The following is a 461373-nucleotide window of genomic DNA, read 5'->3' on the forward strand; positions in this document are numbered from 1 at the left end:
GATTTTCATAATCATTTTGAAGTGGCATTAAGGTTAATTCTACTGATATTTTCATCGAATAATTATTTATTCATTTCTGCTTTCACAGAAATCTTAATTTTTAATTTTTTATTTCATCAAAAAAGCTTTCATTATCTTCAAAAGCTGTTCCAATGACTACTAAATCTGCTCCTGATTTATATGCATTTTGTAATTGTGCTTTACTTTTTATACCACCTCCAACAATTAAAGGAATATTAAGTTCTTGTTTTACAAAATTAATGATTTCGCTTGTAATTGGAGAAGATGCTCCACTACCAGCTTCAAGGTATATAAGTTGCATTCCTAAAAGCTCTCCTGCTTTTACAGTATCAACAATGTTTTGAATATTAGTTCTCGATAAAGGCTTTGTTTTTGTAACACGCTCTACAGTGGTTTCTTTTCCATTTTCAATTAAAAGATAACCTGTTGGAATTATTTCTAAATTCGTTTTTCGTAATTTAGAAATAGAGTCAACATGTTTTCCTATTAAATAATCTGGATTTCTTCCTGAGATTAAAGATAAAAATAATAATGCATCTGCTTCATTTGTAATTTGAGTAACATCTCCTGGAAACAATACAATAGGAAGTGTTGTATGTTCTTTAATTTTTAAAACTAACTCTTCTGTTACATTATTATTTACTGTACTTCCTCCAACAAAAATATGAGTAGCCACAGATGTATTTACTTTTTTCAAAAAAGAAGCTACTCTTGATAACTCCATTTTATCTGGATCTATTAAAACAGCAAGTAATTTTACATTTTCAGAAATCGCATTTAATATGTTTTTATAAATCTGTGTCATTAAGATATTGCATAGGCGCAAGTAAAGCCTTCAAATTCAAAAAAGTAAATTTTATATCGATATTTCTTATTTTCATAATCTATCCAAGCAATAGTTTCTTCGTCATGAAGCATAAAAGGAATGACTAAAATATGATTTTTAAAACTTAGTCCTGGGGTAGCAAATAATTTATATAAAGCTTCTTTAGCTCCCCAAATTACAGTTAGTTTATTAATATACTCTTTCTCTTCAATTAAATAATTTGCTTCATAAGCAATAAATTTATGAGCAATTACTTTAATCTTTTCTCGTTGTTTTTCAATGTCAATCCCGATAGGCACATCACTAATAATAACTCCTGAAAATATAAATGAATGTGTTATAGAAATATACTTACCATCTCTTAAATGTGGTTTTCCATTTTCGTCGTAATATAAATCTGAATCACTATAACCAAAAGCTTTTAACAAATGTCGTATACTTAAAAACCCTCGTTGATGTAATTCACTCTTCATTTCTAAAACACGCTCTAAATGTTTAGGTTGTAATGTAACCCCTTGAAACAATTCGTTATATGATTCTGTAATCTTCCAGAGTTTAACAGTAGTTTGTGAATTAGGGTGTAAAGTTAAATGTAAGGGCATTTATATTTCTCGTACTTATTACGTAACTTTGCAGTCACAAATTTGACAAAAATACAGCCATAGGCTGCTTAACAATTTTGAGTAACGAAATTAAACTATTTTAAGGTGTAATCCCAAAGTTGTTAAGGTTTAAAAAACATTTAAAAATTAGTTATGAGTACAAAAACAGTTGACTATGTTCCTAATAAGGTAAAGGATATATCGCTAGCAGCTTGGGGAAGAAAAGAGATTGAACTAGCTGAAGCAGAAATGCCAGGATTAATGAGTTTACGTGAAGAATATAAAGATTCACAACCTCTTAAAGGTGCTCGTATTGCTGGGTGCTTACATATGACCATTCAAACCGCTGTATTAATTGAAACATTACAAGCTCTTGGTGCAGAAGTAACATGGAGTTCTTGTAATATATTTTCAACTCAAGATCAAGCTGCAGCAGCAATTGCTGAAGCTGGAACTGCTGTTTATGCATGGAAAGATATGACTGAAGAGGAATTTGATTGGTGTATTGAACAAACTTTATTTTTTGGAGAAGATCGCAAACCATTAAATATGATTTTGGATGACGGTGGTGATTTAACCAATATGGTGTTAGATAAATACCCTGAATTAACTGCTGGAATAAATGGTCTTTCTGAAGAAACTACAACAGGCGTTCATCGCTTGTACGAGCGTGTAAAAAACGGAACATTACCAATGCCAGCAATAAACGTAAACGATTCTGTTACTAAATCTAAATTTGATAACAAATACGGATGTAAAGAAAGTGCTGTAGATGCGATTCGTCGTGCTACAGATATTATGTTAGCTGGGAAACGTGTTACTGTTTGTGGTTATGGTGATGTAGGTAAAGGTACCGCAGCTTCTTTTAAAGGCGCTGGAAGTATAGTAACTGTGACTGAAATAGATCCTATTTGTGCATTACAAGCTGCAATGGATGGTTTTGAAGTTAAAAAACTAGAAACTGTTATTGGAAATACAGATATTGTAATAACTACTACAGGAAATAAAGATATCGTTCAAGGCAAGCACTTCGAAGCTTTAAAAGATAAAGCTATTGTATGTAACATTGGTCATTTTGATAATGAAATTGATATGGCTTGGTTAAATGATAATTACGGTCATACAAAAAACACTATCAAACCACAAGTAGATAAATATACTATTGATGGAAATGATATTATTATTCTTGCTGAAGGGCGTTTAGTAAATTTAGGTTGTGCAACTGGTCACCCAAGTTTTGTAATGAGTAATTCATTTACAAATCAAACGTTAGCGCAAATAGAGCTTTGGAACAACAAAGAAGCTTACGAAAATGAGGTATACATGTTACCTAAGCATCTTGATGAAAAAGTAGCAAAATTACATTTAGCTAAAATTGGTGTAGAGTTAACAGAATTACGTGAAGAACAAGCAAACTATATTGGTGTAACTGTTGATGGACCATATAAACCAGAACATTACAGATATTAATCTATTATTATTTTTAATATAAATAAATATTGAGATTAAATTATAAAAGAAAAACCCAAGCATAAATGCTTGGGTTTTTCTTTTTTTAAAGCTTTTAGGTGTTTACTTTAGAGTTTTATTTTTCAAAATAGCTAGTTAAATAATCGTCGATTACTTCTTTTAATACGTTAATATCTACATTCTCATTTCTAAATATTGTAATGTTTTCAGATACGCGATTACGCCCTACACTATCTCGAATTTCAATCATCCTTATATCATCAAAATCTTGTAAATAACTTTTAATTTCATTATCTAAAGTAATATCTGTAAGGTATATTTTAATGGTCTGCTCTCTTGGGGAATTTCTAATTTCTGTTCTAAAAGGAAGCATAAGTACAGTATTTTATATTAAACACTTCATGAGTGGAAATATAAAAATAACAAAAAAACCCTTTTAGTTTCCTAAAAGGGTTTCAATATTTTAAAGAAAGTTTAAGTTTCTAAGCTTCGAAAGGCTCTATAGAAACATAAGATTTATTATCCTTTTTCTTTGTAAATTTTACAAGTCCATCAACTTTAGCATGTAAAGTGTGATCTTTTCCTTGATATACATTCTCACCTGGGTGATGTGTATTACCACGTTGTCTTATAATAATGTTTCCAGCAATAGCAGCTTGACCACCAAAAATTTTAACGCCTAAACGTTTCGATTCTGACTCTCTACCATTTTTCGAACTTCCGACTCCTTTTTTATGTGCCATTTTATTTCGATTTTATGTGTTTATTATTAACTTAAAGCTACAATTAAATCGGCTTTCTTCATTGAAGAAATTCCTGTAATTCCTTTAGCTTTTGCTAAATCTTTCAATTCAGCAACAGTCATACTTTTTAAATCTTGAGTAGCTTCTGCTTTTTCTACAACTGGTTTTGCTTCAGTTTTAGGAGCAGTAACTTTTTTAGCTTTTGGTTCAGCTTTTGTTTTGGTAGCTTTTTTAGCTCCAGATGTTGTAATACTTTCTATTACAATTTCCGTTAAAGATTGACGGTGACCATTTTTCACTCTATAGCCTTTACGTCTTTTCTTTTTGAAAACAATAACTTTATCACCTTTAAGGTGCTTTAAGACTTTTGCTCCTACTTGAGCTCCGTCTATAGCTGGGGCGCCAACAGTTACTTTTCCACCATCTTCAAGAAGAAGTACATTATCGAAAGCTACTTTCTTTCCTTCTTCTGTTTGTAAACGATGAACAAATACTTTTTGATCTTTAACAACTTTAAATTGTTGCCCTGCTATCTCTACAATTGCGTACATAGCGTAACGTTTTTATTAATTAATTTTGTTCAAAAATGAGTGCAAATATACGGCTAATTAATTAATCCACAAATCTTTTTAAAACTATGCTTTAAAGTTTTTTCTTTTATTGGCTAGATAAATTCCTATTAAAATAACTATGGTCGCCAATCCTTGTAATACACTAAATGCTTCACCATCTATAACGCCCCACATTAGTGCTATAATAGGCATTAAATAAGTAACTGATGATGCAAAAACAGGAGTTTCTAATTGAACTAGTTTAGCAAATAACACTTTTGCTAACGCTGTTCCAAAAATAGAGAGAATAATTACATAACCTATAGAAGTCATAAATTCAGGATGTTCAAAAGTTACAAGTGAGAAAAACCCTGATACAAATAGCATAATTACTGCAGGAATAAATATAATCACATAATTTCCCATTGTTAAACTTATAGCATCTACATTTTGTAGATATCGTTTTATAATATTAACATTAGAAGCATACATTATTCCTGATAGCAAAACAAAACCTGCATAAAAATAATTTTGTTCTGGATTTAAATCTGCTCCTTTTAAAATTAATAAAGCAGTGCCAATAAACCCAATAATTACTCCTAAAACCTGACGCCTAGTAGAAGCAATTTTAAACACTGCTGCGCCTAACAAAACAGTATTTAAAGGAACTAATGAATTTAAAATAGAGGCTATAGCACTATCAATCTCAGTTTGAGCAATTGCAAATAAAAACACTGGGAAAAAAGAACCTAGCAATCCTGAAATAGCAATCCATTTCCATTCTGTTTTAGTAATCAATTTCATTCTCTTAAATCCAAATAAAAACAATACTAGACTTGTTATTATAATACGTATCGCGCCTAATTGAAGTGGTTTTAAGCCTATAAGTCCTTTTTTTATAAGTATAAACGAACTTCCCCAGATTAAGGCTAATAATATAAGGTAACCCCATTTTTTGTTAGTAGCATTCATTAAATCGTTTTAAGAATACAAAAATGAGGATTTTAAGGTTAAGAGTATATTAATCATTAAGTTTTTACAAATTATAATGATTTGTTATCTCACAATAATTTAGAGTAAATTATTCAATCTTCCTTCCATCGTATAGTTTCCATAATGTGTTTAATATCTTTTTTAAGATAATCTGCTGCTGGTAAAATAGAGTCGTAATTAGGCTTTGCATAAAAATACAACGAACCAGTAATGAAATGATTAAGGCTATCTGTCACATAAAACTGTGATTGTGATGCTGCATTACCTCCCACTTCATAAAACATACCATAAACCTTATGTTCATCACTTACAAAAGGCTGTTCAATAATTTCGTCTGCTTTAACCGTATGCGTTTGTGTAATATTTTGAGCATCTAATAAAAGGGAATTTAAATTAGAATTATAAATTTTTTTATAAGTCAGATAAATTGTTCCTTTTAAAGTAGGGTAAGTAACCTCTAAACCCAAAGAGTTTTGATTATTAGTAACTTTTATATTTTCTATATCTTTAGACAACTCATTTTTTTCAAAAGAAAAAGGGAGTTGAGTTTTAACTTTTAGATAGTTTGGGTTAGGATACTCTAACCTTAATAATGCTTTTGGTTTTGGTACAGGATCGTTCCCACAAGAAACGAATAGTATCACAGAAAGTAAAAACAACACGTTTCTCATTATTTTATATTTTGTTAATCGTAATTTTAATCTGTTTAATACGTTTTTTATCTAAAGCTTCTATAGTAAAAACGAAATTTTTAAAATTTATTTTACTATCTATTTTCGGGAAACTTTTTGAAATTTCCAAAACAAAACCTGCTATAGTTTCCGCTTCTCCTTTTTCAGATTCAAAAATAGTTTCATCTTCAAGTTTTATAATTCGATAAAAATCCTTTAATGTTGTTTTTCCTTCAAACACATAATTATTATTGTCTAATTTAGAATACATCAATCCATCATCATCAAACTCATCACTAATATCTCCTACTATTTCTTCAATTACATCTTCTAATGATACTAATCCTGAGGTTCCTCCATATTCATCAACTACAACAGCTAAATGAACTTTCTTTTCTTGAAATTCTACCATTAAATCGTCTAGCTTTTTATTCTCTGGAACAAAGATTGGAGTTCTTAATAAACTCACCCAATCAAATTGTTTTCTATCTAAATGCGGCAATAAATCTTTAACATATAAAATTCCAATAATAGTATCTATGCTATCTTTATATACTGGTATTCTTGAATATCCTTGTTTGGTAATTTCTGGAATAATCTCAGCATATTTTAAACTTTCGTCTAAAGCAAAAATATCTATACGAGGTCTCATCACTTGCTTAGTATCTGTATTCCCAAAAGATACAATCCCTTGTAAAATTTTATGCTCTTCTTTTGTTGTGTCTTCCTCACTAGTTAACTCTAAAGCTTGTGACAATTGATCAACACTCAAATTAGATTTTTGTTTCCCTAATTTATTCTGAATAGCAAGCGTAATGCTCTGCATCGGGACACTTATTGGCGAAAAGATAGTATCTAAGGCATTTAATGGATGTGCCATAAATTTTGAAAACTTTAAATTGTTTCTGCTGGCATAAATCTTTGGTAAAATTTCTCCAAAAAGTAATATCAAAAATGTGGCGACAATTACTTTTAAAAAAAACACCAGGTTAACTTCAATAATCCAAAATTTCACAACAGAATCTATATCTTTAAATAACACATCACTTATTCCAGCAAATAGAATAACAATAGCAATATTTATAAAATTGTTAGCTACTAAAATTGTAGCCAGTAATTTTTTAGGCTTTTTTAAAAGCTTTGTAATAATTTCGATAGGTTTCGATTTTTCTTGCGAAGTTTCATCAAGATCTATTTGGGTAAGAGAAAATAATGCAACTTCAGCTCCCGAAATTAGCGCAGAACAAATTAACAATACTACTAAAAGTACAAATCCAGATATAACAAAAGTATCCATTGCTAATGCTATTAGTAAACTTACGGGTTCAGGGTCCAAAGCATATGATATTAATTAAACAATTAAAATGGTAAATCATCATTATCATCTATCGGTGATGATTCGTTTATTGGGGTTTGATTTGCAATGGGTTGAGATGGCTGTGTTTGTGTTCCACTTGCAGCGCTTTCGTTTTTTGTAGTTAAGAATGTAAAATCTGAACATTGAATTTCTGTAGAATAGCGATCCATTCCTTTATCATCTTGCCACTTTCGTGTTTTTATACGCCCCTCAATGTACACACGATCTCCTTTACTTAAATATTTTTCACAAATTTCTGCAGCCTTATTTCTAACTACTATATTATGCCACTCAGTATTAGTAATACGCTCGTTAGATTGTTTATTTACATATGTTTCGTTTGTTGCTAACGGAAAACGCCCGATACATCCACCACCTTCAAAATGATGCATTTTCACTTCATCTCCTAAATGTCCAATAAGCATTACTTTATTTAATGTGCCAGCCATAATTATTTACATGTTTAAACCACAAAATTAGTGGTTTTTAATTCTCTTTAAAAATACTAAAAAATATAAAGCCTCCATAGACTTTAAAAATTAAATCCCTCTAAAAACTTACTTATTAATATAGGTACAGGAAATGTTTTAAGCTTTGAAATTTCAACTCCTCTTTCTGGAAGTTTTGATACTTTTATTATCCAAAATTTAGTGTATAAATGTTGATGTGACAGCTTATGAATAATAGTTTTTTTATTATATAAAGCAACTGTATATGATTTCTTATTTAAAAACTTAACAATAGTTTTATTTTTATTAAAATCTCTTTCTTTTAAATCTTCATTAGTTTCAACAAGTGGGAATTGATATAAATTTTGCCAAATACCTTTACCTATTCGCTGTTCTAAAATGGTTCGCTTATCTTCAGAAATGAAAACCAAAAAATTAAAATGCTTTTTTGTGACTTTCAGTTTTTTCAACTTTACAGGAAGTATCACTATTTTATTAAGTTCTCGAGCTGTGCATTTTTCGCATAAAGGGCAAACATTACAATTAGGGTTTTTAGGTTTGCATTGTCGCGAACCAAACTCCATTAAGCTTTGATTGTAATCTCCTATATTTTTTTTAGGTAAAAGCTTCTGTGCTAAATTTTTAAATTCTTTAACTCCTTCCGTTGAGTTAATAGGAGTTTCAATTCCAAAATAACGAGATAGTAAGCGATATACATTTCCATCTACCACAGCAGTAGATTCTTCAAAACAAATTGAAGCAATCGCACTTGCAGTATAATCACCTATTCCTTTTAGTTTTAAAAGCTCATTATAAGAAGTTGGAAAAACGCCATTAAACTCATTTGCAATGTGTTTTGCCGTATAATGTAAATTACGTGCTCTAGAATAATAGCCTAACCCTTGCCATAGTTTTAAAACTGTTTCTTCTTTAGCTTTAGCAAGGTCAAAAACACTTGGAAAATTTATAACAAAGCTATCATAATAAGGTAAACCTTGTTTAATTTGAGTTTGCTGTAAAATTATTTCGGACAGCCATATATGATATGGATTTTTAGTTTTCCTCCACGGAAGGTCTCTTTTATGTATTGAATACCAGTCTGTTAAAATTTTATGAAAGTTCATTTAAAGAAAATAGGAAGTAGCAAAAATAAACGTTTATTAGGTTAAATTTTAATGATTTAGGCTTGAAATATTGAATTTAAAATACATATATTTGCATCCCTAATAATTTTTAGTAATAATTAAAATAGCAAACAATGACAAAAGCTGATATAGTAGCGAAAATTTCAGATAAACTTGGAATTGAAAAAGGAGATGTTCAAGCAACTGTTGAAACATTTATGAATGAAGTAAAAACATCATTAGAAAGTGGTGATAATGTTTATCTAAGAGGTTTTGGTAGTTTTATCATTAAAACGAGAGCAGAAAAAACTGGTAGAAATATTTCAAAAAACACTACTATAAAAATTCCAGCTCACAATATTCCTGCATTTAAACCTGCAAAAGTTTTTGTAGAAAGTGTAAAAACTAACGTAGAAGTTAAATAAAAGCATTTAAACTAATATTAATTTAAAAAAGACAATTTTATGCCAAGTGGTAAAAAACGTAAAAGACACAAGGTAGCAACGCATAAGCGTAAAAAAAGAAGACGTGCTAATCGTCACAAAAAGAAATAGCATGAAAAAGTAGTTTTTAACTACTTTTTCAGTTTTTTAAAAGTTCTTTGATATCAAATTCATAATTAAATACACATCTACCTATGTGTAATTATGAATTTTACAGATTAAACCCTGTGAATCAAAATATGTATAATCCATCTGTACTTAATTGTATGGATAAAAATTAACTTTATGAATAAAGAATTGATTATTCGTTCTAGTTCTAATGACGTTGATTTTGCCTTATTAAAAGATGGAAAACTAATTGAATTACAAAAAGAAGGAGATGACAACAAATTTGCCGTTGGTGATGTGTTTTTAGCCAAAATACGGAAAGCTGTCCCTGGTCTTAATGCTGCATTTGTTAATGTAGGTTACGAGAAAGATGCATTTTTGCATTATCACGATTTAGGACCAAAACTTCCTACTCTTTTAAAATTCATTAAACGTGTAAGCACAGGTAAACTTAAAGATTATTCTTTAAAAGATTTCCCATTTGAAAAAGACATTGATAAGAATGGAAGCATCTCAGATGCTATAAAATCTAATCAATCGGTACTCGTACAAATTGTAAAAGAGCCAATATCTACCAAAGGACCCCGAATAAGCTCGGAATTATCCATTGCTGGTCGATATTTAGTTTTAGTTCCTTTTTCTGATCGTATTTCAATTTCTCAAAAAATTGAATCAAAAGAAGAAAAAGAGCGACTTAAAAGGCTTGTTAAGAGTATAACTCCAAAAGGTTTTGGAGTTATTGTACGTACTGTTGCCGAAGGCAAAAAAGTAGCTGAACTAGATAGAGATTTACAAAATCTCTATGATCGTTGGACAGTAATGTGCAAAAAGCTACAAAAAGCAAATCATCCCAGTAAAGTGTTAGGAGAAATGAATAAAGCCTCTTCTATTTTAAGAGACATTTTTAATGACACATTTACATCTATAATTGTAGATGATGAATCGCTTTACATTCAAATTAAAGATTACGTGCAAGAAATTGCACCAAAAAAAGAATCAATAGTTAAATTGTATCAGTCTAATGTTCCTGTTTTTGAAAAATTTGGAATAGAACGACAAATTAAAACATCCTTTGGACGTACTGTTTCTATGGCAAAAGGCGCTTATTTAGTAATTGAACATACTGAAGCCCTTCATGTTATAGATGTAAATAGTGGTAATCGCTCAAACAAAGCAAAAAGTCAAGAGGATACAGCTTTAGAAGTTAATATGATCGCTGCTTCAGAAATGGCTCGTCAATTACGTTTACGTGATATGGGTGGCATTATTGTAGTCGATTTTATCGATATGGGAAAAGCTGAAAATAGAAGAACGCTCTACAACCATCTTCGTGATGAAATGAAAGATGATCGAGCAAAACATAAAATATTACCCCCAAGTAAATTTGGGTTGATACAAATAACTAGACAACGAGTGAGACCAGAAATGAACATTAAAACCAGAGAGGAAAATCCTAATGGTGCAAATGGACAAGAAGTTGAAGCTCCTATTGGAATTGTGAGTAAAATTGCTCATGATTTAGAACAACTAGCAAAAAAAGACTATAAAAAGGTGACTTTAAACACACATCCTTTTATAGCAGCTTTTTTAACTAAAGGCTTTCCATCTATACGTTCAAAATGGTATTTTGAACATAAAAAATGGGTGAAAATATTACCAAGAGATGCTTACACATATCTAGAGTACAACTTTGTTGACAAAGATGGTACTGAAATTAAATTATAAAAAAAGCCTTATTCGTTATGAATAAGGCTTTTTTGTTGTCATTATAATTTTATTAAATTAAGGCGCTGGATTAGGAATTACAGCATGTACTTCATTAATTTTCTCTAAAATAGTATCACTAAGCGTCACATTAATACTATCAATATTCTCTTTAAGTTGCTCTAAATTTGTAGCTCCAATTATATTACTCGTCACAAAAGGTTGCTGGTTTACAAAGGCCAATGCCATTTGTGCTAAAGTCATTTCGTTACTTTCAGCAATTTCTAGATATAGTTTTGTAGCTTCTGTAGATTGCTCACTACTGTATCTCGCAAATCTTGGGAATAATTTTAAACGTGCATTATCTGCAGCCGTACCCTTCACGTATTTTCCAGACAGTACTCCAAATCCCATTGGAGAATAAGCTAACAACCCTATATTTTCACGTAAAGCAATTTCTGCCATATCACCTTCAAAAGGACGGTTTAATAATGAGTATGCATTTTGTATAGTGATTGGGCGTGGCAAATTATTGATTTTAGATTCTTCTAAATAACGCATAGTACCCCAAGCTTTTTCGTTAGATAATCCTATTTGCCTAACCTTTCCTTCCTTAATAACCTCACCTAAAGTATTAAGGATTTCATTAAAATTATCTTTCCATTGGTCGTCAGGATTATGCTTGTAATCTCTTACTCCAAAAGTGTTCGTCTGACGCTCTGGCCAGTGTAATTGATATAGATCTATATAATCTGTTTGTAATCGTTTTAATTCTTTATGTACAGCTTCTTTTATAGATTCTGGACTAAATCCAGTAGTACGAATATGTGCTGTATAATCTCCAGGTCCAGCAATTTTAGAGGCGATTATTACCTGATCTCTATTCGATCTCTTATGCAACCAACTACCAATAATCTCGCTCGTTCTTCCTTGTGATTCTGCATCTGCTGGTACAGGATATAATTCTGCGGTATCAATAAAATTAACACCTGCATCTAATGCGTAATCTAACTGTTGATGACCTTCGGCTTCTGTATTTTGATTTCCCCAAGTCATTGAACCTAAACATATTTTACTAACTTTTATATCAGTATTTGGCAGTATTGTATATTTCATGAAAAATTCGTTTTCATTCCTACTATAGCAGGAGTTTTTTAAATTGAAATTATTTTCTTTAATAAATTAATATAACTATTATATATCTCCTAATAGCTTAGAAATCTCATCCAATTTAGGCGTTAGGATCACTTCAATACGCCTGTTTTTGGCTTTCCCTTCTGCTGTATCATTGGTTGCAATTGGAGCAAATTCCCCTCGCCCCGCTGCTGTTAAATTTTCGGCATTAATATTACTGTTTTCTCTTAAAATATTTACTATTGCTGTTGCACGTTTTGTAGACAAATCCCAATTTCCTTTAATTTGCCCTGTCCCTCCATAAGGAACATTATCTGTATGCCCTTCAATTAAAACAGCAATTTCAGGATTATCTCCTAATACATTTCCTAATTGTTGTACTGCTTTTCTACCTTCTGTACCTACCGTCCAACTTCCAGAATTAAATAATAATTTGTTTTCTAGAGATACATATACTTTCCCATCACGTTGCTCTATTGTTAATCCCTTACCTTCAAAATCGGTTAATGCTCTTGAGATTGCATCTTTAAGGTTTGTTAACGCTGCATCTTTCGCTGCAATTACACTTTCTAATTCAGCAATACGTTGAGATCCATTTTCTAATTCTTTTTTTAATTTCTCTAACCGTCTATTTTCTGCTGCCAAAGCCTGTTCTTTAGCTTCTAATCGTGATAATAATTCTCTGTTCTTTTTAGAATTTTCAGCAATCGCAGAAGAACTATTTTCTTCTAAAGCTTTATAAGAAGCTTGTAAATTATCATAATTCGATTTGATCGCATTATAATCACTTTCTAATTTATTACGCTGTGCTAATGTTGTTTCGTAATCTTTTTTAAGTTGTTTTAATTCATTTTCAACAGCAGTTTTTGTGGTTAACAACGATTCGTTTTCGTCTGATAATTGTTTATTTTCTTTCTTTAAGTTTGAATATTTATTTTCTAAATCTTTATAAACTTTAGGAGAAACACAAGAAGTTACAACAATTAGTAACACAATTATAATTGAGGTTTTTTTTGTCATATTATTGATTTTGATGAATTTATTCTATTTCTATTAAAATTGGGCAATGGTCACTATGGACTGCATCAGAGAGTATAACGGCTCTTTTTAATTTTTCTTGTAACGGTTGTGATGCCATTGCATAATCTAACCTCCAACCTTTATTATTAGCTCTAGCATTAGCACGGTAACTCCACCAACTATATTGCTGTAAATCTTTATTTAAATATCTAAACGAATCTATAAATCCACTATTTATAAATTCTCCAAGCCATTTGCGTTCTTCAGGTAAAAACCCTGAGACACCTTTCATTTTAGGGTTGTGAATATCAATCTCTTCGTGGCAGATATTATAATCTCCACATACAATAAGATTTGGAATGCTATTTCTAAGTGATATTAAATATTTTAAGATCTCATCCATATAGTTAAACTTAAATTCAAGCCTCTCCATATTTGTTCCTGAAGGTAAATACATACTCATTACAGAAACATTATCAAAATCAGCACGAATATTACGTCCTTCAAAATCCATAGATTCTATCCCCGTACCATATTCGATATGGTTTGGCTCTGTTTTACTTAAAATCGCTACACCGCTATATCCTTTTTTTTGAGCACTAAACCAATAGTTATATTTATAACCTGCTTCGTTAAAAATATCAAGATCTAATTGTTCTTTTTGGGCTTTAATCTCCTGTAAGCAAATGACATCTGGATTTGCACTCTTAAGCCAATCTATAAATCTTTTATTAAGTGCTGCGCGAATTCCGTTTACATTATAAGAAATAATCTTCATTCGTTATTTATATGTATTTAATAAGATCTCCATCTTATTTGGGTTAACTTAGTTTTAGCTAAAATAAATAATACCCTACTTTTACGCCATTAATTTATATCAGATTTAACTAAAACTATTAACAAAATAATTTGCATTATTTTTAGTTAATCATACAGAATGAGATTAACCACCACTCTACTCTTTTTTTGCTTTAGTTTTTGTGCGTTTGCACAGAACAAATCTTCTAATTTTAAAACAAAAAAAGTAGCAGTTAGAGATTCTATTCGTATTGATAGTGTGAGTATTAATAGCACTTCATTTTCTATGAAAAATAAAAATGGGGTAATTATCGATTCTTCATTTTATAAAATTGACTTTTCTAAAGCTTTATTAACATTTAAAAAATCAATTCAGACAGATACAATTATTATAGAATATCTGCGTTTTCCAAATTTTTTAACTAAAACCTACAAGCAACTAGATAGTAATATTATTGTTAAAAATACAGGTAATCTAAATAAGCTTTATAAGTTATCACAATCTAATACAACACGAACATTCATTCCTTTTGATGGTTTAACTGCTTCTGGAAGCATTTCTCGTGGTGTTACTATAGGTTCCAATCAAAATTCAGTATTAAATAGTGAATTAGATCTTCAAATTACTGGAAAATTAAACGATAAAGTTTCTTTAAGAGCCTCTATACAAGATGCAAATATCCCTTTACAAGAAAGTGGGTTTTCACAACGATTGGATGAATTTGATCAAGTTTTTATCGAGTTGTTTAGTAAGAACTGGAACATTCGTGCTGGAGATATCGATCTTCAAAATACCAATTCTATTTTTGGGAATTTCTCTAAACGTGTACAAGGCCTAAATATTAATGCTAATATAAATCACGAAAATTCTAAAACTAATTTATTTGCTGCTGGAGCTTTAGTGAGGGGACAATTTAGCAGAAGTCAGTTTACCGCCCAAGAAGGCAATCAAGGGCCTTATAAATTACAAGGGCCTAATGGAGAATTGTTTGTACTTATTGTATCCGGTAGTGAAACCGTATATGTAAATGGAATTATTGTTGAACGTGGTGAAAACAAAGATTACATCATTAATTATAATGCCGGTGAAATTATTTTTAACTCTACATTTCCAATAACTTCTGAAATGAGAATCACTGTAGATTATCAATTTAGCGATCGTAATTTTTCTCGTTTTATAGCTTATGGTGGTGGTAATCACGAAAGTGAAAAAGTAAAAATTGGAGTTTCTGTATATAGTGAGAGTGATGCAAGAAATCAACCATTACAACAAAATCTATCTGAAGAACAAGTACAGATCTTATCAAATGCTGGTGATGACAGACGTCTTATGGTTGCACCTTCTGCAGCTCCTGAAGCTTTTAATGAAAATCGAATTTTATATCGAAAAGATATTATCGGTACTCAAGAAATATTTGTGTTTTCGAATAATCCTGATGATGAACTTTTTGATGTTCGATTTACACTTGTAGGGCCTAATCAAGGAGATTATATATTAATTAACAGCAATGCTATTTCTAATATTTTTGAATATGTCTCCCCTGTTAATGGTATTTCGCAAGGTAATTATGCTCCTATAATTCAACTTATCGCCCCTGTTAAATTACAAATTGCTATTGTAAACGGGAGTTATACTCCCACTGAAAAAACAAATATTAACTTTGAAGTAGCCGGAAGTATAAATGATCTAAATCTCTTTTCTGATTTAGATGATGAAAATAATAATGGGTTCGCAGGTAATTTTGAGGTTAATCAAGCGATTATCAAAAATGATAGTCTTTGGAATTTAAACACTTTTGTAACTGGTAATCTTATAGAGCAAAATTTTCAAACTATTGAACAGCTTTATAATGCTGAATTTAATCGTGATTGGAATATTGAAAATCCTTTAGGTGATCAACAATTACTAAATACAGGCTTCAATTTAAATCACTCCAAAAAAGGAAGTATTACTTATCAATTTCAACATTTAAATTATTCTCGAAATTTTAATGGTAACAGGCATTTGTTTAATGCTAATTTAGGTTTAAACAGGTTTCACATTATTTCTTACTCAAGCTTTTTAAATACTAGATCAGATAACAATACTTCAACCTTTTTAAGGTCGTATAATCGATTAGTTTATAATTTTAACAAAGCATGGGTAGGCGCTAAAGTTGCTTTAGAAGATAATGAACAACGAAATACGATTACCGATTCTTTAACACCCTTAAGTCAAAAATTTACTTCTTATGATGTTTTTGCTGGTATTGGAGATAGCACTAAAGTTTTCATGAAAATTGGTTATAAAAATAGAGTTAATGACAGTATTAGAGGTAATATACTTCAAAAAGTAAACACATCAAATACTTATTATTTAGGGGCTAAAATCTTTCAGAATAATTTAACCAATTTATCACTTTATATAAATTATCGATCATTAAAAAATGAAAACGATACTATTCCAAATGAACAATCTTTAAATTCAAGATTACAATACAGTCAAAAGCTATTTAAACGTTTAATACAGTGGAATACTGTTTTTGAAACTAACTCTGGAACTTTACCTCGTCAAGAATTCACTTTTGTGGAAGTAGAGCCTGGACAAGGTGTATATCAATTTATTGATTTTAATAATAATGGTATCAGGGAATTAGATGAATTTGAAATTGCACAATTTCAAGATCAAGCAAATTTTATCCGTGTATTTTTACCTAATCAAGTGTTTATACAAACACATCAAAACAGATTAAGTCAAACATTAACATTTAATCCTCAGGAATGGGTTACTTCAGAAAATAAAACAAAAAAATTCTGGTCTCATTTTTATAACCAAACATCCTATTTAATAGATCGAAGAATTGAACGAAATGGAAACAATTTTAACTTAAATCCTTTTGAAAATGATGCAGAAAACCAATTAGGCTTACAATTAAATATACGAAATGTATTGTTTTTTAATCGCGGTAAACAAAGTTATACAACATCTTATACATTTTTGTCCAATGAATCCCGTAATTCTTTATCTAATGGATTTATTGAAAATAGCTTAACGAGTCATCAACTTAATTTTACTCATAAGTTTGCAACAAGTTGGTTATTTAATTTATCATCTAGTTTTGAAGTAAATGAGAATAATACTGAAAATTTTACAAATAGAAATTACCGTTTAGATCAAACACGTATTAGTCCAAGGTTATCATATTTATTAAATGATAATACTCGATTTAACGTATTTTATCAAAATACAGTTAAAGATAATACTATTGGAGATTTTGAAAGTTTAAATCAGCAAAATTATGGCGTGTCATTTTCGTTTTCAAATGCTCAAAAAGCTGCTATAAGTGGTGAATTTAATTTTTTCTCTAATAATTTTTCTGGTAACGCAAATACACCCGTTGGGTTTCAATTATTAGAAGGATTACAGCCTGGCAAAAATTTTACATGGAGTTTGTTAGCACAAAAAAAGCTAACAAAATTTTTAGATCTCAATCTCAATTATTTAGGCCGAAAAACAGAAACCAGTAGAACTATACATACAGGGAGCATACAATTAAAAGCTTATTTTTAAGTCTTTCTTTCTTAAATTTTTGGTACGAATTTTGATACAAATAATCCAACAAACAAAAAACGAATAGATATTTAAAGATACGGAAATGTTAAGTCCTTTATTAAATGGTTTTTCATATACTCCGTATCTTTTTTATTCATCAATCAACAAATCAACACTTATGAAAAAACAAGTACTCACCTTGTCTTTAATTTTTATTACTTTTTCTATTAATGCTCAAGATGCTTCTGTAGAAGATTCTTTTTATGGTATCCAAACTGGATTTCTAGGTATTTGGGTTCATAATGAAACTAAATTATCCAACAAGATAGCTTTAAGAACAGAGTTAGGCTTGGATGCTGGTTTTTTTTACAGCAGTGCTTTTAGTGACAATTTAGGTTTTTTATTAGCCCCTGTTATTACATTAGAGCCTAGATGGTATTATAATTTAGATAAACGGCAAAATAAATCTAAAAATATCAAAAACAATAGTGGTAATTTTTTAAGTTTAGATGTTAGCTATCACCCCGATTTATTCGTCATATCAAACAATGATAATGTAGGCGTAATTGATCAAGTTAGTGTTATTCCTAAATGGGGTATTAGGAGAAGTATAGGTAATCATTTTAATTACGAAACTGGAATAGGCGTTGGTTATAATTATATTTTTGGTGGATTTAATGAAGGAGAGGTAGCTGTTGATTTACACTTAAGAATTGGTTACAAATTTTAAAAACAAAAAAAGCCTTAGTGAATTCACTAAGGCTTTTTTTGTTTTTAACTGATAATTTTTACATTTTCATTAACCAAGAACGTGTGTCTACTTCCTGGCCAATGATTAATTTTAATTCTTCAATCTTAACACGTTTTTGTTCCATAGTATCTCGATGACGTATAGTTACCGTATTATCATTTAAAGTATCGTGATCTACAGTAATACAAAACGGTGTACCATTCGCATCTTGTCTTCTGTAGCGCCTTCCTACTGCATCTTTTTCATCGTAAATAACATTAAAATCCCATTTTAAATCATCTATAATTTCACGAGCTATTTCAGGCAATCCATCTCTTTTAATTAATGGTAAAACAGCAGCTTTATTTGGCGATAATACAGCTGGTAATTTCAATACTGTACGTGTTGTTCCATTCTCTAATTCTTCTTCAACTAAAGCGTTAGAAAACACAGCTAAAAACATGCGATCTAATCCAATAGAAGTTTCAACAACATAAGGGACGTAGCTTTTGTTCTCTTCATGATCAAAATACTGAAGTTTTTTATTAGAATGTTTCTCGTGCTGACTTAAATCGAAATCTGTGCGAGAATGTATACCTTCCAATTCTTTAAACCCAAATGGAAATTTAAATTCTATATCGGAAGCAGCATCTGCATAGTGTGCTAGTTTTTCATGATCGTGAAAACGATAGTTATCTTCTCCCATTCCTAAAGACAAATGCCATTTTAGTCGTGTTTCTTTCCACTTTTCATACCATTCTTTTTGAGTTCCTGGTTTTACAAAAAATTGCATTTCCATCTGTTCAAACTCACGCATTCTAAAAATAAACTGCCTTGCAACAATTTCATTTCTAAAAGCTTTTCCAGTTTGAGCAATACCAAACGGAATTTTCATACGTCCAGTTTTCTGAACATTCAAAAAGTTTACGAAAATACCTTGTGCTGTTTCTGGTCGTAAGTACAAATCCATTGCTGTATCTGCTGAAGCTCCTAATTTTGTCCCAAACATTAAATTAAACTGTTTAACATCAGTCCAATTTTTACTACCTGTTAAAGGGTCTGCAATCTCTAGTTCTTCAATCAGTGCTTTTACATCTGCTAAATCTTCATTTTCTAAAGATTTCCCCATTCTATATAAAATAGAATTTATCTTTTCTTGATATCCTAAAACACGGGGATTGGTATTTACAAATTCTTCTTTATTAAAAGTATCTCCAAAACGCTTTTTAGCTTTCTTTACTTCCTTTTCTATTTTTGTTTCAATCTTAGCACAATAATCTTCAATTAAAACATCTGCCCTATAACGTTTTTTAGAATCTTTATTATCAATTAAAGGGTCGTTAAAGGCATCAACATGTCCTGAAGCTTTCCAAATAGATGGATGCATAAAAATTGCTGAGTCAAGGCCCACAATATTTTCATGCATTTGTACCATGGCTTTCCACCAATAATCTCTAATATTTTTCTTAAGCTCTACACCATTCTGCGCATAATCATATACAGCACTTAATCCGTCATATATTTCACTGCTTTGAAATATATATCCATACTCCTTTGCATGAGAGATTACTTTTTTAAATTGATCATCTTGATTTGCCATTCTGCAAAAATAAAAAACCGTTCCATACTTATGGAACGGTTTTTAAAAATTTATTTATTATTAATAGATTAATTTAATTCTATAGTAGTACTCCCTAAATAATTTGCATCTTCAAAAACATTTACATAATAAACCCCTTTAATTAATCGGTTTTCGTTAAAAACATCTTCGCAAATTTTTAATTTCTTATAATCTATAATAGCATTTGTTTTTAAACTATAAATTAAAGTTTGTTCTCCAAATCTTACTGCTCCTTTATCAGATACAATATTACTGTTAGGGTCTATAACTTGAATATATAATGATTTGTGTTCTTTATCTGTTATAGTATCATAGGGTAACGTAAAACAAACTTGAATTTTATTAACCCTAGAAGCTTTGGTCGTTCTAAATAATCTAGAATTTTTTGATTGATATGCCTTTGCTTTAAACGAATCTTCTATAATAGATAATTCGGGTGAAGCCGTATCAGTTTCTGTATTTTCTTCTTCTACTGCTAAGCTTAAATCTTCATCTTCGATTAAATCTTTCGCATTAGATAACGAATCATTTTCTATGATTATCGTTTCGTTATTTTCTACAGGGAGTTTCAATCTATTTCTTGAAACTAAATTTGAGGTCGTTTTTAATTTCTTTATAGAATCTGATGTAATTTCTATAACAGCTAAAGATTTATCTAATTTTAAATTAAGCGAATCATTATTAGTTTCTAGTTTATTATAACTAGTTATAATCTCAGAGATTTCGCCTTGTAAAAGTTTCTTTTCTTCATCTATAAAATCACGATCAGATTTTACAGATTTATAATTAACATAACTAAACGTCGCTAAAGCTGCAAATGCAATTACCAATACTCCTATAGTCAAACGGTAGCTAAAAAATTGAGGGTTAACTATCATTATGATCTATTGAAAAACAATTGATTAATTAATACTGCGAAAATATATATTAAGTTTGTACTATATAATTTTAATCGACTAAGTGATAAAAAATTTGTTGAATCTGTTTTTTCCTAATGCTTGTTATGCTTGTAGTAACTTACTAGTAGACAACGAAAAACATATTTGCACATCTTGCAGGCATAATTTACCCATAACAAATTTTCATTTTAACAATTCTAAAATTATTGAAAAAATATTTTATGGACGAGTAAAAATTGAAAATGCTACTGCGCTTTTTAGATTTCAAAAGAAAGGAATTGTACAACAATTACTTCATAATCTAAAATATAGAGGGCACGAAAAAATAAGCCTTATTTTAGGGGATTGGTTAGGCAATGAGTTAAAAACTATAAGTAATTATAATACTATTGACTTGGTAATTCCTGTACCGCTTCACAAAAAGAAATTAAAAAAGAGAGGTTATAATCAAACAGCTAAATTTGGAATACAAATAGCTAAAGCTTTAAATGCAAAATATCTAGATTCTGTTTTAATAAAAACAACAGCTACCAAAACACAAGTTTTTAAAAGTCGAATTTCCCGATGGAATGCATCCAAAGAAGTTTTTGCTATTGAGAACAAAAGCTTAATTGAAGGTAAGCATATTCTTTTAGTAGATGATATTATTACTACAGGTGCAACAATTGAAGCTTGTGTAGCGGTTTTAAATAAAGCTTCAAATATTAAAATAAGTATAGCTACTATGGCAATTGCGTAACAACTTTATACGTTATCTATATTTATAAAAAATATTTTAATAGTTATTTAAACTACAATAGTATCAATCCTAAATATGTTGTTTATTTGTGTAAAATTTAATTTTTGATGAGAAAAACACTCACGAGTTTTATTTTTAGTGTTATAATATTTACACTTTTATTTAATTGTGCCAATCGAGGTACTATTAGTGGTGGAGAAAAAGACACAACTCCTCCTGTTATTGTTAGATCTGTTCCTGAAAATTTTTCTACTAATTTTAACGAAAAAGAAATTCGCGTTTATTTTGATGAATATGTAAAAATTAAAGATCTCCAAAAACAATTAATCATTTCACCTCCAATGAACAACACTCCAGAAGTGACCCCTTTAGGAGGTGCTAGTAAATTTATTAAAATAAAAATTCTTGACACATTGCAACCCAATACAACATATGCGTTTAATTTTGGAGAAAGCATTGTAGATAATAATGAAGAAAACCCTTACCCTTATTACCGTTACGTATTTTCAACTGGTGATTATATAGATTCTTTAAATGTAAAAGGAATTATTACTGATGCCTTAAAAAAAGAAACAGATGAGTTTGTTTCGGTACTTTTATACGAAGTAGACTCAACGTATAATGATTCCATAATATATAAAGAAAAACCTAAATATGTATCTAATACTTTGGATAGCACTGCGTTTAGCATAGATAATTTAAAACCAGGTAAATATTTACTAACAGCTTTAAAAGAGAACAATAATAACTATACATTTCAACCAAAAACAGATAAAATAGGATTTATAAACGAATTTATTACTGTACCGAGTGATACTACTTATACTATTAAATTGTTTAATGAGATTTTAGATTTTAAAGCGACACGTCCATCTTATATTTCAGAAGGTAAAATTGCTTTTGGTTACGAAGGAAATCCTGATAATTTAGAACTAAATATAATATCCAGTACTCCTAACAACTTTAAAAATCGTATAGTTAAAGAAACAGATAAGGATACTTTAAATTATTGGTTCAGTCCAAAAATGGAAGTTGATTCTTTATTGTTTCAAGTTAAAAATAATACGTATACAGATACTTTAACTGTTAGAGTAATTGAAAGAGATAAAGATTCTTTAATATTTTCTACTGTTGGTCCTAGAGTTTTAAAAATCCCTGATGTTTTTAAAATAACTGCCAATATTCCTATCGAAAATACTATAGATATCAGTAAAGTAACTATAATAGATAGAGATTCTCTAGTAATTCCTCACACAGTATCTTTTGATGAGCTTAATAATGTTGCAAGTTTTAGTTTCGAAAAGAAAGAAGATAATGCCTATAGCATTCAAATGTTACCAGGTACATTTACTGACTTCTTCGGCACTAAAAATGACACTTTAAATTATCGTGCAAATACACGTCCTCTATTAGATTATGCAGATTTAAGAGTTAATTTAGTAAATGCTATTTATCCAGTTATTGTACAACTCACAGATAATAACGGAGAGGTGAAATTTGAAAAATATCTTACAGAAGCTGGCTCTGCAGATTTTAAATATGTAGATCCGGGAATTTATTATTTAAGAGTGGTTTTTGATACCAATAAAAATGGTGTTTACGATACAGGGAATTTCCTTTTAAAACAACAACCAGAACGTGTAAGTCATGCTGAAGGTGAAATAGAAGTAATAGCTTATGCAGATAAAATAATTACATTTCCTTTAAAAAAAGAGTAAAATTATCCATATCTCCTAAAAATCTCAGTTTTTCACGTATTACAGATAAATGCTTTTTTGATAAGGTTATAATTTCGGTGTTTTCTTTATCAGCTTCTAAATTAGAGAGCTTATTACCCAAACCATCATAAGCAGCTGTGTGCCCTGGATATTCATGGTTATTAGGATCTATCCCTACACGATTCACCCCTACACAATAACTCATATTTTCTATAGCTCTAGCTTTAAGTAAAGCATCCCAAGCCTCAATTCTAGGTTTTGGCCAACTTGCTACATATAATAAGAGGTCATAATTTTCAACATTACGTGCCAGAACTGGAAACCTCAAATCATAACAAATTAATGGACAAATTTTCCAATCTTTGTAATCAATAATTATTTTTTCAATCCCAGAATTATAAACTTCGTGCTCACCAGCCAATGTAAATGTATGGCATTTATCATAAGTTTTAAAAATACCATCAGGCATCATAAATATAAATCGGTTATAATAATTGCCATCTTCTTCAATAACCAAACTCCCGCCAATAGCTGCATTTTTTAATTTCGCTATATCTCGCATCCACGACACCGTTTCACTTTGCATCGTTTCTGCAACAGTTTTTGGGTTCATTGTAAATCCAGAAGTAAACATTTCTGGCAAAAAAATAACATCTACATCATTTGAAATCGATTTGATTTTTTGTGTGAAATTTAATCTGTTTTGATGTGGATTTTCCCAAACTAAATTCGCTTGTATAAGTCCTATATTTAATTTCTCTTGCATTGCATAAAAGTAATTATTTTTTAACTAATTTTAAATCTTTATATGGATTTAGATTTTAAAATAGTAACACCTAAAGAGGTCAATTTATTAATAGAAATTTCAAAAGAAACTTATATTTCTGCTTTTCAAAAATTGAATAATCCAGACGATTTTAAATCATATATTGACGTTGCTTTCAGCAAAAAAACATTACAAAAAGAGTTACTAGATCCTAATTCTGTATTCTATTTTGTGTATTTAGATAAAACGTTGGTAGGCTATTTTAAGTTAAATGAAAGAGGCTCTCAAAATGAACAATTTGAAACATCATCAATCGAGTTAGAGCGCATATATATTTATAAACAATTTCAGAACAAACATATAGGGCAGTATATTTTAAAAAAAGCGATCTCGATTTCTAAACAAAAAAAAGTAACCTTTTTATGGTTAGGTGTCTGGGATCAAAATATTAGAGCAATTAACTTTTATAAACGTTATGGGTTTAAAATTTTCAACTCGCATTCCTTTTTTGTAGGTAATGATGAACAAACCGATTTCCTTATGCAGTTAAGTTTAACTTAGAAGAGCTCTATTTAATTGATAAAATTCGTACTTTCAAACCTTCGATTTAAATTTACATACAAATGAGATTATTTACCGTTTTATCATTAATTTTTACATTAAGCTTTGCCACAATTAGCAATGCACAGGATTATTATTTTCCAGAGCGAAATGCTATTTGGGAAGAAAAAAATCCTTCAGATTATAAAATTTCATCTACAAAATTAGCAGAAGCTGTTTCTTATGCAGAAGCTAATGAATATAGTGGTTCTAAAGATTTAAGAATTGCTGCTTTAAATAGTTTTCGTAGAGAGCCATTTCATGATATTCTTGGCCCTACAAAAAAACGTGGTGGTCCAGCAGGAATGATATTAAAAAATGGTTATGTCCTTGCAAAATGGGGAAATACCAAACGTGTAGATATGACATTTAGTGTTACTAAAAGTTTTTTATCTACTATAGCTGGTTTAGCTTACGACAATAAACTAATTGCTAATATCACTGATAAAGTAGGAACTTATGTTTGGGATGGTACATTTGATGGTGCTCACAATAGTAAAATTAATTGGGAACATTTATTACAGCAAAATTCAGATTGGTCTGGAGAAATCTGGGGATTAAAAGATTGGGCAGACAGACCGCCTCGTGATGGTGGTTTAGATGACTGGAAAAATAGAAAACTTAGAGAACCTGGAACATTTATGGAGTATAATGATGTTCGTGTAAATGTATTGGCATATTCTCTGTTACAAGTTTGGCGCAAACCATTACCACAAGTTTTAAAAGAAGAATTAATGGATCCTATAGGTGCTACTACTACTTGGAGATGGCATGGGTATAAACATGCATGGACAGAAGTAGATGGTATTAATATGAAATCGGTTACTGGTGGTGGACATTCTGGTGCTGGATTATTTATTTCTGCAGAAGATATGGCTCGTTTTGGAATGTTGTTTTTAAATGATGGTAAATGGAAGAACAAACGTTTATTAAGTAGCGAATGGATTTCAAAAGCTATTGTACCATCTAAACCAAATGTAAATTATGGTTATATGTGGTGGTTAAATCAAAAAGGACCTCGTCACTGGCAAGGTGTATCCGAAGATATTTATTATGCTGCTGGCTTTGGCGGTAATTTTATTGTAATCGACAAAAAAAATGATCTCGTAGTTGTAACACGCTGGTTAGAGCCCAATAAAATTGGCGAATTCATGAAAAAAGTGAGTGAAGCAGTTAATTAAAGTTATTTTATACTTTCTTGGAAGATAGTAAGCTAAAGGTCGATTATATAAACAGGTTAAATAAGGTTTTTCACTTTATTGAACATAATCTTGATAGTAATTTGTCTTTAAATACTATTTCTCAATTTGCAGCATTCTCTCCATTTCATTTTCATAGATTATTTAAAATGATTTCAGGAGAGACTCTTAATGAATATATTACTAGACAAAGAATTGAAAAAGCAGCCTCTACTTTAATTCATAAAAGAGAGGTTACTATTACTGAGCTTTCACTTCAAAATGGATTTAATAATAACTCTTCCTTTACAAGAGCATTTAAAAAGTTCTATGGAGTGAGTCCTACTAATTTTAGAAAGCAAAATCCCAATAAATATAGCAAGATTTGCCAAATTGAAAGCAAGAATGGTCAAGCATATCCTGATCATGAAAAATATATTTGCATCATTAATAATCTTAAAACATGGATAAAAATGAATGCAAAAATTGAAATTAAAGACATGCCAAAATTACAATTGGCTTATATCTCTTCTGTTGGATGTCAAAACCTAGAAAGTGCTTATCAGAAACTAATACAATGGGCTACACCTAAAGAGTTATTAAGCGATAGTCAAACAAAAATGGTTACCATTTATTATGACAGTTTTAAAGTTACCCAAGAAGATAAGGTAAGAATGAGTGCTTGTATTACATTAAACAAACAAGTTGAATTTGATGGAGGGGTAGGGTTAACCTCCGTTGGTGGTGGGAAATATATTGTAGGTAGTTTTGAAATTGGATTTAATGAATTCGAAAAATCTTGGACTGGACTCTTTATTTGGATGAATGAAAATGGTTATAAAAAAGCTAATGAAAACCCTTTCGAAATTTATCATAATAACTTTAGAGAACATCCCCAAAATAAATGCATCGTTGATTTTTATATTCCAATTGAATAGAATACAATTTTAAATATTACAAATAACCTCAGCGGCACGTTTTAGCGTGTCGTCTGTTTTTGCAAAACAAAATCGTAGCACTTTATTATCAATATTTTTATCATTAAACACTGATAAGGGAATAGATGCAATTCTATTTTCAAAGATTAAGCGTTTAGCATAATCTACATCATATTCTGTAGTAATATCAGAATAATCCAACACTTGAAAATAAGTGCCTTGAGTTTTAGTATATTTAAAACGAGAACTTTTAATCAGCTCTAAAAACAAATCTCTTTTTTCTTGATAAAATCCTGATAGTTCTTGATAATGATCTGGTGTTTGTAAATACTCTGCTAGTGCAATCTGAGTTGGATGATGCACACTAAACACATTAAATTGGTGTACCTTTCTAAATTCTTCCATTAATTCTTTTGGTGCACAGCAATAGCCAGCTTTCCATCCAGTATTATGAAATGTTTTTCCAAAAGAAGCAACTATAAATGCGCGTGATTTTAAATCAGGAAATAAGCACGCACTTTGGTGCTGCTTATTATCAAATATAATATGTTCGTAAACTTCATCACTTAATAAAATAATATTGGTTCCTTTAAGTAAACGTTCTAATTGAAGCATATCATTTTTGGAGAATAAAGTGCCGCTTGGATTTTGAGGTGTATTAATAATCACCATTTTAGTGCGGTTATTAATTTTTTGTTTCACTTCATCCCAATTAACCTGGTATGCTGGTGTTTCTAATTGAATAGAAATTGTTTTTCCTCCATTAATCTCTATTGCAGGTTCGTAACAATCGTATGCAGGTTTAAAAATAATCACTTCATCATCTTGTCTGATAAATGTTGAAATTATAGTGTAAATAGCTTGAGTAGCTCCAGATACTACAGTAATTTCGGAGTCTGGATTATACGTTGAGTTATATAATACATCGAATTTACCTGCAATAGACTCACGTAATGCTATGCTCCCTGGCATTGGTGCATATTGATTATATCCTGAATGCATAGCCTTGGTGACCATATCAATCAATTTTTGATCACTCTTAAAATTAGGAAACCCTTGAGCTAAATTAATCGCTTGGTATTCGTTTGCCAAAGCGCCCATAGTTGAAAATATATTAGTACCTATATCAGGGAGTTTTGAAATATGATTCATAATTTTTTAATTAGCTTTAAACGATTTCCATCTTTTTTAATAAGAATGATGCATTCATATTCTGACAAATACCTTGTTTTAATTTATAATCAAAATGTAATTCATCATTTACAATTTCTGCATCAAAATAATAGTTCTTTACTTCTTCTAAAGTTTCGGTAATTTCACATAAACTCAAATCATGCGTCGCGATAATTCCTGTGGCATTAGATCTCACTAACTTTTCAACAAATTTGCGAGAACCTATAGCTTTATCGGTACTATTTGTTCCCTTTAAAATTTCATCTAAAATGATAAAATAAGATTCTTTTTGTATTGCATCAACAATAAATTTAAGGCGTGTTAGCTCTGAAAAGAAATATGAGCTATCATCTGTAAGCGAATCTGAAGTACGCATACTAGTAATCAATTTTACAGGCTTATATTCACTCTTGTCTGCACATACTGGCAATCCTGAGTTTGCCATTACAATATGTAACGATATCGTTCTCAAAAATGTACTTTTCCCAGCCATATTAGCTCCTGTAACAATAAAAAACTGTTCCTTATTAATAGTAACGTCACTATCGATACGCTTGGTTTTATCTAATAAAGGGTGGCCAAGATTTATAGCCGAAATAATAGCACCTTGATTTTGTATCTCTGGGAATACAAATTCAGAATGGTTGAATGTATAATTTCCTAAAGAATTATAAGCATCAAAAAAAGAGATCGCTTCAAACCAATCTGCAATTTTGTGTTTATATTGTTCTATCCAACGCTCAATACGATAACTATTTTTAATATCTGTGAGTAAAAATCCATTTCCAAAAAAGATTACAAACAAATTATTACGATTATCAAGTGCATCTAACCCTCTAGAAAGTTCTTTAAATATTATAGATGCTTTCTTAGTTTCTGATTGAATTTGGTGTTGCTTTTTTAATAATATTTCAGAAGTAAACGTTTCGTTCTCAATTTGATCTAACAATAATGCGTATTGTTTAAATGTGTCTTTTAACTTACTTGTGTTATTAGCTAACATTCCAATTTTCTTAAGATATCTCCCTGTAATTCCTGCGCCTAAAACAAACCATAAGATCGCAAATATTGGTTTAATAATTTCAAAACTAATTAATAGAATAATAGCTGTAGATAACACACTAAATATTAGTGGAATCCATTTTATGCCTTTTGGTAAAAATATTTGATATTCTGACAACCAATTAATAATATGTTTTGTAGGAGTTTCAACATTTATTAAACTTGCAGTAGCTGAAAAGTATTGGCGCCATTTTGCTTTTGCTGATAATTCTTTTATAGCATTTTGTCTCTTTTCAATATCTAAAATGTTATTCGATGTTAGTATGTTAACCAGTTGCTGAGTGCCTTCGTTTACATTTGTTCTGTTTATAAATTGAAAAAAAGAACCTTTTCCAAATAGATCAATATCTAAACTATAAAAATGATTTGGATCTTGAAATTCTAATCCTTGATCTCTATGATGAAAATTGCCAGAAGCTATTTTAATTTCTTCTTCGTTTAAAGCTACCAATGCTTTATTTAAATCTCTGCTTGCTTTTATATTGGTGTATTTTAAGAGTAAAAACAAAAAATAAGAAATCCCAATTACACCAATACAAATCGCAACTTGCCATTGGCTAAAGAAAAAATAAATACCAAAGCATGTTAGAAGAAAAACAACAAGCCGATATGTACTTAATAATATGAGTTTTTTATTAAGGTTTTTAACTTCTGAGGTATAATGTTTTACTTGCTTTTTATAAAATATAGTTGGGTTCTCCATTAACAATTAAATAAGGTATAAAGAAACAAAAAATCTCAAGGAGAGTCCTTGAGATTTTTATTTTATTAACTATTGAGATTACTATAATCCTTTCTGGTCAATTTCAGAAAATATAGAAATAATAATACTTACCGTGTTTTTATAAAATTTTGGTGTGATATTTTCGAATTCATCAGATGGGTTATGGTACCCTGGGTGATCTTCATCTCCAAAATATAAAAATGGAATATTAGCATTATGGAAAGGTCCATGATCTGAAGCTTGCGTCCAATCTTGTTTGCCATCGGTTCCATCATGCCCTTGTAACAGTTTTGTAGTAGTCGGATTTTTAAAGTTCTCTAAAATCTTTTTCAAACTTTCATTATATATTGCGCCAACTGCATAGATTTCGTTTTTCTTACTACGGCTAATCATATCCATATTAACATTGGCAACTATATTACTATTCTTCATTTTATCTACAAAATAGCGAGCACCTTGCAAGCCCAATTCTTCAGCGTCAAATGCGGCCAATACTATCGAGTGTTTTGGTGGGTTTTTAGTTAAATATTCTGCAAAGCTAAATAACGCTGCTACTCCTGAAGCATCATCGTCAGCGCCATTATATATTTCTCCATTATTGCCAAGTCCTAAATGGTCGTAATGAGCACTTACTACAATATATTCGTCAGGGTTTTCAGTTCCTTTAAAACTAGCTAATACATTAACCGCATCATAAGTTTTTCCTCTTGCTTCAAAATTAAATTTATGTTCGTATTTTCCACCAAAAGCTTGAACATTGAGTTTTTTAAATTCTTCAATAATGTAAGCTCTTGCCATTGCATTTCCTTTCTCTCCAGTTCGGCGTCCTTCAAATTTATCTGATGATATTATTTTTAAGCGTTCAAGAAGTTGCTCATCATCAAAAAGATATGTTATTTCTTCACTAGTTTGACTTGAAATCTTTTCTTCTGTTTCATTTTTAGAAGATTGTTGTCCACAACTATAGAAGGACAAGAATAAGATTAAGGATAAAATTGAAATGTGTTTATTCATTAATGTTGGTTTTTAAAGCGCCTAATATATAAAAACAAAGCCCTCAAAAATTATTTTGAAGGCTTTGTTCGATGAAATGTTTTAATTATACGCTTATAAAATAATTTTCTATTTAAAAGTAGCTTTCATCAATTCTCTATTCATTCGAGCAATGTTTTCTAATGAAATTCCTTTAGGACACTCAATCTCACAAGCCCCTGTATTTGTACAATTTCCAAAACCTTCTAAATCCATTTGAGCTACCATATTTTTAACACGGTCTGCTGCTTCTACCTGACCTTGAGGCAATAATGCATATTGTGATACTTTGGCACCTACAAAAAGCATTGCTGATGAGTTTTTACATGTAGCTACACATGCACCACAACCAATACAGGTTGCTGCATCCATAGCTTCGTCTGCAGCGTGTTTTGAAATAGGAATTGCATTTGCATCTTGTGTATTACCAGAAGTATTAACAGAAATATATCCTCCAGCTTGTTGGATACGTTCAAAAGATGATCGATCTACTACTAAATCTTTTATTACTGGAAATGCTGCTGCTCTAAATGGTTCAATAGTAATTGTATCTCCATCTTTAAACATACGCATATGCAACTGGCAAGTGGTAACACCTCTATCTGGACCATGTGCTTCTCCGTTAATATACATAGAGCACATTCCGCAAATTCCTTCACGACAGTCATGATCAAATGCTACAGGTTCTTCACCTGTATTAATAAGTTGTTCATTTAAAACATCCATCATTTCTAAAAAAGACATATGTTCTGAAATATCTGTCACCTTATAATCAACCATTCGGCCTTTTGAACTCTCGTCTTTTTGTCTCCAAACTTTTAATGTAAGATTCATAATGTCTTTATTATTTGTATGAACGTTGTTTTAGTTCGATATCATTAAATTCTAATTCTTCTTTATGTAAAACGGCATCGGCAGGTTCTCCTTTATATTCCCAAGCCGATACAAAAGCAAAGTCTTTATCATTACGTTTTGCTTCACCTTTTTGTTCTCCATCTAACTCTACAGATTCTTCTCTAAAGTGTCCTCCACAAGATTCGTTACGTTCTAGTGCATCTTTAGCAAATAACTCACCTAACTCTAAGAAATCTGCAACACGTCCTGCTTTTTCTAATTCAGGATTCATTTCATCTGCATTTCCAGGAACTGTTACATTTTTCCAAAAATCTTCACGCAATTCTTTAATTTCAGACATTGCTTCTTTTAATCCTTTCTCATTACGAGACATTCCACATTTCTCCCACATAATTTTTCCTAATTTCTTGTGGTAATAATCTACTGAATGCTCTCCTTTATTATTTATAAAGAAATCAATTCGACTTTTAACTTCATTTTCAGCTTCATCAAATTCTTTTGTATCTGTTGGTATTTTACCTGTACGAATATCCCCTGATAAATAATCTCCAATTGTATAAGGTAATACAAAATAACCATCGGCTAAACCTTGCATTAATGCAGAAGCACCTAAACGATTTGCACCATGATCAGAGAAATTAGCTTCTCCAATACAGTATAAACCATCTACTGTTGTCATTAAATTATAATCAACCCAAACACCTCCCATTGTATAGTGTGTTGCAGGGTAGATCATCATTGGTGTCTTATAAGGGTTTTGATCTACAATTTTTTCGTACATCTGAAACAAGTTACCATACTTTTCTTCTACGATAGCTTGACCTAATTCGTATATTTTTGCTTCAGAAGGGTTATCAATTCCATGAATTTTTGCCTGTTCTCTACCATAACGTTCTATTGCAGATTTAAAATCTAAATATACCGCTTCTCCAGTAGCATTCACACCGTAACCTGCGTCACAACGCTCTTTCGCTGCTCTTGATGCTACATCTCGAGGCACTAAATTACCAAATGCAGGATAACGACGCTCTAAGTAATAATCTCTTTCATCTTCAGATAAATCGGTTGGTTTCTTACGTCCTTCTCTAATCGCCTTCACATCATCCATATTTTTAGGCACCCAAATACGACCATCATTACGCAATGATTCAGACATTAGCGTTAATTTAGATTGATAATCTCCCGAACGTGGAATACATGTCGGATGAATTTGAGTATAACATGGGTTTGCAAAATATGCTCCTTTTTTATGAATTTTCCATGCTGCTGTCGCATTAGATCCCATTGCGTTAGTTGACAAGAAATATACATTCCCATAACCTCCAGATGCAATCACTACTGCATGAGCAGAATGACGTTCAATTTCTCCTGTAATTAAATTACGAGCAATAATACCACGTGCTTTTCCATCTACTTTTACAACATCTAGCATTTCGTGACGGTTAAACATTTCAATTTTACCACGTGCTATCTGACGATTCATTGCTGAGTATGCGCCAAGTAATAATTGCTGTCCTGTTTGTCCTTTAGCATAAAATGTACGCGATACCAGTACACCACCAAACGAACGGTTATCTAACAACCCTCCATAATCACGTGCAAAAGGAACTCCTTGAGCTACACATTGATCAATAATATTTGCAGATACTTCAGCTAAACGATATACGTTTGCTTCACGAGAACGATAGTCTCCTCCTTTTACAGTATCGTAAAATAAACGATATGTTGAATCGCCATCACCCTGGTAGTTTTTTGCTGCATTAATTCCTCCTTGTGCAGCAATAGAGTGTGCTCGCCTTGGAGAATCTTGATAAGCAAATGCTTTTACATTATATCCTAATTCTGCTAAAGTTGCACAGGCAGAACCTCCTGCCAACCCAGTACCTACAACAATAATATCTATATTACGCTTGTTTGCTGGGTTTACTAAATCTATATGATTTTTATAATCTGTCCATTTATCTTTAATTGGACCTTTTGGTACTTTTGAATTTAAAGCCATACTTATAGTAAGATTAATGGTTAAGGTGATGATATAATGCAATAAAAATAAATCCTAAAGGAATAATTATAGAATATGCCCTACCTATTTGTTGCATTCTTTTTTTACGTCCTGCTGTAGCCCCCATAGATTGGAATGCAGAAGTAAATCCGTGTAATAAATGTAGCATTAATAAGATAAAAGCAACTACATAAGCTCCTACCCTAAGCGGGCTTTCAAATTTATGATGTAATTCCTCATAATATCTAAATTCTCCATTATGTAATCCAGATAAATCACCTAGTATATATTTTGTATTAATTTCTGGGATCCAGAAATCGATAAAGTGCAGTATTAAAAATGCCAAAATCATTAATCCGCTCCAGATCATATTTCTAGACATCCAACTTGAGTTTGCAGCGCCATTATTTTTTACATAACTAACACCTAATGCTTTTCTGTTTTTAAGCTCTAAAATGGTGCCCATTACAAAATGGAATACAATTGCAAAAATTAATACAGGTTGTAAGGCAAATTGTACTACAGGATTAGTGCCCATAAAATGTGATATTTCGTTAAAAACATCCGGGCTAAAAACTGATAAAATATTAATTGCAAAGTGTTGAAGTAAGAAAAACATCAGGAAAAAAGCAGAAAGCGCCATTGCTATCTTTCTTCCTATCGAAGATTTAAAAAATCCGCTCATTTATTTTGAAGTTAGTTAAAAGAATGAATTAAACAAAAGTACTCTACTTTATTATTTTAAGCAACTGTAAAGCTTAAAATGTAATTATTTAGAATGCTCCTGAATAAGAAGTCGTTTTTAAACTTTAAATCTTTCAGATACTCTCCTCAATTTAAACTATGCTTTGTATTTTTAAAATCCAAACCTCGGATTAACTATAGTATTGTATATGGATCCAAATGTATAACTAAACCCAACACTTACAAAGTAATCAAATCCTGACTGTAATTGCTGTTGCTGTAGTAAAAGTTCTTCTAAAGTTACATCTCCAGCAGCTAAGTTTATTAAATTACGCGTAATACTATAACTCCCACCAACATTAAAATTAAATCCTTTAAAAAGACGCACACTTGCATTTAATCTAAAAGATAATTCGTTTAAAGTAAGGTCCTGTAAAAATTGTTCGAAAGAAGCTTCTCCTGAAATATTTCCCCATTTCTGATTTACACTTGCTCCAAGGGAAATTTCATGTTCCCATAAATATTCGGATGTTTCTCCAAAAACAGTCAATTCTTCATAATCATTAAATCTAATTCCATTTCTATACGATAAGGTTAACTGTTTTTTGGCTGATTCTGAGTACTTAAAGAAATTATATTCTATAGCAGGTCTAAAATTCCATGATAAATCAATATTAGAAAATGTAGAGGCTCTTACATTTGCAAATGCACCTATAGACCAATGTTGACTTATGCTTATAGCATCATTAATTCCAAAAAACTTAGAGTTGTTTGTATTTATAATATCTTCTCCATCAAAAGTAAAAACAGATCTGTTTTCATTAAAGCTTGCTCGAATAAATAACTTATTTTTTTCGGTCACTCGTCTTGCTGAGACATTTAAATTTACATTACTTGATCTGTTGGTTTCTTGCCCATTAAAAAATCCATTAGCACCAAGTCTAAACACCCAATAGTTCCATGGATCATCAACTTCTTCTTTCTCTTCTTCGGTGTTAACTTCATTCTTAACATTAATAGTAACATCTTCAATTTTTCCAGCTTTAACCCAGTATCGTACAAGTCCTAATTTTATATACCTTAGCGTTAAATTTCTAATCTCATCATTGGTCATTGTAGCATCGGTATTAAAGCTCAATTGATCTTTAAGGTCCGTAAAAGTTTCTTTACCTATAAAATCAATAACAAATTCAGTACCACCGCTACCATTACGTTGTGTAGTAAAAAATAAATGAACTTGAGCTAAATTTTGATCTCTAACAAACTGAACGTTACCTAGGTTTTGCCTCAAGTATTCGTTGTCGCATCGATCGCAATCTATAAATATTCGTAAATCTCCTGTATTCTCTTGTGAAAATGCATTAAACGAAATACATAGTATAAAAAAAGCAAAGACATACTTTGTCATAATTAAGTCGTTTTTTGATATGATAAGATGAAGCTAATCTAGCCTATAGGCAAACGACTTATTTACAGATTTAGTTTAATTTAACAGAAAGCACTTCTATTTATATTAATTCTAAAGAATGTAATCTTAGGCTTACTTAAGTTCAAATGTTTTTTTCTCATCTCCAATCTGAATTTGATATTCTCCCTTAGGTAAATAAATCTTTCCATTTTGAGATTTGTTTATTTTTAATGATGCTTTTTCTTTTTGAAGGGATTTTTTTCTTGATTCAGTAATGGTAAGATTAAAATCAAAATAATTAAACCCTCTATCTGAAGTAGTTTCAAATGTATTTAATATGATTCCCTTTTCAGATAGAATCTTTATTTTTTGCTTTCCTGATGCGCTTGCATAATAACTAAAAGTCATCGATGGCTCAAAGGCATTAGAGTATTGGTTTCTTGATACTCCCCATCTTGGTGATACTCTTAATGAAGGTGTTTCAAATATTGTAATAGATTTGTCACTTACAGCATTATATTGCTGTAATTCTGAGATATTCGCTTTATAAATTGAGCGCCCGTGTGTTCCTACTAAAAGATCTTTGGCTTCTTCTTGAACGACTAAATCGTGTACAGCTACATTAGTTAATCCTTTAGAGAATGCTTCCCAGCGATTTCCTTTATCAAAAGTCACATAAACTCCATTATCTGTTCCTAGGTATAAAATATTCTCATCTTCAGGATCTTCTTTTATTACGTTTACAGGAGAGTTTGGAATATTGTTAGCAATAGGAGTCCAAGTAGTTCCATTATTTTCACTTACATATACATATGTTTTAAAATCATCATTTCTATACCCATTAAGTGTTGTATACACTCTATTCTTATTATGTTGAGATGCTATCACACGAGATACCCATAACCCTTGAGGTAAGCCATTAGAAATTTTAGACCAATTTCCTCCTCCATTTTCTGTTAAATGGATATACCCGTCATCACTACCAACATAAATTTTTCCAAATTTAAAAGGACTCTCAGAAATTGTAGTTAAGGTTCCGTAAGGCACATTCCCTTTTTTGCCGCCTGTTGTTAAGTCTCCAGAAATTGCTGTAAAGGTTTCTCCCTGGTCTAAAGAGCGTAATAATTTATTTGCTCCCATGTATAAAATATCTTGATTATGTGGCGATAACAAAATTGGTGTTAACCAATTATAACGATAAGGCGAATCTCCTAACTCGTGACGTGGGTTAATAAATATACGCTCTCCGGTTTCTAAATTAACCCGGTAGTAAAATCCAAATTGTGAGCCTCCATAAACAATGTTATTATCACGATTATCGATCTGTACTTGCATACCATCTCCTCCTCCAATACTTTTGTACGGGTAGTTCCCAGAGCTATTCCAACGTTTTGAAGCCACATAATTACTTGGGCCATACCATACACCATTATCTTGTAATCCACCAAAAACATTATACGGTTTTTGATTATCTACATTAATATAATAAAATTGCCCTACCGCAGGTTGGTTGCTTTTTAACCAATTTTTTCCATCATCGTAAGTAATATTTATCCCTCCGTCGTTTCCATTAATAACATGACCTTCTAAATTAGGGTTCACCCAGATAGATTGATGATCTGAATGTACATTTTCTTTACTTATAGATGTAAAAGTTTTACCTCCATTATCAGATTTTAATAATGGTACGCCTCCTATATAAATTTTCTTCTCATTAGCTGTATTTACAGCTATAATTCCAAAATAATAGCCATAAGAACTATATACACCATCCAAATAACCTTTATGTGTTTTCTTCCATGTTTTTCCTCCATTTACAGATTTGTATACTTCGGCTCCAATAACAGGAGAATCAAATACAACTGCATTGGGGTTTTCTAAATAAGTTGCCAAATCTTTAGGTTGGGCTTCTCCTTTTCTAATCAATCTCTTCACATTTTTAGCAGAATATTTTCGGGGAAAGCGATTAGATCTTAAATATGTGTTTAATGCTTTATCATCTAGTTCTAACAACTCAGCCTTAGACATCGTTTTAAAAGCATCTTTCTTTAATCCATCAGGAGTATTAGAAGGCTCAACTGGACGTCTAAACTGATTATCTAAAAACGCGTAGATTACATTATCATTGTATGTCGCCAAGCCTATACGCCCTACATCACTTCCTGTTGGGAAGCCATTATTTTTTTCTGTGAGTTTTACCCAATTAGAACCTCCATCAGTAGTTTTATAAATTGCAGAATTTGCACCATCACCATTAAAATTCCAAGCTTTTCTGTCACGTTCCCAGCTTGCTGCGTAAATTATATTTGGGTTATTTGGTGATACACTCATATCTATCACCCCTGTATTTTCATCTATAAAAAGTGTGTTCTTCCAGGTTTTACCCCCATCGGTTGTTTTAAAAACACCTCGTTCTTTGTTTGATGAATACAAATGTCCGATCACACCAACAACCACTTCATTAGGATTATTTTTATTAATAATAATTCGTCCTATATGTTGTGAATCTGTTAAACCAACATTATTCCACGTTTTTCCTTTATCTGTACTTTTTAAAACTCCAATACCAGAATATGATGATCGTGATGAGTTACTTTCTCCTGTACCGATCCAAATCGTCCCACTTGTCCAGTCTATAGCAATATCACCCATGTTTTGAGTTGGTGCATTATCTGTAACTGGTATATAGGTTGTTCCATTATTATTGGTATACCATAAGCCTCCAGAAGCATAGGCCACATAAAACTCAGTAGTATTATCAGGGTTTACATCTACATCAACAACACGACCACTCATTACACTTGGACCTATATTTGTAAACGGTACATTTTTAACAATAGACTCTTTAAGTAATGCTTCTTTTTGTTGTAAAGCATTTTGAACGCTCTCAGCAGACGATTGTGCATAATTGTTAAAACTAAAAAGAAGGGTAAAGAATAGGAGTAATTTAATACGTTGCATAAAATAGATTTTTAAAAAGATTCGAAAATTACTTAAACTTCGCAAGGCCACAAAATTATGATTAAAAAATGTGCTGTTTTATAAAAACTTATTATTTGAGTAATATAGTAAACTGGTGCTTTTAGAAATTAATTACACATCATTATCAAAACAATCAAGCAGTCTATAATGGTTGCTTTTTAGTTTGGTTCTTTCTTTTTAAAAAGAAAGAACCTTCATTTTTTTTGCAAACCTTAAGTTTTGAGATAAGTTGAATTAGACTTTTTTAATTTCATTATTGTTATCTTTCAATAAAAATCATAAAATGAGGAAATTCTTTATTGTTTTTTTAATTCTTTTTCAGCAATCTGGTTTTTCTCAAAAACACACTATTCCTTTTGAAAAAAATGATTGGATCTATGTAGAAGCAAGTATTAATGATAGTTCAGAAAAATTCAAGTTTGTCTTTGATACTGGTGCAGGTATTTCTGTTATTGATAAATCTGTTGCTAAAAAACTTAATATTCAATCTAAGGGTTCTAATAAGATTAATAATGTGAGTTACAGCATCGCTAATAATCAAAATTTGAATTTTAATGGCTTATCTTTGGATGCGTTACTCATTATTTTAGATTTAGATCATCTTAAAGAGCGATCAGGAAGAATAATTGATGGAATAATTGGTAATGATATTATATCTAAGTTCATTACTCATATAGATTTTGAAACTAAGAACTTAAAGCTTTATGAGAAAATTAAAAATATTCCCGAGCTAAGTACTTATTCCAAAAATCGTATTAGATTTTACACATCTAAACCAGTAATTCCTGTAGAATTTACTTTAAAAAATGGAGACAATATTGAAGGCAATTTTCTTTTTGACACTGGTGCTTCAGCTTCTACATTAGTTATAGCAAGTCCATTTGCAAAAAAGCATAAATTAGTTAAAAATATAGGTAAAACTTATGCTGTAATATCATCAGGCTTAGCTGAAAGAACATCTAAAAACTTTATTGGTTACACGAGAAATATTAAATTTAATGGCAATACATTTAGTGATATTCCTATCAGGTTATCTCAATCTAAATATGGTACTTTATCTAGTAAAAGTCTAGCTGGTATTTTAGGTATGGAGGTTATCGATCGTTTTCAGATCATTCTAGATTATAACAACAATGCTATTTACTTAAAACCTAACTCTTCCATCAATCGAGATTTTAAACATAACTATATTGGTATCTCTATGAGAAAAAAAGGGGAGCAAATTTTTGTTGAAGATGTTATAAAAAAATCTCCTGCATTTATAGCGGGCATTTTAAAAGGGGATGAAATATTAAGTATTGATGAGTATGATAAAAAATACTTGCCTGAAATTAAAAGCATCTTCCAACAAGAAGGAAAGCCAATAACACTCAAAGTAAAAAGAGAAGATGGTAGTATCAAAACTTTTGAAATATTATTGGAAAGGTTTATTAATTAATCCCAATCACAGCAATCTTTTGCTGTTTGTTTTTTATGTATCCACAAACGCACTGACGTGCTTTTTTGATTATAGTTTCATAAAAAATTATAAAAAATAGTCAAGCAAATTATAGCTTAGTTTACTGTTGTGATATAATTAAGTTTTATGTTAATAATAGTTGTTCAAAAAACTGCTTTACAGGGCTAGGTTTTCCTAAATACAAAAAAGTTAACCCCCAAGTATCATGTAGCCCATGCATTAAAATAAGAACACATAAGTTATTTCTATTCTTATAGAAAACAAAGCTTGTAAACATAGTAATGATTGAAATGGTAATCATTCCAGAAATTCCCTGATAATAATGAGATGCTCCAAAATATATGGAAGAGATTATACCAGCTAATAACCATGCTTTTTTTGTGTTCCCTAAAAAATTAGCTAGCCATTTAAAATAGTACCCTTTAAATAGAAATTCTTCCCCAAATGCAACAAGTGTCCATACAACTATAAGGATAATTATATAATTCAGTGTATCGCCTTTAACATCTATAGAAGATAGATTGGGGTCTCCTAAATAGTTTTGAACTATAGTTCCAACAGTATTATCAAACAATATAAGGAATACTGTTAACAACACACTTTTTAGAATTGTTTTTTTAGTTAGCTTTTTTGTGAATCCGAATAAAGACCAATTGTAATTGCTTGACCAAAGAATCAGTGCTACAAAACCCAATCCGAAAAAGAAACTGTAGTTTCTATCAAAATAACCTAATAATGGTGCAAAAAGCATAACTAGTATAACAATATATGGCTTTGTTAAAGCATTGTATAGTTTTAATTTCATGTAACTTTCTTGTATAAAATTTACAATAAGACAGCTTGTTTTAAAAACAGGTTACAGTCAATTTTAATATTTTTTTATATGGTTGCTATTTTGTTTTTTATGTAGTTACTAACACACTAACATTCTTACTTTTACTTAAATTAGTGATATGAAAGGTTTGATTGGAATATTTTTTGATGGTGTGTTATTTCAATTACTCGTTAACAAAAAGCTTAATTACCATGAAATCAACAATTTTATTTTTACTTGGATTTTTAATTTTTACAGGCTGTAGTAATGATGATGATAATTCACTAGAAAGCATCCCCAATGGAGATTTTGCAGGGACGTTTACAGTTGAATATTCAAACGGTGATGTTTTTTCAAACCCAGTCACTGTGAGTTTTAATAGTAACAATAGTTATAGTAGCTCTAATAGTATGGATTATTTCCCAGCAGGAGGAAGTGGAACTTATGAGATGACAAATTCTACAATTGAATTTAGTGATATCAATTTTTGGACTGCAAATTTTGATTGGAATTTAATTTTAAATGAAGAGTATAGTTTTACACTAAACGATAATGAATTAATAATGTCAAAAATTAGAAATAATGTAGGTATTTATAGATACGTGTTAATTAAACAGTAATTCCTCAACCAATCACACTCATAGCAATCTTTCTCACAAAAGTTTACTGTTTGTTTTTTATGTAATTAAGAACGCTCTAATGAGCTTAAGTTCTTTTTAAGATTTTATCTTTTTATCTAACACAATTTTTAGTCTACTCTTTTTTAACTGTTTGTTAAGTTTTTCAACCTCATCATCTATAAAAATTTCAAAACGCTGACTTGCATTTTTTAAGCGTTTATCAAAAATAGTGTATACTTCTCGTTGTTGCTCTGTAGGTTTAAAGTCTATACCATGGCCAGTAATATCACTTGCCAAAGCACTTAAACGACCATAAAGTTTCATAGGGGATCTAAACGCATCTTCTCGAGCTCCCGTTAAATGAATATCGTATAATGCACTGGCAATAGATTCTGCCTGTGATAAGAGTTGTTTTGCTTTTGCAATATCTTGTGTTTTCTTTAATTTAGGTAATGTTTCTGTGAGCTCACTACGAATCACTTCAATAGTGTTGATCATATTTACGGCTAAATTCATTGCGTCACGTAATTCTAAAGAAAAATCAACCTGAGTTTTAATATCTTCAAGGGTTCCTGTAGAATTCGGATCTTTTAAAACCGTTACTTCTTGTATGTATTCTTTATTATTGATTATCAATTTCACTTTATAATTATCTGGAATTGCTTTTGGCCCTAACTGCCCTCTAAACAGATCTAAATCCCAAGTGACTAATGGTCTCCAACCTTCACCATTTAATTGTACCCAAGGGCGCCCTGGTGGTGTGCTTCGTAATCGTGGTTTATAGGTAGGTTCATATCGTAAATCCCACATGACACGGTTAATACCTTGTTTTCCTGAACCTTTTAGAGTACGAATTACCTCATCATTACCAGATAATATTTGGATCTCTACCTTAGCATCAGTAGAGTCTTTTAAAAAATAATTAATATCCGCTCCATAAGCAGGATTAGTTCCTGAACTTAAACTTGGTCCATCTGTTTTTATCGCTTGCTTATCATGAAAACGATAGGCTGGGCGTAATCCGAATAAATGTACTTTCTTGTTTTTTGCTTCGGCCACATAATCTCTAATTGGAGCAATATTGTCTAGAATATAGTAGCCACGTCCATAGGTACCTATTACCAAATCATCAAACTGCTCTTGAACATCTAACCAATATACTGGTGATGGTGGCAAATTATTTCTTAATCGCATCCAGTTACTACCATCGTCATGACTTATATACAAGCCATTATCTACTCCTAAATATAAAAGCCCTTCTTTTTTAGGGTCTTCTTTAATGACATGTGCATAGCTATGTACAGATTTAGGAACCGTATGACTGATCATTTTCCATGTTTGCCCATAATCACTTGTTTTATAAGCATAAGGGTTAAAATCTCCCATCTGGTTTAAATCTACCGTAATGTAAGCTGTTCCTTTTTTATACCGTGAAATTTCTATATTGGAGATCTTTCCAAATTCTGGAAGGTTCTTGATATTTTTAGTAACATTCTCCCAGTTTTCACCATAATCTCTTGTTATGTGTACTTGACCATCGTTACTTCCTGTCCAGATTAATCCTGCTTCTAACTTAGATTCTTGAATAGAAATAAGAACTGAAGCATCAAAAGTCATTAAATTATCTGTTGCAATCCCTCCAGAGCTTTGTTGGTGTGCTTTATTATTAAGTGTCAGGTCTGGGCTAATCGCTTGCCAGCTCTTACCATCATCGTCAGTTTTATGTACATATTGGCTTCCCACATACACACGATGTTTTACATGTGGTGAAAATGCTAACGGAAAACTCCAATACCATCGGTATTTTAAATCTTCCGGCGCCCACCCATAGCCTGCCTCTGGCCATACACGAATGTCTTGTGCATGACCTGTTCGTGCATCATAACGCTCTAAACCGCCATCGTAACAGCCTGACCAAACAATATTATTATCAAACGGATCTGGTTGTGCAAAGCCGCTTTCGCAACCTCCAACTCCTTCCCATAATCCCAACGGAATATAGCCCTGTAAACTATTGCTTGGACCTCTATATGAGTAACCATCTTGTCGATTACCATATACATTATAAGGGATTTGAGTATCTGTAGCTACGTGATACATTTGTGCAATGGGCAATACGACACGTTGGTAGGTTTTTCCGTGATTTAAACTAATACTAGCACAGCCATCGTGAGCAACCATCATACGATCTGGGTTGGTTGGATCTATCCACATATCGTGATTATCACCTCCTGCGCTATAATTCCCTTTAATTGTTTTCCCACCATCTTTGGACACGATAAACTTTACATTTAAAAAGTAAATTTCGTCAGGATTATTTGGTGATACTGCCATACGTGTGTAATAGGGTGCACGCTCATTAATATCGTGATTACGGGTCATTAAGGTCCACGTTTCTCCAAAATCTTCTGAACGATATAACGCTGGGCTATCAATTTCAAAAAGCGCATAAATAATATTTGGGCTTGATGCTGCTATCGCTACTGCTGTTTTTCCAACTGGATGGTCTTCCCCTCCAGGGAGTCCTTTTGTAGACATATTATCCCATGTTTCTCCACCATCTCGAGATCGGTAAATACCACCTCCAGAGCCACCACTATTAAGTCCCCAAGTATTAATATGTAAAGACCACATGCCTACTAAAAGACGATCAGGGTTTTTAGGATCTATTGCAATATCTGATGCGCCTGTATTTTCGTCTATAAACAAAATGCGTTTCCAGTTTTTCCCAGCATCTGTAGTTTTATATATACCTCTATCTTGTTGTGGACCATGCCCATGCCCTAAAGCAGCAGCATAAACAATTTTAGGATTTGTTGGATGTACTATAACACGGCCAATACGACCTGTTTTTTCCAGTCCCATTCGTGCCCAGGTCTTTCCTGCATCTTCAGATTTGTAAATTCCATCTCCCATAGCATGTGCCGGGCGAATTAAAAATGTTTCGCCAGTACCTACCCAAACAATATCTGGGTTACTAGGTGCGATAGCTATAGATCCTATGGAAGAGACGTCTTGATCGTCAAAAATAGAACTCCACGATACGCCTCCATCTGTTGTTTTCCATAATCCACCTGAAGCTGCGCCAATATAATTTATCATTGGATCTCCCGGAACACCAGCAATAGCAATAGCACGATTGCCTTCAGGCCCAATAAATCTGAAGTTTAGGTTTTTAAAAATGTTACTATCAACTTGTGAAAAAAGGGTTTCAGAAAAAAGTAACCCTATGCATAAGAATAGAAAAAATAGTTTGTGTTTCATTATATAATCATTTGATAAACGAGTGGATTATGACAATCAAGAATCTCAAATATAACTATTAATAATGATTTCATTTTAAGAATGATTTCTACATTCTTCTTATCAGATTTCTTAGATTTGTTTCCGTATTTAAAATTAAAACTCATGAAATATCATCCTATCGATAATGCATTATTTATTAAAAATCGCAAAAAGTTTACAGCTCAAATGCAACCTAATTCCATCGCGATATTTAACTCCAATGATATTTACCCTATAAGTGCAGATAGTACCATGCCTTTTGAGCAGCATCGTGATATATTTTATTTAAGTGGTGTTGATCAAGAGGAAAGTGTTTTAGTACTTTTTCCTGACGCACCTCAAGAAAAACATCGTGAGATTTTATTTTTAAAAGAAACCAATGATCTCATTGCAGTTTGGGAAGGTGAAAAACTTACTAAAGAAACTGCTTTAAAAACTGCTGGTATTAAAACGGTATATTGGTTACAGGATTTAGAAAAAGTATTATTTGAAATTATGTCGCAATGCGAAACGGTTTATATTAATACTAATGAACATTACAGAGCATCTGTAGAAACTGAAACTCGAGAAGATCGTTTTACAAAATGGTTAAAAGATAAATACCCCGCACATCGTGTTGCAAAAAGCAATCCTATTTTACAGCGTTTGCGCTCTGTAAAAGAGCCATCGGAATTAGAATTAATTCAAAAAGCTTGTGATATTACTGAAAAAGGGTTTCGTCGTATTTTAAATTTTGTAAAACCTGATGTTTGGGAATACGAAATTGAAGCCGAGTTTATGCATGAGTTTTTACGAAATCGCTCTAAAAAATTCGCTTATACTCCAATTATCGCTTCTGGCAATAATGCCAATGTATTACATTATATTGAAAATAACGGACAATGTAAAACTGGGGATTTAATACTACTAGATGTTGGTGCTGAGTATGCAAATTATTCGTCAGATATGTCTCGTACAATTCCTGTTTCAGGACGTTTTTCTAAAAGACAAAAAGAAGTTTATAACGCTGTGAATCGTGTAAAAAATGCAGCAACCAAATTATTAGTTCCAGGAACAATTTGGGCCGATTACCATATTGAAGTAGGTAAATTAATGACTTCAGAATTGTTAGGATTAGGCCTATTAGATAAAGTAGATGTACAAAATGAGAACCCAGATTGGCCAGCATACAAAAAATATTTTATGCACGGAACTTCTCACCATATGGGATTAGACACTCATGATTATGGTATTTTAACTGAGCCCATGCAAGATAATATGGTGTTTACTGTAGAGCCTGGAATTTATATTCCTGAGGAAGGTTTTGGTATTCGTTTAGAAGATGATGTCGTTATTCAAAAACAAGGAGAGCCTTTTAATTTAATGCGAAATATTCCTATTGAAGCAGAAGAGATAGAAGATTTAATGAATTCTTAAAAACCTTCTACCTCTTTAACTCTGCAATTTATCTCATTATTTAATTACAATCTAAATCGATTTGTGATTGAGGGTCGTTATTAGGAAAACAATACCCTGAATTAACTGCATCTGGAACATACCGGATAAGATCTGGGTCTCTTAAACTGTTTTCTATAAAAGCAGTTAAATCATCTATCTCTTGTTCTGTTAAATTAAATCTTCCAAATTGGGATGCTAGGTTATTAGTAGGTACATCACTATTTTGAGGCACTCCGTTATTTTTATAGACTATAACATCTCTTATTGAAGTAAAAGTGCCTCCGTGTCCAAAAAAATTACCATCTACCAAATTATAGAGTGTAGGTGTTTTAAATTTATAATCGTCCTCTGACTTATTTGTAAAGGCTCCTCTTCCTTTTTTTACCTCATCAAAATTAATAGCATCAAGCACTACTGTTTCTCCTGAAACATCAAAATCTCCCATTCCAAATGCATAAAAACCTTTATCTTTTAAAGCAGGGCCTGTATGACATTCAAAACATCTACCATTACCAAAAAACACAAGAGCTCCTTTTTTCTCTGTATCACTAAGTGCATTAACATCTCCCTTAAGGTAATCTTGCCAAGGTGCTTTATTAGCTAATAGTGTTCTGTTAAAAGCTGCTATTGCCAAACCTCCTGTTTCTGCTGTATATCTTTCGTGCTCATCAACATCAGGAAAAGCAGCATCAAACATAGCTCTATATCCAAATGTGTCTACAAAATTCTCATCAATTACCAATCTGTGAGTCCCTTGACTTTCTATTGCCTGAACTTCGATCCCTTGAAATCCAAGGAAATTTATAGGTATTTCTCCCCAGCTAGCTTCAGTTCCGGCATTAGTACCAGTTCCACCAAATTGACCATTCCATAACATTACATCTTGATATGCCAGATTTAATAAAGCTGGAGGTCTAACTGCCTGGATATCGACAGAGTCTAATGGGACATTTGGATTAATGATTCTTCCTTCTCCACCATTTCCAAAGCCCATACCACCTTCTCCTATACCTTGTCTCCTACCTGGCTTAAATCCTCCCGCTACCGGGTGACAAGAAGCGCAAACATATTGGTATTCCATACCGCTAGTTTTAGGTTCACTTCCTAAAGCTGTTTCATGTAACAATAGTTTACCTAATGCAACCTTCTCTTCCGTAATTGGATTTAATGGGTCTTGCGGTATGCTCGAAAAATCATCACTATCAGGTAAAACAAAATAAGACAAGCCTTGCCCATTAGAAACAGTATTAAGTACTTCTGTTAGTTCCGCATCTAAACCTACCACTGGAGTATAATCATCATAAACACAAGATGTAAAGATTCCTAGGATCAGGAATCCTAATAAAAACTTTCTCATAAATCTTTAACTGTTGGTTAATAGCGTAATAAAGGTAAAGCTTTATGAATTTATTTTTCAATAAACAAGACATTTTACGATGTAATTAATAAAAAATAAGACCATTTACCATGAATAATTAAATTTTAGGCCCATATAATGTTAAATTAATAAAAAATATATTTTATTTTAACATTACTTAATTTACTAATTTAAAAATATAATCTTGCAACTTTTGTAGGGTAGATACTTTTTCTTCAGTAGGAATTAATAAGGAAATATTATTATTACTACCTCCATAAGAAATCATTCTTATCTTCACATCCTGTAATATTTGAAACAGTTTAAATGTATCTTGATGGTTTACCACAGAGTGTCCAACTAAACAGACAATACTTTGATTTTTATCGACCTCAATACTAGCAAATTTTTCTAATTCTGGTATAATTTTATCTAAATTGCTAGCGTCATCAATGGTTAGTGAAATAGCAATTTCTGAAGTGGTGATCATATCTATAGATGTCTCATAAGTTTCGAAAATTTCGAATACTTTTTTAAGAAATCCATGTGCTAAGAGCATACGTCCAGATTTAATTTTTATAGCAGTAATATTATCTTTAGCTGCTATGGCTTTAATTCCATTTTCTGAATACTCATTATTAATTAGTGTTCCGTAAGCATTAGGATTCATTGTGTTTTTTAATCGCACAGGAATATTGTCTGCTCTTACGGGAGTTACCGTTTGAGGGTGTAGTATTTTTGCTCCAAAATAAGCGAGTTCTGCTGCTTCGTCATAAGATAAATTAGAGATCGGGCTGGTATTACTAACATGCCTTGGATCATTATTATGCATCCCGTCTATATCTGTCCAAATTTGTACTTCTTCAGCTTTTATTACTGCGCCAATAATTGTTGCTGTATAATCACTCCCTCCACGCTGTAAATTAGAAGTTTCTCCATGTTCATCTAAACAGATAAAACCTTGAGTAATATAAATAGTAGCTTCCTCAGTTTTATTAAGTACTGAAGCAAAATTTTGCTTAATATAAAAGAAGTCTGGCTCTTTGGTTTTATCTATACGCATAAACTCTAAAGCAGGCAATAATGCCGAATTAATACCTTCTTGACGCAAATAACAATTAAAAATAAATGTTGATAGTAATTCTCCTTGAGCAACAATTATGTTTGCTAATAATTCTGAATACTCTTTATAAGTTGCTTGTGTTAAAAAATCGAATACTGTATTAATATAGGTTCTTGCTTCATCATTTAAAGCAGTATCTATTAAAAGCTCATTAATAGTAGAGTAATACGATTCGTGAAGTATCTTTATTCCATCTATAGCTTGATTAGGAGTATTGTTTTCTATATGATTTGCAATAGAGACCAGCGCATTAGTTGTACCAGACATTGCAGATAATACAATGATTTTTTTATCACCATCATTTATAATATTCTTTACATTTTGAATATTTTCAATCGATCCAACCGAAGTGCCTCCAAACTTTAGTACTTGCATTTTTTTAATTTTACTTTCTAATTTTATGCAAACTTAAGTCACTCAAGTATTTTAAAAGTATTTATTGAAATAAATGATTACTTTTGCACATATTGTTAAATAATTAACGTGAAAACAATTGCAAATTGTGTTGAGGATATTTTAATCACTCAGCCTTATCTAGAAGAAGCTTTAGCAAGGAACATTATTAATTTTAGTGCACTTGCCGAAGAGTTAAAAGATCCTGTAAGTGAAATGCTTAAAAAAGATGTAAAAGCTGGTGCTATTATGATGGCTTTACGACGCTATAAACCACCTGTAACTTTATCTAATACTATTAAAATTAATAAAGCTATAAAGGGCTTAGGGGATATTACCGTTAGATCTGGACTAGTAGATTTTACTGTAAGAAATTCTGAAACATTAATTCATAATCACGTAAAAATCTTAGAAAAAATTAAAGGACAGTCAAAATTATTTTACACTTTTACAAGAGGGATTCATGAAAGTAATATTATTATATCTGAGAGCTTAAAAACTTTTATAAAAGAACACTTAAAAGCGGAAGAATTTATAGCCATTCAAGAAGATCTAACAGCTATTAGTATTAATTTACCTGTAAATAACTCACGAATATCTGGGTTATATTATCATTTTTTTAAACGTTTGGCTTGGGAAGGTATCGCATTATATGAAGTGATATCTACAACTAATGAGTTTACAATTTTAGTTGAAGACTCTTATGTAGATACTGCATTTTCTGCTATAAAAAAGATGAAAAATTAAAAAAGCGAACACTTTATAAAAAAGTGCCCGCTTCTCAAAACAATTTAAACTAAACTTAAATTTACTTACTTTACTCTACTACTAAAGTGTATTGAGGTGTTGGATTTAACGGGCAGAAATACACGTATTTTCCTTTTTTCAATGCTACTTTATTAGTCGTTTGTTTTGAATCTGTAGCTACTGGTTTAGTAACATAAGCCGCTTTAATATGATTTTCTGGCTTAGATGCATCTTTACCTTCTGGTACTAATACAAACCCTACATTGTGACCTACACTATTATTAGCGATTTCAAAAACATAAGTTCCTTCAGAAACTGTAATTGATTTTTGAGTGAACTCACCTTTAGTCTGTTCTAAGCTAATTTTTTTTGCTTCTTGAGCGTTAGTTGTAAATGCAAATCCTATTACAAATGCGAATACTGCTATTAATTTTTTCATTTTTTCCGTTTTTAAATTTTAATTATTAAGTTGTTTATATTGTTTCTATTTATGCGTGATAGTAACGTTCTCTGTAAATTTTACCATCTTTCCATTCTGTAGCTACAGCTTGTTCTGAAAGCATTGTACTACCATCTTTTAATTTTAACTCCATCTCCGCAGTGTAAAAAGAATAGTTACCTTGAACTGCTATGTCTTTTACATCGTAACGTATAAACTCAGCTAATTGATTGTTTATAAAATCATTTTCAAAATCAAGATTAAACTGTTTTCCTTTTTTAGGCTCTCCATTTCCTTCTCTTAATTCAACATCATCATGAAGGTATGTATCCATAGCTTCAATAAATTTAGCTTCAGCTAATAATTCATGAATGTGCTTTAAATTTTTCTCTATTTGATTTTCCATAATACTTTGTCGTTAAAAAAATTATTAATTACTACTATTTTAGCTTAAAACTGTAAACTTTCCTGCTTCAACTGCTGGGAAATCTACTTCAGTTTCTGCGATATGATTTACATAATTTGTTAATGTGTTAGATACTACGTTTAATACTACTTCTAAAACATCACCATCATTATATCCAGCTGCTTTAAATTCCTGAATTGCTTCTGTAGATACGACACCTTTATTTTTAGTTACATTTTTAGCAAAAACTAATCCTGCTTGTGTTTTAGCATCTGTTGCAGTTCCTTGACGATTTTGTTCTATTTCTGTTTCTGTTAATCCGCTCATTTTTCCTATTGCAGTATGTGCAGATAAACAGTAATTACATTCATTCTCTTCAGCTATTGCCAAAGCCAATTGTTCTCTAAATTTAGCATTAAACGTTCCAGATCCTGTAATTTCCCCTAAGCTTAAATACGCTTGTAATGTTGCTGGAGAATTACCAAATACTTTAATTAAGTTTGGAATAAATCCTAATTTGTTTTGTACTGCATCAAATAATTCTTTTGATTTTCCTGTAGTCGTTTCTGGGTTTAATGTTTCTATTCTTGTACTCATAATTTCTATTTTTTATTATTATTAATTATTTATATTCTTGAAGAAGTGCATTCTCCATACTCTTGATATCCCCAACAATTAGGGCATTGATTATATGTTTGTTTATTCATTTTATTTTGTTTCTTTTTAATTACACTGCAAAGATGCAACAGAAGTAAGCTTTAAAAAATGGACAAAAGTTCCTAATGCTTGGACTACATGTTTTTTAAAATAAAAAGCATAAAAAAAGCCGATTTAGTTTAAAACTAAATCGGCTTTTAAATTGTCTTATTTTTAAAGATCTCTCCTTACTAAGCTTTCTTTTTGTTGTTTAGAGCTAAACCAGCTAAAGTAAATAGTAATCCTAAATGAACTATAAATCCAACCCAAGTTGTATTATTATTAGCAGTAAAATCTGCAAAAGCTCCTGGTGCCCATACTAGTAAAATAGCTACAAATATAACCAATGCAAGTACTGCATAAGCTTCAAATAATTTTTTACCAGCTAATATTAGAAGTCCACCTGCAAGTTCTGTAAGGGCTAAAATAATTGTTAAAACCATAGTAGCTCCTCCTAAGTCTAACCCAATACTTTTTAAAAACCCTGTTGCTCCATCAAGGCCTGGACCGCCTAAAAAACCTGCGATAAATTTTTCAAGGCCTCCCCAGATAAAAACAAGACCGATTCCTATTCTAATTAATAAATTTCCGTTCATGATAATAGTTAATTTTAGTTATTATATATTAGTAATTATTCTCAAAACTATTGATTTTAAATACTTTACTATAATACAATATACACAAAGATTATAAAATGGACAAAAGTTCCTAATGCTTGGACAATTTAGCTTTTGTATTCCTTTTTAAACTGAAGTGGTGATTTTTGTTCCGATTTTGTAAAAAATCGAGAAAAATATGCGGAGTCATTAAATCCAAGACCGTAAGCAATTTGTTTTACAGAATCATCTGTATAAATTAATTGTCGTTTTGCCTCAAGAATTAACCTATTTTTAATATAATCGCTTGGTGTCTGTATGCCTACTTTTTGAAAATTTTTTGTGAGTGATTTTGGAGATACTCCTAAGCGGTTAGCATAATCTGTTACCGAATGCATTTGCTTAAAATTTTGCTCTACCAGCAAGCTAAAATCTTTAAATAGTTTCGTTTCTACATCATCTTTTATAGGAAAATGTTCTTTTTTTATACGAACTGAATGGATAATAAATTGCTTTAAATATGTTTGTAGCATATCGTACTGCCCTGTTTCTTGAGTTTCAAATTCTTCGATCAAGTTTTCTAGGATAAAATCTAATTTCTTAATATCAGATTCGCAAGGTTTTAGAAATGGGGTTTCGTATACATTATTAAACAATACGCCATTACAAGAGACTTCTTTATCGTGAGTGGCAATACAATAAAAATCTCTAATAAATGATAGCTTATATGCTTCTTTAACACTTTCTGAGTCTACGGAAAACACTTGACCTGGTGATAAAAAGAACATGACATTATCATTAAAAGTATATCTTTTAAAATCTATATTATAAGTTCCTTTTCCTTCCTTAATCCAGTAAATACTGTACGCATCTATCTGTTCTGGATTATTAACCACACAAGCTTTTTCAAATTGCACAACACTTAACGAAAAAGTATCTTTATAGTTATAGGTAGAAATATCTTGAACAGCCATTAGTTTTTAGTCGTAAAAGTTTTAATATTTAACACTATAAATATAACAATCGTTGGTAAAACCCAACCTAAAGTATATTGCGATAAAGGAATAAAGTTTTGTATACTTTCCAAGCCTTCTGAAGGTATTATAAATTTTAAAACATCTGGAAGGCTAAATATAAATGTTGTTATTACTATACTTTTAAATACTAATTTAGACGCATAACGCTCTGGAAGTATGTTTAAAAAAATAAGCACAATCGTAATAGGATAAATAAACATTAGTATTGGAAGTCCAATAACTATAATCGAATGAAAATCTAACTGCCCTACCAGGATACCAAACACACAAGCAATAATTGCAGTAATACTATATGCGTTTTGTGAGTTCTTAAAAACTCCTTTAAAATAATCTGCCGTTCCGGTAACTATACCAACTGCAGTTGTAAAGCAGGCCAAAGCAATTAAAACACTTAATACGGTATTACCAAAAGTTCCCAAAGTTGATAAGCTAATTCCTCGTAATAAAGATGCACGTTGCATATCATTACTCAAAGCATTATCTACTATAATCTCAGAGCCATAAAATGCTCCTACCGAAATTAAACCAGCATATACTATAAACAACCCTATCCCAGCTATTAATCCAGCTTTTTTAATCAATTCGTTTTTAGCTTTAAAAGAAGTATGTCCTTTTAAATTTAATGAAATAATAATTACACCGCCTACAACTACCGCTCCTATAGCGTCAAATGTTTGGTAACCTTCTAATAATCCACTAATAATTGGAGTTTCAAATACCGAAGTGTTCATTCCAAAACTACTTGAAAATAGCCCTATAATGATCACTAAAAACAATGTGACTACAATTAAGGGAGTTAAAAATTTACCTATAAAATTTAAAATCTTACTTCTGTTTAATACAAATAATAGCACCAATGCAAAATATATAGTACTCGTTAATAAAGGGTCTGTACCAAAAAACGGATATATTGCTATTTCATGTGTTGCTGACGCTGTTCGTGGTGATGGTATTGCTATAGAGATAAGATAAATTAAAAAACAATAGATATAGCTAAAGGCTGGAGATACTTTTTTGCCAAAATCAAACATTGTGCCTTGTAATCTGGCATGTGCTAAAATTCCAAAAATAGGAATAACAACTGCTGCAATTATAAACCCAAAAGTAACCAAATACCATTTATCGCCTGCATTATACCCTAAGAGTGGCGGAAGCAATAAATTTCCTGCTCCAAAAAACATTGCAAATAATGCAAAACCCGTAATGAAAATTTCTTTTCTTTTATTCAAACTTCAATTTTTAATTATGAATCTAATTTCAAAACCACTCTAAAATTTAGAATGGTTTTATCTTTGTCCAATATAGCAATTTTGAATGACGTCAAACTTTATTTTATTTAAAAACACAAAAATTCACTTTACTGTTAATGGAGAAGGGCAAGCTATTGTTTTACTGCACGGATTTTTAGAAAATAGCACAATGTGGAATGCTTCCATACCTCAATTGTCTAAAAACCATAAGGTTATTTGTATCGATCTTTTAGGACACGGGAATACAGGTTGCATTGGCTATATACATACTATGGAGCTTATGGCTGAAGGAATTTCGCAAGTGCTAAATTTTTTAAAAATTTCTAACCTTATTTTTATAGGGCACTCTATGGGTGGCTATGTGGCCCTAGCTTATGCTGAAAAATATCCAAAAACTATTAAAGGTATATGCTTAGTTAATTCGACATCTAAATCAGATTCTGAAGAACGGAAACTAAATAGAGATCGTGCCATTAAAGCTGTAAAACACAATCACAAAGCATTTATTAATATGGCAATTTCTAATTTATTCATGCCAGAAAACAGGAATCGCTTCTCTTACGAAATTAATCAATTAAAAAATGAAGCTCTTAAAACACCTCTTCAAGGTATTATTGCTGCTTTAGAAGGAATGAAAATAAGAGGTAATAGAGAGTATGTTATAAAAACATCAAGCTTTAAGAAAATGATGATGATTAGTAAAAAGGATCCTGTTTTAGATTACAGCTCTTTATTAGACGAAGCACAAAAAAATGGAGTACAAACTGTAGAATTATCTGACGGACATATGAGTTATATTGAAAATAAGAAATCTTTTTCTTACTATTTAATGCATTTCATCGAAAATATATGACTTTTTGTCGTTATATTAAAGATTTTTATTTTATATTTAACCCATCATAACTTAACCTACTTAATTATGTACAAAACTACGTCTAACAGTTCTTCTGTTTCTAAAATGTATTGTTCAATATTTGGACACAAATACAATGTTACTAAAGAAGTAACAAAACACATTAAAGAATATACTTGTAAATGTTGTAAAAAGGAATTAACCACGAATGGTAATGGTAAACTTACAGAGCTTACTCCAAAGTTCAGAGAGATTAATTCTATTTTAGAAAGTGTTTATGCCAAGCGAATGTTACGAATTAAACAGCAATCAAAAATATCTTCTGTTAGATATGCCAGTTAATTATTAACTGCATTCCAACCTTGAGCTTTAATAGGAATTTTAGTGTCTGCTCGCGTTATTAAATGTGAGCCCTCTTTAGATTCTTTAATATAACCTATTACAGTAAAATTAGGATTCGCTTTAATTTTTGGATAATCTTCTTGAGAAACAGTCATTAATAATTCATAATCTTCCCCTCCATTTAAAGCTATTGTAGTACTGTCAATTTTAAATTCTTCACAAGTAGAAATTACTTGAGGATCTAATGGTATTTTATCTTCGTATAAATCACAACCCACATTACTTTGTTTACATAAATGTAAAATTTCTGAAGATAATCCGTCACTTATGTCAATCATCGCAGTTGGTTTAACATCTAAATCTTTTAATAATGTTACAATATCTTTTCTGGCTTCAGGTTTTAATTGTCGCTCAATAATGTAAGTATAAGCATCTAAATCTGGTTGATTGTTAGAATTTACTTTAAAAACTTGTTTTTCGCGTTCTAAAACCTGTAATCCCATATATGCACCTCCTAAATCTCCACTAACTACTAATAAATCGTTTGGTTTTGCTCCGCTTCTGTAAACAACATTATCAGTGTTAATTTCACCAATTGCAGTAACAGAAATTAAAAGTCCAGATGTTGATGATGTAGTATCTCCACCAATAACATCTATATTATAAATATTAGCAGCTGTTTCGATTCCTGCATATAATTCTTCTAATGCTTCTAAAGGAAAACGATTGGATACAGCAATAGAAACTGTTACCTGGGTAGCATTGGCATTCATAGCATACACATCAGATAGATTAACTATAATTGCTTTATATCCTAAATGTTTTAAAGGCATATAACTCAAATCAAAATGAACGCCCTCCACTAATAAATCTGTAGTTACCACAATTTGCTTAGATTCAAAATCTAAAACTGCTGCATCATCACCAATACTTTTTAGTGTAGACTTTTGTTTAATTTTAAAGTTTTTGGTGAGATGATCAATTAATCCAAACTCACCTAAATCACTTAACTGTGTGCGTTGTTCATTTTTATCTTCTATCATTTTGCAAAAATAACACCTTTTTTAATTAGATAATATTTAAAGCAACATATTCGTTTAATCTAGTTTTAACTTTAAAAAAGCATCAATTCTTAAAATAATATGCATTTCATCGAAAAAAATAAGCTTTTTGTCGTTATTTTAGTTAAAAGTACTAAGTTTATCTTCCCCAAATCTTTTAGTTATGAAAACATATTTAAGCAATGAAGTGCATTGCTTTGTTTTTGGCCATAATTTTTACGAGCCAAAAAACTTAAGTAATTCAAGAGAAGAGCTTACTTGTAAATGTTGTAACACAACAATTATAAGAGATATCGATATAGACGAAAACGAGTTGTCTCCCTCAAGTAACGAGATAAAAGCGTTACTTATTAGATTACATTCACTTAAAAAATCTAGATCTTCAAATCGCATTTCTTTTGAATCTTAGATCTTAAAATCTTATTGTTTTCAATACACTCCAGATACAATCTCTTTTAATATACCTCCACTTATAACAAAAACCTATTTCACTATATGCTAATATAATGTTAGGATTTGTTACAAAAACCTACATATATTGTATATTTGCACTCTATTTAGAAACCGTCTTAATAAAAGCTTGGTTTTATTAATGTAGAGTTATATTTGTTAGTTAAAATTAACGAATGCAATAATCTAATATAATTATGATTAAAGTTTCTGAAACAGCAAAAAACAAAGTCGTACAATTGATGACTGAAGAAGGCTATAACGCTCAATTAGACTACATTAGAGTAGGTGTAAAAAGCGGTGGTTGTTCTGGGTTATCTTACGATTTAAAATTTGATAAAGAACAACTAGAAGAAGATAAAGTTTTTGAAGACAATGGTGTAAAAATTATTGTAGACAAAAAAAGCTTTTTATATCTCATTGGCACCACCTTAGAATATTCTGGAGGTCTAAACGGAACAGGATTCGTATTTAATAATCCTAATGCTAACCGTACTTGCGGTTGCGGCGAAAGTTTTTCACTATAATCCAAAAAACATAATACTGTTAATAAGTGCAGTTATCTTAATAAGATGAGTAAATACACAGAAGACGATTTAAGAGAAGAATTAAAAACCAAAGAATACGAATATGGTTTTTATACAGATATAGAGTCTGAAACATTCCCTATTGGTTTAAACGAAGATATAGTTAGAGCGATTTCACAAAAAAAAGAAGAGCCAGAATGGATGACTGAGTGGCGTTTAGAAGCGTTTAAAGCTTGGAAAGAAATGGAAGAACCAGAGTGGGCAAATGTACATTACGAAAAACCTGATTTTCAATCAATTGCTTATTATTCAGCACCTGTGGCCGTAGACCCTAATAAAACATTAGACGATGTAGATCCAGATTTACTAGCAATGTATGAAAAATTAGGGATTTCTGTGGATGAGCAGAAAAAAATGAATAACATCGCAATGGATGTCGTTGTAGATTCTGTATCTGTAGCTACAACATTTAAGAAAACATTAGCCGAAAAAGGCATTTTATTTATGAGTATTTCTGAAGCTATAAAAGAGCATCCAGAACTCGTAAAAAAATATATTGGTACTGTTGTACCTCAAAAAGACAACTTTTATGCTGCTTTAAACAGTGCCGTATTTAGTGATGGTTCTTTTTGTTATATTCCAAAGGGCGTACGTTGCCCAATGGAATTATCAACATATTTTAGAATTAACCAAGCTGGTACTGGGCAATTTGAAAGAACACTTGTAATTGCCGATGAAGGGAGTTATGTATCTTACTTAGAAGGTTGTACAGCCCCAAGTCGTGATGAGAATCAATTACACGCTGCAGTAGTAGAGTTAATTGCTCTTGATGATGCTGAGATAAAATATAGTACTGTACAAAACTGGTATCCAGGAAATGCAGAAGGAAAAGGTGGGGTTTACAATTTTGTAACTAAAAGAGGTTTATGCGAGACTAATGCTAAAATCTCTTGGACTCAAGTAGAAACTGGTAGTGCCGTAACTTGGAAATACCCTTCTTGTATCTTAAAAGGGAATAACTCGGTTGGAGAATTTTATTCTATCGCTGTTACTAACAATTATCAGCAAGCAGATACAGGAACAAAAATGATTCATTTAGGAAAAAACACTAAATCGACCATTATATCTAAAGGTATTTCTGCTGGAAAATCACAAAACAGTTACCGTGGCTTAGTTCAAATAAATTCTAGAGCAGAGAATGCTCGTAACTTTTCACAATGTGATAGTTTACTAATGGGCAACGAATGTGGAGCACATACGTTCCCGTATATAGAAGCAAAAAACAAATCGGCACAAATAGAACACGAAGCAACAACTAGTAAGATTGGTGAAGATCAAATTTTTTATTGCAACCAACGCGGCATTGATACCGAAAAAGCTATTGCTTTAATCGTTAACGGTTTTAGTAAAGAGGTACTAAATAAGCTTCCTATGGAGTTTGCTGTTGAAGCTCAAAAACTATTAGAAATAAGTTTAGAAGGTTCTGTTGGATAATATTATTTGTATGAAAAAAATATTTGCTTTAATGTTATGTGTTTCTGTTTTTACAAGTTGTAAAAACGAAATTAGATCAGAGAGTGATCAAAATATCACTTCAGAAACAATAGATGATGGCTTGACTCTTATTAACGGCGATTTTATTTTTTATGCAGATGCAGCAGTATTACAAACCAATAAAGAAATTTATGGTGTTATCATCGATGATAAAATGCATGAATTGGATAGATTAGTTAATAAATATAAGAAAGAAACTACCGATATGGTTCCTGTTCAAATTAAAGGTAAAATAATTCCAAAAACCGAAAATGAAGAAGGTTGGGACTATAAAGTAGAAATAAAAGAAATTTTAAGTGTCTTCCCACCAAAGCCAGAAACTAACGATGTTATAAAAGTTGGAGAAGAATAACGAATAACTGTTAGAAATATGAAAAAAATAGTAATTGTATTATTAAGTTTAGGTCTTTTTATCGCTTGTAAAAACGAAAAGAAAACTGCTACAGAAGAAGTTGTTGAAGAAGCTCCAAAAGTAACGCTTCAAATGTTTAATGGAGGAGATGTTATTGTAAATAAATTAGAAGCATTTTCTGATAGCCTGCACCTTTACAAGGGAGAAACAAAAGTTTTTGTAGATCCAATTTACATTATCACACACGAAAGTGGTAAGCGTTTAATTTGGGATACAGGATTACCTGAAGCTATTGGTCCTGACCCTGTAACTCCTGGCGATGGTACATTTACAATTTCAAGAAAAGATTCTCTTGCAAACCAATTAAAAGCATTAAACTTAAGCTATGATGATTTTGATTATATAGGAATTTCTCATATTCATTTTGATCATACAGGGACAGCAAATTATTTTAAAAATGCAATATGGTTAGTTCAAGAAAATGAATACAATTTTATAACAAGTGAAGCACAAATTAATGGCTTAGGTGCTGCCATTTCACAATTAACCAAAGTGCAAAAATTAAATGGTGATCACGATGTCTTTGGAGATGGTACGGTTGTTATTAAATCTACTCCAGGACATACTATAGGGCACCAATCATTATATTTAGATTTAGGCCTAGAGCGCCCAATATTATTAACTGGAGATTTATATCATTTTCAAGAAAATCGTCAAAACAAAGTTTCACCAAGTTTTAATTACGATTTTCCTCAAACAAGAGTAAGTATGGATGCTTTTGAAGCATTTGCAAAAGAGAAAAATGCAGATGTAATCATTCAGCATAGTCCAATAGATTATAAAAGATTAGAAGCAATCTTAAACATTTAAAATAGTACATTAAGTATAAACAATTCTTATGTTAACAATTAAAGATTTACACGCAAGTGTTGAAGGAAAAGACATTCTAAGAGGTATCAATTTAGAAGTAAAAGCTGGAGAAGTACATGCTATTATGGGGCCTAACGGTTCTGGTAAAAGTACATTAGCTTCTGTAATTGCAGGAAAAGAAGAATATGAAGTAGAAAAAGGAGAGATTGTTCTTGAAGGTGAAAATCTTGACGAATTAGCTGCAGAAGAACGTGCTCATAAAGGTATCTTTTTATCGTTTCAGTATCCAGTAGAGATTCCTGGAGTATCAGTAACTAATTTTATTAAAACAGCAATTAACGAAACTCGTAAAGCTAGAGGATTAGAAGATATGCCTGCTAACGAAATGCTTAAAAAAATTCGTGAAAAAGCTGAGCTTTTAGAAATTGATCGTAAATTTTTATCACGTTCACTTAACGAAGGATTTTCTGGAGGAGAGAAAAAACGTAATGAGATTTTTCAAATGGCAATGTTAGAGCCTAAACTAGCTATTCTTGATGAAACAGATTCTGGATTAGATATTGATGCACTTCGTATTGTAGCAAATGGCGTTAATAAACTAAAAAGTAAGGATAATGCAGTTGTTGTAATTACACATTATCAACGCTTGTTAGATCATATTGTTCCCGATTTTGTACATGTTCTATACAATGGTAAAATTGTAAAATCTGGAGGTAAAGAACTAGCTCATGAGCTTGAAGAAAAAGGTTACGACTGGATTAAAGAAGAAATAAACGCATAAATTAAAAAAGATTCCCTTTTTTTTTAAGGGAATGCAAAGGCAAATGGATTTAAAAGAGAAATTAGTATCCTCGTTTTTAGCATTCGAAAACAAAGTCGATGTTAATGATTATGTACACGATATTAGAAGCGAAGCTATAAAAACATTTGAAGAAAAAGGATTTCCTTCTAAAAGAGAAGAAGCTTGGAAATACACCTCTTTAAATAGTGTATTAAAACACGATTATAGTGTGCTTTCTAATAAAGAAAATGCTATTGAATATAAAGAAGTAAAAAAGTATTTTCTTGACGATATCGATACTTATAAAGTCGTGTTTATAGATGGTGTATACTCTTCACATCTCTCGCAAACAACTCATGAGGGGATGGATATTTGCTTAATGTCTTCGGCATTAACAAAGCCTAAATACAAAGCTGTAATTGAAAATTATTTTAATAAAATAGCAACTCAAGATAGTTTAACATCATTAAATACTGCATTTACTAACGAAGGTGCTTACATTCATATCCCTAAAAATAAATTAGTAGAAAAACCTATCCAGATAGTCTACTTTTCTACAGGAAATGAAGTTGCAGCAATGACACAGCCAAGAAACTTGGTAGTAGTTGATGAGAACTCTCATGTTCAAATTATTGAGCGTCATCAGAGTTTAACAGATAACCCTGTATTAACAAACAGTGTTACAGAGATTTTTGCAGACAAACGTGCTATTGTAGATTATTATAAAGTACAAAACGATAATTTAAATGCATCGTTAATAGACAACACCTTTGTTAATCAACACAGTAACAGTATTTGCTCTGTACATACATTTTCATTTGGAGGGAAATTAACACGTAACAATCTTAATTTCTTTCAAAATGGCGAGCATATGGACTCCATCTTAAAAGGAATCACGATTATAGGTGGAAAACAACATGTTGACCACAATACTTTAGTACATCATATTGAACCAAATTGTGAGAGTCATCAAGATTACAAAGGCATATTCGCAGATAAATCTATAGGTGTTTTTAATGGTAAGGTTATTGTTGAAAAAGAAGCGCAAAAAACTAATGCATTTCAAGCCAATAACAACATATTAATAAGTGATAAAGCCACTATAAATACAAAACCTCAATTAGAAATTTTTGCAGACGATGTAAAATGTTCTCATGGCTGTACTATTGGTCAGTTAGACGAAAGCGCTATGTTTTATATGCGCTCACGTGGTATTGCAGAAAAAGAAGCCAAAGCTTTATTAATGTATGCTTTTAGTAATAACGTCCTGAGTTCTGTAAAAATTAACGAGCTAAAAAATCGAATCAATAAAATCATAGCAGGCAAGTTAGGTGTAAATATTGGATTTGACCTTTAGGAGCTATTTCTTGCTATCCGTTATATCTTTTTTTGTTTATAATAAAGCAAAAAAAGGAGGTTACTACAATCAGTAATAAAAATAAAACAATGCTGAACATTCAAAATATTCGAAACGATTTTCCCATCCTATCCAGAGAAGTTAATGGAAAACCCTTAGTATATTTTGATAATGCAGCGACTTCACAAACCCCTCAAATTGTTATTGATGCTATTGTAGATTATTATTCAAACTACAATGCTAATATACATCGTGGCGTACATACGTTAAGCCAAGAAGCAACAGATGCTTATGAGCAAGCGCGACAAAAAGTGCAAGCACATTTTAATGCAAAATATGCTCATGAGATTATCTTAACATCTGGTACAACACATAGCATTAATTTAATAGCTAACGGATTTTCAGCATTTATAAAAAAAGGAGATGAAATTATTGTATCTGCTTTAGAGCATCACAGTAATATTGTGCCTTGGCAGATGCTTTGCGAACGTACAGGAGGTATTTTAAAGGTTATTCCAATGAACCAAGAGGGTGAATTGGTAATGGATACTTTTGATACATTGCTTTCTAACAAAACAAAACTGGTATTTGTTAATCACGTTTCTAACGCATTAGGAACCGTAAATCCTATCGAAACCATTATTAAAAAAGCACACCAAGTAGGTGCAGCTGTATTAATAGATGGCGCACAAGCATGCCCACATATCAAACCAGATGTACAAGCTTTGGATGTCGATTTTTATGTAGCATCTGCACATAAATTGTGTGGCCCAACTGGAGTAGGAATGCTTTATGGTAAAGAAGAGTGGTTAAATAAATTACCTCCATATCAAGGCGGAGGTGAAATGATTGCCGAGGTATCTTTCGAAAAAACCACCTATGCTGGCTTGCCTCATAAATTTGAAGCAGGAACACCAAACATTTGTGGTGGTATTGCTTTTGGAGTAGCTTTAGATTATATGAATTCTATTGGTTTTGATAACATAGCTACCTATGAAAATGAATTACTAGAATACGGGACAGAAAAGCTTTTAGAAATTAAAGGTTTAAAGATTTATGGTGTTTCAGAACATAAAACAGCTGTTATCTCTTTTAATTTAGAAGGTATTCACCCTTACGATGTTGGAAGTATTGTAGATAAATTAGGGATTGCTGTTCGCACAGGGCATCATTGTGCTCAGCCAATTATGGATTTTTATTCTATCCCAGGTACAGTACGTGCTTCGTTTTCATTTTACAATACTAAAGCAGAAATAGATGCTTTAGTTGAAGCCGTTAAAAAGGCAAAAATGATGTTGTCTTAATTAAAGAAGTTCTATCAATTTCTAAAAACATTGAAAAGCAATAATTCTTATTGTATTTTTGCATAAAATTATATTCTAGTGACTATACAAGAGATACAAAATGATATTGTTGACGAGTTTTCTATGTTTGAAGATTGGATGCAACGGTACGAATATATGATCGAACTTGGTAAGACTTTACCTTTAATTGCAGATGAACATAAAATAGAAGAAAATATTATAAAAGGATGCCAGAGTAAAGTTTGGGTTTACGCTCAAATGGATGCTGGTAATGTTGCTTTTACAGCAGATAGCGATGCCATTATTACAAAAGGTATTATTGCTATTTTACTTCGTGTATTTTCAAATCAAAGTCCTCAGGATATTATTGATGCTAATACCGATTTTATTGATAAAATAGGATTAAAAGAACATTTATCTCCTACCCGAGCAAATGGTTTGGTAAGTATGATAAAACAAATAAAAATGTATGCCATTGCATATCAAACACAATTAAATTAATGAGCACAACAGAAATAGACACACAAGAGTTAGGCGAGAAGATAGTTCGTGTTTTAAAAACCATTTACGATCCAGAAATACCTGTAGACATTTACGAATTAGGGTTAATATACGATGTGTTTGTTAATGAAGATTATGATGTAAAAATCTTAATGACTTTAACAACACCTAATTGCCCAGTAGCAGAAACACTACCTCTTGAGGTAGAAGAAAAAGTTAAATCACTTAAAAACGTAAATTCATCTGAGGTAGAGATCACCTTCGATCCACCTTGGACTCAAGATCTAATGAGTGAAGAAGCCAAGTTAGAATTAGGAATGTTATAATTAACTTTTTATCATTATTGAAGAGCAAGAACTTCATTATTTTTAATTAAAAATGAAAGACGAAATCATAAATCGCGTAGCGAATAGTAAACTCATCACTTTAGATTTAGAAGATTATTATCCTGAAGGAAAACGCATCATTTTTGATATTAAAGATTGGTTGTACGAAGGTTTCGTGCTTCGTGAAAAAGAGTTCAGGCAAAAAGCTAAAGAATATGATTGGACCATACATCAAGATCAATACATCGCTCTAACTTGTAGTACCGATGCAATTATTCCTGCTTGGGCTTATATTTTATTAACAACCGCTCTACAACCTTATGTTAAGCAAATTATTGTTGGTAATTTAGAACAATTAGAATCTTCAATTTATCAAAATATCATTAATAATCTAGATGTTTCTGAGTATCAAGATAAACCTGTTATTATAAAAGGGTGTTCTAACAAACCAGTGCCTAACAATGCATACTTGCAATTAACAATAAAGTTAATGTCAGTTGCCAAATCAATTATGTATGGAGAAGCTTGTTCTTCTGTACCGCTTTATAAACGTAAATAATTATTTTTTACAGTATCTTTATTCTCTATAATAAAAGTGATTATAATCACAACAAAAAACAAATAAACCAACCTTAAATCCTTTTTAATGAAAAAAGTAATTCTACTACTTGTATTAGGTATGAGTATCGTTATTACAAACGCACAAACCAAAGAAGAATTAAAAGCTCAAAAAGCTGAAAAACAAAAAATTGCAGATGCAGCTCAAGCAGAAGCTAATGCGTTACAAGCCAAGATAGATGCTTTACCAGGATGGCGAACTGGTATTTTTGGAACTATAGGAGGAAGCATTTCAGAATTTAGAAACTCATTTGCTCAAGGAATTCCTAATAATTCTGCAGGAACCATTGGGTTTACGGTAAATGCTTATGCGAATTTAATTCAAGAAAAATATTTCTGGCGAAACGCCCTTAATTTAAATTTAGCTTGGGTAAAGATAGATGATAGGGATGATCCAACAGATGATGATGGGTTTAGAGAATCTACAGATGTTTTTAATATCTCATCGCTTTATGGAAGAAATATTAGTAAAACTTGGGCATTATCTGGTTTAGCAGAATACAGAACTACTTTGTTAAGTAATTTTAACGATCCTGGCTATTTAGATTTAGGAGTTGGATTTACATGGACTCCTGCAAAAAATTTAGTAGTTGTAATACATCCTGGAAATTACAATTTTGTATTTAGTAATGGTGATAATGTTTTTAATTCGTCTTTAGGGGCAAAAATTGTTGCAGATTACACTCGTAAAATAGGAGCTATAAATTTTAAAACAAACCTATCTACCTTTATTAGTTACGAAGATAGTGATTTGTCTAATTGGACATGGAATAACTCGTTTGCCTATACACTTTGGAAAAAAATAGGTGTTGGTTTTGATTTTGGATTGAGAAGCAATAAACAAGAAGCTTTAAATTTTGCCTTAAGTCAAATAGATCCGTTAAACCCTCCAGCTGTAATCCCAAATTTTGATAATGTAGATAACGATTTACAAACGTATTGGACCTTAGGTTTAAGTTATTCGTTTTAAAAGATTTTTACTCTTGTGAGGGAGAAACAGCTATAATTTAAGTTACAGAAAAGACCTGTATCGTTTAAAATAATACCATACTCATAATCTTATTACTTTAGCAATCATATTAAACCATTACATATATCATGAAACAGATAGTATCTTTTTTAATCGTTTTCTTTTTAATAAGCAATTATATAACTGCTCAAAACTTTGATAATGTTACTATGAAATCTACAAAGATTACCGATAACATTTATATGTTGCAAGGTGCAGGTGGCAACATTGGATTACTTATTGGTGAAGATGGTGTTTTTATGATTGACGATCAGTACAGGGAGTTAAGTGACAAAATAAAAAATGCAGTAACAGAAATTACTTCTCAACCTATAAAATATGTATTTAATACACATTGGCATTTTGATCATGCAGGAAGCAATGAAGCTTTTGGCGAAAAAGCTCAAATTATAGCTCACAAAAATGTTAGAAAACGGCTTAAAGAAGATCATGTTATTACTCCGTTTGGATGGGATGTAAAAGCGTTAACAAAATCAGGGTGGCCAGTTATCACTTTTGATGAAGGGTTTAAAATGTATTTAAATAATGAAGAAATTAATATGATCCATGGCCCTGCTGCACACACAGATGGAGATGCTTTTGTATTCTTTAAAGAAGCAAATGTTATTCATACAGGAGATATTTTTGTTCGTTATGGGTTTCCGTTTATCGATGCATATTCAGGAGGCTCTATTGATGGCATGATTGATATTCTTGAGAAAATTATTGAACTTTCTAATAACGAAACCGTAATTATTCCTGGTCATGGAGCATTATCAAAACAAGCAGATGTAAAAGAGGTTCGTAATATGCTTATTGAAACTAAAAAACTTATTTTAGATGCTAAAAATGAAGGACGTTCTAAAGAAGAGCTAATAGATTCCAATATTCTTTCTGCTTATTCTGAGCGTTGGAGTGGTAATTTTATTGACACTGGCCTTTTTATACAATTAGTATACGAAGGGTTTGAAAATAACAAATACTAAGTGCTTTTAATTAATAAAATTATTCTTCTGTATAATCTGGGTATAAAAAATGATTATAAGGAAAACGTGTAATGTGTATCTCGCGTACCTCATCATACACACGCTTCTTGAAATCTTCAAGGTTTTGCTTATTAAGCGCAGAGATAAACAATGCATTATTACCTATTTTAGACATCCAAGTATTTTTCCATTCTTGTAGAGTATAATTGGCTTTTGTACGTTCATTAATTAAATCTGTATCGTCAAAAGGTTCTGGTTTATAAGTATCAATCTTATTAAATACCATTATCGTAGGTTTGTCTGCACTTTTAATTTCGCCTAAAATTTTATTTACTGACTCAATATGCTCTTCAAAATTAGGGTGAGAGATATCTACCACATGCAATAATAAATCGGCTTCTCTAACCTCATCTAATGTACTTTTAAATGATTCTACTAACTGTGTTGGAAGTTTACGTATAAACCCAACTGTATCGCTCATTAAAAAAGGAAGGTTTTGAATTACCACTTTACGTACCGTAGTATCTAATGTTGCAAACAGTTTGTTTTCTGCAAAAACCTGAGATTTACTAATAACGTTCATTAAAGTAGATTTACCCACATTAGTGTATCCTACTAATGCTACGCGAACCATTTTGCCACGGTTACCACGCTGCACAGCCATCTGTTTGTCAATAGTTTTAATTTTATCTTTTAGCAATGATATTTTATCACGTACAATACGCCTATCCGTTTCAATCTCTGTTTCTCCAGGCCCACGCATTCCTATCCCCCCTTTTTGACGTTCAAGGTGTGTCCACATTCCTTTTAATCTTGGTAACAAATACTGACATTGTGCTAGTTCTACTTGGGTTCGTGCATAACTTGTTTGGGCACGTTGTGCAAAAATATCGAGAATAAGATTAGTACGATCAAGTACTTTACAATCTAATATTTTACTAATATTTCGTTCTTGCGCTGGTGATAATTCATCATCAAAAATAGCAGTTCCTACTTCATTATCTTTAATAAATTGCTCGACATCAGCCATTTTACCTGTTCCAATAAAGGTTTTAGGGTTAGGTATATCCATTTTTTGAGTAAAGCGTTTTATAACTTCGCCTCCTGCTGTATAAGTTAAAAACTCTAACTCATCTAAATACTCTTTAGATTTTATTTCGTCTTGGTCTCTCGTAATAACACCTATAAGTACTGTTTTCTCTAAAGTGATGTCTACCTTTTCTATCATAGAATAATATAAGTTGCAAATGTACAAATTGAATAGTTTTGTTTTTAGTATTTTAGGCACTTAAATCCTTTATATGGCATCTAATTATCATACAATTGCGTTTTACAATATTGAAAACCTGTTTGATACTTTTAATGATAAATACACTCATGATGAGGATTTTTTATCTCATTCTGAAAAGCAATGGACTTCCAAACGCTATAAAAAGAAGCTTCGTAAAATAGGCTATGCTATTTCTAAAATAGGTTCTAAAAATTCAAAAACTTTACCAGCTATGGTTGGTCTTGCCGAAGTAGAAAACGAAATGGTTGTTGAAGATCTTATTAACTCTAAGTTTTTAAAAGATAAAAACTACGATCTGGTACATTACGATTCATCTGATGAGCGTGGCATTGATGTGGCATTAATTTATGATACAACTCGATTTGAGGTCACATATTCCGAAGCTTTTCCAGTCGAACTATTTGACGAGGAAGGGCAGCCAGATTATACACGTGATATTTTACTAGTAGAAGGTATTTTAAATAATGAAAAAATAAATGTTATTGTTAACCACTGGTCTTCTCGACGTGAAGGTGTGGAGTTAAGTGAACCAAAGCGTTTAATAGCATCTGCTAAAGTAGGTGAAATTATCACGCAGCTAAGAGAAAAAGATATTAATACTTCAATAATTATTATGGGTGATTTTAATGATAACCCTACAGATAAAAGCATTAAACAATTAGTAAATGCTCACGACTTGTATAATCCTATGGAGGGTTTATTATCTTATAACAAAGGAAGTTTAAACCACGATTTTAAATGGTATTTATTCGATCAAATTCTATTTTCTACAAACTTTTTCGAACACCAGCCTGGCACCCATAGCTTTTCTAATGCCAATGTATTTGATGCAGATTTTTTAAAGCAATTTAAAGGTAAATATAAAGGCAATCCCTTTAGAACTTATGTTTGGAAATTCTATAAAGGAGGCTATAGTGACCACTTCCCTGTATATATTAGACTGAAGAAAAACTGATATACTAAAAGCATCTTTATAATATCAGTTCTGTTTTTGTTAATGAAAATATAATTTTTTAGTTGTAGTAAGTTATTTGCATAGTTTTATGTTATGAAAAAGCTTACTTATCTATTTATTGTTTTCTTATTTGTTCAAAATAAAATCATTGCTCAAAATGGAATTTCTAAGCCTCAAAAAGCAATTATTAATTATTTTGAATTACCTCGAGAGCAAATTTATTTACACTTAAATAAAAGCACCTATGTTACTGGTGAAGAGTTATGGTTTAAAGGGTATTTTTTCGATTTTCTAAATCAAGTTCCTTCAACTGCCACAACTAATTTACATATTGGCTTGTATGATACTAATGGGAAGCAAATTCAAAAAAAACTTTTTTTAGGGTTTAATGGTAATACTAATGGTAGTTTCTCTATAGATTCTTTACTTCAAACTGGGGAATATTATGTAAAAGCAAGTACAAATTGGGGGCGTAATTTTAAAGAAGATCATTCTTATACACAGAAAATAAAAGTTTTTAATCCAAAAAATGGAAGAACTAGTTCACCAACAAAAAGAGAAAATGTTTCTATATATGATTTTCAGTTTCTTCCCGAAGGTGGTCACTTAATTGAAGGTGTAGAAAATTATGTTGGAGTAAAGCTTATTAACTCAAAGGGTAAGGGTATTAGTTTTAATAAAGCAACAATCTATGATGAAAATAAGGATGAAATAACTTCTTTTAAAAGCAATTCTTTTGGGTTAGGTAAATTTTCGATTTTTTTAAAGCCCAACATGCAATATAATGCAAAAATTGAATTATATGATGGAACTATTTTAACAGAAAAACTCCCTCATCCAAAACAAAATGGATTGGCTATTATAGTCATTAACACGCATAAAGATAAAGTGTTTTTAAAACTTAATACAAATGAAAATACATTCTCTAATATTAAAGGAAAACCTTATAAATTAATGTTTCATCAAGGCGATAAGAGCATTATTAGTGAAGTAGTATTTAAACAAAATCTTAGTGTTGAAATAGCAATAGGAAAAAGTGAATTATTTAAAGGGGTAAATATTATTACTTTATTTAATGAGAAAGATCAACCACTTATTGAACGTGTTATTTTTAATGACTATAATCTAAAAACAGATAAGATAATTATTAGTGAAGCGCAAAAATTAGGGGATTCTATTGAGTTTAATTTAAAATTAAACAGCTCTAAAAATTCAATATATAACTTAAGTATTTCTACACTTCCTCAAGGCACTATTTCGTATGCCCATGATAAAAATATTCTGTCTACATTTTCATTAAATCCCTATCTAAAAGGATATGTTGAAAATGCGGCATATTATTTTCAAAATATAACTAAAAAAAAGAAATACGAACTAGACCTGCTACTATTAACCCAAGGGTGGAGCCAGTACAATTGGAATAATGTATTTAATTTTTCTCCTGTTAAAACATATGATTTTGAAACAGGGCTATCTATTAATAGTTTAATTAATAATAACGTAAAAGAAAAAAAGAAAGCGCTTCAGCTCTATATACATCTAACAGAAAGTCAAGGCGCTACTCTTATAGATGTTAATAAAGATAATACCATTTTAATTAAAAACTTATATTTCAAAAAAGGAGAAGTATTAAAAACGTCATTAATCCGAGCCGATAAAAAAGTTTTACCTACAAGTAGTGTTTTTGAAATAAAGCCTAGATTGATTATTGATAGTATTGTTTTTAGTTCTAAAAACCCTAAGATTAATTTAAACCATACTACTAATCTTTTACCTACCTCAATTAAGCCCTTTTTTAGTAAAAATATTACAGAACTAGATGAAGTTTTAATAAAAGGGAAAAAGAAAAAAGATGACAATGAATCATCTCCATTTATTAGTGGTTCTCCCGATCGCTTTACAAAAATCACACAACGCGAAGTTTCTATATTTCCTCGTATTACAGATTTAATACGCTATAAAGGATATGATGTTATCGATAATTTAGGAAGAGTTGAAATAGTACAACGGTTTGGCTCAACATTATCGGGTTCGGGAAGATTAAGTCCTCTTCTTTTTGTAAACGGTATCGCTACAAACAACTTAGGTATTTTAGCATCTTTACGAACCAGTGATATTGAAGATATATATGTTAATCCTAGAGATATCTCTCAAGGCCCCAGAGGAGCAGGAGGTGTGATTAGAATCAATCTTCGTAAAACATTTTTACCTACATCTAATACAGATAATACTTCACAAAAAAATTATGCTGAAACAATTATAAATAATGGCTTTGAAGTAACCAAAAGATTTTATACTCCTAAATACAATACTTATTTAAATAATGCTTTTGATAATTATGGTGTTATACATTGGACTCCTGAAATTAGTGTCAAAAATGATGAAACAATCACATTTAGAACAGTAGACATTCCTAATAAAACATATGTTTTTCATATTGAAGGAATGTCTAATAAGGGTGAGTTAATTTCTCAAAGCATTAAAATACAGAGATAATACAAAGAAATTTATAAGTTTTTATACAGTTATTCTTTTTTCTCAAGTTTCATAATCAAAGGGAATTCGTAACCACTCTGGTAAAAGGTTCCAGTAATTTTATCTTCTTTTAAGGTGGCTACATATTTTATACCTGCTTGTGCTAATGTTATGGTTAAAGCTCCATCTTGATAAGTTGTTTTATCCATCGGAATATCTGTTGCACCTTGCGATGGACTATCCATAGTTGTTGTATAAACACCTTCTTTTTCAGAGATATGAAATAAGATAGGCAGTTCTGTACCTTGTACATTTAAAGTTCCTTTCCAAGAGCCTTTAATATCTTGTGCATTAATCTGGTAACTACTAATGCTAAACATTAGTAGTGTTATAATTTTAAACATTGTAATTTTCATAATTGTTTAATTTATGTTTATTCACTGAATTAGTAGCACAATTTAAAAATTGTCACACTTTTTTTAAAGTATTGGGTTTAAAATTTCTATAAAGCTGATAATAATCAGTATAAAGATCATATTGATTATGAACAATGTTATAAATCTCTTTAAGGTTTTTACTAAAAGCTATAACTAAGCCTTCTGATACAACAGTATATGATGCTACTGTGTGTTTGTGCATAGATCTTTTATAATCTCCTTGAGTTCCCACATTATTTGATTTTAGATTAATTACTCAGACTAAATTAAAAATATACGTAGCCTTACGTATATAATTGAATTATGTACATTTGGGTTATCTCATCAAAAGAAGAAATAATAAAACCCACTAAATTATGAAGTGCATTTTTATATTAAAAAGAACATTTATATCTATAGTAGTATCATTATTAGTTTTGGGTTGTACTAAAGATGATTTTGAAGAACAAGAACAATCTATAGAAATAACTTCTGTTGTTGAAATACTTTTACAAAGAGGGTTTAATCTTAAAGATATTATAGAAACTAAGGAGCATTATATTGTTGAAGGTGATATTATATTTTCAAAGAAAATTGAAGATTATGGTAACTTAACCATAAGAACTGATATTAATCAAAACTTAAATATTACAGAAAATAATTTTACAACATCAGTATATTTTAGGGATAATGAATTAGTTGATGTAGGTGGTACAACAAGAACTATATCTGTTTATTTACCAGATGACCCTCTTTTTTTATTTTCTACTAGCGAGGACGGAGGTGGTGGAGGTCCTTCTGAGGAAATAAGTGGCGATGGTAATGGTAATTGTTTAGGGGAAGATTGTCCAGGAATTCAAATAAATATTTGGAGGGAACCACTACAAATGGCTATGAACGATTGGAATGTAGAAAATTCTTGTTTTACATTTGTATTAGCTTTAACTGAACAAGAATCAGATATTACTATTGTAGCAGTACCAGGATCAGGCACTAATTTTGGTCTTACAAGTTTTCCAATGAATGGTAATCCTTTTCCTCAAATAAATATTCTCGCGGGTAATCCAAGTTTAAATAACAGCTTCAATGCACGTCGTAATTTATTAGCACATGAATTAGGTCATACTATAGGTTTTCGACATACTGGTGGTGGTGATGGAGGCATTGAACTTGAAGGAGCTCCAACTAGCACTGATGGTGGTTCTGTTATGACTGTACAAGCTAATGTATTTGCTATTGCAAGTCAAGGAGTTTCAGCTAGCGATAGGGACGCAATAGTAGCACTTTGTGCTGTTAATAATAATGGGGCAGAAAATAGTATAAATGGTCCTTCAGAAATATGTCGTCAAATTGACAGGCCTTTATTAGAATTAACAACTTACAGTCTGACATATAACAGTTTAGATACAGAATGGATGGTTAGTTCACCAAATGATATTCTTGAAATTGTAAGTCAGAATGAAACTAGTGTTACCGTAAGACCTACGCCAACTGGACAACCATTTGGTAACCTTACGTCGTTATTTGGACCAACAGTTGAAGCTACTATTAAAGCTATTAATTCATCTGGAGGTGTTATTGCTGAAAAAACAATTACAATAGTAGGAGATCCTTTAAATAATTCAAACCAAACAATTAATGGTCCAATTTCATTAAATATAGGAGAAACGAGTACTTTTAATGTTATTCCTTTAGGTTTTGATCATTTCAATTTAACAAGTGTTAGTTGGTCTATTTTTCATGGATTTGATACGCTTTTTGCAATTCCATCAGACGATTTTCAAATACAATCAAATGGATTTACTGCACAAGTAACTCCACTTCCAACGGCAACAGGCGGTAATGGATTTGGTAATGATTATGTAATAGCCTTTAAACTTAGAAATGATTGTGGAGGCATAATAACTTTATTTAAATCTATTACAATAGCCCCCTAATAAATAATTGTTTCTAAATTTCTTATAAGAAAAATATTATTATAGTCAAAGCGTTAGTAATTAAATAAAAGCACCTGTTTATTCATTACCGAGTAGAACTTAGTAAAGCTAAAGAGCTAAAAAGAACATTATGTGGGTGGGAGGATTAATAGTTTATAAAGATAAATCCATACTATAAAAATTAAAGTTAATATTAGCTAATTGTATAATTCAATTAATATAACTTTAATTGCTTACATAATGCATGAATATTTTTTAATTTATTTCTATCCGCCGTTACATATTTTTGAAAAATTTCTTTCAATTTATTATACTCTACGTCTGTTTCTCTATTATAAAAATTAATTTTCACTAATGGAATTTTTGATTTTAAATCTGAAATTGCTGTCATATATGAGCTACTTCTCTTATTTTCAATCAAAGCGAAAACATGCCCTCCATTTATATCTTCAAGGTAATTATCTGATAAATAATAATAAAAAATATTATCTCCATTATGCAAAATATATTCTTCAGGGTCAACATAAGGCTGATAAACATGTGAATTTTTCATATCCAATTCCAAACGTTTCAAATGCTTCTTAACTTTATTTGAATAATCTCCTTCTGGATTATTAATTAATTCCTTATTATCAATAATAAAATATCTTTTGATCTTTACTCCTCTTTTAATTGCATCATGATTGGCATTTAAAAAACTCTTTCTTTCTTCTGGTTCAAGAAGTTCAAAATCTTCCATTAACTCTTCATCTTTTTGATCTTTTTCCCAGAAGTCTATTGAGGAAATCGAATAATAGCAGTCTCCCTTTTTTAAATTTGAAAGAATTTGTCTAAAAATATATACAAAAAAAGAATCTTGCTCTAATGCAAACTGAATCCATTCTCCTTTTTTTATATTTAAAAATTTATTTCTCTCAGTAACGAAACGCCCTTTAATCATCCTTATTTTTAATAATTCATCAGAATTTATCTTTCTAACTGTTTGAATTATACCATTTCCTAATGAATAAATAGAGTTTTTCTCATTATTAATAGATCTATTTAATCTAGCTTGTGAAGAATGGTATCTTGAAATAAAGATTGAAGCTAAAAAAGCTAAGGCAATAAAAATGAGTGCTATTATTAAAAAATGTTCTTCAAATACTTGAAGAGCTGCTAATACTATACCAGCTACAGCAACCATAAATAAAAATATTTCTATGGTCCTTTTCCAATTTGTATTTCCAAATAAGCCTTTCATTATAATGAATTAATTAGTTGATAATAAAAAATAACCGTTAAAAATAAACGGACACTAAACATATGAATTAAGCTATATTTTATGTAAGGGGATTATAAATGTATAAAAAAGATTAATAAGTTAATCAGATTCTTTAATTTTCAGCTTTGCATTATCATTACTAACTTGTTTCTGTACAATCTTTCTGTAATGATCTTGTATTGTTTGTAATTTACTATGTTTTAATAATTCACTTTATTACTCCATCGATACATTATTATATAATATAGTTAAACATCTTTTTTAAAAAAATACTTAACTCCATTAGCTTCAACTAAAAAGAAAGTGTTGAATTTAAAGTTTCTATAAAGCTGATAATAACCAGTGTAAAGACCATATTGATTATGAACAATATTATAAATCTCTTTAAGGTTTTTACTAAAAGCTATAACAAACCTTCAGATACAACAGTATATGATGCTACTGCGTGTTTGTGCATAAATCTTTTGCCTCCTTCATTAGATTTCTGTTTATGCCATTCCTCATCTCCTTGAGTTCCCACGTTATTTGATTTTAGATTATTATATAAAAAACAGCAACCTTATAAAAAGATTGCTGTTTTTTTAATATTAAACTAATCATTATTTTTTTGTAAACAATAATCTATTTCCTGAATCAGGATCACCAATAAAATCCCAAATAATTAACTCTCCTTCTTTTATGTACAAATAAAAAACACTCGTTAATCCATAATTCTTTTTAGAATTGATATATAGATTCCATTCTTTATTTTTATAGTTATTTAATTTCCATTTCCCCTCAACTTCAAATAATTTATTTTTATTTTCTTTGTTTAAATCATTGAAATCAGGTACATTCTTAACTATAAATGTTCCATTTTCATTTAGTGTAAGTTCAACTTTCTTATTACCTATATCATAGCTTTCTTTTATAAATTCATAACTAAAACTATCCACTTCCCAAGTTCCAGCCAAATCTTCAATTTTTGGTTTATCGTATATCTTTTTTAATTTAGATGATACAGAACCATTTGGGGATATAGGAAAATTACAAGATATTATAAATAGTAAAAGTGCAATAGTTAATAATATTAGTTTAATTTTTTTCATATTCTCATTTATTTAGTAATCTTCGGTCCAAGACCAATTTTGAATAAAATTGCCCCCTAAATGAATTCCTGTTCCCCTTAATTTATTATCAAATATACCATCATGTTGACCATTATTATCATTATCTATCCTAAATCTTGTAGCTGATTCCCATCCTGATGTATTTCTAACTGTAAAAGTTAATCTAACCCCAGTGCTAGTTTGAGCAACTGAAACATTAGTTAAATAAGAGCCAAGAAAAGATGTTTCAAGATTTGCTCCAGCAATTCCATCAAAAAATTGATCTACCCCATAAGCCCAAGGGTGATCATTAACTCCAGAAAAATCCCCGTTTTGAACTTGATCAAGTGCAATATCTCTTGCTTGACTAACCTCTTCTTGTATTTTAAGAGTAGTTGTGGTAACTGAAGAATCATAAATTGAATTGGATTAGGTCCTTTTTCGAAAAGCCACATATTAAATAAATCTATCCAAGTAGCAGTATTAGGATTTGTGTCAATTAAATCATCAATAATATCTCTGAGTTCATCTACAATAGTATTAATATAAATAATTGCTAGTGGATGCTCTGATGCTAAATCACTTAGTTTAGAGTAAATTAAATGAGCAATTTCTGCTGAAGTAGTAACACCATTTAATATAGCTTCTCTAAGTCTCTCTCTCCAATTTCTTTCTGACAAGAAATCTATAAGAGCTATTGCAGCGTCTGTCGCTTCTATAGTAAGAGGTACGAATCATTAGATAGTTTTTTGTTATTATTCAAATTTAGATTTGCATTTTCTTTTTTTATAAGTTAAATGAGTAAATTTAATATTTTGGTTAGTTAACTATAACGTTGAGTTAGTCTAAATTAATAAACTCATCAAAACGTTAGTAGTTACTCATCAAAAAAACAGTAATCAATTAAAGCTACTGTTTAATTTAGATTGTTAATCGTATACTTACCACAATTAATTGTTTAGTGCAACACAAAACCATAATAAGTTATAGCAATCGTGGTGTGAAATTTATTCTTCAGGAATATTTTTAAGGTATTCTCTTATATATTTTCGATACTCACCTTCAGTAGACATATTAAGTTTTAAGCCTTCTGTCATATTATTTCTATACTCATCGAAAATGACTTTCCTTTTTTCTAATAATCCCGTATGCTTTTTGGATTTTTTTTCGATATTTTCTAATGTGTCAACAGGCATTTTTTCATATAACTTAAATTCATTATTATTATGCTTTAGTTTTATTAAAAATTTGGGAGCATGACCAGCTAGATGCTTAAGTGTACTAATTTTTAAATCACTTATTATTTTGATTAAATCTTTATCCTTAACATATAATTCTAAAAGAGCTTCTCCAGAAAGTACTTCTTGATAAACTTGATTATATAAATGAATTTTCACTTTTATTTCGCTGTTATTGTAATCATCTATTAATAAAGGTGATGATTCAGTCAACATACCAATCCATTTTTTATTTTTTTTATGAAAATCAATTAGGGCCAATCTTTTATCATTCTTATGACTTATTTGTAAATTAGTTAGCAAATCAAGTTTAGCTTTTAGATTTGCATTTTTTTCTAAAAATTGTTGCTTAACAGATTCGACTTTAGATGTCAATCCTTCTATGTCTTCACTTGTTGCAATATTTTTCCCTTTTTCTGTTATATAAGATTTCAAAAAACGCTATATAAAACAATAATATTATCAGAACTACATCTATAATAACTTCCATTTTCATTTCTTTTCAAATTACATACAACAGAATACTCATTAACAGGTAACTACTGTTAAACCAACAATTAAAAATTATGTAAGGGATAAGAAGTCCCAGAGGCACAATTAGGACTATAAGTAAAAGTAAGGAAAATAATTGGAATGGAATTACTTAAGAAATAGTATTACATCACTTCAATAACCTTATCAGTTAATTTGTTAATTAAACCTTCATCTTCAACAGCTTTATTAATTAAATCATAATACTTTTCTTCAAGTTCTATAGTATCAAAATTTAACTCATCATCTTTATATGTCCATTGCCCATCATGTTTACTTAAGAATTCAAGAACTTCTACTAAGTTTTTACCATAAGATATATGAGAATTAATAAAAGGAATAACAACAGGTTTTTGTATTGAGTCTTGTTTGTTGATTCCTTTCATAACACCTATTAGGGTTTGATTGTTGGATGGTATATCTTTAAGAAGCTCTTTGACAATATCTACTCTATTTATAAAATGATCCTTATACGATTCAGAGTTTTTATGATAGTGTTTTAATACACTTATTTGATAATCAAATTCATTGGGAGAGTTTAATATAGAAAAGTCAAGAATTCTCGGACTTAATATGGAATCATAAGATTTTTGCCAATCAATCATTACTTTTTGATTTAATAGTGAGAATTCTTGAAGTTTTATATAAACTTCTTGCTCATTACCATTGGTATTTTTGATTACATTAGAAATATTTTCATTTACACTAGCAGAATGCTCTTCAAATGCTTCTACTGCATCTTCTTCATTCTTTATTTTTTCTCTATAATCAGACACAGAATTTGTTATTTCTGTAATACTATCACTTACTTCTTTATTGGCTTTTCCAGCTTCACTAATCATCCCAAAAACAGCGATAGTTAATACAATATTAAAAGTATAAGTGCCAGAATATTTTCTTTTGCCACGAATAAACCAAACTATTAATCCAAATATTAGTGGTATTAATAAAGTTCCTATAGCTGATCCCATAACATATCCTAAACTATATGCATTAAAACCATCTCCTCTTAAATAAAAAATAGAGAATAGCAACATTATTATAATTGAATAAATCCAATTTACTTTTGAAAGTTTAAAAGGGTGGCTTAGTTTTTCCATTTGTGTTGATTAGTTTACTAATTTAATTAAAAATAGATACGCTAGTGTTTTTGTAATTTATTTAGTTTATAGGATAAGTGTATATTTAACTAAATGAAGCCAACAAAAGCTGCTAAAGAAGAAGCATTAAAACATCCAAATGGATATGTTTATGCAATTGATGAATCTTTTAGAGGATTAGAAGAAGTGCCTCCTCAGGCTATACAAGGAGCTTGGAAAGTAAATGAAAAAGGTATTATTATTGGAGATTTTATTCCTAACCCAAATTATAAAGATTTAAAAAAATTATAAGCTTGTAAAAGTGTTTAAATTATTTATTGTTAGTAAAATCCTTTTTAAAAAAATACTTAACTCCATTAACTTCAACTAAAAAGAAAGTACTAGATTTAAAGTTTCTATAAAGCTGATAATAATCAGTGTAAAGACCATATTGATTATGAACAATATTATAAATCTCTTTGAGGTTTTTGCTAAAAGCTATAACTAAAACCTTCATATACAACAGTATATGATACTAATGTATGTTTGTGCATAGGTCTTTTATAACCTCCTTGAGCTCCCAAATTATTTGGTTTTAAATTAATAAAAAAAATTAAGGGATAGACAAAAACAACCGATGATATAATATCCATTCCCCATCTACTTTTCGAAAGATACTGAGTTCTTGTCCACTTGAAACTATTTTTGAATAACTTTCAGTTCTCAGTATTACCCAATCTTTTGAACAGTTAAAAAATGGTTTAGATATCTTTAAAATAGTATTAGCATTTAAATAATTCGACTTTTTTTCATTTAAAAAAGCAGTTTCATTTTCTATCTTTTTGAATCTATTGTCCAACTTTGAAAAATCAATTTGCTCTTGCTCTCCAGTTAATTCACCATCTGCAATAGCAAAAAGATGCTTAAAATTGATGTTTTTAAGAAAAATAGCTTTATTAGGAAAATCTTTATCTATTGATTTTATAGGATTCCACAAATCATCAAACACTTTTTCGTGTAATATATCTTCATAACCTTTGGGTAAAATAGGCATAAATTTATGATGTACCCCTAATTTTTCAATACTTCCACTTTTAAGTAGTACATCATTTATAAATTGATAAGTGTCTTGAGTATTTGATACATTACAACAAAAAATTAAAAATAAAGTGAGTATATTCTTCATGATTTAATACAATTAATTGTATAAGGAATAGTAATCTCATCAATTATTAGTTAGATTTAACAAAAGTATATTCTCTAAAATTATCATCAGGATACTTTTTTCTATATTTTTTTAAATATAATGGATAGTATTTAGTTAATATTTCTTTACAATTAATAACAGGATTATAATTCAAGTTAATATCTTCCGTAACATATAGCTCTAATAAATCATAAGGATTAGTTTCACTCTCTAAAATAACTTTAAAACAATTATAACCACTTATATTCTTTTTAATATTTCTAAATTCAGTAATAATATTATAATTACAAGCATCCATTTTATACAATTTACTCGTTCTAGTTGTAAACCACAATGGTATAAATTCAGATACAGATAAATCTTCTCTGTTAATCTTTTTTATTTCTGTTGTTGCTGGACCATAAAGAGTATCATTTTCAAAAACATTGTTAACAATATTATATTGAATATAGTGTTGTGGAGTTATTGTAAAATGTATAAATCTTTTAAAATCAAAAGAAACTTCATGAGGTAACGGTGGTGGTGCATCAATATTTAATTTCTCTCCTTCCCACTGACCTCTTGGAAGTTTACTATTTAAATTGTTAATCTCATCTGTATAATTTTTAGATACAAGTTGTCTTTCTTTAATAACAAAATTTATCATTGTATCAGTAAAGCTTTTTTCTTGACTAAAGCCTTTGATTATTATCAATAATGTAAAGATCAATATTATTTTCTTCATTTATTTTTTATTAAAATGAGCCAGTATTATAAAAAATACTGGCTCATTATTTTTTATAATTTTACAATCTCAGTTTTAAAATCTTCATAAATAGAAAATCCTATTGCTAATATTTCTTTTAGCTCCTTATAATTTTCAAATTGAGGTTTCAGAGCTTTACGATTATCTGGCAAGAACATTCTACGATAAGTAGAACTCCAAGGGCCTCCCAGTATCCATTTATCTTCACCCTTATTCAGTCCCCAAATAAACTCAACAAGCCCAAATTTTAAACTAATATTAAATGAAAATGAAAATGTATCAATTTGCTCTTTATAACCAAAGAAATTTTCTCGTTTATTATATTTAAAAGAATATCCAAAATCTTCTAATACTTTAAATACTTCATCATTAGAATATCTTTCAAAACTTTCTCCTTTACGATATTTCTCTGCAAATATTTCATATCTCGATGTAAAATCAATTTTTTCAAGAGCCTGTTTATTTTTAGGATGTAAATGCATATTTATTCTGGTCTAAATCGTATAATTATATCATAGTTATCTCTAGCAAAGTCGATATAGCGTTGTATATCAAAAAAGTTTTGATTTGATGCTGGGATTTCTAAAATTTGTTGTCCAATCAAAAATTGCCCTCTTAATTCGCTATATTTTAAAGATCGTATTTCTGTACCTGCAGGATATTTTTGGTGCATTTCTCTAAGATAATTCTCAAATGTTTCAAATCTTATATTTTCCAAATCTGTGGCTTTTCTAGAAATAATCTCCCCTGCTACATCATCATAACTATCCAATCGTTTACCATTAGCTAAATGAATTTCATGATAATCATACCATTCCAAGTTAACTGCTTTTTTATTGAAATCATTACCTCGTTTAAAAAAAGCTTTAACCTCTTCCCAGGTAAGTCGTCGACCCTTTTTAATGGAAAGATCTTCAACTTTCTCTGACACTTCTATAATATCAGTATCTATAAAATTCCCACTTCTTATTAAATCGTCAATTAATGCTCGATTAGCAGTGCCATTTACTACAAAATTATAAAACTTTTGATATACTTCTTCTGTAATAGCGCGAACAGTCCTAATAACTGTTCTTGTACCATCTCCAATCTTTACAAGCACTTTCCATACTTGAGTATTCTCTGCAATTCTACTTATTGGTCTTAATAACCCAGTTCCAGGTACAATTTCAAGAAGTAAAAATCCAGCTGATCTAACTCTACTCTGTTCTACGCCATCAAAATCTTTTCCGTCTATTAATATGACTATATCTTCAATAGGTGTAGCATATCGACCTGCTATTTTTACTCCTCTCCAAAAACCATTGAATAAAAACGATAAATCTGTATCAGCATATGTAGGTTCTGGCAATCTATATTCATACCATCTTTGTGTATTATAACTATATATATAATTAAACCCATCTGTTGATACTTCAGAAGAAGCTATGGTATTTAACTGTCTCTTATTCACTACTCTTTCAGTAGAAGATTGATAATATACCAGTCCATTTTCTAGAAGGTACATTCGTTCTCCTAACCTTGGAACGAATGAATGTGTATATGCTAATGATGGTCTGTTAGGAATTGCTCCAGGGTCTAGAATCCAGCCTCCATCTTGAGCTCTTTCTGCATCAATACGCATTCTAGCTTCGGTTTTAGCTTCTAGATTTGGAGTTGAAAGACCAGTCGCATCTTCACTTTCAAGAAACTGATAAATGCTAGATGCTTCTTGAGGATTTAATTCTAAATAATTTAATGCCTCTGAATCATCTGAATCATTTATATCTAAGCCTAAAATAAGAGCCACATTAATTGCATAATTTAAAGGAGTAAGCCTGGTAATTACTGGATCTCCATCTCCGCCGCCTGAAGGTCCTCCACCTCCAAAACCTACATCGCCATTATCATTATCGTATGGATCAGGATCACTACCTCCACTAATACCTCCACCTCCTGTGCTTCCATCTCCTCCTGATGGATCAGATCCATCATCCAAAACTGTAATTGCTTCTCCTTCTTCATTTGGACAAGGAACTTCTTCATCTCCTCTAGTTGTTATAACCCAACCTGTTAATGGACTTACTTCTGTAGTTACTTCATAGCAATAACCAGAGACAGGGTCTCTCTCTATAACTGATGATGCTAAAAGAGAATTTATATTAAAATCTTCAATTGATGTAAAACTTGGCTTTATATTTAAATCATTAAGTTCTTGATTTGATAGTGCTTCTTTTTGCTCTTCAGTTAAGTCATAACTTACAACATAAGCATCATATTCTCCTTCTTTATTTAAAGATAAAACTAGGTTCTCTATTAATGTTGTAGGTTCACTACTAAGTATCGAAAATGTATAAGAGTGATATTCTCCTTGAGTGATATATGATACTTCATTTTTAAAGATCGTATAACTCTTCTCATTAAAGTTAAAGCCTATGTTTGCTACACTAACAGTATTATTAGCTGATTGAGTTTGAGAAGTTCTATTGTTTGAAGTAATATATGGAATAACATTCTCTAGTTCTTCTAAAATTATAGAATTAGAGTTTATCTGATTTTCATTAAGTATCTCTACTTTAATATTACTAATTCCTGAGTTTTGCTCAGTTATAGATTCTTCTGGTATAAATAGTTCTGAGTCATCGTTTACACAACTCGTAAAAAAAGTTAATAGAACTAATAAATAGGTTAATGGTTTAAATACGTGTTTCATTTACATTTTTGTTTTTAAATTATGGATTAATATTAAATACTAAAAAATGCTATTAAAACAGCTAATTAGGGAACTGCTACTTTTAAATTAGGGAGTTGTATTTTTTAATGAGTAAACATTATTCTTGCTAAAGGAATAATCCTCATTATAAATACTGTATAAACTTATAGGATATATCTTAACTTTCAAACTCTAAAACCATAATATTATTTTATGAGAATTTTGCTTTTATTATAACTTGCTGAATATAAACATATTCATTTTTTATTCTTTTTAAACTTTAACATTTATATCAGTAAGGTTTTTATTTTTTATAATTCTCAAAGCTTAATTTTTAAATTATGCATCTCGTCACTAATTCTCTTCTGTACTATCTTTCCATAGCTTTCTTGTGTAACTTTCATACTTGAATGTCCTAACATCTCACTTACGATTTCCATAGGCACATCATTATATAATAATACTGTACTAGCAAATGTTTTTCTAGCTATATGTGTTGTTAAATTCTTTTCTATTCCAACAATAGCAGCTATCTCTTTTAAATATGAGTTATACTTCTGGTTACTTATTCTAGGAAATACTAACTCATCTTCATTATTGTAAGTATCTATTATGTTCAATGCTTTAGGAAGTAACGGTATAGATAACTCTTTAGATGTTTTCTCTCGTTTCATTTTAATCCATAAGTTGCCATCAAATCCTTTTATAATATTACTACGTTTTAAATCCATTAACTCTCTATAGGGAAGTCCTGTATAGCAACTAAACACAAATAAATCCTTTATAAATTGTAATCTTGATTGTTTAAACTCATAACCCTCTAGTGTTTCTAATTCTTCTGGAGTTAAAAACACAATTTCCTTATTAACTCGTTTAGCTTTATGAAGTATAAATGGATTCTTTTCTAAATAGTTTTCTGCTACTGCTACTTTAATTACTTTTTTAAAACGTTGTAGCTTTTTATTAATAGTAATCTGCTTTAGTTTCTGGTTTACTTTATAAAAGTATTCTAGTTCTGTTAAGAAGTTAGCTTCTAGATTTTTTAGAGCATAATCATTGGTTTTATATTTCCATTTAATAAATGATTTCACATCATTTTTTATATAGTAAAACTTATTCCAAGTGACTTGCTTTATATCAATACCTATAAGTGTTTTAAGCTTGTTTAAGTAGCGTTCGAAGAACTCAACAACATTGTATTGTTTTTGTGTTTTCTCTCCTTTATATAAGCTATAAACATCTTCTACATTAAAGCTCTCTTCTTTAATTTGGAGCATTAAAAAAGCCTTATTAATTTTAGTTTTAATAAGGCTTAGTTGTGTTTCTATAAGTTCTGCATCTGGTTCATCTGGTTTTATAGTTTGTTGTTTACTTAGCCAATTATTAGGGTTGATGAATAATCCTGTAGCAAAATGACGTCTTTCTTTATTATAAGTTAATCTACATCTTATAGGGCATTTCCCTTTTTTATTAAGCTTAGTCTTGCTTACAATAAATAGTATATTTAGTTTCATAATTTTTGATTTTTTAGATTTTGTTTTGAGGTACTTTTAATTTTCTGTAGGGTACTTATTAGGAACCTTTTCCATCAAAAAAAGTTGGCAAGTTGGCTTTTAATACAAAATGCAATTAGTGCATATAATGCAGGTATATATAGGAAAGTATATCACAACAAAAAAGTCTAACATTTCTGCTAGACTTTGTTTGCTCCTCCTCTTGGGCTCGAACCAAGGACCCTCTGATTAACAGTCAGATGCTCTAACCAACTGAGCTAAGGAGGACTGTTTTTTCGCGATTGCGAGCGCAAATATATATTATTTTATAGTTACTACAAACAAATAATTTAAAAATATTATTTAAATATTGCTTTAAATATATCATTGCCATTAGCAAGTAATACCAGTGCTATTAAGATAAAGAATCCTGCCATTTGTGCATACTCCATAAATTTATCTCCTGGTTTACGTCCAGATATCATTTCATATAGTAAAAACATAACATGTCCACCATCTAAAGCTGGAATTGGCAGTAAATTAAGAATCCCTAACATAATAGATAAAAAAGCTGTAAGGTTCCAAAAATCTGGCCAAGACCAACTATCTGGAAAAATATCAAAAATTGCTTTAAACCCACCAACACCTTTATAAGCACCAGTACTTGGTGTAAATATTTTTCCTAATTGAGAAAAATATGATGCTACTTGATTTTTAAATTTTGTAATCCCTACACCAAAACTTTCTATAAAACCATATTCTTTTCGAGTAATCTTATAATACCCTAATTCATCAAATCGAGATGGGCTAGACGCTGGAAATATTCCCATTTTACCATCTTGGTTTATTTTTAATTCGCGTGTTATTGTTTCTGATCCTCTTAAAAAATTTGCTGATACTGTTTGATTTTTATAGCCCTGTAGACGAGAACCAACTTGGTCAAAATATTTTAATTCTTGGTCATTTACAGATAATAAAATATCGCCTTGTTTTAAATCTACTCCTTTATTTAATGAAGAATCTGGTATGTTTGAAACCATAAAAGGGATTCTTAATTTAAACAAGCCTGTATCTCTATCTGAAGATGATAATTGACCCAGAAAATCTTCTGGAAGTTTAATTTCTTGTTGAGAACCGTTTCTTTCAATTGTATAAACCTCAGCTTCAATTAAATATTTTCTAACATCAGAATCATTGTTAATTGGCTGTCCGTTAATAGCTAATATTTTATCGCCTGTTTTGAATCCTAAATCTTTTAATAATTGATTTTCAACCCAATAACCATCTTTTAAACTATCACTCTTAATATCTGCATCTCCATAAGCAAACGATAAAAACACATAAATAAAATAGGCCAAAATAAAATTTACTGTAACTCCACCAAGCATTATAATTAAACGTTGCCATGCTGGCTTTGTACGAAATTCCCAGGGTTGTGGCGGCTGCGCCATTTGCTCTTTATCCATACTCTCATCTATCATTCCTGAAATCTTTACATAACCTCCCAAAGGTAACCACCCAATACCATAAACAGTATCTCCAATTTTCTTTTTAAATAATGAGTATTTTACATCAAAAAAAAGGTAAAACTTTTCTACTCTGGTTTTAAATAATTTTGCTGGAATAAAATGCCCTAATTCATGTAAGACAATTAACAATGAAAGGCTCAATAAAAATTGAGAAATCTTAATAACAAACTCCATATATCGTGGATCAAATTTTTATAATCGCACAAAAGTAAAACTTTAATGCTACATTAGAAAACTTAATAAATTCTCTTTCTGCTTTTAACAACGATTTATGAGCTTAAAAAATTTTACAACATTACATTTCGTTGTATTTTTGCAAAATAACATCACTTTAAATGCTATCGTTTTTTAAAAAATATCGATTTTTTGGTTTAGGTCTTCTTATATTTTCAGCAATTATAATTTCTATTTTTTATTCGCTTTTAAAACCTAAAAGCATACTTCCTATTTACCAGCCCAATGATGTAAATGTAAAGTTAGTAGACAGCAACATTCAGCATCAAAAAAAATATCATAAAATCGCCGATTTTAGCTTGATCAATCAAGATGGAAAAATCATTACACAAGACGATTATAAAGATAAAATATATATAGCAGATTTCTTTTTTACTACCTGCCCTTCTATATGTATTGCCATGACCGATCATATGTATCAGATTCAAGAAAAATTAAAAGAAGATGACGATATTAAATTATTGTCACATTCTGTGACTCCCGAAATTGATACTATAGCACAATTAAAACGTTATGCAGAAGAAAAAGGTGTAAATGCTTCTAAATGGAATTTAGTTACTGGAGATAAAAAACAAATTTATGAGCTCGCACGAAAATCGTATCTTGCCGTTGAAGATGATATTTATGGAGGTGAGTTTGACATGATTCATACCGAAAACTTTATGCTCATAGATAAAAAGCGTCAAATACGAGGATTTTATGACGGCACACAACAAAAAGAGATCGATCGTTTGCTAAACGATATAAAAGTGTTAAAAGCCTCTTATAAAAACTAATCTTTTCATTACTTTTGCTTCTTTAAAATTATTCTAAATAAGAATGGGGTTTACTATAGCCGATTTAAAAAAGGGAGAACGCGCAATAATTAAAGATATTTCTTCAGATCATATTCCTCTAAAACTTCTTGAGATGGGGTGTTTACCAGGTAATGAAGTAGAGCTTGTTCAGGTTGCTCCATTTTCAGATCCTATGTATCTTAACGTAAACGGAAGTCATTTAGCCATCCGAAAAGAAACAGCTGCATTAATACAAATAGAAGCAATACATGAGTAAACAAATTAATGTTGCTTTAATTGGAAATCCAAATACAGGTAAAACTTCTGTGTTTAATGCACTTACAGGTTTAAATCAAAAAGTTGGGAATTATCCAGGCATTACAGTCGAAAAAAAAGAAGGTGTTTGTAAATTGCCTAAGGGTGTTAAAGCTCATATTTTAGATTTACCAGGGACCTATAGTTTAAACGCTTCGTCTTTAGATGAGAATGTTGTTATTGAGCTTCTTTTAAACAAAAACGATAAAGATTTTCCTGAAGTTGCAGTAATCGTAAGTGATGTTGAAAATTTAAAACGAAACCTACTTCTTTTTACACAAATTAAAGATCTAGAAATTCCTACAATTCTGGCAATTAATATGTCGGATGTTATGAAACAAAAGGGAATTTCATTAAATATTCCGCTTTTAGAAGCAAAATTAAATACCAAAATTGCACTAATTAGTACGCGCAAAAATAATGGTATTCAAGATTTAAAAGATCTGATTTCTAATTATAGAGAACTTTCTACAGAACCGTGTTTAGACACTTCGATCATAGATACTAATTATTTTGATCGATTAAAAAAAGCCTTTCCTAATCAGCAGTTATATAAGCTTTGGTTGGTAATTACTCAAGATGTGAACTTTGGAAAAATGACACGTCAGGAATTGGATGTCTCTCAATTTAGAACAAAATCTGATACAGAACTCAAGCGTCTTCAACAAAAAGAAACCATAAAGCGTTATCAATTTATTAATAACGTTTTAAAAGATGGGCAAACTATTGACGCATCAAAAGCAACAGGGTTAAGAGCTAAGTTCGATCGTATTCTTACTCATAAAGTTTGGGGTTATCTTATCTTTTTTGTCATTTTATTGACCATTTTCCAAGCCATTTACGATTGGGCAAGTGTTCCTATGGATTTTATTGATGCTCAATTTGCAGTCTTATCAGATTGGGTTAAACACACCCTTCCAGAAGGTGTATTTACTAATCTTATTGCCGAAGGTATTATCGCTGGAATTGGTGGTGTTGTTATTTTTATACCTCAGATTGCATTTTTATTTCTCTTTATTGCTGTTTTAGAAGAGAGCGGTTATATGAGTCGTGTTGTATTTTTAATGGATCGCGTAATGCGTCGCTTTGGTCTTAGTGGAAAAAGTGTGGTTCCTCTTATTTCTGGTACTGCTTGTGCGATTCCTGCTGTTATGGCAACTCGTAATATTGAAAGCTGGAAAGAGCGTCTAATTACTATTTTAGTAACTCCATTTACCACATGCTCGGCAAGGTTACCTGTTTATTTAATTATTATTGCCCTTGTTATTCCAGAAGGTAGATTTTTAGGACTAAGCTATCAAGCATTAACTTTGATGCTCTTATATTTAATAGGATTTGGAATGGCTGTGTTTTCGGCTTATATTTTAAATAGAATTCTAAAAATAAAAAGTAGATCCTTTTTTGTGATCGAAATGCCAAGTTATAAATTACCGCTCTTAAAAAATGTAAGTTTAGCTGTGCTTGAAAAAACAAAAACCTTTGTTTTTGAAGCTGGACGTATTATTTTAACTATTTCTATTATTATATGGGGATTAGCGTCTTATGGTCCGACCGAATCATTTACTAATGCTGAAGCTATAGTTATTGCTGAACATCCTGAGTTAAATGGTATGGCTTTAGAAGATGAAATCGCATCGCATAAACTTGAGCACTCTTTTATAGGTATTATAGGGAAAACTATTGAGCCTGCTATAAGGCCATTAGGTTACGATTGGAAAATAGGAATAGGGATTGCCACTTCTTTTGCTGCTCGCGAGGTATTTGTAGGCACATTGGCAACCATTTATAGTGTGGGTAGTGCAGATGAAGATGAAGATACTATAAAAAACAGAATGGCTTCTGAAGTATATAGTGATGGTGCAAAGGTATTTACCTTTGCTTCAGGGATATCTCTCTTATTATTTTATGCCTTTGCAATGCAATGCATGAGTACATTGGCTATTGTAAAACGTGAAACTAATAGTTGGAAATGGCCGATAATACAGCTTGTAAGCATGACCACTATCGCTTATATTGCTGCATTAGTTGCATTTCAATTCTTAAAATAATATTGTAAATTTGTAGTTCAAGAAACGACCAAGATAGTATGAATGATCTTATACAAAACATCCTAGTCTTAATAACCATTGGTTATGCCACTTGGGTTTTGATTCGTAAATTTTTCTGGAAACCAAAACAAAAAACTACAAAAGCTTGTGGGGAAGATGGTTGTGGGTGTCATTAATGATATCGTCGTAGCCAAGCTAATGTGTGCACTACTTTACTAATTAAATTACTTGGTCTACTTGCAATTCCATGAGAAGCTTCAGGAATTTCAACTAAAACGGTTTCGATCTTTCTTAGTTTTAAAGCGTGATACAATTGTTTCGCCTCACTTGGCGGTGTACGCAAATCATTCATTCCTACCATAACCATTGTAGGGGTTTCGATATTACCAACTATAGATAAAGGTGAAAATTTCCAATAGTTCTCAAAATTTTCCCAAGGTTGCCCTGGGTAACGCGTATTTGCATATCCATAATAATTATCAGCTACCAGAGTTTTACTAATCCAATTCATTACTGGCTTAGCAACAACAGCTGCTCTAAAACGATTATTTTTCCCTATCATCCAAGCAGTCATTATACCACCAGCACTACCACCAGTAACATACAGTTTATCATTATCTACAATTCCTTTTTCAACAAGATAATCTACACCATCCATAACATCATTATAATCTTGACCCGGATAGTTATTTTTTAATAAATTACCAAACTCTTCGCCATAACTAGTACTTCCTCTAGGATTGGGGTAAAATACAACATAACCATCTGCAGCATATAATTGTATTTCCGCTGTAAATCGATCTCCATAATTTAAAATTGGTCCTCCATGATTTTCTACAAGTAATGGGTATTTTTTAGTAGCATCATAAAATGGTGGTTTTACGATCCACCCTTGAATATCACGTCCATCAAAAGATGATTTATACCAAACCTCTTCGGTAATACCTAACTGACGATTGCCTAATATGTCTCCATTTAAGTTTGTTAACAATCTTGGCTCTTTTTTATCTTTAACAATAGCCAATTCTGAAGGGTACTCTGGTCTTGATTGTGTGTATACCAAAATTCCATCAGTAGAAATAGAATATCCTCCTGAAGCATATGGTCTTCCTATTGTTGTACCTCCAACATTATCTGCAAGCCTAGTGATTTTTCCTGAAGTTGTAATATAACCTACTTTAGAATTCCCCTTATCGTCATACATAAAATAAAGTCCTTTACCCGAACTATCCCAAGAAATATTTGATACACTTTCATCTAAATTAGAAGATATGATCTTACGTTTACTCCCATCTGTATTCATTAAATGTAATACTGTATTTTGATGATCCTGAACACGATCTAAATAACCTAAAAATGCCACTTTCTCACCATCAGGAGATACTTTAGGGCTATGATCTGGTCCATCTTGACTTGTAAGTGTTGTAATTTTTTTTGAATCTAAATTTACTTTATACACTTCACTATTTCTAAATCTGTATTGCCAGTCATCAACTCGATTTCCTGAAAAATATAATTCTTTTCCATCGGGCGAAAATGATAAACTTCCGTTATGATTATAATTTCCATTTGTTAATTGTCTAGGGGAACCCCCTTCTGCTGGAATTGTAAAAACGTGCGTAAATCCAGGTTCTATATAACCAACACCATCAGCTTCATGTTTTAATCTATCTGTAATTCTAGGTGCTCCAGCCCATTTTGCTCCTTTAGGCTTTGATGGTAATTGAGCAATTATTGGTGCTTTTTCGGGAACAAACATCGTAAACGCCAATTGTTTTCCATCTCTAGACCAAGTTAAATTTCCTGGGGATTTCTCTAATTGTGAAAGCTTTGCAATTTGTTGTGAACTTACCCAATACATATATAATTCTGAACCTTCATCTGTTGAACTTACAAAAGCAATCCTATCTCCAGAAGGTGACCATTTTGCCTGTGATTCACTAATCTCTCTTGAAGTTAATTTTCTGTGAGAAGAGCCATCTGCATTAATAACCCAAAGATGGCCTTTAGAACGATCTTCCATAATATCGTATCCATTTCGTCTGTACACGACCTGATTACCGTTTGGAGAAATCTGGGGGTTAGATGCCCATTCTAATTCAAAAACATCTAAAGGTTGAAAAGGTATTTTATTATTCTGACTTTTTACATATTGTACACTTATTAATATAAAAAAGATAGTTACATAACGAGTCGCCAAGTTCATACAGCAAAATTTAAAATTAAGCTACTAATGTAATAATTCTAGTTGATTCTTGTATAGAATTAAATATTTTAGTTACATTTGAAAAAAATTTAAGTATACTTAAAAATTAATTAAAGCAATTAAAAATGTCTGTAGCAATTGAGAATTTTGTAAAAGCAATTTACAATAATGATGATAATGATAGCAATAACACTAAACCTGGTAGCATAGCTAAAAAACTAGGTATTTCTAATGCTGCAGCTACAGATATGGCTAAGAAATTAGCCCTTAAAGATTTATTACATTATCAAAAATATCAAAAACTAGAATTAACCGAAAAAGGTGAGAAAATGGCACTTAATGTCATTCGTAAACATCGTTTATGGGAAGCGCTTTTATTTAAAATGTTTGATATGTCCATGCATGAAATACATCGTGAAGCAGAATTACTAGAACATCAAACTTCTAATTTTTTAGCTGATAAAATTAGTGCGTATTTAGGTGATCCAAAATTTGATCCACATGGTGATCCCATTCCTAATGCTAATGGGGAAATCACAACTAAAGACACCTCTATAGCATTAACAAATACAAAAGAAGGGAGAACTTATATCATTTCAAGATTAGTAAGCGACGACAAAGAATTCTTTGATTTTTGTGGGCAAAACGGATTAAAATATGGAAATGTCATTAGTGTTTCTAAACAATTTAGCAATAATAAAATGACACAAATAATAATTAACAATAATACAATTTTACTTAATCAAGATTTTACAAAAATCATCTATGTCAATGAAATTAATTAATTACACAAAAACTACAGTAGTAATTATTGCACTATTAGCTTTTAAAACAATTATAGCCCAACAAACTGGTAGTATAAAGGGCACAGTAACCTTAGATAACAAACCTGTATTAGGTGCAAACATATATTTGAAATCTAACACAAGCATAGGTGTCACAACAAATTTTGATGGAACATATGCTTTAGAAACTTTACCAGTAGGAGAACAAACTATTGCATTTGCTTATATTGGAGCGGACGTTATCTATAAAAAAATAATTATAAAAACTGGTGAAATTATAGCTTTAGATACTAATTTAATTTCAAATATCTCATTACAAGAAGTAGTAGTTTCTGTACCTGGTTCTAAGCTCCAAAAAGATTTGGTAGTAAATGTTGAAAAACAACAACTTGCCGATATTAACTCTTCTACTTCAAATACTTTAGCAGAGAGTATTACCAATTTAAATGGTGTATCTCAAAATAGTACTGGTAATAGTATTGGAAAGCCTGTGATTAGAGGGCTTACAAGTAATCGTGTAGTTACCTACGCACAGGGTACCCGTATTGAAAATCAGCAATGGGGTGGTGAGCATGGTCTTGGAGTAAGCAGTACTGGTGTTAAAAGTGTTGAAGTTATTAAAGGTCCTGCTTCATTGCTATACGGTTCTGATGCTATTGGAGGCGTGCTCTATTTTGTAGAAGAAGATTTTACAGAAAAACCTGTAGAAGGTATTGTTGAGACGGGTTTCTTTTCAAATACCTCAACTTCACAAAACAGAGCAGGTGTTAAAACTAAGACTGGAGGTTTTAGGTTTAATTTTTATGGTGGATTTACCTCTGCTGGGGATTATACATTACCTGATGATGTTCAACTTGATGGAGATCGTGTATTTAATACTCGTTTTGACGAAAAAAGTATAAAAGCATCAATTGGTTTAAAAAAAGAAAAAATTACATCAAAGCTTACATACAGTTTTTTAAATAATTTCTTTGGAATTCCAGACAACCCAGAAAATACGCCATTTACTAATGACAATTCTAGAAGTTTTTTACTACCATTTCAAGATGTAACACAACATAATTTGGCTCTAGAAAACAGTTTTAAGTTAGGAAAAGCTAAAGTTAATGTTATTCTCGGTTATGCTGAAAATGACAGACAAGAGTTTAATGAAGTCGACACAGAACCAGATTTACACCTCAATTTGGATGTTTATAGCTATAACGTTAGAGTTTCAGATCTTTTAAAAACTTCTTCAAAATTCGATCTTACTTTTGGTGCACAGGGGCTTTTTCAAAATAACGAAAACAGAGGTACTGTATTTTTAATTCCTGATGGAACAAGTAACGAAAATGGGGTTTTTGGGCTATTCAACTTTAAAGCAACAGAGAATTTAAAATTCCAATCTGGATTGCGTTTTGATAGCAAAACAATAACCGCAGAAAGTGTTGAAATTGATGGCGTTACTAATTTTGCAGATTTTGATGAAACATACAATACATTAAATTATTCTTTAGGTGCAAAATATGATGTTAATGATTTTTCATTTCGTTTTAATATAGCTTCAGGATTTAGAGCACCTAATGTTTCTGAATTATTATCTAATGGCGAGCATGGTGGTATTGGTCGTATAGAGGTTGGAGATCAAAATTTAACCAGCGAATCTGCAACACAATTTGATTTTGCTATCAACTATCAAAATAATGGTTTAAAAATTATAGTCAATCCATTTTTAAATATTATTAACGACTACATTTTCATTACTCCAACTGGAGAACGTGGTGAACGTAATCTTCCTATTTTCGCTTATCTTCAAGATGATGCCACGCTCTATGGAGGAGAGTTTAATTTAAACTATCAACCTTATCAATTATCGAAACTAAGCTTTCAGACTGGTATTGCGTTGACCTTTGGAGAAGATAGCAATAATAATCCCTTACCTCTTATCCCCCCTGTAAATTTTAATAGTAGGTTATCGTACGATTTCAATATTGGAAAATCATTAAAGTTAAATAGTGGCTATATACAAGTACTCAATTCTTTAGAACAGAATAGAGTGACTCAAGAAGAATTACCCAACGATGCCTATACGCTGGTTAATCTAGGGTTTTCGGCAACTTATAATTCTTTTCAATTTAATTTTACTGTAAAAAACTTGTTCGATACGGTTTACACAGATCATTTATCTTTACTTAAAACTTTTATTGATGGGTTTGTTATTCCTAATCCAGGAAGAGATATCGTTATGAATTTAAAATATAATTTTTAAAATGAAAAAAGTATTAATTACACTCTCATTAATCACAATTTGTTTTAGTTGTAAAAATCAAAGTAAGGATGCTAACGGAAAATTAGAAGTGGTAACAACAACTTCTATGATTACTGATTTAGTAACTAATATTGGTGGTGAACATATTTCTATTCAAGGATTAATGGGGAGTGGCGTAGATCCACATTTATATAAAGCTAGTGAGGGTGATGTATCTAAACTAGCGAATGCAGATTTAATTTTTTATAACGGAATTCATCTAGAAGGGAAATTAGTTGAAGTTTTTGAAAAAATGCATAGTCAGAATATCAAAACGGAAGCTATTGCAGATGGTATTGATCATAATACATTAATTAGTTCTAGTTTATTTCAAGGAAATTTCGATCCACATATTTGGTTTGATATTCAATATTGGAAAGAAGCTACTCGATTTGTCGTTGCAAAACTATCTGAAGCAGTACCAGAACAAAAAGTAGTTTTTGAATCTAATGGTGAGTTATATATTAAAAAATTAGATGCTTTAGAAGTGAAAATAAAATCAATTATCGCAACACTTCCAGAAGATAAACGCATATTAGTAACAGCACATGATGCTTTTAGTTATTTTGGACGTGCTTACGGGTTTGAGGTAGTTGGCTTACAAGGTTTATCTACTGCAACTGAAGCTGGAGTACAAGATGTACAAAAATTAGCTGCTTTTATTATCGAAAAAAAGATTAAAGCTGTATTTATAGAGAGTTCTGTTCCTAAACGTACGATTGAAGCTTTACAAGCTGCTGTAAACTCTAAAAAAAATGATGTAGAAATTGGAGGCACTTTATATTCAGACGCTTTAGGGAATGCAGGCACAATAGAAGGAACTTATATTGGAATGTTTGAATATAATGTAAACACGATTGTAAACGCCTTGAAATAATGAATAAAATAGCTGTAAAAGTTGACGATTTAACCGTAGCATATAACTACAAGCCTGTACTTTGGGATATCGATTTAGAAATTCCTGAAGGTGTACTGATGGCAATTGTAGGCCCAAATGGTGCTGGAAAATCAACATTAATAAAGTCTATTTTAGGGATATTAAACCCTATAGCTGGTAGTGTAAGTATTTACGATAAGCCTTACGATAAACAACGGTCGCTAGTAGCTTATGTGCCTCAAAAAGGAAGTGTAGACTGGGATTTCCCGACAACAGCGTTAGATGTTGTTATGATGGGAACTTATGGCACATTAGGTTGGATAAAGCGTCCAAAACAAAAAGAGAAAAAAGCAGCACTTGAGGCTTTAGAAAAAGTTGGAATGTTATCTTTTAAAGGCCGTCAGATTAGTCAATTATCTGGAGGGCAACAACAGCGCATATTCTTAGCAAGAGCATTAGTACAAAATGCATCTATCTATTTTATGGATGAGCCTTTTCAAGGTGTAGATGCCACTACTGAAATTGCTATCATTAATATTTTAAAAGAATTACGAAAAGCAGGTAAAACAGTTATTGTAGTACATCACGATTTGCAAACAGTACCTGAATATTTTGACTGGGTGACTTTTTTAAATGTAAAAAAGATTGCCACAGGCCCTGTTAAAGATATCTTTAACGATGATAATTTAACGAAAACCTACGGTATTAATTATAAAGTAAGTGTACAAGAATAATGAACACCATTCAATCCATAGAACTGTTTGTTGCAATAAATTTATCTATAATAGGTTTATCTCATTTTTTACAACCTAAAATCTGGGTAGATTTTTTTACTTATTTGCACTCAAAACAAAATGTAGGGAATATCATTAATGCTCTAATTGCTTTAGGAATGGGATCTATTATTTTAGCGTTTCATTTTATCTGGTCATGGCCAAGGATACTCATTACGCTTTACGGATTATCACAAGTTGTAAAAGCATTACTTTATCTCACATTTCCTTCCGTTGGCATAAAAAGCATGTCGAGAGTTACAATGGAGAAAGCTCATAAATTTAAATGGGCTGGGCTTTTAATGTTTCTTTTATCATCTTCAATTTTTTATAATTTAATTCAAACGTCATCGATTTAAAAGAATATATACAACTCGTTTTTTCTGATTATACACTCAGGACCATTACACTTGGCACTGCCATTCTTGGTGCTGTTTGTGGTATGTTAGGTAGTTTTGCCGTCCTTCGAAAACAAAGCTTATTAGGTGATGCGATTTCTCATGCTGCACTACCTGGAATTGCTATTGCATTTTTAATTACTGGAACAAAAGATAGTAACGTATTATTATTAGGGGCATTGGTTAGCGGGTTAATAGGGACGTTTTGGATTCGAGGTATTATAACCAAAACACATTTAAAATCAGATACTGCTCTAGGGTTGATTTTATCTCTATTCTTTGGATTTGGAATGTTATTACTCACCTTTATTCAAAAACAACCCAATGCAAATCAAGCAGGGTTAGATAAATATTTATTTGGGCAAGCAGCAACTTTAATTGAAAGTGATGTTTGGCTAATGGCTATTGTCACAGGAATTTGTTTACTGATTCTTCTTGTATTTTGGAAAGAATTTAAAATATTGCTTTTTGATGCCGATTATACAAAAACACTTGGATTTAACACGAAGTTCATCGATATTTTAATTACCAGTTTCATTGTACTTGCTATTGTTTTAGGGTTACAAACTGTAGGTGTTGTATTAATGAGTGCTATGTTATTAGCTCCAGCCGCCGCTGCACGACAATGGACAAATAGCTTAGCAACAATGGTTTTTTTAGCAGCCCTTTTTGGAGCATTTTCAGGAGTTTTTGGAACAGCAATTAGTGCCAGTCAAAACAATTTATCTACAGGGCCAGTAATTGTAATTGTAGCTGGTGTATTTGTTTTATTTTCATTTATATTTTCTCCTAGTCGTGGATTACTATTTAAGCAAATTAGATTTATTAAAAACAGGCGTGACTTACAATTACATAAAACCCTAGCGTTTATGCACAATATAGCAGAAACACATGATGATATTTCACATCCACATACTATAAAAATTTTAAACAATTTTCAAGGTTATACTAAAGGGACACTCAAAAAGTTAGTAGATAAAAACTATGTAACGCTTCAAGGCAATATGTGGAGTTTAACAGAAGAAGGGTTTAAAATGGCTTCAAATTTATATAATCAATTAACTAAAAATAATGAGTAGCGCACAGATAGAAATACAAATTATTGCAAGTATTGTAGCCATTGCTTGTGCTATTCCAGGAACGTTTTTAGTACTTCGTAAAATGGCAATGATTAGTGATGCCATTAGTCATTCTATACTTCCTGGTATTGTTGTTGGTTTTTTTATTACACAAGATTTAAATTCACCAGTATTGATTTTATTAGCTGCAGTTACTGGAGTTATTACCGTTATTTTAGTAGAATACATTCAAAAAACAGGACTAGTAAAAGAAGACACAGCTATTGGTTTAGTTTTCCCGATACTTTTTAGCATAGGTGTGATTCTAATCGCTAAAAACGCTAATGATGTTCATTTAGATATTGATGCAGTGTTATTAGGGGAATTAGCTTTTGCACCTTTTGACAGATTAATTATTGCTAGTATTGATATAGGGCCGAAATCGTTATGGATTATTGGTTCTATTCTAATTATTTCCTTAGGACTATTAATTGCATTTTTTAAAGAACTAAAAGTAAGTACGTTTGATGCTGGCTTAGCAGCATCCTTAGGGTTTCCTCCAGTTATAATGCATTATGGTTTAATGACTGTTTCATCGGTTACTACTGTAGGTGCATTTGATGCCGTTGGTGCAATTTTAGTTGTCGCTTTAATGATTGCTCCAGCTGCCACTGCCTATTTGTTAACTACCGATTTAAAGAAAATGTTACTTTACTCTATCTGTTTTGGTGTTTTTAGTGCTATTTCAGGGTATTGGCTAGCACACTGGTTAGACGCATCTATTGCAGGTTCAATTACCACTATGTTAGGCTTGTTATTTTTAACTGTTTATTTATTTGCTCCAGGCAAAGGAATTATTGCAGTATTGTATAGAGAAAAACAGCAGCGTACAGAAGTCTCTTTACTCACATTTTTATTGCATTTACGAAATCATAGCGAGAAAAGTGAACGTCATGTAAATCATCTTAACGAACATATTAATTGGCAAAAAGTACGTTCAAAAACAGTGTTAGATCTAGCACTTAAGAATAATATGATTCTTATTAATGATGATATCGTTTCTTTAACTGAAAAAGGAACATTATTTACTTCTCAAGCTATAGATTATATCATCACTAATGAAGATTCTGAAATTGAACATATGAAAGATGATTTCTTTTTATTTAGAGGATAATCTAATTACTACTCTTAATTTAATGATTGTACTATTCAATAGCATCAGTATCATCGTCAATTTTTACTAACAACGAATCCATCTCTATCCTTTGAAGTTCCATTACTAATTCTGAGCGATCCCAATAACCATATTCTCGTACAATCTTACCATCTACAAACTGGGTTGTTGTGTGTACTGGAATAATAATTTCTTTATTGTTCGCTTTAAGATGTCCTGCCCATAGTCCCCAAAAGTTCACCCAAGTTTTTCCCTGATCATCAATAATCATTTCGTATTCTCGATTTTCATCTTCAAACGCTCTAGTCGAAAAATCAATATCGTTTTTTAAATAATACTCTTGTAAATCTTTTGGTGTAAGAATATCTACTCTAGAATTATGATAAATTTTAGCAGTATCAGCATATCGTAAAGTTAAACTATCCCATTTTTGATAATCATAATCGTTAAGTACTCCTTTAACAATATCAATTTCTGGTGAGTTTTGAGTATATCGTTTTGAATTATTTTGGCAAGAAACGAATACAAGTATTGCTAAACTTAATAACACTAATTTTTTCATGACATTACATTTTAAATTAAAACCTATAACAAAACAAATAGTGGTAGGAGTTCACTATATGTGATTCACATAAAGTTATGTGTTTCATAAAGATACAAAAAAATGTAATATTTATCTATAAATAGAAATTCGTGAAATTATAGTTATAAAAACCTATTTCATATAAAACTAAATCAGTAGTATTATTTTCCTTTGAAGTATTGAAAATTTTGACTATATCTTGTTTCTAATTTTAAAATTAAAACCCTCGTTCTTTTTGCAATCGTTCATAAGCTTCTTGTACTTGTCTGAATTTTTGCTCTGCTCCTTGTTGGTGTTCTTTTCCTAAATGAATCACTTTATCAGGATGATATTTTTTCGCCATTTTACGATATGCTTTTTTAACTTCATCATCAGTAGCAGATTTACTAATTTCTAGGATTTTATAAGCATTCTCACTACTGTTATAAAACATTGCTTTAATACTTTCGAAATCTCTAGAATTAATTCCTAAATAACCAGCTATCGTATAAATCTGACGAACTTCGTCTTCAGTTACCAGTTCATCTGCTTTAGCAATTCCGAATAAAAAATGCATCAATTGTAAACGTGATGGATGATCCATCATTTGTTTAATTTGTAAGCATACTTGTCGTGTAGATATATTTTGTTTCGAAATGTTTTTAAATAACTTAAAAGCATGATTTGCACGTTCGCTACCATACATACTATTAAATTGCTGGCGAACAAAATCTAATTCGCGTTGGTCTTGTTTACCATCGGCTTTAATAATTATAGAAGCTAGAATTAATAAACTTACTTCAAAATCACCAGATTGTGTTTTAGGTTGTTGTTGCGTTCTTGAGCCTCTTGTGTTATAAGCATTTTGTTGGCGCCTACGATATTCTTGGCGTTCTCCAATTAAACGATCTCTATTTCCGCTTGATGCTGAATCAAACATACTTCCTATAGCTAGCCCTATAATTGCACCTATTGGGCCTCCAAAAGACCAACCTAAAGCACCTCCTATCCACTTTGAAAAACTCACGTAAGTAATATATTTTAATTAAGATCAAACCTACACATTTTACTTTTAAAAAGAAAAAATGTATTTAGTAAGTTTTTTAACTCAACCTTTACTATATAGTTAGTAGATTACATAGTTCTTTTGTTACACAATTATGTATCTTTGTAGTCTAATTTTTTTTATAAAATATAAAATTTCAAAAATATGTATCCAGCAGATTTAGTAAAACCTATGCGAGAAGATTTAACCAATGTTGGTTTTGAAGAGTTACAAACTGTTGAAGCTGTAGATGCGGCTTTAACAAAAGAAGGAACAACTCTGGTTGTTGTAAATTCAGTTTGTGGTTGTGCAGCAGCTAATGCACGCCCTGGAGCGCGTTTATCATTGCAAAATGCAAAACGCCCAACTAATTTAGTAACCGTTTTCGCAGGGGTTGATGCAGATGCTACCAATGCAGCAAGAGGTTATATGATTCCGTTTCCACCAAGTTCACCAAGTATAGCTTTATTTAAAGATGGCGAATTGGTGCATATGTTAGAGCGACATCATATTGAAGGTCGTCCAGCTGATTTAATTGCTGAAAACCTTATGGACGCTTATAACGATCATTGCTAAAAATATCTATCTAATTTTTATCAAATAAAGAGTTATGCTTAAAAAGTATAGCTCTTTTTACTTGTTAAGGTTTTGTTAATTTTTTTGTATCTTAGTCAAAAGCGCAAAAAATGAAAACCTACTATAATTATCAGTTTCTTATTATTTTTAGCTTCTTACTTTTCATCAATTGTAATTCAAATGAGGCAGATATATTTGAATCTTCTTTTAATGAAGAACTAGGTATTTTAAATGAATTGCGTATTGATATTCAGACATTAGCACAAACTTCTACCTGCGATTCAAATACTGAATGCCGTTTTATAAATTTAGGTAATAAGCCATGCGGAGGACCTGAAACTTATATTATATACTCAACATCTATAGATACAGAAAAGTTAGAACAAATGGTAGTTTCATTTAACTTAAAACAAAGAATATTTAACGATCGTTGGCAACCGTTATCTTCAAATTGCACATCTCCTAAGCTTCCAATAGGGTTTAATTGTGAGAGGAATACTTGTACACCAATCTTTTAAATAGAAACCTTGTGTCTTTTTTTTACTTTTGTGCTATAAATTGCCAATTTAAAAAATGCAGAAGCTTTTATCTTATCCTCTAACACTTATTTATTTTGTATGCTTCGGATTAATATTACTCATTTTTCACCCTATACAATGGTTATGTTTTAATCTTTTTGGGTACACCCTCCATAAAAAGAGTGTAGATATACTTCAGTTCTTTTTAATGCGAAGTACAAATATTATCGGTACGCGATATAGTTTTAACAATCCTTATCAAATTCCGACAAACAAACCTTTAATTATTGTTGTCAATCATCAAAGTTTATATGATATCCCACCTATTATTTGGTATATGCGCAAACATCATGCTAAATTTATTAGTAAAAAAGAATTAGGAAAAGGCATTCCAAGTGTTTCATATAATTTACGCCATGGAGGATCGGTTTTAATTGACAGGAAAAATGCCAAAGAAGCTGTTAATGCTATACAGGATTTTGCAAAATATATTGAAACAAATAAGCGTGCTGCCGTTATTTTCCCTGAAGGTACTCGCAGCCGTGATGGGAAATCAAAAAAATTTCAATCTAAAGGATTAATAGCTCTTTTTGAAAATATTCCCTCTGCAATCGTAGTACCTATAACTATTAATAACTCATGGAAAATGATACGATATGGTAAGTTTCCTATGGGCTTAGGTACACATATAAAATATACGGTTCACCAACCCATTACTTTAGAAAACCAAGATCATCTTAAGCTTATTGAAACTATTGAACATCAAATTACTGAAGCCATTATAAATGACTAATTCACAACTTATAAATCGCACAAAAGATTTTGTAAAAACTATTTTAAAAGATGCAGAAGGAGGTCATGACTGGTTTCATGTTGAACGCGTATATAACAATACGATGCTTATTGCCAAAAATGAAAATATTAATTTTACTATAGTTACTCTTGCAGCCTTACTACATGATATTGCAGATAGTAAATTTCATAATGGAGATGAAACTATTGGTCCAGAACTAGCACGAGAATTTCTATTTCAACAAAATGTAGATTCAGTAATTATAGAACATGTGATAAAAATTATTGAAAACATATCTTTTAAATCGTCTTTAGAAGGTGAAGAAAAATTTAATTCGCCAGAATTAAGTGTTGTTCAAGACGCAGATCGTTTGGATGCTATTGGTGCTATTGGTATAGCAAGATGTTTTAATTATGGTGGATTTAAAAATAGAGTAATTTACAATCCAGAAGTCATTCCAAATCTTAATATGAGTAAAGTAGAATATAAAGCTTCGACAGCGCCTAGTATTAATCATTTTTATGAAAAACTACTCTTACTTAAAGATAAAATGAATACCAAAACTGGTAAACAAATAGCAATGGAACGTCACCAATTTATGGAATTGTATTTAAAACAGTTTTATGCAGAATGGGAAGGTGAAAAATAACTATTTTAAAGCTTTAATCTTTTTTTTAAGATGTTTTATTTCCATCTCATTTTCAGATAAATCTATTGCTTTCTCTAAAGCCATTTTAGAGAGTTTATTTTCTTCTAAATCTTTATAAAGTTCTCCTTTTATAGAATAAAAAAGTGTGTTCTTTAATGCATTTGCCTCTGCTTTGTATTTATTTAATGCAATCAATCCTTTTTGAGCGCCATAAAGTTTATAATAAGGTATAATTCTATTCAACCCTATAATTGGAGAGTATTGATGTTTTAATTGTAAATCATATAAATATAAAATGCTTTTCCAATCTGTTTTATTGAATGTTTTAGCAGTGCAATGATAATATGATATTGCTGCTTGTAAATAATAAGAAGATGGAAAAATATTTTTATTAGTAGCCAAATTTAAATGTTTAATTCCTAAAGCAATAAGCTCTTTATCATACTTTAATCTATCTTGGTGTTCTAAGTCTACTAACTCATTAAACGCATTTATTCTTGCTTCAAATCTTGAGGTGTGAAAGCACATTAATGCTATTAAAGCATAAGTTTCTTGAGATTGTTGAATCTTATTTTCTAAAAGAAGTAATCCCAGTCTTATAGCCTCAAAACAAATATCTTTCTTTATAATACTTTCTCCTGAACTTGCTTTATACCCTTCAGAGAACAATAAATAAATTACTTTTAAAACTATATGTATTCGTGAAGATAATCCTAATTCTATAGGGGTTTCTATGGTTTTAACATGTTTTTTAAATTGTTGTTTAGCTCTAGTAAACGATTTGGCAACAGTATCTTCTTTTTTTAATAGTGCTCTTGAAATTTCTTTATTACTAAAACCTCCTATTAGTTTTAAACTCAATATAATTTGATAGTTAATTGATAGTGAAGGGTTACAACATGCAAAAATCATTTTTAATTGATTATCATTAATTGTGTTATTTAAAAAAACATCTTCCTGTTCATCATTTACTTGATCAATCGTTTGATTTAAATTGTTTTGAAGATCACTTTTTTTATCTCTTCTCATCATATCGATGATGTTATTATTAGATACACGAAGCAGCCAAGCCGTGGGGTTATCTGGAATATTTTTATAAGCCCAAACTTGCATAGCTTTTAATAAAGCGTCTTGAACCGCATCTTCAACTTTTTCGATATTAGTAGTCCCAAATCTGTGTATTAAGATTGCTATAATCTTTCCATATTCGTGGCGAAATATATGATCAAGAGCATCATTATTTGTTTTTTGATGATTCATTCTATAAAAATAAAAAAGTCCGAAATAACAATATTCGGACTTTTGCTAAATACCATTGAAGGTTTATATATTCATCGACATTATTTCTCTCACTTCAACATTACCATGATGCTCAAAAATTGGACAGCCTTTTGAAATCTCTACTGCTCCATTTAAATTTTCGGCAGTAACAATCAGATAACCTCCAACAACTTCTGCTCCTTCAGCAAATGGTCCATCAGTAATAATTTCACCTGATTTCTCTACGACTTTACCTTCTTTAGCTAGTGGTAGTCCATCTACCAATTGCCCATTCTCTTTTAATCCTCCCATCCAAGCTCCCCATTTTTGCATATGATCCTGCATTTCCTCTGGTGATTGTTGAATTCTTGCTGCGTCTCCTCCTCTAAATAAAAATAAAAAATTGCTCATAATATTTAAGTTTTAATATATTATTTATAGTAAAGACGAACATTTCTTCTTTTTTTGGACAATTTTTTAAAATAATTTTAATTGTCTATTTTTATATTGCTCATGGAGAGCTAGGTTAAACTCAGGAATCTCTTTATTTTTAAAATATTTTCGCCTTGCCAATTGCATTAACAATGCAATTTGTTCTGCTATTTTACCTTCACCGCTCATTCGTTTTCCAAAACGACTATCATTAAGTTTACCATTATGACAACTTTCTATCTGATGTAACACTTTATCTGCACGATCTGGCATAGTTTTACGAATCCAATCTGTAAAAATTTCACCAATAACTCCATTTAATCTTACAATAGTATGACTAATAGATCTTGCTCCATAATCTGAAGCTGCTTTTGCTAAAGATAAAATTTCATGACTATTGATAGATGGAATTATAGGTGCTAACATTACATTTACTGGAATCCCATTATCACTCAATATCCTTACTGTTTCTAATCTCTTTTTAATAGTAGCTGTACGTGGTTCTAAAACACGTCTAGTATCTTCCAATAATGATGTTATAGATATATTCACTTTTATTAAATTATCTTTTGCAAGTGTTTTTAAAACTTCTAAATCGCGAAGGATTAAAGCATTTTTAGTAATAATACCTACAGGGTGCTTATATTTTAAAAATATTTCAAGACATTGTTTAGTAATCTTAAATCGTTTTTCTGCTGGTTGATAGCAATCTGTATTCCCAGACATTATAATAGGATGTGCCTTCCAAGAGTTTTTTTTTAATTTGTTTTCCAAAAGTTTTGGAGCATCTTTTTTTACCAAAATACGTCGCTCAAAATCCAATCCAGCACTATAGCCCCAAAATTCATGACTATTACGGGCATAGCAATAAATACATCCGTGTTCACAACCTTGATAAGGGTTCATAGAATACAATAGTTTCATATCTGGGCTATCAACCTTATTCACTATGGTTTTAGGAAATACTTCTAAATAACGTGTTGTATTTTTATCAAACACTTCCTGCTCTTTATGGCAAAATTCTAAGAAATCATTTCTAGTTTCGTGGCTGAGTTCAAAGAAACGATTATGCACATTACGTTGTGCTCCTCGTCCTTTAATAGTGGACTTGAAGGTCATAATAATAAAAATAAAGTGTGGAATTACTCTTTAAAATTACTTATTATTTAAATTGAAATCTAAATGTTAAAAATGGTTTATTAACAAAATGCCAAATACATGATTACTTACCAGGAAAATCTGCTTTACGCTTTTCTAAAAAAGCTGTAGTTCCTTCTTTAAAATCTTCTGTACCAAAACAGTTTCCAAATTCTTTAATTTCGGTATCAAAACCATTAATGCCATCTTTAAAGTTTGCGTTAACAGCTTTTATTGCCGCACCTATAGCTACTGACGAGTTGCGCATAATTTTATTAGCTAATTTTTTGCAAAATGTCAATAACTCATCTTGAGCTTGTATATAGTTTACCAAACCATAAGATAATGCTTGATTGGCATCTATCATTCCTGCTGTCATTATCAATTCCATAGCACGTCCTTTACCAACTAATTGTGGTAATCGTTGTGTCCCTCCATATCCAGGAATAACTCCTAAGGATACCTCTGGAAGCCCCATCTTGGCATTCTCACTCGCTACTCTAAAATGACATGCCATAGCTAACTCTAGTCCTCCTCCTAAAGCAAAACCATTAATTGCAGCTATTACTGGTGTCGATAAGTTATCTACTAAATTAAATAACAAGCTTTGTCCTTGAGCTGCTAACTGCTCTCCTTCATTTACATTAAAATCTGCAAATTCACTAATATCAGCACCTGCTACAAATGCTTTTTCTCCACTTCCGGTAATAATAATTACTTTTATGTTTGGATCTGCCTCAGCTGTGTTAAAAGCATCATTAAGTTCACTTATAGTTGCTTTATTAAGTGCATTAAGTTTTGTAGGTCTATTTATAGTAATCGTAGCAATTCCGTTTTCGGTTTGTGATAAAATATTTTCGTAATTCATAAAAGCCTTATTTTTTATTCTACAGGGAAGGTAACTTTAAACATAGTTCCTTTGGTTTCTTGAGATACAAAAGTAATACTTCCTCCATAGGTTTCCACAATATTTTTAATCATTGGTAAACCTAATCCCATTCCACTAGATTTTGTAGTAAATTTAGGTTCAAACACTTTTGGTTTATTCTCTTCGGTAATCCCATTTCCGTTATCCTCAACAGTAATAATAACATTTTCATTCTGAAGTGATACATCTACATTTATTTTAGGAGATCGTGTATCTGGAACGGATTGAATGGCGTTTTTCACCAAATTGGTAACTACACGTATTAATTGTGTCCTATCAAATTTTGCAATAATCTCTTTTTGAGAGGTGTTAAATGTAATGTCATTTTCTGGAAAAATATCTAATGCCAAAGTAATGACTTCAATCACATTAAACATTTCGTTTTGTTGCTCAGGCATTTTTGCGAAATTTGAAAATGCCGATGCTATCGAACTCATTGTATCGATTTGTTGGATTAAAGTTTTACTATATTCATCTACTTTTTGATGTACATTTTTATCTTCTGGATTAAATTTACGCTGAAAACTCTGTACACTTAATCGCATGGGTGTTAATGGGTTTTTAATTTCGTGAGCTACTTGTTTGGCCATCTCTCTCCATGCTTGTTCACGTTCACTTGTTGCTAATTGCACCGCACTTTCTTCTAGTTCATCAATCATACTATTATAAGCTTCAATTAAGTTACTCACTTCTTCACTAGCGCCTTTAAGGTTTATTTTTTCATTACGCTTTTCTAATCGCGTCACATTCATTTTTTCACTTATTGTTTTAAGTGATTTAGTGATATATTTAGATACAAAATAAGCAAACGATATTGCAACCAATAGCATTACAAAATAAGCGATGCTCAATCGTAATAAAAATGCTCTAAGTTCGGCATCATTAAATGAGTCGTCTTCAAAATAAGGAACATTTAAAATGCCTAAAGGTTTGGATTTAGAATCTGTAAATATGGTATATGATGATTGGATGTTACTCCCTAAAGTTTCACTTTCTTCCACATAACGTTTTTCCAAGCTTTGATTTAAATTGTTTAATGCATTTGTTGAAATACATTTAGTAAGCGAATCACTCTCAAATGAGGGTTTTGAACTTTTGATAAGTGTTCCTCCTAAATCGTATAAATTAAAAGGAACATTTTGAATATTAGCAATCTCATAAATTTTTTCTTTAAAAATTAACCCTAGCTGATCTGTTTCTATAGGATATGTTGTTTCTTCTAAAACATAATCTATACTAGATAGCAATTGTTTTTCCTTACGTTCTAAACGTTGCGCATGATAATCTTTAGATTGCTGATTATACTGATAAAGCGTTACTAATGCAATTAAAATAGATGCCACTACTACAAGTAGTATCATGTATATAAAAATACGAGATCGTAAAGAGAGTTTTTTTGACGCCATTAATGGGTTTTACTATAGCAATTTAAAGATTTTATTTCAACATTGCATGTAGCAACAATAATTAAGCCATTTTAAGCTTCTGGGTTCTTTTCTCGAATTCGTTTATAAAGTCTAATTCCTAACATTAAAAGAATCATTAAAACTAAAATCCCTAAGGTTCCGAAAATCCAATTAATACTGCTTTTTAAAATAACTAAAAACACTATTGAAAATAGAATAATAGTAGCACCTTCATTCCAAAAACGCATGAATTTAGAAGTATATCTTACATCATCAATTTGTAATTGCTTAAAAATTTGATGAGTTTTTAAATGATATATTATTAAAAGTAAAACAAACCCTAACTTAACTTGCATCCATCCTTGTTGCAAAAATGAAGGAATAGTAATAAGCAATAAAATCGCAAAAATAATTGCTAGTATTGCAGATGGCCAAGTAATAATAAACCATAAACGTTTTGCCATTATTTTTAACTGCTTCCCTAAAATTTCTTTCTCTGGAGGTGGTTTATGGAATGCCTCTATTTGATAAATAAAAAGTCTCGGAATATAAAACAATCCTGCAAACCAAGTAATTACAAAAATTAGATGCAAAGCTTTTATATAATTATAATAGGCTTCCATAATATTGCATTTTAAGTTTCATATACTTCACAGTTTTACTCAACAAAGTAATTATTTTAATTTACGAGTTACTGTTATTTATTACAAACAAAATTGATAAGTTTTTAATCTTCTAAAGACAAAAAGTTTAAGTTTTTAGTATTAAAACTTGCATTAAATGCTTTGATTTCATTATCTACTAGTTCATTAAATTTATCCAGCTCTTGCTTTATCTTTCCTGACAATTCATTTTTAACAGCAATATCTTGTGCTGTAGGTGCAAAATCACCACGGCTAACTAAAGCATTTAAATGCCCTAATTTATTGGTTAATCGAATTGGAAAGTTTAACGGATCTTGACCACTTCTGTTTTGTGTTTGATACAATGCTTTTTCAATGCTTGAAAACTTTTCTTTAAGTTCTTTTGCTTTTTCAACCAAACCTTTCACATTAACATCATCTTTATATTGTGTTTGAAAAGCACTTAATTTTTTATTGATACTTCTAATCTTTTTAATGGATTGATGCGCTTCATCCATAGTTACATTAACATCTTTAATAAATTGGAATTGTTGTTGCATATCTGATAGTGTGCTTTCTGCCCTAGGGTCTGCTAATATGGTAAATGGTTGCGACATCACTTCTCCATTAACATTCAAATTCACTTTGTACTTACCAGGGGTTGCACGAGGTCCTCGTAAGCTAGCAGACCACAAAATCATTCCTGGTAAAAGTTCTGCACCATCATATGTCATATTCCAAACAAATTGATTTCCTCCTTTTTCAACTTTTAAAACATTCTCTTTTTTGTTTTTTGTGCTAAACGTTTTAATTGTATCACCTTTTGTGTCAAAATAAGTTAACGACACCTCATCATCATCTTTATAATCTTTAAGATTAAAATAAGTCATTACACCATTAGGATGATTGGTTCCTGTTGTTCTGCTTCCAGCTCTACTTCTACCGCGCATTCTGTATGTGTCTTTTGGTTTGAATAATTTAGTGTCATTCTTTCCTTCATACAACTGGTGAAGCACAGTTAAATCATCAATAATCCATAAGCTTCTTCCTTGTGTTGCTACAATTAAATTATTCTCTTTAATTGTTAAATCTGTAATAGGTACAATTGGTAAATTTAACTGGAAAGGGTTCCAATTTTTACCATCATTAAACGAAATATACATCCCAGTTTCTGTTCCTGCATATAGTAATCCTTTACGTTTTGGATCTTCACGGACTACTCGTGTAAAATGTTCTGGATTAATACCATTTGTAATTTTTGTCCATGTTTTCCCATAGTTTGTTGTTTTATATAAGTATGGAGCAAAATCACCTGTTTTATATTTTGTTCCAGCTATATAACAAGTTCCTTCATCAAATGCTGAAGGCTCAATACTATTAATCATCATCCATTCTGGCATGCCTTTAGGTGTTACATTATCCCAGTTTTGGCCGCCGTCTTTAGACACATGAATTAACCCATCATCACTTCCTACCCAAAGTAACCCTTCTGTTATTGGTGATTCTTGAGCTGCAAAAATAGTACAGTAATATTCTACAGATGTATTATCTTGTGTAATTGGCCCTCCTGATGATTTTAATTTTTCAGGATCATTTCGTGTTAAATCAGGACTTATTACTTTCCAAGAAGCGCCTTCATTTTCTGAAACATGAACACTTTGAGAAAAAGTATACAATCGATTAGGGTTATGTCTGGAAAATATAATTGGAAAGTTCCATTGGAAACGGTATTTCATATCTTCGGCACCATGTCCCATTGGATTGTCAGGCCATACATTAATAGCTCTTGTAGTTCCTGTTTTATGATTTACACGTGTTAAAAACCCATCATAACTACCACCATAAACAATATCATTATCTTCTGGGTCTACTGCTATATGTGCTGATTCTCCACCAGCTGTACTTTCCCAATCATCTTCTGTAATTGCACCGCCATCTGTTCTATGCGGTATTCTTATAGTAGAATTATCTTGTTGTGCTACATAAATGCGATATGGAAAATGATTATCTGTTGTTACTCTATAAAACTGAGATGTCGGTTGGTTATAATACGTACTCCAAGTCTCGCCACCATCATAACTGATCTGAGCACCACCATCATCTCCAATAATCATACGCTTTGGATTCTCAGGTGCTATCCACAAATCATGATGATCGCCATGAGGAGCATTATAGGTATTGAATGTTCTTCCTCCATCTGTACTTTTATGATATTGTACATTTAAAACATATACTACATCTACATTTTTAGTGTCTGCATACAAACGCGTATAATACCAAGCACGTTGACGAAGTTTACGCTCACTATTAACTTGCGTCCATGTATCTCCGCCATCATCACTTCTATATAAACCTCCTTTATCTTTATTTTCAATAATTGCCCATACACGTTGGTTATTTACTGGGGATACTGTTACTCCAATAATTCCTAATGTTCCTTCAGGAAAACCTTCTTTTTTAGAAATTTCTGTCCATGTTTCTCCACTATCTGTACTTTTCCAAAGTGCAGAACCTTCTCCTCCAGAGCTTAAACTATAAGGGGTACGTTGTACACGCCATGTCGATGCGTATAATATTCTTGGATTTGTAGGATCCATAATCAAATCAACAACTCCAGCATGCTCATTAGAAAATAATGTTTTACGCCACGTTTTCCCTCCATCTATACTTTTATAAACCCCACGTTCTTGCGTTGGCTTGTATATATTTCCTAATACACCAGCATATACAATATCTGAATTTGTTGGGTGCACTGCAATACGTGGTACATGACGAGAATTCTTTAATCCTGCTGATTGCCATGTTTTACCAGCATCTACACTCTTCCAAATACCATATCCTGAAGACACATTTCCTCTTACTGTTTTTTCTCCACCTCCAACATAAATAACATTTGGGTCACTTTTTGAAACAGAAATAGCTCCTATACTTCCTCCAAAATAGCCGTCAGATATATTTTGCCATTCACGTCCTCCATTAGTTGTTTTCCATATACCGCCTCCAGTAGATCCAAAATAAAATAAATTAGGTTGATTTGGCACACCAGTTACTGCTGCACTACGCCCGCCTCTAAACGGTCCTAATAACCTGTACTCTATAGCATCGTATTGTGCTTCGTCAAATTGCTGTGCATTACTTTGGGGAATCGATAAAAATAAAAGTAGCATCACTACTATAGATGTAGAAAATCTCATATTATGTAATGGTTTAATTTTTGAAGTTCTAAATGTACTAATTTAATAGTATTACTTAAACCTTTGGTTGTAATTTTAACTTCACTTCTCTATTTAAAAAGTAACCTGTAACTATAGTTGATAAGACATCTGATATTGGAAATGTTATCCAAACACCCAATTCACCATAAAACTTAGGAAGAATTAAAATAAGAGGTATAAAGAAAAAACCTTGTCGTGTTAAGGTTAATAGTAATGCTGGAATCGCTTTACCAACAGCTTGAAAATAAGCTCCTCCAATAAATTGAATTGCTATTATTGGAGTTGCTGCAAATACCCATCGCATTGCGCTAGGGGTTTCTTTTAGAACAGCTTCATCTGATGTAAATACTCTTGTAATTGCTTCAGGGAACACCATTAATATTATAAAAATTAACGTAGCTAAAATCATAGCATATTTCGTTGCTGTGTTAATTGTTTCTCTAACTCTTTTATATGCATTAGCTCCATAATTAAATCCAGCAATAGGCAAAAATCCTTGAGTGATACCATACACAGGAAATAATGCAAACATTAACATTCTCCCTACAATAGCATATGCAGTAACAGAGGTTTCGCCACCTAAATCGAATAAAATATTATTCATAAATAAATAAGTCAAGCTTACTACGGCTTGTCTTGCTAGAGTAACAAAACCTAGAGAACCTATTTCTGAAATAATGGAGTAATCAAATTTAAAATGTGATATATTAATTTTTAATTCAGAGTGTTTTGAAAGGAAAAACCAAGTTATAAATCCGAAGCATAAAATATAAGAACCTGTGGTCGCCCAAGCGGCACCTGCCATTCCAAAGTCCAAAATATTAATAAAAATATAATCTAAAAGTAAATTTCCAACAGATGGAATGAGCATTGCATACATTGCAAATTTTGGCTTCCCTTCTGCTCTAATAACAGTATTTCCAGCCATTGCTAATGCTAAAACTGGAACTCCATAAAGCACGATTCTATAATATATTTTTGCAGGCTCAAAAATAGCTCCCTTTCCACCAAACATTGGAACTATAGAATTTATAAAATATAGTCCTACTAATACAAAGCTTAATGATAGCAAAAGTGTAAGCGCTATCTGATTTCCAAATGTTTTAAGTGCTTTTTGTTTTTGATTAGCTCCTAAAGCTCTTGATATAATTGATGATCCTCCTACACCAATTGACATCCCCAAAGCTGCTATAAAAAACGATACAGGAAGCACAATATTTATTGCAGCAATTGCAGTAGGACCAATCCAATTTCCCACAAAAATAGTATCCACTAAAATATTAAGAGACATTACTAAAATACCTATAGAAGCTGGTACTGCCTGCTTTATAAGTAATTCCCCTATAGGTTTTGTCCCTAAATCTTGTGAGCTGGTCTTTGACATTTTAGATTGCTACTTCAGCTTCTGACCAGGTATTAATCCAATTTGCAAGTAATGCTACCCATTCATTACTATCATTTAAACATGGGATAGTTGTAAATTGTTTTCCACCCATTTCATGAAAGATTTCTTGACCTTCCATTGCAATTTCTTCAAGAGTCTCTAAACAATCACTTACAAAAGCTGGTGTCACGATTGCCATATTTTTAACACCTTCTTTTCCTAAACGTTCTATTGTTCTATCTGTGTATGGTTGTAACCAAGGATCAAACCCTAATCGAGATTGGAAAGAAGTTGAAAATGCACCTTCTTGAAACCCTAATTTCTCACTTACCAATCGAGTTACTTCTAAACATTGATGCCGATAGCAAAATTCATGAGCTTTTGAAGGTGTTATACAACAACTACCATCTATTTTACAATGTGACTTTGTTATATCACTCTTTTTAATATGCCGTTCTGGAACACCGTGATATGAAAATAAAATATGTTCATATTCCTTTCCTTTTAACGATTCCTTAATAGAATTTGATAATACTTCGATATAATCTGCTTTATTATAAAATGCAGGAACGGATTCAATCTTTAATTCGGGAAAAGATTCTTGCCTTATTTCTTCAGCTAAAACAGTAATGGTTTCTGTAGTTGCCATTGCAAACTGTGGGTATAATGGAAATAATAAAACTTCTTTGACACCCTTATTTACCAGCTCTTGAAGTCCTTTTTTTATAGTCATACTGCCATAACGCATTGCTAAAGCTATGGGTAATTCTGTATGTTGCTGTACTTTTTGTTGTAATCGCTCAGAAAGTACAATTAATGGAGACCCTTCATCCCACCATATCTTTTTATATGCAGCAGCAGATGCCTTAGGTCGAGTATTTAAAATAATTCCTTTAACCAATAATGTTCTAGCTGCTAATGGTAGATCGATAACACGCTCATCCATTAAAAATTCTCCCAAATATTTTTTTACATCTTTTGGTTCTGGGCTATCTGGAGAGCCTAGATTAACGAGTAAAACTCCTTTTTTCATTTCAATTTTTATTATATTGATTGAATATATTTTTTTGGCGTGGTGCCATATTTCTTTTTAAAAGCAGCAATAAAATGGCTTGACGTGCTATAGCCAACTTTTAATCCAACTTCATTAACATTATGCTCTCCAGACTCTAACAAACGACGTGCTACTTCCATTTTATAGTCAAACAGAAAACTGTACACCGAATCACCATAAATTTGTTTAAATCCCTCTTTTAGTTTTTTTAAATTTAAATTAATTTCGTCTGCTAATTCTTGAAGACTAGGAGGTTCTGCCATTCTAGAAATAATAATATCTTTCGCTTTTCTTATTTTAATAACATTACTCTCATCTACTAAAAACGGGCATTGTTCTATATCTGCATCTTCACTTCTATTAAAATACAAGCTTAATAATTCGTAAGCTTTCCCTTTAAAGTAAAGTGTTTTTATTGATGGATTGAGGTTATAATTAATTAACTGATTTAGAACAATGGCCATTGAAGGTGAAATTTTACCATCAGTATAGTATTTTTTATCTTTATTATCTTCACTTAAAAAAGTAATATAATCTGCTTCTTGTGAAAATAATCTGTGAAATTTTTTAATTGAAATTAAAATTGAAACTATCCAAGAAGATGGCCTAATATCTAAATTAATAGGTAAATCACGCTGTGGATTATATAACAATAATGATTTTTCTTCTTGAATGTCAAGAACATATCTTCCATCATTAAAAACAAATTGACTTGATCCTTTTACACAAAAATGAAATTGAATAAAAGTATTATCTATAGCACGTTGAACGCCAGTGTTAATATCCCTTTCATTCTTATAAGTTAACACATAAAACCCATCATCTATTTTTGTTTCATTAAAAGTCCCTTTAGCGACATTTTTTAAACTTTCTTTAGCAATATTTTTATCTTCACTATTTAGATTCATTCTAAACTAATTAACTTAAAAGCACTGTTATTGTTGCAAAAGTATGATATTTATCAGTATTTCATCGTCAAATAAGTTTAAAAAACCACAAACGATATTAAAAGTTCTTTAAGCGTTATTTTTTAAGCAGCTCTACTTTTATTTTTGCGAACGCAATTCCGAATTCAATAAATGGAGCAATATAATATTTCAAAAGGAAATTCTTTTTATGCAATTGGTTTAAGTTATAAAAAAGCTGATGCAGAGATAAGAGGTCATTTTAGTCTAGATGATACCTCAACAACTGCAATTTATAATCAAGCAAAAGCTAATGGTATTGAAAGTTTAGTTGTAACATCTACATGTAATCGAACTGAAATATATGGGTTTGCACAACACCCATACCAACTTATACAGTTACTTTGTGATAATACAAAAGGTACTGTTGAGGAATTTCGTGAAGTTGCCTACATCTATAAAAACAAAGAAGCTGTTTCACATTTATTTAAAGTAGGTTCTGGATTAGATAGTCAGATTTTAGGAGATTTCGAAATTATAAGTCAATTAAAAGTAAGCGCAAAAATCTCTAAAAAACATCATTTACTTAATGCTTTTTTAGAGAGATTAGTAAATGCTGTTATTCAAGCTAGTAAACGCATTAAAACAGAAACAGAAATTTCTTCAGGAGCAACTTCAGTTTCTTTCGCTTCGGTCCAATATATCTTAAATAATATTGAAAATGTTTCAAGTAAAAATATTTTACTCTTTGGAACAGGGAAAATAGGTAGAAATACGTGTGAAAATTTAGTAAAACACACTAAGAATGAGCAAATCACACTTATTAATAGAACTAAAGATAAAGCTGAAAAAATTGCAGGAAAATTTAATCTTATTGTAAAAGATTATGCTAATTTACAAGAAGAAATCAATGCTTCTGATATTTTAATTGTTGCTACTGGTGCTCAAAACCCAACAATAGATAAACAATTAATTCAAAGCAATACATCACTTTTAATTTTAGATTTATCAGTCCCAAAAAATGTAAGTGAAGATGTTAAAGAATTAAATAATGTGTCTTTAGTACATCTAGATCATTTATCTCAGATTACAGATGAAACTTTAGAAAAACGAAAAGAGCACATTCCTATTGCCGAAGCAATTATTGAAGACGTAAAAAAAGAGTTTAACGATTGGCTAGAAACTCGAAAATTTGCTCCTACTATTAAAGCATTAAAACTCAAATTGTTAAATTTTGCTGCTTCTGAATTAGAAACACAACGTAAAAAAACCTCTGATTTTAATGAAGCGCAAGCTGAATTAATTAGCAATAATATAATTCAAAAAATCACGAATCATTTTGCGCATCATTTAAGAGATAACGCAATTCCTACAGATGAAAGTCTTGAACTTATTAAAAAAGTCTTTCAATTAGAAGAAATCACAAAAAATGTCTAAAATATTACGAATTGGTACTCGCGATAGCGAATTGGCGTTATGGCAAGCCAAAACCGTGCAACATATACTTGAACAATTAGGTCACAAAACAGTTTTAGTTCCTGTAAAATCAACTGGAGATATTGTTCTTGATAAACCACTTTATGAGTTAGGTATTACGGGTATCTTCACAAAAACATTAGACATTGCGATGTTAAATGGAGATATTGATATTGCTGTACACTCTTTAAAAGATGTACCAACGGTATTACCTCAAGGCATTGTACAAGCTGCTGTTTTAAAACGTGGCAACATAAGAGATACCCTTGTTTATAAAAATAACGAAGAATTTCTGGGGGCTCGAAATGCAGTAATTGCAACAGGAAGTTTACGTCGTAAAGCACAATGGTTAAACAGGTATCCTACACATACTATTACAGATATTCGAGGTAATGTAAATTCTCGTTTACAAAAACTAAACGATAATGAGGATTGGAATGGCGCTATATTCGCTGCTGCTGGTTTAGGTCGAATTGGATTACGTCCAGAAGAAGCTATTAATCTAGAATGGATGGTTCCTGCTCCTGCTCAAGGTGCTATTATGATTACTGCTTTAGAAAATGATGAACATACTCGAGCAGTTTGTGCAGAAATTAATCACAAAGAAACCGAAATATGTACAGGAATTGAACGTAAGTTTTTAAACTTATTAGAAGGTGGGTGTACTGCTCCTATTGGTGCAATTGCATATATTAAAAAAGGGAAAGAGGATATTGAAGGGGAAGGAGAAGTTTTATTTCACGGTGTATTATTAAGTACAGATGGAAGTAAAAAAATAGAAGTAAAACGTACTGAAAAACTAGGAGCACATCATGATATAGCTTCTTACTGTGCTAACTTTATTATTGAACGTGGTGGAAAACGTTTAATGGATGATATTAAAATCTCGAATAAAAAAACCAACATCTTTTCAACTAAAAAATTAACTAATAGTCAAAAAGATCTGTTTCACAATACTATTAAAGTAGAAAGTGATGATTTTATTAAAATTAGCTTGAATAGAATTAAGCCTCGTATTTTAAAATCTGAAATTCAAAATGTGATTATTACAAGTCAGAATGCTGTTGAAGCATTGATTACTAACTACTCTTCGGAAGAATTACAATTTAAGAACATATATTGTGTTGGGAGACGTACTAAGCGATTAATAGAGCGTAAAATAGGCAAGGTTACACATTCAGAAAATAACGCTAAAAAACTAGCTAATTATTTAATCGAATTTATTGAAGGCACAGAAGTAACCTATTTTTGTAGTGATTTACGTTTAGATGATTTACCAGCAATTCTAACAGAAAATAATATCACTGTAAAAGAAGTAGAAGCTTACAACACTAAATATGATAGTATAAAAATTGATGATACTATTGAAGGAACTATGTTTTATAGTCCATCAACAGTGCAAAGTTTTATATTAAAAAACGAAGCCAATAGCATTGCTTTTTGCATTGGTGAAAGCACAGCTAAAGAAGCAAAAAAACATTTTAAAGACGTAAGAATTGCTAAAATTCCAACCGTTGAAAGTGTTATCGAATTAGTTAATTTACATTATGCTAAAGGATAAAAAACAAATTACTAAGTAACAAAATACAGTAGGTATCTACTAATAAAAATATGGGTATAAAAAACGATTTATATTTAAGAGCTTTAAAAGGAGAAACTGTTGAACGTCCTCCTGTATGGATGATGCGTCAAGCTGGACGTTATTTACCAGAGTTTATGGCTATTCGTGAAAAATATGATTTTTTTACACGCTGTCGCACTCCTGAGCTAGCAAGTGAAATTACTGTACAACCTATACGTCGTTATGGTATGGATGCAGCTATACTGTTTAGTGATATTTTAGTGATTCCTCAGGCGATGAATATTGAAGTAGAAATGAAGCCAGATTTTGGGCCTTACCTACCTAATCCTGTTCGCAATCAAAAAGATGTAGATAATGTTATTGTTCCGGATGTTAATGTAGAGCTTGATTATGTAATGCAAGGTATAAAAGCAACTAAAGAACTTTTAAATAATGAAATCCCTTTAATTGGATTTGCTGGATCACCTTGGACAATCTTATGTTATGTTATTCAAGGGCAAGGGAGTAAAAATTTTGATAAAGCTAAAGGATTTTGTTTTACACAGCCTGTTGCAGCGCATCAATTACTTCAAAAAATAACAGATACTACTATAGCATATTTAAAAGCAAAGGTAAAAGCAGGTGTTAATGCTGTTCAAATTTTTGATTCTTGGGGCGGAATGTTATCACCTACAGATTATCAAGAGTTTTCTTGGCAATACATTAATCAAATTATCGAAGCATTAAAAGATGATGCTCCTGTAATTGCTTTTGGAAAAGGATGCTGGTTTGCTTTACAAGATATGGCAAAAAGTAATGCTGCTGCTTTAGGAATAGACTGGACGGTGTCTGCAAGAAATGCGCGCTACCTAACTGGTGGAAATATAACTCTGCAAGGTAATTTTGATCCATCCCGATTATTATCGCCGCCTTCAGACATCAAAAAAATGGTTACCCTAATGATTAATGAATTTGGGAAAGATAAATATATTGTAAATTTAGGTCACGGAATTTTACCAAATATTCCTCTCGATAATGCCAAAGCATTTATCGATGCTGTAAAAGAATATAATGCTTAAAAATATAACAGAAGGAATAAAAGCATATAGTCAAGCTCTTGAGTTAATGTCTAAACTCAAGCTCTGGAAATATTTTGCAATTCCGATTGTTATAAGTCTCATTACTTTTGTTTCTATTTTTATTGCCGCTTATGGGCTATCAGATAATTTAGGACATTATATTGCTAAAATTTGGATTTGGGATTGGGGTAAAGATACTTTTACTACTTTTAGTGAAATAGTAGGAGCTGCTATAATTATTGTAATTGGATTAATTTCTTATAAACACATCATAATGGCTATTTCTGCACCATTTATGAGTCCTGTATCAGAGAAAATAGAAACGCATTTAATTGGATATGATGCAGAACATCAACACAGAAATACATCTTTTCAAGAACAACTTATTAGAGGTCTTAAAATAAATATTAGAAATTTATTTAGAGAGCTTTTTGCTTCTATCATCATTATTATAGGTGGGTTTATCGTTCCTTTTATTGGGAATTTTATTTCGACCATTCTCTTATTTGTGATTCAGGCTTATTATGCAGGCTTTGGTAATATGGATTATACTTTAGAGCGTCATTTTAGATATAAAGAAAGTATTCGCTTTGTACAGCGTAATCGCGGGGTTGCTATCGGTAACGGTATTGTATTTATGTTGTTTTTATTAATTCCTGTTATTGGTGTTATTATTGTTTTACCGCTATCTGTAACAGCAGCATCCATTAAAACTGTTGAGTTACTAAAATCTAACCCAAAACAAATCGAGTTTAAAATGGCAGATATTAAATCTGATGAAATAGAAAAGTTATAATCAAATGTTTGAATTTGATTATTTTCATATTAATCCAATTGACACAAAAGACACATGGTCTTTATGTGATTTTGTAGTTTCTAATGAAGATCGTCTAAAATCGTTTTTCCCAGAAACATTAGCTCAAAATTTAACTCCTGATCTGTCTAAACGCTTCACTGAAAAAAAAGTACAACAATTCAAGAATAAAGAAGAGTTTCTATTTACTATAAAGGAAAAAGAATCACATCATATCTCTGGTTTAGTTTATTTAAAAGAATTAGATTGGGAGAAAAAACAAGGTGAATTTGCATATTGTATAGGATACCAATATGAAGGCAAAGGCTTAACTAGTAAATCAATAAAAATACTATCGCAATATGCGTTTAATAACTTAAAGTTGAAAACACTTCAAATTATAGTTCATAAAACAAATATTAGCAGTATCAAAGTTGCTGAAAATTGTGATTTTACCTGGCAACGCACTTTAAAAAACGCATTTACTCCACCTGGTAAGGAGTCATTAGACATGGAGTTGTATGAATTATATTATGAAAGATAAATTTTATCAATACATACAGGAATTACAAGATCAAATTACTTCTAAATTAGAGGTAATTGACGGTACAGGAAAGTTTCAAGAAGATTTATGGAAACGCCCTGAAGGCGGTGGTGGTAGAACTCGTGTTATCGAAAACGGTACCGTTTTTGAAAAAGGAGGTGTTAATATTTCTTCAGTTCACGGAAAACTCCCAGATACAATGCAAAAATATTTTGGAGTTGAAGATGCTGATTTTTATGCCTGTGGATTAAGTTTAGTATTACATCCAAAAAATCCAATGGTACCTACAGTACATGCTAATTGGCGGTATTTTGAAATGTATAACCAACAAGGTGAATTAGTCGATAGTTGGTTTGGTGGAGGGCAAGATTTAACACCTTACTATTTATTTAAAGATGACGCAACTCATTTTCATCAAATTTGTAAAATAGCTTGTGATAAGCATCATCCAAAATTTTACTCAATATATAAAACAAAATGTGATGAGTATTTCTGGAATGCACATCGAAATGAAGCTCGTGGTATAGGAGGTTTATTTTTTGATTACTGTAAAGCATCAGAAGAGATGACCATGGAAAACTGGTATGATTTTGTAACCGAAGTAGGGAATAGTTTCCTTGAAAGTTATGTGCCAATCGTTAAAAAAAGAAAAGATTTATCTTATGATAATACACACCGTGATTGGCAAGAAATTAGACGTGGACGTTACGTTGAATTTAATTTAGTTCATGATAAAGGCACACTTTTCGGTTTAAAAACTAATGGTCGTATCGAAAGTATTTTAATGAGCTTACCACCTCATGTGCAGTGGGTTTACGATTATCATCCTAAAGAAGGAAGCAAAGAAGCTAAACTTTTAGAAATTTTAAAACAACCTATAGATTGGGTTTAATCATTATTTAAAAACTACTAACTAATATGTGGCGATTATTTAAACGCGTATTTTTAATTATTAACTGGAAAACATTTGTAATCACCAGTTTGGCAATAGCTTCTACATCTATTTGTTTACATTTTGAAATTAAAGCTGATTTCCCATTAACTCTAATAGGAACTGCTATTGTATTTCCAATTGTGTTTTCTATTGGAGGCGCATACAAACGTCGTGAAGTTGCTTTAGACGAATATGGTTCTATAAAAGCACATGGTAGGTCTTTATATTTTGCAGTATCTCATTGGCTAGAAAATCCACCTGAAGAACTTAAAACAGAATTAAAAATACATCTTGGTGGCTTATTAAGTTCTTGCAAGGAAATTTTCACACAACCCGTTAGTGATTTAGAAAAAAACGAAAAAGAAGTATATCATAGCTTTAATAAGTTATCCCAATTTATAAAAACAATGCGTACTCATGGTCTACCATCTGGAGAAGCATCTCGTTCTAATCAATTTTTAAGTAAAATGATGATTTCTTTTGAGCGAATAAAACATATTTATCAGTATAGGACTCCACGAACACTGCGTACCTATAGTGATATTTTTATAGTGATATTGCCCATAATTTATGGACCTCATTTTGCAGAAAGTGTATCCAGCTATAGTTATGGGTTACAATTTGCTGTTCCTGTTTTATTTAGTGTTATTTTAGTAGCATTAGATAACATACAATCACATTTAGAGAATCCTTTTGATCAACAAGGAGAGGATGATGTATATATTAATGCGGATAAGTTTATTAGGAATTTAGATTAGTTATGGAGCATTACAGAAAGCTAGAGAAAATGTATCTCAATGCTAATTTTAATAAAGAAATTTATCAATCTACAACTGTTAAAATTGATAAAGAGTTAGCACAAATACAACTCACTATAGAGCCTAAGTATTTTCATGCATTAGGAGCAATTCATGGATCGGTATATTTTAAATTGTTAGATGATGCCGCATTTTTTGCTGTAAATTCAATTGTTAAAGATGTATTTGTACTTACTACTAACTTTAATATTAATTTAGTACGTCCAGCTAATGAAGGGATTATTACTGCCATTGGAAAGGTGAAATTTAAATCAAAGCATTTGTTTATTGCAGAAAGCACCTTAGTAAATGAAAATGGAAAAGAGATTGGATTTGGTTCTGGGCATTTTGCAAAAAGTAAAATTGCATTAACTGAAGATATAGGATATAAATTATAAAATATGTTCCCATTAAGAAGAAACAGACGTTTGAGAAACAATGAAACTATTCGTGGTTTAATAAGAGAAAATAGTATTACAGCAAACGATTTTTTAGTACCCCTTTTTATTGTAGAAGGTGAAAATGTTAAAGAAGAAATCGCATCAATGCCTAATTATTATCGATACAGCTTAGATACTTTAGAAGAGGAATTAAAAGAACTTTGGTCATTGGGTTTAAAATCAGTTTTACTCTTTGTAAAAGTACCTGACAATTTAAAAGATAATGCAGGTAATGAAGCCTTAAACCCTAACGGATTAATGCAACGTTCCATAAAGTTAATTAAAAGTTTGTATCCCGAAATGATTGTGATGACAGACGTGGCATTAGATCCATATTCATCTTATGGTCATGATGGAATTGTTGCAAACGGAAAAATTATTAATGATGATACAGCAGATTTTTTAGCACAAATGAGTTTATCACATGCCCAAGCTGGTGCTGACTTTGTTGCACCTAGCGATATGATGGATGGCCGTATTTTGCTAATCCGTGAAACTCTTGAAGATAATGGATTTACAGATGTAGGTATTATGAGTTATAGTGCTAAATACGCATCTGCTTTTTATGGTCCGTTTCGTGATGCTTTAGATTCTGCCCCTGTTGATATGCTAGATATTCCTAAAGACAAAAAAACATATCAAATGGACTCTGCTAATCGTATCGAAGCACTTCGTGAAACAGAAATGGATATTGATGAAGGAGCAGATATTATTATGGTAAAGCCAGGGATGGCGTATTTAGATATTGTTCGTGACGTAAAAAATGAATTTGATGTTCCTGTTGCGGTTTATCAAGTGAGTGGTGAATATGCAATGATTAAAGCTGCAGCAGAAAAAGGATGGCTTAATCATGACGAAGTTATGCTAGAAAGCATAATCGCTTTTAAACGTGCTGGAGCCAATATCATTGCTAGTTATTTCGCTAAAGATGTGATTAGAATTATAAGTGTATAGAATATTTTGTTCTAAGAAAATTCTTATTTTTTTAGATTTATTTTCGTAGATTTAATTTAAATTTTAAATCTATGAAAAACACTACTGCTCTTAAGCTTGAAAATTCTAGTAAATCAAAATCTATTAAAAAAGTTATAAGGGAAAGTCATACTTCTGAATTAATTATAGGCTTTTGCGGACCAATCGGAACTGATATTCATTTTGTAGTTGATAGATTTGCATCTATTATTAAAGATGATTATAATTATAGAGTAGAAAAAATAACTTTAAGCCAATTAATTCAGCAATACTCTACAAATTACGATTATGATTCTAAATTTGATTCTAAATTTGATTATTATCAAAAATCTATTGATTCTGGAAATTCTATGAGATCTAAATACGATTCTAGTATTTTAGCTGAATTAGCAATTAATGAAATAGCTGTTGATAGAGAAACAAGAGATGATGATAGAGTATGTTATGTAATTGATTCAATTAAAAATAAAGAAGAGTTAGAACTTTTTAAATTGGTTTATAACGATCTTTTTTATTTTATTGGCGTGTTCTCGCATTTAGAAAATAGAATTAATTACTTAGAAGATATTGGGTTAAAAAGAGATGAAATCTATTTATTAATTGATAGGGATTCAGGAGAAGAGATTCAGTTTGGTCAAAAAGTTACAGAAACATTTATTGAATCTGATTTTTTTATTAGAATTGATAAAAGCTCACATACGTCTATTGACCCTAAAATTAAAAGGTTTTTAAATTTAGTTTTTTGCAATGAGATTATCACTCCCACTAAACATGAGAATGCAATGTATCTTGCAGCTGCAGCTGCAGGAAATTCTGCTTGTTTAAGTAGGCAAGTTGGTGCATGCTTAACTGATAATGAAGGTAATGTTTTGTCAGTTGGGTGGAATGATGTTCCAAAATTTGGAGGAGGTGTTTATCAATATTCTGAAGATGACCCTATTGGTCAAAATGATAATAGATGTATGAATTTGAAAGGGGGCGTTTGTTTTAATGATCTTGAAAAATCAATCATAAAAGGAGACTTAATAAAAGAATTTATAAAAAGTGGAATAATAAAAGATATAGATAAAAATAAAGCTATTGAGTTACTCGAAAAATCTCGGATAAAAGAATTAATAGAATTTTCTAGAGCTGTTCATGCTGAAATGCATGCAATTATTTCAGCTGGTAAAAAGTCTAATGAAGGTATACAAAATGGAACTCTTTATTGTACAACATATCCATGTCATAATTGCGCTAGGCATATAATAACTTCAGGTATAAATGAAGTATATTTTATTGAACCATATAGAAAAAGTTTAGCTATGAAACTACACAGAGATTCTATAACTGAAGATATATCTAAAAAAGATAGAGTACGAATTCTAATGTTTGAAGGGGTTTCTCCAAAATCATATATTCATTTTTTCAAAATGAATAAAAATAAACGAAAAGACAATGGGAAAAAACTAATACATTTGTCAAAAAATATAAGTCCAAAAAAAACGTTATCTTTAAAAGCAATTCCTGTTTTAGAAGGAGAAGTAACAAAAAGTTTAAAAAACAAAAAATTAATTGATATTGAAAATGGCTAATAAAAACCAATTAAAGATTAATTTTCCATCTTCAAACTCCACAAATGGAATAAAAATAACTACCAATCAAAAAGGAAAAGTTATAAGTTTGAATAATAGAGCTTCTATATATAAGAGAATAATTAATCGAACCAATTAATTTTTGATTTTAATAAAGTAAAAAATCTATAAATACACTTAGTTAATTGCTCAGAAGCACTTCGCAAAATCTAAATGAGCATTGATAAGATTCAAATATTATAATATTTCGCTAAAGATGCCGTGAAACTTATAAGTTAATACAAGGTTAATACATTACTTTTTTTAAAACTTTCAATGGTTTCTTCTATTTTTGAGATATGAAGAAAAATATCAAAACCTTAATTATTGCTTCTATATTAGGGTTAATTGCTCTATCTTTTATTCAAGGTTACCTTATTAATAATACTTATAAGCTTAAAAAAGATACGTTTATAGATGAGACTAAACGTTCCATTTCTAGGTTTGATGATAATCTTATTGCCATTGATACGCTTTATGAGAGAATATTTGATCATTTAGTATTAAAAATTTCAGAATATGAGCTAGGTCATATCAAAAAACTTGACATTTTAAATGACCTACATCTAGTTAAAGACTCTATTAATACAACATATATTAATGCTTATCAAAAGGAGTTTGAAAAACGAAAAATCAAATATCCTTTAAACTATCAAAAACGTTTAAAATCAATTATCATATTTAAAAATACTAAAAACGATACGCTTTATTTTGAATCCAATAATCAAAAAATGCAACACGTTTTAGGAGCATCTTTTAATCCTGAAAACGAATATGCTGTAAATAATTCAAAAGTACGGACCGATTATAGTAGAGATTATATTGATGGTGTTGGGGAATGGCAAACTTTAAATATTGATTTTGAATTGGCGACCGAAGATTTCATTAATTTAGACGATTGGAAACTTATCGTTTTGGGAAGAATGATGGGTTCATTAACCTTATCGATCCTTATTTTTATTTTAGTAATTGGCTTACTCTACTACTCCATTAAAAATTTAATTACTCAAAAGAAAATTGCAGATATAAAAACTGATTTTATAAATAATATTACTCACGAATTTAAAACACCTTTAGCTACATTGGCATTAGCCACAAAAATGCTTGAAAAAGAAGAATTAAAGTCACAACCTGAAACTACCGAATCTACTATTAAAACTATTAATCGACAAAGTCAGCGTTTACAAAAATTAATCGATCAGGTTTTGGATAATAGTTTAAGTGCTAACGATATTCAACTTGATAAAACCCCTTTAAAAGCTGCTGATTATATTAACAATGTTCTTGATGATTTTTTACTTTCGGTAAAAGATCAGCATATCGAATTAATGAGAAATATTAATTCTGATGCAATCATTTATATTGATAAGTTTTATTTTACTACAGCTCTATTCAATATTTTGGAGAACGCAATTAAATACTGTCAAGATAATTTTAAAATACATTGTAAATTATCTTCAACTTCAACTCATTTTATAATATCAATCTCTGACAATGGTATTGGCATTTCAGAACAACATAAAAAACAAGTTTTTGATAAATTTTTTAGAGTAGATCAGAACGAAGTTCATAACGTAAAAGGATTAGGGTTAGGTTTGTATTATACTAATGAAATTATAAAAGCGCACCAAGGAGAAATTGTTGTAGATAGTAAATTAAATAAAGGAAGTATTTTTAATATTATAATACCTTTAAAGCAATAAAAATGAAAGATCTTCAAAAATATATTTTATTAGCTGAAGATGATCAAGATTTTGGAAATCTGTTAAAGCAATATTTAGAAATATCTGGATTTAATGTGAATTGGGCAAAAGATGGCAAAGAAGCTCTAAAATTATTTCAACAAAGTACTTTTAATCTTTGTGTCTTAGATGTTATGATGCCAAAAATAGATGGCTTTACTTTAGCTGAACAGCTCATCGAATTAAATCCCGAAACGCCTTTCATTTTCTTAACAGCTAGAAAAATGAAAACTGATAAGATAAAAGGGCTTAAACTAGGTGCAGACGACTATATAGTAAAACCTTTTGAAGCTGATGAATTGGTATTACGATTAAATAATATTTTAAAAAGAACCTCTAAATCAATTAATACTTTTTCTAATGAAAATAGCATAAAAATTAATCATTATACTCTTAATTTAAAACGTTTAGAATTAACTTGTAACGATTACAAAAAACAACTCACACAAAAAGAAGGAGAGCTCATTCTCTTCCTATACAAACACAAAAACCAGCTTTTAAAACGTGAAGACATTTTAAAAGCTGTATGGGAAAATGACGATTTTTTCTCTGGTAGGAGTATGGATGTTTTCATTAGCAGATTACGTAAATATTTTAAAGAAGATTCATCTATTTCTATCGAAAGTATACGAGGAATCGGTTTAGAGTTTAAGGTAAGTTAATACACTAATAGCAAATAGGTTAATGCTAGGTTAATGCTTGATATTTCTTCTGTTTTTAAAAAATCATCATATATTTTTGTTTCAACATAAATCATTAAAAATCGAACAGATGAAAAGGTTAATTCAAATTTTACTCCTTACAATTATTACAACTGCCGCCTATGCACAGTCAGAACCACCAACACCACCTGAGCCACCAACTCCTCCAGCTCCAGAAAATACAAGTAGCTCGATATCGATAAACAAATCAGATAACAATTTACGTTTTAAAGCAAAATTCGACAAATCTCGTTTTGATAAAGTAAAAGCTTTATTAATAGATAAATTAGGGGAAGATGGTTTAACTATAAATGGAGATACATATAAATGGTCTCAAGAATCTGATGCCTTTAAAGGGACATTAACGAATAGAACCTTAAATTTAAATTTAGACTATAGTGAAGCTAGTAAATCATTGGCCAATCAAGTTGATGAGGTTATGTCTGATTTAAAATATGCTATAAGCAATAGAAATCTTGAAGTTGAAGTTGAACGATCACAAAGAAAATTAGAAAGAGCGCAAAGAGAAATTGAAAGAGCTAAACGTGAGGTAGAAAGAGCGCAAAGAGAAATTGAAAGAGCTAAACGTGAACTAAAACGCGAACTGGAGCGTAAACAAAAAGGTCAAATTAGTAAAGTTAAAAACCTCAAAGAAAAGCTCGAAAAAAGAAAAATTGAAAGAGAAATAGTAATGAAAGAGCGCAAAGAAGAATTAGAACAAAGGAAAGAGGTAATTAAAAAAAGAAAAGTTGAACAGAAAGAAACTATTAAAGCCCTTAAGAAAGAATTAGAAAAACTTAAGGAAAAGGAACAAAAAGAGAAATCTAATTAAACATCACAATAAATTCATTTTTTTTAGAAACTCAATAACTAAAAGTTATTGAGTTTTTTTATTTAGATAATAGCAAACATTTCAATCACAGTGCTTTTTTAACTATTTTAGCATAAATCAAATTAATTAATGAGTTTACTTATTCTCTACGGAGTTTTATCTATCTTTTTTTCATTTCTATGCTCTATTTTGGAAGCCGTATTATTAAGTGTTACACCTACTTATTTAGGTATTAAAAAGAAAGAAGGGAAGGCCTATGCCTCTTCATTAGAAAATTTAAAAAAAGATGTTGACCGACCGTTAATTGCTATTTTAACCTTAAATACAATTGCACATACAGTGGGCGCCATTTTAGTAGGTAAACAAGCTGAAAAAATTTATGGCGGAGGTGATAACTACGGTGTTTTTATTGTGTCAGCAGTGATGACAATATTAATATTAGTCGCTTCAGAAATTATTCCAAAAACCATAGGTGCAACATACTGGAAGCAGCTAACTAATTTCACCTCTAAAGCACTTAATGTTTTAATTTTTCCCTTAAAATGGACTGGTTTATTATGGGTATTACAACTTACTACTAAACTTATAGGAGGAAAAGGACATCACGAAAGCGTACTAAGTCGTGAAGATTTTTCTGCGATGACACAAATGGCAGAAGAGGAAGGGGTGTTTCACGAATCTGAAAGTAAGGTCATTAAAAATCTCATCAACTTTAAAGAAATCTTTGTTAAAGATGTAATGACACCTCGTACGGTTTTAAAAACAGCTTCCGAAACCATGAGCATACAGACATTTTATGATGAAAATCCAAATCTAAAATTTTCAAGGATTCCTATTTACAGTGACAATCCAGATGAGATTACTGGATATTTTTTAAAAGATAATTTATTAGAAGCCATTATTAAAGGTAATGGAGAAAAACCTTTAAAATCTATATTAAGAGAGTTAACAGTAACCACACGTAATTTTCCTATTCCAAATTTATTTGAAGATCTTATTGCCAAACGTGAGCATATTGCCTTAGTTGTTGACGAATATGGTTCTGTAAGTGGTATTGTTACTCAAGAAGATGTGATTGAAACTTTACTTGGTCTAGAAATTATGGACGAGAGTGATAATGTGGCTGACTTACAACTATTAGCTCGTAAAAGCTGGGAAACCAGAGCTAAACGCTTAGGGTTAATTGACGAAAAAAAACCAGAGAACTAATGGAAATGGAAACCTGTACTATAAATACTCCTTTAGGTATTGCAAAAATTACTGGTGATGAAACAGGGTTATCTGCAGTTACTATTTTAAGTAATGAAACATCTGTTTCTGATACAATTCCTGATGTGCTTCAAGATTGTGTTTATCAACTTCGAGAATATTTTAATGGCGAACGCAAACAATTTGACTTAAAATTAAATCCTGAAGGCACCGAATTTCAAAAACGCGTTTGGGAACTTTTATTAGAAATTCCTTATGGAAAAACCCTATCTTACCTAGAACTTTCTAAACGTTTTGGAGATATAAAAGCAATTCGAGCTGTAGCTAGTGCAAATGGTAAAAATCCTTTTTGGGTGATTGTACCTTGCCATCGTGTTATTGGTAGCGATGGGAGTTTAACTGGTTATGCTGGTGGTATTCATCGCAAAAAATGGCTGCTAGAACACGAAAGTCCTTATAAACAACAATCGTTGTTTTAAAATCTTATTTTTCCTTTTCTAACTCTTTAATAAAGTAAGATGGGTAAATCCCTGTTTTTTTATAAAATGCCTTAGAGAATGCTTGGTCTGTATTAAAACCTATATCATTTGCGATAGCCTTAATTGTAAACTTCCTAAATTTTAAATCTTGTTTTAACCTATTTACCACATAATCTATACGTAAATCGTTAATATACTGACTTACGCTTTTTTGTTTGGTTTGATTTAGCACATAAGAAAGGTATTTAGAATTCGTTTTAAAACTTTTAGCTAGTTTATCTAATGTAAGATTTGTTTTTAAGAATTTTTCTTGTGCTTCAAACTTATTAAGAGATTGAGTAATGTGATTAATGGTATCTTGAGAAAGATCTAACTTTTGCTCTTTCTTTATTTTTGAAATTGAATTTTGTTTTTCCACTTCTATCCTTTCTTTAAGAAGTACTTTAAATCGTTTTTTATAACGTCGTTGATTAACATAAAATAATCCCAATCCCAGTAAACTTAGCCCTAAAAGAATTGAAATAATCAATCGTATTTTTGATGTTATTGCATTTTCATTTTTAAGCGAGGCTATTAATTGTTCTCTGTCTTCAATGAGATTAGGGATGTCATATTCAGTTTCGAGTTTATTGTTTATGTATTTGTAATTGATATCAAGAATGCTATCAACTGTAATTAATTTATCTAGATATTTCAATTGATTTTCATTATCTACTAAATTTTTATAATGATTGACTAATCCTAAATAAGTTAGTTTAGTTTCTGGAATAAGGTAATTAGACGTTTGAGTTAACGAGTCAATTTTATTGTAGTAAAGTAGTTTTTGTTCATCATTATTTAACGCTTCGTAAGATTTCCCTAAATAAAAATAGGCATCAATAAGTTTATATATTTCAAAATCTAACCTGTTGTTTACATCTTGCAATTTTGGAAGAGTCAATATAATTTTTTCGATACTACTTTTAAACTGACCATCATAATAATCAAATATACCATCATTAAGAACAAGAAGATATTTAAGAGCATTTCCTTTCCCTATCTTCAAACCTTCACTGTTTAATGTTTTAGCAGAATCTAATTCTTTATTAAGCCTATAAGTTCTAACTAGTTCAAACAATGTATTTAAATAAGGTTCTAAATAACCTTCTCTGTCTTCTGGATTTAGCTTTAAACGGTTTTCATCAAATTTTAAATTCTTTTTAAAAATCGAAATTGCTCCTTCAAAGTCTCCATAATCTCTCTTAATAAGCCCAATATTATAATTCGTATAATTTATCCGAAAATTATTAGTTACTGGACTCAATAAATTCAATTCTTTCAAGTAATAGTTTAATGCTTCTTGAAAATTCCCCTCTATACGCTCTATATATCCTTTTTTTCCAAATAAAGCAGCTGGGTACCTTTGGTTTTTAAATTCTGTTTTATTAATCAAGGTAATTGCGCTATCAATATAAGTAGTTGCTAGGTCATAATTATTATCATAAAAATCTGCAAAAAGATGATACCCTTTTAAAATTTCTTCAATATTGGTTTCTAATTTCGCTTTTTTTAGATACGTATTAATGTATTGCTTGCCCTTTTCTGTATACTCGTTAATGTAATAAAGAGAATCTAGTTCATTATAGGATTTAGATAATATTGAATCAGGTGCTTTAGTTTCTTGAGCGTAAAGTGATGAAATCATCATTATAATGATTCCAATTTGGAAGATATTTTTAAGGCATTTCATACTTCTCAAAAGAACTATAAGCTAATTTAATTCTAAACAAAAATATTTAAAATGGCATTTTTAAAATAAAATATCCTCACAAAAAGGTGTTAAATATTAAAATACTATATATCAGCTAATTAAATTAAGTATTCTTACCGTATTTTCAAGGAAAACACACTGTATTTCTTTGTTTAGATGTTTATCTCAGCCTTATGTTTGTTTAAAACATTATAAAAAATGAAGATAAGATTTTTACTATTACTTTGCTTTGTCTTTAGTATTCAACAAGGCAACACACAAGATTTAAAAACGCATAAATTATTTCCTCCAGATACTACTATCGTTGACGATTTTAACTTTTTAAAGCAAGAACTTCAAGGCAAGCAATTAGTGATGCTTGGAGAACTTACACATCAATATGGTACCATTTTCGAGATGAAAGCTCGTGTTATTGAATATCTCCATCAAGAGTTAGGATATACCACTATCGCCATGGAATCTTCTATGTATGATATGTGGAAAATGAACAAAGAAGGCTTTACACCAGAAAAATTTAACGAAACTGTTTATGGCGTATGGTCAAAAACCAAGGAGTTCCAACGTCTCGTTAGCTATGTAGACGAGAATAAATTGAAAGTGTTTGGTTTTGATTCTCAGGTAGATCATACCGACAATTTTATAGATGATTTCTTCGATTACTGCGAAGACAATCATATCGAAATACAGGTTGAAGAAGAAGATATGGCTATCGTTATGCAAGGCGTTTTAGATAATTATTATTTTGAAGAATATGATATGAAATTTTCTGTTTATGAAAAGGAATTAGAACGTATTATCAAAAAAATAAACACTTTTGAATCTACAGATTTAAACTACCACTGGAGTCAATTTGCAAAAAACATATTAGCAACGTCAAGAGATGCCTATTATAATCAAGAAGACATACGTTCTGTCAATTTTATTAATGAACAACACAATATTCGAGATGCTCAAATGGCAGATAATGTATTGAGTTATATGAATAGGCATCCCAAAGAAAAAATTGTGCTATGGGCAGATAATATTCACGTGATTAATGAAATAAAAAGTCTTGAAACTCCCTTGTTAAATAAATTTATATCTATGGGAAATTATATTAAAAAGGCTTTAAATGATAAGGTATATAGTCTTGCTACGCTACACGCTAATGATTCCATTTTTTCTTTGAATGAATGGAATAAAACACCAATACAGGAAAATTCTTTTGAATATGATTTGAAAAATTTAGGAGAACCTTATCTTTTTATAAGTTCAAATCAAGAAGCCATGCAAACTCCCAAAACACATAGATTATTTAGTTACTTGAATTTTTATGAATCTAGATTAGATGAGCTTCATGATGGTTATATCTTTATAAAATATGCTGAAGATTCAAGCCCTAATATTAAAAAATCGAAAAAAATAGAAGAGTTTGAAGTTGTATTAACGGATACATCAAAAGTTGAAAAGGCGAAATTAAAAAAAGAGCAAAACACCACCTATTTAACTGGTAAAATTATAGATGCTGAAACGAATGCCCCTGTGGCTTTTGCCAATTTAATTTTAAAAGAGCAGGAAATCTATAGAATTTCTGATGATGAGGGATACTTTAAAATTCCTGTAAATGCTAATCTTCTCAATACAGCATCAGTTAATATATCGTCTATGGGGTTTACTTCTCAAAATATCCCTCTTAATCAGCTAAACAAAACTGTTAAGTTAAATCCTAGCTTGGATCAACTTGATGAAGTTATTGTAATAGGTTATACAACACCTTTAGCTGTATTAAAAATAGCAGTAAAAAACATAAAATTTAATCATCCTATTACACCATTCAATTATCATAGGTATACAAAAACTTTAATGAATAAAGATGATGAAGACATTATTGATATTGACTTATTTACTAAAGAATATGATGAGGGTTATCGGCAGCTCAATAGAGCTAATCGTAGGGTAGATCAAATAAAATGGAATAAAAATGATTTAGGAAAACGATTGAAAAACACAAGTCAATTATTTGGTTATGCACGTCAAAATGCAAATGCTTTACGATATTCTAATATTGTACATCGTAGAAAATATAAAAAATTTGATTTGGAGTTTGTAAAATCAAAAGACCCAAAAGATGATGGTATGTATATCATCCAGTTTAAAACCGAACGCAATAAATGGAATTATACTAATAGGGGGCATTCTACTACTTACAGTGGTTTTATATATATTAATAGAGATGACTATGCTATAACAAAAGTTATCGAAAATTGGGAGACCTCTTTAACTACAGAAGAAATTTTAAAATACAATTACTTTGGTAGTAATACTCCACAAAATCTTGATGAAATAAGAGAAATAAAAGTCAAAGAAGAGAACATTAATGAGTATAAAGCGCATAGTGATGGGAAATATTATGCTAGTTATGTATTTAAAAGAGACTATAGAGAACACATTCTAAAAACTGGTGAGAAAACCAATTACATCTTTCAATCTAATGCTTCTCTTTTTAATATTGAAACTGATAATTTAGAAGTCATTGAATATGATCATTACAGACAAAATGAAACTGTTTTAAGACGCGTGAAGTATGATGAAGTTTTCTGGAATTCGTTTGATAATGATTTATACTTAAAATTAAAGCAAGGCTAAATTAATAAGCAATGTGTAATATTTTATATCTTTAAATGTTATAAAATCATTGCTTATGAAATTCTTAAAAAAGTTTTTAAAATGGTTCATAGGAATCATCGGAGTTCTAATTATTACAGCATATATTTTTGATTACGAATATATTCTAAAAGGAATAAGAGTTGTATATTTTACAGGGCATACTACTGCTTTTATTGATGATTATCCTTATTTTGAAAATGATGTAATTAAAAAAGGTGTAGAAACCGACGCTTGGCCTTTAGATAACAACTATAATACTGTAACTGCTACCGAAACATTAAAAAAAACCAATGACGAATTAGGAACTGTAGCTTATCTCATAATAAAAAATGATAGTGTTTTTTATGAATGGTATGCAGATGGTTATAGTAAAGATTCTAAAACTAATTCTTTTTCTATGGCGAAAAGCATCGTGACTTCTTTACTTGGGAAAGCCATTATGGAAGGTCATATAAAAAGTTTAGACCAGCCTATTAGTGATTTTTATCCTCAATACGAAGGTAAAAAAACAACTGTTGGTGATTTATCATCAATGGCTTCTGGCTTAGATTGGGTTGAGCATTATTCAAGTCCTTTTTCAATTACAGCAAGAGCTAATTATGATGATGATTTAGGCGATACTATTTTAGGTTTAGAAATTGTAGAAACGCCAGGAGAATCTTTTAAATATTTAAGCGGAAGCACACAGCTTTTAGGAATGATTATACAGGAAGCAACAGGAAAACAACTAGCAGAATATCTTTCTGAAAGTTTCTGGCAACCTCTGGGCACATCTAATGATGCCTTATGGGAGTTAGATGATGATGAAAATAGATTAGCTAAAGCGTTTTGTTGTATTTCAAGTAATGCAAGAGATTTTGCCCGTTTTGGGAAATTGTATAAAGATCATGGACAATGGAACGGTAAGCAACTATTAGACTCCACATTCGTGGCCACTGCGACACAACCTCGATTTAAAGGACAACCTTATGGTTATGGATTTTGGATTAGTGATTACAAGAACAAGCACATTTTTGCTATGCGAGGTATCCTTGGGCAATATGTAATTACTATCCCTGAAGATGATTTAATTATTGTTCGTTTGGGTCATAAACGAGCCAATAGCTTTTCGAATTCTTTTACTTCAGATTTTTATACTTATATTGATGAAGCATATAGAATGTTGAATTAATAAGGCCTCTCTTTTTTAAAAACAAATATGATCTCTAAACTAAATCTTGAAAATATACTTTTTTTAGATATTGAAACTGTCCCAGAAGAGCGGTATTTTTCAGATTTGGATGAAAGTAAGCAGGCTTTATGGGAACATAAATCTCAATATCAACGCAAAGATGATTATACAGCCGAGGAGTTTTATGAACGTGCAGGTATTTGGGCAGAATTTGGTAAAATAATTTGTATTTCTGTAGGGTATTTTACATTTCAAGGAGATAACAGAATGTTTCGAGTTACATCATTTTATGGAGATGAAGTTATACTTCTAAAAGATTTTAAAAATCTTTTAATTTCTCATTTTAATCAAGCAAAGCACTTATTGTGCGCTCATAACGGAAAAGAGTTTGATTTCCCCTATATCGCACGTCGAATGATTATAAACGATATTGAATTACCATATAAGTTGAATTTATTTGGTAAAAAACCTTGGGAAGTTCCTCATTTAGATACTTTAGAATTGTGGAAATTTGGAGATTATAAAACGTATACTTCTTTAAAATTAATGACAAATGTCTTAGGAATACCATCACCTAAAGATGATATTGACGGAAGTGAAGTATATCGTGTATTTTATGAAGATAATGATATTAATCGTATTATTATTTATTGTGAAAAAGATACTATCGCTGTTGCTCAAATATTTTTAAGGCTACGTCGAAATTCCATTTTAACCGAAGACGAAATTAAACATATATAAAAAAGCCCAGATTTTTACATCTGGACTTTTTAGTATCGATAATTGATGGTTAAAATTAATTATCGCTTAATAAAACGTTTAGTTATTGTTTCTTCTCCTGTAGTAAATCTTATATGATATACTGCTGAAGTTAATTCACTAACATTTATTACCTTATTAATTACCTTTCCTTTTGAGACTACTTGACCTATAATATTATAAACCTCATAACTCAAATCATCAAAATTTGATGATACATTTAATGTATTACCCTGTACTGGATTTGGATATAATACAATGTCGTTAATAGATGATAAACTATTTTGATTTGATAAAATAGGGTTTTCAACTTGCTGTGCCACAGATGAAGTATTTAACTCAACATTATCTAATGCAAAATCTGCTTGCCAAGTTCCTCCCGTTACTCTATTAAATCGTAGCTGAACACTCCCGCCAACATATAATGTTAAATCTATATTAGCAGTATTCCATTGATTTCCTTGATTGCCAGTTAAACTCCAAAGTGAAGTCCAAGTTAATCCACTATCATTACTAGCTTCTAATACTATACTACCAAAATCATTTGATCCAAACATATGATAATTAAAATCAAATGTAGCTGAGGTTTCATTACTTAGATCAAAACAAGGCGAATTTAATATAGCTCTCATATTTGGAAAGCCTGTCCCTTGACCTGAAGCTTCTACATAAACATAAGAATTACCATCTATAGCCGAGGACGGTCCTGTCCCGTTAGATGGAGTGCCATTGGCATCTACTGTCCAATTAATATCATCTGCTGTAGATTGTGTCCAAGCTCCTAAGTTATTTTCAAAACTTTCTTCATATGGAAATGATGTAATACCTCCTGAACATCCTGTTGGAGGTTCGGGAGCTCCTTCAGTTAAACTAATATTGTCTAATGCAAAATCTGCTTGCCAAATGCCTCCCGTTACTCTATTAAATCGTAACTGTACACTTCCTCCAACATATGACGTTAAATCTACATTAGCTGTATTCCATTGATTACCCTGATTTCCTGTACGACTCCATATACTCGTCCATGTCGCTCCATCATCATCACTAATCTCTAAATCTATACTTCCAAAATCATTTGATCCAAACATATGATTCTGAAACGTAAAGGTTGCTTCTGTTAAATTTGAAAGATCAAAACACGGTGAATTCAATATAGATCGAATATTTGGAAAGCCTGTCCCATTTACTGATGCTTCTACAAATACATATGAACTCCCCTCTATAGCAGACGATGGACCTGTCCCTTGTGATGGAGTGCCTCCTGAGTTTACCGTCCAATTGTTATCATCTGCTGTAGATTGGGTCCAAGTTCCTAATCCACTCTCAAAGCCTTCGCTATATGGGAAACTATTGATCCCATTCGAACATCCTGTATTTGTTGGAATATCTAATGTAGTAACATTGACTGTATTACTATTCCCCGACTGATTCCCTGCTGCGTCTTCTGCTCTTACTGTAAAAGCATAGCTTGTACTCGCTGTTAATCCTGTCACTTGATAATTTGTACCTGTTACTGTTGCTACTACTATTCCGTCTTGTGATACATCATAACTCGTTACTCCTACATTATCTGTAGATTGTGTCCAACTTAAATCTGTACTCGTCTGTGTTGTATTACTCGCTGTTAAATTTGTCGGTGCACTAGGTGCTTGCGTGTCTGGTGGTGTTAATGTCGTTACATTTACTGTATTACTATTACCAGATTGATTCCCTGCTGCATCTTCTGCTCTTACTACAAAGGCATAACTCGTACTTTCTGTTAAGCCTACCGCTTGATAATTTGTGCCTGTGACTGTTGCTATTACTATCCCATCTCGCAATACATCATATCCTGTTACGCCTACATTATCTGTAGAAGCTCCCCAACTTAAATCTGTGGTTGTAAGTGTTGTTCCTGACGCTGTTAAATTCGTCGGGGCACTCGGTGATTGTGTGTCTGGTGGTGTTAGCGTGGTTACATTTACTGTATTACTATTCGCTGACTCATTTCCTGCTGCATCTTCTGCTCTCACTATAAATGCATATGATGTGTCTCCTGATAATCCTGTTACTTGATACGTCGTATTTGCTACCGTTGCTATTACTACTCCATCTTGTAATACATCATAGCCTGTTACCCCCACATTATCTGTAGAAGCTCCCCAACTTAAATCTGTACTATTAAATGTCGTATTACTAGACACCAAACTCTCAGGTGCACTAGGTGATTCTGTGTCTGGTGGGTCTAATGTAGTTATGTTTTCTACATTGCTTGCAGGTGATACATTACCTGCCGCATCTTTGGCTGTAATACTAAAACTATAAGATGTACTTTCTATTAATCCTGTTACTTGATATGTTGTTCCTGTAACATTTGCTATAATAATTCCATCCTGAGATACATCATATTCAGTAACTCCTACATTATCTGTAGAAGCAGTCCAATTTAAATCCGTACTCGTTTGTGTGATATTATTAGCTATCAAATTTGTTGGTGCAGTTGGGGATTCTGTATCTGGCGTGACTATATTTACAATGTTACTGGCTATAGATACATTTCCTGCGGCGTCTTTTGCAACAATACTAAAGTTATAAGATGTACTTGCTGTCAACCCTGTTACTTGATGTGTTAAACCTGTTACTGTTGCTATATTAGTTCCATCTTGTAGTATATCATAGTCCGTAACTCCTACATTATCTGTAGAGGCTGTCCAACTCAAATCTGTAGTCGTTTGTGTTGTATTATTCGCCACCAAATTTGTTGGTGCACTAGGTGATTCTGTATCTGGTGGGTCTAAAGTTGTTACATTAACAACGTTACTGGCTACAGATACATTATCTGCTGCATCTTTAGCAACAATACTAAATTGATAATCTGTGCTTTCTATTAAACCTGTTACTTGATATGTTAGACCTGTTACTGTAGCAATAACAGTTCCATCTTGCAGTACATCATAGCCTGTAACTCCTACATTATCTGTTGAGGCTGACCAACTTAAATCTGTGGTGGTTTGTGCAGTATTATTTGCAACTAAATTTGTTGGCGCACTAGGCGCTTCAATATCTGGGCCTGACCCTTGTATTACAATAGTGTAGTCTTCTACCTCTCCAAATTGAAATGTTTCGCATGGCGTTGGTGCTGCGTTGTACTTCATCGATACACGCATTCTTGTTGAGTTTTCTACTGCTCCAACTGGTACAACAAAATTACCGCTAATTGAAGTAGATTGTGATGGTGCTGAAGTTAACACTTGCTCTCCAGGATCTGTAAAATCTCCATTTCTATTATAATCTATCCATACAGAATACGCTTCGTTATAAACTGTCCCTGTCCATGTTGGTGTTATTGTAATTGTATATTGTTCTTCTTTAGTTAGTACTGTAGAGATATTTGTAAAATCTGTATATACTTGTCCAGTAGAACTATTATCAATCGTATTTAATTGTACTCTACTTATAAATTCTTCACTTGCGTTTCCACTAGCTGAATCACAATACGTAATTGGTGCTTCATCTAATGTTGTAAATGCTGTTGAGCTACTATATGCAGAATTATTACCTGAACCACATTTACTTCTTACTTGTACTTCATAATCTGTAGAAGCTGTAAGTCCAGTAAGATTAGAATTAGCTGTTGCTAAATCTAAAATATCTGTCCAAGTAGAAGTGCCGACAACTCTATATCTTAAATCATAAGTTGCTGAAGGAATACTATTCCAATTAATCGTCGCTTCAGTTTGAGTAATCCCAGATGCTACAACATTTGTTGGCACAGATGTTACACATGGAACTGAAACTCCTGTAATTGTAAAATCATCTATAAAAAATCCGCTGTAATCTGTCGAGTAATTTTCTGGTCTATTGTTACTATCTGTTCTAAATCTAAAACGAATTTGAGCATTGGTAGCATTTAATAAAAAACTATTATGTGTTGCATCTACAACTATTTCTTCCATAACCCATTTATTCATTTGGTCACCATCATAAACACGCCCAGAACTATTGTTTTGCTGAAAGGATTCATTAGTACTAGCCTTATCAGCATGATCATTATTAGATGCTGGAGCTTCTGGCTTATTATAAACACCACACAATGGTTGCCATGTAGTTCCATTAGTTGAACCTTCAATTTCAACAAAATCAAAATTACGTTCTAAATCCCATCTTGAATAAAATTGAATAATTACTTCACTAGAACTCGAAAAATCGAAAGTACCTGCCGAAGTCAATGTACTATTTGCGTTATTAGCATATGGTACAGTTGATCCAGATTTTATTGCTGTAGTTCCTGAAAATGGATTCGTTGTAGAAGTCACCCAATTCCCCCCAGAAACAGTCCAATTACTTAATCCGTCTGTATCTGGGTTATCGGAAAATATTATGTTAGGTTGGTATATTTTTTCAAAATTAGCATCATAAAATACAACACCATTACCATTAGATAGTTTTACATTATACTCTATTTTTTCATTTGGCTGAATCCCAGCATTTAATTGTAATTGTGCAGTAATATTACGTTGTTCTAAAATAGTCATCCCTGTTTGTACACTAGGTGACGTAATAGAAGTTATATTAAGAGACACTGGTGTTACAGTTAATGTAAAATCGCTATTGGTTTGCCCTATACGCTCAATACCAAATTCAAGGTTAGATGTTAAATTAGAGATATTTGTTTTCGTTAAGTCGTTAAGTTTTGCATACTGACCCGCATAATATGCATTCATCAGATTAATTCGCATGGCACGTTTTGCAATAGGGACAATATTAACTGGGTTAGGCCAAAAACCTCCTTCACTTCCTAGGCCATGCTCTGGCGTAGATGCTAAAATATTACGTCCTGACCCTACAGATCCATTTCCATCAGTAGTACCTCCTAACATCCAATCGTCTGCAATACCATTAGCTGGTGTAAAAATAGTAGCTCCAGATACATAGCGATTAAATCGAGTCATATCTTCATGCCATTTATGCATTTCATCTTCTCTACCAGATACTCTAGATGGTATTCCTCCATAAGGGTGTGGAATTGAATTTGCAGAAGAGTGATGCATTAATGCGGTTTCAAAATTTCGCGATAATACAAAATCTCTTAAGATTCTTGATTCAGGTTCTGAAAAAGCAGATGGTCCTCTATAAGAATCACTACTTGGTGTTCCTGAAGATCCATTAGAGTCTCCCGCAGATCCAAATAAATAATCAAAATTTCTATTTAAATCTACTCCTCTATTCGTATTATTTGAACTTGTACTTCCAGAATCTCCAGAATTTACTCTTAAATTTTTTCTTTGTAGACCTCCTCCATTTGGAGTAATAATTTCATTCCATCTCAATCCATCTGGATTTACTACTGGAACAAAATACATTTCATTATTATCTACTAAATTTTTAATTGCTGGGTCAGAATTATAGTTTTCTAACAAGTACCACATATAAAAAAGGTTACTCATTAAACTACTTACTTCTCTAGCATGAATCATAGATGTATATAATACCTCTGGCTCATTTGCTTCATCTGTATCAGGGTTATCGGAAATACGCACATAATATACTGTTTGTCCAGGAAATGTGGCACTACCTAAAGTGTTTCCTCTAGTTAGCTCTCCAGTTGGTGAAGCATCCATTTTAACAGAAATAAGATTAGGGTATAATGCCCTCATTTGATCTAGTTCAGCTTCTACTTGACTTACTGTGAGACAGCCTCCAAAAGAATTAGGAGCTGGATTTGGGTTTAAATTAAAATTAGCAGGAACTGCCCAATCAACTTCATCACACTCGGCATATTGTAAAAAGTTGTCTGTTGTTGTACTAGTAATTGAAGCAGCTGAAGCAATAGTTCCATCTAAATTAATATCTGAAATTTGTGAAATAGATGGAGTTAACGACTTTTCTATGGTCAACTGTGACCTAGCTAATTCAATATTTTGAGTAATTCTTTCGTCATAGTATTTTATTAAATCTTCGATTTCTACTGTGTAATTAATTCCGCTTTCGTTTAATTTCTCCAATTCAAACCCTGAGAGTTCTAGTTGGATAGAGTTGTTCTTAAAAATAGCTCCACATTTTAAATCGATACCTTGTTCTAATAACAAGTTAATTGTGCTTTGTGAGTCACTGGGTACAATTATTCTTTTATGCGTACTTTGAGATAAAATAATTTGTACAAAAAAGAATAGCCCAACAGTAATGAGGGTAGTTTTTTTCATCGTGTATTAATTGGTTAAATGGAAAATATTAATTAATCCTAGCTTGAAGTTACATTTTTTTCGAAGTTAAATAACTTCTAAAGTCAACTATTTATGGATTACAATTAAATTTACGGTTTTACCGTAATATCACTTACTTATATTCTTACATTTTGTTAAAATTTAAAAAACTATGTTCTATTTTTAAGAAATTGTTTATTAAATCATCATATACAAAAAAGCCCAGGTTATTACACCTGGGTCTTTTAAAGGTTGGTTAGTTATAATTAATTATCGCTTAATAAAACGTTTAGTTATTGTTTCTTCTCCTGTAGTAAATCTTATATGATATACTGCTGAAGTTAATTCACTAACATTTATTACCTTATTAATCACCTTTCCTTTTGAGACTACTTGACCTATAATATTATAAACCTCATAACTCAAATCATCAAAATTTGATGATACATTTAATGTATTACCCTGTACTGGATTTGGATATAGTACAATGTCATTAATATCTAAATTATTACCAAATAATCTCCTATCATCATCTTCTTCTCCTGAAGTACTTGCCGAAGCTGTTAAGCTTAATTGATCTACAGCCATATCACTCCTAAAGCCATTTCCTGTCGTTCCTGATAATCTTAACTTGATCACCTGCCCATCATATGCACCTAAATCAACCGTTCTCTGTAACCATGCAGCTCCATTACTACCCTGTTGTTGTCCAGTTAGTGTCGTTAATGTTGTCCAACTTGATCCATTATCATCACTCACATCTAATCGTAGACTTCCCATATTAGATCCAAACATATGATAGTAGAAAGAAAAACTAGCATTCTGACTATTCGTTAAATCAAAACATGGGCTTATTAGATTTACTGTCGCATTTGGTCCAGGATCTCGATTGTTAGATGCTTCTGTAAAGAAATAGTTTCCTCCTCCTGTAAAATCATTCGATGGCCCTGTACTATTTGATGGAGTTCCATTAGCATCTAATGTCCAATTCCCTTGATCTGCCGTATCTTGACTCCATAACCCTATCCCTGAGTTAAACGTCTCTGTATATGGAAATGATGATACTGATGACCCTGTACATGCTGGCGGCGGTGGCGCTGCTCCATCTGTTAAACTAATATTGTCTAATGCAAAATCTGCTTGCCAAATGCCTCCCGTTACTCTATTAAATCGTAACTGTACACTTCCTCCAACATATGACGTTAAATCTACATTAGCTGTATTCCATTGATTACCCTGATTTCCTGTACGACTCCATATACTCGTCCATGTCGCTCCATCATCATCACTAATCTCTAAATCTATACTTCCAAAATCATTTGATCCAAACATATGATTCTGAAACGTAAAGGTTGCTTCTGTTAAATTTGAAAGATCAAAACACGGTGAATTCAATATAGATCGAATATTTGGAAAGCCTGTCCCATTTACTGATGCTTCTACAAATACATATGAACTCCCCTCTATAGCAGACGATGGACCTGTCCCTTGTGATGGAGTGCCTCCTGAGTTTACCGTCCAATTGTTATCATCTGCTGTAGATTGGGTCCAAGTTCCTAATCCACTCTCAAAGCCTTCGCTATATGGGAAACTATTGATCCCATTCGAACATCCTGTATTTGTTGGAATATCTAATGTAGTAACATTGACTGTATTACTATTCCCCGACTGATTCCCTGCTGCGTCTTCTGCTCTTACTGTAAAAGCATAGCTTGTACTCGCTGTTAATCCTGTCACTTGATAATTTGTACCTGTTACTGTTGCTACTACTATTCCGTCTTGTGATACATCATAACTCGTTACTCCTACATTATCTGTAGATTGTGTCCAACTTAAATCTGTACTCGTCTGTGTTGTATTACTCGCTGTTAAATTTGTCGGTGCACTAGGTGCTTGCGTGTCTGGTGGTGTTAATGTCGTTACATTTACTGTATTACTATTACCAGATTGATTCCCTGCTGCATCTTCTGCTCTTACTACAAAGGCATAACTCGTACTTTCTGTTAAGCCTACCGCTTGATAATTTGTGCCTGTGACTGTTGCTATTACTATCCCATCTCGCAATACATCATATCCTGTTACGCCTACATTATCTGTAGAAGCTCCCCAACTTAAATCTGTGGTTGTAAGTGTTGTTCCTGACGCTGTTAAATTCGTCGGGGCACTCGGTGATTGTGTGTCTGGTGGTGTTAGCGTGGTTACATTTACTGTATTACTATTCGCTGACTCATTTCCTGCTGCATCTTCTGCTCTCACTATAAATGCATATGATGTGTCTCCTGATAATCCTGTTACTTGATACGTCGTATTTGCTACCGTTGCTATTACTACTCCATCTTGTAATACATCATAGCCTGTTACCCCCACATTATCTGTAGAAGCTCCCCAACTTAAATCTGTACTATTAAATGTCGTATTACTAGACACCAAACTCTCAGGTGCACTAGGTGATTCTGTGTCTGCAGGTGCAGAAATCGTTAAATTAATATTATCAATAGCGATATCACTCGAAAAGCTATTAGCAGTTGTTCCTGATATTCTCAATCTAATCATTTGACCATCATATTGAGAAAGGTCTATAACTTGAGTTCTCCATGCTTCTCCATTAGTAACTTGTTGTTGGCCACTTATAGGGTTAGCTCCAGGATTTACTCCATTTGTTGCTATTGCTGTATTTGAAATAGCTGAATAAGTAGTTCCATTATCGGTACTTATTTCTATAACTAAGTCTCCCATTGTTGCTCCAAACATATGATAATCAAATGTAAATTGTGCATTCTGGCGTCCTGACAAATCAAAACATGGTGAGTTTAAAATAGCTTGCATATTTGGGAAACCAACTCCATTCCCTGAAGATTCTGTATACAAATACTGTGAACCTACAGATGCACTTAATGGTCCTGTAGGGCCAGAAGTAACTGATGGTGTTGATCCACTTCTTTGAGTCCAATCTATATCATCTGCTGCAGATTGAGTCCATAGACCTAAACCACCTTCAAAGCTTTCAGAATAAGGAAATACCGATACTGATGGTCCTGTACATGGTACTGGAGCTCCTGCCTCTAATGTGGTTGCATTTATTGTATTACTTGCTGATGACGTATTTCCTGCACCATCTTTAGCAACTATGCTAAATGCATATGTAGTGTTTGCTGTTAAACCAGTAGCTTGATAGTTAGTTCCTGGAACTGTAGCAATTACAACTCCATCTTGTGATACGTCGTATGCTGTAACTCCTATATTATCTGTAGAAGCAGACCAATCCAAATCTATTGTAGTTTCTGTAATGTTAGAAGCTGTTAAATTTGCTGGTGCAGATGGCGCTTCCAAATCTACTACTGTTGTTGCTGTAAACGAGCCTGTAAACACACCTCTACCATAAGTAGATGCAATGATTATATGATCATTATCATTTCCATTTTTTGCCCAATAATCAAATGATGTTACACTTGCATCACTCATACCATTAAACGATTGCACCCAATTTGGATTTGCACTATTAAAGTTATCTGTAGTCCATACTCCCATTTGAGTTGCCACAATAGCTTCATTTCTACTTAGCGGATTTTGTAATATATCTCTAACTGGTAAATTTGGAAGATCTCCTTCTTTATTATCCCAAGTTGCTCCCGCATCAGAAGAAGACCATACATTAACAACTCCATAGTTATGGACTGTAACCATTAAATCATTAGCAGTTACTCCATATCTTATAGAAGAAATTGAACCTACAAACGGTGTTGTAATCGTTGTAAAGTTTGCATTTGTATTTGTAACACCTGTTAATCTTAGCAATCCTCCGTTTGCCAATCCAACATGCCAAACATTATTTGCAAAAGGCGATGCTCTAAAAGCAGTTGGGCTTGCTGTTAATGCTGCATTTGTAATGCTACCATTTGTATTAGATGCAACATTAATTGATTTAATTGCATTTTGAGTAGCATTTGAATTATTAGTTAATAAACGATTTGCATCACTATCATAACCCATTGGATTTACAAAATCTCCACGGCTTTGATCATTTGATAATGTTGTGGCTCCACCTTGACGTCTTCCTAATCCATTCCATGGTAAGCTAAATCTATAAATAACATTATTGACAAAAGTAGCAATCATGTATTGGCCATCTTTATCTACAAACGTATAAAAACCATCACCATCAGATAACTCTTCTGATCCGTTTATTCCAGCTGTAGCATTTCTAAAAGCTTGACTACCATTATCTTGAGCTCCAGCAGTAAAAATACCAGTAAGATCTCCTGTTCCATTTGGCCCTATTCCTGCTTTTACATATTGAGTTACATTGTAATTATTGTTTCTAACTCCTATGGCACTACCACTACTTTGTGCAGCAGACAAGTTTGATGCGTAATAAATACCTCCATCATTTCCAAAAACTGCTTGATTAGAATTTCCTGGTCTGAATGTCATTGCATGTTGATCTGCATGCACTAACGGAACTGGTAATGTATTAAGTCCTGGGTTGTTAGACCATTTTGAAATTTGTGTCCATGAAGAAGCACTATTTGTAGATCTAAATAAATCTATTCCTCCCACATAAAGAATATTATCGTTTGAAGGATCTACTTCAATCATTAGATCATAAAACGCTTGTCCTCTTGTAAAATCATTTGCAGAAATTCCATTATCAGCATCATTTGGTAATGCAGATGTACTAGTAGATGCAAATCCATTAGTAGTACTATAAATATGTACTGGGCTACTAACTCCTTGAGTAAGAGCGTACATTTTATTTGCATTAGTAGAAGATACTGCTATTTCTACTCTATTAGAATCTGTAAGAGGTGAGCCTCCAGCTTCTGTCCAAGTACTTCCGTTAGTAGAGCTAAATACTCTACCTCCACCTCCACCTCCAATACCTGGTGTTGTTATCGTACCCATCCATAATTTATTATCTGCACCTATTTCAAAGTCATTAGGTATAAAGTTATATGTTGCTCCACTAAAATCAAATTGCATATTAGCAGATTCTACTCTACTCCATGTAGTTCCTCCATTAGTGGATCTATATAAACCAGCTGTTTGTAACCCTAGCCAGTTTGTCGGATTAGATGCATCACCATATACATGAGCTCCAACTCCTACGAATAATTCTGTAGATGAGCCATTGTCCCAAGCAATTATATCATTAACATAATATATTCCAGATAAAAATAAGTTTGATGCGTTAAAATCAAATGTTGTAGCTCCAGCTGGCGGAATATTTATTGCATTCCAAGTATTACCCCCATCTGTTGATTTGTAAACTCCATTACCAACTACATCTCCTGCAGTATATTGTTCTCCTGTACCTACATACCATGTGTTAGAGTTTCTAGGGTCAACAGTTATTGATGTTACAGATAAATTTCCTGGTACGTTTTGTATTCTAGACCATGATGAGGATGCTGAAGTAATATCGTTGTTAACCCAAAGACCTCCACTAACACCTCCAGCAAAAACTCTTCTATTGCTAGTATCATTAGGATCAAAAAGCATCACTCTTGTTCGCCCCCCTACATCATTGGGGCCTCTTTCATCCCAAGAATTTGTACTACTACTCCCTGGTGTAGAGCTAATTACTAAATCTCCTAAATTAGATCCATTAGAACGATTACTCTTAATTTGATTTTGTAACTCTACAAGTTCTCCATCATCTAATTTTCCTGTAGATGGATTTACAGAAAGCTCCCACATTTGTTCATAATATCTGTTTGGAGGAAGTCCCTGTGCTTTACGCTCTTTCTTATTAAGCTTGATAGTTTCTTTAAAGGGGCTGTTTTTAAGTATTTCAGCATGTTTTTCCCTTAACTCTTCTACAGAATACTCTGTATTAGAAGGTGTTTTCGTGGTAAAAATAAAAGCTAATAAAGCTACTATTGTAATAGAGCTTATTAGCCAAAGTAATTTTTTTTTCATTGGTTAGTGTTTAAAATGGTTTGTGTTAAAATTTCCTTAAAGATGTTAAAAAAATGTTTAATCTCTTACAAAGTGCAAGAATTTTCGATGAATTACATTTAAATGACAGAAATTTTCGATGAATTACACTTTTCTATAACATTTCAATAAATTAAATATTCTCTGTTTTGTTATAAAAATATCCTATCTTGTTATAAAAAATATATCATCCATTGTCTTTAATCAAAATTGAAAATTTATCTGTTGCTTTCGGTAAAAGTACTGTTGTAAAATCTATCTCTTTTTCATTGTTCAAAAATGAAATTCTGGGAATTGTAGGCGAATCTGGAAGTGGGAAATCAGTTTCTTCATTAGCCATAATGGGTTTATTACCTAAAGATGTAAGCAAAATAGAGTCAGGGAAAGTTTACTTTGAAAACTCAGATCTAACTAAACTTACTTCTAAAGATCTAGAAGGCATCAGAGGGAAGTTCATTTCTATGATTTTTCAAGAACCTATGAGCTCTCTAAATCCATCGATGACTTGTGGTGAACAAGTTTTGGAAATATTAACTCAACATTCATCTTTAAATAAAACAGAAGCTAAAGCAGAAGTCATTTCCCTTTTTGAAAATGTGAAGCTTCCAACACCAGAGATAACTTATAAAAAATATCCTCATGAAATCTCTGGAGGGCAAAAACAACGTGTAATGATTGCCATGGCCATTGCATGTAATCCAAAAATTTTAATCGCAGATGAACCTACTACAGCATTAGATGTAACTGTTCAAAAAGATATTATTAAACTGCTAAAAACACTACAAGAAAAATATGATATGAGTGTGATTTTTATTTCTCATGATTTATCTCTAGTTTCTGAAATAGCAGATCGTGTCCTGGTAATGTATAAAGGAGAGATTGTAGAACAAGGAACATCAAAAGAGGTTTTTAAATCACCAAAACATATTTATACTAAAGCATTAATAAGCTCTAAACCTTCTTTGAAAAATCGTTTAAAAAGATTACCAACAATAAACGATTATATAAATCATACTATTTCTGATACCATAATTACTCAAGGTGAACGAATCGCAAATCATAAAAAAATATATTCAAAAACACCTTTATTAGAAATTATAAATATTGAAAAAGAATACATTTCACGATCTGGTTTATTTAAAAAATCAGATACATTTAAAGCAGTAAACAATGTGAGCTTTAAATTGTATGAAGGAGAAACATTAGGGTTAGTTGGTGAATCAGGTTGTGGGAAATCTACTTTAGGGAATGCCATCTTACAATTAGACAAAGCTACGAATGGACATATTTTATATAAAGGAAAGGATATTACACAATTAAATACAAAAGCTATACGAGCTTTACGAAAGGATATTCAAATTATATTTCAAGATCCCTATTCTTCTTTAAATCCAAGAATTTCAATTGGTAAGGCAATTATGGAGCCCATGATTGTTCATAAGCTTTATTCTTCTAACACTGAACGAAAAACAAAAGTGATCGAATTACTAGAACGTGTTGGTTTATCTGCTGAGCACTTTAATCGTTACCCTCATGAATTTTCTGGAGGGCAGAAGCAACGTATAGGTATTGCAAGAACTATTGCTTTACAACCTAAATTAATTGTTTGTGATGAATCTGTTTCTGCTTTAGATATCTCTGTTCAAGCTCAAGTTTTAAATCTTTTAAATGAACTAAAAGAAAAGTTTGGGTTTACCTATATTTTTATTTCTCATGATCTGTCTGTAGTAAAATATATGTCTGATCAATTACTAGTAATGAATAAAGGTAAGATTGAAGAAATTGGTGATGCTGATAAAATTTATGAAAGCCCGAGTAAAACATATACTAAAAAATTAATTGATGCTATCCCAAAAGGATTATAGCATCAACAATTTTTTAGTTAACAGCAACATATTTTTTATAAGTCTAAAAGTGTTTTTTATGCTTTCAACAAAAAGTTGAAACTTGTAAGTAGGTTCTGGTAGATTTGTTGTTGTGTTCATAAGTTAAATTCTTGGTAGATTTGGGAATCTATATTTTAATTTGACTAATTCGGGGACTGCTAATATGTGGTTATTTTTTCAATTAATCAGATTAAAAACATAATTAATCGATAAAATGCATTAAATTTTAACATTTCAAATGCAATACGCTTCATCTTTGATTTAATATTACATCAATTTAAAGTCATTTCTGGAACATTGCCTTCAACAATTAAAGTTCCTTCTGTTGCCTTTTTAATTTCTTCTATAGAAACTCCTGGTGCTCGTTCTAAAAGTTTAAAACCACCATCCGTAACTTCTAAAACCGCCAAATTGGTAACTACTTTTTTTACACATCCAACTCCAGTTAATGGCAGGCTGCATTTTTTAAGTAGTTTAGATTCTCCCTTCTTATTAGTATGCATCATTGCTACGATAATATTTTCAGCGCTAGCCACTAAATCCATTGCACCACCCATTCCTTTTACCATTTTACCTGGTATTTTCCAATTGGCGATATCTCCATTTTCAGCAACCTCCATGGCTCCTAAAATAGTTAAGTGAACATGTTTTCCACGAATCATCGAGAAACTAGTTGATGAATCAAAAAAACTAGCTCCATCTAAGGTTGTAATAGTTTGTTTTCCTGCATTTATAATATCTGCATCTTCTTCTCCTTCAAATGGGAAAGGTCCCATTCCTAAAACTCCATTTTCACTCTGAAATTCTACATCAATGTCTTCTCTCACATAATTTGCGACCAGAGTAGGGATTCCTATTCCTAAATTAACATAGTAACCATCTTGTACTTCTTTCGCTATACGTTTTGCTATTCCTATTTTGTCTAACATAATTTGATAATAGTTTAATCGTCTAATTGATTAATTATGAGCTCTCACTGTTCGTTGTTCTATTCTTTTTTCATAAGCTTTTCCTTGAAATATACGTTGCACAAAAATTCCAGGAATATGTATTTGATTGGGATCTAAAGTACCTACTGGCACTAACTCTTCAACCTCAGCTACAGTTATTTTTGCAGCGCCACACATATTAGGGTTAAAATTTCTGGCTGTGCCTTTAAAAATTAGGTTACCAGCTTCATCACCTTTCCAAGCTTTTACAAAAGCAAAATCTGCTTTAAATGCATGTTCTAACACATACATTTTTCCATCAAATTCTCTCGTTTCTTTTCCTTCAGCTACTTCAGTCCCAAATCCAGCAGGAGTGTATATTGCAGGAAATCCTGCTTGTGCTGCACGGCAACGCTCTGCTAGTGTACCTTGAGGGATTAGCTCCACATCTAATTCACCACTAAGCATTTGGCGTTCAAACTCATCATTCTCTCCTACGTAAGAAGAAATCATTTTTTTAACTTGTTTTTCCTGAAGTAATAAACCTAATCCAAAATCATCAACTCCTGCATTGTTAGAAATACATGTAAGTCCTTTTACTCCTAGGCGTTCTAATTCTGAAATAGCATTTTCTGGAATACCACATAAACCAAAACCACCTAACATTAAAGTCATGTTATCCTTAACACCTTCTAAAGCTTGACTTAGTGTTTCAACTTTTTTATTAATCATTTACTCGAATTTTTAAGTTGGAAAATTACGAAATAAAAAAGCCATTAAAAAGAGTTTAGTTTTGATTAACGATTGAATTAACAAGTTATGAAAACATAAAGAATCTTTATTATTTAAGGAACCCTTTAAATTTAAAGAAAATTGACAACTAGTTAAAAAAGTGATTAAAAATCAATTTCTGGTTCATCATCTAGATCTATTGGAGTTTCTTCGTCTTCTGAGTTACAATCTACAGCTATCGATAAATTTTCAGGCTTTTCAAATGCTTCTTTAGAAATATTTAGAGTTTCGTCAGCATAACAGCTTTTCATATACAATCCCCAAATAGGCAACGCCATCGAAGCTCCTTGGCCGTAAGTAATTGTTTTAAAATGAGCGGCACGATCTTCAGCACCTACCCAAACTCCAGTAACTAAATTAGGTACCATTCCCATAAACCAACCATCACTTTGGTTTTGCGTTGTTCCTGTTTTTCCAGCAATGTGATTTTCAAAACCATAAGGATATCCAGTAATAATTTCTTTAAACTCTGGACGTTCTGGTCTTGGTGCTGTAGTTTTTAATCGTGTACCAGATCCACCTTCTGTAACACCCTGTAATAAGTTAACCGTTACATAAGCAGTTTCTTCACTTAGCACATCTTTAGTTTCTGGCGTAAACTGAAATAGAACTGTTCCATTTTTATCTTCAATACGTGTAATAATAACTGGTTTAGTATAAACACCTTTATTAGCAAATGTAGAATATGCTGCTACCATTTCGTAAACACTTAGATCTGGTGTTCCTAGAGCTATAGATGGTACTGCCAATATATCTTGTTCGACACCCAAACTTTGTGCTAAATCTATAACTGGTTGTGGTCCAATTTCGTTTATTAAACGTGCTGTTATCGTATTTACAGAATGTGCTAAAGCATTTCTTAAAGTCCTAGAACCTCCATAATCTGTATCTCCACCAGAATTTTCAGGACACCATTCTTCAACATTACCATGTCTTCCTTTTTCGATACAAAAAGGGGTATCTGGAAATGTATCACAAGGGGATAAATGTAATTGGTCTATTGCTGCTGCATATACAAAAGGTTTAAAAGTAGAGCCTATTTGACGCTTTCCTTGTTTAACCATATCGTATTTAAAATGCTTGTAATTTACACCACCTACCCATGCTTTAACATGACCTGTTTGAGGCTCCATTGATAACATCCCTGTTCTTAAAAACGATTTGTAATACCGCATTGAATCTCTTGGTGTCATAATCGTATCGATATCTCCTTTCCAAGAAAATACACTCATTGGGATAGCTTTATCAAAAGAAGCTATAATTTCTTCTTCTGGTTTTTTTAAATCGTATCTCATATGACGCCAACGTTCAGATTGGCGCATTCCATTTCTCATTAAAGTATCTATAGCTCCTCTTGTTAAATCTAAAAACGGTGCTGTTGGATTACGTTTTGGTGTATTTTGATGGAAAAATTCTGCTTGAAGTCTAGGCATATGTTGCGCTACAGCTAACTCAGCATATTTTTGCATACGAGAATCTATTGTAGTATATACCTTTAAACCGTCACTAGTAATGTTATATTTTGAACCATCAGGTTTCCTGTTTTCTTTATCATTGACCCATTTTTTTAATTCTGCTCTTAAATATTCTCTAAAATAAGTTGCCATTCCGGCATCATGAGATTCGGGAGTATAATTTAATGATAAAGGTAATTTTTGAGTTGAATCTTTTACAGTTTCTGTAATATATCCGTATTTTTCCATTTGGGATAACACGACATTACGCCTGTTTTTAACGCCTATAGGGTTACGATTTGGCCTGGGATTATACAACGACGAATTTTTAAACATCCCGACCAACATCGCAGATTCTTTTAAATCAAGATCTATGGGTTCTTTTCCAAAATAAATACGTGCAGCACTACGAATACCATCTCCAAAGTTTCCAAAATCATAAATATTAAAATACTGAGCTATAATCTCTTCTTTGGTATATTGTTTTTCTAAACGAGTTGCAATTACCCATTCTTTAATTTTTTGAGTTGCTGCCTGAAACGTATTTTTTGATCTGACTCCAACAAATAATTGTCGTGCTAACTGCTGCGAAATGGTACTCGCACCACCTCTTTTTCCTAAAAAAGCAAATGCTCTAATAGTTCCTCTAGCATCAATTCCTGCGTGATTATGATAACGTGAATCTTCAGTTGCAATTAGAGCATCTATTAAATATTTTGAAAGCTCTTCATATTTAATTGGTGTTCTATTATCTTTAAAATAGAATTTTCCTAACGTTTCTCCATCTGAAGAAAAAACTTCAGTCGCTAAATTAGTTTCTGGATTTTCTAAAGCAGTATGATCTGGCATTTCACCTAAAGCCCCCCAAGATGCTAGTAAAAATATTAGGATAACAGCTAAAACTCCTGTTGAAAACAATATCCAAAACCAACGAATATATTTTGTGAAATCTATCGCTTTACTAGTACTTTGTTTGGTTTTCTTTTTTGTTGTCATAAATTAATTATTACCAATAACATTTTCTATCCTGAACCCTATATCTGTAATGCCTTCTAAATTATCCATTCCTTCCACGCTACCATTTTCTCTCATGGCATGCTGAATATTTATTTTATACTCACCTCCTTCAGAAAACAGAACATTTTCTTTATACCACAATTTATTCTCTTTTATATCTGTAAATCCTGAACCAAGTAATTCTCCATTAGGCTTAGCCATTGTATACTCTAAAGTGTCTTTTATAATCTTTCCATTAGGGAAACTCATTTCTACAATTAAAAATAAATTATTGTACTTATAATCATTTGTATTTCTAATATTTACAAATAAATTATATCTTTTAATTGAATCTGGTGGAGTAACTTTAAATTCTATAATTGAATCTTTATGCCACGCATTGGAAACAGATTTGTATTGATCAAAAACACGATTAGAGTCACAGGATATACAGCCAAAAAAGAGGATTATAACCAACCAATCTAATTTATTTCGCATTGTTTTTAGATTTTCTTTTGTTTCTGTTTCTATTTGTTTTACGTTTCTTTTTACCTTTTGGACTATCAAAACGTGTTAAACTATCTTGTCCTACAACGTTTTCAAAATCTACTTTAGTGTCTTCTATTAGTTCGTCTGCATATTCTTCAAGGCTTATTGCTTTTTTTCTCTTTTTATTTAAGGCAATAATTTCTATAGCTTGATCAACAGTAAGTTTATGCCAATTCATCCATTCGCCTTCATAGGCATACCACATATGTCTTTTAAAAATATCTGTTTTTTGACAAACAGCTGTACCCTTTTCGGTTTGAAGTTTTACCTCTGTTTTTGGAATATCTTTTAAAGCATCCAAATAAGTATCTAGCTCATAATTTAAACAACACTTTAATTTCCCACATTGTCCAGCTAGTTTTTGAGGACTTAATGATAATTGTTGATAGCGTGCCGCAGAAGTGCTTACAGACCTGAAATCTGTTAGCCAAGTCGAACAGCATAATTCTCTACCACAGGAACCAATACCTCCTAATCTTGCTGCTTCTTGACGAAAACCAACTTGTTTCATTTCGATCCTGGTTCTAAATTCTTTTGCGAATACTTTTATAAGTTCTCTAAAATCAACACGTTCTTCTGCCGTATAATAAAATGTTGCTTTACTTGCATCGCCTTGAAATTCGATATCAGAAATCTTCATTTGAAGCTTAAGGTCTATAGCAAATTGACGTGCTTTTACTTTCATCGGCTCTTCTTTATCTCTAGCAGCAGACCAAATATCTATATCTCTTTGAGAAGCTTTTCGATATACTTTAAGTATTCCCTCTCCTTCATCATCAATATTTTTACGTTTCATTTGAACTTTTACAAGTTCTCCTGTAAGTGTAACGATACCTATATCATGTCCAGATTGCGCTTGAGTAGCTACAATATCTCCAATACTAAGAGTTAGGTTTTCTGTGTTTTTATAGTAAAGTTTTCTGCCGTTTTTAAAACGAACTTCGATCCAATTAAAAGGTTTTTCACCGTTGGGAAGAGACATATTAGAAAGCCAATCAAAAACAGTTAGTTTATTACAACTATCTGTCCCGCAAGTGCCATTATTTTTACACCCTCGTGGTTGACCATCTTTACCAGTTGAACAACTGTTACAAGCCATGTTAGTTAGTATATATTGATTCTGAATGCCTTAGCACCAGAAGACGATTAATATTATGTTTAATTTCTACTAAAGTATTTGATTACTTAGCAATTATAAACTTTTGATGTAAATATAAGATTATTCTAAAGACTTAAAAACAATGCATCTTTAGTTTTATATTCTTATTAAGAATGATTTAAGGCTTATTTCTTAAAAACTTCAAATATATTTCTCAAATCTTTTTTATATGGCAAATAATCTGCTCGTCCTTTCTTAAAAATGTCGTTGCTATTACCTTGTCCACTTCGTAATGCTTTTTGTTCTTCTCTAGGTAAATGATAAACTTCTTTACAAGTTGTAGAACAACAATTATCTAATTGTTGTTTGCAATCTTCGCATTGTATAAATAGCAAGTGACAAGCCTCATTAGCACAGTTAGTATGTGTATCGCAAGGATTTCCACATTGATGACAATTAGCAATTACATCTTCACTTATACGTTCTGAGCGTCTATCGTCAAACACAAAATTCTTACCTATAAATTTATTTTCTAAATCTTGTGCTTCTACTTGACGTACATAATTTATAATGCCTCCTTCTAATTGATATACATTTTTAAAGCCTTTATATTTATAATAAGCACTTGCTTTTTCGCAACGAATCCCTCCAGTACAATACATTACCAGATTTTTATCTTCTTTATGCTCTTTTAAGTCCTCTTCTATAATAGGTAAAGAGTCTCTAAATGTATCTACATCTGGTGTAATGGCATTTGTAAAATGTCCTATTTCACTTTCATAATGGTTTCGCATATCTACCAAAATTGTATTTGGGTCATCAATAAGTGCATTAAATTCTTTTGCTTGAACATGAATTCCTTTATTGGTGACATCAAAAGAGTCGTCATTAAGTCCATCTGCTACAATTTTAGAACGCACTTTTATTTTTAGTTTTAAGAACGAAAAATTATCATGCTCAATAGCAATATTAAGTCTTACGTTTTTAAGAAAACTAATAGTATCTAAATGCTCCTTAAAATCATTAAAATTATCTGCAGGTACAGATAGCTGAGCGTTAATTCCTTCGGTAGCAATATAAATTCTACCAAGAACATCTAGATCATTCCAAGTTACAAATAAGTTATTTCTAAAAAGCTCAGGATTGCCAATTTTGGCATATTTATAGAAAGAGATTGTCAAGCGTTCTTTACCAGCTTGCTCAATAAGTTCTGCTCTTTCTTTAGCACTTAAGTTATTGTACAGTTGCATGCTATACTAATTATTATAAGGTTAAAGATTTATTTTGTGCAAATGTACATTTTTTAACTATAGCGCAAAAAAAGCGCTTTGTTTTTACAAAGCGCTTTTCTTAGACTAACTCGTTATACATTGTTTTTAAACTTTTCTAACAAATTAAATATGTATTACGAGTTATCCTCCGTCTGCTTTACAATTTGCATTTACAGAAATGGCGTTTTTTGAGCCGTTTGTATTTGCAAACAAGGTTTTTCTAAAAAATCTCATATATTATTATATAATGGTTTTTGGGAACTTTATAGAGAGGCTACTAGAAAATAGAATAATCTAATATAGTCAACGATTGTATCTATTTTCTTTTTATAAGCAGATATTTTCCCACTTTTATATTATAGATGTAAAATGTTGAAAAAGGTTGCGTGTTAAAATTGTATGACGCTAAAAGTTATGTTATTTTAGCAACAATTAGAACTGAAAAATATTGTAGTAATGAGTAGTGAAAAAGACGCAAAATTAAAAGCATTAAAGCTTACATTAGATAAATTAGATAAGGCTTACGGTAAAGGTACTGTAATGAAAATGAGTGATGCTGCTGTAGAAGATATAGAAGCCATTCCATCTGGATCATTAGGTTTAGATATTGCTTTAGGAGTAAATGGTTACCCGAGAGGTCGAGTTATTGAAATTTATGGGCCTGAATCTTCAGGAAAAACTACTTTAACATTACATGCTATCGCTGAAGCTCAAAAAGCAGGAGGCATTGCTGCTTTTATTGATGCCGAACATGCTTTTGACCGCTTTTATGCTGAAAAATTAGGTGTAGATATTGATAACTTAATTATTTCTCAACCTGATCATGGCGAACAAGCTTTAGAAATCGCCGATAATTTAGTTCGTTCTGGAGCTATAGATATTGTTGTAATAGACTCTGTTGCTGCTTTAACGCCTAAAAGTGAAATTGAAGGTGAAATGGGAGATTCTAAAATGGGATTACATGCACGTTTAATGTCTCAAGCCCTACGTAAGTTAACAGCTTCAATTAGCAAGACAAATTGCACAATGATTTTCATTAATCAACTTCGTGAAAAAATTGGAGTTATGTTTGGAAATCCAGAAACAACAACAGGTGGTAATGCTTTAAAGTTTTATGCATCTGTACGTCTAGACATACGCCGTTCTACTCAAATAAAAAACAGTAATGGTGATGTTTTAGGAAATAAAACACGTGTAAAAGTTGTAAAAAATAAAGTTGCTCCTCCATTTAAATTAACTGAATTTGATATTATGTATGGAGAAGGTGTTTCTAAAGTTGGAGAAATATTAGACATTGCTGTAGATCATGAAGTAATTAAAAAAAGTGGTTCTTGGTTTAGTTATCAAGACACCAAACTAGGTCAAGGTAGAGATGCTGTGAAAGCGATTATAAAGGATAATCCAGAGTTAATGGATGAACTTGAGGAAAAAATTAAAGCAATTATTGCTGAAAAATAAATTATAAAATCTCGAATTACTTCGAGATTTTTTTGCTCTTTTACGCAACCTTTTACATCTCTTTTCATCTAAAAGGTAGTGATTAATGCCCCAAAAAGTAAATTTATAGTACATAATTAAGATTGCTTTTTTGTTTTTGGCAAGAAATATGATGGTAATTGTTTTAAAGTTCAGTTTTTGAAATAATAACTGATAAATGTTTAATTAATCACATAAATTAATTGAGTTTAGATCAGCTCATACAAAAATGTAAAAAAAATGATACTAATGCGCAGAGTGATTTATACAAGCTCTTTTCGAGTAAGTTATTTGCACTTTGTTTAAAGTATTCACGAAATCGTGCAGAAGCTGAAGATAATCTGCAAGATGCTTTTGTGACTATTTTGAAAAAAATATCGCAATACAAAAACAAAGGTTCTTTTGAAGGTTGGCTTAAACGAATAACAATTAATACTGCTCTACAACGCTATAGAAATGAAGGTGTTTTAGACATTGTTAATGAAGATCGCATTGAAGAAGAGGTTACTATAAATGTAGAAGACGACATTATAAGCCTTGATTTTTTACTCAATATTATACAAGAGTTACCCGATAGGTATCGCTTAGTATTTAATCTTTATGCTTTAGATGGTTATTCTCATAAAGAGATTGCTGAAATGCTTAATATATCATTAGGTACATCAAAGTCTAATCTTTCTAGAGCACGACTAATTTTAAAAGATAAAGTAGACAATTATATAGCGACTACAAACTCGCAATTGTTATAAATGACTGACAAAAAAAACATAGATAGACTCTTTCAAGAAGGGTTTAAAGATTTTGAAGCACACCCAAATAAGGCTGTTTGGGATAATATTGCTAACGAATTACATCCTAAGAAAAAAAGAAGGAGAGTACTTCCTATTTGGCTAAGGGTTGCAGGTGTAGCTGCTTCTTTAGTATTATTAATCACGGCTGGGCGTTTTATTTTTAATAACGACCCTAATTCTAATTTAGAAAATAATCCTCTTGTTAATACTAATTCTGAAGAAAATAATCCTCTTGAGTCTAATTCAAAAAGTACTGAAAATAATAATTCTCCAGATGCTCTACCCATTAACAATAAAAATGATAATAAGGTAACAACTACTCTTAAGACTTCAAAAGAGGAAGTATCAAAGGCAATTAATAATTTTTCAATTGCTAAAAACTCTGTTTCAAATTCTAAAATTTCTGAATCTCAAATTTATACGTTAGATAGTTTAAATAAAGTTAAACAGTTAGTTACAAACTCAGCAAGTACTATTTTTTTAGATTCATCACTAGTTATACCTTTTAATGAAAATAAAGTTGCAATCCATAATAATGATATATTAAAAGAAAAAAACGCAAATACTTTTCAAGAGGCAAAAGAAAGTGAAAAATTATCTCTTATTGATGAAATTACAATTGCAAAAAATATAAAAGAGTCTTTAGAAAAAGAAAGTGAAAATATTACCAATATAGATAAATGGAGCATTAAGCCTAATATAGCTCCCGTATACTTTAATACATTAGGCAGTAGTGGATCCTCTATAGGAAGTCAATTTAATGACAATTCTAAAACTAGTGATATCAATTTTAGCTATGGTATTAGTGCAAGATACGCTGTTGGCAAACGATTAAGTGTACGTACAGGTATTAATAAAGTATCTTTAGGGTTCAGTACAAATGATGTACTATCTTTTAATACTCCAACTACATCTTCAGCTACAAACTTCTTAAGTAGCAGAACTACTAATATTAGTTTTTTAAGAAATGTTGATCTTAATAGTGCTTCTCAAAACACATCAGTAGTTGATGCCAATGATATACGTGCCTTTATTTCTCCAAATGGATTATTACAAAATAATACTTCTATAGATCAAAAATTTGGATTTATAGAAGTTCCATTAGAAATAGAATATGCTGTTCTAGATAAAAAGTTTGGGGTAAGTTTTATTGGTGGCTTTAGTGCTTTATTTTTAAATGAAAATGAAGTGTTTTCAACTATAAATGGTCAGAACACTTTAATTGGAGAAGCTACAAATATTAACAGCACAAGTTATAGTGCCAATTTTGGTTTGGGTGTAAATTATAAGTTTTCAAAATCTTTTAATTTTAACATAGAGCCTACTTTTAAATATCAATTAAACACGTTTACTAATACTACTGGAGATTTTCAGCCATATTTTATAGGCCTATATTCTGGTTTTATTTTTAATTTTTAGTTAGTTAGATTAATTATTGCCTTTAGTAAGCAATAATTGCGAAACGCTGCTCTCCCAAATGAGCAGCGTTTTTGTTATGTTAAATTAACTTCAAATATTTGATATATTAATTTCATAAATAATTTTAAATTTGATAAAAACAATTACAGATGGAAGACTATCAAAAATGGATTGACCTTGCAATAGTAAAAGGGTCAGAATATGGGGTAAAAGTTATTATGGCCATTGTCATATGGATTATTGGTAAATGGGTTATTAAAAAAATAATGAATGCTTTTAAAAAGGTTATTCAAAAGAATAAAAATATGGATGAAACTCTTGAAAAGTTTCTATCTAATTTGGTAAAAACCACATTATTAATCTTGCTTATAATTGCCATTTTAGGTCAATTAGGTATTAACACAGCTTCATTTGCTGCAATATTAGCAGCTGCAGGTTTAGCTATAGGCCTAGCACTTCAAGGGTCATTATCAAATTTTGCAGGAGGTGTGCTTATTATGTTATTTAAGCCTTTTAAAGTAGGTGATCTAATAGAAGCACAAGGTGTATTAGGGGTTGTAAATGAAATTCAAATTTTCACAACAAAACTGGCTTCTCCAGATAATAAAGAAATTATTGTGCCTAATGGTGCTTTATCTAATGGTACCATTATTAATTATACTCAATTAGGACAGTTACGTATTGATTTAACTATTGGAGTATCTTACGATGCGGATATCATGGAAACTAAAACAGCTTTAATGAATGCAATGCTTTCTCAAGATAAAGTATTGAAGGATCCTGCGCCTACAGTAAATATGGGAGAGCTTGCTGATAGTTCTGTAAATTATAAAGTAAGACCTTGGGCAACACCAGAACACTATTGGGATGTTTATTTTAAAACTGTTGAAAACTGCAAAATAGAATTAGATAAAGCTGGTATTGAAATTCCTTACCCTATTCAGGTTGAGATCGAGCGTAAAGAGAATTAGTGATTAAATTGTTTTTATTAAGAATGCTATTGCTTTATATTTTCTCTTAAAGTAGTTAAGAGTATATTTCTAGAAACTTTATTAACTCTAGAGGTATCTTCTATTTCTAATCCTTTTGTATTTATAGGAGGATGAATAATAGCTCTCATTTTACCTGGGCAACCGCTAAAAAAAATATAAGAAAAACGTTTTTTATTATCTAAAAACGTTAGTGGCACTATAGGTATTTGATGGTTTATAGCTAATCTAAAAGCTCCATCTTTAAATTCATCTAAGAGGATAGACTCATGTGGTATTCCTGCTTCTGGGAAAATACAAATACTCAATCCAGATTCTAATCGTTTCCTAGCCCTTAAAAACACAGCTTTTCGGCTTTCAGGGTTACTTCTGTCTACCAAAATGCAAGTACGTTTATAAAAAAATCCAAATAGTGGTATTTTAGCTAACTCTTTTTTGCCTACAAATACAAATGGATTATCCTTTACACAAATAAGCATTAGCATAATATCTATCATTGAGGTATGATTGGCAATAAACATATAGCTCTTCCCCTTTTCTAGAGTTTGAAGCCTTCTAATTTTCCAACGAAACCCCATTCCTATCAAAATAAATTTTGCCCAGAATCTTGCTAGTTTAAAAAAAAATGAATACCATTTTTCTCTTAGTATTGAAATAAATAACAAGGGAAATAAAATTATTATTGGTAGAGTTACTAGAATGTAAAACCAAATTCTGTAAAAACTCCAAAAAAGACGTTTTATTAGAAACATATGTTTTCAAAACTACTTAAATTAATTGAGCTATTTTAACAAAACAATTACCTTTGCCACTTAATTTAATCAATAATACAATATCTGTAAAAACAGGAAACAAGTATGGCTAGAATTTTAACTGGAATACAAAGTACAGGAGTTCCGCATTTAGGAAACATTTTAGGAGCGATTATTCCTGCTATTCAAATGAGCAACGACCCTAAAAATGATTCGTTTTTATTTATTGCAGATATGCATTCATTAACCCAAATTAAAGATGCAAAAACACTTCGAGAAAACACTTATTCTACTGCGGCAACATGGTTAGCATTTGGGTTAGATATTTCTAAGACTGTATTTTATCGTCAAAGTGATGTGCCACAAGTAACAGAGTTATCTTGGTATTTAAGTTGTTTTTTTCCATACCAACGTTTAACATTAGCTCACAGTTTTAAGGATAAAGCTGATCGATTAGAAGATGTAAATTCTGGTTTATTCACTTATCCCATGTTAATGGCAGCAGATATTTTATTATATGATGCTGAAATTATCCCGGTAGGAAAAGATCAGTCACAACATATTGAAATGACTCGCAATGTAGCTACACGATTTCATGCACAACTAGGTGAAACTTTTGTAATTCCTGAAGCCGATTTACAAAAAGACACCATGTACGTTCCGGGTAGAGATGGGTCTAAAATGAGTAAAAGTAAAAATAATATTATCAATTTATTTTTACCTGATAAAAAATTACGAAAACAAATTATGAGTATCGAAACCGATAGTACACCTTTAGAAGATGCTAAAGATTGGTCTACATGTAATTGTTTTGCTATTTATAAACTCATTGCAAATGATTCTCAAATAGAGGTAATGAAAGCTAATTACGAAAATGGTAATTATGGATATGGGCATGCCAAACAAGCTTTATATGAATTGCTAATTGATAAATTTTCTGTTGAGCGAGAGCGTTACAATTACTATATGGAACATCTTAACGAAGTGGACGATGCATTAAATTTAGGTGCAGAAAAAGCAAAATTAGTCGCTAATACGGTTTTAAAACGAGTTAGAGAAAAAGTAGGGTATTAGCTAGAAAAATAAAAACTAAATAACCTCAAATTGTTTTCCTGGCAAAGGTCTAACAACGCCTTTAAGTTCCATTGTTAATAAAATAGAAGCGATTTTAAATGTTGGCATATCACTTTTTAATGCAATAACATCCAATAATAGTTTCCCACTTTCTTTCAAAGTATTATAAATTACTTTTTCTTCAGTAGTTAACTCTATAAATAGCTGTTGTTGAATTGGTTTCTTTTCAGGCTCTAATTGCCAATTTAAAATATACGGTATGTCTTCTGCTTGAGATAACACATGTGCTTTCTGATGTTTAATTAAATTATTACAGCCTACACTTTGTGAATCTGTTATTCGTCCTGGGATTGCAAATATCTCACGATTGTATGAGTTTGCAATTTCGGCAGTAACTAAGCTACCTCCTTTTTCTGCAGATTCAATCACAATAGTAGCTTCACTTAATCCTGCTATAATACGATTTCTCTTTAAGAAATTATTTCTGTTAAAATCATCTGTACTCCAAAAATCAGTAAAAAACCCACCGTGTCTTTCAATATCTGCGACATATTTTTTGTGAATTTTAGGGTAAATTTGATTTAGACCGTGTGCTAAACAACCAATAGTTTGAAGGTTGTTTTTTAATGCAGCTTTCTGTGCAGTAATATCTGTACCATAAGCAAATCCTGAAACAATAATAGGATTGTAAATTGATAAACGTTCAATAATTTGTTCACAAACAGCTATGCCATGAGAAGTTATTTTACGTGTACCAACTATACTTATTATCCGTTTATTATTTAGATTAATTGTTCCAGATTGAAATAATAAGATTGGTCCATCTATACAATGCTTTAAGCGTTCTGGGTATGTGTTTTCTAAAAAATAATTATATTTTATATTATTGTCATAAATGAATTTTAATTCGGTTTCGGCAGCAAATAAATTGTATTTATTGAAAATATCTTTCATCATTATACTACCAATACCATCAATCTTAAGTAAGTTATTTGGTTTCTCATTTAAAACTGCTTCAGCAGAACCACAATGATGAATCAGCTTTTTAGCAGTAATATCACCAATTTTAGAAGCTTTTTGAAGTGCTAAAATGTGAAGTAGTTCTTTTTCTGTCATTTTATTCTTCTGATTTACAACTTACAAGAAACTAAAAAAAGACCTGTTAATAACTAAACAAAGTTCTTTTTTTTTTAGGTATTCTTTTTTTTAACTTTGTTTTAATGCAGTTAGAAAATTACATCAGCGACTTATTATATCGATACGAATGTGTAATTGTTCCAGATTTTGGGGCATTTTTAACACAATCCATTTCGGCAAAAATTGAAGAAAACAACAATACGTTTTATCCTCCAAAAAAGACTTTGTCATTTAATGAGCAATTAAAGAGTAACGATGGTCTCTTAGCAAATTATATTGCTGAGATTGAAAAAATACCATATGAAATTGCTACAAAAAAGATTACATCTAAAGTAAAATCTTTAAAGTCTTATTTAGCACAAGGAGAAACGTTATCGTTTGATAATATTGGAGAGTTAGTATTAAGTAACGAAGAGAAACTCATTTTTAATCCTTCTTACAATTTAAATTATTTAACTGATGCTTTTGGACTTTCTCAATTTGTATCACCTAGTATAATTCGAGAATCTTTAAAAGAAGAAGTTGAAACGCTAGAAAAAGTAATTCCTATTGCAATCACTCCTGAAAAACGTCGCTCTAAGCCTTATTTAAAATACGCTGCTATTGCTATTACTTTTATCGCTCTTGGAGGGTTAGTTGCTTCAAATTATTATGTTAGTCAGATTGAACAACATAACCAATTAGCACAACAAGAAGCCAATACTCAAATTGAAAATAGAGTACAAAAAGCGACCTTTATTATTGATAACCCACTCCCTTCTGTAACTTTAAATGTGACTAAGCAAAGTGGTAATTTTCATTTAGTGGCTGGGGCTTTTCGTATTGAAGAAAATTGTGATAAAAAACTTCAGGAATTACAAGATTTAGGATATAGTGCTCGAAAAATTGGGAAAAACAGGTACGGGCTACATCAAGTTGTCTATTCTAGTTACGACACTAGAGTAGAAGCACAGCGTGCACTCTACAATATTCGCCAAAAATATGATCGAGATGCTTGGTTACTAGTTAAAAAACTTAAGTAAACTTTTCTTTTTATTGTTATAAATTTTTAAAAGCAACTTACCTTTGTATTTCATTATTAATCTAACAATATAATGGAAGTAAAGTATCCAAAAGATTCAAAAAGTATTATGACAGATTTAGTTTTACCTAGTGAAACTAACCCTATAAATAATTTGTTTGGTGGTGAGTTATTAGCTCGTATGGATCGTGCAGCAAGTATAGCTGCAAGGCGTCATTCAAGACGAATTGTAGTTACTGCCTCTGTAAATCATGTTGCATTTAATCGTTCAGTACCTTTAGGAAGTGTCGTTACTATTGAAGCAAAAGTATCTCGTGCTTTTAATACCTCAATGGAAGTTTATATGGATGTTTGGATTGAAGATCGTGAATCTGGTGAATGTTTAAAAGCCAATGAAGCAATTTATACATTTGTTGCAGTAGATGGCAGTGGTCGTCCTGTAAAAATTCCTGAATTACAACCAGAAACAGAAGAAGAAAAAGTGCGTTTTGATGGTGCATTACGTCGTAAACAGTTAAGTTTAGTACTTGCAGGCAAAATGAAACCTAGTGATGCTACTGAGTTAAAAGCATTATTTTTTAATGAGCTTTAATAATTAAAAGTTTATTCTTTTAAACCTTTATAGTAAATTCTAGTCTTATAGTAAACCCCCTTAATACTATGAAAATGAGAATGCTATTAATATTTATTGGATTTGCTTTTATAATATCGCTTACTTCTTGTGCAAAACGTGTAATCGTTGCTACTCCTAAAACTAAAATAATTCGAGTAGCTCCTAAGCACAGTAAGATTGTTGTTGTACGTGGAAAACGTTATTATTTTTGGAATGGTAAGCATTATAGAAAAACTAGAAATGGATATGTTTATGTAAATATTAAATAGTTTACATATTATCAATCCAATAAGCTGGATTTTGATATTTTCCATCTTTCCAAATTAAAAAACCAAGTATTGTTTCTCCATCTGCTTTATTTGTAAGAGTTTCTCCTATTTGCTGCTTTGTAAAAACCTTATCTCCTTTTTTTACAAATATTTTGGACAAATTTTTATAAATAGTAAAAAAATCTCCATGACGAATTAATATTGTATTATTTCCATTTTTAGGGACAATAATACTTTGTACAGTTCCTTCAAATACAGAACGTACTTTTGCATTTTTATTTGTTGCTATTCTAACTCCATTACTATTAATAGGGACAGATTTATTAATAGGTGACTTTTGTGTACCATAACGTACTTTAACTACACCTCGTTCAACTGGCCAGGGTAATTTACCTTTATTGGATATAAAATTTGCGGCTAATGCTCTTCCTTCTGATGTTAATGCAAACGTTTTTGAAGATGAAGATTTACCAGCTTTAGCATTAGAGCTTGCAATCGCATCTCTAATAATCTTTTCAATTTCTTTATCTAATCTATCAGCTTCTCTTCGCTTTGTTCTTATTTGAGAAGTATACTTGTTTAGATCTTTTCTTATTGATGCAAAAAGTTGCTTCTGTTCTTTTAATTCTTCATCTAATCTACTTTTTGAAGCTCTATTTGCTTCAATAAGTTTTTGTTTGCTCTCTTTTTGTTTTACTAAGTTTTTATTTAATTCTTGAAGTTCTAAAGTTTCTTTTCTTATGAGTTCTCCTTGCTCTTTCTGATAATTCGCATACTGTTTAATGTACTGTAACCTCTTATAAGCTTGCTGGAAATTAGTAGAAGAAAGTAAAAACATTACTTTACTTTGCTCTGATTTACTTTTATATGATTTTACAATCATTTTAGCATAATCTTCTTTTAATATCTTTAATTTATCTCTTAATTTAGAAATCGTTTTAATATTGTTATTAATTTCTCTGGTTAACAGATTTGCTTGCTGATTAGTAACACTAATTAAATTTTGAAGAATAGTTACTTTGTAATTAATATCTTCAACTTTTACAGTTATTGATTTTTCTTCTTTTTTACCTTGCGATAATAGTGTTGCAAATTGTTGAATTTCTCGTTGAAGATTTTGACGTCTAGATTCTAACTCTCTTTGTTTACTGCTCTGTGCTTGTAAAAAACAACTGAACAATACTACGAAAAACATTAAACTCACTTTATATGCAAATCGAGTAGTTATCATTTAATCACAATTTCTTCAAATCCAGAAGGGATGCGAAATGGGAAACGTAATTCTTGATTTAGAGTTATTGATTTTAATTCCATATCAATATTAACTTCATCCGTATTCTCTACAGCAATAATTTTAATAATCTCAGGGAATTTTTGTTTTTCAACATCTTGATATTCTTTATAATCTACCTCTAGAAAACGTTTTTCTTGAGGCTGTGAAATCTGTAATGATGCTACTTTAAAATGATTTGGATGAAATAGCATAAACAACTCAAATAACTCTTGTTGCTTTCTTGGCTCAAGTACATAAACTTCGTCATTAATTGAAGCATTATATTTATCGTTATTTAAATTATAAATTGCTTCTCCTAAAAGGAGATTTTGAAGCTTAGAAAAATCTATTTCTGTTCCTAATAACTCACTAATTAAACGATAATCTCCATCAAAATACTGATTGTTTATTTTATCATAAAAACGTACTTTATCTGGAGTTGCCATTGCTCTTACTAATCCAAGGGGGGCACTAATCCATATTGTTTTATTTCTCTCTATTCTAAGTGTTACTGTTACTCCTTGAGATTTCTCTCCTTCTTGGTAATCTATCTTTACTCTAGATTGAAGTGTTTTAAAGTTTGCCTTAGTATTTTGATGTTCTTTTATAAGTTCTTTAGCAGAAATTTTACTATTAAGTTCTCCTGATGCAATTACAGTTTTAGTCGATTTACAGCTTGTAACTAGTAAAACGAGTATTAGAGTTCCTATTTTAAATAACTTTGTCATTGCTTAATTTGTAATTGCTCTGCCTTTTTAGCAAACGCTTTAGATTTAGTTATATTATTATCTTTTTTATAAGCAATACTTAGTTGTTTATAAAAATCGCTTTCCATTTTAATATTATCGATAACATAATCTATACCTTCTTCTAAAACAGTGATAGCATCTTTATGACGATTCAAATGGTTAAATGCTACACCATTTAACAAATATAATATAGGTTGAGATGGATAGGCTTCTATAGCTTCTTTAACTAAAGGTAATATTTCATTATACTTCCCTAAATCTATTTGAAGTAATGCAGTATTTCTAATAATTCCAAAATTGACATTATCTTTTTTAAGTGCTAATTCAAAATTTTCTAGTGCTTTAACTTTATCACCCTTTTGCAAATAAAATGTTCCTAATTCTGCATAAGATTTTCCTGTTTCATCATCAACATCATTTGCAGTAACTCTTAATAAATCGTTTTCATATTGAGGGTTCTTTTCTACAAATTTCACAAAATCATTTAGAATCTTTGCTTTAGTATCAGATTTAACTTTAGTACTTCTAAGTACTATCTTCATAGATTTAATTGCCTCAGTGGCTTTATTATCATCTAAATAAAATTTATACAAAGCAAGGTGTACTAAATGAGAGTTCGGTTTTTGTTTAAGCAAACGTGTAGCAGTTTCATAAGCTTTTTTCTTATTACCTTGTTCACTATATCTGTATATTAAATTTAGATAATTTGATTCGTTACTAGGGTTATTTCGGATACGTGTTTCTAAATTTAAAATACGATCATCATCATTACCCGTTGCGTTGTAAATTTCATTTCGCATAGCATCTCTAGATACTGATACACCTAATGCCTTATCAAGCTCATTTAGTAACTCTAAAGCCTCCTTATATTTTTCATTTCTAATATACAATGATGCCAAATCTTCTTTATAATCTGGATGAAACTTTACAAGTTGCTTAACAGTTTTAAGTGCATTATCATAATCGTTTAATTGATAATACACACCATATAACTCATCTAAATACCATTCGTTTTGTGGGTCTTTATTAATTGCTTTCTTCAATGATTTTTCAGCATCTCCAAAATTTTTAAGTGCGATGTAGTTTTTCGCTAATTGAAAATATACTACAGATTCTGAATCGTTTAACTCTATACATTTTAAAAGTGCTGTTATAGAGCGCTCATAATTTTCAATTCCATTTTGCTTTAATGCTTCAAAAAAATATTCTTGGTATTCGTCTGTAAAATCTCCTAAATCATCATCAGGAGTTTTTACAGGAAGTTTAGAAGGGTTGTTTTGCGCAAAATTAGCTTGTGGTATTAAGAGTAATCCAAAAACAACCAGTAGTATGTATCGTCTTATTTTCATAAATTATAGGCAACTCACTAAATTACTCTTTTTAAAAATAGCATGTATTTCTCTTAAACTATTTTTAACGTATTTTATTTTGTTCCTGTACTCCCAAAACCAGCCTCTCCTCTAAATGTTTCAGAAAGCTCATCAACTTCAATCCATTCGGCTCGCTCATGTTTAGCAATTATTAACTGTGCTATACGTTCTCCATTTTCAATTGTAAAGGTTTTATTAGATAAGTTTACAAGAATTACACCAATCTCTCCTCTATAATCGGCATCTATAGTTCCTGGCGAATTTAAAACAGTAATTCCTTTTTTAGCTGCCAAACCACTACGAGGCCTTACTTGTGCTTCAAAACCAATTGGTAATTCTATAAATAAACCAGTTTTTACAATAGTGCGTTCTAAAGGCTGTAATGTAATAGATTCATTAATATAAGCTCTTAAGTCCATTCCCGCTGAAGCTTCAGTTTCGTAATGAGGTAATTTGTGATTGGACTTGTTAATGATTTTTATGGTCATAATTAACTTCTAAGTATTTGCTTTAATTCTTTAATTTCAAAGCTGTAAATAATTCCCAAAAATACAATTAACATTGGTATACCTATAATGTAATCCCCTCTAAATTTATAAAAGGATATTATTGAAAACCCTATTGATAGTATAAGGTATAATCCTATTTTTTTAAGATTATATGGGATTGGGTAATACTTTTTGCCAAAATAATAGGATGCTATCATCATACATCCATACGCTGATAATGTTGCTATTGCTGACCCTCTATAGCTTATAATTGGAATAAGCCAAAAATTTAATGCCAATGTAATAATCGCGCCAAATACAGAAATATAAGCGCCAAATTTTGTGCGGTCTGTAATTTTATACCATACAGATAAATTGTGATAAATCCCTAAACAGAAATTAGCTATTAAAATAATTGGTACAACCCACATGGCTTCCCAATAAGCTTCACTTCTTATAATAATAGGCTTTAATACATCTACGAAAATGACAACAGCTAAAAGAATTACAGAGCCAAAAATGACAAAATATTCTAAAATACGAGCATAATTTTTTTGAGGATTTTCACTTTTCGAATGGCTAAAAAAATAAGGTTCTATTCCCAAACGATATGCTGTAGCAAACAATGTCATAAATAGTGCTAACTTATAACAGGCAGAATATACACCAATCTCATTTTTTGAAATATCCTTAGGTAATAAATAGTCTAATAATATACGGTCAAACGTTTCATTAATTGAAAATGCAACTCCCGCAATTAATACCGGAATGCCATAACGCATCATTTTTTTCCACAATAACTTGTCAAACTTTAATTGAATCTTTATATAAAATGGAAGCATTAATAATAATGTAATGCCACTAGCAATAAGATTTGCTATAAAAATGTAATTAATTTCAAAATTGGATTTGTAAATACTATTAAATATTGAATCGCCATTGGCCAAATGCTTTAACGCTAAAAGGAAAAATAAATTTAATCCTAAATTAATTACCACATTAGCAATTTTTATAATGGCATAACGCATAGGTTTTTCTACAGCACGTAACCACGCAAACGGAATAATAACCAATGCATCTAATAATAATATCCATATAACCAGATGAATATATTTGACATCGATATTAATAAAACTTGCAATTTGTTCTTGAAAAAATAATGCTAATGCAAAAAAGCTGAAAGAGCTTATAATCAAAGATATTGAAGCTGTTCCTATGACTTTGTTTTTGTCTTTTTCTTTATGAAAAAAACGAAAAAAAGCAGTTTCCATACCATAAGCTATAATCACATTAAAAATAACGAAGTATGTAAATACAAGTGTTACTTCACCATACGCCTCTGTTGAGGATAAAACCCCTTCTGTCGTATATAAAGGCACTAATAAAAAGCTGAGCATTCTAGGTAAGACCGTGGCTAAACCATAAATAAATGTTTGTTTAAATAACGTTTTAAGAGCGCTCAAATGACAGGTTTAGTCTATATACGTTAAAACCTTAATTAAAGATTTTTATTGATCTTTATTTCTCCTTGAGGTTTGGCACTAGGATATGCTTCTGTTTCTCTTTGGATAACATTATCAATTTTAAAATATTTAGTTTTATTACCGTCCTTATAGCTTACCACACATTGATTATCTTCTAAAGCAAAAGGAATTTTTTCTTCTTTAGATTTTGATGTTTTTATATTTGATTCCTGATTTAAAGAAATTTCTTTAGGCTGGTTAACATTGCTTTTAAAACGACCTATATATAATCCATCTTTAATCTCCAAATTAGCCATTTTACCTCTAAAGTAAACTTTTTCAAACTTTATAGATGTATCTGTTGTTGGAATAAAAATATTTGTTCCAGCTCCTCCTCCTTCAACACCAGCTACCCAATCTTGGCAATATACTTCCCCTAAATTAACTGGTGCTTGTGCTTGTAATTCTTTTACGCTTGAACATTGTGAAAAACTAGCCATAACTATTGCCATTAAAATATATTTTAAACCATTCTTTACTATCTTCATCGTATTTGTTTTTTGTTTATAAAGATAAATAAACAATAATTATTCCATAAAAAAAAGCCTTACTAAAAAGTAAGGCTTTATATAATCATTATTAAAACACATTTAGTTGTACAATTCCTTTAATACTAATAATTCCTTTAATATTTGCTTTCTAATAAAAAAACTTAAAATTATTAAGATTATTAGTCCTGAAATTTTAATGTAATTATAAAAACCTATTGAGAGTGCTTCTTTAAAAAAAGGCAATAATAATATAAAGCCTATTATATACATTAAGATTAATATAGGTGTTAAGATATAATGTATTTTGACTCGTTTTTTATAGTAATCAATCATTTTATGCCTAAACATCGTTGAATCTATAGTTATATCAAGTTGTTTTAGTAATTTAATACTAAATCGTTCTACACATATTCTTATTATTAAAGCACCTATCATTAACAATAAAGCTATACTCACTAAAGTATTATTATAAGCAGTAATGTAAAAAAAGAAAATGCATAATACGACTATCGTTGTTCCCAAAACAATATTGGTAATTCTTTGCTTATTTTTTACAAAAACTACTTTTTCAATAATTTGCTTAAGTCCATTTTTTGGAACTTCTATTTTTGGTTGACTATCCCATTGGGATTTTAAATCTTTAAAAGCTGTCATTTTTTAACGCATTTAGTTAATTGATTTTTTATTCTATGGATTCTCACTCTAATTGCTTCGTGACCAAGCCCCATAACCTCTGATATTTCTTTTTGAGGTACTCCTTCTAATTCTAATAAAATAATAGCTTTATTGTCTTTATTTAAACTATTAATGCATTCGTAAAGTTGTTTTAATTTTAAATATTTGTCTTCTGTTTGAGGAAATTCATCAATAGCTTTTAAATTATCTATTTTATTTGAAGTGTTTATCTCCTTCTCATTTCTAAGATAGATTAGACAAGTATTCACCGTAATTCTATAGATCCAAGTTGATACATTTGATTCTTCTCTAAATGAACTTAAATTTTTCCATACTTTAATAAAAACTTCTTGAGTTAGATCTTTAGCTAACATTATATCTCCATTACTATAACCAAGACATAAACGATTTACTTTATTATAATTATTCTTATATATTTTATCAAAATTGGATTCTAAATCTTCCATAAGATTATTCGAGTTCAGTTTTAATTATATTTAATAACCATTTTGGTTGATCATACATAATAAAATGAGCAGATGCTTTTGCATATTTAATAGTATATGCTTTTAAGTTCTTATATTGTTCTGTGTATGTTTTTTTAACAGTTTCTTCTCCATAAGGATGAGTGGCTGCTAAAATTGTAACAGGTATTTTTATTTTTGAAATGTCTGTTCTTAAATCTAACTTAAGTAAATCTGTATAACCATATACATAAGTTTCTCTATCTGATTTTAATATCCAATCTTTTATTTGCGCATGTTTTTCCTTATTTAAGGCCATTCCTTGAGACATTAATGTAGCCATTTTTTCAAAACCTTCAGCATCCATTTCTAATAATTGTTTATTATACGGATTATCATAAACCATATCTTCACTTTTAAAATTAGGAATCATTAATGCTCCAGCCGAAGGTAAAGCGTCTACTACAATAACTTTTTTAAATTCATTATTATTTATAGCGAGCCATAAACCTAAAGTTCCTCCCAGGCTATGGCCAATTAAAGTAGCATTTTCTAATTTTTTTTCAGAAATGTAGTTTATTATACTTTCTTTAATTTTTGGAAGCCATGGTTTTTTTATTGGTTTTACACCTCCAAATCCAGCAAAAGTAAAAATGTGGCATGTATTTGTTTTTGATAGTTCTTTTACTGCCTCGCTCCATACGTCTCCTGTACAAGTAAATCCTGGGAATAATAAAACAGGTTCCCCTTTACCAATAACTCTAACTTCAAATCCTTTTTCTTGTGCATTAAGTGTAATTATTGTATTGCTAAAAAGAATTATAAGTAATACAAGCGTTTTTTTAATTGTTTTCATTGTATCCATTTTAATTTGATTTTCCCTTTAGATACAAAATCAAAAAAATGTTACATTAGATTAACAAAAACAAAAAAGCCTTACTAAAAAGTAAGGCTTTATATTATTATGAGATTGCTATAATTAGCAAGAATTAATTATTTAAATAATTTGATTTCGTCTAATTGTTTAACGCTTCTGCACCACCAACAATCTCTAAAATTTCATTAGTAATTGCTGCTTGTCGTGCTTTATTATACGTTAATTTAAGTTGATCTCTTAATTCTGTTGCATTATCTGTTGCTTTATGCATTGCTGTCATACGTGCGCCATGTTCGCTAGCAAAAGAATCTCTAATAGCTTTATATAATTGTGTTTTTAATGACTTAGGAATTAATTGCTCAACAATTTCAACTTTTGATGGTTCAAAAATATAATCCAGATTTGTATTTGAAGCATCTTCAACAGGAACAATTGGTAAAAACTGTTCTGTCATTACAATTTGAGTTGCAGCATTTTTAAATTTGTTATAAACGATTTCGATTTTATCAAAATCTCCTTCAACAAATTTATCCATTAGCATTTGAGCAATTTCAGCAACATTTTCAAAAGTTAAATCATCAAATACTTCACTTTTATTTGCAATAATTTTATCGAATTTAGAAAACGCATCATTAGCCTTTTTACCTATCGCAATTACAGAAGTATTTTTTCCTGCATAGGCATCATTAATTAAAGTATTAGTTTGCTTAATGATGTTAGAATTAAATGCTCCACATAAACCTCTGTTAGAAGTAATTGCAACTATAAGCACATTATTCACTTCTCTCTGAGTAGAAAATTTACTTCCAGTATCTGCATCTAAAGTTGCACTTAGGCTTTGTAAAAGTTCTGTTAACTTATCTGCGTATGGACGCATTGCCGTAATAGCATCTTGTGCTTTCTTTAACTTTGCAGCAGATACCATTTTCATAGCACTGGTAATCTGCATTGTTGAAGATACTGATGATATTCTGTTACGTATTTCTTTTAAGTTTGCCATTCTTTTATTGTATTCGAATGTTATTCAAAAGACTCTTCGCCAAGATTTTCTTGGTGCCTACAACACAAAATATATTTTATGTTTTGGCAATGCTCAGAGTGACATTAATTTATAATTAAGCTCTATACTTTCCTGAAAGGTCATTACATACATTTAATAATGTATCTGTAACTTCATCAGTTAATTTACCTGCTTTTAAAGTATCTAAAACATCTCTGTGCTTAGCATTTAAGAATTCGATAAAATCTCTTTCAAATTCCTTTATTTTATCTACAGGAACATCTTTTAATAAATTTTTAGATCCAGCATAAATAATTGCAACTTGATCTTCTACAGTAAACGGGTCGTTTTGAGCTTGTTTTAAAATCTCAACATTACGCTTTCCTTTTTCAATTACATTTAAAGTAACTGCATCTAAATCAGAACCAAATTTCGCGAATGCTTCTAATTCACGGAATTGTGCTTGATCTAATTTTAAAGTACCAGATACTTTTTTCATTGATTTAATCTGTGCATTACCTCCAACACGAGATACAGAAATACCTACGTTAATAGCTGGACGTACACCAGAATTAAATAAATCTCCATCTAAGAAAATCTGTCCATCTGTAATAGAGATCACATTGGTTGGGATATATGCAGATACATCTCCTGCTTGTGTTTCAATAATTGGTAATGCTGTTAAAGATCCACCTCCTTTTACGATTGGCTTTAATGATTCTGGTAAATCATTCATCTCTTTAGCAATAGCGTCATTATTAATTACTTTTGCAGAACGTTCTAATAAACGAGAGTGTAAGTAAAATACATCTCCAGGGTATGCTTCACGTCCTGGTGGGCGACGTAATAATAAAGATACTTCACGATAAGCAACTGCTTGTTTTGATAAATCATCAAATACAATTAAAGCTGGTCTACCAGTATCTCTAAAATATTCTCCAATAGATGCTCCGGTCATCGGTGCATAAACTTGCATTGCAGCAGGGTCTGATGCATTTGCAGCTACTATTGTAGTATAAGCTAAAGCTCCTTTTTCTTCTAAAGTTTTAGCAATATTTGCTACTGTTGAAGCTTTTTGTCCAACAGCAACATATATACAGTATACAGGGTTTCCTGCATCGTAAAATTCTTTTTGATTTAAGATTGCATCTATACAAACTGTTGTTTTACCAGTTTGACGGTCACCAATTACCAATTCACGTTGCCCTCTACCTACAGGGATCATTGCATCGATAGATTTGATACCAGTTTGTAATGGTTCGGTTACTGGCTCACGATAAATAACTCCAGGAGCTTTACGCTCTAAAGGCATTTCGTAAGTTTCTCCAGAGATAGGACCCTTACCGTCAATAGGATTTCCTAAAGTATCAACTACACGACCAACAATACCTTCTCCTACTTTAATAGAAGCGATACGAGATGTACGTTTTACTGTAGAACCTTCTTTTACTCCTTTTGAACCTCCTAATAATACAATACCTACGTTATCTTCTTCAAGATTAAGTACAATACCTTCTAGTCCTCCTTCGAATTCTACTAATTCACCATATTGTGCATTAGCTAATCCATAAGCACGTACAATACCATCTCCTACAGTTAATACTGTTCCTACTTCGTCTAATGAAGCTGATGCTTCAAATCCTGCAAGTTGTTGTTTTAAGATTGCTGATATCTCAGCTGGTTTTACTTCTGCCATCTTATTTTTAATTTAATGTAAATTCTCTTTTAAGTTTGTTAAGTTTATTAGAAACACTAGCATCGTATTGCTGATCTCCAATCCTTAAAATGAAACCACCCAAAATGTTTTCATTTACTATATTTTTTAGCGTTACAGATTTACTTGAAAGCTCTTTTACTTTTCCTAACACTTTAATTTCTAAATCATCCGTCATCGGAATAGCTGTTGTTACTAACGCCACTTCTTTGCCATTCAATTCATCAAATAACACACTATATTTTGATGTAATATCCCCTAAAATATTTAGTCTTTTATTTGACACTAATACATCAAACAATCCAGTACTAATTGTATTTAAGTTAGGGAAAATAGACAATAATGCTGTTTTTTTTGTCTCTGATTTAATAACAGCACTATTAAGCATTTCGCTTACATCTGTATTCTCAGAGATAGTATTCGTGATTAACCTCATATCATTATTTACAGCATCTGCTGTATTTTGATCTGAAGCTAAACTTAATACCGCTTTTGCGTAACGTATTGCTGCTCTTGTTCCTGCCATTATAATTTAGTTTAATGTTGCTTCACCTAACATAGATTCAACCAATTTTACTTGTTTATCTTTGTTAGATAATTCTTCACGAACTACTTTTTCTGCAATTTCTATAGATAGGTTAGCTACTTGACCTTTTAATTCAGCAATAGCAGCTTTCTTTTCTGTTTGAATAGTCTCTTGTGCTTGAGTTATTAATTTACCTGCTGCTACTTTTGCTTCTTCTTTAGCATCCTCAATCATTTTATTTTTGATATCACGTGCTTCTTTAAGCATTGATTCACGTTCAGCACGAGCTTCCTTTAATAACTTTTGATTATCAGCTTGAAGGTTTTCCATTTCTAATTTTGCTGCTGCTGCTGCATCTAGCGCTCCTTGAATGTTCTCTTCGCGATCATTTAAAGCTTTTAGAATAGGTTTCCAAGCAAACTTAATCATTAAGCCAATAAGCAAAACAAAAAGAATTGTCTGCTTTACAAATAGATCCAGTGAAAAATTTTCTAATAATTGTTCCATGTATGTAAATCTTAATAAATATTTAATTTAATTATCATTTTCCTGCAACCAACCGTTACAGGAAAATGAAGTTTTAAGGATTACTTTCCTAAGAAAATAGCTGCAAATGCAAGCCCTTCCAAAAGTGCTGCAATAATAATCATCGCAGTTTGAATTTTGTTAGTTGCTTCCGGTTGACGAGCGATTCCTTCCATAGCACCTCTACCAATTTGACCTAAACCTATACCAGCACCGATTACTATTAAACCAGCACCAACTAGGTTAGGAACTAATGAAGTTGCTTCTTGAACAATTGCTAAAGACATAATATTAAATATATATAGTTAAAAAATAAAATTAAATATTAATGATGCTCTGGCTCTTCTACAGCCATACCAATAAACAGTGCTGATAGCATTGTAAAGATATATGCTTGAAGAAATGCTACAAGCACCTCAATAAGGGTAATAAAAAATGATAATAATAGTGATAATGCTGTTGATCCAAAAACAGTCATATCTTTTTGTAATGTAATTGCAATAGATATTAAACTCATTACAACAATATGACCTGCTGTTATGTTTGCAAATAAACGTACAGCTAATGAAAATGGTTTGATAATAAGTGTTCCTGCTAATTCTATAATAGCTAATACAGGTCTTAATATAACTGGCACGCCTGGCATCCATAATTGGTGACTCCAGAAATGTTTATTACTATTCGCGATGTAAACAACAAAGGTTAATATTGCTAATGCAGCTGTTACTGCTAATTGTCCTGTAACATTAAACCCAAATGGCATAAGACCCAATAAGTTTGAGATCCAAATAAAGAAAAATACAGTTAATAAGTATCCTGTGAATTTCCTGTATTTAGGGCCAATATTTGGTTTTGCTATTTCGTCTCTTACATATAATACTAAAGGTTCTAATACTCTACCAAAACCTTTCGGGACAGCATTCTTTTTATATTGACGTCCTAACTTAGAGAACCATAAAAGCATTAATAAGCCTATTAATAAGATTCCAAAAACACTTTTTGTAATTGATAAATCTATAGGAGTAGAAGCATTTGTAGGATGGTGTGCTTCATCAAAATTAACTCCTGTTGCCTCTGCATTAAGCTCGTATATTTTTCCGTGTAATCTCACAAAACGACTATTGCCCTTTTCAACAACATACTTACCTTCATCATCGTGATGGAAACTTGATGACATAAATGCACTCAAACCATTCTCTCCCCAAAGAATTACAGGGAGTGGAAAACCAATCTGATGTTCTTTTCCATTAGAAAAATATGAGAATAAATGAAAATCATGAGAATCTTTAACGTGATGAGGAATAAACTCATCTATCTCTGATTGAGTATTTACAGGATTTCCGTGACCATCTTGCACATCCTTTTTGTCTTCTTTAGCAAAAGCTGTAAATGATATAAAAAAAATAAGACTTAAAGTCGTAATTGTTTTTGATATTACCTTCATTCCTTTATAAATATATCGTCCAAATAACGATGTCTAAAATTCGGTGCAAATATATATATTATTTTTTGACTAAAAACACCTTATTCTGCATTTTTTAAAGGGGTTGAATAATTTAATAATTTACTAACAAAAAACACCTCCAAAACAAGCATTAGTATCATAGGAATCAATAAGTTAAGTGTCTCTTTTTTCATAAAAGAAGCTTCAATAAAAATATGCTTACTAAAAACGATACAAAAGAGTAAGATCTTAAGAGCTACACTTACCAAATATAAAAACCCCAATTGATCTTTAAATTTCTCTGTACGAGATAGTAATGAAAAGTTAGCGCATAATAATAATGAAAACCCACCAAAAAATATGTAAACGTATTTTAAAGAAATGGGAGATTCACTAGCTAATTGTGAAAGTGCTATTGTATGCAAATAATATCCTATGAGTGATAGTAATGCAAAACTTATGAAATATACGCCTAATTGTTTTATCATTTATTATTAAATTTATTTACACGATAAACAATCATAAACATTGCAGAGAAAACTGCCACAAGAGTTATTGTTTCTTCTAGAAAAGAAGTTCGAAGTTTTTTATCCATCCAAGAGCCTAGAATATTGCCTAAAAAAATAACTAACCCCATTTGTAGGCCAATACCAGAGAAAATTACCCAATTTTTAAGCTGTCCCTGTTCTTTCTTGGGGTTTTGATCCGCCATTATTAAGTTCTTTTACAGCGCCTTTCATATTACAGGTAGCATTAAATGTTGCTCCTGGCTCTACAGCCAATTTAGAAACTTCAACCTCACCTTCAAGAAAAGCAGATGCTTTTAAAGTTAATGTTCCTGATAGTTTTAATTTTCCTGAAAAACGTCCTTCAAAATCTGCGTTAGTTCCATCGATCGTCCCGTTTATAGAACCTGATTTACCAACAACTATTTTACCAGGGGTTTTTATACTTCCTTGTACATTTCCGTCTATTCTAAACCCACCCTGACTTGTAATATCTCCAACAATTACTGTATCTGGAGCTATTCTGTTTTGTTGTGTGGTCGTATCCATTGCATTTTTTCCTTTCTTATTATCTGAATACATTGTTTTTTAATTTTAATTACTATTTAATTTTAAATAATCTTCCAAATTTTTATGAATCTGAATAATCTCATAGTTTTTTGAAGATAGTTCAAAATATTCTTTATTAATTAACTCTTCAAATCCATCTATCTTTTCTTCTCTGTTCTCTTGATTTACTTTTAAGAAATCTGAAAAACCTGAAGCTCCTTGTATGCTATTAAAGCCATGAACAACTACAAAAATAGTATTATTATTATAAATGTCTTTTGAAGTTGTTAGCTCGAAATGTTTTACAGTACTTATTGCTTCATTTAATATTTTTATAAACTTATCTATCTCTTCTGAAGAAGTGTCTTTAAATTGATAAATTGCTTTAAAGTTTTTGGCTACATTATCTGGAAAAAACTCTTTATTTTCCATCGATGGAAAAACAGTTTTAAGCATATTCTCAGCACGCTTGCCTTCATCGCTATTAGGGTAATTAAGCGCTATAAAATTAACTGCTTCTTTATAAGTTTCAAATCCAAAGATTCTTGCCCTTGAAACTGCTTTTAAAAACTCAAACTTAGGAACTATAGCCTCTCCATCAAACAGGGATATAAATTTATCGCTTTGTGCTATTACTTCTTCATACTCTTGATTTTCAAACTGAGTATATAATTTTTTATAATTATTTTCAGGACTATTTTCATCTTCTCCTAAAGCACTATTTGGGTTTAATAAAATAGATGCGTATCTGGATTCTGGATGAGTGTTTATAATATCGTTTTTAGCAATCCTAGCTTCATCTTGTAAGTTTAAAAGTTCATAAACCTTATACAGATTATATTTTGCAGGAAGTATTAATCGTTCTTCTGGATTACTTTTCAATAAAAACTGCAATCTATTTTTTGCTAAATTATACTCTTTAAACTTCTCTTTGTAAATAAGCCCTAGTTGATAATAAGCAAAATTTCGATCTCTTGCAATACTATCAATTATTGTTTTTTTTGTGGGAATTCTAGAAATATAAAATTGCGGATCATAGCGTTCTTCATCACTAATATTAGCAATATCTATATTTAAATTAGGATCATTATTTAACACATTTCCAGAAGCATTAGAAAACCTCCAATTATCTTGTAATTGACGATCTCCCCATTTCTGAACAAAATCATTTTTGCCAAATGCTACTGTTGCTTGATTATAAAAATAAAACTCACCACTATTTGTGGAGCTATTTCCTTGAGGGTTTAATCCTAGATTATTTTTTGAATCTATTATACCTAAAGTTCCATTATTTCGATTTGCAATTTCTTCTTTTTCCTTTAACGCTTCAGCTTGCTCCCTTAAATTATTTGTATACGTAGTAAAATACGATAATTGTTCTGCCTTAGGGAGGTTTACAATTGTTAAAATGCTATCATTCCTTTGTGCGATATCTTCATAAAGAATAACATCGTCTAAATTATCTCTTTTCTTTTTAATAGCTCTATATACTTTACTATTCTCTTTTAGGTTTACCAAAGTGCTATCATAATATGCTCCTGCTGTTTTAAATTGAGTTCTGTCAAATATCATGTTACCAATAAATTCATAGTTTTTTGCAACTAATAATTTATCTGAAGAATTTGTACGCAATGATTTATTATAATAAATTTCTGCTAATGTATCTGATTCGTTGGTTTGGTGATAGCTTGCAATCTGATGATAAATTTTATCTAAAAAAGGCCTGTTCTCCCTATTCTCTTCAAGCTTTGTTAGATGCTCTAAAAACTCTAGTTTATTTCCATTTTCATAATCAAAGTTTTTAGCTTTTTCAAGATATGCTGTAATTAAATAAATTCTTGAGGTTTTTCTATTAAGCTCTATAACTTTATCAAACGCATAATTAGCACTGTCTTTTTTTCCTAAAGCATTATAAAGTTGACCTTGTATAAAACGGTATCGCCCTTTTTCAATATTGTTTTTAGTTACCGTAGCCGCAATATCTATTTGAATTAAAGCACTATCTATATGCTTTTGATTAAGATATGCTTGAGCTAAATTTGAAGTAGCATCAGCTAAATCTTGGGGTTTTAATTCTTCTTGATCTAATAATCGTTTTAAATTTTCGATTGCCAATTCGTTGTTATCTAATCTAATATTAGCTTTTTCTCTCCAAATTTTAGCAGTATTAATTTTATCGCTTGCTGGATATTTATAAAGAATTTGATTAAAAGCAGCTAATGCAGGGATGAAACGTTGATCAAAATATCTTGCTTTCCCTAAAAGTAGATATGCTTCGTCTATTTGAGGGTTTTTCTCTCTTCCATCAATCGTCATCGAATGTTTTTGAATCGCTTTTGTTGCTTTTTCTTCTGCGCGTTCAAAATTACTGTTTTGTGCTTCATTAGAAAGCACAATATCATCTGTAATTTCTAAGCGTTCGACAGGAAGGATTTCCCAAAAGTTATCTGAAAAATCGTTGGTAATACTTGCAATACCTTCATTAAAAGCATTCTGCCCATTATAAAGAGTATTAAATTCTGTAGTAACAGCGTGAAAATTACGACTTACAAAATTATCTTTCTTTCTAGAGCATCCCACTATTAAAAATGAGGAGAATAATGCTATATATATTACTTTTATAGATATCTTCAATATTGACATATTTGGTCTAATACATAACTATAAACCATAGTTAATATTATGCTAAAACGTAAAAATAAGCATCTTTTCGAATTTACCTATAAAATAATCCTGTTTTACAATACAACTTCGCCAGAAAAATGGCTTTCTAGATCTTTAAGTGTTTCTTCACTTGTTGCTAAATCTTTAATAATTTCTCCTTTTTCTAACACTACAATACGCTCACAAACATCTGTAACGTGCATTAAATCATGGCTAGATACTAAAACTGTTACGCCTTGCTTTTCAGCTAAGTTTTTAATAATCTGTTTTAATCTAATCTGAGTTGTTGGATCTAAATTAGCAAAAGGTTCATCCAAAATAATAACTTCTGGGTTGCCAATAAGTGCTGCAACTATTCCTGCTTTCTTCTGATTTCCTTTACTTAAATCTCTTAAATATTTCTTTTTACCAAGAATTTCATCGTGAAAGAAATCTTCAAATTGTGCTAACAAGGCATCTACATCTGCTTTATTTTGGCCTCTTAATTCACCAATAAAATAAAAATATTCTTCAGCCGTTAAATAGCCTATTAAAAAACTCTCGTCAATAAAAGATGATGTAAATGGTTTCCAATCTTCACTTTCATGGACTAAAATATCTTTATTTTTTATATGCCCAGACGTTGGTTGTATTAAATCTAAAAGTAAGCTAAAAAATGTCGTTTTTCCTGCGCCGTTATTTCCTACTAAGCCAAAACTCTGTCCTTTAGGAATTTCTAAATCTTCTATATTTAAAACTTGTACTTTTTTATATGCTTTCGAGAGATTACTAACTGTTATCATAATATATATTTGTAGTATTTGGTTGGGTTGATATTATTTTTTTTCTGCAAAAGCAGCAATTGTTTTATATTTTCCTTTTTGATAAATGGCTTCTATTTTATTTAAGAAAAAGTTTTTAAATACAATTCCCAAGACACCACTTAAAGCTAATGCAATTAGACCAGCATCAAAGTTTATTAATTTATAAGGGATATAAAAAAGCCCCATTGGAAGCAAGAATTTTGGTAATGCAATTAGCAATTGTGTTGGGTTAAATCCATTTGTATTGCTAAACGCTTTTGCTTTAGCATTTAACTCAATTGGCACTCTATTTAATGCACCTCCAAACAAGGTAATAAAAGTATTTAGTCCTATATTAAATAATGCTCCAGCTGCTATCATTAAATAAATATCCCATCCAAAATATAAATAAGGTAAACTAAGTATAAAAGATATTGATACAGCAACAACCATTAAATACCATTTAGATTCTAAATATTGCCTGTAAGGTATATTTTGACTCATTAACATTTTATAATATTCACTATCCCAAGATGGCACTAATTGCCCAAAGCTCATTAAAAAGCCTCCTGTAACAAACATAGATGCAAATGCTAGAAAAGCAGGCATTTCCCTATAAATTTCTTGAGTATAAAAAATCAAGCCATAGAATAAAAATAAGAAAGACATCATCATAACCTGTTTTGGCCTTGCATTTCTCCATATCATTTTTATATCATTTTTTAAAAACGGAGCTAAACTTCCAAAACGATTCATCCATGATAAATCTGTTGCGTTTACTTCTTTTACTTTTTTAGAAACACTTTCATCTAAATAAAATCCTTTTCTAATAAAATTAAAATTTACTCGATATAAAAACAACATCAAAAATATTGGAATAATTATTAAATAAGGTTGATTATATAATGCATTAAACGCAACTCCTATTGGCTCCGAAATTTTAAAAATTCCATAAAACTCTAATCCTATTAAAGCTATTAAAGTCGCTGTTATTGTATAAAATACAACGTTATTTTTATTAATTAAGAAATTAAGAAGGTTTGTTGATAGTGTTAAAAATACGATCGAAAAAAACCAAAAAATCACATTCAATGGTGAATAACCTTGAAATAATAATACCACACTAAAAGGAGTAAATATAAATAAGGGAATAAAATTAAAAAATGAGATTGCAGTTTTCCCTAATAGATAATGAATAACCGTATTTCGTTTTATAGGAATAATCATTAATGGTTTAATATTCATTACAGGCAATTGTTGCATAAAAAACCTAATAATCAAGTCTAACAAAAACCAGAAAATCAAAAAATTATTTACTATAACAATTGGGTCTGTATCTGGAAGCGCTTTTTTAATTAGGAAAAACATTCCAGCTCCTAAAAAAAGTGCTGCACCTCCAAAATATACAGCTGCTAGTACTAAAAGAATTTTAATGGCTATCCCTTTTTGAAAATATGAAGCTCTTAAAAATTGCTTCCATTCTAAACTAATAAATTGTTTAAACATATTGTGATTGGCTATATTGTTTTTAATTAGTGATTATTATATTAAAATTGTTACACTCTTTTTAAAAAAAGATATTCTGATTGCTCTTTTGCTAGTTTTTCTTGAAGGTTTGGACTTATTATTTTTACCGCTATAAATAACGCAATTAATAAAAAAGCTATTACTACAGAAAATATTAAAATATAAGGTGTAGTCCAACTATTATCAATAAAAGTAATTAGAATTTGTAATACAAGATTAAAAACATGAACAAGTCCTCCAAATCGAATCAAAATCGAATCCATTAACCATTTTTTTCCTGTTATCTGTTCACGCTTTTTCATTTTTCTATGTTCCAAATATGAATTGATTGATGGAACTGTAATTATTAATATAAGTAATGGAATAAATACGAACATTTTATTTTCAATATTATTAAACAACAAATAAATTATCCAGATTAAAAACCCTGTTAATACTAGTTTAGGTAATTTGAAAAATGAGATGAATTCTTTCCAAATTAATCTCCAATAATACTTATTTAATGCATTTGTTTTTTCACTAATCACATCCATAAAACCAAATACTCCAAATTTTTTAAAGGATTTATCTCTTGCTAGTTCAAAGCTTAAATCTGGTGTTTCTTCTAAAATAGATTCAATATCATTTGCTAAATGATCTACTAATTCTGTCTGTAAATCGTAATGCTCTACATAATGCTGTCTTGTAAAACCATAAAGATTCTCTATTTGTTGCTTAGTTAATTTCATCTAAGATGTTAATTTTTTATAAATAGTTTTGGTTTTTCGCATAGTGTGGATATGCACTTTTACACCCGCGTAAGTAAATAAGGTATTTATAATTGTCACAAAAAAGAGGATTGTTTTTTGAGTTGCCAAGGTAACTTGAAAAGCTCCCTCTGGTTGAGAAAATTGAACAACCATATTTAACATTAAAAAAGAAAAGAACACATAAAAACTACTGTACAGCAAGTTTCCTGACTTATATGCTTTCTTTAAAAAGATTAAGAAAAAATTCAATACATATATAACAGCTGGAGTAAAAAATAAAACCAAGCTTATTATCTTAAATATTGAAGTATTTAATCTTGCATAAACATACCAATAGAACAAAATTCCTAATACTGAAACTATAAGCGTATTTGTGTTTTTAAAAATATTTGCAAATTCTTTAAAATATTGTCGTCTCATGTTTTTATTAATCGCCTTTAACCTTAAAATTTGAATATCTTTTAAATAATCTCCTTCCCATCCAAGTTTTTCTATAGAAGAATCAAAAGCTGAATAAAAGTTTTTGTTAATTCCAAAGTTTTCTTCTATGTCAGAAGCAATATGATCAACCATTTCCATACGAATATCCCAATATTTTATTCCATTTTTAATGAAATAATCATCTATGAATTTTATTTCTTCTTGATTCAATTTCATTATTTTAAACCAAATTTAGGGTTAATAAATGTTTGCATTGTTTTAATATAATTCTCCAATTCGGTTAATTTATTTACTGTTTCTTCTGTTCCTTGTTCTGTAAGTTTATAGTATTTACGCAAGCGATTGTCCACTTTAGTAATTTCTACATCTAACATCCCATCAGCTTCTAATTTATGTAATGCTGGATATAGTGCTCCTTCAGTGATATTTAATTCACCTTGAGTAAGCTCTTTTACACGTTGTGTAATTTCATATCCATACATTTTATCATTCTCATTTAACAATTTTAAAATGATGGTAATTAAACTTCCTTTATACAATTTAGAATTCCCCATAACGAGTTCAAATATATACATAATATTCTTATGCATATATAATTTATGTATTATTTTTTTCATAAATACATTCTAAAAACTGTGTGCTTCCTTATTTTTGCAAAAAAAAGCGATGGTTCACTTTCATAAACTCACTATAAAAGAAATTGTTAAAGAAACTGCCAATGCAGTGACTATAAGTTTTTCAATTCCTGAACATTTAAATGAGGTTTTTACATTTAAAGCTGGTCAATACATCACAATAAAAACTATTATTAATGGAGAAGAGTTACGACGTGATTATTCTCTTTGCGTAGATGCAAAAAGCAGAGAATTTAAAGTTGCTGTAAAAGCTGTCGAGAATGGTACATTTTCAATGTATGCAAATAATGATCTTAAAATTGGAGATGTTTTAGAGGTTTCTGAACCTAATGGCAGATTTATATTTACACCAGATGATTTACAATCTAGAACAATTGTTGCATTTGCTGCTGGAAGTGGAATTACTCCAATAATGAGTATTATCAAAACTCTTTTAAAGCAAGAGCCTAGTAGTAAATTTATTTTAATTTATGGGAATAAAACTCCCAAAGACACTATTTTTTATAATGAATTATTGGCATTACAATCTCAATTTGAAAACCGATTAGATATTCATTTTGTATTTAGCCAGAGTAACATTGAAGGCTCACTATTTGGTAGAATTGAAACCTCAACAGTAAATTATATTATAAAAAACAAGTATAAAGATGTGGTTATTGATGCTTTTTATCTTTGTGGTCCAGAAGCAATGACCAAAAACGTAAACTCAATTTTAAACGAAAATGGAATAGAAAATGATGTTATTTTTTATGAGTTATTTACTACTCCCGTTTCTGATACAACAGAGAATACAACTATAAGTGAAGGAAAAACACAAATCACCATTTTGGTTGATGAAGAAGAAAGTACTTTTCTGATGTCTCAAAAAGACTCTGTATTAGATGCAGCTTTAGCACAAAAAATAGATGCACCTTATTCATGTCAAGGAGGTATTTGCAGTAGTTGTTTAGCACGTATTACAGAAGGTAAAGCTACAATGCGTCAAAATAATATCTTAACTGAGAACGAATTAGCTGAAGGGTTAGTTTTAACTTGTCAAGCACATCCAACTACTCCAACAATAATAGTTGATTATGACGATGTTTAAATTTCTATTTCTTCAGAAATAACAGATTTAATTTTTTGAATAACTATTTCTGGAGCAATACTCCTAGAAGCTTCTAAATAAGTTTTTGGATACTTGTTTCCATAAATTGATGTTGGTATTTTAGGAAATTGTTTTCGATCTGAAACTAATGCATAATCTCTTGGTTGATTATAGGGCGCAAAACCTGCATAAGGATGTGTTACTCCCCAAATAGTAATTACTTTTACACCTAGCATTGCTGCAATATGTGCATTTCCAGAATCCATTGAAAGCATTATACTTAAATTAGAAATTACATCTAATTCTTCATCTAAATTTAATTTTCCAGCAATACTTATGGTGTTTTTATATTTGCCTTCAAGTATATTTAAAAATTTTATTTCATGCTTTCCTCCCCCAAAAAGTATCACTTTATAAGTTTTAGATAATTCTGCTATAACTTGTTCCATTAAATCCAACGGATACATTTTAGCTTTGTGTGCAGCGAAAGGAGCAATTCCAACCCAATTTAAATATTCTCTACCAACTAAATCAATTATTTTATCACTCAAAGATTGAGGTTTCAAAAACTGCTGATTAGTTAAGTTTAATGAAAAGCCTAATTCTTCAAATACATCTGCATAACGTTGATGTGTTGTTTTTAGTTGATGAAATTGTTTACCAGAAATTAATAATTTCTTTTCAGATCTTCCTTTGTTTATTTGTGCAAAATTCTTTTCTGGCAAAAAGATTTTCAATATTTTACTTCGCAAAACATTATGTAAATCTGCTATTGCATCAATATTCAAGGTTTTCAATTCTTTTGATAATTTATAAAGCCCTTTTATACCTTTGTGTTTTCCTTTTACATCAATAAAATGTATATTTATTTTTTTTAAATCTCTAAAAAAAGGTGTGAAGAATTCTCGTGTTAAAACTGTCAGTTTTACTTCAGGGTATTTATTTACAAAAGCTCGTAATATAGGAATTGTCATTGCTACATCTCCCATAGCTGATAGTCGAATAACAAGTATATGTTTTATAGAGTTTGACATATTTAAGACTCTAAAACGAGTTTAGAAAACAAGAAGCACTATTTCTGAGAGCGCAGTACAGGATTAAGCTCATCATCGTTATACATCTTCATTTGCTTATAAACTTTCATATATTTATTGCCTTGGCTAATATCGTCAAGTAAATCATCTATTGCTGTACTTAAATCTACACGCTGTTCCAAAAGAATATTTAACTTATTTTGACAGGTTCCAATATGACTTGCAGAAGCATCTTTACGTTCAACTTCTTCATTCATATGGTAAATTTTTAAAGCCAAGATAGATAATCTATCTATTGCCCAAGCCGGGCTTTCAGAATTAATTTTTGCATCTGTTTTTGGAACAACATTATTATATTTCTGAAGGAAATAACTATCGATATATTCTACCATATCTGTTCTATCTTGATTAGATGCATCAATTTGACGTTTTAATGTCAATGCTGCAACTGGATCTATTTGTGGGTCTCTAATAATATCCTCATAATGCCACTGTACAGTATCTATCCAGCATTTTCTATATAAAATATGTTCTAAAAGATTTGTGTCTTTATCATAAACATTAGTAAATGGTTGATCTACTGTATTTACAATATGATATTGTTTTATTACATCTTGAAATAGTGTATTGGCTTTGTCAGCAAACATAGATTTATTTATTTATGTGCAAATATACTTTTAAATATTAACTTAAAGGAGTAAGAAATGTTGTGCCAAAACGATAACATTTAAAACCATAAAGGAGTTAAAGAAGTTATTATTAATATCCAAATAAATATTTCTGAAAACCAACGCTCTTTAATTGTTTCTAAATAATTTGTTATTATAATTGCCAATGGTGCAAGTCCAAAAATAAATTCATTTCCATTTTTATTTGGAGCGACAATAATTATGGTTATCCCTATGAATATAGCTATAATTATTAGTATAAATGATGGTTTGTTTGCTCTTGTTTTTTCTTTTAAATTTTTAATAAAAAAAAATAATGCCCAAAATCCTAAAGATGTAACCATGGTCATTCCAATAATTAATTGAGAGTTATTATAAGCCATAAAATCTAGGCTTATATCTTCTAAATAATTAAGCAAATAAGAAAAATTATTATTTAAAACTAATGAATAAGTCATGATTAGAATTAAAATAGTTAACAGCCCTGCAAAAGGTATTAGCCAGTTTTTAACTTGTGCTATAGAGAATAAAATTAATGTTGCAATAATTAGAACAAAAAATAAAATCGCCCAAAAATAAAATAAAGCTGCAAGTCCTATCCAAAATGCTGCATCAAATAGCTTTTTCTTTACATTTATTCTTGAACGAATACTAAGCATTCTTCGAAAAGCTAGAAGCACAAAAAAATTTGCAATTAATATGTTTGTATCTTTAAATACAATTGGAAAGATTGTTAACAATAAACTATATATTAATATCTTATAGCTATTTTTAAGTGTTAAATAGTTTTTTCTAACAAAAAAATCTAACATAAAAACAGAACTTATCACTATAGTAAATACTACCAATTGTTTCGCTAACAAAACAATAGTGAAGTTATCTTTTAACCCTTCAACTCTTAAAATTAAAAATTGTATTAATAAATACACTAATACAATTACAAAATGTATGGGTTTTGAAGTGTTAAAAAATTTCGTAATCATTTAATTTTTTGATTATTTTCAAATTTAAAACAAAAAATAATATGTAGTTTTGCGCTATAAATATAAGATTATTACTGATGAAAGATTTCTTTTATGCTATTCAAGATTTATTTGTAAATGTTTTATTTGCTCCATATGATGCTTTAAAAGCATTAGAGTTAGAAAATTGGTGGGGAGCAAATGCTATTTCGTTTATTTTTATCATTATTGGTTTAGTAGCTTTTATATATTGGATGATACAATTAAAAGGATATAATGATAATAATGAAGAAGATAAAAGTATTACTTCTCATTCTTATTTATAGATCAAAACCAATATCTTTACGATAATACATCTTATCAAAATGTAGATTTTCTATAGTTTGATAAGATTTTTTTATGGCCTCTTCATAATTATTTCCATAAGATGTAATTGCCATTACACGACCTCCAGAAGTTATGATCTTATTATCTTCTAATATGGCTCCAGCATGAAATGGTATAGAATCATTAATAGTATTTAGTCCTGTAATTTCCTTTCTTTTTTCGTAAGATTCTGGATATCCTCCAGAAACTAACATTACTGTTGTAGCAGCTCGTTTATCTATTTCGATTTTCACAGTATTTAATGTTTCATTTGATACTGCTTTAAATAACTCTACCAGATCATTTTTTAAACGCGGTAATACAACTTCTGTTTCTGGATCTCCCATTCTCACATTATATTCAATTACAAATGGATCATTTCCTACCTTTATTAATCCGATAAACACAAATCCTTTATATGGTAAATTATCTTTTTGAAGCCCATTAATTGTAGGTTTTACAATACGTTCTTCTATTTTATTCATAAACTCTTCATCTGCAAATGGTACTGGAGAAATTGCCCCCATGCCACCTGTATTTAAGCCTGTATCTCCTTCACCTATACGTTTATAATCTTTAGCTGTTGGTAGTATTTTATAATTTTTCCCATCAGTAAGCACAAAGCAACTTAACTCTATTCCATCTAAAAATTCTTCAATTACCACTTTTGTACTCGCAACTCCAAACTTTGCATCCAACAGCATTTGTTTTAACTCGGATTTAGCTTCATCTAAGTTATTTAAAATTAAAACTCCTTTGCCCGCAGCTAATCCGTCTGCCTTTAATACATAAGGCGGTTTTAGAGTTTCTAAAAACTTATAGCCTTCTTCAACATTATCTTTATTAAAACTTTGATATGCAGCTGTAGGGATATTATGTCTATATAAAAACTCCTTTGCAAACTCTTTACTTCCTTCTAGTTCTGCAGCAGCTTTTCGAGGTCCAATCACAGCTATTTCTTTAAGAATGTCATCATTTAAAAAGAAATCGTGAATTCCTTTCACTAAAGGATCTTCTGGGCCTACAACAACCATTTCTATATTTTCAGATAATACTAATGCTTTAATCCCTTCAAAATCGGTCACGCTTAAATTTATATTTTTAGCGATACTTGCAGTACCAGAATTTCCTGGAGCAACAAATAGCCCTGTACATAAAGGGCTTTGTGTGATTTTCCAAGCAAAAGTATGTTCTCTCCCACCAGAACCAAGAATTAAAATCTTCATAGAATGTATTGTTTGCTGCAAAAATAATTGCTTTTATGTTTAAAAAATAATTATTTTACAAAAACATATTATCTGTCATTTCAATTGAATTTATTTGATATTTCCTTAAAACTAAAAGGTTTTCCAATGCGGAAAGCCAAACAGGTTTTAGAATCAATTCAACAGAAAAATGAAATTGAATTCGAGAGCTATTTAAATTCTCAAAAAAAAGATATTGTTAACTATCACTTAAAACATAATTCATTTTATAAATCGTTTGCTAAAAATGTAAATCCTTTTGATTGGAATTCGATCCCTGTAATGACTAAAAGGGATTTACAACAATCTTTAAATAACCGTTTATCTGACGGTTTTACAAGTAAAAATATTTATGTTAACAAAACGTCTGGCTCATCTGGAACTCCTTTTATTTTTGCAAAGGATAAATTTTGCCATGCTTTAACTTGGTCTAATTTTATAGATCGCTATAACTGGTATAATTTAAATTTAGATAGCTCAAAACAGGCACGCTTTTATGGGATACCTTTAAATAAAAAAGGATATTATAAAGAACGATTAAAAGATGTTTTAGGAAAACGTTTTCGGTTTTCGGTATTTGATTTAAGTGATGCTCAATTTGAGAAAAATTTAGAAAAATTTAAATCTACATCATTCGATTATATTAATGGTTATACAAGTTCGATTGTACAATTTGCTAAATTTTTAGAACGGAAAAATATCGTTTTAAAAACCATTTGTTCGAGTTTAAAAACTTGCATTGTAACTTCTGAAATGCTTTTTGAAGATGACAGAGCAGTATTAGAAAAACAATTTGGATGTCCTATAATTAACGAATATGGTGCTGCAGAATTAGGGCTAATCGCTTTTCAAAACCCTAAAAATGAATGGCAGATTAATAGTGAAGATTTATTTATAGAAATCCTTGATAAAAATAATAACTCTTTACCTTTTGGAGAAGAAGGAAGGATTGTTATTACATCTTTATACAATAAGGCACATCCGTTTATTAGATACGAATTAGGAGACATTGGTATACTTTCAAAAGAAAGTACCCCACATAAACTTATTCTTGAAAAATTGATAGGACGCACCAGTGACATTGTTATTTTACCTAGTGGAAAAAAAGCTGCTGGATTAACATTTTATTATATTACTAAAAATATTATTGAAGATAATGGTAATGTAAAAGAATTTATAATTGAACAGTTGACTCTTAATACATTTAAAGTGAGTTATACTAGTACAAAAACTATTTCTGAAGAAAAAATTCAAGTTATAAATAATGCCTTTATTAAATATCTTGAATCTGGGTTAATTGTTACTTACGAAAAGAAGAATAAATTAAAACGATCTAAAAGCGGTAAATTAAAGCAATTTATTTCTCATGTGTAATTATTGTTTGTTTTGATTTTACAAAGAAGTGTTCAAACAAAAAAATCAACATTCTATATAGTGATTTTAAAGTAGAAAAGCCCAAGCCTTTTTTATACACCCAATAATTATGTTTTATTAAATTAAATTTATTGGAAGACATCGAATTTTCTCTAACGCGATAATATGCCAATGATTCTTGAATTCCTAGAGCTGGTTTAGCAGATTTTTTAATCGCGGTTAACCATAATAACCAGTCTTGACGTTTGCGTAAATTAGGTGCCATTATTTTACCTAAAGATTTAACATTATAAACCCCTGTTAAATTCCCAATATAATTACTTTTTAAAAGCTTCTTATAACTCAATATCGATAGTGCTTTTATTTCTTTATTTAATGATGTACCATCTTCATTAATTTGTTCATAGCTACTAAAGCAAACATCGCAATGCTCAGTTTTCATAAAACTAAGTTGTGCTTGCAATTTTTCAGGTTTCCATAAATCGTCGGCATCTAAAAATGCAACATAACTGCCTTTAGCAATTTCTATCCCCTTATTTCGAGACATTGCTGCACCTAGGTTCTCTTTATTTTTTAAAAGTTTTATTTTAGAATTCTCGTTTATAAAAGATTCTGCAATTTTAAAAGTTTTATCCGTTGAAGCATCATCAATTAAAATTAATTCCCAATTTAAGTACGTTTGATTTATAACACTATTTATTGCTTCTGAAATATATGCTTCAGAATTATAAAGGGGCATAATTATAGAAACAACTGTATTCACTTAAAACAATTAAATTACCTATCTTTTTATATGATTTGAAAAATCTTTATGATCACTTTTATAAAGATCTTCTTTAGATAAGCTTTTAAAATATTCAAATGTTTTTTTCATTCCTTCAGCTCTATCAATTTTTGGCTCCCAGTTTAAAACTTTTTTAGCTAAAGTAATATCGGGTTGTCGTTGCATAGGGTCATTTATTGGTAAATCTTTATATACTATTTTTTGATCTGTATTAGTTAGTTTTATAATTTCTAAAGCAAAATCTTTAATTGTTATTTCATTAGGGTTTCCTATATTTATAGGATTTACATAATCACTTAATAATAATCGATAGATCCCTTCTATTTGATCATCTACATAGCAAAATGATCGTGTCTGTGAGCCATCTCCAAAAATAGTTAAATCTTCTCCTCTTAAAGCTTGCCCCATAAACGCAGGAATAACTCTACCATCATTAAGTCTCATTCTCGGGCCATAAGTATTAAATATTCTTACAATACGAGTCTCTAAACCATGAAAGCGATGATATGCCATTGTAATAGATTCTTGAAAGCGCTTAGCTTCATCATAAACTCCTCTTGGTCCAATAGTATTTACATTTCCATAATAATCTTCTGTTTGAGGGTGAACTAAAGGATCTCCATAAACTTCGGATGTGGACGCTATTAACAACCTTGCTTTTTTGGCTTTGGCCAAACCTAACAAATTGTGAGTGCCTAATGAACCTACTTTTAAAGTTTGAATCGGGATTTTTAAATAATCAATCGGACTTGCTGGAGATGCGAAATGCAAGATATAATCTAACCTTTCTTCTACAGAAATAAATTCTGTTACATCATGTTTAATGAATTTAAAATTGGAGTTTTTTAATAGGTGAGAAATATTTTTTTTATCACCAGTAATAAAATTATCCATTCCAATAACATAAAAACCTTCTAGAAGAAATCGATCACATAAATGTGATCCTAAAAATCCAGCTGCTCCTGTTATTAAAATAGTTTTCATTAAGTTAATTGAATTGTTTTTCGACCTATAGAACTATAATAAAATGTTTCGTTCTCCATATCTCTAATGTCATATAGATTACGTCCATCAAAAATTATAGGGCGTTTCATAGCATCTTTTAATTTATTAAAATCTGGTGTTCTAAATATACTCCATTCTGTACAAATAATTAATGCATCAACATTTTCTATAGCTTTATACATGCTAGGCATATAATTTATCTTATTCCCAAATTGCTTTTTTACATTTGGCATTGCTTCTGGGTCATAAACATTAAGTGTAACTCCTTTTTTTAACAATTCACTAATTATATATAATGCTGGTGCTTCTCTAATATCATCGGTTTCTGGCTTAAATGCCAAGCCCCAAATAGCTAGTGATTTTCCACTTAAATCATCATTAAAAAACTCATTTATTTTAGAGACTAATATTTTCTTTTGAGTATCATTTACTTTAATTACTGAGTTTAATATCTCGAAATCGTAATCTATATCTTTTCCTGATTTATGAAGTGCTTTTACATCTTTTGGAAAACAGGATCCTCCATAACCTATTCCCGAAAACAAAAATCGTTTTCCTATTCGAGAATCAGATCCCATACCCATTCTAACTTTATCTACATCTGCACCAACTCTTTCGCAAAAATTAGCAATTTCATTCATAAAAGTAATTTTAGCTGCTAAAAATGCATTTGAAGCATATTTAGTAAGTTCAGCTGATTTTTCATCCATTATTATAATTGGATTTCCAGAACGAACAAATGGTTTATATAACTTTTCCATGAGCTTTGTAGCTCGTTCTGAGCTCGAACCAATCACAATACGTTCTGGTTTTAAAAAATCGTCTACAGCAAATCCTTCTCGTAAAAACTCTGGGTTTGATACAACATCAAATTCTATATTAGTTTGCTCAGATATGATTTGCTTCACCTTCTCTGCAGTACCCACAGGGACAGTACTTTTATCAACAATCACTTTATAGTTCGTAATTAAATTACCTATTTGTTTAGCAGTTTCTAATACATAGGATAAATCTGCAGAACCATCTTCACCTTCTGGGGTTGGTAATGCTAAAAAAACAATATCTCCATAATCCAATCCTTCTTTTAAAGAAGTTGAAAACTGCAATCGATTTGCTTTTATATTTCTTTGAAACAACACATCTAAATGTGGTTCGTATATTGGTATCTCTCCCTGTTGTAGCCTTTTGACTTTATCTTCGTTTATGTCTATACATAAAACTTCATTCCCTGTTTCAGCTAAGCAAGTTCCTGTAACTAAACCCACATAACCAGTTCCTATTACGGATATTTTCATTTATTAATTTTTGTTAAAACAAAAATAGGGAAGTATAATGAAACATAAGAATGTAGAGTTAAGGTTTTAAAAAGAAGTTTTATTTGTCTAATTTCTCATAATAAGAATTTAAACTTTTGTACTCAGGAACTAGTTCTTTTATTTTTTTTACAATTTCTGTTTCTTTTAACCTTCTAGATTCTTCGATAATATTTTGAACACTTGTGTTTACAGATAAATATTCATCATTGTTAGCCTTAACAATCATTATTTTTTTATGATAGGTAGGTAATGTTATTGATTTATCATTTAATAGCTCTTCATATAATTTCTCTCCTGGACGTAATCCAATAGCTTTAATTTTTATATCTCTATTAGGTGTATGACCAGCCAAACGAATCATTTTATTAGCTAGATCAATAATTTTAACAGCTTTACCCATGTCAAAAATAAAAATTTCGCCGCCTTCGCCCATAGAGCTCGCCTCCATAACTAATTGACAAGCTTCAGGTATAGTCATAAAGTATCTTATGATATCTGGATGCGTAATTGTAACCGGGCCTCCTTGTTGAATTTGTTTTTTAAACAACGGTACTACAGATCCATTAGACCCTAAAACATTTCCAAAACGTGTTGTTATAAATTTTGTTTTGTTTTCTTTATTATTGGATAAATGATTATATAATGACTGTACATATATTTCTGCAACTCTTTTAGAGGCTCCCATAACATTACTAGGGTTTACAGCTTTGTCTGTAGAAATCATTATAAATCGCTCTGCACTATATTTCGCAGCTAAATCTGCTAAATTCTTTGTCCCTAATATATTTACAGAAACTGCTTCAGAGGGATTTTTTTCCATTAAAGGAACGTGTTTATAAGCAGCGCAATGATATATAATTTCAGGTTTATGAATATTAAAAAGGTGTTCTAAATTTTCTTTATTTCTAACATCACATATTATTGGATGAAAGTTTAAATCATTATATTTTTCTTCTATTTTTAAAGTTAAACTATGTAAAGGTGTTTCAGCTTGATCTAAAATTACAAGTTTTTTAGGTTTGTACTGACTTAATTGATTTACAATTTCTGAGCCTATTGAACCTGCTCCTCCTGTTACAAAAACTGTTTTATTTTCTATTAAATTTAATATTTCGTTGTTGTTAATTTCTATTGGCTCACGCTCTAATAAGTCTTCTATCTGAATATTTTGGATGCTCTCATTTATTCCACTATTACTATCCATTTCAGAAATTGAAGGAGATCTGTATATTTTAATATTATGTTCTATACAATTGTCTATCATCTGTATTTTTTCATGATCTCTTAAATCATCTTCTAAGACAATTAAGCCCGTTCCTTGATAAGCTCTTATTATTACGTATATTTTTCTTTTTAAATAAATTATTGGTAATCCAAGAACTCTTTTATTGCTATTTGATTTTTCTTTTTCTAAAAAACCCATTACTTTAAATCGTCTAGGATATTCATTTTCTATAGCTACCGCTAAAGAAATTGTGTTTTGAGAAACACCTAAAATAAATACTTTTTCAACATCAGAAGTATCTTGAAGTAAAAATCGAGAATAGATTTGTTTTGCAACAACCCTATAAAAAAACAGACCGACAAATAAGCATAAAAAGAATAATATTAAAAATATTGAACTATATAAAAATTCGTCAAAAAATTTATAGTATAAAAAATTTATTACAATGAGCATTCCTGCTGAAGAAACAGAAGCTAAAAGTAATTTTACTGCATCAATATAACTTGAATGTCTTATTAAACCTACGTATGTCTTAAAGAGAAAAAAGCAACCTGTAGTTATAATTAGACCTACTAACAATGGTATTAAAAAATATCTATTAAAGAATATGAATGAAAAATCATTTGTAATAAAACCTGAAGTAATTAGTGAAAAGAAAACAATTTGAACATCCCAGAATAATACAATCCATCTAGGTAGATAACCAACGTTTTCAATACCGAATTTAAATAGTGTACGCTTTAATACTAGCTTAATAATTTCTTTTATTTTTTCCATCAGTTTATCTAAAGCATAGCAAATTTAACACTTTAGTTATATAATCCTTGTCACTTTCTGAAAGATTAGATCCAGAAGGCAAGCATAGTCCTATATTAAAAAGCTGTTCAGACACATTACTCCCATAAAACTTTACTTTTTTAAAAACAGGTTGTAAATGCATTGGTTTCCATAAAGGTCTTGATTCTATATTTCTTTTCAATAATCCCAATCGCATATCTTCTCTAGATAGATTCAGTTTTTTTTCATCTATTATAATGCAATTTAACCAATGGTTAGAAAAATAATCTTCATTTGGTTCTTTAAAAACAGTAATTCCGTTTATATTTTTAAAAAATTTAGCATAAAATTCATGGTTATTTCTTCTTAATTTAACATATTCATCTAAAACTTTCATTTGGCCTCTTCCAATACCAGCAATTACATTATTCATTCTATAATTATATCCAATTTCAGAATGTTGGTAATGTACTGCATTGTCTTTTGCCTGTGTTGCTAAAAAAATTGCTCTATTTTTTAGCTTTTCATTTTTACAAATTAAAGCCCCTCCTCCAGAGGTAGTAATTATTTTATTCCCATTAAATGATAATATTCCAAAATCTCCAAAAGTTCCACATTTCCTTCCTTTATAAGTAGAACCTAATGCTTCGGCAGCATCTTCTATTAATAGAATTTCATATCTTTTAGTAATCTCTACTATTTCGTCCATTCTAGCTGGCATACCGTATAAATGCACAACAATAATTGCTTTAGGTTTTTTACCTTTAGAAATTCGATCTTTAATTGCTTCTTCTAAATATTCAGGACACATATTCCAAGTGTTTTTTTCACTACCTATAAATACGGGATGAGCACCTTGATATAAAATTGGATTAGCTGATGCCGAATATGTCATACTTTGACATAATACTTCATCTCCTTTTTCAACACCAGAAAGAATGAGTGCTAAATGGATTGCAGCCGTACCAGATATTGTACAACTAATATGAGATTCTTTTTGTAAATATTCTTCTAAGTCATTTTCAAAACCAGATAAATTTTCTCCATATATAGAAATTTGATTATTATCAAAAGCTTTCTTTATATAGGGCAATTCGTATCCACTTAAATGTGATTTAGAAAGTGCTATTCTTAACATAGTTATGAAAATAGTGTTTTATATATATAATAAATATCTTTTACAAAACTATATTCATTAATATATTTGGTATTCATTGCTACTTTTTGTGGCCAAATAACTTCTTTATTATATTCTTTCGGTTTTTTTTGTAAATTCAATAATTTCTCTTCATTTCTATAATACAATGTCGCAGGTCCAGTAATTCCAGGTTTTATGTTTAGTATTACTTTTGCTTTTTCTTCCAACATATCTAAGTATTCTGGAAGATCTGGCCTTGGGCCTACAAAACTCATTGTTCCTTCCAAGACATTCCATAATTGTGGAAATTCATCTATTTTATATTTACGAATAAATTGACCGAATTCTGATATATATGGGTTCTCTTTTTTAGCTTCTTCTGGATGAATTGTTTCTATTTTGTATATAATAAATTCTTTACCATATTGTCCAATTCGCTTTTGTTTAAAAAACCCTTTTCCTTTTATAAAAATTTTAGAGATTACTGCTACTAACAATATAACCCATCCTAATAGTATTAATCCAATGAATGAAAAAAAAACATCAAATACGCGTTTTATATTTTTTTCAACTCGAGTCAACTCTTATTTATTTTATAGAAGTAATATCTCTTACTTCATAATTTGTTGCATAGAAAAATCCATCTTCTAATATAATTTCGTGAAAGATATTGCTTTCTAGTTTTTTATTTGACTTAAAACCTTTCCATATTATTACTTTTTGATTATCTCTTATTATAAAAGCTCCCGGATATGGTTTTGTTGTAGCTCTAACTAATCTATCAGTTTCATTTACTGTCATTGTTAACAAAAGCTCTCCATCTTTAGGCTTCCTTCCTTCCCAATATGTGGCCTTTGATTCATCTTGAATAGTTCCTTTAATTTTATTATTTTGTATATCAGTAAACAATCTTTTAATAAGAGTTTCGTGGGCTTTGTTTATTTTATTATATAACGTTAGAGCTGTTTCATCTATATTTATTGGCACTTCTTCCTGTCCAAGAATTAAACCCGTATCAACGCCTTCATCCATTTTAAAAAATGAAACACCTGTTTTATCTAAGCCTTTTATTATAGCCCAAGGTATTGCAGCTCTTCCCCTTCCTACGGGCAACAATGTAGGGTGAGCTCCTATTGCTCCTAAATTTGGAGTTTCAATGACTTCTTTTGAAGCAATTTGTGACCATCCAATAATAAATAGCCAATCTATGTTATGAACTTTAATTGCTTCAATAGCCTCAGAATCATTTATATGATTTGATTTTATTACTGGAATACTATTTTTTTCGGCAAAATCATCAACATATATTCTTCCTGACTTCTTTTTTGATTTTTCATCAGGAATACTAATAATTAAATCTAACTTACCGCCTATATTGTAAATGGCTTCCATACAGCTTAGGCCTATTTGAACACAAGTAACAAATGCAAATTTCATATTAATATGTTGGAGGTTTTTTAGTAAAGTATATTGCTGTTTTAAACAAAATTAATAGATCCATTTTTAACGAAATCTTATCGGCATACTCTCCGTCAAATTTTGCCTTTTCTTCTTCTGACATATTATCATATGAGTGAACCTGTGCCCAACCTGATAATCCTGGCCTTAAGCTTAGTGCCTTATTCTCTTTTCTTAATCTAATTAAATTAACTTGAGAAGCTATTGGAGGTCTTGGGCCTATAAAACTCATATCACCCTTTAGGACATTAAAAAACTGAGGAAGTTCATCTAAATTAGTTCTTCTTATTAATTTTCCAAAAGGAGTAATTCTTAATTTACTCTTCTCATGAGATTCTACATTAGGAGTATTTAAAGGCATACTTCTAAATTTATAAAACATAAAACCTTTTCCATTTTTACCTATTCTTATTTGTTTAAAAATAGGAATCTCAAAATCTTGTACAAAAATAACAAAAGCAATTATAAGATAAATAGGAACTAGTAATAGTATTAAAAGTATTGCCAATAATATATCTGATGCTCTCTTAATAAATAAATACATATCTAATCTAAGATTTGAAAAACAGCTTGAAAAGCTTCAGCATAAACCTTTCCTGACTGACCTCCCCTTAGAGCTGCTAACCCTTCTAAAACTTCATTAGATCTAGGGTGTGGGTATGGCCTCATTACTCCTTTATATGCTTCTAATGATGCTATTTTTTTTTTCACACCTTCTTTTCCTACCGCAATAAATGTATTGGGTAAAAAAGGAGATACATTTGTTGGAAATGACCAATCTGTTGAAGATAGTATTTCCATAAAATACAACCCTTTAATTGGTTTAATCTCCTTTCTTCGTTGGAACAATCTAGCTGCAACTTGACAAGCTCTAGATACACACAAATGATCATCATTCAAATCTGATGGATGATGAGTGAATATAAAATCTGGCTGTATCTTCTCTACAACTTTTTCTATATACTGAACTAGATCCAAATGAGGAACCGTATTAAACTTTATATTAGGAAAATCACCTAATATTGGTGGTTCTGCACCAATTATTTTTTGTGCCTCACAAGTATGATTATACAAATCTTCTATTTCTGGTCTAAATTGTCTAGCATTAACATTTCCTGATAATATACAGTTGTACACTTTATGGCCTTGTTTTGTTAATGTATAAGAGCTTGCTCCAAAACCTAATATTTCATCATCTGGATGAGCTGTTACTGTTAAATATATTTTTTGCTTCATTAATATTATTATTTTTTAAATACTGTGCCATTAGATAAAATAAAACCATTGGTACTACATTAATAAAAAGTCCTCCTGATAAAGCTTCAACAAATAATAATGCTAAAATTAAGTAAACAACAACTTTTTCCTGGTCTTTTAAAAAATATTGTTTCAAAAAAATAACGTAAATTAAGAATCCAATAATACCAAACGCCAAAAATAAGTCGAAAAAACCAAACTCACTTCTTTTATTAAAATAATCAATTCCTCCGAATAAATAGTTTAAATAATACCAATGTTCCCCAATATAATCCAATACATCCATTAACAGCACATCTCTTCTTGAAAATATAGTAGAAACCAATCCATATCTTTCATAGATAATTTTCCAAAAAGGTGATACACTTGCAACAAGTTTCATCAATGAATCAGCAAAAAAAATAAAAACACTACTTAATAATAAAATTACATTTAAAATCGTTTTTTTATTTAAATACCATAAATGAATTAATAAAAGTATACTTAAAAATAAAAAAACTGCTTTTTTACCTAACAAAACAGCTCCCATTATAGAAACAATTAACATAATAACATTCTTTGTTTTTATATATCTAAAATAATTTATAATTACTGCTATAATATATACAAACAAAGATTCTCCTGCTAAATCCAATAAGCCTTGATTTCCAAATCTTAATGACGACTGAGGATATGATCTAAAATCATCTATTGAAAAAAGCAAACCTACTATAATAAAAATCGTATTTATTATAATAATCTTATTGAAAACATCTATTATATTCTTTACCAGTTTTTCTTTGTGTTTAATTTTTTCAACTACTGCTACTACTACAAAAATAAATAGATATTTAATCCCTATATATATATCTCCTGCTACTAATTCTTCTAAAAATATATTTTTATTAAATATCGTAAACTTATCATTTAAAAAAAGCTGTCCAAAAATAAAGCACAAAAACATGCCTAGCCCTAAGAAAACAACTTGCTTTTTCGCTCCTAATAAAATAATCGAAACTAGTAAAAAAAATAAAAATACAATCTTCAAAACAGCTCTTATTCTTAATTCACTAAACTGTAAAAATTCTATTTTATATAATGGTTGAAATAAAAAGAATAGGATAAAGAAGATTATAAATGTTCTAGAAAACCAATTTTCATATTGCTTTAGGAAAGCCATTTATCTTTATTTTTAATAATTACCTTAGGACACCACCCTAAAGAACGTGCTTTTTTGTCATTAAATGTCAACGGCTTGGTCATTTTCGTAAACTGCCTTTTGTTTATCGGCATTTTTTTTCCAGTCGCCTTTTGAATGACTTCACCAACCATTGCCATACACCAAACTATAAAATGTGGAATAGCAATTGGTTTTTTTAGTTTGAGGAAATCTGCAATTCTATCTGATAATTCTTTAAAAGAAGGATGATAGCCATCTGTAAGGTTATAGATTCCTCCTGTTTTCATAATTGTAGGAATAAATTCCGCTACATCACTTGCAAACACCATTGACTTTCGCACAGCTCCTTTTCCGATGTTAAAATAATACTTTTTTCGAATTGCATTGATCATCGATTTTAGGTTTCCTGGCGGATTGATTCCAAAAAGTAATGGCAATCGTAAAATGGTTGTTGTTATGTTTTTTGTTTTTCCCCACTCAGCAACCATTGCTTCTGCCATTATTTTACTTTTACCATAAGGTTCAATCGCATTTAATGGTGCATTTTCTGCAATATTATCTCCAAAATTTAGTCCATATACAGAAACTGTACTGATAAAAACGAAATAATTTGGCACTTTTTGCAAAGCTCCTAATAGATTTTGAGTTCCAGTTAGATTTACATCGTAGAATTCTTTCTTTTCGGCTTCTGTTTTCGGAACTACATGTGCTTTTCCTGCTACATGAATGATCAAATCGTATTGTTTTGAAAGCGAAGGTACTTCTTTGGAAATATCAGCTGTAATTGTTGCTGAATCACTTCTTCCAATAGTATCAACCTCGTATTGCAAACGTTCTAACTCATGCAAAACGTGTTTTCCTAAAAATCCTGAAGCTCCTGTAACTAATACTTTCATTGCGTTTTGTATTGAGAAATTTGTCTTCTATTAACTTCTAAATAGATTATTGAATTTATTCAGAATAATTTCTTTACTATATTCACTTTCAGCCAAGGCTCTCGCATTTTCCGAACACTTTTTAATTTCGGAAGTATCCGTATTCACAATTTTGGTTATTGTTGCTGAAATTTCTTCCAAATTACCCGCTTCAGCAAACCAACCAATTTCATGTTGTTGTAATACTAAATGCACTTCCGAATTGATATCTCCAATATAGAAAATTGGTTTTCCTGCTGCTAATAGATTGTAAAATTTAGAAGGAACTCCTAAACCATACATATCTTTTTTAAGCGTTACGACACCAATAGTCGTATCTGCCATGAATTTGTCTTGTTCTTCACGAGGAATCCAACCATGCTTTTCAATGTGTGTAGTTTTTTCGTTGGTCATGAAAGCTTTTATATCATTTTCCAACGCCCCATTTCCGATAAACGTAAATGTATACGGTTCGTTTTCCGTCTTTTTTAAGGCTTCAAGTAGAATTTCTAGACCTTGCAAACGCCCCATGTTTCCAGCAAAGAGTAGTTTCTTTTTAGATGTTTCTGGAATTGGTCGAATCGAAATGTTCTCTGTATCTGCCCAGTTTTCAATAATTGTAATTCCTTCTTTGCTATTTTTTTTCTGCTCAAAGAGTTTTTGCATATCGCGCCCAAGCACAATCAAGGTATCCATTTTTTTAAAGGCGCTGTTAAAGATGCGCTCCATGATTCCGAAAGCAAATGATTTATTCGATTTTAAGAATCCTGAAATAACTAGATTTTCTGGAAACACATCATGAACTAATACGTTCATTTTCCAGTTTCTTTTTTTTGCAGCAAAGCTTGTTAACACTAATAGCAATACAGGATTTGTTACCATAAGTACTTCCGCACCTTTTGGCATTTTTTTCTTCATAAGTCGTAGCATTTTATAGGTAACTTTTAGATGACCTATGATACGCGATATGAAGCTATTTTTATTGTATCCTTTGGATTGAATTCTATAAATGTTGATGTTTGGCAACCGCTTCACCTCAACTTTTTCATCTTTTCCCTCATAGAATTCAGGGCCACAGACTACCGAAACTTGGTAGTCTTTAGCCAATGATTTTGCTATTTCGGTCATGATATATCCAGTAGAAATGGTTTCTGGATAAAATAGTTCCGAAACTAGCCATATGTGTTTTTTAGTATTTACTCCAAACGACTCTGTTGACATAATCTGTATATGAAAGGATAATTCGCACCATTTTCTCACTCACATTTGGCATAGAGTAGTCGTATACTTCTCTAAAGTTTCTTTTTGGACTTCTTTCTTGTACATTTAATGCAGCTAGTCCTTGCATTATACGTTCAGGATTTAATCCTACCATCATTACTGAGGCTTCTTCCATTGCTTCTGGACGTTCGTGTGCTTCGCGAATATTTAGTGCATGAAAGTTTAAGATTGATGATTCTTCCGAAATAGTTCCTGAATCAGATAGCACAGCAAACGAATGCATTTGTAATGCATTGTAGTCTGAAAACCCAAGCGGTTTTAAGAATTGAATATTTTCATGCGTTTTCATATCTTTATCGTTCAACATGTTTCTTGTTCTTGGATGTGTAGAAACAATGATTGGATATTCGTATATCTCTGCAATTTGATTTAATGAATCAATTAATCCTTTGAAGTTTTTTGGATTGTTAATGTTTTCTTCTCTGTGTGATGATACTACAAAGAATTTATGTTTTTCTAAACCTAGTTTGTCTAATACATCTGAAGCTTCAATTTTTGATAAGAATTTATGAAGTACTTCATACATTGGACTTCCTGTTTTGATAACTCTATTAGGCGATAACCCTTCGCGTAATAAATATTCACGAGCAATGCTACTATACGTAAGATTGATATCTGATACGTGATCTACAATCTTACGGTTTGCTTCTTCTGGCACTCTTTGATCAAAACAACGGTTTCCAGCTTCCATATGAAATACAGGAATTTTACGTTTTTTGGCTGGAATTGCACATAAGCAAGAGTTTGTATCTCCTAATACTAAGAATGCATCTGGGTTTTCTTGTTCTAAGATAGGATCAATTTTGATTAAAATGTTTCCAACAGTTTCCGTGGCATTTCTCCCAGCAGCTTCTAAGAAATGATCTGGTTTCCTAAGCCCTAAATCTTCAAAGAATATTTCGTTTAATTCATAGTCATAGTTTTGTCCTGTATGAACTAAAACATGTTCGATAGCGTCATTTTTGTCTAATGCAATTAACGTGCACGACAATCTAATAATCTCTGGTCGTGTTCCTACAACCGTTACTACTTTTAGTTTTTTCATTGTATCGTTATTATACTTTTACAAAATAGGTATCTGCATCTTCTGGATTGTATGGTTCGTTGATCCAAAATAGTGTTATTAATTCTGTGTCGCCAATATTTTTAATGTTATGCGTATACCAAATTGGCATGTCAACATACGCTGGTTCTGCTCCATCAAGTATGTATTCAAAAACTTCATCTGAATCAATTTTACGGAGTCGAATAGATGCTTTTCCACTAATGACAGCAAAGCGTTCTATTTTTCGGGTGTGATAATGATTTCCACGTGTAACGCCTGGAACTGTTGTTGAATACGATGATTGTCCTGCCGAACCTGCTCGCATTATTTCTACAAATGCTCCACGATCATCTGAATGTTTTGTGAATTTTCTTGGAAAATAATCTTTAGGGATAAAACTCGTAAACGTATTAAATAAGTCTAATTCAAATGAGTTTAAATCTACTTTTGGCACTTGTCCGTTATCTACGTATTGTGTTTTGAAATCTTTTAGCAATCCTAAAATTTCAGATACTTTACGTGATGATGTATGTGGTACTACATACGATTGTATATTTTCTGAGTCTTGCTTAACAATTTCATTATAGAAAGCTTCTGATAGTTCATTGATGTAAATTAAGTTTACTGTACTATCATTAATCACTGTTGGTTGTTCTCCTTGCACTATTTGATGCGAAAATGTGGCAATGAACGAGTTGTAGAAAGGTTTTCCAAAAGATCCAAATACATTTGGAATAATCAACGAAGCTACTTTTCCTCCATGATTTGTTGCCCAGTTTTCTAGATGTTGTCTTCCATCACGCTTTGACTTTCCGTATAGATTGTCTCTTTCTTCTTGTGTAGACGATGAAAAGATGATTTTTGGTGTAGAGTTTGTTGCTTCACAAGCACTTACTAATTTGTGTACTAAATCAACATTTGTATCATAGATAACTTGCTGATCTTCATGACGATTCATTGCAGCAATGTGTACAATAACATCACATGATTTCACAAAGTTTTGTAGCTCAGCTTCGTTTTCAAAGTAGTTTCTTTGAAAACTAATACGTTCTATTTCTTCTGTTTTTGTACCTAAGAAGTTGTATAAGTGACTTCCCATGAAACCACCTTGTCCTGTGATTCCAACTTTTATTAGTTGTCCCATTTGGTCCATTTGTTTTGATCAAATCTAACCTGATCATTTTCAATTTCATTAAGCCCATAATCTGACATTATCATAAGTTTTGAATTTTGTTCTAAAGCCTTAAAACCATTAACATAACCTGAAGGAATATATAAAACTGCCGGCTTATTAGCAGATAAGATATAATTACTCGTTTTCAAATCTTTTGATGGATTCTCCCAATCATCTATTGCAATCAATTTAACCGTAAAGTTTCCTTTTACACAAATAAACCAACGAGATTCTATTTTATGCCCTTGCCAAGCCCTGACAACGTTTGTGTCAAAATGAGTTGTAAAATATACTCGTTTGATTAAAGACATGTCCAAATCATTGATAAAATCTAACCGCCCTCTTTCATCAACATAATTTCCACCAACAATTAGTTCAGGTTGATTTTCTATTTTAACCTTGTCCAACATCTTCTTTAATAAAAGAAAGTTTTAAAAGTAATTTTTTCATACTCTCAATATCTAAGCGTTCTGTGTTATGCGAGTGATAATCCTCTATTTTATTCATATCTATTTCTCCTTCAGAAAAATAGTTTGCATAATTAAGATCCCTGTTATCAGCCGGTATTCTATAATAATCTCCCATATCTTGGGCTTTTACTTTTTCTTCTCTTGTAAGTAATGATTCGTATAGCTTTTCTCCATGGCGAGTTCCTATAACTTTTAATTTACTACTTCCTTCATACATCTCAACCAAAGTTTTTGCTAATGTTTCTACGGTAGCTGCAGGAGCTTTTTGCACAAACATATCTCCAGCATTTGCATTCTCGAAGGCAAATAACACTAAATCAACCGCATCTTCAAGTGTCATCATAAAACGAGTCATACTAGGATCTGTAATCGTCAAGTCTTCTTTATTTTTAATTTGTTCAACAAATAATGGAATTACAGAACCTCTAGATGCCATTACATTTCCATAACGCGTTCCAGAAATTATAGTATCTCCAGCATTTCGTGATTTAGCAACTAAAACTTTTTCCATCATTGCTTTAGAAATTCCCATGGCATTAATTGGATATACAGCTTTATCTGTACTTAAAACAACCACATTTTTCACGTTATTCTTAATAGCAGCTTCTAGCACATTTTCTGTACCTAAAACATTAGTCTTTACTGCCTCTACAGGAAAAAATTCGCAAGAAGGAACTTGTTTTAATGCTGCTGCATGAAAAATATAATCTACACCTCTTACAGCAGTTTCTACAGATCTATAATCTCTTACGTCCCCTATATAGAATTTCACTTTTGGATTTCCTAAACGTCTTCTTAATTCATCTTGTTTTTTTTCATCTCTTGAAAAAATTCGTATTTCATTAAAATGATCTGTATGCAAAAACCTGTTTAGTACAGCATTTCCAAAGGAACCTGTGCCTCCTGTGATTAGTAAGATTTTATTTTTCATAATTATATAATTCTTCAACAATTTTATTCATCTTATCTGTTATGTTCTTCTTAAAAGAATACTCATTGATATAAATTTCCCGTCCATGCATTCTTATTTGATTGTACTCACTTGTATTAACGCTTAATAATCTACTCCACGTTTCATTATAATCAAAACTCACAATAGAACCTACATTATACTTTTTTACGAATTTTTCAGCTTCTATTCCTTTGTTAACAATTACTGGAACTCCTAACATGATAGAATCATACAACTTGTTTGATGCCGCCAAAATATTAATTTTATTGGAAGTATCATATAACGAAAATATTCCTAGACAATTTTTTATTCTTTTGAACAATTTTTCTTGAGATATATAACCCAGAAATTCAACATTAGGAAGTCTTATAAACTTTTCTCCTTCATGATCAATAACTTTTCCCGCAACAATAAATGTAACATCTTTGTTTTTTTTTGCAAATTCATATACCGAAGCAACTCCTCTTGTATATCCTATAAGACCAGTAAAAGCAAACTCTCTCTCAATCTCAGTCATCAATTCTATTGGTTTATCTTCATAATAATCATCTTGCGAGTTGTATATGATTTCATAATTATTATCCCCCATTCTAACTCTATTGTCATCAACATGAATTACTTTAAAAGCTCTTTCTTTTACTTTTCTATCAAACCATTCTATTACTTTTTTAATTATTTTTGGAAAACTATATCTCAATGAGAAATCATCATGTACATCATATATATATTTTACTTTAGGTTTCAAAAAAGTGAAAAAATATACTGCAATAGCGCTATCAAAATCGATCGTGAATATTACGTTTTTATTTGAATTTTTTACATTGAATAATAACTTACAAAACAGTTTTATAATCCATATAGGGTATAAAAACAACAATTTGTTATTTGCATACCCACCCCCTTTAAAAATAAATGTTTCTCGTGTATATTGATTAGCTTTTTCTCTTTCCCTTAACCAGCAAAAAAATGTGATATTAAATTCTTTTTCATCAAAATATTTGATAAATTTCTTTACACGAACGTGATCTGTGCAACTATCTCCTTTTGTTATTATTATATTCATTTTATCACATATTTTAAAGCATCTATGATACCATTTGCCATTTGTTTAGGCTTTCTTTCGGTATCATAATAGTTTTTTGCAGATCTGCCAATAACAATAAATCTTTTAGGATTATTATGAGCTTCGATAAGGTAACTCACCAGTTCTTCTTGATCATGATATATCAAACCTGTTTGATCATGAGTTATATTTAGTATTTCCCCTCCTGTAATTGCATTTTTATTAGTCAAAAAACAGAGAGAATATCCCATACTCATTAACACAGATAATCCAGCTTGTTTCGGCGAAATGCATAAAATAGATTCTAAAAAATATTTTTTTAGTTTTTTTTGATCATATATCGCTCCTTCAAGATATATTTGATTAGTAAGTTTGTTTTCAACTATAAATTTTTCTATCCTTCTATATTCAGATCCTTTTCCAACAATAATTAATTTATTAAGAGAATTCCCTACTTTTCTATATGCAGATAAATATGCTTCTAATAGTTCATTTATTCCTTTTTGAGGGTATAATGAACCTATAAATAGGAAATTCTTTTTTTTATCTTCAATTATATTTTTAGTTTGGAAAACTTCTACTGTATTATTTGCAATGAATAGTTTTTCTCTTTTTATATTACGATTTACATATTTTTTAATAGGATAGCTTGTATAAAAAATTAAAGCATTCGCTCGATTAAATAAATAAAACCTTAAAAAATCTAAATTATTATTAGCATCAAAATTTTTTGTATAAGATGCCGAAACACCAATGCCCCAATAAATTATTTTTGTTTTTAAAAATAAATTAAAAGGTAAAAGCATAATATCTATACATCTTAAATTCATTAATCCTATAGCAATATCGAAATTAGATGCTATTCTATGAATATTTTGTTTATGAATAATAAAAGGGCCTATTTTATTAATTGGAATATAACGAGTAATGAAAGGTTCATTCTTATACAAGTCTATTTGATCTTTTCTATCCGTAACCAAAGTTAATTCAAAAACATCAGTAATGATTCTAAAAACAGGAACTCTATAATGTTGAATTTCATGGAGAAATATTATTACTTTTTTCTTAGAAGACATAAGTTATCTTTTTAGTAATTTAATAAACAATATCATAGGTAATGATGCGGTAACGTAAAGCATAAATAAATCGAATCCTGAACCTCTTATATATTGAAAAATTATACAATTTATATAAATAAAAAACACAAATTTCCAATTAAAAATACTTTTCCAATTTGTTTCAATTATACACCAATATAGATATTCAAATACAACAATTATTAATGTAGCCACAATAAACCCTAGCCAATAAAAGTTAACAAACCCTTCTCCATAATGTACTACAGGCATACTCTGTCCAATCTTTTTATAATTTGGATCTAATGCATAACTATATTTTAAAATAATTCCGTCTGGCTTGTTTTTCCATATAGACCTTGGTATTGGAGAAAATAAAAATTTAAAATAACTACTCCCATATTGCAATGGGAGTTTGCCATTTTCTACTAAATTCATACATAAAATAGTATTTCCAAACATATAGTTTATTTCAAAGTTTGCGACTGCAACATCTAGAAAATAATCCTTCTGAATATAATCTGGAACTTTAAGAAATGCTTCAAATTTATTATTAAGTTTATAACCCCCATATCCTCTTAATATAGAAGCTGCAAGGATCGAATAACACATTACTCCTGCTAATATTAGCATAATACTAAAAGTTTTAAAGGACAGTTTTAATTTTAGTTTATTATATAGAAATTCTAAAAATATTATAGCAAATAGAACTAATATTATTTCTCTTTTACTATGATAATGATATATCGATACAAGTATCATTAATAAAACATACAGCGCAATTTTTTTTCTAATGGAAAGTGATATGGAAACTAATACTAAACCAATTATAGTGATAAATTTGAATGGATATAAAAAAACACCAGAAATACTTCCTAAAAAGGAAAGTTTTGTAAAACTTAACAGTAAAAATAATATACAAAAAAAAATAAAATTAGAATATTTAAAGCTCATCCATTCTTGAGCATTCAATTTCTTTTCAATTGTTTTTACTTTCTTATTAATTAAAAAATTCCAAAAAAATAAAATTAAAATATTTGTTACAAATAGATATATTGTATAATAGTTTAAGTTATCAATTTCAGGAAATGTTTCATATGGAATTAAAAAGAACCCATATCCTCTCGGGATCACATATGACCCCAAAGTAAAAAATACTCCAGTGTAAATAAATGATAATACTATAGGGGAAAAAGCAATAAATAAATAATTACATTTTTTGTTAATCTGAAAAAAGATATGTAAAAATAAAGTTATATAATGGATTGTGTAAAAAACCCACATCTCATTTAAAAAACTTTCCTTTCCTTGAAATAATACAACAACAATTAATATGATATTAACAATGACAAAATTCATACAATCTTATTGTAATGATTTAATTTTTTTCTCAAAAGCAAAAACAAATAAACATTCCAAGTTATTAATGCTATTGATGATGCAATTGCTGCACCGATAATTCCATACGTTGGTATTAAAATAACATTTAAAAGGATTGCCAAAATAACTCCTAAAAGAATACCTTTAGTTGCTTGTTTTTCTTCTCCAATCATTTTTAAAAATTGATTTGATACTCCAAATGTTGTATTTATTATTCTACCAATAATTAAAATCTGTAAACATTTATACCCTATTATATATTCTTCTCCGTAGATTAACTCAATAAAAAATTCTCCAAAAAAGAAAAAAGGAAATCCTATTAAGATTGCTAAAATAAAATTAATCCCACAGAAATTTACTAATAACTTTTTTAATTCTTTATATCTGTTTTTTTCAAAGTTCTCTACAATTAAAGGAGTACATATTGCATTTATTGCACTTAATGAGAATATAACTAACAAGCTTATTTGATACATTGATTTAAAAACTCCTATATCATTACTATCTGACAATAGTCCAAGCAAAAATACATCTGATTGTGCTCCTAAAATTTGTATCCCCCCCAATAAAAAAAGTGGAAATGCTACCTGTGTCCATTTGTTTTTTTCAAATGCTGATATTATTCTTTTCAATTTAAACTTTCTAGTATTCCTGTCAACTAGAGATTGACCAAATAAATAAACTACAGCATTAATAAAAACATAAATAAGAACCGAATTAAAGGCTGAAATTTTTCCATAATAATATATTAATAACACAAAAAATATTAAAAGAATTGGCCTAACAATCATTTCTGGCAATTGTGCTAAATTCACTTTATTAATTGAAGTTAAAATAGATGATCTTACTCTAGATAAAGCAAATAGAAAGATAAGAGGCAAACCAACGACTAAAGTAAGTCCGTATTCTTCATTAATTAAATCAAAAAAATATAAAATTAATACTATTGATACTAACAAAAAAGATCCAAATAGTATTCTACTGTTTGAAAATTTAAGAAGGCCTTTGTATAACTCCATTTTGTTTTTCATAAAATAGATTGTCCCAAATCTAGTAATTACTGTAGGTAGCCCTAATTCAGAAATAATTGATAAAATCGTTACGATTGAAATAGTAAAAGCAAAGACACCAAATTCATCTGGTCCTAAAACACGTGCCAATAAAATCATAGATAAAGGCGAAAGTATAGTATAAAATCCCTGAATAATAAAACTGATGAATAAGTTTTTAGAAATCCTTCTTTTTATAAACTTTTTCATGCATCAAAATCATTATCATATTCTTTAATTTCTTTCCAATTAGGAATTATCATACTAAAAAGCACAAAAAACAAAACCCCCCATATTCTATTTAAATAACTTTCAAACCCAAAATTTAAAAACATCAATAGCATAAAGAGAAAAAGAAGAGTGTTTTTTGATTTTATAGCTTTCGTTACAAAAAACAGAATACAAACAAGGAACAAAGTAATATTAATTACACCGCCTATTAATAGATAATGTAAATATTGGGAATGAGTATTATATTCTTGATTATGATTAATTTGGTTTTTAGGATCACTTTCAACAAGGCATTCTGATAAATGTTTCTGATAATCTCCAAGTCCAATACCCACAAGAGGGTATTCTTTAATTTTTTCAAACGAACAATTCATAATCGTATATCTTAAATAATCTATAACTCTTCTTCCATCGTAATTTCTATATCGTTCACTTACAATTTCCCACTTATCTAGATCTTTATATAATCTAATTATTCTCTCCTTATAAGCTAATCCGCCTAAAAATAAAAAACAAAGGAATACAATTATCCTCCATTTATTTGATTTAATCAATTGAAAAACAGCAAAAAGAAATACAAAAAACAGAAAAGCTTTATTAACAGCAGAAGGTAGGTAAATTAAGAAAATTAGAAAATATGAAATTAGTATGCTAATAAAAACAATTTTCAATTTATTCAATTCATTTTTTATTAATACAATACATAATAAAATTGACGTTATGAGATAAGCAGATATATAAGTGTAATGTTTAAAAAATGAATTGTCGCCTATTTCATTTCCCCTATTTGCTATTCCACTAATCCATCCCTTATAAGTTTTTAATTTAAAATAGTTTAATTTATCTATTAAAGAAAAATCTCTAATTGGTATTTCATTTAAAACTTTTTCTTGATAGATACTTACCCCTTCTACATGATGATGAAACCACATAAAAGAATAAATAACCATACATATTATAAATCCTAAATAGATTTTTAATTTATCTTTCTGCTTGAGGTTTGGTATAAAAAATAAAAAAATAAAAGGTATAATGAATATAGCAATAGTAGGACGAATTTCTTTTAAAAAAACTACTTTATCATCTGACCAAAAAAAAGTGATTGCTGAAAACCAGATAAACCCTGTGATTAGAAAATATGTTTTCCATAAATTCCTATTATTGATTCTTACAAAAAAAGTGTTTTTATAAAAAAAAATTGAGCTAATTAAAAAAACGATAAAGACGATAGATTGAGGTGCTGTGTTAAAAACAGGGAAAAACATAAGTAATATTAATAATAGAATACTAATATTGTGTTTTTCGAACAAGTACTTTTTTTTCAAAATAATTATGTTTAACGAAAGTTTATGTCTCTTATTTTATAATATTTAAGATTAGTATCTCCTTTACTATTATATAAGTAAAATCTTATATGCTCAAAACTTTTTGGTTTTAACTTTAAGTTTTCATGAATTATTACTACTTCATCACCCATCATAACTGGTTTAGCTTCTATTCCCACCGATTTCATTCCCTTTTCCTTATCAATTTTATTTTCAAACTCTTCTGGATATATAGGATATATATACATTCCTATTTTCCATTCTTTAAGTTCTTTAAAGTTTGTTAAATTTTTATCTAATACCATTATAATACTATAGATATCTTTTCTCGTTTTCAATGCATTAACTTCTTGAAAAACAATTCCAGTTGTAAACTCGTGCTCATCATAAGTAAGATTAAACAAAGCTGGGTTTTCCATTTCATTTTCTACTTTTGGGAAGTCAAAAGTAGAGTTCTTAATATTTTGTTTAGTTTGAATACTCTTGTATGAATCACTTTTTATATCATTCTTACTTTTTTCAGATTTACAACTAATAAATATGAAAGTTAACAGTAAAATTATTGTTGTTGTCTTCATAAATTATTTTATTACCCCACAAAAATCCAACACTACTTTGTTTGCGGGGAATTCTAAAGTTTTAAATTCATTATGAGCCACTAAAAACACTATAATATCTGCCTTTTCTATAGCTTTATTAGTCTCTGTTAATTTGAATACTGAATGTGACTCAATATTAGGTTCTACAATATAATACTCTTCATTGTTAGCATTTTGTAAAACTTTTTGAGCAATATATTTCGCTGGGGATTCTCTTAAATCATCAATATTTGGTTTAAACGCAAGTCCCATTATAGCTATACTTGGTTTACGTTTATATTTTAACTCAAATTCTAATTTTGTAGTATTCACCTTCTCTGCACACCAAAAAGATTTGTAATTATTTATTTCTCGTGCTTTTCCTATAATCTTAGATTCCATAGGATAATCTGCTACTATAAAATAAGGATCTACGGCTATACAATGACCGCCAACACCACAACCAGGTTGTAAGATATTAACTCGAGGATGTTTATTAGCTAAGTCAATAAGTTTCCAAATATTAATATTTGCTTTATCACATATAAGTGATAATTCATTTGCAAATGCAATTTGAACATCTCTAGAAGAATTTTCAACTAATTTACACATTTCAGCGGTTCTTGCATTGGTTTTATGTAAATCTCCTTGGATAAATTTGCTATAAAATGCTACAGCCGCATTAGTTGACTTTTCGTCAATACCTCCTATTACGCGATCGTTATGAACTAATTCATACATAACATTACCGGGTAATACGCGCTCCGGGCAGTAAGCAATATTCAATTTATTTATCAGTTCTGGTCGTTCGCTATGTATTAAATCCCTCATTTTTTCAGTAGTTCCAACTGGTGAGGTAGATTCAATAATATATAAGTCATCCTTTTTTAACAATGGAATTATTGCTCTCGTTGCAGCTTCAACAAACGAAATATCTGGCTCGTTTTTATCTTTAAACGGAGTTGGAACAACAATTAAATAAACATGTGCTTCAACAGGGTTTATAGAGGCTTTTAAAAAACCTTCTTTAACTGCTTCTGCTACTGCTTTATCTAATTCAGGTTCAACAATATGTATTTTACCAGCGTTAATAGTATTAACAATGTCAGGATTGATATCTACACCATGTACTTGAGTTTTATTTTGAGCTATTAGAGCTGCCGTTGGTAACCCTATATAGCCCAATCCTATCATAACTACTTCAGGTTGATTCATTTTATTTTTAAATTTGAGTAATTCATTTATAAATTCTTAATAAATTTCACTATTTGATTACATGCATCTCCCTCTCCATAAGGATTGTGTAGCATACTCATTTGAGCATAAGATTTTTCATTTTGCAACAGCTCATTTGTTTCTTTTATAATTTTATTAATATCAGTTCCAACAAGCAATACCGTACCTGCATCAACTGCCTCTGGTCTTTCTGTAGTATCGCGCATTACTAATACAGGTTTGCCTAAACTAGGAGCTTCTTCTTGAACTCCTCCGCTATCTGTAATAATTAAATATGACTTATTCATCAACCAAACAAATGCAGGGTACGATAAAGGATCTATTAATTTTATATTATCAATATTTACTAAGAGATCATAAACTGGTTTTTGAACATTTGGATTTAAGTGGACCGGATATATTATTTGAACATTACTATTCTCTTTAGCAACTTCACTCAAAGCACTACAAATATTTATAAAACCTTGGCCATGATTTTCTCTTCTATGCCCAGTAACTAAAATTATCTTTTTAGAATCATCCACAATCGTTTTCAAATTGTCTATTTCATTATCTAAATAATTAGAGGAAGTTACTTTCTCTGAACTAAACTGCAAAGCATCAATCACTGTATTTCCGGTAACTAAAATTGTGTTTTCAGAAATATTTTCGTTAAGTAAATTCTGTTTAGAAGTTGTTGTTGGTGCAAAATGAAAATCTGAAATACTACCAGCAATACTTCTATTTATTTCTTCTGGAAAAGGAGATCGTTTATTAAACGTCCTCAAGCCTGCTTCTATATGGCATACTTTTGCTCCACAATAAAATGCAGCAATACTTGCTGCCATCGTAGTTGTGGTATCTCCATGAACATAAACATAATCTGGTTGAAAATTTTCTAAAACTGGCTTTAACCCTTTAATAATATCTGCAGTTAAGGAGTAGAGATTTTGATTTGGTTTCATCAAATCTAAATCATAATCTGGAGTTATTTCAAAAAAAGATAAAACCTGATCTAACATTTCTCTATGCTGAGCTGTTATACAAACTCTAGTCTCAAATTTATCGTTATGTTTGAGAAACTCTTTAACTAAAGGAGCCATTTTAATTGCCTCCGGTCGAGTACCAAATACTATTAAATTAGATTTTTTTTTATTCATATTGAATTAATGGGAAGGTAAATTATAGTATTGTTTTTATATTTAATTAATTTTTCAAATTTACAATTTTGAGATTGACTTAAAAGATTATTTATCCATTTAATTATTAATGAAATTTAAATTACTTTTAAACCAATTATGTGTGATTTCAATTCCATTTCTAAATTTAAAATCAGGGTTATAACCTAATAACTCTCTTCCTTTATCAATATTTGCTAAAGAATCTTTTACATCACCCATTCTAGGAGTAGCAAAAACAGCTTTGCTATTAGATTCGGTTAATTCTTTAATTATATCCCAAAGATTATTAATACTTATTCTTTTTCCAGTTGCCACATTAAAAATATTATGAGAACCTAAATTAGAGAAGGTTGCCTTAATATTTGCTTGTACTACATTTTCAATAAACGTGAAATCTCTTGTCTGTTCTCCATCTCCGTTAATTTTAATAGGCAAATTGTTTATCGCTGAATTAAAAAAAAGAGGAATTACAGCTGCATAATCTCCATTAGGAGATTGCTTAGGTCCAAATACATTAAAATATCTTAAGCCTACTGAATGAAATCCATATGTTTTTGAAAAAATATCTGCATATAATTCATTTACATATTTTGTAATTGCATAAGGGGAAAGAGGGTTTCCTATTTTGTCTTCTACTTTAGGTAATATTTTGCTATCTCCGTAGGTACTTGAAGACGCTGCATAAACCATTTTCTTTACATTATTAGACTCTTTTGCAGCAACCAACATATTTAAAAATCCTGATACATTTACTTCATTTGAAGTAACGGGGTCATCAATTGATCTCGGTACTGAGCCTAAAGCAGCTTGATGTAATACGTAATCGACCTCATTCATCGCTTTTTTACATGTTTCTAAATCTCTAATATCTCCTTCAATGAATTCACAATTTGGAAATGATATAAACTCTTTAATGTTTTTTTTATACCCTGTAGAAAGATTGTCGAGTATGATTACTTTTTTAGCATTATACTTTAATAAGTATTCAACAAGGTTTGATCCAATAAACCCTGCTCCTCCAGTAACAAGGAACGTGAATTTAGAAATATCTTTATTGTGGTATTTTTTTAAATACATTATAACCTTTTATTTACTAGCTCATTATTTAAAGTTCCTTTTACATCATATATAATGGAATTCTCTTTTTTTAATTTAGAAAACTCTAATTCTTGAAATATATCATGAGCTACAACATGCACTATAGCATCAAAAGTTTCATTTAACTCATTAATCATTTCAAATCCGTATTGATGTCTTACTTCTTCATTGGAAGCCCATGGGTCATACACACTAACATTCATATTAAACGATTTCAGAAAATTATAAACATCAACTGCTTTTGTATTCCGTATATCTGGACAATTTTCTTTAAACGTTATCCCTAACATTAGAATTTTTGCAGATTTGGTTGAAATATTATTTTGTGCCATTAATTTTAAAACCTGTGTCGCAACATACTCTCCCATAGAGTCATTTAAACGCCTTCCTGCTAAAATAATTTCAGGATGATACCCTACTTCTTGCGCTTTTTGAGCTAGGTAATAAGGATCTACCCCTATACAATGCCCTCCAACTAATCCTGGTTTAAATGACAAAAAATTCCACTTTGTAGATGCCGCTTCTAAAACTGCATAAGTGTCAATATCTAATTTATTAAAAATTTTTGCTAATTCATTTACAAAGGCAATATTAATATCACGTTGTGCATTTTCAATAACTTTAGCTGCTTCAGCTACTTTAATAGAAGGAGCCAGATAAGTTCCAGCAGTTATAATAGATGCATATAATTCATTAATAATTTCACCAACTTCGGGTGTTGATCCAGATGTCACTTTTTTAATATTAGCAATTGTATGTGTTTTATCTCCTGGGTTTATTCGTTCAGGAGAATATCCACAGTAAAAATCTTTATTGAATTTTAATCCACTTACTTGTTCTAAAATTGGAACACAAATATCTTCTGTAACCCCTGGATAAACTGTTGATTCATATATAACAATGTCTCCTTTTTTAAGAGTTTTCCCTATAGTTTTAGATGCTTTTATTAAAGGTGTTAATACAGGTTTGTTATTAACATCAATTGGTGTCGGAACTGTAACTATATAAATATTACAATTAGTTATATCAATAGAGGCAGAACTAAGTTTGAGGCCTTTTCTCCCTTTTAGATTTAAAACAGCATTTAGATTGTCATTGTTAATTTCTAGAGTAGTATCATTACCTAAATTTAACTCATCTACACGATTTTGATTAACATCAAACCCTATAACAGAATATTTTTTTGAAAACTCTATAGCCAAGGGCAATCCTACGTAACCAAGGCCAATTACTGCTATTTTATGTTGTTGTTTCATTAAAGTAATTTTTATTAATTAATCAAGCTGTAAAGCATAACAGATTAATATTTCATAGATACCCTCTATTTGAATTAATAGAAATGGTCTTATTTACAACCTACTTCAAAAATAATACTATAGATGTTATAATAGCTTTTCTTGTTTATAAAATTGCTTGTATTTTTATTTTTTAAATATTATCTATCTAAGTTTGATATCATTATCTTTAAGCTATCTTTCCAATATGGTATTTCTACTGAAAAAGTTTTTTTAATTTTAGTGTAATCTAAAACACTAAAAACTGGCCTTTTTAGTATTTCTAAACTACTTTCAAATTCAACTGGATTTATTTTTAATTTTAGATTCTTAATTCTAAAAATTGTTTTTGCAAAATTATACCAGCTTGTCTGCCCTGAATTGCAATAATTATAAACACCAAATTCTTGTTTGTCTAAAGAAATTATTTTAATAATAGCTTTTGCTAAATCTCCTGTATACGTCGGTGATCCAATTTGATAATCAACTACGTTTAATTCTTCTTTCTCATCAGCTAATTTTAGCATTGTTTTTACAAAGTTATTACCATACTCAGAATACAACCATGATGTTCTAATAATTATATGGTTTTCTAAAATTTCTTGAATATATAACTCCCCTTTTAATTTAGATTTCCCATATTCATTTATAGGATCTGTAATATCTGTTTCTAAATAAGGTTTTTTACTCTCTCCATTAAATACATAATCTGTTGAAATGTGTATTAAAATTGTGTTGTTAGTTTTACAAGCATTAGCAATAGTTTTTGTAGCTTCAGCATTAATTTCATAAGCTAATTTAGGATACTTTTCAGCTTCTTTTACATTGGTATAAGCTGCACAATTAATACAATATCTAAACTTATTTTCTTTAAAAAACTCATGTATTATGTCTTCATTTGTAATATCTAATTCTGCTTTTGTTACAAAATGAAATATAAATTCTTGCTCTTCAGTTGCCATACGTCGAATGGTTTCCCCTAATTGACCTTTAGCACCAATAACTAAGATGTTAAATCTCATGTGAACAAACTTTCAAAAGTTGGTAATTGTAAATCTTTTTCTGAAATTATTATATCTTCCTTAGAAAAATTCCAATCAATATTTAGAGTTTCATCATTATATATAATACCTTTTTCAGAGTTTTTGTTATAATAATTATCACACTTATAAGAAAAAACCGTATTATTTTCTAATACTAGAAATCCATGAGCAAATCCTTTCGGAATAAACAGTTGTTTTTTATTTTCTTCAGAAAGCTCAATAGCGATGTGCTTGCCAAAAGTAGGTGAGGTTTCACGAAGATCTACACATACATCTAAAACACTACCTCTAGTAACCTGCACTAGTTTTGCTTGCGCATACTCTGCATTTTGAAAGTGTAACCCTCTTAATACTCCTCTTCTTGAGTATGATTGATTGTCCTGAACAAACTGAACTTCTCCTATCAATTTGTTAAACACTTTAGAACTATAGCTTTCAAAAAAAAAGCCTCTATCATCATGAAATATATTAGGTGTTATTATAAAACAACCTTTTAACTGTGTTTCTTCAATCTTCATTTTTATAATATTAATTGTTGAAGATATTTACCATAACCACTTTTTAACAATGGTAATGCCAATTGTTTTAATTCATTTTTATTAATAAAACCCATTTTATAGGCAACCTCTTCAATGCAACCTATTTTTAAGCCTTGTCTTTCTTCAATAACTTGAACAAATTGAGAAGCTTGCATTAAAGAACTAAAAGTTCCTGTATCTAACCAAGCGGTACCTTTGTCAAGGATTTGCACGCTTAATTCATTTCGTTTTAAATATTCTTTATTAATATCTGTAATTTCTAACTCACCTCTGCCACTTGGCTTAATATGTTTAGCAATGTCTATAACAGTATTATCATAAAAATAAATACCTGGAACAGCAAAATTAGATTTTGGTTGTTTAGGCTTCTCTTCTATAGAAATGGCTTTGTTGTTATTGTTAAACTCAACTACACCATAGCGATGAGGGTTTTGAACATGATATGCAAAAATAATACCTCCTTCTGGGTTTAAGTTTGTTTGTAATAATTCATTTAAACCAGATCCATAGAATATATTATCTCCTAAAATTAATGCGACACTATCATTTTCAATAAAATCTTCTCCAATAATAAATGCTTCTGCTAAACCATTAGGCTGTTCTTGAACGGCATACTCAAAAACGCATCCATACTCATTTCCATTACCTAAAAGTTCTTTAAATCGAGGAGTATCTTTGGGCGTCGAAATAATTAAAATTTCTTTTATTCCTGTAGACATTAGCGTGGATAGTGGGTAATAAATCATAGGTTTATCATAAACAGGCATCAGTTGTTTACTTACTACTTTAGTAAGTGGGTGTAATCGTGAACCTGAACCTCCTGCTAAAATGATTCCTTTCATTTAGTTATTATATTTTTTAATATACCAATTTATTGTTTTTTCTATTCCAGTTTCAAAATTTTCATCAGCAATCCAATTTAATTCATTTTCTATTTTAGAAGCATCAATTGCATATCTATAATCATGCCCCAATCTATCTTTCACAAAAGTAATCTGTTTTTTATACGATTGACTTTTTGGCAATAGTTTATCTAAAATACCACAAATAATATTCGCTATCTGTAAGTTAGTGTATTCATTTCGCCCTCCTATATTATAGGTTTCTCCTGATTTTCCTTTACAAAAAGCTAAATCTATACCCTTACAGTGATCTAATACATATAGCCAATCTCTAACGTTTTTACCATCCCCATAAATAGGGATTTCTTCTTCTTTTAATGCTTTTCTAATCACAGTTGGAATTAATTTTTCATCATGCTGCTTTGGTCCATAATTATTACTGCAATTGGTTGTCACTACATTCATGTTATAAGTATGATAATAACTCCTTACTAAAAAATCTGAAGACGCTTTTGATGCACTATATGGGCTATTTGGAGCATAGGCTGTATCTTCTGTAAATAATCCTACTTCACTTAATGTACCATAAACCTCATCTGTTGAAATATGATGAAAACGAGCTTTTTCGAAGCCTGCTTTAATTTGGTTTGAATTATCCATCCAATGTGATTTTGCAACATCTATTAAATTAAATGTCCCTAAAACATTAGTGGTTATAAATTCTATTGGATTATTAATAGAATTATCGACATGAGATTCTGCTGCAAAATGTATAACTCCTTTAAAATTGTAATTATTAAAGAGGTTTTCAATTAAAGCTCGATTACAAATATCTCCTTTTATAAATGTATAACGATTATTATGAGAGACTTCTTTTAAATTAGAAAGCTCACCGGCATAAGTGAGCTTATCTATATTTATAATATGAGTATCTTTATATTTTTCTAAAAAAAAAGGAATAAAGTTTGAACCAATAAAACCAGCTCCTCCTGTAATTAGAATATTCATTTTAATTTATATGTTTTTCTTTATACAATTTTAAAAAAGAGTTTAATTCTAATAATAATAACCCTAAAAATGTTATACCAGTAAATAGTAATAAATAAAAAAGTTTATTGCTTTTTAAAACTCCTTTTATTTCTACACCTTGATTAGGAAAAGAAGATATTATATTTATTACATTCTCCTTTCTAGCTCTATCTAAATTAAGGGCAACTTGTTTTTGTCTTATTTCATCTATTTGTTTAATTAAAGCTAACTCTTTATTTTCTGTTCCATTTTTATCAGCTAAATTAATACTTGTCGTTGCAGTTTCTTTTTTGGCATTCTCAATAGCTAACTCTTTATAAAACTTTTGAAGACTATCTATTTCTTTTAATTGTTTCTGATAAACGTTGTCTTGTAAATCAATATTTTTATCATTAATTTCTTTTTGAAATTTAAAGTATTGATTTCCAACAATTTCATTAACTATATTACTTTCAACTTTTTTGGCTACTGTAGGATTAGTGCTTGTGAAAACAATTTGATGAAATCTGGCATCAAACGTATTAAAGTTGTTTAAATATTCTTCAAAATTAATTGTCTTTCTTGTAATTGTATCTAATTGACTTATAAAAGTATCAAACAATTTTATTTTTTGATTATCATCTGAAAAAGCATCAACTCGTACTTCTTTAACAGAAGCTGCTTCATTAATATCTATGTCTAAAGCCATAGATAAACCTACTGAATCATTTGCTTTAGCTAACTCATTATAATAGTTAATATTATTATATAATTGTTGTGTACTATTAAAGTTAGGTTCTACAATCATTTGAGATTCATAAACCGTAGCTTCCTTATAGTCAAAAAAATAGCCTATAATTAACCCTAAAATTCCAGCAATTGCCAGTTTAATAAAATGTTTTTGTATAAAAAGTAAAAACTTGATTAAAAGATGAAATAATCCTACAAAAATATTCTTTATAAATCTAAAAAAGCGATCAAATGCTTTTCCTATTAATTTAAAAAGCTGTCCTAAATCTACTTCATCTGAACCTTGTTGGGTTGGAAGGTTGTCACTCATAATTTAATTATTAAGTATTTGTTGTAATATTGTTTTTGTTATTAAATAAGTTGGTCTTACACCAGAGATTCCCAATCCTCCTGAGGCTAAAGTACTTCCTGTTTTTAATGGGTTATCACTTGCATAATATGCATATCTTACTTTTACATTTGAGTTAATGTTATTTCTAACTATTGATGCTGCTTGTATTGCCTTTTGATAATGTGCACCTTCCATTTCTAAACCAATTACTTGCCAGGTTGAATTATGAAAAAACTTAAGGATTTCTTTATTTTGAAGTGATGTTCCTAATACTGTTACCATTGTTCCTTCATAAATATTTACTCCTTCACATTCTAAATCCTTTTTCTTTAACTCATTCTCAAAAGGGTAATTATCTGCAGTTCCTTCAAAAATATGTGCCGAAGGAATCATAATATCGCCTTTATCACCTTCTAAAACCCCTGCTTTACCCATTATAGAAATGGATTGCACATCTAAATGTGTTTTTATATAAGGTTTTAAAAACTCATCTATTGTTTCATAAGCTTGCTCACCAAACGCATAATCCATTACAAATATAACAGGTTTTTCCGAATCCTGATTTCTTTCATCTACCTTTAAATCTACTTTATTGAAATCTATTTTTTCAGTATCAAAGATTTGTACATCTATATTGGCACCAGATGTATCTTTTATAAATATCATTCCTTCATTTAAAGCTAATTCTTTTACTTTTTTTCGCAAATCCTCATTATTCTCATTACTTAGCTTAGTATAAATATCATAATCATCTTTCTTGGTATCAGATTTTAACAATGCTTTAGAAGCATATAGTACATTCATTACACTATGTAAATTTGCACTAATAATATGTAGTGGACGATTTAATAAATTTTCTTTTTTTAATACTTTTTTAATTGTGTTTGCCCAAATTTCCCCATGAATGTGATGTCCTAAGCGCTCCCTTAAAACTGGACTAAAAGTTACAGTACGTTTTTTATTATTAGAATTTTCTTCAATAGCAAGTTTACCTAACCAATATATAATATGTAGCAACCTCTCTGGTTTTTCTTTAGTTGCAAATTCAGAATATATTCGAGTTAGCTCTTCAAAAGTTCTTCCTAAAATATTAGCTGTATGAGTAATAGCTATTTCACGTTCTTTCTGGGTTAACTTTTTGTTAGATAAAATAACTTTCTCAAGTTCTCCCCAATCACGGATTGTGTCGTCTCTATCATTAATTAAAATACGTTTACTTATTTTATGTGACTCTATAAACAAAAATGTAAGATGTGTTAGAATATCATAAATTTCTGATCGCCCTCTGGTAATCTCAATATTCATTTGTTCTTGATCTATTCTATAACAATTTCGTCTTCTTTTTTCAGGAATAATAACTTTAAAATGTGATCCACCATATCCTTCATCGCTGGTTAAATTAATAAACCGGCATTCTTCAATACCTTCAGGTAATCTGTCTATTACATAAAGTAACCCTTTTAATTCTGTTTTTTCTTCTGCTATTGATCCATAAATTTCTGGGCGCAAAAGAAGCAATCCTTCTCTTAACATTTCTCCCGAGATTCCCATAGGTTTATAAAACCCACGATTAAACAAATGACGCATCGTAATATATATTCTTTCAATAGCGCTTGAACTTTCTTGAGCTCTTGTCCTTCCTTGGTGTTTTTTATTCATTAGTAATAAAAGGTATTAGTTTAATATACCCTTAGTAATTAGTTTATCTGCGATCTTCCTATCGTTAGATAATCTCGGAATCTTATTTTGACCTCCTAGCTTACCTATAGATTTCATATAATCTCTAAAGCCTTCTTTTTTAACGATTGTAATCTTTAATGGTCGTAAAACCTTACCTTCAATCAAGTCAAAATAGTAGCTATTTTGTTTCTGAAGTGATGTATCTATTTTTAATTCTAATTCCGAAATATCAGCTATTTCATTTTCAAATTCGATAAACCATTCGTGATATGGCAATCCTTCTTCTGGGTTTATCTTTGGAGCTACAGTAAACTCTGTTATTCTCATATCACTTCCTCTAGTTGCTTCTTCTAAAGCTTGTTCTACTTCTTTACCTATAACGTGCTCTCCAAAAGCAGAAATAAAATGTTTAATCCTGCCCGATACAATAACACGATATGGTTTTGTAGAAGTAAACTCTACAGTATCACCAATATTATATGCCCAAAGACCTGCATTAGTTGAAATGATCATTACATAATTTACACCTACTTTTACATCTTTGATGGTAATTCGTTTTGGATTTTCGTTAAAAAATTCATCAGCTTTAATAAACTCATAAAACATTCCTGAATTTAACTGTAATAACATTCCTCTTTCTTTCTGCTCGTCTTGAAAAGCAAAAAAACCTTCACTAGCTGGATACAATTCTATACTATCTACTTTTCGACCTATTAAATTCTCGAATTTAGCACGATAAGGTTCGAAATTTACACCTCCAAAAATAAAAAGACTGAAGTTTTTAAAAATATCGCCAACTTTTTTATCTGTTTTTTGCTGTAATTTCTCAAAATACATTTGTACCCAGGACGGAATACCACTAATGATAGACATATCTTCATTAAGTGTCTCTTCAACAATAGCATTGACTTTAGTTTCCCAATCTTCAATACAATTAGTCTCCCAACTTGGCATTCTGTTTTTTTGAAGATACTTAGGAACATAATGTGCTACAATTCCTGAAAGTCGACCTAGCTGTACACCATTACTTTCTTCTAGAATTGGACTTCCTTGTAAAAAGATCATTTTCCCATTTATAAAACTAGTATTTCCCGTTTTACTCACATAAAGTAAGATCGCATTTCTTGCTGCTTCAACATGACTAGGCATACTTTCTTTTGTAATAGGTATATATTTGGCGCCTGAAGTAGTTCCAGATGTTTTAGCAAAATAAATTGGTTTTCCTTGCCATAAAACATCTTTTTCTCCTGCAACAATTCTATCTATGTAAGGGCGTAATGCCTCATAATCTCTAATTGGTACTCGTTTAACGAAATCTTCATGAGAATTTATACTTATAAAATCATGATCTCTACCAAAATGTGTGTTTGTTGCTTCAGCAATTAGCTTTTTAAATACCTTATCTTGTGTTTTAATTGGAGAATTTGCCCATTTATTAATTTGCCGTTCTATACGTTTTGCAAAAGGTTTTGCCAGTAATGATTTTAAAGATGTTGTTTTTGATAGTTTCATCTGGTAAATTTCATTTTTTTAGATGTTTTGTAATAAACGTTTCTCTTAGATGTTTTTGTTTATTCAAAATCAATAAAAGTCGTTGGATTAATTGGATATCCATTACTCCAAAGTTCAAAATGCAAATGTGGCCCAGTTGTTAATTCTCCTGTATTTCCAGAAATTGCAATAACTTCTCCCGCTTTTACTAAATCGCCTTGTACTTTAGTAATTGATGCATTGTGTTTGTAAGCAGAGATTAATCCATCTCCATGATCTATTATTACAACATATCCTGTCTGTGTTGTCCATTCTGCCAATACAATAGTTCCATCTGCAGCTGCTTTTACTGGAGTATCTTTTGCCACTACAACATCTACAGCATAATGTTTTTCTTCAGCATTATAACGTTCACTTATGGTACCATTTACAGGAGGATATAATACAAAGCTCACTTTAGACGTAGCAGATTCAAAAAGGTTATATTTATCTTCTTTGTCTACTTTCTCTCTCAATAACGAATCTTCTTTCGAAGGGTTTAAATTTATCTTACTAGCATCAAGTTCTGCTGCATTTATAATAGAATCTTTATTAAACTCAACAGTTTTTACATCTCCTTTTAGTACACGGCTAATAGATTCAAAGTATTTCTGATTTAAATTAATAACCCGTTGAAGTGAATCTGTTTTATAATTAAGCTCTGTTGCTCTCTTTTTTAATGCTGTTGAAGAATACCCTGGAATATATTCTCTTAAAGGTGTAAATGCTATTAGTAAAGTTGTTAAAGCAACCAGTATAATTGATGATAGTGATACAATTACAAATACATTTAATCGTGTTAATTTAATTGCAAATCGCTCTTCGAAAGTATCTTCATTAAGAATTACTAGCCTATACTTATGCAATAATTTTTTAGTGAACTTACTTTTGTCTTTTTTATTATTCGCCATTATTGCCACAAAATTAAATAAAATAATAGCATTAAGCATTTTGCTTAATGCTAAAGTTTGTTGTTAAACGGTTTTTTTAAAGTTTAATTATTAACTTTGCAGTCTAAAATTAGAGATTATGGGTTTACATTTTTTAGCAATCGGACCACCGCAAATTATATTGATAGTCATTGTTGTACTATTATTATTTGGCGGAAAGAAAATTCCAGAACTAATGAGAGGTCTTGGTAATGGAATAAAAGAATTTAAAGATGCCAGTAAAGAAGATAAAAAAGCAGAAGATAAAAAAGAGTAATCTGATAAATATTCTTTAAAAAAGCCAGTACTATATAGTACTGGCTTTTTTATTTTACTAATTTTTATTTCAACATCAAAGTGTAAAATCTTCTACTATTTTAGAAAGTAACAGAAAGTTTTAATCTTGCCGAAAAAGGCGTTCCTGGTGTAAATGTAATTTCTTCTACAGGAGCTGCTTCATTAAACAATCTTGTTTCTGAAGCAAATTGTGTTTCATTCCATTCAGTATCAAATAAGTTTTCAATAATTAATCCTATAGACCAATTTTTAGCAAAATTATAATTGGCATTCAAATCTGTTACGAAATACCCTTCTGCTTCAATAGAATTATCCTCATTTGCTGGTCTATCGTCTATAAGACGGTAATTTATTCCTCCAGAAAACTTCCCAAGATTTTGAACAGATATTCCTCCAGATGACGTTAAATCTGGAGCTAATGGAATAAAATCTTGCCCATCCGGTTCATCAATACTTCTAGCTAGTGTATAATTAATATCAAAATTCGCATATAACCAGTTGTTAAATTGATAACGTGCTCCAAACTCTGCACCAAAACGTTGTGATCGTCCACTTGGCTCTACAACAGATTCATCTCCTACAAATACAAATTCTTGTTGTAAAGAAAGGCTCCATATAGTCGCGTTTAAAACAAGCTTATCTACTGGTTTAAAAATCGTTCCTATATCTACACCAAAAGCAGACGGCAATGTATCTAAGTTTTCGCTATTTTGGTTATTTTGAATATTTTCAGCTAATAAACCTTCTGGGTTTGTAACCACTCTACTATCGTTAGAGTGAAATCCAAAACCAGCTTTAAGGAACAATTGGAAATTATTATTAGGGGTAAATGTCGTATTAAACTTTGGACTGACGATTGCATCATCTACTTGTCTACTATCAAAAACATTGTCACCAGCAGGATCTGTTCTAAGACCAGCAATAAAATTATCGTACCCAAACTTAAAATAATCAACCCTTAAACCAGGATTAAAACTCCAGTTTCCTAATTTATAAGTCGCATCTGCAAACGAATAAATATTAGTTTCATCTACATCACCAAATGCTAGTCTAGATAAGGTTTCTCTTCGGTTACGTGTTCGTGATAATTCGACATCATTAACATCATCATAACGGAACCCTATTCCTGCTTTAAATCGCAACCTATTATTCTTATTTGCTAAATCAAAAGTACGTTTGTACACGGTTTCTACTCCTATAATAGTTCGTTGTTCTCTTTGACGTATTTGATCTCCATTTACAGGATCATTTAGAAAAAAAGTAAAGTTTGAATACAATTCAAAATCATAAAGAGATATAAAGGCTTTAGATTTTAACTCTTCGTGTTCGCTTAATTGTTTTCTATGATTTGCCCATATATTATTGCGTCCTGTAATACCACCTTCAGTATCATCTATAGCTCCAAAACGCCCTATTAAGCCTTGGCCGACTGCTCGTTGAGGGATTTGTCCTGAAGCATTCCATCGACTTTGAAAATGAGATAAGGAAAGGGTAAACTCTTGATCATCATAATTATTATAATTATAACGCCCTAAAACATTAAATCTATTAAAATCTTGAGGAGATTCAAACACACCATCTGTTAGTAACAATTCTGAAGCTATATAAGCATTACTATAATCACTCTCCAAAAGTTTAAATAACCCAACTGAACGAACTGTGTTAAATTGACCCACTTCTAAAGATAACAGGTTTTTATCTATGGTTTTTTTTGTTTGTAAGCTTACAAAACCTGCAGTATTAAAGTTTCCTTTATCAGCATAATAAGGCCCTTTCCCAAAATCTAAATTATTTATCGTTTCTGGAATAACAAAATGAAGATCTGAATATCCTTGGCCGTGAGCATGAGATGGTAAATTAACTGGCAATCCATCTACCTCTATAGCAACATCAGTACCGTGGTCTACGTCAAATCCTCTTAAAAAAAGTTGCTCAGCTTTACCACCTCCTGCATGTTGTCCAATAATTAACCCTGGAACTTTACGAAGAATTTCTTGAGAGGATTTAACTGGACTGTTTTTAATATCTATATTAACCAAGGTGGTTAAAGCATTTTCTCTTTCTCTAGATACAAGAACAACTTGATCTAATGATAAAGCTATATCTTTAAGAACTATATCTAGTGCTTTATCCAACTCGTTCTGAGTTATGGTTATTTGTTTCTTTTCATAACCAAGTCCGAAAAAGCTAATCACATCTCCAACAGAAATGTCATCTAATTTATAATACCCTGACACATCAGAATATGAAAATGCTCCAGAAGTTTCATTATATATACTGATTCCTTCAATAGGTAAATTTGTTTTTCTGTTTTTTACCGTACCATTTATTTGGTGTAGGTTATTGTTTATTGCATATATATTTATAATACTCATTGCTATGAGTATAAAAAAAAGTGTTTTCTTTAACATAATATAAGATAAGGCTCAATTATTACTATATACTTCATTATAAATGATTTTATGCTCTTTCTTCTTTACATTCTCTATTTATACGTATTATTTAATTATAGGGTTTCAATTTCTTAAAATTTTATTTTAATATTATTTCATTTAATAATATACTTTTCAATATGGATAATTGTTAAATAGTTAAACAAATATATAATCGAAAAATCTATGCCTAAAATATTCTTTAACCTCGAAGTAATAGAAATAGGAAATAATAAATTTCCTCTTATCCGAAGAAAACTCTATTGCAAATGACTTAGAGTTCGTAGAAAATTTATTTAAGTAAGTGAATCCTAACAAATCCTTTACTTATCCATTTTTAAGCTAGAAGGCAAGCAACTCTATGGTAAAGAAATATATAAGTAAAGTTAACTGTGATAAAATACATAAGGTTTTATTTATGCTCAATAAAGATTTTTATAACTATGTGCTCATTGCACTATTAACTATGAGTTTTGGCAAAGTTAAGTTATCGAGCTGCTACTAGAAATTCTATAGGATCTTTACAAAATGAATAAATAAATCATTTAATCTTTATTGATTTTATAATAGATTCCAGTTCGAATACATAGTTTCTTTTGCTCACTGATGGCGCAAAAGCAAACCCTTCTACAATTAAAATTCTTTTATTTATATCATCTTCCACTACGTAATTTATAAATGGGCCAGACATAAATTGATTTTTTACAATCCATGTACTCTTTGTTACAGTTGTAGGTTTATTATCTAAAATCGTTTTTTCTATAGATGGCCAATAAGCTTGATCTGTTATCATAAATGTACCTTCAGAAGGGCCAGGAATATGAGTTTGCCCAATAGAATCTCTCATTCTTATAATATCATCTAATGCAGTTTCTCCTTTAGAAATATAATCTAACGGCATTTCATAAATCATTAAATTTAATGTTCCTGTTTCTATATCTCTACGCATCCAGAAAAAATTGTCTTCCTCTTTCGCGACTCTATAAGCAGATGGAAAATTAATCGTTACCCCTAATTTATCTTCAATATTATTGTTTTTATTAAGGGATTTAGAAATACGGCGTTGTTTTTCTTTAATTTCTTCATTCTTAAACGCTGAAATTATTTTTTCTTGATTCTCTAATAACTGATCGACAATCTCTTTATTAGTATTACCACTAACCACTACCATTTTTTGTGGTCTAGCATAGGCATTTTCAAAAAATTTAGTATCAGCTTCTTTACCTTTCTCTATTTTTAAAACTATCCTGTTTTTTCTAGCAAAATCTGTAAAAACTACAGGTGGTAATTGTTTCATCGTAAATGATGGCTCATCTTGAGGTAACCCATAAACAGAAACGCCTATCGAATCTCTAATAGTTTTTCCTATACTTCCTTCCCATAAATCATTATCTATAACTACAGATAAACTATTTATATTCCCAGATGAATTAGATACAATACGCTGACTTTTAGAACCGTCACTCCCACAAGAGATAAGTAATGGTAAACTTATTAGTAATAGTAATATTTTCTTCATTTTTAATCTAATTATTTTTTAGAAACAACTAACGTTGTACCTTCATTTAAGTTTGTACCACTAATATCGTTCCAATCTTTAATATTTTGAACAGAAACTCCAGGAAATTTTTGAGCAATGCTCCATAATGAATCGCCTTTTTTTACTGTATAGGTTTTCCCATTGGTTGTTTTTGAAGTAGAATTTGATTTTATAGTACTCGTTTTTGTATTAGTAACAGGTTTTCTTGGAAAAATAGTTAATCGCTGCCCTATACGTAAGTTATTATTTCTTAATCCATTCCATTGCTTTATTTGACTTACTCTTACACCATAGCGTCTTGCAATTTTACCAAGATAATCTCCCGAACGTACTCTATACCTAATTCTGGATTCTGCTTTTGTAAATTGTGGTAACGGTTTTTCTCGTTTTTCAATCTCAGCTTTAGCAAAAGCGTATATTTTCTGTTCGTTATTTACAAATTCACCAACTTTTTCTAAAGGCAATCGTAAAACATAGTCTTCATCTTTTATAAATGGAATGATATCTAACTTATAAGATGGGTTTAAAAACTGGAGTTCTTCAATAGGAACATCTATCAATTCTGAAATTTGATCTAACGTAATTAATTGTTTTACACGAATTGTATCGGTTTCGACATAAGTGATTTCAGGAATATCCGCTTTTAAACCATGTTCTTCAGCATATTCAAAAATATACATCGTTGCTAAAAATGCTGGTAGATATCCAGCTGTTTCACGTGGAAGATTAGGTCGAATATTCCAATAATTCTGATATCCTCCAGAACGCCTAATCGCTTTAGTTACATTCCCTGGCCCTGAATTATAAGCCGCTAATGCTAAATCCCAATCTCCAAAAATTTTATATAAACTCGCTAAATATTTACACGCAGCTTCTGTGGACATTATGGGATCACTTCGTTCATCAACATAACTGCTGACATCTAACCCAAACTGTTTTCCTGTTGTGTACATAAATTGCCACAATCCTGTGGCACCAACTCTTGATCTTGCTCTTGGTTTTAATGCAGATTCTACAATAGCTAAATATTTAATTTCTAAAGGGATATTATAATTATCAAGTTCTTTTTCAAACATTGGAAAATAAAACTTACTTAATGACATCAAGCGCTCTAAATGTTTTTTTCTGTTTTTTAAATAACTTTTTATAACACTCTCTAGAGATGGATTATATTCAATATTAAAAGGAGTTCTGGCATTTAATTCTTTTAATCTAGATTTTAAAGTATCTGTATGCAATTCTGGATAATAAATTGAGTCGTATTCTAACTCACGAACAGATTTATATATAGTATCATAGAGTGAGGAATTATAAAGTTCATTACGCCATTTCTCATCTATCTCTTTAGCAAATAAATTATCTTTTAAAACTCTATTTGATAATGAATCTTCAACAGGTTTTAAATTAGCATCAACAGTTAATTTTCCATCAATAACGGTATCTTTAACAATCTGATTTTGAGATACAATTGAATCTTTAGTTTGAGAAATTCCCACCCAAAAATTCAACATAAAAATTATTAAACACAATCGAAATATCATAGACTATAGATATTAGTATTGAACGATATTAGTGCTAAAATCGTATTTTTTAAACAGAATATAAAATATAATGTAATTCTTATCTTAAAATAGCTGCTATTCCAGGAAGCGTTTTTCCTTCCAAACTTTCTAACATTGCACCACCTCCTGTACTCACATAGCTTACTTTATTTTCAAATCCAAATTGTTTTACTGCTGCTACAGAATCTCCTCCACCTACAAGAGAAAAAGCTCCTAATTTAGTCGCCTTTGCAATTTCATTGCCTAATGCAATTGTTCCTTTTGCAAAATTTTCCATTTCAAAAACTCCCAAAGGTCCATTCCATAAAATAGTTTTAGAGTTTGCAATAATATTTGCAAAATTAGCCTGTGTATTTATACCAACATCTAAGCCCATCCAGCCATCAGGAATTTCATTAACAGGAGTTGTTTTAATTTCTGCATCATTACTAAAAGCATTTGCAACGATAGCATCAACAGGTAAATGTATTTGTACATTTTTCTGTTTTGCTTTATCTATAATTTCTAAAGCCAAATCTAACTTATCATCTTCAACCAATGAATTTCCTATTTGCCCTCCTTTTGCTTTTATAAAAGTAAATGTCATACCTCCTCCTATAATGAGGTGATCTATTTTATCTAAAATATTATCGATAATGGTTATTTTTGAAGACACTTTTGCTCCGCCTAAAATAGCTGTAATAGGTTTCTCTCCTGTTTCCATTACTTTTTTAATGCTTTCAATTTCCTTAGATAAGAGTGCTCCAAAACATTTTTGTTCTGGAAAGAATTGTGCTACTATTGTTGTAGAAGCATGAGCACGGTGCGCAGTTCCAAAAGCATCATTTACATAAACATCCCCTAACTTTGATAATGCTTCAGCAAATTGTAAATCACCTTTTTTTTCTTCTTCATGAAAGCGTAGGTTTTCTAATAATAAAACTTGACCTGGTTCTAATCCTGCTGTCGCTTGATTAGCTTCTTCTCCTATACAATTCGAAACAAAATTCACCTCTACACCTAAAACTTCTTCAACTTTATTTACAATGTGGCGTAATGAAAACTCATCCTGAACCCCCTTAGGCCTCCCTAAATGAGACATTAAAACACAGCTTCCTCCATCTTCTAGAATTTTAATAATTGTAGGCTTTGCTGCTAATATTCGTGTAGCATCTGCAACCTCAAAATTAGCATTTAAAGGCACATTAAAATCAACTCTAACAAGCGCTTTTTTATTATTAAAATTATAATCATTAAGTGTTTTCATCTATTTATATTCTTATTTTTATTTGGTTGTAAACCCTGAATCTATTAGTAATACAAGATCTTTTATGTTTTCGGCAGCATTTTTAGATATCTTTTTAGAGAATATGCCTTTAAAAAATATTCCTAAAGGCTTAAAATCAGCATAAGCTTCGATCTTCAATTTCGTATATCCATTAGCTTGAGGTTCTAAAATATAGTATACATTAAATTTTTTCATAAATGGCATACTATCTGTCGTTTCTCCGTACACTAATTGGTTTTCATTTACTTTTCTTGTAATTGTCGTTTGATCAATTTCTTGATTTTTCCCTATTAAACATTTATGCTTTCTGCCAGATCGATTTACTTTATTTTCCTCATATTCTAATTTATTAACACCTTTACTCCAAAGTAATCTATAATCAAAATTACTAATCACTTCATAAAGATCTAAAATTGGAGATTGTATGACTTCACTTATATTAAATAAAAGATGTTTAGGAACATCTTCTGGTATAGGTGGTACGTAGGGTAAGTTTTCTCTTAAATGAGATAATCTGCTATATCCATATACTATTTTTCCGAAGTCGTATTCTGCAATTCCTTTTGAAAATTCACTGTCAGTTTTAGAGAGTTGCTTTACGTTTTCTGTAAAAAGGGCATATTCTGTTATTGGCACCTCATTTTTAAGCAAACGATGTGCTTGTATAACATTACTCCCATAAGGCTTTTTAGTATTTTTTACTTCTATAAAATCTATTTCTCCATAATGAACAACAAATTTTAAACTAAGATTATATGCTGAAGAGCAAGCACCACAACGGCAAATACGTTCATATTCATAACGCTTTAAATGCATATGAAATGCTATATACATTTCATCAATCTGTTGTTTTATAGCATTAAAGTTAACCGATTCGCTTAGTTTATAAAAAAACAAAGCATCGCCTTCAATTTCAGCTAATTTTAGATCAATCGTATTTTTATCAAGAAGAATTTCTAATAGCTCCGAAATAATATGACCGCTGTGCTTAATGTCTGTGTGATGAACGAACTCTGTAAATCCCGAGATATCTGGTATAAAAAGAATTGCTTTTTCGGTCATATTTATGTTATACTTTTTCTGGTGTAAAAATACTAGGATTTATCATTTTATTCTATAAATAAGCTGTTAAAAAGAAATTGAAATGCTTCTGAAAAAATTACATAGTTTTGTGATATGCTATTTTCTGAAATCTTAGGGCAAGATCACCTTAAAAAACATCTAACACTAAGTGTTAATAATGGAAGAATTCCACACGCTCAACTCTTTGTTGGTCCAGAAGGTAGTGGTACTTTACCAATGGCAATTGCTTATGCTCAATATGTACTTTGTAACAATACTGAAGCTGAAAATTTAAATGGTAATGAAGCTTGCAATCTGAAATTTAATAGTCTCTCTCACCCCGATTTACATTTTGCTTTTCCTGTAGCGACAACAGGTAAAATAAAAAGTCATCCTGTTTCTAAATTATTTATGGAAGATTGGCGTGCACTTTTAAAAGAACAGCCTTATTGTAATTTATTTGATTGGTACAAACAATTAGGAATAGATAATAAACAAGGTGAAATTAGAGTAGATGAAGCTCTAGACATTATAAAATCACTCTCTTTAAAATCATATGAAGGAGGTTATAAAGTAATGCTCATTTGGATGGCCGAAAAAATGAACGTTGCTTGTGCCAATAAGCTTCTAAAGCTTATAGAAGAACCTCCAAATAAAACTATTTTTATTCTCATAGCTGAAGATGAAGAGCAAATTATATCTACCATAAGGTCTCGCTGTCAAATACTGCATTTCCCTCCTTTAAGTGAAGAATCTATTAAAAATGCTCTTATTTTAAAATACAGTATTGATGAGAATGCAGCTTCAAAAATTGCACATCAATCTAACGGTAATTATAACAAAGCTTGTGATTTAGTTTATCAAGATAGTGAAGATTTACAATTTGAAGAATGGTTTATTTTCTGGATTAGAAGTGCTTTTAAAGCCAAAGGTAATAAAGCTGCTATTCACGATTTAATGTCTTGGAGTGAAGAAATTGCTAAAACTGGTCGTGAAACTCAAAAACAGTTTCTTCATTTTTGTATCGACTTTTTTAGACAAGCGCTTTTACATAATTATCAAGCTCACGATTTAGTATTTATAGAACCTAAAGCAAAAGGGTTTAAGCTTGAAAATTTTGCACCTTTTGTTCACGAGAATAATATCCTAGATATCAGCAATGAATTACAAGATGCTATTTATCATATAGAGCGAAACGGAAATTCTAAAATTGTTCTAACCGATTTATCGATTAAGCTTACACGATTACTTCATAAAAAATCGGCATAAAAAAAGTGTTAGATCGTTATCTAACACTTTCTAAAATGTATTTATTTTTAATTTATTCTTTTGAGTAAGAGTTGTTTAACGCTTCTAATATTGTTTTTGTTAGATCATTTGCTTCTTCTCCAAACATAACACTTCCAGCTTCATTACTTCCCAAAATAAAGCTATATCCATTTGATTTACCGTAATCTTCTACAAACTTCCTCACTTTCTTTATTAATGAATCATTTTTAGCTTGACTTTCCTGTGATATTTGTTGTTGTTCAAATTGAACGCGTTGTGATAATACTTGCTCTTTTTGTTGAAATTCTTGCATTAATTTTTGAATTTCAGCTTGTGACATTTTTTTTGCTTTTATTTCTGCTTCATTAACTTCAAATTGAAATGATTGACGTAAGCTATCTGTTCTTTTTTGAAACGCATTTATTTTTAATTGAATTTTTGCTTCAATATCTTTTTTTTCTTGATACTCATTAATTAATGTAGAATTATCTACATATCCTATTTTTTGTTGTTGGCAAGACGAAAAACTTATTATAGCAATTGCAATTATTAAAAACTTCTTCATTTTATAAAATTTATGTTTGTGCAAATGTAAAAAAGAAGTAGTTCATTTTTGGTTAAAAACAACAAGATAATCAAATCTTATACTGTTTTCATTTTATATAATAAAAATTTATTGAAATTGAATTAAAATAAAGCGTTTTAAGCAACTTTAAATTTTATAAAACATATTTCTTCATTTTAACAACTAACTCTTAAAACAGGGTTTTGTAAATGCGTTTTAGTTGTTTTTAATGATATAAATTAATGACGAATATTCTCCTGTTTGTTTTGCTTTAAAATTTGAGCGCAATCCAGTTCGAAATGCGTTAAAAACATTCATCTTGCCAGATTTATATTTTTCAGAAAGTAAGCATACATAATACGAATCAAATTTCATAGGGAGCGTTTTAACTACTTTTAAATTTTCCCTAGATATTAATTTGGAAATTGATGTTTGCGAAAAATGCCAAAAGTGTCTTGGTACATCAAAAGCTGCCCAAAAGTTTTTATAATAATTCGCATCATAACTTTTATAATTTGGAACTGCAATTATTAAAGTTCCATTAGGTTTTAAGAGTTTTTTAAATACAGAAATATGTTCGTTTAAATTAGGAAGGTGCTCTAGTACATGCCAAAGTGTAATAACATCAAAACTGTTGCTTTTTAATTCTAGAAGATGTTCAGTTTTATAAACAGAGTTATTTGTTTTTTTATTTGCAATAGTTCTAGCTTTTAGATTAGGTTCTATTCCAAAAACATTCCAATTGTTTTGTTTCGCTAACTCCAAAAAATCTCCTGTTCCACATCCAACATCTAAAAGTGTTTTAGTTTCTAGTGATTGAGAATTGATAAGTTTTAATTTCTTTTTAAGAGAAATAGTTCTTACCAAATGATATATTTTTTCAAAAAGATTTCGCTTAGTATCTGTATGCGAAATATAATCTTCACTTTCGTAATAATCTGATAACTTATCTAAAGAAGGTTGAGGTGATGTTTCTAATAAATCTAATTCTTTATTGTAAATTAATCGAAATTCTTCTCCAGAAACTGAGTGATCTTTTACAGTCAAATAAATTTGTTTTTCTTTCATTAAACGAAAACTAGATTAATTCGTTCCACGTGGAACAATAAAATTAGCGTCCCATATAAACTAGTAATACTGAAATATCGTTTGGAGACACACCGCTTATTCTTGAAGCTTGCGAGATGGTCACTGGTTGAATTTTTTTTAGCTTTTCTCTGGCTTCATAACTCATCGATTTAATCTTAGAATAATCAAAATTAATTGGGATTTTTAAATCTTCTAAACGATTTAATTTATCTGCATTGTTCTTCTCTTTTTCAATATAACCAGAATATTTAACTTGGATTTCTGTTTGTTCAATTACCTCATCATCTAAATTATTATCTAAAATATATGCATCCACTGATTTAAATTTTCGAACATCATCTATAGTAATGTTTGGCCTCGCAAATAACTTAAACATCTTATCAGATTGTTTGACTGGTGATGAATTTTTAGATTCTAAAACAGGATTAGCTTCTTCAGGTTTTACACTTGTTGTTCTAAAAAAGCTAACGAATTTTTCAGCTTCATTGTGCTTTTCTTCCATTCGCTTTAAACGCTTTTCTGAAGCAATTCCTAATTTATATCCCTTAGGTGTTAACCTTAAATCTGCATTATCTTGTCTTAATAATGTTCTATATTCTGCTCTAGAAGTAAACATACGATATGGTTCTTCTGTACCTTTTGTGATTAAATCATCTATTAAAACACCTATGTATGCTTCATTACGTTTGAGTGTAAATGGATCTTTTTCTTGCACAGCTAAACTTGCATTTATTCCAGCCATTAACCCTTGAGAAGCTGCTTCTTCATAACCAGTAGTCCCATTAATTTGGCCAGCAAAATATAATCCATCAACTAATTTGGTTTCTAATGTATGTTTTAATTGTGTTGGAGGAAAATAATCATACTCTATTGCATAACCAGGTCTAAAGAATTTTACATTTTCAAAACCAACCACAGAGCGTAGTGCTTTAAATTGAACATCTTCCGGGAGTGATGTTGAAAATCCATTAACATAAACTTCAACAGTATTCCAACCTTCAGGTTCTATAAATAATTGATGTCTATCTTTATCTGCAAATCGATTAATCTTATCTTCTATTGAAGGGCAATATCTAGGCCCTATACTTTTAATACTCCCGTTAAACATAGGAGAACGATCAAAACCTTCACGTAACAAATCGTGTACCTCTGTACTTGTATAAGTCATGTGACAATCACGTTGTTGTTTTAATGGTTTTGTAATATCTAGATATGAAAATTTATCTGGATTTTCATCACCTGGTTGTTCAGTCATTTTAGAATAGTCTAACGAACGTCCATCAACTCGAGGCGGTGTTCCTGTTTTCATTCTGCCAGATTCAAAACCTAAATTTTCAAGTTGTTCAGTAATTCCTGTTGCTGCTCTTTCTCCTGCTCTACCTCCACCAAAATTTTTAGCACCTATATGAATTAACCCGTTTAAAAAAGTTCCATTAGTAAGCACAACAGTTTTTGCTTTCACTTCAATTCCAAGGGAAGTTTTTACTCCAACTACTTTATTTTTTTCAATTAATAATCCTGACACCATTTCTTGATAAAAATCAAGATTAGGAGTTTGTTCTAATAACAATCTCCAATCTTCAGCAAAACGCATCCTATCACTCTGCACTCTTGGGCTCCACATTGCAGGTCCTTTAGATTTGTTAAGCATCTTGAATTGTATCGCAGAAGTGTCACTAACAATGCCACTATAACCCCCTAAAGCATCAATTTCTCTTACGATTTGTCCTTTGGCAATTCCTCCCATTGCAGGATTACAAGACATTTGTGCAATGTTTTGAAGGTTCATTGTTATTAACAACGTTTTACTTCCCATATTAGCTGCTGAAGCGGCAGCTTCACTACCAGCATGGCCACCACCAACAACTATAACGTCATATACTTTATCAAACATAACTTTATGCTAGAATTATTAACTTAAATTGTTTCACGTGGAACAATTTAAAATTTATCTAATTTGAATTTGCAAATATACGCTGATTCTAAGAATTAATCGAAAGCACTCTTAAATAGTGATCTTCTTTAGCACGCATAAGAATAGCCTCTTCTTCTGATTTATCCTTATAACCACAATAGTGTAGAATACCGTGTATGATTACTCTTTGTAATTCAGAGTTAAAATCTACTTTAAAATCTTTTGCATTATCTTCTATTCTATCAATTGAAATATAAATATCTCCATGTAGTTCTTTTCCTACTGAATAATCAAAACTTATAATATCTGTTAGTGTATCATGTTTCAAGAATTCAACATTCAATTTATGCAGGTATTCATCATTACAAAACACATAATTAATTTCACCTTCTGTGCAATTTTCATTAAGAATAGTATTAGAGATCCAATTTCTTATAACAGATTCATTTTCTAAATTAAATTCTTTCTCAAAATTAAAGTTGATCATTTTTTGTTTTAAAATATTCTAATACTTTCTTTTTATAAACTTGCTGCAAAGGTAAAGTTTGTCTGTTTAAAATCTCTGTGGTATTGAAATATTCTTTAGCTTGAGGAATACGATTATTCGTAGTATTATTAAAGCGTTCATCATTCGTTTTTGATTTGCGCTTATTATCTTGACCTTGCTCAAACGTAGCATTCTCTAATTTTAAAAGTTGATGTTGTAATTCCTGAATCTTTTGAAGCGTTTGATTTGTGAATCCACTATTTAACAAATTTTCTTCAACTTCGTCAAAAGCTTTAGATAATTCTTCTCCAATTCCTCCTTTTCCTTCTTTTGCCAATTTATCCTGTAATGCTTGTCGTAATTGTTGTTGTTGTTGAAAAATTCTAAATAGTTCTCCATTAAGTTCTTCGCTATTTCCCTCTCCGTTTCCTAATTGACTGCCTTCTTGATCACCCTGTTGTCCTTCTCCTTCTTGCTCTCCTTTTTCGCCATCTTTTCCTTGACCTTGTTGCTTTCCTTTTTTATCTCCGGGTTTCTCACCATTCTCCTTTTTACCATTATCACTTTTTTTCTTTCCTTCTTCAAATTGTTTTTTCAATTCTTCTTGACTAATAATGATATCAGGAATAGATTCACCTCCCTTTCCTTTTCCTGGAGATGGGTTGAGTTGGTTTGATAAATTATCTAACATATCACTTAAAAAGTCAGCCAAAGTATTCGCAGCAGTAACTGTGTATTGTTGAGCAGCAACTCCTTGATACAATCTGTTTTCTGCAAGTTGACTCAGTGATTTATCTACGTTAAAAAACACTTCTGTAATTTCTTTATTTATTTGTTCAGATATTGAAGGTTGTCTAAGTGATAAAGCAAACAAACTGTCATCTACATGCTCAAAATGTTCTTTGAGACCTTGTTGTTTCCTTAGATATCCAGCATACTCGTTATGATTAACCTGTATGCTCTTAAACTGCTCCATTAAATCTTCTTGATCAAACGAAAACAATACTAAATTATCGAGAATTTGCCTTAACATATCTATATCTTCAGAAATTTGTTCACCTCCTCCACCTCCAGCTGGTTGACTTAAAGACTCACTCATTTTTCTCAGCTTTTGAGCTGCTTTTTTCTGATTTTTTTTTGCTTTATTCTCGCTTTGTTTTTGTTCTTCCTGTTTCTGTTGCTGTTCTTCGTTATTTTGTTCTGCGCCTATTTCTTTCTCTTCGTTCTGACTCTGTTCTTTTTTATCTAAATTTTCACTAGCTTCCTTCTGTTCTTTTTTAATTTCTTCTTCCTCCTTTTTGTCTTCAGGAACTTGTAAAGGTTGTTTTAGTTTTTTATTTTCTTTCTGAAGATCTTCTAATTCTTTTTGGATATCTTCAAATTCTTTATTCAGTTTATCTTGTTCTTCTTTAGTATTTTCTTCAGAAGATTTCTCTGATTGTTCTTCTTGTTTTTCTGCAAGTTTTGCTAAATCATCTTTTAGTTTTTCAGCTTTTTTAGTGACATAATATCGTTTGGTTAATTCTACTAGTTGCTCTAAACTTCTTTTTTTATTTTTATTTTGCTTTGCAAGTTCTTCAAGTTTTTCTGTGAGTTCTTCTTTTTCAAGTTTTTCAGCTAATTTCTCCAGTTCTTCAAGAAGTTTTTCATCTTTTTTAAGTTGTTCATTGTTTTCTTCTAAACGTTTTTTTAGTGCTTCTTTAAAAGGATCTTCTTCTTTATTTTCCTTTTGAAATTCTTCTAAATTATTTTTTAATTTTTTATTGAAATTTTGAAGTAAGTCCTCCTGTTTCTTTTGGCGTTTTAAAAAGTTTTCAAATTTCTTTTTGTCATTAAAATTAAGCTCTGCTTTTTCTTTTTGAGTTTTGGAAAACTCTTGTAACTCATTATCTTGCTCTTCCAATTTTTCTAAAGAGTTGTTTAAATTCTCTATAGTTTCACTTTGCTCTTTTAATTGCTCTTCTTTCACTTCATTTTTGGTAAGTTTTCTATAACTAAACACATTACTCTTTGTGCTTTTATAGCCATGAATTACATCATTATCAAACACCTCAAAATACAAATCGTAACTCACACCATCTTCAAGTTCTAACTGGTCTGGAAAGACACTAATAAATTCATCAAAATTAGAAGCAGCAACATTTAATTTCACAGTTTGTTTTTTACTCTCATCATTTAATGGGTAAAAAACGAGTTGTAATTTATTTAATCCATAATCATCGCTTACTTGTCCATAAAAATAAAGCGTTTGGCTGTCTAAAGAGTCTTGCTCCATTTGCATATTAAGCTCTGGGTGTTCATCACGAATAACATCAATTGAAAAAGATAAATTTTCGTAATTCTTAAGATTCTCATTACTTGTATTTAAACTATAATCTAAATTACGATTAAGTCGCTGAGATAACTTAAAATTATCGCTATCGCCTTCAAAATTAAATACAGAATCTCTTGTGGTGAGCGTTACCGTATTTGTAGATTTTGTTTTTAAATCCCATGTAATTTTAGTTCCTTGAGGGACAATAGCGTTTCCTGCACTTTTTAATACCTCATCTTTCTTTTTTGTATACGCAGGATAGTCTAAAATCATATCAAAGCTTAAAAGTGTCGGTACACCTATAACTTCTAAAGTATATGGTTTTGAATTGACATTATTTGCAAACAAATTAAACTCGATATTAGACTTTGGTTGAGAAAAGGTGTATTCGAACAACCCAGGATTGAGTTCTTTTAGATAGTACGTTTCATTATTATAAGTAATTTGAACACTTTCAGGAATCACTTCTCCTTGTGTCTGTACTTGTAATTTAAATGCTTTATTTTCAATCGCTTTTAAATCTTCATTAATCACAAAAAACTGAAATGGTGCTGGTGGTTCATAAGCTGTTTGGTAATTTACAACACGCTCATATCCATCACTAAACCAATTAAAATGTCCTGTTAATAATGACAACAAAACAATCATCACCGGAATTGCAGCATATTTTAAATACTTAATATTACCTTTTAAGTTAATCGCCAATTTAAAAGGGATTGGGCTTAACTCAATAGATTTCTGTTCAATACTAGCCAGTAACAATTCTGACTGTTGAGCATCTTCATTTAATTGAAGCACATTAAGTAATTTATCGTTTACTTCTGGAAAATGATTTCCTATAATTTTTGAAGCATCTTTATAATCAATTCCCCTTTGAAGTTTAAAGAGTTTTGATAATGGTACAGCAATAAATTTTGCAAATAACCCAATTTCAACTAAAATAAATATCCAAAACAAAGCAGTTCTTGCTCCCGTACTTAACCACAGCATATACTCTATAAATACTGTGAATAAAAAATACAATACTCCAGTAGCAAAAAACAGAATTGCTCCTTTTATTAAAGCATTGGTATAGTATTTTTTAATAAACGCTTCAAGCTTGTTTTGTATGTTTTTAAAGTTGTTCAATGTTTATCTTTATAGAATGAACTTATAAAATTACAATTTTATTGCTAACTTGTAGAATCTAAGCGCTATAACATTCTGTTAAAGTTTATCGATATTGATTGGTTTAAACCTTACAACAACATGCATATAACACTTAAAATTTTAATCTTAGTTTTAATTCTTATGACAATTCCTGTTATTTTAAGAACAGGAAAATCTATAAAAAAACGATATGGCAAAAGTGATTCAAAATTTATGAATACTATATTATCCGTTTTTTCAAAAAAGAATCGTTTAATTCATACCGTTATTATCGTGATGGCAGCTATAATTTTAATTGTTCTTATATTAATTGACACGATGTTAATTTCATTTCATTAGCTAATTTTTTAAATCTAATGCGCTCAATCTTTCATCTTAATTCTTATCAATATATCTTTGCAGTCTTAAAAATATAAGATGAGTCAAAATGTTCGTGTGCGATTCGCACCAAGCCCAACAGGCCCTTTGCATATTGGTGGTGTTCGCACTGCTTTATTCAATTACTTATTTGCTAAAAAACATAATGGTACTTTTATACTTCGTATTGAAGATACAGATCAAAACAGGTATGTTGAAGGTGCAGAACAATATATTATTGATGCATTAAATTGGTGCGGGATGCCTTTAGATGAAGGTCCTACTGTTGGCGGTGAATTTGGTCCATATAGACAAAGCGAGCGAAAAGACTTATATAAACAATATGCAGATGCTTTAATTGCTTCTGGAAATGCTTACTATGCATTTGATACTAATGAAGTTTTAGATACTCATAGAAAAGATCATGATGCAAAAGGAAAAACGTTTATCTATAACTGGCATAATCGTTTAAAATTAGAAAATTCATTATCACTTTCTGAAGAAGAGGTCAAAACAAAACTTGATAACGGTGATGATTATGTAATTCGATTTAAATCACCTCAAGATGAAACACTTTATTTAAAAGATATTATTCGTGGCGATATAAAAATTGATACTAACGTTTTAGATGATAAAGTTTTATTTAAAAGTGATGGGATGCCAACTTATCATTTAGCAAATATTGTTGATGATCATTTAATGAAAATCTCTCATGTTATTCGTGGCGAAGAGTGGTTACCATCCTTAGCATTACATTTTCAATTGTACAAAGCTTTTGGATGGCAAGCACCAGAATTTGCACATTTATCATTAATATTAAAGCCTACAGGAAAAGGCAAATTAAGTAAGCGTGATGGCGATAAACTTGGTTTTCCTGTATTTCCTTTAGAATGGAAAGATCCTAAATCTGGCGACATCTCTCGTGGATATAAAGAAGATGGGTATTTTTCTGAAGCAATGGTAAATTTCTTAGCATTTTTAGGTTGGAACCCAGGGACAGAACAAGAAATATTTAGTTTAGAAGAATTGATTAACGATTTTGATTTAAATCGTATTAATAAATCTGGAGCACGCTTTGATCCTGATAAAATAAGGTGGTTTAATCATCATTATATGCAAACTCAAAATAATGATGAACTAGCTTCAGTTTTTAAAAGTTTAAGACCTGAATTAGCAGATATTGATGTGAATTATATTGCAATGGCTATTAATTTAGTAAAAGAACGCGCCAGTTTTCCTTCAGATTTATGGAGCTTAAGTCATTTCTTTTTTCAATCACCTTTATCGTATGACGAAAAAGCCTCAAGAAAAGCTTGGAAAGAAGGTACTTCTGAATTAATGACTGAAGTAATTTCCATTGTTAATACTATCGAAGGTTTTAATATTGAAAACCTTCAAACAAAAATAAAAGGATGGATAACTTCTAACGAAATAGGGTTTGGTAAAGTAATGATGCCGCTACGCTTAGCATTAGTTGGTGCATTACAAGGTCCTGATGTGTTTGATATCATGTTTATGATTGGAAAAGCAGAAGCAGTAAAGCGTATTGAAAATGCAATTTCAGTTTTATAACTTTTTTAATTAAATAAGTATAACAATACTTTTTAAAATGTAAACATTGCAGAAACTGTGATAATAGATTGATTGCCTTTAAAATCTGAGTCTCCTCCTGTAGTGTTTAAGTTCTCATCGTTTAATTTATTCAATATGTTGGTGAACCCATATGTATAATGTGCTCTCAATTTAAACGCACCTATTCCTCCTGTAAACCCAGCAATTCCATTAGCATTAAACATACTAACATCAGTTATATCTCCTGCAGTTAGGGCATTATATCCATTTAAAATCAGGTTGCTTTGGTTGTCATTACTCAATTCTAATTTATCGTTAAACTGCAATTGAGGACCTATATCTAATGTAAAAAAGTTGCTAGCTAGTTTTATATGAAACATAAATGTTGCTTGCACTCCTTTTAAATTATACTCTATGTTTTGATTCTCAATAATATCAACAGCTGTCCTTCCTGAGATGTCAATATTATTTTGAAAAAATTGTAATCCAAAACTAACATTATATCTCTTATGAGGGATGTTTCCTGTGGCACTAAATCCTCCAACAAAACCTGTAGCGCTAGTAGTTTCAAAATTATCTGTCAAAATATTAAATTGTGTTACCCCTCCGTGAATTCCTATTCCATTTTTAATAACAACCACTTGAGAATGGTTATTTGTAACAAAACATAGCATAAATGCTACTAATAAAGCATAGTGTTTGTTTTTCATTTAAAAAGTATGTTTTTAGAGGGATGTTGGTTATAATGCGCAAGCTAATCATTTCTATTTATGCTCAAAATTATTTCGTATTCTTTTTATATGATTGAAATAAATATAACTTAATTTAGTATTCAAATATTTTCTAACCATTTAAAAAAATTATCATGGAACAGTACATCTATATACCTATTGTTGTTATTGGGTTTTTAATTCTAGCTACAGCAGTATTTACAGTAAAGCAACAAACAGCTGCTATTATTGAGCGTTTTGGCAAATTTCAAGTTATTGCACAATCAGGGTTAAAGTTTAAAATCCCTTTAATTGACAGAATAGCGGGACGTTTAAGTTTAAAAATTCAACAATTAGATGTAATTGTTGAGACTAAAACAAAAGATGATGTATTTGTTCGTTTAAAAGTATCTGTGCAATATAAAGTTATTAAAGATAAAGTATTTGAAGCTTTTTATAGGTTAGATTATCCACACGATCAAATTACTTCTTATGTGTTTGATGTAGTGCGTGCTGAGGTACCAAAAATGATTTTAGATGACGTCTTTTTACGTAAAGATGATATTGCCATCGCTGTAAAACGCGAGCTTAATGAAGCTATGCTAGATTATGGGTATGATATTATAAAGACTTTAGTAACCGATATTGATCCTGATGCACAGGTAAAAGAAGCCATGAACCGTATTAACGCTGCTGAACGAGAAAAAGTAGCTGCTCAGTTTGAAGGAGATGCTGCTCGTATTTTAATTGTAGAAAAAGCAAAAGCTGAAGCAGAAAGTAAGCGTTTACAAGGTCAGGGTATAGCAGATCAACGCCGTGAAATTGCTCGTGGTTTAGAAGAGTCTGTAGAGGTACTTAATAAAGTTGGGATTAATTCTCAAGAAGCATCTGCGCTTATCGTTGTAACACAGCATTATGACACACTACAATCTATAGGTGGAGAAACTAATAGTAATTTAATACTTTTGCCTAATTCTCCTCAAGCTGGTAGTAATATGTTAAATGATATGGTTGCAAGTTTTACTGCAAGTAATCAAATTGGAGAAAACATGAAAAAACAAAATAATAAGAAAAAAGACAATGAATAAATTATCATCATTATTTATACTATTACTACTTATTTGTAATAGTTCTATCGCTCAAGACAAAGCATCAGCATTAAGGGATGCAGAAATTACTTCTAAAGCAACACTTACAAGTGATTTTAATACCGTTTTAAAGCATACTTATCCAAGTATTGTTAATCTAATGGGAGGAAAAGAAAAAGGAATCGAATTGTTAGAAACTACTTTTAGTAATATGGAGCAGCAAGGTTTTGTTTTTGAAAAAGCCAGTGTTACTGACGTCTCAGAAGTTGTTCATGAGCAAGATCAATACCGCTGCTATATAGAAACGCAAAATCAAATGAAGTTTAATACCACACGTATAAAATCTAAAAGTTATTTACTAGGTATTTATGATGAAGGTAAAAAAGTATGGCATTTCTTAGAAGCTAAACAATTAAAGAATCAAGCAATGGTAGATCAAGTATTACCTAATTTTAAAACTAGCTTGGTTATTCCTGAAGATGAAATTCAACAAGAAGAGATTAAAGATTAATAGAATTTAGTATTGTTCTAAAAACAAAAACCTCGAAGCAAATTACTTCGAGGTTTTTGTTTTTAAGTTTAATTAAAAAATTAATTTATTGCTTTCGCTTCTACAACTAATAATTCATTTTTATCTTCTAATGCTTTCGTAATAAATTCATCTACTTCAATTGTACGTTCTTGACCATTATTAATCAGTACTTGTAGAGTTAACATCGCAGCAATTCGTGTCCCTGCTTTTTTTGTAGCTGTAGCAAACAAAGGTTGTAAATCATCATAATTTACATTTTCTGCCAACTTTTGGATTTCAATTTTTGTTTTTTGCTGTTTCTCTTCTGGCAAGTTTGTGTACTTTTTACCTAACTGCTTTATAATTTCAATTGCGGGTTTCTGTTGTTGTTGAGTTTGTTTAGGTTTCTGTTGATTTTGATTGTTGTTTTTAACTGTTTTCTGTTTTGCCCAAGTATCACGTAAGCCTACAGTTTTATTAAAAACTAATTGTTCTGGTATAGAATCATTATCTACATTAAAATACCCCAAACGTTGAAACTGAAATTGTTCACCTATTCTCGCAGATTGTAAGCTCGGCTCTACAAAAGCTTTAATTATTTTTAAAGAATTTGGATTAACAAACTCCATAAAACTTTTCTCCTTATCACCATCTGGCGATTCATTCATAAATAAACGATCATATTCTCTAACTTCAGCTTCTATAGCATGTCGTATAGATACCCAATGCAAAGTTCCTTTAACTTTACGTAAGCTTGCTTTTGTACCACTTCCACTTAAACTATCGGCATCATAAGTACAATGTATTTCTGTGATATTACCGTTAGTATCTTTTATAACGCTTTCTCCTTTTATGATATATGCATTTTTAAGGCGTACTTCTTTTCCTAAAGTTAATCTAAAGTATTTACTATTTGCTTCTTCTTTAAAATCGTTTTTTTCAATATATAATTCTCTAGAAAAAGGCACATTTCTAAATCCTGCATTATCATCTTCCGGGTTGTTCTCTGCTTTTAAAAGTTCTTCCTTTCCTTCAGGATAGTTTGTAATTACCAATTTTACTGGATCTAAAACGGCCATAACTCTATTAGCTGTTTTATTCAGATCTTCACGTACACAGAATTCTAATAATGAGACATCAATAATGTTATCACGCTTAGCAACACCAACGGTTTCTATAAATTTACGTATAGAGTTTGGTGTATAACCACGACGACGCAATCCCGAAAGTGTTGGCATGCGAGGATCATCCCAACCTGTGACTATATCTTCTTCTACAAGCTTTAATAACTTGCGCTTACTCATAATAGTATAGCTCAAGTTTAAACGCGCAAACTCACGTTGTTTAGGAGCTAAAGGCAAGCTATTTTGATTATATTTATAAACCTCTTCTTTAAACCAATCGTAAAGCTTTCTGTGGGGTTTAAACTCTAAAGAGCATAGTGAGTGCGAAATTTGCTCAATATAATCACTCTCACCGTGTGTCCAATCATACATTGGATATATACACCAATCATCTCCCGTACGATGATGTGTTTTTTTTAAAATACGGTACATTAATGGGTCTCGCATTAACATATTAGGATCTTCCATATCTATCTTTGCTCGCAAGACATGAGTTCCTTCATCAAACTCACCAGCTTTCATTCGTTGAAATAAATCTAAATTTTCTTCAACCGTACGATTTCTAAATGGGCTGTTTACTCCTACTTGAGTAGGAGTCCCTTTTTGTTCTGCTATCGCTTCGCTAGATTGTGAATCTACATATGCTTTTCCGTCTTTAATCAACTGAATCGTCCAATCATAAAGTATTTGAAAGTAATCTGAAGAATAACATTCTTTTGCCCATTGATATCCCATCCAGCTAATATCTCTCTTAATTGCATCTACATATTCTTGCTCTTCCTTAGCAGGATTCGTATCATCAAATCTTAAGTTAACAGGAGCGCTATATTTTTCACCCAAACCAAAACTAATTCCAATAGCTTTAGTATGTCCAATGTGTAAATAACCATTGGGTTCCGGCGGAAAACGAAAACGTAAATCATCTTTAGACATTCCGTTATTTAAGTCTTCTTCAATTATATGCTCTATAAAATTTAACGATTTAGCTCCTTCAGACATAATTAATAGTTGAGGCACAAAATTAGATAAATTTTAATTTATCTGTTTAAATTTATTGCTTTATATCTCTCAGGTGTTATATCAATATAATTATATCGTCTACATTTAATTAGTTATTAATGTTATTTCATATTTTTACATAAATTAACTTTCATTATGCAGACAAAATTTGTTATACTATTTGCTAGATTATTATTAGGTTTAATCTTGTTCTGGCAAGGGTTTGGAAAAGTATTTAATATAGGAGTAGAAAACCTTTACAATGGTGGTTTTAAAGGATATGAAGAAACTTTTTTACCAACATTTATAATAAAATTTACAGCTTATTTTACTTCTTATGGAGAATTTATTTTCGGAGCTTTATTATTACTAGGTCTATTTAGAAAATATACTTATTATGGTATTGGGTTAATTTTATTAATTGTCTCGTTTGGTCACGGATTACAAGCACCTATTTGGGATACACAACATGTACTTGTTCGCAGTATATTTTTAATATTTATTGCAATGACATTTGATAAAGATACTCTTGCTTTAGATCATTTTACGAAGAAAGATTAATTTAAATGGGGATTATTAAAGTTGAAAACATTCGTGTGTATGCTTATCACGGTTGTTTAAGAGAAGAAACTGCAATAGGAAGTGATTATCGTGTTGATTTGGAGGTAAAAGCTGATTTAAAACGTTCAAGTATTTCTGATGATTTAAATGATACTGTAGATTATGTACTTTTAAATGCAATTGTAAAAGACGAGATGGCAATTGCTTCAAAGCTATTAGAAACTGTTGCTAAACGTATATTAGATCGTATATTTAGTGAAGCTCCTTTAGTTACAAAAGCGGTTGTAAATGTCTCTAAATTAAACCCTCCTATTGGTGGTGATGTAGAGATGGTAACTATAAAATTATCTCAAAGGCGAAAAAAATTACAGTAGTTAGCGTAAAGTCTTTATTTTTTTTACATTTGCATCCCTGTTATGGCGCCTTGGCCGAGTGGCTAGGCAGAGGTCTGCAAAACCTTCTACAGCGGTTCGAATCCGCTAGGCGCCTCAAAAGCTCTCAAAAAATATTTTGAGAGCTTTTTTATCAATTAATAAATACATAACCTATATAGTATTAATTACGTTAAAATTGATATCCTATTAAATTATAATAATTATATAATATCAAACAGGTAATCATAGCTATGATTACTAATGTAAAGTGCGTTTTTCCCAAAAGGCTAATAGATTTATTTTTGAAAAATCTTGGAATCCTATATAATCCAAATAAGAAAACAATAAACCCTATTAATGGAAAAGTAAAATAAATCCAAAAAGTTAATGGAACTCCATATTTTAAAGTAATTCCTTGCGTTGTAGCGGCTAATAGGATAAAAAAGATAAGCAAACAAAATCCGGCTATTCCAATTATTAATTTAGTCTTAAATTCACTTTTGTTATAGTCTTTTTTGCGACGAATATATTGAATTATCCAACCAATTATAGCTGTTAAAAGTATTATAAATGAGGTTATTAATAGTATAAAATGAATTGATGGTACCTCATACCACTTTAGTTTCTTATAAGTGGCATATCCAGTTGAATAATAAGTATCGTTTTCATCAACAACAAACGTGATTAAGAAATCGTCTGTTTCTCTTTTGAAAAGAAAGTTGTCTGTTTCTTTGTATTTTTTTCCGTTTATTAAAAGCGTACGACCTTCAATCGTAACTTTATATACATCTCCAAATAAATAAGTCAAACGATCAATGGATGATTGACCATCGTTAGTATATTGATATGTACCACTCAAATCCTTGAGATCGTTAGTAGAAACAAAATCTTTCGGAGGTGACTTTACTTGTTCTTGGTTTTTATTCAAAACATCAAGTATATAATCTCTAATTTGCCATTTAAGGTTATTCGCCACATTGTTGTTTGAAGCGAAAAAAAAAGCCAAATCTTTTTCAGGTATCATCATTAATATACTTTCAATTCCAGTATCATCTCCTGCATGATAATTATATGTCAGCCCATTTGCAGACATAACTCTCCATACCCAACCTTGCTTTCTATCCATTAGTTTATGGTATTGGAAATGTGGAGTTAACATGTCCTTAATTGTTTCGGGTTTTAAAATTTGTGTTCCATTAATAACACCTTGATTTAAGTACATTTGCATAAAGTTAGACATGTCGTTTGCAGTAGTTATTAATCCTCCAGCTCCGATTTGATTAGTGTATTTTATTCCATACGACCCATCGAGATATAATTGATTATTACCGTCTTCCTTCCACTTATAACGGTTCATTAAGTTATTAACCATTTCTTCTTTCAGATTGAAACCAGAATTTGTCATTTTTAATGGGTCAAATAAATTCTTTTGCAAATACGCGTTAAATGAAATTCCGGAAACGGTTTCGATAATTAGAGCCAAAAGAGCCATTCCATGGTTAGAATAATTAAAATACTTGCCAGGCTCCCATACAATTGGTGGAAGTCGTTTTTTAAGGTGTTTTTTTAATGAATTTAGGTTTTCTTTACTACTCGCTTCACTTCCAATAGAAGAGTCATCAAAACCAGCAGTATGAGTTAAAATATGGCGAACTAGAACTCGTTGGTCAAATGGGTTTTCAATTTTTATATCACCAATCAATTCTTTCACAGGTTGATTAATGTCTATCTTTCCTTGCTCGATCAATTGGAATGCAGCAGTAACTGTAATTAGTTTAGATACTGAAGCCACAAAAACATTAGTTTTCTGAACATCAAATAATTGATTATTTTGAACATTAGCAAGACCATAACCTTTTTTTAAAAGGATTGAATCTGAAGAAACAATACTTATAATACCTCCTTGTATTCCCTCTTTTTTTGTCATAGATTCTTGAAATAGAGAATCTATTTTAGACTCAAGATTTAACCATAAATCAGCTGGCTGAATTGAGATAGTTTTTTCTGAATTTTTGATTCCGTTTTTTGCTTCTTGTCCATAAGAAAGCTGTAATAGGCAAAATAAAATTATTAGTATTTGAATAAACCTCATCATTAAAATGCATTATTGTTATTTTAATGATGAGACGTTCTGTTTTAAAGGGAGGTTACGAAATTATTAATTTATAAAGTTCTAAAAAGCATTATTTTATGAGTTTTTTTATTTTAATGCTGTGTTTTTGTCTACTATTAATTTATTAGTTAATTTTTCTCCGTTAATAAACTTTGAAGCAATAGAAAAGAAACTATCCGAAGCAAATAATGCAATAAAGTGAGGTGCATCTTCCACACTCATAAAAACTATTTCTTTACTATTCTCAGATAATTTTTTAAAATGACGAACTGCTCCCTCATAATGAGTTTTAGGGTCTAATGTTCCGTTTATAATTAGTGTTGGAGGCATGTTTTTAGGTGCTTTTCCAAAGAAAACATCCTTCTTATATGTTGGCATTCTGTTTTCTGCCATTAAACTTGGTAAAGGGCTCTTAAATAATAAATCTTTAGACTCTAAAGCCACATCACTCTTTTTAATTTCTGGCCTTAAATTATTTTCTGATGCTGTAATAATTTGAACTAAAGGAATTGAATTTGATGAGGTTTTATATTTACTATAAGATGTATAAAATTCTGTGATTTCTGCAATTGCATTATTTAATGGTTCAATATTCTCTTTAGATAATTCTTTTATTATTTCTGGTATTTTATTTCTCACTTTAGGAAGATCTAACATCATTCCAAAAATTATAGATAATTCTTGTCTCGGTAATTTTTTCGAAAAAATAGTGTCTTTATGTGTTCTTTTAATAATACTTTGCAACTGAGAAGTTAAAGAGGTTGCAGAATTAGGCTCTAACTTATTCAAAGATTCTATAACAGAAAGACCAACATCATTTATTACAAAAGACCTTTGACTTAAATCGTAATCAACATCATCTTGTAAAGGAATTAACGAATCTAAAATTATTCCATCAATCTTTGTTGAATTAAGTTGTAGTAATCTAAGTACCAATTGTGTTCCATAAGACACTCCATAAACATAACGCTTTCCTTTTCCGCTTAAATCGTTTATTAATTTACTAAGGTCTTTAGCTCCATTTGTAATAGAAAAAGCTTGTACATATTCTTGGTTGCTATACATTTGCTCAAAACAAGACCCCCACTCTTCATTAACCAAAGCTATGCTCCCTTTAGAGTTTACATCTTCTTCATTAGGGCATATTTTTGCTGACAATCCCGTTCCTCTATGGTCAGGGACAAAAATATCTAAATGAGGAAACTGTTTAGAGAACTTTTCAATTAAAGCATACATACTTGCTCCAGATTCTCCTGGGCCTCCAGGAATTAACCAAAGTGAGCCCTTCCTATCTTTTAGTGAAGGGAACTTTCTAACAAATAAATCTATTGTCTCGTTCTTATCTGACTGATGGTATAATGGCGTTTTTACTGTTGCACATAAAGATAACTTAAGCTCATCAAATTCATTTTGATCTGAGCATTTAGAAAATTGAGCATTAACTATTGATGTAAAAAATAATATTAATAATACAATTTTGGGTCTTAACATTGTTATTTTTTTAAGTAGAGTTAATAGATTAATTCTTGTTATTTATAGATGAAAAATTCTTACAAATAGTTGCCTACAAATATTGAAAAAAATCTAAGGTTTATCTAATTTTATATAAAAGCTTTTCTTGATTATTCATACTTCTCTTTAAGAATAACTTTTTTCCCAATCTTTCCATACAACTTCATAGCCTTGAGATTGTAGCATTTTTTGTATTTCTGATGTAGATCGCTCGTCGGAAATTTCAAATTGCTCTAAGGATTCAGGTGCTACACTATATCCACCTGGATTTGTTTTAGATTCAGCACTAATAGAAGTAATCCCAAGATTAACAATATTATTCCTAAACTTTTCGCTTTCACGAGTTGATATAGAGAGCTCAACATCTTCATCTAGTAATCTGTATGCGCATATAAGTTGCACTAGGTCTGAGTCTGTCATTTCTACTTTTGGTTCTATATTGCCTTGATGAGGTCTTAATCTTGGAAATGAAATCGAATATTTTGTTTTCCAATAATGCTTTTGTAAGTATTTTAAATGTAATGCAGTATAAAAGCTATCTACTCTCCAATCTTCTAATCCAAATAAAGCGCCTAGTCCAATTTTATGAATTCCTGCTTTACCTAATCTATCAGGAGTATCTAATCGATAATCAAAATTTGATTTTTTGCCTTTAGGGTGGTGCATTTTATAGGTAGCTTTATGATACGTTTCCTGATAAACTAATACAGCAAATAATCCTTCTTTAATCAAATCTTCATATTCATCTTGATCTAGAGGTTGAACTTCGATGCTAATATTAGAAAAATGCTCACGAATTAAATTAATTGCGTGTTTTAAATAAGAAACTCCAACCGCTCTATTTGCTTCTCCTGTAACTAAGAGAATATGGTCATATCCAAGCTTTTTAATATGTGCTACTTCTTCTAAAATTTCTTTATCCGAAAGTGTTTTTCTTTTGATTTTATTTGTCATACTAAATCCACAGTATGTACAAATATTTTGGCATTCGTTAGAAAGATACATTGGGATATACATTTGAATTGTATTTCCAAAGCGTTTTTTTGTAAGCACATTGCTTCGTTGAGCCATTTGCTCAATAAAAGGTTTTGCAGAAGGAGAGATTAAAACTTTGAAATCTTCTAACGTAATTTTATCTTTAGACAATACACGCTTAACATCTTTAGAAGAAAAATCATAAATTTCTTTTTCTAAAGCATCCCAATCGTATAAATCAAAAGTATTTTTAAAACTACTCATCTAAAAAAGAAGTTAAAGGGCTACTCGCTTCTGCGTATTGTTTTATTGGAGCCAATTTTGCATTGTAAGCCATTCTCCCAGCTTGAACAGCCATTTTAAATGCAATACCCATTTTTACTGGATTCTGTGATACAGCTATCGCTGTATTTACCAATACGGCATCAGCACCTAACTCCATAGCATAAGCTGCATGAGATGGTGCGCCAATACCTGCATCAACAATAACAGGGATATTGCTTTGTTCTATAATAATTTCTAAAAATTCTTTTGTTTTTAATCCTTTGTTACTCCCAATAGGAGCTCCCAAGGGCATTACACATTGTACGCCAACATCTTCCAATCTTTTACATAAAACTGGATCTGCATGAATGTAAGGCATTACAATAAAACCTTGTTTTACTAATTCTTGAGCAGCTTTTAATGTTTCAATAGGATCTGGTAATAAAAATTTAGGGTCTGGGTGTATTTCTAATTTCACCCAATTTGTTGCTAAAGCTTCTCTAGCTAATTCGGCAGCAAATATGGCTTCTTTAGCTGTTCTTACTCCAGAAGTATTTGGTAATAAATTAATGTGGTTTTCACTGAGGTGAGCCAACATATTATCAGATTTATTATTTATATCTACTCTTTTTAAAGCAACAGTAACCAATTCGCTTTCTGAAGCAACAATTGCTTCACGCATTGTTTGTGAACTATTAAACTTTCCTGTTCCAGTAAATAATCTAGAATTAAAAGTTTTATCTGCTATTTTAAGTATATCTGTCATTATATTTTATTTTGATTTGGTCTCCAAATTTGTTCTTGCCAAGAAGGATATTGTAATAGTTTTTTAAGCTGGCTAATTTTATTAAAATCTTTAGTAATTTCTCCTGAAGCTGCTATACCAAAAACTCCTGTCTCTAAAATTTTAGGAACATCATTTAGAGTAATTCCACCAATAGCAATAATTGGAGTATCTGTTTTTAATTCTTCCAACATAGTTAAGTAACCATTATACCCAATTATTGAACTCAAGTTATCTTTTGTGGTTGTAAAACGATAAGGGCCTAGGCCTATATAGTCTACTTTTTTATTTATTAAAACCTTACAATCTTGTATCGTATTTGCAGTTCCTCCAATAAAATAGAATTCTCCTAAATATTTCCTAGCTACTAAGGGGCAAGTATCATTTTTTCCTAAATGAACTCCATCTGCTTTTACCCGTTTAGTAATCTTATAATAATCATTAATGATTAACCTTGTTTGAAAATGGCTAGTGACTTCTCTAGCTTCTTCTGCAGCTTTTAAAATTTCTTTATTAGTTGCATTTTTAAGTCGTAATTGTACCAATTCAACACCAGAGGTACAAGCATTTTGAATATTGCTCAAATGTGCTTCAATAGTATCTCCTTGTGATATGTAATGTAGCGAAGGTAATTGCATCAATTTATTGGTGTATGACTCCCTAAAAGAGTAGTGTTTGAACTTAAAAATTTCTCTATATAATTTTTTGCTAGCTGTGCAGCATCTTCAATACTAAAACCTAGTGCTAAGTTACTTGCTATAGCAGATGATAAAACACAGCCACTACCATGTTTTGGAGAAGCATCTTTTTTTTTCGGTTCGATATTTAATTGCACAATCTTGTTGTAATACAATTGATCTAAACCTATAGTATCTGTGCGATGTCCTCCTTTTAAATAAAGATTTGTTTTACTACTAATATGTTCTATTGTTTCCTCAATTGATTTTTTAGGATATAGGTTTTGAATTTCTTCATAATTTGGAGTTATTAAATAAACTTTATCTAAAATGGTATTCAATACATTTAAATCATCTCCATTATGAAAATTAAAGCCAGTACTTGCTTTTAGTATCGGGTCCAATACGATTTTAATTCTAGAGTTTAATACTTTTAACTTATTGATTATCATTAAAAGTGAAGTCCAATTTTGAACAACACCAATTTTAACAACCTCAATATCAAACCGTTCAAATAAAACTTCTATTTGATGTAATATTATTTCAGTATCTACCCAATGAGAATCTATAAAATCTACATCGTTTTGAACTGTTACTGTAGTGCATACTGATAAACCATATAAGCCATAAGCTTGAAAAGTTTTTATATCTGAAGTTAACCCTGCGCCGCTTGAAGGGTCAAAACCAGCAATTGAAAGTATGTACTGATGTGTATCCAATTAAATATTGCTTCTTTTTTTAGTAAAATAGTTTTTCATGGTTTTAAAATTGGCAATAGGAGCAGAACTATTCCAAATTCCTCCTAAAACACCCACACCTTGAAATCCTAATTTTGTATATTCTGACAGGTTTTGTATTGTAACCCCTCCCATTCCTATAATTTTCTTATCAATACCATTTACATTAAAACCTTTTCCTCTGTATCCTTCTTTAGAAATAGAGGAAAAAACGGGGCTCAATAAATGATAATCAAACTCAAAATCGCATTTAACTAATTCTTCAGGTTTATGAAAAGAGCTACTAATCGTTTTACCAAACATATTTAATTCTTTAAAATAATTGCTAGGAATATCTAGATAATCACGTCTCTTTTGTTCTTGAAAATGTATTCCTTTTAGATTATATTCATTGATTAGCTCATGAAAAAAATGTACTATAATTCTATTGTGATATTTTGAGTCGATTTGATTTAAATATTCACAATGTTCTTCATAACTTTTCTCTGGTTTCCTTAGATGATAGAATTCTAAACCTGCTTCAAAAAGTCGATCTAGAATTTCTATTTCATCTTTAATATCTTTTTCGGGAGCTATAAGTACAATCATTATTTATAAATATACTTCTGATCCTTTTTCTTTAAACTCACGAGATTTTTCTTCCATTCCTTTTTGAATAACTTCATCATTAATAATCTCATTTTTAGCGGCAAAATCTCTTACTTCCTGAGAAATTTTCATCGAACAGAATTTTGGTCCACACATCGAACAAAAATGAGCGATTTTTGCACCATCTGCTGGTAATGTTTCGTCGTGATATTCCCTTGCTAGTTCTGGATCCAAACCTAAATTAAACTGATCTTCCCATCGAAACTCAAAACGAGCCTTGCTTAATGCATTATCTCTATGTTGTGAACCTGGATGACCTTTTGCTAAATCTGCAGCATGTGCAGCAAGTTTATAGGTAACTACTCCAGTACGTACATCATCTTTATTAGGCAATCCTAAATGTTCTTTTGGGGTTACATAGCATAGCATTGCACAACCATACCAACCAATCATCGCAGCACCAATACCTGATGTAATATGATCGTATCCAGGAGCAATATCTGTAGTTAAAGGGCCTAATGTATAAAATGGCGCTTCATCACAGACTTCAATTTGCTTTTCCATATTTTCTTTAATCATATGCATTGGTACATGGCCTGGTCCTTCTATAAAACATTGCACTTCATGCTTGCGAGCAATTTGTGTTAGCTCTCCTAAGGTTTCTAATTCTGCAAATTGAGCTTCATCATTAGCATCGGCTACAGAACCTGGTCGCAATCCATCCCCAAGAGAAAAAGCGACATCATACGATTTTAAAATTTCACATATATCTTCAAAATGTGTATATAAAAAACTTTCTTTATGATGTGCCAAACACCATTTAGCCATAATAGAACCTCCGCGAGAAACGATTCCTGTTACTCGTTTTGCAGTCATTGGTACATATCTTAACAATACTCCTGCATGAATGGTAAAATAATCTACTCCTTGTTCTGCTTGTTCTATTAATGTGTCACGAAAAATTTCCCATGTAAGATCTTCAGCAACACCGTTCACTTTCTCTAAAGCCTGGTAAATAGGAACGGTACCTACAGGTACTGGAGAATTACGTATAATCCATTCTCGTGTTTCGTGAATATTTTGCCCTGTAGATAAATCCATAATATTATCAGCTCCCCAGCGACAAGCCCAAACTGCTTTCTCAACCTCTTCTTCGATAGAAGATGTAGTTGCTGAGTTTCCAATATTAGCATTTATTTTCACTAAGAAGTTTCGACCTAAAATCATAGGTTCTGCTTCTGGATGATTAATATTTGAAGGAATTACTGCGCGACCTCTAGCAACTTCAGAACGTACAAATTCTGGAGTGATTTTTTCTGGAATAGAGGCTCCAAAATGTTCTCCTTTATGTTGCTTTTTTATTTGAATCATCTCATCAATTCGTTGATTTTCACGAATAGAAATATATTCCATTTCTGGAGTTATAATTCCTTTTTTAGCATAATGTAATTGTGTTACGTTTTCTCCTTTTTTTGCGCGTAATGGTTTTTTTAAATGTTCAAAACGCATATGGTCTAAGCGTTTATCATTTAAACGTTCATTGCAATATTGAGATGTAAATTCATCTAGTTGTTCTACATTATTACGTTCTAAAATCCACTGTTCACGAATTCTTTCTATACCTTTATGTACATCAATTTCTTTATTTGGATCTGTATAAGGGCCAGAAGTATCATATACAGTTACAGGTTCATTCGGTATTAATTTTCCTGATATGGAATCTTTAGTATCGCTCAGGGAGATTTCACGCATAGCTACTTTTATTTCTGGGTGAATTTTTCCGGATACGTAAATCTTTTTTGAATTAGGAAAAGGTTGTCTAGAAATTTTTCCTTGCTTTGGTGCTGTGTCCTTATTTTTCATTTTTAAGTGTATGAAATATTATTATTTTACTTGTTAGATACTACTCTCTAACCTCCCTGTGTTGCTTGAATTATTAAAATGTTATCTTTATTAGAAAAACGATATTCTTTCCATTGTTCTTTAGGTATAATCTCTCGATTAACGGCAATGGCAATTCCATCAGAAGAAGAGTTAACCTGTTTTAATAATTGTAACAAATTATTATTTTCTTCAATATCTACAGGTACTTCATTTATGTAAATAGTTATCATTATATATAAATTTATAATTGTAACTATTAATAAAAAATACTTTTGAAATATGTATATTTAATCAAACACACATCATTATGAAAAAGAATGAACATATCTTAAAAATATGTTTTCAACTTTTCCCTTCGCCGGTACTAACCGCATCAGGTTCAAAGAGTATAATCTCAGTTCCTAAGCATAGGAACACCTCTAAAGTTACATAGCAAAAATATTGAAAAATATTTTTAATACATTCTTTTTCTGATATTATTACTCCTAATTAAAAATAGAGAAGGTTTATTGAAAAATATTTTTAATTATTCTCTCATAAGTTACATAGGGAAGCACATTTATATAATTAGAATAATTTATTCGCGTATGTCTTCAATAAAGTCAGTAGGGTTTAATTGATCTTTAGGTAAAAATCCTTTAGTAATTAGTACTAATCCACAAATTATTAAAATAACTCCTAATAACTTTTTTACTTTTAAAATACGATGTGGAGTTAATTTTCTTTTTAATTGTTTTGCTAGTAGTATTTTAAAAATATCTGTTACAAAATAAGAAAGAACCATTGTTCCAAAAAACACATAAAATCTATTGATATCATTTTCTAAAGTTGGTCCAATGACAATAATAATTCCTAGCCAAAAAACTAAAACACCTATGTTTATAAAATTAAGCAAGAATCCTTTTACAAATAGTCCTAAATAATTGGTTTTTTTAAATTCCAATTCACTTGCATTTTCAGTCCCTTTCCTTGTTTTTTTTAAAAAAATAATAACCCCATAAACTGTAATTATCATGCCTCCAAAAACAAATAAACCTGGTTGATTACTTAAGTTTTCAAGAAGTTGAAAACTACTAAAATATGCTATGCCTATAAAAAAAATATCAGCTAAAATAACTCCAAAATTAAAAGCTAGTGCAGCTCTAAAACCTTTTGTAGCACTGGTTTCTAGGAGTACAAAAAATACAGGGCCAATCATAAAGCTTAAAAAAAAGCCTAAGGGAATTGCTGTCTGTATATCGTCTAACATATGGTTATATAGTAATAATGCTGAATTAAAATTCAGCATTATTTTTTCATGATAAACAAATATAACAAAACAAGCAGTAAGTTTTACTTAAATAAAAAAGACTTTATATTAATTATTTCATCCTTTTTACTCGTCCTCCTATAATGCGGTTTTCTTTAATAGTTTTAGGGTCTCCGTATACATAAACATCTCCACCTGCTCTTATATTAACATCAACTAATTCTGTTGCATTTACTTCTGCTTCTCCGCCTGCTCTTATAGCTACTTTAACAGTTTCTGTTTTTACTTCTTTAGTTTTACTTACCCCTCCTGTATTAATAGATATATCTTGACGTTCTGCTTTCCCTTTTACTTCAACTATGCCTCCTGTTACAGCTTTAATATTTAAATATTTTACATTTACAGGTATTTCAATTTTTCCACCTTCTTGACTTTTTAAATCAACTTCATATTGTTTAATAACATCTTCAGAAAAAATAACTGCTCCTTCATTAGCATCAATAGTTTCAATATTTGTATAATATAATGCTACTGTTGTATTATTACCATCAAACTTTTCTTTAAGTTTCATTTTTATTTTAAGCTTTCCATTTTTGTTAATTACAACAACATCTTCGCTATTTTTTCCTGAAATAACTACTTTGTCTTCTTTTGATTTAATTAATTCTACTTCAATTAAATCATAGACTTTAACTTCGGTAAACTCTCCTATTGTTTTTTCTATATCATCGTTTTGAGCCACTAAAGAGGTTACAAATACAAGTGCTAGAATTGAAAATATATGTTTCATTTTTGTTCGTTTTTTATAGTTTTTTGTTCGTTTTGATACACTATAACAATAACTATTCCTTTTTTTATTTATTGTTGTATTAAGCTACTTTTACAGCTGTTCCTGTAACTGAGATAATTAGTGCAGTTGAATTTGCTATCGGCTCTATATCTATCTTGATTCCTACAATAGCATTAGCATTCATTTTTTTAGCATTTTCTGTTAGTTTTTGAAATGCTTCTTCTTTTATTTCATTAATACTAGTTCCTAAAGAATCATAGTACTTATCAAGCTTAAAAGTAAATGATGCTTTTCTATTATTAACAGAAACCCCAGTTACAATTCCTAAATAATCTTGTATTTTATATCCTTCTATAGAATTTGTTGTCGTTAATATCATATTTTTAATATCGATTTGTTTTGAACCCTAAAATTAAAATATCTCTATCATATATAAACAGATTGTTACAACTTTATTTTTTATTAAAATCTTACGACGGCATTCTTCTTTAATTTTCTGATTTTCCTATTAAATGAAAATCTAAGTGTTTTTTCACTAAATCAGTTTGTTTAACTTTAACAATAACCTCATCTCCTAATTGATACATATTCTTAGTTTCTTGACCTATTAAAGCATATTCATCTTGATCAAAAGTATAATAATCATCTTTTATATCTCTAATCCTAACCATACCTTCACATTTATTTGTAATAATTTCAACATAGATTCCCCAGTCTGTCACTCCAGATATAACTCCTTTAAATTCTTCATCTTTATGATCTTGCATGAATTTAATCTGCATATATTTTATAGAATCTCTTTCGGCTTTTGTAGCCAAATTTTCCATATTAGATGAATGAGAACAGCGTTCTTCAAAAACTTCTTCATTGGCAGATTTACCTCCATCTAAATAATATTGTAATAAACGATGTGCCATCACATCAGGATAACGTCGAATAGGCGATGTAAAATGGCTATAATAATCAAAAGCTAATCCATAATGCCCAATATTATTAGTTGTATATTCAGCTTTACTCATGGTACGAATAGCAAGTGTATCAACTAAATTTTGCTCTTTTTTACCATTAACTTCTTTTAGCAAACTATTTAAAGATTGTGTTGTACTTTTTCGATCTCTAAAGTCTAGCTTATATCCAAAACGTCCTACTATATTTTGTAATGCTGCCAACTTTTGATCATCTGGCTCGTCATGAACTCGATATACAAATGTTTTTTTAGGATTTTGTTTTCCTATAAATTCTGCTACTTTTTTATTAGCTAACAACATAAACTCTTCAATTAGCTTATTAGCATCTTTAGATGTTTTAAAATATACACCTATTGGATTTGCTGTTTCATCTAAATTAAATTTAACTTCTACTTTATCGAAAGAAATAGCGCCTTCTCCCATACGTTGTTTTCGCATAATTTTAGCGAGTTCATCAAGTTTTAAAGTAGCATTTGCAATTGCTTGATCTGTTTTATATGCCTTTCCTGTTAAAGATACACCTGCTGGAATGTCATTACTTTTATTTTCAATAATAGCTTGTGCTTCTTCATAAGCAAAACGCGCATCACTATACGTTACTGTACGTCCAAACCACTGATTTTTTATTTGTGCTTTATCATTAATTTCAAATACGGCTGAAAATGTATATTTTTCTTCATGTGGTCGTAATGAACAAGCATTGTTTGAGAGTACTTCTGGAAGCATAGGTACTACACGATCTACTAAATACACCGATGTAGCACGTTCATAAGCTTCATCATCTAAAATAGTTCCTTCTTGGACATAATGTGATACATCTGCAATATGAATTCCAATCTCATAATTTCCATTTTCAAGAACTTGAAAGGATAATGCATCATCAAAGTCTTTAGCATCCTTAGGATCGATTGTAAACGTTAATACGTTACGCATATCACGACGCTTTTTAATTTCTTCTTCTTGTATTGATGTATCTAGTTTATTTGCATACTCTTCTACTTCATGAGGAAATTCATAAGGTAATCCATATTCAGCAAGTATAGAATGAATTTCTGTATTATGTTCTCCTGGTTTTCCTAAAACTTTCAGCACTTTACCAAATGGAGAATCTGCTTTTTCTGGCCAATCGTCAAGGCTTACTAATACTTTATCACCTTCTTCTGCTTTATTTATTTTATTTAGCGGTACAAAAATATCTGTATGCATTTTATGACTATCTGCAATCACAAATGCATAATTTTTATGAATTTGAATGACACCTACATAATCATTTTTTGCTCGTTTTATAATATTTGTTATTTCACCTTCAAGCTTACCTTGTTTACGTCGTTTATAAACATATAATTCTACTTCATCTCCATTTAGAGCTTTGTTTGTATTATTTGAAGCTATAAAAATATCATCTTCAAACGCATCTGTAATTACATAGCCAGACCCTCTAGCTGAGGCATCAAAAATACCAGTAAAATATTCTGAAGTTATTATGGCTTTAAATTTACCACGATCTACTTGTTCAATTTCTTGTTTAGCAGCTAATTTGTGTAGCGTTTTTATAATTTGATTGCGACTACTGGCATCATTAACTCCTAATTTTGCTGCTATTTGTTTGTAGTTGAAGGTTTGGTTTCTATCTTTTTTTAAAATACTTAGAATTGTATTTGTTAAGTTAGAAATCTTGTTAGATGATTTCTTTTTTTTCTTTCTTGTCATTTATTTCTTCTTGTTTTCATCATGATGAAAACTTATTTATTAATTCTTCTTAAAATGTATTGATTTTTTAAATGTTCGGTCGAACTAAAATTCATAGGAAGTGGATTTAAAATAGGATGAATTCTTTTAAATCAATCTTTTAAGATTAGTGCAAAGCTACACTTTTAATATTAAATGAATGTTTTGCTTATGTTATTGATTTCAATCTTCATTAAAACAGTTTATCGATTTATTCTTGTTTTAATCTAATTAACGTATAAAATAAACTTAATCTATTGATAATCAAATGTTAATTATGTAATTCAATAATAGATTACACGTCATATATTAAAATTATATAAAAGGTAGGGCTTTCTATAGTTTATCTGTTATATATATAGTAAACAAAAAACGTTATGAAAAAAATAGTTAAAAAATTATCTAAAGTAATTAAGGTTATACATCGTTATTTAGAAGAGTTAGGACGAGCTACAAATTATGCTATGAATAGATAAATTGTTTTTTAATCTACAATAATTTGTTTTGTAGTTTTTCCTTTATCAGTAATTACTTCTACATAATAATTACCAGAAGTTAATTTACTTAAATCAACTCTATTTATAGTTTGAGTTTGTAGCATTTGACCAAGAGTATTATAAATATTTACTTTTTCTAAGATAGAACCTTGATTTAATTCAATATTTATAATATCTGATGTTGGGTTAGGATACATCACAAAGTTTTCTAATTCAAAATCATTTATTGATAAAGTAGTAGATAAATCAAAAACTCTAGCATAGCCTACATCTCCATTATTTCCTTCAGATCCTATTATCAAAGTAGTTCCATCTGAAGACAAACTCACAGTTCCTGAAAAATCATCAGCAGCTTCTCCATTAATATCATTACCTATTTGTTCCCATAAATTTGTAGATATATTAAATTCATAAATTCTTACGTGACCTGAATCTAAACCTCCATCACTATTAAAAAAAGAGCCTATAGCAATCACATTACCATTAGCAGATAAATCAACACTTTCTCCAGATAAATCATCTGCTGCTTCTCCATCTATATCTTGCCCAATTTGAATCCAAGTATCTAATTGATTTTCATAGACTCTTACATGACCAGAATCTATACCATTCACTCCATCATTATCACCAGCTCCAATTGCAATTATATTACCATCAGCAGATAAACTTATACTAAAGCCTGAAAAATCATCAGCAGCTTCTCCATCAATATCATCACCTATTTGTTCCCATAAGTCTGTAGATGTATTAAATTTATAAATACGTACATAACCAGAGTCATCTAAATTACCTATATCTGCTCCTATTGCTACTATACTACCATCTGAAGATAATGATACACTTTCTCCAAATAAATCAAGTTCGTCAGTTCCATCTAAATTTTGACCGATTTGAGTCCAGACTCCTAATTGATTTTCATAAACTTGAACTCTTCCAAAGTCAATTTCAGTTAAACTTCCATTGTCACTATTAATACTACCAATAGCTAATATGGTTCCATCATCAGATAAACTAACAGAATTCCCAAAAGTATCTCCCGATTCTTGTCCATTAATATCACTTCCTATTTGATTCCAAATATCATTTACATTATCATATTGAAAGATCCTTACATATCCTTTATCACTTTCATCTGCACCAATTGCAATTATATTGCCATTAGCAGATAAACTTATGCTATTTCCAAATAAATCGCCTACATTATCTCCATTAATATCATTACCTATTTGATTCCAAATTCCTGATTGATTTTCTAAAATACGAACGTATCCAGGCATAGTAGGATTAATATCAAAACCAGGTGCGCCTATTGCAATTATAGTACCATCAGATGATATTGCTGTTTTATTTCCAAATAAATCACCTATGTTATCTCCATTAATATCATCACCTATTTGAATTTGAGAAAATGTTAATAAAGGGAATAATAGTAAAAATATAGCTCTTTTCATTTTAAAAAGTTGTTGGTTAAAAACAAAGTAAGTAAATACTTATTTTTAAACCAAGCTTTTTTCTCAAACTTAACTTATCCACATTTATATAGATATCATATTTCTTTTCTTTTAAAATTTAAAAAATAATGATGATTATAATAGCTTGTTAATTGTTAGTATAACTTTATTATGTTTTGCTTTGAAATTTATTTATCTTCTATTTAAAGAATAGATATAAACAAGTTATAAGTGTATTAAATCATTCATATTTAAAATTTTAATATACATTATTAACAATCCTTTATTTTATCAACTAACAAAATTATTTGAATAAAATATTGCCAGTTTTAGTGTTTACAACTATCATTTTATATTTAATAACTCATCAACTTTTTTTTTTATTTTTTTTAGGTTATTAAAATCTCATTTTGGATTATGACTTTTTTAATTAATAACAAAAAATAGTTTTAAAAAAGAGAGAATAGATATCAACATTTAATTAAGATAGTAATTCACAGTGATAAATATTTGTAAATTTGCATATAATAAAAGTACTCATAAAATATGAAAATTTCAATAGGTAACGATCACGCTGGAACAGATTATAAATTCGCTATTATTAAACATTTAGAAGCTAAAGGTTATACAATTAATAATTATGGTACAGATGCAAGTGATAGTGTAGATTACCCAGATTTTGTGCATCCTGTTGCAAATGATATTGATAATGAAAAAGTAGATTTTGGAATTTTAATTTGCGGAAGTGCCAATGGTGTAGCAATGACTGCTAATAAACATCAAGGTGTACGTGCTGGGATTTGTTGGACTAAAGAAATTACCGAACTTACTAGACAGCATAATAATGCTAACGTTATTTGTATTCCTGCACGTTACACAGCTATACAACAAGTTATACAAATGGTAGATGTTTTTTTAGAAACTGAATTTGAAGGTGGTCGTCATCAAAATCGTGTCGATAAAATAGCATTATCATGTTAATCACCTTTTAGTATTTATGATTACTATAGAGACTAAAACTTTTCAAGAATTAACAACTACAGAATTATATGATTTATTACAATTACGTAGTGATGTATTTGTAGTAGAACAAGACTGCGTATATCTTGATATTGATGGAAAAGATAAAAAAGCACTACATGTTATTGGTAAGAAAAATGATAAAATAGTTGCTTATACACGACTTTTTAAATCGGGAGATTATTTTGATAATGCAAGCATAGGTAGAGTAGTAGTTTTAAATTCTGAACGTACTCATAAATATGGATATGATATTATGAAAGCGTCTATAAAAGCTATTCATGATTTTTATAATGAAACGATTATAAAACTGTCTGCTCAAGTATATTTAAAGCAATTTTATAATAATTTAGGTTTTATTGAAACAGGAGAGGAGTATTTAGAAGATGGGATTCCGCATATTTTAATGCAATTAAATTAATCTTGTTCTGCAATATGAGTGATTTTTATCTCAACTCGTCTGTCAAGTTTTGGATCACCACCTAAAGGAAACTTTCTCTTTAAACCTTCAAACTTCATACGATTTCTCTTCACACCTTTTTCAGCTAAATAATCGTAAATAAATTGAGCTCTAGCGAGTGATAAATTTCTTTTTTTTGTTTTAGCATCCACAGCATCTCTTGTTCTATATGTACAACAAACATGGCCTTGTATTGTAAAATATATATTTTCTCGCTCTACTAAGATTTGCGCTATTTCTTGAAGTGTTTCTCTAGATTCATCTAAAATAGTACTAAACCCATTTTTAAATAAAATATTTTTTAAAGTAATTTTATCACCAACATGAAGCTCTTTTTTTAAAACCTCAACAGTTTCATTAACTTTTTTTTTAACGACAACAAGTTCAGGAATTTCCACTTTGGGTTTGAGAGTAACTAGAATCTCAACTTTTCTATTTAATCCACGTACTAAATCAGTATTATTTGTATTTATAATTTTAAGTAATAATTCTCCTTTTCCATCTACATTGGTGATTATAGTGGAATCTATTTCATTTTTAATAAATAATCGTTTAATAGTGTTTGCACGTTGATTAGATAGTTTTAAATTATACGAATTGCTGCCTCTATCATCACAAAACCCAAAAATTGAAATCTTTCCTGCATCAATAGATTTTATACTATCTATAAAGATCATTAATCTATTTTGTTCAGTCTCTTTAACACTATAACTATCGGTGTCAAAATAGACATCATGTTTTATTTTATTTTGAGAAAATATAAAAACATGAATGAAAAAGAATAAAATAAAGGGGCTATTTTTCATCTTTAAAAGGTATAATTACCTATAAAGATAACAAATTTTAAAAACTCTTAAAAAGAGAATAGTTTTACTATTAATTTAAATATCCTCTATATCTTTTAGGATTAGCTAAAATGGCTTTTGCTGTATTTATCTCCTCATTGTTAGATAAGTAGTATTGATACAATCCTTCTCTGTAGAAATAACGTTTAATAATTTCACTTTCTATTAAACGCTTTAATTGTTCTTTATTAGCATCAATGGCTTTATTCTTTAAAGAGTTAATACTAGAGATAAGTTTATTATAATCACTAGAGAGTTCGTCTATTAACTCTTCTTCAGATGCAACTAACATTGCAGCGTCAATGGCTTTTTCAGTTTTAGTTTCAAAAGCAAAGTTGTTAGATTTTAAATAGGATTTGAATTTATTAAAGTCAGAATCAGAAAATTTAAAAGTATTAATATCTGAAACCGTGTTATTATAAAAATAATTAGTTGCGTAGTTAAAAATATAGTTGTCTTTTTCTACAGCTTTAGTTATGGTAGTAGGTTTAGAAAGCTCTATTTCTACATCAGGATTTACGCCTCCTCCATCAAAAACAGAACGTCCATTTTTAGTTTTAAATTCGTTGTAATTTTCTTGTTTTGTGAGTACAGCATTACCATCTTCGTCACGATTCCAGTAATCTAATGCTTGAATACAACGCCCTGAAGGTGTGTAATATCTCGAGATAGTAATTTTTAATTGTGTTCCATATGTTAATGGTTTAGGACGTTGTACGAGCCCTTTACCAAAACTACGAGAACCAATAATAACTGCACGATCTAAATCTTGTAATGACCCTGAAACAATTTCACTAGCAGAAGCACTTCCGCCATCAATTACAACAACTAAAGGAATTTGAGTATCTATAGGCTCTTTTGTTGTGCGATACGCTCTATTATATTTTTGAACTTTAGATTTTGTAGTAACAACCAACTCGCCTTTAGGAACAAATAAATTTACAATATTTATCGCTTCTATTAATAAACCTCCAGGGTTACCTCTTAAATCTAAAATAATACGTTCTGCACCACCAGCTTTTAATTCTTTTAAAGCATCTGCTGTTTCTTTTGAAGCCTTGTTATTAAATCGAGATAGAGCAATATAACCTGTTTTATCATCTACCATATCAAAAAGAGGTACCGCTTTTACCTCAACTTCTTCTCTTGTTATGGTTGCTGTATTTGTTTTTCCTTGTCTTAAATAAGTAACATTTACTTTAGATCCAGCTGAACCTCGTAATAAATCGCCTGCATTATCTTTAAAATCTGCAATTACAATATTTTCTACTTTAATAATTTCATCACCAGCTTTTAGGCCTGCTTTATCAGCAGGGTAATCTTTATAAGGTTCAATAATTACTAATTTATCCTTAAGTGTTTTTACATTAGCGCCAATACCTGTATAATCTCCAGTGTTATTAATTCGTGCAGCTTCAACATCTTGTTCATTTAAAAATGTAGTATATGGATCAAGATCTTTAAGCATATTTTTAATAGCTGTATCCATTAAATCTCCAGGATTAGTTTCATCCACATAATTCATATTTAACTCCTTAAATAAGGTTGTGAAAATTTCTATTTGCTTTGCTATTTCAAAAAAATCAGTTTTAAAAGCAGTTCCTGTGAAAAGAATTGTAATTGCCAAAACAGGAATTATAACTCTTTTTTTAATTAATTTTTTCATTCTATAATATGTTTTTTGTTTGAGCTTCTTTTTTAGAAAATTTCTCAAACAATAATTTCATTTTTGATTCGATTTGATGAAACTCAAATTTTTCTTTTCCAATGTACAAAATCATAAACGCATACTGTGTTGTAATGTTGTTAAAATATGAGGCTTTGTTAAGCCGATATGCTTCTCTTAACAATCGTTTAATATGATTTCTATCTACTGCAGTTTTAAAATTTCTTTTTGAAACAGAAACCCCTGTTTTTGCTATAACAGGATCTTCAAAAGAAATAGATTTATAGACTAAACGGAGAGGGTATACAGAAACGAACTCTCCTTCAGAAAATAGCTTATCAATGAGTTTTTTACTCTTTAGCTTTTCCGTTTTTTTATAAGTCTGTTTCATATACAAAGCAAAGGTAATGCTATAAAAACAAAAACCACCTAATCGAAATCAAGTGGTTTTGAAGTTTTATAGAATAAGATTTTTTATTTTTTTACAATTACTCGATGAATTTCTTCAGTATCACCAGTAATGATTTGCAAAAAGTAAATACCATCTTTGAGATTTTGTATATTCACGTTCTTTAAATTACCAGTCTGCTTCTGTTTTATTACATTTCCTGTAAAATCGTAAATTTTTATTTGAGTAATATCTTTAGTTTCTTTTTTGTTATTCTTTTTATTATCACTTCCGTTTGTATTTATACTAAAGCTTGTATTTTGAATACTAGAAACATTTAATGTATTTATGCTTTGTGTATTTGTTATATTATTACTTTCACCATCAATTTCTGCAATGTTAAACTCAAATGACCCTGGATTAGGAAATACTGCAAAATCAAAACCTTCTTCATCACCAAAACCACCTCCAACACTACAATCTAAATATTCTACTTCAAACCCAAACCAATCTGAAGTCCCACAAGAGTTTGTTATTCTGGCTTCAAATACATAATACCCAGGAGAAGGAATAAAAGTAATTTCCCCTGAATCTGAAACAAAAGGAGATGAGGTGTAAACTACATTTAAACTTGGAAATCTTAATAAACGATATTGATAATTAACATTGGCTATTTTAGGGTAAATATCATAGGTATTTCCATTATGACTTGTGCAAAAATAACCTTCTTCTCCTATACCATTTGCAAAACTTATATTATCAACAAATCGCTGTCCTACAAACACTCGTTTAGTAACCGCTATGTTTCCGCATTTAGCACCATTATCTCCAAAAACAAGAGATAAGGTTACATAACCTGCATTAGAACCTGTTTGGTTTAATGTAATATTTGGCGTTCCATTCCCAGAAATAGTAGCTATAGAGCTTCCTTCTGTTATAACCCAATTATAAAATGATGCCCCATTTGCTACCGAGAATGATGCATTATTACAAACTTCGTCTGGTCCAGATATCCCAGTATTAGAGCATATAAAACTACAATCAAAAACTTCGATTGTAGGATCTGTGTCCAATTCTTCTGCCAGCCAATCGCCATTTAATCTGTTAAAAGTAATATGCCTTTCGTTAATTGTAGAGGTATTAAAAGATGTTGTAAAATTATCAAAAGGAATTGCCTTATTTCCTGTTGGTGGGTTTGCTGCTGTATATATCTCATTATAATCATTACCATTAAGTGCTGTAGAATTACTTCCAACATCTAAAGCACTCGCTGCTGGAATAAAATCGAAATTTGGGTTTAAATCTACTGTTAGTCCAAGACGCCCTAAAATACCACTTTCAAAAACATCAATGTTTTCAAAATCCTGTAAAGCTGTATTTACTCCCCCAGGAAATGAATCGAAGGGTAACGTATTCGATGGCGAATTAAATGAACGTTCAGTAATGGTAATATTTATAGGGATTAAAAACAAAAGTGTTTTTCTTATACTAATTTTTCCAAAATAAGATTGATTTGTGCCACTACTGGGGTAAGCATTAATTCTAAAATCTAAATTAAAACGACTCCCTCCTGGAAGGATACCAATTAAAAACCCAGCTTCGTCAAACAATACAGAAGTTAAAATTGCCGCGAAAGCGCCAAGCCCAGTAAACGATAATGCCAAACCTCCTAAAAAACTCGTTCTTCCAAATCCATCTAAAGTAAACAAGCGCTCGCCTGCAGAGATTTCTTGAGGTGCTGCACAGTGGCTGGCATTACTAATTGCTATATTTCTGGTTTGTTGTGGGTACCCCAATGTTCTGAGTTCGTTTTGCCATGCATTATGGAGTGAGTTGTCTACTGCAAAATTACTGTTTACATTATTTATTAATAATTGCCTGGTTGCTGGTGCATCTAACAAATCTCTAATTGTATTTGCACTCATACCCCCGGAAGCTAGATCTATTACAAAGTTAAGTGGAGTGCCTATAACTTGATCTACAAGATGTCGCGACATATACAAAGCACCAATAGGCACATTAGCCCCTTGATGTGGCGCATCGTGACTTATATACAAACCCGTGTCGTGAGACTCACTACGATTTTCCATATCCCGTAGGGCATAACGCGCGACCAAACCTCCCATACTTTGCCCCAATACCACGTTAGGAGTGTTAGTTACTTTATTGGCATTTACCCAATTTATAACCGCCTGTAATACAAAGGCATTGCGTTGTATAAAATCGGTACCATTATCCCAGTTAACATATACAATATCATAAGCTTCTGTTGTATTGTTGGTGATTAGGTTTCTTAATTGATCACCTCCTGAATTATTTACACTATTGAAAAAGGTTTGAATATCCGTATCTCCTATACGCCCCCTATCTGCCATTAGTTCAGTATCAAAACCTTCTGCCACAATTAAAGGCTTACGCAATTCGCATTGGTTATTGCTATATGCAATCTGTAATGTCGCCGTGCCTAATTGCCCGGAAAAGGCACGTGTAGCTATAATATTTTGCAATTGTACACCACAAGTTGAGTTGGCACCTTGAATACTTTGTAAAACTTGAGATTGCGATGCTGTAATATTAATGTTTTGACGGCTGTATTTATACTGCCCATTACTTAATCGTACCCGATAGGTCCAGATGTATGTGCCAGCACTAGTATAAGTTGCATTTGCAGATGCACCATTATTAAGGGTTTTATAACCTGTACCGTTCCCTAAATCGACTTCAATATTGGTAATACTGGCATTGGTATGCCATAGTGTGGTTGGTAAGGATACTGAAACACTGGAACGATGTATGGTTTGTGTAGGTGTAGTAATGGCAAATACCGTTTTAGTTTCGTAAGGGTTTTGCCATTGCCCAAAAATATATTTATCGTCATACCTGCTTATTCCACCTCCTATTATAATGGGAAAACTAGGGTCGTTTAAATCTGGAAACTCATCATCTTCGATAGGAAAACCTCCTCCACCAGATACTATTTGTATTTTATTTGTTGCTAAGGCATCACTTCTAATTTTAGAGTAATTAAAATATAAGCCACTTAAAATAAGCGGAGCTGTAGCGCTTCCTTTATTGGTATCGTTTTGTTGTTTTTGCAATGTTTGCCACTCATCATTTTCTGCAATAGGTGCCACTATGCCCGGTGTACCCAATACAGTACAAGACGATACTATGGTATTATAGGTTTCGAGATACATCGACTTACTGGTATGATTATCGTTACGTAATACCCCATCGTATTTGCTAATGTCTATAAACTCAATACCATAATCCAATAAGATATTATGTGGAATTCTGTTTTTTTCGAGAAGACTAAACCTATCCTCTATCTCTGTGGCTAAGGTTGTATTAACGGTTTGTCCTACCAAATAAAAGTTAATAAACAAAAAGAATACAACAAGTAATTTAAATTTATAGTTATGTTTTAATAACTGATTGCTATTTTTTTTGATTCTAGTTAAAGGAGTTACATTGTAAAAAGATTTCATAATTTTGAACATTGTTTGTGTTAGACATTATTTTTTATGTTTAGCATTTTAAGAACCGTTTTGTTGCAGCAAAGCGGTTCTGTTTTTTTTATTAAGTTTTAAGTGGTATATCTTAGGTCGAAACGCCCTTCGGTGATTCTAATTTCATTGCCCTCATCGTCCAATACTGTAAATTCAAAAGTACCAGAAATGATAAAGTTTTCGGGATCAAAATTGGTAATCGTTAACCTGCCTGGGCTGGAAGGATTGGGAGAGGTATTTAAAAAAAGCCCTCCTCCTAACCTATATTCTGCAAAAAAATTACCAGAAGCAAATTCTATTAACTCATAGGTTTGCCCTTCTTCTATAGGGTTCACATCAATCCCACCAAAATTAATTGAACGCATTATAGGTACATCACCCCTTTGCGACGCTGAAATGCTTAATGTAAATGCAAAATTCACATTTTGGTAAAATGCACGTGGTACACCTTGTCCAAATCTATCGGGTGTAAACACTTCGCCATTAATTAAACAGGCAAAGGTGCCTTCGCCGGTTTGTGTGGGTGGTGGGAGCTGGTCTACAGGAGCTACATTATCGTCGTCATCTTTACAGGAAGCGCTTAACAAAAGCATACATAAGGTTATTAATTTTAGAGTTTTCATAGGTTTTTATTTTAAGTTGTATATCTAAGGTCAAAACGTCCTTCTGTTATTCTAATTTCATTGCCTTCATCGTCCAATACAGTAAACTCAAAAGTGCCAGAGATGATAAAATTGTCTGGATCAAAATTGGTAATGGTTAATCTGCCTGGGTTTATAGAATTTGTTTCTGTTCTCAGGACGAACCCTCCCCCTAATGTATATTGTACAAAAAAGTTGCCAGATTCAAATTCTACTAAATCATAAGTTGTTTCTTCTAAAGCATTTACATCTAATCCTCCTAAATTGAAAAACTTTGTTTCTTCTCCGCCACCCGAAGATGCAGAGATACCAAGAGTAAATGCAAAATTTACATTTTGGTAAAATGCTCGCGGTACGCCTTGCCCAAACCTGTCGGGTCTAAACACTTCGCCATTAATAAGGCAGGCAAAGGTACCTTCGCCGGTTTGTGTGGCTGGTGGTAGGCGGTCTACAGGAGCTACATTATCGTCGTCATCATTACAAGAAGTGCTTAACAAAAGCATACATAAGGTTATTAATTTTAGAGTTTTCATCTTAACTTAAATTTTAAATTAGTATGATTTACTAGACTAGATATAATTTGTTATTGTAAAGCTTTACAATAATTAAAATACTATTAATAAAAATGTAGGGATCTATTTTAATAGTGGAAAATAAAACTATAGAAAATAGTTTTTATTAAAAATATTAATAATAAATGTATGAAAATATTTGACATTATTTTTATGAATATTCTGATTGTTATAAAATTTTAACAGTTAAGTAATACACTTCGAAATTAACCTTGTTTTAGAAAAGAAATAAAAAACAAAAAACCACCTAATTTTGATTAGGTGGTTTTTAATCTAATAAAGAAATAATCTTTTTTCTCTTTTTACTTATTGTAATTAAACTATAGTTTATTATTAGCTCGATCTACATCTGCCATCATTTGAGAAGGGTCAATTTCTACAGAAGCAATATTTTTAGAAGTTTCAAAAGAGTAAGAAGGATGAGTCCAAGCCCAATCTTTAAGAATTTTAGCAGATGTTGGTTTTTCACCGCGCATCATTTGTAATGGGATGTAAAAATCTTCTGTGGAACCATCCGTATATGTTACTGTAACATCTAATGGCATTGGCATTAAACCTATTCGTTCGAAAGAAACGGTTTTATTTTTTATACTTTTTACTGCATAATCAATAGTATTAGTAGTTTGGCCAAAATCGATTAAATACCAATCTAATTCAAAATCGGTAATACGTTCTGCTGTACGTACAATATCTAATGGTTTAGGGTGTTTAAACGAAAAATCTTTAAAGTATTTCTTAATTGTTTTTTTAAGATTATCTTCACCTATTACATAACCTAATTGTGCTAAAAATACTGCACCTTTACTATAGGCAGCTGTTGAATACGATCCGTTAAGAGCATAACGATCGGCATGTGTGGTCATTGGTTGTTCCAAACCAGAATTAGCTAAACGAATATAACCTCTATAAGATCCTGCAGATGGATTATCTACAGGAGCTTGTCTAAAAGTATTCATTGCTAAAGCAGAAATATAACTTGTAAACCCTTCGTCTAGCCATTCATGTTTTGCTTCATTAGAAGCTAATAAAAACTGAAACCAAGTGTGTGCCATCTCATGAGCTGTTACACCTAGTAAGCTATTAAAATTACGTTTCCCGGTAATTAATGTAGACATTGCGTATTCCATTCCACCATCACCACCTTGAATTACTGAGTATTGATCATAAGGATATTTCCCAACATTTTCTGAGAAAAACTGCATTAGTTTTACAGTAAGAGGTTGCAAATCTTTCCAGTTTTTTAAATACTCTTCAGATAATGATTTTTTATAGTAAAAATGAAGCATTGGTCCATTAGGAACCTGCATTGTATCATGAATATATTCTGGATCTGCTGCCCAAGTAAAATCATGAACATTTGGAGCAATAAAATGCATTGTCTTTTTATCACCTTTTACTTTAGGTTTACCTTGAAGATAACCAGATCCACCAACAACATAATCTTTATCAATTGTTAATTTAACATCAAAATCTCCCCAAACACCATGAAACTCTCTTCCTATATATGGATCTGCATGCCAGCCCTCAAAATCATATTCTGCTAATTTAGGGTACCATTGCGTCATTGATAAAGCTACACCTTCAGCATTATTTCTTCCAGAACGACGGATTTGAACAGGAACTTGTGCATCAAATTCCATTTTAAAAGTTACTTTTTCTCCTGGTTGGATAGGTTTATTTAGCTTTACTTCTAATATGGTTCCGACAGTTTCATAACTAATTGCAGTACCATTTTGAGATAAAGCATTTACTTTTATAAAACCAACTTCATTAGGCTGAAGTTTACTTATACGATCTCTTACTCTTCCATCAGGATCTGCAATAGTACGAGAACGTACATCCATTTCACTACCTGGTTGAAATGCATTAAAATATAAATGATAATATACTCTATTTAATACATCAGGAGAGTTATTAGTATAAACTAAAGTTTGCTTTCCTTTGTATTGATAATTGTTAACATTCATATCAATTTCCATTTTATAATCGACATGTTGTTGCCAATAACCCGCATTAACGTGTTGTTGTGTTGTTTTTCTAGATTGCAATGCACTAACATTTGTAAATGAAGAAAGTAGTAATGCAATACTTAATGAAATAAAAATCGTTTTTTTCATATCTGTTATATTTGTTTTTTAGCTATTTGAGAGGCTAATATTAATGCGTTATATGCATTAACTATTTTACCTGATTTTGATAAAGTTTGAAAAGGTCTTACATCGTTTGCATCGCCTCCAACTATTACTTTTGTTGTAATAGGAAGTCCAGAATCTAATATAATTTGTTTGACTTGTCTAGCGGATAACTCTGGGTAAAACGAACGAATTAAAGCAGCTACACCTGCAGTAGCTGGGGCTGCCATAGAAGTTCCTCCAATGGTTTCGTATGTGTTTTCTGGAAATGTGGAATATATTTCACCTCCAGGAGCAAATACATCTACATTGGCTTTTCCATAATTTGAAAACCCAGCAACAATGTTTGATCCATATTTTGGATCGAGAGCACCAACTGTAATTACATTGTTAGAGACTTCTTTACCGTTAATAACATCATTTGGAAAATTATCTTCAACATCAATATCTTTACTATCATTTCCTGCAGCATGAACAATAAGAACATCTTTTGATTCGGCATATATGTAAGCTTCTTTTACCCAATCGCTATGTGGCGAAAAATCTTTTCCAAAACTCATATTAATAATTTTAGCTCCATTATCCGCAGCATATCTTATACCAAGAGCAACATCTTTATCATATTCATCTCCATTAGGAACTACTCTAATAGACATAATCTTTACGTTATTAGCAACACCATTAACACCTTTTCCGTTGTCTCGTTCTGAAGCTATAATACCGGCAACATGACTACCATGGCTTTCCTCTTTCGTAGAAGGCTTTACATTTCCATTACCATAAAATTTTTGAGAAAAGTCATTTGGATTATCTCCTGTTTTTCTTCCTTTTAAATCTTTATTCAAATTATAGTCTAAACGATCTTTAATTTGATTTAATCCCGTAGTAAGTTGTTTTATTGTTTCTTGAACAGTACCAAGACCAAAACCATATGTTTGAGAAATAATACTTTTATGTTGTAATAAGGTCTGATCTGTAGTTTTTATAGCATTTACTTCATCTTTAGTATATTCTTTTTTATCTAAATGATCTGCAATTGCTTTATCTGAAGCGATAAGCACAGGTAGTATTTGACTTAATTGATTTTTCTGAGGAGTTAGAGATTGTATTTGTTCATCATAAGCGACTTTAGCTTTTGCATAGTTGGGATCGTTAGTATTACCACTAGCCAAAATCCTAGTAATCTCTAATTGTTCATTATAACCATCTCCTAAAAAGTTCCAACCATGAACATCATCTATGTACCCATTGTTATCATCATCTTTTTTGTTACCAGGAATTTCCTTTTTATTAACCCAAATAACATCATCTAAATCTTCATGGTCTATATCTATGCCAGAATCTATAACCGCAACGATGGTTGTTGTCCCTTTTTTCCCTTTAATAATTTCTGTATAAGCCTTATTTACACTCATTCCAGGTATGGTATCTTTTTCAAGGTCTAAATGTCCCCAAGTATGTTTCTCATTCTCGGTAAGTTCAGAAACTTTTATAGGAGTTTTGTCTATATTGGATATTGGTGTAGAAATAATAGGAGCAGTACTACCACACCCCGTAAAAAAAACAGCAATTGTAATGGGTAGTAATACTAATTTAATTCGCTTCATAATCTATTTTTTAATATTCTTTATTTAAAAATGTCTTTACAGGTATATGTGTTTTCTAAACGCACACCTTTTTCAGTATGTTTAACTGTAATAAGTTCATTATGGGCATCATGTTCTAAAAATAAATAGTAATTATTATTTGCTGCAGTATTTAAAAAAGATGCTTTTTCATCTAATGTTAAAAGGGGCCTTGTGTCATAACCCATAACAAATGGAATAGGTAAATGACCTACAGTAGGTAATAAGTCTGCCATAAAAGCGATGGTTTTATCTTTATAATGAATTAATGGAATCATTTGCTTTTCGGTATGACCGTTTGCAAAAAACACATCAAAACCAAGCTCCGAATTTCTAAGCACATCCTCATTAGGAGTATTTAAAAACTTAAGTTGACCACTTTCTTCCATCGGAAGAATGTTTTCTTTTAAAAAAGATGCTTTTTCTCTTTTATTAGGTTCTGTAGCCCATTGCCAATGTAGTTTATTACTCCAAAAGTGTGCATTTTTAAAAGCAACCTCATAACCTGTTCTATCTTTATTCCATTGTACACTTCCTCCACAATGATCGAAGTGTAAATGTGTCATAAATACATCAGTAATATCATCACGATGAAAACCGTATTGAGATAATGATTTATCAATACTATCATCACCCCATAAATGATAATACCCAAAAAACTTTTCAGATTGCTTATCACCCATACCAGTATCGATTAAGATTAACCTGTTTCCTTCTTCAATTAAAAGGCAACGTGCGGCAATGTCAATCATATTGTTTTGATCGGCAGGATTTGTTTTTTGCCATAGCGATTTTGGTACTACACCAAACATTGCTCCACCATCTAGCTTAAAACTTCCAGCATTTATAGGATATAAATTCATTAATTTAAATCTATTTTTCTTTTTGATCAGATGTAATTCGCATCAAGTTTGTAAAACTTTTTTAGAATACCAATTTCATAAGTTGAGCAAATTAATAAAACACTTGCAAAATATTAGTAGATGTTAAGATTATTTTGTGTTTTTAACTGCTTGTTATTGATAATAACACTTTTAAGATGTTTACCAAAGTGTAATAAAGATTTAATCTCCTTTACACTTGCCAGTCGTTCTTTACTATATACAAGAAGACTATTGCCATTAGACTCAATATGATAATAAGAATTACTTTCAAAAAAATGAACAAGTTCATTTGTGAAAAAGGTTTTAATTTCAAGTTCGTTTTCTCCAACTAAATAAAAACGTTTTGAGAAATCACTATAATCTTTTAAATTAATGTCTTTAGAACCTACAAGAATGTTTATTCTTTCTAAAAAACCTTCTCTATCTAATGAAAATTGAGGTATTGGTTTTAAAAGATCAATATGAAGCATGGTAGTTCTTATAACTTCTTTGGCAATAAATTCACCTTCAGAAAACTCAATATCAAATATATTTAAATTTGCTTGGTCATTAAATAATTGATTATATATATGGTTTATTTGTTTGGTTTTAAAAAATGTAAATCGCTCTAAAAAATTTATATCTTTTTGCTTGATAGATGTATAATTAAGCTTATAATCTATAGCCAATTCTTCTAAAGTAATTTGCCTTTTAGTAAGGTTGCTTTTAAAAATATGTGGGATAGGTAATAAACGCCTTAATGCAAAAGGATGTTTAGAATCTGTATCGTGCATATCTAGCCCCACGACTTCAAAATGCCCTCCTTTTTTAGTAAATAACTCTTGATAACTATTGAGGTTTTCCATTACTGTATGATCAACAAATTCGCACATAGAAAAATCTACAATAACATCTTTATCTTCAGGAATTGCGTCAAGCTTATATTTTAGTTTATTGTAATTTAAAAAACTGCAAAAGTGTTTAACGCTTATATAGTAATTATCTTTACTACCTTCTTCATTGAACATTAATACATTAGGCTTTAATATGTTTCTGAAAAACAATAAAAAACTTTTGTTTATAAAAACATGAATTATAAAAGTTGTAAAAACTCCTGTAGCAATTCCAGTAATTAAACCAACTTTTAAGGTAATAAAAAGCGTGACAAAAAATATAATAAGCTGTTCTCTACCAACATAAAAAATAGCTTTGATATTACCTGGAGAAGCAAGTTTATAACCGGTGAATACCAATATTGCCATTAACGCGGGAAGAGGTATTCGAGTGAGTTGCGTACTAAATAATAAAATAAAAATGACTAAAAAAGTAGCATGAAAAAAGTTAGAAGCTCTATTTGCTCCACCATTATTTACATTAACTGAGCTTCTGGCAATAACAGTAACTACATTTAGGCCGCCTAAAAACCCACTACCTATTGTAGCTAATCCTAAAGCCTTTATATCTTTATTAACATTAGATCTGCGTTTTTCAGGATCTAACTTATCTACTGCTTTAATACTTAATAAAGATTCAATACTAGCAATAAGAGTTAAAGCAAGTATACTACCAATAAAAGACCAGGTAGTAATCCCTCCAAAATCAGGTTTTGGAATTTGAGTAATAATCTCATTAATATTGGGTATTCCAGAAATCATATATTGAGGATCAATAGGGTTGGGTTGTTGTTTTATAAGCTCATAGTAATAGCTAAAACTAATAGACAAAATAACAATCCACATAGGTGCAGGAATAAGTTGCAGGTATTTATTCCTTATTTTAGGGTAAAATACCATAATGATTAAACTAATAATTCCAGCGAATGCTGCATACATTAAACCACTATCTGAGAAACTAAAAACAGCTCTTATAGTATTAGGAATTTCTAATAGATATTCAATACTATTTTCTTTTAATATTTTGTTAGCAAGCATAATATGGAATTGCTTACCGAGAATAATTAAACCAATGGCTGCTAACATACCTTGAATTGCCGAAGACGGAAAATAATCAGCAAGCTTTCCGAGTCTTAAAAACCCAAGAATAATTAGTAAAATACCTGAACAAATAATAGCTGCATAAGCACCATTAAGCCCAAGTGTTGTAATAGCAACAAGTAATACTCCAACGAGTCCGTTTCCCGGACCAGCTATAGTTACGTAACTTCCTCCAAATATAGACACTACAATACCACCTACAACAGCTGCTATAATACCAGCTATAGGAGGTGCTTCACTAGCCATAGCTAATCCAAGACCTAGAGGAAGTGCAATGAGACTCACTACAAAGCCTGAAAATATATTTTTAGGTAGTGTTTTAAAAAAACTTGCGATATAATCTTTTTTAGGGCTCATCTAATTATTAATACATCTGTTGGTAATTCTGTTAAAATATGCTCAATATCGTGTGGAAATAAACGATCCCAAAAAGATATTTTGTTTGGGGCGTTCATAATTAGTAAATCTGCACGAACTACTTGTGCATAATGACCAATAGAATAACCTCTTTTTCCAAAAATAGGTTGTGTATTTATTTGAATATTCTGAGTATACCCTTCCGGTATATTTTCAATTAAATTTTTAACTCTAGAATCTTCTCTCAATCTAATACGTTCTTTAACAATTGTAGATTTTCTAAGAGATTTGTCATCATCAATATTTACAGCTACTTTTTCCTGCCCAATTTCTTCTACAATAGTAATTTTGTCCGAACTTAAATGTTTTGCAACATAAAAAGCAGAAGTAATAGTTAATTTTGTTTTTGGATCTTCTAATCCATTAACAACAATATGATTACAAGGGATTCGATCAACAGATGGGTTAATTAATAACAATACAGAGCATTTAGCTTGACGTGTTATTTTTCTAGCGATAGAACCGACATAATATTTTAAAAAATTCTCCTGCTGAAGCGCACCTAAAATAAGGAGATCAATATTATTTTCTTCAGAAACAGATAAAATAACATCTACAGGATTACCTGACTTAAAAATTATTTTATAATTAAAACCATCTTTAATAAATGGTTTTAAAAAAGTTTTAAAGGTATTTTCTTTATCTTTTGATTGCTCTCCGACATGAATTAAAATAAGTTCAGTGTTAAAAAAGTGCGATAATCTTGCAGCTTCATTAATATTTGCTTTAAGGTTAGGAGAAAAAGTAACTCCGATACCTATTGTATGAAAAGGTTTTAAATTCAATATTAAGGGCAATTAGTTAAATCGGACAAGATAGTACTTTTTTCAAAAACGTAATTTTTTTACTTAAAAATATAAAATCAAAACTTTGATTTATTCTCATTAAATTTACGTTTTAAAAATTAAAATCTATGCTAGAATTAGCAGGTATTATTATTTTAGGTATTCTGGCGCAATGGGTGGCTTGGAAGTTAAAAATTCCCGCAATACTTCCGTTAATATTAATAGGCTTATTAGTAGGTCCTATTGCAGCAGAATATTTATCAGAAGATGGAACAAAATGGATAGAGCCTATTTGGAACGGAACAGAAGGTTTATTTCCAGGAGAAAGCTTATTTTACTTTGTATCTCTGGCTATTAGTATAATATTATTTGAGGGCGGATTGACATTAAAATTAAGTGAAATTAAAAATGTTGGCCCGGTAATTACAAAATTGATTACCATTGGATCATTAGTTACATTTTTTGGAGCAGCAATTGCTGCACATTTTATTTTTAGCTTGAATTGGGAAATAGCTTTCTTATTTTCAGCATTAATTATAGTAACAGGACCTACTGTAATTACACCTATTTTAAGAAATATCCCTTTAAAAAAAGATGTTTCAGCTGTTTTAAAGTGGGAGGGTATATTAATTGATCCAATAGGAGCCTTGGTAGCAGTATTGGTTTTCGAATTTATTAGTGTTGGAGGAGGAGGAGAGTTTACAAAAACAGCATTTATTGAATTTGGAAAAATAGTCTTATTCGGATCTACATTTGGATTTACGTTTGCACATGCGCTCAATTTTTCAATTAATAGAAATTGGATTCCACATTATTTATTGAATGTATTTGCTTTAGCATGTGTATTAGGTGTTTTTGTGTTATCAGATAGTTTTGCACATGAATCAGGGCTATTAGCTGTTGTAGTAATGGGTATGGTACTAGGAAATTTTAATTCGAAATATTTAAAAGAACTCCTATATTTTAAAGAATCATTAAGCGTATTACTCATTTCTATACTGTTTATTTTGCTGGCAGCTAATATTAATATGGAAGATCTATTGTTAATTTATAGTTGGAAAACAGCTGTACTTTTTGCTATTGTAATTTTAATTATTAGACCATTAGGAGTGTTTTTAAGCACTCAAAACTCAGCATTAAAACAGAATGAAAAACTATTTATCAGTTGGGTAGGGCCAAGAGGTATTGTTGCAGCAGGTATCGCATCTTTATTTGGATTAAAACTTGCTAAACAAGGAGTCGTAGGAGCAGAATACATTACACCTCTAGTATTTGTAATTGTATTAGGGACAGTCTTGTTAAATGCGACTACAGCTCGTGCTTTTGCAAAAATTGCAAGAGTGTTTTTAACTAAATCAGAAGGAATATTAATTGTAGGGGCATCTGAAGTTTCACGATTATTAGCTACTTATCTTGAAACTAACAATAGAAATGTTGTTTTGATAGATAGCAACATCACAAATATTGAAACATCTAAAAATCAAGGACTTGAAGCTATTAATGCCAATATTTACTCTGATAGACTACTGGACGATATTGAATTGAATGATGTGGGATATTTAATGGCGCTTACAGCAAACTCTAATCTTAATAAGTATGCTATAGATAAGTTTAGTAAGCAGTTTGGAGAGAATGGATCGTTTAGATTAGTCTCTAAAGATGAAATGAACGATGAAAATAACAATCCTAAAGAAGGTTTATTTTCTCATACAGATGATTTTATCTCATTAGAAAAAACCGTAAAAGCATACCCCAGAATTAATGAAATTAAAATAAAAGACACAGTTCATTATGAAACGTTGATTGAATTATCTAATAATGAAAAGCACATTATTCCCTTGTTTATAAAGAATAAGAAAGGAGAATTACAAATCATTTCTTCTTATAATAAAGAAGTGAAACCTATTGAAAAAGGACATGTATTAGTTTATTTAGGAAAACCCTTTAAAATTAATGCTACCAGTTCCAGTAGTAATTAATCATTTAACTTTAATACAGCCATAAATGCTTGTTGTGGGATTTCTACATTCCCAACTTGACGCATACGCTTTTTCCCTTTTTTCTGCTTTTCAAGAAGTTTACGTTTACGAGAAATATCACCACCATAACACTTAGCCGTTACATCTTTACGAAGAGCTTTAATGGTTTCTCTTGAGATTATTTTAGCACCGATAGCCGCTTGAATAGGGATATCAAATTGTTGACGCGGAATTAGTTCTCGTAATTTTTCACACATCTTCCTCCCAATATATTGAGCATTATCTGCATGAATTAAAGCAGAAAGAGCATCGACAGGTTGAGAATTAAGTAAAATATCTAAACGAACTAATTTTGAAACTTTCATTCCAATAGGAGAATAATCGAAAGAAGCATATCCTTTAGAAACTGTTTTTAAACGATCATAAAAATCAAAAACGATTTCGGCTAATGGCATTTCAAAAGTAAGTTCAACACGTTCTGGAGTTAAATAGGTTTGATTGCTTATGATTCCTCTTTTTTCGATACACAAAGACATTACATTACCTACAAAATCTGCTTTTGTAATAATAGTCGCCTTTATATAAGGTTCCTCAACACGATTTATACTAGAAGGGTCTGGTAAATCGGAAGGATTATTTACAATAACAGCGGTATCAGGGTTTTTGTTAGTGTAGGCAAAATAAGATACGTTAGGAACAGTAGTAATTACAGTCATATCAAACTCACGTTCTAACCGTTCTTGAATGATTTCCATATGTAACATCCCTAAAAACCCACATCTAAAACCAAAACCAAGTGCAGCAGAACTTTCTGGTGTAAAAACTAAAGAAGCATCGTTAAGTTGTAATTTTTCCATAGAATTACGAAGCTCTTCATAATCTTCTGTATCTACTGGATAAATTCCTGCAAAAACCATTGGTTTAACATCTTCAAAACCTTCGACAATATTTGTGGTAGGGTTTGTATAATCAGTAATGGTATCTCCAACCTTTACTTCTTTAGCGGTTTTAATCCCCGTTATTAAATACCCAACATCTCCTGTTTTTACACTTTGTTTTACAACCTGATCAAGTTTTAATGTCCCAACTTCATCAGCAAAATACTCTTTATCTGTAGCGACAAATTTAATTTTTTGCCCTTTTTTAATTTCTCCATTAAAAACTCTAAAATAAGTTTCTATACCTCTAAACGTATTGTAAACCGAATCAAAAATTAAAGCTTGAAGTGGTGCATCTGGATCTCCTTTTGGAGCAGGAATGCGCTTAATTACCGCTTCAAGAATATTATCGACTCCAAAGCCAGTTTTTCCACTTGCGTGAATCACTTCAGAAGGGTCACAACCTAATAAATCAACAATATCGTCAGTGACTTCTTCAGGATTGGCACTAGGTAAATCTACTTTATTTAAAATAGGAATAATCTCTAAATCATTTTCTAATGCTAAATATAGATTAGAAATGGTTTGTGCCTGTATGCTTTGTGCAGCATCAACAATTAATAAAGCACCCTCACACGCAGCAATAGATCGTGATACTTCATAAGAGAAATCTACATGACCAGGAGTGTCTATTAAATTTAAAACATAATTTTCACCTTCAAAAACATAATCCATTTGTATAGCGTGAGATTTAATGGTAATTCCACGCTCACGCTCTAAATCCATGTTATCAAGTAACTGGTCTTGCTTTTCCCTTTCGGTAACAGATCCTGTAAAATCTAATAAACGATCGGCAAGTGTACTTTTACCGTGATCGATATGTGCTATAATACAGAAATTTCTAATTTTTTCCATTGATACTTGATTGGGGTTTTACCACGAACGGCAAAAATACATAAATTTATGAGATTAAGAATTTCTTGAATAAGATAAAAATATCCGTAAATTAGATATAAATTTACGGATAAACCACAGGTGTTTTGTGGTTTTTTGACGATTAAAAACGAATTAAATATTATAAGTTTGTAACAGATTATAAATCCTTTTTACTATTTTAAAAAGAGCTTCTTTCATATTGTTATTTTTTGCGGCACAGGTGCTATGGTCGCAAACATCATCTGTTTCAGGATTAGTTAAGGATGAAACAAATTCACCAATAGCTTATGCAAATATTTTATTGTTAAAAGCACAAGATTCAACTATTGTTACTGGTGATTCTTCAGATGAAAATGGAAAATTTAGATTTGATAATATTGAATTGGGTAGTTATATTCTCAAAACAAGTTTTATAGGATTTAAAGACAATTATACTACAATTTCTGTTACTAAAAATACTAACGCTCGTAGTATTATTTTACAAGAAGATATAGAATCACTATCTGCTGTAGAATTAACCGTAAAAAAACCAACGATAAAAATTGAGCCTGATCGATTAATATTTAATGTAGAAAACTCATCATTAAGTGAAGGTAATATTTTGCAAGTACTGAGAAGTACTCCTAGAGTGTTGGTTGCAGATGAAGAAATTAAAATAAAAAACAGTAACGCTACAGTTTACATTAATGATAAAAAAGTAAGCTTAACAGGAAACGAATTAGCACAACTTTTAGAAGGAACTCCAGCAAATACCGTAAAATCGATTGAAGTGATTACAAATCCATCTGCTAAGTATGACGCAGATAGCGGTACGGTATTAAACATCGTGATGTCTAAAAATTTAATAACAGGTTATAGAGGAAGTATTTTTGCTAATTATACACAAGGTGTATTTCCAAGAACAAATTATGGAATCACACAGTTTTATAAGAATTCTAAAATTAATGTCTTTGCGAGTTATAATTACAGAAAAAATAAAATTAATAGAGATGATGATCAACGTATTAATTTTTTAGATCAAGGAAATAATATAATACAACAATGGAATTCGAATTTTAATCGAGAAGTGAATTCTGAAACTCATAATTTTAATTTCATTTTTGATTATTCAATTACTGAAAATAGTACACTTAGTTTTTCTGCTAACGGACAAATCCTTCCTTATTTTGAACGAAGAACTATTGGAGAAACTAGGGTTACAGATAATACAAATAATCCATTATTTAACTTTGATTCTCAAAACTTATCAAGAGATGAACGAAGCAATATTAGCTATGGGCTAGATTATATTTACAATTTTAAAAATTCAGCTAAACTATCGTTAAATGTTATCTACACAGATTACGATTACGAAAGAAATCAAGATGTAAATAGTGAGTATTTTTCTGCAATAAATACTTTAGACTCTATTACAACCTTTAACACTTTAAGTAATCAAGATACAGAGTTTTTAATTTACAAAGCAGATTATACCCTACCTATTAGTGAAACAACATTATTTGAAGTAGGTGTTAAGGCATCAAATATTAAGAGTAATAGTAATATTGTGCAGAATGATATTATTAATGGACAAGAAATACTAGATATAAATAACACCGATATTTTTGACTATGATGAAGATATATATGCAGCCTATATAAACTATGAAGATCAATGGGGTAGATGGGGTTTTAAAGGAGGTTTACGATTTGAGCATACCGATATAGAAGGTATTTCTGTTTTATTAGGAAGTGTGAACACTCAAGACTATTCTGAGTTTTTCCCAACACTAAGTTTAAATTACCAAGCTACTGAAATATTTAGTTTATATACTAATTATAAACGAAGTTTAGAACGTCCTAATTACAGTAATTTAAACCCTTTCAGATTCTTTTTAACAGATAATGCTATTGTTACGGGTAACCCTAATTTGCAACCAGTGTTTGAGAATAGAGTTACAATAGGAACATCATTTTTAGATCATTTTGTAATTGAAGCTTATTATAGCAAAAGGAAAGATAATATTATAGAAATCCCTTTACAAGATAATGTTAACAGCCTTATTACAATTACACCAACAAATATTGGGCAAACGAGAGACTTTGGATTTGATTTTGAAACATTTTATGATATAGGAAATCATTGGAGCTTATATTTTTATAATTCTATTTTTAATATAGAAGATGAATCTAACTTTAATGGAAACCAAATTGTACAAGACCAATGGACTATAGTGTCATCTCTTAGTAATACATTTTCATTTTTAGAGGATAATAGTCTAAATGCAGCTTTTACTGTTACATATTTTTCTAAAAATATTCAGGGTTTTCGAATATTGGAGCCACGTTTAGCTTCGGATTTTTCGATAAGCAAAGTAATATTAAAAAATAAGGGAGTATTATCATTATCTGTTGAAGATATTTTTAATGAACAAGATTATTTTTCAAGAACACGCTTTTTAAATCAGGATAATTCGAATTTTTTAGACTTTGATAATCGTACAATTAAATTAGGGTTTCGTTACAAATTTGGAAATACCAAACTAAAAACTAATGAACGTTCTAAGTCTATTGAAGAAAAAAATCGTTTACGCCGAAGTAATTAACCATCTCTCTGTAATAGAAATACTATCTATTATTTTTAAAAACAGTAATTTTGCCAAAAAAAATAAACTTTGGTAAAAATAGATCATATAGAACTTCCTGATTTTCCATTACTACTTGCACCTATGGAAGATGTTAGCGACCCTCCTTTTAGAGCATTATGCAAAGAACAGGGAGCTGATGTAGTATATACTGAGTTTATTTCTAGTGAAGGCCTTATTCGCGATGCTGCTAAAAGCACAATGAAATTAGATATTTATGAAAAAGAACGCCCAGTAGGAATACAGGTTTTTGGCGCTAATCTTGATAGTATGTTGAAAACTGTTGATATAGTTGAAAAATCGAACCCAGATATTATAGATATTAACTTTGGATGTCCAGTAAAAAAAGTAGTTAGTAAAGGTGCAGGTGCAGGTATTTTAAAAGATATTGATTTAATGGTATCTCTTACAAGAGAAATGGTAAAACGTACTCATCTACCAATTACAGTTAAAACACGATTAGGTTGGGACCATAATTCTATTAAAATAGTTGAGGTTGCTGAGCGCTTACAAGATGTAGGGTGTAAAGCTATTTCTATTCATGGGCGTACGAGAGCACAAATGTATAAAGGAGAAGCAGATTGGAGGCCTATTGCTGACGTTAAGAATAACCCTAGAATGCACATCCCTATATTTGGAAATGGTGATGTAGATACTCCTGAAAGAGCTATGAAAATGAGAGATGATTATGGACTTGATGGAGCAATGATTGGTCGTGCTAGTATTGGTAATCCATGGTTTTTTAAACAGGTAAAACACTTTTTTAATACAGGAGAACATTTAGCACCTATCTCTTTAATAGAACGAGTAGATGCAGCAAGAAGACATTTACAAATGGCTATTGATTGGAAAGGAAAAACTTTAGGTGTTTTTGAAACACGGCGTCATTATACAAATTATTTTAAAGGAATTCCCCATTTTAAGAATTACCGAATGAAAATGGTAACTAGCGACGATTCAAAAGATGTTTTTGATGCTTTTGATGAAGTTTTAGATAAGTTTTCGGATTACCAGTTTGCATAACCCTCCACTAACCTTTACTCTAAGTATATTGTATATTAAAAAATTAAGCAATCAAACGTTTTGTAATACGAGTAGATGCTATTTTGGAAGCTAAAATTCCTAAAATAGATATTGTTGCAAATACAATTAAAAAATTAATTGGTCGTATAGCGACTGGATAAGCTAGGTTTGGAGTTAACATAGCTAATGAAAATTGACTTTGTAGTAAGATGATTATATAACCTAAGAGTAAGCCAAACCCACCTCCAATAAGCGTCATTAAAGTTCCTTGAAAAAAGAAAATACGACGAATATTTTTTACTGTTACTCCTAAATTAAATAGTGTTTGCAGATTTTTCTTTTTGTCCAGTATCATCATGACTATTGAGCCAACAACATTAAAAAGAGCTATAATTAAAACAAGCGTAAAAATAAGATATACTGCTACATTTTCTGTGTTTAGCATTTTGTAGAGCGCATCATTTAATTGTAATCGATTTTTTATAAGCACTTTATCTCCAAAGATAGCTTGCAACTCTGCTTTTACAACTTCTAGGTTTTCAGGATTACTTAGTATAAACTCAATACCACTTACCTGATTTTCTTTATAGTTTAGTAAATATTGTAGCGTTTCAAGATTGGCATAAGCAATTGAATTATCTAGCTCTTCGTTAATTTGAAATGTACCTACACTAGTCGCATTTACAGATTTAATAATATCCTTCAAAGATGAGATTTGACCTTTACCAGGTTTTACAGAAATTATTTTAAGTACTTTGTTAAAACTAAATAATCCTAGAGATAAATCATAAGCAATACCGGAGCCTAAAACAAGTTGATCTGTATTTGGTATTGGCCAATTACTACCTTCATTCAAAATGTTTTTTATGGTAGCTATAGGGTAATTTTCGTCAACACCTTTTATAGTAACAATAGAGTTTTTTTCATCGTAATCAAGAATAAAACGCTCTTCAATAATTTTAGAATAAGAAGCAACACCTTTTACATTATCTAATTTTGCTTGCTCTTCTGGAGTTAATTCAAATGTTTTTCCTTTAGCTGTAATAATCTTTAAATCAGGATCAACAAAAGAGATAGACTGTAAACTAAAATCTTTTAACCCGGCAAAACCTGAAAGCACAATAAAAAGAGCTGTAGCACCTATGATAATCCCAAAGGCAGCGATTAAAGTAATAATGTTAATAGCATTATTACTGCTTTTTGAAAATAAGTAACGTTTTGCTATATATAAAGAAATGTTCATTTCTTGAATATGAAAATAAAATTAGATTTCAATTTAAAGAACATAATTCTGAAGATTTTTAAAAAATCGCTTATGATTTTTTTCTTTTGTCAAGTAAATCTGGGTTATCAATTGGGTTATCTAAGCCTTTTAAAGAACGGTCTATATTATCAATATATTCTAAAGAATCATCAATAAAAAATTCTAATTGAGGCATACGACGTAATTGATGTCTTGTACGTTGAGCTAATTCATGTTTTATTAAAGATGAATTGGATTGAATACCTTCTAATAATTCTTGACCTTTATCAACAGGAAAAATACTTAAATATACTTTAGCAATAGATAGATCAACAGTTACTTTAACTTTTGTTACTGAGATGATAATATTTCGCATTCCACCTTGTGAGGCTGAACCTTGAAGCACTTCTACTAAATCGAGTTGTAATACCGAAGCTATTTTTTTCTGCCTATTGCTTTCCATGGTACAAAAATAAGATATTTAGTGAGTTAATACTTTAAAACCTATGGCTTTTAATTAAATTTGTAAAATGATGGATAAAATAGAACATATAGGTATTGCTGTTAAAAATATAAATGAATCAAATACATTATTTGAAAAATTATTTGGAGAACCTCATTATAAAATTGAAGATGTTGAAAGTGAAGGTGTAAAAACATCTTTTTTTCAAGTTGGACCTAATAAAATTGAATTATTAGAAGCCACTAATGAAGATAGTCCTATTGCAAAATTTATGGCAAAAAAAGGAGAAGGAGTACATCATATTGCATTTGCAGTAAAAGATATTAATGCCGAAATAGCACGTTTAAAAAAGGAAGGCTTTATTGTATTAAATGAAACTCCCAAAAAAGGAGCTGATAATAAGTTAGTTGCATTTTTACACCCAAAAACTACAAATGGCGTTTTAATAGAATTATGTCAAGAGATAAAAAAATAAATTTCTTGTAGAGTTTTAAAATAAGTAGTAATATTGCAGCCTAATTGGGTCCCATAGCTCAGTTGGTTAGAGCACCTGACTCATAATCAGGTGGTCCTTGGTTCGAGCCCAAGTGGGACCACTTTATTAGAATTAAAACCCTTAGTGTTAACTAAGGGTTTTTTATTTAATTGGGAGGATGATGGATGTTTAATTTTTATTAGATTTTATCCATTGTTCAGCTTCATTGGTATACCACCAAGGTGAAAAGTTTTTTGCATCAATTATCTTGTGATAAAAATGTGACGTACTATCAATATCATTTTTCATTTGGTAATAGTTAGCCATATAATAGTTTGCATATGGATTATTAGAATCTTCAGAAAGAAGTTTTTTGCCAATTTTTTGATACTGAACATCAAAATCTACAAGTTCAGGTTGATCTCGCATTGTAGTTATCAATTTTAAAAATTGAAGATTAAATAATAAATTTAAATCACCATAATTTTCATATTCAGGGAATAACTCAAATAATTGATTTAAGATCTTTTTGCTAAATGTTGTTTTAGTATCATCAAACCTTGACATATAACTTTCTGCAGATAATTGAGCAATTAATTTTTTGCGATAAAACTCACTATTAGTATCGCTTATTTTATTTTTTAACGTACCTAATGATTGCTCTTCTTCAAATAGAGAAATCTCTGGTAAATTGAACACATAATTTTTAAGAAAACTCAAAGCAAATAACGATGTAGTAACATCTCCATTAATTAAACGTGCAGGATCACTCATTAAATTGTTGTTTGCAGCGATTATAAACGTTAAATTTTTATCAGGAACTTTAAGAAATAAACTAGAATAGCAATCGTATTGTCCATAACCCCATTGTAACTTTTTATTCATAAACTTTTGGGTAAAAATTCCCAAGCCGTATGGTAATTTATTATTAAATGGAGATGTCATTTTCTCTTTTGAAGAATTAGATATAAGTGTATTGTTATCCAATGCATCACTTAATATCCCTAAATCTATAACTGTAGAAGTTATTCCAGCAGAAGCAGAAAAACCATAATCAATAAAGCCTTCTCTAGGCGTTTTTTCTAAAAAACCATTTTTCATTTCACCACCTAAAAAATATGGAGATGCTATTTTTCTATTTTCAGAAACGAGTTGTAACGAATCTTTTAATAAATAAGTGTTTTTAAGCTGGAGTTTATTAATAATTCTTGTATTAATTACTTCTTCAAAGGTTTGTCCAGCCACTTTTTCAATGACACTAGTTAGCAATCCAAATCGATTACTATAATAAAATTGTTTGCCTATTTCACCTTGAGAGGTATGAGATAAGATGTGTTTTATTTTTATAGAATCTGAGATACCTATAGACGGAATATATTTTTTTATAGACTCCTCAATAGATAATATATCTTCTTCTTCTAATTGCATTAATACAATTCCAGAGAAAATTTTAGTTAAAGAAGCCATTGGAATCGTAGTTGTTTTATCCAATGGAGTTTTATCAGAAATATTTGCAAAGCCTAGGTAATCTTCATAAATAATTTCATTATCATTTTTAATTAAGATGGATAAGCCTGGTATTTGAAAATAATCTTTTAATTGATTTATTTCTGAAGCAAATACATCTTTTGTAATGCTATTAGTCAGCTCTTCTTTTTTTGTACAACTACTAAAAAGTAATGTAATTAAAATGAAGATTTTGCATATAAAAAACAGCAAGGTTTTCTGCACTAATTTTGATTTGATGTTCATATTATTGATTAATAAATTAAGTGTTTTTTTAGAAACGAAATAGTAAGGTTTCTTTGTAGTAAATAATTACTATTCTTTTTGAACCCATGCCCCTCATCTTTTGCCAATACATACCATACCTCTTTTCCTAAAGAATTTAGAGCTTTATATACTTGCTCGGATTCTTTATAATTAACCCTAGGATCATTTAATCCTTGAAAAATTAATAAAGGTGAATCTATTTTATCTACATTATTTATAGGTGAAATTTCCTTTAAAAACACTGATGTGTTATTGTTTCGTTCATCCCCAAATTCAACTCTTCTTAAATCTCTCCGATAATCTCTTGTACTCTTTAAATAGGTAATCCAATTAGAAATTCCCACAACATCAATACCACACTTTATTCTTTTTGAGTATTTTGCCAATGAAGCAAGCGTAACATAGCCACCATATGACTCTCCATAAATAGCAACACGATCAGCATCTAAATCAGGTTGCTTTTTTATCCAATCCAATAATGCTCCTACATCTTCTATTGCATTTTCTCGGTTTATTCCATCATCTAGCTTCATATAGGACTTCCCATACCCATTTGAACCTCTAATATTTGGAAGTATGACGGTTATTCCAAGCTCATTTACTAAATATTGATAAAAACTATTAAATGAAGCTTTTATTTGATATTCTGGACCGCCGTGAATATCTATAAAAACAGGTGAAGGAGATTCTATATTTGGCCTGTAGATAAAAGCAGGAATATTGTATTCTATTTTGTTATCTGGATCAATACTTTTGTAGGTAAATGATTCTGCTTTAGCGAAAATAAGAGTGTCTATTAACAGTTTACCTTTTCTAGTATATTGATTTAGTTTATTGATTTTTATATTATAACCAAAAACCTTTCGATAAAAAGTGCTAGCGTATAAGTTAAATCCAACTTCTGTCCCTTTTGAGTTAATAATCAAATTGCGTATAATACCTTCTGGAGAATCATTAACTTTAGAATATTTTAATGTTTTTAGATCTAAAATATAGAGCTGTGATAATCCATTTTTGTTTATACTGAATGCAGCTTTTTTTCCATTTTTATCAATTGTCAAAGCTTCAATATCCCAAGGAATATTTGATGTTATAACTTTGAATTTTTTGCTGCTTAAATCATAAAGTTGTAGTTGAAGGAATTCTGAAAACTCATCAGAAATAATTAGACAGGCATTTTGATTAGGAATAAATTTAGCATCTGAATACGCAATATTATTTTTATTTGGATTGATTTGTTCAATTTCCCCAGATTGATCGTTGATAGAGTAAAGAAACTTATTGTTCTCTGAGATGACTTTAACTGCTAAGATGGTGTTTTTTTCTAAGCTCCAATCGTATACCTGCCCATCATCTGAGATATTACTAAATAAAAGTTGTTCATCATGTGAATCAGAAACTCCTCTAACATATAAATCTACTTCGGCAGGGTTTCTTTTATTTGATTTGAATATAAAACGTTGACTGTCTGGACTCCAAAAAGAATCATAACTTTTATCCCCTTCCTCAGACAACACCTTACCTTTGTTAGTGGTAATGTCGTATAAAAATAGTTGATAATCTTCATTTCCATTTTCATCTTCTTGGTATAAAAAGTAATTATGATTTGGAGATAAATAGGAGCTTAGATTGTTGTCAAACTCTTTATATTCTTTTATTTCTGAGTTATACTTCTTCATTGAATAAATGACTTTGCCACCATTGAACAGCATTTTTTTGCCATTTTGATTCCACCCGATAAATGGAGGGAAATTGATTTTGCTTCTGTAGGTATTAATTTTAGGATACTCTATATTGTAAATAGAATCTGCTATTCCTTTAGAAATAATATTTGCTTCTTGAGAATATAATGTAATAGTAAAAAACAATACGTAAAATAGTATGTAATCTAGTTTCATTTAATCTAATGATATTTTATTAGAGGCATTTATATTTCTAAATAGCCTTATTCTTTCTTTTTTACTTATAAAACTATTAAGAAGTAATATCATAAATAGTAATTAGTATAATTTGCTTCTTCATTTTTTGATTGATGTTTATAAATACAATTTTATAGCATAAATGCTAGAAAGTTCTTAATATACAGGTTATAGATGTCCCATATTACATAATTGGGACTTGATTAAATATAATATATAAAGTAAAATTACTTTATATATTGAGAAGGTGTTTTACCAGTACACTTTTTAAAGGTTCTATAGAAAGATGTTTTTGAATTAAAACCACTTTCGTGAGCAATTCCAAGAAGTGTAATATTACTGTATAATGGATCTTTCATCTTTTTTATAATAGCATTTACACGATACTCATTTATAAAATCTGAAAAACTTTTATGAATCCCTTGATTAATTATTCGAGACAAGAGGTTAGGATGAATGTTAAGTTTTTCGGAAAGAGAGCTTAACGTTAATTCAGGATTGAGAAAAAATAAGTTTTGTTCCATCTCTTTTTGAAGCCAAATCACTTTTTTATTTAAACCCTCAACTGGGAGCGGTTTTTTATCTCTGTTCTCTTTTAATTGTAATAACACATACTCTGGCCTCAGAAAAGTTTTTACTCCCATCCAAACAGAAACAACACCCATTATTAGATATAATGGATAATAATACTTAAAGTTTAATTGATAATCGAAAAAGAAATAATCTATAAATGTATATGGTAACCAAAGTACCCACATTGTGCCAAAAAAATAAATGATTCTTTTTAGCCAATTAAGTTTATATTTTTCACTATTGCTATAGTTATCATCAAGTATAGAAGAGAATAACTTTATTTTTTTAATAGCTAATCTAACATAAATGGCAACAGAAATAATAGCTAATAATTGGAAAAAAGGACTAATCAATTCAAAAGTTTTTGTTTGATGTAATGGTATTCCAGATAAATAACTATCATAAACTTGAAAACAGTGAAAGATTATATCTAGAAATAAAGGGCTAAAATGAAGGTAGTGTATTTTTTTAAATTTAAAACTAGGGGTAATTATTTTAATAACATAAAAATATAAAGAAGGGCCTATAATTAATAAATAAGTAGTGATGGGTATCCATGTAAATCTTGGGTAATAATCAAGAATATTCATATCTGAAATATATACCCAAGTTAGCCAAAGCGACATAATTATTACAACCAAAGCTATAAATTTATTAGCAGCTTTGTTTTTTCGTTTAGTACATAAAAGTAATATACCAAATGTCAATCCAACAATTGTAGAAATTGCTATTAAAATATTCCAAATAGTAAGATATAGTTTGAAATCCATGCTTAATCTAAACAAAAATATATTTTTAGAATGATACTAAAACGTTTATAAATCTATAATACTCCATAATGTATTTAATTTTTTGAGAATGAAATTATAAAATGCAAGGATAAATATATTGAATACTTTAATTTTATAAGATTATTTAGAATGTAAACTAAATTTATATGAAACATCTATTATCTTTTATATTGGCATTAACTATCTCTTTATTTAGTTTTAGTCAAACGGCGACAAGAACAATTACGAAAATTAAAGGCGATTTATACCGCTTTCAAAACAATGGACACTATTCAGTATTTTTAATTACTGATGAAGGAGCTATTGTAACAGATCCTATTAATAAAGATGCAGCAACATGGCTTAAAGCAGAGATTAAAAAACGATTTGATCTACCTGTTAAATATGTGATTTATAGCCACCATCATGATGACCATGTAAGTGGAGGTGAAGTTTTTGATGAAGCAATATTTGTGGGTCATACACTTACAAAGAAAAATATTGAAGATAAAAAAATACCTACACCAGTTCCTAATGAAACATTTAAAACTAGAAAATTAATCACATTAGGAAATCAATATGTTGCATTGATTTATCCTGGTAAAAGCCATTCAGACGATTGTATCGCTATTTATTTCCCTGATGAAAAAGTAGTGTTTGGAGTTGATTTTATTAGTGTAGACCGATTGCCTTATCGTACACTTAATGGTGCTTTTTTGCCTGATTGGATTCAAGCTATTAAAAAGGTAGAGACATTAGATTTCGATACGTTTGTTCCAGGGCACGGGGATATGGGAACAAAAACTGATGTGAAAGAACATAGAGAATATTTTGAAGCACTTTATAATGCTGTAAAAGAAGCAAAATCTAAGGGACAATCTTTAGATGAAATGAAGCGTAGTATTTTACTTGAAGCATATAAGGATTTTAGTCAATATGATGCCTGGCGAGAAATGAATATCGAAGGCGTCTATAATTTTTTGACAAAAAAATAAAAGGATAGAATTGAGACTATAATTGTACAGATATTTGTGCTATGAAAACCTATTTTGAAGCATTTAAAGATTCTTTTTTTGGAACATTAGATTGGACTTGGAAATCTATATTGTTTGAAGTTCCGTGGTTCGAGAATTATTTTTGGGGGTTAATTATCATTTCATTTTTTGTCTGGAGTTTAGAAATTGTATTTCCTTGGCGAAAAGATCAATCGATTTTTAGAAAAGATTTTTGGTTAGATGGGTTTTATATGTTTTTTAATTTCTTTGTTTTTGCTATTGCAATAAGTGGTTTTTATAAAATATTAGAAGTGTTTTTTAGCCAAATAAACATAACAGCTAAAAGTCTTGCAATTGTAGATATCTCTGAATGGCCATTATGGTTACAATTACTTGTCTTTTTTATTATATTAGATTTTGTACAATGGTTTACACATACAATGCTGCACCGCTTCCCATTTTTATGGACTTATCACAAAGTACATCATAGTGTAAAAGAAATGGGGTTTGCAGCACATTTACGTTACCATTGGATGGAAAATATTCTTTACAAGCCTCTAAAAACATTTGGGGTAATGCTTTTAGGAGGCTTTGAACCTGAACAAGCTTTTATTGTTCATTTTATATCAATACTTATAGGACACTTTAATCATTCCAACATAAAAATCACTTGGGGGCCATTAAAATATATTATAAATAACCCAGTGATGCACTTGTATCATCATGCATATGCCTTACCTGATGGAAGGCATCATGGAGTGAATTTCGGAATTAGTTTGAGCTTATGGGATTATATCTTTAAAACGAATTATATCCCTGAAGATAGTGGTACAATAGAACTTGGCTTTAAAGATGATGATAAATTTCCAAATGGTTTTTTAAAGCAAATTACTTATGGATTTAAAAAGAATAAAAAAAATTGACTTTAAGGGGTTTGTTGTTTGCTCCATACTTTCCATCCATCAGTAAAATTATATATTTTTAAAAACCCTATTTCTTCTAAAAGGCTACTTGCTTTTTTACTTCTAACCCCTGTATGGCAATAAATATAAACGGGTTTGTTTTTATCTAATTTTTGCACTTCTGTTATAAAATACTCTTTATTTGCTATAGGAATTAATATAGCATTATCTATATGTCCAGAAATGTATTCTCTTTTTGTTCTAACGTCTATTAGCTGCACATTTTTGCCAATAACTTCTTTTTTAAAATCTTCTAGAGTTATGATTTCTGTTTTTGTAATAGATTGACCTTTACAAGCATTAAAAGTGATTAATGCTAATGCAATAACAACGTATTTCATTTATTTTAAAGTTGAAGGACAAACATAATCAGTGATAGAAATATTTGTTTTTTTAATAGCTGCCATCCCTCCAGCAATATCTATAATGTTGTGAATACCTCTGCTCTTTAAGATAGAAGCTGCAATCATACTTCTATAACCTCCTGCACAATGGATATAAGCAGTTTCTTTATCTGGAAACTCTGATAAATGATCGTTTAAAAAATCTAAGGGAGTTAAATGTGCATCAATAATATGTTCTGCAGAATATTCACTTTCTTTTCTAACATCAAAAACAGAGATTTTCTCTTTGCTTAATATATTCTGAAGAGTAATTGCAGAAATTGAAGTTACAGTATCATAATCTTTAGAAGCCTTTTTCCAAGCATCAAAACTACCTTTAAGGTATCCTAATGTTTGATCAAAACCAACTCTAGATAATCTAGTTATTGTTTCCTCTTCTTGCCCTTCAGGAGTAATCAATAAAATAGCTTGTTTAGTATCTGCAATTAGAGCACCTACCCAAGGTGCAAAACTACCATTTAAGCCTATAAAAATCGATCGAGGAATATGCCCATTGGCAAAATCTTCTTGATTACGGACATCTAAAACAATTGCTTCGGTTTCGTTAGCTACTAGTTCAAACTCATCAGGAGATAAAGCTTTAGTGCTGCGCTTTAAAACAATATCAATATCATCATACCCTTCTTTATTCATTTTTACATTGAGTGGAAAGTATTGTGGAGGTGGTAATAGACCATCAGTAACTTCTTTTATAAATTCTTCTTTAGACATATCTGCTCTAAGAGCATAATTAGTTTGTTTTTGATTACCTAAAGTATCAATGGTTTCTTTGCTTAAATTTTTACCACAAGCAGATCCGGCACCATGTGCAGGATATACAATAATATCGTCAGCTAAAGGCATAATTTTAGTACGTAAACTTTCATATAATAATCCAGCCAAATCTTTTTCAGTAATGCTTCCTGCTTTTTGAGCTAAATCTGGACGGCCAACATCTCCTAAAAACAAAGTATCTCCACTAAAAATAGCATGATCTTTACCATTTTTATCACGCAGGAGATAAGTCGTACTCTCCATAGTATGCCCTGGTGTATGCAATGCTTTAATTGTGATGTCACCAATTTTAAATTCTTGGCCATCAGTCGCTATAATGGCATCAAAAGAAGTCTCTGCATTAGGCCCATAAATAATCTTAGCCCCAGTTTCTTTAGATAATGTTATATGACCACTAACAAAATCGGCATGAAAATGTGTTTCAAAAATATATTTTATAGTCGCCTTATTTGCAATGGCACGACTAATATAAGGTTTCACTTCACGTAAAGGATCTATTATTGCAACCTCTCCATTACTCTCAATATAGTATGCACCTTGAGCAAGACAACCAGTATATATTTGTTCAATTATCATAATTTGATATGCGATATTTTGGTGGTATAAAATTAACAAAAAAATCCAACCTTTATAAAGGTTAGATTTTTAATAATAAAGATAGCTAATAATTTAATTTGTAGTGATACTGTTTTTTTTATCCCAAGCTTTAAAGAAATCTTGATTAAATAAAACATACTGCTTAGTTTTAGAATGCTTTATTTCGTTTAACCACTTTAATTGTTTTGGACTCAAGTATTTATTTGGTGATACTCCAAGACCTAAGGCACTATTAATTTTTGTTTTCTGTAACTCAGTTAATGGTAAAAACTTGTAATTGGTGTGCTTTAAATAATATTTTACATCGTTAGAAGCAGTACGATAATTACTTTTTGTAATAGGACTAAAATTTGCTTGTTTTGCATGAACAGAAAGGTTTTTTTGATTTACTTTATTAGGATCAAATTTCACTTTTACAACTTCATGACCTCCCATAAAACCAGCTTCTGTAGATAGTACACCATCTACTTTCCCTAAATGTTTTTCTCCAGTCCAAAAACAATACATTTTAAAGTAAGTTTCTTTTATAGTATTATTATTTGAATTTAATAGTTCTGTTTCTAATAATTTCATGTATTCAGGAATAGGTTTATTTGCTTTTTCTAAAGAAGTTGTCATTGTACTATATAATGCTTTTGCTGAGTAATTTCCAGCTATTCTATTAACAACATTTTCTCCTTTAGCATTTACAATTCTCACAACAGGATTGTTCCAACTAGGTTCGTTATATAGCTGAAGGATTTGTTTGTCTTTGCCTTCTTTATTGTTATAAATGGCCAAAGGAATAAATTGGTCTTCAATCGCTTCAACCATTAATGGGTGGCTTAATACATTATGACCATAATTTCTACAAGTAGAACATCCTGGAACTTCTTGAAACAAAATCAAAACGTCCTTGTTTTCAGATTTAGCTTTTTTTAAAGCTTCATCATAATCACGATACCAAGTTACTTTACCAAGTTCTTCACTTTGGTTGTTAGGATTAGTTTTTTGTTGCCCTATTGAAAATAAAAAAGTAATTAAAAAGAAGATTATGGTAATGTATTGTGATTTTTGATTTATGATTACGGAGTTTTCTATAAGTTTTTTCATGATAATTACTATTAAATCTTGATGAGTATTTATGGAGATATAATATTTAGTCTTATAGATTAAATATTCATTTCATGAAGGTTTTGTTAAATTTTTTAAATAGAAGATAAAGAAGTTAACTAATTGTTTGTATACCTGAAATAACTAATTGCCATTGTAATCGCATTTGATCCTCCCAAAGCATAGGATAAACATTTAAATGTTTCATTTCTTGCTTTAATTGTTCTGAATTTAATGAGTCGTTTTGCAATTGCATTTTCCATAATGAAAATTGATTGCTCCATTGTTGTAAATAAGGATCAGGCCAAATTAAATCACGTTCTTTTTTCGGAAATAAAAATAATGGCATTTCAGAAACTAATGTAAGGCAATCACCGCCTAAACTCCTAATAGATTCCATTGAGCTTGGATGAAATTTATTCGCCATTTCTGTATCATTAAGTTTTAAAAAATGATCACGCATTCTTTTAGAATCAGGACGTGTACAAAAGCCTTCATCAATACGATAAAACCCTTTTTCACCTTTTCTGTCTAGATCAAATACTTTATAACCTAAAGATGTTGTTCTATTATGACATTGCTCTTGAAGTTTCAAAGTACGATCTTTCCAATTATTATCAATTAAAAACCAGGGGCCATATGTTTTAGCCATACCATGTAGGGATACGTGCAAATGAAATGGTATGTTTGCTGTTTTCCAAAATTTATATACAGCTGTATTTTCTGGGCGTAATGCTTCAATTTCACCTTCTATAGGGTATCCAAATTCTAAATCTTCACCTGGTTGTTCTCGGGTAACATAAGTGAGATAATTTGCTAAATCGGTTTCAGTATCATCATAAGTATACCATTTTTTATTTCGAGATTCTCCATCAGGGTTTGTATGCGGGACTATATACCAGCTGTAGTTTTCTAATAAATAGTGCTCTTTAGGTAAACTGAATAGATATGAAACTAATTTTTTTAAAAGTAAAGGACCAACAGGTTCATCGGCATGATTCCCTGCAATTAAACTTATGTTTTTTGTGCCATTACCAAATGTAAACCCTTGAATGGATCTGCCTTTAACCGATTTACCTATAACATAGCCATCAATTTCAATTGGACTACGCTCTAGAATTTTATCAATAAGTGGATATAATTCCATAAATAATTAAATGACTTCTATGAGAGTAATTTCTCCTTTTGAAATAGTTTCTGTGTTTACAGATTCGTAAACTTCAAAAATTTCGATACGACCATCATCTAAAATTTTAGGTGTAGAAATGCATTTACCTAGCTTAAATTCTAGATTTGTATTTAAATGCTGATAATGCATTTGTAAAACCCCGTTTTTATCAACGTTGGCGATTAGTGAGCCTCTTTTTACTGAACCGCCTTTGTATTCCCCCCAAAGGATATTTCCTTCTTGGAAATATTTAAAAAAAGTAGCATCTTCATCATTTGCTCCTTTTACTTTAAAAGTTTTATTATTATAATTAATTGCCATTATAATTTTCGATCACTTTTGTCAATAGCTAAATCATTAATGCTTGCATAACGTTTTTTCATTAGGCCGTTTTCATCAAACTCCCAATTTTCGTTGCCATAAGCTCTAAACCATTGCCCTTCTTTATTATGATATTCATATTCAAAACGAACTGCAATGCGATTATCTTGATAAGCCCAAAGTTCTTTTTTTAACTTGTAATTAAGTTCATTTTCCCATTTATCTTTTAAAAATGCACGAACTTCTTCTCTGCCATTAATAAATAAATTACGATTTCTCCATTCGGTGTCAATGGTATATGCCATAGATACTTTTTTATAGTCTTTACTATTCCAAGCATCTTCAGCGCCTTGTATTTTTTGTTTTGCAGTTTCTAATGTAAATGGTGGGAAAGGTGGTTTTTGTTCCATAATAAAAGATATTTTTTGTTTTAAAGACAATTTAAGTTATAGTAGGTTAAATAAAAGAATAATTACAAAACTAATGATCTGAATTTAATAGTTTTTTTGAAGCAATTATACCGCTATAAATAGCACCATCCATATATCCGCCATGAACAGGAGATGTTTCAGCACCAGAGAAAAGAATTTTTTCATTCATATAAAAGTCTTCAAATAATGGATTACCATATTGTGGACTTATATATATCGACTTTAAGCTATCGTTTGAAGTGAATTTATCTAGAGACCAATCTTTTTCGTAATAATTTAGGTATTCTCTAATTTCTTTTCCTAAATATTTTTCTAAGTAATTGAGGATACGTTCTTTTCTGTTATTCGAAGACAAATCCCTTAAACCTTCATTTACAAAACCCATTAGAGCATAATGCGAATCTTCATAATTAGAATGATCATATAATTCGGTAACTGCGCCTACTTGACCAATTACTGTTCCAGAAAATCCTTTTTCTCTCCAAAAAGGAAGCTTAAAGGTCATTCCTACTTTAATAGCATTACTCATCCAAGTGTGAGTTGTTTCCAAAGCATCAATTAAATCGTCAGGTAATTTGGGTTCGAAATTAATATTTGAAGCTATCTTAGGAGGCAATGCTAATATAATTTTTTCACATGAATAAATTCCATTAATTGTTTTAACATTTAATAAATTCCTATTTTCAATAACATCTGTTACTATACTATTTAAATGTACTTTGTTTAGAAGGGGTGCCACTAAACTATTAATTAGAGACATTGTCCCATTAGCAATCCTAAATGCCGAAGGAGAGTTGGGGTCGGTTTCAAAAAAATGGGCAGGAGCCATAGAGTTATATACTAATACACTTTTACCACTACTATATTGATTGAATTTTTGAAGATTTAAAGAAATAATAGTCTGAGATAAATAAGTATGATGATTTTGAAACCACGTTGCTCCAAGCTCAATACCATTTTTTGTATTAATACGACCACCTATTCTATCTTGTCCTTCAAGAATAATAAAATCGTTTTCTTGATTTTTTAATAATTGATTAGCAGTAGTTAAACCTGATAAACCTGCACCAATAATAATATATTTAGTATGTAATTTTTTCATAGATTGTATTAATACATGGTGTATAAAGTTTCACAATATTGTAAAATTAGTCGCAAATAATGAGAATATATTTGTTTTTGTTGAGCTTTATTTCAAAATATCATATAAGTAAGAAAATACATATTTCATGAACATATAAAGCAGATTTAAAAATCTTAAAATTTTCATAAAATAATTTATTTCCTATAACGTTATTCTATAGTAAGTTATCTATATTTACACAATAAAAAGTTGAGGTACTAGACTCTATTTTTTTGAAAAAGAAAAACGCATAAACGCTTTTTAACGGATTTTTTTAACACTTTGTGGAGGTTTTTTATCGAAAAAGCTTATATTTGTTTTCTGTTAACTAAGTTTTTATATAGATTGCGCACAATATGAAAATGCAAAACAAGACAAAAATTGCCCTAATCTTATTTGTATTAATAAGTTTTGCTTCTTATGCGGCGGTACAACCACCGCCACCGCCACCGCCACCTGGTTTCCCTATTGACGGCGGAGTACTATTTGCTCTAGCTATAGGAGTGTTATATGGGGTAAAGAAAAAATTTAATCAATAAATTAATTCTTAAGCTCAGATAATCGAGATACATACTTACCTATAACATCAAATTCTAAATTTACTTTTGTTCCTATTTCAAAAGTACTAAAACTTGTATGCTTATATGTATAAGGAATAATTGCTACACTAAATGTGTCTTTTTTAGAGTTTATAACAGTTAAACTTACACCATTAATAGTAATGGAACCTTTTTCGATAGTAATATTGCCTAATGAATTATCATAATTAAAGGTAAAAAACCAACTTCCATTTTTGTTTTCAATATTGGTGCAAATCGCGGTTTGATCTATATGACCTTGAACAATGTGTCCATCAAGGCGATCTCCTAATTTTAATGCACGTTCTAAATTTATATAAGCTTTGGTTGTTAAATTATTAATATTAGATTTATCTAAAGTTTCTTTTATAGCAGTAACAGTGTATTCGTTTTTTTGAAGGTTAATCGCGATAACAGTTAAACAAACACCATTATGAGAAACACTTTGGTCAATTTTTAATTCTGAAGTTAATTTACTCTTTACAGTAATATGAAGATTATCCTTATCGCGCTCTAACTTAGTCACTACTCCTAAATCTTCAATAATTCCGGTAAACATAATATTGTGTGTTTATTTAGTTAAATTTGTGGCATCAAAAGTACAAACAAAACGATTATTTTTAATGAGTAGTGAAAAAAAAATAAAAATTGGAATTTCTGTTGGAGACCTTAACGGTATTGGGGGGGAGATTATTATTAAAACATTTGAAGATACTAGAGTTTTGGAGTTTTGTACACCTATTATTTTTGCATCTACTAAAACTATTTCATTTTTAAAAAATCACTTTAAAAGTAATCTTGCTTTTAATAGCATTCATAAGCCTGAACAAGCAATAGAGAATAAAGTTAATGTTGTAAATGTTTGGAAAGAAAATGTAAATATTCGATTTGGTAAAGAAGATTTTAAAATTGGTGAATATGCTATAAAATCACTTATTGCAGCTACCAAAGCCATTAAAGAAAATCACATAGATGTGCTATTAACAGCCCCAATTAATAAGCATAATATTCAATCCGAAACATTTAAATTTCCAGGGCATACAGACTATTTAGCACAAGAGTTAGAAGGAAATAGCTTAATGTTTATGATTACAGACACATTGAAAGTTGGGTTACTTACCGACCATGTTCCTGTTAAAGAAATATCAACACACATTACTAAAGAATTAATTGAATCTAAAATAAACACAATTTACAATACACTTTATAGAGATTTTAGCATTCGGAAGCCTAAAATAGCCGTATTAGGTATTAATCCACATACTGGGGATAACGGAGTTATAGGCGAAGAAGATGATATGATTTTGAGACCAACTCTTAAAGGTATACGAGATACTGGCAAATTAGTTTTTGGTCCTTATTCTGCAGATAGCTTTTTTGGTTCTAATAATTATAAAAATTTTGATGCTATTGTAGCATCATATCATGATCAAGGATTAATCCCTTTTAAAACATTATCCTTTGGGGAAGGTGTTAATTTTACTGCAGGACTTAACAAAGTAAGAACTTCACCAGATCATGGCACGGCTTATGAAATAGCTGGTAAAGGACAAGCAGATAATAGTTCTTTTAAAGAAGCACTTTACGCAGGAATTCAAATATTTAAAAACAGAAATCAAAACCAAAAATTAAATACAAACCGTTTAAAAAAACAAGCACAAAAGATATAAACAAAAAAATGTTTATAACCTTAATAGGGTAAATAAAATTTTATATATTTGCACGCTCGAAATAAATGTGATAATGAAACCTCTAAAAGAATACATAATTCAATTTGTAGGATTAAAACAGGGAAAACACAATTTTGAGTATAGTATAAATAATGCGTTCTTTGAACATTTTGAGTATGAAGATTTTAATGATGCTGATGTAAAAGTAGATGTTGTTTTAAATAAAAAAATAACATTCTTAGAATTACATTTTCAAGTATCAGGAACAGTTAATATTAATTGTGATGTTACTAATGAGCCTTACGATCAAGAATTAAATTATGAATTTGATTTAGTTGTAAAGTTTGGAGATGATTATAATGATGAAAATGAAGAGATATTGATTATTCCTCATGGAGAATATGAAATTAACATTGCACAATATATATATGAATTAATTGTGCTTTCAGTTCCAACAAAAAGAATCCATCCAGGAGTCTTAGATGGAACATTAAACTCAGACATACTAAATAAATTAGAAGAATTAAGCCCCAAACAGGGAAAAGATAAAAAAGATAATGAGGAAATAGATCCTCGCTGGAATACATTAAAGAAATTATTAACGGATAAATAATATATAACAATGGCACATCCTAAAAGAAAAATCTCGAAAACAAGAAGAGATAAGAGAAGAACACATTATAAAGCTACTGTTCCTCAGATAGCTACGTGTCCAACAACAGGAGAGGCACACTTATATCATAGAGCACATTGGCATGAAGGAAAACTTTATTATAGAGGTCAAGTGTTAATTGATAATTCTGCTACAGAAGAAAATTTAGCATAAGTTTTATATAAGCATTTAAAAAAACGCTCACTTGTGAGCGTTTTTTTATGTTAATAAATTTTTCTAAAAGTCAAAAACATCCTATTTTGCATCAAAATTTGATTAAAAAAAGCTTTTTTGTTGATTTCTTGACATTTTTGGCTGGTTTTAATCAATTTTTGCTCAATACTAAACTAAAATTATGAGTAAAATCACAGCAGCTATTACAGCTGTTGGCGCATATGTGCCAGAATATGTGTTAACCAATAAAATATTGGAAACAATAGTTGACACAAATGACGAATGGATTACCACTCGAACCGGAATTAAGGAACGTAGAATTCTTAAAGAAGAAGGTGCAGGAACTTCCTTTTTAGCTATTAAAGCTGCCCAGGACCTTATCAACAAAAAAGGCATTGATCCAAAAGAAATTGATTGTATTATTGTAGCAACAGCAACTCCAGATATGCCCGTAGCCTCGACAGCTGTTTATACAGCTACACAAATTGGTGCTACTAATGCTTTTGCATACGATCTATCTGCAGCGTGTTCTAGTTTTTTATATGGAATGACAAATGCAGCTACTTTTATAGAATCTGGTCGATTTAAAAAAATACTACTTATAGGAGCAGATAAAATGTCTTCAATCATAAACTATGAAGATCGTGCTACTTGTATCATTTTTGGAGATGGTGGAGGAGCTGTTTTATTTGAACCTAATGAAGACGGATTAGGATATCAAGATCAATACTTAAGAAGTGATGGTATTGGTCGGGATTTCTTGAAAATTGATGCAGGAGGTTCTATCTTACCAGCAAATGAAGAAACCATTAAAAATAAGCAGCATTTTGTATTTCAAGATGGGAAGAATGTATTTAAATATGCAGTTTCTAATATGGCTGATGTGAGTGAAAAAATTATGAAAAAAAATGGACTCACTCATAATGATGTTGCGTTTTTAGTTCCTCACCAAGCTAATAAGCGTATTATTGATGCCACAGCAAACCGTGTAGAATTGCCAACAGAAAAAGTAATGATGAATATTCAAAAATATGGGAATACCACTTCAGCTACTCTACCGTTATTATTAAACGACTACGAGTCTCAACTTAAAAAAGGAGATAATTTAATTTTTGCGGCTTTTGGAGGTGGATTTACTTGGGGGTCAATCTATTTAAAATGGGCGTATAATTCTTAATCTAACATACATACTAACTATACTAAACTAAAAACTAAATTATGGATATTAAAGAGATTCAAAACCTAATCAAATTTGTAGCCAAATCTGGCGCGAGTGAGGTTAAATTAGAAATGGATGATGTGAAAATCACCATTAAAACAGGATCTGACTCAGATACCACAATAGTTCAGCAGATTCCTATGCAAGGACAGATACCGCAAATACCTACTGCAACAGCTCCTGCACAACAACCTGTAACAGCAGCTCCTGTAAAAACAGAATCGACTGCTCCTGCAGCAGCAGATGATTCAAAATATGTTACGATAAAATCACCAATTATCGGGACATTTTACAGAAAGCCTTCTCCGGACAAACCTTTATTTGTAGAAGTAGGACAAACTATTGCGGAAGGAGATGTTCTTTGTATTATAGAAGCAATGAAGCTTTTTAACGAAATTGAATCTGAAATATCAGGTAAAATTGTTAAAATTTTAGTTGACGATTCTTCTCCTGTAGAGTTTGATCAACCTCTATTTTTAGTAGATCCATCATAACCATTTAAAAATTCCAATAACTAAAATCTCAAAATCCAATATTTGGAGTTTGGTACTTGGAATTTGAAATTTTTAATATAAGAAGTTATGTTTAAAAAAATATTGATAGCAAATAGAGGTGAAATAGCATTACGTGTTATTAGAACCTGTCGCGAAATGGGAATAAAAACTGTTGCTGTATACTCTACGGCAGATGCAGAAAGCCTTCATGTTAAATTCGCAGACGAAGCAGTTTGTATTGGTCCAGCACCTAGTAGTGAATCCTATTTAAAAATGGCAAATGTTATTGCAGCTGCAGAAATTACTAATGCAGATGCAATTCATCCAGGGTATGGGTTTTTATCAGAGAATGCTAAATTTTCGAAAATTTGCGAAGAACATGATATAAAATTTATTGGAGCATCGCCAGAAATGATTGATAGAATGGGTGATAAAGCCAATGCAAAATCAACAATGATAGCAGCTGGTGTTCCTTGTGTACCTGGAAGTGAAGGAATTATTGAATCATTTGAAGGTTGTCAAAAAATAGCTAAAGAAACAGGCTATCCAGTGATGCTTAAAGCATCAGCAGGAGGTGGCGGAAAAGGTATGCGTGCTGTTTGGAAACCAGAAGAGCTTAAAGATGCATGGGATTCTGCAAGACAAGAATCTAAAGCAGCTTTCGGAAATGACGATATGTATATGGAAAAACTTATAGAAGAACCAAGACATATTGAGATTCAGGTTGTAGGAGATTCGAAAGGGAAGGCATGTCATTTGTCAGAGCGAGATTGTTCTGTACAACGACGTCATCAAAAATTAACAGAAGAAGTACCTTCACCTTTTATGACAACGGCATTGCGTAAAAAAATGGGTGAAGCTGCTGTAAAAGCTGCAGAATATATAAAATATGAAGGCGCAGGAACAGTAGAGTTTTTGGTAGACAAACATCGTAATTTCTACTTTATGGAAATGAATACTCGTATCCAAGTAGAGCATCCAATCACCGAGCAAGTTATTGATTTTGATTTAATACGTGAACAAATATTAGTAGCAGCTGGTGTTGCTATTTCAGGTAAAAACTATACACCTAATTTACATTCTATAGAATGCCGTATTAATGCGGAAGACCCATATAATGACTTTAGACCATCACCTGGGCGAATTACAACTTTACACGCTCCAGGAGGACATGGTGTTCGTTTAGATACTCACGTATATGCAGGGTATATGATTCCTCCAAACTACGATTCTATGATTGCAAAGTTAATTACAACAGCACAAACACGTGAAGAAGCAATTAATAAAATGAAACGTGCTTTAGATGAATTTGTTATAGAAGGTATAAAAACAACAATACCTTTCCATAGGCAATTAATGGATCACCCTGATTATATTGAAGGGAACTATACTACTAAATTTATGGAAGATTTTGTAATGAAAGCACCACAAGAAGATTAAAACTTAAAACTCCGAATTTTTTCGGAGTTTTTTTATGATCATTTTTTTCTTTTTATAAAATTGTTTTTTAGTAAAAGTGAAAATACAGTTCTATCCTTTTATAAAAGTCACTATTTCTAAAACAGTATCTTTACAGGTAGCAAAACTATTGTAATGAAGCTTTCATATTGGGAAATAAAATCGTGGTTAAGTAATGTCGATTTCACTATTATAGGAAGTGGTATAGTTGGCTTAAATTGCGCACTTTATTTAAAAGAGAATAACCCTAAAGCCAATATTTTAATATTAGAAAAAGGAATATTACCTCAGGGAGCAAGTACTAAAAATGCTGGATTTGCTTGTTTTGGTAGTTTAAGCGAAATCTTGAGTGATTTAAAATCACATTCAGAAGAAGAAGTCGTGCAATTAGTAAAAAAAAGGAGAGATGGCTTGCAGTTATTACGAACAACATTAGGGGATAAAGCTATAGATTATCAACAATTAGGAGGGTACGAGTTGTTTAATAATAATACATTATTTGAAGAATGTAGGTTACAAAGAAAGTATATCAACGCACTGCTTCATCCCTTATTTAAATCAAATGTATTTAATTTTAAAAAAGACATATTCAATTTTAAAAATATAGAGAAAGAATATAGTTTCAATTCTTTTGAAGGGCAAATAGATACAGGAAAAATGATGAAAACTTTATTATATAAAGTTCAATCTAAAGGCGTAAAAATTATTAATAATGTAACCGTCCAACACTTTGAAAATAATAACAATTCAATACATATAAAGACCAATCAATTAGATTTTAAAACAAATAAACTTGTTATAGCTACCAATGGTTTTGCTTCACAGTTAATAAAAGAAGATGTTAAGCCAGCAAGAGCTCAGGTATTAATTACAAAACCAATTAAAGACTTACATATAAAAGGCACATTTCATTTAGAACAAGGGTATTATTATTTTAGAAATATTGAAAACAGAATTCTTTTTGGAGGTGGTAGAAATCTTGATTATAATGGAGAAGAAACAACTGAATTTGGTCAAACGCAACACATTCAAGGTCAATTAGAAAAAATCTTGCAAATTACTATTTTGCCAAAGACATCATTTGAGGTAGAGCATCGTTGGAGTGGTATAATGGGTATAGGAAATCAAAAAAAAGCTATTGTAAAACAATTAGATAATAATGTGTTTTGTGGTGTGAGGTTAGGAGGTATGGGAATCGCTATTGGAAGTAGTATAGGTAAGGAGTTAGCAGAATTAATTATTGCGAGTTAAGAGAATGTAAAGTTCGGCTTCTTTTTTGCAATGAAACTCTATAATAAACGTCAAACACCATACACTTATTCATGTTTATGCGAAAAATATGTGTTTTATTATTAGTTTTCTTTCAAGTATTATATATAAATGCTCAGGGACTTGTTCAAAATAATGAAGACACCAAAATTGATTTTAAAATTAAAAACTTAGGATTTTATGTCGATGGTACGTTTTCTGATATTGCTATAACCAGTAACTTTAATAGTAATAATTTATCCAATAGTTACATAAAAGGCATTGTTAGAGTAAATACTATTAATACAGATAATAATAAAAGAGATGCACATTTACGTAGAGCAGATTTTTTTGATGTTGCCAGTTATGAATTTATAGAATTAGAATCTATAGAATTTGAAAAAGAGACGCAAAACAAATACAAGCTTATAGCAAAACTAACAATAAAGAAAACAACTAAAACTATTGTTATTCCTATAGAAATAATCGAAACTAAAAATTTAGTACGCTTAACAGCTAATTTCGATATAAATAGATTAGATTATGGAGTGGGAGAAAGTAGTTTTGTAATGTCTGATACTGTTAAGATTGAAATAGTCTATAGCGGAAAAAAATAATTATTTGAAAACTAATGCTTTTATAGATGTTATAATTGTTGGTGGAGGGCTTGCAGGCTTAGTAAGTGCCATACACTTATCTAAATCTGGTATTCAAGTTTTACTTATCGAAAAGAATGAATACCCTAAACATAAAGTTTGTGGTGAATATATATCTAACGAAGTATTACCTTATTTACAATCTTTAGATTTTGATCCTTTTAGATATGGTGCAAAAAGAATTGATAAATTTGAATTAACTACACCAAAAAACAAATCGATTAAAGCTACTTTGCCACTTGGTGGATTTGGGGTTAGCAGATATACTATTGATCAAGCTTTAGCAGAAAAAACTAAAGAAAACAAAGCTATTATTATACAGGATGTAGTTACAGATATTCAATTTTCTAACAATATATTTACTGTTTCTACTAAAAATGAGAGTGAGTACACATCTAAATTAGTTATTGGTGCTTATGGTAAACGTTCTGCTATTGATGTAAAACTAAATAGAAGGTTTATAAAAAATGAATCTCCTTTTTTGGCGGTTAAAACACATTTAAAAGGTGATTTTCCAGACGACCTGGTAGCGCTTCATAATTTTAAAGGAGGTTATTGCGGTATCTCTAAAGTAGAAAATAATGCTATAAATGCTTGTTATATTACCGATTACAAAGCGTTTAAAAAATATAAGAATATAGAAGAGTTTCAGGAAAAGGTAGTTTACAAAAATATAGCCTTAAAAACAGTGTTTAAAAACTCTTCAACTTTATTTAAAAAACCAATAACAATTAGTCAAATCTCATTTTCTTCTAAAAGCCCTATAGAAAACCATATTTTAATGTGTGGAGATACAGCTGGAATGATCCATCCTTTGTGTGGAAACGGAATGAGTATGGCAATTCGTAGTGCACAAATAGCTTCTAAATTAATTATCAGTTTTATAAGTGGCGAAATTTCTAGAAGTGCTCTGGAAAGAGAATATAAAAACCAATGGAATAGGGAGTTTAAAAAACGACTTAAAACGGGCCATTTAGTAGCGTCATTATTTAAATGGGATGGTTTTTCCGAAATTGTAATGTTAGGTATGAAATGCTTTCCCAAATTATTGCCAAAAATTATTAAACAAACTCACGGAAAACCGTTATTAGCAGAATGAGTTTTTTAGTTGACACTACATATAGAACAAATGAAGAAGAGATAATGGATGATTTTTCCATTACTGGAGATGTTTTGGACAATACACTAGATCAATTAGCAAATATTAATAAATGGTTAGGGGGAAATCAAGTGACGCTAAGTGGATTGAAAACAATGCTTAAAAAACATCCTAAAGATGAGATTATAACTATAGTAGATCTAGGTTGTGGAGGTGGAGATATGTTGCGATTAATAGCAGATTATGGCCGAAAACATGGATATATTTTTAAACTTATAGGAATTGATGCAAATGAATACACTGTAGAGCACGCTAAAAAACGGTCGCAAGCGTATCACGAAATTCAGTTTCTAAAACAAGATATTTTTTCAGAAGAATTTAATACACTTTCTTATGATATTGTAATTGCAACCTTGTTTTTACATCATTTTAAGGAAGATCAGATTTTAAACTTATTACGGTCAATATTAGAGAAAGCTCGCATAGGTGTTTTAATAAACGATTTACATAGACACAGATTGGCCTATTATCTTTTTAAATTGTTAAGCCTTACTATTAAAAATAAAATGGTAAAAGAAGATGGCTTAGTTTCGATTTTAAGAGGGTTTAAAAGAATAGACTTAATACAAATTTCAAAAAAATTAGACGTAAATAGTATCATCAAATGGAGATGGGCTTTTCGTTTTCAATGGATAATCCAAAAATAAATGAGTGTAAAAATAACAGCAGTAGCAAAGCAACTGCCAGAACATTATAGAAAGACAGAAGAGATTATTCCTTTTGTTGAATTGTGGATGAGTGAACAAGAAGATCGTTTTAGACGTAAAGTGATTAAGCTTTTTCAAAATGCAGGAGTAGATAAACGTTACTCAATTATGGATCCAGAAGATGTGTTTTTAAAAACATCTTTTGAAGAAAAAAATGATATTTATACTCGAGAATCTATAAAATTAGCAGAAGGTGTTTTAACGAAAGCATTAGATAAAGCAAATCTTAATCCAAAAGATCTTGATTATATTATTACTGTTAGTTGTACAGGGATTATGATTCCTTCACTAGATGCGTATCTTATCAATAGTTTAGGGTTACGCCAAGATATAGTGCGTTTGCCCGTTACAGAAATGGGATGTGCTGCCGGAGTTTCAGGGATTATTTATGCAAAAAACTTCCTGAAAGCAAACCCGAATAAACGCGCTGCTGTAATTGCTGTAGAAGCACCAACAGCAACATTTCAATTAGATGATTATTCGATGGTAAATGTAGTGAGTTCGGCTATTTTTGGAGATGGAGCTGCAGCAGTAATTCTATCCTCTCACGAAACTGAAGAGGGACCAGAAATTATAGATGAAGCAATGTATCATTTTTATGATGCGGAGCATATGATGGGTTTCAAATTAAGAAATACAGGATTACAAATGGTATTAGATAAATCAGTACCAGAAACTATTTCTAATCATTTTCCAAATATTATACATCCGTTTTTAGAACGCAATAATAAAACTATAACAGATGTAGATCATCTGATTTTCCATCCAGGAGGTAAGAAAATTGTACAAACTGTGGAAGAATTATTTGGTTCATTGGGTAAAAATATTGATGATACTAAAGAAGTTCTTAAATTGTATGGCAATATGTCCAGCGCAACAGTACTTTATGTGCTAGAGCGTTTTATGGATAGAGGTGTTAAAAAAGGAGATACAGGACTCATGTTAAGTTTTGGACCAGGATTTTCCGCACAACGAACATTATTACAGTGGTAAAAGAATTTGAAGATAAAAAATATTGGGCTGTCATTTTAGGAGGTTCTAGTGGATTGGGTTTAGCAAGTGCAAAAAAGCTAGCGAAACACGGCTGCAATATTTGTGTTATTCATAGAAATAGAAAATCTGAAATAGAGAAGATAGAAACTGAATTCGATCAGATTAAAAATGAAGGAATTGAATTTATATCTTTTAATGTAGATGCCTTTAAGTCTGAAAAGAGATACGAACTTATTGAAGAATTGAAAGCTGTTTTAGGAAACGAAAGTAGAATTCGTGTATTACTGCATAGTGTAGCAAAAGGGAATTTAAAACCTATGGTATCTTCAGAAATACCAATGCTTAAAAATGATGATTTTCATTTAACTATTGATGCCATGGCAATTAGTTTGTACGATTGGACCAAAGCCATTTTTGATGCGCAATTATTTGCTTCAGATGCCAGAGTGATTAGCTTTACAAGTGAAGGAAATAGTAAAGCATGGCGTAACTATGCAGCAGTATCTGCAGCAAAAACAGCGTTAGAAGCTATTTCAAGAAATATTGCTTTGGAATTTGCACCTTTCGGAATAAAGTCGAATTGTATTCAAGCTGGAGTAACAGATACCGCATCGTTACGGATGATTCCTGGAAGTGATAAAATAAAAGAACATTCGGTATTAAGAAATCCGAATAATAGATTAACGACTCCAGAAGATGTTGCTAATGCAGTATATTTATTAGCAAAAGATGAAGCGGCTTGGATTAATGGAACAATAATTCCAGTAGATGGAGGTGAACATATAAGTTAAATGAAACCGTCAGAAATCATAAAACTACTTCCGTATCAACAACCCTTTTTGTTTGTAGATGAACTTGAAGAGATTTCAGAGAATGGAGTTATAGGAAGCTATACGTTTAAAGATTCGGAGTTTTTTTATAAAGGCCATTTTAAAGAAAACCCGATAACTCCAGGTGTAATTTTAACTGAAACAGCAGCTCAGATAGGTGTAGTTTGTTTAGGAGTCTATTTATTAAAAGATACAATTTCAGAAGAGAAAACTCCTCAAATTGGATTAACCTCTAATGAGATGGATTTTTTTATTCCAGTACTACCAGGAGAAAGCATTAAAGTGATTTCAGAGAAAGTATTTTTTCGATTTCATAAATTAAAATGTAATGTGAAACTATTTAATGCCAAAGACGAATTGGTTGCTAGAGGTATTATTTCAGGAATGATAAAATGAATAAAAAACAACGTGTCGTAATTACAGGTTTAGGTGTAGTATCACCTAATGGCATAGGTATTCCTAATTTTACAAAAGCTATTAAAAATGGTGAGTCAGGGATTCGATTTCAACAAGAGTTAAAAGATTTAAACTTCTCGTGTTGCATTGGTGGAATTCCACCTGTAACAGACGAGATTATATCACAATATTTCACTTCGCTTCAATTAAGGAATTTTAATAGCTCAGGAATTTTATATGGCTGTATTGCAGGCATGGAGGCATGGAAAGATGCTGGTTTAGAGGTTTCAGAAAATAGTACTTTAGATGTAGATAGTGGTACTGTTTTTGGAACTGCCGCATCTGGAGTTGATAAATTTAGAGAGTCTATTTATAAAATAGATGATAAAAAAGTAAAGCGTTTAGGAAGTACAGTAGTACTACAAACAATGGCTAGTGGTGTTACAGCATATTTAGGTGGCATTTTAGGGTTAGGAAATCAAGTCACAACAAATTCTTCCGCCTGTACTACAGGAACAGAAGCAATTATCATGGGAATGGAACGCATTCAATTTGGGAAAGCAAAACGAATGTTAGTAGGCAGTTGTAGTGACCATGGTGCTTATTTATGGGGAGGATTTGATGCAATGCGTGTGATTACATATAAACATAATGATGATCCAGAAAAAGGTTCACGACCTATGAGTGCAACGGCTTCTGGATTTGTCCCAGGGAGTGGTGCTGGAGCTTTGGTGTTAGAATCACTTGATAGTGCTTTAGAACGTGGTGTTACTATTTATGCTGAAGTATTGGGAGGTAATATAAATTCTGGCGGACAACGAAACGGCGGTACAATGACGGCTCCAAATTCAGAAGCAGTACAACGTTGTATTACAGATGCGATTGAAGATGCAGGAATCAACGCTTTAGAGATTGACGCGATTAATGGACATTTAACAGCTACGATTAAAGATCCGGTTGAAGTGAAAAATTGGTCAGAAGCACTAGGCCAGAAAGGAAGTGATTTTCCATATATTAATTCTCTAAAGTCAATGATTGGACATTGTTTAGCAGCTTCTGGAGCTGTAGAAAGTGTTGCAACTGTATTGCAATTAAAAGAAGGATTTATATTTCCATCTATTAATAGTGAAGATGTTCACGAAGACATTAAAGAAATAATTGATATCTCTAAAATTCCACAAAAAACCATTTATAAAGATTTGAATATTATAGCAAAAGCAAGCTTTGGTTTTGGAGATGTAAATGGATGCGTTATTTTTAAAAAATATTGAAACAAAAAATTATAATGAATAAAGAAGATTTAATAGCGTCACTAAAAACAATTGTAAAACCATATATTCAAAACGAAGAAGCATTTGAAAACCTGACTGAAGAAACTGATTTTATAACAGATCTTAAAATTAACTCAGCAAATCTAGTGGATGTAATTTTAGATGTTGAAGACGAGTATGATATTGAAATCGATAATGATTCGATGGAAAAAATGCTAACCGTAAAAGCTGCTATGGAAATTATTACCACTAAGCTTGAGGGGAAATAATGATTGGTAACGATATTGTTGATTTAAAACAAACATTTTTAGAAAGTAATTGGAAACGAAAGGGTTTTTTGGATAAAGTATTTACTCAAAAAGAACAAAACTACATTTCAACATCACCAGATGCGTTTAAAATGGTTTGGCAATTATGGAGTATGAAAGAGAGTGCTTATAAAATTAACATACAGCAATTTCGGAATAGATTTTTCAATCCTAAAAAAATTGAATGTACGCTAGTAAATACTTCAAAAGGAATTGTAACTATTGATAAAACACAATATTTTACTACCTCAGAAGTGAAAACAGATTATATTTATACAGTAGCGATATTAGAAGAAACTACTACTTTAAATGGTAATTGCTTTAAAATAAAAGATACCAATTATAGAACACAACACCAAATGTGCTACAACCAATTAAAACAGACAATATCTCAAAATAGTAAAATTGAAAAAAGATTAATTTCTATAAAAAAAGATGCTTTAGGAATTCCAAAATTATATGCAAATAATAAACCTTTAAATTTGGACTGTTCTATAACACATCATGGATACTACGGTGCTTATATTGTTCGTGAAACATTGAATTAATTGAATAAAAAGTGTTCAACAAAGCCATACAATTTGTTATTAATAAAAGAGTTGCCATAATAGCGATTCTTGGGTTATTGACTATTATTGGGCTGTTACAAACAGTAACAAGTTTAAAAGTAGATAACTCTTTATCTATCTGGTTTCTTGAAGAAAATAAAGATTATCAACAATACATTAAATTTCAAGAAGAACAAGGCTCTGATGAGATTTTCATTGCTATGTTTCCAGTTAAAAACAGCTTTTCTGAAACTAATGTTAATCGACTTTCACTACTACATCAAAAAATAGATACTTTACCTTATGTGAATGCTAGTTTTAGTATCGCAAATGCGAAATATCCTATTTATGCCAATAATAAAATTTACTATCAAAATATTTATGATACCAAGCGAAGCGAAAGGAGTTTAAACAATTTATTAGATAAGCTTCCTGTAATCAAAAAGCAATTAATTTCTGAAGATACGGAGCATTTGTTTTTTTATATTCAAATGGACCCTAGTCATACTATTGAAGCCATACGGAGTGAAGCTGTAGCACATATTGAATCAGTTATTGAAAGCGTTTTTGGAACCAATTACTTTCATACAGGGGCACCTGTTTTAAATGAAGCATATAATAATACTATTTATAATGAATCTGTTTTTTTTGCAGTCATTACCGTAATTGTAGTGCTATTAATGCTTCTATTTTTATTGCCACATCGAAGCTATTTGTTATTAGCTATTAGTGCAATAATAACCCCTATAGCTTTACTATTTGGAACTTTAGTGAGTTTAGGGTATAAACTAAATATGATTTCGATGTTGATTCCTACTATTCTTTTGGTATATAGTGTGAGTGATGCGATTCATATTATAAACATGTATCATAAGCAGCGAAAAAGCGAAGGAAATTCTAAAATAGTACAGATACAAAAAGCATTGTTCAAAAGTTTAAAACCTTGTTTTTATACGACTTTAACCACTTTAACAGGTTATATCGCTTTATATTTATCACCGCTTCCTGCATTTAAAAATATGGGATTATTTACCTGTATAGGTCTATTGTTATCCTTTGTTTTGGTATATGTGATTACAGCTATCGGATTTAGTTTTATGCCTAAGCATTTAAAAACTGAAAATAGTTTTTTATCTAAATTAAAACCCATTAATTTAGATAAACTCACTTTCAAGCTAAACAGTTTTACAACACGATATAAGCATTCTATTATTGTGGTATCTTCAGTATTATTTGTCATCGGTATTTTTTCTATTTCTAAAATTGAAGTGAATACAGACTCATTGAATATGCTTGGAAATGGAGAGGCAAAACAAAACTTAAAAGCAATAGAAAAAGAGCTTGATGGAAGCACACGTTTACAAGTAAATGTAGTCAATACTTCAAGAGAAAGCTTATTAAATAGTAGCACATTTACAAAACTGAAACAATTTCATGAAAAACTAAATAACAACGAGTATGCGTCCTCTCCAGTATCATTACTCAATGTAAAAGAGTTTCTAGAAAAACGCTCACCAGTATTATTTCAAAATGGATTTAGTAGTATTAAAATGGATTCTATTTTAATTAAAAGTAAAGAAGAATCAAATACATTTTTCTCAATGTTTTCTGATGATTTTTCTAAATTGGGCATTTCGGTAAATGTGAGAGAATTAAAAACAAAAGAACTTGAAGATTTGTTTATTCAAATTGAAAATGATTTCCATTCTATTTTTGATGATGCTTATAATATTGAAATCCGTGGGTTTTCAGCTGTTTTTGCGAAACTAAATAAGTTTATCATTCAGACACAATTTCGATCTTTTGGAGCAGCATTTATCATATCATTTATTGTATTATTTATTTTTATAGGAAACATTAAAACGAGTGTTTTGGTATTAATTCCTAATCTTCTTCCTTTAGCGTTACTCGCTATTATAATGAGTATACTTAATATTCCTTTGGAAATTTCAACAGTGATGATTGCACCTATCATGCTAGGGATTGCAATGGACGATACGATACACTTAACATATAAGTATAAAAAGAATACAGGAGCCGTCATTTCTAAAATGGATAATGCCATTATATACACAGGGGATGCCTTGTTTTCAACCACTATTGCTTTAGTATTTGGATTTTTAATTATAGGTTTTAGTGGTGTCATATCTGTAAGCACATTTGGCCTACTTTGTGCTTTTACTGTTGCTGCTGCGCTACTTGCAGATTTGTTATTTTTACCTGCTTTAATTAAGACGTTTTCAAAATAATGCTTGCAATAAAAGAAAACTTATACCAACAGTGTAAACTGTTTTTAGAACAACGCTTACAGTCTGTACAGAATACGATGCAAGATATTCAGAAATCACTATTATCTGAAACTAAAAGTAGTGCAGGAGATAAACACGAAACAGGGAGAGCAATGTTGCAATTAGAGCGTGAAAAAGTGGGAAATCAGTTGGCTGATATTCAAAAAGTTGGAGAAACTTTGAGTAAAATAGATCGATCTAAATCTCATAAAATTGTATCCCTTGGGAGTGTTGTATATACTACAAAGGCTAATTATTTTATAGCGATTAGTGCAGGCGAATTAAAAGTTGAAAACACATTGTTTTATGCTATTTCTCCAAGCACTCCTATTGGACAATTATTATTATCTAAGCAAAAAGGAGATGCTATACGATTTAGAAATGATGATTTTATAATTGAAGCTGTTTTTTAAAATAATACGTTTAGATACTTACTTAACAACTTCTAAAAATACTTCAGCTTGATTTTTGAGAGCTTTTAAATGTTGAAAAAAGATAATTTCATGATTCAATTTAGCTTCAATTAAATAATAATTCCCTTTAAAATAAGATTGTTTTACAATAGCTTTTAAATTTGAGTTAGATACGACCTTTAATTGATGAGCATATACAATCCCATAAGAATCGAGAACATTAAATTCTCCAAAAAACGAAGCAATCAGAACGCTTTCTGGGTGTTTAAATAAATATTGAGGTGTATTGTTTGCAATTATCTTGGCATTATTCAACACAATCATATGATCAGCGTAGCCTAAAACATCTTCTCTATCGTGTGTGGCTACAACACATGCAATATCTTTATCTTTTAAATATTGAAATAAATTACGCCTTAAAGATTGTTTTTTAAAATTATCGATATGACTAAAAGGTTCATCTAATAAAATGATTTCTGGTTGTTTTGCAATAGCTCTAGCAAGAGCTACACGTTGTTTTTGACCACCACTTAATAGTTTTACTTTCGTTTTTGCAAAAGAAGATAATTCAACCACTTCGAGAAGCTCTGCAGTACGCTCTCTTTTTTCTTCAGGATAAAAATTAGACAGATACTTGCCTACGTTTTCTTCTACAGAAGTAAAGGGCATTAAATCAAATTCTTGAGAAACATACCTTATATGCTCAGGGTCAATGACCAAATTATATTCAGGGCCTAATATCTGATTATCTTTCCAAAAAATCTGACCTTTATTTAAATCAAATTCACCATATAACAATTTTAAAAGTGTTGATTTTCCAGATCCACTTTCTCCAATAATAGATAAATGCTCTCCTGCTTTAACAGTAAAACTAATATTGCTTAAAATAGGTTGTTCTTGATACTGAAATGAAATATGTTTTACCTGAAGCATTTTATGAATAGAATCCAGTTAGGTTTTTATATCTAACTGGATTAAATAAAGTTATTGTTATCCTTTAATTGTTTCTTTGGTTTTGCTAGGTAATACTTCAAACCCCATATTATGTAATGTAAATCCAAAAATATCAGCCGCCTGTTCTATGGTTTTACTAATAGGAGTTCCTGCTCCATGTCCTGCATCAGTTTCAATGCGAATTAGAGTTGGATTAGTTCCAGTTTGTTTACTCTGTAACTCTGCAGCAAACTTAAAACTGTGAGCAGGTACCACGCGATCGTCGTGATCTCCAGTAGTTACTAAAGTTGCAGGATAAGATACCCCTGCTTTTACATTATGAACAGGAGAATAACCTTTTAAGTACTCAAACATTTCTTTGCTTTGTTCTGCTGTACCATAATCATAAGCCCAACCTGCTCCAGCAGTAAATGTATGGTAACGTAGCATGTCTAAAACACCAACAGCTGGTAAAGCTACCTTCATTAAATCTGGACGTTGTGTCATTGTAGCACCTACTAATAGCCCTCCGTTTGAGCCACCACTAATAGCTAAGTAATCTGAAGATGTATAATTATTAGCAATTAAATATTCGCCAGCGGCAATAAAATCGTCAAATACATTTTGTTTTTTTAACTGCGTCCCCGCATTATGCCATTTCTTACCATATTCCCCTCCGCCTCTAATATTTGGTACTGCGTAAATACCTCCTTGTTCTAACCAAACTGCATTAGAGGGGCTAAACGAAGGTGTTAAACTTACATTGAACCCGCCATAACCGTATAAAATTGTTGGGTTTTTACCATTGAGATCTAATCCTTTTTTATGAGTGATAATCATTGGAACTTTAGTGCCATCTTTTGAAATATAAAATACTTGTTTGCTTTCATAACTATCAGAATCAAAATCAACATTAGGTTTTTTATAAATGGATGATATACCATCTTTAGGGTTGTATTTAAAGATAGTTCCCGGTGTTTTATAATTAGAAAAACTGTAGTATAAAATAGGAGCTTCTTTTTTACCACCAAAGCTACTGGCACTTCCTATCCCAGGCAATTCAACTTCTCTTATTACCTTACCTTCGTAATCGTATTGTATCACTTTAGAAACGGCATCTACCATATATTCTGCAAAAAAGTAACCACCTCCTATTGATGGAGATAATACATTTTCAGTTTCTGGAATGAAATCTACCCAGTTTTCTGGTGTTGGATTGGAAGCATCAACAGTTACAATTTTTTGATTAGGCGCATTTAAATTAGTTAATAAGTATAATTTACTGCCTACATTTTCAAACACAGAAGTATCACTATTTGTATCCGCTAAAATTGTTATAATTTCCCCATTAGGGTTAGATAGATCTTTCATTAATAATTTAGATCCAGAGGTTGAAATTCTTGGATAAATAAATAAATAATTCCCATCTTCTGTAACACTTCCTGAAATATAACGATGTTTTTCTTCAGAAGTACCTCCATAAATTAAAGCATCATCTTTTTGTTTTGTTCCTAATTTGTGATAATACAGTTTGTGTTGATCGGTCTTTGCAGATAATTCACTTCCTTTAGGTTTGTCATAACTTGAATAATAAAAGCCATCATTGTTTTTCCATGAAATCCCACTAAACTTTATATCAATTAAAGTATCTTCAATAATTTGTTTGGTTTCAGTATTCATAATCAATACTTTTCTCCAATCACTTCCTCCTTCAGAAATAGAGTATGCGGCAATACTACCATCTTTAGAAAAGCTTACTTGCCCTAAAGACACTGTTCCATCATTACTAAATGTATTTGGATCTAAAAACACGTCTTCTTCACCATCATCATGAGTTCTATATAATACAAATTGATTTTGCAATCCGTCATTTTTATAATAATAAGTATAATTCCCTTCTTTAAAAGGGGCTCCTATTTTTTCATAATTCCACATTTTTTCTAAGCGTTCTTTTAACCCTTTTCGATATGGAATTTTATCTAAATATGCGTAAGTTGAAACATTTTGGGTTTTTACCCAATCTGCAGTTTCTTCACTTCTATCATCTTCTAACCAACGATAAGGATCTTTAACTTCTTCATCAAAATAAGTATTGACCACTTCCCCTATTTTTGTCTCAGGATAAATTATTTTTTGCTCTTCTTTGCATGAACTCATAAGGGTTATTATAAAAAACGGAATTATTAATTTTTTCATCGTATTGAATTTAATGTATTCAAAAATAACGAAAATATGTTGCCTGTCTTTTTAATTTAAATAATGTAGAAAATTACAGCTTATGAAATTATGGAATATCAGAGATATATTTAAAATCTTTTAGAAAAGATAAATTGTAGTTAGATACCATTTCTAATTTTTTGAAAAGCTATTCTAATTTGAGATTCTACAGTTTTGATAGAAATATTTAACTTAATGGCAATCTCTTTATTTTTTAGCCCTTTTTCTTTACTCAATAATAAAATTTCTTTACAACGTTTAGGGAGAGTATCTACAAGGGTTTTTATTCTCTTTATTTTTTGATTAACAATATATTGATCTTGTTCTAATTGAGATTGTAATAACTTATATTTAAGGTTCTCTAATAATAAATCTTTTCGTTTTTTTCGTTTAATATTATCCATACATTCATTGTAACTTACTCTAAATAAATAGGATTTTAATGAAGTATTTATAGTTATTTTATTACGTTTTTCCCACAGTTTAATAAAGGTATTTTGCACAATATCTTCTGCTTCAGGCATATCATGAGTAAACTGTACTATATAAGAACATAAAACTTTATAATATAGATCAAAAACTTCTTTTAAAGCCTGATTGTCATTGTTTTGTATTTGTTTCCATAAGACTTGGTCTTTCATGAAATAGATAATAAACTATTAAAAGAAATGAGTATATTTATGTAAATATCGAAAAATAAAATAAAATTTAAGGGTAAAATAAAATTTTAACGTCATTACAATATAAAAAACAAAGAAGTATATTTTGGAAGATATAATTATTAGATATATAACGAGTGAAATTTCTAAAGATGAACTTAAATCTTTAAAAAAATGGCTGCAAGTTGATGAAAATCAAAAACTGTTTGAGGAAATAGTTAAAGCTAATCAAGAATTGGCAATTGCTTATAATTCTGTAGATATAGAAAGTGCGTATAATAATGTTGAAAAAGCAATAACTCAAAAGCAAATTTTAAAAATAAACCCTTATCGTATATTATTAAAGTATGCAGCTATTTTAATAGTATTAATGAGTATTTCTATAGGGATGTATTCTGTTTTGAAACCTGATGTTCCTATATTAGAAGATCAAATTGTATTAGAATTAGAAGATGGTTCGTTACTGGATATTAATAAGAATGAAACTAAGGTTATTTTCAATAAGCAAAGAGAGGTTATTGCTAACCTACAATTAGGGGTTTTGTCATTTTCAAAAAACACTAAGAAAAATTCAAAATTAATTTATAATAAACTAATTGTCCCTTATGGGAAGCAGTTTAAACTAGAACTTTCGGATGGTACATTAGTGACTATTAATTCTGGAAGTAAACTCAGGTTTCCAACAACATTTTTTGGTACAAAAAATAGAGATGTTTTTATTGAAGGAGAAGCTTTTTTTGATGTAAAAAAAGATGAAAGTTCTCCTTTTATAGTTCATACATCAGATATGAATATAAGGGTTTTAGGGACTAAATTTAATGTGACTAGTTATCAAAATGAAAAAGAAACATTTGTTGTTTTAGAAGAAGGGAGTGTTGCAGTAAATAAACCTTCAGAAGTTTTTGATAAAAATAAAAGCATTATTATCAAATCAGGAGAACAAATAATTTTAGAGAATAAAAATGAAGAATATAAGATAATTCAAGAGCCAGATTTAGATAAACATTTTGCATGGAAAGAAGGTGTATTATTTTTTAAAAATGATCGCTTTGAAGACATAATTAAAAAATTAGAACGCTATTATAACATTGATATCAAAAATAACTCTTCACACTTAAATAATGTTAGATATACAGGAACATTTAAGGGAGAAAAGCTTGCAGAAGTGTTAGATACTTTTAAGGAATTATCTGAATTTAATTATAAAATAGAAGGAGATGTAATAATTATAAATCAAGTATAATGAAACAAATTAATTTTGTAACGGTTAAATTTTTTTTAAAGAGAAAACTTATTTTGTTGTTTTTAGTATTAGGTTTTTCCTCTATTACAGTGAGAGCGAATAGTCTCGAGAATATTAAAATTAGCCTTAATTTAAGTGATGTTCCTTTATCAGAAGCTCTTAGAGAAATAGAAATTACAACTGACTACAAATTTCTTTATAAAAATGAAGACCTTAATTTAAATAAGCAGATAAGTATTAAAGTAAAAGAGCAACCTATAGAGTATGTATTGTCAGAGCTTTTAAAAGAAGAAGAATTAGTTTTTAAAATTTTAAAAAATCAAATCATACTTAAGAAAAATTATCTAGAGCATTATCAAAATCACACAATTCAAGGTAAAGTAGTAGATAAAGAAACTGGCGAAGTAATCCCGTTTTGTAGTATAACAATAGGAACTACATATACAGGTACATCTAGCAATGAAGAAGGAGAGTTTATTGTTAATGTAGATATATTGCCTGCAGAGCTTATATTTTCTCATTTAAATTATGAAAAACAAACAATTGTAATATCTGAAACATTAGATGTAGTGGTGTCTATGCAACCTTTAGTTAATAATTTAGAAGCGATTACGCTACCAGTAGATAACGGTAGGTATGCACTTAGATTAGCTAAAGAAGCATTTAATAAAACTACAAGAGAATCAAACATAGGTAAGTTTGGAAAAGCTTTATATCGTCAGAAATCAAAAAATGGAGATAATTATTCGGAACTATCAGAAATTATTTATGACATTCGTTATTCTGATAGTGGAATTGAAGATTGGGATATATTAGAAGGGAGGTATGCTCTAAAGCCAGAAACCGTTAATAATAAAAATTACACACTTTTTTCACGTTTATTAAAAGCTATACAGCCTAATACCAAAGATCTTATCTTCCCATTACATCGTGAATTAGAAAGATTTTATGACATAAAAATTATAAATACATTTAATTCAGGACAAGATGAAATAGCAGTCCTATGGTTTAAGCCATTAAAAAATATTACAACCCCTATTTTTGAAGGTGAAGTATCTATAAATACCAAAACGTATGATGTGCTTAAAGTCACAGGATCTATCTCTAGAGACGATTTGAAGTTAGTGCGATTAACCGAAAAGAGCACCTATAAAAAGGACTATAAATTATCGTATGAAATAGCCTTTAAAAAAGATACTATCCTCGATCTAGCAATAGATTATATTAAGGTAGACCAAGAATTTGATTATTATAAAGAAGATAGTTTGCAAACACATGTGTCTTCCATTTCAAACCTTAGTTTTTTTGAATACTACACACCAACATCGCGAAGAAAATTAGGAAGACAATTTAGAAGAAAAGCTAGTGATTGGGATAATCTAAATGAAATAGGGTATAATAAAAAGTTTTGGGAAGATAACCCCATAGTAAAACGAACTCCAGTAGAACAAGAAGTCATCGCTTCTTTCGAAAAAGATAATGCTTTTGGATCAATATTTTTAAATAGCAAAGAACAAATTGCCTTGTTACAAACAAATATTGCAGGTGACCCTTTTATAAAAGAATTAAGTAAAAACCTAAATGAGTATAATAATTATAATCCGATAGAGAAAGTATACTTACATACAGATAAAGAGCTATTTTCAATGAGTGAGGAGTTATGGTATAGTGCTTATTGTACTTTAGGAGCTAATTATAATTATTCGTTAGCAAGCAAAGTTTTATATGTAAGTTTAATGAATTCAGATAATGAAATTGTTACGTTTCAAACTCAAGAACTTATTGAAGGAAAGGGGAAAGGATCTATAACTATTCCTGAAAACATAAAACCTGGACTATATCAATTAATTGCATCTACGAATTGGATGCGTAATTTTGATGAAGATTTCTTTTTTAGAAAGATTGTCAGCATAGTTGATAATGAGCACTTTAATAAAGAAGAGGTGAAAACTGATGATAAAATTGATTTGCAATTTTTTCCTGAAGGAGGAGATCTTATTAACGGTCTAAATAGCTTAGTTGCATTTAAAGCAATAGGAAATGACGGTATAAATAAAGCAGTTAAAGGTAAAGTGTTAAATGCTAAAGGAGATGTTATAACTTTTATAAATACTATAGATAATACTGCTGGAACAGGATTTTTTTATTTTACCCCTAAAATAGGTGAGACTTATGTTGCAGAATTAAAAGATGGTTCTAGATATCCACTTCCAGAGATAAAAAATGAAGGCTATAGTTTGACGATTAATAATTCGAGTTCTAGAAGAAGTATTATTGTAAAAATCCAAGCGAGTGAACAATTAAGAAACAAGAAATTTTATGTTATTGGATCTATACAGAATAAAAAATACTATCAAGGTCGATTTGAATTTGCAGATGCTGCTTTTGTAAATTTTGAAATCCCCAAAAACAAACTACCTAGCGGTGTTATGACACTTACCCTTTTTGATGAAAATGGGAAACCTTGGAATGAACGAGCACTATTTATTAATAATCAAGAAGAATTAGTAATAACTGCAGAACTTAACAAAAATAAGTTTGAATTTAGAGATAAGATTGAATTGGATATTAATGTTACAGATACAGATGGTAGACCAGTATCTACAAATTTGTCCTTAGCAATAACAGATAAAAATAAGATATTAAAAAATGCAAATACCTCAAATATACTAACTCAATTATTATTAGAATCAGAGGTAAAAGGATATATAGAATCTCCTGCACTTTATTTTAAAGATCAAAAACGTTCTACAAGAGCTAAATTAGATTTGATAATGTTAACTCATGGATGGAGACGTTTTAACTGGAGAGATTTAGAAAATCAAAAATTTAATAGTGCTAAAAAACACCCATTTACTAAAGGATTGAGTATTTCAGGAATTGCTAAAACTCTAAATAATAAACCGTTAATTGCTACAACATTAAAAGTAGTCGCTAAGTCAAAAGATGCTTTTGGAATGTATCCTGTAAAAACAGATGAGAATGGAAGGTTTAAAATAGATAATTTTAATCACACAGATTCTACAAAAGTTGTATTTAATGCTTATACAGATAAGGGTACTCCAATTGATATTAAAACAATCTTGGATGAACAAAAACCAGATATAACTTTTTCTAAATTGAGTTTTGGGAATTCTAAAACGAATGGAGATTTTAAGCATAATCAGGATTATTTTGAATCATCAAAACTGAGAAGAGAAACAGATTCACTATTTGATTTAAAGTATGATTTTAATAAAATTACTAACCTAGATGAGGTATTGTTAGAAGCAGAAGCTACTAAAAAATCATCTAATGCAGCACCCTCGGTATATGGTGTAGAGCCTGATGTTACAATTTATTCTAAAGGAAAAGAGTTTACAAGTTTTATACAATTATTAATAGGGGTCTCGGGTATTAATGTTGTGGGTTCAGGTAGAAGTGCTGCTGTTAGTATTAGAGGAGCAGGAAACCCTTTATGGGTTGTAGACGGAATTCCCATTGAATCCTCAGGAGTAACTGCAGGACCAGCACTAGTAGAAGGAGGAGGTGGACCAGAAGGGAATGCGCAAAGCACAGGAGCTCAGCTTGCATCTCCATCTGCAGCAACAGCTACTTCTATACCTTCAGATTTAGCAACGTTAAGCTCAAGAGATGTAGAACGAATAGAAGTACTTAAAGGAGCATCTGCTGCTATTTATGGACTGCGTGGAGGTAATGGTGTGATTCTTATTTATACTAAAAGAGGTGGAGTGATATATGACGATGTACTTTCACCAGAGTTTACGATCATGGGTTATTCAGGGGGAAAGGAGTTTTACTCACCCAAGTATGATGCAAAAAAAGAAGAACATATAAAACCAGATTATCGTACAACATTGTATTGGAATCCATCTATTATTACAGATAAAAACGGAAAAGCATCCATTACTTTTTTTAATTCAGACTTTACAGAAAACTTTCAAATAGATATTCAAGGTTTATCAGAATATGGTATTCCAGGAGCTTATTTAAAGGCCTTTGGTAAAAGAGAAAATAATTAATTATAAAATTTAGATTATGAAGTATTGTTTTAAATATTCTCGAATAAATATAAAAACTAAAACTATGTTTATAACAATTGTTTTTGTGTTTATCGCATTAGTAGTTCGCTCACAAGATATAGATAGTAAAGTAGTTATATCTCAGGAACAAGTAGAAGCTTCAGTTGTAGAGGCATTAGGAGAGAATTTAAAACGATATAATGAGAACAATACTATAGAGAAAGTATACATACATACAGATAAAGATTTGTTTTTACCAGGCGAAGATTTATGGTATAGTGGTTATACAGTTTTAGGATCTAATTATAAATATTCTAATAGTAAAGTATTATATGTAGATTTAATTAATTTTAGAGGTGATGTGATACTATCACAGACTCGGGAAATATTAGAAGGAAGAAGTTCAGGATCTATAGAACTTCCTAAAAATATATTGCCAGGAGATTATCAATTACGTGCTTATACGAGTTGGATGCGTAATTTTGATGCTAATTTCTTTTTCACAAAACGAATAAAAGTATTAGCGAGCGATTATAGAGAAGGTGTTTCTGATTTAGCGACTAAAAATAGAGCTATAGACGTCCAATTTTTCCCAGAAGGAGGCGATTTGGTAGAAGGGATTAACAGTTTGGTAGCATTTAAAGCTATTGGAGGAGATGGATTGTCAAGAGAAATTAATGGTAAAGTACTAAACTCAAAAGGGAAAGCAGTAGCGTTTATAAGATCGATACATAAGGGGGCTGGTTTTTTTAACTTAAAACCTGAATCAAGAGAGACATATACTGCAGAATTATCTAACGGATCAAAATATGTACTACAAACACCTAGAAAGGAAGGCTATGTAATCACTGTAGATAATGCAGATGCATCTAATTTATTTGTTAGAGTTGAAGCTAGTGAATCGTTAAAGAATAAACCGTTTTATTTATTTTTAGGACAATTACAAACACAGAATTATTATCAAGGGAAATTTAAGTTTAGAAGAGATCCTTACATAAACATTGTAATACCTAAAAAGAACTTACCGAGTGGAGTAATCACGATGACACTTTTAGATGAGGATAAAAAACCATTAAATGAACGCTCATTATTTATTAATAAAGAAGAAGAGTTAGTAATACAAACGCAATTAAACAAGTCAGTATTTCAATCTAGAGATGAGATAGTATTAGATATAAGTGTTACTGATAAACAAGGAATGCCAGTATCAACAGATTTATTGTTAGCAATTACAGATTTAGATAAAGTAGAAAAGAGCATTAATACTAAAAACATATTAACCCATTTATTATTAGAGTCTGATATAAAAGGACATATAGAAGATCCTGGTTTTTATTTTAAAGATAAAAGTATAACGACAAGGACTAAGTTAGATTTGATAATGCTTACTCATGGATGGCGACGTTTTAATTGGAAAGATATAAATGATAAAGATCAGGATACGTTAAAAATCTTTAATGTAGAAAGAGGAAAGACTATAGCAGGAACAGCGATGTGGACAGATCGGCAACCGTTTAAGAACAGAAATCTTGATTTGGTGGTAAAAGAGAAGGATGGCTTTGCTCAATATAGTTTAAAAACGGATGAAGAAGGGAGATTTAAGATAGATAACTTTAATCATACAGATTCTATTAAACTAGTATTTAATACTAAGAGAAAAAATGATGAGTTAATACGAATACTAATTGATTTGGATGAGATAGAAATACCTAAATTCCCTGAAGCAAATTTTAGATTATACCAAAATGATATATATAGAGAACCTTATCGAGATTATATTGAAAATGCAATATTACAAATAGAGACAGATTCGTTATTTGATTTAAGGTTTAACTCAAAAGAGACAACTCGATTAGATAAAGTAGATCTGGAAGCAGAGATAGAAAGGAAAGGTAATGGAGAGCATCCGAACTCTGCACCATCAACATTTGGGATAGACCCTGATAAAGTAGTGTATACAAAAGGGAAAGAGTTTCAGAGTCTTGGCGTGTTACTAAGTGGAGTTGGGGGCCTTTCAGTAGTTCCTGGAAATCCACCGAGTGTTTCAATAAGAAGATTTGGAGGATCTCCTTTATGGGTTCTTGATGGAGCACCAATTAATGCTACTGGAAATGGCATTCCTCTAGAAATTGCTAATTTAAATGGTTTTGTAATAGAGCGAATAGAAATTGCTAAGAGTGCATCCAACTTGGCTCTTTTTGGATTACGTGGAGGTAATGGTGTTATTTTGGTGTATACAAAAAGAGGAGATGGGAGAGTTCGAAAAGTAGTATCTCCAGAATTTACATTAGCAGGCTATTCAGGGGCAAAAGAGTTTTACTCACCCAAGTATGATGTAAAAAAAGAAGAACATATAAAACCAGACTATCGTACAACATTATATTGGAACCCATCCATTACTACAGATAAAAATGGAAAAGCATCCGTTACCTTTTTTAATTCAGACATTACAGAAAATATTCAGATTGATATTCAGGGTTTATCGGAAAATGGTATTCTAGGAACATATTTAAAGGCTTTTGGTAAAACAGATGAAAATAAATAAATTATTATTATTAGAAGGAACAATTATTTTTTTTAAAACAATTATTGATGAAAGAACAAATTAAACTTCATGAGAATATATTGACGGTAGGCTTCATCTTATTATTTATGATTATAGGTATTTCAGAAGTACTTGGTCAATCAGATATAAAAGAAAATAAGCCTCTAATAAATAAAGGTCAAATAGAGTTTATAAGTGAGAATTTAAAAGAATATAATAATCGAAATGTAATAGAGAAAGTGTATTTACATACAGATAAGAATATGTATACACCAGGTCAAAAATTATGGTATAGCGGATATACAGTATTAGGCGCTAATCATAAAGAGACTACTTTTAGTAAAGTACTTTATATCGATTTAATCAATTCAAACAGTGAAGTTGTTATTTCTCAGATCCAAGAAATTGATAAAGGTAAAAGTATTGGTTCTATTGTAATTCCTGAAGATCTAATATCAGGAGACTATCAATTACGCGCATATACTAATTGGATGCGAAATTATGACTCAGAGTTTTTTTTTACTAAGCAAGTTAAAATATTAAATACCGCTTTTACAGATATAGTTGATGTGAATGCAATAAAAACAGCAAATACTATTGATTTACAGTTTTTCCCAGAAGGAGGTGATTTGGTAGAAGGACTAAGTAGCTTAGTAGCATTTAAAGCTATAGGGTCAGATGGTCTATCTAGAGAAATCAATGGAAAAATATTAAACTCAAAAGGAGAAGTTATATCAATTATAAAATCAATACATAAAGGCTCAGGGTTTTTTTATTTAAAACCAAATAAAGAAGAATATTACTATGCAGAGTTAAATAATGGTATTAAATATGAGTTGCCAAAAGCTAAGAAAGAAGGTTATGTAATAACTGTAAATAATACTAGCCCATCAGAATTGTTAGTAAGAGTTCAGGCAAGTAAATTTTTAAGAGATAATCCGTTTAGTTTATTTATAGGACAATTACAAAAGCAGAAGTTTTATCAAGGAGAATTTAATTTTTCAGAAAAACCTTATATAGAAATAAAAATTTCTAAGAAAGGCCTTCCAAGTGGAGTAACAACGATAACACTTTTTGATAAAAAAAATAGACCAATGAGTGAGCGTTCATTATTTATAGATAATGAGAAAGAATTAATAGTAACAACTCAGATTAGCAAAGAAGAATTTAATACAAGAGATCAAATTGATTTAGAAATAAGTGTAACCGATGCAGAAGGACAACCAATATCTGCAGATTTATCGTTAGCAATAACAGATTCAGAAAAAGCTAGAAAAGATACTTATGCTTCAAATATTTTAACACAATTGTTATTAGAGTCTGATTTAAAAGGTTATATCGAAGCTCCATCATTTTATTTTAAAAATAAAGATTTTACTACCAAAAGTAAATTAGATTTATTAATGTTAACTCATGGTTGGAGACGATTTAATTGGGAAGATATTTATAAAAAAAATAAGGATACAATAAAAGCATTTAATTTTGAAGAAGGATTGGTATTATCAGGTATTGCAAAATGGAGAAATAATAACTTATTAAAGGAAGAAGAAATAGAAATATTGGTTAGAGATAAAGATGGCTTTACTCAATATAATACAAAAACTGATAATGAAGGACAATTTAAGATAACAAACTTTAATCATGTTGATACAGTAGATGTTGTACTTAATTCCAGAAATAAAAAAGGAAATCTTAGAAGTGTGCGAGTATATTTAAATGAAAGAAAACAATTAAATGTGCCAGAGTCAAGTTTTAGAATTAGTAAAAAAAGCGAAGAAAATAAAAATAAACTTTATATTATAAATTCTAAACTACAAAAAGAAGCAGATTCAATATTCGATTTGCAGTTTAATTCAAAAAAAGTAACTGTTTTAGATAAAGTAGTATTAGAGACAGAAATAGATAAAGATGAAAAAAGTAACCCTAATGCATTATCATCAACATTTGGTATACAGCCTGATGCAGTAGTATATACAGAAGGAAAAGAGTTTCAAAGTTTTGGCACATTACTAAGTAGAGTTGGAGGGCTAACGGTTGGTACTGGAAATCAACCAAGTGTTACTCTGAGGAGAGCAACAGGAAGCTCTGTTAATGGAGGAACTGATTTGTTATGGGTTCTTGATGGAGTTCCTATTGCCAACAGTAGTATTGTGCCTATAGAAATTGCCAATTTAAGTAATTTTGAAATAGAACGAATTGAAATCGCCAAGAGTGCCTCCAATTTGGCTATTTTTGGTTCAAGGAGTGCAAACGGAGCGATTTTAATTTATACAAGAAGAGGAGATGGGAGAGTTCGTAAACTGGTCTCGCCAGAATTTAGGATAGCAGGTTATCCTTTTTCAAAAGAATTTTATGCTCCAAAGTATAATGTTAAAAAAGAAGAACATATAAAACCAGATTATCGTACAACACTATATTGGAATCCAAATTTAAAAACAAATAAAAATGGAAAAGCGATAGTTACTTTTTTTAATTCGGATGTAACAAACCAAATACAAATAGACATACAAGGGGTTTCAGAAGGTATTTTAGGAACTTATTTGGAGATTTTTGGAGAGGAAGATTAATGAAAAAAGGATTATTAAAGTTTAAAATAATATTTGTATTAGCTCTGCTTTGGAGTTCAATGAGTGATGCTACTATTTTATTTAAAGAAGACATCAAAATAACCTTAGATTTAAAACAAGTAGCAATTTTAGAAGTTCTATCAGAAATAGAAAGAATAACAGAATTCACTTTTTTTTATAAAAATGAAGATGTTAATCTAAACACAATAGTTACCATAAAACTTAGTGAAACTCCTATAAATTTAGCCTTAGCAGAACTTTTTAAAGAAAAGCCTATAACATTTAAAATTATAAAGAATCAAATTGTTCTTAAAAAGAAAAATTTACATGACAACCATAATCAAGAATTACAGATTTTATGTAAAGTAATTGATTATAAAACTAAAACCCCTTTATCATTTGCTACAATACGTGTTAAAAACACTTCATTAGGAGTTATTGCTGATGATAAAGGACAGTTTAGGGTGCCTTATAAATACAAGCAAAATAATGATACTATTATTATCAGTTCTATAGGTTATAAAACTAAAGAAATAGCAGTAAATAATTTAAAAGATAGAGAAACAAACATTATAGGTATAGAAACTAAAATAGAAACCTTAGCCGAAGTAGATTTAGAGAACAATAAAAAACGCTTATCTATAAAACAAATTGTAGAAAAAGCAATAGAGAGTATTTCAGATAATTATCCAAGTAATCCAAATTCATACGTAGGTTATTATAGAGATTATAAACTTATAGATGATGAGTATTTTAATCTTAACGAATGCCTCGTAGAAGTTTTTGATGGAGGGTTACAAACACATAAATTTAGTGACCCTAATAATCAAGCTGTATTATATAATTTCCATGTAAATGAAAACTTTAAAAGAGATGAATATTTAGAAACACCATACGATAATAAAAGAAAAAAGTTTATAAAAGGTGCAATATTATCTCCTTTAGGAGGTAATGAATTATCTATTTTGAATGCTCATAATCCAATAAGAAACCATAATGATTTTTCATTTTCATTTATGGATATTTTTAAAAAAGATTTTGTTAGTAATCATAGCTTTAAATTTTTAAAACGAACTTCATTAAATGATACACCCATCTATGAGATACAATTTGAAGCATTAAGAACTGTCACAGAAGATAATTATAAAATTTCGGGGAAATTATTTATAGAGACAACTAATTTTTCAATCCACAAAATAGAATATGAAGTCCTAGAGGTTGAATTGGAAATTATAAATCCACATACTGCTAAACCTGATGATCTAGATATAATTAAAACTTATAAGCCTTTTTATTCTTTAAAATTAGAATATGCTCCTTTAAAAGACAAGATGTACTTGAACTATATTTCTTTTAACAATCATTTTCAATTAAAAAATAAAGCACGTTTTAAGGTCGAAAAAATCTCATATGATAATGAACGCAATGCTTTTTTGATTCAATTTAATAATCCATTAGTAGCAAGCTATGTTTCTTTTGGAAGTGGAAGAAAATTAATCCCAGCTTCAAATAAGATTAAAAATTATGTATTTAACTATAAGAAAAGAAAGCTAAAAGTTAAGAATATCGAAATGATAAATTATACGCTAATGAGAGTTAATCTTAAGGATAACAAATTTTCTGAAGAACTAAGTGATGAAGGTAATATAACAAAACATCTTAAATATCAAATTCGTAACTTAAGAGATGTATTTGATAGAAAACTTAATAAAACTAAAGAGTTAGAGATATATCAATTTAGAGAGTTTTTTGTCCAAGAAGTATTTCCTAATAAGGAATTACCCAGTAATATCGAATTTGTAAATAAAACGCTACCTCTCTCTCAATCTAAAATTCACAAGTTTGAAGCAAAAAATAAGTATTGGATTAATACTCCTTTACAAGTAATTAAAGATTAATGTATTAAATTAAAAAAGCTCTTATATATCTATATAAGAGCTTTTTTTAAATATTATAAATGAAATAGAATCAATCTAAACTAAATCATTTTCAACTAAATATTCAGCAATCTGTATGGTATTAGTTGCGGCACCTTTACGCAAATTATCACTTACAATCCACATATTAAGTGTATTTGGTTGTGAACCATCACGACGAAGCCTTCCAACAAATACATCGTCTTTTCCATTGGCATAAATTGGCATAGGATATACATTTACATCTGTATTATCTTGAACAACTACCCCCGGTGTTTCACTTAATAGTTGCCTTACTTTGCTCAATTCAAAGTCATTTTCAAACTCTACATTCACAGATTCACTGTGTCCACCAGCGGTGGGTATTCTTACTGCTGTAGCAGTAACAGCTATAGTTTTATCATCAAGAATTTTTTGGGTTTCCCTAACGAGCTTCATTTCCTCTTTAGTATAACCATTCTCTTCAAATATATCACAATGAGGCAATGCATTTTGATGTATAGGATAAGGATATGCCATTTCACCTTTAACACCTGCTAACTCATTTTCTAACTGTTGTACTGCTTTAACACCTGTACCTGTTATAGATTGGTAAGTAGAAATTACCAAACGCTTAATTTTGTATTCTTTATGTAAAGATGATAATGCTAATACCATCTGTATAGTTGAGCAGTTTGGATTAGCAATAATTTTATCTTTTTTAGTAAGTTGAGAAGCATTAATTTCAGGGACAACCAAAGGTTTATTAATATCCATTCTCCAAGCCGAAGAATTATCAACTACAGTAATTCCTGCTTCAGCAAATTTTGGAGCCCACTCTAAAGATGTGCTTCCTCCAGCAGAAAATAATGCAATATTTGGCTGCATTTTAATAGCATCTGCTAAGCCAACAATTTTATATGATTTATTTTTAAATATAATCTCTTTACCGATACTTCGTTCTGAAGCGACAGGAATTAATTCTGTAATAGGGAAATTGCGTTCTTCTAAAATAGTTAACATTACAGTACCTACTAAACCTGTGGCACCAACAACAGCTACTTTCATAGTATTTTTATTTTAATGCAAAAATAAATATTAAAGTGTTAATAAAATGCATAAAAAACGCTTCTTAACAAAGAAGCGTTTTTTGTTAAAATATAAGGTTGGTTATATTTTTTATAAAATTTACTTTTTTAATAAATCTCTAATCTCAGTAAGTAAATCATTATCTGATGGTCCTGCAGGCGGTGCTGGTGCAGGTTCTTCTTTTTTCTTCATTTTATTAATACCTTTTATGATCATAAACATCACAAATGCAACAATAATAAAATCAATAAGATTTGTAACAAAATCTCCCCAAAGAACAGCAACTTCTCCAACAATGTTTCCTGCTTCATCAGCAGTACCTTCTGTAAGAATCCATTTTTGATCTTTAAAATCAGATTTAAAAACTAAACCAATTAAAGGCGAAACGATTCCACCAGTAAATGAAGATACAATTTTGTTAAATGCTGCACCCATAACAAATGCTACAGCAATGTCAACAAGATTGCCTTTCATAGCAAACTCTTTAAATTCTTTTAACATGATTAAATATTTTTAGTTAGTGATTATGATAGCAATTTAATTAAAAAAATGTTAAAATATAGAGCTATCGGTAAAATACGCGTTTTACTCGTTGAGAAACATTAGTAAGCAATTCGTAGGATATAGTATTCAAATTTTCTGCTAAATTCTCTGCAGTATGTTTTTTATCAAATAAAACAACCTCATCTCCTTCTACACAATCAATACCTGTAATATTTATCATGATCATATCCATACAAACATTTCCTATAATTGGAGCTTGTTTTCCATTAACAAATACATAACCATTTTCATTTCCAAATTGTCGGCTAATACCATCTGCATGACCAATAGGAATGGTCGCAGTTTTTTGAAAAGAATCACTTTTATAAGCACGATTATAGCCCACGGTTTCATTTTTCTCAATATGATGAATTTGAGAAATAATAGATTTTAACGATGCTATAGGTTTTAAGTTTTTGCTTTCGTTTTCATCGTTTCCATATCCATATAAACCAATACCACTTCTTACCATACTAAAATGAGCTTCAGGATAATTTAAAATGCCTGAAGTATTACACATATGCAATAAAGGCTGGTCATTTGATATTTTATTGCAGTGATTCACAATATTTTTATAAGTTTCAATTTGTGTTAAAGTAAACTCTTTTTCGTTTAAATCTTCACTAGCTGCTAAATGCGAGAAGATAGACGTTACTTTTACTGCAAGTGTATCTTTTAATTTATCTAACAAATAATTACAATCATTTTCCCAAAACCCTAATCGATTTAGGCCTGTATTAAATTTAATGTGGATAGGGTAATTATTTTGCTTCTCAGTATTGGCAACTTCAAGAAATTCATTTAAAATTTTTGCATTGTATAAACTAGGCTCAAGAGAGTATTTAATTAATGACTTTAAATTTACGGCTTGAGGATGTAATATTAAAATAGGAGTTATAATTCCTGCTTCTCTTAATGTAATACCTTCGTTTACATAAGCAACGGCAAAGTAATCGACTTTAAGCTCTTCTAAATATTTTGCAATTTCAATGGCATTACTTCCATAACCAAAGGCTTTAACAACTGCCATAAATTTTACATTATGATCGAGTTTTGATTTTAAATACTCAAAATTATGTTTTAGAGCTTTTAAATCTATCTCAAGAACGGTTTCTTGGGCTTTAGGCATTAGAAGTATCTGATTTTGGTGGAATTTCTTTAGGGTCGTTAACTTTCATATTTCGAACTTTATCGCGTACCATAGCTTTATAAAAAGCGGCTCTACTTAAAGGTTCATATTCTTCAACTTCACCCAAAAGTACTAAATTATCATTTTTAGATTTTCTGTAACTATACTGTGCAAGATTACCTGTACGAGTGCAAATTGCGTGTACTTTTGTTACATATTCTGCAGTTGCCATTAAATTTGGCATAGGGCCAAAAGGGTTACCTTTAAAATCCATATCTAGTCCAGCAACAATAACACGGATACCCTTATTTGCTAAATCGTTACAAACACGTACGATCTCATCATCAAAAAATTGTGCTTCATCAATACCAACCACATCGCAATTGTCGGCTAAAATAGGGATATTAGCTGCTGCTGGAACAGGAGTTGAACGAATTTCGTTTTCATCGTGTGAAATAACTTTTTCACTATCATAACGTACATCAACAGTAGGTTTAAAAATCTCTACTTTTTGTCTGGCAAACTGTGCACGCTTAAGTCTGCGAATCAATTCTTCTGTCTTTCCAGAAAACATCGAACCACAAATAACTTCGATCCAACCAAATTGTTCTTTATGATTTACTGTTTTTTCAAGAAACATTTTGTAATTTTAACACTAAAATATAGGTATTTTTCGTTTGTATAAAGGTGACGTAAATTTATTAAAAATCAAAAACCTAAAACGACTAATATAAAAATTTTAAACTAAGAGATAAGTTGTAATAAGTAAGAGGTTTTTTAAATAAACTTTTTAATAAAAAATTACATTTTACAGATAGAAGATAATAAAACTGAAAAGATGAAAAAGAAACTAGAATCAGAGTTAATAAGTATAGCCCATAGGATTCTTAAGCTAAAAGGAAAGGAAGATGTTATTAAAATGTATGCTGAAGTAACTGCATTGCATGAAAAACTATCTGTTTTAAAGTTCGCACATGAAAATTTTGAAGATGATATTCCAACTATTGGAAATGACTCTTCATTTTTTGGAATGTTGGATCAGGCTTTTAATAATAAAGTTAGCGATAATATTGAAATTGAAGACAAAATATATGTAAACCTTGACGATGTTGAAGATGATGATATCATGGAGCCTGTAATGGAGAAGATCAAAGATATGGTAGCACAAATGCCTCAAGAAACACAACAAGTAGATCGATTAATAGAATCGATGTCTCCTCAGGTAGAGTTTCATAAAAATGATTTTGAAGAAATTACAGCAGACTTTAAAGACATTCCAGTTTTTGAACCTGTATCTAAAAATAATGATTCTAAAAAATCATTAAATGATAAACTTAAAGGAAAAAGCTTAGCGATTGGATTAAATGATAAACTGGCTTTTATTAAACATCTTTTTGATGGCAATGCTGAAGATTATGATCGTGTTGTATCTCAAATAAACACATCGAGCACATTTACAGAAGCTTCAAATTTAATTCAAGAAATTGTAAAACCAGATTATAATCATTGGGAAGGAAAAGAAGAGTACGAAGATCGATTTATGGAAATTGTAGAAAGTAAATTTGATTAAATGTTCTGCCAGTAAATGAGCAAACTTTATATTGTACCCACACCTATAGGGAACTTAAAAGATATTACATTTCGAGCTATTGAAGTGTTAAAATCTGTAGATTTAATCTTGGCAGAAGATACTCGTACATCTGGAAAACTTTTAAAAAACTTCGAGATTAATACCCCTTCACAGTCACATCATATGCATAACGAGCATAAAACAGTAGAAGTTTTGGTTCAAAAATTAAAAAGCGGGATTTCGATAGCACTTATAAGTGATGCTGGGACACCTGCAATTTCTGATCCTGGGTTTTTGCTTACACGTGCTTGTATAGAAAATGATATAGAAGTAGATTGCCTTCCTGGAGCTACAGCGTTTGTTCCAGCTTTAGTAAATTCAGGATTACCAAATGACAAATTTGTATTTGAAGGGTTTTTACCTGTTAAAAAAGGGAGACAAACACGATTAAAGTTTTTAGCAGAAGAATTGCGGACTATTATTTTTTACGAATCCCCACATAAGTTAATAAAAACACTAACACATTTTTGCGAATATTTTGGAGAAAATCGACAAGTGTCTGTGTCTCGCGAACTTACAAAATTATATGAAGAAACTGTTAGAGGCACAGCAAAAGAAGTATTAGAGCATTATACCAATAAACCTCCAAAAGGAGAAATAGTAGTTGTAGTTGCCGGAAAAAATAAATAAAATGACAATAGAAGATTTTAAAACCAAATTAAAAAATACACCAGAAACAATACAGTTTTCTGATACAATGAATGTTGTTGAAACAAATTATAATTTTACACCAACAGCATTCAAAAATGGAGAATTATATAATAATAGTGATCAAAATCTAGGGTCTTGTAAATTATTAACTTTCGCAAAAATACAAGAGTTTACAAAAGAGGAAACTTTAGCATGTTTTGGGCAATTTTATTTTGATGAAGTAATTAATGACCCTAATGGCGAAGGGCATCAAAATATAAGAAACTTTATGAAAACTGGATTTGAAGGCTTATTATTTGAAGGAAATGCTTTAAAAAGAAGATAAATGGAAGATTTGCTCAATAAAATAAAGCATTGCGATATTTGTAAAGACCATTTACCTCTTGGCCCACGGCCTGTAGCAGAAGCGCATCCAGACTCTAAAATTATTATTATTGGGCAAGCACCAGGAACAAAAGTGCATGCTTCTGGAATTCCTTGGGATGACCCTAGTGGGCGACAATTAAGAAAATGGTTGGGCGTTACTGATGAAGAATTTTATGATGCAACAAAATTTGCTATTGTACCTATGGGGTTTTGTTACCCAGGAAAGGGAAAAACAGGAGATTTACCTCCACGACCTGAATGTGCTCCACAATGGCACCAACAATTATTGGATAAAATGCCTAATGTTGAATTGGTACTTTTAATAGGAATGTATGCACAAAATTACTATTTAAAAAAAGACGCTAAGCGCACATTAACAGAAACTGTTGCTAATTATAAAGAGTATTTACCTAGATATTTACCTTTACCACACCCATCGCCTAGAAATCGTTTTTGGTTAACGAAAAACCCATGGTTTGATGTTGAGGTATTACCTGAGTTACAGAAGAGAGTAAAAGAATTGATATAAAAAACCTCATCAGAAATGATGAGGTTTTAATCTATGTTTAAAAAGAAATTCTCTAAAACTTAATATTGAGACCCATCGTGTTTACCAACCTCAAAACCGTGTTTTCCAAGAAATTGGTTTCCGCTTTCTACCGCGCCTTCTTCAATAGAAGTACCCATACTATCATTCCAACGATTTAAATATCCAAATAAAGAAATTACTCCAAGCATTTCTACAATCTCACCTTCATCCCAATATTTATATAAACGTTCTTTAATTTCTGCGTCAACAGCATTTGGCACCATAGATGCTTGTAAAGAGAAATCTAAAGCAGCACGTTCAGCTTCAGAAAATGCAGGATGTGTACGATATTCCCAAATATTATCTAATTGTTCTTGTTCTGCACCATAACGCTCGGCAGCACGAATAGCGTGTGCTTGGCAGTAACGACACCCTGTTGAGTTACTACTTACCCAAGCAATCATTCGTTTTAAAGCCGAAGTAACACGACCTTCATTAGCCATTACAGCTTTATTTAAATTAATAAATGCTTTACTAATGGCTGGACGACGTTGCATTGTCAATACAGAATTTGGACAAAACCCAAGTGTTTCGTTAAAGAATTCTGCCAATTCTTTGGTTTCTAAATCGTGATCTGCAGATAGTGGAGTTACTAATGCCATTTTAATTTATTTTTAAGTTTATAAATAGTATTTTTGATGCCAACAAGATAACATTTCAATTAAAATATTCAACAAAAAAACTTTAATTATGGCAGATAAAGTCACTGTAGAATGGAAGGGTAATATGCTATTCGAATCTGATAACCCAAGAGAAGGAGAGCATAAAGTAATGATGGATGCTTCACCAGATAATGGAGGACATAATGAAGGCTTAGGCCCTAAAGCGATGATGTTATCATCTTTAGCAGGTTGCTCAGGATTAGATGTGGTATCTGTTCTAAAAAAGATGAAGGTAGATCTTGATGATTTTAAAATGGAAGTTCAGGGCACATTAACAGACGAACACCCTCGTTTTTATCATTCAGTAACTGTAGATTATCATTTTTATGGCACAGATTTAAATCAATCTAAAATTAACAAAGCAGTTGATTTGTCGGTCGAAAAGTATTGTGGCGTGATGGAAATGTTTCGTCAGTTTGCAAAAGTAGAAACCGCAATTCACCTTCATAATAAATAAATTATTACACCATAATAACACCCTTTGGTTTTTGTAATTTAAGGGTTTTAATTTAGAATTTATTTCTAAAAATACCACCTATGCGATGGACGCTAAAACCTAAACCAGCACTCGAAAAAATTGAAGTGCTACAAAAAGCACTTCAAGTTGATGCTATTACAGCATCACTCCTTATTCAGCGTGGTATTGAAACTTACGATCAGGCAAAACAATTTTTCAGACCTTCATTAGCAGATTTACACGATCCGTTTTTAATGAAGGATATGGAAAATGCTGTTACTCGAATTGAGCAAGCATTATCCGTTGGAGAACAAATAATGGTGTATGGTGATTATGATGTAGATGGTACTACTTCAGTAGCTTTAATGTCATCTTATTTAAAAACAAAACAAGATAAAATCACAACGTATATCCCTGATCGTTATGATGAAGGGTATGGCATATCTTATAAAGGGATAGATTTTGCCCATGATAATGAGTTTACACTAATTATTGCTTTAGATTGTGGAGTAAAAGCTATAGATAAAGTAGCCTATGCAAAAGAAAAAGGCATTGATTTTATTATTTGTGACCACCACAGACCTGGAGATAAACTTCCTAATGCAATAGCTATTTTAGATCCTAAACGAGACGACTGTGAATACCCGTATAAAGAGTTATGTGGTTGTGGTGTAGGTTTTAAATTAATTCAGGCACTAGCTTCCAGAGAAGGAAAAACGGTTAATGATTTAACTAAATATCTGGATTTAGTAGCAACTGCTATAGGTGCAGATATTGTTCCTATTACTGGAGAAAATCGCATTTTAGCGTATTACGGACTTCAAGTTATTAATACTACTCCAAGAGCAGGAATACAAGTTATTTTAGAACAGGTTAAAAAAAAGAACTTCACAATTACAGATGTCGTATTTATTGTTGCGCCACGTATTAATGCAGCAGGGAGAATGAAGCATGGTAACTATGCTGTAACCTTACTTACTGAAACAGATTATAATTTAGCTGCAGAATATGCTATAGAAATCAATGATTTTAATACCGAAAGACGTGAAGCCGATAAACGTATTACAGAAGAAGCTCTTAAGCAAATAGAAAATAATAACGAACAAGAAGGGTTTACTACAGTAGTTTATGACGAAACCTGGCATAAAGGTGTTGTGGGTATTGTGGCATCAAGGCTTACCGAAACGTATTATAGACCAACCTTAGTATTTACTAAAAGTGGAGATAAGCTAGCAGCTTCTGCACGTTCGGTAAAAGGCTTCGATGTATATAATGCTTTAGAAGCATGTAAAGAGCATATCGAACAATTTGGAGGCCATAAATATGCTGCTGGGTTAACACTTAAAGAAGAACAGTACAAAAGTTTTAAAACTAAGTTTGAACAAGTGGTTTCTCAAATGATAGATAAAGCTTTATTAACTCCAGAAATTACTGTTGATACTGAGATTAATTTAGAAGATATTACACCAAAGTTTTACAGAATATTAAAACAACTAGCTCCTTTCGGCCCTCAGAATATGACTCCAGTATTTATGTCACAGCAGCTTAAAGATACGGGTTATGGAAAATGTGTAGGTGAAGACGATAAACATATTCGAGCAACAATGACGCAACATGGAAATTCAAAAATTACAGGTATAGGTTTTAATTTAGGGAACAAGTTTAACCTTATTCAAAATCAAAAACCATTTAAAGCAGTTTATTCTATAGATGAAAATTATTGGAATGGAAAAGTAAGCTTACAATTAAAATTGAGAGATATTAAATAATTATGGCTAAAAATGATCCTTACGCAGCTTTGCGAATTAGAGAATTCAATATATTTTTATTAGTACGCTTTGCTTTGGTATTTGGATGGTCTATGCAATTTGTAGTTATCGAATGGCAAGTTTATGCTTTGACCAAAGATCCATTATCTTTGGGAATTATTGGGTTATGTGAATTTTTACCTGCTTTTTTTCTCGCACCTTTTGCAGGACATATTGTTGATAAAAAAGAAAAACGAAACTTGTTTACACTTTGCATTGCACTCTTCTCTTTAATAAGCTTTGGGTTATTCTGGTTAACTTCAGAAACGATTGAATCCTCTTGGAGCACAAATGCTATTTTATATGGAATATATGGATTGGTATTTTTTGGAGGTGTTTTGAGAGCATTTTTTGGTCCAACGATTTTTTCGCTTATTGCACTTCTTGTTCCTAAAAAAGTATATCCTAATGCAGCTACATGGAGTAGTAGTACGTGGAAAGGAGCCAATGTTTTTGGAGCCTTGTGTGGTGGATTTTTTATTGCATGGATAGATGTACATTATACACTTGGTATAATATTTTTATTAGTGATGGTCGCATTGCTATTGGTTTTTCAAATAAATAAGAAGCCCGTTTTAAATAAAGAAACTAACGAATCGGTGAAGGAAAGCTTAAAAGCAGGAATTAAGTTTGTATTTAATGATAAAGTTATTTTGGGAGCACTTACTTTAGATATGATTGCAGTTTTATTTGGTGGTGCAGTTGCAATTTTTGCAGTATTTGCAAAAGATATTTTAGATGCTGGACCAAAAGGATTTGGGATATTAAATGCTGCACTTTCTTCTGGAAGTATTATTACCATGTTAGCGACAACCTATATACCTATTACTAAAAATACAGGAAGAAAATTACTCGTTTCAGTTTTTGGATTCGGTATCTGTATGATAATCTTTGGCGCTTCAAAGCTTTTATGGCTGAGTGTTTTGGCATTATTCTTTTCTGGAGTTTTTGATGGGGTTTCTATGGTTATTCGCCAAACTATTCTTCAACTTAAAACGCCAGATACTATGCGAGGGCGAGTTGGAGCAGTAAACTCTATGTTTGTAGGATCTTCTAATGAGCTTGGTGCTCTAGAAAGCGGTATAGCTGCTAAGATTTTTGGTGCACCATTAGCAGTTATTCTTGGTGGTACAGTAACACTTATTATTGTTGCTGTAATAAATTTTAAAAATAATTCGTTACGAGAATTAGATTTAAGAAAAGATATTGAGGAACATGAAAAAGAATAATTTTAGTTGGTTAAAAATTTTAAAATCAATGTGTTAATTTTATCTGGCTGCTCTTCTTGAATAAAATGTTTTGCTTCTAAAAGATGAATATACTCTTCTTGTAAATTTAAATCAGAAACTACACTATCTTTCATTTTATCAAGCACTAAAAAGCTATCGTATTTTCCCCAAATAAGAAGTTTTGGCATTTTTAAATTCTTAACCACAGCTTCATAATTAGGAAGATCAAAACATGTACTTGAAAAAAATTGATACATCGCTTTTGTTTTTCCTTCTAATAAGGGTTTTCTGTATCCTCGTAGAGCTGCTTTAGATAAATTATTATGTAATAAGCCACTATTAAAAAGCCCTTTTAGCATTGCATTAGTAGAAATTCCATTGCTATATAAAGCCATAATAAAGCGTGTTAAAAACCCTTTTTCTAAACGAATAGGAGGATTAAAACCTGCATCATAAATAATAGTATTTAATATAATTAATCGTTTTACACGATGTGCATTTTCTTTTAAAAGCTCCCAGGTCCATAAACCACCAGCATCATGAAATACATGATTCCAAGATTCAATATTTAAACCATTCATTAACTCTAATAAACGATTGGCATGTTGTGAAGGCTCATAAACTTCATACCCACTGGGTGATGCACTGGCTCCAAATCCCAGCATATCTGGAGCAATTACACGATGTGTTTGCGCCAATCCATTTATCATTTTACGATAAAGCCATGATGAGGTTGGTATACCGTGTAATAATACAATAACTTCCCCTTCTCCTTTATCTATGTATTTTAATTCGCCTTGAGAAGATTGAAAAGATTTTTGTTCTGATCGAAATTGCGAATAAATCATAATAAATAACTATTTATATTCTTTAAGCTCGAGTGTTTTACCGTTAAATTCGGCATAAGTATAATGTGTAATCCAATCACCGAGATTTGTGTATTTCGAATCCTGTTCTAATTGAATCTCTAATGGTAAATGGCGATGTCCAAATACAAAGTGATCACGATGCTTTTCTTGTAATTTCCTTTTACAATACTTTACTAGCCACTCTTTTTCTTCCCCTAAAAAAGTAATGTCTTCATCACCAGAAATAAGCTTGTTTTTAACAGATAAATATTGTCCTAACTTAACACCTAGATCGGGATGTAACCATCTAAATAACCACTTGCTAAACGAGTTAGTAAATACTTTTTTCATGCGCTTATAACCTTTATCTCCAGGGCCTAAACCATCGCCATGACCAATAAAAAAAGTTTTGTCATTAAAAGTGAACTCTTGAGGGTTGTGATATACAGGGATGTTTAGTTCTTTTTCAAAATAATCATTCATCCATAGGTCGTGATTCCCAACAAAAAAGTAAATAGGAATTCCTGAATCTGAAATTTCTGCTAGTTTTCCCAAAGTTCGTGTAAATCCTTTAGGAACCACGGTCTTATATTCAAACCAAAAATCGAATAGATCGCCTAAAAGGAAAATTGCGGCTGCATCATATTTTATGGTATCTAACCAAGCAACAAATTTTTGTTCACGAGGTCTACTTTCTGCTGCTGTTGGTGCTCCTAGATGATTATCTGAGGAGAAATAAACTTTTTTTCCTTCGGGAATTTGCATTTGTAAATATAAAGAAAGTCATAATTCCCACGAAGACAGGAATCTTTTTTATTTTTTTGCAGTATTGGTTTTTACGCTTGAGATTAAGTGATTGTTAAAGCCTTCTGTTTATGATAGAAGTAATTTACAGAATCTAACTTAATTATTATCTGACGCAAACCACTCTGCAAAAGAAGTATCTGTTTCTTGTAGTTTTATAGAGTGAAGCTTAATACCTTCTGGTAAACGAGCCTTTATTTTTTTTGCGAAATCAATAACCATACATTCGCTGGTAGGTTGGTAATTTACTAATAAAACATTGTGTCCTCGTCGCTCAAGTTCGCGAGCTAGCTCTACGTGAGGGGTATTTTTATTAAATACTGTAGCATGATCAAAAATATCGACAATCTCTTCTTTAACAATAAGTTTTAGATCGGTAAAATCGATTACCATCCCGTATTTTACATTAGAAGTATCGGCAATAGGTTGTCCGATAACTGTTACTGCTAGTTTATAACTATGACCATGTACATTTTTACATTTACCGTCATAACCATAAAGAGCATGACCGGTTTCGAAAGAGAATTGTTTTGTAATACGAATGTTGCTCATTGCTTAACTTTTGTAATGCAAAGATACTATCTTCTTTTTCGTTTATTGATAAAATAAACAACGATTAAAACAATTCCTAAAATGAGAAAGAGACCATTACCGCCTAAAAAATTAAGAATATCCATTATATTTTGTTTTTTTCAAAGTTAAGTTTTTTGAGAAAGAGGGATAAATATTTTTCTAAATATTACAATTAGGGGAATGCCTCTGGCAATAATCCAAATAATAAGAGAAACAAAAATGGCATAAAGCTTATAGCCAAAACTATCTAAAAGTAATAAAAACGGTATAAAAACAATAAAGGTTGAAAACAGTAAAATATTACGTAAATAATGAGTTTTACCAAGACCCTTAAAAATGCCATCAAAAATAAAAGCAATAGCACAAAAGGGTTGCATTATTAAAACCACCCAAAATACTTTATAAAATTGCTTTAAAACCTCTGGATCTTTGCTAAAAATAATTCCGAGAGGGTAATAAAGTATACTTCCAACAATAGCTAGAATAATTCCGATAACAATACCATACCTAATGAGTTGATTGCTTAATTGCAGCAATGTTTTATACTGCTTGCTACCTAGTAATTTTCCTGAAATAATATTGCCTGCACTGGCATAACCATCAATAATAAAAGCTCCTAAAAACCATAAATTAATAGCGATAGTATAAGCTGCAATATATTCTTTTCCATAACTCGTGGCAAAAGAACTTCCAAAATATAATGTGACATTAAGTGCAACAGTACGTACAAACAAATTTGCTATCATTAATAAGAAATTATTGATTTCTTTATTAAACGGGAAGCTAAGTCTAAGCGGGATAGATGTTTTTTTAAGTAAATAATACACCGAGAATAATGCCATTAATAATTGTGCTACTACACTAGCATAAGCAGCTCCCTGAATGTGCATTGGAGCAATGTAACCATCAATACCATACACTAAAATAAAATCTAAAACAATATTTGCAACCGTACCAATAATAGCAATTAACATAGGGTAATATGTATTTTGTAAACCTCTAAAAGTGCCAAAAACTGCAATAGTAAAAAGGGTAAACGGGAAACCAAACACACGTATTTTATAATAATCTACACTATAATCTAAAATAAGGTCAGTAGCGTTGTAGAGTTTAAAAATAGGCTCTGCAAACGGATAAGTACCAATTATAATAAGGATACTTATTGAAGTTACAATTAAAATAGCTTGAGCAGGAAGGTTTTTAACTTCATCTATTTTTTCGGCACCTACATATTGTGAAACGATTGAAGATATGGCACTTCGTGTTTGCCCGAGCACCCAAATAAGCATCGACAAAAAAGTAGTGACAATCCCTACAGCTGCTAAAGACTCTGTAGCATTAAGCTCAACATTTCCAACAATAGCTGCATCTGTTAATGATAAAACAGGCTCCGACACTCCAGAAATTAATGCAGGAATCGCTAACTTATTAATATGTTTTAAGCTAATATTCAAAAGACGTATTCGTAGCAATAAAAGTCGTGCTCACTTTGCTTAGGATAATGAATAATCTCTAAACGTTGGTAACCTCGTTGTTCATAAAATTTCTGATTGCTTTTATTTTGAGAAAAAGTATCGAGGCGTACAGAAGTATAATTGTTAGTTTTAGCATATTGCTCTGCAAAAGTCATGAGTTGCTGAGCAAAACCTTGTTTTTGGTAGTTTGGATGCACAGCTAAACGATGGATATAAACATTATTATTGTTAGGAGTTAACCATTTTACAGGGCGGTACTCTTCGTCAACGTAAGTTGAAATTACCACACAACCTATAATAGCGTTCTGATGTTCCAAAAGATAAAGCTCATCTCTATTAATGTCATTCTCAAAAGCTTTACGACTTGGATATATATCATTCCACTGATAAATACCTTTACTAATTAAGAATTGAGCACAATCTTGAGTTATTTTTAAAATCGAATCAATATCTTTAAGAGTCGCTTTACGAATCATTTTTAATGTTTATTTTTGTAAAAAATTTCGCGTAAAGTTAGTTTTTAAATCTTTGATTATGAAGAATATTTTAGTTCCTATTGGTAATTCTAAAAATGTACTAAGCCATTTGCAGTATGCTATTGATTTTGCGGCATCTTTTGGCGCTACATTATATTTAGTACAAGTATATAATGTTTATGCCAAAGCAGGTACGATGATTAAAGTAGACGATATTTTAGAACGTGAAGGTCAAGTTTATTTAAATGAACTTATAGAAAAGGTAGATACCAAAAACGTAACAATTATCCCCAGAACCATAAAAGGCAGTTTGGTAGATACTTTAGAGTTAGCCGCAAAGAAAGCAGATATTGATTTAATTTTAATCGAACCAAGAACAACGTCTATAAAAGATGAAGTGTTTTTGGGGAAAACATCAGGAAGAATTATTAAAAAAACCAATATACCTGCATTAATCGTCCCTGATAATTATACGTTTAAACCGGTTAATAAAATTTTAATGGCTGTAAAATCTGCCATCATTAAAAAAACGGGGGTTTTAAACCCATTACAAGTATTAAAAGCACATTTTGAAGCTACAGTAAATCTATTATTAGTAAAAACGCCATACCATAAAGAAGGTGATTTTGAAATTAACACAGAACTATCAGGAATAATTACAGATACTACAAAAACAGAAAACGCTACAACATTTCAAGGAGTTTTAGAGCATTACCAATCTAACGCTCCAGACATGCTTTGTGTGGTACGTCGTAAGCGAGGATTTTTTACCAAAAAATGGGAGAAAAATACCATCCTAAAAAAGCAATTTCACAGCTCTATACCAGTTTTAGTATTAAGAGGGCTTAAATAGTTTTTAAGATAGTAGTATTTGCAAAAAAAGGGAATGTTCTTTCTTTTTAAAATGAAATCCACGAAGGAGATTCACGAATTCCTATATATCAAATAAATATGTATGAGTAAAGAACCAAAGAAAACTTTCCACTATATATTACACAAAACAAGCAGCCCGTTAAGACTGCTTGATTGCTTGGATGATATTGTTTATTAACTAATCTGTTTTATTATTTAAAGAATCTCTACTTTCTGTTATTATTTTCTGTATAGAATCTAAAGGGTTTATATTTTTTTCTTTCAAATCTGAATTGATATTCTCTACAGCCTTAATTGTTTCAACTGAAGCTTCTCCAAACCCAACAGATATTCTATAATAAAAAATCCCTATTGAAACTAATGCTAATATTATTATAGAAATAAATGTAATCCTAATCTTTTTCTTGTGTGAATTTCATCTTATTAAAAACTGAAGACTCTTATTTACAACTTTTAGCAAGTCTTTTGGCAAATTATTTTCTTTCCAAGGATGTGAAGCACCAAAAACATGATTTGCATTTTCAATAATAAATAATTCACTATTAAGATTCCATAAATGTAATGCTTCTGCCTCTTTATGAGAAACAGCTATATCATTTGTACCGTGAATAATAAGATGAGGAATAGTTAATTGCTTTATCGCTCGTTTAATAGTTAATCGTTTTTCATTAGTTTTAAAATTTTCGAAAAACTGATAGTAATGTGGCATTTGTTGTTTAGTACGGCCATTGATAACATAAAAAACACCATCGTTTTGCCATTGTTTTAAAGCATTACCTTTAATAAACCTGCTTCCATAATCGCAAACAGATGCCCAAGTAATTAAATTAGTAACTCGAGGATCTTCTTCTGCTTTTATTGCTACAATACCTCCACCACGTGAATGACCCATTAAAGTAACGTTAATTGGGTTAATTTCAGAATTTATAGAGATAGTATCAGATAGAGAATAATTAATAATATCGTTTAAGTCATCTAACTCTAAAGAATAATTATTAGTAGCAAAGGCATCTAAATCGGGAAAATCAATAGGTTGCTCTATAGTACCTCCGTTATGAGAAAAGTTAAATTTTATAAATACAAACCCCGCTTCTGCAAAAGCTTTAGCAACCAAATCCCAAGCGCCCCAATCTTTAAACCCTTTATAGCCATGACAAAAAATAACCAAAGGTTTTTTCTTTTCAGAAGTTTTATAAAAAGCATCCCATGATATGGGTTTTTTGCCAGTTCTTTTTAAGACATTGTTTTTAAGAATAATCATAACTCTTTTTCTATAAAATCAATATTAGGATTACAAATTTCTATAATTAGTGCTTTTAATTCATTATAAAATGCATCAAGAGTTTCTGATGTAATATTAAAATCTTTTTTAGCATGGGCTCCAAGTCTGTCTTTTTTTGCAAATTTTAAAAACCCAGCATTTAAATTTTTAAATGAAATGATCCCTACTTCAATAGGAAAATTTAACGACTTTCGTTTATGCATCATAAATGCATACATTAATATTTGAAAACTCTTGCTGTATTTGTCGTAATCAGTTGTGATGTCTTCCCAATTAACAATTTCAACTTTACCTTGTTCTACTTTCCCTGATTTATAATCAATAATACGAAGCTTACCATTAAACTCATCTACTCGATCTACTTTTCCATTTACAGTTATAGGGAAATTTAATTCAGGAATAGAAATAGGAATTTGTAAATCGGTTTCAATTTCAATAATTTTAATTGTATTCCCTTTTTTAATGTGATCTCTCTCTGTATTTAAAAAGTTAGAGATATAACGTTTGGCAATTTCAAAAATGATTAAATTCTTACCTTGGGTTAAAGTACCTTCTTTATAAATGGTTTTAAAATGATGTGTTACCATTTTGTTTATATTTAAATGCATAGCATCTAAATGGTCTATAGTTAAAAAATGGCCTTCAATAGGTTTATAAAAATCTTCTAATGTATTGTGTATAACAGTTCCTAATGTATTTGCAGCTACAACTTCTTCTACAGTTTCCTCTTCACGAATACCTAATATCTTTTGATAATAAAAATCTATAGGATTTCGAATATAATTAGATAAAGAAGATGGAGAAAACCCTTTTAAGGCTAATGATCTAATTTTTTTTAAAACGGATTCATTTTTTAAAATCACCTCACTGAACTTTTTAATTTGAGGAGTTTTTGGAGTAATAATAGTTTGATTTAACTTGTGAATGCCTTCAATTTCTAATTGCGTTATAAACCTGCTTTTTTCATTACCGTTTAAGACGTCGGGTTCTGTATTGTATAAAACGTATACATTTTTAGCGCGTTGAATTAATCTGTAAAAATGATAAGTATAAACCGCATCTTTTTCTTTGTAAGTTGGCAATCCATTTTCGAGTTTTACATCAAAAGGAATAAATGAATTATTGCTTTTTCCAGAAGGAAGAATACCTTCGTTTACCGATGAAATAATAACAGTTTCAAAATCCAAAACACGAGATTCTAACATTCCCATTATTTGAAGACCTTGTAAAGGTTTACCTTGAAAATCTAAAGTTTCTGAGCTTAAAAGCTCTTTATATATAGTATAAATTGCTCTAATATTTGTAGCATATTTATAAGTGACATTTAACGTGTTGAGCATGTTAAATACTTCGTTAAAACGATAGAGATACTCTAAGCTAAGGAGGTTTTTATCCTTATCTAGATCTAAGCGCTCTTTCATTAAAACCATTAACTTTAAGCATTGTTGTAACGTTATATTAGAGTCATTTTTCCAAGTATTAAATAGAAGTGAAGTAATTACTAAATTCTCTTTAGATAACTCCTTTAATTTATCTGTAGAAATAAATAAGAAGTTATTTGTACGAATACTGTCGATTATTTTTTCGGCATTATCTTCACCTTCAGCTAAGTATAAAGGTCTAACAAAAGGATGTGAAATAATAGCAATAACATCTTTATAATATAATGAATCTGTATGATGCATTTGCAACTGAAATAACTGCTCAAATAATGATGCTAAAGGGATAGATTTTAATGGAAATCCCATAGTAATATTTAGAGCATCTATACTATTGGGTATAGAGTTTAAAACAGGAATTAGTAAATTTTCGTCACTTAAAACTATAGCTGTATTATTTAGTGTAGGATTTACTTTTTTAAAACCCTCTAAAATATTACCTATATATTTTGCTTGCCCTATATTTTTTGGAACTCCTACTACCGAAATATTTTTTTCTTTAGAGTAGTTATCTGCAAGCCAATTAAAAGGGTTATTGTAAAAGTATTTCCAATTAACTTTATGTTGTTTTAAGAATAAGCTTGCATCGTGATTTTTAGCATTAAAAAAAGTAATATCTGTATCCCAGTAAATTTCTGCTAACTGATTGTGAAGTAACTCCTGTATGATGGTGGATTCAGCAGTATTTAACGCATTAAAACCAATAAAAATGTGTTGTTTTCTTGAGTTTGCTTGAATATAATTCTCTAAGTTTTCAACACTTTCTCTATAAATTAAACCTTGATATCCAATTCCAGTAGTTATTAATACATCACTTAAATTTTTATAATATTGCTTAAGCTGCTTCCAAAACAGTAAATAGTTTTTAATAAGAGGTGTTTGATTACTTTCTAGAGACCAATGATTAGTTTCTTGAATAGCATTTAAATAATCAAAAATTTGCTCTTGTGGAATTAAATATCGATCTATTTCGTTAAAATCTTGAAGGATTATTTGAGCCCATTTTGAAAAAGTATCAAATGATTCAATATTTTCTTTTGGAGTAATTTTAAGGTATATTTCATAAAATTTAAAAAGAAGCTCTGTATTAGTAATTTGTTTTAATTGAGATAACTCTTCTACAAACTCCTCAATACTCAAAATCTCTGGAGCGAAAATTGTTTGAGAAACTAATTTTGATAGTTCGTGTTTTAAAAAATTACCAGCGCGTTTACTTGGTAATATAAAAGTAAGCTGAGAAAAATCAACTTCTTTTTTTTGAAGTGATATTAATACATCGTTTATAAAACTAGTCATCGTATAAAAATAAAAAACGCTTCGATAATTCGAAGCGTTTTTCTATTTTATATTATTTATTAAAGTTGCTTTTAAACTTAGTTTACAAGTTTTACTTCAACACGTCTGTTAGCAGCTCTACCAGCTCTAGTTTTATTAGTTTCAATTGGAGAACCTTGACCATAACCTTGAGAGGTTAATCTGTTTGAAGAAATACCATTTGTTACTAAATAATCTAATACAGCCTTAGCTCTAGCTTCAGATAATTTTTGATTACCTGTTTCACTACCAGTGCTATCGGTATGACCTTCTATTCTAAAATTAGCTTTAGGATATTCTTTTAAAATTGCTGTAATTGCTTGTAATGTTGGGAAAGCATCATCTTTAAAAGTAGATCTACTTGAATTAAAGTTAATTGTTCTAGCATATTCTGTTAATTGCTTTTGTACTTCCTCAGTAGGAACTACAACTTCTGGACAACCATTATTTGCAACAGTACCAACTTCATTAGGACATTGATCATCTTTATCTAAAACACCATCACCATCAGAATCTGGCCAAGGACAACCATTGTTTGCAGATGGTCCAGCTTCATTAGGACAATTATCGCTAGCATCAGTAACACCATCCCCATCAGCATCAGGACAACCATTTAATGATTTTAATCCAGCTACATTAGGGCAATTATCTTTGTTGTCTGCAATACCATCCCCATCAGAATCTGGGCAACCGTTAAACTCTGCTAAACCAGCTTCGTTAGGGCAAGTATCTTTAGAATCTTGAATGCCATCCCCATCAGAATCAGGACAACCATTAAACTCTGCTAACCCAGGAACATCTGGGCAGGCATCGTTTTTATCATAAATACCATCACCATCTGTATCTTTACCACCAAATTTAAAATTAAGCCCAACAGAATGTTGAAAATGATCTGCTAAACGACTTGCATCATAAGAATTTTTATAAGATGTCTGTACATTAAAACCAACTTTGTCACTTAAACGGAAATTTAATCCAAGGGTACCATTTAAAGTTCCAGATCCAATATCATCAACCCAAGTAAACCCAGATCCAAGCCCTATATATGGTTCAAGAATTCCTAAATTAATTATTTCTGAAAAATTAAAGAAGAATGTTCCGTCTAAACCAAAATAAGTTAAATCATCAACTGGTAATTCTCCAAAGTTTTCTATTAAATTATAAGATCCCATTATCCCAAAAGAGAAACCATCACTTATATATCTAGAAACAGAAACTGTAGTAACAGAAGACACAAAATTGTAATTATCAAACCCAAAGAAGTCATCAAAAAGCCCTTCACTGAAAGGAGAATCATTTCCCGTAGGGAAAAAGTCTACAGCATTTGTACCAATGCCTATAGCCCAAGGATTGTTTTTATCCTGCGCATTCAAATTGCTAAAACTCATTGTTATAAATAAAATAAGCAATAGTTTGCTAAGATTTTTCATATTGTTAGTTTTTATTTTAGTGTTAATTAAAAGCAAAAGTAAGATGTTAAATATTATTAACAAAACCAAATATAGTAAAATATTAACTTTTTTTTAGTAAAATATAACTCGCAAAATTATTTTCAAATAATTTGTAAATGTTTACCAACACTAATAAAGCTCTTGATAGCCTTATCTAAATGCTCTTTTGTATGAGCTGCAGATAGTTGTACTCTTATTCTTGCTTTATCTTTTGGAACTACTGGAAAAAAGAATCCAATTACGTAAATACCTTCTTCTAAAAGCATATTAGCCATTGTTTGAGAAAGTTTTGCGTCATAAAGCATTACTGGTACTATAGCAGAATCTCCATCTACAATATCAAAGCCTGCTTTTTTCATTTCAGTTTTAAAATAATTGGTATTCGACTCTACTTGATCTCTTAAAGTTGTGTCGTTTTTAAGTAACTCAAATACTTTTATAGAAGCACCAACTATTGCAGGAGCTAAAGAGTTTGAAAACAGATAAGGTCTAGAGCGTTGACGTAATATATCTATAATTTCTTTTTTACCGGTAGTATACCCACCCATGGCACCTCCAAGAGCTTTACCTAAAGTACCAGTAATAATATCTACACGACCCATTACATCTTTTTCTTCTAGTGTACCACGACCAGTTTTACCTATAAACCCAGCAGCATGACATTCGTCTACCATTACTAAAGCGTCGTATTTATCTGCTAGATCACAAATTTTGTCTAAAGGAGCTACTAACCCATCCATAGAAAACACACCATCTGTAACAATTATTTTAAATCGAGCTCCATTAGCATTGGCTTCCTGTAATTGTTTTTCGAGACCATCCATATCTCCATTTTGATAACGATAACGTGCAGCTTTACATAAACGCACTCCATCAATTATTGAAGCATGATTTAAAGAGTCTGATATTATAGCATCTTCGGCTGTTAACAAAGGCTCGAAAACACCACCGTTTGCATCAAAAGCAGCAGCATATAAAATAGTATCTTCAGTTTCGTAAAAATCTGCAATAGTTTGCTCTAGTTTTTTATGAATATCTTGAGTTCCGCAAATAAATCTTACTGACGACATTCCAAACCCATGTGTGTCCATAGTATCTTTTGCTGCTTGAACAACTTCTGGGTGTGAGGATAATCCTAAATAATTATTAGCACAAAAATTAAGTACTGTTTCGCCTGTATTTAAAGTGATTTCGGCTTCTTGAGCAGAGGTTATGACACGTTCTTCTTTATAAAGCCCGTTATCTTTTATGTTTTGAATTTCGTTTTGTAAATATTGTTTTATATTACCGTACATTATATTGTTTTTTGCAAATTTAAACTTCTTTTATTTCTAATGAATCATTTATATAAATAAGTACTTTTTTTATAACTATAAACCCCATATCTTCAAGTGCATCTTGATAATCTTGTAGCTGTTCTTGGTATTTTGGGTTTGATAATCCTGTTTTGTAATCTATAATTATTACTTCATTTTTATCGTTTATAACTAGTCGATCAGGACGTAAACTCACTCCCGTTTTAGTTATAATATCCTTTTCATTATAAATGGTATAATTTGAATTAAAATAATCTTTTAATTCGGGGTGCTGAGCAATATTAATAACAATTTTTTTAAGAGATTGAAATTGTCTTGCATTTATAAAACCAGAATTTAAAAATGAATTAAAAGTCATATCAATATCAATTTCAGTCTTAATTTTTGACATAATATGATGAATCAAATTTCCTTTTTCAATGGCTTCTTGCTGGTTAGTGTCCCATAAATAACCTGAACTGGTTACTATCTTAATATTGTGATCTTTTTTAGGAGTCGAAATAAATAGCTTTTGCTCAATAGTATTATTAAATGATTTCTCAGAAACAGATTCTTTTTTAGAGCTTCCAAAACAGAAAGAAGTAGTATTATCATTCCATTCCCCTATATGCTTTAAATAATTAATAAACAGTCCAGAATATAATTTTAAATTGCCTTCTTTTGAAGGACGGCTACTAATAATAAATAATTGCTCGATAGCTCGAGTTAGAGCAACATAGAGTAAATTAATATTATCGAGCTCTAATTCAGCTTGATGTTTTTCATAAATTTGCTGACCATGATCCCCATAATTTTCAAAATCTTTAGAGTAATTTAAAAATGCATTGGTAAACCCATTATAATCTTCAGGATTTATAGGTAACCATTCTTTTGGCTCACGTTCTCGATAAATATCTAGATCGGCATAAGGAAAAATCACTATAGGAAACTCCAACCCTTTGGCTTTATGAATGGTCATAATTTGTATCGCATTATTTCCTTCGGGCGATACAATACTTAAGCTATCTTTTTTAGATTCAAAATAATCAACGAAGTCCAAGATACTTGATAAATGTTTTTGAGAGTAGTCTAAAACAACATCCAAGAAAAACTGAACATAAGCATCAGAAGCCTTAACAAGATGAAATGATTGAATAATGGCTTCTATAGTTTCATATAATGGTAATTGCAATGCTTCGTTATAATTAAAACTAATACCATAATCCTTAAGTTTATCAAATAATATTTTAATTTCTAAATTAATATGTGCACTATAAAAATGATGTTTATCTGTAATATTAAATTTATGATTGGCTAAATACTTAAGAAGTAAAATTTTTATTTCATTGTCTTTAGGTCGAAATAAAAATTTTAATAGGTTAATAATAAAACTAACCTCAGGAGAGTTTGAAATTAATAATGTTTCGGATGAGATAATATCTATTCCAACTTCATCTGTTAAATAATTAGCAATAGCAACACCTTCTTTTTTCTTCCTAACGAGTATGGTAATATCTTTAAGTTGAAATCCATTGGACAAACATTCTTCAATAGTTTCTACTACTTTTTGAGAATATAAAAGATCTTTGTTATCTTCTTTTTCAATATTTAAAAACGAAATATTTACATACCCTTCCTTATCTTTTTTTATGTTTTGAGAACTTTGTTGATATAAATTCTCATAAACACTATCACTAAATGCAAAACCAGATAATGTTTTAAAAAATTGATTATTAAAATTAACTATTTGTGAGTAACTCCTATAATTATTAGGAAGTTGTTTATTTTGTTTTTCTATAAAAAAAGGATTGTCATGTTCATATAAACCTATAAATTGTTCTGCTTTCCCACCTCGCCACCTATAAATAGCTTGTTTTGCATCGCCTACTAAAGTAACACTAGTTTGCTCTCCGGAGAGAGAATTATCTAAAAGAGGGATTAAATTCTCCCATTGTAATACAGAAGTATCTTGAAACTCATCTATAAAATAATGTTTGAACTTCTCGCCTATACGCTCATAAATAAAAGGAGTGGGCTGATCTTTTATCTGCTCACTAATAATAGCATTAAACTCTGAAATTAATATTAGATTTCTATCTTGTTTTATTATATTAATCTCTTTGTTTATAGCACTTATAACAGATAATGGTGTCACATTTTTATAGAACACATTAAAAAAACGATACTGAAACACTAATGCTTTGGTTTCATTAAAAGCAGAGGTTAATTGTGATTGAATTTCTTCTATAACAGAGGCGATATTATTTTCTACTCGTTTAGGATATAGAACTTTATTTTCAATATCTTCCTGCCACTTAGCTTCAAAATTGATATTAAATTTTTTGTTTGCTAGATTATTAAAATGTTTAGGAAGATAACTTCCAGAAAAATCATTGTATTGTAAACCACATTCTTCAATTAAAGTTAATACATCGTTAGATTTTTCAACAATTGTTCTTTCAGAAGAAATAATATATTGTTTAAGAGTGTTTTTTAGGGCTTTAAAATCTTCAGGAGTTTTATTTTTTAAAGCACTTATAAATGGAATGTCATTTTCACTAACAAGAAGCTGAGCTATTTTATTAAAATCGTAAGAGACATCCCAACTTTTATCATCATCAGCTTTTTCAATTGCAAAATCCACTAAAACCTTAGTGAGTATTTTATCTTTACCTGCATTAGCTATTAAAGCATCTACAGCTTCTTTTAAAAGCATATCAGTATCTAATTCAACTTCGAAATTTATTGGAATTTGTAAATCGAATGCGAAAGTTCTAATTAGTTTTTGAGTAAATTTATCGATCGTAGAAATATCAAATGCAGCATAATTATGAACAATATTGTTTAAAAGAGTTTTTGATTTTTGATGCAGTGTTTTTGCTTCAATATTTAATTCTTTACATAATTCTAAAAACATATCGTCAGACGATTCTAAAATAGCTTCAGTAGCAAATGTTTTTAGTGTATTAATAATACGTTCTTTCATTTCTGCAACAGCTTTATTTGTAAAAGTAATTGCTAAAATATGCTTGTAGGGTTCTTTGTAAGTAGAGCTAAAACAAATTTTTAAATACTCTTTTACTATGGTATATGTTTTACCACTTCCAGCGGAAGCATTATAAATATTGAATGTGGTAGAATTCAAGAAAGAAAAATTTTATACCAAAATAAGTAATCTTAATAACTTATTAAGGTAAATTTTAAAGCTTTATCGTAAATTTGAAAGAAATTAAAATATTAATAATTAAACATAAATATTATGGCTTTTGAATTACCACAATTAAAATATGCCTACGATGCTTTAGAACCTCATATTGATGCACGCACGATGGAGATCCACCATTCTAAACACCACAACGGATATACAAATAATTTAAATAATGCTATTTCTGGAACAGATTTAGAAAATAAGTCTATTGAAGATATTTTAAAAAACCTTGATATGTCTAATGGGGCGGTAAGAAATAATGGAGGCGGATTTTATAATCACTCTTTATTTTGGGAAGTAATGAATCCGGAAGGTAAAGGACGTTTGTCGGGAGAATTAAAAGATGCTATTGAAGCAGCTTACGGTGATGTTGATACTTTTAAAGACGCTTTTAGTAAAGCTGCAGCTACTAGATTTGGTTCTGGTTGGGCTTGGTTGTGTGTACATGAAGGCGGAAGAGTAGAAGTATGCTCTACGCCAAATCAAGACAACCCATTAATGCCAAGTGTTGGCTGTGGAGGTACTCCAATTTTAGGATTAGATGTTTGGGAGCATGCCTATTACTTAAATTATCAGAATCGTCGTCCGGATTATATTAATGCATTTTTTAATGTGATTAATTGGAATGAAGTTGAAAGACGTTATGCTGAAGCAAAATAAAATTTAAAATAAAGATTGATAATATTAAGCATCTACTTAAAATAGATGCTTTTTTATTACAAAAAACTAAAGTATTGTGTAATAAAAAAGGTGAACTCTCGTTCACCTTTTTTGCCCCAAATCTACCATAAACTTAACCTACTTATGTTATGGTGATACGAATATAACGTTGTTTTATTTAAATTATTTTATTTATTAGATTAACTACTTAAAAATTAGTCTAAGCTAATTATTAAGGCTTGAAAATGAAGTTTTTAAAAGAAGATAAAAAATGAAAAAATAAAAAAGGTGAACGAGAGTTCACCTTTTTTGCCCCAAATCTACCATGAACTTAACCTACTTATGTTATGGTGATGCTAAGCTACTACGCTTTTTCTATAAAACGTATAAATATTAGATGAAATGCACTTATTTTAGTTTAAATGTTAAAAAATTAAAAATATATTAAGATTTTTAAACTAGTATGCTCTTTCGTCATTTCCTTCATAAAAATTAATGAAAGCTTTATTAACAACTCTGTTGCCTCCAACAGTTGGGTAATCTCCTGTAAAGTACCAATCTCCTAAATTTTTAGGACAAGCTATATGTAAATTTTCAACAGATTGAAATATAATTTTCACCTCTGCATTTATAGATTCGTCACTTAATAATTCTGAGATTTTATCAGAAATTTGTTCATCTGTAAATCCATCATAGATTTCTTTTACAAAATTTTGAACATCTTTATCCTCTAAGTCTACTTGTGCTTTACATTTCCTGTAAACCTCTTCAACTAACGCATAGTTGCCGTTATCTTTTAATAATGCAAGAGCAGCTCTAAAAGCGACTAACCCTTCTAACCGCGCCATATCAATACCATAGCAATCTGGATAGCGAATTTGTGGAGCTGAAGATACAACGACAATCTTTTTAGGATTTAAACGATCCATCATTTTTAGAATACTCATTTTTAAAGTAGTTCCTCTAACAATACTATCGTCTATAATTACTAAGTTATCGGTAGGTTTTATAACACCATAAGTTACGTCATAAACATGAGCAACTAAATCATCTCTACTACTATCTTCAGTAATAAACGTTCTTAATTTAACATCCTTGATTGCTATTTTTTCAATACGAGGGCGTGTTGATAATATTTCAGTAACTCGACTAGATGACAACTCACCTTTTCCATTAAGTATCGCTGCTGTTTTTTGCTCATTTAATAAATCTTCAACAGTCTCTGTCATTCCAAAAAAAGAAGTTTCTGCTGTATTAGGGATATAAGAAAATACAGAATTTTCTATATCATTATTTATGACGTTCATTACTTTAGGCATAATTAATTTACCTAATAATTTACGCTCTTTATAAATTTCTGTATCGCTTCCTCTAGAAAAATATATACGCTCAAAAGAACATGCTTTTCGTTCTAAAGGCTCTAAAATTTGTTTAATAAGTACTTCTCCAGATTTCTTAGTAATAATAGCATGTCCTGGATCTAATTCTTTAACATCATCATAATTTACATTAAAAACGGTTTGAATAACAGGGCGCTCTGAAGCAACAACTACAACTTCATCATCCTTATAATAATAGGTAGGTCGTATTCCTGCGGGATCTCTAAGTACAAAAGAATCGCCATGTCCCATAAGTCCTGCCATAGCATAACCACCATCCCAGTTTTTGGCTGCTCGTCTTAATATTTTGGCAATATTGAGGCGTTCTGCAATAAGAGGAGACGCTTGATGTTTATTATAACCTTCTTTTTTAAGATCTTTATATATTTTACTTACAGCATCATCTAAAAAGTGACCTATTTTTTCCATTATTGTAATAGTGTCAGTATACTCTTTTGGATGCTGACCTAGTTCAATAAGATTACTAAAGAGTTCTTTAACATTAGTCATATTAAAGTTTCCAGCCATAATAAGATTTCTGTGCATCCAATTATTCTGTCTTAAAAAAGGATGTACACTTTCTACACTATTTTTCCCAAAGGTACCATAGCGTACATGACCTAATAAAAGTTCTCCTATATAAGGAATGTTTTCTTTTTGTAAAGCGACATTATCTGCATATTCAGGATGATTAGTAAGCTCAGTATTAATTCGCTCATTTATTTGTGCAAATATATCTTGAATAGGTTGTTGCTCTACAGAGCGAACTCTACTTATATAGCGTTGCCCAGGCTTGGTATCTAACTTAATGCTTGCAAATCCAGCGCCATCTTGCCCACGGTTATGCTGTTTTTCCATCATTAAATACATTTTATTTACACCATAAAATGCACTACCATATTTTTCTTTATAGTATTCTAATGGTTTTAAAAGTCTAACAAGTGCAATCCCACACTCATGTTTTAAAGCATCACTCATTGTTGTGTTGTTTATAAATTGAAAACGCACTCAAATTCTGAGCGCGTTTTTTATGATAATTCTATTTCAAATTGTGTTAAATCTTTAAACTGTTGCAAACGTTTATGCATTTCCTCACTTGAAAGCTGTTCCATGCGTTGAGTTCCAAATTTTTCAACGCAAAATGATGCTAGTGTTGATCCATAAATAACAGCGTTTTTCATATTCTCAAATGAGAAATCATTAGTTCTTGCTAAATACCCAGTAAACCCTCCTGCAAATGTATCTCCAGCTCCTGTTGGATCAAACACTTCTTCTAAAGGTAAAGCAGGAGCATAAAATACATCATCATTATTAAATAATAAAGCACCGTGTTCTCCTTTTTTTATAACTACATATTTTGGCCCCATTTCATGTATTTTCCTTGCAGCTACAACTAAAGAATATTCTCCGGTTAGTTGCCTTGCTTCTTCATCATTTATAGTAATAACATCTACACGTTTTATAACGTTATGTAAATCTTCTAAAGCACTATCCATCCAAAAATTCATAGTATCTAGAACTACTAATTTTGGAGTTGAAGTCATCTGATCTAAAACACCACTTTGTACAATTGGATGTAAATTACCTAACATCACAACTTCTGCATCTCTATAATCTTTTGGAACAACAGGATTAAAATCTGCAAGAACATTTAGCTCAGTTGCTAGTGTATCACGCGAATTCATATCATTATGATACAAACCACTCCAGAAAAATGTTTTTCCGTCTTTAACGATTTCAACTCCAGAAAGGTCTATGCTTTTTCCTGAAAGTAAATTTAAATGTTCTTCTGGAAAATCACCACCTACTATTGAAACTATAGCAGAATCTACATTAAATTGAGAAGCGGCTAAGCTTATATAAGTTGCCGCGCCTCCAAGAATTTTATCTGTTTTTCCAAAAGGGGTTTCGATAGCATCAAAAGCAACAGTACCAACAATAACTAATTTACTCATTATAAAAGTGAATTTTTTGCAAAGATAGTATGATTAATTATATATAAGCTAAAGTTTTGCTTAGAATTAAGATGTGAGTGATTGAGATTTTTTTGCAAAGAGAAAAAGATTATTTTCTACCAAAATCTGCTGGAATTTCACCCCAAGCTTTGGTCTCCCATTTTACGATTGTTGTTGTATAATTATTTTCTTTAAGCCAAAGAGTAGCTCTGTCTACTAAATCAAAAAGAGCTTTATTTTTAGTATTGCGCTTTAATTTAGAATTACACATTTTTTTGCGAACCCAGCTCATCGCTGTTTTAGAATCGGTATAAAGAATACGATCACTATTATGTTGTTTTAAAAACGCTAAGCCATGTACTAAAGCTAAAAATTCTCCAATATTATTAGTGCCTTCTTCAAAAGGACCTTGAAGAAATAATTGCTTTTTACTTTTAGTATCTACTCCACGATATTCCATTTTGCCAGGATTTCCACTAGATGCTGCGTCTACAGAAATGGAATTATAATTAGGTTGCCCTATTTTTTTAAGTTGAAGCGCACTAAGTTCACTTTTAAAAGATTTATCTTTTCCTATATAATCTCTGTAGTTACCTTTAAATGCTTTTTTAGCAGCATCAAAAGTTGCAAATGATTTGTATTGAGCTCCTTGAAAATCTTTAATTTGAGCTTTACAGTCATTCCAAGATTCAAAAACACCAGTATGATGCCCTTTCCAAACAGTATAATATTTCTTTTTCTTTTTTGACATCGTTATGCTCGTGAAAATGAGAACCTCTTAATATTTAAGATCTAAATTTCTTTGAGAAGAAGTTTTTCTACTACTTCTGGAAAATATTTCATTTCTAATTCGTGAATTTTTGTAGCAACGTCTTCTGCTGTATCTAGCGTTTTTACGACGCATTTTGCTTGAAAAATAATAGCACCTTCATCATAATTCTCATTTACATAATGAATTGTGATACCAGTTTCGGTTTCTTTATTATTTACAATTGCTTTATGAACGTTCATTCCATACATGCCTTTTCCGCCATATTTTGGAAGTAATGCAGGGTGAATATTTATAACTTTATTTGGAAATTCTGCTAAAATATTTTCAGGAAATTTCCATAAAAACCCAGCGAGAATTATGAGATCTGGTTGTGTAGTTTTTAAAATATTTAAAACATCGTTTGTTTGTGTAAATGCAATTTTATTAAACGATAAAGCACTTACTTTAAGTTGCTTACATCTATCTAAGACTTTGGCAAAAGGATTGTTAGTCAGTACTTGAACAACAGATGCATTATCTTTGTTATGAAAAAAATTAATTAAATTTTCAGCATTAGTTCCACCTCCAGAAGCAAAAATTACAATACGTTTCATTTACGGTTTATGATGTTAGATGTCCAGACAAAAAAAAGAATAATTATTAACAAATAGAAGTAAAAAACAAATACTTATATTTAAAATTATTAAATTACAAACACATTTTTAATGTAAAGGTGCGATTTAAAATAAAGTTTTTTATTTTTGCCACCTAATTAAAATTTAAAATTAAAAGATTATGTCAGACATTGCATCAAGAGTAAAAGCGATTATCGTAGACAAATTAGGCGTTGATGAAAACGAAGTTGTAACTGAAGCTAGCTTTACTAACGACTTAGGAGCAGATTCATTAGACACTGTAGAATTAATAATGGAATTTGAAAAAGAATTTGATATTCAAATCCCAGACGATCAAGCTGAAAACATTGCAACAGTAGGTCAAGCAATTTCTTATATAGAAGAAGCAAAATAAGCAAATAACTTTATGAAACTTAAGCGAGTTGTAGTTACTGGTCTGGGTGCTTTAACGCCAATTGGTAATACCATCGAACAATATTGGGATGGTCTTATTAATGGTAAGAGTGGTGCTGCGCCTATAACCTATTTTGATACTGAAAAGTTCAAGACCAAATTCGCTTGCGAATTAAAAGACTTTAACGTAGCAGATTTTCTTAATAGAAAAGAAGCCCGTAAAATGGATAGGTTTACGCAATATGCTATGATTGCTTCAGATGAAGCTATAGCAGATTCAAAACTTAATCTGGATGAGATTAATAAATTACGAGTAGGCGTTATTTGGGGAGCAGGTATTGGTGGTTTAGAAACATTTCAGCAGGAGGTATTAAATTTTGCTGATGGTGATGGAACTCCAAGATTTAACCCGTTCTTTATCCCAAAAATGATTGCAGATATTGCACCAGGTAATATATCTATTAAAAATGGATTTATGGGGCCTAATTATACCACAGTTTCTGCTTGTGCTTCTTCTGCCAATGCAATGACCGATGCTTTAAATTATATTAGATTAGGGCATTGCGATATTATTGTAACTGGAGGAAGTGAAGCAGCAGTAACAATTGCTGGTATGGGAGGTTTTAATGCAATGCATGCGTTATCTACAAGAAATGATAGCCCTGAAACAGCCTCAAGACCATTTGATGCTAATCGAGATGGATTTGTATTAGGAGAAGGAGCTGGCGCTTTAATTCTTGAAGAATATGAGCATGCTAAAGCTCGTGGTGCAAAAATATATGCAGAAGTTGTTGGCGCAGGCTTATCTTCTGATGCACATCATATGACAGCTCCACATCCAGAGGGTATTGGTGTTATTGCTGTAATGGAAAATTGTTTAGAAAATGCAGGACTTAAACCTGAAGATGTCGATGCGATTAATACGCATGGAACCTCTACACCGTTAGGTGATGTAGCGGAGTTAAAAGCGATATCTAAAGTTTTTGGTAGTCATGCAAAAAATATCAATATTAATTCTACAAAATCTATGACAGGGCATCTACTAGGTGCTGCAGGAGCTATCGAAGCTATTGCGTCTATATTATCTATAGAGCATGGTATTGTCCCTCCAACAATCAACCACTCTACGGTTGATGAAAAAATAGATTCAGAATTAAATTTAACACTAAACAAAGCTCAAAAGCGAGATGTTAAAGTTGCAATGAGTAATACGTTTGGATTTGGCGGTCACAACGCTTGTGTATTATTCAAAAAAATAGATTAAATCCCGAATGAGATTCATTCGTAACATACTAAATTCCCGCTCTAAAAAAGACGGGAATTTTTTTATTCAGCTTGAAAAGATATTAGGCTTTAAACCTAAAGATGATACTTATTTTAAAAAAGCGTTTACTCATAGATCGATGAATAAACGAGATGAACAAACTGGAGTTCCAATTAATTATGAACGATTAGAATTTGTTGGAGACGCTATGTTGAGTGCTATTATAGCTACACATTTGTTTAATGAAGTTCCTGGTGGAGATGAGGGATATTTAACAAAAATGAGATCTAAAATTGTAAGTAGAGAGCATTTGAACGAATTAGGAAAAGAATTAAACCTTATTGATTTTTTAGAAAGTAAAATTGATAAAAATAATTTTGGGAGTAATATACATGGTAATTTATTTGAAGCTTTAGTTGGAGCAATTTATTTAGATAGAGGCTATGTGTATTGCGAAAAATTTATCTATGATAAAGTAATATTACCACATGTAGATATTGAGAAACTAGAAGGAAAAGTAATTAGTTATAAAAGTTTACTTATCGAATGGTGTCAAAAAGAAAAAAAATCGTTTGATTATTATGTATATGAAGATACTGGAAATGATGTCTTAAGACATTTCTCAGTAAAATTATCTATAAATAATAAGGTAATCGCCAAAGCAAGAGCAACTTCAAAAAAGAAAGCTGAAGAAAAAGCTTCAAAACGAGCATTCTTTGCCTTTCAAGGTAGAATGAATAAAGCTGGAGTATAAATACTTTAAAACATAACGTTTGTATAACATTTACTAACTAAAGAATAACAAAAAGAGTTGGTAAAGTATAATGGTATATATTATATTTACATTTCATCAGGCCATTATTCAATTGTTTTATTTGTCAGATGAATTTGCTATTAACTTCGATTGACATTCAATATTTGTTATGGCTCATTTCATAATTTATAATTATGGCGTTACACAAACTAATTGTAGACGACTTTATTGATGATTCTTACGCGTTGTTTGCTATCCATTGTACGATAGAAGATTTTCGTTTAGCTTATCTTTTAAATTACTATCTAAATATAAATTTAAAACGCAAACCTCAAGATTTGGATTTTAAATATATAGAATCTTCGTATGCTATTTTTGAATGGAATGATTTGGATAATTTAAGAACATGGAATTTAGTATCTAATGTTTGTAAAAAAGAAGAAAATAGCTTAATCAGTTCGGGATCATTATTTACAGCTTCAAATAAAATTATAAGAACTCACAATCTAGTTCCAGAATATAAAAATGTGAATTTTTTATTAAAAATTACTAGCGATGGTAATTTTATAAACGAAAAAGCGATTATTAGTAAGATACAGGAAATACCTCAAATTGCAGCAATCTATAGTATAGATGTAACACAGTTAAAATATAGAGATAATCTAATATTCAATTAATGCCACTAAAACGAAAAAAAACAAAAATAGTAGCCACTTTAGGACCTGCAACTAGTTCTAAAAAGGTATTAAAAGCAATGATAGAAGAAGGTGTAAATGTATTTCGCATCAATTTTTCTCATGCAGATTATGCTGATGTAAAAAAGCGTATCGAAATTATAAGAGAACTTAATGAAGAGTTAGGACATAATGTATCAATTTTAGCAGACTTACAAGGTCCAAAATTACGTGTTGGCGTTATGGATCATGAAGTTATTGTTAACCCAGGAGATCAAATTACATTTATAACAGGGCAAGAATTTAAAGGAAATAAAGATCGTATTTATATGAATTACGATAACTTTCCTCAAGATGTAAACCCTGGAGAACGCATTTTATTAGATGACGGTAAACTTATATTTGAAGTTGTAAAAACAGATAAAAACACTAAAGTTTTAGCTAAAGTAATTCAAGGAGGTCCTTTAAAATCTAAAAAAGGAGTTAACCTTCCAAACACTAATATATCTCAACCAGCACTTACAGAAAAAGACATTAAAGATGCAATTTTTGCTATTGAACAAAAAGTAGATTGGATGGCATTATCTTTTGTACGTCATGCTCAAGATTTAATACAATTACAAGATTTGATTAGTGAACATAGTGAGCATAAAATTCCAATTATCGCAAAAATTGAAAAACCTGAAGCAGTAGAAAATATTGATAAAATTGTAGCTTATTGCGCTGCTTTAATGGTCGCAAGAGGTGATTTAGGAGTTGAAATCCCTGCAGAAGAAGTGCCTTTAATTCAAAAAAAATTGGTGCTTAGAGCTAAAAAAGCAAGAATCCCAGTAATTATAGCCACACAAATGATGGAAACAATGATTACTAGTTTAACACCAACAAGAGCTGAAGTTAATGATGTGGCTAATTCTGTAATGGATGGTGCTGATGCTGTAATGCTTTCTGGAGAAACATCTGTAGGTAAATATCCGGTACAAGTTATTCGTCAAATGGCTAATATAATTAGAAGTGTAGAAGATTCTCCTCTTATTCAAGTACCACATTTACCACCACATATTCGTACAAACCGCTATATCACAAAATCTATTTGCTATCATGCAGCTCAAATGGCTAATGAAATTAGTGCAGAAGCAATTTCTACATTAACTAATAGTGGCTATACAGCGTTTCAAATATCGGCTTGGAGACCATCAGCTCATATTTTAGTATTTACGTCTAACAAGCGTATTCTTACACAACTTAATTTACTTTGGGGTGTAAAAGCTTTTTATTATGACAAATTTGTGAGTACAGATGAAACTATTGAAGATGTCAATAAAATTGCTTGCCAAAAAGGTTATTTAAATGAGGGAGATATGCTTATTAGCCTTGCAGCAATGCCAATACAAGATAAAGGGATGGTTAATACATTACGCGTTACCCAAATTGACAATTGTAATTTTTAATTCTTGTTACACTCTAAAAACCAAACTTTAACTGAACGCTTACACTTTTTTCTTCAGCAGGTTTAGTAGGAGCTTCTGTATTTAAATTAGAAATGGAAATACCTAATAAGCGTACAGAATTTTTCATTTTTTCTTGATATAATAAATCTTTGGCTGTATTTAAAATAATATCTTTATTAGAAATAAAATAAGGTAATGTTTTGCTTCGTGTCTGCAATGAAAAGTCACTGTATTTTATTTTAAGAGTCACTGTTTTTCCAGATACATTACCTCTAGATAAACGTTTTGTGACTTCTTCAGCAATGTGTTCTAACTTTTCAAGCATAAAAACTTCACTTGATAAATTATCACTAAATGTGCGTTCTGCTGCCAACGATTTCCTAACTCTATTTGGTTTTACTTCACTATTATGAAATCCTCTAACAGTGTAATAATAATACTTGCCAGATTTCCCAAAATGAGATTTTAGAAATTCAAGGGGCTTAGACTTTAAATCTTTTCCAGTAAAAATTCCTAGCTGATACATTTTTTCGGCAGTTACTTTACCGATGCCATAAAACTTACGAATATCTAAAGCTTCTAAAAATTCAATAACTTCTTCAGGGCTCACTGTTTTTTGCCCATTAGGTTTATTGTAATCACTAGCTATTTTAGCTATAAATTTATTAATAGAAATTCCAGCTGAAGCCGTTAGATTTAACTCATTAAAAATTTGATTACGAATATCTTGAGCTATTAAAGATGCACTTGGATTTCCTTTTTTATTTTCAGTTACATCCAAATAAGCTTCATCTAAAGAGAGAGGTTCTACCAAATCAGTATATTCATAAAAAATTTTGCGTACAGCTTTTGAGATTTCATTATACCTATCAAAATGGGGACGTACAAAAATGAGTTCCGGGCATAAACGTTTAGCTTGCATGCCACTCATTGCACTTCGCACTCCAAATTTACGAGCTTCATAACTAGCGGCACTTACTACACCACGTTTACCACCACCACCAACAGCCAGTGCTTTCCCTCTTAGTTCTGGATTGTCTAACTGCTCTACAGAAGCATAAAATGCATCCATATCAACATGAATAATTTTTCGAATTGGTAAATCGCTAGACATCCTGTAAATTTATAATTTTAATTGATTAAAAGATTCTTGTCTTTTCAAGAAATATTATGATAGAAATAGAACGTAAATTTTTAGTAAATTCAACTACCTTTAAAACTAATGCTATCCGTAAAACTAAAATTATTCAAGGATTTTTAAATACAAATAAAGAGCGAACGGTTCGTATAAGATTAAAAGGAGAACAAGGTTATTTAACTGTAAAAGGACAATCTACAAATGATGGGATGTCACGTTTTGAATGGGAAAAGGAAATATCTAAAACTGACGCAGAAACATTATTTCCGCTTTGCGAAAAAGGAATGATTGATAAAATACGGTATGAAATTGTAGTAGATAGACATATTTTTGAAGTTGATGAATTTTTTGGTGATAACTTAGGATTAATAATAGCCGAAATTGAACTTAATGACGTGACAGAAACATTTAGAAAACCTGATTGGTTAGGTAAAGAAGTTACGGGAGATATTAAATATTATAATTCACAATTAAGTAAACAACCATATAGTACTTGGGATAAATTATAAAACTAACATAATGAAAAAACTAGCTCTTATTTTAATAGGATTACTTTTAGTTTGCTCTTGCAGACAGGTAAAAGAAGAAACAGAATTAAATGAGATAACTGTTGAGCAAAAAATATCAGTAAAAGAAAGATTAGAACAACTTAAAGCTGATGGATTTGAAACTTTTGATTATATAGATGAAACTACTAATGACACGATTATTATGCAACAATATTTTATAGCATTTTTAAAAAGTGGACCTAATCGAAATCAATCTGAAGAAGAAACAGCAAAACTTCAAGAAGCACATTTAGCGCATTTAAGTAAAATGTATGAAATGGGTTATGCTGATATTTCTGGACCTTTTGGAGACGAAAGCGATATTCTAGGTATTACTATTTATAATACACCAACACTAAAAATGGCAGATAGTTTGGCAAATTTAGATCCTATGGTTAAAGCTGGTCGCTTGGTTATTGAAATGCACCCTTGGTGGGCAGGGAAAGGATTTCCGTTACGTTAATCTTTCTGTGTCATTACTTGTTAAAAACCTGTAACATTCTGTTAAAAACAAGAATTTTGTGTAATTATTCTTTGAATTATACCACATAACTTATAGATATAACAAATAAATATATAAGCTATGAAATGTATTAGAATCGAAACCGTAAGCAAAGAAGAAATTAAATACTTGCAATTTCCTAAAGAAGAAGTCCTTAGTTCTAAAGAAGATCAAAATGAAAGATGCCTTATGATGAAACGTGCTATGGCTTTAGGTAACCTAGAACAAGAGAAAGTTGGTATTTTATTTTTAGATAATGAAGGTTATAAACGTGTAGAAACTACTATTTGGGGTGTTACTAATAAATATGTAATTCTAAAACAAGCTACAGTAATTCCTTTGGAACGCATAGTAGGAGTAGCATAATTATTTTATTTCAATATATCGTTTGATATCATTCCCTGACTCGTCTACCACAGTGATGAGATGTTTACCCTTTTTAGGCAAAACAGCAAACTCATGAATATCTTTGGTTACTCCTAAGTAGTTATCATTTAAATACCAAAATAAAATTGCTTCAGGTTTAGAATAAGCTACTTTAAAAATAAGTTCATTGGTGCTGCCGTCAAAATCTTTAGGAAGAAAAATACTAGTTGATTCCTTAGGATAAATAAAATCTAAAGCAATATCGTTTTCTCCATAACAATCTACCCTATAATTAGGAAGTTGTTTATAAAATGGATTCTTTTTACTGTAATAATAAGCCATTAAGGGAGGCAATACAAACCAAGATTTATTAGTAATTTTTGTTAATGGCTCGCATGAAGAATTTACTTGATATTGTTCGTTCTCATCCAAATGAGTTAGAATATGAAAAGGGCAAGGCTTTGTTTTTAAACCACTTAATTGCACATATTCTTGAATAACCTGTTCGCAAACAGTAGTAGCTCGATACCCACTTTTTGTACAAACTTCAATTTGCTGCATTTCATCATAAGGTGTTGAAAACCATTCGCTATTAGGGAGGATGTTAAATACATCAAATAATATCGGTGCTGCTGCTTGTACACCTACTAGACCAGGCCTTCCTTCACCATCTGCATTACCAACCCAAACACCGACTACATAATCTTTGGTTGTACCAATTGCCCAAGCATCGCGAAACCCAAAACTTGTTCCTGTTTTCCAGGCAATTTGTTTAGATGAATCATAAAATTGCCAATTATCATCACCTTCAGGGCGATTTACCTCTTTCATTGCTTCGTAGGTTAGGTAAATTGAAGCCGCATCATAAACAACTTTTTCTGAAGTAAACTCTCCAAAATCAACAGAATTAGTTAATGAAAAAGTAGGTTCTAAAAACTCATTAGTATAGTACTGACTCGAATTATCACTAAAATGATTTAATGTAGATGATAAAGCAGCATAACTTTTACATAAATCCCATAAGTTACTTTCTGCTCCCCCAAGAATAAGTGATAATCCATAATGATTTGCATTGTGTTTAATATCTTTAAACTGTAATTGCGATAAATAATGGTAAAATCTATCCAGTCCAAATTGCTGTAATAGTCGTACCGAAGGCACATTTAATGAACGAGACAAAGCTCGTTTTACAGAAACGGCACCATCATAATCTCTATTAAAATTTTCAGGATTATAATTAGCAAACTGTGTTGGAACATCTGCAACCAAAGTATTTGGTAGAAGCTCTCCAGAGTCTAATAAAGCAGCATGTAAAAAAGGTTTTAAAATACTACCTGTACTTCTTGGTTTATCAATAACATCTACATCTTTTTGATGTGCTTTATCTGTAGGGGAATTGCCTATATAACTTAACACTTCTCTGGTTCTTACATCTAGAATAAGTATAGCTATATTATAAATTTCATTCTGACGTAATTGTAAATAATGATTAGAAACGATATGGTTTGTTTGCTTCTGTAATTCTTTATTTACTGTTGTTCTTACACGTTTCCCATAATCTGATTTGGCCACTTTTTGTAATAAATGAGGCGCTATTTGTGGCAATGGATAGGGTTTTTGAGGTAATATTTCGGCAATAGATAAGTCATAGGTTAAACTATCTATAGTCTTGTTATCTAATAATTTTTTGAGTAAGCGATTACGTTTTATAAGCAATCGTTTTTGATTTTTACCTGGATAAATTAAACTGGGTGCATTGGGTAACACAGCGAGTGTTGCACTTTCTGCCCATGATAGATCGTTTGCATTCCTATTAAAATATCGCCAGGCAGCAGCATCCAAACCTACAGTATTACCACCAAAAGGAGCATTACTTGTGTAAGACGCCAAAATAGTTTCTTTAGAAGCTCGAAACTCCAAACGTGTGGCTAAAATAAGTTCTTTTATTTTTTCAATATAGGTTCTGGGAGTTCCTTTTCGAGAGAGACGAATGGTTTGTTGGGTTAATGTGCTTCCTCCTCGCGTTACTTTACCAGAATTGATATTCTCCTTTAGAGCTTTAAAAATAGAAATAGGATTGAATCCTGGGTGTTTGTAAAAATATTCATCTTCAAATAAAATCAAGCATTGTTTAAACTTTTCTAGAACACTATCATTATGAGGAAATCGCCATTGTCCATCTTTTGCAATTAATGCGCCTAATAATTGCCCATCTCGACTTTCTATAACGGTAGCTGTCGGATTATTAAATAATTGCTTGGGTAAACAGAAATAGTAAGCAATCAAGAGAATGAAAATCACTCCTGATTTTATCTTATGGTATTTTATATAATTTACTATTTTAAACATATGTATTTCCTGTATAAGCAGGAATCTCAATTTTATAATTTTACATCATTGCGATTTGCTTTTGATGGAGAAACAATTCTATTTCTTAAAACGGTTTGTAATGAATTTATTTATTAAACTCATATTCTCGCTCTACTTTACAAACCCTAATATGATACCAACTGTACCAATCTGAAATCCCTTTTTGTTGTGCAACAAGATGATCTGCATTTTGTTTCCAGAGTTGAATAGCTTCTAAGCTTTCCCAATAACTCACTGTAATACCAACAGTTTCTCGTGCTGAATCTACTCCCAAAAAACCTTTTTGTTGTTTGGCTAGAGTTTCCATTAATTCTGCCATTTTATTATAACCGTTTTCTTTTTCGGTTAGCGTGGAAGTAAAAATCACTGCGTAATATGGTTTAAAATCTTTCATTGTTTTTTCATTACTGCGAAAGCAGGAATCTTTTTAATATTAGTTTTATGTTTGTTATTTTTCAACGGCTACCCATTGCCCTTTTGCTCTTACAAAATAGTCATTATCATACATCGCTTCAGCTTGTGTCCCTGGTAAATAATAAGTTCCTAAATAAGCAGCATTTAATAATACATTAAAGGTTTTGCTATTATTTTTAGAACCACTTCTCTCTAAATTAAAATAGAAATTAACACGGTCGTCTCTGATATCGGTATAATCGGCATCATTGCTTACAGCATTACCAAAATCTGTAAATCGAGTGTTTACAATTTCCCATCCTGATGGAAATATCTTTGATAAAGCCACATCATTTATTGGCTCTTTTTTAAGATTAGAAACTGTAATGGATGCTACAAAATCTTGACCTTGTTGTAGTTTGCTCACATCTATTGTATTGCCTTGTAAATCTTTATAATTTACAGAAAGACTCAATCCTCTTTTTTCTGGAAGTTCTTTTCCTAAAGGTAATTTTCCAGAAGTTACAACACGAACATACACTGTGTTTTTTGGATTGTTAATTTTAATTGAATTGCTTCCTTTTTTAATATTTAATTCTCGTTGTGCAATTGAATTTTTAGTGTTAATCGATTGCTCAGAGGTATCATTTAAACTGTAATTAAGTTGTAATGCCTTGCCTCCATTTTTCTGAACCATTTTTGCCATGGCCATTAAACTATAAGCAGTAGTTTGTGTACTCATCCAACGGTCTGATGACAACCGTTTTGCAATATATTCGGCAGTTTCTCTAACTTTAGAATTATCGATTAATACCATTGTTTCCAAAGCCATTGCCCGATTTCTATCGGTAGACCCATAAGTATAATAATCATATTGTGTTGATGAAAAATCAATATTAGAACGTGATACTATTTCTGTAGCAGCTTCTTTTTGCCCTGCTAAAGCATAAGCCGCTGCCAATCGCCATTTGCCGTCATTGGATAATTCTTCAAACTCTTTTAAACGATTCATCGATGCTAAATCAGGTTGTCCTGCCAATGCTAAGGTATACAAACGATATGCCTGAGCAACATCATTTCTATATGTTCGATAACTAGGACGCCAATTTCTTGCTGTTTCTTTCTGATAACGCAACCAATTACTCATAAAAGATAATGGTAATACATAACCTTTTTTCTCGGCTTCAATCATAAAATGACCAGCATAACTTGTCCCCCAATCGTTAGGAGTACTTTGTCCGCTCCAATAAGATAATCCACCACTAGTTGTTTGAAAATGACTTAGTTTTTTAATGCCGAGCTTTATATTAGTATCAATGTCTTGTTTTTTATCAAACGGTAAATCAAAAATATCACTTAAAAAGAGTTGAGGCAATACACTTGATGTCGTTTGTTCTACACACCCGTGAGGGTATTGAATTAAATATTTTAGACGCCCACTAAAATTCATTGGCGGTAAGGTTGAGAATTCCACTTGTACTGAATTTGAACCTGTGATACCAAAGGTTGAAAAATTGATGATTTGTGCTGTATCTGCATCTAAAACAACATTGGTAATTCTATTACTTATCGGATTTGGATTAAATATATCTAATTCAACTTGATAAGATGACTTTTCACCATTTCCAGAGGCAATCACTTCTACGGTATTGACACCGTTAGCTTTGCTTACATCCAACTCAAAGTATGCCATTTTCTCATCTGGCTTATCAAAATTTAATGTTTGTGTTTTGCTTCCTATAACCTGAATTCCATCACTTAATTTTAAATGAAGCGATACATTTTTCACTTTAGATTCCATAGCAAATACAGTAACTGGAAGTGTTACTTTTTCTCCAGGACTTAGTTTTCGTGGGAGTGTTGCCAATACCATTAATGGTTTCTTTACAGGGGTAGTTTTTTCAACACTTCCGTAAGCTGCATTATGGTTATTTCCTGCAATAATCATAGTTCGTACAGAACCAATATATTTTGGAATAGTAATTTGATGTGATTTTGTTTCACCGGCTTTTAAACTAAAAGGGCCAAGATATTTTACAACAGGTTTAAAGCGATTTGCTTTTTTGTTTTTTGCAGCATTAGCTGTGTCATCCCCACCAATTTCAAATACTTGATCTACACTACCTGTATAAGCGCCAATAACATCATCAAATACATCCCAGGTTTTTACCCCTAAAGCTTCACGAGCATAAAATTCATTCCAACCACTAGGAGTTTTAAAACGAGTTAAATCTAACAGGCCTTCATCTACCAACGCTACAGTATAGGTCATTGCTTTTTTGTTTTTTTCGCTTACAGCAATGGTAACATCTTGCTCAGGACGTAATACATCTGGCATTTTTAACTGAGGCTCTAATTTGGTGGATTTATCTTCTACTATAATTGGAATCACACCATATAAACGAATCGGTAAATCGTTTTCGGAAACTGAGTGTGGTTGTAATAATGAAATATTAATAAATACATTGGGCGTCATTTCTTTGGTAATAGGGATAGCAGTTATGGTTTCTCCTTTTTTTGTTTTTACCCAAGTATTTTGAAGTACTTCTGTACCGTTTTCAATACTAATTAAAGCACGGCCTTCAGTACCAGAAGGGAATGTGATTATTGCTGTTTCTCCAATGTTATAAGTTTCTTTATCTGAAGAGAACACGAGCATCTTAGCGGCTTCTTTATTGTTTCCGCTGCCTTGACGTTTCCACCAGTTTCTATAAAAATAAGTTGTTTTCCCTGTAGCATGACCACTTTTTGGATCAGATACACGAATGAGATAACGCCCGCTTTCGGTTTCAGGAACATTAATTTTAAAAGAAGCTTCACCTTTAGCATTTGTATTTACAATTTTAGTCATAAAAGGTGTTCGATAGCTATCGGATTGGTAGGATGCTAAATCATCGTAAGAAGAACTCCACCACCAGCGCCATTTAATTTGATATACTTTAACTTCTAAATTGTTGCGTTGAATTGGTTTGCCTTCAGTATCGACAACCACCAAGTCAAATTGATGATCTTCATCTGTATAATACGAATCATAAGCTCTGGCTTTTGGGGCACGTAAACCGATAAAGGAGGTATAGGGTGCATAAGATTTGCTAAACGCATCAATAGAAAAATCACCTCCATTTTCGAATGCTCTCGTCAAAAATGAAACGTTTAGCATTCCAGGCGCATTCTTACCAATATTTAATTTTTTAGAGATTTTTGCTATTCCTTCGCCGTTAACCTTGCCTTCAAAAATAGAAATATCTTCAGCCCTAAAGGAACGTGTCGGGTCATTAAAAATATATTTTGGATAGTTTTTAAATCCTTTTGAAGTACTTGAAAACTTAGCTTTAATTTCTGCTTTTATATTTTTTGCTGGTGCTCCGTGAAGCCAATTTACTTTTAATTCACTTTGTAATGGTTTTGTGTTACTAAGTATGGCATCTTCAAAATCTACTTTAATTTTTAAGCGATTTGGTTTTACTGTTTCAACTTTTAAAGATTTATAAAATGTAGCTCCTCCAACAGATACTTTTGCATTCCAGTTTCCTGTTTTATCTTCTGAATTTGTAGAAACAGAAAAGCGGTAAAAATTATTGACGCCTTCTTGTTTAATTTTCTTGTAAGCAAGTTTTCCATTGGCATCAGTAACTTCTAGCTTTACTGGATGGTTACTGGGGAGTTTATTAGCATTATCGTTGAGCATAAAGGTTAGATGAATAGAATCTCCAGGCCTCCAAACACCACGTTCGCCATAAATAAACCCTTTTAACCCACGTTGTAATGTTTTTCCAGACACATTAAACTTACTTAAAGACAATGAGTTTCCGTCATTTAGTTTAATGTAACTCGTGTTATTTCCTTTAGTGACAATAGCGAAATTTGCATGACTATCGGCATCTATAACAGCAAGGCCATCTGCATTGGTTGTAGTTTTTGCAATGGATTGCTTCTGAAAGTTAAATAACTCTATTGCAGCATTAGCTTCTGGATTAGTGTTTAGAATATTAGTTACTGCAAAGTAATACGAACTATTATTGCCGCGTTTTGCGATAACACCAAGATTGGATGCAACAATATTATTAGCTACTATTCTATCTTCATTATAGTACGCTTCATGACAGGGATTATTACGTTCTCGCCAATTATATCTGTTGTTTTTATAACTATAAACAATATCATCCCAATATGCTTCTTCTCGTAAATCTTCATCAGAAATAGTACTTCCAGAGATAACATCATTGTTGTATTCGTAATAATCGTCCTCATAAAAATCATTACCTTCAGAACGATTAGAAGTATCAGTATTACAGCTATAAATTGCATATTCTTTTTTAAAGCTTAATTCAACTCTGTAAATAGCGCCTTTATCTGCGTTAAATAATTTTGATAGATCAATACTATAGGCTTTCCAACGACCTGTATTTTCGGTTTCATTCTCTATAAGCCGAATCGTTTTTTTTGCAATACGACGACCAACACGTTTAATATCGTAATCACGATTGTTATTAAGATTTCCACTTTGTAAAAACTGAAGTATATTATTTTCGTAAATTTTAATAATCCGTACATCGAGTGCTTTAAGATTTACAGCTTCAAAATTGTATTTTAAATCTTGAGAATTAGGTAAAATAGTACCCCCAGAAATAAGACGAACACTAGGTTTTAATTCTTCAAAAGAAATGACTTCAGAAAAAGGATGCTTGAGCTTGAAGTTTTCTGTATTTCGGAGGCCTTGAAATACATCTATTTGTAAATCACCAACCACACGAGTATCAGGATATATTTTAAGCACATTTCCGTTTACGATAAACTTTGGTTTTTTTGTATTTTGAATCGTTACTAATCCGTCAAAGTTTTGTTGCTTTTTTAAAGGATCAGAAAAATTGATAGATAAGTATTGTTCAGGTGATTGTATTACATTAACATCTACAATAGTAAAATTATTTATCCCAGGAATAGTAATAGTGTTTTCTCCTTTGTTTTTAGACTGAATTGCCGTTCCATTCCATTTTACATTGATTTTAGAATCTTCTGTTAATCGATGAATACTATCAATTTTAAATTCATATAGCTTTGAGTTTTTATGTGCTTCCTGCCATTTTATAGAAAGAAGGATATTGTTTTGAGAAGCTTCAATAAGTTTTTTTACTTGTTCAGATGTAGCAATATCTGCAAGACGAATTGTACCTTCTAAGTATTGCCATTCTTTACTATAAGATTGTAAATTGTTAGTGTTTACAGTAAAATTAGGAGTGATGGTTTTAAATTTAAAAGTGTATTTTTTAAACTCTGAAGGAACTCGTGAATAGATTTCGTTTAAATTTATAGAAACGGTATATTCAGTATTAGGGTTTAGAGTAGTATTAGGAATGAAACTAAATGTTTGCTTGTTTTTTGCTATTAACTTCCCTTTTACTTTTGGTGAAATGCTAAAAACATTATCTAAAATCTCTTCACCAATCACCCAGTTTTCAACCTCTTTAACTAGATTAACTTGAATTGGTTCTGCAATAGAAATGTGACCTGCCGTTGTACGGTTAATATAATCTTTAAATCTAAATAAATTATCGGTTGGAGTGTTATTTTTTTTACAAGAAGAAGTAATTACTAAAAGTAGAAATGCAATAATAAAAGATGATTTAAGCTTCATAGATTGATGGATTTAGATGAAAATGAACTAAAAAGAAAGTGTAGGTTGTTTCTTGTTAATTAAGATACGCTCATTTTTAATGATTTAGACTTTGATTAATTGTTAAAATCGTCTTAATCTTTTAAAATAATTGCAATTCACCTTCAATTTCTTGTTTTAATTCTAGTGCGATTCTCTTATAATATTCCCATTCATCTACTTGAAAAACATCACCTTTAGTATAAATAAGCGCTTGATAATAACGCTTATTTTTTGCTAACTCATTTAAATTTAAATAAGGGAGCTGACTTTTTTCTCCCCAAAAAAACTCTAAAGCTTGTTTAGTACTCAAAACCTCTTCAACTAAGATAGGCATTAAAAATTCATTGGTAACTTTATATTGTAAATTATCATCGTTTCTACTATTTGAAACAGTTCTGTAATAATCAAAAATAGCTTCCCTTAAATGGTTATTTTTTATAAATTTTAATTTACCCGAAGAAACTCCTTCATCATAAGTTCCTCTATTAGATATAAAATAATCATCTGTCATTAATTCAAATTGTAGTTGAGTGAATTTAAAAATATCTTTATCAGATGGATTTGCGAGAATTTTAAATATAGTATCAATTTTTTTTCTTCTATCATTAGTGTTTTTAATATTTAATTCTAAAAGCTCAACGTCATTATTTAAATCTATTACCAAACTTTTAAGGACATAATATTCTTCTTGACGTTCTAATGTATCTTCTTTCCAATTATTAATTTGTAAGGCTATTAAAATGCCAATAACTACTAACACAATTTCCCCAAAAGCATATAATAAATACTTACTTGTTTTATTGGCCTCAATCATATTTTGACGGATACGACGAAAAAAGTTTATCATAATAAAATTAATTAATTGTTTTTGAAATAGATATTTCAAAAAAGGCATTTATATAGTGATAATAAAATTAAAAAGATGTTACATGTTGCCAAAAATAGTTAAACATAGAAGATGGCTGCTAATTATATTTTTTTAATACCTAGACAGATGATAAATTAGTATCTTAGCCACTATTATTAAAGAATATAAATACTATAAATATGCAAGCAGTTTCTACCGATTTTGGAATACAAGAAGCTTTAACACAATTAGGAGTAAACTCTATAAATGAAGGAAGTTCAACAGGGTCTAATCATTTCTCTAACGGAGATATTATTGAAAGCTACTCACCAGTTGACGGTCAATTAATTGCTAAAGTGAAAGCCACTACAAAAGCTGATTATGAACATGTAATGAATGCTGCTACATCTGCTTTTAAAATATGGAGAACGATGCCTGCTCCACAACGTGGTGAAATTGTTCGTCAGTTTGGAGAAAAATTACGAGAAAAGAAAGAAGCTCTTGGGAAATTGGTTTCTTATGAAATGGGGAAAAGCTATCAAGAAGGTTTAGGTGAGGTTCAAGAAATGATTGATATCTGTGATTTTGCAGTAGGATTATCACGCCAACTTCACGGTTTAACAATGCATTCTGAACGTCCGGGCCATCGTATGTACGAGCAATATCATCCATTAGGCGTTGTTGGAATTATCTCTGCCTTTAATTTTCCGGTAGCCGTTTGGGCATGGAATACAGCTTTAGCTTGGATCTGTGGAGATGTTTGCGTATGGAAGCCCTCAGAAAAAACACCAATTTGTGGGATTGCTTGTCAAAATATAGCAGCAGAAGTGTTTGCTGCCAATAATTTACCTGAAGGAATTTGTAACCTAATTAATGGTGATTATCGCGTAGGTGAAATGATGACTACTGATAACAGAATCCCATTAATTTCTGCAACGGGTTCTACCAGAATGGGTAAAGTTGTAGCTCAAGCTGTTGCAGCACGTTTAGGAAAATCACTATTAGAATTAGGTGGGAATAATGCGATTATTGTAACTCCAGAAGCTGATATAAAAATGACTGTTATTGGAGCTGTTTTTGGTGCAGTTGGTACTGCAGGACAACGTTGTACATCAACACGTCGTTTAATTATACATGATAGTATTTACGATAAAGTAAAAAATGCTATTGTTGATGCTTATCAGCAATTACGAATAGGAAACCCTTTAGATGAAAATAATCATGTAGGACCGTTGATTGATACAGATGCAGTAGCAATGTATAATGAGGCACTTAAACAAGTTGTAGAAGAAGGCGGTAATATTGTGGTTGAAGGCGCAGTTTTAGAAGGAGAAGGTTATGAAAGCGGCTGTTATGTAAAGCCAGCAATTGCCGAAGCTGAAGCACATTTTAAAATAGTACAACACGAAACTTTTGCGCCAGTATTGTATTTATTAAAATATTCTGGAGATGTTGAAAATGCTATAGAAATTCAAAATCAAGTTGCTCAAGGATTGTCGTCTGCAATCATGACAAATAACTTACGTGAAGCGGAACGTTTTTTATCTGTAGCAGGGAGTGATTGTGGAATTGCTAATGTAAATATTGGAACTTCTGGGGCAGAAATTGGTGGTGCTTTTGGTGGTGAAAAAGAAACAGGAGGAGGCCGTGAATCAGGTTCTGATGCTTGGAAAATATACATGCGTCGTCAAACGAATACAATTAATTATACAACTGAATTACCTTTAGCTCAAGGAATTAAATTTGACCTGTAAATGCAATTAAACGAGAATGAAAAAAGCTCAAGTTTTATATTTATTTGGAATTAGCTTTATTCTTACTAATATAATAGCATAACTAGATTATGATTCAGGGAATTTAGACTATATAACTGAAAAATGGATTTTAGTTATACTAATGACTGTAGTATTTGTTATTATTCCTTTTCTTTTACTATTAATTTTTAGAAAATCGAAGCATAAAATTTATATTTCATTACTAGGGTTTTTACCTCAATTATATCTTATATATTACTTGTTTTAAAAAGCAGAAATAAAAAAACCTTGCTTTATCAAACCAATGATAAAACAAGGCAACTATTTGTTGATTAATAGCAATTAATACAGTGTAAATGTAAATTGAAAAATACTTTGATTAGAAAAAATTATACAAACGGTAAATATTTCTATATGAATGGTAAAGCATATTTATAAAGTGCGAATTTTGGCGATTAACTGTACTTTACTTTCCTTAAAATCCTCAAAGATTCTTTATAATTTATATATACATTTTTATCATATAATTTTAAATAAGGTTTAGCTTCAACAAGCTTGTCAATAGCATCATGAAACAAATTTAAGTAACAAATAAGATATGTAGCTGGAAGATTTATTAAATCATTTTTTTCACTACTATTAAGTACAGTTCCTTTTTTTAATTTTTCTAAAATAACGTTATTCGTATTGTATATATGATGTAATATTCGCTTGTCAAACTGAGGAGGTTCGAATAAAAGCTTTGAATTTATAGTATAACTTGCATTATTGTTAAAATGAATTATAGTTTCTTCAAGAGGATAGTATTTATAGGAATCTTGAAGGCCCAAGTTTACATATTCAATAATCTTAAAAGTATCACTGTCATAAGAAATAGAGACTTCATCTAGAGTTGAAAAAAAGAGACGTACTTGTTCGTTTATCAATTCGATATCTACTCTAGAGAAAAATACTTCATTTTTTACTACTTTTTTTTGTCCAGCCCAACAAACTACAAAATACTCTTTAAATACTTTGTATTGTGGTTCGTAATCTTTACGTTTATTCATAAAGTCGAAAACACCATCTAAAGTATGTTCAATATTATTTTGAGCATGACTTTCAATAGCTGCTACAATTTTAGAGTTGACATCTTTTATTTCGATATCAAATACCTTAGGCATACTCATACTACCATCTCTAAAAAACACAGAACCACCATAATATTTCCAAATATTTTTTCGTAAAGATGTAAGCTCACCCATAGGCCGGATAGTGACCAATCCTACTACTTTGTCGTCAGGTAAATGTGGAAATGGAATGTTTTCATATTGTACGATTGGAGGGTTGGTTAAATAAGCATTAATAAGGTTTTGAATCTTACTGTCATCAAAAAAATCGACACCTATAATCGTATTATCCTCGTCTTCAACTCCAATTACGATGTATGAATTATTTTTAGGATTACTATTAGATAAGGCACAAATATGTTTTAAAAATTTAGCCTTCCCTTCTTTTAAACTAATTGAAACTTTTCGCTTCTTATCATAAAAACTATTCTCATCGTTGTGAGCTAGTAGATTTTTAATAAGCAAGCGTTTATTAATCATAGTCTGTTATTATTGTAAAAGTAGAGTCTCCTTAATTCAAATTTAAAGATCCTTTTTTACTGTTGTACTGTTTGCTTGAGCTGTGCAAAACACTAATACATCTGCAATATTAACGTGTGGAGGTCGAGATATTGCAAAATAAATAATCTCTGCTATATCTTCTGCTTGTAATGCTTTATAACCTTTATATACGCTATCTGCAATAGAACCTCCTTTAAAACGCACTTCAGAGAATTCAGTTTCTACTAAACCAGGATTAATTGTACCTACTTTTATTCCATAAGGATTTAAGTCAATACGCATTCCTTCGGAGATAGCAACTACTGCATGTTTACTACCGCAGTATACATTTCCTTTAGGATATACTTCTTTCCCTGCAGAAGAACCAATGTTAATAATATGTCCAGATTGTCTTTCGGTCATTTGTGGAATAATCGCTTTGCTCACATATAAAAGCCCTTTTACATTAATGTCCATCATCGCATCCCAATCGTCTAAAACACCATCTTGTATGGCATCTAACCCATGAGCATTACCAGCATTATTAATAAGAATATCTATTGTTTTAAATTGTTCAGGTAGAGATGCAATAGCTGCAATAACAGTATCTTTATCACGAACATCAAAATTTAGAGTATAAACTTCAGTTTGTTTTTCTAGATCAGCTTTTATATTATCTAAACGTTCTTGACGTCTTCCACAAAGAATTAAATTAATATTGTGTTTTGCGAATTCTCGAGCTGTAGCTCTACCAATACCACTGGTAGCTCCAGTGATTAATGCTGTTTTTTTCATTAGTTTTTCTGTTATTTTTTTAAAAGCGATGTTTTTTGTATAAAATTAGTTTGACAATACAAAAACTAATTAACGCTATAAATTTGTAATAGTAAGTTAACGCAATAAAATTAGAAAACTAAATAATCATAAACCCTTCTTAAAGCTATAATTTTTAACCAATTATTAACAGCACACGCAAAAAAAAAATAACAATTTGCGTTGTTTAAAAATGCGTATTATATTCACGCTTCAAAAAAATAGAAAATGATAGAAGATAACAGTACAATTGATATTAAGTCCATTAACGAGAAAATTGAAAAAGAAAGTGCTTTTGTTGATTTACTAACTCTAGAAATGAATAAGGTAATTGTTGGTCAAAAATATATGATCGAACGCTTACTTATAGGATTATTAGGACAAGGACATATTTTACTTGAAGGCGTGCCTGGATTAGCAAAAACATTGGCTATTAATACATTGTCTCAGGCTGTAGATGGAAGCTTTAGCAGAATTCAGTTTACACCAGATTTACTGCCAGCAGATGTTGTGGGGACATTAATTTATAATATTAAAGAGAATGATTTCTCAATTAAAAAAGGTCCAATTTTTGCAAATTTTGTACTGGCAGATGAAATTAATCGAGCGCCAGCAAAAGTTCAGTCTGCTTTATTAGAAGCGATGCAAGAGAAACAAGTTACGATTGGAGATGAAACCTTTGTATTAGACAAGCCATTTTTAGTAATGGCTACTCAAAATCCAGTAGAACAAGAAGGAACTTATCCGTTGCCAGAAGCTCAGGTAGATCGTTTTATGCTTAAAACGGTAATAGATTACCCTAAATTAGCTGAAGAACAATTAATTGTTAGAGCAAATTTAAAAGGTGCTTTTGAAAAAGTAAATGCAGTAGTTTCTGTAGAGCAAATTATAAGAGCACAAAAAGCTGTTCGTGAGGTATATATGGATGAGAAGATTGAAAAATATATTCTTGATATAATATTTGCAACACGTTACCCAGAAAAATATAAACTTGCAGAATTAAAACCATTAATTTCTTTTGGAGCTTCACCTCGTGGAAGTATTAGTTTAGCTTTAGCAGCTAAATGTTATGCATTTATTAAGCGAAGAGGATATGTAATTCCTGAAGATGTTCGTGCTGTGATTTATGATGTTTTACGTCATAGAATAGGTATTACCTATGAAGCCGAAGCCGAAAATATTACTTCTGAAGAGATTATTAGTAAAATAGTAAACGAGATAGAAGTACCTTAAGATTTCTAATTTAAGAATAACGAATTACGATTTGTGATATTTAAACGAAAATCATAAATCAAAGGTTTACAATCATAAATTGAGAAATGGATACTAAAGAATTACTAAAAAAAGTACGAAAAATTGAGATTAAGACGCGTCGGTTGTCTGATCATATTTTTGGAGGCGAATACCATTCGACCTTTAAAGGTCGAGGTATGACATTTAGTGAAGTACGCCAATATCAATTTGGAGATGATGTACGTAATATTGATTGGAATGTGACAGCGCGTACAAACGAACCATATATAAAAGTATTTGAAGAAGAGCGTGAATTGACAATGATGCTAATGGTTGATATTTCAGGCTCTGAACTTTTTGGTACAGAAGAACAATTTAAAAACGAGGTAGTTACAGAAATTGCTGCTACACTTGCGTTTTCTGCAACACAAAATAATGATAAAATAGGGCTAATATTATTCTCTAATGAAGTGGAGCTATATATCCCGCCAAAAAAAGGACGATCGCATGTATTACGTATAATTCGTGAATTAATAGAATTTAAACCTAAGAGTAAGCAAACAAATTTTGCTGAAGCACTTCGATTTTTATCGAGTGTGATGAAAAAGAAAGCTATTGTATTTATTCTTTCAGATTTTATTGCAAACGAATACCAACAGACACTTAAGATAGCTTCAAAACGTCATGATGTTACAGGAATAAGAGTATATGATAAACATGAAGAGTTAATTCCTAATTTAGGAATGGTACAAATGCAAGATGAGGAAACAGGAGAATTGATGTTGGTAAATACAGCATCAAAGAAAGTACGTGCTAATTACAGTAAATTTTACCAAGAAAAAGTGATGTATTATAAAGATAGTTTTACTAAGTCTGGAGCTGGGGTAATAGATTGCAGAGTAGATGAAAGCTATGTCAAAAAATTATTAGGCTATTTTAAACGAAGAGGATAAATCAAATAATGAGTTACCAAATACCATATACAAAATTTGAAATAAAGCAACATAAAACAATTACATTGCTTATTTTCTTTGTTCTCTTTTCTTTATTTTCATTGGCACAACAAGTAACATCTTCAATAGATTCAACATCTATAAAAATAGGAGAACAAATTACTTATAAAATTAAAATTGAAGCAGATACTACAGATTTAGTTGTATTCCCAGAAGGGCAAACGTTTTTGCCTTTAGAAGTTATAGAATCGTATAAAGTAGATACAACTAAAATCAATGCTACATACGAGTTAATAAAGCGTTATGGTTTAACTCAATTCGACTCGGGAGCTTATACCATTCCACAACAAAAAATTGTAATTGGAGATAAAACCATATATACAGACTCCTTACGTGTTGAAGTTAATACAGTAGTAGTTGATACTACAAAACAAGGATTATATGACATAAAACCAATTTTAGAAGTTAAAAAATCACCGAGTAAATGGTGGTTATATGTATTACTAATACTCTTGGTATTAGGAGCAATTGCGTTTTTGTTGTATTGGTTTATTTGGAGGGAAAAACCATTAACAGAAGAAGAAAAAGTTGCATTACTTCCCCCTTATGAGAGAGCAAAATTAGCATTACAACAATTAGATGAATCAAATTATTTAGAACACGAAGAAATAAAAGAATACTATTCACAGTTAACAGGAATTATTAGAAAATACTTAGATGAAAAAGTATACGATCACTCTTTAGAAAGTACCACAGAAGAACTTATAAATAGATTACAACTTTTAAGAGAGGGCAATCAAATTGATTTAGATAAAGGTACAATTTCTAATATTGAGAGTATTTTACGAAGAGCAGATTTAGTAAAATTTGCAAAATCTAAACCAGATATTGAACTGGCTAAAATGGATAGGAATACAGTTGATTCTGAAATAGATCATGTTAAAGAATCACTCCCTGAACCTACAGAAGAAGAGCTTTTAGAAGATTTAAAATACCAAGAAGAATTAGCAAAAAAGAAAAAACGACAAAAAATAATTATTACAGCTACCGTTGCTGGATTATTATTAATTGGCACATTTTTAGGCTTTGGATTTAAATATGGTTTTGGGTATGTTAAGGATAGTATTTTTGGACATCCAACTAAAAAAATGTTAGAAGGGAAAGAGTGGGTGTTAAGTGAATATGGCGCTCCAGGGATTACAGTATATACCCCTCAAGTTTTAGAGCGATTAATTCCGGAAATACCAGAAGAGTTTAAAGATAAAATTGAGATATCACTATTTGGTCTTGGAGAACTAACAGATAATATTTATATAAAAACAAGTACCACTAAATTTTTACCTCAAACTCCAGATCCTAATGATCCATTACAAGAGAATGGTCAAGAACCTGAAAAACCAGAAATAAATATTGTACAGGCCTCTGAAGATGTTATAAAATCTTGGGAAGAACAAGGTGTTAAGAATATTATTGTTAAAACAGAGCAATTTATTACGCCTAATGGAGCAGAAGGCTTAAAAAACTTTGGGACAGCGAACCTCCCAACTAATAATGGAGATACAGAAGAAGGAAATTATATATTGTTAGCATTTACTTCTGAAAACTTATTACAGCAAATAGCATTAGTTTGGAGATCTGATGACGATTATGCACAAGAATTGATAGATCGTATTATGGATTCGATAGAATTAATTAAACTTGAAGAAGAAGATAAATAGATGTTAGAAGGCATAGAATTTTTAAATAAGCAAATGTTTTGGGCACTATTAGCAATTCCATTAGCAATTCTATGGTATGTGTTTAAGAATAAAGAGCAAACACCTGAACTTAAAATATCAAGTATAAAAGGATTTAAAGTTGGAAGTTCTTGGTTGCCAAAATTAAAACATCTGATGTTTGTATTACGAGTTTTGGCATTAGCATTTTTAATAACTGCTTTAGCACGACCACAAACTGTAGATGTTTCTACAAAAACAAAGACTACAAGAGGTATAGATATTGTTATGGCAATAGATGTTTCTGCAAGTATGCTAGCAAAAGATTTGAAACCAGACCGATTATCGGCATTAAAATCTGTAGCAACAGAATTTATTTTGGGCCGTCCTAACGATCGTATAGGTTTAGTGGAGTATGCAGGAGAAAGTTATACTAAAACACCAATTACAAGCGATAAATCTATTGTATTAAATTCATTAAAAAGTGTAGAATATAATACAATTATTGAAGGAGGAACTGCTATAGGAATGGGATTGGCTACGGCAGTAAATCGATTAAAAGATAGTAAAGCCAAAAGTAAAGTGATTATACTTTTAACAGATGGCGAAAATAATGCAGGATTTATAGACCCAAAAACTGCTAGTGAGTTGGCTGTAGAATATGGTATAAAAGCTTATACAATAGGACTAGGAACTAATGGCATGGCATTATCTCCAATACAGCAGCTACCAGATGGAAGGTTCCAATATGGAAGAGTACAAGTAAAAATAGATGAAGAACTACTTAAAGAAATTGCAAGTGTAACTGGGGGACAATATTTTAGAGCGAATAATAATCAAAAACTAAAAGAAATTTATAAAGAAATTGATAAGTTAGAAAAAACAGATGTTGAAGAGTTTAAGTTTTACAACTATGAAGAAAAGTATCGCCCTTTAGCATTAATTGCAATAGCATTATTATTAATAGAAGCATTATTGCGCTTTACAATTTTTAGAAGTTTTATATAATTAAAAAATGTTTCAATTAGAAGAAAAAATATGGTTTTGGTTACTATTAATTATTCCAATAATAGTAATGTTTTTTTTGGCACTTCAATTATGGAAACGACATGCCCAAAGTAAATTTGCAAACAAACAAATACTTAAACGCTTAACGCCTACGAAGTCATTATTTAAGCCCATTTTAAAACTAATTGTGTTAAACTTAGCTTTTGCTTGCTTGGCGATTGCGTTAGTAAACCCTAAAATAGGAACGAAACTAGAAACAGTTAAACGTGAAGGTGTTGATATAGTGTTTGCAGTAGATGTCTCTAAAAGTATGCTAGCAGAAGATATTGCACCTAATCGTATAGAGAAATCAAAGCAATTGGTGGCACAGATTATAAATAATTTGGCGAGCGATCGTGTAGGGATCATCGCTTATGCAGGCAAAGCATTCCCACAATTGCCAATAACAACTGATTATGCATCTGCAAAATTGTTTTTACAAAGTATGAATACAGATATGCTTTCCTCTCAAGGAACAGCAATAGATGAAGCAATTCAATTGGCAAGAACGTATTATGATGACGAAGATCAAACTAATCGTGTACTTATTATAATTTCTGACGGTGAAGATCATAATAATGTTGCTACAGATATTGCAGAAGAAGCTGCAGAAGAAGGCATTAAAATATTTACTATTGGTGTTGGAGACATAAAAGGAGGACCTATACCTATTAAGCGAAATGGAATTGTTTTAAACTATAAAAAAGATAATAACGACGAAACTGTTATTACTAGATTAAATGAAGACACGCTTCAAAATATTGCGAACGAAGCAAATGGAGAATATATTAATGGAAGAGATACAAATTATGTTATAGAAACTATTCGTGAAATTTTAAATAAGCTAGATAAAAAAGAATTTGAAGCAAAGCAATTTGCAGAGTTTAAAGATCAATTTCAATGGTTTTTGGGCTTAGGGGTTTTCTTTTTATTGATAGACATATTTTTGCTAGAACGCAAGACTGCTTGGTTAAGTCGCTTAAATTTATTTAACGAAAACTTATGAGAGATACATTAAAAAAATTAGTAATATTCGATATAAATTTATAATACAATTAAAGAAATTTAATAAAATGAATAAAGTTTTAACTTTTATCCTATTATTAGTAAGTACGTTTATTTTTGCTCAAGGCAAAGAAAAAGATAAAGCGCTTGAAAAATCTAATGATTTTGTATATGAAGGAAATACCTTATTTAATGATGATTTTGTTTCTGCAGAAAAAGAATACAGAAAAGCAATTTCTGAAGTACAAACTAATGCTGTAGGAGCTTATAATTTAGGAAATGCATATTATAGAACAGGATATTATGATGAAGCGTTATTACGCCATTTAGAAGCTGTAAAAAATGCAATTACTAAAGATGAAAAACATAAAGCTTATCATAATATTGGTAATGTACTGATGCAACAAAAATCATGTAAAGAAGCAGTTGAAGCTTTTAAAAATGCACTTAGAAATAATCCTACGGATGAAGAATCACGATATAATCTAGCTTTAGCAAAAGAATGCGCTAAACAACAAGGAGGAGGTAGTGGTGACGAAAAAGGAGATGATGAAAAGAAAGAAGGGGATGATGAACAAGAAAAAAAAGATGGAGACAAAGATAATGAAGATGAAAAAAACAAAGATGAAGGAGAAAATAAAGAAGATCAGAATAGTGAAGGAGATGATCAACAAGATCAAAAAGATGGGAATGATAAAGATGATGAAAATGGTAAACCAAAAGATGAAGGGAAAAATGATGGAAATCCGAATCAAAAACCTCAGCCAAAACAGCCTCAACCTGGTAAATTGTCACCTCAACAGGTGAAGAATTTATTGGAAGCAATGAATAATCAAGAAAAGAAAGTTCAGGATAAAATAAATGCAAAAAAAACCAAAGGTGTTAAAGTGAAAACTGAAAAAGATTGGTAAAAAAAAGATGAAATTAAAGTTTTATATAATTGCATTTTTATTAACGAGTTTTGCCTCTGCTCAAGTTACATTTGAAGCTAAAGTCAGTAAAAAAAAACTAGGTGTCAATGAACGCTTGCGTATAGATTTTATAATGGACAAAGATGGTGATAATTTTAATCCACCTACCTTTGAAAACTTTACTGTCGTTGGAGGGCCAAGTCAATCAATTAGCAATTCTTGGTTTAATGGTAAACGCTCATTTTCCAAAACATATACTTATATATTAGCACCTAAAAAAAGAGGTAACTTTAAAATTACCCAAGCTACAATTGAATTTGAAGGTGAAACTTATAAAACTTTACCTTTAGATATTTTTGTTACTGCCGCTGTAGAGCTTCCAAAAGACCCCAATGACCCTAATTATTTGGCTTCAAAGAATATCCATTTAGTAGCTGAGGTTTCTAAATCCAACCCTTATTTAAATGAAGCAATTACAGTTGTTTATAAGCTATATATTTCACCTAGTACAGGTGTAGATAAATGGGATAATATAGATATTCCGAGGTATAATGACTTCTGGAGTCAAGATATTGAAGTTAAAGAACTTAAACTTGAAAATGGCACTTATCAAGGAGAAGAATATAGATATGTTGTATTACGAAAAACAGTATTATATCCTCAAAAAACAGGAAAACTAAATATAGAGCCTTTGACTTTAAATGTATTTGTTAGCGTTCCTACAAGTCGAAGAGATATTTTTGGAAGTCGAATCCGTAAAACAGTTCAAAGAACTATTAGTGCAGGCAATCGAGAAATTAATGTAAAAGCATTACCAGAGGAAGGGAAGCCGCTAAATTATACAGGTGCAGTAGGAGACTTTAGTTTTAAAGTAACTACAAATAAGTCAGAATTAAAAGCAACTGAAGCGTTATTAGCTAAATTAGAAGTTACTGGGAAAGGGAACTTAAAGCTATTTAAATTACCAGGATTAAAGCTTCCAAGCAGTTTGGAAGTTTATGAGCCAGAACATAAAGAGAACGTGCGAACAAACCTTGGTGGGATGCAAGGTAATATATCTGATGCTTATACTATTGTACCATCAACACAAGGTAAGTATCCAATACCACCAGTTGAGTTTTCATATTTTGATTTAAAAACAAAAAAATATAAAACATTAACATCTAAAGAAATTGTGGTTAATGTTACCGAAGACTTATCAGGAAGTATAATAGCATCAAACGAACCTAATTCTTCACTACCTAATAAAAATAAACAACAAGTAACATCTACAAGTAATCAATTTGCATCTTTTAAAACAAAAACGAGCTTTATAGCTATACAGTCATCACAATTTTTTAAAACCAATTTGTTTTGGACTTTATTACTAACCCCATTTTTAGTAATTCCATTAGCAATTTTTATTGGTAAAAAGAAAGAAGAGAGAGATAATGATGTAGTTGGAAATAAAATGAGAAAAGCTAATAAATTAACTCGAAAATACTTAGGAGAAGCTAAAAAATCTTTAGGAAAGAAAGAAGCATTTTATAATGCGATGGAACGCGCACTTCATAACTATTTAAAGTATAAATTAAATATAGAAACAAGTGACCTAAGTAAAGACAAGATTGAAGATTTATTGGACAAAAGAAAAGTTAGTAGAGATACGATAACAGAATTTAATAGTTTGCTCCAAAGTTGTGAATTGGCTAGATACACACCATTTACTAATGTAGAAATGCAACAAGATTATGAAAAAGCTGCGAATGTAATTGCTACAATAGATAAACAAATGCGTTAATGTTTAAAAGTAAAAACAGATGAAGAAAATTATATATATTATTATTTTTTTATTTAGTGTTGTTACTATTGCACAAAATGATGCTTTATTTAATGTAGGTAATGATTTATATAACGAAGGAAAGTTTCAAGATGCTATAAAAAAATATGAAGCTGTTATAAAAACAGGAGAACATTCTGCAGAGCTTTACTTTAATATAGCCAATGCTTATTATAAACTCAATAATACAGCACAAAGTATTTATTATTACGAAAAGGCATTGTTGCTTTCGCCAAACGATGAGGATATTAAAAACAATTTAGCATTTGCAAGAAATATGACTATTGATGCTATTGAGGAAATCCCTGATATTGGGTTTTCTAAAACAATGAAAACTATTACTAATTCTTTTAGTTTTGATGGATGGGCAAAACTATCTGTTTTATTAGTACTCTTATTTGTAGTGTTTTTTTTAGGATATTATTTTTCATTTGAAACTGTGAGAAAACGCATTGCGTTTTTAAGTAGCGTTACTTCATTAGGGTTAATGCTAATAACGTTGTTTTTTGCATTTCAGAAATATAATTATGAACAAAAAAATAAACCAGCAATTGTATTTGCTCAAGAAAGTGAAATTAAAGCTGAACCAAATTTAAGAAGTGAAGAAAATTTTAAACTTCATGAAGGAACAAAAGTGCAAGTTTTAGAAAAATTTGATAACAATTGGTTTAAAATTAAAATTGCTGATGGTAAAACAGGTTGGATCCCTAGCGAGGATATCAGATTGCTAAATGCTTTTTAATGATTAATTAACAAAATTCTTTTTTTCAAATAATATATTTGCAATCTCATATTAATTTAATATGTTATCTAGAACCTTAATTGCTACGTTATTTATTGTTATACTTTTTGGAGTTATTACATTACCTACTGTAATGATCTTCTCTAAAAATAGCTGTGACGTATCTGTGTTTTTTGACTCAGAAGAAGAAGAAAAAACAGGTAAAGAATCAACAAAAGATATTGAAATTAAGGTATTTCAAATAAGTGATAACGAAATATATTTCACTAATTTTAATCAAGAATTGATATCTAGTGTATACTCAAACACATACAATTCAGTATATAAGCAAATTTTTTCTCCACCTCCGGAACAGAGCATATTATAATCATTTTATTTTTTAGATGGATTAGTCAAATTAAGCTAATTCGCAATTATTTTTAATCATTCTTATTTATTAAGAGTACAAAATTATTATTATATGTTTAAGCATTTAAAAAGTGACTTACCAGCTAGTATTGTTGTTTTTTTCGTAGCATTACCATTATGTTTGGGTATTGCATTAGCCAGTGGAGCTCCTTTATTCTCAGGACTTATAGCAGGAATTATAGGAGGAGTTTTAGTAGGAAGTTTAAGTGGCTCTAAAATTGGAGTTAGTGGCCCAGCAGCAGGATTAGCAGCTATAGTATTATCTGCTATAGCAACTTTAGGGGGGTATGAAAACTTTCTGTTAGCTGTTGTTTTAGGAGGAATTATTCAATTAATTTTTGGATTTCTAAAAGCAGGAATTATTGGATATTATTTTCCTTCATCTGTAATAAAAGGGATGCTTACAGGAATTGGAATTATAATTATTTTAAAACAAATCCCTCATTTCTTTGGGTATGATACTAGCCCTGAAGGTCATTTTACATTTTTTCAAACGGATAGTGAGGGTACTTTTACAGATATTTTCAAAACAATTAATTACATCAGCTTAGGTCCTACAATTATTGGCCTAATAAGCCTTTCTGTTCTTATCTTATGGGATCGTGTTCTTACGAAGAAGAGTAAGATATTTCAATTAATTCAAGGGCCTCTTGTTGCTGTAATTGCTGGAATTGTTTTTTTTGCTGTTACACAAGGGAATGAATCTCTAATTTTTAAAAATTCACAATTGGTAAGTGTTCCAGTACCTGAAGATGTCAATTCATTTTTTGGACAATTTACATTTCCAAATTTTGGAATGCTAACAAACCCTGATGTTTGGATTATAGCATTTACTATTGCCTTAGTAGCTAGTTTAGAAACATTATTATGTGTTGAAGCTACCGATAAATTAGATCCTAATAAAAATGTGACACCTACAAATAGAGAGTTACTAGCACAAGGTACAGGGAATATTATTTCAGGATTAATAGGAGGTTTACCAATTACACAAGTAATCGTACGAAGCTCTGCTAACATCCAATCAGGGGGTAGAAGTAAAATGTCAGCTATAATTCACGGTTTATTTTTACTAGTTTCTGTTATGTTGATCCCGCGTTTACTCAACAAAATTCCTTTATCAGTCTTAGCAGCTATACTATTAATTGTTGGATATAAATTAGCAAAACCAGCATTATTTAAGAAAATGGTTCAATTAGGCTGGAAACAATGGGTTCCATTTGTTGTTACTGTTGGAGGCATCGTATTTATTGATTTATTAAAAGGATTAGCATTAGGATTAGCTGTTGGAATCGTTGTGATTTTGATTAAAAGCTTCCAAAACTCTCACTTTTTACATATAGAAGATAAAAGTAATGGGAAACATAAAATAAAAATGACATTAGCAGAGGAGGTAACGTTTTTTAATAAGGGAGCTATCCTTAAAGAGTTAGATAGTTTACCAAGAGATACTTATTTAGAGTTAGATGTGAGAAAGACGCGATTTCTTGATAATGATATTATAGAGATTTTAGATGATTTTGCATTTAAAGCTAAAGAAAGACATATTGACATTAAGTTGATTTCTGAGCTTGGTATTGTTGAAAATCCTCCGAGTTATATAGAATTTTTTAAACTAAGACCTAAAACGACTTAGAAAGAAATTAATAACATAAATAAAAAAAGATGAAAAATAATAGATATAAGATACTAATCCTTTCAGATTTAAAAGAACAAACTGAAAATGTATTAAAAAGCGCCGTAAGTTTAGCTAAAACGATTGGTGGAGACATTTCCTTTTTTCATGTAAAAAAACCAACTGATATTGTTGAAAACGACAATCAGTTATCTGCTATGCGAACCATTAATAATGAATATAATGTCACTGACAAAAAAATTCAGAACCTATTAAATCCGGTTTCAGAAGAGTATGGATCAGATATAAGACCTGCATTTACTTTTGGAAATGTAAAAGAAGAGATAAATAAGTATATCGAGCAACAACAACCAGATATCATTGTATTAGGAAAGAGAAGGAAAAAATCACTTTCGTTTGCCGGAGATAATGTTACCCAATTTATTTTAAAAAAACACAAAGGTGTAGTTATGATTGTAGGTAATAAAGGGACATTAGAGCCAAATAAAGAAATATCATTAGGTGTGTTAAATGATATCGAACAATCTTTCAATATTGATTTTGTTGATGATTTAATTAGTAAATCTGAAGCACCATTAAAATCGTTTAAAATTGTTAGGAATTCAGATATTCCAAAAGCTACACCTGTTCCTATAGACAAAAAAACGGTAGAATATGTGTTTGAAAAAACAGATAACACAATGAAAAATCTATCTAACTATTTATTAAAGAACAATGTTAATTTATTATGTATAAATAGAGTGAAGAAAAATGCTGAAAATGAAGAAAATATCGCAAATTCTGATATCAATGATGTTATCAGTCAATTAGATATTTCACTTTTGGTATCAAAAGAATAAAACGTATATTATAAAAGTTTAATTAAAAAGAAATTAAAATATAAATGAAAGCACATACAAAAGAAACGCAAGCAGAGATCACTCCAAATAGTGCGCTTCAACTTCTAAAAGAAGGAAATCAAAGATTTGTTAACAATAAAAAAGCCAATAGAGATCTTAACGAACAAGTTGCCGATACTAGTGGAGGCCAATATCCTTTTGCCACTATTTTACATTGTATAGATTCAAGAGTCTCAGCTGAATTAATTTTTGATCAGGGAATCGGTGATGTATTCAGCGCTCGAATCGCAGGAAATTTTATCAACCAAGACATTTTAGGAAGTATGGAATTTGCTTGTAAATTGGCAGGCACAAAACTAGTATTAGTACTAGGACATACTGCTTGTGGAGCAGTTAAAGGCGCTTGCGATAATGCAGAATTAGGAAATTTAACAGCAATGTTAGAAAAGTTAAAACCAGCGGTAAACGCAGTAGCAGCACCTGAAGATCCAAGTTTAAGAAATTCTCAAAATATTGATTTTGTAAATGCAGTAGCAAAGAAAAATGTAGAATTATCTATTCAACGAATTTTAAATGAAAGTGAAGTTTTAGCTGAAATGCGAGCAAGCGGAGAAATTAAAATTGTAGGTGGAATGTATGATATTAAGACAGGTGAAGTAGCTTTTTATGAATAGCTTACTTTAGAAAGAAATTAATATGAACTAAAAAATAAACAAGTTTCATAAATCCTATACATCCTGGATAATGAAACTTGTTTTTATAATAAATAACTTAAACATTGAAACAAATGAAAGCATTAAATTTGGTGGTACTCCTAATAATATTAGTATTGCCATTTAATAAAGTTCAAGCTCAAGACAGTGATTTTGGTAATTGGTTGATTTATATTGGAAATAAGAAGCTAGAAAAAGGCTGGAATATTCATAATGAAGTTCAATACAGAAACTATAATGCTATTGGGGATTTAGAGCAGTTACTGTTAAGAGGTGGGTTAGGTTATAATCTTACAGAAAATAATAATAATGTTTTATTGGGATATGGTTATATTTTGTCTCGTAACTTTATTGGAAATACAGATGATACTGAAACAGTGAATGAACACCGTATTTTCCAGCAGTATACAACAAAACAAAATGTAGGAAGTGTTTCATTAAATCATCGTTATCGTTTTGAGCAACGTTTTATAGAGAGTGACTTTAGATTTCGATTTAGATATTTCTTATCACTTAATGTTCCTTTGGGTAAAAAGATTCTTGATGAAAATAATATAGATAAACGTAAAATTTATCTTTCAGCATATAATGAGATCTTTTTAAATGGGGATTCTGCAATATTCGACAGAAATCGTGTGTATGGAGGCTTAGGATATAAACTCAGTAAAAATGTAAGACTAGAGTTAGGCTATTTAAATCAATTCTTTGAAAGATCTGGGCGTGATCAACTTAATATTATAACATTCGTTACATTTTAATCACTTATAGTATAGTTCATAGGTGTTAATTATTCAATAAGAGACTTGTAAGATTTGAAAAAATAAAGCTATTTTAGAACAAAGTTTCTAAAAATAATCTTATGAAGAATTTATTTTCAAACCTAAGAGGCGATGCTTTTGGAGGAATTACCGCAGGAATAGTAGCTTTACCATTGGCATTAGCATTTGGAGTTGCTTCTGGTTTAGGGCCAACCGCAGGGTTATATGGTGCTATATTTATTAGTTTTTTTGCAGCTTTGTTCGGTGGTACAAATACACAAATATCTGGCCCGACAGCACCAATGACAGCTGTGAGTACGGTAGTTATTGCAGGAATTATTGCAGCTAATGATGGAGATATTAATAAAGCTCTACCAGCCATTTTAACCGTTTTTTTATTAGCAGGACTAATGCAAATTGGATTAGGAGCTATAGGTTTAGGAAAATACATTAGATATATACCTTACCCAGTGGTTTCAGGATTTATGACAGCGATAGGGGTTATTATTATCCTTACCCAGATACTCCCTTCGGTAGGCTATTATCCAAAAGAAGATTTAGAATTTGTTGAGCAATTCAAACCACAAGCCGAAGAAATAATTCTTGAAAATATTTTAAAAGAAGAGGCAGGAGAAGATATATTAGTTTTAGAAAATTTTGAAGAAACTATTATAAGAGCTGAAAAGATCACTCAGGATGATATTTTAAAAGAATCGCAAACACTTGCTGCTAAAGAAGCTTCAGGCGCATTAGGTGCAATTAAAGTTGTGTCAAGAGCACTGAAACACATTAATTGGTTAGAATTAATACTAGTGATAGGAACTATATTTATTATTTATGGTTTTAAGCGAATTACTAAAGCGATACCTAGTACTCTTGTAGCTTTATTAGTAATGTCTGGTATTGCTTATGGGTTTGGATTGGATTATCGTCCAATTGAAGAAATTCCAGGAGGCATTCCTGTTCCAAAATGGGAAATCTTTACAAGTTTTAAACTTAATAGCGTTAGCCCATATATATTTACAGCACTAACATTAGCGTTATTAGGAGCCATTGATTCTTTGTTGACAAGCGTTGTAGCCGATAATATGACGAAAACTAAGCATAAACCTAATAAAGAATTAGTAGGACAAGGTATAGGAAATAGTATTGCAGCTGTATTTGGAGGGATCCCTGGAGCTGGGGCTACCATCCGTACCGTAGTAAACATTAATTCAGGGGGGAAAACGAAACTTTCGGGAATGATTGCGGGGATTATGTTATTGATAATCTTTTTAGGATTAGGTCCAGTAGCATCAAAAATTCCAGCTGCTGTTTTAGCCGGAATATTAATTACAGTGGGTATAGGTGTAATGGATTATAAAGGACTAAAAGCTATACCTAGCCTACCTAGAGATATAAAATTAGGACCATTAAAATTAAGTTCTGAAGTATTAATAATGCTAACAGTATTATTATTATCTACATTTTGGAACTTAGTTTATGCTGTTGGTATAGGTTTAGTGATTGCATCTTTAATGTTTATGAAAAAAATTGGAGATTTAACTGCCGAACGTTCAGACGTTAAATCATTACTAAAAGAAAAAGCTTGGGCAGATGAAGCAAACTTTCCAGAGAGCTTAAAAGAGAAAGTTTTTATAAAACATATAAAAGGGCCATTATTTTTTGGATCAACAAGTAATTTTCAACAATTAGCGAATCAAATTCCAGAAACAGCAGCAAAAATTATTATTCGTATGGATCGGATGCAATATATAGATCAATCTGGACTCTATGCTTTAGAAGATGTTATGGTAGATTTGAAAAAAGCAGGAAAAAGTGTGTTGTTAGTAGATGTTCTTAAACAACCAAGGTATATGATGGAGCGTATTGATATTATTCCAGATTTAATTCCTAAAGAACATATTTTCGAAACTTTTGATGATTGTATAGAATGGGTAAAATCTAACCCAGGTGTTATGAAAGATAATTAAAGAAACTCATTTAATATAAGTTAACTTTTATGTTTCAGTTTTACTAGCAGTTTCTTTATCTTCTTTTCCTATATCTATAATAACAGGAAGTAAAGTAGGAGCTAGTGACTGAACGGGTTTATATAACACAGAACTTTCCATATCTTCATTTTCAATAAAAGGAATAGTTTTATTCATTTTATTGAAAATGATAAGTATAATACTTAAAATTAATGCAATTTTGGCAGCTCCAAACACTCCTCCTAATAACTTATTTATAACCCCAAGTGCTGCAAAATCTGCTAACTTGGTTAAGGCTTTCCCTGCCATTGCAATTGCTATTACAATAATTATAAACGTTACGGCAAACGCTATAATATTTATGTATTTCTCATCCCAATCTACACGATTTTCTAAAAGGGTAGCAGCAAAATTACTAAAATGAATTGCACCATAAACACCTCCAATTAATGCGACTAGAGAGGCAACTTCAACAAAAAAACCTTTCATTAACCCTCTAACAAGTCCGAATAAGATTAATGCCCCTAAAATGATATCTAAAACATTCATAATTCAAGATTTTAACAAATATATACAAATTAAACTCGCTTTTTTTGAGGCAAAATTACAAGAGATGGTTTGCTTTATTAACTTTGTATTTTCAAAATTATTATGGCAAGAGACGAACAATTAAAAGAAAGGTGGGAATTAATAGTGAATAAATTATCAAATCAGTTTGCAGATGGAGATACTTTAGATCTGGATGCAATTATATATTTAATAGGTGTTCAGGAGCTTGGTCAACTTAATCGTAAATTTAAAAAAGATGATAAAATTGGCCTAATGCATATTGCTATTTGTAAACTTTTAGAACCTTATGGTTATTATGAATTTGATTATTTTGATGATGACAGTTGGCCACATTACAAAATTAAAGCAGAATTACCACCTCTAAAAGCAGGAGAACAAAGTATTTTAATGAAAGAAGCTATTGTTAGTTATTTTCTTGAAACAAAATACATAAAATAATACTTAATCTTATTTTTATCTACTTTTTCCTGATTTAATATAAAACCTAGGAGAAACTTTTTATTAGGCTTTTACCCTACTCAAAAAAATAAAAGGATGCGACTATAATCCTTAACACAATTCTGACAAAAATCACTAAATTTGCCCATTATTTAGATACTGAGATAAATCTAGTATAAGAAAGCTATTATGATAGATAAGATTAAAGAACTCATACAAGAAGCAGAAACTTTTAATGCAAAAACTAAAGATGAGGTTGAGGCATTTCGCATTAAATATTTAGGAAAAAAAGGTTTATTAAACGATTTTTTTGCAGAGTTTAAAAATGTAGCAAATGACCAGAAAAAAGAGTTTGGTAAAGCAATAAATACTTTAAAAATGACTGCTCAAAATAAAGTAAATACTTTAAAAGAAGAATTGGATGGTGAAGAAGAAGTTAAAGGTGTTTACGGCGATTTATCAAGACCAGGAGATCCTATTATAATAGGGGCACGCCACCCCATTTCTCTTGTGAAAAATCAAATTATAGATATTTTTTCTCGTATTGGTTTTAATGTAAGTGAAGGCCCCGAGATTGAAGATGACTGGCATAATTTCACAGCATTAAACTTACCAGAATATCACCCTGCTCGTGATATGCAGGATACTTTTTTTATTCAAACAGACCCAGATATTTTATTGCGTACACATACTAGTTCTGTACAAGTACGTTATATGGAAAATAACAAACCACCTATACGTACCATATCACCTGGGCGCGTGTATCGTAATGAAGCAATTTCGGCACGATCACATTGTTTTTTCCATCAGGTAGAAGGTTTATATATTGACAAAGGTGTGAGTTTTGCAGATTTAAAACAAACTCTGCAATACTTTACTACAGAGATGTTTGGAAAATCTAAAATTAGATTACGTCCATCATATTTTCCGTTTACAGAGCCAAGTGCTGAGGTTGATGTGTATTGGGGATTAGAAACTGAAACAGATTATAAAATGACCAAAGGCACTGGTTGGTTAGAAATAATGGGTTGTGGTATGGTAGATCCTAATGTGTTAGAAAATTGTGGTATTGACTCTAAAGAATACTCAGGCTTTGCGTTTGGTATGGGGATAGATCGTATTGCATTATTATTACACCAAACCAGTGATATTCGTTTATTAAGTGAAAATGATGTGCGCTTTTTAGAGCAATTTAAATCTGTGTTATAACTTTTACTATTTATATCAAAAAAGCCTTTATTATACTAGTAATAAAGGCTTTTTTAATTAAGATAAAATAATTATTTTTTCAATTCTTCTCGAGGTAATTTTTCATCGCGTTGTGCTGTATTATATACAAAGGATGCAATAATAGTAGCCATTTGCTTTAAATCGTCAATCACTAAACGTTCATAAGTGTCCATATTAGTATGATGTGTTTTAGACCAGTACTCGATAGGATCTTGTATAAACTGAAAACCTGGAATACCAATAGCATCAAACCCTAAGTGATCTGTACCACCTGTATTTCTTGTTGTTATGGTTGTATTATCTATAATATCATCAAATGATTCAAACCATTTAAAGAAAATAGGTTTTACAGCTTCATTTCCTTGAGTGTAGACACCTCTTATACGACCAGTTCCATTATCAATATTATAATATGCAGAAATTTTACTATGTTCTGGCTTTAATTCTAAAGTTTGAGCATCTCCAAAATGATTTTTCACATAATTACGAGATCCGTGAATACCTTGTTCTTCACCACCCCAAAGCGCAATACGAACAGTTCGTTTTGGTTTTAATCCTGTAGCCTGTAAGATGCGTACAGCTTCCATCATTACAATACAACCAGCTGCATTATCAGTAGCACCAGTACCACCATGCCAAGAATCTAAATGTCCACCTAACATTACAACTTCCTCTTTTAGATTAGGATCACTACCTTCAATTTCGGCAATTACATTATAACCTTTATAATCGTCTGTTTTAAAAGAAGCTTTAATTTCGGCCTCTAATTCTACTTCAACACCATTTTCCGCTAAACGCGCCATTAAATTAATATGTTCTGGAGCCATTTCAAATTCACTTATACCTTTTGGAGCATCTTTAGCATAATCTCTAGGACTACTTGTAAATAATGTACCGTGTCGTCCGTTAACTCCATTAATAACTAAAGCAACACCTTCTTCTTTTAAGAAAGGTGTTATTTTTCGACGAAGAGCAAATCGAGCCCTAAATTCAGCAATTTGTTCTGGTGTAAATCGACTTCCACTATTATTGTTTGGAGGTCCTACTAAATCATTTAATTCTTCTTCAGTATAGCGTAGTGCATCAGCTTCAAAAGTTGGTCCTTGATTGTTAGTAGATTTAATAGCGACAATAGCACCGCTTAACTTACCTTTGTATTTTTCAAAATCTTCTTCATTTTTAATATCTAAGAATACAATTTTCCCAGAAACCTCGCCATTAGTACTTTCAGTCCAAGCTTTTGGTACAGCTATAAATGGCATATAGTAAGGTTTAGTCATTGCAACATAACTTTTCTGCAATTCCCAACCACGACCAAACTCACCCCAAGGCTCAGTTTTAGAATTTGTTAACCCCCAATCAGATAATTGCTTTACAGCATAATTAGCAGCACGTTCATAGCCTATAGAATTCGTTAAGCGCGGGCCTGATTTATCTATAAGATTAAATGCAATTTCTTCAACTTTCGAATTATTGAGACCTTCATTTTTAATTTTTTCAATAGCATTTGCATCAAATTCTTCTTGAGACAAACTAATAGTAGCAATTAACAGAGTTGGAATTAATAAAAAAAGACGTTTCATTAGTATGTGTTTTAGTTTTGAATAGCACCCAAGTTAATAGATTTCATTAAGAGAATCAAATGTTTAACAATAGCTTATAAATTGTTAGTTTTGCGCTTTAATTAACTTAAAGATTTTCAATATATCAGAAAATATTATGAAGAAAGATATTAATATACCAAAAGTAGAAGATGTTTACTTTGCTGTAGTTAACGAGTTTAACGAAATATATAAAACACAAGATTGGAATGCTTACATTATTAATAATAAAGAAGTTGATTTGGAAATGGTGCTTATTGTCTCTGGAGGCTATAATGAAGATAAAATAACTACTACAATGCGTCGAAAATTAGAAAAACTTCCAAAAAAAAGTTATGCCAAAGTAGAATTGATGCAAGAAGATGTATTTAAATTAAATAATACTTTTAAAGTAACATTTTTTGAAAACAATACTATGTTTGAGAAGACATATTTATTTAAAAAAAATACAATTAATTTAAATGCGTTACAACCAATTCCTTTAATGGAGGCTAGAGGAGTCTTGGTGAAGTAAATATGTTAATCTAACTTATCAGTCAGTTTTTTAAATACTTTCTTGGGGTTTTTGCCTTCATAAAGTATATCATAAACAGCATTTATTATAGGTAGGCGCGTTTTTTTAATGTTTTTTTTATTTAATAAAAAAGCACTTTTTGTTGCATAATAGCCTTCGGCAACCATATTCATTTCAAACATTGCCGATTTTACAGTATATCCTTTACCAAGCATATTACCAAACATACGATTGCGGGAGAATACAGAATAACCAGTTACTAATAAATCACCTAAATAAGCAGAATTATTAATGTTTCGTTTCATTTTGTGCATTTTTTTAATAAAACGTTTCATTTCACGTATGGCATTACTCATTAAAACACTCTGAAAATTATCTCCATACCCTAATCCGTGAGCAATACCTGCAGCAATAGCATAAATATTTTTTAACATTACAGCATACTCAGTTCCGATAATGTCATCGCTAATTTTAGTTTTTATATAATTGCTAGAAAATTGATTAGCAATTTCTTTTGCTTTAGATGCATCTGAACAGGAAATAGTTAGGTATGATAAACGTTCTAAAGCAACTTCTTCTGCATGGCAAGGCCCTGCGATGACTCCGATATTATTAAAAGGAATTTTATAATACTCATTAAAATGCTCTCCTACTAATAAACCACTTTCGGGAATAATCCCTTTTACAGCAGAAACAATAATTTTATTACTAATATCAATCTGTAATTTTTCTAATTCGGAATGTATAAAAGCTGAAGGGATTACAAAAATTAAAACATCCGCATAATCTGCAATCTCATTGATGTCATTACTTAATTTTAATTGCTCCAAATGAAACTCTACAGAACTTAGATAACTAGGATTATGCTGCTCTTTTAAAAGATGCTCTTTGGTTTGAACACTTCTCATATACCACCCTACTTCATTCAAATTTTCACAAAGCATTTTTACAATAGCGGTAGCCCAACTTCCACTTCCAAAAACAGCGTATTTTAACTCTGAAGCCATAAAGAATCTATGATTTTATGATTTCAAAAGTACATAAAATATCATATTTAGAGTATACTCTGATTATAAGTACATTATATTTTATTTCTAGGAAAAATTTTAAACATGTAATCTAAAAACTTTAACTTTAGATTATGACTTCTACTACAATGTACATTTAATGTGAAGCGTTTATGTATAGAATGAAAAATGTTAGAGATAACAAAAGAAACTAAAATTTTGGTTGGTTATTTTAGTTTATAAACTGCTTATAGAATTTTCTTTAAGCAGTTTTCTTTTTTGAAAAAATTACGATTTATAAAAATTCATTTCATCCAAATATTGCCATGTGTTTTCAGGGATTAATGGCTTAATGTTTTTACCTTCTTTTATAGCTTTACGAATAAATGTAGAAGAAATTTCCATGATTGGAGCATCTGTAAAATGGATGTTTTGATGTGTTTTTAATGTTGATTCTTCTGTATTTTTTGAAATTCTAGGATATACATAAATATGATGATTCTCTAAAATGATTTCATAATTTTTCCATTTATGGAAGCTATTTAAATTATCTTCTCCCATAATTAAACTAAATTCATTTTTAGGATATTTTTCTTGTATATAAGCTAGTGTATTTATAGTATAGTTAGGGCGAGGGAGCTTAAATTCAATATTGTTGGGTTTTAGTTTTGTATACTCTTTAGTAGCTAAGTGTACCATTTCTAAGCGCTGAAAATCGTCGAGTAATGTTTGCTTCTTTTTAAAAGGACTACGAGGAGTTACTACAAACCATACTTGATCCAGATCGCTAAACTCTACAATGTGATTGGCAATTGCTAAATGTCCAACGTGAATAGGGTTAAATGTGCCAAAATAAAGACCTACTTTCATTTATTTATTGTTTCACAAAATTACCAACAATAGTTTTGGCTTCATGCAATGCATTTTCTAAATTATCATTCTCAATAATGACATCAAAAAGAGGAGCTGTAGCTAATTCTGCAGATGCTTTAGCAACTCGCATATTAATTTTATCTTCACTCTCAGTTTGTCGTTTTTTTAAACGAATTTTAAGCTCATCTATACTTGGAGGTTTTACAAAAATAGAAATAGTTTGCTTAGGAAATTTACGTTTTATACGTAAACCACCAGATACATCTATATCAAAAATAACATGTTTGCCTTTTGCCCAAATACGTTCGACCTCAGTTTTTAAAGTACCATAAAAATTATCACGATATACTTCTTCCCATTCTAAAAATTCATCATTTTTAATCTTATGCTTAAAATCTGATAAGGATAAAAAATAATAATCTTTATTATGTTCTTCTTTACCTCTTTTTTTACGAGATGTAGCAGATATAGAAAATTCTAAATTTAAATCGTCTTGTTTTAATAAATGCCGAACAATTGTAGTCTTTCCAGAACCAGAAGGTGCAGAAAATACTATAAGTTTACCGTTATTCATTTAGAGCACATTTAAAAGTTGTTCTTTAATTTTTTCGAGTTCATCTTTCATTTGTACAACTAATTTTTGCATTGGTGCATAATTAGATTTAGATCCAATAGTATTAATTTCTCTACCAATTTCCTGGCCTATAAATCCTAATTTTTTACCATTTGAATCTTTAGAATTAAGCGTTTTTATAAAATATTCTAAATGATTTTTTAATCTTACTTTTTCTTCAGTGATGTCAAATTTTTCGATGTAATAAACCAGTTCTTGTTCAAAGCGATTCTCATCTACTTTTTCTTTTATTTCTGAGATTCCTTTCTGTAAACGTTCGCGAACTCCATCAATACGATCAGGATCCATTATAATTACTTCTTCTAGAAGAGAACCAATTGTTTTTACACGTTCTATAAAATCAATTTCTAATACTTTGCCTTCTTCTGTTCTATATTCATTTATTTTAATTAAAGTGTTATGTATTTCAGATTCAATGGATTTCCATTCGTCTTCATCAATTTCATCACGCTCGGTATTTAATGCATCTGGCATTTTTACAGCCATATGTAAAAGTTCCATAGCATCACCATTAACAATACTTTTTAGTTGCTCCATATAGGCTTTAATAACTGGTTGGTTAACTTGAGTAGAAGTTTCTTCGCCAGTAGTTTCAAGGTATAAAGAGAAATCTACTTTTCCGCGTTCTAATTGAGAGGCAATTAGTTTTCGTATAAATAATTCTTTTTCTCTATAAACAGAAGGCATTCGAGCATTCAAATCAAGGTTTTTACTATTAAGTGATTTTATTTCGATCGAAATTTTTTTAGAAGGAAGCTGTAATATAGACTTCCCATAACCCGTCATTGATTGTATCATTCTTAAAAATTAAAGTTGCACAAAGATAATAAAAGCCACTAAAGTACTTATGCACTTACCTTGGCTTTTGGTTTTTTAGTTACTAAATATACACCTGTAAAAATTAAAACAGCAGAACCTATTTTAATAAAGTTAAGTGTGTCACTTCCAGAAGTAATGGCAAAAACAATCCCAATAAGAGGCTGCATATATATAAAAACAGCAAGTGTAGATGCTTTTAATTCACGTAAAGCAAAAATATTAAGTAAATAAGTTAAAAAAGTTGTACCGATTACCACAAAAGATAATTTCCAAATTGCTTCAAAAGGCAATGATCTCCATTGTACTTCTAAAAACTCATTTGCAGTCACTGGCAAATTGATGAAAATTGCAATAAAAAATAACCATTTCATTAAAGTAAATGGATGGTATTTTGCAGTTAGTGGCTTTACAATAATTAAATAAACCCCATATATTATAGCGTTAATAATAAACATGGTATTTCCTAATAAAATATTAGGTGCATCATTTCTTATTTCTGTATTATATAATATTAAAGATAACGCTCCTGAAAGCCCTAAAGCTATCCCTAAATATTTTATAAGTGTAATTCTCTCTTTAATAGCAATTGCAGACATTAAAAACACTAAAATCGGAGATAACGTAATAATGATAGAGCTGTTTATAGGAGTAGATAAACTTAATCCTTTAAAAAACATTAACATATTAATACTCATACCTGTTATAACACAAAAAAAGATACGTTTCCAATCCTTTTTATCAATACGCTCCTTTGGCCCCCAAATACTAATAATCCAAAATAAAATAGAAGCTCCTAAAACTCTTAAAAGAATAAGTCCATAAGGTTTTATGTAAATAGGCATTAAACCTTTAGCAACAGTGTGATTTATACCATAAATAGCGGTTGCTCCAAATGCAGCAAGCATGGCAAGCAATCTTTTATCCATTAATAAAAGCTTTGGCAGCTTGAACAACCTTAGCCGAGTTTCCTATAAAAATAGTATTCTCAGAAATAATTACTGGACGTTTTAAAAAAGTATAATGTTCTAAAATATAATGTTTAAAATCTTTCTCTTGAAAATTCTGATCTTTTAACCCCATTTCTTTATAAAGCTTAGCACGTTTACTAAATAAAACTTCATAACTACCTGAGAGTAAATGCATTTCTTCTAACTGCTTTACAGTAATACTTTCTTCTTTAATATCCTGTAAGATAAAATCAGAGCTTGGAGCGATTTCTTTTAAAATACGCATGCATGTATTACAGGTTTTGAGATAATATATTTTTTTCATAATGAATCAAAAGTTTGCAGTGCAAAGAAAATGAATTCAACAGAAAATAAGTACTTTTAACAAAAAAATAGGATGGATTATATTTTTGATATTTGTTTAAAAAATAGAGCGATTTTAAGCGCTTATTTAGAAGATTTATCACTTGAAGAATTAAATAAAGTCCCAAAAGGATTCAATAATAATGTATTTTGGAATATTGCTCATGTCGTAGTAACTCAGGAGCTTTTAGTTTATACCTTATCTAATTTAGAAGGAAATATAAATAAACAATTAATTGAAAAATACAGAAAAGGAACTAAAACAGAAGAAAATGTAACTCAAATTGAAGTTGATGAAATAAAAAGGTTATTGTTTTCTACTATTGAAAAAACAAAAGAAGATTATAACAATCATGTCTTTAAAACTTATAATGAATATACTGTATCAACTAAAGGTGTTTTGAGAAATGTTGAAGATGCCTTACATTTCAATAATTTTCACGAGGGTATACATTTAGGATATATTTTAGCTTTAAAAAAATCAATTTAACATGGAATATTTTTCTGTAATTTCTGTATTAATTGCTCTATCTGCTATTTTTGGGTACATTAATGTTAGATTTTTAAAACTACCAATTACCATAGGTCTTATGGTAATAACTTTAGTATTTACAATAATTATTGTTGCAATAGGGCAATTTGATAATACCTTATTCTTAACAGAAAAAGCATTTATTTCTCAGATAGATTTTAAGACAGTTCTATTAGATATAATGCTAAGTTTTTTGCTTTTTGCAGGAGCACTACACACTAATTTTGCACAATTAAAAATACAACGTTGGCCTGTTTTTGTGTTTGCAACTTTAGGAGTATTGGTTTCTACATTCTTAGTAGGAATAATAATGTTTTACATACTTCAATTTATAGGATTACAAGTAGATTTTATTTACTGTTTACTTTTTGGAGCATTAATTTCTCCGACAGACCCTATTGCAGTTTTGGGTATTTTGAAAAAAGCAGGAGCACCTAAAAAGTTGGAAACAAAAATTGTTGGAGAATCCTTATTTAACGATGGTGTTGGTGTAGTTGTTTTTTTAACAATTTTAAAAATTGCATCCTCAACTACTGGAAGCTTTGAGATTATAGAAATTGTAGAGTTATTTGGTCTAGAAGTTATCGGAGGTGTTATATTAGGAATGATTTTGGGATGGATTACCTATAGAATGATGAAATCTATCGATAATTATGAAATAGAAGTTATTATTACTGTTGCAGCTGTTATGGGAGGTACCGTAATTGCTCATAAATTCTGTTTGTCTGCACCTTTAGCAATGGTTACTGCTGGGTTAATTGTTGGTAATGATACCGTTAGAAATGCAGTGATGTCTGAAATTACAGAAACTTATGTCGATAAATTTTGGGAGCTTATAGATGTGCTTTTAAACACAATTTTATTTGTGATGATAGGAATGGAAATGTTAGTTCTAACCTTTGAAGGAAAATATATTCTAGCTGGATTGCTTGCGGTGCCAATTGTACTTCTATCGAGATATATTTCTTTATGGGCGCCAATAAAAATGTTTTCTAAAAAATTAGAATTTGTGCCTAACACTAATTTAATTATGACTTGGGGAGGTTTACGCGGAGGCATTTCTATTGCATTAGCACTAAGTTTAACTTCTGAAATGCATAAAGAATTATTTCTAGTAATTACTTATATTATTGTAGTGTTTTCAATTATAGGGCAAGGCTTAACTGTAGGACCAATAGTAAAACGATTAACAAAAAGTAAAAGCTAATTTATTTTTAAATAAGATTGTACTTCGTCAAACGGAATTGTAAATTCTGTTGGACCATCAGTATATGAAGCAATTTCATAAACATTATAAAATAATAATATGCCTTCATCATTAAACCCTATGTTTTCTGGGAGAAGAAAATTTTGACCAAAAAAGTAATCTTCAAAACTTTTATCATTAGTAATTCCAAACTTTTTCTCAAAATATGTTTTTGCCAAAGTTTTAAAGCCGTTGATATCTTCAATGAACTCTTCAAAAGATAATAAATTACCACTTTCTGGATCGAAATTTAAAAAAGTAACATTTAAACTTCCGTGAGCACCACCAGTATTTAAATAACTTGTAATAGGAATACTAATTATTTCTGAAGATTGATAAGTTATTTCTCCATCAAAAATGGCTTCCCATATTAATTCGGAATCTTCAAAATTGGCTTTAAAAGATGAATATTCGTTATTGAAAACTTCTATTGCTGTTTCAAGCTTTAAATTTTCTATATAATCTTCAACATAATTAAGTGTATTAGCAATATGATTTTGAATTTTAGAGTTCAGCATACTTGCATTTTCAGTATTCCCTTCGGCTTTAGGAATATTTATTTCAATCATAGCAAGATCATTATATTTTAATTCAATTTCAGAAAATGTTATGGGAACTTCTTTTTTACACGAAAAAACGGTTAATGAGATAACTATTAAAAATATTTTTTTTTTCATAAGTGTAAATATTTGAAGTATTTTATACTAAAGGTATTGTATAGATTTGACTAGAACGAATTAAAAACTAAATTTGTTGCAAATAATTTTGAAAGTTGAAATTTAATACAAAAACAATACACGGAGGACAGCAACACGATTTAGCTTATGGAGCAGTAATGCCCCCAATTTATCAAACCTCTACATATGCACAGAGCACTCCAGGAGATCATAAAGGATACGAGTATTCACGCACACATAATCCAACTAGAAATGCTTTAGAAAATGCATTTGCAAGTATTGAAAATGGAAAATATGGCTTAGCTTTTGGTTCTGGCCTTGCTGCGATAGATGCTGTTGTAAAATTATTAAAACCAGGTGATGAGGTGATATCTACTAGCGATTTATATGGCGGAACTTATCGCTTGTTTACTAAAATATTTGAAGATTTTGGAATTAAATTTCATTTTATAGGAATGGAAAATTCTAAAAATATAGAACAATATATTAATGATAATACAAAGTTAGTTTGGGTAGAAACACCAACTAACCCAATGCTTAATATTATTGATATTAAAAGCGTAGCAGAAATCACTAAAAAACATAATGTTTTATTAGCAGTTGATAATACATTTGCAACACCTTATTTACAGCGTCCTTTGGATTTAGGTGCAGACATTGTAATGCATTCAGCTACAAAGTACATAAGTGGTCATAGCGATGTAGTTATGGGAGGACTTATTGTTAAAGACGATGCTTTAGCAAAGAAACTATACTTCATACAAAATGCTAGTGGAGCTATTTGTGGCCCTCAAGACAGTTTTTTAGTATTAAGAGGTATAAAAACGTTACATGTTAGAATGCAAAGACATTGTGAAAACGGTAAAGCTGTTGCAGAATATTTAGCAAATCATCCAAAAATTGAAAACGTATACTGGCCTGGTTTTAAATCACACCCTAATCATAATGTAGCAAAAATGCAAATGGATGATTTTGGTGGAATGTTATCATTTACTTCAAAAAATAATGATTACAATGCTGCTATAAAAATTGTAGAGAAATTAAAAATATTTACACTTGCAGAATCTTTAGGAGGCGTAGAATCACTTTCTGGACATCCAGCGAGTATGACACATGCAAGTATTCCGAGAGAAGAACGCGAAAAAATTGGTGTTGTAGATTCTCTTATTAGATTAAGTGTTGGTATTGAGGATATTGATGATTTAATTTTAGATTTAGAACAAGCTCTAATCTAAGTAATAGATATAACCAAAGTTAAGCCATACAAGCCAATCATTAAATTTATTAGATGGTAATTGATGGTCTAAACCATCTATATCATCTCTAAAAAATACTTGCCACCTTAAATCTACAAGTAAATCTGATAAAGGGCTAATTTTATAACGTGCACCAATACTAGATACTGCAGAAAAAGTTCCTCCAGATTGTGCATTTACAGACCCAGGGTCCCAAGGCAAATAAAAATTATCAGGATTATTTATATCTCCATCCCCAAAAGAAGTACTTACTTGAGGGTTAAATAAAGTATAATGAACACCTAGACTTATATAAGGAGCAAGGCGATAAGCAAAACCTTGAAAGGAACGAATACTTCTAGGAAACCATTCTATTTGAGTACCAATATCAAAGTTTTGAGCGACTCCTTCTTGTGCTCTAAGTCTATCGGCATCTAATGAAGTTTGACTAGGATCTACAAATTCTCCTAAGTGTTCTAATTTAGTCCTATTCCAAGAAATTTCATTGCGTAGTTTAAAATGATCATTAAAATAAGTATCGGTGGTATAACAGTTACAATCAGCTCGATATGCAAAATTGATATAATGCACTATTCCAATGCCAATACCAGAATTTCCAAAATTTACACCAGCATCATTTCGAGCACCGTAATCAGATCTAAATTCTAATGGACCAGCTACAATACCTATCTCATGAGAAAAGCCTAACTGCGCAAAAGCTACTTTTATTCCTAAAAAAAAGAATAAAGTTAGAATAAATCGTTTTAAGTTAAGCATAATGTATGATTAATGTTTAGGGTCATTATTTTGAACAAATATATAAAAATACGATAAACAAACAAAAAATACCGACGAAATGCATTTATAGTTATAATATATAAACGAAGAAAAGGATAAAATGTTTTAAATCTTCTGTTGTGAAAATAGAAAAAAAACGACAACTATCTTTAAATGATGACGTATATTTGTTGTCAAAATTTTTAACAAAAAATAATTACTTTAAAATAAGTATAAATGGAAAACAAAATTAATGCCTTTTTAGATCTTGTAAAGAAACGAAATGGCAATGAACCAGAATTTATGCAAGCTGTTCACGAAGTGGCAGAAACAGTAATCCCTTTTATTGAAAAAACACCTAAGTACCAAGGTAAAATGTTGTTAGAAAGAATGGTTGAGCCAGAGCGCACAATTATTTTTAGAGTACCTTGGACAGATGATCAAGGAAATACTCAAGTTAATAGAGGGTTTAGAGTAGAATTTAACTCTGCTATAGGGCCGTATAAAGGAGGGCTACGTTTTCATCCTAGTGTAAATTTAAGTATCCTTAAATTTTTAGGATTTGAACAGGTATTTAAAAACTCGTTAACAACCCTTCCAATGGGTGGAGGAAAAGGAGGATCTGATTTTGATCCTAAAGGAAAATCAGATAATGAAGTAATGCGTTTTTGTCAATCATTTATGACAGAATTATCACGACATATAGGACCTAATACAGATGTTCCTGCAGGAGATATAGGTGTAGGAGGTCGCGAGATAGGATACTTATTTGGACAATATAAAAGAATTAAAAATGAATTTACTGGAATACTAACTGGTAAAGGAATGACTTATGGAGGATCTTTAATCAGACCAGAAGCAACAGGATATGGTGCAGTTTATTTTGCACAGAATATGTTAGAAACTAAAGGGGATTCTTTTAATGGAAAAACAGTTGTAGTTTCTGGGTCAGGAAATGTAGCACAGTATGCAACACAAAAAGCGACAGAGCTAGGAGCTAAAGTTGTAACACTTTCAGATTCTTCTGGGTATATTTATGATGAAGCTGGCATTGATGCTGATAAATTGGCTTTTGTAATGGAGCTTAAAAACGAAAAAAGAGGAAGGATTAGTGAATATGTAGCACAGTATCCTTCAGCTACGTTTCATGCAGGAGAAAGACCTTGGTCGATTAATTGTGATATTGCTTTACCATGTGCAACTCAAAATGAATTAAATGAAACAGAAGCTCAATCACTAATTGCGAATAATGTAATTGCTGTTGCAGAAGGAGCTAATATGCCTACTACTCCCGAAGCAATTGAAGCATTTCAAAAAGCAAAGATATTATTTTCGCCAGGTAAAGCATCAAATGCAGGTGGAGTTGCAACTTCAGGTTTAGAAATGAGTCAAAATTCATTACGTTTAAATTGGACTAGAGAAGAAGTAGATTCTAAATTAAATAGAATAATGGATGATATTCACGCATCTTGTGTAGAATATGGAAGAGAAGACGATGGATATATAAACTATGTTAGAGGAGCAAATATAGCAGGTTTTGTTAAAGTTGCAGATGCAATGTTAGAGCAAGGAATCGTATAATAATTGCGATAAAACAATAGTAATATAAAAAGCTTTCAAGTTTAACTTGAAAGCTTTTTATATATACAATAATATTATATTATTAATAATTGTCGTTAGTTATAAATATATTTGAATACTGTATTAAATTTAATGAAACACAAGCTTATAATTATATTACTTTTCTTCTCGATTACTAGTAATGCTCAAGATTTTTCTGCATTATGGAAAGGGCATTTTTCGTATTTAAATGTTGTGGATGTAGTTGAAGGAAATAATAAAATATATGTAGCTTCAGAAAATGCAGTATTTTCATATGATACAGAAACATTTCAAATAGAGGAGGTTTCTACTATAGAAGGACTTTCGGGAGAATTTATTTCAACATTACATTATAGTGAAACTTTTGAACAACTTATAATAGGATATCAAAACGGATTGATAGAAATTTATCTTGAAAGAACAAACGATGTTTTAACTGTTGTTGATATTTTAGAAGAGCAAGCTGTTCCCCCTAATAGAAAAAGAATAAATCATTTTAACGAATATAATGGAAGCATTTTTATTGCTACAGATTATGGTATTTCGGAATATGATTTAGAACGTTTAGAATTTTTAGATTCTTTTTTTATTGGAGATGGAGGAGGTCAAATTATCGTAACTCAAACAGCTATTTTTGAAGATCGCATTTATGCATCTTGTATGAGTAATAGTGGAATTAGAAGCGCATTAGTCGCAAGTAATAATTTGATAGACTTTCAGCAATGGACACAAATTAACGGAGGCAATTTTTTAGGAATAGAAACTGTTGGAAGTAATTTATATACTATTGCAACAAACAGAGTTATTTCTGATATAAGCACTACAAATGTATTTACCCAATTATTTACTTATAATAATAATCCAATTGACATAAAATCGGAAAACAATAATCTTATAATTACAACAAGAAGTGAAGTATTTGTTTATGATAGCGATTTTAACATTCTTGCTACTGCAACACCAACTTCAGAGTTTAATACACAATTTACATCTGCGACAACCTCAAATGAAGAAATTTATATAGGAACAGCAGAGTTTGGCGCTTTAAGATCAACGATTTTCAGCCCATTAATATATACGGAAATACATCCTAATGGTCCATTACGAAATGATACCTTTTCTGTACAATCTGGAGGTTCAAATACATGGGTTACCTATGGAGATTATGATATATTTTTTAATCCATCTCCACTTCGTGAATTTGGATTTAGCCACTTAAATCAAGAAGTATGGAATAATATTCCTTTTGAAGATACTTTTGATTCAAGGAATTTAAATGCTATTTCTGTAAACCCAGAAAATCCTAGTCAAATATTTATAAGCTCTTTTCAAGATGGAATTTTAGAAGTTAATAATGGTATTCCAACTCAACGATTAGATGAAACTAATAGCGGATTAGAATCATTAATGCTTCCAGGCAATCCTAATTTTAGAAGTTTAAGAGTTTCAGGAACGACATTTGATAATCAAGGTTTTTTATGGTCTGTTACATCATTAATAAGTAGTCCTTTAAAATATTTTAATCAAGATACCAATACGTGGAGGAGTTTTGATTTTACACCAATAATTCAAGATCCAATAAGTGATGAATTAGGATTTAGTGATTTAGTAATAGATAATAGTGGTACTAAATTTATAGGAAGCTTTAGATCTGGAGTAATTGGATTTAATGAAAATGGAAATGATCTCAAAAATATATTTGACGAAGATACTGCAAACTTACCGTCTCCCTCTATAGAAGCATTAGCTGTAGATAATAGAAATCAACTCTGGATAGGAACAAGACAAGGTTTGCGTGTTTTGTTTAACACATCAAGTTTTTTCACAGAAGAAAATATAAGAACAGAAGCAATTGTAATATTAGATGACGGCATACCAAGAGAATTATTAGAAGAACAATTTATATCAGATATAAAAGTGGACGGTTCTAATAATAAATGGATAGCTACAGTTGGAGCAGGAGTGTTTTTATTTAGTCCAGATGGACAAGAGACTTTATTTCATTTTAACGTAGATAACTCACCATTACCTTCTAATAATGTAAATGATATAGCAATAGATTCAGATAATGGAGTTGTATATTTTGCAACACAAAGGGGATTAGTATCATTCGAAGCTGGTGGTTCAAATCCTGTAAATAACTTATCTGAGGCATTTATATATCCTAATCCAGTTAGACCAAACTTTGACCTTAATCAAAGAAGAATTACGATTAAAGATATAAGCGAAAATGTAAATATAAAAATCACAGATATTGAAGGAAATTTAGTTGCAGAAGCAGAATCTAGAACTAATTCAAGATTTAGAGGGTTTAATTTAGAAATAGATGGGGGAACCGCCTTATGGAATGGTAAAAATTTAGCAAATAACACCGTAAGATCTGGTGTATACTTAATTCTTTTATCTGACTTAGATACCTTTGAAACTAAGGTTTTAAAACTATTGATTATTCGCTAATGATAGAGTCATCAAAAGTCATTGTATTATCTAAAATTCGATTTAAAGATCATGATTTAATAGTAAAATGTTTTACTAAAGCTTTTGGAGTTAAAAGCTATCTTTTAAAGGGAATATTAAAATCTAAAAAAGGAAAATTTAAAGCAGCATATTTTCAACCGTTAACATTATTAGATGTCGATGCAGAGTATAAAAATAATAGAACATTACATTATTTAAAAGATGTAAAACTAAAGTATCACTATTCTACAATTCATACAAATATTATAAAGAGTTCTATTGCAATGTTTCTTTCAGAATTATTAAATTCTATTTTAATTGAAGAAGAGAAAAATGAGCCCTTATATAATTTTATTGAGACCTCTTTAATTTGGTTTGATGAAAATGAAACATATAACAATTTTCATTTTGTATTTTTAATAGAACTTACTAAATATTTAGGGTTTTATCCTGAAACTCCAAGAAACTCTACATCATATTTTAATTTAGAGGATGGTAGATTTCATAATAAAGAAATTAGCAATTATTGTATCACTGGAAAGCATTTAACAATATTAAAACAGATTTTAGGTACAAAATTTGATAATACTAAAATACTCAACATAAATTCGAGTGAAAAGCGTGAGTTTTTAAATATGATTTTACTCTATTTTAAATTACATTTGGACGGTTTTAAAACCCCAAAATCTTTATCAGTTTTAAATCAAGTATATAATTAATATGAAATATATTTTTCTTTTCTTTTTATGCTTATTTTCGTTTGCTATTAAGGCGCAAAACATAACTGTATTTGATCAATCCTCTAAAGAACCAATAGCAGGAGTTGCTGTATATAATAGCTCTAAATCTAAATCTGCAACATCAGATGTTGACGGTGTAGTATGTCTTGATCTTTTTTTAGAAAATGAGAAATTATTTTTCCAACACATTTCATATATAAAAACAGTTTATACAAAATCTAAAATTGGTAAAGAAATTTTCTTGAAATCTAAATCTCAAGATCTAGAAGAAATAGTGGTTTCTACATCAAAGTTCGAACAAAATAAAAAAGAGATTGCTCAAAAAATAACAAATATAAAAAGTGAGACTGTTGCTTTAACTAATCCACAGACTAGTGCAGATTTATTAAAAAGTAGTGGTTATGTATTTATTCAAAAAAGTCAATTAGGTGGAGGAAGTCCTATCATCAGGGGATTTTCTACAAACAGGTTGTCATTAATAGTAGATGGTGTACGATTTAACAATGCTATTTTTAGAGGAGGAAATGTGCAAAATGTAATATCTATAGACCCTTTTTCTGTTCAAAACTCGGAAGTTACGCTTGGCCCAGGAGCAGTCATTTATGGTAGTGATGCTATTGGAGGCGTCATTAATTTTTATTCGTTAAAGCCTAAATTATCTGAAATTGATAATTTTTCTTTTAATGGTAATGCAGCAATTAGATATGCAAGTGCTTCCAATGAGAATACTGGGCATTTAGATTTTAATTTAGGATATAAAAAGTGGGCATTTTTAACTAGTGTTAGTTATACAAATTTTGATGATTTAAGAGCGGGTGGAAATGGACCAGATGATTTTTTAAGACCAGATTTTGTGCAAAGGATAAATAATCAAGATGTTATTGTTACTAATGACAGTCCTAGAGATCAAATATCTTCAGGGTACGATCAGATTAATTTTTTGCAGAAAGTTCACTATAAAGCAAGTGACCGTTTAAGTTTCGATTTAGGATTGCATTACACTACCACTTCAGACTATGATAGATATGATAGACTTATAAGGCGCAACAGTGATGGCCAATTAAGATCAGCAGAGTGGTTTTTTGGACCACAGCGTTGGTTTTCTGCAAATTTTCAAGTTACAAAACTAAGTAGTAGTTCCAATTTATATGATAAAATAAAATTTACTAGTGCATATCAAAATTTTCAAGAGAGTAGAAATGATAGAAACTTTAATGCTACTAACAGGCGCATAAGAGAAGAAAATGTAGATGCTTTATCTGCTAACATAGATTTTGAAAAAACGGTTTCTAACCGCTCTAAACTATCATATGGTGCAGAATACGTTTATAATTTAGTTAATTCTGAAGCTAGACAACTAAATATTTTTACAGACGTAACGAGTGCAATTGCAACACGATATCCTGATGGTTCTAGTTGGGAATCCTTTGCGACATATATTAATTATAAATATAAGCCTAATACAAAATTAACGTTTCAATCTGGATTACGATATAATCATATATTTATTGATGCTGATTTATCTGGAAATAACGATTTCTTTAATTTCCCCTTTGAAGATGCTAACCTTAACACAGGAGCATTAACAGGAGGAGTTGGAATAAGCTGGTCTCCTAATAATATATTTCATTGGAAACTTAATGCTTCAACTGCATTTAGAGCTCCAAATATAGATGATATTGGTAGAATTTTTGATTCTGAAGCGGGTTCTGTAGTAGTTCCTAATGCAGATTTAAAATCAGAATATGCCTATAGTGGAGAATTAGGATTAACCCTAAATTTCGATGGTAGAGTTATATTAGATTTATCTTCATATTATACCTATCTAGATGATGCTTTAATAAGGAGAGATTTTAACCTTAATGGAGAAACTCAAATTTTATTTGATGGAGAATTGAGTAATGTACAAGCAATTCAAAATGCATCTAGATCTAATATTTATGGATTTGAAGCAGGAATTAAAATTCATTTATCTAAAAATTTGAATTTAACATCTCAGTATAATATCATAAGAGGGAATGAAGAAGACGCTAGTGGTGTTAGAGAACCTGTAAGACATGTTGCTCCAGATTTTGGTAATACACATTTAATTTGGGAGAAAAATAAAATTAAACTTGATGCTTATTTAGAATATAATGCAACACTCTCCTTTGATGAACTAGCTCCTTCTCAAGTCGCAAATGATTTTCTTTTTGCAAAAGATGAAAATGGAAACCCATTTGCACCATCTTGGTATACCTTAAATTTAAGGTCACAATATCAAATAAGTGATCAATTATCTTTAACAGGAACGATAGAAAATATCACTAATCAATTGTATAGACAATATTCGTCCGGTATTTCTGCGCCGGGATTAAATGCTATTCTGGCTTTACGATATAAATTATAAAAAACCACTCATATTTTTTAATATGAATGGTTTTTAATTCTAATTATTGAAAAATTTAATTAATTAGTTTTTAGTGCTTTTTTAGTTAAGACTATGCCATTAGTTAGTTTTACTTGAGCAATATAAATAGAACGATTTAAATTAGATAAGCTGAATATAGTATTGTTCCCATTAGCATCAAAATCATATAAAGTACGCCCTGTTAAATCAATAATTCTAACAGATTCCATTTCTAGATTATCAGAAACTCTAAATTGTACATCACCATTATCAAGTTCAATGATTGCTAATGAATTATTTTCTTCAAGAAGTATATCATCTTCAGAAGATAAAGTACTGGAAATAAATTGAATTTCAAAGCGATCTTTAAAGACTCCGATTTCAGAAGTGAAATCATATTCTGAAGCAGACAAATCATGAGTAATATCTAATAAATTATCTCTTAAAAATATAGTAGTATTTTCGAAGAATGATCCTTCAAATTGTGCTATAGATAATGAATAAGTTGTATTGTTTTCAGCAGAAATATTGGTGTCAAATCCTAATGCAATAATCTCTGTTTCATCTAGCCCACTAGGGTCTTTCCCTTGAATTGCAAGTTTTGTATCCTCTCCCTCAACAAAAGTGTATAAAATACTAGTTAATTCAGAAGGAAGTATTCTAGTTGCATCATATGCTAATCCATCATTAGCATCTGTAGCACCATCTACATAGCCAATTAAAATTTGATTAAACACACCATTATTAGAGGTTAAATCTAACCATAATAAGTCACGGTCGCTGGAACTTGTTTCATTAGATGTACTTGTACTTGTTGTTAAATTAATACTTTGTTGCTCAATGCCAAAAAAGATATCGTTACTCTCTGGAGTTACAGCAGTAGCTCTCATTGAATTATTAAAAATTGCAGTGCCTTGACCAACACTAGGTACAAAAAAGCCTTGACCTGATGGAATAAATTCGTTAGGAATAACACCACTGGCACCAGCAATACCAGTTCCCATACTTATCATATAAATGGCATAATCATTTTGATTAAAATTAATTCCTTGATTCCCAGGGTTAGCTGAATCTGGAAGAGTGGCTTGAGACCAATAATACACTAAAGGACCTATTGTTGATGCATTAGCGGTTTGGAAATCATCAAAGCTTATAGCAGATGGGTAAGGATTACCTAAAAAATGATAATGTGCTCCATTATTTAAAGGGTCAACAGTTGCGGCATCATTAAAAATAGAAACATTTATAGGGCCATTATTAAATGGACCTTGAAACGTAAATTGTGTTGTTCTAGGAAATGGAGGAGTTCCATTTTCATCTTCAGTAATTGCATAACCAATACCTGGAATTAAATCATCTGTGCCAGCTAAAGCTCGAAATGCATTATTATCGTCATCAATTCCATCAGCTCCTGCAGCACCGGTAGCATTAATAATTACGTCTCGATAATTAGCAGCATCCCAACCAAATCTGAACCTTCGAGTTAATACAGGATATATATCGTCAACTGTTAATCCAGAAACAGGAGCACTCCAATATGTATAGTAAAACCAATCTAATTTTACTGGTGTAACTTTTAATACCTGAGAAGTTCCGTTATTAGTAAAAATTGAAGCATCATCTATTTGCACTAAATTACCTCTAGTTTGAACTGTGAGTGTACCTCCAGTATTTACAGTAATATCATTTTCAACCTCTACATAAGAAGCTATAGGTGTTATAGGTTGAGGAAATGGAGGGTTTGCAATATCTAATGTTGCACCAGTATTTACAATTAAACTACATGCGGTAAAATTACCATTGGTTATTGTATTATAATTAGCATCAATAATAGCTGTAGATGTAAGTGTTGGTACTCCATTGTCCCAATTAGTGCCATCCCAAGTAGTTGTAGTAGCACAAGTAAAAGCAGTAGATATACAGAGGTTATTGTAGTTAACTGTAGCAGTATTTTGAGCACCATGATTCCAAGCGAATGCTATAAAATCTAAATTTAAATTTGTATGTGTTGTGTTTACAGCCGTCCCTCGTGAACTACTAGCATCAATACTTACAGGGTTGTTAAAAGAGTCACCGTCATCTCTAACAAATAACTCCCAAATGTTAGTAAGTGGACTATAAACCACACGAATGCTTACATGTGAATTTTCAAAATCGGTGCCAGCAGCAATAACATCTGTAAGATTTGAATTAGCATCTATACCTCCTGTATAACTAACAAGTCGTATTTCATCATTTGCTCCAGGCCCCCCTAATACCACTGCATACCCATTTCCTTGAGTAATATCAGAATCTGTAGACCCTAAAATAAAAGCTCCCCCCGTTTGTCCAGAATTAAAACCACTAGGATTACCAACATTTTTTCGCATATTAAATTCCCAAGTTACAATATCACTAGATGACCCTAAATTTGTGTTATAAGCACTAGATACATTTTGGAAAACATAATCAAGACCACTAGCGCCAGCAGATACAATAGTTAATTCGTTGTTTACAATAGAAGAATTTCCTCCAACCTCTGTCCATTCAGATCCTAAAGTTAAAGCATTAAAATCATCTGACACTCTACAAAGAATAGGAGGATCAGATTTAATAAGTCCGAAAACTTCAATATTATTACCTGGGCCTTCTATTCTACCACCACCGCCAGAAGCTTCAGAAAAACCATATAATCTATAAGTTATAGCAGTAGTATTATTCAATTGAGAAACATTAAATGATATATTTTGAGTTCCTCCTATGTCAGCTATTGCCATTTCAGAATCAATATTCGTAGCAAATCCATCTAAAGAACTTCTCAATGCTACCCCTCTTAACCCTGTTGCTGATCGTTGAATATCAAAATTAATACTAGCTATGTCAAATTGGAAACCAGCAATAGGTGCTGATATTGTAAATTCTAAATAATCATTTCCAGTAACAGCATCTGCAATATCTATTGTAGACCAACCTTGAGAATTAAAACTGTTATTGTTATTATTAGCAATTAAACCACTACCTCTACTTATTGTAGAAACTCCTAAAGTTAGGTCATTAAAATTTGAATTAGCGGTAACTTCATCTCCTATATTTCCTTGAAAATCAAAAGAAACAATTTGTCCATAGTTAACATAGAACGTTAATATAAATATAATAAGAGTAATTATTTTTTTCATAATCAGCTATTTAGGGCACTGTTGGTTAATTTATTGTAAACTTAATAAGTAGCTTTAGAACTTTATATTAAATTCGATGAATGCACAAAAAACATATACTTATGGTAATTAGAGCTTTAAAAACAAAGAAATAAGAGTTTAGAACTAATATGATTAAAGATTATTTTTTGAACACAAGCTTCTTAACTAAGAGCGTTTTGCCAACACATTTTAAGAGGTAAGTTCTATAATAGAGAAATTAGGGGCTAAATATCAATCACTTTTTAAAGCAAAAAAGAGATATGTAAAATTAATGTAAATCAGGCATTTAAAGAAATTAATTTCTTTTTAATGCTTTTTTAGAAATAAGAACTCCGTTAGTTAACCTTATTTGTGCGATGTAAACAGAATTATTAAGTTTAGATAAGTTATATGTATTATCAGAACCTTGAGCCTTGAAATTGTATAAAACGCGCCCATTTAAATCAATAATTTTAATAGATTCCATTTCTAAATTACCTGAAACTTTAAATTGTACATCATTATTATTGAGTTCAATAATGACTAACTCATTTTCAATAACTAGATTTTCATCTATAGATAACGTTTCTGATACAAATTGAATTTGAAAACGCTCTTCAAATGTGCCAACCTCAGAAGTGAACTCATAATCACCTTCAGATAAATTATGCATTACATCTAATAAATTATCTTTTAAAAATATGGTACTATTTTCTATAAAAGCACCTTCAAATTGATCTAGAGATAAAGTATATAATGTTGGAACTTCAATATTAGTTTCGAAACCTAAATGAATTATCTCATTTTCATTAATACTGTTTATATCTTTACCCTGTATTACAAATTTAATATCATCTTCATCATCTTCTATAAAAGTATATAATATTGCAGAAGTACCTATTGGAAGAACTCTAGGAGCATCATAAGAAAAACCATCATACGCGTCTGTAGCTCCGCCTACATAAGCAACTAAGATTTGATTAAAGATACCATTATCAGATTTTAAGTTAATCCATATTTTATTTTCATTATCAATTAATAAATCATTCGAATTAACAGTTGGATTACTATTTAAAGTCAAACTGTTTTCTTCAGTTCCAAAAAATTGGTTGTTACTGTCAATAGAAGCAACTCGCATAGAGTTCTTAAAAACTGCGTTTCCAGCACCAACACTAGGAATAAAAAATCCTTGTCCAGATGGAATATATTGAGTAGGAATTATACCACTTGCGCCAGCTGCACCACCACTACCTATAGTATAAGTAGCATAATCATTTTGACTAAAGTTTACAGTTTGATTTCCAGGGTTATTAGCAGATGGAGGTGTAGATTGAGACCATAAATAAGCTATACCTCCTATTAAACTTGAATTGGTTGCTTGAAAAATTTCAAAATCTATTGCAGAAGGATATGGATTACCTATAAAATTATAGTGTGCTACATTTGCAGAATCATAAGCAATAGGTACTTCTATTAAACCATTATTAAATGTACCATCAAAAGTAGCTTGAGCTGTACTCCCAGGAATAAAAAACTGCTGATTTTCTGTAATTGCATATCCAACACCTGGGATTAAGGGGTCAGAACCACTAACTAATTCATATGCGTTAGCATCATCATCAAACCCATCTTCGTTAAGATCTAGATAATTATTAGCGTTAAATATAAACCTTCTATTTGCTGGATTAGTTGCAAAAACATCATCAACCGTTAATCCAGAAACTGGAGAGCTCCAATAAGTAAAAAAGAACCAATCTTGTTTTACAGGAGTTACTTTATTAACACGAGACATTGCTCCATTATTAGTATATGTTGAGCTGTCAATATTCTGCACGAAATTACCACTAGATTCAACAATAATTTCTCCATTTATTACTACATCACTTTCAATTTCTATAAAAGTTGAATTACTAATGCTTAATCTAAAACCACTATTTACAGCTAAGCTACAGGCAGAAATATTACCATTAACACCAGTGGTATATGCACCATTAATAATTGCAGCTACAGTAGTATTGGGAATTCCATTATCCCAAGTTGTGCCATTCCATGTAGTTGTAGTTGGGCAAATAACAGAACAATCGAATGTGCATAATCCTAATGTTAAAGATTGGTTTCCTCCACCATCTGAGGTATCCCAATTAGTAGCATCAGAAACAGCAGTTAGAATAAGTTCTGGTGATGTTGTAACAGCACAATCATAAGCACCATTATCTATATCTCCGCTAATATCAACAGAATTTACACCATCTGCTAATCCAATAGGTAATGCCGATTCTTGTTGGTTTCCTGCGGTTACACTCCATCCAGGATTATTAAAATTAAGAGCATAAATAAATGTTGGCGAATCATCAGTTCCTTGATAAGCTAAAATTTGATCACCTTGACCTCTTATTTCAAAATCATCTTCCTCAGTAAGTATCCCAGTATTAGGAGAAATGGTAAGTGTACCATTATTTGCAGATGTAAGTATTATTTGAGTGCCGCAAGATAAATCTGTGTTAGCAGTCCATATTAAAGTTCCTTCTCTATCGGTATTTCCAACTCTAAAGGCATCAGTGTCTAACCAACCTCTATCTGTAAAACGTATTTCGGTACCAGCAGTAATATCTGTAAGTAAAACAAAAGCAACTTGATCATTACCGTCTGTATTGTAGCCAGTTATAACTATATCTCCTGCTGTTAATACAGTTTGTATGATAGAAGTACAACTAAATAAACATTGCCCTAATGTTAAAGATTGATTTCCATCCCCGTCAGAAGTATTCCAGTTTGCAGCATCAGAAACTGAAGCTAAAATGGCATCTGGTAAGGTAGTCACAGCACAATTATATGTACCGTTATCTATATCCCCACTAATATCAACTGAATTTACGCCATCTGTTAACCCAATAGGTAAAGCTGATTCTTGTTGATTTCCTGCAGTTGTACTCCATCCCGGGTTATTAAAATTTAGAGCATAAATAAATGTTGGAGAGTCATCTGTACCTTGATAGGCCAAAATTTGATCACCTTGACCTCTTATTTCAAAGTCATCTACTTCTGTAAGTGATCCTATATTTGGTGAGATTGTAAGAGTGCCATCGTTTGCAGATGTGAGTATTATTTGAGAACCACAAGAAAGATCTGTATCTGCAACCCATATTAGAGTTCCTTCTCTACCAGTATTTCCAATTCTAAAAGCATTAGTATCTAACCAACCTCTATCTGTAAATCGTATTTCGGTACCAACTGTAATATCTGTTAATAAAACGAATGCAACTTGATCGTCTCCATCTGTATTATAACCAGTTATGGCTATATCTCCTGCGGTTAGGGTAGTTTGACTATGACTTGGGGTGATTTTTAGGGCAAGTACTAGTAAAAATAATACAATAATTTTTGTCATAAATTTGTTCGCGCATTAAACAATTTATAAAGCAATAAACTATACTAATAAATTAAATTCTTTTAAATTAAACACTTTATTATTATCCTAAATAGTAGGGAATTAGAATATATAAAACGCTGCAAATATATTAAAAAATAATTTATGCTAAATTAATGAATATTAAGAAGACATTTACTTTAGATGAAGCCAAAAAGAAGCTGGAAAGTTATTGTGCATATCAAGAACGTTCTCATCAAGAAGTAATACATAAACTGAGAGATATGCAAATGATCCCTGAAGCTATTGATGTAATTATTGGACATCTTTTAGAACATAATTTTCTTAATGAAGAACGTTTTGCAAGAACATTTGTGCGTGGAAAATTTAATATTAAAAAATGGGGAAAACAGAGATTAACCTTAGAACTAAAAAAAAGAGATATAAGTAAAATTAATATTGCTCTTGCTTTTAAAGAAATTGATGATAGTAGTTATATTGAAATGTTTAATGAATTAGCTGAAAAAAAAGCAAAAAGTATTAAAGGATCTAATATATATAAAAAACGAAAAAAGCTAGCGGATTATTTATTGTATCGTGGTTGGGAGTCACATTTGGTTTATGAGAAAGTAAACCAACTTATAAAGTGATGTTGGCTTTTTTATGTGTTTTAGCAATTGCTTTTTCATTTTTCCAATCCAACCATTTTTGACCTTTTAAGCGACGCATGATATTGTCAAAAGTTCGCATAAAAACAATATTATGAACAGCCTTAAGGAAGTTTTTAGGATTTCTAGGAATAGCACGTAAACTCATAGAAAATCCAGGAGTAATATATTTTATATAATGCCAATATCCTTCAGGCATATATAACACTTCTCCATGATTTAATTCAGCTATATGTCCTTTGGCGTATTTTAATGCAGGCCATTTTTTGAAATCTGGATTAGAAAAATCAATATCTTCTCTAGTAATTAATGAATTTGGAATTTTATATAAAAATTTATTCTGTTTTTGATCAAACAATATACATTCTTTTTTTCCTTCAAAATGAAAGTGAAAGATATTAGCTAAATCAATATCGTAATGCATAAATGTATATGAGTCTTGTCCACCAAAGAAAAGCATAGGTAACTTTTTTAGTAATCGAAAACCTAAATTTGGATATGAAAAATCATTTTGAAGTTGAGGAACTTCTTTTAATATGTTCCAAAGGAAAATTCTAAATTTTGTGGGCTCACGTTTTAATAAATCTATATAATCACTCATTTTCATTTCGGCATGAGCAGCATTAAATTTTGCATTGGCATCAACTGGTCTATCATCATAAAGTGGTACAGTTTTATCACCAGCAACTTGCTTTATATAATCTAAATTCCATTTATTATAAGCAGGCCAATCCTCTATAAGATTAGTAATAACCACAGGTTTCTGTGGTTTAAAATAATTTTTAATAAACTCCTCTTTAGTAATAGTTTTTACTCGAGGTACTTTCTGAAGATTTAATTCCAATCGTATAAATTTAGTAAAACTAAAATAATAAAACCTTAATGAATTTCAAAAAATAAACTAAGCCTATAGAGTTATTTTACGGCTTTAGAATTCTCTTTGGCCATTTCGTTTCGCTCAATTTTATGCTCAGGTCTTGACCATTTTGGTTTTTCTCCCAACGCTTGCAATTTAGATTCTGATGCTTCAACAGTTTCTGGCTGCATTTTTTTAATAAAAGGTTTTTGAGGATTTAATCCTAGCAATTTAAACATTTCCATGTCCTCATTAACATCAGGATTAGGAGTAGTTAATAATTTATCGCCTGCAAAAATAGAATTAGCTCCTGCAAAGAAACACATTGCTTGTCCTTCACGACTCATTTCTGTACGACCAGCACTTAAGCGTACTTGTGTCTCTGGCATTATAATACGTGTAGTGGCTACCATTCTAATCATATCCCATATAGATACAGGTTTCTGATCTTCTAATGGAGTACCTTCAACAGCAACTAAAGCATTAATTGGAACAGATTCTGGCTGTGGGTTTAAAGTAGATAAGGCAACCAACATTCCTGCTCTATCTTCTATTTTTTCTCCCATACCTATAATTCCACCAGAACAAACAGTAACATTAGTTTTTCTAACATTGTCAATAGTCTCTAGACGATCTTCATAGCCACGAGTAGAAATTACTTCTTTGTAATATTCTTCTGATGAATCTAAGTTATGATTGTATGCATATAACCCAGCTTCAGCTAAACGTTGTGCTTGATTTTCAGTAATCATCCCTAGCGTACAACATACTTCCATATCTAATTTATTAATGGTACGTACCATTTCTAGAACTTGATCAAACTCTTCACCATCTTTTACATTGCGCCAAGCTGCACCCATGCATACACGAGAACTCCCAGAAGCTTTTGCACGTAAAGCTTGAGCTTTTACATGAGGCACAGTCATTAAATCATTGCCTTCAACATTAGTATGATAACGTGCTGCTTGTGGGCAATATCCACAATCTTCAGGACATCCACCAGTTTTAATAGATAGTAAAGTAGAAACCTGGACTGTGTTAGGATCGTGATATTCACGATGTATGGTTGCAGCTTCATATAACAATTCCATTAAGGGTTTGTTATAAATATTTAATATCTCTTCTGTGGTCCAATTATGTCTAGTAATACTCATAGTCTTAAATATAGGCGTAAAAGTAGAAAATTCCGCTTTAACAGCGGAATTTTTATATTAATCTTTGTCTTCAGGATTATTAACATTTTCTTTGGCCTCAATATCTTCTTCTTTTTTATCTTTCCCTTTTAGATATTCAGGCAGTTGCATTCCAGCCATATTAAACATTTCCTGTAATGGAGGAACAGATTGATACATTCCTGATAAGAAATTTGCTGTAGATGATTTTCCATCTTTTCCGCCACCATTTTCCCAAACAGTAACTTTATCAATTTTAATATTTTTAATTGCTTCAGCTTGAGTTTTTACTAATTCAGGCAATTTATCGGCAATTAATAATAATACTGCATCTTTTGAATCATTTCCAGCTGCTTTTACAATTTGGTCTAAACCAGCTGCTTGTTTGGTTAACACTTCATAAAGCCCTTGTGCTTCGGCTTGAGCTTTAAATAATATGGCATCTGCTTCCCCTTTTGCTTTTCTTCTAATACGTTCAGCTTCAGCTTCGGCATCAATTTCTACTTTTCTTTTATCTATTTCTGCAGGAACAATAACATCAGCCATTTGAGATGAACGTTCTCTTTCTGCTCTTGCAGATTCTGCTTGTTGTTCAGCAGCATAAGATTCTTCTAATGCTTTTGCAGATTGTACTTTTTCCGAAGCAATAGCCACACGCTCTGCTTCTGCTTCACGTTGTCTACGTAATGAATCAGAATTTGCAACCGAAATCTTAGCTGAATTTTCACCCTCAACTGCTTGTGCGTTTGCAGCAGCAACCTGTGTACGTTCATCCTGTACTGCATTTGCTTCTCCAATAGAACCATCTCTTGTCTTTTCTGCTACAGATTTACGAGCTGCATTAATGGCATGTGCAGCAGCTTCTTTCCCTAAAGCTTCAATATAACCAGATTCGTCAACGATATCTGTAATATTTACGTTAATTAATTTTAATCCTACTTTTTTAAGTTCAGATTCGACACTTTGAGAAATATTAGTTAAAAATTTATCTCTATCGGAATTTATCTCTTCTATGTCCATTGAAGCCACTACTAAACGTAATTGACCAAAAATAATCTCTTGTGCTAATTCTTGAATTTCATTTTGCCCTAGACCTAATAAACGCTCTGCTGCATTTTGCATAATGCCTGGCTCAGTAGAAATACCTATGGTAAATCGAGATGGTACATTAACACGAATATTCTGTTTAGATAAAGCATTAATTAGATTAACCTCAATAGAAATTGGTGTTAAATCCAAGAACTCATAATCTTGAATTACAGGCAAGATAAATGCAGCACCACCATGAATACATTTGGCAGATTGCCCACCTCCAACTTTACCATACACTACTAGTATTCGATCCGAAGGACAACGTTTATAACGCTTTATTAATACAATAAAAATAAGTACAATAAATAATACGCCGAAGACTAGCGTCATTGTACTTCCGATGCCTTCTAGATTAAAGCTCTCCTGTATGCTCAGTAATTTCATAAGTATTTGGTTTTAAAGGTTCAATAGGTTTTTTTGTATGATCAACAATTAAGACGCCGTTTGCAGTAACGTCAACGACTTTAATTATAGTTCCTGATTTTAAATCGGTAAAAGAATCGGTTAATGCATCTAATTCTCTCATTGTGCCTTGTACTTTGACACTTATTTTACCCATTCTTGAGCGATTTGCTCCAATAGTTAGATATACTTCACCAATAGCATCAATGGCATTTTTAATGTTTAAAGTGCCGCTATCCGTAAGTCTACTCATAAAGTAGAAGAGTGCAGCCATAATAGTCATCATTACTAATCCGCAAAAAGAAGAGACGATAATCGTTAGTGTTTGAGATAAACCAGCGTCAATACATGCAATACCACTCCAACCAAAAATGGTAAAAAAACCAATAAGATTTTTAAAAGTAATAAACTGAAATCCAATTCCAATATCATTATCAATTTCTGTATCTAAATCATCAACCCCATCAGTATCGCCACCTATAAAAGACATTATCATTACAACTACAAAAATCAGTGATCCTATAAGAGCAATTACCCAATATAATTTTGGTAAGAACTCCAAATTTGAAAACCATTCTCCCATAACATTAAAGATTTAAAATGAATTAATAAAGATACGACCATTATAAGATTATTCATCTTATTTTGAAAGTAATACGGACACTGCGTTACCACCAAAGCCTACAGCATTTATCATAATTTTTGAAATCTTTTTTGGATGCGATTGATCCAGATAAGGAATATCAATAAAAGTTTGATGGTTAAGCATAAGTACGGCCATTTCTATACTTAATAATCCGGAAGCTCCAAGACTATGACCTACTTTCAATTTATTAGTAGTCAATGCTGGAACTTTGTTACAAAAAATTTTCTTTATTGCATTATATTCTGCTAAATCTCCTTTTATTGTTCCTGGAGTATGTGTAATAATACAATCTATTTCATCTGGATTTAATTTCCCTAAAGCCATTTTCATGGAACGCTGAAAACAATCTGCATTTGTTGATAAAGATGCATTGTGATTTAAAATCTCGGTACCATAACCAATACCCGTAATAAAGGCTAAAGCATTATCTTTTTCTCCAATTTCTAAGCAAGCCATTGCAGCAGCTTCACCAAGAATCATACTATTTCTGGTTTTATTAAAATCTAAAGGTTTACATGGGTAGGATTCTTTATATTGCTTAGAATCATGCTCTTCTTTTGAATAGATCTTTAATGCTTTCATCTGAGCAATGGTGAAAGGAGTTAAAGGTGCTTCACTACCACCAACTAAAAATTTATTGCTTAAACCAGATTGTAACCAAGCAATACCATTAAGCATTGCATGTAGTGCTGTTGAACAGGTAATAGAGTGTGAAATTTCTGGACCTTTAGTTTGTAAATCATGTGCAATCCATGATGAAATATTGCCTAACGTTGTGGTTGGAGAAGTTAAAATTTCTGTTTTGTTTTTATTTAAGAACTCTTTAAAATAACGCTCAAATAAACCTGTTGCGCCACGAGAAGATCCTACATTTATTCCAAAATTATCAGAAGCTTTCCAATTGGCTTGTTTTACAGCATTTCGTGCAGTAAATATTCCAAACAGAACGGAGTCATCTAATTGTTTATATTTTAAATTAGAATTCCTAAGTGTTTCAATTTGTTCTCTAGCATCATCGGAAAGTTGAGCGATGTAATTACCGTTGACTTTTGTAAAAAAATGTTTTTTTGACAAATAATTTTCCCATATCGATTTGGTTTGAAAGCCGATTGGAGAAATTGATGAAATTGCAGTTATAGAAATAGGTTGTTGCAAGTGTATTAATAGTTTTGGCAAAAATAAGATTTATGGAAGTAACAAAAAAGATAAATACGCTACATATATACATAACAAAAAACGAATACGTTTATGGAGCGAAAAAAAAGTTGGTTTGGTAGAAATTGGCCCTGGGTTATTCCAGTTGGAGGTTGTTTGACAATAATATTACTTTTTGTTTTTGGAATTGGAGCAGCAATTTTTGGTGTTACAAAACTTATTACAAATTCTACGCCTTACTCTTATGCTTTAGAATTGGCTAAAGATGACTCAAATGTAATAAGTATTTTAGGTGATCCTATTGAAACAAATGGAATTATGAGTGGGAGCCTTAGTTTTGAAAATAATGATGGAGAAGTAGATATTAAAATTCCGATAAAAGGGCCTAATGGAGAAGGTTCTATTATTGTTATAGGAGAAAAATACGATGGAGAATGGATATATGAAAAGTTATATGTTTTAATAAAAGAAACTAATGAAAAAATTAATTTATTAGAAAAAGCTTTAGAAGGTATCTAAAGCTTTTTCTATAGTGAGGTATATTTTTTTTAATTCTTCTTTTGTAATTACAAATGGAGCTAAAATATAAATAGTATTCCCCAAAGGTCTTAAACATACACCATTTTCCATAAAGAAATCAAATAATTGATCTCTTAAATTTCCATAGCGTTCCATTTTAATATCTAAATCAAGTGCAAAAATTACTCCTAATTGTCGTGTTTGTGCAATTTTTGGATGATGTTTAATATGTTCATCAAACTTTTTATGTGATGCTACAATTTGTTGAATATTATTTTGAATTTCTTGGGATTGTAATAACTCTATTCCAGCTAAAGCTGCTGTACATGCAACGGGATTGGCAGAATACGTATGACCATGAAAAAAACCTTTAGATATATCACTACTTAAAAATGCGTTATATACGTTTTGTGTTGCTGAAGTAATTGCCATTGGAACCATACCAGCAGTTAGAGATTTTGATAAACATATAATATCGGGCAATGTATTTAAATGCTCTGAAGCAAAATACTTTCCTGTTTTACCAAAACCAGTCATCACCTCATCAGCAATAGCTAAAACATTATATTGTTTTGCAATACTTAATAACTCATTTAAATATTCGGCAGAGTACATTTGCATTGCAGCAGCACCTTGTACTAAAGGTTCATAAATAAAAGCTGCAACAGTATTTGTTTTTACAAGTTGTGTAAATTGCTCTTTTATAGTTTTAAAATTATTTTGGTTAGGAACAGGAAGACGTTCTACATCTATAAAAAAATCTTTGAAGGGACCATTGTAAACAGATAAACCAGATACACTCATGGCACCAAAAGTATCACCATGAAACCCATCTTCTAAAGCAATTATTTTATTGCGCTTTTCATCATTGTTAAAATGATATTGTAACGCCATTTTTATAGCAACATCTACAGAAGTTGAGCCATTATCACTAAAAAATAATTTTTCCTGATTCTCAGGAAGAATATTAATTAAAGCTTCTGATAGCTTTACAGCAGGTTCGTGCGTAAACCCTGCAAATACAACATGATCTAACTGTTGCATTTGTAGGTTCATTTTTTTGATAATATAATCATTACAATGCCCATACATGCAAGTATACCAAGATGCTATCCCATCAATATAACTATTGCCATTTTCATCGTATAATAATGCGCCCTTGGCTTTAGTGATGGCCAAATGTTCAGGGTGTAATTTATGTTGTGTTAATGGATGCCACAGATGTTTTTTATCACGTTCTTTTATGCTCATAATAATTTTCTATGTATTTTACTTAACTGAGATTTCAAAAATAATTGATTTTTATTATAGCTTTTCTTTAAAAACATCTGCATATTCTTTAATTACGTTTTTATCAAAATAAGGCTCTTCATTGATACGTCCAATAACAGGAGTATTTGTCATTTTTTGAATAATATCTTCTGTCGATTTATGTTCATTTCCACTATAAATAAGAGAAATATCAAACCCCCTTTCTGTTAAATAATTTAAAGTCAATAGTGTATGGTTAATACTCCCTAAATAATGACGAGATACAACAATAACTTTATATTTAGGTTTGATAATATCTAAAACTGTTTGTTTATTATTTAAAGGAACTAATAATCCACCAGCCCCTTCAATAATTAAATTGTTTTTGATTTTTGGAGCGGTTATTTTTTTTAAATCTATAGTAATGCCATCAATATTTGCTGCACCATGTGGACTCATAGGTGTTTGCAGCGCATAGGTACTTGGGTAAAATTTAGATTTCGAATTTGATATTAAGCATTTTACTTTATGTGTATCTGTATTGTCTAATTCTCCAGCTTGTATAGGCTTCCAATAATCAGCCTCTAGAGCTTCAGTAAGTATAGCCGATGCTATTGTTTTTCCTACATCTGTAGATATTCCTGTAACAAAATAAGTGTTCATTTTATATTGAATTCGGTTTTACATTGTTCGCAAATATATTTATGCTTTGTATGAAAGGGAAGTGTTCCGGTTAATACACCAATACAAAATGAAAAAAAGGATTTAAAATCAGTTATCGTTGAGAACAATTCTATTTTTTCACTTTCACAATTTGGGCACTTAATAATATTACCTTGATCATTTATCGAATATCTTTGGATAGATCGCAAAATAATTTCAGCTTCATCGACCTGGTCAGACAATACTTTTAATTTCACACCACCAATAGCATTACTTACCAAAGGATCTGTATCTATAGTAAGGTTGTCGGATAGAAATACTTCTATACCTTCAGATTCTAATCGCCCTTTTATAATCTGTGCTTCCGAAGAATATTGAAATTTTGCTATAGTTTTAAATATGTCACTCATGCAGCTACAAAAGTAGCTAAGAAGCTTAAAACTTTTGTTATTTCTTCTTTAGAATTGTAAGAATGGATACAAAACCTCAATCGTTCTTCTCCTTTTGATACTGTAGGAGATAAAATAGGTTTTACATTAAAGCCACTTTCTTTAAGTTTATTAGAAATAGATTTCACTAATTTGTTTTTAGGAATAATGCATGATTGTATCGCAGAATCACTATTTATAAAATAAGTGCTAAGGTTTTTATGTTTTATTTCAGATTTAAAAAATTGAATATTATAATGCAATTTTTTAATTGCATCTGTGTTTTTTAACTCATTATAAGCTGATTCAATAGTTGCTAAAGTATGTAATGGTAATGCAGTAGTGTAAATGAAGCTTCGTGCAAAATTAATGAGATATTCTTTTAAATTTCTAGAGCCTAAAACAGCAGAACCATGACATCCTAACGCTTTTCCGAAAGTAACAAGTCTAGCAAAAATCTGATCTTGTATTCCTAATTCTTGTATTAATCCTTTTCCATTACCAAATACTCCTAAAGTATGAGCTTCGTCTATAATTAAATGATAATTATATTGTGTGCAAAAATCACAAAATTGAATTAGATTGGGTGAATCTCCATCCATAGAAAAAACAGATTCGGTTACAATATAAACTTCTGACTTAATATTAGTTTTGGTAAGTCGAAGTAATTTTTCTTGCAAATCTGTTAAATCATTATGCTTGAATTTATACGATTTTGCATTACTTAAAGAAATGCCATCTCTTATAGAAGCGTGACTATATTCGTCATAAAAAATAAAATCATCTTTTTGAGGAATACAAGAGAGTAAACCTAGATTAGCATCATACCCAGAATTAAAAATTAAAGCAGTTTCACTTTCGTGAAATTCACAAAGTGCTTCTTCTACTAAAGTATATAAATAATGATTCCCATTAAGTAAACGAGAACCAGTTGCTCCATTTTGCAATAATTCATGTTCAGTTAAATACTGATGAGTATTGGTAAAGATTGATTTAGATTTTGAAAATCCTAAATAATCATTAGATGTAAAATCGATTAAATTTGATGCTATACTATTAAGCTCTCGAAATGAATTATTCTCTTTCCGTTGGTTGAGTTTAGATTGAAGTTTTTTTGGAAATTGCTTCATAGGAAGCAAAGGTATTACTAAATCTAAATAGTTAAGCTTATTTCGGCATTTTTAAAACTATCTTTGTGTATTAACTTAAAGTTACCTTTATCTGTAGCATCTAAGACATCAATATTTAATTTTTCAGCAATAAAAAAAGCTTTTTTAAATGCATTTTGATAATCTGATAATGTAATAACATTCAACTTATCATTGTTTTCATTCCACAAATTAAGTTCATATTTATCATTAGTTTTAAAAACCGAAATGTATTGAGGGCGTGTTAATTTTTTCCACTTTCTTCTAAACTTAAGTAATCCAAGTGTATATGTTCGACGCATTTTACGATGCTTTAAATCTAATTTAACTCTAGAATTAATAATGTGTTGGTATGTAAACATTACTAAAAACCCAAAAGCCCAAATGATATACATATATGCCACAGCATCTGTAACATCTGGTTTAGGAACTATATATAATACAACATATATTGCAGTAGCAATAAAAAGAATATAAGCAGAAATTATAACAATTGTTTTAATGGACAGTTTTTGAGGCTCCTGAATAATTAAGTCTTTTGTTTTCATCTGTTTGGATTAATTGTTGGTATATCAGATGTAGGTTTTCCAAGATTAGACTTCGGCTGGGACAGAACGCATTAACATGGATTAATTATAAATACAAAGTTACGTATTATTGTTTGGTTTTAATTTGCTAAAAAATACACTTTATCGAAAAAAGCAATGCGTTTTGACTTAATAATGAGAGTTTTATATCAAAAATGATAATATTTTATATTGTTTAAAAATAAAAAATTATTGTTTATCGATAATTTTATTATATATTTGTTATCGTTAAACAGTAATTATGAATACTGCAAGAATACTTTATTCGATATTAAATGTTATTATTTTCCTACTTCTAATAGGTATTGGTTTGGGAATCTTCTTTTTTGTAATGATTCTATTTGGTGTGAAACAAGATTTTCTAGGTATAGATGAAGGTTTAGTCAGTTTCAAAACTGAAGCAATGTTGTATGTATATACAATCTTAAGGCTTGGAGTCTACGTCGTTTTTGTTGTTACTCTTTGGAATATGAGAAAGGCTACAAAATTGTTATTAAAAAAAGATTTTTATAACAAAGAACTTATAAACGCACTATCAACCTCTGGAAAACTTATGGTTATTGCTGGAATTTCTTCATGGTGTATTAATGGGATAAGTAATGTGTTTTTTAAATTCAAATTTTTAATTGGTCTAAGCGAAAAAACATTGGTGTATTTATTAATAATAGCCATGGGATTGTTTTTTATGCTAATCAGTACGGTTCTTAGAGACACTAAGATTATAAAAGAAGAAAACGACCTAACCATTTAAGTTATGCCAATCATTGTAAATCTTGATGTAATGCTCGCAAAACGAAAAATGAAAAGCAAAGACTTGGCAGAAATCATTGGTATTACTACAGCAAATTTGTCTATTTTAAAATCAGGGAAGGCTAAAGCCATTCGGTTTTCCACCCTCGAAGCAATCTGTAAAGCACTCGATTGTCAGCCTAATGATATTTTAGAATATATTGAAGATTAAAAAACACTCAAAAAATACTATCTTAGATGCTCAAAATTTAACGCAATGCAAAGAGCACTTTTACTAATCGTATTTTTAAGTTTATTTAGCTGCAAACAAGAAGTAAATAGAGAAACAGCTTCTGCTTCTACTAATGGAACATCTACCTACAGCATTTCTTTTGAAAACGCAGTACATCATGAAGCCGTGATTAATGCAACCTTTACAGGACTACCAGTAGGCGAAGCAGAATTTCGTATGAGTCGTACCTCACCAGGACGATACGCATTGCATGAGTTTATGAAAAACATATACGATGTAAAAGTTACTGATGGTGTTGGAAATGAATTAAAAACTACGCGTCCAGATCCATATTCTTGGTTGGTAAATGGTCACGACGGCACTATAAAAGTTAGCTATACATTATATGCCAATCGAGGTGATGGTACCTATGCTCAAGTTGATGAAACACACGCGCATCTTAATATTCCAGCAACTTTTATATACGCACCAAGTTTAGAAAATAACGATATTGAAGTTACTTTTAATGTCCGTGAAGATTTAGGTTGGAAAGTTGCTACGCAATTAAAGCATGTTGAGGGCAATACCTATTACGCCAGAGATTTACAATATTTTATGGATAGCCCAACTGAGGTAAGTAATCATAGTGTACGTTCGTTTGATGTAGGTGACCAAAAAGTAAATTTCGCATTGCACCATAATGGTACCGATGCCGAGTTTGATGAATTTTTCGAAAGAGTCAAAAAAGTAGTATTACAGCAAGAAGCTGTGTTTGGCGAACTACCAAAGTACGATTATGGCGAATACACCTTTTTGGGTTGCTATATTCCAAATGCATCAGGGGATGGTATGGAACATCGTAATTCTACTATTGTTACAAGTACACGTAGTCTAGCCAATGGCGGACTCTCAGGTAATTTAGGAACTGTATCACACGAATTTTTCCATTGTTGGAATGTAGAGCGTATTCGTCCACAAAGTTTAGACCCATTCGATTTTAAAGAAGCTAATATGAGTGGCGAATTATGGTTTGCCGAAGGCTTTACCAGTTACTACACCAATTTAATGATTACTCGCGCAGGACTAATGGAACCTGAGCGTTACGTTCGTGGATTAACAGGCACTTTTAATTATGTGTGGAATTCCCCAGGGCGCAAATTCTTCAACCCTATCGAAATGAGTTATCAAGCTCCTTTTGTAGATGCGGCTCGTTCGGTAGACGATATCAACCGTAACAATACCTTTATTTCATATTATTCCTATGGAAGTGCACTAGGTTTGGCTTTAGATTTATCACTACGTGAGCAAGGATTAAATCTAGACGATTATATGAAATTGGTTTGGACCACCTACGGAAAAGTAGAAGATTACTATACCATTCAAGATTTGCATAATACATTAAATGAGTATGCGGGAGCAGACTTTGGTGATGCTTTTTTTAATAATTACATTTATAAAAGCGAAATGCCTGACTATGAACGTTTATTTAAAAATGTAGGCGTCTATTTAGCAAATAATAAAGAACGTGTCTCTTTCGGAGGATTTTTAAGAAACCAAACCATTACGGCTAATGTAACAATAGGTTCATCAGCTTATGAAGCAGGATTAGAGAAAGGAGATAAACTAATTAAAATAGGGGATATAGTACTTACTGAAACAACAAGACTTAATGATGTGATTAGTCAATATAAGCCTAATGATATGGTGACTGTAACTTATGAACGTTTAGGAAAAGCGAGAACCACACAATTAACTTTTCAGCAGGATCCATCGTATAGCATTTCATTATTTGAAGTCAATAATATAGAATTACCTGATGAAGCCAAAGCTAATCGTGATGCCTGGTTAAAGGCGAAATGATAAATTTATGAATATTGAATTTCTCCTGTTTCTTGATAAGTATCTTTATTAACCCATTGATGATTACCTTTTACTGAAGCATCTAATAAATCTATTTGTAACTTTTCAGCAATTAGATATCCATTTTTAATGGATTCATCATAGTTTTCTAAAATCATTAAGTTTAAAATTTTATTTTTTTGATACCATAAATTTATTTGAAAATAACTACCTGTTTTAAAAACTGAAACATATTCTAGATCTATCAAATCTTGCCATGTTTCTTTATAATTAAAAACTCCTATTTGATACTGATGTTTTATTTTCTTTTTTTCAAAATTTAAATGAATATTATGTATGGCAATTGAGCGAATTGAAGATAAAAATAATATGCATATTAAGAGAATTAAATAAATTGTAATAGTCCATTTTTGAGGATGATTTAAAAAATCTTTATATAAAAATAAGTATACTATATAACTTAGTAAGCTTGCATATAAGAATGCTACTATAACCCTATTTATTAATGGTTTTTTTGGCTCTCTTATTATAAGGTCACTTTTATACATTCTACAAATATATAGAAAGCGTATTTTACTTTTTATACTCAAAAGGTCTTTGTATTTTTATAAAATATGTTTGCGCTTGTCGATTGTAATAATTTTTATGCATCTTGTGAACGGGTATTTAACCCGAATTTGCAACATAAACCTATAGCAATACTTTCTAATAATGATGGCTGTGTAATCTCCAGGAGTGATGAAGCTAAAGCCATCGGACTCCCTATGGGAGCACCTATTTTTAAATGGGAAAGTTTTTGTAAAATAAATCATATTCAAATATTATCCTCTAACTATCCATTATATGGTGACTTAAGTAGTCGTGTAATGTCTATTCTCGAGCAATTAACACCTAACGTGGAAATATATAGTATTGACGAAGCCTTTATTGAGTTTAATAATTTAGAGAATGATAATGAGTTTGGCCTTAAAATACGTGAACGTATTTTAAAATGGATAGGTATTCCAACTTCTGTAGGTATAGCTCCAACAAAAGCATTGTCTAAAGTAGCAAATAAAATAGCACGAAAATTTTCGAAAGAAACCAAAGGAGTTTATGTTATAGATTCTGAAGAAAAGCGGATTAAAGCTTTAAAATGGATTAAAATTGAAGATGTATGGGGTATAGGTTATGGACTTCAAAAACGATTAAAAGCTAAAAATTGTAAAACAGCTTATGATTTTGTGCAATTACCAGATGAGTGGATACGCAAGCATTTTTCAATTGTAGAATGGCGACTTAAAAAAGAATTAGAAGGTATTTCAAAATTAACATTAGATCATTTGAAAACCAAACGTGCCATTGCAACTACACGAAGTTTTGAATATACGTATTCTGATATTGATAATATAAAAGAACGCATTTCGACTTTTGCGAGCAGTTGCGCTGAAAAATTAAGAGTACAAGGTTCCAGTTGCTATGTTATTTATGTTATATTAAGAAGTGACCGTCATAAAAAAAATACAGAGCAACATCGTGTAAGTACAATTGTTAATTTACCATATCCTACAGACTCATCCATTATTATAAGTAATGAAGCAGTAAAAGCAGTAATGACTATTTTTAAAAAAGGTGTAAAATACAAGCGTGCAGGTGTTATTGTCACAGGGTTAGTGCCTACGGATAATTTTCAACTCAATTTATTTCAGAAAGAAAACCCAAAACATAAACCATTGATGCAATCGATAGATATTTTAAATACAAAATATGGCGATTATAAAATAAAATTGGCTAATCAAGATTTAAAACGTACTTGGAAAATGCGTCAAGAACGCTTATCGCCAAGGTACACGACAGATATTAATGATATTATAAAAGTAAAATGATACTACATAAATCTAAACACCTTACATTTTTTACTCCTGAAAATTTTAAAGATACAGGCGCTCATTTTTTTGATACAGGTATTTCAGCAGGTTTTCCATCACCAGCTGAAGATTTTAAACAACAACGTTTATCATTAGATAAAGAACTTATTAAAAATAAAGAAGCAACTTTTTTTGCACGGGTTAGTGGGCAATCTATGATAGGAGCAGGATTAGATGATAACGATCTTTTGGTTATTGATAGAAGTTTAGATCCTGCACATAATAAAATTGCGGTTTGTTTTTTAGATGGTGAGTTTACTGTAAAACGATTAAAAATTGAAAATGAAGAGTTATGGTTACAGCCAGAAAACCCTAGTTATAAGCCTATTCAAGTTACTGAAGAGAATAACTTTGTAATTTGGGGTATCGTTACTAATGTGATTAAAAGAGTTTAATTTATATAGTGCAGAATATTGTTTATAAACGAGCAGAATTAAATACAGAATTGAAGCAAATTCTACAGCTTCAAAATGCAAATTTACCTAATACTGTTTCAGAAACAGATCAAATTAAAGAGGCGTTTTTAACGGTAGTTCATAACTTTAAACTGCTTAAAGCAATGAATAATGTGTGCCCACATATTATCGCTGTAGACAAGAAAAAAGTGATTGGATATGCTTTGTGTATGGATAAAGCTTTTAATGATAGCATAGATATTATTAAACCATTATTTGAAAAAATAGAAAAGAACGATATGGTATCTAATTTAAAATATATTGTTATGGGACAAGTTTGCATTGCTAAAACATATAGAGGGCGAGGTGTTTTTAGAAAACTTTATCAAGTAATGAAAAAAGTATTACAATTAGATTATGATGTCCTTATTACAGAAGTAGATACTAAAAACATAAGATCTGTGAATGCACATCGTGCAATTGGATTTAATGTATTATATTCATATCGCTCTAATCAACAAGATTGGCAAATTATATATTTAAATTTAAAATAGATTTTTTTAAAACCACAACACTAACTTTATTAAAATGACTGAGCAAAAAAACTACAAACAAGCTTTATCTACACTTGTTACCGTATTTTTCTTTTGGGGATTTATTGCTGCTTCTAATGGTGTATTCATTCCGTTTTGTAAAACGTATTTTGCAATTGATCAATTTCAATCTCAATTAGTTGACTTCGCATTTTACGGAGCATATTATTTTGGTGCTTTGGTACTATTTATACTATCAAATACTAAAGGAAAAGATATTATGAATGCTTGGGGTTATAAAAATGGGATTATATATGGACTTTTATTAAGTGCTTTGGGTGCAGTTGTTATGTTTCCAGCTATAGCAGGCGCAGAACCAGGAGATTCTAATGTATTTTATTATGTGTTGATTGCATTGTTTATTGTTGGACTAGGGTTCTCTATTCAACAAACGGCAGCAAATCCCTTTGCTATAGCTTTAGGAGATCCAGAAAAAGGTGCACATCGATTAAATTTGGCTGGAGGAGTAAATTCTTTTGGAACAACAATAGGACCTATAGTAATTGCACTTATTTTATTTGGATCTGCACCAAAATCGGGAGCAGAATTAGATGCTTTAATTACTAGTGGGGGTATCAAACTTTCAACAATACAATATTTATATTTAGCAGTTGGAGGTTTGTTTGTGTTAGCAGCAGCTTTATTTTATTTTTCTAAAAGATTACCTCAAGGAAAAGCAGATGCAACAATTATAAAAGCGCCAAAAGCTATAGGTGCATTAACAATAATGACTATCTTATTAATTGCTTGTTTTTATTTGATTTTTGGTCAATACAAAAATGAGATACCAGACAATGACTTTATTTTAAAGCTAACCATCGTAAGTTTAGTTATTGTTATAGGAGTTTTGTTAATTTCTAATATGATGGCTAAAAAAAATGAAACAGGATGGGGAGCTATGCGTTATCCACAGCTAGTTTTAGGGATGCTAGCTATATTTACCTATGTTGGTGTTGAAGTTACCATTCAAAGTAATTTAGGAGAACTATTAAAATTTGTAACAAAAACTGTTAACGGCGTAGACTTGAATCCATTAGGATTAAGAGCAATGAGTGATACTGAGATAGCTCCATTAATATCAATGTATTGGGGAGGACTAATGATAGGAAGATGGGCTGGAGCCATTACTGTATTTAATCCATCTAATAAAATAAAAACGTGGTTATATATCCTTGTTCCTTATATTGCTTTTGGAGTTATTTTATTTGTGAATTATATCTCTGGTTTTAGCGTAAAAGGATTATTCTTGTTTGCAATTTGTGTAGCGATACAAATAGGAGCATTTTTTGTAGGTAAAGATAAACCGGCTCTAACACTCAAAATATTTGGATTGTTGGGAGTGTTTGCTATTTTAATTGGGCTATTTACTAGCGGTACAGTGGCATTGTTTGCCTTTTTAAGTGGAGGATTGTTCTGCTCTATTATGTGGCCTAGTATTTTTGCATTAAGCATTAGAGGTTTAGGAAAATATACATCTCAAGGATCTGCATTTTTAATTATGATGATCTTAGGAGGAGCAATAATCCCGCCATTACAAGGAAAGTTAGCAGATGTTATAGGAATTCATAATTCATATTGGATAGCTGCAGGATGCTTTTTATACTTAGCATTTTTTGCACAACGAGTTGAAGGTTTAATAAGAAAAGCTAAAGTAATTTAAAAAAATAATGATATAAAACAAAAAACGCGGAGCAATTAGCTTCGCGTTTTTTGTTTTATATAGATTAAGAAATTAATCAGCTAATACAATAACTTTATTATCTTTCATTTCTATAGTTCCAGAATTAATAGCTAATAACATTCCTTTATCACCTTTAGTAAATTTGTCTTGAACTTCTTCTTCTAATTGAATATCTCCAAAAATTTTCACATTCCCTTCTTTTAATAAAGATACAATAGGTGCGTGATTATTTAACATTTCAAAGTCACCATTTACACCTGGTACAGAAATAGAGTTTACTTCTCCACTGAATAAAGTTGCTTCTGGGGTTACAATTTCTAAATACATAAATAAAAGGTATTTAATTTATTTCCGTAAAAACGAAAAACTTATTATTTATTACGCTTCAGCTAACATTTTCTCTCCAGCTTCAATCGCTTCTTCTATAGTTCCTTTAAGGTTAAAAGCAGCTTCTGGTAAATGATCTAATTCACCATCCATAATTTGATTAAACCCTTTAATTGTTTCTTTAATATCAACTAATACTCCTGGGATACCTGTAAATTGCTCAGCTACATGGAATGGTTGAGATAAGAAACGTTGTACACGTCTTGCTCTACCTACAGCCATTTTATCTTCTTCAGATAATTCTTCCATACCAAGGATCGCAATAATATCTTGTAACTCTTTATAACGTTGTAACAACTCTTTTACACGTTGCGCACAATTATAATGTTCATCACCTAAAATATCAGCAGTTAAAATTCTAGATGTAGAATCTAATGGATCTACAGCAGGATAAATACCTAACTCTGCAATTTTACGAGATAATACTGTTGTCGCATCTAAGTGAGCAAATGTTGTGGCTGGTGCTGGATCTGTTAAATCATCTGCAGGAACGTAAACCGCTTGTACAGATGTAATAGATCCTTTTTTAGTAGAAGTAATACGCTCTTGCATAGCACCCATCTCTGTTGCTAATGTAGGTTGATATCCTACCGCAGATGGCATACGCCCAAGTAATGCAGATACTTCAGAACCTGCTTGTGTAAAACGGAAAATATTATCTACGAAAAATAATACATCTTTCCCTTGACCATCTCCAGCTCCATCACGGAAATATTCAGCAATAGTTAAACCAGATAATGCTACACGAGCACGAGCTCCAGGAGGTTCATTCATTTGCCCAAATACGAAAGTTGCTTTAGATTCTTTCATTACAGATTTATCAACCTTAGTTAAATCCCATCCGCCATCTTCCATAGAGTGCATGAAATCATCACCATATCTAATAATACCTGATTCTAACATCTCACGAAGTAAATCATTTCCTTCACGAGTACGTTCTCCTACTCCTGCAAATACAGAAAGACCACCGTGACCTTTTGCTATATTGTTAATCAATTCCTGAATTAATACTGTTTTACCTACTCCAGCACCTCCAAATAATCCAATCTTACCACCTTTTGCATAAGGCTCAATAAGATCAATTACTTTAATACCTGTAAATAAAACTTCAGTAGAAGTTGATAAATCTTCAAATTTTGGTGCCTCCCTGTGAATAGGAAGTCCATCATTTCCAGCTTTAGGTAAATCTCCTAAACCATCAATGGCATCTCCAATTACATTAAAAAGACGACCGTATACATCACCACCAATTGGCATTTGTATAGGAGCACCAGTAGCATTAACTTCTGTTCCTCTATTTAAACCATCTGATGAATCCATTGCTATAGTACGAACAGTATCTTCACCAATGTGAGATTGTACTTCAAGTACTAATTTTGAACCATCTGGCTTATTAATTTCTAACGAATCATAAATCTTTGGTAGTTCAGAACCAGCTCCGAATTCAACATCGATAACTGGACCTACTATTTGTGCAACTTTACCTGTAACTTTAGACATTACTTATGTGTTTATTGTTTTGCTAAAATGATAAACGAAAATACAGCTTGATTTTCGCGCTGCAAAGATATATTTTTTAATTAAAAATAAAGGTGTTTAAATTCAAAAAATAGATATTTTTTTAGAACTTGTTTTTTAACTAAAAAAGAAAGGGTTTAAAATAAAAAACCCAGAACAAAATTCTGGGTCTTAAGTTTTTATATAATATTATTTTTATTGTAAAGTTGCAGGGTAAATTACTGGAAAATCTCCAATATTGTATAGTTGTCCTGCTGCTTCAAAGTTAGAGCCATAAGTAGCATCAATAGCCCTCATGAACTCATTAGCGATAAGCGCATAACCTCTTGCTGTAGGATGTACCCCATCTAGTGAAAAAGCGCCACCTGTTACCAATGCATTAGTAAGTTCGAAATCACCTGAAGAAAGTCCTGTACTAAGTATTGTATTTGCATCTACAAAAGCAAATCCAGCAGATGTAGCTGCTGTTTGTAATGTTGCATTAAAATTAGCTGTAGCTGTTTGAATTTCTTGACGTTCGCTTGGTATTAATACAAAACGATCTGCTAATGGTAATGTAATGCCTTGTGCAGAAAATTGTGCTGCTAATGTTGGAGGTAAACCAGCATTTGTTAAAAAAGTCATAGTATCAGAATCAATGGTTCCAATTATTGGTAAGCTAGTAAGTGTTAATAAATCATTTTCATTGGCTTGCCTTGTTTGTCCATAAGTTTGCCCTAATAAACCGGCTACAAGGCCTATTGTTTGTGGGTCTGTAGGTAATCCTAAACTTCCAACAAATGCAGCAAAATTAGGATCTCCACCTAATATCGTTGCTAATGTTGTGGAAATATCTGCCAAATCTTCATCCTCAATCACAACAGGGCTAGCCGCATCTGTTGCAAAAACTATTGAACGTTCTGGCATTTGCAAGGCAGTATACACTTGATTTAGCATACCAAAAATACTGTTTAGTATAGGTATTTGAGGTCCAAAATCTGGGTTAGCTGGACTTAAAGGTGCAAACGGTACCGTATTAAAAAATGCAATTGCAGTAACATCTGGAATATTAGCAACAACTGCTTGTGCTCCACTATTTGATATTGCTGTAAATATACTTTGAACTGAAGCATCAAAAACACCTTGAGACGTTATGGCATCTCTAGTTTGATCACCACCACTTGTTGCAAAACCTAATACATCATTATTACCAATCCATAAAGATACGAAAGTTGGGTTTTGAGCTAAAGCATCTTCTAAAACAGAAGCATTTGGAGATGATGCCATTCTTACAAAATAAGGATTAGCAGTAGGTGGGTTTGTTCCTAAACCAGAAATATTGCCCAAACCATTAAATGCTACTTGAAAACTACGTAATCCAGGTACTCCCATGTTATTAAATGGACCAGTAGGATTATTTAATGCAATATCTGTAGTTGGGGTAGCTGGGAGAGATGCAGGACCAGATCCATCAAAAAATAACCTAGGCCCAAAACCAGGAAGTGGATTACCCCCTAATAATAAGCCTCCAACATTATCACTAGTTAAAGGTTGATTGAAAGCACTACCACCTACTAAGCCAAATCTTTGTGATAATAAATTTGGAAATGAATTTGCTTGACCAGCTCGAAATAAAGCATTATCTGTAAAACCAGCAGTTAATGAATTACCTATAGATACAAAGTTTGCGAAATTTGCAGCTCCAGCAGATAATTCTGGAGTAGGATCAACTTGAACACTATCATCGTCATTACTACAAGCTGTAAATGCTACAAAAAGGAGGCATAACCATATATATTTTGTTTTCATAATACTATTCTTTTTCATCTGTTTATTGATATTTTTATTAATTCAGTCAGATGCAATTCTTCAATAATTATTTTTGATTTTTATATTAGAATAATTATTCTGACTCATTTCTTTTTATAAATTATTAATAGTCCAAGACACAAAAAATTGTGACCCAATTAAACCTGTTCC

The 461373-nt window shown here is 30.6% G+C and carries 413 protein-coding genes, 3 tRNA genes and 1 riboswitch (2 of these 417 only partly in view); of the genes, 171 read left to right on the forward strand and 245 right to left on the reverse strand.

Features of this window, described 5'->3' with window-relative positions; all coding sequences use genetic code 11:
* The 3 genes in view from D1817_00485 to D1817_00495 are tightly spaced (at most 45 nt apart) and all read right to left on the reverse strand, a layout consistent with a single transcriptional unit that may run on beyond the window.
* Positions 1-55, reverse strand: the beginning of a protein-coding gene (locus D1817_00485) for a hypothetical protein (protein ID AXT18393.1). Its footprint begins 206 nt before the window's first position; 55 of the gene's 261 nt are visible here — the first part of the coding sequence; the start codon lies at positions 53-55; the stop codon falls past the left edge of the window.
* 45 nt (positions 56-100) lie between these two features.
* Complete coding sequence (locus D1817_00490) at positions 101-826, reverse strand: geranylgeranylglyceryl/heptaprenylglyceryl phosphate synthase (GenBank protein ID AXT18394.1); 726 nt, start codon at positions 824-826, stop codon at positions 101-103.
* Positions 826-1449: a 4-phosphopantetheinyl transferase family protein gene (locus D1817_00495; protein ID AXT18395.1), complete on the reverse strand. Its 624-nt coding sequence runs from the start codon at positions 1447-1449 to the stop codon at positions 826-828. Before D1817_00495 ends, D1817_00490 begins: the two co-directional genes overlap by 1 nt.
* Positions 1450-1602: 153 nt before the next feature.
* Here D1817_00495 and D1817_00500 point away from each other — a divergent pair, with 153 nt between their 5' ends.
* Positions 1603-2919 carry an adenosylhomocysteinase gene (locus D1817_00500; protein AXT18396.1) on the forward strand — a complete coding sequence of 439 codons (1317 nt, stop codon included), beginning with the start codon at positions 1603-1605 and terminating at the stop codon, positions 2917-2919.
* 115 nt (positions 2920-3034) lie between these two features.
* Here the strand turns inward: D1817_00500 and D1817_00505 are convergent, their stop codons facing one another.
* The 8 genes from D1817_00505 to mutY form a co-directional block, all read right to left on the reverse strand.
* A complete protein-coding gene (locus D1817_00505; protein AXT18397.1) occupies positions 3035-3292 on the reverse strand; it encodes a hypothetical protein in 258 nt (85 codons plus the stop codon).
* A 109-nt stretch (positions 3293-3401) separates the two neighbouring features.
* Positions 3402-3662: a 50S ribosomal protein L27 gene (locus D1817_00510; GenBank protein AXT18398.1), complete on the reverse strand. Its 261-nt coding sequence runs from the start codon at positions 3660-3662 to the stop codon at positions 3402-3404.
* A gap of 26 nt (positions 3663-3688) precedes the next feature.
* Positions 3689-4213 (reverse strand): 50S ribosomal protein L21, encoded by a 525-nt coding sequence (rplU, locus tag D1817_00515; protein AXT18399.1) that lies wholly within the window; start codon positions 4211-4213, stop codon positions 3689-3691.
* Between the two features lie 84 nt (positions 4214-4297).
* Entirely contained in the window at positions 4298-5185 is an 888-nt protein-coding gene (locus tag D1817_00520; GenBank protein ID AXT18400.1) for a permease, read from the reverse strand.
* 113 nt (positions 5186-5298) lie between these two features.
* On the reverse strand, positions 5299-5877 hold the full coding sequence (gene gldD / locus D1817_00525; GenBank protein AXT18401.1) for a gliding motility lipoprotein GldD: 579 nt from the start codon (positions 5875-5877) through the stop codon (positions 5299-5301).
* A 4-nt stretch (positions 5878-5881) separates the two neighbouring features.
* Positions 5882-7213 (reverse strand): gliding motility-associated protein GldE, encoded by a 1332-nt coding sequence (gldE, locus tag D1817_00530; GenBank protein AXT18402.1) that lies wholly within the window; start codon positions 7211-7213, stop codon positions 5882-5884.
* Positions 7214-7236: 23 nt separating this feature from the next.
* Positions 7237-7683, reverse strand: a complete 447-nt coding sequence (ssb, locus tag D1817_00535; protein AXT18403.1) for a single-stranded DNA-binding protein — start codon at positions 7681-7683, stop codon at positions 7237-7239.
* A gap of 83 nt (positions 7684-7766) precedes the next feature.
* Positions 7767-8807 carry an A/G-specific adenine glycosylase gene (mutY, locus tag D1817_00540; GenBank protein ID AXT18404.1) on the reverse strand — a complete coding sequence of 347 codons (1041 nt, stop codon included), beginning with the start codon at positions 8805-8807 and terminating at the stop codon, positions 7767-7769.
* A 134-nt stretch (positions 8808-8941) separates the two neighbouring features.
* Between mutY and D1817_00545 the strand changes: the two genes are divergently transcribed.
* Together D1817_00545 and D1817_00550 are read left to right on the forward strand one after the other, a co-directional pair.
* A complete protein-coding gene (locus D1817_00545; GenBank protein AXT18405.1) occupies positions 8942-9232 on the forward strand; it encodes an integration host factor subunit beta in 291 nt (96 codons plus the stop codon).
* Between the two features lie 303 nt (positions 9233-9535).
* Entirely contained in the window at positions 9536-11083 is a 1548-nt protein-coding gene (locus tag D1817_00550) for a ribonuclease E/G (protein AXT18406.1), read from the forward strand.
* A 57-nt stretch (positions 11084-11140) separates the two neighbouring features.
* Here the strand turns inward: D1817_00550 and D1817_00555 are convergent, their stop codons facing one another.
* The 3 genes from D1817_00555 to xth form a co-directional block, all read right to left on the reverse strand.
* Complete coding sequence (locus D1817_00555) at positions 11141-12178, reverse strand: aldo/keto reductase (GenBank protein ID AXT18407.1); 1038 nt, start codon at positions 12176-12178, stop codon at positions 11141-11143.
* Positions 12179-12256: 78 nt separating this feature from the next.
* Positions 12257-13216: a cell envelope biogenesis protein OmpA gene (locus tag D1817_00560; protein AXT18408.1), complete on the reverse strand. Its 960-nt coding sequence runs from the start codon at positions 13214-13216 to the stop codon at positions 12257-12259.
* Positions 13217-13235: 19 nt separating this feature from the next.
* Positions 13236-13994 carry an exodeoxyribonuclease III gene (gene xth, locus D1817_00565; GenBank protein AXT18409.1) on the reverse strand — a complete coding sequence of 253 codons (759 nt, stop codon included), beginning with the start codon at positions 13992-13994 and terminating at the stop codon, positions 13236-13238.
* Between the two features lie 159 nt (positions 13995-14153).
* Between xth and D1817_00570 the strand changes: the two genes are divergently transcribed.
* Both D1817_00570 and D1817_00575 read left to right on the forward strand, forming a co-directional pair.
* Complete coding sequence (locus D1817_00570) at positions 14154-17564, forward strand: hypothetical protein (protein AXT18410.1); 3411 nt, start codon at positions 14154-14156, stop codon at positions 17562-17564.
* 160 nt (positions 17565-17724) lie between these two features.
* Positions 17725-18276 (forward strand): hypothetical protein, encoded by a 552-nt coding sequence (locus D1817_00575; GenBank protein ID AXT18411.1) that lies wholly within the window; start codon positions 17725-17727, stop codon positions 18274-18276.
* Positions 18277-18334: 58 nt separating this feature from the next.
* On the opposite strand, the gene D1817_00580 is transcribed toward D1817_00575, so the two are convergent.
* Both D1817_00580 and D1817_00585 read right to left on the reverse strand, forming a co-directional pair.
* Positions 18335-19876: a glycine--tRNA ligase gene (locus D1817_00580; GenBank protein ID AXT18412.1), complete on the reverse strand. Its 1542-nt coding sequence runs from the start codon at positions 19874-19876 to the stop codon at positions 18335-18337.
* Positions 19877-19944: 68 nt separating this feature from the next.
* Complete coding sequence (locus D1817_00585; protein AXT18413.1) at positions 19945-20775, reverse strand: hypothetical protein; 831 nt, start codon at positions 20773-20775, stop codon at positions 19945-19947.
* Between the two features lie 82 nt (positions 20776-20857).
* Here D1817_00585 and D1817_00590 point away from each other — a divergent pair, with 82 nt between their 5' ends.
* Positions 20858-21535: a ComF family protein gene (locus D1817_00590; protein AXT18414.1), complete on the forward strand. Its 678-nt coding sequence runs from the start codon at positions 20858-20860 to the stop codon at positions 21533-21535.
* A 107-nt stretch (positions 21536-21642) separates the two neighbouring features.
* A complete protein-coding gene (locus D1817_00595; protein ID AXT18415.1) occupies positions 21643-23253 on the forward strand; it encodes a hypothetical protein in 1611 nt (536 codons plus the stop codon).
* On the opposite strand, the gene D1817_00600 is transcribed toward D1817_00595, so the two are convergent.
* Complete coding sequence (locus D1817_00600; GenBank protein AXT18416.1) at positions 23228-24019, reverse strand: nitrilase family protein; 792 nt, start codon at positions 24017-24019, stop codon at positions 23228-23230. The genes D1817_00595 and D1817_00600 overlap by 26 nt on opposite strands.
* Before the next feature lie 42 nt (positions 24020-24061).
* On the opposite strand from D1817_00600, the gene D1817_00605 reads away from it, so the two are divergent.
* The 3 genes from D1817_00605 (at position 24062) to D1817_00615 (ending at position 26735) form a co-directional block, all read left to right on the forward strand.
* Complete coding sequence (locus tag D1817_00605) at positions 24062-24580, forward strand: GNAT family N-acetyltransferase (GenBank protein ID AXT18417.1); 519 nt, start codon at positions 24062-24064, stop codon at positions 24578-24580.
* 62 nt (positions 24581-24642) lie between these two features.
* Positions 24643-25800: a class C beta-lactamase-related serine hydrolase gene (locus D1817_00610; GenBank protein AXT18418.1), complete on the forward strand. Its 1158-nt coding sequence runs from the start codon at positions 24643-24645 to the stop codon at positions 25798-25800.
* Positions 25801-25817: 17 nt separating this feature from the next.
* Positions 25818-26735: an AraC family transcriptional regulator gene (locus tag D1817_00615; GenBank protein AXT18419.1), complete on the forward strand. Its 918-nt coding sequence runs from the start codon at positions 25818-25820 to the stop codon at positions 26733-26735.
* A gap of 9 nt (positions 26736-26744) precedes the next feature.
* On the opposite strand, the gene D1817_00620 is transcribed toward D1817_00615, so the two are convergent.
* The 8 genes from D1817_00620 to D1817_00655 form a co-directional block, all read right to left on the reverse strand.
* A complete protein-coding gene (locus tag D1817_00620; protein ID AXT18420.1) occupies positions 26745-27887 on the reverse strand; it encodes an aminotransferase class I/II-fold pyridoxal phosphate-dependent enzyme in 1143 nt (380 codons plus the stop codon).
* 16 nt (positions 27888-27903) lie between these two features.
* On the reverse strand, positions 27904-29673 hold the full coding sequence (locus D1817_00625; GenBank protein ID AXT18421.1) for a DNA mismatch repair protein MutS: 1770 nt from the start codon (positions 29671-29673) through the stop codon (positions 27904-27906).
* Positions 29674-29754: 81 nt separating this feature from the next.
* On the reverse strand, positions 29755-30708 hold the full coding sequence (locus tag D1817_00630; GenBank protein ID AXT18422.1) for a peptidase M20: 954 nt from the start codon (positions 30706-30708) through the stop codon (positions 29755-29757).
* Between the two features lie 108 nt (positions 30709-30816).
* Positions 30817-31560 (reverse strand): succinate dehydrogenase/fumarate reductase iron-sulfur subunit, encoded by a 744-nt coding sequence (locus D1817_00635; protein ID AXT18423.1) that lies wholly within the window; start codon positions 31558-31560, stop codon positions 30817-30819.
* A 10-nt stretch (positions 31561-31570) separates the two neighbouring features.
* Positions 31571-33583, reverse strand: a complete 2013-nt coding sequence (locus D1817_00640) for a fumarate reductase/succinate dehydrogenase flavoprotein subunit (GenBank protein ID AXT18424.1) — start codon at positions 33581-33583, stop codon at positions 31571-31573.
* A 13-nt stretch (positions 33584-33596) separates the two neighbouring features.
* Positions 33597-34268, reverse strand: coding sequence for a succinate dehydrogenase (locus tag D1817_00645; GenBank protein AXT18425.1), 672 nt, complete (start codon positions 34266-34268; stop codon positions 33597-33599).
* A gap of 171 nt (positions 34269-34439) precedes the next feature.
* Positions 34440-35675: a hypothetical protein gene (locus D1817_00650; GenBank protein ID AXT18426.1), complete on the reverse strand. Its 1236-nt coding sequence runs from the start codon at positions 35673-35675 to the stop codon at positions 34440-34442.
* A 132-nt stretch (positions 35676-35807) separates the two neighbouring features.
* On the reverse strand, positions 35808-38636 hold the full coding sequence (locus D1817_00655; GenBank protein AXT18427.1) for a glycosyl hydrolase: 2829 nt from the start codon (positions 38634-38636) through the stop codon (positions 35808-35810).
* A gap of 304 nt (positions 38637-38940) precedes the next feature.
* Between D1817_00655 and D1817_00660 the strand changes: the two genes are divergently transcribed.
* Entirely contained in the window at positions 38941-40095 is a 1155-nt protein-coding gene (locus D1817_00660; protein ID AXT18428.1) for a PDZ domain-containing protein, read from the forward strand.
* A 145-nt stretch (positions 40096-40240) separates the two neighbouring features.
* Here D1817_00660 and D1817_00665 read toward each other — a convergent pair whose 3' ends face one another.
* Positions 40241-40921 (reverse strand): CPBP family intramembrane metalloprotease, encoded by a 681-nt coding sequence (locus D1817_00665; protein ID AXT18429.1) that lies wholly within the window; start codon positions 40919-40921, stop codon positions 40241-40243.
* Between the two features lie 221 nt (positions 40922-41142).
* Here D1817_00665 and D1817_00670 point away from each other — a divergent pair, with 221 nt between their 5' ends.
* Positions 41143-41550 carry a hypothetical protein gene (locus tag D1817_00670; GenBank protein ID AXT18430.1) on the forward strand — a complete coding sequence of 136 codons (408 nt, stop codon included), beginning with the start codon at positions 41143-41145 and terminating at the stop codon, positions 41548-41550.
* Between the two features lie 96 nt (positions 41551-41646).
* Here D1817_00670 and D1817_00675 read toward each other — a convergent pair whose 3' ends face one another.
* Entirely contained in the window at positions 41647-44814 is a 3168-nt protein-coding gene (locus tag D1817_00675) for a glycosyl hydrolase (GenBank protein ID AXT18431.1), read from the reverse strand.
* A gap of 144 nt (positions 44815-44958) precedes the next feature.
* On the opposite strand from D1817_00675, the gene D1817_00680 reads away from it, so the two are divergent.
* Positions 44959-46251 (forward strand): aminopeptidase P family protein, encoded by a 1293-nt coding sequence (locus tag D1817_00680; GenBank protein ID AXT18432.1) that lies wholly within the window; start codon positions 44959-44961, stop codon positions 46249-46251.
* Between the two features lie 40 nt (positions 46252-46291).
* Here the strand turns inward: D1817_00680 and D1817_00685 are convergent, their stop codons facing one another.
* Together D1817_00685 and D1817_00690 are read right to left on the reverse strand one after the other, a co-directional pair.
* Positions 46292-47629, reverse strand: a complete 1338-nt coding sequence (locus D1817_00685) for a cytochrome-c peroxidase (protein ID AXT18433.1) — start codon at positions 47627-47629, stop codon at positions 46292-46294.
* 178 nt (positions 47630-47807) lie between these two features.
* A complete protein-coding gene (locus D1817_00690; GenBank protein ID AXT18434.1) occupies positions 47808-49127 on the reverse strand; it encodes an aspartate kinase in 1320 nt (439 codons plus the stop codon).
* A 108-nt stretch (positions 49128-49235) separates the two neighbouring features.
* Here D1817_00690 and D1817_00695 point away from each other — a divergent pair, with 108 nt between their 5' ends.
* Positions 49236-49892 carry a hypothetical protein gene (locus tag D1817_00695; protein ID AXT18435.1) on the forward strand — a complete coding sequence of 219 codons (657 nt, stop codon included), beginning with the start codon at positions 49236-49238 and terminating at the stop codon, positions 49890-49892.
* A gap of 70 nt (positions 49893-49962) precedes the next feature.
* On the opposite strand, the gene D1817_00700 is transcribed toward D1817_00695, so the two are convergent.
* From D1817_00700 to brnQ, 6 genes are all read right to left on the reverse strand, one after another.
* Complete coding sequence (locus tag D1817_00700; protein AXT18436.1) at positions 49963-50331, reverse strand: hypothetical protein; 369 nt, start codon at positions 50329-50331, stop codon at positions 49963-49965.
* Between the two features lie 49 nt (positions 50332-50380).
* On the reverse strand, positions 50381-50737 hold the full coding sequence (locus D1817_00705) for a hypothetical protein (protein ID AXT18437.1): 357 nt from the start codon (positions 50735-50737) through the stop codon (positions 50381-50383).
* Positions 50738-50776: 39 nt separating this feature from the next.
* Entirely contained in the window at positions 50777-51334 is a 558-nt protein-coding gene (locus D1817_00710) for a carboxymuconolactone decarboxylase family protein (GenBank protein ID AXT18438.1), read from the reverse strand.
* Positions 51335-51624: 290 nt separating this feature from the next.
* A complete protein-coding gene (locus tag D1817_00715; GenBank protein AXT18439.1) occupies positions 51625-52029 on the reverse strand; it encodes a DoxX family membrane protein in 405 nt (134 codons plus the stop codon).
* A gap of 128 nt (positions 52030-52157) precedes the next feature.
* Positions 52158-53003 carry a helix-turn-helix domain-containing protein gene (locus tag D1817_00720; GenBank protein AXT18440.1) on the reverse strand — a complete coding sequence of 282 codons (846 nt, stop codon included), beginning with the start codon at positions 53001-53003 and terminating at the stop codon, positions 52158-52160.
* Positions 53003-54295: a branched-chain amino acid transport system II carrier protein gene (brnQ, locus tag D1817_00725; protein ID AXT18441.1), complete on the reverse strand. Its 1293-nt coding sequence runs from the start codon at positions 54293-54295 to the stop codon at positions 53003-53005. Before brnQ ends, D1817_00720 begins: the two co-directional genes overlap by 1 nt.
* 85 nt (positions 54296-54380) lie before the next feature.
* Here brnQ and D1817_00730 point away from each other — a divergent pair, with 85 nt between their 5' ends.
* On the forward strand, positions 54381-55169 hold the full coding sequence (locus tag D1817_00730) for an alpha/beta hydrolase (GenBank protein AXT18442.1): 789 nt from the start codon (positions 54381-54383) through the stop codon (positions 55167-55169).
* 66 nt (positions 55170-55235) lie between these two features.
* Entirely contained in the window at positions 55236-55511 is a 276-nt protein-coding gene (locus D1817_00735) for a hypothetical protein (GenBank protein AXT18443.1), read from the forward strand.
* Here the strand turns inward: D1817_00735 and thiL are convergent.
* Entirely contained in the window at positions 55508-56554 is a 1047-nt protein-coding gene (thiL, locus tag D1817_00740) for a thiamine-phosphate kinase (protein ID AXT18444.1), read from the reverse strand. The genes D1817_00735 and thiL overlap by 4 nt on opposite strands.
* 181 nt (positions 56555-56735) lie before the next feature.
* Between thiL and D1817_00745 the strand changes: the two genes are divergently transcribed.
* The 13 genes from D1817_00745 (at position 56736) to D1817_00805 (ending at position 67207) form a co-directional block, all read left to right on the forward strand.
* Complete coding sequence (locus D1817_00745; GenBank protein ID AXT18445.1) at positions 56736-56981, forward strand: hypothetical protein; 246 nt, start codon at positions 56736-56738, stop codon at positions 56979-56981.
* Between the two features lie 238 nt (positions 56982-57219).
* Complete coding sequence (locus D1817_00750) at positions 57220-57549, forward strand: iron-sulfur cluster assembly accessory protein (GenBank protein ID AXT18446.1); 330 nt, start codon at positions 57220-57222, stop codon at positions 57547-57549.
* Positions 57550-57594: 45 nt separating this feature from the next.
* Positions 57595-59043, forward strand: a complete 1449-nt coding sequence (sufB, locus tag D1817_00755) for a Fe-S cluster assembly protein SufB (protein ID AXT18447.1) — start codon at positions 57595-57597, stop codon at positions 59041-59043.
* A gap of 10 nt (positions 59044-59053) precedes the next feature.
* On the forward strand, positions 59054-59455 hold the full coding sequence (locus D1817_00760) for a hypothetical protein (GenBank protein ID AXT18448.1): 402 nt from the start codon (positions 59054-59056) through the stop codon (positions 59453-59455).
* An 18-nt stretch (positions 59456-59473) separates the two neighbouring features.
* Positions 59474-60325, forward strand: coding sequence for an N-acyl homoserine lactonase family protein (locus D1817_00765; GenBank protein AXT18449.1), 852 nt, complete (start codon positions 59474-59476; stop codon positions 60323-60325).
* A 28-nt stretch (positions 60326-60353) separates the two neighbouring features.
* Positions 60354-61106, forward strand: a complete 753-nt coding sequence (gene sufC, locus D1817_00770; protein AXT18450.1) for a Fe-S cluster assembly ATPase SufC — start codon at positions 60354-60356, stop codon at positions 61104-61106.
* Positions 61107-61149: 43 nt separating this feature from the next.
* Positions 61150-62463, forward strand: a complete 1314-nt coding sequence (sufD, locus tag D1817_00775) for a Fe-S cluster assembly protein SufD (protein ID AXT18451.1) — start codon at positions 61150-61152, stop codon at positions 62461-62463.
* 89 nt (positions 62464-62552) lie between these two features.
* Positions 62553-63767, forward strand: coding sequence for a cysteine desulfurase (locus D1817_00780; GenBank protein AXT21192.1), 1215 nt, complete (start codon positions 62553-62555; stop codon positions 63765-63767).
* Positions 63768-63845: 78 nt separating this feature from the next.
* Positions 63846-64268, forward strand: a complete 423-nt coding sequence (locus tag D1817_00785; protein AXT18452.1) for a SufE family protein — start codon at positions 63846-63848, stop codon at positions 64266-64268.
* On the forward strand, positions 64268-64594 hold the full coding sequence (locus tag D1817_00790; protein ID AXT18453.1) for a DUF59 domain-containing protein: 327 nt from the start codon (positions 64268-64270) through the stop codon (positions 64592-64594). The genes D1817_00785 and D1817_00790 overlap by 1 nt, the downstream gene beginning before the upstream one ends.
* Positions 64595-64646: 52 nt before the next feature.
* Complete coding sequence (locus D1817_00795) at positions 64647-65153, forward strand: DUF2480 family protein (protein ID AXT18454.1); 507 nt, start codon at positions 64647-64649, stop codon at positions 65151-65153.
* An 87-nt stretch (positions 65154-65240) separates the two neighbouring features.
* Entirely contained in the window at positions 65241-66182 is a 942-nt protein-coding gene (locus D1817_00800; protein ID AXT18455.1) for a DUF3078 domain-containing protein, read from the forward strand.
* A 128-nt stretch (positions 66183-66310) separates the two neighbouring features.
* Positions 66311-67207, forward strand: coding sequence for an MBL fold metallo-hydrolase (locus D1817_00805; protein AXT18456.1), 897 nt, complete (start codon positions 66311-66313; stop codon positions 67205-67207).
* Between the two features lie 19 nt (positions 67208-67226).
* Here the strand turns inward: D1817_00805 and hflX are convergent, their stop codons facing one another.
* A complete protein-coding gene (gene hflX / locus D1817_00810; GenBank protein ID AXT18457.1) occupies positions 67227-68435 on the reverse strand; it encodes a GTPase HflX in 1209 nt (402 codons plus the stop codon).
* Between the two features lie 73 nt (positions 68436-68508).
* Here hflX and D1817_00815 point away from each other — a divergent pair, with 73 nt between their 5' ends.
* Positions 68509-69453, forward strand: coding sequence for an endonuclease (locus D1817_00815; protein ID AXT18458.1), 945 nt, complete (start codon positions 68509-68511; stop codon positions 69451-69453).
* Between the two features lie 93 nt (positions 69454-69546).
* Positions 69547-71949: a hypothetical protein gene (locus tag D1817_00820; protein ID AXT18459.1), complete on the forward strand. Its 2403-nt coding sequence runs from the start codon at positions 69547-69549 to the stop codon at positions 71947-71949.
* A gap of 29 nt (positions 71950-71978) precedes the next feature.
* On the opposite strand, the gene D1817_00825 is transcribed toward D1817_00820, so the two are convergent.
* Complete coding sequence (locus tag D1817_00825; protein ID AXT18460.1) at positions 71979-72308, reverse strand: hypothetical protein; 330 nt, start codon at positions 72306-72308, stop codon at positions 71979-71981.
* Between the two features lie 88 nt (positions 72309-72396).
* Positions 72397-72597, reverse strand: coding sequence for a hypothetical protein (locus tag D1817_00830; protein AXT18461.1), 201 nt, complete (start codon positions 72595-72597; stop codon positions 72397-72399).
* A 124-nt stretch (positions 72598-72721) separates the two neighbouring features.
* Here D1817_00830 and D1817_00835 point away from each other — a divergent pair, with 124 nt between their 5' ends.
* Positions 72722-74281 carry a hypothetical protein gene (locus tag D1817_00835; protein AXT18462.1) on the forward strand — a complete coding sequence of 520 codons (1560 nt, stop codon included), beginning with the start codon at positions 72722-72724 and terminating at the stop codon, positions 74279-74281.
* Between the two features lie 214 nt (positions 74282-74495).
* Here the strand turns inward: D1817_00835 and D1817_00840 are convergent, their stop codons facing one another.
* The 5 genes from D1817_00840 to D1817_00860 form a co-directional block, all read right to left on the reverse strand.
* A complete protein-coding gene (locus D1817_00840; GenBank protein AXT18463.1) occupies positions 74496-75521 on the reverse strand; it encodes a hypothetical protein in 1026 nt (341 codons plus the stop codon).
* A 620-nt stretch (positions 75522-76141) separates the two neighbouring features.
* Positions 76142-76630 (reverse strand): hypothetical protein, encoded by a 489-nt coding sequence (locus D1817_00845; protein AXT18464.1) that lies wholly within the window; start codon positions 76628-76630, stop codon positions 76142-76144.
* A gap of 284 nt (positions 76631-76914) precedes the next feature.
* Positions 76915-77310: a hypothetical protein gene (locus tag D1817_00850; protein AXT18465.1), complete on the reverse strand. Its 396-nt coding sequence runs from the start codon at positions 77308-77310 to the stop codon at positions 76915-76917.
* Positions 77311-77637: 327 nt separating this feature from the next.
* Entirely contained in the window at positions 77638-78303 is a 666-nt protein-coding gene (locus D1817_00855) for a hypothetical protein (GenBank protein AXT18466.1), read from the reverse strand.
* Between the two features lie 221 nt (positions 78304-78524).
* A complete protein-coding gene (locus tag D1817_00860; protein AXT18467.1) occupies positions 78525-79499 on the reverse strand; it encodes a hypothetical protein in 975 nt (324 codons plus the stop codon).
* A gap of 93 nt (positions 79500-79592) precedes the next feature.
* Here D1817_00860 and D1817_00865 point away from each other — a divergent pair, with 93 nt between their 5' ends.
* Positions 79593-79790, forward strand: a complete 198-nt coding sequence (locus tag D1817_00865) for a hypothetical protein (GenBank protein ID AXT18468.1) — start codon at positions 79593-79595, stop codon at positions 79788-79790.
* A 19-nt stretch (positions 79791-79809) separates the two neighbouring features.
* Here D1817_00865 and D1817_00870 read toward each other — a convergent pair whose 3' ends face one another.
* The 8 genes from D1817_00870 to rseP form a co-directional block, all read right to left on the reverse strand.
* Entirely contained in the window at positions 79810-79995 is a 186-nt protein-coding gene (locus D1817_00870) for a hypothetical protein (protein AXT18469.1), read from the reverse strand.
* A gap of 96 nt (positions 79996-80091) precedes the next feature.
* Positions 80092-80664 (reverse strand): hypothetical protein, encoded by a 573-nt coding sequence (locus tag D1817_00875; protein ID AXT18470.1) that lies wholly within the window; start codon positions 80662-80664, stop codon positions 80092-80094.
* Between the two features lie 46 nt (positions 80665-80710).
* The gene (locus D1817_00880) at positions 80711-81409 is read right to left on the reverse strand and encodes a hypothetical protein (protein AXT18471.1); all 699 of its coding nucleotides are present in this window, start codon (positions 81407-81409) and stop codon (positions 80711-80713) included.
* 53 nt (positions 81410-81462) lie between these two features.
* Entirely contained in the window at positions 81463-81912 is a 450-nt protein-coding gene (locus D1817_00885; protein AXT18472.1) for a hypothetical protein, read from the reverse strand.
* Positions 81913-81914: 2 nt separating this feature from the next.
* Entirely contained in the window at positions 81915-84122 is a 2208-nt protein-coding gene (locus D1817_00890; GenBank protein ID AXT18473.1) for a hypothetical protein, read from the reverse strand.
* A 320-nt stretch (positions 84123-84442) separates the two neighbouring features.
* Positions 84443-85636: a site-specific integrase gene (locus D1817_00895; GenBank protein AXT18474.1), complete on the reverse strand. Its 1194-nt coding sequence runs from the start codon at positions 85634-85636 to the stop codon at positions 84443-84445.
* A gap of 190 nt (positions 85637-85826) precedes the next feature.
* Positions 85827-85903: transfer RNA gene (locus D1817_00900), tRNA-Asn, on the reverse strand.
* A 71-nt stretch (positions 85904-85974) separates the two neighbouring features.
* On the reverse strand, positions 85975-87318 hold the full coding sequence (gene rseP / locus D1817_00905) for an RIP metalloprotease RseP (GenBank protein AXT18475.1): 1344 nt from the start codon (positions 87316-87318) through the stop codon (positions 85975-85977).
* Between the two features lie 161 nt (positions 87319-87479).
* On the opposite strand from rseP, the gene D1817_00910 reads away from it, so the two are divergent.
* The 4 genes from D1817_00910 to D1817_00925 are packed head-to-tail and all read left to right on the forward strand — an operon-like array spanning position 87480 to position 90693.
* Positions 87480-88154 carry an SCO family protein gene (locus D1817_00910; GenBank protein AXT18476.1) on the forward strand — a complete coding sequence of 225 codons (675 nt, stop codon included), beginning with the start codon at positions 87480-87482 and terminating at the stop codon, positions 88152-88154.
* Between the two features lie 43 nt (positions 88155-88197).
* On the forward strand, positions 88198-88431 hold the full coding sequence (locus D1817_00915) for a ferrous iron transport protein A (protein ID AXT18477.1): 234 nt from the start codon (positions 88198-88200) through the stop codon (positions 88429-88431).
* Positions 88424-90517 (forward strand): ferrous iron transport protein B, encoded by a 2094-nt coding sequence (feoB, locus tag D1817_00920; protein AXT18478.1) that lies wholly within the window; start codon positions 88424-88426, stop codon positions 90515-90517. The genes D1817_00915 and feoB overlap by 8 nt, the downstream gene beginning before the upstream one ends.
* A gap of 38 nt (positions 90518-90555) precedes the next feature.
* Positions 90556-90693, forward strand: coding sequence for a FeoB-associated Cys-rich membrane protein (locus D1817_00925; GenBank protein ID AXT18479.1), 138 nt, complete (start codon positions 90556-90558; stop codon positions 90691-90693).
* Here the strand turns inward: D1817_00925 and D1817_00930 are convergent.
* A complete protein-coding gene (locus D1817_00930; protein ID AXT18480.1) occupies positions 90690-92723 on the reverse strand; it encodes a S9 family peptidase in 2034 nt (677 codons plus the stop codon). The genes D1817_00925 and D1817_00930 overlap by 4 nt on opposite strands.
* Positions 92724-92848: 125 nt before the next feature.
* Here D1817_00930 and D1817_00935 point away from each other — a divergent pair, with 125 nt between their 5' ends.
* Genes D1817_00935 through D1817_00965 form a run of 7 tightly spaced genes read left to right on the forward strand, consistent with a single transcriptional unit; the run spans position 92849 to position 100075 of the window.
* The gene (locus tag D1817_00935) at positions 92849-93508 is read left to right on the forward strand and encodes a metal-dependent transcriptional regulator (GenBank protein AXT18481.1); all 660 of its coding nucleotides are present in this window, start codon (positions 92849-92851) and stop codon (positions 93506-93508) included.
* On the forward strand, positions 93495-95756 hold the full coding sequence (locus D1817_00940; GenBank protein AXT18482.1) for a TonB-dependent receptor: 2262 nt from the start codon (positions 93495-93497) through the stop codon (positions 95754-95756). Before D1817_00935 ends, D1817_00940 begins: the two co-directional genes overlap by 14 nt.
* Position 95757: 1 nt before the next feature.
* Complete coding sequence (locus D1817_00945) at positions 95758-96672, forward strand: manganese transporter (GenBank protein ID AXT18483.1); 915 nt, start codon at positions 95758-95760, stop codon at positions 96670-96672.
* A complete protein-coding gene (locus tag D1817_00950; protein ID AXT18484.1) occupies positions 96669-97406 on the forward strand; it encodes a metal ABC transporter ATP-binding protein in 738 nt (245 codons plus the stop codon). The genes D1817_00945 and D1817_00950 overlap by 4 nt, the downstream gene beginning before the upstream one ends.
* Entirely contained in the window at positions 97406-97804 is a 399-nt protein-coding gene (locus tag D1817_00955) for a hypothetical protein (GenBank protein ID AXT18485.1), read from the forward strand. The genes D1817_00950 and D1817_00955 overlap by 1 nt, the downstream gene beginning before the upstream one ends.
* Complete coding sequence (locus D1817_00960; protein ID AXT18486.1) at positions 97795-98922, forward strand: metal ABC transporter permease; 1128 nt, start codon at positions 97795-97797, stop codon at positions 98920-98922. The genes D1817_00955 and D1817_00960 overlap by 10 nt, the downstream gene beginning before the upstream one ends.
* Positions 98915-100075 (forward strand): metal ABC transporter permease, encoded by a 1161-nt coding sequence (locus D1817_00965; GenBank protein AXT18487.1) that lies wholly within the window; start codon positions 98915-98917, stop codon positions 100073-100075. The genes D1817_00960 and D1817_00965 overlap by 8 nt, the downstream gene beginning before the upstream one ends.
* Before the next feature lie 31 nt (positions 100076-100106).
* On the opposite strand, the gene D1817_00970 is transcribed toward D1817_00965, so the two are convergent.
* Together D1817_00970 and D1817_00975 are read right to left on the reverse strand one after the other, a co-directional pair.
* A complete protein-coding gene (locus tag D1817_00970) occupies positions 100107-100637 on the reverse strand; it encodes a nuclear transport factor 2 family protein (GenBank protein AXT18488.1) in 531 nt (176 codons plus the stop codon).
* Between the two features lie 238 nt (positions 100638-100875).
* Positions 100876-101577: a molecular chaperone DjiA gene (locus D1817_00975; GenBank protein AXT21193.1), complete on the reverse strand. Its 702-nt coding sequence runs from the start codon at positions 101575-101577 to the stop codon at positions 100876-100878.
* A 270-nt stretch (positions 101578-101847) separates the two neighbouring features.
* On the opposite strand from D1817_00975, the gene D1817_00980 reads away from it, so the two are divergent.
* From D1817_00980 to D1817_00995, 4 genes are all read left to right on the forward strand, one after another.
* Entirely contained in the window at positions 101848-102258 is a 411-nt protein-coding gene (locus tag D1817_00980) for a BrxA/BrxB family bacilliredoxin (GenBank protein ID AXT18489.1), read from the forward strand.
* Positions 102259-102368: 110 nt separating this feature from the next.
* Positions 102369-102776 (forward strand): hypothetical protein, encoded by a 408-nt coding sequence (locus D1817_00985; GenBank protein ID AXT18490.1) that lies wholly within the window; start codon positions 102369-102371, stop codon positions 102774-102776.
* A 55-nt stretch (positions 102777-102831) separates the two neighbouring features.
* Positions 102832-103569 (forward strand): 1-acyl-sn-glycerol-3-phosphate acyltransferase, encoded by a 738-nt coding sequence (locus tag D1817_00990; protein AXT18491.1) that lies wholly within the window; start codon positions 102832-102834, stop codon positions 103567-103569.
* Positions 103562-104218, forward strand: coding sequence for an HD domain-containing protein (locus D1817_00995; GenBank protein ID AXT18492.1), 657 nt, complete (start codon positions 103562-103564; stop codon positions 104216-104218). The genes D1817_00990 and D1817_00995 overlap by 8 nt, the downstream gene beginning before the upstream one ends.
* Here D1817_00995 and D1817_01000 read toward each other — a convergent pair whose 3' ends face one another.
* The 10 genes from D1817_01000 to D1817_01045 all read right to left on the reverse strand — a co-directional run bounded on the left by D1817_01000 (position 104219) and on the right by D1817_01045 (position 116565).
* Positions 104219-105478 carry a sigma-70 family RNA polymerase sigma factor gene (locus D1817_01000; protein ID AXT18493.1) on the reverse strand — a complete coding sequence of 420 codons (1260 nt, stop codon included), beginning with the start codon at positions 105476-105478 and terminating at the stop codon, positions 104219-104221. It abuts the gene before it with no gap.
* 63 nt (positions 105479-105541) lie between these two features.
* Positions 105542-105889, reverse strand: coding sequence for a hypothetical protein (locus D1817_01005; GenBank protein AXT18494.1), 348 nt, complete (start codon positions 105887-105889; stop codon positions 105542-105544).
* Positions 105890-105955: 66 nt separating this feature from the next.
* Positions 105956-107029: a PA0069 family radical SAM protein gene (locus D1817_01010; protein ID AXT18495.1), complete on the reverse strand. Its 1074-nt coding sequence runs from the start codon at positions 107027-107029 to the stop codon at positions 105956-105958.
* A gap of 103 nt (positions 107030-107132) precedes the next feature.
* Complete coding sequence (locus D1817_01015) at positions 107133-107915, reverse strand: enoyl-CoA hydratase (protein ID AXT18496.1); 783 nt, start codon at positions 107913-107915, stop codon at positions 107133-107135.
* A gap of 14 nt (positions 107916-107929) precedes the next feature.
* Positions 107930-109336, reverse strand: coding sequence for a sensor histidine kinase (locus D1817_01020; protein ID AXT18497.1), 1407 nt, complete (start codon positions 109334-109336; stop codon positions 107930-107932).
* Between the two features lie 116 nt (positions 109337-109452).
* Positions 109453-110004: a CopD family protein gene (locus D1817_01025; GenBank protein AXT18498.1), complete on the reverse strand. Its 552-nt coding sequence runs from the start codon at positions 110002-110004 to the stop codon at positions 109453-109455.
* Between the two features lie 104 nt (positions 110005-110108).
* The gene (locus D1817_01030; protein ID AXT18499.1) at positions 110109-113198 is read right to left on the reverse strand and encodes a glycosyl hydrolase; all 3090 of its coding nucleotides are present in this window, start codon (positions 113196-113198) and stop codon (positions 110109-110111) included.
* Between the two features lie 55 nt (positions 113199-113253).
* The gene (locus D1817_01035) at positions 113254-114603 is read right to left on the reverse strand and encodes an MATE family efflux transporter (GenBank protein ID AXT18500.1); all 1350 of its coding nucleotides are present in this window, start codon (positions 114601-114603) and stop codon (positions 113254-113256) included.
* A 1-nt stretch (position 114604) separates the two neighbouring features.
* Positions 114605-115636 carry a ferrochelatase gene (locus D1817_01040; GenBank protein AXT18501.1) on the reverse strand — a complete coding sequence of 344 codons (1032 nt, stop codon included), beginning with the start codon at positions 115634-115636 and terminating at the stop codon, positions 114605-114607.
* An 11-nt stretch (positions 115637-115647) separates the two neighbouring features.
* Positions 115648-116565, reverse strand: coding sequence for an AraC family transcriptional regulator (locus D1817_01045; GenBank protein AXT18502.1), 918 nt, complete (start codon positions 116563-116565; stop codon positions 115648-115650).
* A 171-nt stretch (positions 116566-116736) separates the two neighbouring features.
* Here D1817_01045 and hemA point away from each other — a divergent pair, with 171 nt between their 5' ends.
* From hemA to D1817_01120, 15 genes are all read left to right on the forward strand, one after another.
* Positions 116737-117999 carry a glutamyl-tRNA reductase gene (gene hemA / locus D1817_01050; GenBank protein AXT18503.1) on the forward strand — a complete coding sequence of 421 codons (1263 nt, stop codon included), beginning with the start codon at positions 116737-116739 and terminating at the stop codon, positions 117997-117999.
* Positions 117992-119599 carry a hydroxymethylbilane synthase gene (locus tag D1817_01055; GenBank protein AXT18504.1) on the forward strand — a complete coding sequence of 536 codons (1608 nt, stop codon included), beginning with the start codon at positions 117992-117994 and terminating at the stop codon, positions 119597-119599. The genes hemA and D1817_01055 overlap by 8 nt, the downstream gene beginning before the upstream one ends.
* A 50-nt stretch (positions 119600-119649) precedes the next feature.
* Positions 119650-120678, forward strand: coding sequence for a uroporphyrinogen decarboxylase (hemE, locus tag D1817_01060; protein ID AXT18505.1), 1029 nt, complete (start codon positions 119650-119652; stop codon positions 120676-120678).
* A complete protein-coding gene (locus D1817_01065; protein AXT18506.1) occupies positions 120671-121474 on the forward strand; it encodes a coproporphyrinogen III oxidase in 804 nt (267 codons plus the stop codon). The genes hemE and D1817_01065 overlap by 8 nt, the downstream gene beginning before the upstream one ends.
* Before the next feature lie 4 nt (positions 121475-121478).
* Positions 121479-122015, forward strand: a complete 537-nt coding sequence (locus D1817_01070; protein ID AXT18507.1) for an N-acetyltransferase — start codon at positions 121479-121481, stop codon at positions 122013-122015.
* A complete protein-coding gene (locus D1817_01075; GenBank protein AXT21194.1) occupies positions 122005-122907 on the forward strand; it encodes an oxygen-dependent coproporphyrinogen oxidase in 903 nt (300 codons plus the stop codon). Before D1817_01070 ends, D1817_01075 begins: the two co-directional genes overlap by 11 nt.
* A 26-nt stretch (positions 122908-122933) precedes the next feature.
* The gene (locus D1817_01080; protein ID AXT18508.1) at positions 122934-123707 is read left to right on the forward strand and encodes a hypothetical protein; all 774 of its coding nucleotides are present in this window, start codon (positions 122934-122936) and stop codon (positions 123705-123707) included.
* Between the two features lie 2 nt (positions 123708-123709).
* Complete coding sequence (locus D1817_01085) at positions 123710-124144, forward strand: PaaI family thioesterase (protein ID AXT18509.1); 435 nt, start codon at positions 123710-123712, stop codon at positions 124142-124144.
* Between the two features lie 3 nt (positions 124145-124147).
* Positions 124148-125140, forward strand: a complete 993-nt coding sequence (locus D1817_01090) for a porphobilinogen synthase (GenBank protein AXT18510.1) — start codon at positions 124148-124150, stop codon at positions 125138-125140.
* A 71-nt stretch (positions 125141-125211) separates the two neighbouring features.
* On the forward strand, positions 125212-126732 hold the full coding sequence (locus D1817_01095; protein AXT18511.1) for a deoxycytidylate deaminase: 1521 nt from the start codon (positions 125212-125214) through the stop codon (positions 126730-126732).
* 338 nt (positions 126733-127070) lie between these two features.
* A complete protein-coding gene (locus tag D1817_01100) occupies positions 127071-128474 on the forward strand; it encodes a sensor histidine kinase (protein ID AXT18512.1) in 1404 nt (467 codons plus the stop codon).
* Between the two features lie 2 nt (positions 128475-128476).
* Positions 128477-129175 (forward strand): DNA-binding response regulator, encoded by a 699-nt coding sequence (locus tag D1817_01105; GenBank protein AXT18513.1) that lies wholly within the window; start codon positions 128477-128479, stop codon positions 129173-129175.
* A gap of 109 nt (positions 129176-129284) precedes the next feature.
* The gene (locus tag D1817_01110; GenBank protein AXT18514.1) at positions 129285-130046 is read left to right on the forward strand and encodes a hypothetical protein; all 762 of its coding nucleotides are present in this window, start codon (positions 129285-129287) and stop codon (positions 130044-130046) included.
* A 129-nt stretch (positions 130047-130175) separates the two neighbouring features.
* Positions 130176-131255: a DUF21 domain-containing protein gene (locus D1817_01115; GenBank protein ID AXT18515.1), complete on the forward strand. Its 1080-nt coding sequence runs from the start codon at positions 130176-130178 to the stop codon at positions 131253-131255.
* A 5-nt stretch (positions 131256-131260) separates the two neighbouring features.
* Positions 131261-131734: a methylated-DNA--[protein]-cysteine S-methyltransferase gene (locus D1817_01120; GenBank protein AXT21195.1), complete on the forward strand. Its 474-nt coding sequence runs from the start codon at positions 131261-131263 to the stop codon at positions 131732-131734.
* Positions 131735-131738: 4 nt separating this feature from the next.
* On the opposite strand, the gene D1817_01125 is transcribed toward D1817_01120, so the two are convergent.
* Positions 131739-133463 (reverse strand): helix-turn-helix domain-containing protein, encoded by a 1725-nt coding sequence (locus tag D1817_01125; GenBank protein ID AXT18516.1) that lies wholly within the window; start codon positions 133461-133463, stop codon positions 131739-131741.
* 219 nt (positions 133464-133682) lie between these two features.
* Here D1817_01125 and D1817_01130 point away from each other — a divergent pair, with 219 nt between their 5' ends.
* Genes D1817_01130 through D1817_01140 form a run of 3 tightly spaced genes read left to right on the forward strand, consistent with a single transcriptional unit; the run spans position 133683 to position 138042 of the window.
* Positions 133683-136109 carry a hypothetical protein gene (locus tag D1817_01130; protein AXT18517.1) on the forward strand — a complete coding sequence of 809 codons (2427 nt, stop codon included), beginning with the start codon at positions 133683-133685 and terminating at the stop codon, positions 136107-136109.
* Between the two features lie 55 nt (positions 136110-136164).
* Complete coding sequence (locus D1817_01135) at positions 136165-137301, forward strand: class C beta-lactamase-related serine hydrolase (GenBank protein AXT18518.1); 1137 nt, start codon at positions 136165-136167, stop codon at positions 137299-137301.
* A 27-nt stretch (positions 137302-137328) separates the two neighbouring features.
* On the forward strand, positions 137329-138042 hold the full coding sequence (locus D1817_01140; protein AXT18519.1) for a 3'-5' exonuclease: 714 nt from the start codon (positions 137329-137331) through the stop codon (positions 138040-138042).
* A 59-nt stretch (positions 138043-138101) separates the two neighbouring features.
* Here the strand turns inward: D1817_01140 and D1817_01145 are convergent, their stop codons facing one another.
* Together D1817_01145 and D1817_01150 are read right to left on the reverse strand one after the other, a co-directional pair.
* Positions 138102-144242, reverse strand: coding sequence for a T9SS C-terminal target domain-containing protein (locus D1817_01145; protein ID AXT18520.1), 6141 nt, complete (start codon positions 144240-144242; stop codon positions 138102-138104).
* A gap of 270 nt (positions 144243-144512) precedes the next feature.
* Positions 144513-150161 (reverse strand): T9SS C-terminal target domain-containing protein, encoded by a 5649-nt coding sequence (locus tag D1817_01150; protein AXT18521.1) that lies wholly within the window; start codon positions 150159-150161, stop codon positions 144513-144515.
* Positions 150162-150373: 212 nt separating this feature from the next.
* Between D1817_01150 and D1817_01155 the strand changes: the two genes are divergently transcribed.
* Positions 150374-152044, forward strand: a complete 1671-nt coding sequence (locus D1817_01155; protein AXT18522.1) for an ABC transporter ATP-binding protein — start codon at positions 150374-150376, stop codon at positions 152042-152044.
* A 293-nt stretch (positions 152045-152337) separates the two neighbouring features.
* Here the strand turns inward: D1817_01155 and D1817_01160 are convergent, their stop codons facing one another.
* From D1817_01160 to D1817_01185, 6 genes are all read right to left on the reverse strand, one after another.
* On the reverse strand, positions 152338-152994 hold the full coding sequence (locus tag D1817_01160) for a 3-oxoacid CoA-transferase subunit B (GenBank protein ID AXT18523.1): 657 nt from the start codon (positions 152992-152994) through the stop codon (positions 152338-152340).
* Between the two features lie 30 nt (positions 152995-153024).
* Positions 153025-153726, reverse strand: a complete 702-nt coding sequence (locus D1817_01165; protein AXT18524.1) for a CoA transferase subunit A — start codon at positions 153724-153726, stop codon at positions 153025-153027.
* Between the two features lie 164 nt (positions 153727-153890).
* Positions 153891-156236 (reverse strand): penicillin-binding protein, encoded by a 2346-nt coding sequence (locus D1817_01170; GenBank protein ID AXT18525.1) that lies wholly within the window; start codon positions 156234-156236, stop codon positions 153891-153893.
* Positions 156237-156239: 3 nt separating this feature from the next.
* Positions 156240-156734, reverse strand: coding sequence for a gliding motility lipoprotein GldH (gene gldH / locus D1817_01175; GenBank protein AXT21196.1), 495 nt, complete (start codon positions 156732-156734; stop codon positions 156240-156242).
* On the reverse strand, positions 156724-157884 hold the full coding sequence (locus tag D1817_01180) for a hypothetical protein (protein AXT18526.1): 1161 nt from the start codon (positions 157882-157884) through the stop codon (positions 156724-156726). Before D1817_01180 ends, gldH begins: the two co-directional genes overlap by 11 nt.
* 185 nt (positions 157885-158069) lie before the next feature.
* Complete coding sequence (locus D1817_01185) at positions 158070-159134, reverse strand: rhodanese-related sulfurtransferase (protein AXT18527.1); 1065 nt, start codon at positions 159132-159134, stop codon at positions 158070-158072.
* Between the two features lie 477 nt (positions 159135-159611).
* Between D1817_01185 and recA the strand changes: the two genes are divergently transcribed.
* From recA to D1817_01205, 4 genes are all read left to right on the forward strand, one after another.
* Entirely contained in the window at positions 159612-160613 is a 1002-nt protein-coding gene (recA, locus tag D1817_01190; GenBank protein ID AXT18528.1) for a recombinase RecA, read from the forward strand.
* A 221-nt stretch (positions 160614-160834) separates the two neighbouring features.
* Positions 160835-161380: an RNA polymerase sigma factor gene (locus tag D1817_01195; GenBank protein ID AXT18529.1), complete on the forward strand. Its 546-nt coding sequence runs from the start codon at positions 160835-160837 to the stop codon at positions 161378-161380.
* Positions 161381-162841, forward strand: coding sequence for a hypothetical protein (locus D1817_01200; GenBank protein ID AXT18530.1), 1461 nt, complete (start codon positions 161381-161383; stop codon positions 162839-162841).
* A 149-nt stretch (positions 162842-162990) separates the two neighbouring features.
* A complete protein-coding gene (locus tag D1817_01205; protein ID AXT18531.1) occupies positions 162991-163812 on the forward strand; it encodes a mechanosensitive ion channel family protein in 822 nt (273 codons plus the stop codon).
* Positions 163813-163838: 26 nt separating this feature from the next.
* Here the strand turns inward: D1817_01205 and D1817_01210 are convergent, their stop codons facing one another.
* Positions 163839-164582 carry a 1-acyl-sn-glycerol-3-phosphate acyltransferase gene (locus D1817_01210; protein AXT18532.1) on the reverse strand — a complete coding sequence of 248 codons (744 nt, stop codon included), beginning with the start codon at positions 164580-164582 and terminating at the stop codon, positions 163839-163841.
* Positions 164583-164687: 105 nt separating this feature from the next.
* On the opposite strand from D1817_01210, the gene trpS reads away from it, so the two are divergent.
* Positions 164688-165656, forward strand: coding sequence for a tryptophan--tRNA ligase (trpS, locus tag D1817_01215; GenBank protein ID AXT18533.1), 969 nt, complete (start codon positions 164688-164690; stop codon positions 165654-165656).
* A gap of 15 nt (positions 165657-165671) precedes the next feature.
* On the opposite strand, the gene dprA is transcribed toward trpS, so the two are convergent.
* Positions 165672-166772 (reverse strand): DNA-protecting protein DprA, encoded by a 1101-nt coding sequence (dprA, locus tag D1817_01220; GenBank protein ID AXT18534.1) that lies wholly within the window; start codon positions 166770-166772, stop codon positions 165672-165674.
* 104 nt (positions 166773-166876) lie between these two features.
* Between dprA and D1817_01225 the strand changes: the two genes are divergently transcribed.
* From D1817_01225 to D1817_01235, 3 genes are all read left to right on the forward strand, one after another.
* Complete coding sequence (locus tag D1817_01225; protein AXT18535.1) at positions 166877-167815, forward strand: SPOR domain-containing protein; 939 nt, start codon at positions 166877-166879, stop codon at positions 167813-167815.
* Between the two features lie 72 nt (positions 167816-167887).
* Positions 167888-168406, forward strand: a complete 519-nt coding sequence (locus D1817_01230; GenBank protein AXT18536.1) for an acyl-CoA thioesterase — start codon at positions 167888-167890, stop codon at positions 168404-168406.
* A gap of 110 nt (positions 168407-168516) precedes the next feature.
* A complete protein-coding gene (locus D1817_01235; GenBank protein AXT21197.1) occupies positions 168517-168696 on the forward strand; it encodes a hypothetical protein in 180 nt (59 codons plus the stop codon).
* A 1-nt stretch (position 168697) separates the two neighbouring features.
* Here the strand turns inward: D1817_01235 and D1817_01240 are convergent, their stop codons facing one another.
* The 24 genes from D1817_01240 to D1817_01355 all read right to left on the reverse strand — a co-directional run bounded on the left by D1817_01240 (position 168698) and on the right by D1817_01355 (position 189587).
* The gene (locus tag D1817_01240; GenBank protein AXT18537.1) at positions 168698-169927 is read right to left on the reverse strand and encodes a peptidase M23; all 1230 of its coding nucleotides are present in this window, start codon (positions 169925-169927) and stop codon (positions 168698-168700) included.
* Positions 169924-170697 (reverse strand): DUF4292 domain-containing protein, encoded by a 774-nt coding sequence (locus tag D1817_01245; protein ID AXT18538.1) that lies wholly within the window; start codon positions 170695-170697, stop codon positions 169924-169926. The genes D1817_01240 and D1817_01245 overlap by 4 nt, the downstream gene beginning before the upstream one ends.
* The gene (locus tag D1817_01250; GenBank protein AXT18539.1) at positions 170694-172067 is read right to left on the reverse strand and encodes a hypothetical protein; all 1374 of its coding nucleotides are present in this window, start codon (positions 172065-172067) and stop codon (positions 170694-170696) included. Before D1817_01250 ends, D1817_01245 begins: the two co-directional genes overlap by 4 nt.
* A 74-nt stretch (positions 172068-172141) precedes the next feature.
* Positions 172142-172576: a dUTP diphosphatase gene (locus D1817_01255; protein ID AXT18540.1), complete on the reverse strand. Its 435-nt coding sequence runs from the start codon at positions 172574-172576 to the stop codon at positions 172142-172144.
* 2 nt (positions 172577-172578) lie between these two features.
* The gene (locus D1817_01260; protein AXT18541.1) at positions 172579-174039 is read right to left on the reverse strand and encodes a polysaccharide biosynthesis protein; all 1461 of its coding nucleotides are present in this window, start codon (positions 174037-174039) and stop codon (positions 172579-172581) included.
* A gap of 35 nt (positions 174040-174074) precedes the next feature.
* The gene (locus tag D1817_01265) at positions 174075-174587 is read right to left on the reverse strand and encodes a hypothetical protein (protein ID AXT18542.1); all 513 of its coding nucleotides are present in this window, start codon (positions 174585-174587) and stop codon (positions 174075-174077) included.
* Positions 174588-174689: 102 nt separating this feature from the next.
* Entirely contained in the window at positions 174690-175244 is a 555-nt protein-coding gene (locus D1817_01270) for a hypothetical protein (protein ID AXT18543.1), read from the reverse strand.
* Positions 175241-175732: an RNA polymerase sigma factor gene (locus tag D1817_01275; GenBank protein AXT18544.1), complete on the reverse strand. Its 492-nt coding sequence runs from the start codon at positions 175730-175732 to the stop codon at positions 175241-175243. The genes D1817_01270 and D1817_01275 overlap by 4 nt, the downstream gene beginning before the upstream one ends.
* A 4-nt stretch (positions 175733-175736) precedes the next feature.
* Complete coding sequence (locus tag D1817_01280) at positions 175737-176585, reverse strand: alpha/beta hydrolase (protein ID AXT21198.1); 849 nt, start codon at positions 176583-176585, stop codon at positions 175737-175739.
* Between the two features lie 160 nt (positions 176586-176745).
* Positions 176746-177606, reverse strand: coding sequence for an ATP synthase F1 subunit gamma (gene atpG / locus D1817_01285; GenBank protein ID AXT18545.1), 861 nt, complete (start codon positions 177604-177606; stop codon positions 176746-176748).
* 115 nt (positions 177607-177721) lie between these two features.
* A complete protein-coding gene (locus tag D1817_01290) occupies positions 177722-179302 on the reverse strand; it encodes a F0F1 ATP synthase subunit alpha (protein ID AXT18546.1) in 1581 nt (526 codons plus the stop codon).
* 7 nt (positions 179303-179309) lie between these two features.
* Entirely contained in the window at positions 179310-179846 is a 537-nt protein-coding gene (atpH, locus tag D1817_01295) for an ATP synthase F1 subunit delta (GenBank protein ID AXT18547.1), read from the reverse strand.
* A 6-nt stretch (positions 179847-179852) separates the two neighbouring features.
* Entirely contained in the window at positions 179853-180353 is a 501-nt protein-coding gene (locus D1817_01300; protein ID AXT18548.1) for a F0F1 ATP synthase subunit B, read from the reverse strand.
* 80 nt (positions 180354-180433) lie between these two features.
* Positions 180434-180658, reverse strand: a complete 225-nt coding sequence (gene atpE, locus D1817_01305; GenBank protein AXT18549.1) for an ATP synthase F0 subunit C — start codon at positions 180656-180658, stop codon at positions 180434-180436.
* 38 nt (positions 180659-180696) lie between these two features.
* Complete coding sequence (gene atpB, locus D1817_01310; protein ID AXT18550.1) at positions 180697-181815, reverse strand: ATP synthase F0 subunit A; 1119 nt, start codon at positions 181813-181815, stop codon at positions 180697-180699.
* A gap of 80 nt (positions 181816-181895) precedes the next feature.
* Entirely contained in the window at positions 181896-182303 is a 408-nt protein-coding gene (locus D1817_01315) for a hypothetical protein (GenBank protein ID AXT18551.1), read from the reverse strand.
* Positions 182300-182527: an AtpZ/AtpI family protein gene (locus D1817_01320; GenBank protein ID AXT18552.1), complete on the reverse strand. Its 228-nt coding sequence runs from the start codon at positions 182525-182527 to the stop codon at positions 182300-182302. Before D1817_01320 ends, D1817_01315 begins: the two co-directional genes overlap by 4 nt.
* On the reverse strand, positions 182487-182903 hold the full coding sequence (locus tag D1817_01325; GenBank protein AXT18553.1) for a polymer-forming cytoskeletal protein: 417 nt from the start codon (positions 182901-182903) through the stop codon (positions 182487-182489). Before D1817_01325 ends, D1817_01320 begins: the two co-directional genes overlap by 41 nt.
* A 12-nt stretch (positions 182904-182915) precedes the next feature.
* Complete coding sequence (locus tag D1817_01330; protein ID AXT21199.1) at positions 182916-185504, reverse strand: hypothetical protein; 2589 nt, start codon at positions 185502-185504, stop codon at positions 182916-182918.
* A 104-nt stretch (positions 185505-185608) separates the two neighbouring features.
* Complete coding sequence (locus D1817_01335; GenBank protein AXT18554.1) at positions 185609-186316, reverse strand: ABC transporter ATP-binding protein; 708 nt, start codon at positions 186314-186316, stop codon at positions 185609-185611.
* A 33-nt stretch (positions 186317-186349) separates the two neighbouring features.
* Entirely contained in the window at positions 186350-187822 is a 1473-nt protein-coding gene (locus D1817_01340) for a hypothetical protein (GenBank protein AXT18555.1), read from the reverse strand.
* A 50-nt stretch (positions 187823-187872) separates the two neighbouring features.
* Positions 187873-188571 (reverse strand): hypothetical protein, encoded by a 699-nt coding sequence (locus tag D1817_01345; protein ID AXT18556.1) that lies wholly within the window; start codon positions 188569-188571, stop codon positions 187873-187875.
* Positions 188572-189249, reverse strand: coding sequence for a hypothetical protein (locus D1817_01350; GenBank protein ID AXT18557.1), 678 nt, complete (start codon positions 189247-189249; stop codon positions 188572-188574).
* Positions 189249-189587 carry a PadR family transcriptional regulator gene (locus tag D1817_01355; protein ID AXT18558.1) on the reverse strand — a complete coding sequence of 113 codons (339 nt, stop codon included), beginning with the start codon at positions 189585-189587 and terminating at the stop codon, positions 189249-189251. The genes D1817_01350 and D1817_01355 overlap by 1 nt, the downstream gene beginning before the upstream one ends.
* 112 nt (positions 189588-189699) lie before the next feature.
* On the opposite strand from D1817_01355, the gene D1817_01360 reads away from it, so the two are divergent.
* On the forward strand, positions 189700-190755 hold the full coding sequence (locus tag D1817_01360) for a flavodoxin reductase (protein ID AXT18559.1): 1056 nt from the start codon (positions 189700-189702) through the stop codon (positions 190753-190755).
* On the opposite strand, the gene D1817_01365 is transcribed toward D1817_01360, so the two are convergent.
* The 3 genes from D1817_01365 to D1817_01375 form a co-directional block, all read right to left on the reverse strand.
* On the reverse strand, positions 190752-191744 hold the full coding sequence (locus tag D1817_01365) for a glycosyltransferase family 9 protein (protein AXT21200.1): 993 nt from the start codon (positions 191742-191744) through the stop codon (positions 190752-190754). The two genes, D1817_01360 and D1817_01365, sit on opposite strands and share 4 nt — an antisense overlap.
* A gap of 83 nt (positions 191745-191827) precedes the next feature.
* Positions 191828-192436, reverse strand: coding sequence for a DUF4254 domain-containing protein (locus D1817_01370; protein AXT18560.1), 609 nt, complete (start codon positions 192434-192436; stop codon positions 191828-191830).
* Between the two features lie 80 nt (positions 192437-192516).
* Positions 192517-193440 carry a hypothetical protein gene (locus D1817_01375; GenBank protein AXT18561.1) on the reverse strand — a complete coding sequence of 308 codons (924 nt, stop codon included), beginning with the start codon at positions 193438-193440 and terminating at the stop codon, positions 192517-192519.
* Between the two features lie 77 nt (positions 193441-193517).
* Between D1817_01375 and D1817_01380 the strand changes: the two genes are divergently transcribed.
* The gene (locus D1817_01380) at positions 193518-193745 is read left to right on the forward strand and encodes a uracil phosphoribosyltransferase (protein ID AXT18562.1); all 228 of its coding nucleotides are present in this window, start codon (positions 193518-193520) and stop codon (positions 193743-193745) included.
* Here D1817_01380 and D1817_01385 read toward each other — a convergent pair.
* Positions 193740-195011, reverse strand: coding sequence for a phosphoribosylamine--glycine ligase (locus D1817_01385; protein AXT18563.1), 1272 nt, complete (start codon positions 195009-195011; stop codon positions 193740-193742). The genes D1817_01380 and D1817_01385 overlap by 6 nt on opposite strands.
* An 84-nt stretch (positions 195012-195095) precedes the next feature.
* Here D1817_01385 and D1817_01390 point away from each other — a divergent pair, with 84 nt between their 5' ends.
* Positions 195096-196403, forward strand: a complete 1308-nt coding sequence (locus D1817_01390) for a phenylacetate--CoA ligase family protein (protein ID AXT18564.1) — start codon at positions 195096-195098, stop codon at positions 196401-196403.
* Here D1817_01390 and D1817_01395 read toward each other — a convergent pair.
* From D1817_01395 to D1817_01560, 34 genes are all read right to left on the reverse strand, one after another.
* A complete protein-coding gene (locus D1817_01395) occupies positions 196387-197166 on the reverse strand; it encodes a glycosyltransferase family 2 protein (GenBank protein AXT18565.1) in 780 nt (259 codons plus the stop codon). The genes D1817_01390 and D1817_01395 overlap by 17 nt on opposite strands.
* A gap of 18 nt (positions 197167-197184) precedes the next feature.
* Positions 197185-198171 carry an SDR family oxidoreductase gene (locus tag D1817_01400; GenBank protein AXT18566.1) on the reverse strand — a complete coding sequence of 329 codons (987 nt, stop codon included), beginning with the start codon at positions 198169-198171 and terminating at the stop codon, positions 197185-197187.
* Positions 198171-199487: a UDP-glucose/GDP-mannose dehydrogenase family protein gene (locus tag D1817_01405; GenBank protein ID AXT18567.1), complete on the reverse strand. Its 1317-nt coding sequence runs from the start codon at positions 199485-199487 to the stop codon at positions 198171-198173. Before D1817_01405 ends, D1817_01400 begins: the two co-directional genes overlap by 1 nt.
* A gap of 79 nt (positions 199488-199566) precedes the next feature.
* Complete coding sequence (locus tag D1817_01410; protein AXT18568.1) at positions 199567-201510, reverse strand: polysaccharide biosynthesis protein; 1944 nt, start codon at positions 201508-201510, stop codon at positions 199567-199569.
* A gap of 4 nt (positions 201511-201514) precedes the next feature.
* Positions 201515-202648, reverse strand: coding sequence for an aminotransferase class I/II-fold pyridoxal phosphate-dependent enzyme (locus D1817_01415; GenBank protein ID AXT18569.1), 1134 nt, complete (start codon positions 202646-202648; stop codon positions 201515-201517).
* A 2-nt stretch (positions 202649-202650) separates the two neighbouring features.
* The gene (locus D1817_01420) at positions 202651-203229 is read right to left on the reverse strand and encodes a sugar transferase (GenBank protein ID AXT18570.1); all 579 of its coding nucleotides are present in this window, start codon (positions 203227-203229) and stop codon (positions 202651-202653) included.
* Positions 203230-203236: 7 nt separating this feature from the next.
* Entirely contained in the window at positions 203237-204085 is an 849-nt protein-coding gene (locus D1817_01425) for a methionyl-tRNA formyltransferase (protein ID AXT18571.1), read from the reverse strand.
* A gap of 1 nt (position 204086) precedes the next feature.
* Positions 204087-204650 carry a sugar transferase gene (locus D1817_01430; protein ID AXT18572.1) on the reverse strand — a complete coding sequence of 188 codons (564 nt, stop codon included), beginning with the start codon at positions 204648-204650 and terminating at the stop codon, positions 204087-204089.
* Positions 204651-204652: 2 nt separating this feature from the next.
* The gene (locus tag D1817_01435; GenBank protein ID AXT18573.1) at positions 204653-205342 is read right to left on the reverse strand and encodes a PIG-L family deacetylase; all 690 of its coding nucleotides are present in this window, start codon (positions 205340-205342) and stop codon (positions 204653-204655) included.
* Positions 205299-206522, reverse strand: a complete 1224-nt coding sequence (locus D1817_01440) for a hypothetical protein (GenBank protein ID AXT18574.1) — start codon at positions 206520-206522, stop codon at positions 205299-205301. Before D1817_01440 ends, D1817_01435 begins: the two co-directional genes overlap by 44 nt.
* Positions 206510-207418 (reverse strand): NAD(P)-dependent oxidoreductase, encoded by a 909-nt coding sequence (locus D1817_01445; protein AXT18575.1) that lies wholly within the window; start codon positions 207416-207418, stop codon positions 206510-206512. Before D1817_01445 ends, D1817_01440 begins: the two co-directional genes overlap by 13 nt.
* 30 nt (positions 207419-207448) lie before the next feature.
* Complete coding sequence (locus D1817_01450) at positions 207449-208657, reverse strand: glycosyltransferase WbuB (protein AXT18576.1); 1209 nt, start codon at positions 208655-208657, stop codon at positions 207449-207451.
* Positions 208626-209762 (reverse strand): UDP-N-acetylglucosamine 2-epimerase (non-hydrolyzing), encoded by a 1137-nt coding sequence (locus D1817_01455; protein ID AXT18577.1) that lies wholly within the window; start codon positions 209760-209762, stop codon positions 208626-208628. The genes D1817_01450 and D1817_01455 overlap by 32 nt, the downstream gene beginning before the upstream one ends.
* A 10-nt stretch (positions 209763-209772) precedes the next feature.
* Complete coding sequence (locus D1817_01460; GenBank protein AXT18578.1) at positions 209773-210906, reverse strand: NAD-dependent epimerase/dehydratase family protein; 1134 nt, start codon at positions 210904-210906, stop codon at positions 209773-209775.
* Complete coding sequence (locus D1817_01465) at positions 210894-211346, reverse strand: hypothetical protein (GenBank protein AXT18579.1); 453 nt, start codon at positions 211344-211346, stop codon at positions 210894-210896. The genes D1817_01460 and D1817_01465 overlap by 13 nt, the downstream gene beginning before the upstream one ends.
* Entirely contained in the window at positions 211330-212337 is a 1008-nt protein-coding gene (locus tag D1817_01470) for an NAD-dependent epimerase/dehydratase family protein (protein ID AXT18580.1), read from the reverse strand. The genes D1817_01465 and D1817_01470 overlap by 17 nt, the downstream gene beginning before the upstream one ends.
* On the reverse strand, positions 212327-213421 hold the full coding sequence (locus D1817_01475; protein ID AXT18581.1) for a hypothetical protein: 1095 nt from the start codon (positions 213419-213421) through the stop codon (positions 212327-212329). Before D1817_01475 ends, D1817_01470 begins: the two co-directional genes overlap by 11 nt.
* Positions 213418-214497 (reverse strand): glycosyltransferase, encoded by a 1080-nt coding sequence (locus D1817_01480; GenBank protein ID AXT18582.1) that lies wholly within the window; start codon positions 214495-214497, stop codon positions 213418-213420. The genes D1817_01475 and D1817_01480 overlap by 4 nt, the downstream gene beginning before the upstream one ends.
* A gap of 3 nt (positions 214498-214500) precedes the next feature.
* On the reverse strand, positions 214501-215856 hold the full coding sequence (locus D1817_01485) for a hypothetical protein (GenBank protein ID AXT18583.1): 1356 nt from the start codon (positions 215854-215856) through the stop codon (positions 214501-214503).
* Entirely contained in the window at positions 215853-217136 is a 1284-nt protein-coding gene (locus D1817_01490; protein AXT18584.1) for a flippase, read from the reverse strand. Before D1817_01490 ends, D1817_01485 begins: the two co-directional genes overlap by 4 nt.
* Positions 217133-218422 (reverse strand): hypothetical protein, encoded by a 1290-nt coding sequence (locus D1817_01495; protein ID AXT18585.1) that lies wholly within the window; start codon positions 218420-218422, stop codon positions 217133-217135. Before D1817_01495 ends, D1817_01490 begins: the two co-directional genes overlap by 4 nt.
* 71 nt (positions 218423-218493) lie before the next feature.
* Complete coding sequence (locus D1817_01500) at positions 218494-219060, reverse strand: hypothetical protein (GenBank protein AXT18586.1); 567 nt, start codon at positions 219058-219060, stop codon at positions 218494-218496.
* 3 nt (positions 219061-219063) lie between these two features.
* On the reverse strand, positions 219064-220275 hold the full coding sequence (locus D1817_01505) for a UDP-N-acetyl-D-mannosamine dehydrogenase (GenBank protein AXT18587.1): 1212 nt from the start codon (positions 220273-220275) through the stop codon (positions 219064-219066).
* 26 nt (positions 220276-220301) lie between these two features.
* On the reverse strand, positions 220302-221435 hold the full coding sequence (locus D1817_01510) for a UDP-N-acetylglucosamine 2-epimerase (non-hydrolyzing) (protein AXT18588.1): 1134 nt from the start codon (positions 221433-221435) through the stop codon (positions 220302-220304).
* A 99-nt stretch (positions 221436-221534) separates the two neighbouring features.
* On the reverse strand, positions 221535-222533 hold the full coding sequence (locus D1817_01515; protein ID AXT18589.1) for an NAD-dependent epimerase/dehydratase family protein: 999 nt from the start codon (positions 222531-222533) through the stop codon (positions 221535-221537).
* Positions 222533-223810, reverse strand: coding sequence for a nucleotide sugar dehydrogenase (locus D1817_01520; protein AXT18590.1), 1278 nt, complete (start codon positions 223808-223810; stop codon positions 222533-222535). The genes D1817_01515 and D1817_01520 overlap by 1 nt, the downstream gene beginning before the upstream one ends.
* A 179-nt stretch (positions 223811-223989) precedes the next feature.
* Positions 223990-224850: a dTDP-4-dehydrorhamnose reductase gene (gene rfbD, locus D1817_01525; GenBank protein ID AXT18591.1), complete on the reverse strand. Its 861-nt coding sequence runs from the start codon at positions 224848-224850 to the stop codon at positions 223990-223992.
* Positions 224847-225389 carry a dTDP-4-dehydrorhamnose 3,5-epimerase gene (gene rfbC / locus D1817_01530; protein AXT18592.1) on the reverse strand — a complete coding sequence of 181 codons (543 nt, stop codon included), beginning with the start codon at positions 225387-225389 and terminating at the stop codon, positions 224847-224849. Before rfbC ends, rfbD begins: the two co-directional genes overlap by 4 nt.
* A gap of 2 nt (positions 225390-225391) precedes the next feature.
* On the reverse strand, positions 225392-226252 hold the full coding sequence (gene rfbA, locus D1817_01535; protein ID AXT18593.1) for a glucose-1-phosphate thymidylyltransferase: 861 nt from the start codon (positions 226250-226252) through the stop codon (positions 225392-225394).
* Positions 226253-227266 carry a dTDP-glucose 4,6-dehydratase gene (rfbB, locus tag D1817_01540; protein AXT18594.1) on the reverse strand — a complete coding sequence of 338 codons (1014 nt, stop codon included), beginning with the start codon at positions 227264-227266 and terminating at the stop codon, positions 226253-226255.
* Positions 227262-228320 carry a hypothetical protein gene (locus D1817_01545; GenBank protein ID AXT18595.1) on the reverse strand — a complete coding sequence of 353 codons (1059 nt, stop codon included), beginning with the start codon at positions 228318-228320 and terminating at the stop codon, positions 227262-227264. Before D1817_01545 ends, rfbB begins: the two co-directional genes overlap by 5 nt.
* 3 nt (positions 228321-228323) lie before the next feature.
* Complete coding sequence (locus tag D1817_01550) at positions 228324-230000, reverse strand: hypothetical protein (protein ID AXT18596.1); 1677 nt, start codon at positions 229998-230000, stop codon at positions 228324-228326.
* A gap of 15 nt (positions 230001-230015) precedes the next feature.
* Entirely contained in the window at positions 230016-231533 is a 1518-nt protein-coding gene (locus D1817_01555) for a hypothetical protein (GenBank protein AXT18597.1), read from the reverse strand.
* A gap of 59 nt (positions 231534-231592) precedes the next feature.
* Entirely contained in the window at positions 231593-232462 is an 870-nt protein-coding gene (locus D1817_01560) for a M23 family peptidase (protein ID AXT21201.1), read from the reverse strand.
* Between the two features lie 118 nt (positions 232463-232580).
* Between D1817_01560 and D1817_01565 the strand changes: the two genes are divergently transcribed.
* The gene (locus tag D1817_01565; GenBank protein AXT18598.1) at positions 232581-232757 is read left to right on the forward strand and encodes a twin-arginine translocase TatA/TatE family subunit; all 177 of its coding nucleotides are present in this window, start codon (positions 232581-232583) and stop codon (positions 232755-232757) included.
* A gap of 100 nt (positions 232758-232857) precedes the next feature.
* Here D1817_01565 and D1817_01570 read toward each other — a convergent pair whose 3' ends face one another.
* From D1817_01570 to D1817_01590, 5 genes are all read right to left on the reverse strand, one after another.
* On the reverse strand, positions 232858-235188 hold the full coding sequence (locus D1817_01570; GenBank protein AXT18599.1) for a TonB-dependent receptor: 2331 nt from the start codon (positions 235186-235188) through the stop codon (positions 232858-232860).
* 562 nt (positions 235189-235750) lie between these two features.
* Positions 235751-236728 carry a DUF4837 family protein gene (locus D1817_01575; protein AXT18600.1) on the reverse strand — a complete coding sequence of 326 codons (978 nt, stop codon included), beginning with the start codon at positions 236726-236728 and terminating at the stop codon, positions 235751-235753.
* Between the two features lie 11 nt (positions 236729-236739).
* The gene (locus D1817_01580) at positions 236740-238290 is read right to left on the reverse strand and encodes a LysM peptidoglycan-binding domain-containing protein (GenBank protein ID AXT18601.1); all 1551 of its coding nucleotides are present in this window, start codon (positions 238288-238290) and stop codon (positions 236740-236742) included.
* Positions 238291-238369: 79 nt separating this feature from the next.
* Complete coding sequence (locus D1817_01585) at positions 238370-239557, reverse strand: phosphoglycerate kinase (protein ID AXT18602.1); 1188 nt, start codon at positions 239555-239557, stop codon at positions 238370-238372.
* An 18-nt stretch (positions 239558-239575) separates the two neighbouring features.
* Positions 239576-240640: a DUF2652 domain-containing protein gene (locus D1817_01590; GenBank protein AXT18603.1), complete on the reverse strand. Its 1065-nt coding sequence runs from the start codon at positions 240638-240640 to the stop codon at positions 239576-239578.
* Positions 240641-240754: 114 nt separating this feature from the next.
* On the opposite strand from D1817_01590, the gene D1817_01595 reads away from it, so the two are divergent.
* Positions 240755-241909, forward strand: coding sequence for a DNA polymerase III subunit delta' (locus D1817_01595; GenBank protein ID AXT18604.1), 1155 nt, complete (start codon positions 240755-240757; stop codon positions 241907-241909).
* Between the two features lie 52 nt (positions 241910-241961).
* On the opposite strand, the gene D1817_01600 is transcribed toward D1817_01595, so the two are convergent.
* The 5 genes from D1817_01600 to D1817_01620 form a co-directional block, all read right to left on the reverse strand.
* A complete protein-coding gene (locus tag D1817_01600; protein AXT18605.1) occupies positions 241962-242474 on the reverse strand; it encodes an OmpH family outer membrane protein in 513 nt (170 codons plus the stop codon).
* Between the two features lie 216 nt (positions 242475-242690).
* Positions 242691-243542, reverse strand: coding sequence for a class I SAM-dependent methyltransferase (locus D1817_01605; protein ID AXT18606.1), 852 nt, complete (start codon positions 243540-243542; stop codon positions 242691-242693).
* A 43-nt stretch (positions 243543-243585) separates the two neighbouring features.
* On the reverse strand, positions 243586-245457 hold the full coding sequence (gene mnmG, locus D1817_01610; protein ID AXT18607.1) for a tRNA uridine-5-carboxymethylaminomethyl(34) synthesis enzyme MnmG: 1872 nt from the start codon (positions 245455-245457) through the stop codon (positions 243586-243588).
* Between the two features lie 88 nt (positions 245458-245545).
* Positions 245546-245965 (reverse strand): rRNA maturation RNase YbeY, encoded by a 420-nt coding sequence (gene ybeY, locus D1817_01615; protein ID AXT18608.1) that lies wholly within the window; start codon positions 245963-245965, stop codon positions 245546-245548.
* Positions 245952-249407, reverse strand: a complete 3456-nt coding sequence (locus tag D1817_01620; GenBank protein ID AXT18609.1) for a DUF4175 family protein — start codon at positions 249405-249407, stop codon at positions 245952-245954. The genes ybeY and D1817_01620 overlap by 14 nt, the downstream gene beginning before the upstream one ends.
* A gap of 120 nt (positions 249408-249527) precedes the next feature.
* Between D1817_01620 and D1817_01625 the strand changes: the two genes are divergently transcribed.
* Both D1817_01625 and D1817_01630 read left to right on the forward strand, forming a co-directional pair.
* On the forward strand, positions 249528-249767 hold the full coding sequence (locus D1817_01625) for a hypothetical protein (GenBank protein AXT18610.1): 240 nt from the start codon (positions 249528-249530) through the stop codon (positions 249765-249767).
* Between the two features lie 78 nt (positions 249768-249845).
* Entirely contained in the window at positions 249846-251357 is a 1512-nt protein-coding gene (locus tag D1817_01630; GenBank protein AXT18611.1) for a glutamate--tRNA ligase, read from the forward strand.
* 32 nt (positions 251358-251389) lie between these two features.
* Here D1817_01630 and D1817_01635 read toward each other — a convergent pair whose 3' ends face one another.
* Positions 251390-252067, reverse strand: a complete 678-nt coding sequence (locus D1817_01635; protein AXT18612.1) for a hypothetical protein — start codon at positions 252065-252067, stop codon at positions 251390-251392.
* 155 nt (positions 252068-252222) lie between these two features.
* Between D1817_01635 and D1817_01640 the strand changes: the two genes are divergently transcribed.
* Together D1817_01640 and D1817_01645 are read left to right on the forward strand one after the other, a co-directional pair.
* Complete coding sequence (locus D1817_01640; GenBank protein AXT18613.1) at positions 252223-253155, forward strand: SPFH domain-containing protein; 933 nt, start codon at positions 252223-252225, stop codon at positions 253153-253155.
* Positions 253148-253666 (forward strand): hypothetical protein, encoded by a 519-nt coding sequence (locus tag D1817_01645; GenBank protein AXT18614.1) that lies wholly within the window; start codon positions 253148-253150, stop codon positions 253664-253666. Before D1817_01640 ends, D1817_01645 begins: the two co-directional genes overlap by 8 nt.
* Before the next feature lie 80 nt (positions 253667-253746).
* Here the strand turns inward: D1817_01645 and D1817_01650 are convergent, their stop codons facing one another.
* Entirely contained in the window at positions 253747-255789 is a 2043-nt protein-coding gene (locus D1817_01650) for a glutamine--tRNA ligase/YqeY domain fusion protein (GenBank protein AXT18615.1), read from the reverse strand.
* A gap of 156 nt (positions 255790-255945) precedes the next feature.
* On the opposite strand from D1817_01650, the gene D1817_01655 reads away from it, so the two are divergent.
* The 3 genes from D1817_01655 to D1817_01665 all read left to right on the forward strand — a co-directional run bounded on the left by D1817_01655 (position 255946) and on the right by D1817_01665 (position 256842).
* Positions 255946-256350, forward strand: a complete 405-nt coding sequence (locus D1817_01655; GenBank protein AXT18616.1) for a DoxX family membrane protein — start codon at positions 255946-255948, stop codon at positions 256348-256350.
* Between the two features lie 5 nt (positions 256351-256355).
* Positions 256356-256724 carry a dihydroneopterin aldolase gene (gene folB, locus D1817_01660; GenBank protein ID AXT18617.1) on the forward strand — a complete coding sequence of 123 codons (369 nt, stop codon included), beginning with the start codon at positions 256356-256358 and terminating at the stop codon, positions 256722-256724.
* 44 nt (positions 256725-256768) lie between these two features.
* Positions 256769-256842: transfer RNA gene (locus D1817_01665), tRNA-Cys, on the forward strand.
* Between the two features lie 72 nt (positions 256843-256914).
* Here the strand turns inward: D1817_01665 and D1817_01670 are convergent.
* The 14 genes from D1817_01670 to D1817_01735 all read right to left on the reverse strand — a co-directional run bounded on the left by D1817_01670 (position 256915) and on the right by D1817_01735 (position 272941).
* Positions 256915-258819, reverse strand: a complete 1905-nt coding sequence (locus D1817_01670; protein ID AXT18618.1) for a class C beta-lactamase-related serine hydrolase — start codon at positions 258817-258819, stop codon at positions 256915-256917.
* A gap of 105 nt (positions 258820-258924) precedes the next feature.
* Positions 258925-260328 (reverse strand): alpha/beta fold hydrolase, encoded by a 1404-nt coding sequence (locus D1817_01675; GenBank protein ID AXT18619.1) that lies wholly within the window; start codon positions 260326-260328, stop codon positions 258925-258927.
* Positions 260329-260475: 147 nt separating this feature from the next.
* Positions 260476-261588: a 2-iminoacetate synthase ThiH gene (thiH, locus tag D1817_01680; GenBank protein AXT18620.1), complete on the reverse strand. Its 1113-nt coding sequence runs from the start codon at positions 261586-261588 to the stop codon at positions 260476-260478.
* Positions 261581-262354 (reverse strand): thiazole synthase, encoded by a 774-nt coding sequence (locus tag D1817_01685; GenBank protein AXT18621.1) that lies wholly within the window; start codon positions 262352-262354, stop codon positions 261581-261583. The genes thiH and D1817_01685 overlap by 8 nt, the downstream gene beginning before the upstream one ends.
* On the reverse strand, positions 262354-263010 hold the full coding sequence (thiE, locus tag D1817_01690; GenBank protein AXT18622.1) for a thiamine phosphate synthase: 657 nt from the start codon (positions 263008-263010) through the stop codon (positions 262354-262356). The genes D1817_01685 and thiE overlap by 1 nt, the downstream gene beginning before the upstream one ends.
* Complete coding sequence (locus tag D1817_01695; GenBank protein ID AXT18623.1) at positions 263010-263768, reverse strand: hydroxymethylpyrimidine/phosphomethylpyrimidine kinase; 759 nt, start codon at positions 263766-263768, stop codon at positions 263010-263012. The genes thiE and D1817_01695 overlap by 1 nt, the downstream gene beginning before the upstream one ends.
* Positions 263769-264374, reverse strand: a complete 606-nt coding sequence (locus D1817_01700) for a thiamine phosphate synthase (protein ID AXT18624.1) — start codon at positions 264372-264374, stop codon at positions 263769-263771. It lies immediately after the preceding gene.
* A gap of 3 nt (positions 264375-264377) precedes the next feature.
* Positions 264378-266237: a phosphomethylpyrimidine synthase ThiC gene (thiC, locus tag D1817_01705; protein ID AXT18625.1), complete on the reverse strand. Its 1860-nt coding sequence runs from the start codon at positions 266235-266237 to the stop codon at positions 264378-264380.
* 47 nt (positions 266238-266284) lie between these two features.
* Positions 266285-266488 carry a sulfur carrier protein ThiS gene (gene thiS / locus D1817_01710; protein AXT18626.1) on the reverse strand — a complete coding sequence of 68 codons (204 nt, stop codon included), beginning with the start codon at positions 266486-266488 and terminating at the stop codon, positions 266285-266287.
* Positions 266489-266591: 103 nt separating this feature from the next.
* Positions 266592-266689: riboswitch (TPP riboswitch) on the reverse strand.
* 146 nt (positions 266690-266835) lie between these two features.
* On the reverse strand, positions 266836-267507 hold the full coding sequence (locus D1817_01715) for a LysE family translocator (protein AXT21202.1): 672 nt from the start codon (positions 267505-267507) through the stop codon (positions 266836-266838).
* A 112-nt stretch (positions 267508-267619) separates the two neighbouring features.
* Entirely contained in the window at positions 267620-268297 is a 678-nt protein-coding gene (locus D1817_01720) for a DUF2807 domain-containing protein (protein AXT18627.1), read from the reverse strand.
* Positions 268298-268376: 79 nt separating this feature from the next.
* Complete coding sequence (locus D1817_01725) at positions 268377-268676, reverse strand: YbjQ family protein (protein ID AXT18628.1); 300 nt, start codon at positions 268674-268676, stop codon at positions 268377-268379.
* A gap of 109 nt (positions 268677-268785) precedes the next feature.
* Complete coding sequence (gene rnr / locus D1817_01730; GenBank protein ID AXT18629.1) at positions 268786-270975, reverse strand: ribonuclease R; 2190 nt, start codon at positions 270973-270975, stop codon at positions 268786-268788.
* Between the two features lie 502 nt (positions 270976-271477).
* The gene (locus D1817_01735) at positions 271478-272941 is read right to left on the reverse strand and encodes a T9SS C-terminal target domain-containing protein (GenBank protein AXT18630.1); all 1464 of its coding nucleotides are present in this window, start codon (positions 272939-272941) and stop codon (positions 271478-271480) included.
* 546 nt (positions 272942-273487) lie between these two features.
* Here D1817_01735 and rpiB point away from each other — a divergent pair.
* Complete coding sequence (rpiB, locus tag D1817_01740; GenBank protein ID AXT18631.1) at positions 273488-273922, forward strand: ribose 5-phosphate isomerase B; 435 nt, start codon at positions 273488-273490, stop codon at positions 273920-273922.
* A 16-nt stretch (positions 273923-273938) separates the two neighbouring features.
* Positions 273939-274382 (forward strand): GNAT family N-acetyltransferase, encoded by a 444-nt coding sequence (locus D1817_01745; GenBank protein AXT18632.1) that lies wholly within the window; start codon positions 273939-273941, stop codon positions 274380-274382.
* Here the strand turns inward: D1817_01745 and D1817_01750 are convergent.
* From D1817_01750 to D1817_01800, 11 genes are all read right to left on the reverse strand, one after another.
* Positions 274379-275227: an OmpA family protein gene (locus D1817_01750; GenBank protein ID AXT18633.1), complete on the reverse strand. Its 849-nt coding sequence runs from the start codon at positions 275225-275227 to the stop codon at positions 274379-274381. The genes D1817_01745 and D1817_01750 overlap by 4 nt on opposite strands.
* Positions 275228-275297: 70 nt before the next feature.
* Complete coding sequence (locus tag D1817_01755; GenBank protein AXT18634.1) at positions 275298-276932, reverse strand: S41 family peptidase; 1635 nt, start codon at positions 276930-276932, stop codon at positions 275298-275300.
* A gap of 1 nt (position 276933) precedes the next feature.
* Entirely contained in the window at positions 276934-277323 is a 390-nt protein-coding gene (gene rnpA, locus D1817_01760) for a ribonuclease P protein component (GenBank protein AXT18635.1), read from the reverse strand.
* Between the two features lie 83 nt (positions 277324-277406).
* Positions 277407-280820, reverse strand: coding sequence for a T9SS C-terminal target domain-containing protein (locus D1817_01765; protein AXT18636.1), 3414 nt, complete (start codon positions 280818-280820; stop codon positions 277407-277409).
* Between the two features lie 86 nt (positions 280821-280906).
* Positions 280907-281452: a hypothetical protein gene (locus tag D1817_01770; protein AXT18637.1), complete on the reverse strand. Its 546-nt coding sequence runs from the start codon at positions 281450-281452 to the stop codon at positions 280907-280909.
* 11 nt (positions 281453-281463) lie between these two features.
* Positions 281464-282003, reverse strand: a complete 540-nt coding sequence (locus D1817_01775; protein ID AXT18638.1) for a hypothetical protein — start codon at positions 282001-282003, stop codon at positions 281464-281466.
* A gap of 359 nt (positions 282004-282362) precedes the next feature.
* Complete coding sequence (locus tag D1817_01780; protein AXT18639.1) at positions 282363-284159, reverse strand: M1 family peptidase; 1797 nt, start codon at positions 284157-284159, stop codon at positions 282363-282365.
* A gap of 5 nt (positions 284160-284164) precedes the next feature.
* Complete coding sequence (locus tag D1817_01785) at positions 284165-285781, reverse strand: peptidase S8 (protein AXT18640.1); 1617 nt, start codon at positions 285779-285781, stop codon at positions 284165-284167.
* A gap of 20 nt (positions 285782-285801) precedes the next feature.
* Positions 285802-286662, reverse strand: coding sequence for an MBL fold metallo-hydrolase (locus D1817_01790; GenBank protein ID AXT18641.1), 861 nt, complete (start codon positions 286660-286662; stop codon positions 285802-285804).
* Positions 286663-286775: 113 nt separating this feature from the next.
* Positions 286776-289013: a SulP family inorganic anion transporter gene (locus tag D1817_01795; protein ID AXT18642.1), complete on the reverse strand. Its 2238-nt coding sequence runs from the start codon at positions 289011-289013 to the stop codon at positions 286776-286778.
* A complete protein-coding gene (locus tag D1817_01800) occupies positions 289010-289858 on the reverse strand; it encodes a universal stress protein (GenBank protein ID AXT21203.1) in 849 nt (282 codons plus the stop codon). Before D1817_01800 ends, D1817_01795 begins: the two co-directional genes overlap by 4 nt.
* Before the next feature lie 128 nt (positions 289859-289986).
* Between D1817_01800 and D1817_01805 the strand changes: the two genes are divergently transcribed.
* The gene (locus D1817_01805) at positions 289987-291837 is read left to right on the forward strand and encodes a cell shape-determining protein (GenBank protein ID AXT18643.1); all 1851 of its coding nucleotides are present in this window, start codon (positions 289987-289989) and stop codon (positions 291835-291837) included.
* Here the strand turns inward: D1817_01805 and lepA are convergent.
* Entirely contained in the window at positions 291834-293630 is a 1797-nt protein-coding gene (gene lepA / locus D1817_01810; protein AXT18644.1) for an elongation factor 4, read from the reverse strand. The two genes, D1817_01805 and lepA, sit on opposite strands and share 4 nt — an antisense overlap.
* Positions 293631-293850: 220 nt before the next feature.
* Between lepA and D1817_01815 the strand changes: the two genes are divergently transcribed.
* Together D1817_01815 and dusB are read left to right on the forward strand one after the other, a co-directional pair.
* On the forward strand, positions 293851-296235 hold the full coding sequence (locus tag D1817_01815) for a TonB-dependent receptor (GenBank protein ID AXT18645.1): 2385 nt from the start codon (positions 293851-293853) through the stop codon (positions 296233-296235).
* 69 nt (positions 296236-296304) lie between these two features.
* Complete coding sequence (gene dusB / locus D1817_01820) at positions 296305-297297, forward strand: tRNA dihydrouridine synthase DusB (protein AXT18646.1); 993 nt, start codon at positions 296305-296307, stop codon at positions 297295-297297.
* A gap of 43 nt (positions 297298-297340) precedes the next feature.
* Here dusB and D1817_01825 read toward each other — a convergent pair whose 3' ends face one another.
* Together D1817_01825 and rbfA are read right to left on the reverse strand one after the other, a co-directional pair.
* The gene (locus D1817_01825; protein AXT18647.1) at positions 297341-298540 is read right to left on the reverse strand and encodes an ABC transporter permease; all 1200 of its coding nucleotides are present in this window, start codon (positions 298538-298540) and stop codon (positions 297341-297343) included.
* Positions 298541-298610: 70 nt separating this feature from the next.
* Positions 298611-299003 carry a 30S ribosome-binding factor RbfA gene (gene rbfA / locus D1817_01830; protein ID AXT18648.1) on the reverse strand — a complete coding sequence of 131 codons (393 nt, stop codon included), beginning with the start codon at positions 299001-299003 and terminating at the stop codon, positions 298611-298613.
* Positions 299004-299073: 70 nt separating this feature from the next.
* On the opposite strand from rbfA, the gene mce reads away from it, so the two are divergent.
* Both mce and D1817_01840 read left to right on the forward strand, forming a co-directional pair.
* Positions 299074-299478, forward strand: coding sequence for a methylmalonyl-CoA epimerase (gene mce / locus D1817_01835; GenBank protein AXT21204.1), 405 nt, complete (start codon positions 299074-299076; stop codon positions 299476-299478).
* A 47-nt stretch (positions 299479-299525) separates the two neighbouring features.
* Positions 299526-299599: transfer RNA gene (locus D1817_01840), tRNA-Met, on the forward strand.
* A 68-nt stretch (positions 299600-299667) separates the two neighbouring features.
* Here D1817_01840 and D1817_01845 read toward each other — a convergent pair.
* From D1817_01845 to D1817_01855, 3 genes are all read right to left on the reverse strand, one after another.
* Positions 299668-301230: a class A beta-lactamase-related serine hydrolase gene (locus D1817_01845; protein AXT18649.1), complete on the reverse strand. Its 1563-nt coding sequence runs from the start codon at positions 301228-301230 to the stop codon at positions 299668-299670.
* 8 nt (positions 301231-301238) lie between these two features.
* A complete protein-coding gene (locus D1817_01850; GenBank protein ID AXT18650.1) occupies positions 301239-303149 on the reverse strand; it encodes a S9 family peptidase in 1911 nt (636 codons plus the stop codon).
* Between the two features lie 248 nt (positions 303150-303397).
* Complete coding sequence (locus tag D1817_01855; GenBank protein ID AXT18651.1) at positions 303398-304513, reverse strand: AraC family transcriptional regulator; 1116 nt, start codon at positions 304511-304513, stop codon at positions 303398-303400.
* A gap of 167 nt (positions 304514-304680) precedes the next feature.
* On the opposite strand from D1817_01855, the gene D1817_01860 reads away from it, so the two are divergent.
* Positions 304681-305508, forward strand: a complete 828-nt coding sequence (locus D1817_01860; protein ID AXT18652.1) for an MBL fold metallo-hydrolase — start codon at positions 304681-304683, stop codon at positions 305506-305508.
* 41 nt (positions 305509-305549) lie between these two features.
* Entirely contained in the window at positions 305550-306431 is an 882-nt protein-coding gene (locus tag D1817_01865) for a sterol desaturase family protein (protein AXT18653.1), read from the forward strand.
* 2 nt (positions 306432-306433) lie between these two features.
* Here D1817_01865 and D1817_01870 read toward each other — a convergent pair whose 3' ends face one another.
* The 7 genes from D1817_01870 to D1817_01900 all read right to left on the reverse strand — a co-directional run bounded on the left by D1817_01870 (position 306434) and on the right by D1817_01900 (position 312359).
* A complete protein-coding gene (locus D1817_01870) occupies positions 306434-306736 on the reverse strand; it encodes a rhodanese-like domain-containing protein (GenBank protein AXT21205.1) in 303 nt (100 codons plus the stop codon).
* Between the two features lie 75 nt (positions 306737-306811).
* Positions 306812-308224, reverse strand: a complete 1413-nt coding sequence (locus D1817_01875) for an MBL fold metallo-hydrolase (GenBank protein AXT18654.1) — start codon at positions 308222-308224, stop codon at positions 306812-306814.
* A 93-nt stretch (positions 308225-308317) separates the two neighbouring features.
* A complete protein-coding gene (locus D1817_01880) occupies positions 308318-309337 on the reverse strand; it encodes a thioredoxin family protein (GenBank protein AXT18655.1) in 1020 nt (339 codons plus the stop codon).
* A gap of 115 nt (positions 309338-309452) precedes the next feature.
* A complete protein-coding gene (locus D1817_01885; GenBank protein ID AXT18656.1) occupies positions 309453-310484 on the reverse strand; it encodes a peptidase in 1032 nt (343 codons plus the stop codon).
* A 6-nt stretch (positions 310485-310490) separates the two neighbouring features.
* Positions 310491-310826 (reverse strand): hypothetical protein, encoded by a 336-nt coding sequence (locus D1817_01890; GenBank protein AXT18657.1) that lies wholly within the window; start codon positions 310824-310826, stop codon positions 310491-310493.
* Entirely contained in the window at positions 310826-311239 is a 414-nt protein-coding gene (locus D1817_01895) for a nuclear transport factor 2 family protein (GenBank protein AXT21206.1), read from the reverse strand. Before D1817_01895 ends, D1817_01890 begins: the two co-directional genes overlap by 1 nt.
* 67 nt (positions 311240-311306) lie before the next feature.
* Positions 311307-312359 carry an FAD-dependent oxidoreductase gene (locus D1817_01900; GenBank protein AXT18658.1) on the reverse strand — a complete coding sequence of 351 codons (1053 nt, stop codon included), beginning with the start codon at positions 312357-312359 and terminating at the stop codon, positions 311307-311309.
* Positions 312360-312736: 377 nt separating this feature from the next.
* Between D1817_01900 and D1817_01905 the strand changes: the two genes are divergently transcribed.
* Entirely contained in the window at positions 312737-312919 is a 183-nt protein-coding gene (locus D1817_01905) for a hypothetical protein (GenBank protein AXT18659.1), read from the forward strand.
* A gap of 1 nt (position 312920) precedes the next feature.
* Here D1817_01905 and D1817_01910 read toward each other — a convergent pair whose 3' ends face one another.
* On the reverse strand, positions 312921-313517 hold the full coding sequence (locus D1817_01910) for a riboflavin synthase (GenBank protein ID AXT18660.1): 597 nt from the start codon (positions 313515-313517) through the stop codon (positions 312921-312923).
* 64 nt (positions 313518-313581) lie between these two features.
* Here D1817_01910 and pdxA point away from each other — a divergent pair, with 64 nt between their 5' ends.
* The 18 genes from pdxA (at position 313582) to D1817_02000 (ending at position 329442) form a co-directional block, all read left to right on the forward strand.
* Entirely contained in the window at positions 313582-314628 is a 1047-nt protein-coding gene (gene pdxA, locus D1817_01915) for a 4-hydroxythreonine-4-phosphate dehydrogenase PdxA (GenBank protein ID AXT18661.1), read from the forward strand.
* A gap of 73 nt (positions 314629-314701) precedes the next feature.
* Positions 314702-315241 (forward strand): DUF177 domain-containing protein, encoded by a 540-nt coding sequence (locus D1817_01920; GenBank protein AXT18662.1) that lies wholly within the window; start codon positions 314702-314704, stop codon positions 315239-315241.
* Positions 315242-315250: 9 nt separating this feature from the next.
* Entirely contained in the window at positions 315251-315454 is a 204-nt protein-coding gene (gene rpmF / locus D1817_01925) for a 50S ribosomal protein L32 (GenBank protein ID AXT18663.1), read from the forward strand.
* A gap of 181 nt (positions 315455-315635) precedes the next feature.
* Entirely contained in the window at positions 315636-316631 is a 996-nt protein-coding gene (locus D1817_01930) for a ketoacyl-ACP synthase III (GenBank protein ID AXT18664.1), read from the forward strand.
* Between the two features lie 41 nt (positions 316632-316672).
* Positions 316673-317167: an acetyl-CoA carboxylase biotin carboxyl carrier protein gene (gene accB / locus D1817_01935; GenBank protein ID AXT18665.1), complete on the forward strand. Its 495-nt coding sequence runs from the start codon at positions 316673-316675 to the stop codon at positions 317165-317167.
* A gap of 87 nt (positions 317168-317254) precedes the next feature.
* Positions 317255-318607 (forward strand): acetyl-CoA carboxylase biotin carboxylase subunit, encoded by a 1353-nt coding sequence (gene accC, locus D1817_01940; GenBank protein ID AXT18666.1) that lies wholly within the window; start codon positions 317255-317257, stop codon positions 318605-318607.
* 153 nt (positions 318608-318760) lie between these two features.
* Positions 318761-319876, forward strand: a complete 1116-nt coding sequence (locus D1817_01945) for an FAD-binding oxidoreductase (GenBank protein ID AXT18667.1) — start codon at positions 318761-318763, stop codon at positions 319874-319876.
* A gap of 71 nt (positions 319877-319947) precedes the next feature.
* Entirely contained in the window at positions 319948-320490 is a 543-nt protein-coding gene (locus D1817_01950) for a YceI family protein (GenBank protein ID AXT18668.1), read from the forward strand.
* A gap of 4 nt (positions 320491-320494) precedes the next feature.
* A complete protein-coding gene (locus tag D1817_01955; GenBank protein ID AXT18669.1) occupies positions 320495-321628 on the forward strand; it encodes an NAD(P)/FAD-dependent oxidoreductase in 1134 nt (377 codons plus the stop codon).
* Entirely contained in the window at positions 321625-322335 is a 711-nt protein-coding gene (locus tag D1817_01960) for a methyltransferase domain-containing protein (GenBank protein AXT18670.1), read from the forward strand. The genes D1817_01955 and D1817_01960 overlap by 4 nt, the downstream gene beginning before the upstream one ends.
* Positions 322336-323388: a type III polyketide synthase gene (locus D1817_01965; protein ID AXT18671.1), complete on the forward strand. Its 1053-nt coding sequence runs from the start codon at positions 322336-322338 to the stop codon at positions 323386-323388.
* Positions 323382-324179 carry an SDR family oxidoreductase gene (locus tag D1817_01970; GenBank protein AXT18672.1) on the forward strand — a complete coding sequence of 266 codons (798 nt, stop codon included), beginning with the start codon at positions 323382-323384 and terminating at the stop codon, positions 324177-324179. The genes D1817_01965 and D1817_01970 overlap by 7 nt, the downstream gene beginning before the upstream one ends.
* On the forward strand, positions 324180-324614 hold the full coding sequence (locus tag D1817_01975) for a hydroxymyristoyl-ACP dehydratase (GenBank protein ID AXT18673.1): 435 nt from the start codon (positions 324180-324182) through the stop codon (positions 324612-324614).
* Positions 324611-325885: a beta-ketoacyl-[acyl-carrier-protein] synthase family protein gene (locus D1817_01980; protein AXT18674.1), complete on the forward strand. Its 1275-nt coding sequence runs from the start codon at positions 324611-324613 to the stop codon at positions 325883-325885. The genes D1817_01975 and D1817_01980 overlap by 4 nt, the downstream gene beginning before the upstream one ends.
* A gap of 14 nt (positions 325886-325899) precedes the next feature.
* Positions 325900-326154 (forward strand): acyl carrier protein, encoded by a 255-nt coding sequence (locus D1817_01985; protein ID AXT21207.1) that lies wholly within the window; start codon positions 325900-325902, stop codon positions 326152-326154.
* On the forward strand, positions 326154-326741 hold the full coding sequence (locus D1817_01990) for a 4-phosphopantetheinyl transferase family protein (protein AXT18675.1): 588 nt from the start codon (positions 326154-326156) through the stop codon (positions 326739-326741). The genes D1817_01985 and D1817_01990 overlap by 1 nt, the downstream gene beginning before the upstream one ends.
* A gap of 11 nt (positions 326742-326752) precedes the next feature.
* Positions 326753-328990: an RND transporter gene (locus D1817_01995; protein AXT18676.1), complete on the forward strand. Its 2238-nt coding sequence runs from the start codon at positions 326753-326755 to the stop codon at positions 328988-328990.
* Positions 328990-329442 carry a 3-oxoacyl-ACP synthase gene (locus D1817_02000; GenBank protein ID AXT18677.1) on the forward strand — a complete coding sequence of 151 codons (453 nt, stop codon included), beginning with the start codon at positions 328990-328992 and terminating at the stop codon, positions 329440-329442. The genes D1817_01995 and D1817_02000 overlap by 1 nt, the downstream gene beginning before the upstream one ends.
* An 18-nt stretch (positions 329443-329460) precedes the next feature.
* On the opposite strand, the gene D1817_02005 is transcribed toward D1817_02000, so the two are convergent.
* The 3 genes from D1817_02005 to D1817_02015 form a co-directional block, all read right to left on the reverse strand.
* Positions 329461-330375: an ABC transporter ATP-binding protein gene (locus D1817_02005; GenBank protein ID AXT18678.1), complete on the reverse strand. Its 915-nt coding sequence runs from the start codon at positions 330373-330375 to the stop codon at positions 329461-329463.
* Between the two features lie 57 nt (positions 330376-330432).
* Positions 330433-332571: a S9 family peptidase gene (locus D1817_02010; GenBank protein AXT18679.1), complete on the reverse strand. Its 2139-nt coding sequence runs from the start codon at positions 332569-332571 to the stop codon at positions 330433-330435.
* A 140-nt stretch (positions 332572-332711) separates the two neighbouring features.
* Positions 332712-333233, reverse strand: a complete 522-nt coding sequence (locus D1817_02015; GenBank protein AXT18680.1) for an RNA polymerase sigma-70 factor — start codon at positions 333231-333233, stop codon at positions 332712-332714.
* Positions 333234-333357: 124 nt separating this feature from the next.
* Here D1817_02015 and D1817_02020 point away from each other — a divergent pair, with 124 nt between their 5' ends.
* The 5 genes from D1817_02020 (at position 333358) to D1817_02040 (ending at position 345526) form a co-directional block, all read left to right on the forward strand.
* On the forward strand, positions 333358-334494 hold the full coding sequence (locus tag D1817_02020) for a FecR family protein (protein ID AXT18681.1): 1137 nt from the start codon (positions 333358-333360) through the stop codon (positions 334492-334494).
* The gene (locus tag D1817_02025) at positions 334494-338516 is read left to right on the forward strand and encodes a hypothetical protein (protein ID AXT18682.1); all 4023 of its coding nucleotides are present in this window, start codon (positions 334494-334496) and stop codon (positions 338514-338516) included. The genes D1817_02020 and D1817_02025 overlap by 1 nt, the downstream gene beginning before the upstream one ends.
* Positions 338517-338580: 64 nt before the next feature.
* Positions 338581-341061: a hypothetical protein gene (locus D1817_02030; GenBank protein ID AXT18683.1), complete on the forward strand. Its 2481-nt coding sequence runs from the start codon at positions 338581-338583 to the stop codon at positions 341059-341061.
* Between the two features lie 47 nt (positions 341062-341108).
* Positions 341109-343628 (forward strand): hypothetical protein, encoded by a 2520-nt coding sequence (locus D1817_02035; GenBank protein AXT18684.1) that lies wholly within the window; start codon positions 341109-341111, stop codon positions 343626-343628.
* Positions 343628-345526 carry a hypothetical protein gene (locus D1817_02040; GenBank protein AXT18685.1) on the forward strand — a complete coding sequence of 633 codons (1899 nt, stop codon included), beginning with the start codon at positions 343628-343630 and terminating at the stop codon, positions 345524-345526. Before D1817_02035 ends, D1817_02040 begins: the two co-directional genes overlap by 1 nt.
* 75 nt (positions 345527-345601) lie before the next feature.
* Here D1817_02040 and D1817_02045 read toward each other — a convergent pair whose 3' ends face one another.
* From D1817_02045 to D1817_02060, 4 genes are all read right to left on the reverse strand, one after another.
* On the reverse strand, positions 345602-346591 hold the full coding sequence (locus D1817_02045) for an aspartate-semialdehyde dehydrogenase (protein ID AXT18686.1): 990 nt from the start codon (positions 346589-346591) through the stop codon (positions 345602-345604).
* 120 nt (positions 346592-346711) lie between these two features.
* Positions 346712-347113 carry a large-conductance mechanosensitive channel protein MscL gene (gene mscL, locus D1817_02050; GenBank protein AXT18687.1) on the reverse strand — a complete coding sequence of 134 codons (402 nt, stop codon included), beginning with the start codon at positions 347111-347113 and terminating at the stop codon, positions 346712-346714.
* 64 nt (positions 347114-347177) lie between these two features.
* On the reverse strand, positions 347178-348284 hold the full coding sequence (gene alr, locus D1817_02055) for an alanine racemase (protein ID AXT18688.1): 1107 nt from the start codon (positions 348282-348284) through the stop codon (positions 347178-347180).
* Entirely contained in the window at positions 348277-348924 is a 648-nt protein-coding gene (locus D1817_02060) for a thymidine kinase (GenBank protein AXT18689.1), read from the reverse strand. The genes alr and D1817_02060 overlap by 8 nt, the downstream gene beginning before the upstream one ends.
* A 198-nt stretch (positions 348925-349122) precedes the next feature.
* On the opposite strand from D1817_02060, the gene D1817_02065 reads away from it, so the two are divergent.
* Genes D1817_02065 through D1817_02080 form a run of 4 tightly spaced genes read left to right on the forward strand, consistent with a single transcriptional unit; the run spans position 349123 to position 351460 of the window.
* Positions 349123-349854 carry a hypothetical protein gene (locus tag D1817_02065; GenBank protein AXT18690.1) on the forward strand — a complete coding sequence of 244 codons (732 nt, stop codon included), beginning with the start codon at positions 349123-349125 and terminating at the stop codon, positions 349852-349854.
* Between the two features lie 15 nt (positions 349855-349869).
* A complete protein-coding gene (rsmI, locus tag D1817_02070; protein AXT18691.1) occupies positions 349870-350544 on the forward strand; it encodes a 16S rRNA (cytidine(1402)-2'-O)-methyltransferase in 675 nt (224 codons plus the stop codon).
* A gap of 1 nt (position 350545) precedes the next feature.
* Positions 350546-350890, forward strand: coding sequence for a type III effector (locus tag D1817_02075; protein AXT18692.1), 345 nt, complete (start codon positions 350546-350548; stop codon positions 350888-350890).
* Positions 350891-351460, forward strand: a complete 570-nt coding sequence (locus D1817_02080) for a uracil-DNA glycosylase family protein (GenBank protein AXT18693.1) — start codon at positions 350891-350893, stop codon at positions 351458-351460.
* 59 nt (positions 351461-351519) lie between these two features.
* Here the strand turns inward: D1817_02080 and D1817_02085 are convergent, their stop codons facing one another.
* Positions 351520-352122, reverse strand: a complete 603-nt coding sequence (locus D1817_02085) for a carboxymuconolactone decarboxylase family protein (GenBank protein AXT18694.1) — start codon at positions 352120-352122, stop codon at positions 351520-351522.
* An 88-nt stretch (positions 352123-352210) separates the two neighbouring features.
* Here D1817_02085 and D1817_02090 point away from each other — a divergent pair, with 88 nt between their 5' ends.
* The 3 genes from D1817_02090 (at position 352211) to D1817_02100 (ending at position 355676) form a co-directional block, all read left to right on the forward strand.
* A complete protein-coding gene (locus tag D1817_02090) occupies positions 352211-352639 on the forward strand; it encodes an OsmC family peroxiredoxin (protein AXT18695.1) in 429 nt (142 codons plus the stop codon).
* An 80-nt stretch (positions 352640-352719) separates the two neighbouring features.
* Complete coding sequence (gene recJ / locus D1817_02095) at positions 352720-354408, forward strand: single-stranded-DNA-specific exonuclease RecJ (GenBank protein ID AXT18696.1); 1689 nt, start codon at positions 352720-352722, stop codon at positions 354406-354408.
* A 2-nt stretch (positions 354409-354410) separates the two neighbouring features.
* Positions 354411-355676: an MFS transporter gene (locus tag D1817_02100; GenBank protein ID AXT18697.1), complete on the forward strand. Its 1266-nt coding sequence runs from the start codon at positions 354411-354413 to the stop codon at positions 355674-355676.
* Positions 355677-355678: 2 nt separating this feature from the next.
* Here the strand turns inward: D1817_02100 and D1817_02105 are convergent, their stop codons facing one another.
* The 5 genes from D1817_02105 to D1817_02125 form a co-directional block, all read right to left on the reverse strand.
* The gene (locus tag D1817_02105) at positions 355679-356524 is read right to left on the reverse strand and encodes an alpha/beta hydrolase (GenBank protein ID AXT18698.1); all 846 of its coding nucleotides are present in this window, start codon (positions 356522-356524) and stop codon (positions 355679-355681) included.
* Positions 356525-356533: 9 nt separating this feature from the next.
* Entirely contained in the window at positions 356534-357289 is a 756-nt protein-coding gene (locus tag D1817_02110) for a UDP-2,3-diacylglucosamine diphosphatase (GenBank protein ID AXT18699.1), read from the reverse strand.
* Positions 357290-357427: 138 nt separating this feature from the next.
* Positions 357428-357880 carry a 6-carboxytetrahydropterin synthase gene (locus D1817_02115; GenBank protein ID AXT18700.1) on the reverse strand — a complete coding sequence of 151 codons (453 nt, stop codon included), beginning with the start codon at positions 357878-357880 and terminating at the stop codon, positions 357428-357430.
* A gap of 146 nt (positions 357881-358026) precedes the next feature.
* Positions 358027-359373: an MATE family efflux transporter gene (locus D1817_02120; GenBank protein AXT18701.1), complete on the reverse strand. Its 1347-nt coding sequence runs from the start codon at positions 359371-359373 to the stop codon at positions 358027-358029.
* Positions 359352-359852, reverse strand: coding sequence for a GNAT family N-acetyltransferase (locus D1817_02125; protein AXT18702.1), 501 nt, complete (start codon positions 359850-359852; stop codon positions 359352-359354). Before D1817_02125 ends, D1817_02120 begins: the two co-directional genes overlap by 22 nt.
* A gap of 58 nt (positions 359853-359910) precedes the next feature.
* On the opposite strand from D1817_02125, the gene D1817_02130 reads away from it, so the two are divergent.
* Positions 359911-360705: a universal stress protein gene (locus D1817_02130; GenBank protein AXT18703.1), complete on the forward strand. Its 795-nt coding sequence runs from the start codon at positions 359911-359913 to the stop codon at positions 360703-360705.
* A 435-nt stretch (positions 360706-361140) separates the two neighbouring features.
* Here D1817_02130 and D1817_02135 read toward each other — a convergent pair whose 3' ends face one another.
* From D1817_02135 to D1817_02155, 5 genes are all read right to left on the reverse strand, one after another.
* Positions 361141-361986 carry an alpha/beta hydrolase gene (locus D1817_02135; protein AXT18704.1) on the reverse strand — a complete coding sequence of 282 codons (846 nt, stop codon included), beginning with the start codon at positions 361984-361986 and terminating at the stop codon, positions 361141-361143.
* A complete protein-coding gene (locus D1817_02140) occupies positions 361983-364742 on the reverse strand; it encodes a PD-(D/E)XK nuclease family protein (protein AXT18705.1) in 2760 nt (919 codons plus the stop codon). Before D1817_02140 ends, D1817_02135 begins: the two co-directional genes overlap by 4 nt.
* 77 nt (positions 364743-364819) lie before the next feature.
* Positions 364820-366190 carry an OmpA family protein gene (locus D1817_02145; GenBank protein AXT18706.1) on the reverse strand — a complete coding sequence of 457 codons (1371 nt, stop codon included), beginning with the start codon at positions 366188-366190 and terminating at the stop codon, positions 364820-364822.
* Positions 366191-366312: 122 nt separating this feature from the next.
* On the reverse strand, positions 366313-367506 hold the full coding sequence (kbl, locus tag D1817_02150; GenBank protein AXT18707.1) for a glycine C-acetyltransferase: 1194 nt from the start codon (positions 367504-367506) through the stop codon (positions 366313-366315).
* Between the two features lie 19 nt (positions 367507-367525).
* Positions 367526-370651, reverse strand: a complete 3126-nt coding sequence (locus D1817_02155; protein ID AXT18708.1) for a DNA helicase UvrD — start codon at positions 370649-370651, stop codon at positions 367526-367528.
* Between the two features lie 114 nt (positions 370652-370765).
* Here D1817_02155 and D1817_02160 point away from each other — a divergent pair, with 114 nt between their 5' ends.
* Positions 370766-371374, forward strand: a complete 609-nt coding sequence (locus D1817_02160) for a superoxide dismutase (protein ID AXT18709.1) — start codon at positions 370766-370768, stop codon at positions 371372-371374.
* Positions 371375-371832: 458 nt separating this feature from the next.
* Here D1817_02160 and D1817_02165 read toward each other — a convergent pair whose 3' ends face one another.
* From D1817_02165 to D1817_02180, 4 genes are all read right to left on the reverse strand, one after another.
* On the reverse strand, positions 371833-373731 hold the full coding sequence (locus D1817_02165; GenBank protein AXT18710.1) for an amidophosphoribosyltransferase: 1899 nt from the start codon (positions 373729-373731) through the stop codon (positions 371833-371835).
* Between the two features lie 50 nt (positions 373732-373781).
* Positions 373782-374708, reverse strand: a complete 927-nt coding sequence (locus D1817_02170) for a sugar kinase (protein ID AXT18711.1) — start codon at positions 374706-374708, stop codon at positions 373782-373784.
* A 109-nt stretch (positions 374709-374817) separates the two neighbouring features.
* Positions 374818-375459 carry a ribonuclease H gene (locus tag D1817_02175; protein AXT18712.1) on the reverse strand — a complete coding sequence of 214 codons (642 nt, stop codon included), beginning with the start codon at positions 375457-375459 and terminating at the stop codon, positions 374818-374820.
* A gap of 41 nt (positions 375460-375500) precedes the next feature.
* Entirely contained in the window at positions 375501-376073 is a 573-nt protein-coding gene (locus D1817_02180; protein AXT18713.1) for a phosphoribosylglycinamide formyltransferase, read from the reverse strand.
* A 181-nt stretch (positions 376074-376254) separates the two neighbouring features.
* Between D1817_02180 and D1817_02185 the strand changes: the two genes are divergently transcribed.
* The 5 genes from D1817_02185 (at position 376255) to pyk (ending at position 380627) form a co-directional block, all read left to right on the forward strand.
* Positions 376255-376488: an acyl carrier protein gene (locus D1817_02185; protein ID AXT18714.1), complete on the forward strand. Its 234-nt coding sequence runs from the start codon at positions 376255-376257 to the stop codon at positions 376486-376488.
* A gap of 12 nt (positions 376489-376500) precedes the next feature.
* The gene (gene fabF / locus D1817_02190; protein AXT18715.1) at positions 376501-377751 is read left to right on the forward strand and encodes a beta-ketoacyl-[acyl-carrier-protein] synthase II; all 1251 of its coding nucleotides are present in this window, start codon (positions 376501-376503) and stop codon (positions 377749-377751) included.
* Positions 377752-377758: 7 nt separating this feature from the next.
* Positions 377759-378505, forward strand: a complete 747-nt coding sequence (rnc, locus tag D1817_02195) for a ribonuclease III (protein ID AXT18716.1) — start codon at positions 377759-377761, stop codon at positions 378503-378505.
* Between the two features lie 194 nt (positions 378506-378699).
* Entirely contained in the window at positions 378700-379182 is a 483-nt protein-coding gene (locus D1817_02200; GenBank protein ID AXT18717.1) for an IPExxxVDY family protein, read from the forward strand.
* Complete coding sequence (gene pyk / locus D1817_02205; protein AXT18718.1) at positions 379182-380627, forward strand: pyruvate kinase; 1446 nt, start codon at positions 379182-379184, stop codon at positions 380625-380627. The genes D1817_02200 and pyk overlap by 1 nt, the downstream gene beginning before the upstream one ends.
* A gap of 13 nt (positions 380628-380640) precedes the next feature.
* Here pyk and D1817_02210 read toward each other — a convergent pair whose 3' ends face one another.
* Positions 380641-381741 (reverse strand): DNA polymerase IV, encoded by a 1101-nt coding sequence (locus tag D1817_02210; protein AXT18719.1) that lies wholly within the window; start codon positions 381739-381741, stop codon positions 380641-380643.
* A 56-nt stretch (positions 381742-381797) separates the two neighbouring features.
* Here D1817_02210 and D1817_02215 point away from each other — a divergent pair, with 56 nt between their 5' ends.
* From D1817_02215 to D1817_02225, 3 genes are all read left to right on the forward strand, one after another.
* Positions 381798-382274 carry a CYTH domain-containing protein gene (locus D1817_02215; GenBank protein AXT18720.1) on the forward strand — a complete coding sequence of 159 codons (477 nt, stop codon included), beginning with the start codon at positions 381798-381800 and terminating at the stop codon, positions 382272-382274.
* Between the two features lie 10 nt (positions 382275-382284).
* Positions 382285-382776: a hypothetical protein gene (locus D1817_02220; protein ID AXT18721.1), complete on the forward strand. Its 492-nt coding sequence runs from the start codon at positions 382285-382287 to the stop codon at positions 382774-382776.
* A 120-nt stretch (positions 382777-382896) separates the two neighbouring features.
* Entirely contained in the window at positions 382897-383181 is a 285-nt protein-coding gene (locus D1817_02225) for a hypothetical protein (protein AXT18722.1), read from the forward strand.
* Here D1817_02225 and pbpC read toward each other — a convergent pair whose 3' ends face one another.
* The 4 genes from pbpC to D1817_02245 all read right to left on the reverse strand — a co-directional run bounded on the left by pbpC (position 383182) and on the right by D1817_02245 (position 392495).
* A complete protein-coding gene (pbpC, locus tag D1817_02230; protein ID AXT18723.1) occupies positions 383182-385530 on the reverse strand; it encodes a penicillin-binding protein 1C in 2349 nt (782 codons plus the stop codon).
* A gap of 106 nt (positions 385531-385636) precedes the next feature.
* On the reverse strand, positions 385637-385945 hold the full coding sequence (locus D1817_02235) for an antibiotic biosynthesis monooxygenase (GenBank protein ID AXT18724.1): 309 nt from the start codon (positions 385943-385945) through the stop codon (positions 385637-385639).
* Positions 385946-385999: 54 nt separating this feature from the next.
* Positions 386000-391579: a hypothetical protein gene (locus D1817_02240; protein AXT18725.1), complete on the reverse strand. Its 5580-nt coding sequence runs from the start codon at positions 391577-391579 to the stop codon at positions 386000-386002.
* 121 nt (positions 391580-391700) lie between these two features.
* Positions 391701-392495, reverse strand: coding sequence for a hypothetical protein (locus D1817_02245; protein AXT18726.1), 795 nt, complete (start codon positions 392493-392495; stop codon positions 391701-391703).
* Between the two features lie 152 nt (positions 392496-392647).
* On the opposite strand from D1817_02245, the gene D1817_02250 reads away from it, so the two are divergent.
* Positions 392648-394201 carry an aldehyde dehydrogenase family protein gene (locus D1817_02250; protein ID AXT18727.1) on the forward strand — a complete coding sequence of 518 codons (1554 nt, stop codon included), beginning with the start codon at positions 392648-392650 and terminating at the stop codon, positions 394199-394201.
* Positions 394202-394656: 455 nt separating this feature from the next.
* Here D1817_02250 and D1817_02255 read toward each other — a convergent pair whose 3' ends face one another.
* Positions 394657-395790 carry an ATP-binding protein gene (locus tag D1817_02255; protein AXT18728.1) on the reverse strand — a complete coding sequence of 378 codons (1134 nt, stop codon included), beginning with the start codon at positions 395788-395790 and terminating at the stop codon, positions 394657-394659.
* Between the two features lie 42 nt (positions 395791-395832).
* A complete protein-coding gene (locus tag D1817_02260) occupies positions 395833-396585 on the reverse strand; it encodes an SDR family NAD(P)-dependent oxidoreductase (protein ID AXT18729.1) in 753 nt (250 codons plus the stop codon).
* Positions 396586-396831: 246 nt separating this feature from the next.
* Between D1817_02260 and D1817_02265 the strand changes: the two genes are divergently transcribed.
* The 14 genes from D1817_02265 (at position 396832) to D1817_02330 (ending at position 412352) form a co-directional block, all read left to right on the forward strand.
* On the forward strand, positions 396832-397836 hold the full coding sequence (locus D1817_02265; GenBank protein AXT18730.1) for a MoxR family ATPase: 1005 nt from the start codon (positions 396832-396834) through the stop codon (positions 397834-397836).
* 86 nt (positions 397837-397922) lie between these two features.
* Positions 397923-398789 (forward strand): DUF58 domain-containing protein, encoded by an 867-nt coding sequence (locus tag D1817_02270; GenBank protein ID AXT18731.1) that lies wholly within the window; start codon positions 397923-397925, stop codon positions 398787-398789.
* A gap of 8 nt (positions 398790-398797) precedes the next feature.
* Positions 398798-400507 carry a hypothetical protein gene (locus D1817_02275; GenBank protein AXT18732.1) on the forward strand — a complete coding sequence of 570 codons (1710 nt, stop codon included), beginning with the start codon at positions 398798-398800 and terminating at the stop codon, positions 400505-400507.
* Positions 400508-401512, forward strand: a complete 1005-nt coding sequence (locus D1817_02280; protein AXT18733.1) for a VWA domain-containing protein — start codon at positions 400508-400510, stop codon at positions 401510-401512.
* A 7-nt stretch (positions 401513-401519) separates the two neighbouring features.
* Positions 401520-402557: a VWA domain-containing protein gene (locus tag D1817_02285; protein ID AXT18734.1), complete on the forward strand. Its 1038-nt coding sequence runs from the start codon at positions 401520-401522 to the stop codon at positions 402555-402557.
* A 67-nt stretch (positions 402558-402624) separates the two neighbouring features.
* Positions 402625-403467 carry an aerotolerance regulator BatC gene (locus D1817_02290; protein AXT18735.1) on the forward strand — a complete coding sequence of 281 codons (843 nt, stop codon included), beginning with the start codon at positions 402625-402627 and terminating at the stop codon, positions 403465-403467.
* A 7-nt stretch (positions 403468-403474) separates the two neighbouring features.
* Positions 403475-405247 (forward strand): protein BatD, encoded by a 1773-nt coding sequence (locus D1817_02295; protein AXT18736.1) that lies wholly within the window; start codon positions 403475-403477, stop codon positions 405245-405247.
* 19 nt (positions 405248-405266) lie between these two features.
* Positions 405267-406028, forward strand: a complete 762-nt coding sequence (locus D1817_02300) for a tetratricopeptide repeat protein (protein AXT18737.1) — start codon at positions 405267-405269, stop codon at positions 406026-406028.
* 61 nt (positions 406029-406089) lie between these two features.
* Entirely contained in the window at positions 406090-406395 is a 306-nt protein-coding gene (locus tag D1817_02305; GenBank protein AXT18738.1) for a hypothetical protein, read from the forward strand.
* A gap of 93 nt (positions 406396-406488) precedes the next feature.
* Positions 406489-408069 carry a SulP family inorganic anion transporter gene (locus D1817_02310; protein AXT18739.1) on the forward strand — a complete coding sequence of 527 codons (1581 nt, stop codon included), beginning with the start codon at positions 406489-406491 and terminating at the stop codon, positions 408067-408069.
* Positions 408070-408098: 29 nt separating this feature from the next.
* Positions 408099-408908, forward strand: a complete 810-nt coding sequence (locus D1817_02315) for a universal stress protein (GenBank protein ID AXT18740.1) — start codon at positions 408099-408101, stop codon at positions 408906-408908.
* Positions 408909-408952: 44 nt separating this feature from the next.
* Positions 408953-409582, forward strand: a complete 630-nt coding sequence (locus D1817_02320; GenBank protein ID AXT18741.1) for a carbonic anhydrase — start codon at positions 408953-408955, stop codon at positions 409580-409582.
* A gap of 113 nt (positions 409583-409695) precedes the next feature.
* Complete coding sequence (locus D1817_02325) at positions 409696-410379, forward strand: DUF2490 domain-containing protein (protein ID AXT18742.1); 684 nt, start codon at positions 409696-409698, stop codon at positions 410377-410379.
* Between the two features lie 101 nt (positions 410380-410480).
* On the forward strand, positions 410481-412352 hold the full coding sequence (locus D1817_02330; protein AXT18743.1) for a SulP family inorganic anion transporter: 1872 nt from the start codon (positions 410481-410483) through the stop codon (positions 412350-412352).
* A 27-nt stretch (positions 412353-412379) separates the two neighbouring features.
* Here D1817_02330 and D1817_02335 read toward each other — a convergent pair whose 3' ends face one another.
* The gene (locus D1817_02335; GenBank protein AXT18744.1) at positions 412380-412901 is read right to left on the reverse strand and encodes a CvpA family protein; all 522 of its coding nucleotides are present in this window, start codon (positions 412899-412901) and stop codon (positions 412380-412382) included.
* Positions 412902-413003: 102 nt separating this feature from the next.
* On the opposite strand from D1817_02335, the gene D1817_02340 reads away from it, so the two are divergent.
* The gene (locus D1817_02340) at positions 413004-413360 is read left to right on the forward strand and encodes a hypothetical protein (GenBank protein ID AXT18745.1); all 357 of its coding nucleotides are present in this window, start codon (positions 413004-413006) and stop codon (positions 413358-413360) included.
* A gap of 189 nt (positions 413361-413549) precedes the next feature.
* Positions 413550-414569, forward strand: a complete 1020-nt coding sequence (locus tag D1817_02345; GenBank protein AXT18746.1) for a phenylalanine--tRNA ligase subunit alpha — start codon at positions 413550-413552, stop codon at positions 414567-414569.
* A gap of 71 nt (positions 414570-414640) precedes the next feature.
* On the opposite strand, the gene D1817_02350 is transcribed toward D1817_02345, so the two are convergent.
* On the reverse strand, positions 414641-416173 hold the full coding sequence (locus D1817_02350; protein ID AXT18747.1) for a M20/M25/M40 family metallo-hydrolase: 1533 nt from the start codon (positions 416171-416173) through the stop codon (positions 414641-414643).
* A gap of 136 nt (positions 416174-416309) precedes the next feature.
* Here D1817_02350 and D1817_02355 point away from each other — a divergent pair, with 136 nt between their 5' ends.
* Positions 416310-416705: a hypothetical protein gene (locus tag D1817_02355; GenBank protein AXT18748.1), complete on the forward strand. Its 396-nt coding sequence runs from the start codon at positions 416310-416312 to the stop codon at positions 416703-416705.
* A 5-nt stretch (positions 416706-416710) separates the two neighbouring features.
* Here D1817_02355 and D1817_02360 read toward each other — a convergent pair whose 3' ends face one another.
* The 6 genes from D1817_02360 to D1817_02385 all read right to left on the reverse strand — a co-directional run bounded on the left by D1817_02360 (position 416711) and on the right by D1817_02385 (position 421310).
* Positions 416711-417712: a glycerol-3-phosphate dehydrogenase gene (locus D1817_02360; GenBank protein ID AXT18749.1), complete on the reverse strand. Its 1002-nt coding sequence runs from the start codon at positions 417710-417712 to the stop codon at positions 416711-416713.
* A gap of 288 nt (positions 417713-418000) precedes the next feature.
* Positions 418001-418582, reverse strand: coding sequence for a nicotinate-nucleotide adenylyltransferase (locus D1817_02365; protein AXT18750.1), 582 nt, complete (start codon positions 418580-418582; stop codon positions 418001-418003).
* 4 nt (positions 418583-418586) lie between these two features.
* Complete coding sequence (locus tag D1817_02370; GenBank protein AXT18751.1) at positions 418587-419159, reverse strand: guanylate kinase; 573 nt, start codon at positions 419157-419159, stop codon at positions 418587-418589.
* The gene (locus tag D1817_02375) at positions 419160-420017 is read right to left on the reverse strand and encodes a YicC family protein (GenBank protein ID AXT18752.1); all 858 of its coding nucleotides are present in this window, start codon (positions 420015-420017) and stop codon (positions 419160-419162) included. It abuts the gene before it with no gap.
* Between the two features lie 47 nt (positions 420018-420064).
* Positions 420065-420964 carry a DMT family transporter gene (locus tag D1817_02380; GenBank protein ID AXT18753.1) on the reverse strand — a complete coding sequence of 300 codons (900 nt, stop codon included), beginning with the start codon at positions 420962-420964 and terminating at the stop codon, positions 420065-420067.
* On the reverse strand, positions 420957-421310 hold the full coding sequence (locus D1817_02385) for a hypothetical protein (protein AXT18754.1): 354 nt from the start codon (positions 421308-421310) through the stop codon (positions 420957-420959). The genes D1817_02380 and D1817_02385 overlap by 8 nt, the downstream gene beginning before the upstream one ends.
* 72 nt (positions 421311-421382) lie before the next feature.
* Here D1817_02385 and D1817_02390 point away from each other — a divergent pair, with 72 nt between their 5' ends.
* Positions 421383-421838 (forward strand): DinB family protein, encoded by a 456-nt coding sequence (locus D1817_02390; GenBank protein AXT18755.1) that lies wholly within the window; start codon positions 421383-421385, stop codon positions 421836-421838.
* A 1-nt stretch (position 421839) separates the two neighbouring features.
* The gene (locus D1817_02395) at positions 421840-423087 is read left to right on the forward strand and encodes a sodium:proton antiporter (protein AXT18756.1); all 1248 of its coding nucleotides are present in this window, start codon (positions 421840-421842) and stop codon (positions 423085-423087) included.
* On the opposite strand, the gene D1817_02400 is transcribed toward D1817_02395, so the two are convergent.
* Positions 423084-423803 carry a DUF3298/DUF4163 domain-containing protein gene (locus D1817_02400; protein ID AXT18757.1) on the reverse strand — a complete coding sequence of 240 codons (720 nt, stop codon included), beginning with the start codon at positions 423801-423803 and terminating at the stop codon, positions 423084-423086. The genes D1817_02395 and D1817_02400 overlap by 4 nt on opposite strands.
* A 95-nt stretch (positions 423804-423898) precedes the next feature.
* Between D1817_02400 and D1817_02405 the strand changes: the two genes are divergently transcribed.
* Positions 423899-425038: a cystathionine gamma-synthase gene (locus tag D1817_02405; GenBank protein AXT18758.1), complete on the forward strand. Its 1140-nt coding sequence runs from the start codon at positions 423899-423901 to the stop codon at positions 425036-425038.
* On the opposite strand, the gene D1817_02410 is transcribed toward D1817_02405, so the two are convergent.
* Positions 425030-425815: a glutamate dehydrogenase gene (locus D1817_02410; protein ID AXT18759.1), complete on the reverse strand. Its 786-nt coding sequence runs from the start codon at positions 425813-425815 to the stop codon at positions 425030-425032. The two genes, D1817_02405 and D1817_02410, sit on opposite strands and share 9 nt — an antisense overlap.
* A gap of 237 nt (positions 425816-426052) precedes the next feature.
* On the opposite strand from D1817_02410, the gene D1817_02415 reads away from it, so the two are divergent.
* The 4 genes from D1817_02415 to D1817_02430 all read left to right on the forward strand — a co-directional run bounded on the left by D1817_02415 (position 426053) and on the right by D1817_02430 (position 433003).
* Positions 426053-427396 (forward strand): NADP-specific glutamate dehydrogenase, encoded by a 1344-nt coding sequence (locus D1817_02415; GenBank protein AXT18760.1) that lies wholly within the window; start codon positions 426053-426055, stop codon positions 427394-427396.
* A 132-nt stretch (positions 427397-427528) separates the two neighbouring features.
* Positions 427529-429874, forward strand: a complete 2346-nt coding sequence (locus D1817_02420) for an ABC transporter substrate-binding protein (GenBank protein AXT18761.1) — start codon at positions 427529-427531, stop codon at positions 429872-429874.
* A complete protein-coding gene (recO, locus tag D1817_02425) occupies positions 429874-430593 on the forward strand; it encodes a DNA repair protein RecO (GenBank protein ID AXT18762.1) in 720 nt (239 codons plus the stop codon). The genes D1817_02420 and recO overlap by 1 nt, the downstream gene beginning before the upstream one ends.
* 1 nt (position 430594) lies before the next feature.
* A complete protein-coding gene (locus D1817_02430) occupies positions 430595-433003 on the forward strand; it encodes a TonB-dependent receptor (GenBank protein AXT18763.1) in 2409 nt (802 codons plus the stop codon).
* Positions 433004-433062: 59 nt separating this feature from the next.
* Here D1817_02430 and D1817_02435 read toward each other — a convergent pair whose 3' ends face one another.
* Positions 433063-436158: a T9SS C-terminal target domain-containing protein gene (locus D1817_02435; GenBank protein AXT18764.1), complete on the reverse strand. Its 3096-nt coding sequence runs from the start codon at positions 436156-436158 to the stop codon at positions 433063-433065.
* A gap of 316 nt (positions 436159-436474) precedes the next feature.
* Positions 436475-439546: a T9SS C-terminal target domain-containing protein gene (locus tag D1817_02440; GenBank protein AXT18765.1), complete on the reverse strand. Its 3072-nt coding sequence runs from the start codon at positions 439544-439546 to the stop codon at positions 436475-436477.
* Positions 439547-439701: 155 nt separating this feature from the next.
* Between D1817_02440 and D1817_02445 the strand changes: the two genes are divergently transcribed.
* A complete protein-coding gene (locus D1817_02445) occupies positions 439702-440175 on the forward strand; it encodes a RecX family transcriptional regulator (protein AXT18766.1) in 474 nt (157 codons plus the stop codon).
* On the opposite strand, the gene D1817_02450 is transcribed toward D1817_02445, so the two are convergent.
* The 5 genes from D1817_02450 to D1817_02470 all read right to left on the reverse strand — a co-directional run bounded on the left by D1817_02450 (position 440165) and on the right by D1817_02470 (position 445516).
* Positions 440165-441037 (reverse strand): cupin-like domain-containing protein, encoded by an 873-nt coding sequence (locus tag D1817_02450; protein ID AXT18767.1) that lies wholly within the window; start codon positions 441035-441037, stop codon positions 440165-440167. The two genes, D1817_02445 and D1817_02450, sit on opposite strands and share 11 nt — an antisense overlap.
* Before the next feature lie 71 nt (positions 441038-441108).
* Positions 441109-442203, reverse strand: a complete 1095-nt coding sequence (gene bioB, locus D1817_02455) for a biotin synthase BioB (protein ID AXT18768.1) — start codon at positions 442201-442203, stop codon at positions 441109-441111.
* A 57-nt stretch (positions 442204-442260) separates the two neighbouring features.
* Positions 442261-443697, reverse strand: a complete 1437-nt coding sequence (locus tag D1817_02460; protein ID AXT18769.1) for a flotillin family protein — start codon at positions 443695-443697, stop codon at positions 442261-442263.
* Positions 443666-444298, reverse strand: coding sequence for a hypothetical protein (locus tag D1817_02465; protein AXT18770.1), 633 nt, complete (start codon positions 444296-444298; stop codon positions 443666-443668). The genes D1817_02460 and D1817_02465 overlap by 32 nt, the downstream gene beginning before the upstream one ends.
* A gap of 57 nt (positions 444299-444355) precedes the next feature.
* Complete coding sequence (locus D1817_02470; GenBank protein ID AXT18771.1) at positions 444356-445516, reverse strand: beta-ketoacyl synthase; 1161 nt, start codon at positions 445514-445516, stop codon at positions 444356-444358.
* Between the two features lie 93 nt (positions 445517-445609).
* Between D1817_02470 and D1817_02475 the strand changes: the two genes are divergently transcribed.
* Positions 445610-446035, forward strand: coding sequence for a hypothetical protein (locus tag D1817_02475; GenBank protein ID AXT18772.1), 426 nt, complete (start codon positions 445610-445612; stop codon positions 446033-446035).
* Here D1817_02475 and bioA read toward each other — a convergent pair.
* Genes bioA through D1817_02500 form a run of 5 tightly spaced genes read right to left on the reverse strand, consistent with a single transcriptional unit; the run spans position 446021 to position 450073 of the window.
* Complete coding sequence (gene bioA, locus D1817_02480) at positions 446021-447286, reverse strand: adenosylmethionine--8-amino-7-oxononanoate transaminase (GenBank protein ID AXT18773.1); 1266 nt, start codon at positions 447284-447286, stop codon at positions 446021-446023. The two genes, D1817_02475 and bioA, sit on opposite strands and share 15 nt — an antisense overlap.
* Before the next feature lie 54 nt (positions 447287-447340).
* A complete protein-coding gene (gene bioD / locus D1817_02485; GenBank protein ID AXT18774.1) occupies positions 447341-447949 on the reverse strand; it encodes a dethiobiotin synthase in 609 nt (202 codons plus the stop codon).
* Positions 447946-448359, reverse strand: coding sequence for a DUF2007 domain-containing protein (locus D1817_02490; protein AXT18775.1), 414 nt, complete (start codon positions 448357-448359; stop codon positions 447946-447948). Before D1817_02490 ends, bioD begins: the two co-directional genes overlap by 4 nt.
* Positions 448356-449507 carry a pyridoxal phosphate-dependent aminotransferase family protein gene (locus D1817_02495; protein ID AXT18776.1) on the reverse strand — a complete coding sequence of 384 codons (1152 nt, stop codon included), beginning with the start codon at positions 449505-449507 and terminating at the stop codon, positions 448356-448358. Before D1817_02495 ends, D1817_02490 begins: the two co-directional genes overlap by 4 nt.
* 23 nt (positions 449508-449530) lie before the next feature.
* Positions 449531-450073 carry a hypothetical protein gene (locus tag D1817_02500; GenBank protein ID AXT18777.1) on the reverse strand — a complete coding sequence of 181 codons (543 nt, stop codon included), beginning with the start codon at positions 450071-450073 and terminating at the stop codon, positions 449531-449533.
* 280 nt (positions 450074-450353) lie between these two features.
* Between D1817_02500 and D1817_02505 the strand changes: the two genes are divergently transcribed.
* The 3 genes from D1817_02505 to D1817_02515 are packed head-to-tail and all read left to right on the forward strand — an operon-like array spanning position 450354 to position 452933.
* Positions 450354-450863 (forward strand): hypothetical protein, encoded by a 510-nt coding sequence (locus D1817_02505; GenBank protein AXT18778.1) that lies wholly within the window; start codon positions 450354-450356, stop codon positions 450861-450863.
* 3 nt (positions 450864-450866) lie between these two features.
* The gene (locus tag D1817_02510) at positions 450867-451073 is read left to right on the forward strand and encodes a transcriptional regulator (GenBank protein ID AXT18779.1); all 207 of its coding nucleotides are present in this window, start codon (positions 450867-450869) and stop codon (positions 451071-451073) included.
* 45 nt (positions 451074-451118) lie between these two features.
* The gene (locus D1817_02515; protein ID AXT18780.1) at positions 451119-452933 is read left to right on the forward strand and encodes a M61 family peptidase; all 1815 of its coding nucleotides are present in this window, start codon (positions 451119-451121) and stop codon (positions 452931-452933) included.
* A gap of 5 nt (positions 452934-452938) precedes the next feature.
* Here the strand turns inward: D1817_02515 and D1817_02520 are convergent, their stop codons facing one another.
* Positions 452939-453481: a hypothetical protein gene (locus D1817_02520; protein AXT18781.1), complete on the reverse strand. Its 543-nt coding sequence runs from the start codon at positions 453479-453481 to the stop codon at positions 452939-452941.
* A gap of 66 nt (positions 453482-453547) precedes the next feature.
* Between D1817_02520 and D1817_02525 the strand changes: the two genes are divergently transcribed.
* From D1817_02525 to D1817_02540, 4 genes are read left to right on the forward strand one after another with little or no spacing between them, the layout of a single operon-like run.
* Positions 453548-454798: a Y-family DNA polymerase gene (locus D1817_02525; protein AXT18782.1), complete on the forward strand. Its 1251-nt coding sequence runs from the start codon at positions 453548-453550 to the stop codon at positions 454796-454798.
* On the forward strand, positions 454795-455235 hold the full coding sequence (locus tag D1817_02530) for a LexA family transcriptional regulator (protein ID AXT18783.1): 441 nt from the start codon (positions 454795-454797) through the stop codon (positions 455233-455235). The genes D1817_02525 and D1817_02530 overlap by 4 nt, the downstream gene beginning before the upstream one ends.
* A gap of 17 nt (positions 455236-455252) precedes the next feature.
* Positions 455253-455789: a GNAT family N-acetyltransferase gene (locus D1817_02535; GenBank protein ID AXT21208.1), complete on the forward strand. Its 537-nt coding sequence runs from the start codon at positions 455253-455255 to the stop codon at positions 455787-455789.
* Between the two features lie 34 nt (positions 455790-455823).
* Complete coding sequence (locus D1817_02540; GenBank protein AXT18784.1) at positions 455824-457488, forward strand: MFS transporter; 1665 nt, start codon at positions 455824-455826, stop codon at positions 457486-457488.
* A 72-nt stretch (positions 457489-457560) separates the two neighbouring features.
* Here the strand turns inward: D1817_02540 and D1817_02545 are convergent, their stop codons facing one another.
* From D1817_02545 to D1817_02560, 4 genes are all read right to left on the reverse strand, one after another.
* A complete protein-coding gene (locus D1817_02545) occupies positions 457561-457836 on the reverse strand; it encodes a F0F1 ATP synthase subunit epsilon (protein ID AXT18785.1) in 276 nt (91 codons plus the stop codon).
* A 51-nt stretch (positions 457837-457887) separates the two neighbouring features.
* On the reverse strand, positions 457888-459396 hold the full coding sequence (locus tag D1817_02550; protein ID AXT18786.1) for a F0F1 ATP synthase subunit beta: 1509 nt from the start codon (positions 459394-459396) through the stop codon (positions 457888-457890).
* A 213-nt stretch (positions 459397-459609) separates the two neighbouring features.
* The gene (locus D1817_02555; protein AXT21209.1) at positions 459610-461202 is read right to left on the reverse strand and encodes a G-D-S-L family lipolytic protein; all 1593 of its coding nucleotides are present in this window, start codon (positions 461200-461202) and stop codon (positions 459610-459612) included.
* A 114-nt stretch (positions 461203-461316) separates the two neighbouring features.
* Positions 461317-461373 carry the final stretch of a TonB-dependent receptor gene (locus D1817_02560; protein ID AXT18787.1) on the reverse strand. 2694 nt of this gene lie beyond the right edge of the window, so 57 of the gene's 2751 nt are visible here — the last part of the coding sequence; the start codon falls outside the window, past its right edge; the stop codon is at positions 461317-461319.

This window comes from Flavobacteriaceae bacterium, assembly GCA_003443635.1.
Classification (GTDB): Bacteria; Bacteroidota; Bacteroidia; order Flavobacteriales; family Flavobacteriaceae; genus AU392.

Excerpts from the sequence above, each read along its gene's own strand:
- D1817_00490 (AXT18394.1), bottom strand. The coding sequence starts at position 826 with ATGACACAGATTTATAAAAACATATTAAATGCGATTTCTGAAAATGTA.
- D1817_00495 (AXT18395.1), bottom strand. The coding sequence starts at position 1,449 with ATGCCCTTACATTTAACTTTACACCCTAATTCACAAACTACTGTTAAA.
- D1817_00500 (AXT18396.1), top strand. The coding sequence starts at position 1,603 with ATGAGTACAAAAACAGTTGACTATGTTCCTAATAAGGTAAAGGATATA.
- D1817_00505 (AXT18397.1), bottom strand. The coding sequence starts at position 3,292 with ATGCTTCCTTTTAGAACAGAAATTAGAAATTCCCCAAGAGAGCAGACC.
- D1817_00510 (AXT18398.1), bottom strand. The coding sequence starts at position 3,662 with ATGGCACATAAAAAAGGAGTCGGAAGTTCGAAAAATGGTAGAGAGTCA.
- rplU (AXT18399.1), bottom strand. The coding sequence starts at position 4,213 with ATGTACGCAATTGTAGAGATAGCAGGGCAACAATTTAAAGTTGTTAAA.
- D1817_00520 (AXT18400.1), bottom strand. The coding sequence starts at position 5,185 with ATGAATGCTACTAACAAAAAATGGGGTTACCTTATATTATTAGCCTTA.
- gldD (AXT18401.1), bottom strand. The coding sequence starts at position 5,877 with ATGAGAAACGTGTTGTTTTTACTTTCTGTGATACTATTCGTTTCTTGT.
- ssb (AXT18403.1), bottom strand. The coding sequence starts at position 7,683 with ATGGCTGGCACATTAAATAAAGTAATGCTTATTGGACATTTAGGAGAT.
- mutY (AXT18404.1), bottom strand. The coding sequence starts at position 8,807 with ATGAACTTTCATAAAATTTTAACAGACTGGTATTCAATACATAAAAGA.
- D1817_00545 (AXT18405.1), top strand. The coding sequence starts at position 8,942 with ATGACAAAAGCTGATATAGTAGCGAAAATTTCAGATAAACTTGGAATT.
- D1817_00550 (AXT18406.1), top strand. The coding sequence starts at position 9,536 with ATGAATAAAGAATTGATTATTCGTTCTAGTTCTAATGACGTTGATTTT.
- D1817_00555 (AXT18407.1), bottom strand. The coding sequence starts at position 12,178 with ATGAAATATACAATACTGCCAAATACTGATATAAAAGTTAGTAAAATA.
- D1817_00560 (AXT18408.1), bottom strand. The coding sequence starts at position 13,216 with ATGACAAAAAAAACCTCAATTATAATTGTGTTACTAATTGTTGTAACT.
- xth (AXT18409.1), bottom strand. The coding sequence starts at position 13,994 with ATGAAGATTATTTCTTATAATGTAAACGGAATTCGCGCAGCACTTAAT.
- D1817_00570 (AXT18410.1), top strand. The coding sequence starts at position 14,154 with ATGAGATTAACCACCACTCTACTCTTTTTTTGCTTTAGTTTTTGTGCG.
- D1817_00575 (AXT18411.1), top strand. The coding sequence starts at position 17,725 with ATGAAAAAACAAGTACTCACCTTGTCTTTAATTTTTATTACTTTTTCT.
- D1817_00580 (AXT18412.1), bottom strand. The coding sequence starts at position 19,876 with ATGGCAAATCAAGATGATCAATTTAAAAAAGTAATCTCTCATGCAAAG.
- D1817_00585 (AXT18413.1), bottom strand. The coding sequence starts at position 20,775 with ATGATAGTTAACCCTCAATTTTTTAGCTACCGTTTGACTATAGGAGTA.
- D1817_00595 (AXT18415.1), top strand. The coding sequence starts at position 21,643 with ATGAGAAAAACACTCACGAGTTTTATTTTTAGTGTTATAATATTTACA.
- D1817_00600 (AXT18416.1), bottom strand. The coding sequence starts at position 24,019 with ATGCAAGAGAAATTAAATATAGGACTTATACAAGCGAATTTAGTTTGG.
- D1817_00605 (AXT18417.1), top strand. The coding sequence starts at position 24,062 with ATGGATTTAGATTTTAAAATAGTAACACCTAAAGAGGTCAATTTATTA.
- D1817_00610 (AXT18418.1), top strand. The coding sequence starts at position 24,643 with ATGAGATTATTTACCGTTTTATCATTAATTTTTACATTAAGCTTTGCC.
- D1817_00620 (AXT18420.1), bottom strand. The coding sequence starts at position 27,887 with ATGAATCATATTTCAAAACTCCCTGATATAGGTACTAATATATTTTCA.
- D1817_00625 (AXT18421.1), bottom strand. The coding sequence starts at position 29,673 with ATGGAGAACCCAACTATATTTTATAAAAAGCAAGTAAAACATTATACC.
- D1817_00630 (AXT18422.1), bottom strand. The coding sequence starts at position 30,708 with ATGAATAAACACATTTCAATTTTATCCTTAATCTTATTCTTGTCCTTC.
- D1817_00635 (AXT18423.1), bottom strand. The coding sequence starts at position 31,560 with ATGAATCTTACATTAAAAGTTTGGAGACAAAAAGACGAGAGTTCAAAA.
- D1817_00640 (AXT18424.1), bottom strand. The coding sequence starts at position 33,583 with ATGGCTTTAAATTCAAAAGTACCAAAAGGTCCAATTAAAGATAAATGG.
- D1817_00645 (AXT18425.1), bottom strand. The coding sequence starts at position 34,268 with ATGAGCGGATTTTTTAAATCTTCGATAGGAAGAAAGATAGCAATGGCG.
- D1817_00650 (AXT18426.1), bottom strand. The coding sequence starts at position 35,675 with ATGACAAAGTATGTCTTTGCTTTTTTTATACTATGTATTTCGTTTAAT.
- D1817_00655 (AXT18427.1), bottom strand. The coding sequence starts at position 38,636 with ATGCAACGTATTAAATTACTCCTATTCTTTACCCTTCTTTTTAGTTTT.
- D1817_00660 (AXT18428.1), top strand. The coding sequence starts at position 38,941 with ATGAGGAAATTCTTTATTGTTTTTTTAATTCTTTTTCAGCAATCTGGT.
- D1817_00665 (AXT18429.1), bottom strand. The coding sequence starts at position 40,921 with ATGAAATTAAAACTATACAATGCTTTAACAAAGCCATATATTGTTATA.
- D1817_00670 (AXT18430.1), top strand. The coding sequence starts at position 41,143 with ATGAAATCAACAATTTTATTTTTACTTGGATTTTTAATTTTTACAGGC.
- D1817_00675 (AXT18431.1), bottom strand. The coding sequence starts at position 44,814 with ATGAAACACAAACTATTTTTTCTATTCTTATGCATAGGGTTACTTTTT.
- D1817_00680 (AXT18432.1), top strand. The coding sequence starts at position 44,959 with ATGAAATATCATCCTATCGATAATGCATTATTTATTAAAAATCGCAAA.
- D1817_00685 (AXT18433.1), bottom strand. The coding sequence starts at position 47,629 with ATGAGAAAGTTTTTATTAGGATTCCTGATCCTAGGAATCTTTACATCT.
- D1817_00690 (AXT18434.1), bottom strand. The coding sequence starts at position 49,127 with ATGCAAGTACTAAAGTTTGGAGGCACTTCGGTTGGATCGATTGAAAAT.
- D1817_00700 (AXT18436.1), bottom strand. The coding sequence starts at position 50,331 with ATGAAAAAATTAATAGCAGTATTCGCATTTGTAATAGGATTTGCATTT.
- D1817_00705 (AXT18437.1), bottom strand. The coding sequence starts at position 50,737 with ATGGAAAATCAAATAGAGAAAAATTTAAAGCACATTCATGAATTATTA.
- D1817_00710 (AXT18438.1), bottom strand. The coding sequence starts at position 51,334 with ATGAGTACAAGAATAGAAACATTAAACCCAGAAACGACTACAGGAAAA.
- D1817_00715 (AXT18439.1), bottom strand. The coding sequence starts at position 52,029 with ATGAACGGAAATTTATTAATTAGAATAGGAATCGGTCTTGTTTTTATC.
- D1817_00720 (AXT18440.1), bottom strand. The coding sequence starts at position 53,003 with ATGGCTGTTCAAGATATTTCTACCTATAACTATAAAGATACTTTTTCG.
- D1817_00730 (AXT18442.1), top strand. The coding sequence starts at position 54,381 with ATGACGTCAAACTTTATTTTATTTAAAAACACAAAAATTCACTTTACT.
- D1817_00735 (AXT18443.1), top strand. The coding sequence starts at position 55,236 with ATGTACAAAACTACGTCTAACAGTTCTTCTGTTTCTAAAATGTATTGT.
- thiL (AXT18444.1), bottom strand. The coding sequence starts at position 56,554 with ATGATAGAAGATAAAAATGAACAACGCACACAGTTAAGTGATTTAGGT.
- D1817_00745 (AXT18445.1), top strand. The coding sequence starts at position 56,736 with ATGAAAACATATTTAAGCAATGAAGTGCATTGCTTTGTTTTTGGCCAT.
- D1817_00750 (AXT18446.1), top strand. The coding sequence starts at position 57,220 with ATGATTAAAGTTTCTGAAACAGCAAAAAACAAAGTCGTACAATTGATG.
- sufB (AXT18447.1), top strand. The coding sequence starts at position 57,595 with ATGAGTAAATACACAGAAGACGATTTAAGAGAAGAATTAAAAACCAAA.
- D1817_00760 (AXT18448.1), top strand. The coding sequence starts at position 59,054 with ATGAAAAAAATATTTGCTTTAATGTTATGTGTTTCTGTTTTTACAAGT.
- D1817_00765 (AXT18449.1), top strand. The coding sequence starts at position 59,474 with ATGAAAAAAATAGTAATTGTATTATTAAGTTTAGGTCTTTTTATCGCT.
- sufC (AXT18450.1), top strand. The coding sequence starts at position 60,354 with ATGTTAACAATTAAAGATTTACACGCAAGTGTTGAAGGAAAAGACATT.
- sufD (AXT18451.1), top strand. The coding sequence starts at position 61,150 with ATGGATTTAAAAGAGAAATTAGTATCCTCGTTTTTAGCATTCGAAAAC.
- D1817_00780 (AXT21192.1), top strand. The coding sequence starts at position 62,553 with ATGCTGAACATTCAAAATATTCGAAACGATTTTCCCATCCTATCCAGA.
- D1817_00790 (AXT18453.1), top strand. The coding sequence starts at position 64,268 with ATGAGCACAACAGAAATAGACACACAAGAGTTAGGCGAGAAGATAGTT.
- D1817_00795 (AXT18454.1), top strand. The coding sequence starts at position 64,647 with ATGAAAGACGAAATCATAAATCGCGTAGCGAATAGTAAACTCATCACT.
- D1817_00800 (AXT18455.1), top strand. The coding sequence starts at position 65,241 with ATGAAAAAAGTAATTCTACTACTTGTATTAGGTATGAGTATCGTTATT.
- D1817_00805 (AXT18456.1), top strand. The coding sequence starts at position 66,311 with ATGAAACAGATAGTATCTTTTTTAATCGTTTTCTTTTTAATAAGCAAT.
- hflX (AXT18457.1), bottom strand. The coding sequence starts at position 68,435 with ATGATAGAAAAGGTAGACATCACTTTAGAGAAAACAGTACTTATAGGT.
- D1817_00815 (AXT18458.1), top strand. The coding sequence starts at position 68,509 with ATGGCATCTAATTATCATACAATTGCGTTTTACAATATTGAAAACCTG.
- D1817_00820 (AXT18459.1), top strand. The coding sequence starts at position 69,547 with ATGAAAAAGCTTACTTATCTATTTATTGTTTTCTTATTTGTTCAAAAT.
- D1817_00825 (AXT18460.1), bottom strand. The coding sequence starts at position 72,308 with ATGTTTAGCATTAGTAGTTACCAGATTAATGCACAAGATATTAAAGGC.
- D1817_00835 (AXT18462.1), top strand. The coding sequence starts at position 72,722 with ATGAAGTGCATTTTTATATTAAAAAGAACATTTATATCTATAGTAGTA.
- D1817_00840 (AXT18463.1), bottom strand. The coding sequence starts at position 75,521 with ATGAAAGGCTTATTTGGAAATACAAATTGGAAAAGGACCATAGAAATA.
- D1817_00845 (AXT18464.1), bottom strand. The coding sequence starts at position 76,630 with ATGAAAAAAATTAAACTAATATTATTAACTATTGCACTTTTACTATTT.
- D1817_00860 (AXT18467.1), bottom strand. The coding sequence starts at position 79,499 with ATGGAAAAACTAAGCCACCCTTTTAAACTTTCAAAAGTAAATTGGATT.
- D1817_00865 (AXT18468.1), top strand. The coding sequence starts at position 79,593 with ATGAAGCCAACAAAAGCTGCTAAAGAAGAAGCATTAAAACATCCAAAT.
- D1817_00870 (AXT18469.1), bottom strand. The coding sequence starts at position 79,995 with ATGAAGGTTTTAGTTATAGCTTTTAGCAAAAACCTCAAAGAGATTTAT.
- D1817_00875 (AXT18470.1), bottom strand. The coding sequence starts at position 80,664 with ATGAAGAATATACTCACTTTATTTTTAATTTTTTGTTGTAATGTATCA.
- D1817_00880 (AXT18471.1), bottom strand. The coding sequence starts at position 81,409 with ATGAAGAAAATAATATTGATCTTTACATTATTGATAATAATCAAAGGC.
- D1817_00885 (AXT18472.1), bottom strand. The coding sequence starts at position 81,912 with ATGCATTTACATCCTAAAAATAAACAGGCTCTTGAAAAAATTGATTTT.
- D1817_00890 (AXT18473.1), bottom strand. The coding sequence starts at position 84,122 with ATGAAACACGTATTTAAACCATTAACCTATTTATTAGTTCTATTAACT.
- D1817_00895 (AXT18474.1), bottom strand. The coding sequence starts at position 85,636 with ATGAAACTAAATATACTATTTATTGTAAGCAAGACTAAGCTTAATAAA.
- rseP (AXT18475.1), bottom strand. The coding sequence starts at position 87,318 with ATGGAGTTTGTTATTAAGATTTCTCAATTTTTATTGAGCCTTTCATTG.
- D1817_00910 (AXT18476.1), top strand. The coding sequence starts at position 87,480 with ATGCTATCGTTTTTTAAAAAATATCGATTTTTTGGTTTAGGTCTTCTT.
- D1817_00915 (AXT18477.1), top strand. The coding sequence starts at position 88,198 with ATGGGGTTTACTATAGCCGATTTAAAAAAGGGAGAACGCGCAATAATT.
- feoB (AXT18478.1), top strand. The coding sequence starts at position 88,424 with ATGAGTAAACAAATTAATGTTGCTTTAATTGGAAATCCAAATACAGGT.
- D1817_00925 (AXT18479.1), top strand. The coding sequence starts at position 90,556 with ATGAATGATCTTATACAAAACATCCTAGTCTTAATAACCATTGGTTAT.
- D1817_00930 (AXT18480.1), bottom strand. The coding sequence starts at position 92,723 with ATGAACTTGGCGACTCGTTATGTAACTATCTTTTTTATATTAATAAGT.
- D1817_00935 (AXT18481.1), top strand. The coding sequence starts at position 92,849 with ATGTCTGTAGCAATTGAGAATTTTGTAAAAGCAATTTACAATAATGAT.
- D1817_00940 (AXT18482.1), top strand. The coding sequence starts at position 93,495 with ATGAAATTAATTAATTACACAAAAACTACAGTAGTAATTATTGCACTA.
- D1817_00945 (AXT18483.1), top strand. The coding sequence starts at position 95,758 with ATGAAAAAAGTATTAATTACACTCTCATTAATCACAATTTGTTTTAGT.
- D1817_00955 (AXT18485.1), top strand. The coding sequence starts at position 97,406 with ATGAACACCATTCAATCCATAGAACTGTTTGTTGCAATAAATTTATCT.
- D1817_00965 (AXT18487.1), top strand. The coding sequence starts at position 98,915 with ATGAGTAGCGCACAGATAGAAATACAAATTATTGCAAGTATTGTAGCC.
- D1817_00970 (AXT18488.1), bottom strand. The coding sequence starts at position 100,637 with ATGAAAAAATTAGTGTTATTAAGTTTAGCAATACTTGTATTCGTTTCT.
- D1817_00975 (AXT21193.1), bottom strand. The coding sequence starts at position 101,577 with ATGTTTGATTCAGCATCAAGCGGAAATAGAGATCGTTTAATTGGAGAA.
- D1817_00980 (AXT18489.1), top strand. The coding sequence starts at position 101,848 with ATGTATCCAGCAGATTTAGTAAAACCTATGCGAGAAGATTTAACCAAT.
- D1817_00985 (AXT18490.1), top strand. The coding sequence starts at position 102,369 with ATGAAAACCTACTATAATTATCAGTTTCTTATTATTTTTAGCTTCTTA.
- D1817_00990 (AXT18491.1), top strand. The coding sequence starts at position 102,832 with ATGCAGAAGCTTTTATCTTATCCTCTAACACTTATTTATTTTGTATGC.
- D1817_00995 (AXT18492.1), top strand. The coding sequence starts at position 103,562 with ATGACTAATTCACAACTTATAAATCGCACAAAAGATTTTGTAAAAACT.
- D1817_01000 (AXT18493.1), bottom strand. The coding sequence starts at position 105,478 with ATGAATCATCAAAAAACAAATAATGATGCTCTTGATCATATATTTCGC.
- D1817_01005 (AXT18494.1), bottom strand. The coding sequence starts at position 105,889 with ATGAGCAATTTTTTATTTTTATTTAGAGGAGGAGACGCAGCAAGAATT.
- D1817_01010 (AXT18495.1), bottom strand. The coding sequence starts at position 107,029 with ATGACCTTCAAGTCCACTATTAAAGGACGAGGAGCACAACGTAATGTG.
- D1817_01015 (AXT18496.1), bottom strand. The coding sequence starts at position 107,915 with ATGAATTACGAAAATATTTTATCACAAACCGAAAACGGAATTGCTACG.
- D1817_01020 (AXT18497.1), bottom strand. The coding sequence starts at position 109,336 with ATGATACTACTTGTAGTAGTGGCATCTATTTTAATTGCATTAGTAACG.
- D1817_01025 (AXT18498.1), bottom strand. The coding sequence starts at position 110,004 with ATGGAAGCCTATTATAATTATATAAAAGCTTTGCATCTAATTTTTGTA.
- D1817_01030 (AXT18499.1), bottom strand. The coding sequence starts at position 113,198 with ATGAGATTTTCTACATCTATAGTAGTGATGCTACTTTTATTTTTATCG.
- D1817_01035 (AXT18500.1), bottom strand. The coding sequence starts at position 114,603 with ATGTCAAAGACCAGCTCACAAGATTTAGGGACAAAACCTATAGGGGAA.
- D1817_01040 (AXT18501.1), bottom strand. The coding sequence starts at position 115,636 with ATGAAAAAAGGAGTTTTACTCGTTAATCTAGGCTCTCCAGATAGCCCA.
- D1817_01045 (AXT18502.1), bottom strand. The coding sequence starts at position 116,565 with ATGAATCTAAATAGTGAAGATAAAAATATTGCTAAAGAAAGTTTAAAA.
- hemA (AXT18503.1), top strand. The coding sequence starts at position 116,737 with ATGGAGCAATATAATATTTCAAAAGGAAATTCTTTTTATGCAATTGGT.
- D1817_01055 (AXT18504.1), top strand. The coding sequence starts at position 117,992 with ATGTCTAAAATATTACGAATTGGTACTCGCGATAGCGAATTGGCGTTA.
- hemE (AXT18505.1), top strand. The coding sequence starts at position 119,650 with ATGGGTATAAAAAACGATTTATATTTAAGAGCTTTAAAAGGAGAAACT.
- D1817_01065 (AXT18506.1), top strand. The coding sequence starts at position 120,671 with ATGCTTAAAAATATAACAGAAGGAATAAAAGCATATAGTCAAGCTCTT.
- D1817_01070 (AXT18507.1), top strand. The coding sequence starts at position 121,479 with ATGTTTGAATTTGATTATTTTCATATTAATCCAATTGACACAAAAGAC.
- D1817_01075 (AXT21194.1), top strand. The coding sequence starts at position 122,005 with ATGAAAGATAAATTTTATCAATACATACAGGAATTACAAGATCAAATT.
- D1817_01080 (AXT18508.1), top strand. The coding sequence starts at position 122,934 with ATGTGGCGATTATTTAAACGCGTATTTTTAATTATTAACTGGAAAACA.
- D1817_01085 (AXT18509.1), top strand. The coding sequence starts at position 123,710 with ATGGAGCATTACAGAAAGCTAGAGAAAATGTATCTCAATGCTAATTTT.
- D1817_01090 (AXT18510.1), top strand. The coding sequence starts at position 124,148 with ATGTTCCCATTAAGAAGAAACAGACGTTTGAGAAACAATGAAACTATT.
- D1817_01095 (AXT18511.1), top strand. The coding sequence starts at position 125,212 with ATGAAAAACACTACTGCTCTTAAGCTTGAAAATTCTAGTAAATCAAAA.
- D1817_01100 (AXT18512.1), top strand. The coding sequence starts at position 127,071 with ATGAAGAAAAATATCAAAACCTTAATTATTGCTTCTATATTAGGGTTA.
- D1817_01105 (AXT18513.1), top strand. The coding sequence starts at position 128,477 with ATGAAAGATCTTCAAAAATATATTTTATTAGCTGAAGATGATCAAGAT.
- D1817_01110 (AXT18514.1), top strand. The coding sequence starts at position 129,285 with ATGAAAAGGTTAATTCAAATTTTACTCCTTACAATTATTACAACTGCC.
- D1817_01115 (AXT18515.1), top strand. The coding sequence starts at position 130,176 with ATGAGTTTACTTATTCTCTACGGAGTTTTATCTATCTTTTTTTCATTT.
- D1817_01120 (AXT21195.1), top strand. The coding sequence starts at position 131,261 with ATGGAAACCTGTACTATAAATACTCCTTTAGGTATTGCAAAAATTACT.
- D1817_01125 (AXT18516.1), bottom strand. The coding sequence starts at position 133,463 with ATGAAATGCCTTAAAAATATCTTCCAAATTGGAATCATTATAATGATG.
- D1817_01130 (AXT18517.1), top strand. The coding sequence starts at position 133,683 with ATGAAGATAAGATTTTTACTATTACTTTGCTTTGTCTTTAGTATTCAA.
- D1817_01135 (AXT18518.1), top strand. The coding sequence starts at position 136,165 with ATGAAATTCTTAAAAAAGTTTTTAAAATGGTTCATAGGAATCATCGGA.
- D1817_01140 (AXT18519.1), top strand. The coding sequence starts at position 137,329 with ATGATCTCTAAACTAAATCTTGAAAATATACTTTTTTTAGATATTGAA.
- D1817_01145 (AXT18520.1), bottom strand. The coding sequence starts at position 144,242 with ATGAAAAAAACTACCCTCATTACTGTTGGGCTATTCTTTTTTGTACAA.
- D1817_01150 (AXT18521.1), bottom strand. The coding sequence starts at position 150,161 with ATGAAAAAAAAATTACTTTGGCTAATAAGCTCTATTACAATAGTAGCT.
- D1817_01160 (AXT18523.1), bottom strand. The coding sequence starts at position 152,994 with ATGTTAGACAAAATAGGAATAGCAAAACGTATAGCGAAAGAAGTACAA.
- D1817_01165 (AXT18524.1), bottom strand. The coding sequence starts at position 153,726 with ATGATTAATAAAAAAGTTGAAACACTAAGTCAAGCTTTAGAAGGTGTT.
- D1817_01170 (AXT18525.1), bottom strand. The coding sequence starts at position 156,236 with ATGACAACAAAAAAGAAAACCAAACAAAGTACTAGTAAAGCGATAGAT.
- gldH (AXT21196.1), bottom strand. The coding sequence starts at position 156,734 with ATGCGAAATAAATTAGATTGGTTGGTTATAATCCTCTTTTTTGGCTGT.
- D1817_01180 (AXT18526.1), bottom strand. The coding sequence starts at position 157,884 with ATGGCTTGTAACAGTTGTTCAACTGGTAAAGATGGTCAACCACGAGGG.
- D1817_01185 (AXT18527.1), bottom strand. The coding sequence starts at position 159,134 with ATGCAACTGTACAATAACTTAAGTGCTAAAGAAAGAGCAGAACTTATT.
- recA (AXT18528.1), top strand. The coding sequence starts at position 159,612 with ATGAGTAGTGAAAAAGACGCAAAATTAAAAGCATTAAAGCTTACATTA.
- D1817_01200 (AXT18530.1), top strand. The coding sequence starts at position 161,381 with ATGACTGACAAAAAAAACATAGATAGACTCTTTCAAGAAGGGTTTAAA.
- D1817_01205 (AXT18531.1), top strand. The coding sequence starts at position 162,991 with ATGGAAGACTATCAAAAATGGATTGACCTTGCAATAGTAAAAGGGTCA.
- D1817_01210 (AXT18532.1), bottom strand. The coding sequence starts at position 164,582 with ATGTTTCTAATAAAACGTCTTTTTTGGAGTTTTTACAGAATTTGGTTT.
- trpS (AXT18533.1), top strand. The coding sequence starts at position 164,688 with ATGGCTAGAATTTTAACTGGAATACAAAGTACAGGAGTTCCGCATTTA.
- dprA (AXT18534.1), bottom strand. The coding sequence starts at position 166,772 with ATGACAGAAAAAGAACTACTTCACATTTTAGCACTTCAAAAAGCTTCT.
- D1817_01225 (AXT18535.1), top strand. The coding sequence starts at position 166,877 with ATGCAGTTAGAAAATTACATCAGCGACTTATTATATCGATACGAATGT.
- D1817_01230 (AXT18536.1), top strand. The coding sequence starts at position 167,888 with ATGGAAGTAAAGTATCCAAAAGATTCAAAAAGTATTATGACAGATTTA.
- D1817_01240 (AXT18537.1), bottom strand. The coding sequence starts at position 169,927 with ATGATAACTACTCGATTTGCATATAAAGTGAGTTTAATGTTTTTCGTA.
- D1817_01245 (AXT18538.1), bottom strand. The coding sequence starts at position 170,697 with ATGACAAAGTTATTTAAAATAGGAACTCTAATACTCGTTTTACTAGTT.
- D1817_01250 (AXT18539.1), bottom strand. The coding sequence starts at position 172,067 with ATGAAAATAAGACGATACATACTACTGGTTGTTTTTGGATTACTCTTA.
- D1817_01255 (AXT18540.1), bottom strand. The coding sequence starts at position 172,576 with ATGACCATAAAAATCATTAACAAGTCCAATCACAAATTACCTCATTAC.
- D1817_01265 (AXT18542.1), bottom strand. The coding sequence starts at position 174,587 with ATGAAGATAGTAAAGAATGGTTTAAAATATATTTTAATGGCAATAGTT.
- D1817_01270 (AXT18543.1), bottom strand. The coding sequence starts at position 175,244 with ATGACAGCTTTTAAAGATTTAAAATCCCAATGGGATAGTCAACCAAAA.
- D1817_01275 (AXT18544.1), bottom strand. The coding sequence starts at position 175,732 with ATGGAAGATTTAGAATCCAATTTTGATAAAATATATAAGAATAATTAT.
- D1817_01280 (AXT21198.1), bottom strand. The coding sequence starts at position 176,585 with ATGAAAACAATTAAAAAAACGCTTGTATTACTTATAATTCTTTTTAGC.
- atpG (AXT18545.1), bottom strand. The coding sequence starts at position 177,606 with ATGGCAAACTTAAAAGAAATACGTAACAGAATATCATCAGTATCTTCA.
- D1817_01290 (AXT18546.1), bottom strand. The coding sequence starts at position 179,302 with ATGGCAGAAGTAAAACCAGCTGAGATATCAGCAATCTTAAAACAACAA.
- atpH (AXT18547.1), bottom strand. The coding sequence starts at position 179,846 with ATGGCAGGAACAAGAGCAGCAATACGTTACGCAAAAGCGGTATTAAGT.
- D1817_01300 (AXT18548.1), bottom strand. The coding sequence starts at position 180,353 with ATGGAACAATTATTAGAAAATTTTTCACTGGATCTATTTGTAAAGCAG.
- atpE (AXT18549.1), bottom strand. The coding sequence starts at position 180,658 with ATGTCTTTAGCAATTGTTCAAGAAGCAACTTCATTAGTTCCTAACCTA.
- atpB (AXT18550.1), bottom strand. The coding sequence starts at position 181,815 with ATGAAGGTAATATCAAAAACAATTACGACTTTAAGTCTTATTTTTTTT.
- D1817_01315 (AXT18551.1), bottom strand. The coding sequence starts at position 182,303 with ATGATAAAACAATTAGGCGTATATTTCATAAGTTTTGCATTACTATCA.
- D1817_01320 (AXT18552.1), bottom strand. The coding sequence starts at position 182,527 with ATGGCGGATCAAAACCCCAAGAAAGAACAGGGACAGCTTAAAAATTGG.
- D1817_01325 (AXT18553.1), bottom strand. The coding sequence starts at position 182,903 with ATGTATTCAGATAATAAGAAAGGAAAAAATGCAATGGATACGACCACA.
- D1817_01335 (AXT18554.1), bottom strand. The coding sequence starts at position 186,316 with ATGATAACAGTTAGTAATCTCTCGAAAGCATATAAAAAAGTACAAGTT.
- D1817_01340 (AXT18555.1), bottom strand. The coding sequence starts at position 187,822 with ATGTTTAAACAATTTATTAGTTTAGAATGGAAGCAATTTTTAAGAGCT.
- D1817_01345 (AXT18556.1), bottom strand. The coding sequence starts at position 188,571 with ATGAAATTAACTAAGCAACAAATAGAGAATCTTTATGGTTTTACAAGA.
- D1817_01350 (AXT18557.1), bottom strand. The coding sequence starts at position 189,249 with ATGAAATTGAATCAAGAAGAAATAAAATTCATAGATGATTATTTCATT.
- D1817_01355 (AXT18558.1), bottom strand. The coding sequence starts at position 189,587 with ATGGGGAATTCTAAATTGTATAAAGGAAGTTTAATTACCATCATTTTA.
- D1817_01360 (AXT18559.1), top strand. The coding sequence starts at position 189,700 with ATGGTTCACTTTCATAAACTCACTATAAAAGAAATTGTTAAAGAAACT.
- D1817_01365 (AXT21200.1), bottom strand. The coding sequence starts at position 191,744 with ATGGGAGATGTAGCAATGACAATTCCTATATTACGAGCTTTTGTAAAT.
- D1817_01370 (AXT18560.1), bottom strand. The coding sequence starts at position 192,436 with ATGTTTGCTGACAAAGCCAATACACTATTTCAAGATGTAATAAAACAA.
- D1817_01375 (AXT18561.1), bottom strand. The coding sequence starts at position 193,440 with ATGATTACGAAATTTTTTAACACTTCAAAACCCATACATTTTGTAATT.
- D1817_01380 (AXT18562.1), top strand. The coding sequence starts at position 193,518 with ATGAAAGATTTCTTTTATGCTATTCAAGATTTATTTGTAAATGTTTTA.
- D1817_01385 (AXT18563.1), bottom strand. The coding sequence starts at position 195,011 with ATGAAGATTTTAATTCTTGGTTCTGGTGGGAGAGAACATACTTTTGCT.
- D1817_01400 (AXT18566.1), bottom strand. The coding sequence starts at position 198,171 with ATGAAAACTATTTTAATAACAGGAGCAGCTGGATTTTTAGGATCACAT.
- D1817_01405 (AXT18567.1), bottom strand. The coding sequence starts at position 199,487 with ATGAAAATATCCGTAATAGGAACTGGTTATGTGGGTTTAGTTACAGGA.
- D1817_01410 (AXT18568.1), bottom strand. The coding sequence starts at position 201,510 with ATGGAAAAAATAAAAGAAATTATTAAGCTAGTATTAAAGCGTACACTA.
- D1817_01415 (AXT18569.1), bottom strand. The coding sequence starts at position 202,648 with ATGTTAAGAATAGCACTTTCTAAATCACATTTAAGTGGATACGAATTG.
- D1817_01425 (AXT18571.1), bottom strand. The coding sequence starts at position 204,085 with ATGAAATTTGCATTTGTTACTTGTGTTCAAATAGGCCTAAGCTGTATG.
- D1817_01430 (AXT18572.1), bottom strand. The coding sequence starts at position 204,650 with ATGTATTTATTTATTAAGAGAGCATCAGATATATTATTGGCAATACTT.
- D1817_01435 (AXT18573.1), bottom strand. The coding sequence starts at position 205,342 with ATGAAGCAAAAAATATATTTAACAGTAACAGCTCATCCAGATGATGAA.
- D1817_01440 (AXT18574.1), bottom strand. The coding sequence starts at position 206,522 with ATGGCTTTCCTAAAGCAATATGAAAATTGGTTTTCTAGAACATTTATA.
- D1817_01445 (AXT18575.1), bottom strand. The coding sequence starts at position 207,418 with ATGAAAGTATTAGTTACAGGAGCTTCAGGATTTTTAGGAAAACACGTT.
- D1817_01450 (AXT18576.1), bottom strand. The coding sequence starts at position 208,657 with ATGTCAACAGAGTCGTTTGGAGTAAATACTAAAAAACACATATGGCTA.
- D1817_01455 (AXT18577.1), bottom strand. The coding sequence starts at position 209,762 with ATGAAAAAACTAAAAGTAGTAACGGTTGTAGGAACACGACCAGAGATT.
- D1817_01460 (AXT18578.1), bottom strand. The coding sequence starts at position 210,906 with ATGGGACAACTAATAAAAGTTGGAATCACAGGACAAGGTGGTTTCATG.
- D1817_01465 (AXT18579.1), bottom strand. The coding sequence starts at position 211,346 with ATGTTGGACAAGGTTAAAATAGAAAATCAACCTGAACTAATTGTTGGT.
- D1817_01470 (AXT18580.1), bottom strand. The coding sequence starts at position 212,337 with ATGAAAAATAAAATCTTACTAATCACAGGAGGCACAGGTTCCTTTGGA.
- D1817_01475 (AXT18581.1), bottom strand. The coding sequence starts at position 213,421 with ATGAATATAATAATAACAAAAGGAGATAGTTGCACAGATCACGTTCGT.
- D1817_01480 (AXT18582.1), bottom strand. The coding sequence starts at position 214,497 with ATGTCTTCTAAGAAAAAAGTAATAATATTTCTCCATGAAATTCAACAT.
- D1817_01485 (AXT18583.1), bottom strand. The coding sequence starts at position 215,856 with ATGAATTTTGTCATTGTTAATATCATATTAATTGTTGTTGTATTATTT.
- D1817_01490 (AXT18584.1), bottom strand. The coding sequence starts at position 217,136 with ATGAAAAAGTTTATAAAAAGAAGGATTTCTAAAAACTTATTCATCAGT.
- D1817_01495 (AXT18585.1), bottom strand. The coding sequence starts at position 218,422 with ATGTTTTTCCCTGTTTTTAACACAGCACCTCAATCTATCGTCTTTATC.
- D1817_01500 (AXT18586.1), bottom strand. The coding sequence starts at position 219,060 with ATGAAGACAACAACAATAATTTTACTGTTAACTTTCATATTTATTAGT.
- D1817_01505 (AXT18587.1), bottom strand. The coding sequence starts at position 220,275 with ATGAATCAACCTGAAGTAGTTATGATAGGATTGGGCTATATAGGGTTA.
- D1817_01510 (AXT18588.1), bottom strand. The coding sequence starts at position 221,435 with ATGAATAAAAAAAAATCTAATTTAATAGTATTTGGTACTCGACCGGAG.
- D1817_01515 (AXT18589.1), bottom strand. The coding sequence starts at position 222,533 with ATGTATTTAAAAAAATACCACAATAAAGATATTTCTAAATTCACGTTC.
- D1817_01520 (AXT18590.1), bottom strand. The coding sequence starts at position 223,810 with ATGAAACAACAACATAAAATAGCAGTAATTGGCCTTGGTTACGTAGGA.
- rfbD (AXT18591.1), bottom strand. The coding sequence starts at position 224,850 with ATGAGATTTAACATCTTAGTTATTGGTGCTAAAGGTCAATTAGGGGAA.
- rfbC (AXT18592.1), bottom strand. The coding sequence starts at position 225,389 with ATGAAGATTGAAGAAACACAGTTAAAAGGTTGTTTTATAATAACACCT.
- rfbA (AXT18593.1), bottom strand. The coding sequence starts at position 226,252 with ATGAAAGGAATCATTTTAGCAGGAGGTTCAGGTTCACGATTACACCCA.
- D1817_01545 (AXT18595.1), bottom strand. The coding sequence starts at position 228,320 with ATGAGTGACAACCTTCCAACCCAACAAGGTTCAGATGAAGTAGATTTA.
- D1817_01550 (AXT18596.1), bottom strand. The coding sequence starts at position 230,000 with ATGAATAAAAAACACCAAGGAAGGACAAGAGCTCAAGAAAGTTCAAGC.
- D1817_01555 (AXT18597.1), bottom strand. The coding sequence starts at position 231,533 with ATGAAACTATCAAAAACAACATCTTTAAAATCATTACTGGCAAAACCT.
- D1817_01560 (AXT21201.1), bottom strand. The coding sequence starts at position 232,462 with ATGGCGAATAATAAAAAAGACAAAAGTAAGTTCACTAAAAAATTATTG.
- D1817_01565 (AXT18598.1), top strand. The coding sequence starts at position 232,581 with ATGGGTTTACATTTTTTAGCAATCGGACCACCGCAAATTATATTGATA.
- D1817_01570 (AXT18599.1), bottom strand. The coding sequence starts at position 235,188 with ATGTTAAAGAAAACACTTTTTTTTATACTCATAGCAATGAGTATTATA.
- D1817_01575 (AXT18600.1), bottom strand. The coding sequence starts at position 236,728 with ATGAAGAAAATATTACTATTACTAATAAGTTTACCATTACTTATCTCT.
- D1817_01580 (AXT18601.1), bottom strand. The coding sequence starts at position 238,290 with ATGATATTTCGATTGTGTTTAATAATTTTTATGTTGAATTTTTGGGTG.
- D1817_01585 (AXT18602.1), bottom strand. The coding sequence starts at position 239,557 with ATGAAAACACTTAATGATTATAATTTTAATAATAAAAAAGCGCTTGTT.
- D1817_01590 (AXT18603.1), bottom strand. The coding sequence starts at position 240,640 with ATGACCGAAAAAGCAATTCTTTTTATACCAGATATCTCGGGATTTACA.
- D1817_01595 (AXT18604.1), top strand. The coding sequence starts at position 240,755 with ATGCTATTTTCTGAAATCTTAGGGCAAGATCACCTTAAAAAACATCTA.
- D1817_01600 (AXT18605.1), bottom strand. The coding sequence starts at position 242,474 with ATGAAGAAGTTTTTAATAATTGCAATTGCTATAATAAGTTTTTCGTCT.
- D1817_01605 (AXT18606.1), bottom strand. The coding sequence starts at position 243,542 with ATGAAAGAAAAACAAATTTATTTGACTGTAAAAGATCACTCAGTTTCT.
- mnmG (AXT18607.1), bottom strand. The coding sequence starts at position 245,457 with ATGTTTGATAAAGTATATGACGTTATAGTTGTTGGTGGTGGCCATGCT.
- ybeY (AXT18608.1), bottom strand. The coding sequence starts at position 245,965 with ATGATCAACTTTAATTTTGAGAAAGAATTTAATTTAGAAAATGAATCT.
- D1817_01625 (AXT18610.1), top strand. The coding sequence starts at position 249,528 with ATGCATATAACACTTAAAATTTTAATCTTAGTTTTAATTCTTATGACA.
- D1817_01630 (AXT18611.1), top strand. The coding sequence starts at position 249,846 with ATGAGTCAAAATGTTCGTGTGCGATTCGCACCAAGCCCAACAGGCCCT.
- D1817_01635 (AXT18612.1), bottom strand. The coding sequence starts at position 252,067 with ATGAAAAACAAACACTATGCTTTATTAGTAGCATTTATGCTATGTTTT.
- D1817_01640 (AXT18613.1), top strand. The coding sequence starts at position 252,223 with ATGGAACAGTACATCTATATACCTATTGTTGTTATTGGGTTTTTAATT.
- D1817_01645 (AXT18614.1), top strand. The coding sequence starts at position 253,148 with ATGAATAAATTATCATCATTATTTATACTATTACTACTTATTTGTAAT.
- D1817_01650 (AXT18615.1), bottom strand. The coding sequence starts at position 255,789 with ATGTCTGAAGGAGCTAAATCGTTAAATTTTATAGAGCATATAATTGAA.
- D1817_01655 (AXT18616.1), top strand. The coding sequence starts at position 255,946 with ATGCAGACAAAATTTGTTATACTATTTGCTAGATTATTATTAGGTTTA.
- folB (AXT18617.1), top strand. The coding sequence starts at position 256,356 with ATGGGGATTATTAAAGTTGAAAACATTCGTGTGTATGCTTATCACGGT.
- D1817_01670 (AXT18618.1), bottom strand. The coding sequence starts at position 258,819 with ATGATGAGGTTTATTCAAATACTAATAATTTTATTTTGCCTATTACAG.
- D1817_01675 (AXT18619.1), bottom strand. The coding sequence starts at position 260,328 with ATGTTAAGACCCAAAATTGTATTATTAATATTATTTTTTACATCAATA.
- thiH (AXT18620.1), bottom strand. The coding sequence starts at position 261,588 with ATGAGTAGTTTTAAAAATACTTTTGATTTATACGATTGGGATGCTTTA.
- D1817_01685 (AXT18621.1), bottom strand. The coding sequence starts at position 262,354 with ATGACAGATATACTTAAAATAGCAGATAAAACTTTTAATTCTAGATTA.
- thiE (AXT18622.1), bottom strand. The coding sequence starts at position 263,010 with ATGCAATTACCTTCGCTACATTACATATCACAAGGAGATACTATTGAA.
- D1817_01700 (AXT18624.1), bottom strand. The coding sequence starts at position 264,374 with ATGATTGTACTTATAGCTCCCGAAAAAGATATTAAAGATGAAATAGAA.
- thiC (AXT18625.1), bottom strand. The coding sequence starts at position 266,237 with ATGAAAAATAAGGACACAGCACCAAAGCAAGGAAAAATTTCTAGACAA.
- thiS (AXT18626.1), bottom strand. The coding sequence starts at position 266,488 with ATGATAACTATTTACATAAATGAAGTACCTGTAGATATTGAAGAAAAT.
- D1817_01715 (AXT21202.1), bottom strand. The coding sequence starts at position 267,507 with ATGTTAGACGATATACAGACAGCAATTCCCTTAGGCTTTTTTTTAAGC.
- D1817_01720 (AXT18627.1), bottom strand. The coding sequence starts at position 268,297 with ATGAAACATATATTTTCAATTCTAGCACTTGTATTTGTAACCTCTTTA.
- D1817_01725 (AXT18628.1), bottom strand. The coding sequence starts at position 268,676 with ATGATATTAACGACAACAAATTCTATAGAAGGATATAAAATACAAGAT.
- rnr (AXT18629.1), bottom strand. The coding sequence starts at position 270,975 with ATGACAAGAAAGAAAAAAAAGAAATCATCTAACAAGATTTCTAACTTA.
- D1817_01735 (AXT18630.1), bottom strand. The coding sequence starts at position 272,941 with ATGAAAAGAGCTATATTTTTACTATTATTCCCTTTATTAACATTTTCT.
- rpiB (AXT18631.1), top strand. The coding sequence starts at position 273,488 with ATGAAAATTTCAATAGGTAACGATCACGCTGGAACAGATTATAAATTC.
- D1817_01745 (AXT18632.1), top strand. The coding sequence starts at position 273,939 with ATGATTACTATAGAGACTAAAACTTTTCAAGAATTAACAACTACAGAA.
- D1817_01750 (AXT18633.1), bottom strand. The coding sequence starts at position 275,227 with ATGAAAAATAGCCCCTTTATTTTATTCTTTTTCATTCATGTTTTTATA.
- D1817_01755 (AXT18634.1), bottom strand. The coding sequence starts at position 276,932 with ATGAAAAAATTAATTAAAAAAAGAGTTATAATTCCTGTTTTGGCAATT.
- rnpA (AXT18635.1), bottom strand. The coding sequence starts at position 277,323 with ATGAAACAGACTTATAAAAAAACGGAAAAGCTAAAGAGTAAAAAACTC.
- D1817_01765 (AXT18636.1), bottom strand. The coding sequence starts at position 280,820 with ATGTTCAAAATTATGAAATCTTTTTACAATGTAACTCCTTTAACTAGA.
- D1817_01770 (AXT18637.1), bottom strand. The coding sequence starts at position 281,452 with ATGAAAACTCTAAAATTAATAACCTTATGTATGCTTTTGTTAAGCGCT.
- D1817_01775 (AXT18638.1), bottom strand. The coding sequence starts at position 282,003 with ATGAAAACTCTAAAATTAATAACCTTATGTATGCTTTTGTTAAGCACT.
- D1817_01780 (AXT18639.1), bottom strand. The coding sequence starts at position 284,159 with ATGAAAAAAACGATTTTTATTTCATTAAGTATTGCATTACTACTTTCT.
- D1817_01785 (AXT18640.1), bottom strand. The coding sequence starts at position 285,781 with ATGAAGCGAATTAAATTAGTATTACTACCCATTACAATTGCTGTTTTT.
- D1817_01790 (AXT18641.1), bottom strand. The coding sequence starts at position 286,662 with ATGAATTTATATCCTATAAATGCTGGAAGTTTTAAGCTAGATGGTGGA.
- D1817_01795 (AXT18642.1), bottom strand. The coding sequence starts at position 289,013 with ATGAGCCCTAAAAAAGATTATATCGCAAGTTTTTTTAAAACACTACCT.
- D1817_01805 (AXT18643.1), top strand. The coding sequence starts at position 289,987 with ATGCTAGAATTAGCAGGTATTATTATTTTAGGTATTCTGGCGCAATGG.
- lepA (AXT18644.1), bottom strand. The coding sequence starts at position 293,630 with ATGGAAAAAATTAGAAATTTCTGTATTATAGCACATATCGATCACGGT.
- D1817_01825 (AXT18647.1), bottom strand. The coding sequence starts at position 298,540 with ATGAACATTTCTTTATATATAGCAAAACGTTACTTATTTTCAAAAAGC.
- rbfA (AXT18648.1), bottom strand. The coding sequence starts at position 299,003 with ATGGAAAGCAATAGGCAGAAAAAAATAGCTTCGGTATTACAACTCGAT.
- mce (AXT21204.1), top strand. The coding sequence starts at position 299,074 with ATGGATAAAATAGAACATATAGGTATTGCTGTTAAAAATATAAATGAA.
- D1817_01845 (AXT18649.1), bottom strand. The coding sequence starts at position 301,230 with ATGAACATCAAATCAAAATTAGTGCAGAAAACCTTGCTGTTTTTTATA.
- D1817_01850 (AXT18650.1), bottom strand. The coding sequence starts at position 303,149 with ATGAAACTAGATTACATACTATTTTACGTATTGTTTTTTACTATTACA.
- D1817_01855 (AXT18651.1), bottom strand. The coding sequence starts at position 304,513 with ATGGATTTCAAACTATATCTTACTATTTGGAATATTTTAATAGCAATT.
- D1817_01860 (AXT18652.1), top strand. The coding sequence starts at position 304,681 with ATGAAACATCTATTATCTTTTATATTGGCATTAACTATCTCTTTATTT.
- D1817_01865 (AXT18653.1), top strand. The coding sequence starts at position 305,550 with ATGAAAACCTATTTTGAAGCATTTAAAGATTCTTTTTTTGGAACATTA.
- D1817_01875 (AXT18654.1), bottom strand. The coding sequence starts at position 308,224 with ATGATAATTGAACAAATATATACTGGTTGTCTTGCTCAAGGTGCATAC.
- D1817_01880 (AXT18655.1), bottom strand. The coding sequence starts at position 309,337 with ATGAAAAAACTTATAGAAAACTCCGTAATCATAAATCAAAAATCACAA.
- D1817_01885 (AXT18656.1), bottom strand. The coding sequence starts at position 310,484 with ATGGAATTATATCCACTTATTGATAAAATTCTAGAGCGTAGTCCAATT.
- D1817_01890 (AXT18657.1), bottom strand. The coding sequence starts at position 310,826 with ATGGCAATTAATTATAATAATAAAACTTTTAAAGTAAAAGGAGCAAAT.
- D1817_01900 (AXT18658.1), bottom strand. The coding sequence starts at position 312,359 with ATGAAAAAATTACATACTAAATATATTATTATTGGTGCAGGTTTATCA.
- D1817_01905 (AXT18659.1), top strand. The coding sequence starts at position 312,737 with ATGAAAATGCAAAACAAGACAAAAATTGCCCTAATCTTATTTGTATTA.
- D1817_01910 (AXT18660.1), bottom strand. The coding sequence starts at position 313,517 with ATGTTTACCGGAATTATTGAAGATTTAGGAGTAGTGACTAAGTTAGAG.
- pdxA (AXT18661.1), top strand. The coding sequence starts at position 313,582 with ATGAGTAGTGAAAAAAAAATAAAAATTGGAATTTCTGTTGGAGACCTT.
- D1817_01920 (AXT18662.1), top strand. The coding sequence starts at position 314,702 with ATGAAACCTCTAAAAGAATACATAATTCAATTTGTAGGATTAAAACAG.
- rpmF (AXT18663.1), top strand. The coding sequence starts at position 315,251 with ATGGCACATCCTAAAAGAAAAATCTCGAAAACAAGAAGAGATAAGAGA.
- D1817_01930 (AXT18664.1), top strand. The coding sequence starts at position 315,636 with ATGAGTAAAATCACAGCAGCTATTACAGCTGTTGGCGCATATGTGCCA.
- accB (AXT18665.1), top strand. The coding sequence starts at position 316,673 with ATGGATATTAAAGAGATTCAAAACCTAATCAAATTTGTAGCCAAATCT.
- accC (AXT18666.1), top strand. The coding sequence starts at position 317,255 with ATGTTTAAAAAAATATTGATAGCAAATAGAGGTGAAATAGCATTACGT.
- D1817_01945 (AXT18667.1), top strand. The coding sequence starts at position 318,761 with ATGAAGCTTTCATATTGGGAAATAAAATCGTGGTTAAGTAATGTCGAT.
- D1817_01950 (AXT18668.1), top strand. The coding sequence starts at position 319,948 with ATGTTTATGCGAAAAATATGTGTTTTATTATTAGTTTTCTTTCAAGTA.
- D1817_01960 (AXT18670.1), top strand. The coding sequence starts at position 321,625 with ATGAGTTTTTTAGTTGACACTACATATAGAACAAATGAAGAAGAGATA.
- D1817_01965 (AXT18671.1), top strand. The coding sequence starts at position 322,336 with ATGAGTGTAAAAATAACAGCAGTAGCAAAGCAACTGCCAGAACATTAT.
- D1817_01975 (AXT18673.1), top strand. The coding sequence starts at position 324,180 with ATGAAACCGTCAGAAATCATAAAACTACTTCCGTATCAACAACCCTTT.
- D1817_01980 (AXT18674.1), top strand. The coding sequence starts at position 324,611 with ATGAATAAAAAACAACGTGTCGTAATTACAGGTTTAGGTGTAGTATCA.
- D1817_01985 (AXT21207.1), top strand. The coding sequence starts at position 325,900 with ATGAATAAAGAAGATTTAATAGCGTCACTAAAAACAATTGTAAAACCA.
- D1817_01990 (AXT18675.1), top strand. The coding sequence starts at position 326,154 with ATGATTGGTAACGATATTGTTGATTTAAAACAAACATTTTTAGAAAGT.
- D1817_02000 (AXT18677.1), top strand. The coding sequence starts at position 328,990 with ATGCTTGCAATAAAAGAAAACTTATACCAACAGTGTAAACTGTTTTTA.
- D1817_02005 (AXT18678.1), bottom strand. The coding sequence starts at position 330,375 with ATGCTTCAGGTAAAACATATTTCATTTCAGTATCAAGAACAACCTATT.
- D1817_02010 (AXT18679.1), bottom strand. The coding sequence starts at position 332,571 with ATGAAAAAATTAATAATTCCGTTTTTTATAATAACCCTTATGAGTTCA.
- D1817_02015 (AXT18680.1), bottom strand. The coding sequence starts at position 333,233 with ATGAAAGACCAAGTCTTATGGAAACAAATACAAAACAATGACAATCAG.
- D1817_02025 (AXT18682.1), top strand. The coding sequence starts at position 334,494 with ATGAAACAAATTAATTTTGTAACGGTTAAATTTTTTTTAAAGAGAAAA.
- D1817_02030 (AXT18683.1), top strand. The coding sequence starts at position 338,581 with ATGTTTATAACAATTGTTTTTGTGTTTATCGCATTAGTAGTTCGCTCA.
- D1817_02035 (AXT18684.1), top strand. The coding sequence starts at position 341,109 with ATGAAAGAACAAATTAAACTTCATGAGAATATATTGACGGTAGGCTTC.
- D1817_02040 (AXT18685.1), top strand. The coding sequence starts at position 343,628 with ATGAAAAAAGGATTATTAAAGTTTAAAATAATATTTGTATTAGCTCTG.
- D1817_02045 (AXT18686.1), bottom strand. The coding sequence starts at position 346,591 with ATGAAAGTAGCTGTTGTTGGTGCCACAGGTTTAGTAGGTACTGTAATG.
- mscL (AXT18687.1), bottom strand. The coding sequence starts at position 347,113 with ATGTTAAAAGAATTTAAAGAGTTTGCTATGAAAGGCAATCTTGTTGAC.
- alr (AXT18688.1), bottom strand. The coding sequence starts at position 348,284 with ATGCCTAAAGCCCAAGAAACCGTTCTTGAGATAGATTTAAAAGCTCTA.
- D1817_02060 (AXT18689.1), bottom strand. The coding sequence starts at position 348,924 with ATGTTTCTTGAAAAAACAGTAAATCATAAAGAACAATTTGGTTGGATC.
- D1817_02065 (AXT18690.1), top strand. The coding sequence starts at position 349,123 with ATGAAAAAGAAACTAGAATCAGAGTTAATAAGTATAGCCCATAGGATT.
- rsmI (AXT18691.1), top strand. The coding sequence starts at position 349,870 with ATGAGCAAACTTTATATTGTACCCACACCTATAGGGAACTTAAAAGAT.
- D1817_02075 (AXT18692.1), top strand. The coding sequence starts at position 350,546 with ATGACAATAGAAGATTTTAAAACCAAATTAAAAAATACACCAGAAACA.
- D1817_02080 (AXT18693.1), top strand. The coding sequence starts at position 350,891 with ATGGAAGATTTGCTCAATAAAATAAAGCATTGCGATATTTGTAAAGAC.
- D1817_02085 (AXT18694.1), bottom strand. The coding sequence starts at position 352,122 with ATGGCATTAGTAACTCCACTATCTGCAGATCACGATTTAGAAACCAAA.
- D1817_02090 (AXT18695.1), top strand. The coding sequence starts at position 352,211 with ATGGCAGATAAAGTCACTGTAGAATGGAAGGGTAATATGCTATTCGAA.
- recJ (AXT18696.1), top strand. The coding sequence starts at position 352,720 with ATGCGATGGACGCTAAAACCTAAACCAGCACTCGAAAAAATTGAAGTG.
- D1817_02100 (AXT18697.1), top strand. The coding sequence starts at position 354,411 with ATGGCTAAAAATGATCCTTACGCAGCTTTGCGAATTAGAGAATTCAAT.
- D1817_02105 (AXT18698.1), bottom strand. The coding sequence starts at position 356,524 with ATGATTTATTCGCAATTTCGATCAGAACAAAAATCTTTTCAATCTTCT.
- D1817_02110 (AXT18699.1), bottom strand. The coding sequence starts at position 357,289 with ATGCAAATTCCCGAAGGAAAAAAAGTTTATTTCTCCTCAGATAATCAT.
- D1817_02115 (AXT18700.1), bottom strand. The coding sequence starts at position 357,880 with ATGAGCAACATTCGTATTACAAAACAATTCTCTTTCGAAACCGGTCAT.
- D1817_02125 (AXT18702.1), bottom strand. The coding sequence starts at position 359,852 with ATGATTCGTAAAGCGACTCTTAAAGATATTGATTCGATTTTAAAAATA.
- D1817_02130 (AXT18703.1), top strand. The coding sequence starts at position 359,911 with ATGAAGAATATTTTAGTTCCTATTGGTAATTCTAAAAATGTACTAAGC.
- D1817_02135 (AXT18704.1), bottom strand. The coding sequence starts at position 361,986 with ATGATTATTCTTAAAAACAATGTCTTAAAAAGAACTGGCAAAAAACCC.
- D1817_02140 (AXT18705.1), bottom strand. The coding sequence starts at position 364,742 with ATGACTAGTTTTATAAACGATGTATTAATATCACTTCAAAAAAAAGAA.
- D1817_02145 (AXT18706.1), bottom strand. The coding sequence starts at position 366,190 with ATGAAAAATCTTAGCAAACTATTGCTTATTTTATTTATAACAATGAGT.
- kbl (AXT18707.1), bottom strand. The coding sequence starts at position 367,506 with ATGTACGGTAATATAAAACAATATTTACAAAACGAAATTCAAAACATA.
- D1817_02160 (AXT18709.1), top strand. The coding sequence starts at position 370,766 with ATGGCTTTTGAATTACCACAATTAAAATATGCCTACGATGCTTTAGAA.
- D1817_02165 (AXT18710.1), bottom strand. The coding sequence starts at position 373,731 with ATGAGTGATGCTTTAAAACATGAGTGTGGGATTGCACTTGTTAGACTT.
- D1817_02170 (AXT18711.1), bottom strand. The coding sequence starts at position 374,708 with ATGAGTAAATTAGTTATTGTTGGTACTGTTGCTTTTGATGCTATCGAA.
- D1817_02175 (AXT18712.1), bottom strand. The coding sequence starts at position 375,459 with ATGTCAAAAAAGAAAAAGAAATATTATACTGTTTGGAAAGGGCATCAT.
- D1817_02180 (AXT18713.1), bottom strand. The coding sequence starts at position 376,073 with ATGAAACGTATTGTAATTTTTGCTTCTGGAGGTGGAACTAATGCTGAA.
- D1817_02185 (AXT18714.1), top strand. The coding sequence starts at position 376,255 with ATGTCAGACATTGCATCAAGAGTAAAAGCGATTATCGTAGACAAATTA.
- fabF (AXT18715.1), top strand. The coding sequence starts at position 376,501 with ATGAAACTTAAGCGAGTTGTAGTTACTGGTCTGGGTGCTTTAACGCCA.
- rnc (AXT18716.1), top strand. The coding sequence starts at position 377,759 with ATGAGATTCATTCGTAACATACTAAATTCCCGCTCTAAAAAAGACGGG.
- D1817_02200 (AXT18717.1), top strand. The coding sequence starts at position 378,700 with ATGGCGTTACACAAACTAATTGTAGACGACTTTATTGATGATTCTTAC.
- pyk (AXT18718.1), top strand. The coding sequence starts at position 379,182 with ATGCCACTAAAACGAAAAAAAACAAAAATAGTAGCCACTTTAGGACCT.
- D1817_02210 (AXT18719.1), bottom strand. The coding sequence starts at position 381,741 with ATGTCTAGCGATTTACCAATTCGAAAAATTATTCATGTTGATATGGAT.
- D1817_02215 (AXT18720.1), top strand. The coding sequence starts at position 381,798 with ATGATAGAAATAGAACGTAAATTTTTAGTAAATTCAACTACCTTTAAA.
- D1817_02220 (AXT18721.1), top strand. The coding sequence starts at position 382,285 with ATGAAAAAACTAGCTCTTATTTTAATAGGATTACTTTTAGTTTGCTCT.
- D1817_02225 (AXT18722.1), top strand. The coding sequence starts at position 382,897 with ATGAAATGTATTAGAATCGAAACCGTAAGCAAAGAAGAAATTAAATAC.
- pbpC (AXT18723.1), bottom strand. The coding sequence starts at position 385,530 with ATGTTTAAAATAGTAAATTATATAAAATACCATAAGATAAAATCAGGA.
- D1817_02235 (AXT18724.1), bottom strand. The coding sequence starts at position 385,945 with ATGAAAGATTTTAAACCATATTACGCAGTGATTTTTACTTCCACGCTA.
- D1817_02240 (AXT18725.1), bottom strand. The coding sequence starts at position 391,579 with ATGAAGCTTAAATCATCTTTTATTATTGCATTTCTACTTTTAGTAATT.
- D1817_02245 (AXT18726.1), bottom strand. The coding sequence starts at position 392,495 with ATGCCTTTTTTGAAATATCTATTTCAAAAACAATTAATTAATTTTATT.
- D1817_02250 (AXT18727.1), top strand. The coding sequence starts at position 392,648 with ATGCAAGCAGTTTCTACCGATTTTGGAATACAAGAAGCTTTAACACAA.
- D1817_02255 (AXT18728.1), bottom strand. The coding sequence starts at position 395,790 with ATGATTAATAAACGCTTGCTTATTAAAAATCTACTAGCTCACAACGAT.
- D1817_02260 (AXT18729.1), bottom strand. The coding sequence starts at position 396,585 with ATGAAAAAAACAGCATTAATCACTGGAGCTACCAGTGGTATTGGTAGA.
- D1817_02265 (AXT18730.1), top strand. The coding sequence starts at position 396,832 with ATGATAGAAGATAACAGTACAATTGATATTAAGTCCATTAACGAGAAA.
- D1817_02270 (AXT18731.1), top strand. The coding sequence starts at position 397,923 with ATGGATACTAAAGAATTACTAAAAAAAGTACGAAAAATTGAGATTAAG.
- D1817_02275 (AXT18732.1), top strand. The coding sequence starts at position 398,798 with ATGAGTTACCAAATACCATATACAAAATTTGAAATAAAGCAACATAAA.
- D1817_02280 (AXT18733.1), top strand. The coding sequence starts at position 400,508 with ATGTTAGAAGGCATAGAATTTTTAAATAAGCAAATGTTTTGGGCACTA.
- D1817_02285 (AXT18734.1), top strand. The coding sequence starts at position 401,520 with ATGTTTCAATTAGAAGAAAAAATATGGTTTTGGTTACTATTAATTATT.
- D1817_02290 (AXT18735.1), top strand. The coding sequence starts at position 402,625 with ATGAATAAAGTTTTAACTTTTATCCTATTATTAGTAAGTACGTTTATT.
- D1817_02295 (AXT18736.1), top strand. The coding sequence starts at position 403,475 with ATGAAATTAAAGTTTTATATAATTGCATTTTTATTAACGAGTTTTGCC.
- D1817_02300 (AXT18737.1), top strand. The coding sequence starts at position 405,267 with ATGAAGAAAATTATATATATTATTATTTTTTTATTTAGTGTTGTTACT.
- D1817_02305 (AXT18738.1), top strand. The coding sequence starts at position 406,090 with ATGTTATCTAGAACCTTAATTGCTACGTTATTTATTGTTATACTTTTT.
- D1817_02310 (AXT18739.1), top strand. The coding sequence starts at position 406,489 with ATGTTTAAGCATTTAAAAAGTGACTTACCAGCTAGTATTGTTGTTTTT.
- D1817_02315 (AXT18740.1), top strand. The coding sequence starts at position 408,099 with ATGAAAAATAATAGATATAAGATACTAATCCTTTCAGATTTAAAAGAA.
- D1817_02320 (AXT18741.1), top strand. The coding sequence starts at position 408,953 with ATGAAAGCACATACAAAAGAAACGCAAGCAGAGATCACTCCAAATAGT.
- D1817_02325 (AXT18742.1), top strand. The coding sequence starts at position 409,696 with ATGAAAGCATTAAATTTGGTGGTACTCCTAATAATATTAGTATTGCCA.
- D1817_02330 (AXT18743.1), top strand. The coding sequence starts at position 410,481 with ATGAAGAATTTATTTTCAAACCTAAGAGGCGATGCTTTTGGAGGAATT.
- D1817_02335 (AXT18744.1), bottom strand. The coding sequence starts at position 412,901 with ATGAATGTTTTAGATATCATTTTAGGGGCATTAATCTTATTCGGACTT.
- D1817_02340 (AXT18745.1), top strand. The coding sequence starts at position 413,004 with ATGGCAAGAGACGAACAATTAAAAGAAAGGTGGGAATTAATAGTGAAT.
- D1817_02345 (AXT18746.1), top strand. The coding sequence starts at position 413,550 with ATGATAGATAAGATTAAAGAACTCATACAAGAAGCAGAAACTTTTAAT.
- D1817_02350 (AXT18747.1), bottom strand. The coding sequence starts at position 416,173 with ATGAAACGTCTTTTTTTATTAATTCCAACTCTGTTAATTGCTACTATT.
- D1817_02355 (AXT18748.1), top strand. The coding sequence starts at position 416,310 with ATGAAGAAAGATATTAATATACCAAAAGTAGAAGATGTTTACTTTGCT.
- D1817_02360 (AXT18749.1), bottom strand. The coding sequence starts at position 417,712 with ATGGCTTCAGAGTTAAAATACGCTGTTTTTGGAAGTGGAAGTTGGGCT.
- D1817_02365 (AXT18750.1), bottom strand. The coding sequence starts at position 418,582 with ATGAAAGTAGGTCTTTATTTTGGCACATTTAACCCTATTCACGTTGGA.
- D1817_02370 (AXT18751.1), bottom strand. The coding sequence starts at position 419,159 with ATGAATAACGGTAAACTTATAGTATTTTCTGCACCTTCTGGTTCTGGA.
- D1817_02375 (AXT18752.1), bottom strand. The coding sequence starts at position 420,017 with ATGATACAATCAATGACGGGTTATGGGAAGTCTATATTACAGCTTCCT.
- D1817_02380 (AXT18753.1), bottom strand. The coding sequence starts at position 420,964 with ATGGATAAAAGATTGCTTGCCATGCTTGCTGCATTTGGAGCAACCGCT.
- D1817_02385 (AXT18754.1), bottom strand. The coding sequence starts at position 421,310 with ATGAAAAAAATATATTATCTCAAAACCTGTAATACATGCATGCGTATT.
- D1817_02390 (AXT18755.1), top strand. The coding sequence starts at position 421,383 with ATGGATTATATTTTTGATATTTGTTTAAAAAATAGAGCGATTTTAAGC.
- D1817_02395 (AXT18756.1), top strand. The coding sequence starts at position 421,840 with ATGGAATATTTTTCTGTAATTTCTGTATTAATTGCTCTATCTGCTATT.
- D1817_02400 (AXT18757.1), bottom strand. The coding sequence starts at position 423,803 with ATGAAAAAAAAAATATTTTTAATAGTTATCTCATTAACCGTTTTTTCG.
- D1817_02410 (AXT18759.1), bottom strand. The coding sequence starts at position 425,815 with ATGCTTAACTTAAAACGATTTATTCTAACTTTATTCTTTTTTTTAGGA.
- D1817_02415 (AXT18760.1), top strand. The coding sequence starts at position 426,053 with ATGGAAAACAAAATTAATGCCTTTTTAGATCTTGTAAAGAAACGAAAT.
- D1817_02420 (AXT18761.1), top strand. The coding sequence starts at position 427,529 with ATGAAACACAAGCTTATAATTATATTACTTTTCTTCTCGATTACTAGT.
- recO (AXT18762.1), top strand. The coding sequence starts at position 429,874 with ATGATAGAGTCATCAAAAGTCATTGTATTATCTAAAATTCGATTTAAA.
- D1817_02430 (AXT18763.1), top strand. The coding sequence starts at position 430,595 with ATGAAATATATTTTTCTTTTCTTTTTATGCTTATTTTCGTTTGCTATT.
- D1817_02435 (AXT18764.1), bottom strand. The coding sequence starts at position 436,158 with ATGAAAAAAATAATTACTCTTATTATATTTATATTAACGTTCTATGTT.
- D1817_02440 (AXT18765.1), bottom strand. The coding sequence starts at position 439,546 with ATGACAAAAATTATTGTATTATTTTTACTAGTACTTGCCCTAAAAATC.
- D1817_02445 (AXT18766.1), top strand. The coding sequence starts at position 439,702 with ATGAATATTAAGAAGACATTTACTTTAGATGAAGCCAAAAAGAAGCTG.
- bioB (AXT18768.1), bottom strand. The coding sequence starts at position 442,203 with ATGAGTATTACTAGACATAATTGGACCACAGAAGAGATATTAAATATT.
- D1817_02460 (AXT18769.1), bottom strand. The coding sequence starts at position 443,697 with ATGAAATTACTGAGCATACAGGAGAGCTTTAATCTAGAAGGCATCGGA.
- D1817_02465 (AXT18770.1), bottom strand. The coding sequence starts at position 444,298 with ATGGGAGAATGGTTTTCAAATTTGGAGTTCTTACCAAAATTATATTGG.
- D1817_02475 (AXT18772.1), top strand. The coding sequence starts at position 445,610 with ATGGAGCGAAAAAAAAGTTGGTTTGGTAGAAATTGGCCCTGGGTTATT.
- bioA (AXT18773.1), bottom strand. The coding sequence starts at position 447,286 with ATGAGCATAAAAGAACGTGATAAAAAACATCTGTGGCATCCATTAACA.
- bioD (AXT18774.1), bottom strand. The coding sequence starts at position 447,949 with ATGAACACTTATTTTGTTACAGGAATATCTACAGATGTAGGAAAAACA.
- D1817_02490 (AXT18775.1), bottom strand. The coding sequence starts at position 448,359 with ATGAGTGACATATTTAAAACTATAGCAAAATTTCAATATTCTTCGGAA.
- D1817_02495 (AXT18776.1), bottom strand. The coding sequence starts at position 449,507 with ATGAAGCAATTTCCAAAAAAACTTCAATCTAAACTCAACCAACGGAAA.
- D1817_02500 (AXT18777.1), bottom strand. The coding sequence starts at position 450,073 with ATGAAAACAAAAGACTTAATTATTCAGGAGCCTCAAAAACTGTCCATT.
- D1817_02505 (AXT18778.1), top strand. The coding sequence starts at position 450,354 with ATGAATACTGCAAGAATACTTTATTCGATATTAAATGTTATTATTTTC.
- D1817_02510 (AXT18779.1), top strand. The coding sequence starts at position 450,867 with ATGCCAATCATTGTAAATCTTGATGTAATGCTCGCAAAACGAAAAATG.
- D1817_02515 (AXT18780.1), top strand. The coding sequence starts at position 451,119 with ATGCAAAGAGCACTTTTACTAATCGTATTTTTAAGTTTATTTAGCTGC.
- D1817_02520 (AXT18781.1), bottom strand. The coding sequence starts at position 453,481 with ATGTATAAAAGTGACCTTATAATAAGAGAGCCAAAAAAACCATTAATA.
- D1817_02525 (AXT18782.1), top strand. The coding sequence starts at position 453,548 with ATGTTTGCGCTTGTCGATTGTAATAATTTTTATGCATCTTGTGAACGG.
- D1817_02530 (AXT18783.1), top strand. The coding sequence starts at position 454,795 with ATGATACTACATAAATCTAAACACCTTACATTTTTTACTCCTGAAAAT.
- D1817_02540 (AXT18784.1), top strand. The coding sequence starts at position 455,824 with ATGACTGAGCAAAAAAACTACAAACAAGCTTTATCTACACTTGTTACC.
- D1817_02545 (AXT18785.1), bottom strand. The coding sequence starts at position 457,836 with ATGTATTTAGAAATTGTAACCCCAGAAGCAACTTTATTCAGTGGAGAA.
- D1817_02550 (AXT18786.1), bottom strand. The coding sequence starts at position 459,396 with ATGTCTAAAGTTACAGGTAAAGTTGCACAAATAGTAGGTCCAGTTATC.
- D1817_02555 (AXT21209.1), bottom strand. The coding sequence starts at position 461,202 with ATGAAAACAAAATATATATGGTTATGCCTCCTTTTTGTAGCATTTACA.